At 68.2% G+C, this 461,373-nt stretch carries 386 protein-coding genes, 2 tRNA genes, 6 pseudogenes and 1 riboswitch (2 of these 395 cut by a window edge); of the genes and pseudogenes, 169 read left to right on the top strand and 225 right to left on the bottom strand.

The features are described from left to right. The 3 genes from NCO8_RS19455 to NCO8_RS19445 all read left to right on the top strand — a co-directional run. Positions 1-297: the end of an isochorismatase family protein gene (locus NCO8_RS19455; protein ID WP_067490608.1), read on the top strand. Its footprint begins 360 nt before the window's first position; 297 of the gene's 657 nt are visible here — the last part of the coding sequence; its start codon lies beyond the left edge, outside the window; it ends in the stop codon at positions 295-297. A 124-nt stretch (positions 298-421) separates the two neighbouring features. Then, entirely contained in the window at positions 422-9,628 is a 9,207-nt protein-coding gene (locus tag NCO8_RS19450) for a non-ribosomal peptide synthetase (RefSeq protein WP_067641460.1), read from the top strand. A gap of 34 nt (positions 9,629-9,662) precedes the next feature. Beyond that, positions 9,663-10,661, top strand: coding sequence for an ABC transporter substrate-binding protein (locus NCO8_RS19445; protein WP_067641458.1), 999 nt, complete (start codon positions 9,663-9,665; stop codon positions 10,659-10,661). Positions 10,662-10,729: 68 nt separating this feature from the next. On the opposite strand, the gene NCO8_RS19440 is transcribed toward NCO8_RS19445, so the two are convergent. From NCO8_RS19440 to NCO8_RS19430, 3 genes are read right to left on the bottom strand one after another with little or no spacing between them, the layout of a single operon-like run. Next, entirely contained in the window at positions 10,730-12,148 is a 1,419-nt protein-coding gene (locus tag NCO8_RS19440; RefSeq protein ID WP_067641641.1) for an NAD(P)(+) transhydrogenase (Re/Si-specific) subunit beta, read from the bottom strand. A gap of 17 nt (positions 12,149-12,165) precedes the next feature. Next, entirely contained in the window at positions 12,166-12,468 is a 303-nt protein-coding gene (locus tag NCO8_RS19435; protein ID WP_056818017.1) for an NAD(P) transhydrogenase subunit alpha part 2, read from the bottom strand. Continuing rightward, on the bottom strand, positions 12,468-13,586 hold the full coding sequence (locus NCO8_RS19430) for a Re/Si-specific NAD(P)(+) transhydrogenase subunit alpha (protein ID WP_067641456.1): 1,119 nt from the start codon (positions 13,584-13,586) through the stop codon (positions 12,468-12,470). The genes NCO8_RS19435 and NCO8_RS19430 overlap by 1 nt, the downstream gene beginning before the upstream one ends. Before the next feature lie 398 nt (positions 13,587-13,984). Between NCO8_RS19430 and NCO8_RS19425 the strand changes: the two genes are divergently transcribed. Genes NCO8_RS19425 through NCO8_RS19415 form a run of 3 tightly spaced genes read left to right on the top strand, consistent with a single transcriptional unit; the run spans position 13,985 to position 15,968 of the window. Further along, positions 13,985-14,482: an HIT family protein gene (locus NCO8_RS19425; RefSeq protein ID WP_245655424.1), complete on the top strand. Its 498-nt coding sequence runs from the start codon at positions 13,985-13,987 to the stop codon at positions 14,480-14,482. Further along, on the top strand, positions 14,479-15,321 hold the full coding sequence (locus NCO8_RS19420; protein ID WP_067490622.1) for a maleylpyruvate isomerase family mycothiol-dependent enzyme: 843 nt from the start codon (positions 14,479-14,481) through the stop codon (positions 15,319-15,321). The genes NCO8_RS19425 and NCO8_RS19420 overlap by 4 nt, the downstream gene beginning before the upstream one ends. Then, positions 15,321-15,968, top strand: a complete 648-nt coding sequence (locus NCO8_RS19415) for a Type 1 glutamine amidotransferase-like domain-containing protein (RefSeq protein WP_067641454.1) — start codon at positions 15,321-15,323, stop codon at positions 15,966-15,968. The genes NCO8_RS19420 and NCO8_RS19415 overlap by 1 nt, the downstream gene beginning before the upstream one ends. 5 nt (positions 15,969-15,973) lie before the next feature. Here the strand turns inward: NCO8_RS19415 and NCO8_RS19410 are convergent, their stop codons facing one another. Together NCO8_RS19410 and NCO8_RS19405 are read right to left on the bottom strand one after the other, a co-directional pair. Beyond that, a complete protein-coding gene (locus NCO8_RS19410; RefSeq protein ID WP_067641452.1) occupies positions 15,974-16,510 on the bottom strand; it encodes a GtrA family protein in 537 nt (178 codons plus the stop codon). A gap of 36 nt (positions 16,511-16,546) precedes the next feature. Next, positions 16,547-16,840, bottom strand: coding sequence for a hypothetical protein (locus tag NCO8_RS19405; protein WP_067490675.1), 294 nt, complete (start codon positions 16,838-16,840; stop codon positions 16,547-16,549). A 301-nt stretch (positions 16,841-17,141) separates the two neighbouring features. Here NCO8_RS19405 and NCO8_RS19400 point away from each other — a divergent pair, with 301 nt between their 5' ends. Together NCO8_RS19400 and NCO8_RS19395 are read left to right on the top strand one after the other, a co-directional pair. Then, on the top strand, positions 17,142-18,515 hold the full coding sequence (locus NCO8_RS19400) for an FAD-binding oxidoreductase (protein WP_067641450.1): 1,374 nt from the start codon (positions 17,142-17,144) through the stop codon (positions 18,513-18,515). Between the two features lie 35 nt (positions 18,516-18,550). Beyond that, entirely contained in the window at positions 18,551-18,835 is a 285-nt protein-coding gene (locus tag NCO8_RS19395) for a GNAT family N-acetyltransferase (RefSeq protein WP_067641448.1), read from the top strand. Between the two features lie 4 nt (positions 18,836-18,839). On the opposite strand, the gene NCO8_RS19390 is transcribed toward NCO8_RS19395, so the two are convergent. Further along, a complete protein-coding gene (locus NCO8_RS19390; protein ID WP_157104979.1) occupies positions 18,840-19,508 on the bottom strand; it encodes a hypothetical protein in 669 nt (222 codons plus the stop codon). 639 nt (positions 19,509-20,147) lie between these two features. Here NCO8_RS19390 and NCO8_RS30740 point away from each other — a divergent pair. Then, positions 20,148-21,086, top strand: coding sequence for a T6SS immunity protein Tdi1 domain-containing protein (locus NCO8_RS30740; protein WP_084457293.1), 939 nt, complete (start codon positions 20,148-20,150; stop codon positions 21,084-21,086). Positions 21,087-21,138: 52 nt separating this feature from the next. On the opposite strand, the gene NCO8_RS19375 is transcribed toward NCO8_RS30740, so the two are convergent. The 3 genes from NCO8_RS19375 to NCO8_RS32565 form a co-directional block, all read right to left on the bottom strand. Continuing rightward, on the bottom strand, positions 21,139-22,296 hold the full coding sequence (locus NCO8_RS19375; protein ID WP_067641442.1) for an acyl-CoA dehydrogenase: 1,158 nt from the start codon (positions 22,294-22,296) through the stop codon (positions 21,139-21,141). A 170-nt stretch (positions 22,297-22,466) separates the two neighbouring features. Continuing rightward, positions 22,467-23,126 carry a TetR family transcriptional regulator gene (locus NCO8_RS19370; RefSeq protein WP_067641639.1) on the bottom strand — a complete coding sequence of 220 codons (660 nt, stop codon included), beginning with the start codon at positions 23,124-23,126 and terminating at the stop codon, positions 22,467-22,469. Positions 23,127-23,189: 63 nt separating this feature from the next. Further along, a complete protein-coding gene (locus tag NCO8_RS32565; protein ID WP_245655422.1) occupies positions 23,190-23,705 on the bottom strand; it encodes a hypothetical protein in 516 nt (171 codons plus the stop codon). A gap of 27 nt (positions 23,706-23,732) precedes the next feature. On the opposite strand from NCO8_RS32565, the gene NCO8_RS32560 reads away from it, so the two are divergent. Beyond that, positions 23,733-24,050 carry a hypothetical protein gene (locus NCO8_RS32560; RefSeq protein ID WP_245655421.1) on the top strand — a complete coding sequence of 106 codons (318 nt, stop codon included), beginning with the start codon at positions 23,733-23,735 and terminating at the stop codon, positions 24,048-24,050. Between the two features lie 116 nt (positions 24,051-24,166). Here NCO8_RS32560 and purE read toward each other — a convergent pair whose 3' ends face one another. Both purE and NCO8_RS19355 read right to left on the bottom strand, forming a co-directional pair. After that, entirely contained in the window at positions 24,167-24,673 is a 507-nt protein-coding gene (purE, locus tag NCO8_RS19360; RefSeq protein ID WP_067641439.1) for a 5-(carboxyamino)imidazole ribonucleotide mutase, read from the bottom strand. Positions 24,674-24,718: 45 nt separating this feature from the next. Beyond that, the gene (locus NCO8_RS19355; RefSeq protein ID WP_067641437.1) at positions 24,719-25,942 is read right to left on the bottom strand and encodes a 5-(carboxyamino)imidazole ribonucleotide synthase; all 1,224 of its coding nucleotides are present in this window, start codon (positions 25,940-25,942) and stop codon (positions 24,719-24,721) included. 39 nt (positions 25,943-25,981) lie between these two features. Here NCO8_RS19355 and NCO8_RS19350 point away from each other — a divergent pair, with 39 nt between their 5' ends. Continuing rightward, positions 25,982-26,524 carry a GtrA family protein gene (locus tag NCO8_RS19350; RefSeq protein WP_067641435.1) on the top strand — a complete coding sequence of 181 codons (543 nt, stop codon included), beginning with the start codon at positions 25,982-25,984 and terminating at the stop codon, positions 26,522-26,524. Positions 26,525-26,542: 18 nt separating this feature from the next. Here the strand turns inward: NCO8_RS19350 and NCO8_RS19345 are convergent, their stop codons facing one another. The 3 genes from NCO8_RS19345 to NCO8_RS19335 are packed head-to-tail and all read right to left on the bottom strand — an operon-like array spanning position 26,543 to position 29,111. Further along, the gene (locus tag NCO8_RS19345; RefSeq protein ID WP_067641433.1) at positions 26,543-27,850 is read right to left on the bottom strand and encodes an ATP-binding protein; all 1,308 of its coding nucleotides are present in this window, start codon (positions 27,848-27,850) and stop codon (positions 26,543-26,545) included. Between the two features lie 6 nt (positions 27,851-27,856). Beyond that, positions 27,857-28,546, bottom strand: coding sequence for a response regulator transcription factor (locus NCO8_RS19340; RefSeq protein ID WP_067490653.1), 690 nt, complete (start codon positions 28,544-28,546; stop codon positions 27,857-27,859). 31 nt (positions 28,547-28,577) lie between these two features. Beyond that, entirely contained in the window at positions 28,578-29,111 is a 534-nt protein-coding gene (locus tag NCO8_RS19335; RefSeq protein ID WP_067490654.1) for a PH domain-containing protein, read from the bottom strand. 127 nt (positions 29,112-29,238) lie between these two features. Between NCO8_RS19335 and NCO8_RS19330 the strand changes: the two genes are divergently transcribed. After that, complete coding sequence (locus NCO8_RS19330; protein ID WP_067641431.1) at positions 29,239-30,207, top strand: acyl-ACP desaturase; 969 nt, start codon at positions 29,239-29,241, stop codon at positions 30,205-30,207. Positions 30,208-30,278: 71 nt separating this feature from the next. On the opposite strand, the gene NCO8_RS19325 is transcribed toward NCO8_RS19330, so the two are convergent. Further along, positions 30,279-31,076 carry a biotin--[acetyl-CoA-carboxylase] ligase gene (locus NCO8_RS19325; protein ID WP_067641429.1) on the bottom strand — a complete coding sequence of 266 codons (798 nt, stop codon included), beginning with the start codon at positions 31,074-31,076 and terminating at the stop codon, positions 30,279-30,281. 123 nt (positions 31,077-31,199) lie between these two features. On the opposite strand from NCO8_RS19325, the gene NCO8_RS19320 reads away from it, so the two are divergent. From NCO8_RS19320 to NCO8_RS19310, 3 genes are all read left to right on the top strand, one after another. Beyond that, a complete protein-coding gene (locus NCO8_RS19320) occupies positions 31,200-32,840 on the top strand; it encodes an acyl-CoA carboxylase subunit beta (protein WP_067641427.1) in 1,641 nt (546 codons plus the stop codon). A 129-nt stretch (positions 32,841-32,969) separates the two neighbouring features. Beyond that, on the top strand, positions 32,970-33,299 hold the full coding sequence (locus tag NCO8_RS19315) for an acyl-CoA carboxylase epsilon subunit (protein WP_067641425.1): 330 nt from the start codon (positions 32,970-32,972) through the stop codon (positions 33,297-33,299). A 2-nt stretch (positions 33,300-33,301) separates the two neighbouring features. Beyond that, positions 33,302-33,937 (top strand): Maf family protein, encoded by a 636-nt coding sequence (locus tag NCO8_RS19310; protein ID WP_067641423.1) that lies wholly within the window; start codon positions 33,302-33,304, stop codon positions 33,935-33,937. On the opposite strand, the gene NCO8_RS19305 is transcribed toward NCO8_RS19310, so the two are convergent. Further along, on the bottom strand, positions 33,863-34,669 hold the full coding sequence (locus NCO8_RS19305) for a helix-turn-helix transcriptional regulator (RefSeq protein WP_067641421.1): 807 nt from the start codon (positions 34,667-34,669) through the stop codon (positions 33,863-33,865). The genes NCO8_RS19310 and NCO8_RS19305 overlap by 75 nt on opposite strands. A 150-nt stretch (positions 34,670-34,819) precedes the next feature. Here NCO8_RS19305 and NCO8_RS19300 point away from each other — a divergent pair, with 150 nt between their 5' ends. The 5 genes from NCO8_RS19300 to NCO8_RS19280 all read left to right on the top strand — a co-directional run bounded on the left by NCO8_RS19300 (position 34,820) and on the right by NCO8_RS19280 (position 40,647). Then, positions 34,820-35,701, top strand: a complete 882-nt coding sequence (locus NCO8_RS19300) for a sulfurtransferase (protein WP_067641637.1) — start codon at positions 34,820-34,822, stop codon at positions 35,699-35,701. A gap of 185 nt (positions 35,702-35,886) precedes the next feature. Continuing rightward, positions 35,887-37,686, top strand: coding sequence for an acetyl/propionyl/methylcrotonyl-CoA carboxylase subunit alpha (locus NCO8_RS19295; RefSeq protein WP_067490697.1), 1,800 nt, complete (start codon positions 35,887-35,889; stop codon positions 37,684-37,686). A 142-nt stretch (positions 37,687-37,828) separates the two neighbouring features. Then, positions 37,829-38,797, top strand: coding sequence for a patatin-like phospholipase family protein (locus NCO8_RS19290; protein WP_084457292.1), 969 nt, complete (start codon positions 37,829-37,831; stop codon positions 38,795-38,797). Positions 38,798-38,898: 101 nt separating this feature from the next. Next, the gene (locus tag NCO8_RS19285) at positions 38,899-40,269 is read left to right on the top strand and encodes a hypothetical protein (protein WP_067641419.1); all 1,371 of its coding nucleotides are present in this window, start codon (positions 38,899-38,901) and stop codon (positions 40,267-40,269) included. Positions 40,270-40,290: 21 nt separating this feature from the next. Next, the gene (locus NCO8_RS19280; protein WP_067641417.1) at positions 40,291-40,647 is read left to right on the top strand and encodes a hypothetical protein; all 357 of its coding nucleotides are present in this window, start codon (positions 40,291-40,293) and stop codon (positions 40,645-40,647) included. Between the two features lie 22 nt (positions 40,648-40,669). On the opposite strand, the gene NCO8_RS19275 is transcribed toward NCO8_RS19280, so the two are convergent. The 3 genes from NCO8_RS19275 to NCO8_RS19265 form a co-directional block, all read right to left on the bottom strand. Next, positions 40,670-40,864, bottom strand: a complete 195-nt coding sequence (locus tag NCO8_RS19275) for a hypothetical protein (protein WP_067641415.1) — start codon at positions 40,862-40,864, stop codon at positions 40,670-40,672. A gap of 121 nt (positions 40,865-40,985) precedes the next feature. Beyond that, complete coding sequence (gene lat / locus NCO8_RS19270) at positions 40,986-42,326, bottom strand: L-lysine 6-transaminase (RefSeq protein WP_067641413.1); 1,341 nt, start codon at positions 42,324-42,326, stop codon at positions 40,986-40,988. Between the two features lie 64 nt (positions 42,327-42,390). Next, the gene (locus tag NCO8_RS19265; RefSeq protein WP_067490712.1) at positions 42,391-42,843 is read right to left on the bottom strand and encodes an Lrp/AsnC family transcriptional regulator; all 453 of its coding nucleotides are present in this window, start codon (positions 42,841-42,843) and stop codon (positions 42,391-42,393) included. Positions 42,844-42,956: 113 nt separating this feature from the next. Here NCO8_RS19265 and amaB point away from each other — a divergent pair, with 113 nt between their 5' ends. Both amaB and NCO8_RS19255 read left to right on the top strand, forming a co-directional pair. After that, positions 42,957-44,480 carry an L-piperidine-6-carboxylate dehydrogenase gene (gene amaB / locus NCO8_RS19260; protein ID WP_084457291.1) on the top strand — a complete coding sequence of 508 codons (1,524 nt, stop codon included), beginning with the start codon at positions 42,957-42,959 and terminating at the stop codon, positions 44,478-44,480. Positions 44,481-44,533: 53 nt separating this feature from the next. After that, positions 44,534-44,610: transfer RNA gene (locus tag NCO8_RS19255), tRNA-Met, on the top strand. Between the two features lie 40 nt (positions 44,611-44,650). Here the strand turns inward: NCO8_RS19255 and NCO8_RS19250 are convergent. Beyond that, positions 44,651-45,193 carry a histidine phosphatase family protein gene (locus NCO8_RS19250; protein ID WP_067641631.1) on the bottom strand — a complete coding sequence of 181 codons (543 nt, stop codon included), beginning with the start codon at positions 45,191-45,193 and terminating at the stop codon, positions 44,651-44,653. A gap of 147 nt (positions 45,194-45,340) precedes the next feature. On the opposite strand from NCO8_RS19250, the pseudogene NCO8_RS33035 reads away from it, so the two are divergent. The 5 genes and pseudogenes from NCO8_RS33035 to NCO8_RS19230 all read left to right on the top strand — a co-directional run. Continuing rightward, positions 45,341-47,173: pseudogene (locus NCO8_RS33035) on the top strand (DEAD/DEAH box helicase); the annotation flags it as partial. Between the two features lie 300 nt (positions 47,174-47,473). Then, positions 47,474-49,417 (top strand): annotated as a pseudogene (locus NCO8_RS33030) (Lhr family ATP-dependent helicase); the annotation flags it as partial. Positions 49,418-49,759: 342 nt separating this feature from the next. Continuing rightward, positions 49,760-50,683, top strand: a pseudogene (locus NCO8_RS33025) (Lhr family helicase); the annotation flags it as partial. A gap of 3 nt (positions 50,684-50,686) precedes the next feature. Continuing rightward, entirely contained in the window at positions 50,687-51,460 is a 774-nt protein-coding gene (locus NCO8_RS19235; protein ID WP_067641411.1) for an Fpg/Nei family DNA glycosylase, read from the top strand. Between the two features lie 98 nt (positions 51,461-51,558). Beyond that, complete coding sequence (locus tag NCO8_RS19230) at positions 51,559-51,939, top strand: VOC family protein (RefSeq protein WP_067641409.1); 381 nt, start codon at positions 51,559-51,561, stop codon at positions 51,937-51,939. Between the two features lie 2 nt (positions 51,940-51,941). On the opposite strand, the gene glpD is transcribed toward NCO8_RS19230, so the two are convergent. Further along, positions 51,942-53,732, bottom strand: a complete 1,791-nt coding sequence (gene glpD, locus NCO8_RS19225) for a glycerol-3-phosphate dehydrogenase (RefSeq protein WP_245655420.1) — start codon at positions 53,730-53,732, stop codon at positions 51,942-51,944. 234 nt (positions 53,733-53,966) lie between these two features. Between glpD and glpK the strand changes: the two genes are divergently transcribed. Beyond that, positions 53,967-55,463 (top strand): glycerol kinase GlpK, encoded by a 1,497-nt coding sequence (gene glpK / locus NCO8_RS19220; RefSeq protein ID WP_067641407.1) that lies wholly within the window; start codon positions 53,967-53,969, stop codon positions 55,461-55,463. A gap of 2 nt (positions 55,464-55,465) precedes the next feature. Continuing rightward, positions 55,466-56,056 carry a TetR/AcrR family transcriptional regulator gene (locus NCO8_RS19215; protein WP_067641405.1) on the top strand — a complete coding sequence of 197 codons (591 nt, stop codon included), beginning with the start codon at positions 55,466-55,468 and terminating at the stop codon, positions 56,054-56,056. 24 nt (positions 56,057-56,080) lie between these two features. Here the strand turns inward: NCO8_RS19215 and NCO8_RS19210 are convergent, their stop codons facing one another. The 7 genes from NCO8_RS19210 to NCO8_RS19180 form a co-directional block, all read right to left on the bottom strand. After that, positions 56,081-56,992, bottom strand: coding sequence for an alpha/beta hydrolase (locus NCO8_RS19210; RefSeq protein WP_067641403.1), 912 nt, complete (start codon positions 56,990-56,992; stop codon positions 56,081-56,083). A gap of 135 nt (positions 56,993-57,127) precedes the next feature. Continuing rightward, positions 57,128-57,529, bottom strand: a complete 402-nt coding sequence (locus NCO8_RS19205) for a hypothetical protein (RefSeq protein WP_067641402.1) — start codon at positions 57,527-57,529, stop codon at positions 57,128-57,130. Continuing rightward, positions 57,522-57,992, bottom strand: a complete 471-nt coding sequence (locus NCO8_RS19200) for a hypothetical protein (RefSeq protein WP_157104978.1) — start codon at positions 57,990-57,992, stop codon at positions 57,522-57,524. The genes NCO8_RS19205 and NCO8_RS19200 overlap by 8 nt, the downstream gene beginning before the upstream one ends. Before the next feature lie 34 nt (positions 57,993-58,026). Next, a complete protein-coding gene (locus tag NCO8_RS19195; RefSeq protein WP_067641399.1) occupies positions 58,027-59,211 on the bottom strand; it encodes an aminotransferase-like domain-containing protein in 1,185 nt (394 codons plus the stop codon). A gap of 88 nt (positions 59,212-59,299) precedes the next feature. After that, on the bottom strand, positions 59,300-60,178 hold the full coding sequence (locus NCO8_RS19190; protein WP_067641397.1) for a DUF8176 domain-containing protein: 879 nt from the start codon (positions 60,176-60,178) through the stop codon (positions 59,300-59,302). A 600-nt stretch (positions 60,179-60,778) separates the two neighbouring features. Then, on the bottom strand, positions 60,779-61,813 hold the full coding sequence (locus tag NCO8_RS19185; protein ID WP_210740789.1) for a hypothetical protein: 1,035 nt from the start codon (positions 61,811-61,813) through the stop codon (positions 60,779-60,781). 176 nt (positions 61,814-61,989) lie between these two features. Further along, on the bottom strand, positions 61,990-63,387 hold the full coding sequence (locus tag NCO8_RS19180; protein ID WP_067641395.1) for an NAD(P)H-quinone dehydrogenase: 1,398 nt from the start codon (positions 63,385-63,387) through the stop codon (positions 61,990-61,992). A gap of 210 nt (positions 63,388-63,597) precedes the next feature. Here NCO8_RS19180 and NCO8_RS19175 point away from each other — a divergent pair, with 210 nt between their 5' ends. Then, positions 63,598-64,062, top strand: coding sequence for a gamma-glutamylcyclotransferase family protein (locus NCO8_RS19175; protein WP_067490738.1), 465 nt, complete (start codon positions 63,598-63,600; stop codon positions 64,060-64,062). 51 nt (positions 64,063-64,113) lie between these two features. Here the strand turns inward: NCO8_RS19175 and NCO8_RS19170 are convergent, their stop codons facing one another. From NCO8_RS19170 to NCO8_RS19160, 3 genes are all read right to left on the bottom strand, one after another. Next, entirely contained in the window at positions 64,114-65,277 is a 1,164-nt protein-coding gene (locus tag NCO8_RS19170) for a M20 family metallopeptidase (protein ID WP_067641624.1), read from the bottom strand. A 125-nt stretch (positions 65,278-65,402) separates the two neighbouring features. Further along, positions 65,403-66,605 carry a M20 family metallopeptidase gene (locus NCO8_RS19165; protein WP_067641393.1) on the bottom strand — a complete coding sequence of 401 codons (1,203 nt, stop codon included), beginning with the start codon at positions 66,603-66,605 and terminating at the stop codon, positions 65,403-65,405. Positions 66,606-66,654: 49 nt separating this feature from the next. Beyond that, positions 66,655-67,356: an enoyl-CoA hydratase-related protein gene (locus NCO8_RS19160; protein ID WP_067641392.1), complete on the bottom strand. Its 702-nt coding sequence runs from the start codon at positions 67,354-67,356 to the stop codon at positions 66,655-66,657. A 234-nt stretch (positions 67,357-67,590) separates the two neighbouring features. On the opposite strand from NCO8_RS19160, the gene NCO8_RS32555 reads away from it, so the two are divergent. Further along, positions 67,591-68,370: a purine-nucleoside phosphorylase gene (locus tag NCO8_RS32555; RefSeq protein ID WP_067641390.1), complete on the top strand. Its 780-nt coding sequence runs from the start codon at positions 67,591-67,593 to the stop codon at positions 68,368-68,370. After that, positions 68,371-69,873: a phospho-sugar mutase gene (locus tag NCO8_RS19150; RefSeq protein WP_067641388.1), complete on the top strand. Its 1,503-nt coding sequence runs from the start codon at positions 68,371-68,373 to the stop codon at positions 69,871-69,873. It begins immediately after the preceding gene. On the opposite strand, the gene NCO8_RS19145 is transcribed toward NCO8_RS19150, so the two are convergent. After that, complete coding sequence (locus tag NCO8_RS19145; protein WP_067641386.1) at positions 69,860-70,237, bottom strand: DUF4913 domain-containing protein; 378 nt, start codon at positions 70,235-70,237, stop codon at positions 69,860-69,862. The genes NCO8_RS19150 and NCO8_RS19145 overlap by 14 nt on opposite strands. Before the next feature lie 42 nt (positions 70,238-70,279). Beyond that, complete coding sequence (gene upp / locus NCO8_RS19140; RefSeq protein ID WP_067641384.1) at positions 70,280-70,903, bottom strand: uracil phosphoribosyltransferase; 624 nt, start codon at positions 70,901-70,903, stop codon at positions 70,280-70,282. A gap of 142 nt (positions 70,904-71,045) precedes the next feature. On the opposite strand from upp, the gene NCO8_RS19135 reads away from it, so the two are divergent. The 5 genes from NCO8_RS19135 to NCO8_RS19115 are packed head-to-tail and all read left to right on the top strand — an operon-like array spanning position 71,046 to position 74,443. Continuing rightward, positions 71,046-71,366 (top strand): hypothetical protein, encoded by a 321-nt coding sequence (locus NCO8_RS19135; RefSeq protein WP_067490775.1) that lies wholly within the window; start codon positions 71,046-71,048, stop codon positions 71,364-71,366. Continuing rightward, positions 71,363-72,490: a C40 family peptidase gene (locus NCO8_RS19130; RefSeq protein ID WP_067490777.1), complete on the top strand. Its 1,128-nt coding sequence runs from the start codon at positions 71,363-71,365 to the stop codon at positions 72,488-72,490. Before NCO8_RS19135 ends, NCO8_RS19130 begins: the two co-directional genes overlap by 4 nt. Beyond that, positions 72,487-72,840 (top strand): hypothetical protein, encoded by a 354-nt coding sequence (locus tag NCO8_RS19125; protein ID WP_067490779.1) that lies wholly within the window; start codon positions 72,487-72,489, stop codon positions 72,838-72,840. Before NCO8_RS19130 ends, NCO8_RS19125 begins: the two co-directional genes overlap by 4 nt. After that, positions 72,837-73,190 carry a YbaB/EbfC family nucleoid-associated protein gene (locus NCO8_RS19120; protein WP_166655760.1) on the top strand — a complete coding sequence of 118 codons (354 nt, stop codon included), beginning with the start codon at positions 72,837-72,839 and terminating at the stop codon, positions 73,188-73,190. Before NCO8_RS19125 ends, NCO8_RS19120 begins: the two co-directional genes overlap by 4 nt. Before the next feature lie 20 nt (positions 73,191-73,210). Continuing rightward, on the top strand, positions 73,211-74,443 hold the full coding sequence (locus NCO8_RS19115; RefSeq protein WP_067490781.1) for a SatS C-terminal domain-containing protein: 1,233 nt from the start codon (positions 73,211-73,213) through the stop codon (positions 74,441-74,443). A 43-nt stretch (positions 74,444-74,486) separates the two neighbouring features. Here the strand turns inward: NCO8_RS19115 and NCO8_RS19110 are convergent, their stop codons facing one another. The 4 genes from NCO8_RS19110 to NCO8_RS19095 all read right to left on the bottom strand — a co-directional run bounded on the left by NCO8_RS19110 (position 74,487) and on the right by NCO8_RS19095 (position 78,077). Further along, entirely contained in the window at positions 74,487-75,584 is a 1,098-nt protein-coding gene (locus tag NCO8_RS19110) for an adenosine deaminase (protein WP_067641382.1), read from the bottom strand. Between the two features lie 154 nt (positions 75,585-75,738). Beyond that, entirely contained in the window at positions 75,739-76,245 is a 507-nt protein-coding gene (locus tag NCO8_RS19105; protein ID WP_067641380.1) for a hypothetical protein, read from the bottom strand. A 17-nt stretch (positions 76,246-76,262) separates the two neighbouring features. Then, on the bottom strand, positions 76,263-77,549 hold the full coding sequence (locus NCO8_RS19100) for a thymidine phosphorylase (protein WP_174550345.1): 1,287 nt from the start codon (positions 77,547-77,549) through the stop codon (positions 76,263-76,265). A 126-nt stretch (positions 77,550-77,675) separates the two neighbouring features. Continuing rightward, on the bottom strand, positions 77,676-78,077 hold the full coding sequence (locus tag NCO8_RS19095) for a cytidine deaminase (RefSeq protein WP_067641620.1): 402 nt from the start codon (positions 78,075-78,077) through the stop codon (positions 77,676-77,678). A 289-nt stretch (positions 78,078-78,366) separates the two neighbouring features. On the opposite strand from NCO8_RS19095, the gene sdhC reads away from it, so the two are divergent. Genes sdhC through NCO8_RS19075 form a run of 4 tightly spaced genes read left to right on the top strand, consistent with a single transcriptional unit; the run spans position 78,367 to position 81,764 of the window. After that, complete coding sequence (sdhC, locus tag NCO8_RS19090) at positions 78,367-78,771, top strand: succinate dehydrogenase, cytochrome b556 subunit (protein WP_067490789.1); 405 nt, start codon at positions 78,367-78,369, stop codon at positions 78,769-78,771. A 2-nt stretch (positions 78,772-78,773) separates the two neighbouring features. Then, a complete protein-coding gene (locus tag NCO8_RS19085) occupies positions 78,774-79,208 on the top strand; it encodes a succinate dehydrogenase hydrophobic membrane anchor subunit (RefSeq protein ID WP_067490791.1) in 435 nt (144 codons plus the stop codon). 16 nt (positions 79,209-79,224) lie between these two features. Next, complete coding sequence (sdhA, locus tag NCO8_RS19080) at positions 79,225-80,994, top strand: succinate dehydrogenase flavoprotein subunit (RefSeq protein WP_133733979.1); 1,770 nt, start codon at positions 79,225-79,227, stop codon at positions 80,992-80,994. Next, complete coding sequence (locus tag NCO8_RS19075) at positions 80,994-81,764, top strand: succinate dehydrogenase iron-sulfur subunit (protein ID WP_067490793.1); 771 nt, start codon at positions 80,994-80,996, stop codon at positions 81,762-81,764. Before sdhA ends, NCO8_RS19075 begins: the two co-directional genes overlap by 1 nt. A 120-nt stretch (positions 81,765-81,884) precedes the next feature. Here the strand turns inward: NCO8_RS19075 and NCO8_RS31430 are convergent, their stop codons facing one another. After that, positions 81,885-82,100, bottom strand: coding sequence for a hypothetical protein (locus NCO8_RS31430; protein ID WP_157104977.1), 216 nt, complete (start codon positions 82,098-82,100; stop codon positions 81,885-81,887). Positions 82,101-82,903: 803 nt separating this feature from the next. Here NCO8_RS31430 and NCO8_RS30730 point away from each other — a divergent pair. From NCO8_RS30730 to NCO8_RS19065, 3 genes are all read left to right on the top strand, one after another. Beyond that, the gene (locus NCO8_RS30730) at positions 82,904-84,055 is read left to right on the top strand and encodes a type VII secretion target (RefSeq protein WP_167353303.1); all 1,152 of its coding nucleotides are present in this window, start codon (positions 82,904-82,906) and stop codon (positions 84,053-84,055) included. Positions 84,056-84,116: 61 nt separating this feature from the next. Further along, a complete protein-coding gene (locus NCO8_RS31425; RefSeq protein WP_157104976.1) occupies positions 84,117-84,830 on the top strand; it encodes a hypothetical protein in 714 nt (237 codons plus the stop codon). After that, positions 84,827-85,339: a hypothetical protein gene (locus NCO8_RS19065; RefSeq protein ID WP_067641376.1), complete on the top strand. Its 513-nt coding sequence runs from the start codon at positions 84,827-84,829 to the stop codon at positions 85,337-85,339. The genes NCO8_RS31425 and NCO8_RS19065 overlap by 4 nt, the downstream gene beginning before the upstream one ends. Positions 85,340-85,499: 160 nt before the next feature. Here the strand turns inward: NCO8_RS19065 and NCO8_RS19060 are convergent, their stop codons facing one another. Next, a complete protein-coding gene (locus NCO8_RS19060) occupies positions 85,500-86,108 on the bottom strand; it encodes a dihydrofolate reductase family protein (RefSeq protein ID WP_067641374.1) in 609 nt (202 codons plus the stop codon). A gap of 169 nt (positions 86,109-86,277) precedes the next feature. Here NCO8_RS19060 and NCO8_RS19055 point away from each other — a divergent pair, with 169 nt between their 5' ends. Next, positions 86,278-86,775 (top strand): DoxX family protein, encoded by a 498-nt coding sequence (locus NCO8_RS19055; RefSeq protein WP_157104975.1) that lies wholly within the window; start codon positions 86,278-86,280, stop codon positions 86,773-86,775. Here NCO8_RS19055 and NCO8_RS19050 read toward each other — a convergent pair whose 3' ends face one another. After that, a complete protein-coding gene (locus tag NCO8_RS19050) occupies positions 86,776-87,489 on the bottom strand; it encodes a TetR/AcrR family transcriptional regulator (RefSeq protein WP_067641369.1) in 714 nt (237 codons plus the stop codon). A gap of 28 nt (positions 87,490-87,517) precedes the next feature. Next, on the bottom strand, positions 87,518-88,747 hold the full coding sequence (locus NCO8_RS19045) for a cytochrome P450 (RefSeq protein ID WP_067641367.1): 1,230 nt from the start codon (positions 88,745-88,747) through the stop codon (positions 87,518-87,520). Between the two features lie 168 nt (positions 88,748-88,915). On the opposite strand from NCO8_RS19045, the gene NCO8_RS19040 reads away from it, so the two are divergent. After that, positions 88,916-89,809, top strand: coding sequence for a fructosamine kinase family protein (locus tag NCO8_RS19040; RefSeq protein WP_067641365.1), 894 nt, complete (start codon positions 88,916-88,918; stop codon positions 89,807-89,809). Positions 89,810-89,929: 120 nt separating this feature from the next. After that, the gene (gene sph / locus NCO8_RS19035) at positions 89,930-90,889 is read left to right on the top strand and encodes a sphingomyelin phosphodiesterase (RefSeq protein ID WP_067641363.1); all 960 of its coding nucleotides are present in this window, start codon (positions 89,930-89,932) and stop codon (positions 90,887-90,889) included. A gap of 15 nt (positions 90,890-90,904) precedes the next feature. On the opposite strand, the gene NCO8_RS19030 is transcribed toward sph, so the two are convergent. Together NCO8_RS19030 and NCO8_RS19025 are read right to left on the bottom strand one after the other, a co-directional pair. After that, the gene (locus NCO8_RS19030) at positions 90,905-91,573 is read right to left on the bottom strand and encodes a JAB domain-containing protein (RefSeq protein WP_067641361.1); all 669 of its coding nucleotides are present in this window, start codon (positions 91,571-91,573) and stop codon (positions 90,905-90,907) included. 60 nt (positions 91,574-91,633) lie between these two features. Beyond that, the gene (locus NCO8_RS19025) at positions 91,634-91,852 is read right to left on the bottom strand and encodes a type II toxin-antitoxin system VapB family antitoxin (RefSeq protein WP_067641359.1); all 219 of its coding nucleotides are present in this window, start codon (positions 91,850-91,852) and stop codon (positions 91,634-91,636) included. Between the two features lie 159 nt (positions 91,853-92,011). Between NCO8_RS19025 and NCO8_RS19020 the strand changes: the two genes are divergently transcribed. Further along, positions 92,012-92,908, top strand: a complete 897-nt coding sequence (locus tag NCO8_RS19020) for a phenylalanine 4-monooxygenase (RefSeq protein ID WP_067641357.1) — start codon at positions 92,012-92,014, stop codon at positions 92,906-92,908. Between the two features lie 155 nt (positions 92,909-93,063). Beyond that, positions 93,064-93,747 (top strand): ester cyclase, encoded by a 684-nt coding sequence (locus NCO8_RS19015; protein ID WP_225282035.1) that lies wholly within the window; start codon positions 93,064-93,066, stop codon positions 93,745-93,747. Here NCO8_RS19015 and NCO8_RS19010 read toward each other — a convergent pair. Continuing rightward, positions 93,744-94,340 carry a TetR family transcriptional regulator gene (locus NCO8_RS19010; protein WP_067641353.1) on the bottom strand — a complete coding sequence of 199 codons (597 nt, stop codon included), beginning with the start codon at positions 94,338-94,340 and terminating at the stop codon, positions 93,744-93,746. The two genes, NCO8_RS19015 and NCO8_RS19010, sit on opposite strands and share 4 nt — an antisense overlap. Next, positions 94,330-95,832, bottom strand: a complete 1,503-nt coding sequence (locus NCO8_RS19005) for an MFS transporter (RefSeq protein ID WP_067641351.1) — start codon at positions 95,830-95,832, stop codon at positions 94,330-94,332. The genes NCO8_RS19010 and NCO8_RS19005 overlap by 11 nt, the downstream gene beginning before the upstream one ends. 119 nt (positions 95,833-95,951) lie before the next feature. Here NCO8_RS19005 and NCO8_RS19000 point away from each other — a divergent pair, with 119 nt between their 5' ends. Next, positions 95,952-97,235 (top strand): D-alanyl-D-alanine carboxypeptidase family protein, encoded by a 1,284-nt coding sequence (locus NCO8_RS19000; RefSeq protein ID WP_067641349.1) that lies wholly within the window; start codon positions 95,952-95,954, stop codon positions 97,233-97,235. Position 97,236: 1 nt separating this feature from the next. Here NCO8_RS19000 and yhjD read toward each other — a convergent pair whose 3' ends face one another. From yhjD to NCO8_RS18985, 3 genes are read right to left on the bottom strand one after another with little or no spacing between them, the layout of a single operon-like run. After that, on the bottom strand, positions 97,237-98,253 hold the full coding sequence (gene yhjD, locus NCO8_RS18995) for an inner membrane protein YhjD (protein WP_067641347.1): 1,017 nt from the start codon (positions 98,251-98,253) through the stop codon (positions 97,237-97,239). 43 nt (positions 98,254-98,296) lie between these two features. Beyond that, positions 98,297-99,328: a tryptophan--tRNA ligase gene (gene trpS, locus NCO8_RS18990; RefSeq protein ID WP_067641345.1), complete on the bottom strand. Its 1,032-nt coding sequence runs from the start codon at positions 99,326-99,328 to the stop codon at positions 98,297-98,299. Between the two features lie 22 nt (positions 99,329-99,350). Next, positions 99,351-100,295 carry an oxygenase MpaB family protein gene (locus NCO8_RS18985; RefSeq protein ID WP_067641343.1) on the bottom strand — a complete coding sequence of 315 codons (945 nt, stop codon included), beginning with the start codon at positions 100,293-100,295 and terminating at the stop codon, positions 99,351-99,353. Positions 100,296-100,398: 103 nt separating this feature from the next. Between NCO8_RS18985 and NCO8_RS18980 the strand changes: the two genes are divergently transcribed. Beyond that, positions 100,399-101,037, top strand: coding sequence for a TetR/AcrR family transcriptional regulator (locus tag NCO8_RS18980; protein WP_067641341.1), 639 nt, complete (start codon positions 100,399-100,401; stop codon positions 101,035-101,037). Positions 101,038-101,063: 26 nt separating this feature from the next. Here the strand turns inward: NCO8_RS18980 and NCO8_RS18975 are convergent, their stop codons facing one another. The 4 genes from NCO8_RS18975 to NCO8_RS18960 all read right to left on the bottom strand — a co-directional run bounded on the left by NCO8_RS18975 (position 101,064) and on the right by NCO8_RS18960 (position 103,275). Next, a complete protein-coding gene (locus tag NCO8_RS18975) occupies positions 101,064-101,438 on the bottom strand; it encodes a hypothetical protein (RefSeq protein ID WP_157104974.1) in 375 nt (124 codons plus the stop codon). A gap of 93 nt (positions 101,439-101,531) precedes the next feature. After that, a complete protein-coding gene (locus NCO8_RS18970) occupies positions 101,532-102,005 on the bottom strand; it encodes a barstar family protein (RefSeq protein WP_067641338.1) in 474 nt (157 codons plus the stop codon). Further along, positions 102,005-102,499: a guanyl-specific ribonuclease gene (locus NCO8_RS18965; protein ID WP_067641336.1), complete on the bottom strand. Its 495-nt coding sequence runs from the start codon at positions 102,497-102,499 to the stop codon at positions 102,005-102,007. Before NCO8_RS18965 ends, NCO8_RS18970 begins: the two co-directional genes overlap by 1 nt. Continuing rightward, the gene (locus NCO8_RS18960; protein ID WP_067641334.1) at positions 102,496-103,275 is read right to left on the bottom strand and encodes an exodeoxyribonuclease III; all 780 of its coding nucleotides are present in this window, start codon (positions 103,273-103,275) and stop codon (positions 102,496-102,498) included. The genes NCO8_RS18965 and NCO8_RS18960 overlap by 4 nt, the downstream gene beginning before the upstream one ends. Positions 103,276-103,427: 152 nt before the next feature. Here NCO8_RS18960 and ephH point away from each other — a divergent pair, with 152 nt between their 5' ends. Then, positions 103,428-104,288 carry an epoxide hydrolase EphH gene (gene ephH / locus NCO8_RS18955; RefSeq protein WP_245655419.1) on the top strand — a complete coding sequence of 287 codons (861 nt, stop codon included), beginning with the start codon at positions 103,428-103,430 and terminating at the stop codon, positions 104,286-104,288. On the opposite strand, the gene NCO8_RS18950 is transcribed toward ephH, so the two are convergent. After that, entirely contained in the window at positions 104,289-105,512 is a 1,224-nt protein-coding gene (locus NCO8_RS18950) for an acyl-CoA dehydrogenase family protein (RefSeq protein WP_067641617.1), read from the bottom strand. It lies immediately after the preceding gene. Between the two features lie 193 nt (positions 105,513-105,705). Here NCO8_RS18950 and NCO8_RS18945 point away from each other — a divergent pair, with 193 nt between their 5' ends. After that, entirely contained in the window at positions 105,706-107,331 is a 1,626-nt protein-coding gene (locus NCO8_RS18945) for a purine-cytosine permease family protein (RefSeq protein ID WP_067641332.1), read from the top strand. Positions 107,332-107,381: 50 nt separating this feature from the next. On the opposite strand, the gene NCO8_RS18940 is transcribed toward NCO8_RS18945, so the two are convergent. Beyond that, positions 107,382-108,125, bottom strand: coding sequence for an SDR family oxidoreductase (locus NCO8_RS18940; protein ID WP_067641330.1), 744 nt, complete (start codon positions 108,123-108,125; stop codon positions 107,382-107,384). A 110-nt stretch (positions 108,126-108,235) separates the two neighbouring features. After that, positions 108,236-108,757 carry a hypothetical protein gene (locus tag NCO8_RS18935; protein ID WP_133733978.1) on the bottom strand — a complete coding sequence of 174 codons (522 nt, stop codon included), beginning with the start codon at positions 108,755-108,757 and terminating at the stop codon, positions 108,236-108,238. A 316-nt stretch (positions 108,758-109,073) separates the two neighbouring features. Between NCO8_RS18935 and NCO8_RS18930 the strand changes: the two genes are divergently transcribed. Next, on the top strand, positions 109,074-109,289 hold the full coding sequence (locus NCO8_RS18930) for a hypothetical protein (protein ID WP_067490838.1): 216 nt from the start codon (positions 109,074-109,076) through the stop codon (positions 109,287-109,289). A 49-nt stretch (positions 109,290-109,338) separates the two neighbouring features. On the opposite strand, the gene NCO8_RS18925 is transcribed toward NCO8_RS18930, so the two are convergent. From NCO8_RS18925 to NCO8_RS18915, 3 genes are read right to left on the bottom strand one after another with little or no spacing between them, the layout of a single operon-like run. Continuing rightward, positions 109,339-109,578 (bottom strand): hypothetical protein, encoded by a 240-nt coding sequence (locus NCO8_RS18925; protein WP_157104973.1) that lies wholly within the window; start codon positions 109,576-109,578, stop codon positions 109,339-109,341. Further along, positions 109,562-110,407 carry a hypothetical protein gene (locus NCO8_RS18920; RefSeq protein ID WP_157104972.1) on the bottom strand — a complete coding sequence of 282 codons (846 nt, stop codon included), beginning with the start codon at positions 110,405-110,407 and terminating at the stop codon, positions 109,562-109,564. Before NCO8_RS18920 ends, NCO8_RS18925 begins: the two co-directional genes overlap by 17 nt. 41 nt (positions 110,408-110,448) lie before the next feature. Next, positions 110,449-111,663 carry an MFS transporter gene (locus NCO8_RS18915; RefSeq protein WP_376739954.1) on the bottom strand — a complete coding sequence of 405 codons (1,215 nt, stop codon included), beginning with the start codon at positions 111,661-111,663 and terminating at the stop codon, positions 110,449-110,451. Between the two features lie 231 nt (positions 111,664-111,894). Here NCO8_RS18915 and NCO8_RS18910 point away from each other — a divergent pair, with 231 nt between their 5' ends. Next, a complete protein-coding gene (locus NCO8_RS18910) occupies positions 111,895-112,443 on the top strand; it encodes a ricin-type beta-trefoil lectin domain protein (protein ID WP_084457286.1) in 549 nt (182 codons plus the stop codon). Positions 112,444-112,528: 85 nt separating this feature from the next. Here the strand turns inward: NCO8_RS18910 and NCO8_RS18905 are convergent, their stop codons facing one another. Continuing rightward, positions 112,529-113,746, bottom strand: a complete 1,218-nt coding sequence (locus NCO8_RS18905) for an NADP-dependent isocitrate dehydrogenase (protein ID WP_067641320.1) — start codon at positions 113,744-113,746, stop codon at positions 112,529-112,531. 286 nt (positions 113,747-114,032) lie between these two features. After that, entirely contained in the window at positions 114,033-115,526 is a 1,494-nt protein-coding gene (locus NCO8_RS18900; RefSeq protein WP_067490844.1) for an MFS transporter, read from the bottom strand. Between the two features lie 134 nt (positions 115,527-115,660). On the opposite strand from NCO8_RS18900, the gene NCO8_RS18895 reads away from it, so the two are divergent. The 3 genes from NCO8_RS18895 to metX all read left to right on the top strand — a co-directional run bounded on the left by NCO8_RS18895 (position 115,661) and on the right by metX (position 119,074). Beyond that, the gene (locus NCO8_RS18895; RefSeq protein WP_067641318.1) at positions 115,661-116,362 is read left to right on the top strand and encodes a TetR family transcriptional regulator; all 702 of its coding nucleotides are present in this window, start codon (positions 115,661-115,663) and stop codon (positions 116,360-116,362) included. A gap of 65 nt (positions 116,363-116,427) precedes the next feature. Continuing rightward, positions 116,428-116,538: riboswitch (SAM riboswitch) on the top strand. A gap of 77 nt (positions 116,539-116,615) precedes the next feature. Further along, a complete protein-coding gene (locus tag NCO8_RS18890; RefSeq protein ID WP_067641316.1) occupies positions 116,616-117,932 on the top strand; it encodes a bifunctional o-acetylhomoserine/o-acetylserine sulfhydrylase in 1,317 nt (438 codons plus the stop codon). After that, a complete protein-coding gene (gene metX / locus NCO8_RS18885) occupies positions 117,929-119,074 on the top strand; it encodes a homoserine O-acetyltransferase MetX (RefSeq protein ID WP_067641315.1) in 1,146 nt (381 codons plus the stop codon). The genes NCO8_RS18890 and metX overlap by 4 nt, the downstream gene beginning before the upstream one ends. 6 nt (positions 119,075-119,080) lie before the next feature. Here the strand turns inward: metX and NCO8_RS18880 are convergent, their stop codons facing one another. Further along, the gene (locus tag NCO8_RS18880) at positions 119,081-119,716 is read right to left on the bottom strand and encodes a TetR/AcrR family transcriptional regulator (protein WP_067641313.1); all 636 of its coding nucleotides are present in this window, start codon (positions 119,714-119,716) and stop codon (positions 119,081-119,083) included. A 151-nt stretch (positions 119,717-119,867) separates the two neighbouring features. Here NCO8_RS18880 and NCO8_RS18875 point away from each other — a divergent pair, with 151 nt between their 5' ends. After that, entirely contained in the window at positions 119,868-120,827 is a 960-nt protein-coding gene (locus NCO8_RS18875) for an oxygenase MpaB family protein (protein WP_067641311.1), read from the top strand. 20 nt (positions 120,828-120,847) lie between these two features. Here NCO8_RS18875 and NCO8_RS18870 read toward each other — a convergent pair whose 3' ends face one another. Next, positions 120,848-121,222: a winged helix-turn-helix transcriptional regulator gene (locus tag NCO8_RS18870; protein WP_067641309.1), complete on the bottom strand. Its 375-nt coding sequence runs from the start codon at positions 121,220-121,222 to the stop codon at positions 120,848-120,850. A 69-nt stretch (positions 121,223-121,291) separates the two neighbouring features. Here NCO8_RS18870 and NCO8_RS18865 point away from each other — a divergent pair, with 69 nt between their 5' ends. Next, positions 121,292-121,939 carry a nitroreductase family protein gene (locus NCO8_RS18865; protein ID WP_067641307.1) on the top strand — a complete coding sequence of 216 codons (648 nt, stop codon included), beginning with the start codon at positions 121,292-121,294 and terminating at the stop codon, positions 121,937-121,939. Here the strand turns inward: NCO8_RS18865 and NCO8_RS18860 are convergent. After that, the gene (locus tag NCO8_RS18860; RefSeq protein ID WP_243749857.1) at positions 121,932-122,258 is read right to left on the bottom strand and encodes a DUF3017 domain-containing protein; all 327 of its coding nucleotides are present in this window, start codon (positions 122,256-122,258) and stop codon (positions 121,932-121,934) included. The two genes, NCO8_RS18865 and NCO8_RS18860, sit on opposite strands and share 8 nt — an antisense overlap. Before the next feature lie 61 nt (positions 122,259-122,319). On the opposite strand from NCO8_RS18860, the gene NCO8_RS18855 reads away from it, so the two are divergent. Then, the gene (locus NCO8_RS18855; RefSeq protein ID WP_067641616.1) at positions 122,320-122,784 is read left to right on the top strand and encodes a tRNA (cytidine(34)-2'-O)-methyltransferase; all 465 of its coding nucleotides are present in this window, start codon (positions 122,320-122,322) and stop codon (positions 122,782-122,784) included. Here NCO8_RS18855 and NCO8_RS18850 read toward each other — a convergent pair whose 3' ends face one another. From NCO8_RS18850 to NCO8_RS18835, 4 genes are read right to left on the bottom strand one after another with little or no spacing between them, the layout of a single operon-like run. Next, positions 122,785-123,009 (bottom strand): DUF167 domain-containing protein, encoded by a 225-nt coding sequence (locus tag NCO8_RS18850; protein WP_067641305.1) that lies wholly within the window; start codon positions 123,007-123,009, stop codon positions 122,785-122,787. Then, entirely contained in the window at positions 122,969-123,883 is a 915-nt protein-coding gene (locus tag NCO8_RS18845; protein ID WP_067641303.1) for a DUF4349 domain-containing protein, read from the bottom strand. Before NCO8_RS18845 ends, NCO8_RS18850 begins: the two co-directional genes overlap by 41 nt. Before the next feature lie 44 nt (positions 123,884-123,927). After that, complete coding sequence (locus NCO8_RS18840) at positions 123,928-127,542, bottom strand: error-prone DNA polymerase (RefSeq protein ID WP_067641301.1); 3,615 nt, start codon at positions 127,540-127,542, stop codon at positions 123,928-123,930. A 50-nt stretch (positions 127,543-127,592) separates the two neighbouring features. Beyond that, positions 127,593-128,048 carry a hypothetical protein gene (locus NCO8_RS18835; RefSeq protein ID WP_084457285.1) on the bottom strand — a complete coding sequence of 152 codons (456 nt, stop codon included), beginning with the start codon at positions 128,046-128,048 and terminating at the stop codon, positions 127,593-127,595. 130 nt (positions 128,049-128,178) lie between these two features. Here NCO8_RS18835 and NCO8_RS18830 point away from each other — a divergent pair, with 130 nt between their 5' ends. Continuing rightward, the gene (locus NCO8_RS18830; protein ID WP_067641614.1) at positions 128,179-129,123 is read left to right on the top strand and encodes an SDR family NAD(P)-dependent oxidoreductase; all 945 of its coding nucleotides are present in this window, start codon (positions 128,179-128,181) and stop codon (positions 129,121-129,123) included. Positions 129,124-129,285: 162 nt separating this feature from the next. Here the strand turns inward: NCO8_RS18830 and NCO8_RS18825 are convergent, their stop codons facing one another. The 3 genes from NCO8_RS18825 to imuA' form a co-directional block, all read right to left on the bottom strand. Next, positions 129,286-130,197 carry a ferredoxin family protein gene (locus tag NCO8_RS18825; RefSeq protein WP_067641299.1) on the bottom strand — a complete coding sequence of 304 codons (912 nt, stop codon included), beginning with the start codon at positions 130,195-130,197 and terminating at the stop codon, positions 129,286-129,288. Positions 130,198-130,334: 137 nt separating this feature from the next. Further along, positions 130,335-131,837: a DNA polymerase Y family protein gene (locus NCO8_RS18820; protein ID WP_067641297.1), complete on the bottom strand. Its 1,503-nt coding sequence runs from the start codon at positions 131,835-131,837 to the stop codon at positions 130,335-130,337. A gap of 207 nt (positions 131,838-132,044) precedes the next feature. Continuing rightward, the gene (imuA', locus tag NCO8_RS18815; RefSeq protein ID WP_067490860.1) at positions 132,045-132,800 is read right to left on the bottom strand and encodes a DnaE2-dependent mutagenesis accessory factor ImuA'; all 756 of its coding nucleotides are present in this window, start codon (positions 132,798-132,800) and stop codon (positions 132,045-132,047) included. 188 nt (positions 132,801-132,988) lie between these two features. Between imuA' and NCO8_RS18810 the strand changes: the two genes are divergently transcribed. Next, positions 132,989-134,122: a serine/threonine-protein kinase gene (locus tag NCO8_RS18810; protein WP_067641295.1), complete on the top strand. Its 1,134-nt coding sequence runs from the start codon at positions 132,989-132,991 to the stop codon at positions 134,120-134,122. A gap of 24 nt (positions 134,123-134,146) precedes the next feature. Here NCO8_RS18810 and NCO8_RS18805 read toward each other — a convergent pair whose 3' ends face one another. Together NCO8_RS18805 and NCO8_RS18800 are read right to left on the bottom strand one after the other, a co-directional pair. Next, positions 134,147-134,782, bottom strand: coding sequence for a response regulator (locus NCO8_RS18805; protein WP_067491188.1), 636 nt, complete (start codon positions 134,780-134,782; stop codon positions 134,147-134,149). 282 nt (positions 134,783-135,064) lie between these two features. Beyond that, on the bottom strand, positions 135,065-136,378 hold the full coding sequence (locus NCO8_RS18800) for an ATP-binding protein (protein WP_084457317.1): 1,314 nt from the start codon (positions 136,376-136,378) through the stop codon (positions 135,065-135,067). Positions 136,379-137,016: 638 nt separating this feature from the next. On the opposite strand from NCO8_RS18800, the gene NCO8_RS18795 reads away from it, so the two are divergent. From NCO8_RS18795 to NCO8_RS18780, 4 genes are all read left to right on the top strand, one after another. Continuing rightward, on the top strand, positions 137,017-137,646 hold the full coding sequence (locus tag NCO8_RS18795; RefSeq protein WP_067641293.1) for an MspA family porin: 630 nt from the start codon (positions 137,017-137,019) through the stop codon (positions 137,644-137,646). A gap of 88 nt (positions 137,647-137,734) precedes the next feature. Beyond that, positions 137,735-141,559 carry an nSTAND1 domain-containing NTPase gene (locus tag NCO8_RS18790; protein WP_067641291.1) on the top strand — a complete coding sequence of 1,275 codons (3,825 nt, stop codon included), beginning with the start codon at positions 137,735-137,737 and terminating at the stop codon, positions 141,557-141,559. A 66-nt stretch (positions 141,560-141,625) separates the two neighbouring features. Further along, positions 141,626-143,395, top strand: coding sequence for a PspC domain-containing protein (locus NCO8_RS18785; RefSeq protein WP_245655417.1), 1,770 nt, complete (start codon positions 141,626-141,628; stop codon positions 143,393-143,395). Beyond that, positions 143,388-143,594, top strand: coding sequence for a hypothetical protein (locus NCO8_RS18780; RefSeq protein WP_067641287.1), 207 nt, complete (start codon positions 143,388-143,390; stop codon positions 143,592-143,594). Before NCO8_RS18785 ends, NCO8_RS18780 begins: the two co-directional genes overlap by 8 nt. A gap of 76 nt (positions 143,595-143,670) precedes the next feature. Here the strand turns inward: NCO8_RS18780 and guaA are convergent, their stop codons facing one another. Continuing rightward, positions 143,671-145,242: a glutamine-hydrolyzing GMP synthase gene (gene guaA, locus NCO8_RS18775; protein WP_067641286.1), complete on the bottom strand. Its 1,572-nt coding sequence runs from the start codon at positions 145,240-145,242 to the stop codon at positions 143,671-143,673. 133 nt (positions 145,243-145,375) lie between these two features. Between guaA and NCO8_RS18770 the strand changes: the two genes are divergently transcribed. After that, a complete protein-coding gene (locus NCO8_RS18770; protein WP_067641611.1) occupies positions 145,376-146,176 on the top strand; it encodes an alpha/beta fold hydrolase in 801 nt (266 codons plus the stop codon). Here the strand turns inward: NCO8_RS18770 and NCO8_RS18765 are convergent. Both NCO8_RS18765 and guaB read right to left on the bottom strand, forming a co-directional pair. Further along, on the bottom strand, positions 146,173-147,327 hold the full coding sequence (locus NCO8_RS18765) for a GuaB3 family IMP dehydrogenase-related protein (protein WP_067490875.1): 1,155 nt from the start codon (positions 147,325-147,327) through the stop codon (positions 146,173-146,175). The two genes, NCO8_RS18770 and NCO8_RS18765, sit on opposite strands and share 4 nt — an antisense overlap. A 278-nt stretch (positions 147,328-147,605) precedes the next feature. After that, positions 147,606-149,150 carry an IMP dehydrogenase gene (gene guaB, locus NCO8_RS18760; RefSeq protein WP_067490877.1) on the bottom strand — a complete coding sequence of 515 codons (1,545 nt, stop codon included), beginning with the start codon at positions 149,148-149,150 and terminating at the stop codon, positions 147,606-147,608. Between the two features lie 214 nt (positions 149,151-149,364). On the opposite strand from guaB, the gene NCO8_RS18755 reads away from it, so the two are divergent. Further along, entirely contained in the window at positions 149,365-149,778 is a 414-nt protein-coding gene (locus NCO8_RS18755; protein ID WP_022567296.1) for a DUF5319 domain-containing protein, read from the top strand. Positions 149,779-149,908: 130 nt separating this feature from the next. Here the strand turns inward: NCO8_RS18755 and NCO8_RS18750 are convergent, their stop codons facing one another. The 3 genes from NCO8_RS18750 to NCO8_RS18740 form a co-directional block, all read right to left on the bottom strand. Then, complete coding sequence (locus NCO8_RS18750) at positions 149,909-150,979, bottom strand: anti-sigma-D factor RsdA (RefSeq protein ID WP_067641283.1); 1,071 nt, start codon at positions 150,977-150,979, stop codon at positions 149,909-149,911. After that, entirely contained in the window at positions 150,972-151,550 is a 579-nt protein-coding gene (locus NCO8_RS18745) for a sigma-70 family RNA polymerase sigma factor (protein ID WP_067490881.1), read from the bottom strand. The genes NCO8_RS18750 and NCO8_RS18745 overlap by 8 nt, the downstream gene beginning before the upstream one ends. A gap of 156 nt (positions 151,551-151,706) precedes the next feature. After that, positions 151,707-152,537 (bottom strand): hypothetical protein, encoded by an 831-nt coding sequence (locus NCO8_RS18740; RefSeq protein WP_157104971.1) that lies wholly within the window; start codon positions 152,535-152,537, stop codon positions 151,707-151,709. 621 nt (positions 152,538-153,158) lie between these two features. Here NCO8_RS18740 and NCO8_RS18735 point away from each other — a divergent pair. The 3 genes from NCO8_RS18735 to NCO8_RS18725 all read left to right on the top strand — a co-directional run bounded on the left by NCO8_RS18735 (position 153,159) and on the right by NCO8_RS18725 (position 154,460). Next, the gene (locus NCO8_RS18735; protein WP_022567299.1) at positions 153,159-153,452 is read left to right on the top strand and encodes a WhiB family transcriptional regulator; all 294 of its coding nucleotides are present in this window, start codon (positions 153,159-153,161) and stop codon (positions 153,450-153,452) included. A 179-nt stretch (positions 153,453-153,631) separates the two neighbouring features. Next, positions 153,632-154,207 carry a sigma-70 family RNA polymerase sigma factor gene (locus tag NCO8_RS18730; protein WP_067490885.1) on the top strand — a complete coding sequence of 192 codons (576 nt, stop codon included), beginning with the start codon at positions 153,632-153,634 and terminating at the stop codon, positions 154,205-154,207. 1 nt (position 154,208) lies between these two features. Then, positions 154,209-154,460 (top strand): RskA family anti-sigma factor, encoded by a 252-nt coding sequence (locus tag NCO8_RS18725; RefSeq protein ID WP_067490887.1) that lies wholly within the window; start codon positions 154,209-154,211, stop codon positions 154,458-154,460. Between the two features lie 57 nt (positions 154,461-154,517). Here NCO8_RS18725 and groL read toward each other — a convergent pair whose 3' ends face one another. Both groL and groES read right to left on the bottom strand, forming a co-directional pair. Next, positions 154,518-156,131 carry a chaperonin GroEL gene (groL, locus tag NCO8_RS18720; RefSeq protein ID WP_067641281.1) on the bottom strand — a complete coding sequence of 538 codons (1,614 nt, stop codon included), beginning with the start codon at positions 156,129-156,131 and terminating at the stop codon, positions 154,518-154,520. A gap of 79 nt (positions 156,132-156,210) precedes the next feature. Next, the gene (groES, locus tag NCO8_RS18715; protein WP_067490891.1) at positions 156,211-156,510 is read right to left on the bottom strand and encodes a co-chaperone GroES; all 300 of its coding nucleotides are present in this window, start codon (positions 156,508-156,510) and stop codon (positions 156,211-156,213) included. Positions 156,511-156,876: 366 nt separating this feature from the next. On the opposite strand from groES, the gene NCO8_RS18710 reads away from it, so the two are divergent. After that, on the top strand, positions 156,877-158,373 hold the full coding sequence (locus NCO8_RS18710) for a DUF7159 family protein (protein ID WP_067641279.1): 1,497 nt from the start codon (positions 156,877-156,879) through the stop codon (positions 158,371-158,373). A gap of 11 nt (positions 158,374-158,384) precedes the next feature. On the opposite strand, the gene tsaD is transcribed toward NCO8_RS18710, so the two are convergent. From tsaD to NCO8_RS18675, 7 genes are all read right to left on the bottom strand, one after another. Then, entirely contained in the window at positions 158,385-159,428 is a 1,044-nt protein-coding gene (gene tsaD, locus NCO8_RS18705; protein ID WP_067490893.1) for a tRNA (adenosine(37)-N6)-threonylcarbamoyltransferase complex transferase subunit TsaD, read from the bottom strand. 64 nt (positions 159,429-159,492) lie between these two features. After that, positions 159,493-160,008, bottom strand: a complete 516-nt coding sequence (rimI, locus tag NCO8_RS18700) for a ribosomal protein S18-alanine N-acetyltransferase (protein ID WP_067490895.1) — start codon at positions 160,006-160,008, stop codon at positions 159,493-159,495. Next, positions 160,005-160,694 carry a tRNA (adenosine(37)-N6)-threonylcarbamoyltransferase complex dimerization subunit type 1 TsaB gene (gene tsaB / locus NCO8_RS18695; protein WP_067641277.1) on the bottom strand — a complete coding sequence of 230 codons (690 nt, stop codon included), beginning with the start codon at positions 160,692-160,694 and terminating at the stop codon, positions 160,005-160,007. The genes rimI and tsaB overlap by 4 nt, the downstream gene beginning before the upstream one ends. A gap of 66 nt (positions 160,695-160,760) precedes the next feature. Beyond that, positions 160,761-161,216: a tRNA (adenosine(37)-N6)-threonylcarbamoyltransferase complex ATPase subunit type 1 TsaE gene (gene tsaE, locus NCO8_RS18690; protein WP_067641275.1), complete on the bottom strand. Its 456-nt coding sequence runs from the start codon at positions 161,214-161,216 to the stop codon at positions 160,761-160,763. Then, positions 161,209-162,279 (bottom strand): alpha/beta fold hydrolase, encoded by a 1,071-nt coding sequence (locus NCO8_RS18685; RefSeq protein WP_067641607.1) that lies wholly within the window; start codon positions 162,277-162,279, stop codon positions 161,209-161,211. The genes tsaE and NCO8_RS18685 overlap by 8 nt, the downstream gene beginning before the upstream one ends. Next, positions 162,276-163,403, bottom strand: coding sequence for an alanine racemase (alr, locus tag NCO8_RS18680; protein ID WP_312032670.1), 1,128 nt, complete (start codon positions 163,401-163,403; stop codon positions 162,276-162,278). The genes NCO8_RS18685 and alr overlap by 4 nt, the downstream gene beginning before the upstream one ends. Positions 163,404-163,537: 134 nt before the next feature. Further along, positions 163,538-164,980, bottom strand: a complete 1,443-nt coding sequence (locus tag NCO8_RS18675; RefSeq protein ID WP_067641271.1) for a bifunctional ADP-dependent NAD(P)H-hydrate dehydratase/NAD(P)H-hydrate epimerase — start codon at positions 164,978-164,980, stop codon at positions 163,538-163,540. 72 nt (positions 164,981-165,052) lie between these two features. Between NCO8_RS18675 and NCO8_RS18670 the strand changes: the two genes are divergently transcribed. Next, on the top strand, positions 165,053-165,472 hold the full coding sequence (locus NCO8_RS18670; protein WP_067641269.1) for a cupredoxin domain-containing protein: 420 nt from the start codon (positions 165,053-165,055) through the stop codon (positions 165,470-165,472). A 3-nt stretch (positions 165,473-165,475) separates the two neighbouring features. Here the strand turns inward: NCO8_RS18670 and glmS are convergent, their stop codons facing one another. Beyond that, the gene (gene glmS / locus NCO8_RS18665; RefSeq protein WP_067490905.1) at positions 165,476-167,353 is read right to left on the bottom strand and encodes a glutamine--fructose-6-phosphate transaminase (isomerizing); all 1,878 of its coding nucleotides are present in this window, start codon (positions 167,351-167,353) and stop codon (positions 165,476-165,478) included. 36 nt (positions 167,354-167,389) lie between these two features. Between glmS and NCO8_RS18660 the strand changes: the two genes are divergently transcribed. After that, entirely contained in the window at positions 167,390-168,244 is an 855-nt protein-coding gene (locus NCO8_RS18660; RefSeq protein ID WP_067641268.1) for an alpha/beta hydrolase, read from the top strand. Positions 168,245-168,310: 66 nt separating this feature from the next. Here NCO8_RS18660 and NCO8_RS30725 read toward each other — a convergent pair whose 3' ends face one another. The 6 genes from NCO8_RS30725 to NCO8_RS18635 all read right to left on the bottom strand — a co-directional run bounded on the left by NCO8_RS30725 (position 168,311) and on the right by NCO8_RS18635 (position 172,534). Continuing rightward, positions 168,311-169,315: a serine/threonine-protein kinase gene (locus NCO8_RS30725; protein WP_245655416.1), complete on the bottom strand. Its 1,005-nt coding sequence runs from the start codon at positions 169,313-169,315 to the stop codon at positions 168,311-168,313. After that, a complete protein-coding gene (locus NCO8_RS18655; RefSeq protein ID WP_067641266.1) occupies positions 169,303-169,752 on the bottom strand; it encodes a hypothetical protein in 450 nt (149 codons plus the stop codon). Before NCO8_RS18655 ends, NCO8_RS30725 begins: the two co-directional genes overlap by 13 nt. Before the next feature lie 50 nt (positions 169,753-169,802). After that, complete coding sequence (locus NCO8_RS18650; RefSeq protein WP_067641264.1) at positions 169,803-171,500, bottom strand: hypothetical protein; 1,698 nt, start codon at positions 171,498-171,500, stop codon at positions 169,803-169,805. Between the two features lie 28 nt (positions 171,501-171,528). Further along, positions 171,529-171,855 carry a hypothetical protein gene (locus tag NCO8_RS18645; RefSeq protein ID WP_067641261.1) on the bottom strand — a complete coding sequence of 109 codons (327 nt, stop codon included), beginning with the start codon at positions 171,853-171,855 and terminating at the stop codon, positions 171,529-171,531. 87 nt (positions 171,856-171,942) lie between these two features. After that, complete coding sequence (locus NCO8_RS18640; protein WP_067490917.1) at positions 171,943-172,251, bottom strand: DUF6802 family protein; 309 nt, start codon at positions 172,249-172,251, stop codon at positions 171,943-171,945. Positions 172,252-172,342: 91 nt separating this feature from the next. Further along, a complete protein-coding gene (locus tag NCO8_RS18635) occupies positions 172,343-172,534 on the bottom strand; it encodes a PspC domain-containing protein (protein WP_067490919.1) in 192 nt (63 codons plus the stop codon). Positions 172,535-172,734: 200 nt separating this feature from the next. Here NCO8_RS18635 and NCO8_RS18630 point away from each other — a divergent pair, with 200 nt between their 5' ends. Both NCO8_RS18630 and NCO8_RS18625 read left to right on the top strand, forming a co-directional pair. Beyond that, positions 172,735-174,321, top strand: a complete 1,587-nt coding sequence (locus NCO8_RS18630; protein WP_439951685.1) for an ABC-F family ATP-binding cassette domain-containing protein — start codon at positions 172,735-172,737, stop codon at positions 174,319-174,321. 8 nt (positions 174,322-174,329) lie between these two features. Next, a complete protein-coding gene (locus NCO8_RS18625) occupies positions 174,330-174,749 on the top strand; it encodes a hypothetical protein (RefSeq protein ID WP_067641257.1) in 420 nt (139 codons plus the stop codon). Here NCO8_RS18625 and NCO8_RS18620 read toward each other — a convergent pair whose 3' ends face one another. The 6 genes from NCO8_RS18620 to NCO8_RS18595 all read right to left on the bottom strand — a co-directional run bounded on the left by NCO8_RS18620 (position 174,750) and on the right by NCO8_RS18595 (position 181,753). Further along, on the bottom strand, positions 174,750-175,112 hold the full coding sequence (locus NCO8_RS18620) for a hypothetical protein (RefSeq protein ID WP_157104970.1): 363 nt from the start codon (positions 175,110-175,112) through the stop codon (positions 174,750-174,752). Positions 175,113-175,221: 109 nt separating this feature from the next. After that, positions 175,222-176,559, bottom strand: coding sequence for a phosphoglucosamine mutase (glmM, locus tag NCO8_RS18615; protein WP_067641255.1), 1,338 nt, complete (start codon positions 176,557-176,559; stop codon positions 175,222-175,224). Between the two features lie 139 nt (positions 176,560-176,698). Continuing rightward, positions 176,699-177,220: a 30S ribosomal protein S9 gene (gene rpsI / locus NCO8_RS18610; RefSeq protein ID WP_084457283.1), complete on the bottom strand. Its 522-nt coding sequence runs from the start codon at positions 177,218-177,220 to the stop codon at positions 176,699-176,701. Further along, positions 177,217-177,660, bottom strand: coding sequence for a 50S ribosomal protein L13 (gene rplM, locus NCO8_RS18605; RefSeq protein WP_022567307.1), 444 nt, complete (start codon positions 177,658-177,660; stop codon positions 177,217-177,219). The genes rpsI and rplM overlap by 4 nt, the downstream gene beginning before the upstream one ends. 180 nt (positions 177,661-177,840) lie before the next feature. Then, on the bottom strand, positions 177,841-179,142 hold the full coding sequence (locus NCO8_RS18600) for a hypothetical protein (protein ID WP_245655415.1): 1,302 nt from the start codon (positions 179,140-179,142) through the stop codon (positions 177,841-177,843). 73 nt (positions 179,143-179,215) lie between these two features. Next, positions 179,216-181,753, bottom strand: coding sequence for an FHA domain-containing protein (locus tag NCO8_RS18595; protein WP_067641252.1), 2,538 nt, complete (start codon positions 181,751-181,753; stop codon positions 179,216-179,218). A gap of 107 nt (positions 181,754-181,860) precedes the next feature. Between NCO8_RS18595 and NCO8_RS18590 the strand changes: the two genes are divergently transcribed. After that, positions 181,861-183,306, top strand: a complete 1,446-nt coding sequence (locus tag NCO8_RS18590; RefSeq protein ID WP_067641250.1) for a neutral zinc metallopeptidase — start codon at positions 181,861-181,863, stop codon at positions 183,304-183,306. Between the two features lies 1 nt (position 183,307). Here the strand turns inward: NCO8_RS18590 and NCO8_RS18585 are convergent, their stop codons facing one another. Continuing rightward, positions 183,308-184,609 carry an FHA domain-containing protein gene (locus NCO8_RS18585; RefSeq protein WP_067641249.1) on the bottom strand — a complete coding sequence of 434 codons (1,302 nt, stop codon included), beginning with the start codon at positions 184,607-184,609 and terminating at the stop codon, positions 183,308-183,310. Between the two features lie 143 nt (positions 184,610-184,752). On the opposite strand from NCO8_RS18585, the gene NCO8_RS18580 reads away from it, so the two are divergent. The 5 genes from NCO8_RS18580 to NCO8_RS18560 all read left to right on the top strand — a co-directional run bounded on the left by NCO8_RS18580 (position 184,753) and on the right by NCO8_RS18560 (position 190,786). Then, entirely contained in the window at positions 184,753-185,943 is a 1,191-nt protein-coding gene (locus tag NCO8_RS18580) for a DUF7373 family lipoprotein (RefSeq protein ID WP_067641247.1), read from the top strand. A 56-nt stretch (positions 185,944-185,999) separates the two neighbouring features. Further along, on the top strand, positions 186,000-187,190 hold the full coding sequence (locus NCO8_RS18575) for a DUF7373 family lipoprotein (protein ID WP_245655414.1): 1,191 nt from the start codon (positions 186,000-186,002) through the stop codon (positions 187,188-187,190). Next, positions 187,187-188,422 carry a DUF7373 family lipoprotein gene (locus NCO8_RS18570; RefSeq protein WP_067641243.1) on the top strand — a complete coding sequence of 412 codons (1,236 nt, stop codon included), beginning with the start codon at positions 187,187-187,189 and terminating at the stop codon, positions 188,420-188,422. Before NCO8_RS18575 ends, NCO8_RS18570 begins: the two co-directional genes overlap by 4 nt. Positions 188,423-188,498: 76 nt before the next feature. After that, entirely contained in the window at positions 188,499-190,013 is a 1,515-nt protein-coding gene (locus NCO8_RS18565) for a serine/threonine-protein kinase (RefSeq protein WP_067641241.1), read from the top strand. A gap of 74 nt (positions 190,014-190,087) precedes the next feature. Next, positions 190,088-190,786, top strand: a complete 699-nt coding sequence (locus NCO8_RS18560) for a DUF7373 family lipoprotein (protein ID WP_157104969.1) — start codon at positions 190,088-190,090, stop codon at positions 190,784-190,786. Here NCO8_RS18560 and NCO8_RS30720 read toward each other — a convergent pair. Continuing rightward, positions 190,783-191,082: a colicin immunity domain-containing protein gene (locus NCO8_RS30720; protein WP_084457282.1), complete on the bottom strand. Its 300-nt coding sequence runs from the start codon at positions 191,080-191,082 to the stop codon at positions 190,783-190,785. The genes NCO8_RS18560 and NCO8_RS30720 overlap by 4 nt on opposite strands. Continuing rightward, positions 191,083-191,457: a WXG100 family type VII secretion target gene (locus NCO8_RS30715; protein ID WP_167353302.1), complete on the bottom strand. Its 375-nt coding sequence runs from the start codon at positions 191,455-191,457 to the stop codon at positions 191,083-191,085. 774 nt (positions 191,458-192,231) lie between these two features. Between NCO8_RS30715 and NCO8_RS18550 the strand changes: the two genes are divergently transcribed. The 5 genes from NCO8_RS18550 (at position 192,232) to NCO8_RS18525 (ending at position 197,443) form a co-directional block, all read left to right on the top strand. Next, positions 192,232-193,800: a serine/threonine-protein kinase gene (locus tag NCO8_RS18550; RefSeq protein WP_067641235.1), complete on the top strand. Its 1,569-nt coding sequence runs from the start codon at positions 192,232-192,234 to the stop codon at positions 193,798-193,800. A 153-nt stretch (positions 193,801-193,953) separates the two neighbouring features. Then, positions 193,954-195,153, top strand: a complete 1,200-nt coding sequence (locus NCO8_RS18545; protein ID WP_157104968.1) for a DUF7373 family lipoprotein — start codon at positions 193,954-193,956, stop codon at positions 195,151-195,153. Between the two features lie 27 nt (positions 195,154-195,180). Beyond that, on the top strand, positions 195,181-196,452 hold the full coding sequence (locus NCO8_RS31420; RefSeq protein WP_157104967.1) for a DUF7373 family lipoprotein: 1,272 nt from the start codon (positions 195,181-195,183) through the stop codon (positions 196,450-196,452). Between the two features lie 326 nt (positions 196,453-196,778). Then, a complete protein-coding gene (locus tag NCO8_RS18530; RefSeq protein ID WP_067641227.1) occupies positions 196,779-197,102 on the top strand; it encodes a WXG100 family type VII secretion target in 324 nt (107 codons plus the stop codon). 38 nt (positions 197,103-197,140) lie between these two features. Continuing rightward, positions 197,141-197,443, top strand: a complete 303-nt coding sequence (locus tag NCO8_RS18525) for a WXG100 family type VII secretion target (protein WP_067641225.1) — start codon at positions 197,141-197,143, stop codon at positions 197,441-197,443. Between the two features lie 75 nt (positions 197,444-197,518). Here NCO8_RS18525 and NCO8_RS18520 read toward each other — a convergent pair whose 3' ends face one another. Continuing rightward, complete coding sequence (locus NCO8_RS18520; protein ID WP_067641223.1) at positions 197,519-198,964, bottom strand: type VII secretion-associated protein; 1,446 nt, start codon at positions 198,962-198,964, stop codon at positions 197,519-197,521. Further along, positions 198,961-202,998 carry a type VII secretion protein EccCa gene (gene eccCa / locus NCO8_RS18515; RefSeq protein WP_067641221.1) on the bottom strand — a complete coding sequence of 1,346 codons (4,038 nt, stop codon included), beginning with the start codon at positions 202,996-202,998 and terminating at the stop codon, positions 198,961-198,963. The genes NCO8_RS18520 and eccCa (NCO8_RS18515) overlap by 4 nt, the downstream gene beginning before the upstream one ends. 184 nt (positions 202,999-203,182) lie before the next feature. Between eccCa (NCO8_RS18515) and eccD (NCO8_RS18510) the strand changes: the two genes are divergently transcribed. Together eccD (NCO8_RS18510) and NCO8_RS18505 are read left to right on the top strand one after the other, a co-directional pair. After that, on the top strand, positions 203,183-204,649 hold the full coding sequence (gene eccD / locus NCO8_RS18510; protein ID WP_067641219.1) for a type VII secretion integral membrane protein EccD: 1,467 nt from the start codon (positions 203,183-203,185) through the stop codon (positions 204,647-204,649). 144 nt (positions 204,650-204,793) lie between these two features. Beyond that, a complete protein-coding gene (locus NCO8_RS18505) occupies positions 204,794-205,549 on the top strand; it encodes a potassium channel family protein (RefSeq protein ID WP_067641217.1) in 756 nt (251 codons plus the stop codon). Here the strand turns inward: NCO8_RS18505 and eccB (NCO8_RS18500) are convergent. After that, positions 205,546-207,024: a type VII secretion protein EccB gene (gene eccB / locus NCO8_RS18500; protein ID WP_067641215.1), complete on the bottom strand. Its 1,479-nt coding sequence runs from the start codon at positions 207,022-207,024 to the stop codon at positions 205,546-205,548. The genes NCO8_RS18505 and eccB (NCO8_RS18500) overlap by 4 nt on opposite strands. A 113-nt stretch (positions 207,025-207,137) precedes the next feature. On the opposite strand from eccB (NCO8_RS18500), the gene eccE (NCO8_RS18495) reads away from it, so the two are divergent. Continuing rightward, positions 207,138-208,787: a type VII secretion protein EccE gene (gene eccE, locus NCO8_RS18495; RefSeq protein ID WP_067490980.1), complete on the top strand. Its 1,650-nt coding sequence runs from the start codon at positions 207,138-207,140 to the stop codon at positions 208,785-208,787. Here the strand turns inward: eccE (NCO8_RS18495) and NCO8_RS18490 are convergent. Beyond that, positions 208,775-209,317: an NADPH-dependent FMN reductase gene (locus NCO8_RS18490; RefSeq protein ID WP_067641213.1), complete on the bottom strand. Its 543-nt coding sequence runs from the start codon at positions 209,315-209,317 to the stop codon at positions 208,775-208,777. The two genes, eccE (NCO8_RS18495) and NCO8_RS18490, sit on opposite strands and share 13 nt — an antisense overlap. A gap of 107 nt (positions 209,318-209,424) precedes the next feature. Between NCO8_RS18490 and NCO8_RS18485 the strand changes: the two genes are divergently transcribed. Further along, positions 209,425-210,414: a GAF domain-containing protein gene (locus tag NCO8_RS18485; protein ID WP_067641212.1), complete on the top strand. Its 990-nt coding sequence runs from the start codon at positions 209,425-209,427 to the stop codon at positions 210,412-210,414. An 11-nt stretch (positions 210,415-210,425) separates the two neighbouring features. Here the strand turns inward: NCO8_RS18485 and NCO8_RS18480 are convergent, their stop codons facing one another. Next, positions 210,426-211,238 carry an S-methyl-5'-thioadenosine phosphorylase gene (locus NCO8_RS18480; RefSeq protein ID WP_067641210.1) on the bottom strand — a complete coding sequence of 271 codons (813 nt, stop codon included), beginning with the start codon at positions 211,236-211,238 and terminating at the stop codon, positions 210,426-210,428. A 129-nt stretch (positions 211,239-211,367) separates the two neighbouring features. Here NCO8_RS18480 and NCO8_RS18475 point away from each other — a divergent pair, with 129 nt between their 5' ends. Both NCO8_RS18475 and NCO8_RS18470 read left to right on the top strand, forming a co-directional pair. Then, a complete protein-coding gene (locus NCO8_RS18475; protein ID WP_067641208.1) occupies positions 211,368-211,703 on the top strand; it encodes a metal-sensitive transcriptional regulator in 336 nt (111 codons plus the stop codon). A gap of 220 nt (positions 211,704-211,923) precedes the next feature. Then, positions 211,924-213,603 carry an acyl-CoA dehydrogenase family protein gene (locus NCO8_RS18470; RefSeq protein ID WP_167353301.1) on the top strand — a complete coding sequence of 560 codons (1,680 nt, stop codon included), beginning with the start codon at positions 211,924-211,926 and terminating at the stop codon, positions 213,601-213,603. Between the two features lie 7 nt (positions 213,604-213,610). Here NCO8_RS18470 and NCO8_RS18465 read toward each other — a convergent pair whose 3' ends face one another. The 10 genes from NCO8_RS18465 to NCO8_RS18420 all read right to left on the bottom strand — a co-directional run bounded on the left by NCO8_RS18465 (position 213,611) and on the right by NCO8_RS18420 (position 221,354). Further along, positions 213,611-214,861 carry a cytochrome P450 family protein gene (locus tag NCO8_RS18465; RefSeq protein WP_067641204.1) on the bottom strand — a complete coding sequence of 417 codons (1,251 nt, stop codon included), beginning with the start codon at positions 214,859-214,861 and terminating at the stop codon, positions 213,611-213,613. A gap of 204 nt (positions 214,862-215,065) precedes the next feature. Further along, positions 215,066-215,905: a tRNA pseudouridine(38-40) synthase TruA gene (truA, locus tag NCO8_RS18460; protein WP_067641202.1), complete on the bottom strand. Its 840-nt coding sequence runs from the start codon at positions 215,903-215,905 to the stop codon at positions 215,066-215,068. 85 nt (positions 215,906-215,990) lie between these two features. Further along, on the bottom strand, positions 215,991-216,497 hold the full coding sequence (gene rplQ, locus NCO8_RS18455; RefSeq protein ID WP_067641200.1) for a 50S ribosomal protein L17: 507 nt from the start codon (positions 216,495-216,497) through the stop codon (positions 215,991-215,993). A 45-nt stretch (positions 216,498-216,542) separates the two neighbouring features. Then, entirely contained in the window at positions 216,543-217,601 is a 1,059-nt protein-coding gene (locus tag NCO8_RS18450; RefSeq protein ID WP_022567324.1) for a DNA-directed RNA polymerase subunit alpha, read from the bottom strand. A 91-nt stretch (positions 217,602-217,692) separates the two neighbouring features. Beyond that, positions 217,693-218,298, bottom strand: a complete 606-nt coding sequence (rpsD, locus tag NCO8_RS18445; protein ID WP_067490998.1) for a 30S ribosomal protein S4 — start codon at positions 218,296-218,298, stop codon at positions 217,693-217,695. A 22-nt stretch (positions 218,299-218,320) separates the two neighbouring features. Next, a complete protein-coding gene (rpsK, locus tag NCO8_RS18440) occupies positions 218,321-218,734 on the bottom strand; it encodes a 30S ribosomal protein S11 (protein ID WP_019045110.1) in 414 nt (137 codons plus the stop codon). A 9-nt stretch (positions 218,735-218,743) separates the two neighbouring features. Beyond that, a complete protein-coding gene (gene rpsM / locus NCO8_RS18435; RefSeq protein ID WP_067491000.1) occupies positions 218,744-219,115 on the bottom strand; it encodes a 30S ribosomal protein S13 in 372 nt (123 codons plus the stop codon). Positions 219,116-219,294: 179 nt separating this feature from the next. Beyond that, positions 219,295-219,408, bottom strand: coding sequence for a 50S ribosomal protein L36 (gene rpmJ / locus NCO8_RS18430; RefSeq protein WP_011207363.1), 114 nt, complete (start codon positions 219,406-219,408; stop codon positions 219,295-219,297). A gap of 148 nt (positions 219,409-219,556) precedes the next feature. Continuing rightward, positions 219,557-219,778: a translation initiation factor IF-1 gene (gene infA / locus NCO8_RS18425; RefSeq protein ID WP_003418601.1), complete on the bottom strand. Its 222-nt coding sequence runs from the start codon at positions 219,776-219,778 to the stop codon at positions 219,557-219,559. A gap of 1,075 nt (positions 219,779-220,853) precedes the next feature. After that, entirely contained in the window at positions 220,854-221,354 is a 501-nt protein-coding gene (locus NCO8_RS18420) for a hypothetical protein (protein WP_157104965.1), read from the bottom strand. Between the two features lie 616 nt (positions 221,355-221,970). On the opposite strand from NCO8_RS18420, the gene NCO8_RS32550 reads away from it, so the two are divergent. Then, entirely contained in the window at positions 221,971-223,461 is a 1,491-nt protein-coding gene (locus NCO8_RS32550; RefSeq protein ID WP_245655413.1) for a nucleotide-binding protein, read from the top strand. 4 nt (positions 223,462-223,465) lie between these two features. Here NCO8_RS32550 and NCO8_RS18410 read toward each other — a convergent pair whose 3' ends face one another. After that, complete coding sequence (locus tag NCO8_RS18410; protein WP_067641196.1) at positions 223,466-223,966, bottom strand: DUF4254 domain-containing protein; 501 nt, start codon at positions 223,964-223,966, stop codon at positions 223,466-223,468. A 173-nt stretch (positions 223,967-224,139) separates the two neighbouring features. Between NCO8_RS18410 and NCO8_RS18405 the strand changes: the two genes are divergently transcribed. After that, positions 224,140-224,949: a GntR family transcriptional regulator gene (locus tag NCO8_RS18405; protein ID WP_245655412.1), complete on the top strand. Its 810-nt coding sequence runs from the start codon at positions 224,140-224,142 to the stop codon at positions 224,947-224,949. Further along, positions 224,946-225,518, top strand: a complete 573-nt coding sequence (locus tag NCO8_RS18400) for a GNAT family N-acetyltransferase (protein ID WP_084457279.1) — start codon at positions 224,946-224,948, stop codon at positions 225,516-225,518. The genes NCO8_RS18405 and NCO8_RS18400 overlap by 4 nt, the downstream gene beginning before the upstream one ends. On the opposite strand, the gene eccCa (NCO8_RS18395) is transcribed toward NCO8_RS18400, so the two are convergent. The 3 genes from eccCa (NCO8_RS18395) to eccD (NCO8_RS18385) are packed head-to-tail and all read right to left on the bottom strand — an operon-like array spanning position 225,515 to position 232,451. Then, on the bottom strand, positions 225,515-229,576 hold the full coding sequence (gene eccCa, locus NCO8_RS18395; protein WP_067641192.1) for a type VII secretion protein EccCa: 4,062 nt from the start codon (positions 229,574-229,576) through the stop codon (positions 225,515-225,517). The genes NCO8_RS18400 and eccCa (NCO8_RS18395) overlap by 4 nt on opposite strands. An 8-nt stretch (positions 229,577-229,584) precedes the next feature. After that, positions 229,585-230,994 carry a type VII secretion-associated serine protease mycosin gene (mycP, locus tag NCO8_RS18390; protein ID WP_067641189.1) on the bottom strand — a complete coding sequence of 470 codons (1,410 nt, stop codon included), beginning with the start codon at positions 230,992-230,994 and terminating at the stop codon, positions 229,585-229,587. Further along, positions 230,991-232,451 carry a type VII secretion integral membrane protein EccD gene (gene eccD / locus NCO8_RS18385; protein ID WP_281201984.1) on the bottom strand — a complete coding sequence of 487 codons (1,461 nt, stop codon included), beginning with the start codon at positions 232,449-232,451 and terminating at the stop codon, positions 230,991-230,993. Before eccD (NCO8_RS18385) ends, mycP begins: the two co-directional genes overlap by 4 nt. A 157-nt stretch (positions 232,452-232,608) precedes the next feature. On the opposite strand from eccD (NCO8_RS18385), the gene eccA reads away from it, so the two are divergent. Continuing rightward, entirely contained in the window at positions 232,609-234,450 is a 1,842-nt protein-coding gene (gene eccA, locus NCO8_RS18380; RefSeq protein ID WP_067641185.1) for a type VII secretion AAA-ATPase EccA, read from the top strand. A 72-nt stretch (positions 234,451-234,522) separates the two neighbouring features. On the opposite strand, the gene eccB (NCO8_RS18375) is transcribed toward eccA, so the two are convergent. After that, a complete protein-coding gene (gene eccB / locus NCO8_RS18375; protein ID WP_067641183.1) occupies positions 234,523-236,022 on the bottom strand; it encodes a type VII secretion protein EccB in 1,500 nt (499 codons plus the stop codon). Positions 236,023-236,139: 117 nt separating this feature from the next. On the opposite strand from eccB (NCO8_RS18375), the gene eccE (NCO8_RS18370) reads away from it, so the two are divergent. Next, entirely contained in the window at positions 236,140-237,882 is a 1,743-nt protein-coding gene (gene eccE / locus NCO8_RS18370; protein WP_067641603.1) for a type VII secretion protein EccE, read from the top strand. A 167-nt stretch (positions 237,883-238,049) separates the two neighbouring features. Here eccE (NCO8_RS18370) and NCO8_RS18365 read toward each other — a convergent pair whose 3' ends face one another. From NCO8_RS18365 to NCO8_RS18295, 15 genes are all read right to left on the bottom strand, one after another. Next, positions 238,050-238,343, bottom strand: a complete 294-nt coding sequence (locus NCO8_RS18365) for a WXG100 family type VII secretion target (RefSeq protein ID WP_067641181.1) — start codon at positions 238,341-238,343, stop codon at positions 238,050-238,052. A gap of 32 nt (positions 238,344-238,375) precedes the next feature. After that, on the bottom strand, positions 238,376-238,705 hold the full coding sequence (locus tag NCO8_RS18360) for a WXG100 family type VII secretion target (RefSeq protein WP_067641179.1): 330 nt from the start codon (positions 238,703-238,705) through the stop codon (positions 238,376-238,378). 42 nt (positions 238,706-238,747) lie between these two features. Beyond that, positions 238,748-239,539, bottom strand: a complete 792-nt coding sequence (locus tag NCO8_RS18355) for an ESX secretion-associated protein EspG (protein ID WP_067641177.1) — start codon at positions 239,537-239,539, stop codon at positions 238,748-238,750. Beyond that, complete coding sequence (locus NCO8_RS18350) at positions 239,536-240,516, bottom strand: PPE domain-containing protein (RefSeq protein WP_067641175.1); 981 nt, start codon at positions 240,514-240,516, stop codon at positions 239,536-239,538. Before NCO8_RS18350 ends, NCO8_RS18355 begins: the two co-directional genes overlap by 4 nt. Beyond that, positions 240,513-240,818 (bottom strand): PE family protein, encoded by a 306-nt coding sequence (locus NCO8_RS18345; RefSeq protein WP_067641173.1) that lies wholly within the window; start codon positions 240,816-240,818, stop codon positions 240,513-240,515. The genes NCO8_RS18350 and NCO8_RS18345 overlap by 4 nt, the downstream gene beginning before the upstream one ends. 27 nt (positions 240,819-240,845) lie before the next feature. Then, positions 240,846-242,210 (bottom strand): hypothetical protein, encoded by a 1,365-nt coding sequence (locus tag NCO8_RS18340; protein ID WP_067641171.1) that lies wholly within the window; start codon positions 242,208-242,210, stop codon positions 240,846-240,848. A 2-nt stretch (positions 242,211-242,212) separates the two neighbouring features. Next, positions 242,213-242,524, bottom strand: a complete 312-nt coding sequence (locus NCO8_RS18335; protein WP_067641169.1) for a type VII secretion target — start codon at positions 242,522-242,524, stop codon at positions 242,213-242,215. Between the two features lie 100 nt (positions 242,525-242,624). Then, positions 242,625-242,921, bottom strand: a complete 297-nt coding sequence (locus NCO8_RS18330; RefSeq protein ID WP_067641168.1) for a YbaB/EbfC family nucleoid-associated protein — start codon at positions 242,919-242,921, stop codon at positions 242,625-242,627. Positions 242,922-242,958: 37 nt separating this feature from the next. Beyond that, the gene (locus tag NCO8_RS18325; protein ID WP_067641166.1) at positions 242,959-243,291 is read right to left on the bottom strand and encodes a hypothetical protein; all 333 of its coding nucleotides are present in this window, start codon (positions 243,289-243,291) and stop codon (positions 242,959-242,961) included. A 22-nt stretch (positions 243,292-243,313) separates the two neighbouring features. Further along, positions 243,314-244,096, bottom strand: a complete 783-nt coding sequence (locus NCO8_RS18320) for an ESX secretion-associated protein EspG (protein ID WP_067641164.1) — start codon at positions 244,094-244,096, stop codon at positions 243,314-243,316. Then, positions 244,093-245,928, bottom strand: coding sequence for a WXG100 family type VII secretion target (locus NCO8_RS18315; protein ID WP_157104964.1), 1,836 nt, complete (start codon positions 245,926-245,928; stop codon positions 244,093-244,095). Before NCO8_RS18315 ends, NCO8_RS18320 begins: the two co-directional genes overlap by 4 nt. A 163-nt stretch (positions 245,929-246,091) precedes the next feature. Then, positions 246,092-246,568 carry a YbaB/EbfC family nucleoid-associated protein gene (locus NCO8_RS18310; protein ID WP_067641160.1) on the bottom strand — a complete coding sequence of 159 codons (477 nt, stop codon included), beginning with the start codon at positions 246,566-246,568 and terminating at the stop codon, positions 246,092-246,094. Positions 246,569-246,655: 87 nt separating this feature from the next. Further along, positions 246,656-247,855: a hypothetical protein gene (locus NCO8_RS18305; RefSeq protein ID WP_067641158.1), complete on the bottom strand. Its 1,200-nt coding sequence runs from the start codon at positions 247,853-247,855 to the stop codon at positions 246,656-246,658. Between the two features lie 15 nt (positions 247,856-247,870). Then, positions 247,871-248,620: a toxin-antitoxin system YwqK family antitoxin gene (locus tag NCO8_RS18300; RefSeq protein WP_067641156.1), complete on the bottom strand. Its 750-nt coding sequence runs from the start codon at positions 248,618-248,620 to the stop codon at positions 247,871-247,873. Further along, on the bottom strand, positions 248,613-267,617 hold the full coding sequence (locus NCO8_RS18295; RefSeq protein WP_067641154.1) for a WXG100-like domain-containing protein: 19,005 nt from the start codon (positions 267,615-267,617) through the stop codon (positions 248,613-248,615). The genes NCO8_RS18300 and NCO8_RS18295 overlap by 8 nt, the downstream gene beginning before the upstream one ends. 305 nt (positions 267,618-267,922) lie before the next feature. Here NCO8_RS18295 and NCO8_RS18290 point away from each other — a divergent pair, with 305 nt between their 5' ends. Genes NCO8_RS18290 through NCO8_RS18280 form a run of 3 tightly spaced genes read left to right on the top strand, consistent with a single transcriptional unit; the run spans position 267,923 to position 269,257 of the window. Beyond that, entirely contained in the window at positions 267,923-268,306 is a 384-nt protein-coding gene (locus NCO8_RS18290) for a hypothetical protein (protein WP_067641152.1), read from the top strand. Positions 268,307-268,316: 10 nt separating this feature from the next. Continuing rightward, positions 268,317-268,808, top strand: a complete 492-nt coding sequence (locus NCO8_RS18285; protein WP_067641149.1) for a DUF6301 family protein — start codon at positions 268,317-268,319, stop codon at positions 268,806-268,808. Then, positions 268,805-269,257: a TY-Chap domain-containing protein gene (locus NCO8_RS18280; RefSeq protein WP_067641147.1), complete on the top strand. Its 453-nt coding sequence runs from the start codon at positions 268,805-268,807 to the stop codon at positions 269,255-269,257. The genes NCO8_RS18285 and NCO8_RS18280 overlap by 4 nt, the downstream gene beginning before the upstream one ends. A gap of 30 nt (positions 269,258-269,287) precedes the next feature. On the opposite strand, the gene NCO8_RS18275 is transcribed toward NCO8_RS18280, so the two are convergent. The 3 genes from NCO8_RS18275 to NCO8_RS18265 form a co-directional block, all read right to left on the bottom strand. Then, positions 269,288-269,608 carry a hypothetical protein gene (locus tag NCO8_RS18275; protein ID WP_067641146.1) on the bottom strand — a complete coding sequence of 107 codons (321 nt, stop codon included), beginning with the start codon at positions 269,606-269,608 and terminating at the stop codon, positions 269,288-269,290. A gap of 61 nt (positions 269,609-269,669) precedes the next feature. Beyond that, positions 269,670-270,464 (bottom strand): ESX secretion-associated protein EspG, encoded by a 795-nt coding sequence (locus NCO8_RS18270; RefSeq protein ID WP_067641144.1) that lies wholly within the window; start codon positions 270,462-270,464, stop codon positions 269,670-269,672. After that, entirely contained in the window at positions 270,461-272,389 is a 1,929-nt protein-coding gene (locus NCO8_RS18265) for a hypothetical protein (RefSeq protein WP_067641142.1), read from the bottom strand. The genes NCO8_RS18270 and NCO8_RS18265 overlap by 4 nt, the downstream gene beginning before the upstream one ends. 313 nt (positions 272,390-272,702) lie before the next feature. Here NCO8_RS18265 and NCO8_RS18260 point away from each other — a divergent pair, with 313 nt between their 5' ends. After that, positions 272,703-274,202: a hypothetical protein gene (locus NCO8_RS18260; protein ID WP_067641140.1), complete on the top strand. Its 1,500-nt coding sequence runs from the start codon at positions 272,703-272,705 to the stop codon at positions 274,200-274,202. A 7-nt stretch (positions 274,203-274,209) separates the two neighbouring features. Here the strand turns inward: NCO8_RS18260 and NCO8_RS18255 are convergent, their stop codons facing one another. Genes NCO8_RS18255 through NCO8_RS18245 form a run of 3 tightly spaced genes read right to left on the bottom strand, consistent with a single transcriptional unit; the run spans position 274,210 to position 278,180 of the window. Further along, entirely contained in the window at positions 274,210-275,739 is a 1,530-nt protein-coding gene (locus NCO8_RS18255) for a serine/threonine-protein kinase (protein ID WP_067641138.1), read from the bottom strand. Between the two features lie 9 nt (positions 275,740-275,748). Beyond that, positions 275,749-277,035 carry a DUF7373 family lipoprotein gene (locus tag NCO8_RS18250; protein WP_067641136.1) on the bottom strand — a complete coding sequence of 429 codons (1,287 nt, stop codon included), beginning with the start codon at positions 277,033-277,035 and terminating at the stop codon, positions 275,749-275,751. Further along, positions 277,032-278,180 (bottom strand): DUF7373 family lipoprotein, encoded by a 1,149-nt coding sequence (locus NCO8_RS18245; RefSeq protein WP_439951684.1) that lies wholly within the window; start codon positions 278,178-278,180, stop codon positions 277,032-277,034. The genes NCO8_RS18250 and NCO8_RS18245 overlap by 4 nt, the downstream gene beginning before the upstream one ends. A gap of 262 nt (positions 278,181-278,442) precedes the next feature. Between NCO8_RS18245 and dtd the strand changes: the two genes are divergently transcribed. Further along, complete coding sequence (gene dtd, locus NCO8_RS18240; protein ID WP_067641132.1) at positions 278,443-278,886, top strand: D-aminoacyl-tRNA deacylase; 444 nt, start codon at positions 278,443-278,445, stop codon at positions 278,884-278,886. Here the strand turns inward: dtd and NCO8_RS18235 are convergent. The 14 genes from NCO8_RS18235 to NCO8_RS18170 form a co-directional block, all read right to left on the bottom strand. After that, entirely contained in the window at positions 278,883-280,175 is a 1,293-nt protein-coding gene (locus NCO8_RS18235) for an ABC transporter permease (RefSeq protein ID WP_067641130.1), read from the bottom strand. The genes dtd and NCO8_RS18235 overlap by 4 nt on opposite strands. After that, complete coding sequence (locus tag NCO8_RS18230) at positions 280,172-281,440, bottom strand: ABC transporter permease (protein WP_067641128.1); 1,269 nt, start codon at positions 281,438-281,440, stop codon at positions 280,172-280,174. Before NCO8_RS18230 ends, NCO8_RS18235 begins: the two co-directional genes overlap by 4 nt. A 28-nt stretch (positions 281,441-281,468) precedes the next feature. Continuing rightward, positions 281,469-282,986, bottom strand: coding sequence for an ABC transporter ATP-binding protein (locus NCO8_RS18225; RefSeq protein ID WP_067641127.1), 1,518 nt, complete (start codon positions 282,984-282,986; stop codon positions 281,469-281,471). A 10-nt stretch (positions 282,987-282,996) separates the two neighbouring features. Further along, a complete protein-coding gene (locus tag NCO8_RS18220) occupies positions 282,997-284,088 on the bottom strand; it encodes a BMP family lipoprotein (protein ID WP_067641125.1) in 1,092 nt (363 codons plus the stop codon). An 84-nt stretch (positions 284,089-284,172) separates the two neighbouring features. After that, the gene (gene map, locus NCO8_RS18215) at positions 284,173-284,970 is read right to left on the bottom strand and encodes a type I methionyl aminopeptidase (RefSeq protein ID WP_067491062.1); all 798 of its coding nucleotides are present in this window, start codon (positions 284,968-284,970) and stop codon (positions 284,173-284,175) included. Beyond that, positions 284,970-285,515 carry an adenylate kinase gene (locus NCO8_RS18210; RefSeq protein WP_067491064.1) on the bottom strand — a complete coding sequence of 182 codons (546 nt, stop codon included), beginning with the start codon at positions 285,513-285,515 and terminating at the stop codon, positions 284,970-284,972. The genes map and NCO8_RS18210 overlap by 1 nt, the downstream gene beginning before the upstream one ends. Continuing rightward, entirely contained in the window at positions 285,512-286,834 is a 1,323-nt protein-coding gene (gene secY / locus NCO8_RS18205; RefSeq protein WP_067491066.1) for a preprotein translocase subunit SecY, read from the bottom strand. The genes NCO8_RS18210 and secY overlap by 4 nt, the downstream gene beginning before the upstream one ends. A gap of 166 nt (positions 286,835-287,000) precedes the next feature. Further along, positions 287,001-287,444, bottom strand: coding sequence for a 50S ribosomal protein L15 (gene rplO / locus NCO8_RS18200; RefSeq protein WP_067491068.1), 444 nt, complete (start codon positions 287,442-287,444; stop codon positions 287,001-287,003). Position 287,445: 1 nt separating this feature from the next. Continuing rightward, positions 287,446-287,625 carry a 50S ribosomal protein L30 gene (rpmD, locus tag NCO8_RS18195; RefSeq protein WP_067491217.1) on the bottom strand — a complete coding sequence of 60 codons (180 nt, stop codon included), beginning with the start codon at positions 287,623-287,625 and terminating at the stop codon, positions 287,446-287,448. 1 nt (position 287,626) lies between these two features. Beyond that, the gene (gene rpsE, locus NCO8_RS18190; protein ID WP_067491070.1) at positions 287,627-288,280 is read right to left on the bottom strand and encodes a 30S ribosomal protein S5; all 654 of its coding nucleotides are present in this window, start codon (positions 288,278-288,280) and stop codon (positions 287,627-287,629) included. Between the two features lie 31 nt (positions 288,281-288,311). Further along, positions 288,312-288,719 (bottom strand): 50S ribosomal protein L18, encoded by a 408-nt coding sequence (gene rplR / locus NCO8_RS18185; RefSeq protein WP_067491072.1) that lies wholly within the window; start codon positions 288,717-288,719, stop codon positions 288,312-288,314. A gap of 2 nt (positions 288,720-288,721) precedes the next feature. Continuing rightward, positions 288,722-289,261, bottom strand: a complete 540-nt coding sequence (gene rplF, locus NCO8_RS18180) for a 50S ribosomal protein L6 (RefSeq protein WP_067491075.1) — start codon at positions 289,259-289,261, stop codon at positions 288,722-288,724. 15 nt (positions 289,262-289,276) lie between these two features. Continuing rightward, the gene (rpsH, locus tag NCO8_RS18175) at positions 289,277-289,675 is read right to left on the bottom strand and encodes a 30S ribosomal protein S8 (protein ID WP_067491077.1); all 399 of its coding nucleotides are present in this window, start codon (positions 289,673-289,675) and stop codon (positions 289,277-289,279) included. 240 nt (positions 289,676-289,915) lie between these two features. After that, positions 289,916-290,560, bottom strand: a complete 645-nt coding sequence (locus NCO8_RS18170; RefSeq protein ID WP_067641123.1) for a YoaK family protein — start codon at positions 290,558-290,560, stop codon at positions 289,916-289,918. A 389-nt stretch (positions 290,561-290,949) separates the two neighbouring features. On the opposite strand from NCO8_RS18170, the gene NCO8_RS18165 reads away from it, so the two are divergent. Beyond that, positions 290,950-292,521 (top strand): alpha/beta hydrolase, encoded by a 1,572-nt coding sequence (locus tag NCO8_RS18165; protein WP_245655410.1) that lies wholly within the window; start codon positions 290,950-290,952, stop codon positions 292,519-292,521. A gap of 133 nt (positions 292,522-292,654) precedes the next feature. Here the strand turns inward: NCO8_RS18165 and NCO8_RS18160 are convergent, their stop codons facing one another. From NCO8_RS18160 to rplN, 4 genes are read right to left on the bottom strand one after another with little or no spacing between them, the layout of a single operon-like run. After that, positions 292,655-292,840, bottom strand: coding sequence for a type Z 30S ribosomal protein S14 (locus NCO8_RS18160; RefSeq protein WP_040731429.1), 186 nt, complete (start codon positions 292,838-292,840; stop codon positions 292,655-292,657). Between the two features lie 4 nt (positions 292,841-292,844). Beyond that, entirely contained in the window at positions 292,845-293,408 is a 564-nt protein-coding gene (gene rplE / locus NCO8_RS18155) for a 50S ribosomal protein L5 (protein ID WP_067491083.1), read from the bottom strand. A 1-nt stretch (position 293,409) separates the two neighbouring features. Further along, complete coding sequence (rplX, locus tag NCO8_RS18150) at positions 293,410-293,727, bottom strand: 50S ribosomal protein L24 (RefSeq protein ID WP_067491085.1); 318 nt, start codon at positions 293,725-293,727, stop codon at positions 293,410-293,412. Between the two features lies 1 nt (position 293,728). Further along, positions 293,729-294,097 carry a 50S ribosomal protein L14 gene (gene rplN, locus NCO8_RS18145; RefSeq protein WP_019045060.1) on the bottom strand — a complete coding sequence of 123 codons (369 nt, stop codon included), beginning with the start codon at positions 294,095-294,097 and terminating at the stop codon, positions 293,729-293,731. Positions 294,098-294,398: 301 nt separating this feature from the next. Between rplN and NCO8_RS18140 the strand changes: the two genes are divergently transcribed. The 7 genes from NCO8_RS18140 to NCO8_RS32545 all read left to right on the top strand — a co-directional run bounded on the left by NCO8_RS18140 (position 294,399) and on the right by NCO8_RS32545 (position 301,305). Next, a complete protein-coding gene (locus NCO8_RS18140; RefSeq protein WP_067491087.1) occupies positions 294,399-294,818 on the top strand; it encodes a hypothetical protein in 420 nt (139 codons plus the stop codon). 97 nt (positions 294,819-294,915) lie between these two features. Then, the gene (locus tag NCO8_RS18135) at positions 294,916-296,952 is read left to right on the top strand and encodes a M13 family metallopeptidase (protein WP_312032658.1); all 2,037 of its coding nucleotides are present in this window, start codon (positions 294,916-294,918) and stop codon (positions 296,950-296,952) included. Between the two features lie 75 nt (positions 296,953-297,027). Further along, entirely contained in the window at positions 297,028-298,005 is a 978-nt protein-coding gene (locus NCO8_RS18130) for an ABC transporter substrate-binding protein (RefSeq protein WP_067641600.1), read from the top strand. 27 nt (positions 298,006-298,032) lie between these two features. Next, a complete protein-coding gene (locus NCO8_RS18125; RefSeq protein WP_067641119.1) occupies positions 298,033-299,382 on the top strand; it encodes a SagB family peptide dehydrogenase in 1,350 nt (449 codons plus the stop codon). Positions 299,383-299,477: 95 nt separating this feature from the next. Then, entirely contained in the window at positions 299,478-299,981 is a 504-nt protein-coding gene (locus NCO8_RS18120) for a YbaB/EbfC family nucleoid-associated protein (protein WP_067641117.1), read from the top strand. Continuing rightward, a complete protein-coding gene (locus NCO8_RS18115; protein WP_067641115.1) occupies positions 299,978-300,298 on the top strand; it encodes a WXG100 family type VII secretion target in 321 nt (106 codons plus the stop codon). Before NCO8_RS18120 ends, NCO8_RS18115 begins: the two co-directional genes overlap by 4 nt. Then, complete coding sequence (locus NCO8_RS32545) at positions 300,298-301,305, top strand: WXG100-like domain-containing protein (protein ID WP_067641113.1); 1,008 nt, start codon at positions 300,298-300,300, stop codon at positions 301,303-301,305. The genes NCO8_RS18115 and NCO8_RS32545 overlap by 1 nt, the downstream gene beginning before the upstream one ends. Before the next feature lie 499 nt (positions 301,306-301,804). On the opposite strand, the gene NCO8_RS32540 is transcribed toward NCO8_RS32545, so the two are convergent. Both NCO8_RS32540 and NCO8_RS32905 read right to left on the bottom strand, forming a co-directional pair. Further along, entirely contained in the window at positions 301,805-302,341 is a 537-nt protein-coding gene (locus NCO8_RS32540; protein ID WP_245655409.1) for an SUKH-4 family immunity protein, read from the bottom strand. Between the two features lie 103 nt (positions 302,342-302,444). After that, positions 302,445-302,828, bottom strand: a pseudogene (locus tag NCO8_RS32905) (toxin glutamine deamidase domain-containing protein); the annotation flags it as partial. A 63-nt stretch (positions 302,829-302,891) separates the two neighbouring features. Here NCO8_RS32905 and NCO8_RS32535 point away from each other — a divergent pair. Continuing rightward, a complete protein-coding gene (locus tag NCO8_RS32535; protein ID WP_067641109.1) occupies positions 302,892-303,230 on the top strand; it encodes a hypothetical protein in 339 nt (112 codons plus the stop codon). Between the two features lie 536 nt (positions 303,231-303,766). Here NCO8_RS32535 and NCO8_RS32530 read toward each other — a convergent pair. From NCO8_RS32530 to NCO8_RS32900, 3 genes and pseudogenes are all read right to left on the bottom strand, one after another. Then, positions 303,767-304,153: a hypothetical protein gene (locus NCO8_RS32530; protein WP_245655408.1), complete on the bottom strand. Its 387-nt coding sequence runs from the start codon at positions 304,151-304,153 to the stop codon at positions 303,767-303,769. A gap of 174 nt (positions 304,154-304,327) precedes the next feature. Continuing rightward, positions 304,328-304,858, bottom strand: a complete 531-nt coding sequence (locus NCO8_RS32525; RefSeq protein WP_245655407.1) for a hypothetical protein — start codon at positions 304,856-304,858, stop codon at positions 304,328-304,330. A gap of 100 nt (positions 304,859-304,958) precedes the next feature. Beyond that, a pseudogene (locus tag NCO8_RS32900) lies at positions 304,959-305,627 on the bottom strand (toxin glutamine deamidase domain-containing protein); the annotation flags it as partial. On the opposite strand from NCO8_RS32900, the gene NCO8_RS32520 reads away from it, so the two are divergent. From NCO8_RS32520 to NCO8_RS18045, 8 genes are all read left to right on the top strand, one after another. Then, positions 305,628-305,984, top strand: coding sequence for a hypothetical protein (locus NCO8_RS32520; protein ID WP_067641101.1), 357 nt, complete (start codon positions 305,628-305,630; stop codon positions 305,982-305,984). It abuts the pseudogene before it with no gap. 1,051 nt (positions 305,985-307,035) lie between these two features. Next, entirely contained in the window at positions 307,036-307,359 is a 324-nt protein-coding gene (locus NCO8_RS31410) for a hypothetical protein (RefSeq protein ID WP_157104961.1), read from the top strand. Positions 307,360-307,875: 516 nt separating this feature from the next. Next, complete coding sequence (locus tag NCO8_RS31405) at positions 307,876-308,271, top strand: IQM protein middle domain-containing protein (protein ID WP_157104960.1); 396 nt, start codon at positions 307,876-307,878, stop codon at positions 308,269-308,271. 14 nt (positions 308,272-308,285) lie between these two features. Further along, on the top strand, positions 308,286-309,377 hold the full coding sequence (locus NCO8_RS18065; protein WP_157104959.1) for an IQM protein middle domain-containing protein: 1,092 nt from the start codon (positions 308,286-308,288) through the stop codon (positions 309,375-309,377). A 219-nt stretch (positions 309,378-309,596) separates the two neighbouring features. Then, on the top strand, positions 309,597-310,145 hold the full coding sequence (locus tag NCO8_RS18060; RefSeq protein WP_157104958.1) for a DUF3558 domain-containing protein: 549 nt from the start codon (positions 309,597-309,599) through the stop codon (positions 310,143-310,145). A gap of 19 nt (positions 310,146-310,164) precedes the next feature. Next, on the top strand, positions 310,165-310,557 hold the full coding sequence (locus NCO8_RS18055; RefSeq protein ID WP_067641090.1) for a hypothetical protein: 393 nt from the start codon (positions 310,165-310,167) through the stop codon (positions 310,555-310,557). A gap of 74 nt (positions 310,558-310,631) precedes the next feature. Continuing rightward, positions 310,632-311,936 (top strand): PPE domain-containing protein, encoded by a 1,305-nt coding sequence (locus tag NCO8_RS31400; RefSeq protein WP_167353300.1) that lies wholly within the window; start codon positions 310,632-310,634, stop codon positions 311,934-311,936. Then, positions 311,933-312,706, top strand: coding sequence for an ESX secretion-associated protein EspG (locus NCO8_RS18045; protein ID WP_067641085.1), 774 nt, complete (start codon positions 311,933-311,935; stop codon positions 312,704-312,706). Before NCO8_RS31400 ends, NCO8_RS18045 begins: the two co-directional genes overlap by 4 nt. A gap of 56 nt (positions 312,707-312,762) precedes the next feature. On the opposite strand, the gene NCO8_RS18040 is transcribed toward NCO8_RS18045, so the two are convergent. Together NCO8_RS18040 and NCO8_RS18035 are read right to left on the bottom strand one after the other, a co-directional pair. Then, positions 312,763-313,467, bottom strand: coding sequence for a histidine phosphatase family protein (locus NCO8_RS18040; protein ID WP_067491109.1), 705 nt, complete (start codon positions 313,465-313,467; stop codon positions 312,763-312,765). 115 nt (positions 313,468-313,582) lie between these two features. After that, positions 313,583-314,203, bottom strand: coding sequence for a DUF998 domain-containing protein (locus NCO8_RS18035; protein ID WP_167353299.1), 621 nt, complete (start codon positions 314,201-314,203; stop codon positions 313,583-313,585). Positions 314,204-314,258: 55 nt separating this feature from the next. Between NCO8_RS18035 and NCO8_RS18030 the strand changes: the two genes are divergently transcribed. After that, positions 314,259-314,960 (top strand): TetR/AcrR family transcriptional regulator, encoded by a 702-nt coding sequence (locus NCO8_RS18030; protein WP_210740436.1) that lies wholly within the window; start codon positions 314,259-314,261, stop codon positions 314,958-314,960. A gap of 1 nt (position 314,961) precedes the next feature. Here the strand turns inward: NCO8_RS18030 and NCO8_RS18025 are convergent, their stop codons facing one another. The 6 genes from NCO8_RS18025 to NCO8_RS18000 form a co-directional block, all read right to left on the bottom strand. Next, positions 314,962-315,294: a VOC family protein gene (locus NCO8_RS18025; RefSeq protein ID WP_067491115.1), complete on the bottom strand. Its 333-nt coding sequence runs from the start codon at positions 315,292-315,294 to the stop codon at positions 314,962-314,964. Positions 315,295-315,438: 144 nt separating this feature from the next. Beyond that, the gene (locus NCO8_RS18020) at positions 315,439-320,037 is read right to left on the bottom strand and encodes a non-ribosomal peptide synthetase (RefSeq protein ID WP_067641079.1); all 4,599 of its coding nucleotides are present in this window, start codon (positions 320,035-320,037) and stop codon (positions 315,439-315,441) included. Between the two features lie 112 nt (positions 320,038-320,149). Next, complete coding sequence (locus tag NCO8_RS18015) at positions 320,150-325,288, bottom strand: non-ribosomal peptide synthetase (RefSeq protein ID WP_067641077.1); 5,139 nt, start codon at positions 325,286-325,288, stop codon at positions 320,150-320,152. Between the two features lie 13 nt (positions 325,289-325,301). After that, on the bottom strand, positions 325,302-328,628 hold the full coding sequence (gene nbtC, locus NCO8_RS18010; protein WP_067641075.1) for a nocobactin polyketide synthase NbtC: 3,327 nt from the start codon (positions 328,626-328,628) through the stop codon (positions 325,302-325,304). Then, positions 328,621-329,934 carry a beta-ketoacyl [acyl carrier protein] synthase domain-containing protein gene (locus NCO8_RS18005; RefSeq protein WP_067641073.1) on the bottom strand — a complete coding sequence of 438 codons (1,314 nt, stop codon included), beginning with the start codon at positions 329,932-329,934 and terminating at the stop codon, positions 328,621-328,623. Before NCO8_RS18005 ends, nbtC begins: the two co-directional genes overlap by 8 nt. After that, a complete protein-coding gene (locus tag NCO8_RS18000; RefSeq protein WP_067641071.1) occupies positions 329,931-330,683 on the bottom strand; it encodes a thioesterase II family protein in 753 nt (250 codons plus the stop codon). Before NCO8_RS18000 ends, NCO8_RS18005 begins: the two co-directional genes overlap by 4 nt. A 254-nt stretch (positions 330,684-330,937) precedes the next feature. On the opposite strand from NCO8_RS18000, the gene NCO8_RS17995 reads away from it, so the two are divergent. Beyond that, positions 330,938-331,612, top strand: a complete 675-nt coding sequence (locus NCO8_RS17995; protein ID WP_067641598.1) for a GNAT family N-acetyltransferase — start codon at positions 330,938-330,940, stop codon at positions 331,610-331,612. Positions 331,613-331,732: 120 nt separating this feature from the next. Here the strand turns inward: NCO8_RS17995 and NCO8_RS17990 are convergent, their stop codons facing one another. Continuing rightward, positions 331,733-333,007 (bottom strand): SidA/IucD/PvdA family monooxygenase, encoded by a 1,275-nt coding sequence (locus tag NCO8_RS17990; RefSeq protein ID WP_067641596.1) that lies wholly within the window; start codon positions 333,005-333,007, stop codon positions 331,733-331,735. Positions 333,008-333,112: 105 nt separating this feature from the next. Between NCO8_RS17990 and NCO8_RS17985 the strand changes: the two genes are divergently transcribed. Together NCO8_RS17985 and NCO8_RS17980 are read left to right on the top strand one after the other, a co-directional pair. Beyond that, a complete protein-coding gene (locus NCO8_RS17985; RefSeq protein ID WP_067641069.1) occupies positions 333,113-333,820 on the top strand; it encodes a siderophore-interacting protein in 708 nt (235 codons plus the stop codon). 63 nt (positions 333,821-333,883) lie between these two features. After that, a complete protein-coding gene (locus tag NCO8_RS17980) occupies positions 333,884-334,303 on the top strand; it encodes a TIGR03667 family PPOX class F420-dependent oxidoreductase (RefSeq protein WP_067641067.1) in 420 nt (139 codons plus the stop codon). A 51-nt stretch (positions 334,304-334,354) separates the two neighbouring features. On the opposite strand, the gene NCO8_RS17975 is transcribed toward NCO8_RS17980, so the two are convergent. Both NCO8_RS17975 and NCO8_RS17970 read right to left on the bottom strand, forming a co-directional pair. After that, positions 334,355-336,091: an ABC transporter ATP-binding protein gene (locus tag NCO8_RS17975; protein WP_067641065.1), complete on the bottom strand. Its 1,737-nt coding sequence runs from the start codon at positions 336,089-336,091 to the stop codon at positions 334,355-334,357. Beyond that, positions 336,088-337,926: an ABC transporter ATP-binding protein gene (locus tag NCO8_RS17970; protein ID WP_067641063.1), complete on the bottom strand. Its 1,839-nt coding sequence runs from the start codon at positions 337,924-337,926 to the stop codon at positions 336,088-336,090. Before NCO8_RS17970 ends, NCO8_RS17975 begins: the two co-directional genes overlap by 4 nt. A gap of 180 nt (positions 337,927-338,106) precedes the next feature. Here NCO8_RS17970 and NCO8_RS17965 point away from each other — a divergent pair, with 180 nt between their 5' ends. The 6 genes from NCO8_RS17965 (at position 338,107) to NCO8_RS32050 (ending at position 343,774) form a co-directional block, all read left to right on the top strand. Then, the gene (locus NCO8_RS17965) at positions 338,107-338,298 is read left to right on the top strand and encodes a hypothetical protein (RefSeq protein WP_067491136.1); all 192 of its coding nucleotides are present in this window, start codon (positions 338,107-338,109) and stop codon (positions 338,296-338,298) included. Positions 338,299-338,333: 35 nt separating this feature from the next. Beyond that, on the top strand, positions 338,334-338,912 hold the full coding sequence (locus tag NCO8_RS17960) for a putative glycolipid-binding domain-containing protein (RefSeq protein WP_255284020.1): 579 nt from the start codon (positions 338,334-338,336) through the stop codon (positions 338,910-338,912). Positions 338,913-338,961: 49 nt separating this feature from the next. Further along, the gene (locus NCO8_RS17955; RefSeq protein ID WP_067641062.1) at positions 338,962-339,903 is read left to right on the top strand and encodes an RluA family pseudouridine synthase; all 942 of its coding nucleotides are present in this window, start codon (positions 338,962-338,964) and stop codon (positions 339,901-339,903) included. A 46-nt stretch (positions 339,904-339,949) separates the two neighbouring features. Further along, the gene (locus tag NCO8_RS17950) at positions 339,950-340,678 is read left to right on the top strand and encodes a CPBP family intramembrane glutamic endopeptidase (protein WP_133733959.1); all 729 of its coding nucleotides are present in this window, start codon (positions 339,950-339,952) and stop codon (positions 340,676-340,678) included. Positions 340,679-340,688: 10 nt separating this feature from the next. Then, complete coding sequence (locus NCO8_RS17945) at positions 340,689-341,525, top strand: SDR family oxidoreductase (RefSeq protein ID WP_067641060.1); 837 nt, start codon at positions 340,689-340,691, stop codon at positions 341,523-341,525. Between the two features lie 122 nt (positions 341,526-341,647). Further along, positions 341,648-343,774 (top strand): hypothetical protein, encoded by a 2,127-nt coding sequence (locus NCO8_RS32050; RefSeq protein WP_174550344.1) that lies wholly within the window; start codon positions 341,648-341,650, stop codon positions 343,772-343,774. Positions 343,775-343,882: 108 nt separating this feature from the next. Here the strand turns inward: NCO8_RS32050 and NCO8_RS17935 are convergent, their stop codons facing one another. From NCO8_RS17935 to rpsJ, 12 genes are all read right to left on the bottom strand, one after another. Then, positions 343,883-344,074, bottom strand: a complete 192-nt coding sequence (locus NCO8_RS17935; protein ID WP_067641058.1) for a ribbon-helix-helix domain-containing protein — start codon at positions 344,072-344,074, stop codon at positions 343,883-343,885. A gap of 108 nt (positions 344,075-344,182) precedes the next feature. Then, a complete protein-coding gene (rpsQ, locus tag NCO8_RS17930; protein WP_067491145.1) occupies positions 344,183-344,452 on the bottom strand; it encodes a 30S ribosomal protein S17 in 270 nt (89 codons plus the stop codon). Further along, positions 344,449-344,688, bottom strand: coding sequence for a 50S ribosomal protein L29 (gene rpmC / locus NCO8_RS17925; protein ID WP_019045024.1), 240 nt, complete (start codon positions 344,686-344,688; stop codon positions 344,449-344,451). The genes rpsQ and rpmC overlap by 4 nt, the downstream gene beginning before the upstream one ends. Continuing rightward, positions 344,688-345,104: a 50S ribosomal protein L16 gene (gene rplP / locus NCO8_RS17920; RefSeq protein ID WP_067491147.1), complete on the bottom strand. Its 417-nt coding sequence runs from the start codon at positions 345,102-345,104 to the stop codon at positions 344,688-344,690. Before rplP ends, rpmC begins: the two co-directional genes overlap by 1 nt. 3 nt (positions 345,105-345,107) lie before the next feature. After that, complete coding sequence (rpsC, locus tag NCO8_RS17915; protein ID WP_067491148.1) at positions 345,108-345,905, bottom strand: 30S ribosomal protein S3; 798 nt, start codon at positions 345,903-345,905, stop codon at positions 345,108-345,110. Then, positions 345,906-346,319: a 50S ribosomal protein L22 gene (gene rplV, locus NCO8_RS17910; RefSeq protein ID WP_067491149.1), complete on the bottom strand. Its 414-nt coding sequence runs from the start codon at positions 346,317-346,319 to the stop codon at positions 345,906-345,908. Next, complete coding sequence (gene rpsS, locus NCO8_RS17905; protein WP_067491151.1) at positions 346,316-346,597, bottom strand: 30S ribosomal protein S19; 282 nt, start codon at positions 346,595-346,597, stop codon at positions 346,316-346,318. Before rpsS ends, rplV begins: the two co-directional genes overlap by 4 nt. A 15-nt stretch (positions 346,598-346,612) precedes the next feature. Beyond that, a complete protein-coding gene (gene rplB, locus NCO8_RS17900) occupies positions 346,613-347,449 on the bottom strand; it encodes a 50S ribosomal protein L2 (RefSeq protein ID WP_067491152.1) in 837 nt (278 codons plus the stop codon). Between the two features lie 33 nt (positions 347,450-347,482). Continuing rightward, a complete protein-coding gene (gene rplW, locus NCO8_RS17895; RefSeq protein WP_019045018.1) occupies positions 347,483-347,788 on the bottom strand; it encodes a 50S ribosomal protein L23 in 306 nt (101 codons plus the stop codon). Beyond that, the gene (gene rplD, locus NCO8_RS17890) at positions 347,785-348,459 is read right to left on the bottom strand and encodes a 50S ribosomal protein L4 (RefSeq protein WP_067491153.1); all 675 of its coding nucleotides are present in this window, start codon (positions 348,457-348,459) and stop codon (positions 347,785-347,787) included. Before rplD ends, rplW begins: the two co-directional genes overlap by 4 nt. After that, a complete protein-coding gene (rplC, locus tag NCO8_RS17885; RefSeq protein ID WP_067491154.1) occupies positions 348,456-349,121 on the bottom strand; it encodes a 50S ribosomal protein L3 in 666 nt (221 codons plus the stop codon). Before rplC ends, rplD begins: the two co-directional genes overlap by 4 nt. Before the next feature lie 14 nt (positions 349,122-349,135). Next, the gene (rpsJ, locus tag NCO8_RS17880) at positions 349,136-349,441 is read right to left on the bottom strand and encodes a 30S ribosomal protein S10 (protein ID WP_003938093.1); all 306 of its coding nucleotides are present in this window, start codon (positions 349,439-349,441) and stop codon (positions 349,136-349,138) included. Positions 349,442-349,890: 449 nt separating this feature from the next. Here rpsJ and NCO8_RS17875 point away from each other — a divergent pair, with 449 nt between their 5' ends. From NCO8_RS17875 to NCO8_RS17860, 4 genes are read left to right on the top strand one after another with little or no spacing between them, the layout of a single operon-like run. Next, positions 349,891-350,367 (top strand): hotdog fold domain-containing protein, encoded by a 477-nt coding sequence (locus tag NCO8_RS17875; protein ID WP_067641056.1) that lies wholly within the window; start codon positions 349,891-349,893, stop codon positions 350,365-350,367. Positions 350,368-350,416: 49 nt separating this feature from the next. Continuing rightward, positions 350,417-351,289: an ABC transporter ATP-binding protein gene (locus tag NCO8_RS17870; RefSeq protein ID WP_067641055.1), complete on the top strand. Its 873-nt coding sequence runs from the start codon at positions 350,417-350,419 to the stop codon at positions 351,287-351,289. A 52-nt stretch (positions 351,290-351,341) separates the two neighbouring features. Then, positions 351,342-352,505: an ABC transporter permease gene (locus tag NCO8_RS17865; protein ID WP_245655406.1), complete on the top strand. Its 1,164-nt coding sequence runs from the start codon at positions 351,342-351,344 to the stop codon at positions 352,503-352,505. 60 nt (positions 352,506-352,565) lie between these two features. Further along, positions 352,566-353,729, top strand: coding sequence for a lycopene cyclase family protein (locus NCO8_RS17860; RefSeq protein WP_245655405.1), 1,164 nt, complete (start codon positions 352,566-352,568; stop codon positions 353,727-353,729). 40 nt (positions 353,730-353,769) lie between these two features. Here the strand turns inward: NCO8_RS17860 and NCO8_RS17855 are convergent, their stop codons facing one another. Genes NCO8_RS17855 through NCO8_RS17845 form a run of 3 tightly spaced genes read right to left on the bottom strand, consistent with a single transcriptional unit; the run spans position 353,770 to position 356,404 of the window. Further along, the gene (locus NCO8_RS17855; RefSeq protein ID WP_067641594.1) at positions 353,770-354,597 is read right to left on the bottom strand and encodes an ABC transporter permease; all 828 of its coding nucleotides are present in this window, start codon (positions 354,595-354,597) and stop codon (positions 353,770-353,772) included. Further along, on the bottom strand, positions 354,594-355,397 hold the full coding sequence (locus tag NCO8_RS17850; RefSeq protein WP_243749843.1) for an ABC transporter permease: 804 nt from the start codon (positions 355,395-355,397) through the stop codon (positions 354,594-354,596). Before NCO8_RS17850 ends, NCO8_RS17855 begins: the two co-directional genes overlap by 4 nt. A gap of 5 nt (positions 355,398-355,402) precedes the next feature. Beyond that, the gene (locus tag NCO8_RS17845) at positions 355,403-356,404 is read right to left on the bottom strand and encodes a daunorubicin/doxorubicin resistance ABC transporter ATP-binding protein DrrA (RefSeq protein WP_067641592.1); all 1,002 of its coding nucleotides are present in this window, start codon (positions 356,402-356,404) and stop codon (positions 355,403-355,405) included. A 214-nt stretch (positions 356,405-356,618) separates the two neighbouring features. On the opposite strand from NCO8_RS17845, the gene NCO8_RS17840 reads away from it, so the two are divergent. Beyond that, the gene (locus NCO8_RS17840; RefSeq protein ID WP_067491229.1) at positions 356,619-358,118 is read left to right on the top strand and encodes an aldehyde dehydrogenase family protein; all 1,500 of its coding nucleotides are present in this window, start codon (positions 356,619-356,621) and stop codon (positions 358,116-358,118) included. Here the strand turns inward: NCO8_RS17840 and NCO8_RS17835 are convergent. The 7 genes from NCO8_RS17835 to NCO8_RS17800 all read right to left on the bottom strand — a co-directional run bounded on the left by NCO8_RS17835 (position 358,101) and on the right by NCO8_RS17800 (position 400,562). After that, a complete protein-coding gene (locus NCO8_RS17835) occupies positions 358,101-359,339 on the bottom strand; it encodes a TetR/AcrR family transcriptional regulator (RefSeq protein ID WP_067641050.1) in 1,239 nt (412 codons plus the stop codon). The two genes, NCO8_RS17840 and NCO8_RS17835, sit on opposite strands and share 18 nt — an antisense overlap. 183 nt (positions 359,340-359,522) lie before the next feature. Continuing rightward, a complete protein-coding gene (locus tag NCO8_RS17830; protein ID WP_067491167.1) occupies positions 359,523-360,545 on the bottom strand; it encodes an alpha/beta hydrolase in 1,023 nt (340 codons plus the stop codon). Positions 360,546-360,750: 205 nt separating this feature from the next. Beyond that, complete coding sequence (locus tag NCO8_RS32515) at positions 360,751-378,717, bottom strand: non-ribosomal peptide synthetase (protein WP_439951682.1); 17,967 nt, start codon at positions 378,715-378,717, stop codon at positions 360,751-360,753. Positions 378,718-378,728: 11 nt separating this feature from the next. Beyond that, positions 378,729-386,066: a non-ribosomal peptide synthetase gene (locus NCO8_RS17815; RefSeq protein WP_167353298.1), complete on the bottom strand. Its 7,338-nt coding sequence runs from the start codon at positions 386,064-386,066 to the stop codon at positions 378,729-378,731. Positions 386,067-386,206: 140 nt separating this feature from the next. Next, the gene (locus NCO8_RS17810; protein WP_067641589.1) at positions 386,207-392,116 is read right to left on the bottom strand and encodes a non-ribosomal peptide synthetase; all 5,910 of its coding nucleotides are present in this window, start codon (positions 392,114-392,116) and stop codon (positions 386,207-386,209) included. Between the two features lie 72 nt (positions 392,117-392,188). Next, on the bottom strand, positions 392,189-399,466 hold the full coding sequence (locus tag NCO8_RS17805) for a non-ribosomal peptide synthetase (RefSeq protein ID WP_067641048.1): 7,278 nt from the start codon (positions 399,464-399,466) through the stop codon (positions 392,189-392,191). A gap of 235 nt (positions 399,467-399,701) precedes the next feature. After that, complete coding sequence (locus NCO8_RS17800) at positions 399,702-400,562, bottom strand: M23 family metallopeptidase (protein ID WP_245655403.1); 861 nt, start codon at positions 400,560-400,562, stop codon at positions 399,702-399,704. A 261-nt stretch (positions 400,563-400,823) separates the two neighbouring features. Between NCO8_RS17800 and NCO8_RS17795 the strand changes: the two genes are divergently transcribed. Further along, a complete protein-coding gene (locus NCO8_RS17795; protein ID WP_174550343.1) occupies positions 400,824-401,855 on the top strand; it encodes a nitronate monooxygenase in 1,032 nt (343 codons plus the stop codon). Positions 401,856-401,939: 84 nt separating this feature from the next. Then, positions 401,940-402,332 carry an SCO5389 family protein gene (locus NCO8_RS17790; protein ID WP_067641043.1) on the top strand — a complete coding sequence of 131 codons (393 nt, stop codon included), beginning with the start codon at positions 401,940-401,942 and terminating at the stop codon, positions 402,330-402,332. A 63-nt stretch (positions 402,333-402,395) separates the two neighbouring features. On the opposite strand, the gene NCO8_RS17785 is transcribed toward NCO8_RS17790, so the two are convergent. Further along, positions 402,396-404,030 carry a long-chain fatty acid--CoA ligase gene (locus tag NCO8_RS17785; RefSeq protein ID WP_067641041.1) on the bottom strand — a complete coding sequence of 545 codons (1,635 nt, stop codon included), beginning with the start codon at positions 404,028-404,030 and terminating at the stop codon, positions 402,396-402,398. Positions 404,031-404,184: 154 nt separating this feature from the next. On the opposite strand from NCO8_RS17785, the gene NCO8_RS17780 reads away from it, so the two are divergent. From NCO8_RS17780 to NCO8_RS17770, 3 genes are all read left to right on the top strand, one after another. Beyond that, the gene (locus NCO8_RS17780; protein WP_067641039.1) at positions 404,185-405,324 is read left to right on the top strand and encodes an acyl-CoA dehydrogenase family protein; all 1,140 of its coding nucleotides are present in this window, start codon (positions 404,185-404,187) and stop codon (positions 405,322-405,324) included. A 100-nt stretch (positions 405,325-405,424) separates the two neighbouring features. Continuing rightward, positions 405,425-406,135, top strand: coding sequence for a DUF1542 domain-containing protein (locus tag NCO8_RS17775; RefSeq protein ID WP_174550342.1), 711 nt, complete (start codon positions 405,425-405,427; stop codon positions 406,133-406,135). A gap of 65 nt (positions 406,136-406,200) precedes the next feature. Beyond that, positions 406,201-406,276 (top strand) — tRNA-Arg (locus NCO8_RS17770). A gap of 7 nt (positions 406,277-406,283) precedes the next feature. On the opposite strand, the gene NCO8_RS17765 is transcribed toward NCO8_RS17770, so the two are convergent. Continuing rightward, the gene (locus tag NCO8_RS17765; protein WP_067641037.1) at positions 406,284-407,171 is read right to left on the bottom strand and encodes an exodeoxyribonuclease III; all 888 of its coding nucleotides are present in this window, start codon (positions 407,169-407,171) and stop codon (positions 406,284-406,286) included. A 282-nt stretch (positions 407,172-407,453) separates the two neighbouring features. Between NCO8_RS17765 and NCO8_RS17760 the strand changes: the two genes are divergently transcribed. Further along, a complete protein-coding gene (locus NCO8_RS17760) occupies positions 407,454-408,713 on the top strand; it encodes an ATP-binding protein (protein WP_067641035.1) in 1,260 nt (419 codons plus the stop codon). Between the two features lie 25 nt (positions 408,714-408,738). Here NCO8_RS17760 and NCO8_RS17755 read toward each other — a convergent pair whose 3' ends face one another. Next, complete coding sequence (locus NCO8_RS17755) at positions 408,739-409,698, bottom strand: quinone oxidoreductase family protein (RefSeq protein WP_067641033.1); 960 nt, start codon at positions 409,696-409,698, stop codon at positions 408,739-408,741. Between the two features lie 70 nt (positions 409,699-409,768). Between NCO8_RS17755 and NCO8_RS17750 the strand changes: the two genes are divergently transcribed. Next, positions 409,769-410,404 (top strand): TetR/AcrR family transcriptional regulator C-terminal domain-containing protein, encoded by a 636-nt coding sequence (locus NCO8_RS17750; protein ID WP_067641585.1) that lies wholly within the window; start codon positions 409,769-409,771, stop codon positions 410,402-410,404. 177 nt (positions 410,405-410,581) lie between these two features. On the opposite strand, the gene NCO8_RS17745 is transcribed toward NCO8_RS17750, so the two are convergent. The 4 genes from NCO8_RS17745 to NCO8_RS17730 all read right to left on the bottom strand — a co-directional run bounded on the left by NCO8_RS17745 (position 410,582) and on the right by NCO8_RS17730 (position 419,351). Beyond that, the gene (locus tag NCO8_RS17745) at positions 410,582-410,854 is read right to left on the bottom strand and encodes a hypothetical protein (protein WP_067641031.1); all 273 of its coding nucleotides are present in this window, start codon (positions 410,852-410,854) and stop codon (positions 410,582-410,584) included. A 200-nt stretch (positions 410,855-411,054) separates the two neighbouring features. Next, positions 411,055-412,413 carry an aminotransferase class I/II-fold pyridoxal phosphate-dependent enzyme gene (locus NCO8_RS17740; RefSeq protein WP_067641029.1) on the bottom strand — a complete coding sequence of 453 codons (1,359 nt, stop codon included), beginning with the start codon at positions 412,411-412,413 and terminating at the stop codon, positions 411,055-411,057. Further along, the gene (locus NCO8_RS17735; RefSeq protein WP_067641583.1) at positions 412,410-418,715 is read right to left on the bottom strand and encodes a type I polyketide synthase; all 6,306 of its coding nucleotides are present in this window, start codon (positions 418,713-418,715) and stop codon (positions 412,410-412,412) included. The genes NCO8_RS17740 and NCO8_RS17735 overlap by 4 nt, the downstream gene beginning before the upstream one ends. Before the next feature lie 15 nt (positions 418,716-418,730). After that, entirely contained in the window at positions 418,731-419,351 is a 621-nt protein-coding gene (locus NCO8_RS17730; RefSeq protein WP_245655402.1) for a GNAT family N-acetyltransferase, read from the bottom strand. A gap of 268 nt (positions 419,352-419,619) precedes the next feature. Here NCO8_RS17730 and NCO8_RS17725 point away from each other — a divergent pair, with 268 nt between their 5' ends. Together NCO8_RS17725 and NCO8_RS17720 are read left to right on the top strand one after the other, a co-directional pair. After that, positions 419,620-420,960, top strand: coding sequence for a TrkH family potassium uptake protein (locus NCO8_RS17725; RefSeq protein ID WP_067641025.1), 1,341 nt, complete (start codon positions 419,620-419,622; stop codon positions 420,958-420,960). Then, positions 420,950-421,624 (top strand): potassium channel family protein, encoded by a 675-nt coding sequence (locus NCO8_RS17720; protein ID WP_067641023.1) that lies wholly within the window; start codon positions 420,950-420,952, stop codon positions 421,622-421,624. The genes NCO8_RS17725 and NCO8_RS17720 overlap by 11 nt, the downstream gene beginning before the upstream one ends. A gap of 29 nt (positions 421,625-421,653) precedes the next feature. Here the strand turns inward: NCO8_RS17720 and NCO8_RS30675 are convergent, their stop codons facing one another. From NCO8_RS30675 to abc-f, 3 genes and pseudogenes are all read right to left on the bottom strand, one after another. Further along, entirely contained in the window at positions 421,654-421,821 is a 168-nt protein-coding gene (locus tag NCO8_RS30675; protein ID WP_084457272.1) for a DUF4236 domain-containing protein, read from the bottom strand. Positions 421,822-421,853: 32 nt separating this feature from the next. Next, positions 421,854-422,492, bottom strand: a pseudogene (locus NCO8_RS17715) (CatB-related O-acetyltransferase); the annotation flags it as partial. 17 nt (positions 422,493-422,509) lie between these two features. Then, complete coding sequence (gene abc-f / locus NCO8_RS17710; RefSeq protein ID WP_174550341.1) at positions 422,510-424,111, bottom strand: ribosomal protection-like ABC-F family protein; 1,602 nt, start codon at positions 424,109-424,111, stop codon at positions 422,510-422,512. A 149-nt stretch (positions 424,112-424,260) separates the two neighbouring features. Here abc-f and NCO8_RS17705 point away from each other — a divergent pair, with 149 nt between their 5' ends. Beyond that, entirely contained in the window at positions 424,261-424,881 is a 621-nt protein-coding gene (locus NCO8_RS17705) for a TetR/AcrR family transcriptional regulator (protein WP_067641019.1), read from the top strand. Here the strand turns inward: NCO8_RS17705 and NCO8_RS17700 are convergent. Beyond that, positions 424,870-425,301 (bottom strand): DUF6194 family protein, encoded by a 432-nt coding sequence (locus NCO8_RS17700; RefSeq protein WP_067641017.1) that lies wholly within the window; start codon positions 425,299-425,301, stop codon positions 424,870-424,872. The two genes, NCO8_RS17705 and NCO8_RS17700, sit on opposite strands and share 12 nt — an antisense overlap. An 85-nt stretch (positions 425,302-425,386) precedes the next feature. Here NCO8_RS17700 and NCO8_RS17695 point away from each other — a divergent pair, with 85 nt between their 5' ends. Next, positions 425,387-426,097 (top strand): MerR family transcriptional regulator, encoded by a 711-nt coding sequence (locus tag NCO8_RS17695; protein WP_067641015.1) that lies wholly within the window; start codon positions 425,387-425,389, stop codon positions 426,095-426,097. Here NCO8_RS17695 and NCO8_RS17690 read toward each other — a convergent pair. After that, on the bottom strand, positions 426,061-426,957 hold the full coding sequence (locus NCO8_RS17690) for an NAD(P)-dependent oxidoreductase (RefSeq protein WP_067641013.1): 897 nt from the start codon (positions 426,955-426,957) through the stop codon (positions 426,061-426,063). The genes NCO8_RS17695 and NCO8_RS17690 overlap by 37 nt on opposite strands. Positions 426,958-427,150: 193 nt before the next feature. On the opposite strand from NCO8_RS17690, the gene NCO8_RS17685 reads away from it, so the two are divergent. Together NCO8_RS17685 and NCO8_RS17680 are read left to right on the top strand one after the other, a co-directional pair. Beyond that, positions 427,151-428,137 carry an adenylate/guanylate cyclase domain-containing protein gene (locus NCO8_RS17685; RefSeq protein WP_067641011.1) on the top strand — a complete coding sequence of 329 codons (987 nt, stop codon included), beginning with the start codon at positions 427,151-427,153 and terminating at the stop codon, positions 428,135-428,137. A 64-nt stretch (positions 428,138-428,201) separates the two neighbouring features. Beyond that, positions 428,202-428,969, top strand: coding sequence for an RluA family pseudouridine synthase (locus NCO8_RS17680; protein ID WP_084457304.1), 768 nt, complete (start codon positions 428,202-428,204; stop codon positions 428,967-428,969). Here NCO8_RS17680 and NCO8_RS17675 read toward each other — a convergent pair. Further along, positions 428,959-429,501 carry a DUF4333 domain-containing protein gene (locus NCO8_RS17675; protein ID WP_157104957.1) on the bottom strand — a complete coding sequence of 181 codons (543 nt, stop codon included), beginning with the start codon at positions 429,499-429,501 and terminating at the stop codon, positions 428,959-428,961. The two genes, NCO8_RS17680 and NCO8_RS17675, sit on opposite strands and share 11 nt — an antisense overlap. A gap of 275 nt (positions 429,502-429,776) precedes the next feature. On the opposite strand from NCO8_RS17675, the gene NCO8_RS17670 reads away from it, so the two are divergent. Next, on the top strand, positions 429,777-430,556 hold the full coding sequence (locus NCO8_RS17670) for a metallophosphoesterase (protein ID WP_067641005.1): 780 nt from the start codon (positions 429,777-429,779) through the stop codon (positions 430,554-430,556). Between the two features lie 88 nt (positions 430,557-430,644). Further along, the gene (locus NCO8_RS17665; protein WP_067641003.1) at positions 430,645-431,823 is read left to right on the top strand and encodes an acyl-CoA dehydrogenase family protein; all 1,179 of its coding nucleotides are present in this window, start codon (positions 430,645-430,647) and stop codon (positions 431,821-431,823) included. A 21-nt stretch (positions 431,824-431,844) separates the two neighbouring features. Here NCO8_RS17665 and NCO8_RS17660 read toward each other — a convergent pair whose 3' ends face one another. Further along, positions 431,845-434,637 carry an ATP-binding protein gene (locus NCO8_RS17660; protein WP_245655400.1) on the bottom strand — a complete coding sequence of 931 codons (2,793 nt, stop codon included), beginning with the start codon at positions 434,635-434,637 and terminating at the stop codon, positions 431,845-431,847. A gap of 95 nt (positions 434,638-434,732) precedes the next feature. Here NCO8_RS17660 and NCO8_RS17655 point away from each other — a divergent pair, with 95 nt between their 5' ends. The 3 genes from NCO8_RS17655 (at position 434,733) to NCO8_RS17645 (ending at position 438,409) form a co-directional block, all read left to right on the top strand. Continuing rightward, positions 434,733-436,826, top strand: coding sequence for an ATP-binding cassette domain-containing protein (locus NCO8_RS17655; RefSeq protein ID WP_084457270.1), 2,094 nt, complete (start codon positions 434,733-434,735; stop codon positions 436,824-436,826). Continuing rightward, entirely contained in the window at positions 436,823-437,563 is a 741-nt protein-coding gene (locus NCO8_RS17650; protein WP_067641001.1) for an energy-coupling factor transporter transmembrane component T family protein, read from the top strand. The genes NCO8_RS17655 and NCO8_RS17650 overlap by 4 nt, the downstream gene beginning before the upstream one ends. Before the next feature lie 210 nt (positions 437,564-437,773). Beyond that, entirely contained in the window at positions 437,774-438,409 is a 636-nt protein-coding gene (locus tag NCO8_RS17645; RefSeq protein WP_067640999.1) for a DUF8020 domain-containing protein, read from the top strand. A 79-nt stretch (positions 438,410-438,488) separates the two neighbouring features. Here NCO8_RS17645 and NCO8_RS32185 read toward each other — a convergent pair whose 3' ends face one another. The 5 genes from NCO8_RS32185 to NCO8_RS17620 form a co-directional block, all read right to left on the bottom strand. Beyond that, entirely contained in the window at positions 438,489-438,668 is a 180-nt protein-coding gene (locus NCO8_RS32185; protein ID WP_245655399.1) for an antitoxin, read from the bottom strand. Between the two features lie 74 nt (positions 438,669-438,742). After that, positions 438,743-441,010, bottom strand: coding sequence for an ATP-dependent DNA ligase (locus NCO8_RS17635; protein ID WP_067640995.1), 2,268 nt, complete (start codon positions 441,008-441,010; stop codon positions 438,743-438,745). A gap of 51 nt (positions 441,011-441,061) precedes the next feature. After that, the gene (locus NCO8_RS17630) at positions 441,062-441,310 is read right to left on the bottom strand and encodes an antitoxin (protein WP_067492586.1); all 249 of its coding nucleotides are present in this window, start codon (positions 441,308-441,310) and stop codon (positions 441,062-441,064) included. Between the two features lie 61 nt (positions 441,311-441,371). After that, positions 441,372-442,505, bottom strand: a complete 1,134-nt coding sequence (locus tag NCO8_RS17625) for an MBL fold metallo-hydrolase (RefSeq protein ID WP_067640993.1) — start codon at positions 442,503-442,505, stop codon at positions 441,372-441,374. Continuing rightward, a complete protein-coding gene (locus tag NCO8_RS17620; protein ID WP_067492584.1) occupies positions 442,505-443,233 on the bottom strand; it encodes an enoyl-CoA hydratase in 729 nt (242 codons plus the stop codon). Before NCO8_RS17620 ends, NCO8_RS17625 begins: the two co-directional genes overlap by 1 nt. A gap of 91 nt (positions 443,234-443,324) precedes the next feature. On the opposite strand from NCO8_RS17620, the gene NCO8_RS17615 reads away from it, so the two are divergent. Continuing rightward, a complete protein-coding gene (locus tag NCO8_RS17615; RefSeq protein WP_067640991.1) occupies positions 443,325-444,443 on the top strand; it encodes an NAD(P)-binding domain-containing protein in 1,119 nt (372 codons plus the stop codon). On the opposite strand, the gene NCO8_RS17610 is transcribed toward NCO8_RS17615, so the two are convergent. Both NCO8_RS17610 and NCO8_RS17605 read right to left on the bottom strand, forming a co-directional pair. Next, a complete protein-coding gene (locus NCO8_RS17610; protein ID WP_067640990.1) occupies positions 444,424-445,278 on the bottom strand; it encodes an aldo/keto reductase in 855 nt (284 codons plus the stop codon). The two genes, NCO8_RS17615 and NCO8_RS17610, sit on opposite strands and share 20 nt — an antisense overlap. Before the next feature lie 93 nt (positions 445,279-445,371). Then, on the bottom strand, positions 445,372-446,868 hold the full coding sequence (locus NCO8_RS17605; RefSeq protein ID WP_067641579.1) for an acetyl-coenzyme A carboxylase carboxyl transferase subunits beta/alpha: 1,497 nt from the start codon (positions 446,866-446,868) through the stop codon (positions 445,372-445,374). 83 nt (positions 446,869-446,951) lie between these two features. On the opposite strand from NCO8_RS17605, the gene NCO8_RS17600 reads away from it, so the two are divergent. Further along, positions 446,952-447,227 (top strand): helix-turn-helix transcriptional regulator, encoded by a 276-nt coding sequence (locus NCO8_RS17600; RefSeq protein WP_067640988.1) that lies wholly within the window; start codon positions 446,952-446,954, stop codon positions 447,225-447,227. Next, complete coding sequence (locus tag NCO8_RS17595) at positions 447,224-447,766, top strand: hypothetical protein (RefSeq protein WP_067640986.1); 543 nt, start codon at positions 447,224-447,226, stop codon at positions 447,764-447,766. The genes NCO8_RS17600 and NCO8_RS17595 overlap by 4 nt, the downstream gene beginning before the upstream one ends. A 49-nt stretch (positions 447,767-447,815) precedes the next feature. On the opposite strand, the gene NCO8_RS17590 is transcribed toward NCO8_RS17595, so the two are convergent. From NCO8_RS17590 to NCO8_RS17575, 4 genes are read right to left on the bottom strand one after another with little or no spacing between them, the layout of a single operon-like run. Next, the gene (locus NCO8_RS17590) at positions 447,816-448,418 is read right to left on the bottom strand and encodes a GTP-binding protein (protein WP_174550224.1); all 603 of its coding nucleotides are present in this window, start codon (positions 448,416-448,418) and stop codon (positions 447,816-447,818) included. Beyond that, positions 448,399-448,773 (bottom strand): DUF742 domain-containing protein, encoded by a 375-nt coding sequence (locus NCO8_RS17585; protein WP_067492470.1) that lies wholly within the window; start codon positions 448,771-448,773, stop codon positions 448,399-448,401. The genes NCO8_RS17590 and NCO8_RS17585 overlap by 20 nt, the downstream gene beginning before the upstream one ends. A 7-nt stretch (positions 448,774-448,780) precedes the next feature. Beyond that, the gene (locus NCO8_RS17580; protein WP_011207200.1) at positions 448,781-449,194 is read right to left on the bottom strand and encodes a roadblock/LC7 domain-containing protein; all 414 of its coding nucleotides are present in this window, start codon (positions 449,192-449,194) and stop codon (positions 448,781-448,783) included. Next, positions 449,191-452,871, bottom strand: coding sequence for a HAMP domain-containing sensor histidine kinase (locus NCO8_RS17575; protein WP_084457268.1), 3,681 nt, complete (start codon positions 452,869-452,871; stop codon positions 449,191-449,193). The genes NCO8_RS17580 and NCO8_RS17575 overlap by 4 nt, the downstream gene beginning before the upstream one ends. Positions 452,872-453,187: 316 nt before the next feature. Here NCO8_RS17575 and NCO8_RS17570 point away from each other — a divergent pair, with 316 nt between their 5' ends. The 12 genes from NCO8_RS17570 to NCO8_RS17515 all read left to right on the top strand — a co-directional run. Beyond that, complete coding sequence (locus tag NCO8_RS17570; protein WP_067640984.1) at positions 453,188-455,212, top strand: AMP-binding protein; 2,025 nt, start codon at positions 453,188-453,190, stop codon at positions 455,210-455,212. 170 nt (positions 455,213-455,382) lie between these two features. Continuing rightward, a complete protein-coding gene (locus NCO8_RS17565) occupies positions 455,383-456,087 on the top strand; it encodes a response regulator transcription factor (protein WP_067640983.1) in 705 nt (234 codons plus the stop codon). Between the two features lie 41 nt (positions 456,088-456,128). Next, positions 456,129-457,451, top strand: a complete 1,323-nt coding sequence (locus tag NCO8_RS17560; protein ID WP_312032660.1) for a sensor histidine kinase — start codon at positions 456,129-456,131, stop codon at positions 457,449-457,451. 119 nt (positions 457,452-457,570) lie between these two features. Further along, positions 457,571-458,134, top strand: a complete 564-nt coding sequence (locus NCO8_RS17555) for an RNA polymerase sigma factor (RefSeq protein WP_067640979.1) — start codon at positions 457,571-457,573, stop codon at positions 458,132-458,134. After that, positions 458,125-458,697: an Asp23/Gls24 family envelope stress response protein gene (locus NCO8_RS17550; protein ID WP_067640976.1), complete on the top strand. Its 573-nt coding sequence runs from the start codon at positions 458,125-458,127 to the stop codon at positions 458,695-458,697. The genes NCO8_RS17555 and NCO8_RS17550 overlap by 10 nt, the downstream gene beginning before the upstream one ends. 5 nt (positions 458,698-458,702) lie before the next feature. Continuing rightward, entirely contained in the window at positions 458,703-459,071 is a 369-nt protein-coding gene (locus NCO8_RS17545) for an Asp23/Gls24 family envelope stress response protein (protein ID WP_067641575.1), read from the top strand. Next, positions 459,068-459,403 (top strand): hypothetical protein, encoded by a 336-nt coding sequence (locus NCO8_RS17540; RefSeq protein WP_067492458.1) that lies wholly within the window; start codon positions 459,068-459,070, stop codon positions 459,401-459,403. The genes NCO8_RS17545 and NCO8_RS17540 overlap by 4 nt, the downstream gene beginning before the upstream one ends. Before the next feature lie 73 nt (positions 459,404-459,476). Further along, positions 459,477-459,947, top strand: a complete 471-nt coding sequence (locus tag NCO8_RS17535; RefSeq protein ID WP_067640974.1) for an Asp23/Gls24 family envelope stress response protein — start codon at positions 459,477-459,479, stop codon at positions 459,945-459,947. Position 459,948: 1 nt separating this feature from the next. Beyond that, complete coding sequence (locus NCO8_RS17530) at positions 459,949-460,137, top strand: hypothetical protein (RefSeq protein WP_067492453.1); 189 nt, start codon at positions 459,949-459,951, stop codon at positions 460,135-460,137. Continuing rightward, positions 460,134-460,487, top strand: coding sequence for an Asp23/Gls24 family envelope stress response protein (locus NCO8_RS17525; RefSeq protein WP_218022672.1), 354 nt, complete (start codon positions 460,134-460,136; stop codon positions 460,485-460,487). The genes NCO8_RS17530 and NCO8_RS17525 overlap by 4 nt, the downstream gene beginning before the upstream one ends. Beyond that, on the top strand, positions 460,484-461,020 hold the full coding sequence (locus NCO8_RS17520; RefSeq protein ID WP_067640973.1) for a DUF6286 domain-containing protein: 537 nt from the start codon (positions 460,484-460,486) through the stop codon (positions 461,018-461,020). The genes NCO8_RS17525 and NCO8_RS17520 overlap by 4 nt, the downstream gene beginning before the upstream one ends. Continuing rightward, positions 461,017-461,373 carry the 5' portion of a hypothetical protein gene (locus NCO8_RS17515; RefSeq protein WP_067640972.1) on the top strand. Its footprint extends 219 nt past the window's final position, so only the first 357 of its 576 coding nucleotides appear in the window; the start codon lies at positions 461,017-461,019; the stop codon falls past the right edge of the window. The genes NCO8_RS17520 and NCO8_RS17515 overlap by 4 nt, the downstream gene beginning before the upstream one ends.

The following is a 461,373-nucleotide window of genomic DNA, read 5'->3' as shown; positions in this document are numbered from 1 at the left end:
ACCAAGTGGCGCTATTCCGCGTTCCAGCGCACCGACCTGCGTGAACTGCTCGGTTACTACCGGCGCGATCAGCTCCTGGTGACCGGCGTCTACACGCACATGGGCTGCATGCTCAGTGCCGCCGAGGCATTCATGGGTGATGTGCGGCCCTTCCTCGTGCACGACGCGACGGCGGATTTCAGCCGCGACGAGCACGTGATGGCACTGAACTACGTCGCGCGGCGTTGTGGGGCGGTGGTCGGGACTTCGGAGCTGTTGCGTCAGCTCGATCCCGCACAGGTCGAAGCAGACGCCTGACCCGTCGGCGGACGCTCCGCCATTCGAACCAAGACAAACCTGACACGCCCTCGCGCGGCTGCCGGACTCTTCCCGAGTCCGGCAGCCGCGTGGGTGGGTGGAGAACTTTGACGAAGGAGTTGCTGTGGGCTCGGTGGAACGGGACGACGTGAGCGCCGAACATCCCGGATTACCGCTCACCGGAGCGCAATTGGGCATCTGGAACGCGCAGCGGCTCGATCCCGAGTCGCTCAGTTACCTGGTCGGCGAGGTACTCGAGATCTCGGGTACGGGGCCAGTGGATGTCGCGTTGCTGGACACCGCGATTCGCCGGACCATCGCCGAAACCGACACGATGCGGCTGCGTTTCAGCGAGACGCCCGACGGCCCGTGCCAGCGGATCACCGACCTGGAACCGGAGCTGCGCCCACTCGTCGATCTGCGCGCCGAAGCCGACCCGATCGCCGCGGCGCACCGGCTCGTCGCCGCCGAACGCGAACGCGCCGCGACCTATTGCCGCGACATGGTCGACCGGCAGCTCTACACCTACACACTGCTGCGCCTCACCGACAACGACGTGTGGTGCATCCAGCTCTATCACCACCTGATCATCGACGGCTACAGCGCGGCCATGGTGTCGCGCCGGGTCGCGGCCCACTACACCGCACTGCGTCGCGGTACCGAGGCGCCGCGCCTGCGTTGGGGGTCGGTGGAGACGCTCGTGGCCGAGGACCTGGAATACCGTGGGAGCCAGGCACATCGGCAAGACCGCGAGTACTGGCGCGACAGGCTCACGCCGCTGCCGCCGCTGGACGGGCGCGGGCAGGCGCCCGAGGGCGTGGTCGAGCAGACCCACGAGGTGCGCGCCGTCCTCGATGCCGACCTGATGGGTCGCGTCAAGAAAGCGGCCGCCGAAGCCGGTATCACGTGGGCCGATGTGCTCGTCGCCGGTTACGCGGGGTTCGTGCACCGGTTGCTCGGTGAGACCGATGCGGTCATCGCGCTGCCGGTGATGGCGCGCGTCGGCAAGACCGCCCTCACCACTCCGTCGATGGCGGTCAACGTCTTGCCGCTGCGAGTTTCGGTGTCCGGCCAGGACCGCCTGGGTGAGCTGGGCAAGCGGGTGGCCGACGCACTGCGAGAGATACGTGCCCACCAGCGTTTTCGCGGTGAGGATCTGGCCCGTGAATTCGGTGGGGCACAGACCGGTGCCCTGCTGCACGGCATCGGCGTCAACCTCAAGGCCTTCGACTTCGCCCTCGATTTCGACGGCGCCACCGGCACCCTGCGCAATGTGGCCGGTGGGCCGCCCGAAGACCTCGGTCTGACCGTCACCCCGCTGTCGGAGGACCGCGTGCAGCTCGGCTTCGAGGTCGACGCGCGGTCACTGGACGCGGCCACTGTGCGGCGGCGGATGGACGCGCTGGTCACGCTGATCACTCAGCTGGTCGATGCCGACGAGCCGATCGGCGCGATCACCCTGTACCCGGCTTCGCTCACGGCACGCATCGCCGTCGACCGCGCCGGTGCGGCTCTGCCCGGTCGTCCCGACGACGTCGTCGAGGTGTTCGACCGCATGGTCGCGGCCCAGCCCGACGACATCGTCCTCGTCGACGGCACCCATCGGCTCACCGCGGCGGAACTCGGCGCCCGCGTGCACCAGCTCGCGCGCTACCTGTGTGGTCGAGGCGTCGGCCCCGAGGACATCGTCGGCATCGCCCTCCCCCGCTCGGTCGACCTGGTGATCGCCCTCCTGGCGGTCCAACACGCGGGCGCGGCCTTCCTGATGCTCGACATCACCCACCCCGCCCAGCGCCTGGCAGACATCATCGACGACGCCGATCCGGCCTTGATCCTGACGGATGACATTGTCGCGGAAGCGGTCTTCGCGGAGCGGCTCACGACTGACGGTGCCCCGGACCGGACTTCCGGCGAGGAAGCGACATCGGCCTCGCCGCGCACCGCCGACGAGCAGGCGACCGACTCGCCTGCTGCGCCCCTCACAGACGACGGCGAAGCTGACGCGGTGTTTGCAGCGCAGGGGCAAGCACCGTCCGCCCCTCCCGCCGCGACTGCCGCAGCGCAGCAGCCAGGCGTACCGCCTTCGACTCCCACCAGGACTAGGGCCGCAGCGCGGGCGGACGCCCTGTCCATGACTGGCGACGTGGTGAACCGCCATGTGGCAACGGGAATACTCCTGTTGTCGGACAACGGGGTTCGAGCAGCCATCACCAGCCTGCCGAGCGGGCCGCTGTCGACGGCTGAACTCGCCGCGCCTCGTTCAGCCGGGCATCTCGCCTATGTCGTGTACACCTCGGGCTCCACCGGCAAGCCGAAGGGTGTGCAGATTTCGTGCGGCGCGATGGCTCAGCTGTTGCACCACCATCGGAGCACCGTTTACACCGAGACCGCCGCGCGAGTGGGCGGGCGGCAGCTGCATGTGGCGCACACCTATTCCTTCGCCTTCGACGCGGCGCTGGATCAGCTCTTGTGGCTGTGGTGCGGGCACCGGGTCCATCTGTACGACACAGATATTCAGAAGGACGCGTCCGCGCAGGTAGCGACGTTGCGGGCCGATCGGATCGATGTCGTCGACACCACTCCCTCGATGGCTACCGCGCTGATCGACAACGGGTTGCTCGGCAACGCGCACCGTCCGGAACTGCTGCTGCTCGGTGGTGAGGCGACGCCACCTGCGTTGTGGTCGGCCATCGTTGCGTCGAAGGTGTTCGCCCGCAACATGTACGGGCCGACAGAGGCCACCGTCGACGCGCTGAGTGCGCCGGTGACCGGTGCTGTGCCGCACGTCGGCGGACCGCTGGCGGGTACCCGTGCCTACCTGCTCGACGGTGCATTGCAGCCGGTGCCCGACGGTGAGATCGGCGAGTTGTATTTGGCAGGGCCACAATTGGCTCGCGGTTACCTAGGGCGCATGGTGGTGACGGCGGAGCGGTTCGTCGCCGATCCATTCGCGTCCGGGGAACGCATGTACCGCACCGGCGACCGGGCACGCTGGCTACCTGGCCATGGGTACGACTACCTCGGGCGCGCAGATTCCCAGATCAAGGTGCGCGGTTACCGCGTGGAACTGGGCGAAGTCGAGGCATCGCTCGGCGCGCTACCGGGGGTAGCCGCAGCGGCCGCCACTATCCGCAAGTCCGGCGACAGCACCCGACTGATCGGCTACCTGGTCCCCGAGACCGGCCGCACCCTCGACGCCGACCAGCTCCGTCAGCTGCTGACCACCCTGGTCCCCGACCACCTCGTCCCCTCGGCCCTGGTGATCCTCGATTCACTGCCAACCACCGTCAACGGCAAACTCGACCGCGCAGCCCTCCCCGCACCCCAGCTGACCTCGACCGGCCGACTGCCCCGCACCGAGCAGGAGCGGGCACTGTGCGGAATCGTCGCCGAGGTCCTCGGCCTGGCACGGGTCAACGCGACCGACGATTTCTTCGGCCTCGGCGGCGACAGCATCACCGCGATCGGCGTGAGCAGCCGCCTCCGCGCCCTCGGCTGGGAAGTCCAACCGAAAGCCCTCCTAGCCCAACGCGACCTGGCAACCATCGCCGCAACCGCCCAGATGGCCGAGGTACGCACCGGCGCACCGACCCCGGACGAACCGACCGGTGCCGTCCCGATCCCGCCCATGGTTGCGGCCCTTCTCGAGGCGAACGCGGACTCCCGCACCATCGCCGGCTACGCCCAATGGACAGCTCTAACCCTCCACGAGGACCTGACAGTCGACCACCTCACCACCGGCCTGCAAACCCTCCTCGACCGCCACGACGCCCTCCGCCTCGTCCTCGACGGATCCGGCACCGAAGCCCGGCTCGAGGTCGCCGCAGTGGGCACGGTGTGCGCGTCCGACCTGGTCCGCGAGGTTGCTCCACCACGCACCACCGATGTCACGGCGTACACGGAAACTGCGTCGATCACCCGCCTCGATGAAACTGCCGACGCGACAACAGGACCAGAGCGCGCCGGTGCACCGACGCACACCGAGTCGGTGGCATTCGCGCTGGCAAGGGAATTGGCGCCTGCCGAGGGTGTCCAGATTCGTGCCGCGCTGGTACGTAGCGGGCCCGGCGTCGCCGATCGGTTGGTGCTGGTCGCCAATCACCTGGTGGTAGACGGTGTTTCGTGGCGAATCCTGGTGCCCGAGCTGTATGAGGGCTGCTCCGCCGCGCGGGAAGAACGCCCCGCGCGGCTGGCTGGAAAGGGAAGTTCGTGGCGGCGGTACGCCACGCTGCTCGCCGAGTCCGGTGTTGCGGGCGAGTACCGCGCGGAGCTGGCGCACTGGGAGCGGGCGCTCGGCGACGCGAGCGTCGGACCCCTCGGGGAAAGGGCGCTCGATCCCGCTGTCGATCTTGTCGAGAGCGCCGAGCAGACAAGAACTTTCGCTACACCGGCGATCACCGAAGCCTTCCTCACGACACTGCCGACCGCCTACCGAGCGAAGACCGACGACGTATTGCTCGCCGCACTCATGCTCGCACTCAACTCTTGGCGGCACGAGCGCGGCGAGGCGCTCGAGCCGGGCAGACCGGTCACCGTCGAGGGTCACGGGCGCGAAGCATTGCGTCCCGACACCGACTTCGCGGGTACCGTCGGCTGGTTCACCAGTGAGTTCCTGGTATGGACGCCTGCGACGGGCATCGATGACCCCGCCGGACTCACCGAGGCCTTGTCCGGTGGTGCGGCGGCCGGACACCTGCTGCGGGCGGTGAAAGAGGCCAAGCGCGCTGTTCCTGGAAACGGCGTGGGGTACGGCGTGCTGCGCAGGCTCGACCCCGAGACGGCACCGCGTTTCGCCGACCGACGCGCACCCGAGGTGTTGCTCAACTACCTCGGCCGCTTCGGCGGTGGTGGGACTTCGGGCTGGAGCCTGCCGGAGCACGACGCGTTCGCGGTGACGGAACCACCGGAGAAGGCACTCACCGAAGTGCTTTCGCTCAATGTCTTCGTCCATGAAGCCGCGCAGGCCGGTGCGCCGCGACTGGCCGTGGAGTGGACAGCCGCGAGCCGGATCCTCGGCGCCGACCAGGTCACGGAAATCCAGCGGCATTTCGAACTCGCGCTGGAGGCGTTCGCCGCCCACGCAAGGCTGTACCCCGGCGGACTCACACCGTCGGACTGCCCCGGCGTGATCGTCGACCAGGACACCATCGACGCGCTGGAGGACACGCACGGCCCACTGGCCGAACTGCTCCCCCTCTCCCCCTTGCAGGAAGGGTTGCTGTTCCACGCGATTCGCGACGGTGCCGACGACGTCTACACCCTGAGCGCCCGCGTCGACCTGCACGGCCCACTCGACGGCCCACGGTTGTCGGCGGCTTTCACCACCGTTGTCGGCAGACACCCCACCATGGCCGCCGCCTTCCACTACGAGAACCTCGACCAGCCGGTGCAGGCGGTTCCGCGCTCGGTCGGCATGCCCTGGCGTGAGGTCGACCTCTCAGATCTGCCGCTGCGCACCGCACACGCCGCCGCCGACCACCTCGAAGCCGAAGCAATCCGGCACCGGTTCGCGGTCGACCGGTCACCGATGTTGCGCGCCATGCTGATTCGCCTGCCCGGCGACACCCACCGCTTGGTCCTCAATACCCACCACCTGGTGATCGACGGCTGGTCTACCCCGATCGTGCTGCGCGAGGTACTGGCCACCTATCACGGTGACGAACTTCCCCCGGCCGCCCGGTACAGCGACTACCTGACCTGGCTCGACACCCGCGACCGCGAGGCCGCGCGCGCCGCCTGGGCGCAGCGCTTGGCCGGGCTCGAAACAGCAACGTTGGTCGGCGATTCGACGACCGACGCGGCCAACTCATCTCGCGAGCACGACAACCAGCACCAGCCGATTTCGCCGCACTCGTCGCCCGCAACAGCCGAGGAAGGTGGTCCGGTCGCGGCTTCCCGCGAGCGTGAATTCCGGCAATGGCAGGTTGCGCTACCCACCTCGCTCGCCACCGCGCTGGCCGGACTGGGTCGCCGAGGCGGTCTTACGATGAACACCCTGGTGCAGGGCACTTGGGCGCTGGTGCTAGCCGCTCTGACAGGACGTAGCGACGTCGTGTTCGGCGCGACGGTCTCCGGCCGCCCGGCTGAACTCCCCGGCGTCGCAGGCATGGTCGGTCTGTTCGCCAACACCGTGCCCGTCCGCTGCACCTTGGACGCCCGTCCGCTACTCGACCAGTGGGCCGACCTGCAGGAAAACCAGTTCGCCATGCAGGACTTCGACCATGCGAGCTTGGCGGAGATCGAACGGGTTGCCGGCCTCGGTACCCTCTTCGACACCCTTGTCGCCTTCGAGAACTTCCCCAACTCCGGCCCGGGACAACCGGACTCCCACCACCTCCGTCTCGGCGAATTCCACAACCACGGCAACACCCACTACCCACTCACCCTGATCGCCCCGCCGGGCGACCACCTGACGCTGGTGATCTGGTACGACCGCAGCGTCATCCCCGACACCACCCTCGCCCGGATCGCCGACCGAATCACCACCACGCTGACGGCGATCACGACCGCCCCCGACACCCCCGCGACCCAGTTCATCAAGCCCCTCACTCCAACCGCCACGCCCCCGGCCGCACCGGCACCACCCATCGCATCGCCACCAGAAGTCTTCGCCGAGCCAGTCGTCACAGCGCGGCCCACCGCAACAGCCGTCGACGGCACTCCAGCGACAGCCCGCGTCGACACTGCCGCCCGATCTGCTGCTCCGCTCAACAATGGGGCCTCGCTCAGTCGCCCGATCGTGGCGGCTCCGAGCGGTACCACCCTGGCCCAGTGGGGCATCGCTGTCGATCCGGCAGCCCCGGCGGTGACGGCGGACGGCGTCACGATCGACTTCGGTGAATTCGATGCCAGGGTGAATCGCCTTGCCCGGTGGCTCATCTCGCGTGGTGTCGGGCCCGAGACCGTGGTTGCCGTGGCCATGCCGCGCACCATCGATTCCGTCGTCACGGCGCATGCGATCTGCCGCGCCGGCGGTGTCTACCTCCCGATAGACCCGGAACAGCCCGCAGAACGCGTCGAGAAGATTATCGATACTGCCTCTCCTGCAATGGTTCTGAGCTCGCTCGATGACATTCGCGCGATGGTGGACGAGCAATCGGACGACCCCGCGCAGAAAGAATTCGCCGTTACTCCGCTCACCGATGCGGACCGCCTCGCACCGCTGCGCCCGGCGAATACCGCCTGCCTCCTGTTCACCTCCGGCTCCACGGGAGTGCCCAAGGGGGTGAGCCTGTCGCACGCCGCGATCATCTCCACTTTCGAATGGCTGCAGCGTGAGGTCCGGTTCGGTCCGGGCGACACCATGCTCTACCGCACCCCGCCGATCTTCGACGCCTCGCTCATGGAGATGTTCCTGCCGCTGCACGTCGGCGCCCGGATCGTGCTGACCCGCCCCGGCGGCCACCGCGACCCCTACTACCAGGCACAACTCATGAGCGCGGAGCGGGTCACGGCGATGTGGATGACGACCTCCATGCTCACCGTGCTCGCCGAGGAGGCCGACCTCTCGGGCTGCGCGGACCTGCGCTGCGTGCTCACCGGCGGCGAGGTGCTGCCGCCGGCGACCGCCCAACGGATGCGCGCACTCACCGGGACCGCTGTGTACAACTTCTACGGCCCCACCGAGGCGGCGATCGGCTTCACCTTCCACCGGACCGTCGACGCCGATACCACCTCGGTCCCGGTCGGCGCACCTGCCGACGCCATCCGGGTCCTCGATGACCACCTAAAACCGGTCCCCAAGGGCACCGTCGGTGAGCTCTACATGACCGGAGTGCGGTTGGCGCGCGGCTATCTGGCCCGCCCCGACCTCACCGCCGCAGCCTTCGTCACCGACCCGTTCGGCAGCGGCGAAAGGATGTACCGCACAGGTGATCTGGTGAAGCTGAACCCTGACGGCGAACTCGACTACATCGGCCGCACCGACAGCCAGGTGAAGTTGCGCGGCCAACGCATCGAACTGGGTGACATCGAATCGGCCCTGCTCACGTGCCCCGGCGTGGCCCATGCGGTGGTGCAGCTGCGCGAGGACACACCGGGCGATCAGCGCCTGGTCGCCTATCTCATGGCGAAGTCCGGAATCACGCTCGACACAGATGCGGTTCGCGACCAGCTCCGAATCAAGCTCCCCGCCTACATGATTCCCGCCGCCGTCGTCGTACTGGATCACATCCCTCGCACGGCGACGGAGAAGATCGATCGCCGGGCGCTCCCAGCGCCGGAGTCACGCACCCCGGAAGGCGACACCCACGAACCCGCCCCCGTGCCCGCCGAGGCCACGGCTACCGACACACCTCTCGACGCTGTTACCGGCGATAAGCCGATCCGCCGCTCGGCCCAGCTCGTCGACAGAACGCACGACGAGAATGTCGACACCATTCGCGCGGCAATGGCAGCTGTTCTCTCGGTCCCCGACATCGACACAGACGACGACTTCTTCGACAAGGGCGGCCACTCACTGCTCGCCGTGCGGCTGGTCGGCCGACTCACCCGCGCGGACCTACCCGTGGTCCTCGACGACGTCTTCACCGCCTCGACCCCCCGCAAGCTCGCAGCCCGCATGGGCGCGGCCGACCTCACCACCCCCCCGAAGGACGGCCTCGCCGGCCTGGGCCGCCGCCTCGACCCGGTCCTGGAACTGCGCGCCGAGGGCTCGGTCCCGCCGCTGTTCTGCGTCCACCAAATCGGCGGCACCGCGTGGAAATACGCTCCCCTGGCGAGGCTGCTGCGGGCCGAACGGCCCATCATCGGCCTGCAGATGCCCCACCTCACCGAGCCGACCACGCGGACCCGCACCCTCGACGACCTGGCGCGGTACTACCTGGCCGCCGTCCGTCGCATCCAACCGCACGGTCCGTACCACTTCCTCGGCTATTCGCTGGGCGGCAATCTCGCCCACGCCATGGCCGCCATCCTCGAAGCCGAGGGTGAGCAGGTCGCCTATGTGGGTCTGCTCGACTCGCACCCGTTGTCGAACCTGACCGAGCGGGCCGCCGCGACCCTGGCGGATCCCTCCGGAATGGCCGCCCTCGTCCCCGAAATCGACGAGTACCCAGCCGAATTGGCAGCCGTGGTAACCCACGCCGCGACCGAACTGCTGCGCATGGTCACCGAGTCGGAGTCCCCCTCCTACAGCGGCCCGATGGCGCTGTACTGCGCGGACAACGGCCTCGAACCCGAGCGCGTGCACGCCCAGCTCACCGGCTGGCGGGCCGCGGGCGCCCAGCTGGTTGTCCGGCGACTGCCCTACACCCACAACGAGATCGCGATGCCGACCGGCTGGATCGAGGTCGCCGCGCTCATCGACGCGGATCCCGCCATCCGCACCTGAACTTCCACCTGGATAGAAAGAAGGAACAACTCCTATGTCAGCGCACCGAATGACGGCCCGCATGCGCGCCGCCGTCGCACTCCTGATCGTCGCGGTCACCGCGACGGCAGTGGGCTGCGGCACCTCCACCTCCGAAGGGTCGACCGACACCGGCACCCGGCAGGTGGAAACCGCCAAGGGCCAGATCACCGTGCCCGCCGACCCGCAGCGCATCGTGGTGCTCAACGGCGCCCTCGCCGGATTCCTCTACGACCTGGACGCGAACGTGAAGGCCGCGGATCCGCGCATCCTCGGCGTCACCCTCGCACCCGGCGAGTTCCCTCCGGCCTGGGCCGCCGACGCGAAAGAGCAAGGCACCGAAGCGGTTCCCTCCGGCGACGACCTCAACCTCGAGTTCATCGCCGCCCAGCGGCCGGACCTCATCATCGGCGGCGGGCCCGGTTTCCCCGGCCTGCAGACCATCAAGAACTACGACAAGCTCAGCGCCGTCGCACCGACCGCCCTCGTCCCCTCGGATCTCGCCAACTGGCAGGACCAGCTGAAGACGGTGGCCGACTTCGTGAACCGCCCCGACAAGGTCGAGCCCATGATCACCGCCTACAAGGACCGGGTCGCGGAGGTGAAGGCCGAGCTGAAGATCCCCCAGGGCGCGACCTCGGTGATGCAGTCCCAGGCCGACGGCAAGCCCATCCTGCTCGCCCCCGGCACCCCGCTGTCCAACCTCCTCGCCGACGTCGGCTTCACCATCGACGACAAGATCGAGGCCAAGGCGGGCAACCCGCCCCGCACCCAGGCGGGTGACTGGGTCACCTTCAGCCCCGAACTCCTGAGCACCGTCGCCGACGCCCCGGTCCTGTTCGTGATCCTGCTCGACGGCGGCCGCAACATCCCCGCCCTGAAACAGGACCCGGCCCTGGCCATGCTCCCCGCATTCCAGAAGAACCAGGTCTACGAACTCCCCGCAGCCAGCAAGCGCCCGGACTACCGCCAGTCCATGGCCACCCTCGACCTCCTGGCCGACACCTTCAAGTAGCCACGCGACAGCGAGAGGCCCCGCCGGTGAAATACCGGCGGGGCCTCTCTTGTTCGATGTCGCTTGTCTTACAGCGCCTTCAGTTCCTCGGTGACCGCACCGACGGACTTCTTGGCGTCGCCGAACAGCATGGAGGTGTGGTCGGCGTAGAACAGCGGGTTGTCGATGCCGGCGAAGCCGGAGTTCATCGAGCGCTTGAGCACGATGACGCTCTTGGCCTGGTCGACATTGAGGACCGGCATGCCGTAGATGGGGCTGGACGGGTCCTCGCGGGCGGCGGGGTTGGTGACGTCGTTGGCGCCGATCACCAGGACCACATCGGTGCGGTTGAACTCACCGTTGATGTCGTCCATTTCCTTCATCGCGTCGTAGGAGACCTCGGCCTCCGCGAGCAGCACGTTCATGTGCCCGGGCATACGACCGGCGACGGGGTGGATCGCGTACTTGACCTCGACACCCTTGCCTTCCAGCAGCGACGCCATCTCCTTGACCGCGTGCTGGGCCTGGGCCACGGCCATACCGTAGCCGGGGACCACGATGACCTGGTTGGCGTAGGCCATCTGGATCGCGGCATCGGCGGCGGAAGTGGCCTTGGCCGTCTTGGCCTCACCACCGGCACCGGATGCCACCGCGCCACCGCCACCGAACCCACCGGCGACGATCGCGGGGATGGACCGGTTCATGGCCTTGGCCATCAGGTTGGTGAGGATGGTGCCGGACGCGCCGACGATCATGCCCGCCACGATCATCGCGGTGTTGTTCAGCGCCAGGCCGGCGGCCGCGGCCGACAGACCGGTCAGGGCGTTGAGCAGCGAGATGACGACCGGCATATCGGCGCCACCGATGGGCAGCACGACCATCAGGCCGAGCACACCGGCCAGCACAAGCAGCGCGATCATCCAGAGCTGCGACACGCCACCGTCGTTGGCGCCGAGACCGATCACCACGGCACACACGATGGAGCCGAGCAGCAGCAGCAGGTTCAGCGGCTGCTGCAGCTTGCCGATGCCGATCGGCTTGCCGGACAGGATCTCCTGCAGTTTCGCGAAGGCGATGATCGAGCCCCAGAAGGAGATCGAGCCGATCACCGCGGCGAACAGCGAACCGATGATGATGTGGATGGTCGGTTCGTCGTGCAGCGCGGAAAAGCCCGAGCTGTCGATGAATTCGGCCCACGCGATGAGCGCGACGGTGCCACCACCGACACCGTTGAACGCCGCGACCAGCTGCGGCATCTCCGTCATCTTGGTGCGCACGGCGGGCGGAACACCCAGTGCCACACCGACGATCAGGCCACCGGCGATCAGGACCCAGTTCAGCATCTCGGTGTGCCGGATCGAGATCAGCGTGGCGATCACGGCGATCGCCATACCGACGGCGGCGATCTGGTTGCCGCGCACGGCGGTCTTGGGGCCGGTGAGCCCCATCAGGCCGTAGATGAACATGGAGAAGGCCACGATGTAGAGGCCGTTGACCAGGTAGGTCATATTGTCGACTGCGTGCATCACTCGGCCGCCTTCTTCTTACCCTTGAACATGCCGAGCATGCGGTCGGTGACCACGAAGCCACCGATGACGTTCAGCGTTCCGAACACCACGGCGACGAACAGGATCACCTGGACCAGCAGGGACGGATCCTTCACGTTGCCCAGCGTCACCAGCGCACCGAGCACGACGATGCCGTGAATGGCGTTGGTGCCCGACATCAGCGGGGTGTGCAGGGTGTTGGGGACCTTGGAGATCACCGCGAAGCCGACGAAGCCGGACAGCACGAGAATGGCGATATTGGCGAGAAGTTCGGTGTACATCAGGCTTCCACCTCACGGGTAACGCACGAGTCGGCGAGCACCTGATCGCTGAAATCGGGCGCGAGCTTGCCGTCGACCAGCATCAGTTCCAGCAGCGCGGCGATGTTCTTGGAGTACAGCTCCGAAGCGTGCTCGGGCATGGTGGCGGGCAGGTTCAGCGGCGAGGCGATGGTCACCTCGTGCTTGACGACGATCTCGCCGGGCTCGGTGAGCTCACAGTTGCCACCGGTCTCCCCGGCCAGGTCGACGATCACGCTGCCGGGCTTCATGCCCTCCACCGCGGCGGCCGTCACCAGACGCGGCGCCGGGCGGCCCGGCACGAGCGCGGTCGTGATGACCACGTCGAAACCCTTGATGGCGTCTTCCAGCGCCTGCTGCTGCTTGGCCTTCTCCTCCTCGGTGAGCTCGCGGGCGTACCCGCCCTCACCGGCGGCATCGATACCCAGGTCGAGCCACTGCGCACCGACCGAACGCACCTGGTCGGCGACCTCGGGACGCACGTCGTAACCGGTGGTGCGACCACCGAGACGCTTGGCGGTCGCCAGCGCCTGCAGGCCTGCCACGCCGACACCGAGCACGAGAACCGTCGCGGGCTTCACGGTGCCCGCCGCGGTGGTGAGCATCGGGAAGAACCGGGTCGACTCCGACGCGGCGAGCAGCACAGCCTTGTACCCGGCGACATTGGCCTGCGAGGACAGCGCGTCCATCACCTGCGCACGCGAGATACGCGGAATCGCCTCCACCGCGAAGGCCTGCACACCGGCCGCCTTCAGCGCACCGATCTGGTTCTCCGCGTTGCGGGGCGCGAGGAAGCCGATCAGCGTCTGCCCGGAGGACAGCCTGGCCACCTCGGCATCGCTGGGCGGAGCCACCTTCACCACGACATCGGCCGACCACGGATCGCCGATCGTCGCACCGGCCTCTACATAGGCCGCGTCGGGAATGAGCGCGCCGAGGCCCGCACCGGCTTCCACGATCACCTCGACACCCTGCTTGGACAGGGTGGGGATGATCTTGGGTACCAGGGCGACTCGCCGCTCACCCACGCCGGACTCGCGAACGACTCCGACACGCGCGCCGCGCGGCGAATCCTCGCCAACGTTTTGCGTTGTCTCCACTAGTCAGACTTCCTTTTCGTGCTGGCTTCGAGCCTGGGAACAACGGTTCAGCCGACGTTACCGGTCAGTAAGTTCAACTGAAATCCTCGCAACTGTACTCGGCTCGCGGTGAGCCTAGCGGAGATGCCCGTCACAGCGGAGAACTGGACTCTTGACCACAAAACGGACAGAGCGGACCTGTTTCCGCAGCGACAGCCACTTCCTCGGCCCGCCGGGCGCCGGGTGGCGCCTGACTACACATTCGTAGCCGCAGGTAGGCGAGGACAAGAACGCACAAGCAGGTCCGATACTTACCTGGACGTGAGAGTGCGGGTAGGACGGCCGACCACCGAGCGGGACGTGACGTGTGTCATGCAAGGACTGTTGCGTCCCGAGGGCCACGCCGTAGGGTTCACGGTGTGAACGACTGCGTCTTCTGTCGGATCGTGGCCGGTGCCGCGCCGGCGACCAAGGTCTACGAGGACGACGCCGTCTGCGCGTTCCTCGACATCCGGCCCATCACGCGAGGCCACACCCTTGTGGTTCCCAAGACCCACGCCACCGAACTCGACGACCTCGATCCCGATCTCGGCGCACAGGTCTTCCGCGTGGGTCATCGCCTGGCCCGCGCCCTGCGCCGCAGCGGGCTGGCCAGCGACGGTGCCAATCTCGCGATCAACGACGGCACCGCGGCCTTCCAGACCGTCGGCCATGTGCACCTGCACGTGGTGCCGCGCAAGCACGGTGACAAACTCGGTTTCGCCAAGGGGTTCCTGCTGCGACGTCCGCACGAACCCACCTCGACGGCGGCGGCGATCCGCGCGGGCATCGACGCGCTCGACGCCGAGGCGAATACGCCGGGGCGACAACCTGATCGGCCGGGCCCGTCGAGCGAAGCAGAAGGAGTACAGGGATGACCGAACCGACACCGCCGCGTGAACTGCTCACCGATCTGCTCGCCCAGCAGTGGGAGACCATCGCCACCTTGGTCGCCGACCTCGACGAAAAGGCCTGGCGCCGACCGTCACCCCTGCCCGGCTGGACGCTGTTCGATGTGGTCGCGCATGTGATCGGTACCGAATCGTGGCTGCTCGGGCGCACCCCGCCCGCCCATGACCCGTTGCGCCCCAAGACCGATGTGCGCACGCTGCCGCATGTGCGCAACGAGGTCGCCGTGCTCAACGAGATCTGGGTCGACCGGTTGCGGCCGCTGTCGGGCAAACGCCTGCTCGCGCTGTTCGACGAGGTCACCGAGCTGCGCCGGGCCGCCCTCGCCGCCATGACCGACGAGGAGTGGGAGGCGCCGACGGTGTCGCCGGTCGGGCAGGTGGCCTATGGCCGGTTCATGCGGGTGCGCCTGTTCGACTGCTGGATGCACGAGCTCGACCTCGCCGACGGGATCGGGCGCAGTGTCGACGAGGGCGGTGCGCGCGCGGAGGCGGCGTTCACCGAACTCACGCTCGGGCTCGGGCGCGCGGTGGTGAAGGGCGCCAAGGCACCGGATGGTTCACGGATCACACTCGACCTCACCGGCCCGGTCACCCGGCAGGTGCACCTCGCGGTGGAGGGCGGGCGCGGTTCGGTGCTCGACGAAGCCGACGGGGAGCCGACAACCGTGATCCGTTTGGACTCGGGGCTTTTCGCGCGTCTGCGTGGTGGCAGGCAGTCCGCGGCGACGCACCCGGGGAAGGTGGTCGTCGAAGGCGATGCCGCCCTCGGCGATCGGCTGGTCCAGAACCTGGCCTTCACCATCTGATGCGGTTGTTCCTGGCGTCCTACCGATTCGGCGGTTTCGCCGAGCGGCTCGCCGCGCTGGCGGGCGACAAGGGCAAGGTCGCGGTGATTCCGAACGCGTGTGATGCCTGGCCCGCCGCATGGGCGTCGGCGGTCGCCAGCGACATGGAACCCCTACGCAGGCAGGGCTATTCGCCCGAGGTGCTGGATCTGCGCGAGTACGTCGGGCAGCCCGCGCAGCTGGAACGTCGACTGCGCGGATACTCGATGGTGTGGGTGCGTGGCGGCAACACCTTCGTCTTGCGTGCCCAATTCGCCCGCAGCGGAGCCGATTCGGTGCTTCCCGCACTGCTGCGCGAGGACGCGTTGACCTACGCGGGGTACAGCGCGGGCGCCTGCCTGCTCACGCCCGATCTGCACGGGCTGGAGACGATGGACGACCCGGGCGAGGTGTTGCCCACCACCGGGGCCGCGCCGCGATGGGACGGGCTCGGACTGCTGGATCGGCAGCTGGTCGTGCACCTGGACTCGGCCACCGATCCGGACGGAGAATCGGCGAAAATGCTTGCGCGCTACCAGGAAGAAGGCGTTCCGCACTGGGCGCTCACCGATGACGATGTCGTCGTGGTCGACGGCGAGGACACCGAGGTGCTGCGCGGGTCACGCTGAGGGTCTCAGCGTGCGGTGTCGGCCGCGGCCAGGTCGGGTGCCGGTGTCCGTTTGCGGAATACGATCCAGCGCATCGCGCAGTACATGTACACGGCCTCGCATCCACCGGCCAGCAACCGCGCCACGTGGTATTGCACGCCGAGCGCGGTGAGACCCGAGCCGACGCCGAGGATGAACGCCAGGTAGTTCACCACCACCACAACCACATACACCGCCGCCTGCTTGCCCATCGGGGCGTGCGAGTGGAAGTTGAAGGTCCGATTCAGCAGGAAACTCAGGCCGAACGCGACGATATAGGCGCAGGTGATGGACAACCACACCGGCAGATCGAATCCGTCGTGCAGCAGGGTGAGCAGCAGCAGATCGACGCCGAAGGTGAAGCTGTTGATGAGGGCGAAGCCGAGGAAAGTGGCGGGCACGTACCGGTCGAGTCCCCACGGCAACCGGGCGACAACGCCCTCGCACCAGCGGGTGAACCGGTCGGCGGCCGAATCGGTGACACTCGCCTGCTGCTCCACCCGGTCAGCCTGCCAGCGGCACATGACATCGAGGTGAGCAACGGGCAAACGCCCCGAGCGCTAGCGGCCGACGGCCACGACCGGACCGCGCTCGAGCGCCGCCCACTCGGCGAGGCAACGGCGGCGGGTGAATTCGTCGGCCTCGGCCAGCAGCGCGTCGCGCAGTACGCGCGGGTCGGCGGCCCACGAGCTCGCGATCTCGGCGAGCGCACGCAGATCGAAAAGACCCGTCGACTCGAGGGCCGTCATCCAGTCGTCGTGGTCGCCCGCGTACACGCGACGCATCGCGTCGGCCTCGATATCGGCGCCCAGCAGCGCGCCGACCAGCTCGGCCCGGTCCCGAGGTTCCCTCATCATCCGATCCTCCCTGCGAAAAACGGTGCGGCACAACGACATCGCGTACGCGATGCGCAGGCAACGGAACAAGAAAACACGCCGGGCGCCCCGACAAAATCACACCCTCCCCTGCATTGTGACCACTCGGACGCCGTATACACCAACCAGCCGCGCCGAATCACAATCATGCCCGCGCGGCCCTGTTCGGGCGCACATCACATCTGGACGGTTGATCACCACGGTTCGGCTCTCCAACGATGCCGCCACCAGAGCGTGGTGATCGCATACTCGAGAGGGCCTGGTCGGGTTAGCGTTGGGAATGGACGATCGCCGGGTGGATCTGGATTCGCTGGTTTCGGAGGTTTCCGAGGGGGCTGTTGTAGTCGATGCCGATGTGATGGAGGGGTATCGGCAGGACTGGGCTCGTGATCCCGAGGCGGGAACGCCGGTCGCGGTCGTGCGGGCGCGCAGTACCGCCGATGTGGCGGCCACGCTGCGCTGGGCGCAGGCGCGCGGGGTGCCGGTGGTGCCGCGCGGGGCGGGGTCGGGGCTCTCGGGTGGCGCGACGGCGGTCGACGGCGGGATCGTGCTGTCCACCGAATTGATGCGCGAGATCAGCGTCGATCCCGTGACGCGCACAGCGGTGGTGCAGCCGGGGCTGCTCAATGCGGAGGTGAAGCGGGCCGTCGCGGCGGAAGGGTTGTGGTATCCGCCGGACCCGTCGTCGTTCGAGATGTGCTCGATCGGTGGGAACGCGGCAACCAACGCGGGTGGGCTGTGCTGCGTGAAATACGGTGTGACCACCGATTACGTGCTCGGCATGGAGGTGGTGCTCGCCGACGGAACCGTGGTTCGGCTCGGTGGGCCTCGGCTGAAGGACTCGGCGGGGTTGTCGCTGACCAAGCTGTTCGTCGGCAGTGAGGGCACTCTCGGGGTCATCACGGAACTCACCTTGCGCCTGCTGCCCGCCCAACCACCGCAGGCCACCGTGGTCGCCGGATTCGCCACACTCACCGCCGCCACCGACGCGATCCTCGCGATCACCTCGGCGCTGCGGCCCGCGATGCTCGAGTTCATGGACACCGTCGCGATCAACGCCGTCGAGGACGAGATGCGGATGGGGTTGGATCGCACCGCCGCCGCACTGCTCGTCGCCCGGTCGGACGCACCGGGCGAGTACGCGACGCACGAAGCGCAGACGATGCTGGCGCTCTGCGAAAAGGCCGGGGCGACAGAGGTTTTCCACACCGCCGATCCCGAGGAAGGCGAAGCCTTCACCGCCGCGCGCCGGTTCGCGATTCCGGCGGTGGAACGGATCGGGTCGCTGCTGCTCGAGGATGTCGGTGTGCCGTTACCGCGGCTCGGTGAGCTCATCACCGGCGTGGCCGCCATCGGGGAACGCAACGACGTGCTGGTCTCCGTCATCGCCCACGCGGGCGACGGCAACACCCACCCGCTGATCGTGCACGACCCCACCGACCCCGACAACACCGCCCGCGCCCACCGCGCCTTCGGCGAGATCATGGACCTGGCGATCACCCTCGGCGGCACCATCACCGGTGAGCACGGCGTGGGCAGGCTCAAGAAGGCGTGGCTGCCCAACCAGGTCGGCCCCGAGGTGATGGCCCTGACCCGCCGCATCAAGGACGCGCTCGACCCGGCGGGCATCCTCAACCCCGGCGCGGTCCTGTAGGAACATCCGCCGACCGCGACGGGTTAGCATCCGGTATGACCACCAGGCTCGAGCACAACGTCGCCGATACCCGCTACGAGATCTACCTCGACGATGTCCTCGCGGGATACGCCGACTACGCCGAACGCGAGGACACCAAGGTCCGCGACTTCCACCACACCATGACCTTCCCGGAGTTCCGGGGCCGCGGGGTCGCCGCCGACGTGGTCAAATACGGCCTCGACGACTCCCGGGCCAACGGCTACCAGGTCGTGCCCACCTGCTGGTACGTCGAGAAGTACATCGCCGAGCACCCCGAATACGCCGAACTGGTCCCCTGAGCCCTCACGCGGTCTCGCGGGCCAGTTGGTCCACGGCGATCTCGTAGACCCGCCGCAGCACCTCGAGCTCGGCGGTCTGGCTCTGCTCCGGCATCGAGGACAGCATCACCAGCGCGGACACCACGTACTTCCCGACCCTGGCGACAACGCGCTGCTGCGCGACGGGGGTCTGCACCGGGGGCGCGCCCTCGATACGCGTCTCCTGATTCCCGTTCGTCCGGATGACGACGGCTTCCGTGGCCACCGTCTTCGGCGCCTCCACCGTCGACACGGCCATCTTCAAGGTGCGGTCCCCGGTGCGCGCCTCGACGTTCGCGCACCGCTGCACCAGGCCGGTCAGACCCGCCACATCCGAGTCGGATTCGACGATCTGGACAAGGAACACCGCCGGGCTCGTATTCGAAGCCACCGACTCCCGCGCCCCCGCACCGATCGGATTCTCGATCAGCGGACGGCACGCCTCATCGGTGAAGGTGAGCGGCAACGCCGTACCCGCCTCGGCGGCGGTGATACTCGCCGGCTTGCCCACCAGCGAATACCCGGCCGGATACTCGGCCAGCCGAGGCAACGATTTCAGCGCCACGATCCCCGGCGCCTCCTCCGCCGCACACCCGGCCAACGCCACCCCCACCCCCAACACCGCGACCCACCGAACCACCCGGTCACGTCGCACCACATCACCTCGAGACTCACCCGGCCGCATTCCCGGCCACTCGGGCGATCACGCTAGTGAACCGAACTCGCGACGGAGGGCTACCCGTCACGAGCTGTGCCGATTACCAAACGGCGCGTGTGTCATTCGGTTCTCCTGAACGAGTCATTGCAGGCCACCGAACCCAGAGCTATGCTCCTCGGTTGCTCTCCGCTCGGAACGTTCGATGGCCGGCGAGGAACCGGATGGTGCCGAACCGTCACCCCGATTTTTCTGGACGGAGATCGATGATCGATTGGATGGCTCAGCTCCGCATCGAGACGGAGGTCGCGCACGTCGTCGCGAGCCAGGTGGACGAACACGCGACCACGGCAATAGTGGACATCGGGCTCGACGGCAACCGGGTCGATGTCCGGTGCCAGGCGGACACGCAGTTCATCTCAGAGGACTGGTCTTCGCTGAGCCCGCTGCTCACGGAGCTGATCTCCATGCACCACTACGCTGGGACCGGCCTTCGCGGGGTGCAGTACAACCTGTCGAAAAACCCGATGCGACGTGGGCGTGCAGTTCCGCCTACGACTACGACCCACTGGCGCGCAGTCACGCCACGGCGCCGAAACGGTCTCTCCGGCAACGCATGTTCGGCAGAAGGTGAGCGCTGTGGACAAAACGGAGTGTTTCCGGCTGATCCCGTCCGTGGCGGTGGGTTCGGTGGCGGCAACCTGGGCCGCCGAGTTCCCGCAGTTCGACTGTGTGGTCGGGTATTCCGACCTCGGGCATGTGTTCTTGGCAAGTGCGGCGGGTGAGTACGCGGTGCTGCATCCGTTCGAGGCCGCGGCCAAGAGCTACGGAACCTTCTCGGGGCCGGGGGAATTCGCCGACACCGTCCTCCGGGACCCCGGCTTCGCGGAGTACGTCATGCTGCCCGGCCACGTCGCCGAAATCCGTGCCCTGCTCGGACCGCTCGGCGACGGCCAGGTCTACATCCCGACGCCGTATCCGTTCCTCGGCGGGTCGATGGAGCCCGCGACCTACACGGTCGGCAACGTGTGGACCTTCCTCGACCTCGTCGCCGAAGCGCACGGCCCCAACGCGGCCGACCGGACGCCCACGTTGATCCGCCCAGCGGACGAAAAGGTGGCGGTGGCACTCGAGGAATGGGCGTGGATCGGGGTCGACGGGAAGCGGCCGGTGTTCACCACGCTGTTCGGCGACGTCTTTCTCGGCGACGAGGACGGCGTGTGGCTGCTGGACATCATCTCGGGAACGCTCACCCGCAGGTGGGCGTCGTTCCAGGAGTGCGAGACGGCCCTCAACGATCCGTCGCAAGGCCCACAGGTGCTGCGCGCCGATCTCGTCGCCGAACTCGTCGACCGCGGCATCACCCCGGCGGCCGATCAGGTCTACGACTTCAGTCATCCGCCCGTCCTAGGCGGCGCGATGACGGCCGACAACGTAGAAGTGCTCGACTTCGTCGTCGCGGTCGGGATCGCGGGCCAGGTTCACGAGCAGGCCCGGTTCGTGCCGGAAGGAGCGCGGGTGAGCGTCGAGGTCGCGCCGCGCCGATCCGGCTGGCGAAAGTTGTTCGGCGGCAGATGAATACGAAACGGCCCCCGGCAGGGATCCTGCCGGGGGCGTTCGTGCTGAGGGATCAGCGCAGGAGCTGGCGGCTCATGACGAGGCGCTGGATCTGGTTGGTGCCTTCGTAGATCTGGGTGATCTTGGCGTCGCGCATCATGCGCTCGACCGGGAAGTCGGTGGTGTAGCCGGCGCCGCCGAAGAGCTGGACGGCGTTGGTGGTGACTTCCATGGCCACGTCCGAGGCGAAGCACTTCGCGGCGGCGGAGATGAAGCCGAGGTTCTTCTCGCCACGCTCGGCGCGGGCCGCGGAGGTGTAGACCATGAGGCGGGCGGCCTCGATCTTCATCGCCATGTCGGCGATCATGAACTGGGTGTTCTGGAAGTCGGCGATGGACTTGCCGAACTGCTTGCGGTCCTTGGTGTAGGCGATCGTGGCGTCGAGCGCGCCCTGGGCCAGGCCGACGGCCTGCGCGCCGATGGTCGGGCGGGTGTGGTCGAGGGTCTGCAGCGCGGTCTTGAAGCCGGTGCCGGGCTCGCCGATGATGCGGTCGCCGGGGATGCGGCAGTTCTCGAAGTACAGCTCGGCGGTCGGCGAACCCTTGATGCCGAGCTTGTGCTCGAGCGGGCCGACGACGAAGCCCTCGTCGTCCTTGTGCACCATGAACGCGGAGATGCCGTTGGCGCCCTTGTCGGCGTCGGTCACGGCCATCACGGTGTACCACTCGGACTTGCCGCCGTTGGTGATCCAGCACTTGGAGCCGTTGATGATCCAGTCGTCACCGTCGGCCTTGGCGCGGGTGCGCATGGAGGCGGCGTCGGAGCCGGCTTCACGCTCGGACAGACAGTACGAGGCCATCTTGCCCTCGACCAGGTCGCCGAGGACCTTCTGCTTCAGTTCCTCGGAGCCGTTGAGGATCAGGCCCATGGTGCCGAGCTTGTTGACGGCGGGGATCAGCGAGGAGGAACCGCAGACGCGGGCGACTTCCTCGATCACGATGCAGGTGGCGACCGAGTCGGCACCCTGGCCGCCGTAGGCCTCCGGCACATGCACGGCGTTGAAGCCGGCGGCGTTGAGGGCGGTGAGCGCCTCCTCGGGGAACCGGGCGTTGCCGTCGACGTCCTTGGCGTAGGGCGCGATCTCCTTCTCGGCCAGGCCGCGGATGGCCTGCCGCAGCTCGTCGTGGAAGTCCTCGAGCTTGAACAGGTCGAAATCGGGGTTTCCAGCCATCGAAGGCACACTCCTGGTTCTGGTGGTGTTCGCTGCGCCTCGCACAGCGGGCTTACGTTCGGCACGCAGTGCCAATCCACAGAGATTATACCCGGGGCACTCTATCGCTACATGGGGATATGGGTGTGGCACCGAGTGTCACTGATGTGTGGTGTCGCGAGGCCGGTGGCTCACAGGTTACCGAGGCGCGCGGTGAGCCGGTCGGCCAGCTCGCGCGGCGGCATGTCGCGCGGAAACACCGCGACCACCAGCTCCTCCCCTTCCGCCGCGTCGCGCCTGCCACGGGGAATCAGCGCGAGTTCGGTCCGCAGATCGCTCACCGCCGCCCCCGGCTCGCCACGCACCATCCGCCGCAACAGGTAGTTGTGGGTGGCGGTCACCGCGGCCGTGAACTGGATACGCGCCAGATCCGGCGTCTCCGGCAGCCGTTCGCGCAGGAACTCGGTGAACAACCGCTCGTACCGGAACACGGTGACGATCTCGCGCTCCCGCAACGCCGGCACCCACCGCACCACCTGGTACCGCCGCGCCGCGATATCGCGCCACTGCGTGAACCGCTCGAACACCCCGATCACGGCCTCGCACACCGCATCCCACGGATCCCCCCGCACCTCGGCCAGGAATTCCTGCGCCGAAGCCAGCTGGAACTCGTGATCGGCGAAGATCACGTCCTCTTTCGACCGGAACTGCCGAAAGAACGTCCGCCGGGAAATCCCCGCCGCCACCGCGATCTCGTCGACCGTCGTCGCCTCATACCCCCGCTCGGCAAACAACCGCAACGCCTGATCAACCACCGTCAGCCGAAACTGCGCCGCATCATCCTGTGCCACGGACGTCAACCGTAGTCACCATCGCCCGAGCGCCTCACCGACGCCCACTCGCTCGCGGGCGTCTCACTCACCGAACAGTTGGTCGACCGAAGATACGTCCAGCGATCGCCGCAGCCACGTGGTCAGCTGCGCTTCGTCATCGCAGGCCCGAATCCGATCCGCTGCCACATCGGAGACCGCGACCCCCCTGTGCTGCAGAATCATCAGCAGATCCTGCATGCGCCCCTCAGCGCGGCCCTGCTCCCTGAGCTTCTGCGCGGATTCGGAACGGAAGAACGAGAGATCGGCTGTCATGTACTTCCTCCAGGTCTCAGCGGCTTCGGTATGGGAGATACCCTGCTCGATCAATTCGACGTAGAACTCGGTCGCCTCGTTGCCGTCCATCCTGCGCAGAGCTGTGACGATCGCTTCCAGTATCGCACCGATGTCGTTCTCTCGGGCATGAGTCACCGCCGACAATGCGGCCAGAGGCAGATCCTGGGCCACCACGGCGGGATCGGTGATGGCGGGGACGTTGTGCGGGCCGAGCACAAGCGGGTGCAGGGTGATCGTGGTCCACGACGTGTGCCCGATCGCCATTGGAGCGTCGGCCCATCGTGCCGTCGAATGATCGTGGCAGACGACTACGAGGATGACCGGCAGCCGGTATTTGTTGCGCAGGAACGTGACGTAATACGACCAAGCGTCCGGCCGGGAATCATCGGGCGCCGACTGCGCCTCGACCACCATCAGAAACCGGTCGTCGACCGTTGTGATGTCGAGGACGGTGTCGGCACGCCGTTCGACCGGAGCGGTTTCGGTCAGATCCACGCAGACCTGCTCCACCGCAGTCGGTTTCGCGAACGGCAGATTCAAGACGACGAACGCGTGAGCTATTGCCGCGGCATCGTGCTGGAAGATCCGATGCATCGCTTCGTGCGATGAGGTCACCATGCGGTGAAGGTATGCGACGGTGAATCGTTGTGCGAAAATCGCGGCGGTTCACCGGAATTCGGCAATTCGGGCGGCCGGTCGCCGAGAGAGGCGACCGGCGTGGTCTCTCAGCCCAGGAGTTTGGTGCGCAGGGCTTCGTCTTTGGCTAGGACCATTTTTTCGAGGCCGGCTTGGAACTGTTCCATGCGGGTGCGCAGCGATTCGTCGGAGGACGCGAGGATGCGGACGGCGAGGAGGCCTGCGTTGCGGGCGCCGCCGATGGAGACGGTGGCTACGGGGACGCCTGCGGGCATTTGGACGATGGAGAGGAGGGAGTCCATGCCGTCGAGGTATTTCAAGGGGACGGGGACGCCGATGACGGGGAGGGGGGTGGCGGAGGCGACCATGCCGGGGAGGTGGGCAGCGCCGCCCGCGCCCGCGATGATGACTTTCAGGCCGCGGCCTGCTGCTTCGCGGGCGTAGTCGAGCATGCGCTGGGGGGTGCGGTGGGCGGAGACGACGCCGACCTCGAAGCGGATACCGAACTCGGCGAGGGCCTCGGCGGCGGCTTCCATGGTCGGCCAGTCGGAGTCGCTGCCCATGATCAGGCCGACCTGGGGTCCGGTGGTGCTCATCTGATTCCTTTCGGCGGAGGTGCGGTGCGCGGGGTTGTCAGCGGTTCACTCGCCGTGCGGGTCCCAACCGTCGGTCCAGACCGCGTGCGACATCCAATGCGCGGCGCGCTCGGCCTGCTCCCGGACCTCGGCCACGTCGTCGCCGAGGATGTTGATGTGCCCGATCTTGCGGTCGGGCCGTTCACCCTTGCCATAGAGGTGCACCTTGGCCTCGGGCATCCGGGCGAACAGGTGGTGCAGCCGTTCGTCCATCGACATCACGGGCGCCTCGGCAGCGCCGAGAATGTTCGCCATCACCGTGACAGGCGCCAAGGGGGTGGTGTCACCGAGCGGGTAGTCGAGGACCGCGCGCAGGTGCTGCTCGAACTGGCCGGTCCGCGCGCCGTCCATGCCCCAGTGCCCGGAGTTGTGCGGACGCATGGCGAGCTCGTTGACCAGCAGTTCGCCGTCGTGCGTTTCGAACAGTTCGACCGCCATCACACCGACCACGCCGAGCCCGGCCGCCAGCTCGAGCGCCATCGTCTCCGCACGGGCGCCGGTGTCCTCCGGCAGGTCGGGGGCGGGCGCGATGACGACCGCGCACTGACCGTTGCGCTGCACGGTCTCAACGACCGGCCAGGTGGCCGCCTGCCCGAACGGCGAACGAGCGACCATCGCCGACAGCTCACGCTTCAGGTCGACCTTCGCCTCGGCGAGCAGCTGCACACCGTGCGCGAGCTGGTCGGTGACCAGCGCCGTCGCCTCCTCGGCATCGGCGGGCATCCACACCCCGCGCCCGTCGTACCCGCCGCGCACGGCCTTGAGCACGAAGGGCCAGCCGTGCTCGTCACCGAAGGCGACGGCGTCGGCGGGCGAGGTGACCTCGACGAACGCGGGCACCGGCAGACCCAGCGAGGACAGCTTGGTCCGCATCGCCAGCTTGTCCTGGGCGAAGATCAGCGCCTGCGGCGGCGGCGCCACATTCACGCCCTCGGCGACGAGCACGTCGAGGTGCTCGGTCGGCACGTGCTCATGGTCGAAGGTGAGCGCGTGTGAGCCCTTGGCGGCCGTGCGCAGCGCGGACAGGTCGTCGTGGCTACCGAGCACGACATCGGGACTCACCTGGGCGGCGGGGTCGCCGGGGTTCTCGGCGAGCACCCGCAGACGCTGGCCGAGGGCGATCGCGGCCTGGTGCGTCATGCGCGCGAGCTGGCCCCCACCGACCATCGTGACGGTGGGCATGGCAGACGGATCGAACGAACGTGCAGTCACGTCGTGCAATGTTGTCATGTCGAATGCGAATCTTTGCTACCGGTACACTCGGAACTCGTGTCAATCGTCGACGACGTGGTCAGCGTCCTTCCCCCGCGCCTGCGCGAGCTCGCGCTCCGGCATAAAGAGCTGATCAAGTTCGCCATCGTCGGCGCGACGACGTTCGTGATCGACAGCGGCCTGTTCTACCTGCTCAAATGGACCGTTCTGTCGGAAAAGCCGGTCACCGCCAAGATCATTTCCGGCGTGGTCGCGGTGATCGCGTCCTATGTGCTCAACCGCGAATGGTCGTTCAAGAATCGCGGCGGCCGCGAGAAACATCACGAAGCATTGCTGTTCTTCGGCGTCAGCGGCATCGGCGTGGTGCTGAGCAATATCCCGCTGTGGATCTCGAGCTATGTGTTCGATCTGCGCCAGCCGAATGTGAGTTTCCTGACCGAGAACATCGCCGACTTCGTGAGCGCGTTCGTCATCGGCAATCTGCTGCAGATGGCGTTCCGGTTCTGGGCGATGCGGCGGTGGGTGTTCCCCGACGAGATGGACGAGATCGTCGCCGAACTGGAAGAGCTCGTCGAGGAAGAACCGCTCGGCAAGAGCTGAGCAGGCGCGGTTGGTAACTCAGCGCGGTTCGGTCAGCGTCGCGTTCTGCGACCGGTTGACTTTGGAACCGAGGAACACCGCGAACAGCGCCGGACGGCGACGCTGCAGCTCGAGCCTGCCACCGTCGGCCTCGACCAGGGCCCGCGCCAGCGCCAGCCCCACACCGGTCGATCCACCGGCCGAGAAACCCCGGTCGAAGATGTGCGGGGCCATTTCGTCGCGAATGCCTTCGCCCTCGTCGGCCACCTCGACGCAGACCAGTGGGTCGCGCGAACTCATCGTCGGGACCGTGCGCACCGACACCGTGCAGGTGCCGCCGCCGTGCATGAGGGCGTTGTCGACCAGCACCGTGACAGCCTCACGCAACCGCGAACCGGTGATCGGCGCGCGCAGGGATTCGTCGCCGATCAGGCTCAGTTCGCGGCCCGCCTCGTGGAACGGGTGCGTCCATTCGGCGACCACACCGCGCAGCTCGGCCATCACCGGCACCGGGTCGCGATCGGCGGCGTCCTCGGAGCGGGAAGCGCGGACCAGGTCGTCGATGGCGTCGGTGAGCCGATCGACCTGCGCCATCGCCTCCTCGGCCTCGTGCACGACCTCGGGATCGTTGTGGGTCGACAGCTCGTCCAAGCGCAGCCGCACGGCCGTCAGACGACTGCGCAGCTGGTGGGAGACGTCGGCGACCAGCGCATGCTCACGTTGGAGACGGCCGGCGATCTCGACGGTCGCCGAGTCCAGCACATCGGACACCCGGTCGAGTTCGGCGATGCCGTGCCTGCGCGGGTCGGGCCGAAAGTCGCCCATCGCCAGCCGGGCCGCGCGGGCGGCCACGTCGCGTAGCGGATCGGCGACGCGGCGCGCGGTCACCACGGCCACCGAGAACGCCGCACCGAGCGAAGCGAGCACGGCCAGCGCCACCGCGGCGACGGCCTGCTCCTGGCGGGCGTGCATGGGTCCGGCGGGCACCTCGAGCCGCAACGACGCCGAAGTCCCCATCGACAGCGACTCCACCAGGGGATCGTCGATCTTCTCGGCACCGATGTCGGTGCGCGCGGCATTGTCGGTCGGCGTCGGGTAGACGACGGTGAGCCTGCCACCCTCTGGCACCAGCGCCCGGATGGCGCGCACGTCCAGCCCGTCGTGGACGTAACCGTCGATCTGTTCCTGGGCGATCACCTCGGCCGCGATGCGCTCCAGCCTGCTCTGCAGATCGTTGCGGGTGATGTCCTCCACCCAGAGCCAGGCGGTGTAGATCAGAGGTACGCCGAGCACCACGGTGGTGATGGTGAGGACAGTGAGGATCGAACGCAGGATGCGACGACGCACGACCCGTCAGCTCCGGTGCGTGTCGGTGTTGAGGCGAAAGCCGACCCCGCGCACGGTGACGATGCGCCGCTCGGCCATCGGGCCCTCGTCGCCGATCTTGCGGCGCAGCCAGGACATGTGCATGTCGAGGGTCTTGGAACCACGCAGGTCGGCATCGCCCCACACCTCGCGAAGGATCGTCTCGCGGCCGACCACCTGACCCGCCCGGTCGATGAGCACCTTGAGCAGCTCGTACTCCTTGTTGGCCAGGTTCACCTCGGCCCCGTTCACCAGCACGCGGCGCGCCGCCGGTTCCAGCCGGATACCGCCGACCTCCACCGCGTCGTCACCGATTCCGCTGCGCCGCAACAGAGCTCGCACGCGGGCGAGCAGTTCGGCGAGGCGGAACGGTTTGCCGACGTAGTCGTCGGCGCCCGCGTCGAGCCCGACGACGAAATCGACCTCGTCGGTGCGCGCGGTGAGCATCAGCACGGCGATGTCGGCGCCGCCCGCGCGTACCTGCCTGCACACCTCGAGCCCGTCCATTCCGGGCAGGCCGAGGTCGAGGATCAGCAGGTCGTGGTTGCCTTCGAGAGCGCGCCGCAGCACCGCCGGGCCGAAGCGTTCGACGGTGACGGTGTAGCCCTCACGCCCCAGTGCGCGCGACAGGGGTGCGGCGATCGCCTCGTCGTCCTCGGCCAGAAGTACTGCGGTCATGTGCCCAGGTTAAGTGGTCTGGACCCGCGGCTCACCGGTAGCCGCCACCCCAATGTTGATCGGTCGGCGAGCGGCCCGCCTCGAAAACCTGGTGGTAGAGCAGCGAGTGCACCTGCTGCACCTGGGGGATGTCGTCGTATTCGAGCGGCTCCTCCGACGACGACCCGATGATCAGGGTGCCGGTGCCGAGCAGCCGGTCGAATACCCCGTGACTGAACTGCACGCTGGAGATACGGCTGAGCGGGATGTCGATACCGGTGTGGGTGAGCACGCCCTCACGCACGAGCACCCGCCGCTGGGTGACGATGAAATGCGTTGATTTCCAGGCGATCACCCGCGCGATCACCCGCCAGGCGATGATCCCGAACCAGATCAGGCCGATGAGCACCAGCAGCACGGTTCGCACGTGCCCGGTGGTGTTGCGCCATGCCAGCCCGCCGAGGAAACCGGCGAGGGCGGTGGCGACGATGAGCGTGATGATCGGCCAGACCAGCATCTTCCAGTGCGGGTGGCGGTGCAGGATCAGCTGCTCGTCGGGCGCGAGGACATCCTCCGGGTAACCCATATCCGCACAGTACCGCGCGATGACGGTGCATTTCTCGATGCCACGGCGGAGGCGATACTGTGGATTCCGCGCTAGAAGCCAGGTTTTGCCCATTTCTCCTTGCTCGACAACGACAGTGGAGGCTCGCGTGACCAAAGCTCTGACTCAGCTCGAAATCCTCACCGCTCTCGAACCCGTCGCCGAACAGAATCTGAACCGGCACCTGTCCATCGCCAAGGACTGGCACCCGCACGACTACGTGCCGTGGGACGAGGGTCGCAATTTCGCCGCGATGGGCGGGATCGATTGGGAGCCGGAACAATCCAAGCTCACCGATGTCGCCAAGGCGGCGATGATCACCAATCTGCTCACCGAGGACAACCTGCCCTCCTATCACCGGGAGATCGCCGAGAACTTCTCCCAGGACGGCGCCTGGGGTACCTGGGTCGGTCGCTGGACCGCCGAGGAGAACCGGCACGGCATCGTCATCCGGGACTATCTGGTCGTGACCCGAGGGGTCGACCCGGTCGCGCTGGAGAACGCCAGGATGGTCCACATGACCCAGGGCGCGCACGCACCGGCGAACTGGGGCGGGTTCCTGGTCAACGTCGCGTACGTGACGTTCCAGGAGCTGGCCACCCGGGTGAGCCACCGCAACACCGGCCGCGTCTGCGACGACGCCGTCGCCGACCGCATGCTCGCGCGCGTGGCCACCGACGAGAACCTGCACATGATCTTCTACCGCAACCTGTGCGCGGCCGCCCTTGACCTGGTCCCCGATCAGGCGATGCCCGCGATCACCAAGGTGCTCACCAACTTCCAGATGCCCGGCGCGGGCATGCCGAACTGGCGGCGCAACGGCGTGCTGATGGCCAAGCACGGCATCTACGACCTGCGCCAGCACCTCGACGAGGTGGTGCTGCCGGTGCTCAAGCAGTGGAACATCTTCGGCCGCGACGACTTCGGGCCACGCGGCGAGGCCGCGCGCGACGAGCTGGCGCAGTTCCTGGCCAAGCTGGAGAAGGACGTGCTGAAGTTCGAGGAACAGCGCGACAGGTTGCTGGCGCGCGAGCGCGAGGTCGCCGACCGCAAGGGGGCGGGCGTAGCGGCGCGCTGATCGGCAGCGGCCGTTCGGTCAGGCGTCGTGACGACCACAGCGCCTGACCGGCGGCCGCGAACGCGTCGCGGTCAGTACTGCCCGCGCAGGTGGGTCACATCTCCCGCCGACACCGCTTCGTCGCCGATCAGCAGTCGCCCGGTGGCGTCTACCCCGGTGGCCACACCGGTGAGCACCTTCCCACCCGGCAGCTCTGCCCGCACGTTCACCCCGATGGTCGCGCAACGCTCGCGGTAGGCCGCCGCGAGTTCGTCGGTGGCCCACCCCGCCCGCTCCCAATCGGTGAACCGGCGGGCGAATTCGCTGAGGATCGCGGCGGCGAGCGCGGTGCGATCGGTGGTCTGCGCACCGGCCAACACGAGCGAAGTCGCATGCGGCACAGGCAGTTCCGACTCGTCCAGGTCGACATTGAGGCCGACACCGACCACCACGGCTGGCGCGATGCCGGTGGCGGCGACCTCGGCGAGGATGCCCGCGAGCTTGCGATTGTCGAGCAGAACGTCGTTGGGCCACTTCAATTCCGGCGAAAGACCCGCGATGCCACGCAGCGCGTCGACCACCGCGATACCGGTGAGCAACGGCAACCAGCCCAGCGCCACCGGGTCGATCCCCGGCAACCGGACCAGGATCGACAGCGAGATCTGCGCCCGCGGCGGGCTCACCCACTCGCGGGCGTGTCGACCGCGTCCGGCGACCTGCTCCTCGGCGAGCAGTGCCTGCCGGTCGACAGCGGGATCGGCCGCGCGGGCCACCAGATCGGCATTGGTCGAACCGGTCGATTCGACGACATCGATCCGGTCGAAGAACACCGGTGCCGGGGAGACGAGAGAGCTGCGCAGACGGTGCGCGTCGATCGGTGCCCTGTTCATTCCTGGCACGCTACCTGTCGCCGCGTGCTATGGGGCATCACCACACCTAGCTGCGGTTTCTGTACTGGCCGGTAGGCGCACTGCCGTAGTGCGGGGCGGTATCACTCGTTACACTCGCAACCCATGACGAGTGTCCAGCAGCAGCCCGCGTCGGAATCGGCGGGCGCCCCCGACATCCACACCACCGCCGGGAAGCTGGCTGATCTGCGGAATCGGCTGGAAGAAGCGCAACACCCGATGGGTGAGGCCGCCGTCGACAAGGTGCACGCCAAGGGCAAGATGACCGCCCGCGAGCGCATCCTCGCACTGGTCGACGAGGGCTCCTTCGTCGAGCTCGACGCCCTGGCCAAGCACCGCAGCGTGAACTTCGGGCTGGAGAACAACCGTCCCACCGGCGACGGCGTGGTCACCGGTTACGGCACCATCGACGGCCGCGACGTGTGCCTGTTCTCCCAGGACGTCACCGTCTTCGGTGGCTCCCTCGGCGAGGTCTACGGCGAGAAGATCGTCAAGGTGATGGACCTGGCCATCAAGACCGGCCGTCCGCTGGTCGGCATCAACGAGGGCGCGGGCGCGCGCATCCAGGAGGGCGTCGTCTCCCTCGGCCTCTACGGCGAGATCTTCCACCGCAACGTGCAGGCCTCCGGCGTGATCCCGCAGATCTCGCTGATCATGGGTGCCGCCGCCGGTGGGCACGTGTATTCCCCCGCGCTCACCGACTTCGTGGTGATGGTCGATCAGACCTCGCAGATGTTCGTCACCGGTCCCGACGTGATCAAGACCGTCACCGGTGAAGAGGTCAGCATGGAAGACCTCGGCGGCGCGCACACCCACATGGTGAAGTCCGGCGTCGCCCACTACGTGGCCTCCGGCGAGCAGGACGCGCTGGACTACGTCAAGGACCTGCTGAGCTACCTGCCGAGCAACAACCGCGCCGAGGCACCGCGCACCGAGCCGACCGACCCGATCTTCGGCGCCATCGAGGACTCGCTCACCGAGGAAGACCTCGAGCTCGACACGATCATCCCGGATTCGCCGAACCAGCCCTACGACATGCACGAGGTCATCCGTCGTCTGCTCGACGACGACGAGTTCCTCGAGGTGCAGGCCGAGCGCGCGATGAACATCATCGTCGGCTTCGGCCGGGTCGACGGGCGCAGCGTCGGCATCGTCGCCAACCAGCCCACCCAGTTCGCCGGCTGCCTCGACATCGACGCCTCGGAGAAGGCCGCGCGCTTCGTCCGCACCTGCGACGCCTTCAACATCCCGATCATCACCCTGGTCGACGTGCCCGGCTTCCTGCCCGGCACCGGCCAGGAATACAACGGCATCATCCGCCGCGGCGCCAAGCTGCTCTATGCCTACGGCGAGGCCACTGTGGGCAAGATCACGATCATCACCCGCAAGGCTTACGGCGGTGCCTACGACGTGATGGGTTCCAAGCACATGGGTGCCGATGTGAACCTCGCGTGGCCGACCGCGCAGATCGCCGTGATGGGCGCCTCGGGCGCCGTCGGTTTCGTCTACCGCAAACAGCTGGCAGAGGCCGCCCAGAACGGCGCCGACGTCGACGCTTTGCGCCTCGAGCTGCAGAACGAGTACGAGGACACCCTCGTGAACCCGTACGTGGCCGCCGAGCGTGGCTACGTCGACGCGGTCATCCCGCCGTCGCACACGCGAGGCCAGATCGTGTCGGCGCTGCGACTGCTCGAACGCAAAATGGTGACCCTTCCCCCCAAGAAACACGGCAACATTCCGCTCTGAAAACGCGATATTCCTCGTGTGCCGCGCACACTTGTTGGGGAAATCAACTATTGCCCGGCGCTGTTGCACCGGGAATGATCGCGGACACCGCGCCGTGAACCGAAGTACGCGCAGGAAGGATCTGGCACTGTGACCACTGTGGCAGAAGAAGACGTGCTGACCGCCGCCGAGCTCGAGCTCGCTGTCGAACCACTCGTCGACGAGGTCGAACTGTCTACCGACACGCTGACCGAGGCCCCGGCGGAACCCGCCGGTGAGCCGCTGTTGCGCATTCTCAAGGGCTCGCCCACCGACGAGGACGTCGCCGCGCTGGTCGCGGTGTTCAGTGCCGCCGCCGCGAGTGCGCCGGCGCCGACCGCTCCGCAGCCGGTCGACGGCTGGGGTCAGGCGACGCTGATGCACCGGGGTTCGTCCCCGTTCTCGCCGTACGTGTACCCGCTGCTGTCGCACCTGCGCTGAGGGTGACCCGGCTGGTCTTGGCCTCCGCGTCCCCCGCCCGGCTCGGGGTGCTCCGGACGGCGGGTATCGATCCCGTCGTCCGCGTCTCCGGCGTGGACGAGGACGCGGTCTCGGCCGCGCTTCCCGCTGATACGCCCGCCGACGATGTCGTTGTCGCCCTGGCCCGTGCCAAGGCGCTCGACGTGGCGGGCTCCATTCCCGAACTCGCCGCCGACTGTGTCGTCGTCGGCTGCGATTCCATGCTGCTCGTCGACGGGCGGCTGCAAGGCAAACCGCACACCCCCGAGGTGGCGCGCGAGCGCTGGGCGAGCATGGCCGGGCGCAGCGCCGATCTGCTCACCGGTCACTGCGTGCTCCGCCTGCGCGACGGCGAGGTCGTCGCCGAATCGGCCGAATGCAGTTCCACCACCGTGCATTTCGCCAAACCCGGCCCGGACGAACTCGAGGCCTACATCGCCACCGGCGAGCCGCTTCAGGTGGCGGGCGCGTTCACGCTCGACGGTCTCGGCGGCTGGTTCGTCGACCGGATCGAGGGCGATCCGTCGAGTGTCATCGGGATCGGGCTACCACTGCTGCGCAGGCTGCTCGAAGACGTCGGCGTCGGTGTCACGCAACTGTGGCGGGACGCGCGGTCCTGACGGCGTGATCGTGCGCTGAGCGGCCTGGTCCGCACCGATCGCCGGCCGAGCGGGCCGCTCGCCGTGCTCCTCGGCCGCGTGCTCGACGGCTTCCGCCCCGAGGGTGAGTTCGAGCCGGGCGTGGCACAGTTCCGGTTCGGTGAACGGGTGCAGCCGCACCTCCACCCGGCCGCGCGCACCGTTGCGTTCCAGCACTTCGCGCATCAGACCCACGTGCACTCCGCACACCACTTCGGCGTGTGAGCGGGCCAGTTCGCGCAGCGGGCAGGCGGTGAGATTGATCCCGACGTGCTCGTCGGTCTCGCCGACCGGGTCCTTCTCCGGCGCGAAGCCGAGTTCCGACATCAGCGACATGGTGATGTCACGGGCGTCGGCGAGAGTTTCCACCTGGTGGGAGCCGATATCCATGCGACGGCCCCACGCGCGGCCCGCCTCGATGGCGGCGGCGGAGCGACTCAGCGGGTCGGGTCCGAGGTGGTCGGCCAGCACCTGGGCCAGTTCCTGATAGCCGACCGACCGCTGCACCGCGCGATAACCGATGCGAGGTCGGCCACGTCCGCGCGGGGGTTGCTGGAACTGGCGCACGAGCGATTCGCGGGTGAGAACGTCGAGGTGGAAACGGACGGTGGTGACGTGCTGTCCGGTGATGCGGGCCAGTTCCTGGGCATCGAGGGGCTCGGTGGCGCCACGTAGGATCGCGAGCAGTCGCCGTCGCGGCCATGAATCGGACATAGCTCACCCCTCCTCTCCAGAGACTTTATCGGACAGCTCTGCGCTTTATTCGCCCATTGCGTCGATTCGTGATGTGCCACCACAGACATACCATCGGCTACGGCCTCGACACTGCCGCACCCGCCCAACTCTCGCGTGAAGGACCACACTGTGCCCGTCGCCCCGGATCCGCACCCCGCCTACGGTTCCTACGCAGTCCCGCATCGATTGGTAACCACCGAATGGCTGTCCGCAAACATCGGGGTGCCCGGTGTGAAGGTCATCGAATCCAACGACGACATTCTTCTCTACGACATCGGACATGTGCCCGGCGCGGTCAAGATCGATTGGCGTGGTGATCTGAGCGACCCGGTGACCCGCGATTACATCGATGGTCACCGATTCACCGAACTGATGCGCGCCAAGGGTATCCGGCGCGAGGACACCGTGGTGATTTATGGCGATCGCGGCAATGCCCAAGCCGCGCACACCGCCTGGATCTTCACCCTGTTCGGCCACGAGGACGTGCGCCTGCTCGACGGCGGCCGCGACGCCTGGATCTCCGAGGAACGCGACACCACCTTCGAGACGCCTGTCCCCGAGCGCAGCGACTACCCGGCGGTCGAGCGTGACGACACGACCGCCCGCGCGTTCCGCGAGGAGGTTCTCGCGCGGCTGGGCCGCCCGCTCGTGGACGTGCGCTCGCCGCAGGAGTACGCGGGCGAGTCCGGCGGCGACAAGGAACCGGAAACGCAACGGGCGGGCCATGTGCCAACCGCCGTTAACATCCCGTGGACACTTGCCTGCTCACCCGATGGAAGATTCCGTTCGCGCGCCGAACTCGACGAGGTCTACGGCGCCCTGCCCGCCGAGGATCTCGTGGTCTACAGCCGGGTCGGCGAACGCTCCAGCCACACCTGGTTCGTCCTGACCTTCCTGCTCGGCCGCAGGTCGGTGCGCAATTACGACGGTTCGTGGATCGAATGGGGCAACTCGGTTCGCCTGCCGATCGCCGCGGGCGACGAACCGGGCACCGTCGATCAGCGGAATTGAAACGGGTTCACAGGTCGGCGCGCCGCGTAGTGTGACCTACGACCTACTGAACAGTAGGGCTAGCCGAGTTCGGGGCGAATTGGCACACTGCCTACACTCGCCCGAGACGAAAGTTGTCGATACCGGGCGCGGGGCCCACACGGTGACCCGTCCGAAGCGACCAAAGATTGCACACAGGAGGCTCAGTGCCCAGCCATGCCAGCGCACGGATCACGAAGGTACTCGTAGCTAACCGCGGCGAGATCGCGGTCCGCGTGATCCGGGCTGCCAAGGACGCGGGGATCACCAGCGTCGCGGTGTACGCCGAGCCCGATGCCGACGCTCCCTTCGTGAAGCTCGCCGACGAGGCGTTCGCCCTCGGTGGCCAGACCTCGGCCGAGTCGTACCTCGTGTTCGACAAGATCCTCGACGCCGCCGCCAAGTCCGGCGCCGACGCGATCCACCCCGGCTACGGCTTCCTCTCCGAGAACGCCGACTTCGCCCAGGCCGTCATCGACGCCGGGCTGATCTGGATCGGCCCCTCGCCGCAGTCGATCCGCGACCTGGGTGACAAGGTCACCGCCCGCCACATCGCCGAGCGCGCGCAGGCCCCGATGGCCGCGGGCACCAAGGACCCGGTCAAGAACGCCGACGAGGTCGTCGCGTTCGCCAAGGAATACGGCGTCCCGGTCGCGATCAAGGCGGCCTTCGGTGGTGGTGGCCGCGGCATGAAGGTCGCCCACACCATCGAGGAGATCCCCGAGCTGTTCGAGTCGGCCACCCGTGAGGCCGTCGCCGCCTTCGGCCGTGGTGAGTGCTTCGTCGAGCAGTACCTGGACAAGGCCCGCCACGTCGAGGCCCAGGTCATCGCCGACCAGCACGGCAATGTCGTCGTCGCCGGTACCCGTGACTGCTCGCTGCAGCGCCGCTTCCAGAAGCTCGTCGAGGAGGCGCCGGCGCCGTTCCTGTCCGACGAGGTTCGCGCCAAGATCCACGACTCCGCCAAGCGCATCTGCCGCGAGGCGGGCTACTACGGCGCGGGCACCGTGGAGTATCTGGTGCAGGGTGAGACCGTGTCGTTCCTCGAGGTGAACACCCGCCTGCAGGTGGAGCACCCGGTCACCGAGGAGACCGCGGGTATCGACCTGGTGCGCCAGCAGTTCCGCATCGCCGAGGGCCACGAGCTGAGCATCACCGAGGACCCCGCACCGCGTGGTCACTCGTTCGAGTTCCGCATCAACGGTGAGGACGCCGGTCGCGGCTTCCTGCCCGCCCCCGGCCCGGTCAACGTGTACCGCGAGCCCTCGGGCCCCGGCGTGCGCGTGGATTCCGGTGTGGTGGCAGGCAGCGTCATCGGCGGTCAGTTCGACTCGATGCTGGCCAAGCTGATCGTCACCGGCGAGAACCGCGAGCAGGCGCTGCAGCGCGCCCGTCGCGCGCTGGCCGAGTACGAGGTCGAGGGCCTGGCGACGGTCATCCCGTTCCACCGCGCGATCGTCGAGGACCCGGCGTTCATCGGTGACGGCGAGAAGTTCGACGTCTACACCAAGTGGATCGAAAACGAGTGGAACAACACCGTCGAGCCGTACACCGGCGGCGGTGCCCCGGCCGACGACGACGAGGAACTGCCCCGGCAGAAGGTCGTCGTCGAGGTCGGCGGCCGGCGCGTCGAGGTGTCGCTGCCCGGTCAGTTCTCCCTCGGTGGCGGCGCGGCCGGTGCGGCCGGTAACGGTGTGGTCCGCAAGAAGCCCAAGCCGCGCAAGCGTGGTGGCGGCGGTGCCGGTGCCGCGTCCGGTGACGCGGTCACCGCGCCCATGCAGGGCACCGTGGTGAAGGTCGCCGTCGAAGAGGGTCAGACCGTCGAGGCGGGCGACCTGATCGTGGTGCTCGAGGCCATGAAGATGGAGAACCCGGTCAACGCGCACAAGGCCGGTGTGGTCACCGGGCTGGCCGTCGAGGCGGGTGCCGCCATCACCCAGGGCACCGTCCTGGCCGAGATCAAGTAAGACGACATTTTCGCGAACGGACGCCGGTCTTTGTAGACCGGCGTCCGTTCGCGTTCAGGGGCGATTGCCCTGAGTGAACGGGCGGCGAAGATCGCGGTCGCGGCCGGGCGCCGTGTCTGTGGCCTGTCGTAATGTGGGTCGGGTGACCAGCAGTGCGCACATCGAACCGGATTCCGCAGCCACACCGGATCCGGTGCCGGTCGCCGAGGTGATTCGCGGCAGGCAGGCCGCCGGGCATCGCGACGACGGCCATCGTCTCGCCCTGGTGATCGAGGGCGGCGGCAGCCGGGGCGTGTATTCCAGCGGCATGGTGCAGGCGCTCGAGGAGCTCGGGCTGTCGACGGTGTTCGATGCCGTGTACGGCACGTCGGCGGGGGCGATCAACGGGGCGTGGCTGCTGTGCGGGCGGGCCGCGTCGGGGATGCGGTCGTGGACGGATCGCACCATCATGCGGCGAGTGGTCGACCCGGTGCGGATCGTGCGCGGGCGACCGGTTTTCGATCTGCACTACCTGGTGCACCGGGTGTACGACGGGATCGAGCCGATGGACTTCCCGGCGATCCTCGCCAATCCGACCAGCTTCCATCCGATCGCCACCGATACCCGCACCGGGCAGCCGGTCGATCTCGCGCCGTACATCGTCGACAAGCCGACGCTGCTCACGGCTTTGCGCGCGTCGGCGGGATTGCCGTTGCTCGCGGGCCCGCCGGTGGAGCTGGCAGGCCGCAGTTATTTCGACGGCGGCCTCTCCGAGACCGTGCCGATCCGGAGCGCGGTGAGCGCGGGCGCCACCCACGCCCTCGTCCTGCGCACGCGACGAACCGGGGAGCTACGTCCGCCCGCTCCCCTGGTGCACCGGGTGGTCGGCGGCGGATATCTGCGTGCGGTCGCACCCGGCGCCTTCCGCGCTTGGTCGGCGCGACCCGGTCAGCAGGCGGTGGAAGACACCTATCTGGCCGGACTCGGCGACCGGGTACTGCAGGTGCATCCCCCTGCCGACGCCCCGCCGGTCGACAGCGCCGCCCGCGACACCACCCTGCTCACCCAGGCCCTCGACCTCGGACGCGCCGCCGTCCACGCGCTGCTCGGTGACCGACCGAGCCTGGCCTGAGGCGACCCCCGGAACTCCGGGGCACCGGTTTTGCCGGATTTCCCAGTTCTGCCCGCTCCCTTAGCGTCTCACCGGCGAGGGCATGAGCAGAGGAGACCGGGATGGGTACGCAGGTGCTGGCTCGACCGCCGGTGGAGTCGGCCGGTCATGAGGAGCCGCAGGAGCGGGGGTGGCATCCGGCCGTCCGGGTGCTGTTCCGGTTCACGTTCGTCACCGTGGGAATCGGGATGGCCGGTGCGTGGTTGCTGCACGCGCTGCTGCGCACTCTCGGACTACCGCAGCAGGTGGTGGCCGAGATCGGCAAATGGACTGCGCTGCATCCGCTCACGGACTGGGTGGGCGCCCAGCTCTTCGATGTCCGGGTCGACTACACGGTCACCGGTAGTGGCGACACAGCCGCCAAGTGGATCAGCGTCCTCACCCTGATCCTGGTCGCGGTTCCGGTGACCGCGGTGTGGTCGGTACTCGACCGGCGGCGCCCCGACTATGCCCGCCTGTACGGCTGGTTCCGGTTGCTGGTGCGGTTCACGCTGGTGAGCGCGCTGATGCTGTACGGGATGATCAAGCTGATGCCGACCCAGATGTCGTTCAATCTGGAGCGGCTGGTCGAACCGTTCGGGCACATGAGCCCGATGGCCGTGCTGTGGGCGCAGTCGTCGCTGTCGGAACCGTACGAGATGGCGCTCGGGGCGGCCGAGGTGACGGCGGCGGTGCTGCTGATCCTGCCGCTCACCGCCGGGCTCGGCTCGGTGCTCGCGGTGATCGTCGCGCTGCAAGTGGTCTTGATGAACCTCACCTTCGATGTGCCGGTGAAGCTGTTCGCCCTCCAATTGCTGCTGTACGCAGTGTTTCTCGCGGCACCTGATCTCGCACGTCTGGTCCGGGCGCTGCTCGGCCGTGCTGTCGAAGCGAGCCCGCCGACCACCCTGCTCACCTCACCGCGTGGCAACCGCTTGATGCTCGGTGCTCAGGCACTGCTCGGGCTGTGGTTCCTCGTGGCCACGGCGGTCGAGGCCTACGACGGCTGGCACACCTACGGCAATGCCCGGCCGAAGTCGCCGCTCTACGGCATCTGGAATGTCACCGAGTACTCGGTCGACGGCGAGCAGGTGCCCGCGCTGGTCGACCTCGACGCACCGGCAACCGGCCTGCCGAACGCGACCGAACGGTTCCGCCGCATCATCTTCGACATCCCACAGGGCATGACGGCCCAGCGCCTCGACGATTCGCTGGTGTCCTTCCCCGCCCGCGTCGACACCGGAAAGCAGACCGTCACCTTGTCCAAGGACACCACCCACCAGTGGACCATCGCGTCCTTCACCTACCTTCGCCCACAGGAGAATCAGCTGATCCTCGAGGGCAAGCTAGGCGGCCGCCAGGTGCGGATGCGGCTCGACCAGGTCGACCTCGACCAGTTCCCCGTCGTCTCGCGCGGCTTCCACTGGGTTCAGGCCACCCCGTACTACCGGTGACGCCCCGGCTAGGCTCGGCCCGTGGAACCGATCGAGATCAACGCAGGCTCCTGGTATCTGCGTGCCCTGCGCGCCGACGACCGCATCGATGACCGGCCCGCGCTCGCCGAAGCAGGCATCGTCGACCCCGATTACATCGCCCGCCGCGACAGCGGCTGGGCGGACGAATCGCATCTGTCGTGGGCGGTGTGCGTGCCGACCACGGCGGAGATGATCGCCGAGATCGGCGTCACCCCCGACGCGGACGGCACCGCCCTGATCACCGGTTGGGCGCGCGACGGATTCGCCGACGCCCTGGCCACCGGCGTCGAATCGGTGACCCGTTTCGTCGCAGGCGCCCTCGCCCTCACGCCGCGGCTCAGCCCCGAATTGGGCTGAGCCCCTCCGGTGTCGGGTCCCGTCAGTAGACGCAGGGCTTGGGCCGGCCTGCCCAGCCGCCGTTGAGGAATTCGCATACCGCCGAGAAGATGTCGCCCGTCGAGGACCCGACCTGGGTCGCGGCGGGGGCGGTATCGGGTCCGGTCACCGCGTTCGCGGTCGTGACGGGGAGGGCGAGGCCGGCGATCACAGCGCTGACAGCAACGAGCTTCTTCATCGAGAGTCCTGTTCGGTAGTTGTCGATCGAGTTGTTCGCTCGGAAGACGAGTCTGGCATATCTGACCGTTCGGTCAAATACCCGGCGGCACCGAATCCGGTTCCTCTCAACAGGTTTACCGTCATTCCACGATGGTCGCGAGTACCCGGTCGAGGGCGTCCACAACCTTGCCCAGTTCCGCTTCGGTGACGGTGAGTGCCGGACGGAACCGGATTCCGCGCTCGCCGGTCCCCAGCAGCAGCACGTGTTCACGCTCGCGCAGGGCCGTCACCACCCGGTCCCGCAGTTGCGGCGTGGCAAGGGTGATCGCGCACATCAGCCCACGCCCACGCACCTCGCTCACCATTTCCGGGTACGCGGCGGCGAGCTGACCGAGCTGATCGAGCAGGTACCGGCCGAGGGGGCCGACCTTGTCGATCACCCGATCCTGTTCCAGCACTTCGAGAATGCGACGCGCGCGCACCATGTCGGTGAGGTTGCCACCCCACGTGGAGTTGAGCCGCGAACTCACCCGGAAGACATTGTCGGGAACCTCGTCGACCCGGCCGCCCGCCATGATGCCGCAGACCTGGGTCTTCTTCCCGAACGCCACCACATCCGGAGCGACATCCAATTGCTGGTAGGCCCAGGTGGTACCGGTGAGTCCGACACCGGTCTGCACCTCGTCGAGGACGAACAGGGCGTCGTTGTCGTGGCACAACCGCTGCATCGCGGCCAGGAACCGCGGCCGCAGATGCCGGTCACCGCCCTCGCCCTGAATGGGTTCGGCGATGAAACAGGCGATGTCGTGCGGACGGTCGGCGAACGCGCGGGCGGCCTGAGCGAGGGTTTCGGCTTCGAGCGCGTCGAGGTCCTCGCCCGCGAAGGTGTGCGGGGTGTCCAGGCGTGGCCAGTCGAACTTGGGGAAGCGCGCGGTCTTGACCGGATCGGTGTTCGTCAGCGACATGGTGTAGCCGCTGCGCCCATGGAAGGCGCCGGTCAGGTGCAGCACCTGGGTGCCGAGTTCCGGTGAGCGGCCGTGGGATTCGTTGTGCCTGCTCTTCCAGTCGAAGGCCACCTTGAGCGCGTTCTCCACCGCGAGCGCACCACCGTCGACGAAGAACAGGTGCGGTAGCCGCGGATCACCGAGCACGCGGGCGAAAGTGTCGACGAAGCGGGCCATCTCGACGGTGTAGACGTCGGAATTGCTCGGCTTGTTCACCGCGGCGGTGGCCAGTTCGGCGCGGAAGCGCTCGTCGCGAGCGAGCGCCGGATGGTTCATGCCGAGGGCGTTGGAGGCGAAGAAGCCGAACATGTCGAGATAGGCGGTGCCGTCGCGTTCGTCGATGAGCGTGCGGCCGTGGGACTTGTGCAGATCGAGCACAAGGTCGAAGCCGTCCGCGAGGATGTGCGAGGACAGGATTTCGTGGACCCGGTTGGCGGGGGTGACCGCCGCGCCGGGGCGCTCCAGTTCGATGGTCACGACCCGAGGGTACGCAACTATTTACGGAACATCCACGGAATGACGGATTAATTACGAAGAATCGTTACCTGTCGTAGAATGTCTGCAGGATGATGGTGCTGCGCGTCCGCACGTTGGCGGTGGCCCGGATCTCCTGCAGCAGCTGTTCGAGATGCCGGGGTGAGGCCACCCGAACCAGCAGGACGTAGCTCTCCTCGCCCGCCACCGAGTGGCACGCCTCGATGCCGGGAACGTGCTGCAGCAACGCGGGCGCGTCATCGGGCTGGGACGGGTCGAGAGGAGTGATCGCGACGAATGCCGACAGCAGGTGCCCGAGCGCTTCGGGGTCGACGTTGGCCGTGTATCCGCGGATCACGCCGCGCGCCTCGAGCCTGCGCACCCGTGACTGCACCGCCGACACCGAGAGGCTGGCCTTCTCCGCCAGATTCGACAGGGTGGCGCGCCCGTCGTTCATCAGCTCCCTGATCAGGAGCCGGTCGATATCGTCGAGCTGGGGTCTAGCCGGTGTATCCGCCATCAGCGAAGGCTAACGCAGGCCGGGGGTTGCGCGGGGAAGACTTCTTTCTGTTCTCCTCCGAAATCCGAGCGAACTTTTCCGTGAGTCGTACCAACAGCAGAAGGTGAACAGTGATGACGCACACCGTGACCGAGCATTTCTCCGAACAGCTCTCGCTGCGCGCGCGGGCCCTGCTGCACGGCCTCGGCGCCGACGTGCCCGAGCCGGGCGTCCTGCTCGCGCGCACCCCGATCTCCGGCGGTGTCCTGCTCCCGCTCACTCCCGACACCACGGCCGACGTGGATGCCGCGATCGGTCGCGCGGCCGACGCGTTCGAATCGTGGCGCACGGTCCCCGCCCCGGTGCGCGCGGCGCTGGTGCGCAGATTGTCGGCGTTGCTGGTCGCCCATCAGGACGAGCTGGCCGAGCTGGTCACACTCGAGGCGGGCAAGATCGGCGCCGAAGCCCTCGGCGAGGTGCAGGAGATGATCGACGTCTGCGAGTTCGCGATCGGCCTGTCTCGCCAGCTCTACGGCGCGACCATGCCGTCCGAGCGACCAGGGCATCGGCTCATGGAGACCTGGCATCCGCTCGGGGTTGTCGGGGTGATCTCGGCGTTCAACTTCCCGGTCGCGGTGTGGGCGTGGAACACCGCCATCGCGCTGGTCTGTGGTGACACGGTGGTGTGGAAGCCGTCGGAGACGACCCCGCTCACCGCGCTGGCCTGTCACACGCTGCTGCGCCGGGCCGCGCTCGAGGTGGGCGCGGATCCGCAAGTGCACCAGCTGGTCCAGGGTGACGCCACCGTCGGCGAGGCGCTCGTCGACGACCCACGGGTGGCGCTGCTGAGCGCGACCGGGTCGGTGCGGATGGGTGGCATCGTCGCGCCACGGGTGGCGGCCAGGTTCGGGCGGTGCCTGCTCGAGCTCGGTGGCAACAATGCCGCGATCGTGGCGCCGAGTGCTGATCTGGAGCTCGCGGTGCGCGGGATCGTGTTCGCGGCGGCGGGCACGGCGGGTCAGCGATGCACCACGCTGCGCAGGTTGATCGTGCACAGCTCGATCGCCGATCAGCTCGTCGAGCGGCTGTCGTCGGCGTACAGCCAACTGCCCGTTGGCAATCCACTCGACGACGGTGTGCTCGTCGGTCCGCTCATCAACGAACGCGCCTACACCGCCATGCAGGCGGCGCTGCTGCGCGCGAAGGACGAGGGTGGCGAAATCGTCTGCGGCGGTGAGCGGGTGGAGCTGATCGGGTCGGAGGCATACTACGTGCGGCCCGCGCTCGTGCGCATGCCCGCACAGACCGAACTGGTGCGCGAGGAGACCTTCGCACCGATCCTGTACGTGCTCACCTACGACGACCTCGACGAGGCCATCGCACTGAACAACGGTGTGACCCAGGGTCTTTCCTCGGCCATCTTCACCCTCGACCAGCGCGAGGCCGAACAGTTCATCGCCGGATCCGATTGCGGCATCGCGAATGTCAATATCGGCACCTCCGGCGCGGAGATCGGCGGCGCGTTCGGCGGGGAGAAGAACACCGGCGGCGGGCGCGAATCCGGGTCCGATTCCTGGAAGGCCTACATGCGCCGGGCGACCAACACGATCAACTACTCCACCGAACTCCCCCTCGCCCAGGGCATCCATTTCGGCTGATCACAGCGGCGATTTCGCCTTCGGCCACCCCGCGTGTACAGTAGTGAATGCAACGCGGGATGGAGCAGCTCGGTAGCTCGCTGGGCTCATAACCCAGAGGTCGCAGGTTCAAATCCTGTTCCCGCTACCACCCGAAAGCCCCGGAGTTTCGACTCCGGGGCTTTCGTCGTTCATCCCAGTCGCAACGTCCAATTGCCGCGGAAATGCAGCCGGGTGACGCTCGCCGGCTGAACATCGATGCGCCAGAAGGACTTCGGCGGCGCGTCGAGGACGACCAGCAGCGCCGCGCGGATCACCGAGGGATGTGTCACCGCGACGGTATCCACACCCGCCGTCGCTATCTCGGCCAGCCAGAACCGCACCCGCTCCACCAGGTCGGTCACCGACTCACCACCGTGCCCACGGAATTCCGGATCGGTGAGCCAGGCGAACAGCTGATCCTGCGGGAGCCTGCTCATCTCGGTACCCCGCCACGCCCCCGCGTCCAGGTCACGTAGTCGCTCGTCCCGCTCGCCCACCAGCCCGAGCACCTCGGCGGTCTCGCGCACCCGACGTTCCGGGCCCGTCCGCACCTGCGCTCCGGTCAGCGGCGAGCACGTCTCCAGCGCGGCGAGGCCCGCCTTGTCCAGGGATTCGTCGACCGGGAAACGCGCCTTACGTACCGCCTCGGTGAGGCCGTGGCCGACGAGGTCGACTCTCAGCACCGTCTGCACGATGGACCAGGGTACGGCGGGCGTGTTCCGGGCCACACCCTCGCCCCGCCCCGACCGGGGGGTCTTCGCCTGCCGTGGCATCGACGCTGGTCGCGGGCGGCGCGCGGATCGCGGAACCTGTCGGTGGGTGGGTGCACACTGAATCTCATGGACCGGTTTTCCCTCGCTACCGCGCAGTGGTTCGACGGCGCCTTCCCCGAGGCGACATCGGCCCAGCTCGGCGCGTGGCAGGCCATCGCCGACGGGCAGCACACCCTTGTCGTCGCGCCGACCGGCTCGGGCAAGACGCTGTCGGCGTTCCTGTGGGCGATCGACCAGCTCGCCCAGCGTGGGCCCGCCGAGCCCGGTACCCGCCGAGGGACATCCGTGCTCTATGTCTCACCACTGAAAGCGCTGGCAGTGGACGTGGAGCGGAACCTGCGCGCCCCGCTGGTCGGAGTCACCCAGACGGCGAAGCGGCTGGGGCTCGACCCGCCGGAGATCTCGGTGGGCGTGCGATCCGGCGACACCACCCCCGCGCAGCGCCGGGCGATGCAGCGCACCCCACCCGACATTCTCATCACCACACCCGAATCACTGTTCCTGCTGCTCACCTCCGCGGCCCGCGAAACACTCGCCGAGGTCGAGACGGTGATCGTCGACGAAGTACACGCCATCGCCGGCTCCAAACGCGGCGCGCACCTGGCGCTGTCGCTGGCCCGGCTCGATCAGCTCACCGAACGGCCCGCGCAGCGCATCGGGCTGTCGGCCACCGTCCGCCCGCCCGAGGAGGTCGGACGATTCCTCGTCGGCGACGCGCCGATCACCATCGTCCGGCCACCCGCGCCGAAGACCTTCGACCTGTCGGTTCGGGTGCCGGTGGCGGACATGACCGATCCGGGCGGCGACTCCGATCAGCCGGGTTCGATCTGGCCGCACGTCGACGAGGCCATCGTCGACCTGGTGCTCGAGCATCGGTCCTCGATCGTGTTCGCGAACTCGCGACGCCTCGCCGAACGATTGACCGCCCGGCTCAACGAGGCCTACGCCGCCAAGCTCGGCGAACCGGTCGAGACCGAGCACGCCCCGCCCGCCCAGCTCGGGCCGTCCACCGAGGTGATCCACGGTGCCGACCACCTGCTGGCGCGTGCCCATCACGGGTCGGTGAGCAAGGAGCAGCGGGCGATCATCGAGGACGACCTCAAGACCGGCCGACTGCGGTGCGTGGTTGCCACGAGCAGTCTCGAGCTGGGCATCGACATGGGTGCGGTCGACCTGGTCGTACAGGTGGAGGCGCCGCCGTCGGTGGCGAGCGGGTTGCAGCGGGTCGGCCGGGCCGGGCACCAGGTGGGCGAGATCTCGCGGGGTGTGCTGTTCCCCAAGCACCGCACCGATGTCATCCATTGCACCGTCGCCGCCCAACGCATGCTGTCCGGGCAGATCGAACTGCTCCAGATTCCCGCGCATCCGCTCGACATCCTCGCCCAGCAGACCGTTGCCGCCTGCGCGCTGGAACCGCTCGATGTCGACGCCTGGTTCGACGTCGTCCGGTCGACCGGAAGCTACGCGCAGCTGCCCCGCTCGGCGTATGAGTCCGTGCTCGATCTGCTCGCCGGTCGGTATCCGTCCGACGAGTTCGCGGAGCTGCGGCCCCGCGTGGTGTGGGATCGCGATGCGGGCACGCTGACCGGGCGCCCCGGTGCGCAACGCCTGGCGGTCACCTCGGGTGGCGCGATTCCCGATCGCGGGATGTTCGCGGTGTTCATGGTCGGTGAGAAAGCTTCTCGTGTAGGGGAACTCGACGAGGAGATGGTCTACGAGTCCCGTGTCGGTGATGTGTTCGCGCTCGGTGCGACCAGCTGGCGGATCGAGGAGATCACCTTCGACCGGGTGCTGGTGTCACCTGCGTTCGGGCTGCCCGGTCGGTTGCCGTTCTGGCACGGCGACGGATTGGGCCGTCCCGCCGAATTAGGTGCGGCGCTAGGCGAATTCGTGCGCACGGCAGGTCAGGTTCCCGCCGATGAGCTGACCCAGATCGTGACAAACATGGGCACAGCGGTCTCGGCTCCCGGCGACCAGCTCGATTCGAAGGAGGTCACCGCCGGACAGGACGTTCCGCTGGAAGGCGGGTCGCAGCTCGCACGATCCCGGCGAGAGACTGCGGAGGTACCCACCCGAGGGACTTTGTCCGGCGGGGCCGAGGCGGGCCGAGCCCAACCAGCCGCAGTCGAGTCGAGCCGGGCGCGATCACGCGGTGCCAGTCGGGCCGGGGCGGAGCTGAGTAAACCTGCGGCGCGGCTCGAGGAATTGGTGCGCACAGCTGGGCTCGATCAGAACGCGACGGCCAATCTTGTCGGGCTGCTCGACGAACAGCGCACGGCGACAGGGCAATTGCCTACCGATCGCACCCTGGTGGTCGAGCGGTTCCGGGACGAACTCGGTGACTGGCGGCTCGTGCTGCACTCGCCCTACGGCACGCCGGTGCACGCACCGTGGGCGCTGGCTGTGGGGGCGCGTCTGCAGGAACAGTTCGGTATCGACGCGGCGCCTACCGCGTCCGACGACGGCATTGTCGTGCGGTTGCCCGACACCACGGATCAGCCGCCGGGTGCGGAGCTGTTCGCGTTCGAACCCGACGAGATCGACGACATCGTCACCGAACAGGTCGGTGGTTCGGCGCTGTTCGCGTCCCGGTTCCGGGAGTGCGCCGCCCGCGCGCTGCTGCTGCCGCGGCGCGACCCGGGTAAGCGGGCCCCACTGTGGCAGCAGCGGCAACGGTCGGCCCAATTGCTCGACGTGGCAAGGAAATTCCCGCAGTTCCCGATCCTGCTGGAAACCGTGCGCGAATGCCTGCGCGATGTATACGACCTGCCCGCCCTGCGCGACCTGCTCACCCGGGTGGCACGCCGGGAGATCCGCCTGGTCGAGGTGGAGACCGCCACCCCGTCACCGTTCGCCAACGCCCTGCTGTTCTCCTACATCGGCCAGTTCCTCTACGACGGCGACAGCCCATTGGCCGAACGCCGCGCCGCCGCCCTCGCCCTCGACTCGAGCCTGCTCGCCGAACTCCTCGGCCGCGTCGAACTCCGCGAACTCCTCGACCCGGCCGTCCTCGACCTCACCGAACGCGAACTCCAACGCCTCACTCCCGAACGCCACGCCCGCGACGCGGAAGGCCTGGCCGACCTTCTCCGCCTCCTCGGCCCTCTGACCCCTACCGAAGCCGCCGCACGCTGCGTACCCCGCCCCGGAACCCCGAGAGCCGCTCGCTATGCCGCGGCGGACGACCGAGCACCTCGCACCATCGAAGGGGAGTCGGCGACAAGCCCATTGGACGGGCATGCCGGTGGCGGCTCGGGTGACGTCAGCTCGTCGGTCAGTGGCGACGCGTCGGCGGGTGGTGGTTCGTCGGACTTCGGGTCGTCGACCCGAAGTGAGACCTCGGCCGAAGGCGATGCAGTTGCCGACGGGAGTGCGGCAGTGATCGGCGATGGGCCGCGGCTGCTCGCGGACTCCGACGCGCCGGCGTGGTTCGTGGAGTTGCGGGATTCGCGGCGGGCGCTGGAGGTTTCGTTCGCCGGGCGGACCTGGTGGGTCGCGGTGGAGGACGCGGCTCGGTTGCGGGATGCGCTGGGGGTGCCGTTACCGATCGGGGTGCCTGCCGCGTTTATCGAGCCGGTGCCGGATCCGCTGGGTGATCTGGTCGGGCGGTATGCGCGCACGCACGCGCCGTTCACTACCGCCGCCGTTGCCGAGCGATTCGGTTTGGGGACGGCGGTCGCCGTCACCGCGCTGCATCGATTGCTTGCCGAAAAGCGTGTTGTGGAGGGGGAATTCACGCCCGGTGCGGCCGGTGGTGAGTGGTGTGACGCGCAGGTGTTGCGGCGGTTGCGGCGTCGGTCGCTCGCGGCGGCCCGGCACGAGGTCGAGCCGGTGTCCACCGCCGCGTTCGCTCGTTTCCTCCCTGCCTGGCAACACGTCGGTTCGGGCGAGTTGCGTGGCATCGACGGCGTGGCCACGGTGGTGGAACAGCTTGCGGGCGTGCCTGTTCCGGCTTCGGCATGGGAGTCGTTGATCCTGCCGATGCGGGTGCGTGACTACTCCCCCGCCATGCTCGACGAACTCATGGCCACCGGCGAGGTGATCTGGTCGGGGCACGGCGCCATCACCGCCCGCGACGGCTGGATCGCCCTGCACCTGGCCGAGCAGGCCCCGGTCACCCTGCCACCGCCTGACGACATCGATCCGACCGACGTCCAACTCGACCTCCTCATCGCTCTCGGCGCCGACATCGAGCCCCGCCCACAAACCCGGCGCAGCTCCGGGTCCACAAAACCCGCCGACGACGCCCACCACAACAGTTCGGCGCCGCGAAGGCCCGACGCTGTCGATATCGATGCCGACCGCTCGAACCTCGGGGAGACTTCGCGAACAAGCACATCCGACTTCCCTGACGCACCCAATACGAGTGGACCGGATCAGGCACGTCCCCCGAAGAGAACCGGTCAGCTCGGCGGCGCCGGCTACGCGGAGGCGATAGATCTCGACGGACCCGCAGGCGGGGAAGACCGTCGAATCCCGGCGAACGTCAGCGGCGGCGGCGCGTATTTCTTCCGCCAGCTGTCCGATGCGACCGGGCTGCTCGATGACAAAGTGGTCGGCGAGGCTCTGTGGCAGCTGGTCTGGGCCGGTTACGTTTCCGGCGATACCTTCGCCCCGGTGCGCGCACTCCTGTCGGGCACCGCGCGCAGCACCACCGCGCACCGCACCCCGCGCCGCGCTCCCCGCGCCCGCGCGTACCTCCCCCGCCCGTCCATGCCGACCCGGTCCGGCCCACCGAACCTGGCAGGCAGGTGGTCGATACTCCCGGAACGGGTGCGCGACAACACTGTTCGTGCCCACGCCACGGCCGATCAGCTTATCGAGCGATACGGCGTGCTGACGCGCGGCTCCGTACAGAACGAAGGTGTGCCGGGCGGGTTCGCGCTGATGTACCGGGTGCTCACCGAGTTCGAGGACCGTGGCCGGTGCAGGCGCGGCTATTTCGTCGACACTCTCGGTGGCGCGCAGTTCTCCACCACCGACACCGTCGACCGATTACGTTCCTTCGACACCGACCGCGACAACAACCGGGCAGGCGTCGCCGTCGCCCTGGCCGCCTGCGACCCAGCCAACCCCTACGGAGCCGCCCTGCCGTGGCCCAAGGGCGATGCCGACAGTGGTCACCGGCCGGGCCGCAAAGCGGGGGCGCTGGTGGTATTGGTCGGCGGCGAACTGGTGCTCTATGTGGAGCGCGGCGGCAAGACCCTGCTCAGCTTCACCGAGGACATCGGCCTGCGCCGCACAGCGGCCGTCGCCTTGGCACAGCTGGTCACCGACCGCCGGGTCGACGGCCTGGTGATCGACAGGATCAACGGTGAAACCGTGCACGGCCACACCTTCGTCGACGTCCTAGTCGAGGCGGGCTTCTCGATGACCCCACGCGGACTCCGACTGCGCAGGCAGGTATAGCCGATGCCCGAGGGCGACACCGTTTTCCGCACCGCCGAACGGCTACGCACCGCACTGGCCGGAAAGACCCTGACCCGCAGCGACTTCCGGGTGCCGCGCTACGCCACCGTCGACCTGGTCGGCGCGGTCGTCGACGAGGTCGCCAGCTACGGCAAGCACCTGTTCGTGCGCACCGAACGGGTGAGCATCCACACCCACCTGAAAATGGAGGGCGAGTGGCGGGTGTTCCACTGCGGCCAACGCTGGACCAAACCGCGGGTCACCGCGCGACTCGTGCTGGCCACCGAGGAGGTCGAGGCCGTCGGCTTCTCGCTCGGCAAAGTGCAGGTCCTGCCGCGCGCCGAGGAACACACCGTCATCGATCACCTCGGCCCCGATCTGCTCGGGCCCGACTGGGACGCCGCCGAGGCACTGCGTCGCCTGTCCGGGTATCCGCGTCGCCCCATCGGCCTCGCCCTGCTCGACCAGCGCAACCTGGCGGGCATCGGCAATATCTACCGCAGCGAGATCTGCTTCCTGCGCCGCGTCCACCCGGCCACTCCCGTCGGCGAGATCGCCGATCTCCCGGCCCTCGTCGACGAGTCACACCGGGTTCTCGGCAAGGCCGCGCACGAACCACCGTGGCGGCCGATGGTCTACGGGCGCACCCGTCGCCCGTGTCCGCGCTGCGGCACCGCCATCGCCTCCCAGCTCCTCGGGGAGGACGACCCCGCCGACCGCATCACCCAGCGCGAACGTGGCATCTATTTCTGTCCGCGCTGCCAGCCGGTTCCCTGAAAACGGCTCGCCGTCACCACCGTGGTCCGATACGCTCGCCAGAATCGTTCCCATCGCTAACTTCCCGGCAGTTCACCAGGTAGAGAGCAGGTTTCGCAATGGCATGTCGGATCAGTGAGCTCGTGCTCGAGTGCCGCGAGCCCGAGACGCTCGCCCGGTTCTGGTGCGCGGTACTCGATTACGTCGTGCTCGATCGCGACGACGACGGCAGCATCGAGGTCGGGCCACGCGAAGGCTTCGGCGGCCCGCAGCCGACGATCATCCTCAGCCCCACCGACAACCCCACGCCCGGCAAGGCTCGCCTGCACATCGACGTCAATCCCACCGACCGCGACCAGGATGCCGAACTCGCGCGTCTGCTCGAACTCGGCGCACGTCCCGCGGATATCGGCCAGACGGGCGACGAGCAGTGGCATGTGCTGGCCGATCCGGAGGACAACTACTTCTGCTTGCTGAAGGCGCGCATCGACCCGGTCTGAGGTCAGCGGTCCTGCGGTACCGGTTCCAGCAGTTGTGGACGCGGCTCCGGGGCGGCGACCCGCAGGGCGTCGGCCGACTTGTCGTCCGGTTGGGTCTGCGAATCGATCTCCGCGCGCACCCGCGCCTGGTAGGTCGACACCTCACGCTCGATGTCGTCGTCGTCCCAGCCGAGAATCGGCGCCACCAGGTGCGCGACCTGTTCGGCACAGTTGGCACCCCGATCGGGGTATTCGATGGAGATGCGGGTGCGCCGGGCCAGGATGTCGTCGAGGTGCAGGGCACCCTCCGCGGCGACCGCGTACACCGCTTCCACCTGCAGGTAGGCGGGAGCGTCCGTAATCGGTTGCAGCAGTTCGGGTTTGCCCTCGGCCATGGCGAGCACCTCGTCGACGACCGAGCCGTAGCGGTCGAGCAGGTGGGTCATCCGGTACGGGTGGACGCCGTAGTGCTCGGCCAGTTGCACGGTCTGGTTCACCAGCGCGAAGTACCCGTCGGCACCGAGCAGAGCCACCTTCTCGGTGATCGACGGCGACACGCGGGCCGGAATGTCCTGCGCCGCTTCGTCCATCGCGTCGGCCGCCATCACCCGGTAGGTGGTGTACTTGCCGCCCGCGATACTCACCAGGCCGGGCGCCACCCGGGCCACGGCATGCTCACGCGACAGCTTCGACGTCTCGTCGCTCTCCCCCGCCAGCAACGGCCGCAGGCCCGCGTACACGCCGTCGATATCGGCGTGGGTGAGCGGCGTGACCAGCACCTCGTTCACCCGGTCGAGCAGGTAGTCGATATCGGCCTTGGTCGCGGCGGGATGCGCGAGGTCCAGATTCCAGTCGGTGTCGGTGGTACCGACGATCCAATGCGCGCCCCACGGAATGACGAACAGCACCGAGGTTGCGGTCCGCAGGATGATCGCCGCGTCGCTGACGATGCGGTCGCGCGGGACGACGATGTGCACACCCTTGGACGCTCGCACATGGAATCGGCCGCGCTGATGCGACAGACCCTGCACCTCGTCGGTCCACACGCCCGTCGCATTGATGACCACACTCGCGCGCACCTCGGCGGTCCGACCGTCCTCGGTGTCACGCAGCTTCGCCCCGACCACCCGGTCGGCCTCCCGCAACAGTCCGACCACCTGGGTGGACGTACGGATGACGGCACCGTAGTGGGCGGCGGTGCGGGCGACGGTCATGGTGTGGCGGGCGTCGTCGACGACGGTGTCGTAGTAGGTGACACCGCCGATCAGCGCGTCGCGGCGCAGGCCCGGCGCCAGCCGCAGCGCCCCGTGGCGGGTCAGATGATGCTGTCCCGGAACGGATTTCGCGCCGCCCATGGTGTCGTAGAGGGTCAGGCCGGCGGCAACGTACGGCCGTTCCCACAGCCGGTGGGTGAGCGGGTACAGGAAGCGCAGCGGCTTCACCAGGTGCGGCGCCAGCGTCGACAACGCCAGCTCCCGCTCCTTGAGCGCCTCGCGCACCAACCCGAACTCGAGCTGCTCGAGGTAGCGCAGACCGCCGTGGAACATCTTCGACGACCGGCTCGAGGTGCCCGAGGCGAGGTCACGCGCCTCCACGAGGGCGACCGACAGGCCACGGGTGGCCGCGTCGAGCGCGATCCCGGAGCCGACCACGCCGCCGCCGATGACCAGCACGTCGAATCGGTCCTTGCCGAGGCGCTCCCAGGCGGTGCGCCGGTGTTCGGGCCCGAGCTCACCGGGGCCGAGCCGGTCCCGTTTTCCGCCTGCGACCAACTCACCAGGGTTGAGGAACGGAAACTCCGGTGTCTGCGACATGCTCGACTCCTCGCCGCCGACCGTGAACGGCCGGTCCCAGCCGACAGTTGGGTGCAGACGCCGGGCACGTCCCGGCGCCGCCTACAGGCTAAACGTAGTGCCCACCCGGCGTGTGGGACGAACCCGGCGAGGCGTGTGGCCGAAATTCGGTACCCGGGCCCAACCGGGCGATTCCCACTCGTCGTCGGCGACAAAGCTTGCTACGACGACCGCGCGGTTGGGTAGCCTGCCTGAATGCGTCGCTATGTGGCCGCCATCGATCAGGGCACGACTTCGAGTAGGTGCATCGTCTTCGACCGGCAGGGCCGGATCGTCGGGACCGCGCAACGCGAGCATCGGCAGATCTTCCCCAAGCCCGGCTGGGTGGAGCACGATCCGGTCGAGGTGTGGCGCAATACCGAATGGGTGCTCGGCGCCGCGCTCGGCAACAGTGGTTGCTCGGCGGGCGACCTGGCCGCCATCGGTATCACCAACCAGCGCGAGACCACCGTCGTGTGGGACCGGACCACCGGCGAACCGGTGTACAACGCCATCGTCTGGCAGGACACCCGCACCGATCAGCTGTGCACCGAGCTCGGTGGCGAGCAGGGTCCGTCGCGGTACGCCGACCGCACCGGGTTGCCGCTGTCGACCTATTTCGCCGGTCCGAAGCTGCGCTGGATCCTCGACAATGTCGAGGGCGCACGGGCAAAGGCGCAGGCGGGTGACCTGTGTTTCGGCACGATGGATACCTGGGTGCTGTGGAAACTCACCGGTGAACACCGCACCGACGTCACCAATGCCTCGCGCACGATGCTGATGGATCTGCGCACGCTGCGCTGGGATTCGCAGATCTGCGCGGAATTCGACGTGCCGATGTCGATGCTGCCCGAGATCCGCAGCTCCTCGGAGGTGTACGCGGAGATCACCGCCGGGCCCTTCGCCGGCGCACCCGTGGCGGGCATTCTCGGCGATCAGCAGGCCGCCACCTTCGGGCAGGCGTGTCTGTCGCCCGGCGAAGCCAAGAACACCTACGGCACAGGCAATTTCATGCTGCTCAATACCGGGACGACACCGGTGTTCAGCAAGCACGGGTTGCTCACCACCGCGTGCTACCAGATCGGTGACGCCCCCGCCGTCTACGCGCTGGAAGGGTCGATCGCGGTCACCGGTTCGCTGGTGCAGTGGTTGCGTGACAACCTCGGCATCATCTCCTCCGCCCCCGAAGTGGAAACCCTGGCCCGTACGGTCCCCGACAACGGCGGCGCCTACTTCGTCCCCGCCTTCTCCGGCCTGTTCGCCCCGCGCTGGCGGCCCGACGCCCGAGGCGTCATCGCGGGCCTCACTCGCTTCGTCACCAAGGCCCACCTGGCCAGGGCAGCACTGGAATCCACCGCTTTCCAGACCCGCGAGGTGGTCGACGCCATGCGTGCCGACGCCGCCGCCCAGCACCTCGACCTGGAACTGACCACCCTCAAGGTCGACGGCGGCATGACCGGCAACGACCTGCTCATGCAATTCCAGGCCGACATCCTCGACGTCCCCGTGGTCCGCCCGGTGGTCCGCGAAACCACCGCCCTCGGCGCCGCCTACGCCGCGGGCCTGGCCGTCGGCTACTGGTCCAGCCTCGACGACCTGCGCGACAACTGGACCGCCGACCACACCTGGACCCCCGACATGCCCGAATCCGAACGCACCCAACGCTATTCGGAATGGAACAAGGCCGTGGAACGCACCTACAACTGGTCCTGAGGATGGACGACCGCCCCCGCAAGCTGCCTCGGCAACGCCGGGCGCGCGAGACCGTGGAAACGCTGCTCGAGGCGGCGGCCCAGGTGTTCTCCCGCGAGGGTGCGGCGGCCACGACCAACCGGATCGCCGAGCGCGCAGGCGTCTCGATCGGCACGCTGTACCAATACTTTCCGAACAAGACGGCGATGTTGCGCGCCTTGGCCGAGCGTCACTTCCTCGCTGCCGCGACGGGACTCGGCGAGGTGTTAGCGCGGTTGCGGTCCGAGGAGCCACCGTTCGACGAGACGCTGCGTGCGATCGTGACGGCTGTCGCCGATCTGCATCGCGACCGGCCTGCCCTGCACGCCCTCATGCACCGCGTCGCGCTGCGGCTGCCCGCGGAGTGGGAGGCGATGCGGGCCTTCGAGGACTACCTCGTTGCCGAGGTGGAGTTCCATCTGCGGCGATGCGGGCGCGGCGGAGCTGATCCGCAGCTCACCGCACGGACCCTGGTCCACGCCGTCGACACCCAGGTGCACCGCGTCATGACGCGGCACACCGTCGATGCGGATGCACTGCTCGTACTGGCGCGGCAGTTATTGCCGGAGGGCTGAACGGGCCGTGGTCGCCCCGACCGATCAGAGCGGGCGGACCGAGTCGATGACTTCCCGCACCGTGTCGGCCAGCTGCGTCAGCCCCGGCTCTTCGATGGGGAAGTGACCACATCCCTCGAGCAACACCGCTCTCGTGTCGGCGGCGATCCGGTCGAGGAACCGCACGCTCAGTTCCGGCGGCGTCCACCGGTCCGCCGCCGGGTGGACCAGCGTGACCGGCGAACCCTGATAGTCCTGTGGAGGTGTGTGCTCGAACAAGAGGAAGTCCGTGAGAAAACCGACGGGGATCCACACGCCGCCGCCTCTCGGGTCGCTGCCACAGTGTCGCGACAATGCCGGGTCGAGGCTCATGTTCGCCATATCGACCATCCATCGAATCGGCAGGCGCACACCGCTCGCCACTCGCCCCGCACCCGAGAGGACGCCACGCGGCAACGCGCCCAACGCCTTCCAGCGAGCAGCCGCCCGGCGCGCGGCCGGGTCAGCAGGGTCGAGCAGGCAAGTCGCCACCACATGCGCGACCCGCCCGGTCCGCGCCGCCACCTCGTATGCGAGCATCCCACCGACACTCGCGCCGAACAGCACGAGCGGCCTGCTGTCGGATTCGGTTTCAGCACAGACGAAGTCGCTCACCAGCTCCACCCAGTCGCGATACCGCACCGACGTGGGCTTCGGCTCGACGGTGTCGCCGTAGAGCGGAAGATCCAGCGCCGCGACCGATACACCCTCCCCCGCAGCGATTCCGAGCAGCGGCCAAACCAACCCCGCATGCCCACCCGCCCCGTGCAACGCCAACACCCGAACAGCCGCGTCCCCACGCTCCGCCCTGGCCACATGCACCCTGCGCCCCCGCCACTCCCACCACGTCGACTCCGGCTCGACCACCTTCTCCCGATACCGAACCGGCAGGAACTTCACATAACTCGAATACTCCATACGCACAGAATCCGGCCCCGAATACCCGCTGCCAACTCGCATTCACGACCCGAAACGGCCGCAAAACACCCCACTGAGCAGCGCCATCGCAAAACACCGACGACTGTGCTCGCATTTTCATACCGAAATCCGGCTTCAGTGGCTTCCGAGGTCGATGGTCAGGATCTTGACCACCGGGTGGGCGTCGCCACGCTCGCCTTCTTTCGTGTCATTGCAATACTGGTAGTCGATTCGCCCCGCTCCGCTGATCTCGTAGTGGATCGTGCGGGAATATCCGGGCCATTTCGGGCCGTGATGCTTGCCTCGCAGGAGCGTTGAGGAGCCGACACCCGGAGGCTTCCCCGGTGTGGTCGCCACGTGCTCCCAGAACTGCTGGGCTGAAGTGATGCCGACCCGATCGACCAGTTCGTTCCAGGTGTCCAAGTACTGCCGGTGTACCAATACCCGGTAGGTCGGCTTGTTCGCCGGACGGCCACCGGGGGCGCGCGCGGCGACGAAAGGACGGTAAGAGCCGGGTTCCGGGTCTCGGTCAGTCATCGTCTCTCGATCGGGGTGGTTCCACCTCGACGAACTCGGAATCTTGCGGTGAACCGATATGGACAGCACGGCGCGCCGAATCGCGCATGACCGCGGCTGTGGTCACCCAGGCGTGCAATGCCTCCCGGAGCGGCGCCGGGTCTTCCGAAGCGACCGTGAGCACTACCGCGTTCCGGATCTCGGCCAGCGCTTCTGCCCGGTCGTCGGGATCGAATTCGGCCAGCCAGGCGAGGCCACCCAACTCGACGGGCTCGGGGGTAGCGGTGCGTGCCAGAACTGCTTCGGCGGTGAACAACTGGGTGGTCACCGCGACAGCTTCGTGCAGTGCGGCGATGCGCTGCGCTGCGAGCATGATCAGCACTGATCCATCGGTGTCGCGCAGCGAAGCGGACGACCGCTTGGCTTCGTCGAGAAACTCGCGGCGGCGAGCGCCTGCTAGATCACTGACCTGATACATGGGCATGCCATGATGCTAGCAGGATCATGGCATCGCATGCTCAGGCGCTGGTTGTGGCTGCTCTTGCCAGGCGGTGGACGGCTTCGGTGAGGGTGGGTTCGTCGGAGGTGGTGAAGCAGAGGCGCATGGAGGTCTGGTAGGCGTCGGTGACGGCGAAGGCGGCGCCGGGGACGTAGGCGACGCCTGCTTCCAGGGCGGTGGGGAGCAGGGTCGAGGCGTTGGTGCCGTCGGTGAAGTCGGCCCAGATGAACATGCCGCCGGTGGGGTCGGTGCAGTGGACGCGGTCGGCGAAGGTGGTGCGCAGGGCGGCGACGAGGGCGCGGGCGCGGGTGCCGTAGGCGGCGCGGATGGTGTCGACGTGGGCGGTGAGCCAGTCGGTGTCGGTGAGCAGGTCGGTGGTGATCTGGTGGGTGAGGGCTGAGCCACACAGGTCGGCGCCTTGTTTGAGGAGTTCGACCGCGCGACAGACCTTTTCGGGGGCGATCAACCAGCCGACGCGCAGGGCGGGGGCCAGGATCTTGGACACGCTGGACAGCCGGATCACCTGGGGCGAGTAGGAGGCGACCGGCGCCGGGGCCGGCTGGTCGAACCAGAGTTCGCCGTAGGGATCGTCTTCGATCACCCAGAAGCCGTGTGCCTCAGCGAGTTCGGCGAGGCGACGGCGGCGCTCGGGTGCGAGGGTGACCCCACCGGGGTTGTGGAAGTTGGCGACGGTGTGGACGACGGCCGGACGCTCACCGGCTGCCAGCAGCTCCTCCAGCACGTCGACACGTAGCCCGTCGGCGTCGAGCGGCACGGCGACGATGCGCGCACCGGCCGCCCGGAACACCTGCAGCGCACCGACATACGCCGGATCCTCCACCACGACCAGGGCGCCCGGATCGAGCAGCACCTCGGCCAGCAGCGACAACGCCTGCTGCGACCCATGGGTGATGAACACCTCGCCGACCGGCACCGACCGGCCGATCTTGGCGGACGCGCGCTCGGCGATCACCGCACGCAGCGCGGGCCAGCCTGGCGACTCCGTGTACTGCAGCACCGCCGGATCACGCAGAGCCGCCTCCGCCGCGGCGGCGATCCGCTCACCCGGCATCAACGCCGCATCGGGCAGACCACCGGCAAGGCTGATGATCTCCGGCCGCGCGGTGAGTTTGAGCAGATCCCTGATCGCCGAACTCTGCAAACCGGCGAGCTTGCCCGCCAATGCTGGACTGGTCAGCGACATGGAAACCTCCGGGAACGCCAGGGGACGCGATGACCAACGATCGCACAGCATTCACCAGAATATGAAATTGTTGTCCCAGATAATGGGACTACGGGAGGGCGGTAATGGACTTGACCTGCCACTTCCCATCGGTCAGCGTGGTGACGATCTCCTGCTTGTAGACCACCGACGTACGGTCGGGATGCCACTCCCGCAGCTCCACGTCATAGACGCCGACGCCGGTCTCGCGCACCTTCACGCAGTGCGTGGTACCCCTCGGGATCTGATCGTCGATCGCCTTCTGGATGACATCGGCGGGCGAGATGGTCACCGCGTCGGGCGCGACGAACTCACGCACGCGCGCACCGGAGCGTTCGACATAGAAGGCGTATTGGAAGCCGAGGATCGCCCTCGCGCCCGAGGACGTGTCGCCCGGGCCGTTGCCGACGGTGAGACCCTCGTCGGCGATCGTCCGGCAGTCGGCACCCGCGGCGGAGGTGACCGGCGCCGCGGTGGGCCCGGGATCCTCGCCACCACCACGCTTGACCAGCCCGATCGTCAGCACCAGCGCGACGACGAGCAGGACCGCGGCCACGACACCGCCGATGATCCAGCGCATCCGGTTGTCGGGCTCGGACTCCTCGGCGACCGGCGCGGTCGGCGTCTTCGGGGCGAGCCTGCGGGCGATGGGGTCGTCGGCCCAGGACAGGCCGGGTTCGGGCGGCTTGGGGACGCCGCCGTCGTCGTCGGGGCTGTTCCACCAGGCCCGATCCTCGGCGTCGTTGTCCTTGGCCGGTGCGCGCGGCGGTTCGGGGGTGCGTTCCGGCTCGGTGACCCGCTGCTGGCGCGGCGCGGAGTTGCGCCGGATGACCTCGGTCTCTTCCTTCCCGGAAGTCACCGGCACCGAATCGCCGAACACCGAGCTACCGGCGGCGGAAGCGTCGGCGCCGAAACGCACCGTCGGATCGGCGGGCGGGGTGGGTCGCACGGGCGGCGGTGTCGCGACAGCATCACCGAACGGCGAAGGACGCGGCGGCGCAACGGGATTCGCCGGAGGCGGCGTGGCCCCACCGAAAACGGAGGTCGGTGCCGAAGAACGAGGCGGCGCAGGCGGACTCGTGGGCGGCGGCGTGGACACGGCATCGCCGAAGACGGATGTCGGAGCCGAACGACGCGGCGGCACAACAGGATCGGACCCGCGCGGCGGAACAGGCCCATTCGGCGGAACGTTCCCGGCGGGAGGCACCGGACCAGGAGCGGCGGGCGGAACGGGGCCGGCCGGGGGCATCGGCGCACCCACCGGCGCACCGAACGGCCCCGGCGCGGGCGCGGAGCCCGGCTGCGCGGGTCGCCAACCGACCTCCGGCAGCGGTCCCGGCGGAGCGGGCGGCGGCACGGCGAGCGGACCACCGAAACCGGCGTCGTCGACCGGCGGCCCGAAATCGCCTACGGGAGGACCGAATTCACTCGCGGGCCGGTTACGGCCGCGCTCGTTCTCGTCATCCTCGGTGGCCACAGTCCCATCCTTTCCCCAGGACACACGTGTGGGGCGGTCGCCATCCGACCGCCCCACACGACGTACTGCGTGTCAGTACTGGAGCGAGCCACCCCACTGAGTGGTGACACCCGCGACGTTGATCGTCTGCAGCAGCTCCCCCGGCACCGGAAGTGTAGCCTTCGCGGCCTGTTCCATCGCGGCGGCACCGCCCGGCTGAGCCTTGATCCAGTTCTCGACCGCCGCCTTGGCCAGGTTGGCCTGGGTGGTGTCGAGGACGGTGACCATGGTGTTGTCGGGGCGGCCGTCGCCACCGTTGAAGGTGGTGACCTTCACCGAGTTCTCGCCGACGTACTCGACCGCCACACCGGCGTCACCGAAGCCGCCACCCGGCGTGCGGTAGCCGATGGTGCCGACGTAACCGGACGCGTTGTTGTAGTGGTGGGTGTTGGCCAGCACACCCGGCAGCAGCGAACCGCCGTCGACGGTGACGCCGACTTCCTGGTGCGGGCCTTCCATCTCGACGACCGGCGCGGCGGGCGCGTTGGCCAGGCGCGGCGCCTGCCAGGCGGGCTCCTGCGCTTCCTGCGGCTCCTGCACCAGGGTCTCGGGGCCGTCTTCGGCACCACCCTGCGCCTGCGGGGCGGCGGGCTGGTTCTGCGAAGGCTGCGCGGGCGTCTGCTGGGCGGGGGTGCCGCCCTGCTGGCCCGGCGCGGCCTCTTCCGGCTTCTCCGGGTTGTTCACGGCGGGCTGGGCGGGGTTGCCCTGACCGGCCTGACCCGGCACCGGCAGCGGCGCGGTACGCGGGGTGGTGGTGACGCCCGGCTGGCTCGGCGTCGGCTTAGCCTGCTCCGGCTCCTCCGGCGCGGGGGTGGTGACACCCGGCTGCGCGGGGGTGGGCTTGGACTCGCCCGGCTTCACGTTCTCCGGGGTCTCCGGCTGCTTCTCTTCAGGAGTGACCGTCTCCGGCGTCTCTCCCGGCTGCTGGCTCGGGGTCTCGGTGCCCGGCTGCGCAGGAGCCGGAGTCGCGGGTGTGGTCGGCTGGTCGCTGGGGACCGCGCCGGCCGGAGCCGCGAGGAGGGTCGCCACGGCCGCGGCGGCGGCCAGGGGCAACGACGTGCTTGCCATCGCTCGCTGCGCCCGACTCGGCTTACGATGCTTCACTTTTCGCTAATCCCTTTCCCGGAGGGAATCCCCCACAATCCACCACGCGCTCGCATTCGAACGCGCCTCGGCCGTGAGTCAACCATATGAGCGCGAGACAGGCAACGCGGCAGTAGCTTTCGGATATCGGCCGTGGGGGCTCAGTCCAGGTCGTCGTGGCGCATCAGCAAACGACCGGCTTCGGTGACCGATCCGGTGAGCGACGGGTACACCGAGAAGGTCTGCGCGAGGTCGGTGACGGTGAGGTTGTTCTGCACCGCGAGCGCGATCGGCAGGATCAGCTCCGAGGCGATGGGGGCGACGACCACACCGCCGATCACCACACCGGTGGCCGGGCGGCAGAAGATCTTGACGAAGCCCCGGCGCAGCCCCGACATCTTCGCGCGCGGATTCGTGTTGAGCGGCAGCATGACCGTGCGCGCGGGCACCTCACCGTTGTCGATGGCGGTCTGGCTCACACCGACGGTCGCGATCTCCGGACGGGTGAACACCGCCGAGGCGACTGTCTTGAGCCGGATGGGGCTCACCCCCTCGCCGAGCGCGTGGTACATCGCGATCCGGCCCTGCATCGCAGCCACCGAGGCGAGCGGGAGCAGGCCGGTGCAGTCACCCGCCGCGTAGATACCCGGCACCGAGGTGCGCGATACGCGGTCGACACGCAGGTAGCCGTTGTCGAGTTCGATACCGACCCGGTCGAGACCGAGATCGGCGGTGTTCGGGGTGGAGCCGACGGTCATCAGGGCATGGGTGCCGGTGACGGTCCGCCCGTCGGACAGCTTCACCACGATGCCGTCGGCCGTGCGCTCCACGGCGTCGGCGCGGGCGTGCTTGACCAGTTCCACACCGCGTTCGGCGAGGGCTTCCTCGAGCACGAGTGCGGCGTCGGCGTCCTCGCCGGGCAGCACACGGTCGCGGCTGGACACCAGCTTCACCCGCACACCCATCTCGGTGTAGGCGGAGACGAATTCGGCACCGGTGACACCGGATCCGACCACCACCAGGGTCTCGGGCAGTTCCGGCAGGTCGTAGAGCTGGCGCCAGGTGAGGATGCGCTCACCGTCGGGTTCGGCGCCGCGCAGCACCCGCGGGCTGGCGCCGGTGGCGATGAGCACCACCTCGGCCTCGAATTCCTCGGTGCTGCCGTCGGCCGTGGTGGCACGCACACGATGCGCCAAACCGGCTGCGGGACCGACCAATTCACCGCGCCCGGCCAGCAGTTGGACGCCCGCGGCCTGCAGTTTGGCGCGGATGTCGGAGGACTGGGCGAGGGCGAGCGCCTTCACGCGGCCGTTCACCTCGGGCAGGTTCACCTTCGCCTGGCTCGCGTCGAGGGTGATGCCGAGGTCGCGGGCGCGGCGCAGATCGGTACGCAGACCGGTGGAGGCGATGAAGGTCTTCGACGGAACGCAATCCCACAGCACACAGGCGCCACCGATGCCGTCGGCATCGACCAGGGTCACCGAGGCCCCGTGCTGGGCGGCCACCAGAGCCGCCTCGTATCCCGCCGGTCCACCGCCGATGATCGCAATCCGTGCCACCAGTCACGCTCCTGTGCTCGCCTGATCGGGCATCGCCCCTTGTGAGGGCCGCCCGCGCTGTCGCCCCATCATTTCAGGTGCGCCGTGACGCGACCGGGTCGGCTCGGTGAACAACGTTCGGCGTGTTCGCCGTCACCGCCGAGTGTGACAGTGAGCCGATCTGGGTGGGAGACAGGAATTCCGCGCGGTTTATTGGCTACAGTTCCTCAGGTGCCGATCTATGCCGCTTACGGGTCCAACATGGACTCCACGCAGATGCTGGAACGCTGCCCGCATTCGCCCATGTCGGGGACCGGGTGGCTGGAAGGTTGGCGCCTGACCTTCGCCGGTGACGACATCGGCTGGGAAGGGCCGTTGGCCACCGTCGTCGAAGATCCGGGCTCCCGGGTGTTCGTCGTCCTCTACGACGTGTCCCCGGAGGACGAGGAACGCCTCGACCGCTGGGAGGGCTCCGACTTCGGCATCCACAAGAAGATCCGGCTGCGGGTCACCGGCACCCAGGGCGAGTCCCGGCTGGCCTGGCTGTACGTGCTCGACGCGTACGAGGGTGGGCTGCCGTCGGCGCGTTATCTGGGTGTCATCGCCGATGCCGCCGAGAAGGCAGGCGCACCCGAGGACTACGTGCACGCCTTGCGTACCCGCAACAGCAAGAATGTGGGTCCGGGGTCGGCCTGATCCGACCCCCGAACACGGGGAGTGCGTCACCTACCGCACTCCCCGCCGCCCTCAGGCCTGCAGCACGATATTCGTCAGTGTCCGCACGCCGACGGCCAGCGCGCGTTCGTCGATATCGAACGTCGGCTGATGCAGGTCGAGTTGCTCGCCGGTGCCCGACCAGACGCCGAGACGCGCCATCGCGCCCGGCGCGTGTTCCAGGTACCAGGAGAAGTCCTCGCCGCCGCCCGACTGGGGGGTGTCGGCCAGCGCGTCTGCACCGATCGCCAGGACGGCGTTCTCGAACATCAGGGTCGAGGCCGCGTCGTTGACCACCGGGGGTACGCCGCGCTTGTAGTTGAGCTGGTACCGCACACCGGTCGGCGCGAGCAGGCTGTCGACGATCTCGCGGACCAGCGGCTCGAGCAGCAACCACGTGGGATGGTCGCCGGTGCGGACGGTTCCGGTGAGCATGCCGGTCTGCGGGATGGCGTTGGGTGCCTTGCCCGCGCTCACCGCGCCCCACACCATCACGGTGCTGGTGCGCGGATCGACCCGCCTGCTCAGCAACCCGGGCAGCCCGGTGATGACGGTGCCGATGGCGTACACCAGGTCGCTGGTGAGATGCGGCCGGGACGTATGCCCGCCGGGCGAGTCGAGCACGAGTTCGACGGTGTCGGCCGCCGAGGTGATCGCCCCGGTCCGCAGCCCGACCTTGCCCACTTCCAGCCGCGGGTCGCAGTGCAGCGCGAAGATCCGGTCCACACCGTTCATCCCGCCCGCCGCGACCACGTCGAGCGCGCCGCCTGGCATCACTTCCTCGGCGGGCTGGAAGATCAACCGCACGCCGACGGGCAGGGTGTGTTCGGCCTCGGCCAGCGCGAGCGCGGTCCCGAGCAGCACCGTGGTGTGCGCGTCGTGGCCGCAGGCGTGCGACACACCGGGCACGGTCGAGGCGAAGCTCAGGCCGGTGAATTCCTGCATCGGCAGGGCGTCCATGTCGGCGCGCAGGGCGATGCGCGGCCCGTCGGACGGTCCGAGATCACAGATCAGGCCGGTGCCTCCGGGCAGCACCTCCCAGGTCAGGCCCGCCTTGGTGAGCCAGCCGGAGACGAACTCGGTGGTGGCGAACTCCGCCCGCGACAACTCGGGGTTGGCGTGGATGTGCCTGCGCCATTGCACCAGGTCACCGGTGTGTTCGGCCAGCCATGCGTCGACGATCTCGGTTCCCGACATCATGGTTGGTTCGGCGGCCGGCCTGGTCGGGAACACCGTGGGCTCACGCATCACCGACGGGGTGGCGACACCCATCGATAGAGCGTCAGCGCCTGCGCGTGCGGTGCCCGAATGGCCGGAAATACTCACCGAATGTCCTCCTGTCGTTCGATCAGACGTTGCAACAACCTGTCCCTGTGTACTTCATCGCGCGCGATCGCGACAGCGGTACGCGCCAGCGCGAGCGCACCGTCGATCACGGCCCGATCCGCCGAGGCGTTCACCGCGGCCGCCGCGAAGTCCGGTTGGTGGGTCACCGCGCCACCGGCGTCGATGCCGATCACCGGGTGGATGCCGGGGATCACGTTGGTGACGTTGCCCATGTCGGTGCTCCCGAGCGGTCGCAGCACCTCGAGCTCGGGCGCGATCGGCACCCGTCCCAAACCGGTGATCTGCGCGCGGTAGGCAGCGATGAGAACCGGATCGGGGGTGAGCTCGGTATAGGTGGGCGCGAGCGTCCGTATGTCGTGGGTGCAGCCGGTCGCCAGGGCGCCCGCCGCGAAGCATGCCTTCGCCCGGCGCATCAGGTCGTCCAGGGACGCGGCGTCGGCAGCGCGAAGGTAGTACAGCAACTCCGCACGTCCGGGCACGATGTTGGGGGCTACACCACCGTCGGACACTATACCGTGCAGCTGCTGGCCCGGCCGCAGATGCTGGCGCAGCAAGCCGAGAGCAACCTGGGTGACGGTGATCGCGTCACCCGCGTTGAGGCCGAGTTCGGGGGCGGCGCTCGCGTGCGCCTCGCGGCCGTGGAAGGTGACGGCGAGGTCGGCCAGCGCCAGCGATCGGGCGCCGACGATGTCGGCCGGGCCGGGGTGGACCATCATCGCCATCGCGATGTCGTCGAAGGCGCCCGCCTCGAGCATGAGTACTTTGCCGCCGCCGCTCTCCTCGGCGGGTGTGCCGAGCACGACGACGGTGAGGCCGAGCTGATCGGCCACTTCGGCCAGGCCGAGCGCGGCACCGGTCGAGGACGCGGCGATGATGTTGTGCCCGCAGGCGTGCCCGATCTCGGGCAGCGCGTCGTATTCGGCACAGATGCCGACGGTGAGCGGGCCGCTGCCGTAGACGGCGCGAAAGGCGGTGGGCAGCCCGGCGATTCCGGTGGTGATCGCGAAGCCGCGGGCGCGTAGCGGGGCGAGAACTTTGGCGACGCTCCGGGTCTCGTCGAAGGCCAGTTCGGGTTCGGCGTGAATGGCGTGCGACAGCCCGATCAGCTCGTCCGAGGCCGCGAGGATCGCGGTATCGGCTGCGGTCGCCGAGAATTCGCCGGTACGCGAGGGTGCCATGCACTCAGTCTCGCATCAGTGCCGCACCCGGGCGCACCGGCGAAGGACCTCAGCCGCCGAAGGGCAGGTTCTCCGGGGTCACCGGCGTGGCGAGCGCGGCGAGGGTCTCCGCGTGCAGCGAGGTCTTGATGATCGGGGTGATCGGCTTGCGCAGGCTGGTGAGCGCGGCGGCACGGGCGAGGGCGGTGGGCAGCACCTGGTCGGCGTCGGCCTTCGCGTCGACGATGCCCGCGGCGATCGCCTCGTCGGCGCCGAAGCGGTGCCCGGTGGTCATGGCCTGCACGCACACCTGGTTGCTGAGGCGGCCCTTCAGCAGCGCGTTCATGCCGATGGTGAAGGGCATGCCGAGGTGCACCTCGGGCAGCGACCAGAAGCCGCGGTCGCCGCGCATCACCCGGAAGTCGTGCGCGGAGGCCAGCATGGCGCCCGCACCGAAGGCGTGGCCGTTGATGGCGGCGACGGTCGGCATCGGGAAGGTCAGCAGCCGGGTGTAGAGGGTGTGCACGCGGTCGAGGTAACCGTGGATCTTGTCCAGGTTGCCGAACACCCAGTCGGTGTCGAGGCCGTTGCTGTAGAACTTGCCGGTCGCGACGGTGACCAGCGCCGCGGCACCCTCGGAGGCCTCGACCTTGTCGAGTTCGGCGTGGAAGGCGTCGATCCAGTCCGGCGAGAAACGGTTCTCGTTGTCGGTCTGCCCCTCGTCACCGAGGTACAGGACGAAAACTTCACCAGAGCGCTCCAAATACGGCATGCAGGGGAGAATAGTCCGCACCAGAACACTCCCCTACTCGCGGGTAGACACCTTTCCCAGCCCGCACATCCCGACCTCGAGGAGGGATCGCCGCGCAGCGGCGGTCGGCGGCCGTCCCGACGATCAGGTGCCGTGGCGTAGGCGACGAAGGAGCAAGCAACGGTGCCTGATCGTCGGGACTTGCGGGGCCGCCGACTCGAGCGCGCCAGCGCTCCAGGGACATAAGCTATCCCCATGCTTGCCGAACAGGCCGCCGAGGCTATCGCCGAACGTACGGGAGTGCCGCGTCATCGCGTGGCCGTGGTGCTCGGATCGGGGTGGCAGCAGGCCGCGGCCGAGATCGGTGCGCCGCATGCCTCGATCGCCATGCCGGAGCTGCCCGGCTTCGGCAGGCCGAGCGCGCAGGGGCACGGCGGGATGGTGCACTCGGTCACCGTCAACGACAACAATGTGCTGCTGCTGATGGGCCGTCAGCACCTGTACGAGGGCTACACACCCCAGCAGGTGGTGCACCCGGTGTCGGCGGCGATCGCGGCCGGTGCGGAGATCGTGCTGCTCACCAATGCCGCGGGCGGGATCAGGGGTGGGCTGCGGGTGGGCGAACCGGTCCTCATCGCCGACCACCTGAACCTCACCGCCCGCACCCCGCTGGAGGGGGCACGGTTCGTCGACCTGGTCGACGCGTGGGACCCCGAATTGCGCACGCTGGCAAAGGAACTCGACCCCTCGCTCGGTGAAGGCGTGTACGCCGGACTGCTCGGGCCGCAGTACGAGACACCCGCCGAGATCCGCATGCTTGCCACTCTCGGCGCCGACCTGGTCGGAATGTCGACGGTGCTGGAGGCCATCGAAGCCCGCTCACGCGGGGCGCGGGTCCTCGGCATCTCGCTGGTCACCAACCTGGCCGCCGGGGTCACCGGCCAGCATCTGTCGCATGCGGAGGTGCTGGCCGAGGGGCAGGCCGCCGCGCCCCGGCTCGGCAAACTGCTGCGCGGCATCCTGGAGCGGGTGTAGATGCTGCGCTTCGGGACCGCGGGCCTGCGTGGCCCGTTGCGTGAGGGACCGGACGGGATGAACGTGACCACCGTGTCGCGGGCGACCGCGGGCCTGGCCGACTGGTTGCGGGCGCGGTGTCTCGGCGGCGGTGCGGTGGTGGTCGGGCGCGACGCCAGGAACGGTTCCGCCGAATTCGCGACCGCGACAGCCGAAATCTTCACGGCCGCGGGCTTTCCCGTGACCCTCTTGCCCGAGCACGTCCCTACGCCGGTGGTGGCGTTCGCGGTGCGTGAGCTGGGTGCGGTGGCGGGCGTGCAGATCACCGCCTCACACAATCCCCCCGCCGACAACGGGTACAAGGTGTATCTCGACGGTGGCTCACAGCTCATCGCACCGGCCGATACCGAGATCGAGCAGTACATCGAGAAGGTCGTCGAACCGGTTGCGCGGGCTGCTGTTTCACCGTCCGGAGCCGAACTGGTCGACCGGTACCTGGCGCGAGTCGCCGAACTGCCCGGTGTGCTCGGCGGGCCTGGGGCGCGGGCCGAGGTGCGGATCGCCTTGACTGCCATGCACGGTGTGGGCGGCGACCTCGCCGTGCGGGCGCTGCACGCCGCGGGTTTCACCGATGTGCACGTGGTGGACGAACAGTTCGCCCCCGACCCCGACTTCCCGACCGTCGCCTTTCCCAATCCGGAGGAGCCGGGAGCGGCCGATCTGCTGCTCGCTCTGGCCGAGCGGGTGGGCGCCGACGTGGCGATCGCCCTGGATCCCGACGCCGACCGGTGCGCCGTCGGCGTGCCGGGACCGGACGGCTGGCGCATGCTGCGCGGCGACGAAACCGGTGTGCTGCTCGCCGATTACGTGCTGCGCACCGCTTCCGACGACCCGCTGGTCGCCACGACAATCGTTTCCTCGCGCCTGCTCTCGAAGCTGGCGCCCGCACGTTCGGCCCGTTACGCCGAGACCCTCACCGGCTTCAAATGGTTGGCCAGGGCGGGTGACGGCCTCGTGTACGCCTACGAGGAAGCCATCGGCCACTGCGTCGACCCGTCGAAGGTCCGCGACAAGGACGGCATCTCCGCCGCGGTGGCCGCCGCCGATCTGGTCGCCCTGTTGAAGGCGCAGAACCGCACCCTCCTCGACGAACTCGATTCCTACGCGGTCGAATTCGGCCTCCACGCAGGCGATCAAGTGTCGCTGCGCCTACCCGACCAGGCCGCGGCAACAACCCTCGCCGCCGCCCTGCGCACGAACCCACCCGTCGAGATCGCGGGCACACCGGTGAAATTCACCGATCAGGCCCAGGTCCGCAGCCGAATGCGTACCGACGCACTGATCTTCGAGGCCGACGACTTCCGCATCGTCGTCCGGCCGTCGGGCACCGAACCGAAATTGAAGTGCTACCTGGAGGTCTTCGCCCCCGTCACCGCCTCGGCGGCCCTGCCTGCCGCCCGCACCGCCGCCAGAACCCGCCTCGACGAACTCGCCCACTTCTGCCGAGCGCTCAGACCTGCTTGAACATCGAAAAGCCCCAGGACTCCGGCATCTCGACGGGCAGCGCCGAACTGTCCTGATGCCCATCCTCGACCGAGCAGCGCCGGAAGGGGCCGTTCGGGGCCGTCAGCCGGCTGACGTGCGGGTCGGCATGGTCGAGCAACCATGTGCTCATGGCTGGCCCGCCCCGCGCACGGTAGTACTCCCAGGCACGCCACAGGGCGTCGAGTCGCACCGCGGCACCGGGATGGCACCACCACTCGGGGCACCACCGCAACGGTTCTCCCCGCCGATAGGCCAGGTCGTCTCCGTACAGCACGACGAAGTACTCCGCGACCCACTCCGCCACCGAGTCGTACGCCTGCGGCGGCAATTCCGAACTCCCCATGTCAAGCAGGGTCGCACGAAATCCGTTCGGTGGTAAGCCGATTCAGCGGGGACCGAATTGGCGGTCGCCCGCGTCGCCGAGGCCGGGGACGATGTAGGCGTGTTCGTTGAGTTTCTCGTCGACGACGGCGGTGACGAGGCGGACGGGCAGGCCCGAGTCGGACAGGGCGGCAACGCCTTCGGGGGCGGCTACGACGCAGACGGCGGTGATGTCGGTGGCGCCGCGGGCGACGAGGAGTTCCAGGGTGTGGATCATCGAGCCGCCGGTGGCGAGCATGGGGTCGAGGACGAAGACGGGGAGATCGGTCAGGTCGGTCGGCAGGGATTCCAGGTACGGGACGGGCTGGTGGGTTTCCTCGTCGCGGGCGATGCCGACGAAACCGACGCGGGCCTGTGGCACGAGATCGGCGGCGGCGTAGACCATGCCGAGACCGGCGCGCAGGACCGGGACGAGCAGCGGTGGGGCGGCCAGGCGGACACCGTCGGTGACGGCGACCGGCGTGTTGATCGGTTCGCGGACGACGGGCGCGTCACGCAGGGCCTCGTACATCAAAATGCCCGTGAGGTCGGCCAATGCGTTGCGGAAGGTGGCGTTGTCGGTGCGGGCGTCTCGCATCGTGCTCAGCAGAGTGGCGGCGAGCGGATGGTCGACGGTGTCGGTGCGCATGAAAAAACGATAGGGTCACCACGCGCTTCCGGTGCGTCCGCTGGGGAAATTTCGCGGAAGAGGGAACCGAACGCGGAGCCGGTGCGTCGAATCAGGTGAATGACGTACTCTGCCCGGGAACTCGAGGATTGGGGGAAGTTCGATGGTAAAGATGTCGGCCGATGCCGAGGGCATCGTCGCCTATAGTGCGACCGCCGGAACCATGTCCACCGAATTCGCCACGGCGGCGGCCGCATCGGTGGCATCGAACCCGGCTCTGCTCGGCCCGGTGATGGGACTCATCGGCGGCGATTTCGTCACCGCCTACGCCGCCGCCCAGGCCGGTCACGTCGCCGCGATCGCCCAGCTCTCGGCCGTGATGGCCAGCATGGGCACCGCAACGGCAGGCGCCGCGACCACCCTCGTCGACACCGACACGGGCAATGCCGCCGCCATCGAATCGGCAGCGGGCGAACTCGCATGATCGACCTCAGCGGACTGGCTCAACCCCTGTACGACCTGCTGTCCAGCTTCGGTAGCGGTGTCCTCGGCACCGGCGGCGCGTCCGACGGCCTGCGCAGCACCTCCGCCGAGATCGACCAGATCTACCAGCTCGGCCGCACCGGCATCAATGCGGTGAACACCGCCTGGGACGGTCTGGCCGTCGACGCGGTCACCTCGAAGGCGCTGCGCGTGCAGACCTCCTCGGCCACCCTGTCCGACACCGGCAACGAGATGGCCACCGTCGTCGACCAGGCCGCCGCGTATGTGCAGACCGGGCAGAAGGAACTCGACGGGATCGTCAACTCCTTCCTCACCGAGGTTTCCGCGCTCAGCCCGGTCCTGGCCACCCCGGCGGGCCTCACCGCCGTCGTCGCCTCGGCGATCGACCACATCGGCCAGGGCATGGGCGTGGTCGGGCGGGTGCAGGACGAACTCGGCACCCAGACCGCCGCCATCAAGGAACTCACCCCGGCACCGTCGAGCACGCCCCTCGCCAACACCGCCAACCTGTCGACCTCGGCCGCTTCCACGCTGCTGTCCACCGCGACGAGCGCGGGCGGTTCGATGCTGAGCGCGGTGTCGTCGGGCCTGTCGACGGCCATGGGCGGCGGCGACTCGAGCAGTTCGGGCGGCACGAGCACCGGCAACTCGACCAACAACGGCAAGACCTCGACCCCCACCGGCTCGTCCACGGGCTCCACCGGCACCGGCGTCAAGGTCACCCTGCCCGACGGCAGCGTGGTCGAAGCCCCCAACGAGGAAGCCGCCACGGCCGTGCGCTCGGCCATCGGCGCGGTCGGCACCCCGTACGTGTGGGGCGGCAACGACCCGGGCTCGGGCATCGACTGCAGCGGGCTCACCAAGTACGCCTACGGCGAGGCCGGGGTGGAGCTGCCCCGCCTCGCCCAGGAACAGCACATCGGACACCCACAGGTGTCACCCGGTGACCTGATGCCCGGTGACCTGGCCGTATGGGACGGCCACGTCGCCATGGTCGTCGGCAACGGGCAGCTCGTCGAGGCGGGCGACCCGGTCTCGATCAGTTCGATCCGAACGGAGAACAGTGGCATGGAGTTCTACGGCTTCTACAGGCCTACCTCATGAGCGAAACCCCGATCCCCGAGGTTCCCAATGTGGAAACCGCGGTCAGCACCAACCGGTCGGGCACCATCTCGGTGCGTGCGACCAGCATGGGGCTGCCGATCGCGCTCAAGTTCGAGCGCAGCGAATACCAGTACGGCGCGCAGGCCCTCGCCGATGAGATCCTTCGCCTGACCAGGCGTTCGACCATCGCGGCCGCCGCGCGCCTGCGTGAGGTGTACAGCGAGCAGGCAGGCATCCCCGATGCCCTGCTCGACAAGATGAACCTGCCGACCCGGCGTCAGGCCGTCGACGAGCTCGACCGCATCGACGACGCCGACACCGGTCAGACGAGCTGGATGAGGCCCCTGTGAGCGCGGAGATGGACGCCCTCGTCGCGGGCGTGACCGAGAAACTCGAGGCGCTCGAGGCGGCGCTGTACGGGTTGAAGCAGGTCAACGGCAAGTTCACCACCGAGGACGGGCTGGTCACCGCCGAGGTGAACAGCGACGGCGCGCTGGTCGATCTGCGCCTGGACGAGGGCATCACCGCCCTGCCGCCGGCGGAGGCCGCGCAGCTGATCCTGTCGGCGTGCAGACAGGCCACCGAGACCGCGGGCGAAGCGCGCTCCAACATCATTGCGACACTGAACGAATCGCTCACCGGCGGCACTGCACACCCGCCGGGGGAATTAGCACCCGGGCCGGATAGTGCGCGGCGCTGAAGCTCGATAGGCTTCGCGTCATGGCTTCTGGAGACATCGTCCCGATCGAGCTCGGTCTGACCGATGGCGATCTCGTCACCCTGTGGGCACCGCGCTGGCGTGACGGTGACGACGAGTACATGGCGTTCCTCGGACACGAGGACGACCTCTACGGTTTCGAGTCCGTTGCGGAGTTGGCGGCGTTCATCCGCACCAACACCGACAACGATCTCGTCGAGCATCCGTCGTGGGCGGTGGTCGCCGGCCTCTCGGCCGCCGAACTGGAGCCGGAGGACAACTTCACCTTCGATCTGGTCTCCGTGCCCGAGCTGGCCGCGGGCGAACCCGACGGCGAGGTGGTCGGCGAGCTCGAGGACACCCTGGCCATGGTTCGCAACATCGGCGACGTGTGCGAGCTCGACGTGGTGACGGCGTTCTTCGACGACAACCCGGTACTCGGTGTGCTGGCCAACGGCGTCGGCACCTTCACCGGGCGCGACGGCGAGGAGCTGTGGGACCAGGTCGGTGCCGCCATCGTCAAGGGCTGGGACGACGTGCTCGACGCGATCGACAGCATCGTCACCACCCCCGAGGTGGATGCCGCGGCGGTCGAGGTCGCCGAGGCCGAGCTGCTGGCCGCCGAGGAGAACGTGGTCGACGCCGACGACGTGGTCGAGGAGGACGAGGAGTTCGAAAGCGTCGACCTCACCGCCGACGACGAGGACGAGACCTTCTGGCACGAGGTCGGCATCGACCCGGTCAAGATCGTCACCTCCGACGGTGAGCACTTCACCCTGCGCTGCTACCTCGACGACGAGCCGATCTTCCTCGGCAACGGCCGCACCATCACGGTGTTCGGTTCCGAGCGCGCGCTGGCCCGCTACCTGGCCGACGACCACGAGCACGAGCTGGCCCGGGTGTCGACCTTCGGCGACGTGCAGACCGCCGCGGTCGACGGCTCACTCGAGGTGGAGGTGAGCGACGAGAACGTCTACGTGCTCACCGGCCTCGTGGAGGACCTGGCCGAGGGACCGGAGGCCGTCGACATCGAACAGCTCGACCTGGCTGTCGAATTGTTCACGGACGCAGCCGATTACGCCGACGACGACAGCGTGGAACAGGCGCTTGCCGCGTCGAACCCGCTGGGTTGGTACGTCTCCTACCTGCTCAACCCGGACCCGAACCGGCTGGCCCCGAACCCGCCGTTCACGGCCGAGGCCCAGCAGTTCCGCGAACTGCAACGCGCCTTCGAAGCACGGCTGGTCAGCGAGTAGCAAGACGAGAAGGGTGGCACCGAGGAGGTGCCACCCTTCTTCGTCAGCCGACCAGGACCGCGTAGCGCGGTTTGATGATCTCGTCGATGATCTTCAGGCGATCGGGGAACGGGATGAACGCCGACTTCATGGCGTTGATGGTGAAGCGTTCCAGGTCGCTCCAGCCGTAGCCGAAGGTTTCCACCAGTTTGAGCATCTCCTGGCTCATGGTGGTGTCGCTCATCAGCCGGTTGTCGGTGTTGACGGTGACCCGGAACCGCAGCCGGGCCAGCAGGTCGAAGGGGTGCTTGTCGAGCGAGGGCACCGCACCGGTCTGCACGTTCGACGACGGGCACAGTTCCAGCGGAACCCGCATGTCACGCACGTAGTTGGCGACGATCCCGAGCTGGGCGTCCTCGATGGCGCCCGGCACGCTGATGTCGTCGGTGATGCGCACGCCGTGCCCGAGACGGTCGCACCCGCAGAAGGCGAGCGCCTCGTGGATCGACGGCAACCCGAACGCCTCCCCCGCGTGAATAGTGAAGTGCGCGTGGTTGACTCGCAGATATTCGAAGGCGTCCAGGTGCCGGGTGGGCGGGAAACCGGCCTCGGCCCCCGCGATGTCGAACCCGCCGACCCCGCTGTCGCGGAAGCGCACCGTGAGCTCCGCGATCTCCCGGGAACGCGCGGCATGCCGCATGGCGGTGAGCAGGCATGTCACCCGGATGATGTTGCCCTGCTCCGCCGCGATCGCCTCCCCCTCCCGGAACCCGGCAAGGGTGTGCTCGACCACCTCGTCGAGCGTGAGCCCCTTCTCCAGATGCTGCTCGGGCGCGAACCGCACCTCGGCGTAGACCACCCCGTCGGCGGCCAGATCGATGGCACATTCCCGAGCCACCCGCCGCAAACCCTCCGGCGTCTGCATCACCGCGACGGTATGGGCGAACGTCTCGAGGTACAGCTCGAGCGACCCGCTGTCGGCGGCGTCCCGAAACCACGCCCCCAAACTCTCGGCATCCTGCGCGGGTAGTTGGTCGTAGCCGCACTCGGCGGCGAGTTCTAGCACCGTCTCCGGCCGCAGACCACCATCGAGGTGGTCATGCAGCAGGGCTTTGGGTGCACGTCGGATCGAAGCAAGGTCGAGGGGCGCCGGTCCAGTCATATCCAAACGTTAGCCGTTCCGCCTCTCCGCGTCTTCAGGCCGGACTCAGGTGCGGGGGACTTGCATCGGCGGCCAGACGATGTCGGTGGCCGAGTGAGCCCGTACCCGGCGAGTTACCCATGTTCCCGCGAGATCAGTTGGCAGGTAAAGCCGCTCAGCCGACCCCCCCGAGCACCAACTCCCCCGACTCACTCGGCGATGGCGCGCCTCGGACCCAGCGTTTGGTCCCAGGTAGCGCAGCCGCAACCGCCGTGACAATGAACAGCACGATCACCGACACCCAAACCACCACCGGAGCGTCGGCGCCGACCATGAATGCCACCACGGCGCCCAGCAACGACCCGGTGAGTACCGACGTCCGTCCGCGCGGCTTTCGGCGGCCGAGCAGGCGGGCGCCGATCAGGTTCAGCACGCCGAGCGGAGCGACGATCGCGGCCATGATCACCAGCATCACGCCCGTGACAAGCCGGAAGTCCACCTGATCCGGTTCGATCGGCTCGTTCACCACCCTGACGGCGTCGAAGATCATCAGCCCGGCGATCGCGAACGCGATCAGCGCCGAGATGAAGGCAAGCGCCCGCGCGACCGCCGCCGTCCGCCTCCCGTTGTGGCCCTCTCCCGCCCCGACCACCGACACAACGAACCTCCCGATCGTGGCCACCGGCCACGACTATTACCTCAGTCGATCCGCCCCAGCACAAGCTCGCCGGGCTTGCTCTCCGGGGTGAGTTCGATCCCCACCGCACCGTCGAGCGCGTCCAACGCGCCCGCGAAGGCGTCGGGGGTGTCCGTGTGCAAAGTGAACAAGGGCTGGCCGATCACCACCGAATCGCCGGGCTTGGCGTGCATCTCGACACCCGCGCCCGCCTGGACCTGCTCGCCTTGACGCGCACGCCCGGCACCGAGCCGCCAGGCGGCCAGGCCAACTCCCATCGCGTCGAGCCGCGTCAACACCCCGGCCGACTCGGCCCGCACCGTCTCGGTATGCCGGGCGGTCGGCAGCGGGGCGTCGGGGTCGCCGCCCTGTGCCTGGATCATCGTCCGCCAGTGATCCATCGCCCGGCCGTCGGCGAGCACCTCGGCCGGGTCGACGTGCAGTCCGGCCTGGGCAACCATCTCGCGTGCGAGGGCGAGCGTCAGCTCGACCACATCGGCGGGCCCACCCCCGGCCAGCACCTCGACCGACTCCGCGACCTCGAGCGCATTGCCTGCGGTCCGGCCGAGCGGGGTGTCCATCGCGGTCAGCAACGCGACGGTCTTCACTCCGGCATCCCGCCCGAGCTCGACCATCACGGCGGCCAGCTCGCGCGCCTCGTCGAGGGTCTTCAGGAACGCCCCGGTCCCGACTTTCACGTCGAGCACCAGCGCCGCGGTCCCTTCGGCGATCTTCTTGCTCATGATCGAGCTGGCGATCAGCGGAATCGACTCGACCGTCCCGGTCACATCACGCAGCGCGTACAGGCGTTTGTCGGCGGGGGCGAGGTCGGCGCCCGCCGCACAGATCACCGCGCCGATCTCGGGGTCGGCAAGGATCTCGCGCATCCGGGGCACGGTGATGTCGGCCTGCCAGCCGGGGATCGACTCGAGCTTGTCCAGGGTGCCGCCGGTGTGGCCGAGGCCCCGCCCCGACAGCTGCGGCACCGCCGCGCCACAGGCCGCCACCAGGGGCGCCAGCGGCAGCGTGATCTTGTCGCCGACGCCACCGGTCGAATGCTTGTCGACGGTGGGCCGCGGCAGGTCGGTGAAGTTCATCCGGCTCCCCGAGCCGATCATCGCCGCCGTCCACCGAGCGATCTCGCGCCGGTTCATGCCACGCAGCAGGATGGCCATCGCGAGGGCGGACATCTGTTCGTCGGCCACGATCCCCCGCGTGAACGCGTCGACCACCCAGTCGATCTGCTCGTCGGACAGCTCACCGCCGTCACGTTTGGCCCGAATGATCGATACCGCGTCCAGTGCCGTCATGCGGCCAGTCTGGCACGCAATATCGGCCGCGGCACTCCTCGCGCCGAGCGAGCCCCGGACCTCCGTCGACTCGGAGCAGGATCCGATCACCCTCGTTCGGGGTCGGTCACTGGCCGCCCCGTGCGATCATCGCTGCCCGGCCGCCAGATCATCGGGCCCGAACGCGTACGGCAACAGCTCGCTCAGCGCCTTGGGCCCCTCGGCATGGTCCACGAGCAGCTCGCCCCCGCCGTGCTCGAACAGCAGCTGCCTACACCGCCCACACGGCATCAGGATTTCGCCACGGGAATCGCTCACCGATACCGCCAGAAGGCGGCCCCCACCCGACCCGAATAAGTTACCGACGAGTACACATTCGGCACACAGGGTTAGTCCATATGAGACATTTTCCACATTGCAACCGCTCACAATTCGACCGTCCGTCGTGAGAGCCGCAGCACCGACCGGGAAACCCGAGTACGGGGCATACGCGCTACCCATTACGCGAATTGCCATGTCGCGCAAGGTATTCCAGTCGATTTCGGACATCGCGAACCTCCAGCCGATACCGCCGAACATGTCCGCGCGGGGGCTCGGACACCAGTATTCGGCATCGAGAAAGGTAAACCTAACTCGGCCGATTCGTGCACAACGCACGGCACGCCGAATTAGTTCCGCGAAACAGAGAGGATTAGAGTCAGCCGAAGATCGGTTCAGGTTCCCGGCGGCGGGCCAGCGCTCGAGAATACAGCGCAGCCACCTGGGCATTTGCCTCTCCACGCAGCCGGCGTCGGATCTGTGACCGGGTCCATCAACGACGTTGGAGGCACCGCACTCTATGACCACGATAGAAGCTCCGGCTCCGGCCCAGCCGAAGCGGAAGACGCTGTACCGCGGCGACCCCGGCATGTGGTCCTGGGCGCTGCACCGGATCACCGGTGTCACGATCTTCTTCTTCCTCTTCGTGCACGTGCTGGACACGGCACTGGTTCGGGTGAACCCGAACACCTATGACGAAGCCATCGAGCTCTACAAGAACCCGCTGGTCGCGCTCATGGAGATGGGCCTCGTCGTCTGCGTCCTGTTCCACGCGCTCAACGGCGTCCGCGTCATCCTCGTCGACTTCTGGTCGCAGGGTCCGCGCTTCCAGAAGCAGATGCTGTGGGTCGTGCTGACCATCTGGGTCCTGGTCTCCGCCGCCGGCGTCGGCCGCCAGTTCTTCTACCTGCTGACGGAGCACTGATCATGACCGCACCTGTCCTCGGCAAGTCCTACGACCGCCCCGCCAGCCTCGACGCGCCCCGCGCACCGCGCGGCAAGGCCAACAGCAACTTCGAGAAGTACGCATGGCTGTTCATGCGCATCTCGGGCCTGTTCCTGATCGTGCTGGTCATCGGCCACATGTTCATCATGCTGATGATCGACGGCGGCGTGAACCGGCTGAACTTCGCGTTCGTGGCCGGTCGCTGGTCCAGCCCGTTCTGGCAGTTCTGGGACCTGTCCATGCTGTGGCTGGCTCAGCTGCACGGCGGCAACGGTCTGCGCACCGTCATCGATGACTACTCCCGCAAGGACTCCACCCGGTTCTGGCTCAAGACCATCCTCGTGGTCTCGATGATCCTGGTGATGAGCGTGGGCACCTACGTCATCTTCACCTTCGACCCCAACATCACCGGTTAGGAACAGGCCACCTCGCATGAGTGAATCCCGTCCGATTCAGGAACATCGCTACGACGTGGTCATCGTCGGCGCCGGTGGCGCGGGCATGCGCGCGGCGATCGAGGCCGGTCCCCGGGCTCGCACCGCGGTCCTGACCAAGCTCTACCCGACGCGCAGCCACACCGGTGCGGCTCAGGGCGGCATGTGCGCCGCGCTGGCCAACGTCGAAGAAGACAACTGGGAATGGCACACCTTCGACACCGTCAAGGGTGGTGACTACCTGGTCGACCAGGACGCCGCGGAGATCATGGCCAAGGAGGCCATCGACGCGGTCATGGACCTGGAGAAGATGGGCCTGCCGTTCAACCGCACGCCCGAGGGCAAGATCGACCAGCGTCGTTTCGGTGGCCACACCCGTGACCACGGCAAGGCGCCCGTGCGTCGCGCGTGTTATGCCGCCGACCGCACCGGTCACATGATCCTGCAGACGCTGTACCAGAACTGCGTCAAGCACGACGTCGAGTTCTTCAACGAGTTCTACGTGCTCGACCTGGTGATGACCGAGTCCGACCGTGGCCCCGTCGCCACCGGCGTCGTCGCCTACGAGCTGGCCACCGGCGAGATCCACGTCTTCCACGCGAAGTCGATCGTGTTCGCCACCGGCGGCTCGGGCCGCATGTACAAGACCACCTCGAACGCGCACACGCTGACCGGTGACGGTATGGCGATCGTCTTCCGCAAGGGCCTGCCGCTCGAGGACATGGAATTCCACCAGTTCCACCCGACAGGCCTCGCGGGCCTGGGCATCCTCATCTCCGAGGCTGTCCGTGGTGAGGGTGGCATCCTGCGCAACGCCTCCGGTGAACGCTTCATGGAGCGCTACGCCCCCACCATCAAGGACCTCGCGCCGCGTGACATCGTGGCCCGTTCGATGGTGCTCGAGGTGCTCGAAGGCCGTGGCGCCGGGCCGAACAAGGATTACGTCTACATCGACGTGACCCACCTCGGCGAGGACGTGCTCGAGGAGAAGCTGCCCGACATCACCGAGTTCGCCCGCACCTACCTGGGTGTGGACCCGGTCAAGGAGCTCGTGCCGGTCATGCCGACCTGCCACTACGTGATGGGCGGTATCCCCACCCGCATCCGTGGCGAGGTGCTGCGCAACAACACCGACGTGGTCCCCGGCCTCTACGCCGCCGGTGAGTGCGCCTGCGTGTCGGTGCACGGCGCGAACCGTCTCGGCACCAACTCGCTGCTCGACATCAACGTGTTCGGTCGTCGCGCCGGCATCGCGGCCGCCGAGTACGCCCAGCGCACCGAGTTCGTCGAGATGCCGGAGAACCCGGCGCAGATGGTGCAGGACTGGCTGGCGCTGATCCTGTCCGACCACGGCAACGAGCGCGTGGCCGACATCCGCACCGAACTGCAGTACACGATGGACATGAACGCCGCCGTGTTCCGCACCGAGGACACCCTCAAGCAGGCCCTCACCGATATCCACGCGCTCAAGGAGCGCTACACCCGGATCACGGTGCAGGACAAGGGCAAGCGCTACAACAGCGACCTGCTCGAGGCCGTCGAGCTGGGCTTCCTGCTCGAGCTGGCCGAGGTCACCGTCGTCGGCGCGCTCAACCGCAAGGAATCGCGTGGTGGGCACGCCCGCGAGGACTACCCGGACCGCGACGACGTGAACTTCATGCGGCACACCATGGCGTACAAGGAGGGCCCGGAGCTCATCTCCGAGATCCGCCTCGACTTCAAGCCGGTGGTGCAGACCCGCTACGAGCCGATGGAGCGTAAGTACTGATGACTGCTGTAGCAGAACCGACCACGCAGAAGCCCGCGCCCGTCCCCGAGGGCTCGGTCATGGTCACCGTGAAGGTGGCCCGGTTCAGCACCGAGAACGACAAGGGCGCGTACTGGGATTCGTTCCAGGTGCCGGTCCTGCCGACCGACCGCTTCCTCAACGTGCTGATCTACATCAAGTCCTACCTGGACGGCACCCTCACCTTCCGGCGTTCCTGCGCCCACGGTGTGTGCGGTTCGGACGCGATGCGGATCAACGGCGTGAACCGGCTGGCCTGCAAGGTCCTGATGAAGGACATGCTGCCCAAGGGCGACAAGACCCTCACCATGACCGTCGAGCCGATCCGCGGCCTGCCGGTCGAGAAGGACCTCGTCGTCGACATGGAACCGTTCTTCGACGCGTTCCGTGCCGTGAAGCCGTACCTGATCACCTCGGGTAACGAGCCCACCCGCGAGCGCATCCAGTCCCAGCACGACCGCGCCCGCTTCGACGACACCACCAAGTGCATCCTGTGCGCCTGCTGCACCACCTCCTGCCCCGTGTACTGGAGCGACGGCAGCTACTTCGGCCCGGCCGCGATCGTGAACGCCCACCGCTTCATCTTCGACAGCCGTGACGAGGGCGCCCGCGAGCGCCTCGACATCCTCAACGACGTCGAAGGCGTGTGGCGCTGCCGCACCACCTTCAACTGCACCGACGCGTGCCCCCGCGGCATCGAGGTCACCAAGGCCATCCAGGAAGTCAAGCGAGCCCTCCTCTTCGCCCGCTGACCCTCCCCCGGTCCCTACAAAGGCCGCCTTCATCTTTCGATGAAGGCGGCCTTTGCCATTGGTTCCTTTCGCCTAGGAGAAAATCTCCGCCAACGATCCGGCGGTGAACACCCGCCCGACCTACCCTTGGAGCTCGTCGGCATCAACAGCTTGAACCCGTTCGTGCACAGCGCTCGGCAACGGACCGAACTTGGCAGTCATCACCTCGGCCAGCATCTCAGCGCGACCTGCGGCACGTCCACGCGCTTCCAGTCGTTCCGCTGTAGTCATCGACGGCCGCGCCCGCAATGCCGCGAGGTCGAGCGGAGCCACATCGTCGAGCAGAACTCGAACCACGGCAGATAGCGAGACATCACATCACGCGCGGAGTCGTTCAGCTCCATCAAGCCATCGAGCTGGGTAGGCGCCGTCCACCGCAAGCCCGTATGGGTGCTGTGTACGACCATCGGCAGGACATCGGGCAAGACCTGAGACCCGCAGATCCTCCGACGATGAAACTTCCCGACCAGGACCATCCCGTCGAAGTCGATGCGCGCGGCAAGTTCAACTCCGGTCGAACATCTCCGAGAAGAACAGAGGAAGGGGAATGGTCGTCCCGTCTTCGAACAACCTCTGAGTTGTTCAAACGCACGGTGACGCCACGGTGGGCCTTTGGCGAGGATTGCGCACAGCCTTACGATGGCCGAGAAGCGATGATAGCGTGGGCGGCAGTCTAGGCTGGCAGGGCCGTGGGGTGGGTATGCGAACGCTATCGAGTGCTGTTGTGCTAGCTGGCATTTCGGTGCTGGCCAGGTGTGGGACGTCGGGGATCCGTTGGCCGGCCAGTCCATCGGGTTCGGCGGGTGGTTTCGCCGCGGCCGTGCCGACAGGAATTGATCCGTGCAACATTCCGCCCGGATGGTTGTCGTCGATTACGCCCTGGGCCGCGCAAGGGGAACATGGATGACAACACTTCTTGTGGCGAGATCGAATGACGCGGTTGTCGATACGTATGTCTGACGGTTACACCATGACGATGGGACTCTTACCAATCTCACCCTGGATAGGTTATGGGAGAAGAACTTCCACGCCGAGAAGAGGCTATCGATGGTCGAACAACGTTGGCCACCCTGGCAGACTCCACAAACAGGAGGCAATTCGTGACAGAACCGGCTGAGCTATCGGTTGAAACTAGCAAGCTGAATGGGTTTTCTATAGACCTCGGCGAGACAGCCGCGAATTCATCTTCCAACGCCTCCCGCTTTCACGCTGCCATTGAACCTCCCCCGAACTCGGTCGGCCTCATGGCGACAGTGGCTACAGCTGTAGAAAGCTTTCGAAGCACCTATATGACTGCCCACAACTCGGATCGAGTAGCGATCGATCAACTCGGCTCCGATTTGTCGACAACAGCGAAGGCCTACCGCTCGACGGATGACTCTAATGCCGGCGCGCTCGGAGCACTCTCATCGTCGGCGTTCAATGAAGACACTGCAGCGGGAGCTCTTGACCGAGGGCACACACGATATGGCGGGCTGCAGTTGCCGAGCCTGCAGGATGTCGCCGATGACCCGAAAAAAATAAGACAGGTGGTCACAGCAGCGATCGCACAACTGTCACCATATGAAGAGTCGTTGAGTATCGCAATGGGAATCAGGCCCATCAGCGAATTCCTCGTCCCCTTGGAAGCGGATTGGGAATCGATAGAAGTTATTGGCAAGCGAATCGCAATGCTCGGAATCAATGATTTCGTGACCTCCGAAAATATCGCGGGCGGCACCCGATGGTTGAGGTCCGATTGGACGGGCAGCGCGGCAGATTCTTTCGAAACCACTGCAACCACCCTGGCCCAATCCGTAAACACGCGCAGTCTTGATCTAGACGCGGTGGCGAAAATTGCGGAGAACGCCGGCATATGCTTAGAGCAACTGGTGCTCAATCAAGCAATGGATATGAGCAGTAGAGTTCTCGAGACTATTTCCGAGGGGGAGAATTCCTTCCCACTCGGAGTATGGGCACAACTTGTCAATGAGCCACTACAGCCAGGAGTGAGTTCGAGAGTCACAACGGCGGTCGATTCATTGAAGCAGGCCGCCGAGGCCAGGCGCAGCGCGATAACCAGTCTTATTGACAAACTTACTCAGGCACTGAACTACACGCCCGGTCGGATTCCGCCTGTGTTCAACCCGGCCGATTACGTGGCACCGGATAAGATCACCGCTGATCCCGGCACACGGCGCTACGGATACGGTAGCAACGTCTGGTGGCAGGAGGAATCCATCGATTCATCCGCAGCTCAGATTTCTGCATGAATCGTAACATTCACCACTACGGTATTCGAGGTTGTTGATGTCGCCCCCACAGATTCCGGGAATGCCCACACCGCCGCCGCACGACGGTGGAGCCGGGCCGTACAACTCACAATCCCGCCTCGCACGTCTTGATGACATCGCATGGGCAAAGATCGCACTCGCCGGTCAAGCCGCAGCTGATGTTCTCGGGCTTACCCATGCGGCGAGAGGTATGCGCCACTATCTCGGAAACACTGGTACCGATTACCATATCGACCCGGACAAGGTCATGCAAGACGTTCCCTCAGTCAAGGATCATGCTGAATATTACTTGATCGAGGCTATCGAACAACTGAAAGAAAATAACCCAAACCTTGGTTCTCCGATAACTTTTGAAGTCCCATGGAAAGGTTACGCCATAACGAAGGACCACAGTCATGATTGGTTCCTTGCGATGGCGGCAGTTGAGGTTTGCTCAACTGGGGTAGTCACCTTCACCGAGGCAACAGATGGCGGCACACGACCAGCCGTGGACATGTATTATCAGACCCATATGTATGATCGTTACAACTGGGATAATGGAAAATTTGTCAATTTCGGAAAAATCGAAATAACCGACAATATGATGGGCTCCCTGCATACCGCAGGCCTTGCCAAGGAATTCAACCAGTTCGGGACCTCATCCACCAAGCACTACAAGGGCGCCCTGCCGATGCGAGGGTCGAGCATTCACGAAGGAACCGAGAGCAGGCAAGGCGACCGATCGGATCCTACTCGAGTGGTGCCGTCGATATGATTTTCCGAATTGCGAATATTCCTGCGAAGAGAGCTGTTATCTCCGCGTGCATATCAGTTGCGTTGACCCTGTTGGTCGGGTGCGGTGGCTTCGTCTCGGTCGGACGCACAGATGGGAAGCCGCTGATAGAGGCATCGACTTCGCCAGAACTTGTTCAGGAAGCGGCGAACTACGGCGACTGGATTATTCCGGATGGCACGAAGGTCCTCCTCGCCAAGCGTGCGGGAGAACGGATAGACAGGTATCTTCTCGTACTCGAGGCGACACCGGAGCAACTGGCATCAATGCTCGCAATGTCCAATTTTGAGCAGCCTCTCGAAATTTTTACGCCGCCGATGCCGCCCCGGTTTGAACATATTGCTGGTCCGGACTTGAATTCCTCACCCCGGATATCGCGCGCGGAGGAGCGGTATACATCTCGGAGCAATGAGCACATGGAGCGTTCGGTCTACGTCGATGAGCGCACCCCGACGTTACGGATAGTGCACCTCGATTTCCTGGGTTCGTGAGCCGCGGCCGGCGAATCGCATCGGCGTACCCACCCTGTCGAAGCGCCCGGTGACGCCACGGTAAGCCGCCGGTTGTGGAGTGCGCGCTCCTGTTCGCCCGCTGACTTCCCCAACTCCCGCGAAGGCCGCCTCCATCTTCGGATGAAGGCGGCCTTTGTCGTTACTCATCCTTCGTGAAGTGGAGTTTTGCGTCTTCGTAGGAGCCGGTTGGGGTGGTGTCGTCCTTGGTGTAGACCAGGTGCAGCACGCCGGTCTCGAAGGTCTCCGAGGAGAGTAGGCGGAGTGGAATCGTCGTCCCGTCCTCGAAGAGGCGCTCGCCTTTGCCGACGACGATCGGGTGGACCAGGAGGTGCAGCTCGTCCAGGAGGCCCGCGGCCAGGAGTTGGCGGACTACCGAGACCGAGCCGCTGATGGCGATGTCCCCGCCTTCGGCCTGCCTCAGCTCACTTGTGGCCTCGGTCAGTTCGCCGTCGAGGCGCTCGGAGTTACGCCACGAGAAGTTGGGGTTCTGATGGGTGACCACGAGTTTTCGGGCGTCGCCGAGCCTTTTCGCGAAGTCGGCGTCCGGTCCACCTTCGGCTTCGCGGCCGGGCCATGCGCCGGCGAAGCTGTCGTAGGTCACGCGGCCGAGCAGCAGTGTGTCGGCGCTGCCGAGCTGGGCGTCGACCGCGGCGCCCATGGCGTCGTCGAAGTAGGGGAAATGCCAGTCCTGCGGGTCGGCGATCACGCCGTCGAGAGACATGAACAGACCGGCGGTGATCTTCCTCATCGGTACTTCTCCTCGGTGTGCGGTGAGTGTGTCGGTTACTACGACGGTGCGCGGGCACCGAACTAATCGCGGCGCGGCACCACTCGGCGGCACGCGGATGGACTTGACGAACGAGTAGATAGCGCTACTATCCATAATAGACAGTGCCACTATCCACTATGGAGTCACCGTGATCGTCATCGTTCTTCTCGTCTCGCTCCTGAGCTTTCGCGCACTGGGAGCACTCGGCATCAGCCGGTTCGCCACCTGGCCGGCAGCTGCCGCGCACGCACTCGCGGTCATGCTGATGATGACCGGTTCCGCCCACTTCATGCCGTCGAGCGTCACCGTGATGCCCAATTACGACGACCTGGTTGCGATGGTTCCGTCGTTCGTTCCGTTCCCCGGATTCATGGTGCTGTTCACCGGCGTGCTGGAACTGCTCGCGGCCGTCGGCCTGATCCTCACCCGGACGCGCCGGATCGCCGGCTGGGCGCTGGTACCGCTGTTCGTGCTGCTGCTGCCCGCCAATATCTACGCGGCCGTCGAAAACGTCACCTTCGCAGGCGAACCCGCGTCTCCCCTGTGGCAGCGCATCCCCGAACAGCTGCTGTACATCGGCTTCGCGATCTGGGCGACGGGTTCCCTCACTCCGGCGACGCGGGATCGCGTGCCCGCTCAGCGGTGATCACGCGAAACCGGTGGTGCGGGCGAGGTCGGCGAGCATGGTGTCGAACATGACTTCGGGGTCGGTGAGGGGAATCGGGTAGTTGCCGAACACCTCGAGGGTGACGTGGCCGAACAGGCGAACCCAGGTCTGCACCATCACGTAGGTGACGCCGAGGTCCAATTTCTCGGCGGGGAACTTCTGGCCCGAATCCGAGAGCATGGCCAGCAGTTCGGTCTGGAAGTCGATGAGGTCGTCGCGGAGTTCGACGGGGATGGATTCGCCTGGCGGAGTGGCGATCTCGAAACTGGCCAGCAACCGGCCCGCCGCAGCGAGGAAGATCCGGCCGAAGGGCTCGTCGAAGCGGCGCAGCATGGCACGACTGGAGGTGGGCGAGGCGAACACCAGGGTGAATTCCCTGGGGTTGGCCAGCGCCCACCGCCGGAAACCGCGGCAGATCGCGAGGAACTGCACGGCGCCGTCGTCGGGCAGGTCCGCGATGCCCGCCGACAGGTTGTCGGCGAGGTCGGCACAGAATTCCACCCGCAACCGCTCGATCAACTCGTCGCGGGAGTCGTAGTGCCGATACAGCGCGGGGGCGGTGACGCCGAGTTCGCGCGCGATGGCCCGCAAGGTGACCGCGTCGGGGCCGTGCTCGGCCAGCAGCGCCCGCGCGACCCGCCGGATATCGGCGTCGGCCACGACGGGCGCCCGGCCACGTGCCTTGGCCGTCAACCGCCCACCCCCTCGCTGCTGTTCGGGCTCAAGAGTATTCGACTTCCCACCGCTTGATGCCGTTGAGCCAGCCGCTGCGCAAGCGCACCGGTTCGGCGACCTGACGCAGGTTCGGCATCGCGTCGGCAATGGCATTGAACATCAGGTCGATCTCCAGGCGGGCGAGATTCGCGCCGACACAGTAGTGAGTTCCGGTGCCACCGAACCCGACGTGCGGATTGGGATTGCGCAGCACGTCGAACCGGAACGGGTCGGTGAAGGCGGTCTCGTCGAAATTGGCGGAGCTGTAGAACAATCCGAGACGCTGGCCCTTCTCGATCTGCTGTCCACCCAGCTCGAGATCGCGGGTCGCGGTGCGCTGGAAGGCGTGCACCGGGGTGGCCCAGCGCACGATCTCGTCGGGGGCGGTGCGTGGCCGCTGATCCTTGTAGATCTCCCACTGCTCGGGGTTGTCGACGAAGGCCTTCATGCCGTGGGTGATCGAGTTGCGGGTGGTTTCGTTGCCTGCCACCGCCAACAGGATGACGAAGAAGGCGAACTCGTCGGAGCCGAGGTGCTCGCCGTCGACATCGGCGTTCACCAGCTGGGTCACGATGTCGGAGGCCGGACAACCGCGCCGCTGCTCGGCCATGTTCCAGGCGTAGCCCATCACCTCGGCGGTGGCGGTGTGGTGATTGCCCTCGAACTCCGGATCGTCGTAGGAGATCATCTGGTTGGTCCAGTCGAACAGCTTCATCCGGTCCTCCTGCGGCACGCCGAGCAGTTCGGCGATGGCCTGCAGGGGCAGCTCGCACGCGACCTGCTGCACGAAATCGCCCCGACCGGATTTCTTGGCCTCCCAGACGATGCGTTCGGCCCGTTCGGTGAGCGCGGCACGCAGGTTCTCCACCGCACGAGGGGTGAACCCCTTGGACACGATGCGCCGGATCTTGGTGTGCTGCGGCGGATCCAGGTTCAGCATCAGCATGTTGCCGAGCATGTCGATCTGCTCGCGGGTGGTTTCCTCGTTGAACCGGATGATGGCGGTGTTCTCGTGCGAGGAGAAGTCCTCGGGGTTCTTCGAGATCTCCTTGATGTCGGCCAGCGTCGACACCACCCAGTAGCCGCCGTCATCGAAGCCGCTCGCCCGGTCGGACTGCGCGCACCACCAGACCGGCGCCGTGCGCCGCAGTTGCGCGAACTCCTCGATCGGCAGGCGCTGCGCGAGCAGGTCGGGATCGGTGAAATCGAATCCCGCGGGGATATCGGTGCTGGTCACGGTGTCTCCTTCGGCTGACTCCAGAACGTGATGTAGAACACGTTCGAATCGATGAAACCACGCCGCACCCATTTGTGAACAGGTTTTAGTAATACCTGTTTATGAAACCTGGTCGGTGAGATGGCGTGAATCCGTGCGCGCGCCGACTCCGCTGGGCAAGATGGCGGCGTGGACTTGCCGTACCTGCGAGCCAACCCGCACCTGCTGCCGACCTTCCTCGCGCATCAGCGCCTGCGCACCACCCCGGTCGGCGGTGGGTCGATCGCGGTGGCCGAGCGCATCGGCCTCGACGACGGCACCCAGCTGTTCCTCAAAACCTGGCCCGGTGGGATCTCGGCCGCGCCCACCGACGGCGCCCCGGCTGCCGCCCCGCCGGGATTCTTCGCAGCCGAAGCACGCGGTCTGCGCTGGCTGCGGGAGGCGGGCGGTGTCGCGATCCCCGAGGTCTACGCCGTCTCCGACGACCTGCTGCTCATGGAATGGGTCGACCATGCCGAACCATCCCCGGCCGCCGCCGAACGATTCGGCGCGGGACTGGCTCGGCTCCACAACGCCGGCGCGGCCGAATTCGGCGCTCCCGTCGACGGTTTCCTCGGCAGCCTGCCGCAGGACAACACCCCTGGCTACGACTGGCCGACCTGGTTCCGGCAGCGCCGAATCCTTCCGTTCCTGCGGCTCGCCGTCGATGCGGGCGCACTCGACCCGGCCGATGCCACCACCGTCGAGTCGATCCACCTCGAAGCCCCCGCCGAACCGCCGTCGCGGATCCACGGTGACCTGTGGCCCGGCAACATTCTCTGGGGCCCGTCGGACACCCCATGGCTGATCGATCCCGCCGCGCACGGTGGCCACCGCGAAACCGATCTGGCCACGCTCTTCCTCTTCGGCGGCGCACCCCATCTCTCCCGAATCCTCGCCGCTTACAACGAAATCCATCAGCTCGAGGCCGGGTGGCAGCAGCGCATCCCACTCCACCAACTTCCCCTGCTCCTGGTTCACGCCGTCCTGTTCGGCCGCTCCTATCGCGCCGCCGTCCTCGACGCGGCCGCCCGGTATCGATAGGCCGCATTCGGCACCAACAGCTCCTGAACCAGGGCTTACAAATTTACGTTCCGTGTAACGATTCGATGTCGGGACGCTCGAGCGGTCGTCGCAGAACTGGTCATGTGACCAAACTGCCTCATGTTCAAACGATTGACGCTCGCCGTGGTCTGTGGCGCAGCCGCCCTCCTGCCCGTCGCCGTCCCCGCGGACGCGGCGCCGAAGTCCGATCCGAAGATCGCCTCCTACAACGTCTTCATGCTCGCCGAGGCGCTCTACCCGAACTGGGGGCAGGAGCAGCGCGCCGACCTCATCGCGCAGCAGAACGTCCTCGCGGGACAGGACGTCGTGGTTCTCCAAGAGCTGTTCCACAACGAGGCGGGCGACCAGTTGCTGAACAGCCTGAAGCGGGACTTCCCGAATCAGACTCCGGTGGTCGGCCGAACCCGCTCCGGCTGGGACGCCACCCAGGGCTCGTACTCCGCAACCACACCCGAGGACGGCGGTGTCGCGATCGCGAGCCGGTGGCCGATCAGCCGCAAGGTGCAGTTCGTGTACAAGGACGCGTGTGGCGCGGACTGGTTCTCCAACAAAGGTTTCGCGTATGTGAAGCTCGCCGCGCCCGGCGGTCCGGTGCACGTGATCGGCACGCACATGCAGTCCGAGGACGACGGGTGCAGCTCGGGCCAGCCCGGTCAGGTGCGGGCGAAACAGCGCGCACAGATCAAGGCCTTCCTCGCGGCGGAGCGGATTCCGGCCGATGAGCCGGTGTATGTGGCGGGCGATATGAACGTGATCGAATCCAGTCCCGAATACGGCGCCATGCTGGCCGACCTCGCTGCCGTAGGCCCCCAGCACACCGGTCACGCCTTCTCCTGGGACTGCGCGGACAACTCCGTCTGCCGCGACCAGTACGGCCCCGAATACGCCTCGGAGCACCTCGATTACGTGCTCCCCATCAAGGGCCACCCGGTGCCCGACCGCTATGTCAACGAAACCCGCCGAGCCAAGAGCCCGAGCTGGAGCGTCACCGCCGACGGCACCACCTACACCTACACCGACTACAGCGACCACTACCCGGTCTTCGGCTACACCGGCTGACGTGCCACAAGACCGTCACGGATACGGTGCGGCCGTCGCCCAGTTCTCGCCCGCTATGACGACGTGGTCGAGGTAGCGGAGGCCGACTGTGGCGGCGGCCTGGTAGAGAAGGGTGCTGGCTCGGCGGTCGTCGGGGCTGGGGGTGGGGTCGCCGGAGGGGTGGTTGTGGACTACGGCGAAGGCCCGGCCGTCGTGGCGCAGGACGGTGTTGAGGATTTCGCGGACGGGGACCGCGACGTGGTCGATGGCGCCCTCGGCGACGAAAACCCGGTGGCGCAGGCGGTTCTGGGTGTCGCAGATCAGGACGAGCAGACGTTCCACACGGGCGCCCGCGAACAGCGGGGCGGCGGCATGGGCGATGTCGTCGGGTGCGGTGAGCCTCGGAACCGGTTCGCTGGTTCGGGAACGGGTGCCGAGGTGGAACGCGGCGATCACGGCGGCGGCCTTGGCCGGGCCGATCCCGGCCTGCGACGCCAGCTCCTCGGGGCGGGCGGCGGCGAGTTCGGCCAGGCCGCCGTATTCGGCGAGCAGGTGAGCGGCGAGTTCGAGCGCGGATTGCCCGCGCGTGCCCTGACCGAGCAGCAGCGCGAGCAATTCGGTATCGGTGAGCACGTGTGGGCCGAGCGCGAGCAAACGCTCACGCGGGCGCTGGGCGACGGGCAGATTCGCGATCGGTACCGACACATTCCCCCCTACGTCATCGGTGACGAGACCGATGTTCGCAGAGGGCACCGACAGATTCGGCTACCGTTCAGCCACCGCGGGCGAATCCGTGTCGATATCGTGCGGTTCCGGACTGAACACCGAGTCGGCCATCAGCCGTTCGAGGTTGCGCAGCTGGCGCTCGTGCACGACGATCCGCCGCAATGCCTCGTTGACGGTGGTGTTGCTGTCGGCCGTGCCCATGATCTCGGCGGCGGCATCCAGCAGTTCTTGATCGAGATCTATCCGCAGGCTTCGCAAGCATCCTCCTCGGGTACAAACGCAATCTTGCGCGATGCGCGGTCGGCGCGTCCGCCGTTTCACCGCGTCGTTACCGAATTCGGGCGGGCGAACTGTGCAGTTTGCGTAGTTGCGCACCGGTGTGTTGTCGCGACGCGCCAGCGGTGCTTGCCTTGAGGCATGTTCACCGAGGCCCAGCTGTATTCGCCGGTGACGCGCGAGCGCGACGGCGACGTCACTGTGCACCTGAGTGACGACCACCCAGGCGTCGGCGACGAGCACTACCGCACCAGGCGCAATGCCATCGCCGCGCTCGCCCTCGACTACCGGCCGGGCAACCCCGTCCCGCACATCGACTACACCGACGACGAACAGCAGGTCTGGCGGATCGCCTCGGCCGAGCTGGCCCGCAAGCACGAGGTGTACGCCTGCCGCGAGGTGCGCGAGGCGGCCGCCCGGCTCGCCCTGCCGCGCGACCACATCCCCCAGCTCGACGACGTCTCACGGCTGCTGCATCCGCTCACCGGTTTCCGGTATGTACCCGCCGCCGGGCTTGTCCCGCTGCGCGAGTTCTTCGGTTCGTTCGCGGACCGCACCTTCCACTCCACCCAGTACATCCGCCACCATTCGGCCCCGCTGTACACCCCGGAACCCGATGCGATCCACGAGATCATCGGGCACGCCAACCAGCTGGCGAGTCCGCGCTTCGCGAGTCTGTACGAGACCGTCGGCGCGGCGGTCGGGCGGCTGGAGACCGATGCCGCGCTGAAGTTCCTCGCCGACGTGTTCTGGTTCTCGCTGGAATTCGGCGTGGTTCGCGAAGACGGACAGATCCGTTGTTACGGTGCGGGTTTGCTGTCGTCCTACGGCGAGATCGACGAATTCCGCCAGGCGACGCTGCGCCCGCTCGACGTGGCGCAGATGGGCACCATCAGCTACGACATCACCCATTACCAGCCGGTGCTGTTCTGTGCGGATTCGGTGGATCAGCTCGTGGACGTGCTCGGCGAATTCTTCGCGACCATGGACGACGACACTCCGGCCCGGCTCGGCGGACGTGCCCACCCTGCCGCGTAAGTCGGCTGTAAACCGTTGGCGCAGAATATACTTGGCAATTCCGATGCGTCTCACATAATGGGACCAGGGTGCGCGCGGGCAAAGTCGCGGCGGTAGGTTCGACCCGTTCTTCAAGCTTTGCGAAAGGGTCGGGTAGACCGAATATGACTGTGGACGTGACTGATACGCGCGACGATCAGAATCCCGAGCCGGAGGCCCCGCTGTGGCTGCAGGGCCGCGAGGCGGTGATCGCCGCGGCGACCCCCGACCAGTGGCGCGGCAACGTTCCCGACTACGAACTGAGCCACGAGGTGATCCCCCGCGAGCGCGTCGCCCAGCACGCGCCCGGTTCGCTCGAGGCCATCGTCGAGGACCTGGTGAAGGTCTTCGAGATGGAGGTCTCGCACAAGGCCGACCCCGCCACCTGGCTGTCGGTGGTCGCCGAGCAGTACCGCGGCCGGGTCAACGGCGGTGTGTGGCAGGACGCGGAGGAATTCGCGCGGATCGGCAGCTACAACATCCTGATCGGCGACAACCCGTACTACGAGTCGGCGAACGAGACCTTCGAGTCCTCGCACAAGATCTTCCACACCGCCTTCCCCGGCGGCTTCTTCTGGGAGGTGCTCGAGGTGCTGTCGGGCCCGCCGACGGTGAGCTTCCGCTGGCGGCACTGGGGCAAGTACGACGGCGAGTACAAGGGCCACCAGCCCACCGGTGAGCAGATCGAGATGTACGGCGTGACCATCGCCCGCGTCACCGAGGACCTGCGCATCGTCGAGCTCGAGCACTTCTACGACAACAACCAGCTGCTCGGCCCGCTGGCGCACGGCTGCCCCGTGCAGCACGGCAAGGCCGACTAGGAGCTCGTGGGCCTGTCGTCGTCGAACGGCAGGCCCGCCTCGAGCAGGTCGAGGGCGTGGCCGACCTTGGTCGCGTCGACCGGTCCGGTGGTGACGATGCCGAGCATCGCACCGACCATCGCCCCCGCCGCGACTCGCACCTCGAAGTCGTCGACGGGGCGGCCGGTGTAGTCGGCGAGCAGCTGAGCGGCCAGGTCGATGCTTCGCTGGAACTCCAAGCCGACCGCCGAGCGCAGTTCCGGCAGGTGGTAGAGCAGCTTCTGCCGTTCCTGTTCGAAGGCGGCATCCTCGGCCGACATCGACGCGTACACCGCCTCGGTGGCCCGGCGGACCGCGGTGAGCGGGTTCTGACCCCGTGGCTGCGCCGCCAGCGCCTCGATCATCAGCGCATCCTGGTCGTCGGCCATGACGAGCTGTTCCTTGGTCGGGAAGTAGCGGAAGAAGGTGCTCGGGGAGACCTCGGCGGCCGCGGCGATCTGTTCGACGGTCGTCTCGGTGTAGCCCTGCTCCCGGAACAGGCGGAACGCCTCGAGCCGGATGGTTCGACGGGTCCGCTCCTTCTTCCGCGCGCGCAACGACGTCTCAACCGACATGCAGCGATTCTGCCGCATCGTCGGCTGTCACGGAGTGGCGCCGCCCGAAGACCAGCGCCACCAGGACAGCCGCGAGCAGACATCCCACCGCGCACACACCGAGCATGGTGTCCATGCCGAGCACGAAGGCGTGCCGCACCTCCCGCAGCGCGACGGGGTCGTGTGCGGTCGCGGTGACTCCCGCATTGACTCCGTCGGAGATCGGCGGCCGGTTGAGCTCGCCGAGATCGGCGCGGTAGACGGTGGCGAGCACGGTGCCGAGCACGGCGACACCGATCGTGCCGCCCGCCTGCCGAAGTGCCTGCAGCAGAGCCGAACCCGAGCCGGATCGCGCGGTGTCGAGCTCGCTCATCGCCAACCCCATGGCCGCGGGCATCACCATTCCCATGCCCGCGCCGAGGATCGTCGTCCACGTGGCGGTGAGTCCGTAACCGCTGTCGACCCGGGTGAGCGCGCCGAGACCGATGCCGACCGCGAGCACGAGGAACCCGGCGACGAGCACCGACCGGATACCCCAGCGAGGCAACAGCAGATCCACCAGCCTGCTGCCGATCACCAGGCCGCCGATCATCGGCAGCAACCGCAGTCCGCTGCCGAGCGCGTCGACGCCGAGGACGGCCTGGAAGTACTGCGGCACGGTGAAGAACATGCCGAACATGGCGAAGCTGACCATCAGCGAAATCGCTGTGCCCCACCGGAATCCGGACGATGCGAACAGCGCCGTATCGATCAGCGGATGTGCGGCCCTCCGCTGCCACCACCCGAACGCGGCGAGTGCACCGAGGCCCGCGACGATCATCGCCCAGGCTGCCGGCTCACCCCATCCGTATTCGCCGATCCGGATGAAACCGTAGGTGAGCCCGAGCATTCCGAGCGCCGCCAGCACGGCACCGGGCAGGTCGATGCGAAAGGCCTTGTCGCCGCGCGATTCCGGTACGAGAAAGATGACGGCGAGCGTGCCGAGGATCACCAGCGGCACATTGATGAGGAAGACCGAACCCCACCAGTAGTTGCGCAGCAGCCAGCCACCGACCACGGGGCCGAGCGGCAACCCGAGGGCGGTCGAGGTAACCCACACCGTGAGCGCGCGCTGGCGTTGCCCCTGGTCGCTGAACAGCACCGGGATCACCGCCATCGACAGCGGCATCATCGCCGCCGCGGCGACCCCGAGCACCACGCGCGCGGCGATGAGCTGCCCGGCGGTGGTCGCGAAGGCACAGCCCAGCGAGGCGAGGCCGAACAGCACGAGCGCGCACAGCAGGATCTTCTTGCGCCCGTAGCGGTCGCCAAGCGCGCCCGCGGGCAGCATCAACGCGGCGAGGGCCAGCGTGTAGGCGCTGCTGAACCATTGCAGCGCAGCGGTATTCGCGTCGAGGTCGACGGCGAGGGTGGGAATAGCCACCGTCAGCACGGTGACGTCGAGTCCGATGGTGAGCATCGCCACGGCGAGCGCTCCGAGCGCCAGCCAGCGGCGGGTGTCGTCGGTTCGCATATCTCCTCCAATAATGAGAGCTACTATCATTTGTTAGTAACTCTCATTTAGAGGTCAGTGTCAATAGACGGACGGGCTCGACGGGAAATCGGCGTGTCGGCTCGCTAGGCTCTGCGCTGATGAAGATCCGCGAACACGGCGTGCGCGCCGCCTGCTTCCTCGGCGCCGCCGCCACCGCGGCCGCTCTCACGCTCGGTCCCGCACAGGCCCAGCCCAGCCCCACCGGCTCGACCACCACCACCCCGTTCACCACGCCGAACACCGACGGCTGCCCGCAGAAGACCAGGCCACCGGCCCCGATCGACTCCTCGGAGGTCCCGGCGCCGGGCGAATCGGCACCCGCCGAACTGCCGGTTCCCGACAAACCGATCGGCGGCGACCGGCTCGGCGAATGCGGCGTGGTGCTGCCGGTCGGCGCTACTCCGCTGCCCGCCGATATCTCGGCGACCGCGTGGATGGTGTCGGACCTCGACACCGGACGCGTGCTGGCCGCCAAGGACCCGCACGGCCGCTATCGACCGGCCAGCACGATCAAGGTGGCCCTGGCCATCGTCGCCCTGCGCACCCTCGATCTGGACAAGGTGGTGATCGGCACCCAGGCCGACGCCGATGTGGACGGCACCCGGGTCGGCATCGGGCCAGGCGGCCGCTACACCAACCGTCAGCTCATGCAGGCCCTCATCATGTGCTCCGGCAACGACGCCGCACACGCCATCGCCACCCAGCTCGGTGGCGACAAGGCGGCCGTGGCGAAGATGAACGACCTCGCGAAGTCCTTGCGCGCCATGGACACTCGCGCCGCCACCCCGTCGGGCCTCGACGGCCCCGGGATGAGCACCTCCGCCTACGACCTGTCGGTGCTGTTCCGGGAGGCGATGTCGATCCCGCTGTTCGCCGAGTTCATCCACACCGAACAGGTCGACTTCCCCGGCTACCCCGCCGACCCGAGGATCCCCGGCGACGAGGACCACCCCGGCTTCCCCATCGGCAACGACAACCAGCTGCTCTACAACTACCCCGGCGCCATCGGCGGCAAGACCGGCTTCACCGACGACGCCCGCCAGACCTTCGTGGCCGCCGCCGAACGCGACGGACACCGCCTCGTGGTCACCCTGTTGCAGGCCGACGTGCGACCCATCCGCCCCTGGGAGCAGGCCGCACGCCTGCTCGACTACGGCTTCGCCCTCGACTCCGACGCGCGCATCGGCAAGCTCCCCGAAGTGGGCGACGACATGATCCAGCCGAGCGTCCCGCTCGCCTCACCCCCGCCGCGCGCCGACGGCAGTCGGCCGGAGGTCTCGCGGTCCGCCCATGAAGGGGCGCGCATCGCCGCGCTCGTCGCGGGCCCGGTCCTGATCCTCACCCTGCTGTTCCTGGCCCGCCGCGCCTGGCGCAGTCGCTGAGCTACCGGCGGCGGCCGAACACGACGAGGGCCAGGGCGGCGAGCGCGCCCGCGCCGAAGGCGGCCGCACCGGCACCGGTGGACAGGTTCTTGTCGACCACGCGCGGCTGGATGACGACCGGGGCGGGCGGGGCGATCTCGGTGTGGTCGTTGTCCGACGAGGTCGCCGCCCACGCGGTGGCGAACAGCAGGATGCGGAAGGTGATGTAGCTGAAGACCATCAGACCGATGATCGAACCGAAGGTGGCACCCGCCGGGCTCGACAGCACCATCCGCAGGTAGATGGCACCGACGAACTTGAAGATCTCGAATGCCACCGCGGCGATGGCCGCCGCCTTCGCCGCGCTGCGCAGCGACACCGGTTCGCGCGGTAGCCGGGCGATCACCCAGGCGAACACCGCCCAGGAGGCGAGCATCCCCAGCGCTATCGACACGATCGACAACACCACCGAGGCGCCGGGGACACCGTCGAGACCAACGGATTTCAGCAGCTTCGCGGCGAGTCCGCTGTTGGCGACCGTCGACAGGCCGAGCGACACGACGAGGGCGAGGAACAGACCGAACAGCGCGCCGAGGTCCGACAGCTTCTCCCGCCACCACGGCTTGTCGGGAGTCTGGGTCTCCCACTGCTCGGTGAGCGCCGCACGCAGGTTCGCGATCCAGCCGAGACCGGTGTAGAGACCGGTCAGCAAACCCAGCACACCGACGGTGCCGCGAGAGCCGATCGCCTGGTCGATCAGCTCGTTGATCTGATCACCGAAGGTGCCCGTCTTCTCGATCACCTTGCCCTGCAGCTCGTTCAGCAGGTCCGGTTGCCCGGCGAGAATGAAACCCGCGATCGAGAATGCCACCATCAACAGCGGAAACAGCGAAAGCACAGTGAAATACGTGATGCCCGCGGCAAAGTAGTCACCGCGCTGACGCTGGAACCGCCCACCGGCCCGGACCAGATGATCCAGCCAAGGCCTGCTCTTGACCTGCTTCTCGACAGTGGCCGAGATGTTGTCGATCAACTGCATGACACGCGCCCCTCTTCAGCCGAAACCTCAGGTGCGCACCGGGTCAGCGAGCGAGGAAGCCGACCCGGTCGTACACCTGGGCAAGTGTGTTGCCTGCGATCTCACGCGCCCGCTCGGCCCCGGAAGCCAGGATCCGGTCCAGCTCTGCCTGATCCGACAGATAGTCCTTCACCTTCTTCTGCACGGGCGTCACGAATTCGACCAGCGCGTCGGCCACTTCGGCCTTGAGCTCACCGTAGCCTTTACCCGCGAAATTCTGTTCCAAGCTGACGATCGGGGTTTCGGTGAGCGAACTGAGGATCACCAGCAGGTTGCTCACGCCCGGCTTGGTGTCGGGGTCGTAGACGATCTCGCGGCCGGTGTCGGTGACGGCCGAGCGCACCTTCTTCGCGGTGACCTTCGGATCGTCGAGCAGATTGATGAGCCCGGCGTCGCTGGCCGCGGACTTGCTCATCTTCGCGGTCGGATCCTGCAGGTCGTAGATCTTGGCGGTGCCCTTCACGATGTGCGGCTCGGGCACGACGAAGGTCTTCTTGAAGCGGGTGTTGAAGCGCTGGGCCAGGTTTCGGGTGAGCTCGAGGTGCTGGCGCTGATCCTCGCCGACGGGCACCTGATGCGGGCGGTAGAGCAGGATGTCGGCGGCCATCAGCACCGGATAGGTGAACAGGCCGACGGTCGCGTTCTCGGCGCCCTGCTTGGCGGACTTGTCCTTGAACTGCGTCATCCGGCCCGCCTCGCCGAAACCGGTGATGCAGCTGAGCACCCACGACAGCTCGGCGTGCTCGGGCACCTGGCTCTGCACGAACAGGGTCGACTTCTCGGGGTCGATACCGAGGGCGAGCAGCTGGGCGACAGCGGCTTTGGTCCGCGCGCGCAGCGCCTTCGGATCCTGGCTGACGGTGATGGCGTGCAGGTCGGGGATGAAGTACAGCGCGTCGTAGTCGTCCTGCATCGTCACCCAGTACTGCAGCGCACCCAGGTAGTTGCCGAGGTGGAAGGAGTCACTGGTGGGCTGGATGCCCGACAGCACCCGCTGCTTACGTTCGGCCGTCGCGGCCGGGGCAGGACTGGACATGCCCCCAATCTTTCCACGGCCCTCAAGCGGAATTTCGCTGCACCCAGTTGCGTGGATCGACACCCGGCATGCTCGGCTTCCCCTGCCGGATCATGTGCTGTTCGCGGCGGGCCAGCAGCTGATAGGACGGGGTGCTCCGGCCGGCGAGCGCACCGGCGAGCACGCGGGGTGCCAGCGGCGGTGCGAGGTGCGCGGTGCGGATGCTGCGGCACAGGGCGCGGTGGGCGAGCTCGTCGGCGATGTCCCACTCGATGCCGTACATCCGCCGGATTCGCGAAGGCAGACTGCCCTGGACCAGCAGATACAGCGCGCTGCCGACCTGTTCGACGGGTGGGCGCAACCGGTAGGCCTTGCGATGACCGGCCAGGTAGGAGCCCACCAGCTCGGCTTCGTCGGTGAGGAACGGTTCGGCCGAGTCTAGGTAGTCGTCGAAGTAGCGGCGGAAGGCCGGGTAGTCGGCGGGGGCGGCCTCGCGTGGCATGCCGAACAGCTCGCCCCAGCGCACGTAGTCCTGGTAGAGGTCCTCGCGTTCGGTCGGGGTGAGTTCGCGGACCAGCCGGTCGTACATCACCTCGGCGGAATCGAAGGTGAAGGCCATGGTCATGAACATCAGGTGCGGGTCGAGGGCCGCGTAGGCAGTGCCCGCCCGGTGGTGCGGACCCGCGTCCTCGGGCAGCGCGCCGACCACCCGCTCGTGCTTGCGCCGGGTGAAGGCGAGCGCCCGGTCGGCCTCGGCCTTGCTGCCGAGGAAGACCGATTCGAACAGGGCGCCGGTGACAGCCAGCCGCGTGTAGGGGGTCGCCCGGTGGGCCGTGTGCTCGCTGGTCCCGACGAACAGCAGTGGGTGGACCGCGCCGATGACCAGGGCGCGCAGGCCGTAGGTGACGCCGACCGCGCGCTTGCTCATCACCCTGCGAATCATCGAATCGTCGGCGAAATATCCGGGTTCGCCCTGCCGTGCGGCCATGTCGCGCCTCCTCGTCGAGTGCATCTGGCAATAGAATCCTCCAGAATTGGTAATCTGGCAAGAGTCTCTACCAAAACACCCGCGAACGGACGGTGGCAGCACAATGGAGCCCGTGGCTGCACAACGGACATACGGGGGCGTCTCCGCCGAACAACGCCAGGCGCAGCGCCGCACAGCGCTGCTGGACGCGGCGCTCGACATCCTCGCCGAGGACGGGCAGGCCAAACTCACCGTCGCGGGGCTGTGTGCCCGCGCCGGCCTCAACGAGCGCTACTACTACGAGAATTTCGAACGACGCGAGAGCGTGCTGGAAGCACTGCTCGATCGCATTGCCGAGGAATTGGCCGCCGCCATCATGGCGGCCCTCGCCGGTGCGCCGCCCGACAGCCGCGCCCAGGCGCACGCGGCGATCGAGGCGGGCGTGGCGGTTCTGCTCGACGACCCACGCAAGGCCCGCGCCGCACTCATCGCCGGCATGGCCACGCCCGAACTCCGCGCGCGCACCGCGCGAACGGTTCGCGCGTTCGCCCGGCTCGTCGCCGCCGAGGGCACCGGCTTCTACGGCGGCGACGTGCCGCAGAACCTGGTCGATTTCCGCGCGATCTACCTCGTCGGAGGCCTGACCCAAACCCTGACGACGTGGCTCGCGGGCGATCTCGACCTGACCCGCGCGGAACTGATCGACCAGATCACCGACGTCTTCGTCCTACTCGGCGACGACCTGGCCGGGCGTTATCGCTAGGGCGCGCCGGATTCACACGCCGCGTTTCATTCCCAAGCGCAGTTCGGGCCGAAGCTGACGCACGGCTCCGACGATCCGTTGCCCAGCCAGAGAAGCGCGTAGCCCACCATCGAATTGATGTCCTGATTCAGCAGCCCCGACCCGCTGTCGGCGACCGGTTGCGCGATGGCCTGCTGCGCGCTCGCGGGCCCGGTCGGCACGCACGTGTCGAGCATGATGCCGTCGCACGGCTGTGAGGACCCGAGTCCGAGTGCCTGGAGCAGGGCGGCACCGGGGAAATCCTCGGTGGAACCGACCGCGGGGCCCGCCACCGGCGCCACCGCCGCCCCGGCCGCCGCGATTCCGGGGCCCGCCGCCATGATCGCGGCCACAACGCCCGCACTCGCCAGTACTCGCTTCATCGTGTTCTCCTCACCGGCGGCCTCGAATCGGCCGCACCGGCGGCAACGTTAAGCGGGCCGATCAGCCGGCGGGAGACGCCAATTCCCTCGGCATCATCCGCTGATCGCTACCGCACCGAAGGTAACCGGGTCGCCTTGCAGGACAACACGGAACACCACATCGCGACGCGACCAGTAGGCGGCGCAATCGCGCATGGCCGCCTCGAACCAGGCGCGTTCGGTGGGCTCGTCGGCCAGCAGGTCGTCGGCGGTGCGGACAACCGCGACGTAACCGGGTGCGTCGCCGACGAAATCGTCGAGGTCGCGCAGGCATTCGTCGAAGGCGTCCTTGTTCGCGCCGAAGTAGTACGGGAACTGGAAGGCGGCCGCGAACTCGTCGAACAGGGTGGTGACATCGCGCATCTTGGTGCCGCGCAGTTCGCGCACGCGATAGTCGGCGGGGGCGTCGTAGCGGATGGCGCTGAACTGGTTGGCATCCACCGCCATGGCGCCGAGCACCGGTGCGTCGGCCGCGGCGGGCGCGTCGGCGGGTGGGCGGGCAAGGAACTGCGACAGCGTCATCGGCATCAGCGCATCCTCGTGAACGTTTCGTAGTGGTCACCGGTGTACCAGGCGCTGCCGTCGCTGCCGGTGACGATGCGTTCCGCGTCGCGACCACGGTTGCGCTGCTTGGGATTCACATCCCATTCCTGATACTTCACCGGATTGCCCGCCGAATCCTTGGGCGGCAGTTTGGTTCCCCGGTTCATGAACTGCTCGCCACCCTTGGTGCCGGGCGCGTTCGCCGAATCCGGCCAGCGCCCCGCATCGATCTCGACGAGCGTGGCATAGGCCCGATCCGGGACCCCCGCCACCTTCGTGACCGGCGCCGCAGACGGATTCGCCGACGGTTTCGCCGCAGGGGCCGCGGGTTTCGGCGCGGTCGACGACGCGACCGCGCGGGTGGTGGTCGCCGCCGTGGTCGTATCCGAACCGCGACCACCGAACAGCGTCAGACCGAGCGCGGCGAGGACAAGGACGAGTCCGCCGAGCAGACCGAGAGTTTTCCGTGAGATGTTCATCGGTATTGCACAGTAACCGGCGCGTGGTCGGACCAGCGCTGGTCGTAGGCGGCGGCGCGTTCGACGACGGCCTGCTTGGCGCGGCCGGTGAGTTCACCTCGGGCGAGCTGGTAATCGATTCTCCAACCGGAGTCGTTGTCGAAGGCGCGGCCGCGGTAGGACCACCAGCTGTACGGGCCCGCGACATCGGGGTGCAGGGCGCGGACCACGTCGACGTAGCCCGCGGCGAGCAGTTCGGCGATCCAGGCACGTTCCTGGGGCAGGAAGCCCGCCGACTTCTGGTTGCCCTTCCAGTTCTTCAGGTCCACCTCGGCGGGCGCGATGTTCCAGTCACCGCTCACCACGAACTCGCCGGTCCGAGTCTTCAGGTAGGCGCCGAGTTCGGCCATGAAGCGGTACTTCTCGTCCTGCTTGGGCGTGTTCTCCTCGCCCGAATGCACGTACACACTCGCCACGGTGAGCTCGCCGAAGTCGGCCTCGAGGTAGCGCCCCGACGCGGCGAACTCGGTGCTGCCGAAACCGATCCGCACCGCGTCGGGCGCGCGCCGCGACAGGATGCCGACACCGGCACGACCCTTCGACTCCGGTTCGGCATGGGTGAGCACCCACCCGGCCGCGAGTGCGGGAGCCAGCGCGGCGGCGGTTTGCGCGTCGGTGGCCCTGGTCTCCTGCAGGCAGACGATGTCGGCTTCGGTGGCGTCGAGCCAGGCGAGCATGCCTTTGGTCGCCGCCGCGCGGACACCGTTGACGTTCACGGTCGAGAGAATGATTGCCACGCGTAGGACGGTACATCGGCGGGTATTCCCGAACGTGTAGGGGAACAACCCGGCGGCGCGAACGTTGTGATCGCCGGCCCGGCAACAGCCCGCGCTCGGCGGTTCCCCCGCGTAACCTCGGGTAACAGGACACTGTCGTCCAGGAAGGGGTGATGACGATGACGTCACGCACCGCCAAGTCCCCCGCCCGCCCGGAGCCGGTCGCGGCCCTGCATCTCGGGTCCGGCGACCCGGTGCTGCTGTTGCACGGATTCATGTTGTCGCCACACTGTTGGGAGCAGGTCGCCCACCGCATGGCCGCCCACTGCGAGGTGTACGCGCCCGCGTTCGCCGGGCACTGGGGTGGGCCGAAGGTCGAGGGCTGGACGCTCGACGTGTACGCCCTGGCCGACCAGATCGAGGACCAGCTCGACGAATTGGGCTGGCGCACCTGCCATATCGCGGGGAATTCGCTCGGCGGCTGGGTGGGTCTCGAGCTCGCGCGACGCGGCCGGGCCCGCACCCTCACCACCATCGCGGCGGCGGGCGGTTGGGCCTCGCCCTCGATCACTCAGATCAGGATCGGCGTCAAGTTCGCGTCGCTGCTGCCGTTCATCGCGGTCGGCAGGCGTCTCGGTGACGTCGCGCTCAACAACCGGCTGGTGCAGCACGCCACGGCGCTGCTGCTGACCAAACGCACCGGAGCCGTGCCACGCCACGAACTGGTCACCACGCTCATCGCCGCACTGCACTGCGACGTGATCGTGCCGCTGATCCTCGGCAGCCTGCGCGCGCCCGGCATGGACGACCTCGCCGAGCTGGAAACACCCATCCGCATGCTGCTCGCCGAGTACGACCGGATCATCCCCAACAGCGTCTACGCCACCCACTACCTGCGCGAACTGCCCGCGTCGGCGGATCGCATCCTGGTACACGGGGTGGGGCACGTACCGATGCTGGAGGCCCCCGACCGGATCGCGACGCTCATCGCCGAGCACATCTACGCCAGCCGGGGGCACCTGCGCGCGGTGTGATCAGCGCGCGAGCAGGCCCTTGGCGATGTGGGTCACCTGGATCTCGTTGCTGCCCGCGTAGATCATCAGCGACTTGGCGTCGCGGGCGAGCTGTTCGACGCGGTACTCGCTCATGTACCCGTTGCCGCCGAACAGCTGCACGGCCTCCATCGCCACCTCGGTGGCGGCCTCGGAGCAGTACAGCTTCATCGCCGAGGCCTCGGCCAGGCTCGGCGGCTTACCGGCCTTACTGCGCTCGAGCACGTTGAACACCATGTTGCGCACATTGATCCGCGCGACTTCCATCTTGGCCAGCTTGAGCTGGATCAGCTGGAAGCGCCCGATCTCCTGACCCCACAGGGTGCGGTTGCGCGCGTAATCCACACACAGTCGGTGGCATTCCTCGATCACGCCGAGCGCCATGAAGCCCACACCGATCCGCTCGGCGGTGAAACTCGCTCGGGCGCTTTCCCTTCCGTCGCCACTGCGGTGGTCCTCGGTCTCGCCGAGCAGCCGGTCCTTACCGAGCCGGATGTTGTCGAAGAACAGTTCGCCGGTGGGTGAGGAGTGCAGGCCCATCTTCTTGAACGGTTTGCCCTGGGTGAGGCCCTCCATGCCCTTGTCGAGCACAAAGGTGAGCACCTTGCGATCACGCTTGTCGGCACCGTCGCCCTCGTCGAGCTTGGCGTAGACGATGATCACGTCGGCACACGGGCCGTTGGTGATGAAGGTCTTCTGTCCGTTGAGGATGTAGTCCTCACCGTCGCGTTCGACGCGAGTCTTCATGCCGCCGAACGCGTCCGAGCCGGAGTCGGGTTCGGTGATCGCCCAGGAGGCCACCTTGCGCAGAGTCACGATGTCGGCGAGCCAGCGCTGCTTCTGCGCGAGCGTGCCACGCGACATGATGGTGGTGGCGCCCAGGCCGATGCTCACCCCGAGCGCGGACACCAAACCCATACACACCCCGGACAATTCGCTGATGAGCACCGCCATCATCGACTGCTGATCGCCGAACGGGCCGCGCTTGCTCCCGCCACCCTCTCCGCTCTCCTCCTTGGCGAGCATCTTGGTGACCATGTCCTCGGCCATGGTGTCGATGCCGAACTGGCTGAACAGCTTTCGCAGTATCGGGTACGGCAGCATCTCGCCGCTGTCGAGCGCGTCGAGGTGCGGGCGAACCTCCTTGTCGATGAAGGTCCGCACGGCATCGCGGATCATCAGATCGGTTTCGGACCACTCGAACACTGTTCGCTCCTGACGTTCGGCCTCTGCGAAACATACATCCGTGCTTGTTTCGGTGTGGATGGTTTCGGTGACCCCGGTCACCCTCACGGTACGTAACAGCGGCGTAACGAATCGGAAAATACCCGTCTACATCCGTGCACGACCGTCGGTGAGTCGCCGAATTCGAGCGGCAGCGGATGAAGGAGAGAGGTAAATGGCCGGAGTAGATACCGCCGCCAAAGAAACACTCGAGGACTACACGCTGCGCTTCGCCCCCCGGAGCTACCGAAAATGGAGTCCGGCGGTCGTCGGCATCTCCGCGCTCGGCGGCATCGCGTATCTGGCGGATTTCGCGATCGGCGCCAATATCGGCATCGCGCACGGCACCGGAAACGCCCTGATCGGCATCGGTATCTTCGCCGTCGTGGTGATGCTCACCGGCTTTCCGCTCGCCTATTACGCGGCGCGCTACAACATCGATCTCGACCTGATCACGCGCGGTAGCGGATTCGGTTACTACGGGTCGGTGATCACCAATATCGTGTTCGCCTCGTTCACCTTCATCTTCTTCGCGCTCGAAGGTTCGATCATGGCGCAGGGCCTGGAATTAGGGCTCGGAATTCCGTTGTGGCTGGGGTATCTCGCCTCGACGGTCATCATCTTCCCGCTGGTCATCTACGGCATGAACACCCTGGCCAAATTGCAGGTGTGGACCACGCCGCTGTGGCTGTTGCTGATGGTCGCGCCGTTCGGGTTCCTGCTGGTTCGCCACCCCGAATCGGTCGGTTCGTTCTTCGCCTACGGCGGTAAGGACGGCCAGGGTGTGAGCGTGTCCGGTGCGCTGCTGGCCGCCGGTGTGTGCCTGTCGCTGATCGCCCAGATCGCCGAGCAGATCGACTACCTGCGCTTCATGCCGCCGCGCACCCCGGAGAACCGGGCCAAGTGGTGGGGCTGGATGCTGCTGGCCGGGCCCGGCTGGGTGCTGTTCGGTGCGGCCAAGCAGGTGGTCGGCCTGTTCCTCGCGGTGTATCTGATCGCGAATCTGCCCGCGGCGCAGTCGATCGCGAACCAGCCGGTGCACCAGTTCCTGGAGATCTACCGCGATATGGTTCCCGGCTGGCTTGCCATGACGCTCGCGGTGGTGCTCGTGGTGATCAGCCAGGTGAAGATCAATGTCACCAACGCCTACTCCGGCTCGTTGGCCTGGACCAACTCCTACACCCGTGTCACCAAGACCTACCCCGGTCGCCTGGTGTTCCTCGTGGTGAACCTGGTCGTCGCGCTGATCCTGATGGAAGCCAACATGTTCGACTTCCTCAACAGCATCCTCGGCTTCTACGCCAACTGCGGCATCGCCTGGATCGTCACCGTCGCCACCGACATCGCGGTCAACAAGTACCTGCTGAAGATCTCGCCGAAGGTGCCGGAATTCCGGCGCGGCATGCTCTACGACTTCAACCCCGTTGGCCTGGTCGGTTTCGGGTTGTCGGCGCTGCTGTCGATCATGACCTTCTTCGGGCTGTTCGGTGAGCTGCTGAAGCCGTACTCCCCGCTGGTCGCGGTCCTCGTGTCGTTCATCGCCACCCCGCTCACCGCGCTGGCGACCAAGGGCAAGTACTACCTGCGCCGCTCCGACGACGGCATCGAGACCCCCATGTTCGACGAACACGGCAACCCCTCGGGCGAACTACTCCCCTGCCACGTCACCGGCCTGGAGTTCGAGCGTCCCGACATGATCGCCTCGGCCGTCCCCGGGCCTGAGGGCGAGATCCAGTACATCTCGTCGCTGGCGTTGTCGACGGACAAGCACGGCGTGCACCTGCTGCCTCGCCAGCACTGATCCGTCATCAAAGGCCGTGCGGGCTTCTGCCCGCACGGCCTTCGTGGTATTCAGAGCATTTTGCGCACGACACGCGATGGCAGGACGCGTAGGGCGTAGCCCAGGGGCACCCACGGCCAACTGGGGACATACGCCTTGGCGCGGCGCTTCTCGATCGCCGCGACCATGGCGCGTACGCCGGTTTCGGTGTCGACCATGAACTTCGGTTCGTGTTTGATGCGGTCGTTCATCTCCGAGCGGATATAGCCGGGATAGATCACCGAGACATCCACGCCAGGAACGGCTTCGGCGCGTAGCCCCTCGGCGAGTGCGGCAATTCCGGCCTTGGTCGCGGCATAGGTGGTGAGGGTTTTGGGCATTCCACGCAGGCCGGAGATCGAGGAGATCATCACCAGATGACCCCTGCCCTGAGCGCGGAAGATCTTCATGGCCGCCTCGGTTTGGGCCAGCGCCGCAAGGAAATTCACCACGGCGGTTTCACGGTTGGCCGCATGCTTACCGGTACCCAGCGGTGCGCCCTTGCCGAGTCCCGCGTTGACGATCACCCGGTCGATGGTGCCGAACTCGTCGGCGAACTCGTCGAAGACGGTGAACACAGCAGTGTCGTCGGTGACATCGAGCTGTTTCACCGAGACGACCCGGTCGGGGTGTTCGGCGAGGATCTCGGTGCGCAGCTCGTCGAGGCGCTCGGTGCGGCGGGCGCACAGGCCGAGGTCGTAGCCGAGGGCCGCGAACTGGCGGGCCATCTCCGCGCCGAGCCCCGAGCTGGCACCGGTGATGAGGATGGTGCTCATGACGGCTGCCCTGTCGACGGGCACGTTTCGTAGTGCGATTCCATCCACCCACGCTAGCCAGTCGGGGCGGCGACGCCGACCGGATCTGTCGATCCGGCCGGCGGAGGTGGTCAGCCCTTGTTGTACTTACTGAAGTCGCCGCGCCAGATCAGCTCTTCGGAGGTGATGACCGCGGGGTTCAGCTTGTCGACCGGCACCGCGTAGGCGATCTTGATGGTCTGCTTGGACCCGGGCGGCAGCTTGCCCTCCATGCCGTACTGGTACTTCTTGTCCAGCGACAGCACGTATTCGGCGGCGGTGCCGTCGGCGCCGTACACCAGGGTGGGACGCGACCAGTTGTCGAGCGTGGTCTTTCCCGTGTTGTTGAGCTGGAAGGTGAACACCGACACGGTGCCCTCGCGCTCCACCTCGTCGGCCTCGACCTTCAGGATCGACAGCTCGACACCGGATTCGAGCTTGCCCGTGTCGCCTGGGTTCAGCACGCCGTCGGCGTTCGGCGTGGCAGGCGCCTGGGCGCTCGTCGTGGTGGACGACGGCGTGGCGGGCTTGCCGCTCGGCAGTTCCTCCTGACATCCGGCCAGCAGCATTCCCGTGGCCACGACGGTGGCGCACAGCGCAATTCGGTTTCGCACGGACAACCCCTCCTGTTGAAAGACGCGCGGGGTCTCCATGAGATCTTCCCCCCGAGCACAGCGAGTGGATCATATACAGCGCGAACCGTCCGCTCGCCTGCCCGGCACCGAACGACCCTGCCTCACCTGCGATTTCCGCGCCGGAGTTGCCGTCGCCGACCTGCGATCGTGAGTCGTCAAAGCATACTGTTCGTTCCGGTTATGTCGAAAGCTACTTGGTTGCAATGTTTTCCGTCTCGTATCTATTGAGACTGATCGGTCAAATATGCGAGACTGCGAACCGCTATCCACCATCGAGAACCGAACAGGATCCACCATGTCGTTCACCAAGCTGGTCGCCGCGGGCATCACCGCACTGGCATTCGGAGCAGTCCTCACCGCAGGCCCCGCCACCGCGGCTCCCCTCGCCCCCGTGGTCGCCCCCGGCGAGCCCGCCCCGGGCGGAGCAACCTCCGGCAGCGCCATCCTCGATGACTTCGCCGACCTCTTCCGCCAGCTCCAGTGCGGCTCCGCCGCCGTCTGCCCCGCCTGAATCCGCACCTGCCCGGGCGGGCTCGACTCCGCCCGGGCAGATCCGGGATTCAGCCGAATAATTCGTCTGCGCTGGTTGCTGTGACGGCCTGCAACAGCCAGGCTTCCAGCTGATCGAGATCGGTGCATGCGGCAAGCTGCTCGCGCTGCTGCGCCGACAACTCCAGCCGCCGCGAGGTAAGCACCGTCAGAACGTTCTGCGCAGCTTGGATAATCCGCCCTTGCGCATGTCCCTCAGCCCGGTACTCATCGGCTTCTTCGAACGGGCACACCTCAGCTGAAAAGTTCATCGGTGCGCGTTGCGGTGGCAGCCTCGGTCAACCAAGCGTCGAGCTGTTCCAAATCCGTGCACGCGGCGAGCTGGGCGCGTTGCGCCGCTGAAAGCTCGAGTCCTCGGGCAGTCAGCACGGTGAGCACAGCGTGCGCACGTTCGCTTGCCACGTACTTGGTGGCGATGCGGCCGCGGTACTCGGGAGTGCTTTTCATGAGGTCCTCCAGGCGTCGGCTTGCCGCGAGGGTCAACGCGTCGTCGACCAGATCAAGATACATTTTCGCATGTTCGTCGTCGGTTTTCATCAGGCCGGCGAGGAAGGCGGCGAGGACCTCCTCCATATGCGGCCCCGCACCGTGGGCGATAGCCGACAATGTCGCGCGCTCGGGACGGCGTCGGGCTTCGTCGGGGTCGGTCACTACCGGGAAGCGGTCGGGACCTAGCACCAGCGGCTGGACGACGGATCCGACATTGTCGAGCTCGATCGGCTGTTCTGCCCACTTCGCCACCTTCCTGTTCGGCGTCACCACCAACAGCACCACGGGACAGCACAATCTGGACCGCAATGTGGTCAGGTAGACCGGCCACTTCCAGCGCCGAACATCGTCGGCCGCCAACTGGACCTCGACACAGACCCCGAGCACCGGCAGATCGCGATCGTCGTGGGTGCTGAGTGCGAGATCGCCGCGGAACTCCTTCGGCCCGATATCGGTGAAGTCGCACGACTCGGCCCGCATCCGGGACAAGCCGGGTAGTGGGATGCCGAACTCATCTGCCAGCAACGTCGGTGCCAGCAGAGCGTCGGTGCGGAACAGATCAAGCAAACCCTCGTGGAGGTAGCTCGGCATGCGGAGCACCGTATGCCGCAAGGTATTCCGCGCGGAATCGGTTACGGCGTGTTGGGGGTGGTGCGGCGTGCCAGGAGGACGGTGGCGGTGAAGAGGGCCACGCCTGCGACGGCGAGGACGGCGCCGACGAGGGCGGGGGCGGTGTAGCCGAGGCCCGCGGCGATGACGAGGCCGCCGAGCCAGGCGCCCGCGGCGTTGGCGATGTTGAGGGCGGCGTGGTTGAGGGCGGCGGCGAGGGTTTGGGCGTCGGCGGCGACGTCCATGAGGCGGGTTTGCAGGCCGGGGGCCAGGGCCGCGCCGGAGGCGCCGACGAGGAAGGCGCCGACGGCGGCGGTGATCGGGTTGTGGGCGGCGAGGACGAAGCCGGCCAGGATCACCACCATCGCGATCATCGCGGCGAAGATCGACCGGTCGACGCCGCGGTCGGCGAGGATGCCGCCGATGATGTTGCCCGCGATCATGCCGAGCCCGAACAGGGCGAGCACGATCGGCACGGCACCGATCGGCATGCCCGCGACGTCGGTCATGGTGGTGGCGATGTAGGTGTACACGGCGAACATGCCGCCGAAGCCGATGGCGCCGACCGCGAGGGTGAGCAGCACCTGGGGGCGGCGCAGGGCGCCGAGTTCGGTCATCGGGTTGGTGATCTTCATGTCGCTCAGGGCGGGCAGGTAGCGCCACAGCGCGGCCACGGTCGCGACGCCGATGAAGGTGACGACGATGTAGGCGTCGCGCCAGCCGAAGTGCTGTCCGAGCCAGGTCGCGCCGGGGACACCGACCACATTCGCCACGCTGAGCCCGAGCATCACCGCCGCCACCGCCTTGGCCCGCTGCCCGACAGGCGCGAGCGTCGCGGCGGCGAGGGAGGCCACACCGAAGTAGGCGCCGTGCGGCAGACCGGACACGAACCGCGCCGCCACCAGCGTCCCGAAGGTCGGCGCGAGCACCGTCGCCGCGTTGCCGAGGGTGAACGCGGCCATCAGCACGATGAGCAGTTTCTTGCGCGGCACCCGCGCGCACAGCGCCGCGATCAACGGCGCGCCCACCACGACGCCGAGCGCATACGCCGACACCGCGTGCCCGGCCGACGGCTCGGAGATGCCGAAGGCCGCGGCGATATCGGGTAGCAGGCCCATGGTGACGAACTCGGTGGTGCCGATGCCGAACCCTCCCAGCGCCAACGCGAGCATCGCCGGGACATGCCAGCTGGTGCGTGGCGCGTCGAGGCGTTCGGAGGTCGCGAGGGAAGAAGTCACGCTTCTATGCAACGGGCCCGAGCATCCCACCGCATCCCGAGACCGCCGTGAGTTATCCCACCCGCGACGGCTGCGGTCGACGACGACACCAGCGATCACGCCGGATCGCACCTGCGAAAGCGTTCATTAAGGATCCCGCAGGTCACTCTCATTATATTTTTGTCATCAGAACCGAAACTACAACAGCAGCAATGTAATTCGGATCTACACACGCAAATCGGAGGGGACAAGATGAAGAATTCGTCGACTGGCGAGGTCAGCCGCACGGGACGCAAAGGACCTGGACGGTTGGCTCGGCGACTCGTCGGCTCGCTCGGCACCGGGGCAGTCGTGGCCGCCGTGGCGACGCTGGTCTTCGCGCCCGCGAGTTCGGCCGCGGCGATCACGATGCCGAACGGCCTGAACACAGGCCTCTGCCTGGACGCACTGACCCTGGACGGACGCACCGTCGCCAACGGCGCCCGGGCACAGGTGTGGTCGTGCAACGGCGGCGCGCAACAGAAGTGGATTCCCGGCCCCAACGGCAGTTTGCGCAACGGCCTCGACCAGCGTTTGTGTCTGGACGCGCTGACCCTCGACGGGCGCACACTGCACGGGCATGTCCAGGTATGGACCTGCAACGGCGGCGCGCAGCAGCAGTGGATCGTCGGCCCGAGCCACAGCCTGCGCAACGGCCTGGATCAGCGCGTATGTCTGGACGCGGTAACCCTGGACGGCCATACGCTGAACGGACGCGTGCAGGTATATCCCTGCAACGGCGGCGCGCAGCAGCAGTGGTGAGAGCCTCCTGAAGCAGAAACGCTCGCATCGGGTGCGATGCGAGCGTTTCACAGCTGGGCGGGTTCGCGGCGCGAACCCGCAGAGTTCACTTCAGTGTGCGAGCCAGGTTGGCGTCCAGCGCGCCGAGGAATTCCTCGGTGCTCAGGTAGCCCTGATCGCCGCCGACGAGCAGCGCCAGGTCCTTGGTCATCTGCCCACCCTCGACGGTCTTGATGACGACGTCCTCGAGCGCTTGGGCGAAGCCGATCACCTCGGGGGTGTTGTCCAGCTTGCCGCGGTGCTCGAGACCACGGGTCCAGGCGAAGATCGACGCGATCGGGTTGGTCGAGGTCGGCTTGCCCTGCTGGTGCTGGCGGTAGTGCCGGGTGACGGTGCCGTGCGCGGCCTCGGCCTCGCAGGTCTTGCCGTCCGGGGTTAGCAGCACCGAGGTCATCAGGCCGAGCGAACCGAAGCCCTGGGCGACGGTGTCGGACTGCACGTCGCCGTCGTAGTTCTTACAGGCCCACACGTAACCGCCCTCCCACTTCATGGAGGAGGCGACCATGTCGTCGATGAGGCGGTGCTCGTAGGTGAGGCCCGCGGCGTCGAACTCGGCCTTGAACTCGGCGTCGAAGACTTCCTGGAAGGTGTCCTTGAACATGCCGTCGTAGGCCTTGAGGATGGTGTTCTTCGTGGAGAGGTACACCGGGTAGTTCTGCTGCAGGCCGTAGTTGAACGAGGCCCGCGCGAAGTCCTCGATGGACTTCTTGAAGTTGTACATACCCATGACTACGCCGCCGTCCTCGGGCATCTTCACGACCTCGTGCACGATCGGCTCGCTGCCGTCCTCCGGGGTGAAGGTCAGCGTGACGGTGCCCGCCTCGTAGACCTTGAAGTCGGTGGCGCGGTACTGGTCGCCGAACGCGTGGCGGCCGATGATGATCGGCTTGGTCCAACCGGGCACCAGGCGCGGCACATTGGAGATGATGATCGGCGCGCGGAAGATGGTGCCACCCAGGATGTTTCGGATGGTGCCGTTGGGCGAGCGCCACATCTTCTTGAGACCGAATTCCTTCACCCGCGCTTCGTCGGGGGTGATGGTGGCGCACTTCACGCCGACGCCGTGCTGCTTGATGGCGTTCGCCGCGTCGATGGTGACCTGGTCGTCTGTCTTGTCGCGGTACTCGATACCGAGGTCGTAGTACTCGAGATTCACGTCGAGATAGGGATGGATCAGCTTGTCCTTGATGAACTGCCAGATGATCCGGGTCATCTCGTCGCCGTCGAGTTCTACGACGGTGCCTTCAACCTTGATCTTGGACATGGATCTTCGTGTCCTCCTCGGTGGGTGCCCTCATTGCACGGCCGGGCGAACACGCTTGTGAGCGGACCCCAGCAGTTCCAACAGACAACGTATATGCCCCGCGTTGTCTGCGGGACGTGTAGGTGCAAACATGACGAGCGTACTGCTGCCCGGGACCTCACCGCGACGGGAGGTCCCGCTGTGCGGCACACCTCGAAACTACTCCGCGCACCCGCACCCCATCCGCCTTCGATCGGTTACCGGGCGGTAACCCCGGTGGGGGCCTCGCGGACCTGCCCGTCCCTGGTCAGACGACAATCGGCGCGGCCGTCGCGCGCTCGTCGCCTTCGATCAGGTTTTCCGGCTTGTCCTTGATCATCAGGGCGATCACGACGGCGGCGGCGAGGAAGAAGCCCGCCCCGACGTAGAAGGCGACGTCGTAGCTGTAGATCGAGGCGCGTTCGACGAGATGGTCGACGGTGGGGTGCTCGGCGACGTAGTGCTCGGCGGCCTGCACCGACAGCGTGGTGAGCAGTGCGGTCCCCACCGCGCCGCCGACCTGCTGGGCGGCATTGAGCAGGGCGCTGGCCACACCGGAATCCTCGGCGCGCACCTGGTGCAGCGCGACGGCCTGCATACCGACGAACAGCGGGCCCATGCCGAAGGCCATGACGACCTGGGCGGGCAGCACGCTCAGCGCGTAACCGTCGCCGTAGCTCAGCTGCGCCAGCCAGACCAGCCCGATCACGCCGAGCAGGGCGCCGACCACCATCACCGGGCGCGGGCCGAACTTGGGCAGCAGCGAACTGGTGATGCCCGCCGCGATGCCGATGCCGATCGGGAACGGCAGGAACGCGATGCCCGCCTCGAGCGGCGAATAGCCGAGGGTGTTCTGGTAGTAGAAGCTGAGGAACAGGAACATGGCGAACATCGCGATGGGGATCAGCAGCGCGGTGAGCAAAGCACCACCGCGGTTGATCTCCCCGGGAATGCGCAGGGGCAGCAGCGGATTCGTCGAGCGTGCCTCGATGACGACGAAGACCAGGAGCAACGCGGAACCGGCACCGAGCAGTCCGAGCGTGCTCGGCGCCAGCCAGCCGTGCTCGGCGGCCCGGCTGAATCCGTAGACGATCGCGACCAGACCGAGAGTCACGGTGACGGCGCCGGGCAGGTCGTAGCCGCCGGTGCGCGGTGCGGGGATGTCGCGGGCGATCACGGCGAGCGCACCGGCCACCGCGACCAGGGCGATCGGGGTGTTGATCAGCAACGTCCACCGCCAGGACGCGAACTCGGTGAGCGCGCCGCCGACGATCAGCCCGAACGCCACCCCACCGGCGGTGATCCCGGCGAACACCGCGAACGCGCGCGCCCGTTCGCGCACATCGGTGAAGATCACCGACAGCAGCGACAGCGCCGCGGGCGCGAGCAGGGCGGCGAACGCGCCCTGGAGCCCACGGCCGAGGAACAACTGCACGGTGTTCTGCGCCAGGCCCGCCAGCGCCGAGGCGACGGCGAAGCCGACGAGGCCGACCAGGAAGATGCGGCGGCGGCCGAGGTAGTCGGCCATCCGCCCGCCGAGCAGCAGCAACCCGCCGAAGATGAGCGTGTAGGCGGTGATGGCCCACTGTTTGTCGCCGTCGGTGATGGCGAGGTCGCGCTGGGCGTACGGCAGCGCGATGGTGATGACGGTGGCGTCGAGCACCACCATCAGCTGCGCGGCGGAGAGCACGACGAGCGCCCACCATCGCATCGAATTCGCCGGGGCTGCAGCATCTTCGGGTTTCAGTTCGGTGCCGGTCACCTGGGCTCCTCATCGCTCGGCATGCGTCGGCCAATCCTGGCACCGTGCGACAATTGGCGTCAAGAGCAATTTGTCTGAACGCGCCACTTGGCAGGGTGCGACAGGTGGTCGCGCGGAGACGCTAAGCTGGCGAAATGCTCGACTCGACCACTTCGACCGCCTCCGACCGGCCGGCTCCGCCGAGCCTGCGCGAGCGCAAGAAGGCGCAGACCAGGGCCGCGATCGTCGCGATCGGACTCGACCTGTGCGATACACAGGGCTTCGACGCGACAACCGTCGAGCAGATCGCCGCCGGAGCCGACGTATCCCCCCGCACCGTCAACCGGTACTTCGCGCTCAAAGAGGACATCGTGCTCGCCCCGATCGACGACTTCGGCCACGCCGTCGCCGTCGCGCTGCGCGGCCAGCCCGACACCGGCAACGAACTGCGAGCCCTGTGCGGTGCCTACCTCCAGGTGGTCGAGTCCGAGGCCGATGCCGACGGCCTGCGGTTCCTGCACCAGTTCCTGCAGACGCAGCGGATCATGCGGGCCAGCCAGGCGGTCAACGCGCGGGCCCTGGAATACGCGGAGAAGAAGAACGTCGCGGTGTGCGAGGAACTGGCCCGCCGGATGGGAACCACACCCGACGACTTTCTGGTGAAGCTGGTCGCGGGCACGTGGCAGACGCTGTGCCATCTCGCGGTCGCCGACACCGAGCACGTACTGCCCACCTCACCGGAGGCGGCGGTGCGGGTCACCCGCGAAGCGATCCTGCGCGCCTATCACGGATTGCGGCAGGTCTGCGGCGCACCGGCCGACGACACACCGGGCTTCGCCGCACCGGCGGCACGGTGATGTGAGGCAGGAAACGCGGGGGAAGTTTCCCCACCGGCGCGATGTCCGGTTAACATGTCGTCCAAGGTCATGAGTACCAGCGCGAAGCCCCGGCTCGCTGGTCGGCAACCCTCCAGCTGCGGTGGGGTGCTCCGGGTGATGACCGGGCTCCCGAAGGTCGGGAGCAAGCGCGCATTTCAGGAGGCCCCCATGTGTTGTTGTCCGTCGATCCGCCCCAGCTGAACCCTGACGCACAACCCCTGGAGCATTGACCATGACCGACGCCGCCCTGCCCGAGAACTGGTCGTTCGAGACCAAGCAGATCCACGCGGGCCAGGCCCCCGACGCGACCACCAACGCGCGGGCACTGCCGATCTACCAGACCACCTCCTACACCTTCCGCGACACCGAACACGCCGCCGCGCTGTTCGGGCTCGCCGAACCGGGCAACATCTACACCCGGATCATGAACCCCACCCAGGACGCGGTGGAGCAGCGAGTCGCCGCCCTCGAAGGCGGCGTCGCGGCGCTGCTGGTGGCCTCGGGCCAGGCGGCCGAAACCTACGCCATCCTGAATCTGGCAGGCGCCGGTGACCACATCGTGTCCAGCCCGCACCTCTACGGCGGCACCTACAACCTCTTCCACTACTCGCTGCCCAAGCTCGGCATCGAGGTGTCGTTCGTCGAGGACCCCGACGACCTCGCGCAGTGGCAGGCCGCGATCCGCCCCAACACCAAGGCGTTCTACGGCGAGACCATCGCCAACCCGAGCAGCGCGGTGTTCGACATCCCCGGGATCGCCGGTGTCGCTCATGAGAACGGGCTGCCGCTGATCGTCGACAACACCGTCGCCACGCCGTACCTGATCCAGCCGCTCGCCCACGGCGCCGACATCGTGGTGCACTCGGCCACGAAGTACCTCGGTGGCCACGGCGCGGCGGTGGCGGGCGTGATCGTCGACGGCGGCACCTTCGACTGGACCGTGCGTGACGCCGAGGGCAACGCCCGGTTCCCCGGCTTCACCGAGCCCGATCCGAGCTACCACGGCGCGGTCTTCGCCGATCTCGGCGCACCGGCGTTCGCGCTCAAGGCACGCGTGCAGTTGCTGCGCGACCTCGGCGCGGCGGTGTCACCGTTCAACGCCTTCCTCATCGCCCAGGGCATCGAGACGCTGAGCCTGCGGGTGGAACGGCACGTGAGCAACGCGGTCGAGGTGGCGAAGTTCGTCGCCGCGCAGCCCGGTGTCGACGCGGTGCACTACGCGGGTCTCGAGTCCTCGCCCTGGCACGAGCGGGCCAAGCAGCTGGCACCCAAGGGTGCGGGCGCGATCGTGTCGTTCGAGCTGGCAGGCGGTGTCGACGCGGGCAAGAAGTTCGTGGACGCGCTCAGCCTGCACAGCCATGTGGCTAACATCGGTGATGTGCGTTCTCTCGTGATCCACCCGGCGTCGACCACGCACTCGCAGTTGACACCGGAGGAGCAGCTGGCCGCCGGCGTCACTCCCGGCCTGGTCCGGCTCGCGGTGGGTATCGAGGGAATCGACGACATCCTGGCCGATCTGCGGGCCGGTTTCGCGGCGGCGACGACGTGACTGTGAGCACCGAATCGCCGATCACCCGTCCCGGCACCGGGGTGGCCCTGCTGCCACCACCGGACGGGCGACTCGGCGTGGTCGCCATCGGGGACGTGACGCTGGAGAACGGCGCCGTCGTCCCCGATGTGCGGCTGGCGGTGCAACGGTGGGGTGAGCTCTCCCCCACGCTCGACAATGTGGTGCTCGTCGAACACGCGCTCACCGGCGACTCCCATGTCGTCGGTGGGCCCGACGGGGCGCCCGGCTGGTGGGAGGGCATGGTCGGGCCCGGCGCGCCGATCGACACCGACGAGTGGTGTGTGATCGCCACCAATGTGCTCGGTGGCTGTAAGGGCAGCACGGGCCCGTCGTCCCTCGCACCCGACGGAAAGCCCTGGGGCGCACGGTTTCCCTGGGTGACCATTCGCGATCAGGTGACCGCCGAGGCACAGTTGCTCGACCTGCTCGGCATCGAGCGGCTCGGTGCCGTCGTCGGCGGGTCGATGGGTGGCATGCGCGTGCTCGAGTGGATCATCGGGCATCCACAGCGGGTGTCGGCGGCACTGGTGCTCGCCGTCGGCGCACGCGCCACCGCCGATCAGATCGGCACCCAGACCACCCAGATGGCCATCATCACCGCCGACCCGGACTGGCAGGACGGCAACTACCACGGCACCGGGCGCGCGCCGATGACGGGCATGGGCCTGGCCCGGCGCATCGCCCACCTCACCTACCGTACCGAGGGCGAGCTCGAGCACCGCTTCGCCAATCACGCGCAGGGTGACGAGGACCCGTGGGCGGGCGGCCGGTACGCGGTGCAGAGCTACCTCGAGCACCAGGCCGACAAGCTAGGCCAGCGCTTCGACCCGGCCACCTATGTGCTGCTCAGCGAGGCCATGAACCGGCACGACGTGGGTCGCGGCCGCGGTGGCGTCGCCGCCGCGCTGGCCTCGACCCCGGTTCCGTGCGTGGTCGGCGGTGTCGACTCGGATCGTCTGTACCCCTTGCACACTCAGGCCGAGCTGGCCGAAGGTCTGCCCGGCTGTGCGGGTTTGGAGATCGTGCACTCCCGTGACGGGCACGACGGCTTCCTCACCGAGGCGGCGGCGGTATCCAAACTGCTCACCGAGACGATGCGATTGGCCCGCGAAAACCGCTGAGCGCGTTCAGGACGCGGTGAGCAACGCGACGATCGACCGCACGTAGGCCTGTAGACGCTCGCGCGGATACTCCTGCGGCGAGCTCACCGCCAGCCTGCCGAGCATCTCGGCGACGGTGAGCGTGGAGTTCGCCAGCAGTTCGGCATCCATGCCCGACCAGCGTGGCGACAGCGAGATGCCCACGCGGACAAGCGATTGCGCCCGGTCGAGGATGTCGGCGCGGGAATCGCGCAGCGCGGCACGGTATTCGGCGGGCGCGCTGGCCGGGGTGGCGAGAATCAGTCGCCAGCGGGTCGGATTCGCCAGTGCCACATCGACGAACGCCTCGACCGTCGCCGAGGCAGCCGCCACCGGATCGACGCCGAGCAGGTCTTGCGGCAGGGTGTCGGCGATCTGCTCGAGCCCGCGCTCACGTTCCCGCTCGAGCAGGGCCTCGACTAGTTCGGCACGGGTCTTGAACACCGTGTACAGCACCGGTTTTCCGACACCGGCCTCCTGCGCGACGGCTTCCATGCTCAGTTCGTGCAGTTCCATCCGGCCGAGCACGGTGAACGCGGCGTCGAGCAGTTGCGCGCGGCGTTGTTCCGGCGGCAGGCGCGGGGCATAGCGGCGGCGCGGTCGTTGATCGCGCGTGGCGGTCATCGGTGCTCACCTGCCTCTCCGTCCGGACGACGATACCTCGCATGCCGGGCACAGAAATCCTACGCAACCGTTGTATTCGATACCAGCAATTGCTACGGTGGCGTTGTATTCATTGCGAGGTTCGCCTCAGCTGTGCAAAGGAGCACGTGCCATGGCCTTCGATCCGACCACCCTGCGCCGCGACGATTACGGATTCTTCGGGCCGGGCTCCCCCAGCTGGAAGGTTTGGGCGGCACCGACCGCGCTGATCGGTTTCCAGCGCGCGGTCACCCTCGAACACTTCGATCCGTTCCTGACCGCCGCCGTGGCCGACTCGCACGGCATCTACGACAATCCGGCCAGCCGCCTCGACCACACCCTCGCGTACTTCCTGCTGGTCGCGGTCGGCGACGGGCGCACCGCCGTCCAGGCGGCCGAGCATCTGATGCGGGTGCACGCGCCGATGACGGGTATCGAACCGGTGAGCGGCAAGCGCTACAGCGCCAACAGCCCGGACTCCCAGCTGTGGATCCACATCACCGGCTGGCATTCCGTTCTCAAGGCCTACGAGATGTACGGCCCGGGACCGCTGAGCCCCGACGAGGAGGACCGCTACTGGGCCGAGTGCGCGGTCGCCGCCGAGCTGCAGACCTGCAAGCCGGCCGATGTGCCGCGCACTCGCGCCGAGATCCGCGCCTATTTCGACCGGGTGCGGCCGCGACTGTGTGTCACCGAGCGGGCCGTCGAGGGCATGCATTACCTGCTGTGGACGCCACCGAGCAAGGGCTGGCACTTCGCGATCGGCAGCAGACTGCTCTCGCTGGCGAGCATCCCGAGCCTGCCGCGGTGGATGCGGACCCTCGGCCGGTTCGCCGTTCCGCCGGTGGTCGACCCGCTGGTGCGGATTCCGGCGAAGGCGATCGCCTGGACCGCCGCGCGGCGCGACAACTGGGCGATGATCAAGGCCGCGCCGTATATCGCGCCGATGTCGGGCAAGATCCTGGCCGCGCACACCGCGTCCGCGCCGCCGCGAACACTGGCGACGATCACGCCGCAGCGAGCCAGAGAGCTCTACGGCAGCAAGGGCGACGCGAGCCTGTGGGCGGAGTCGCGCGTAAGCGAAACTGCCTGACCAACAGGGTGATTCGATGACTACGCCGTGCGGCGCCTGGCGTCCTCGATGCGATTGATGTTCGTCTCGATCCATTCGCGCAGGGCCGTGATCGGCTCGCGCAGGCTGCGGCCGAGATCGGTGAGGGCGTACTCGACGCGCGGCGGCACCGTCGGATACACGGTGCGTTCGACGAACCCGTCCGTCTCCAACTGGCGCAGGGTCTGGGTGAGCATCTTCTGGGAGATGCCGTCGATGCGGCGGCGCAGATCGGTGTAGCGCAGGGTGCCGTCAGCGAGCGCGTCGACGATCAGCACGGTCCATTTCCCCGCGATGGTGTCGAGCACCTCGCGCGTCGGGCATTTCGCCGAGTACACGTCGGCCGGTAGTCCGCTGAGTTCGTGAATGGTGGCCACCTGATCGAGCTTAACGCACTTTCAGGTGCCTACTTTCCAATCGGATGTAACTCTCCGATAGTTAGAAACATGATCACGCAGACACTTTCGGTCACCGACGCCATCCGCACCCGCCGCACGGTTCGCCACTACCGGCCCGATCCGATCCCACGCGGCATCCTCGACGAGCTGCTCGACCTGGTCGTGGAGGCGCCGAGCGCATGGAACATGCAGGACCGGTCCATCGTCCTGGTACGCAGCGAACAGGGCCGACGAGCCCTGTCGGAGGCCGCATTCGGGCAGCCGCAGCCGTTGGAGGCGCCCGCGGTGCTGGTATTCGTCGCCGACCCGCACGCTTGGCGTGGGGCCCAGGCCGATATCGCGGAGCGAGCCGTCGCCAATGGGGCGTGGAACGAGGAATTCCGGGCGATGTTCGACGGGCGCGCGGAGTACCACTCGCTGAGCGAGCGGGGGTTGCTGCGCGAGAACGCGGTGAAGAACGCGATGATCGCGGCCACCTACGTCATGCTCGCCGCGACCGGGCTCGGCTTGGCGTCGGCGCCGATGAACGGGTGGGACGAGTCGGCGGTGAAACGGGCCGTCGGCATCGACCCCGAGTCGGACCTGGCGATCGCCGTGCTGGTGACGGTCGGATACGGTGCCGGCACCCCGCCGCATCCCGGGCGCAGGCCCCGTCCGCAGACGGTGTTCGCGGAGCGCTACCCCGTGCTCAGCTGACGCCGAGGGTGTTGATGGTGGCCGCGAGGAAGACGATGGCGCTGCCGAGGGCGGTAAGCCAGGCGACGTCGAAGGGCTTGCTGCGAACCGCGAGCAGGCCGACCTGCACGGTCGGCAGGCACAGCCGGAACGCGGCGGCCACCAGAGCCGCGCTGCCGAAGATGAGGGCGCCGCGTCGCCAGCGGTCCCAGGCGACGAAGGCGATCGCGATCACGATCAGCACGCTCACCACGGTCATCGGCAGGTGGCTGCGCAGGTACTGCTGCCACGCGCTCAGCCGCACGACGCGATGCTTGCCGGTGGTCTGCGCCTCGTTCACGATGCCGATTGTCGCAGTGCGGCGCGCTGTCCGCACACAGGGGCCCGCTACCCTGCTGCGGGTGTTCAATGTGATGTTCCATCAGCCGGTGATCCCGCCGAACACCGGTAACGCGATCCGGTTGGTCGCGGGCACCGGATGCACCCTGCATCTGATCGAGCCCCTCGGGTTCGACCTGTCGGAATCGAAACTGCGCCGCGCGGGGCTGGACTACCACGACCTGGCCTCGGTCACCGTGCACCCCGACCTGGAGACGGCCTGGGCAGCGATCGGTCCGCAGCGGGTCTTCGCGTTCACCACCCAGGCCACCACCCGCTACACCGACATCGCCTACCAGCCCGGCGACATCCTGCTGTTCGGCACGGAACCGACGGGCCTGCCGCCGGAGGTTCTCACCGATCCGCACATCACCGACCAGGCGCGCGTCCCGATGCTGCCCGGCCGCCGCTCGATGAACCTGTCGAACACCGCCGCCGTCGCGGTGTACGAGGCGTGGCGGCAGCACGGGTTTCCGGACGCGGTCTGATCAGTCGATCTCGAAGCGTTTGAAGCGGGAGGTGGCACCCGCGGTGAGGTGGACGGTGGACTTGGGGACGCCGAAATGGTCGGCGAGCAGTTCGATGGCGGCCTTGTTGGCCTTGCCCTCGGTCGCGGGGGCGCGGACGTAGAGGGTGAGGGTGCCGTCGGCGGCGGTTTCGACCAGCGGGCCTTTACGGCTGTTCGGTTTGATCGTCGCCCGCACTGTGGGCACCGGAGGTCTCCTTCGCGGTGTGGGATCGCGGTTTCCGGCGGACAACGCGCAGGACCGCGTAGAGCACGCCGCCGAGCAGGGCGAACAGGCCAAGCCACGGCACCGCCTTGCCCGCGAAGACGACCGCGTCGCCGAGCCAGTCGACCAGCGAGTTCCAGCCGGAGACGATGCCGTCCCAGAACGAGTCGGGCTCGCCCGGCGCCTGCTTCTTCTCGGCGGTGAGGGTGATCGTGAGGGTCGACAGGGCCACCTGGTCGTCGAGGCTGCGTTTCTGGGCGGTGAGGCTGTCGAGTTCGCCCTGCCTGCTCGACAGCGCCTCCTCGGCGGCGATCAGGTCGGCGGTGTTGTTCGCGCCCGCGATCAGCGCTTTGAGCCGGTCGACGGAGGCGCGCAGGGCATTGATGCGGGCGTCGAGGTCCTGCCACTGCATGGTGACGTCGTCGCGGTTGGTGCTGATCTCGGTGACCGTGCCCGCGTCGCCGAGGTCGGTGATGAAGGCGTCGGTCTTGTCGGCGGGCACCCGCACGCTCAGCACGGCGCGCGCGACCCGCTTGTCGGTGCCGGGCTGTTCGGTGCGGCTGTCGACGCGCCCGTTCAGCGCCGTCACCCGGTCGACGACGGTGCCCGCGGCGGCGATCGGGTCGTCGGCGGTGATGTCGACCGAGCCGGTGATCACCTCTTTACGGGTCGACGAATCCGACGGCGCGGGACTCTCTTTCGACGGCGCGCCCTCCCGGAAGCCGGGTGCTACCGCGGGAGCGGACGCGTCGAGAGCCCCGGGTTCGGGACTTCGAACGCCTGCTTCATCGTCTCCGCACCCGACCAGGAACACCAGTCCGAGCAACGCGATCATCACCACGGCAAGCTTGCGCATGGTCGCAGCGTAATGCGTTGGGGGCGCCGAACGGGGGCGAGTGCTCAGCGGAAGTCGCGGGACCGGGCGACGATGCGCAGGTCGAGGTGTTCCAGATGCTCGGCGACCAGGCTCGCCACCCCCTCGGCGTTCTGGATGCGGCCACGGATGAGCAGGGCGGTCGCACTCTGGGCCAGGCGCCGGTAGCGGGCCCACAGCCCGACCGAGCAGACGACATTGATCATGCCGGTCTCGTCCTCGAGATTCAGGAAGGTGACACCGGCGGCGGTGGCCGGACGCTGCCGGTGGGTGACCGCACCCGCGACGAGGATGCGTGAACCGTCCTCGACGAGCAGCAGGTCGGCGGCGGGCACCACGCCGAGCGAATTCAGATGGGTGCGAAGGAATTCGGTGGGGTAGGTACCGGGTGAGATACCGGTCGCCCACACGTCGGCGGCGGCCAGCTCGAGGGCGCTCATGCCGGGCAGCGACGGCGCCTGCGTCACCGCACCGGTCCCGGGCAGCAGATCGGGCCGCTCCCCCGCCGCCGCCCCTGCCGCCCACAACGCGGCCCGCCGCACACTGCTGCCCCGCGTACCGCCGTCCACCACGGCCCTACCCGCAGTCGACACATCGGCATCGGTCACCATCGCCACCCCGCTGTCAGACACAGCCGCATCGACCAGCATGTCGAGAGCACCTGCGGTGGCGAGCGATTCCGCTTGGGCGACAGTCAATCCCACTCGCGCGGTGAGGTCGAGCATCGAGGTGTAGGGGCCGTGTTCGGTGCGTTCGGTGACGAGGCGTTCGGCGAGGTCGTCGCCGATGTGGCGGACGGCGGCCAGGCCGAGGCGCACCTCGGTGCCCGCGTTCTCCAGGGTGGGTTCGGCGCGGCTGGCGTTGATGTCGGGACCGTGCACGAGCACGCCGTGGCGGCGGGCATCGGCGACCAGCGACTGCGGTGAGTAGAACCCCATCGGCTGGGCGCGCAACAGCCCGGCGCAGAACGCGGCCGGGTGGTGCAGCTTGAACCACGACGAATAGAACACCAGCGCGGCGAAGCTCTGCGAATGACTTTCGGGGAAACCGAAATTGGCGAAGGCGTAGAGCTTTTCGTAGATGCGGTCGGCCAGGTCGCCGGTGATGCCGTGCAGCTCGCGCATGCCCTGGTAGAGACGGCTCTTGAGCCGTTCCATCTTCTCCGGTGAGCGTTTGGAGCCCATGGCGCGGCGCAGCTGGTCGGCTTCGGCGGCGCTGAAACCGGCGACATCGATGGCCATCTGCATCAGCTGCTCCTGGAACAGCGGGATGCCGAGGGTGCGCGACAGCGAGTTCTCCAGCGCCGGATGGTCGCAGACCGGTGCCTCCTTGCCGTTGCGTCTGCGGATGTAGGGATGCACCGAGCCACCTTGAATAGGCCCCGGCCGGATCAGCGCCACTTCGACCACCAGGTCGTAGAACTTTCGCGGCTTGAGCCGTGGCAGGGTCGCCATCTGCGCGCGCGATTCCACCTGGAACACCCCGATCGAATCGGCGCGCTGCAGCATCTCGTAGACGGCCGGTTCGGTGAGGTCGAGGGCGTGCAGTTCCACCTTCTCGCCCTTGTGTTCCCACACCAGGTCGATCATGTAGTGCAGGGCCGAGAGCATGCCGAGGCCGAGCAGGTCGAACTTCACCAGGCCGACCGCCGCACAGTCGTCCTTGTCCCACTGCAGCACGCTGCGGCCTGCCATGCGCGCCCATTCCACCGGGCACACATCGGCGATGGGGCGATCGCAGATCACCATGCCGCCGGAGTGGATGCCCAGATGCCGTGGCAGACCGTCGAGTTCGCCCGCGAGCTCGAGCACGGCGTCGGGGATATCGGTGCCGGTCTCCTGGCTCACCCCGGACCAGCGGCTCACCTGCTTGCTCCACGCATCCTGCTGACCGGGCGAAAAGCCGAGCGCCCGGGCGGCATCGCGCACGGCCGACTTGCCGCGATAAGTGATCACGTTCGCCACCTGAGCCGCGTAGTCACGGCCGTACTTGGCGTAGACGTGCTGGATGGCCTCTTCGCGCCGGTCGGATTCGATATCGACGTCGATGTCGGGCGGGCCGTCGCGTTCGGGTGAGAGGAACCGCTCGAACAGCAGATTGTTGGCGACCGGATCGACATTGGTGATGCCGATGGCGAAGCAGACCGCGGAATTGGCCGCGGACCCACGGCCCTGGCACAAGATGTCGTTGTGCTTGCAGAACTCGACGATGTCGTGCACGACAAGGAAGTAGCCGGGGAACTCCAGTTGCCGGATCACCGCGAGTTCGTGCTCGATCTGCTCGTACGCCTCGGGGTTGCGTTCGGGAGATCCGTATCGTTCGGCGGCACCGCGGTAGGTGATCTCACGCAGCCAGGAGTTCTCGTCGTGACCCGGTGGCACCTCGAACGGTGGCAGTTTCGGCGCGATCAAGCCGAGATCGAAGGCGCATTCGCGGGCCAGCGCCGCCGCGTTGGTCACCGCGTGCGGGTACGCCGTGAACAGCCGCGCCATCTCCGCGCCCGAGCGCAGGTGGGCGCCGCCGGTGGGTGCCAGCCAGCCGGCCATTTCGTCGAGGCTGCTGCGGGCGCGGATCGCGGCCAGGGCCATGGCACGCCGACGCTGAGCGGGCGCGGCGAAATGCGCACCGGTGGTGGCCAGCACGGGCAGCCCGAGCCGGTCGGCGAGGGCTACCAGGTAGCCGTTGCGTTCGTCGTCGGTGGCGATGCCGTGGTGGGTGAGTTCCACGCTCACGCGGTCGGCACCGAAACGTTCGACCAGATCACGCAGGGCCGCTTCCGCTTTGGGCAGGTCGGTCTCGCCCGCGAGCAGGTCTTGCTCGAGAGCGGTGCGCAGGTGCCCCTTGCGGCAGCCGGTGAGGATGTGCCAGTGCCCGCTCGCCGCAGCGGTGAGTGTGTCGAGGTCGTAGCGCAGGACGCCCTTCTCCCCCGCCGCCATGTGTGCCGCCGCCATTTCCCGCGAGAGGCGGCGGTAACCCTCTTGCCCCCTGGCCAGGATCAGCAAGTGTGGGCCCTTCGGGTCGGGAAAACCCGTGCGGGGCATCGAATCCGGGGCAGCACCGTGACCGCTCCTAGCCTGCGATAGGTCTGCGTGGCGCAGCAGCCCCGCGTCGGCCGGATCGGTCGCCGGGCGGCGACCCGTCGACGCGCGGCCCCTGCCGAGATCGCGCGGATCGCCGATCTCGCGCAGCCCGCCGCGCGGAACAGTACGGCGCCGGACCGCATCCCCTCGGCCCGGCGCCGCCTCCGCATCGGTTCCCAGTGACAGTTCGGCACCGAAAACCGTTGGCATTCCCCATTCCCTGGCCGCCTCGGCGAACCGGACGGTCCCGTAGAACCCGTTGTGATCGGTGAGCGCGAGCGCCTCGAGGCCGAGCCGCACCGCCTCCTCCACCAGCTCCTCGGGCGGGCTCGCGCCGTCGAGGAAGCTGTAGGCCGAGTGGGCGTGCAGCTCGGCGTAGGGCACCGCCGGGCCCGCCGGGAGTTCCAGTTCGGGAGCATGGTATTCGCCGCGTTTGCGCGACCAGGCCGGGCTGTCGCCCCCATCGCCCGGGTGCATCTCCTCGGCCGGGCGGGCACTCGGCTTGCCCGAGAGCACCCGTTCCAGCTCCGACCAGGTCGGCGGCCCGTTGCTCCAACCCACGCACCCGCTCCTCTCCCTACCCCCTCACCTCGATCGCCCTGCCCGACACCTCAATTCGCAGGCAACCGCTCCATCGACTGCGACTCCAGCGCCGCCTCCACATGGGCCAGACCCGCCCGGATCACCGCGCCGTAGGCATCGTTGGCGAGCACGTCCAGGTGGCCACGGGCGATGGTCAGCTGCATGCGCGCCATGTCGAAATCGCCTACCCGGCGGTGACTGTCGGCCAGATTCAGGTACAGCGAGGGCAGGAATCCGCGCAGCCCCTCGTCCAGCGGGATACCCGGCCCGAACACCGCGGCCAGGGCCCGCTGGTCCCACAGCAACGCGCCCTCGGGTAGTTCCTGCACATCGGCAAGGTGATGTGCCACCACGCAGCGATGCAACGGGTCGCCGCCCTCCCCTAGTTCGTCCCAGAGCCGGGTCAGCGCCGCGCGCGCCGCCGCAGGGTCGAATCCGCCGAGCCGCACCGCGGCATAGATGTCCGCCATCCGATCGTCCGCCATGCCCCCAGTATCGCACATACGTTCGAATATCCACCAGAGGCGTTCGAACATATTTTCGAGTTTCTCACAGGTCTGGTCGCGTAACTTACTTTGAAGTAAGTTAGAGGGAGCGAGCTGCAAAGGAGCAGTGATGTCCCAGGTTTCCCCGAAGAACCGGCGCGATCTCACCGGAAGGCACGTGGTGATCACCGGCGCGTCCTCCGGCATCGGACGTGCCGCCGCCCTCGCCGTGGCCGACAAAGGCGCCGTCGTCCTGCTGCTGGCGCGGCGCGGCGACGAGCTGGCCCAGGTGGTCGACGAGATCCGCGCGGCGGGCGGGCAGGCGCACGGCTACCAGTGCGATGTGACCGACGCCGAATCCGTCGAATCGACCGTGAAGACCATCCTCGACCAGCACGATCATGTCGACATGCTGGTCAACAACGCCGGCCGGTCCATCCGCCGCGCCATCCACCGTTCCACCGACCGCCTGCACGACTACGAGCGCACCATGGCGGTCAACTACTTCGGCGCGCTGCGGATGACCATGGCGTTGCTGCCACAGATGCGCGAACGCGGCTTCGGCCACATCGTCAACATCTCCAGCGCGGGCGTGCAGGTGGCGACGCCGCGCTTCTCCGCCTACCTCGCCAGCAAGGCGGCGCTGGACAAGTTCACCGAGGTGGCGGCCGTCGAAACCCTCGCCGACGGTGTCACTTTCACCACCATCCACATGCCGCTCGTGCGCACACCCATGATCGCCCCGACCGGCGAACAGGGTCCCGCCGAATCACCGGAATGGGCCGCGGCCACCATCGTCCGCGCCCTCACCGAACGCCCCAAACGCATCGACGTCCCCCTCGGCACCCTCGCCGAGTACGGCGCCCTGTTCACCCCCAAACTCCGCGACCGCATCCTGCACCGCTACTACCGCGCCATCCCGGATTCCCCCGCGGCCAAGGGCGAGGCGAGCACCCCCGATCCAGACCCCGCACCCCCGGCACCGCAGCCGGAGCCGAGGAAATCCCCCGTCCGCACCGCCGCAGGCGCCGCCGTCCGCCGTGCCGCCCGCTGGGTACCCGGCACCCACTGGTAGCCGCTTCAAGATCACCACGAAAGGCCAGCTGCTTCGACTTCGGCCAGCCTCCATGCGGGGTCCTTACGCACGAGCGGATCCGCGAGCTCGGACAGCCGCCGTTGAGAACGGGCGTCGCAGGGGCGGGAGCGCTCGCAGGCCTTGCCGGGTGGTGTGCGTGTGTCAGAGGGTGGGGAGTTGTTCGATGGAGACCGGTTCGAGGTAGCTGGCGGGTTTGGGGTTGGCGTTGCAGCTGGCCGGGCGCGGGAGTGCGGGGGTGGTGCGGGTGGTTACGCGCCAGCGGCGGCCGTCGCGGTGGGTGACGACGGCGGCGCCCGCGAGGGTCGGGTCGTGCGTGGGGGTGGGGTCGAGGGTGACGGTGAGGGCGTCGGCGGGGGCCGGGACCTGTTCGCGGACAGCGACTTCGGCGAGCTGGGCGATCGGGGGATAGCAGCTGCGGCCGCGCAGGCCGGTGAGGGAGACCTCGCCGGTGTCGGCGGCGGCGAGCAGGTCGCGGGCGGCGGGGATGTCGACGCGGCCGTAGGTGAGGCCCGACGGGAGCAGGACGACGGCGGGGGCGAACCGGTGGCCGCCGGTGTGGGACGCCTCCCAGACGCGGCCGGGCTGTTCGGCGGCCAAGGCGGCGGCGATCGGGCGGCCGAGGCGGGCGCAGCACTGGTCGCGTTTGCCGTGGGCGCAGACCAGGACGATCGGATCGTCCACCGGCACACCGATTTCCGGTGCAGGCCCGTCCACCAGGTGCAGATCGATATCGAAAAGTTCACGCAGGTCGGTGATCTCGAACCGCACACACCACGAACCCTCGGGCCGCGCACTGGCCAGCAGCACCGTGCGCGTGCCGGTGAACTCGTAGCGCCCGGGACGGCGGATCAAGGTGGGGCGCACCTTCGCCGCCGACGTGCGCGCGGCCAGTTCGGCGGTGATCTCCGGTCCGAGCACCTCGTCACCCAGCACATCGCGCCCCCACGCCCCGGGATGCTCGATACACAGCCACCCCGTGGCGTGCACCGCCGTACCGAGCAGCGGAAGGTCGGCAGCGGCCGCCGAACACACCATGCCCTCGAACGGATTCATCACCGCGCCTCCTTCCTCGCTCGCCGGGTCGTCCCTGACCGGAGTTCACTGTAGAGGCGCCCGGCAGTGCACGGTTCACACCCTCGCTGAGCAGCGGTGACAGCGAAGCAGTCCACGGCCCAGGGGATCGTGCGGTGCTACTCGTAGACCCCCTCGGCATGCCAGTTCTGCTCGTCGTGGACGAGCAGGACCGCGCGGATCTCGGTGGGGCGGGCGTCGAGCTGGACCTGGACGCGAACGGCCGTGGTCGCGTGTTCGGCGGCGGACCACCAGCGTTCCACGACCGGCCAGGGTCCTGCCCAGCCGAGCAGGGACCACTGCTTGCGGCCCCAGCGCAGGATCACGGGGTCGGCGGTGAACAGGCCTCGGTCGGTGACGCCGACCTCGGTGCCGTCGGCGGCGGTCAGGTGGACGGTGGGGCGGTGCAGCAGGAGCAGGGTGGGGGCCGGTTCGGGGAGGCGGCCGGGCCACGGGTGGGCGGGGTCGGCGCTCGGGGTGAGTTCGTCACCGAGGGCGATCATGGTGATGCGTTCGGCGGGGCCACGGCCGCCGCTGAGCACCCCGATGCGCACCGCTTCACCACCGAGCAGACCCTGCACTCGCACCAGCGCGCGCCTGGCGCGTTCGGTCTGTTCCCCCTCACCGCCCCACAGACCCAGCTGCAACGCGCCCGAGGCGACCACCTCGACCGGTTCCAGGGTGAGCGCGACGATGGGACCGGTCGGGCGGGCGCGATGGGTGAGCCAGCCGTCGAGTTGCCAGCGGACCCGGTCGGCGGTGTCGGGTGGGGTGAGCGGACGCGCGCACCGCCAGATCCTGGTGAGTTCCTCGCCGGTCTCGGTGCGGGCGGTGACGGCGAGCCGGGTGCACGACACCCCCGCCGCCGACAGTGCCGCGTGCAGGCGGGTGGACAGCTGCCTGCCCGCGAAGGCGGCCGCGTCGACCCGGTCGATGGGTGGGTCGCAGGCCAGCTCGACGGTCAGTTCCGGGGCAGCTCTGCGCGCCGAAGGCGGGCGTTCCGGGAGGGCGCGCGCCATGCGATGGGCGTGCGCGGCGTCGGCACCGAACCGGGACGTCACCTCGGCCGGCGCGAGCAGGGCGAAGTCGCCGATGCGGCGCAAACCCAAGCGGTGCAACAGGTCCGTGAGGTCGGCGCGGTCCGGTGCGGCCAGGCTCGGTTCGGCCGCGAGCTCGGACACGGGCAGCGACGCGAGGTAACGCGCACCCTCCCCCGGCTCGACGATCGCGCCGCGCCTGGCCGCGATGACCGCCGTCGACATGGCATCGGCGATCCCGATCTGGGCTTCGGCGCCCGCCACCGCGACCGCATCGATCAACCGCTCCGCCGCCGCCTCCTCGGACCCGAAATACCGTGTGGCACCCCGCGCCCCGAGCACGATCAGCCCCGGCCGCAACACCTCGACCCCCGGTACGGTGGCATCGACAGCCGCGACCACCGGCTCGAACAGCCGCGCGTCCCGATCCGGATCATCCTGGGCCACAACGAGTTCCGGGCAGCACCCTTGTGCGTCCCGCCTGCGCATCCCACGCCGCACCCCTTCGGCCCGCGCGATCGCCGAACACGCGACAACCCGGTTCCCCTGCAACACCGCGATCGGCCGCTGCGCCGCCACCCCCATCCCGGCCGCCGCCGCCACGGCAGGCCAATCCGGGCACCACACCGCGACCACCCGGTCAGCGCGCCTCACGACAACACCCCGACCACCTGGCCCCGCCCCACACCACGGTTCCCGCGGACGGCGGTCGGTCGCGCCCGGTCGAGGGGCGCGGGGTGCGCGATGGAGGTGCTCATGCCCATCGCGCGAAGGTGGGCAACGGACGCGGGGTCACGACACGGCCTCGCGTAAGGCGGTCACTTCGGTCGGGCGGGCGACGTTCTCGCGGGCCAGCCATTCGGTGCGGCCCGCGCGGGCGCACAGGTCCATGCGGCCCTGGCGGGGTGGGCCCGCCTTGGCGCTGACGCGCACGTCGAGGCAGACCGAGCGCAGGCGGCCGCGGCCGGGGCCCAGTCCGTCGTAACCGGCGACGCGGGTGTCCAGGCGCAGCGCCGGGTTGGTCCACTCACCGCCCGCGACGACGAGCGTGGTGCCACGGTTGCGGGCGCGGGCGGCGAGCACGCGGCAGCGAGCCGGGGGGACGGCGAGGCCGTGCAGGCCGAGGACCACCAGGTCCAGGCCGTCGAGCAGGACCGCGGCCACCTCGGCGGGGTCGGGACCCGGGTCGGGGACGACGGCGAGCCGCGACAGCTGCGCACCCATCTCGGCGGCGGCCAGCAAACCGAGCCGCGGCAGCCCGACCACGGCCGCGTGGCCACCGCCCGCGGTGACCGAGGCGAGCAGACCGGTGAGCAGCGAGTGTGCACCGGAGTAGGCGACCACCGACCCCTTCGGCAGTCCGCCGTCGGGAAGCAGGTCGGCCAACGGCGCGGGAACGGGCAGCAGATCGCGGCGAAGTGGCTGTTCACGGGGTATGTGCGCGGCTACCGACGCACCGCGTCCCGGCACCGAGGCCATCCGCCTGCGCAACTCGTCGAGCGTGTGCTCGCGCGTACCCGGCTCGGGCGGCAAACCGTTCGAACCCATCAACACCACCTACTTCCACGATGGACCCGCGAGCGGCGAACCGCTCGTCACCGAAACGACAGCACCGTTCCAGCTATCGATCGTATTCGAATATACGTTCGATCGCGACCAGCGTGACAGGCGCCCCTGTCCCTGTCCACAGGGAAGATCCCGGCCAGTCAGCGGCAGATTCGGCTACCCTCGCACCCGTGACCGAACGTGCTCGCCCCCATATCGGCCCCGACTACCTGGTCGCGGGCCGCTACCGCCTGCAGTCGAAGCTGGGCGGGGGTGGCATGGGCGCGGTCTGGCTGGCCACCGATCGGCTGCTCAACCGGGAAGTCGCGATCAAGCAGGTGCTCACCACCGCCGGCCTGAGCGAGGCCGAGGCCGAGCGGGTGCGCAACAGCATCGTCCACGAGGGCCGGGTGGCGGCCAAGCTGTCGCACGAGCACGCCATCGCCGTCTACGACGTGGTGATCGAAGCGGGCGAGCCGTGGCTCGTCATGGAGTACTTACCCTCGCGCAGTGTGGCCAAGGCGCTCGCGCTGGTGGACGCACTGCCCGCGGTGGAGGTCGCCCAGATCGGCGCGCAGGTGGCCGACGCGCTCGCCGCCGCCCACGCCGCGGGCATCGTGCACCGCGATATCAAACCGGGCAACATCCTCGTCGCCGACCGCGGCCCCGACCTGGGCAAGGCGAAACTCAGCGACTTCGGCATCTCCCGTGGCGCGGGCGACCCGCACGGTGACGAACCCGACGGCGTGATCACCGGCACCCCCGCCTACCTGCCGCCCGAGGTGGCGCGTGGCGCCCAGCCCACCGAGGCCAGCGACGTGTTCTCCCTCGGCGCCACCCTCTACACCGCGCTAGAGGGTCAGCCGCCGTTCGGTTTCGACGACGACGAGAACGACGTGGTCACCCGCGCCGCGATGGGCCGCATCATCCCGCCCACCCGCAGCGGCATCCTCACCCAGCCGCTGCTGCACATGCTCGAGCCCGCGCCGCAGCGCCGCCCGACCATGGCCGAGGCCCGCGACGAGATCCTCACGGCCGCTTTCGGTCCCGGCACCGGCGCCTACATTCTCGGTGCCCCGCTGCGCACCGAGGACGGCACCATCCCGGCCTGGGCGTCGCGCAGCGGCGCCAGCGGCGTGCGCAGCCCCAACGCCCAGCCGCTGCCCCGCCCGCACCGCGCACCCCTCGCCGCCGCGCAGACCGCGCGCCCCCAACGCACCGGCAGCTTCTTCGACGACCTGCCCAACGGTGCGCCCTTGGCGATCGGCGCAGGCGTGCTGATCGGCCTGGTCATCCTCATCGCCCTCATCATCGCGGTGATGTAGGCGCTGCCTCGCCCGAGGGGCCGCTCATTCGATGCGGCGGCGATGGGCCCATCTGGTCAGTGCGTTGCGGTTGGACTGCTGGGTTTTGCGCAGCACGTTCGAGGCGTGGGTTTCCACGGTTTTCACCGAGATGAACAGGCTCTCGGCGATCTCGCGGTAGGTGTATCCGCGGGCGAGCAGACGCAGGACTTCCAGTTCGCGTGGGGTCAGTGAGTCCAGTTCGGGGTCGAGTGGCGGTTCGGGGACCGGGGAGCGGCCGGTGAACGAGTCGAGGACGAAACCGGCCAGCCGTGGACTGAACACCGCGTCACCGCCCGCGACGCGGCGGATGCCGTCGGCCAGCTCGGCGCCGGAGATGGTCTTGGTGACATACCCGCGCGCGCCCGCCCGGATCACCGCGATCACGTCCTCGGCCGCGTCCGACACGCTCAGCGCCAAACAGACCGGGCCCGAGGCGATTCCGCTCAGCACCGCGACACCGCCGCCGTCGGGCATGTGCACATCGAGCAGCACCACATCCGGTTTCGCGGCATCGATCCCGGCGACGGCCTCCGCCACGGCCCCGGCCTCACCGACCACCTCCATGTCGGCTTCCCGGCTCAGCTCCGCTCGCACCCCCGACCGGAAGACCGCGTGATCGTCGACCAGAAACACCCGCACACTCACTCGAGACTCCTCATTCGAACCGCGAACCTGATGCTCATCGGTACCACACCACGATGTCCGGGCGAGGCGATCGGGCCATCAGCGCCCCCATCATGATGTCCGCGCGACGCAACCGGACCATCAGCGGTCACACCACGACATCCGAGCGGCCGCAACCGAACCCTCCACGGCCACATCACGACATCCGAGCGGCGCAACGGTGCCCTCCCACCGCCACCACCATGTCCGAGCCGCGCAACCCGGCCGTCAGCGGTCGACCGGATGATCACGGTGCGCCTAGTCCAGACGCAGAGCGACGGTCGGCGAATCGGCGTCGGTCGGCTGTTCCTCGCCGCTCGGCTCGGAGGAACCGGAGTCGGTGCGCGGCATGACGATCCGCACCTCGGTACCGCGCCCGACGGTCGAGTCGATCTCGGCGGTACCGCCGCGCCGCTCGACGCGCGCGCAGATCGACTTGGCGATCCCGCGCCGGTCGGTGGGTACCGACGACACGTCGAAACCGGCGCCGCGGTCGCGCACGAAGATGCTCACCTGGTGCGGTTCGGTTTCGGCGAACAGGTCGATCTCGGGCACGTCGGCGTGCTTGGCCGCGTTGACCAGTGCCTCGCGGGTAGCACCGAGCAGGGCCGTGAAGTGCTCCTTGGGCAGCCCGGCGCCGGTGTCACCGGGGTCCATCGCGACATCGCCGACGGTGACGGGGGTGACCTTCACGCCGTGCTGGTCCTCCACCTCACCGGCGATGGTGCGCAGGGCCGCGGACAGGCTCGAATGCGCGGGCGCGGCATCGTCGAAGAGCCATTTGCGCAGTTCGCGTTCCTGGCTGCGAGCCAGGCGCAACACTTCCTGGGGATCTTCGGCTTGCCGCTGGATCAGCGCGAGGGTTTGCAGCACCGAGTCGTGCAGGTGGGAGGCGATCTCCTCGCGCTCCTCGTTGCGGATGCGGGCGCCGCGTTCGGCGTTGAGGGCGCGGACCATGCGCAGCCACAGCGGCACCGTGAGCAGGCCGGCGCCGACCAGGGTGACCGCCACCGCGATCAAGGCCGAACCGAGCGAGCTCAGGTCGATGCGGGCCAGCACGACGACGCCGAGGCCGAACACGATCAGCGTCGCCCCGGCCACGATGCGCGACCAGGTGACCACCGATGGTCGCGCGGGCAACCCGAACAGCGCCCGCGGTCCCGGCGCGGCCACATCGTATTCACGCCACACCAGGGCGGCGCCGACCGCGACGACGACGACCGGCACGATCACCTTCGCCGCCGTGCCCTGGAACAACCAGCCGACGGTGACCGCGAGCACCATCCCGAGCAGCGCGAGCCCGATCGCCTGCCTGCGCTCGTCACCGGTGGGTGCGGTCGCGTCGCCACCGGCCGGGGTGAAGATCCACAGCAGGCCGTAGGCCACCAGGCCCGCGCCGACCAGCGCGGACAGCAGTACGAACGCCAGCCGCACCTTGAACACGTCGACACCCAGGTGGTCGGCCAGGCCGCCCGCGACGCCACCGATCACCCGGCCACCGGTCCGCCGGACCAGCCGGGGAGTCGTCGGCGACGCCGGGTCGCCGGGTTCGGACGCGGGAACCGGAAGCACACCGGGGAGATACCCGCGCGGCACGCCGTAACCCTGCGGCGGGACCGGCGAGTAGCCGACGGCCGGACGGTACGGCGGTGGCGTGGGGTACTGCACGCCAGGCCGGTACTGCTGGGCGACACCGTACTGCTGAGCCCCGCCGTACTCCGGGCCGGCACCGAACTGCTGCGCTCGGCGGTACTGCCGGACAGCTTCGCGATACCGCCTGCCGCTCGGCCGAGGCGCCACGGGCCCCGGCATGCGCGCGGAGCCGTTGATCCCGGGGGCGAAGCCGGGCCCGGGTAGCCCCTGGGCGGCGGTGCGGGTGGGAACAGACGGATCCATACTTCGATACTGGCACGCGGGAGCGGTAGCCGACATCAGGAAAGACCCTGATCTGTGCCCCGATGTCCCCGATTCCGTGCCGACCTGCGGCGCACCCTGTCCGGTCCGGACAAAAATCAGCGATGACCTGCGGCTATCCGCAAACCGGTGCGGCCGAATAGAACCGTCGGCGAATGCCGGACCGGAAAACCGAAAGTGCCGCCCCCAGCAGGGCTTTCAGCGATCACACCGGTATTTCGAAAGCCCGGGCACAGATGATCTTCCTACGTTGATGGCAGGCCGGAACCACGGCCGCCGCTTCAGGGGAGGAACACGTGAACATCATCACCACCGTGCTGGGTGCCGCGACCATCGGACTGAGCACTCTCGGGATGACACCGATCGCCTCGGCCACGCCGATGGCACCGCACGAATCGACCTACCACGGCCCCGAGGGCTTCCAGCTCACCATCGGCCATACCGACCAGTCCTACCGGCTGGTCCCCCCGCTCAACGCCATGCCGACCAACCGCGAGGTGTTCCTGAACAACACCGCCTACGTCACCGCACCGCCCGGCGCGACCGGTGACCTCAGCTCCGGTTACCTCGTGGCCTGTGCCGTCGACCTGGAATTGTCGGTCGGCCTCGACGGCGGGATCTCGGTGGATGCGGGGGCGAGCGTCGGATTCGGCTCGTCGGGTCCCGACGGCTCGGTCGATATCGGTCCGTCGATCTCGGCGGGTCTGAACCTGAGCCTGTCGATGGCCCCCGGCGAGATCAAGAAGATCGACATGGGATCGATGCCGTTGAGCTCGGGCACCACCTACCTGGTGAACCGCGACTTCCACCTGATGGTCGGCAACTGCGGCGGTCCGCTCAATGTCTACTCCTGGGCGACGGTCACCGCCGGAACCGGTCAGGTGGAGGCCACGAACTCGGTCTTCGGCGACACCATGTTCCTGTAGCCGAACCGGGAACCCGGCACCCGCGCCGGGTTCCCGAGCCGGGCGAATATCATTGCGGTGGTCATCTTTTCATCGAACGGGGGGTTCGTTGACTGTCGTCGACAGCGAGATCTCGTCGCCACGTGCGCTTTTCGCCCAGCGATTCGGCGAGCTCTACGCCGCGGCGGGCAACCCGACCCTGCGCCGGGTCGCCGCGGCCACCGAGCGGCGCATGCGCGGCGCCCAGTCGGGCACGCCGTCGGCGCAGCGGATCAGCGACTGGAAAGCCGGCCGCAATGTTCCCGCCCGCTTCGAATCCCTGCTGCCCGTGGTCCTCACGCTCGTCGAGATGACCGAGAAGGCCCAGCGCGACCTGCCACGCGCCCTCGCCGATCCGCACGAATGGCGACGGCTGTGGAAGGAATCGGTCACCTGGACGACGACGGCGGGCGACGACCACACCTGCCCGTACCCCGGCCTGCGCGCCTACCGACCCGAGGAGCACACCTTGTTCTTCGGACGCGAACAGGCCACCGCCGATTTTGCCGAGCTGGTCCGCGACACCACGGGCGTCGTCGTGCTGATCGGGGCGTCGGGGGCGGGCAAGTCCTCGCTGCTCGCCGCGGGTCTGCGCCCGGCCATCGACCTGACCGCAGCCACCATCACACCGGGCGCGACACCGGCCGCCGCACTCGACGCCGCACTCGGCGACGATCCGGCGGTGCTGATCGTCGACCAGTTCGAAGAGCTGTTCACACTGTGTCAGGACGAGGCCGAGCGTTCGGCGTTCCTGACCTCACTCACCGAACTCACCACCCGCGACACCGATCCACGCACAGTGGTCCTGGCCCTGCGCGCCGACTTCTACGAACCGTGTCTGCACTACCCCGTGCTACGGAACAGTTTGCAGCACAACAGCTATCTGCTCGGCGCCATGTCGATGGACGAGGTTTCCCGCGCGATCACCGGTCCTGCCGCTGCCGCCGGGCTCACCCTCGAATCCGGGCTCGCCGAGCTGGTTCTCGCCGAATTACGCGGGCTCGGTGAGCATCTCGACGGTTACGACCCCGGCACGCTGCCGCTGCTGTCACACGTGATGGCCACGACCTGGCAGCAGCGGGAGGGGCGCAAGCTCACCGTGGCCGGATATCGCAAGGCCGGCGGTGTCGCGGGATCGGTCGCGGAGACCGCCGAACTCGCGTGGAGCGAGCTCACCGGGGCGCAGCAGATCGCCGCCCAGGAGTTGCTCGGGGCCCTGGTGACCGTCGGGCAGGACACCCGCGACACCCGGCGCACCGTCGACCGCGTCGAATTGCTCGGTCGCAGTGGGAATTCCGCGGCGGCTGCGCAAGCGCTCGACGTGCTCGCCGCCAGCCGAATCGTCACCGTCGACGCCAGCTCCGTGCAGCTCACCCACGAGATCGTGCTCACGGCCTGGCCACGGCTGCGGGGCTGGATCGATGCCGACCGGGTGGGGCACGCCGTCCGCCAACGGCTCGAGCGCGACGCGACCGAGTGGACAGCCGCCGGGCAGGATCCGGGGCTGCTGTATCGGGGTACCCGGCTCGACCGGGCGGGCGAACACATCGGCTACGCCCGCGACAACCCGCAGGTACGTGCTTTTCTGTATGCCTCACGGCGGGCAGCGCGCAACGGCAACCGGCGGCGGATCGTCGCGATCATGGTGGTATTCGCCCTGCTCGCCACCGGTGTGATCGCCTTCGACCGCACCCGGCTCGCCGATCAGCGGGCGCTCGACCGCGACTATGCCGAACTGGTAGCCGCCGCCCAGCGCACCAAAACCACCGATCCGTCCGTCTCGGCTCAGTTCCTGCTTGCCGCGTACCGCCTCCGCCCCGACGACACCACCCGCGATCTGCTGCTGAACAGCCAGGGCTCGCCGCTCACTGTCGCCCTACCCGCGCATGATCAGCGGATCTCCACCCTGGCCCTGCGTGCGACCGACGCGCTGTTGGTCTCGATCGATCTAGGCGGCCATGCGGCGTTCTGGGACCTAAGCGAACCCACTCGACCCCGACGCCTTCCCACCTCCCTCGGCACGGTGATCGACAAGCTCGCCTTCGTTCCGGGCAGCACGGACGCGGTCACGCGCGGACGCTCCGGTACCCAACTGTGGGATCTCGCCCGGCCGGAATCCCCGCGCCTGGTCCATACGCTCGACACCGAACGGGCCGAGGGCATCGCGGTCGACCCGACCGGAACCAGACTCGTGAACGTCAGCGCCTCGACATTGACGCTGTGGGATATCCGGGATCGGCCGCACCCGGTGCCTATCGCGGTCAGGACACTGCCCGGCGAACTGCACACCGTCGAATTCGTTCCGGGTGGAACAGTGTTCGCGGTAGGCACCCACACCACAGAAAGCGCCACCCCCGACACCGTGCACTTGTGGGATACAGCGACCGCGCGGCCGCTCGGCGAACCAATACAAACCTCGGGCTCGGACTTCCTGGAAGCCTTCGCGCTCAGCCCGGACGGTACCCGCCTGGCCACCGTCACCTACATGTCCGGCGACCCGACCCGCGTGCCGTCGAGCCAGTTGAAGCTCTTCGATATCACCGACAGATCTCACCCACGCGCATACGGGACGTCGACCAAAGTCGACGGCGACGGGATAGTTTCGATCGCCTTCCATCCGAGCGGAAACCTACTCGCCACCGGGTCCGACAAAGCCGCACGGCTGTGGAATATCGCCGATCCGACCCAACCCTCCCCGGCCGGTCCAGCGCTTTCGGTGAACCCTGCCGCCTGCCCCCAAGCCTGGCTGTCCCTCTGCGGCGGCGGCCCGCGAGTCATGGCTTTTCTCCCTGGTGAACCGGCGTTGATCGGCGGTGGTGACGACGGACTATTGCGCATCTGGACATTGCCCCGCTCGACGATCGAGGTGATCGCGGCTGGATTTCGCCCCGTCTTCGACAGCAGCGGCAACCGCATGGCGGTACCGAGCCGCGCCGATGGGGTTTCGGTCTGGGATACCAGCGATATCCGTCGCCCGGTCCGCATAGCGACAACTCGAATGCCATGGCTGGCCGACGTCGCACTGAGCCCGGACGGTCGCACCCTGACCGCGCACGACCATACGGGCGGACGACGGGTTGTTTTCGATCTGGCAGACCCGCGCCATCCGCGCATGTTGCCCGCTTGGCAGATAGGTCAGGGCCGCTACTCGACGGTCCAGGGCAACAGAATGCTGGTCACCGATCGCACCACGGTCCAGGTGTGGGATGTCACCGACCGCGCGGCACCCGCGCCGCTCGGCCCACCGATCACGGCACGGATAGGCGAAGTCTTCGAAGCCCGTATCAGCACCGACGGTAGCCGCCTGGAACTGATACTCCGCGACAGCCACCAGAGCGACCGACCGTCGACCATCTTTCGCCAGATCTGGAATCTGGACGATCCGGCGCACCCGCGGGTGCTCGCCGACGCCGAGGTGGGCCTGACAGATTCGTTCCGGCCGTCACGATTCCTGCCCGGCACCCGGACCGTAGCCGTCAGCCGAGGCGACCGCTTCGGTTTATGGGACACCGACGAGCCTGACTCGTTCACCCCGCTCATCGATGCGGTTCGCACCGAAATCGCGCCGATCGATCAGATCTCCGCCGACGCCGACGGAACCGATCTGGCGGTCGCGAACGACAACGGAACAGCCATCGTGTGGGACCTCAACGACCTGCGGGCACCGCGTCGACGCAGCGGCCCCATCGGGCCTGCCGACGGCCGCGACACACTGGTGACGATGCACCCACGAGGCGAACAGCTCGTGCTCGTCACCGACGACGGCCAGTTCGGCGTCTGGGACCTCGACCCCGAAGCCGTCGCCACCCGCATCTGCGCGAGCACAGGCATGCTCACCGAGGCGGTCTGGCGCACGCACGTCGCCAACGGCCCCTACCGCGCACCCTGTTCCTGAACCCCGGGCAATTTTCAGGGTTCCCCCCGATGCGGTCGAGGGGTCGCGCAGCACACCATGGAACCCATGAGCAGAACGAGCTTCGGCGATCAGGTTCAGCAGATGTGGCACACGCGGCCCGTCCGGCTGCCCCGGCAGGGGCCGATCGCCGGTGTGGCCGCCGGGTTCGGGTTGCGCTACGGCGTGGATCCGGTGCTGTTGCGGGTGGCGTTCGTGGTGTCGACCATTTTCGGCGGGGCGGGGATCATCCTGTATCTGCTGGCGTGGCTGGTGCTCGGCTCCGCGGGCAACGAAGCGTCGGCGGCCGAGTCGCTCAGCGGGCGTGGGTCGCATTCGCAGACCAAGACGATCGTGTTGATCGTGGCGCTGGCCATCGCGGTGTCGACCATGGGCCCGATGGGGTTAGGGCTCGGCGGTGGCGGCGTGATCAGCATGGGTCTGATGCTGGCCGGGTGGTGGATGCTCTATCTGCGCCATCCCGAGCTGCCCGCCGGCTTCGACAGCCGTCCCGCCCCGCTCGGCACCACCGGTTACCCGGGCGCGGGCTACCCGAACGCGATGTACCCGTACACCGCCGAGGGGATGTACACGCCGTACACCAAACTCCCCGACGCCTACGTCCCCGATCCGGCGACGACCGTGCTCCCCCGCACGGAAAACCGCGCGGCGACAGCGGAACCCATGCCGTTGCTGCGGGTCGACGAGGCCGAGACGGTAGTACTGCACAAGCACAGCGACGCCGTGCCACCACAGTCGTCGACCACCGTCGGCGAAACCGTGCCCGCCCCGGAAGATGCCGAATCTACCGGCAGCACTGCACCTTCCGAGCACGCCGATGCTCGCGCGCCCATCGACGCAGAACTCGCGGACGCACCGAAACCTGACGAATTCGGGACGACGCCGACAACAGACGCCGGCATCCAGGAGGCCTCGGGAACGGTCGTGGACAACCGAGAGGCATCGGCAGCAGACGCCCACCTCCGACCGGCGCCGACGGCGGACGCAACACCGACCGCAGGGCACGAGTCCGGCGACGACCGATCAATCATCGATCTCGCGAAACCCGAGCCGGCCGCACACGCTGAACCGACCGGCCTGTCGACGATCGGCGACACCGCGATCCTGCCCAAGACCCCGGGCAGCCCCCACCTACGCGCCCAGGTGCCACCCGGCTGGGATCCCCTGGCCGTGGCCCCGCTGGCCTGGGAACTCCCCGAAGCCGTCCCCACCTTCGCCCCGGTCGCCCCGCAACCACCGAAACGCCCGCGCTCCCGGCTGACGCCGATCACCATCGGCCTGTCCATCCTCGCCGCCGCGGCAGCGGGTGCGGCCGCCGCGTCGGGCGTCGAATGGATGACCCCCGCCCGCATCGCCGCCTTCGCCCTCGCCGTCGTCGGCCTCGGCCTCGTCGCAGGCGCGTTCCTGCGGCGCGGCTACGGACTGCTCGTCCTCACCGCACCGCTGGCCGGCTTCGTCCTGCTGGCCTCGCTGATCGGACCGATCGACTTCGAGAACAGCGGCAATGTGGGTGACCGCGTGTGGGCGCCGACCTCCGTGCAGGAACTGCAGCCCCGATACGCCCTCGACATCGGTTCGGGCACATTGGATCTGCGCGGCCTCACGCTCACCGAATCACGAAGCGTCGAGGTCGCGGTGAACATCGGCGATACGAAAATCAAGCTGCCAGAAGGGATGACGGTGAACACCACCTGCGACATCCGCGTCGCCGACAACCCGTGCGACGAGGGCCTGAGCGGACCGAACACCCCCGGCGCACCGGTCCTCGACCTGCACATCACGATGCACCTCGGCGACGTGGAGGTGACCCGTGGCTGACTCGACGGAAACCGAACGCCGCCCGGCCTTTTCCCTGCTCGTCACCGGCCTGCTCGCCCTCGCGGTGAGCGTGTGGGCCCTGCTCGGCGCACCGACCCCCGACGGCGGCGGCATCGTACCGATGGGCTGGGGCGTGGTGATCGTGGCCAGCGTCGTCGGCCTGCTGCTCGTCCTCTCCCCCCGCCGCAAACGACACTGACGAGAACAACGACATCGGAAACGAGAAATGGCCCGTCATCAGACGGGCCATTTCTATTGCAGGGGCAACCCCTGACTCACTCCCACTCGATGGTGCCCGGCGGCTTGCTCGTCACGTCGAGCACGACGCGGTTCACCTCGGCCACCTCGTTGGTGATACGGGTGGAGATGCGTTCGAGCACGTCGTAGGGCAGGCGGGTCCAGTCCGCGGTCATCGCGTCCTCGCTCGATACCGGGCGCAAGACGATCGGATGACCGTAGGTGCGGCCGTCACCCTGCACACCCACCGAGCGGACATCGGCGAGCAGCACCACCGGGCACTGCCAGATCTGCTTGTCCAGGCCGGCGGCGGTGAGCTCCTCGCGGGCGATGGCGTCGGCCTGACGCAGCAGGTCGAGGCGGTCGGCTGTCACCTCGCCGACGATGCGGATGGCCAGGCCGGGGCCGGGGAAGGGCTGGCGCGCGACGATTTCCTCGGGCAGGCCGAGTTCGCGACCCACCGCACGGACCTCGTCCTTGAACAGCAACCGCAGCGGCTCGACCAGCTCGAACTCGAGATCGTCGGGCAGGCCGCCGACATTGTGGTGGCTCTTGATGTTGGCCGTGCCGGTGCCGCCACCGGACTCGACCACATCCGGGTACAGCGTGCCCTGCACCAGGAACTCGACCTTCGGCGCCGTCCCGTCGCCACCCTGCTCGGCGACGATGCCCGCCACCGCGTCCTCGAAGGACCGGATGAACTCGCGGCCGATGATCTTGCGCTTCTCCTCCGGGTCGGAGACGCCCTTCAGCTCACCGAGGAACTTGTCGACCGCGTCGACGGTGACCAGCTTGGCCCCGGTCGCGGCGACGAAATCGTGCTGCACCTGCTCGCGCTCGCCCGCGCGCAGCAGACCGTGGTCGACGAACACGCAGGTGAGCCGGTCACCGATGGCACGCTGCACCAGCGCGGCGGCGACGGCGGAGTCCACACCACCGGACAGGCCACAGATGGCGTGGCCGTCACCGATCTGGGCGCGCACGTCCTCGATCAGAGCCTCGGCGATATTGGCCGGGGTCCACGCCGCGGGAATGCCCGCCAGCTCGTGCAGGAAGCGGCTCAGCACCTGCTGGCCGTGCGGGGAATGCAGCACCTCGGGGTGGTACTGCACACCGGCCAGCCGACGGGCGCGGTCCTCGAACGCGGCGACCGGCGCGCCGGCGGTGGTGCCGGTGACCTCGAACCCCTCGGGGGCGTCGGTGACCGCGTCGCCGTGGCTCATCCACACCGGCTGGATCGTCGGCAGGCCGCCGTGCAGCACACCACCGTCGATATTGAGTTCGGTGCGGCCGTATTCGCGGGTGCCGGTGTGCGAGACGGTGCCGCCGAGGGCCTGGGCCATCGCCTGGAAGCCGTAGCAGATGCCGAACACGGGCACGTCGAGGTCGAACAGCCGCGCGTCGAGCTGCGGGGCGCCCTCGGCGTACACGCTGGACGGGCCGCCGGACAGGATCACCGCGAGCGGCTGCTTCTCGGCGATCTCCTCGACCGTCATGGTGTGCGGAATGACCTCGGAGAACACCCTGGCCTCACGCACCCGGCGGGCGATCAGCTGTGCGTACTGTGCGCCGAAGTCGACGACGAGGACCGGTCTCTGAGTTTCTGCCACCTGCCCAGTTTAGTGAGGGTGACAGACGGCCGAGCACGGGGCATCGATGCCCGTGTCCCGCCACGCTGTGACAGACCACGACGCACCGTGATTCCTTGCGCGGGGCGGGGTGGTGCTGGCTATCCTCGTGCTCGTGCCATTCGCCCGCGCGATCGATGCCGACATCTACTACGAGGACAGCGGTGGCACGGGTCCGGTGGTGTTGCTCGCCCACGAATTCTTCATGGACCGCACGATGTTCGAGGCGCAGCAGACGGCACTCGCCCCCGAATTCCGGGTCGTCGCGTGGGACGCGCGCGGCCACGGCCGCACCAGGGACCAGCGGCTACCGTTCACCTACTGGACCGCCGCCCGCGACGCGCTGACCGTGCTCGACGCGCTCGGCGTCGAACGCGCGATCGTCGGCGGCACCGCCCAGGGCGGGTTCACCGCGCTACGCACCGCGCTCGTCGCCCCAGAACGGGTGGCCGCGCTCATCCTCATCAGCACCGAAGCCCACGGGCCGACGCGTGAACAGTCCACCGCCACACAGCGTTTCCTCGACGAATGGCACGACCGGGGTTCCCGCGAGGAAGCCGCGACCCAGCTCGCCGACTGGCTCATCGGCGACGACAACCACTACCGCGAGATCTGGACCCGCCGCTGGGTCGGCGACGCGCACAACGGGCTCGACGCCGCCGTCGGCTGCCTGCTCGGGCGCGACTCGGTGCTCGAACGGCTGTCCGAGATCACCTGCCCGGCGCTGGTCATCCACGCCACCCACAGCGGTATCGCCGGGAAAAGGGCCCGCATGCTCGCCGACGGCCTCACCGCCTCCACCTACGTGGAGATCGACGGCGCCCGCCTCGGTGTCACGATGACCCACGCGGAACCGGTCAATGCCGCCATCGGCCGGTTCCTGCGCGAACGGGTGTCACTGGCCCACGTCCGCTAGCGAACGCTGAGCCCGACCTTCTGGAATTCCTTGAGGTCGGAGTAACCGGCCTTGGCCATCGAGCGGCGCAGACCACCGACCAGGTTCAGCGAGCCGAACGGGTCGTCGGAGGGGCCGTAGAGGACGCGCTCGAGGCTCGGGCGGTCGGTGGCGCCGTCGGGGCCGTCGAGCCACGACTCGTCGACCGGCAGGAACGAACCGCGCGGCACCGAGGGGTGCGCGGTGGCCGAGGGCCAGTACCAGCCGTGCCCCGGCGCCTCGGCCGACACCGACAGCGGCACACCGAGCATCACGGCGTCGGCGCCGCAGGCGATGGCCTTGGCCAGCTGGCCGGAGGTGGCCACGTCACCGTCGGCGATCACGTGCACGTAGCGGCCGCCGGTCTCGTCGAGGTAGTCGCGGCGCGCGGCGGCGGCGTCGGCGATGGCCGTGGCCATCGGCACACCGATACCGAGCACCTCGCCGGTGGTGGTCGCACCCGGGAAGGAGCCGTATCCGACGATGACGCCCGCCGCACCCGTGCGCATCAGGTGCAGGGCGGTGCGGTGATCGCTCACGCCACCGGCCACGACCGGCACATCGAGTTCGGCGATGAAGGTCTTGAGGTTGAGCGGTTCGCCGTCACCGACGTGCTCGGCGGAGATGATGGTGCCCTGCACCACCAGCAGCTCCACACCGGCCTGCACCAGCGCGGGGGTGAGCGCGCGGGCGTTCTGCGGGCTCACCCGCACGGCGGTGGTCACCCCGGCGGCGCGCACCTGGGCCACGGCGGCGGCGAGCAGGTCGGGCTGCATCGGGGCGGCGTGCAGTTCCTGGAGTAAGGAGATCGCGCGTTCGTAACCCCCCTTGTCGACCAAATCGATCAGCTGATCGATCTTGGCCTGCACATCGGCGTGCCGAGCCCACAGACCCTCACCGTTGATCACACCGAGGCCACCACGACGCCCGAGTTCGATCGCGAACTCCGGCGAGACCAGCGCGTCGGTGGGGTGCGCGAGCACGGGGATCTCGAAGCGGTAGGCGTCGAGCTGCCAGGCCAGCGAGACCTGCTTCGACGACCGCGTCCGCCGCGAGGGAACGATATCGACGTCGTCCAGCTCGTACGTCCGACGAGCGACGCGCCCCATACCGATCTCGACCATGTCACGCACAGTTACGCTCTGCTTTCTGAGCGCTGGCGCGCTCGAGTTCGCGGCCCCTGCGGGGCCGCCGGTCAGGTACCGCGGCTTGCTCCTACGTCGCCTACGCCGCGGCACCTGACCGGCGGCCCGGCCGCGAACCGGCCACTTCGTGGCCGCCGCTCCTCGGGGTCGCGGGTGCGGGGTGCGTTATGGACGAAGGAGACGCTCATGAGCACCTCGGGCTCTGGTCTTCACGCGAGTGTGCTCCGAGAGCTTATCCCCCCGGAGCACAAACGCATCTATTGTACTCAGCCGCGGCCGGTGTAGTTCGGGGCCTCGACGGTCATGGTGATGTCGTGCGGGTGGCTTTCCTTGAGGCCCGCGGCGGTGATCTGCACGAACTGGGCGCCCTGGAGGTGCTCGATGTTCTGCGAACCGGTGTAGCCCATCGCGGCGCGCAGGCCGCCGACGAGCTGGTGGATCACCTGGTTCACCGGGCCACGGAACGGGACGCGGCCTTCGATGCCCTCGGGGACCAGCTTGTCCTCGGCGAGCACGTCGTCCTGGAAGTAGCGGTCCTTGGAGTAGGACTTGGCCTGGCCGCGGCCCTGCATCGCGCCGAGCGAACCCATGCCGCGGTAGCTCTTGAACTGCTTGCCGTTCACCAGGATCAGATCGCCGGGCGACTCGGCGGTGCCCGCGAGCAGCGAACCGAGCATCACCGTCGACGCACCGGCGGCGATGGCCTTGGCCACATCGCCGGAGTACTGCACGCCACCGTCGGCGATCACCGGGACACCGGCGGGCTTGCACGCGGCGACGGCCTCGAGGATCGCGGTGATCTGCGGCGCACCGACACCGGCCACCACGCGGGTGGTGCAGATGGAGCCGGGACCGACACCCACCTTGACAGCGTCGACGCCCGCCTCGACGAGCGCGGCGGCACCGGCCCGGGTGGCGACGTTGCCGCCGACGACCTGGATGCGGTCGCCCACCTCGGCCTTCACCTTGGCGACCATCTGCAGCACCTGCGACTGGTGCCCGTGCGCGGTGTCGACGATCAGCACGTCGACGCCCGCGTCGGCCAGGGTCATCGCGCGCGACCAGGAGTCCTCACCCACACCGATCGCCGCACCGACGAGCAGGCGGCCGTCGCGGTCCTTGGTGGCGTTGGGGTACTGATCGGTCTTGACGAAGTCCTTGACCGTGATGAGCCCGCGCAGGCGGCCGTTGCCGTCGACGATGGGCAGCTTCTCGATCTTGTGGCGGCGCAGCAGACCGAGCGCGGCCTCGGCGGTGACACCCTCCTGGGCGGTGATCAGCGGCGCCTTGGTCATCACCTCGTCGACGCGGCGGTCCTGATCGACCTCGAAGCGCATGTCGCGGTTGGTGATGATGCCGACGAGCGAACCGGTCTCGTCCACCACGGGCAGGCCCGAGATGCGGAACCGGGCGCACATGGCGTCCACATCGGCGAGGGTGTCGTTGGGACGACAGGTGACCGGGTCGGTCACCATGCCCGCCTCGGACCGCTTCACGGTCTCCACCTGAGCGGCCTGATCGGCGGCCGACAGGTTGCGGTGCAGCACACCCATGCCGCCCGCACGCGCCATGGCGATCGCCATGCGCGCCTCGGTGACGGTGTCCATGGCCGAACTCACCAGCGGGGTGCGCAGCGTGATGTCACGCGTGAGCCTGCTGGAGGTCTCGACGGAGCTGGGGATGAGATCCGAGGCGGCAGGCAGCAACAGCACGTCGTCGAACGTGAGGCCGAGCATGGCGATCTTGTTCGGATCGTCGCCACCCGTAGGAGGGCGCACCGCGATTCGTTCGCCCGACACGGGATTACTCATTCGGATCGACCCCTCCTGGTCGTCGGAGTACCGACGCAGGAGATGACGCGCGTCGGTGCTGAGCGGAAAGCTTGATGGTCGGTGAGAACAAGCTCGCCGACGCCTGCATTCCATGGTATCGGTCGGCCGTGACACGCTGTGCAGTGAGCCCTCGCGCAAAACTTGCCAGGTGCATCGCTGGCGCAGACCGGCCACCACTGCGTACCGTGGGGTTGTGCGTGACCATCTACCACCTGGCCTGCCGCCGGATCCCTTCGCCGGAGACCCCTCCGACCCGTCTGCCGCGCTCGATGCCATCGAGCCCGGTGAGCCGCTGGATCCACATGAGCGCCTCGCGGTCGAGGAAGATCTCGCCGACCTCGCCGTCTACGAAGCCCTGCTCGCCCATCGTGGCATCCGCGGGCTCGTCGTCAGCTGCGAGGACTGTCGGCAAGATCACTACCACGACTGGGACATGCTGCGGGCGAACCTGCTGCAGCTACTCGTCGACGGCACTGTCCGGCCGCACGAGCCCGCCTACGACCCGACGCCCGAGGCGTACGTCACCTGGGACTACTGCCGCGGCTACGCGGACGCCTCGATGAACGAGGCCTTCCACGGCGACGGGTTCGACGGGTTCGACAACTGAGCGCTCACTGATCGGCGGACCGAGCACGTGCGGTCCCGCGTGAGTCGCGCACGCGCCGGACGGCTACCGATACAGACAACAACGAAAGAGGCCCCGAACCACTGTGGTTCGAGGCCTCTTTCGTTGTTGGTCAGGGAGTGCCGGGAAGCGACGGGATCGAGATCGTCGGAACGGCCGTCGGCACAGGCTGCGTAGGCGGAACCGCCGTCGGAGCGGTCGGCGGCGGTTCTGCGATGGTCGTCGGGGGTTGGGTCGGTTCCACGGTGACCGGCGGCGGAGTCGGCGGCACCGTGGTCACCGGCGGTGGCGACTGGTCGGTCGGTTTGGGGTCCACCGTCTCCGGAGCAGGCGTGAGCATGATCTCCGGCGGCACGGTCGGATCGGTCGTACCCGAGTTACCCGGGTCGATCGGCGCCGCGGGGTCGGTGGTCCCCGGCTTGACCGGCGACGGAGAAGGTGCGGACGGCGACGAGGACGGCGCGGTGGTACCCGGCAGTGGCGCGGGCGGCAGCAGCGACCCGAGTTCGGGTGCCTGCTTCACCAGCTGATCACGCAGCAGGTTCCAGCGAGCCAGCAGGTCCTCGCGCTTCTTCGGGTCGCTGACCTGATCGGCGGTCGCCGAGGCCTGCTCCAGCTTGGCGCGAGCCTGTTCCGGATTGCCCGCGGCGATCATGTTCTGCGCGGCGGCCAGGTCGTCGTCGGCGCGAGCCACGACGGTGGTCTGTGCCTGTTCGCTGAACACGACTTCCTTGACCCGCCACAGCGGATCACCGGGTGCCGCACTGTAGGAGAACGCCGTGATACCGCCGAACACCACGGCGAGTGCCGCGGCGGACCCCAGCAGGGGCCGGACCAGACGCAGACGTCCGCGCGAGGAGGCTCCGGTTCGAACCTGCCTGGCACCGATCTCCTGATCGACCGCCGCGAAGACGGTGTCGAGATCGGGGCCCGCCGGCATCGGCTCGGCCAACAGATCGGCCCGCCAATCCGCGAGCAGTGACGCCAGCTGGAACTCCTCGGTGCTGTCGGTATGCACCGGTCCGTCGCTCGCGATCGCGTCGATCAGCGCATCGTCGCTGCGCACCGCCGCAATGTCGACCGGACCGGAATCGCCGGCATCCTCGGCGGCGTAGGGACCGCTGTCGTGCGACCCACGCCAAACCTTCCGGTCGCCTCGACCGCGCTCGCCATCCCTAGCCATACATTTCACCTGCCCTCGCCACTTGTGACTTCAGTTTTGCGAGTGCCCTGTGCTGGGCCACCCGTATCGCCCCCGCCGTGCTGCCCACGGCGACTGCGGTTTCCTCTGCTGACAGACCCATCACCAGTCGCAAGATCAGGATTTCCCGATGTTTCTCGGGGAGCGTGGCGAGCAGAGTGTTCATCTGCCTGCTGGTCTCCGAGTCGAGAGCTCGCTGTTCCGGTCCGTGGTCGGTGGATATGACATCTGGTACTTCGGCCATCGCCTCCGCCTTGTTACGGGCGGCATTGCGGTGGGCGTCGGCGACCTTGTGCGAGGCGATCCCGTACACGAAGGCCATGAAGGGCCGACCCTGATCCTGATAGCGGGGCAGGGCGGTCATCACAGCCAAACAGACCTCTTGCGCAACATCGTCCGCGGAGAGCTGCCCGCGCTCCGCGGCACCGATCCGCGCCCTGCAGTAGCGAACCACCAAGGGACGGACCAGTTCCAGTACCTGAGCTAAAGCGGTCCTGTCGCCCTGCGCAGCCGCAGCGACGGCGAGGTCCAACTCTTCGCCCATATGCGTCATCGTCAGAGATTTTCCTGGCGTTACGAGTGGCGCGGTCACATGTGACCGAGCTTCCACCGATGTGGCGGAACGGAACTAACAATAGCGACCCGATGATCACCCGCCAGCGGCCCCGGGTTGTTCTGAGGGTGCTCTCAGGAAGATCACCGGGCGGCCTCATCGATGGGGCGAACGGAAGTCTCCACCGAGGGAACGGATACGTGCGGCGTGATCTGCGGCTTCGTGCGCGGCGGCCGCCGCGGCGGGTGGCTCCGCGGCCACTCCGGCGCGCAGCATCGCGCACGCCCAGCGCAGGGGCAGCAGGGCGTTGTCACGGCACTCAGAGTCGATTTTCTCGGCCAGTCGCGCGGCCGCCGCGAGCTCGCCCGCGGCGGCGGTGGCGGCCGCGACGAGCAGTGCCGATTTCACCCGGTGCCGCACCGAGGGAAGGTCCTCGGCCAGCGCGGCGGCGCGAGTGGCGTCATCCAGCGCGAATTCGCCGCGGGCCAGCGCAGTTTCGGCGCGGACCCAGTGCCAGCGCACCCGCGCCCGGGCAGGCGCCTCGTCGAGCAGCGGTTCCACCCGGCCGAGCAGCCGGGTGGCGAGGGTGAGGCGGCCGGTGCCGAGCGCGTCGGCGGCCAGACCGGTATAGGCATCGGCCAGGGCCTCGGCGCGGGCGGCTCCGGTCGCGGCGCAGGCGAGGCGGGCCGCGCGCCCGTCGTTGGCGGCGGCGGCACCGTGCCAGCCGAGCTGACGCAGCAGCGAGCCCGTGGTGCTCTCGATCAACGAGGCCAAGCCGGGATCTAGGCGGGTGCGGGCGAGTACCCGCAGGTCGGCGCGGGCGGCGGCGTAGTGGCCCTGCCCACCGAGGGCGACCGCCCGGTGCCAGCGCGAGCGCGGGTCGGCGGGCTCCGGCAACTGCGCAGCGGCCCGGCCGGGGGCGGGACCGAATGCTGTCGAAGCGAGGATTTCGGAACCGATATCCGCCGATGAGGCCGCAGTATGCACGCGGTGACTCTAGCTGCCGATGGTCCTCGTCGTTTCTCGTGATATGTCACGACCGCGGCCGGGCAGCAACCGTTCAGCTTTTCTTTCCGTGGCCGATGTTGCCATCAGGTAAATCTCCGCTCCCGGATGCCCCCAGTGCAAAGTCTCGAATTCACATGCGTTTCTCGCAATTAACCTGAGGGTCCTCTTTGCGCCATGTCCGAGGTTACGGTCGCGGGAGCCACTGTGACCCGGCACACCGCACTGAGCGGGGCGTCGAGCCCTCGAAATGCATCGAAAAGGCTGTCACCAGGGGAAATAGCCGTGCGCTTCCACAGACCAACTCGACCCATCCATAGCCAACCGAACAGTATGGACGGACGAGGAGTGAAATGTAAACAGTTCGCAGGTTAAATTTCAGCGTTGATGATTTGCTGAACCAATGCGCGGAACTATTGACGGAATTTCCCGCCGAGCCCTAACGTAGCTCATCGCCGGGGACGGCGCCGCGCGAAATTGCAGCGACCATCCACTCGGCACCGTCAGGCACCGTCGAGCCGGCCACTCAACCGAGGGGCCGCGTTGACCTGCCGCACCACTCGCTCGACAACGCTGACGAGCTCGCACCACAAGGAGTTCACCATGCCCATGCCCACCCACCTCCCCGGTCCGAACGCCGACGTCTGGGATTGGCAGATGCGTGGCTCGTGCCGCGGCCAGGACTCGGCCGTCTTCTTCCACCCCGACGGCGAACGTGGCCGCGCCCGCACCGCGCGCGAGATGCGCGCCAAGGAGATCTGCCGGGCCTGCCCCGTGCTCATGCAGTGCCGCACCCACGCCCTCAAGGTCAGTGAGCCCTACGGCATCTGGGGTGGCATGTCCGAGACCGAACGCGAGATGCACGCCCGCCGCAACCGGCGGCGCATGGCGGTCTAGAGCCCTTCGCGGAACCCTCCGCAAATCCGTTCCCATCCATCCTGCGTGGGGCGCCGAATTCCTAGCAAACAGCTGGCACCCGATTCGAGGCACCCCGCTCGCAGGGGTGTCATAGCCTCGGGCTACATTCGTGACCGATGACACAGAATGGGTTCCGAAGCGAAGCCTTCCCACCGAGCGTGGATTCTGCGGTTACCGCACGCGCGGCCGAAGGAGTCGAGCTAGCTGCACTGTTGGAACGATGCGGCCTTGCCGACCAGCAAGCCTTTGCCGAACTGTACGACCGGACCTGCGCCCGCGTCTTCGGCCTGATCCTGCGGGTGCTCCACGACCCCGGGTACGCCGAGGAGACGACGCAGGAGGTCTACCTTCAGATCTGGCGCACCGCAACGAGTTTCGACCCCGCCAAGGGGTCGGCGGTGACCTGGCTGATGACGCTGGCCCACCGCCGCGCGGTCGACCGGGTTCGTGCCGAGCAAGCCCACACCCAGCGCGAGGTCGCGTACGGGATCCGGGTACTCGGTCACGAATTCGACGAGGTCACGGAGGAGGTGGAACGCAGACTCGAACAGCAGGCCGTCCGGCGCGGGCTCTCGACATTGACCGAGACCCAGCGCGAGGCGATCTCGCTCGCCTACTACGGCGGGCGGACGTATGCGGAGGTAGCTCAGCACCTCGGCATCGGATTACCGACCGTTAAGTCCCGTATTCGGGACGGATTGACACGACTGAAGAAAAGTTTGGGGGTGACGTGAGATGAACGACGCCCAGATCGATCTCGCGCACACCGTCGCGCTCGGATTGATCGACGACGAAGACCATCACGCGATCCAGACCATCATCGATACCGAAGACCCCACCCTGTGTACCGAGTTTCTGCACGAGATCCGCGCCACCCGCGCGGCTCTCACCGAACTCTCGGAACTCACCGCCACCCCACCACCCCCGTCTCTGCGCGCTCGGCTACTGGCCGCGATCGAGGCCGAAGAACCACCCGTAGCCAGCTAGGCGCACAACGAAAGGCCCCCGGACCCAACAGGGTCAGGGGGCCTTCGTCATGTCAGGTCAGTGCGCGTGACCGTGACCGTGACCGTGGTCGTCGGCCTCTTCGGCCGGCTTGTCCACGATGGCGCTCTCGGTGGTCAGGATCATCCGGGCGACGGACGCGGCGTTCACCACGGCCGAACGGGTGACCTTGACCGGGTCGACGACACCGTCGGTGAGCAGGTCACCGTAGGTGAGGGTGGCGGCGTTGAAGCCCTCCTTGCCCTCGGCGACCTTGCTGACCACCACGGCGCCGTCGAGGCCCGCGTTGGTGGCGATCCAGAACAGCGGCGCCTCGAGGCCCTTACGGACCACCTCGACGCCGACGGCCTTGTCGCCGGTCAGCGAGTCACGCAGCTCCACGAGGGCGGCGGCGGCCTGGACCAGCGCCGAACCACCACCGGGGACGATGCCCTCCTCGACCGCGGCCTTGGCGGCGGCGACCGCGTCGTCGACGCGGTACTTGCGCTCCTTGAGCGCGGTCTCGGTGGCCGCGCCGACCTTGATCACCGCGACACCACCGGCCAGCTTGGCGAGGCGCTCTTCGAGCTTCTCGCGGTCCCAGTCGGAGTCGGTGGCCTCGATCTCGCGGCGCAGCTGCGCGCTGCGGGCCGCGATGTCGGCCTCGGTGCCCGCACCGTCGATGAGGACGGTCTCGTCCTTGGTGACGACGACGCGACGCGCCTGGCCGAGCTGCTCGAGGGTGGCCTCGCGCAGGGTGACGCCGAGATCGGGGTTGATCACGGTGCCACCGGTGACGACGGCGAGGTCGTCGAGGAACGCCTTGCGGCGGTCACCGAAGAACGGCGCCTTCACCGCGACGGCCTTGATGGTCTTGCGGATCGAGTTGACCACCAGGGTCGACAGCGCTTCGCCGTCGACGTCCTCGGCCACGATCAGCACGCCCTTGCCGGACTCGGCGATCTTCTCGAGCACCGGAAGCAGGTCGGGCAGCGAGCTGATCTTGTCGCGGTGCAGCAGGACGTAGGTGTCCTCCAGCACGGCCTGCTGGGTCTCGGGGTCGGTCTGGAAGTAGGGCGAGAGGTAGCCCTTGTCGAACTGCACACCCTCGGTGACGACGAGTTCGGTCTGCGTGGTCGAGGACTCCTCGACGGTGACCACGCCGTCCTTGCCGACGGTGGTGAGCGCCTTGCCGACCATCTCGCCGATCTCCTCGTCACGCGAGGAGACGGTGGCGACCTGGGCGATGGCCTGGGCACCCTCGACCGGGGTGGCCGCGGCGAGCAGCACCTCGGACACCTTCTCGGCGGCGAGCGCGATGCCCTGGCCGAGCGTGATGGGGTTGGCGCCCGCGGCGACGTTCTTCAGGCCGGCGCGCACGAACGCCTGGGCCAGCACGGTGGCGGTGGTGGTGCCGTCGCCCGCGACGTCGTTGGTCTTGGTGGCGACGCTCTTGACGAGCTGGGCGCCGAGGTTCTCGAAGGGATCCTCGAGGTCGATGTCACGCGCGATGGTGACACCGTCGTTGGTCACGGTGGGGCCACCGAAGGCCTTGGCAAGGACCACGTGGCGGCCACGCGGGCCGAGGGTGACCTTGACGGCGTCGGCCAGCTTGTCCACACCGCGTTCCAGTGCCCGACGAGCCTGCTCGTCGAACCGGATCTGCTTGGGCATCTAAAAGCTCCTGTGTTTTAACGCATTCCGCCCCGGGGTCACGAAGACGCCGGGGCGGAACGCTGGTGCGGCGTCGGCCTTACTTGGTGACGACGGCCAGGATGTCGCGCGCCGAGAGGATGAGGTATTCCTCGCCCTGGTACTTGATCTCGGTGCCGCCGTACTTGCTGTAGATGACGACGTCGCCTTCCTTGACATCGACGGGGATGCGGTCACCCTTTTCGGTGATCCGGCCCTCGCCGACGGCGATGACGGTGCCCTCCTGCGGCTTCTCCTTGGCCGTGTCCGGGATGACCAGGCCGGAGGCCGTCGTCGTCTCGGCCTCGTTGGCCTGGACGAGGATCTTGTCCTCGAGCGGCTTGATGTTCACGCTCGCCACGTTGAGCCCTCCACTTTCAGGGGAATTCGGTTGTCCGGAACTGTTGCCCCGGACCGGGTTCGGTTCAGCATGCGACCCTGCGCGCAGGCCCCGTCGTCGCGGGTGCCGGGACTCCGAGCCCAGTAGTCGTCGATGGCACAAGCACAGCTACACAGTGCCGACTAGCACTCTATACGCGAGAGTGCCAGCGCTCAAGGTCGGGTTCTGCCAATGTCGCATTATCGACACGCCCGCGCGTAATGGTGATCTTCACATCGACCGACGGAATCTGTAACGTTCGCATAACAGGCTGTGACAGAGTATGCATATCGTTCCATTCGAGATGGTCGGCCTCCGTTGGAACCATCCGCTCGAAGGGAGGTGAACATGCGAACATCCCTCGGCATTTCCGCCGGGAACGAGGTGGTGTGCTCGGCTCTGGTCGCCACCGCTCCATCCGGCGAACAGAACTTCGACTACCGCGTCGTCTCCGCCGACGCCGCGCACTCCGACCTCGGCGACCTCGTGTCGTCGTCGATCGAACTGATGACCAACCAGTTACCCGTGTCCCAGCAGCACGTGGAGCTGGATGGCGAACCGCTCGGACGCTACTCCACCGGCGCGCACCGCCGTGCCGTCGCCACGCGCTCGCGCCCACCGACCAGTGTGGCCGTCGCCTACCGCAACCGCGAGCAGGCCCAGGCCATCCGGGCCGCGTGTTCGCACCACCGCGATCTGCGCCTGGTTCCCGAAGGCACCGCCGCACTCGCCTATCTGCGCAATACCGGTCTGCTCGACCGGTATTCGACCGTGGCCGTGGTCGACCTCGGCGCCACCGGCCTCACCGTCACCGTGGCCGACCAGGCCGACGGCACGGTCCTGCACACCGAACGCACCCCCACCCTCAGCGGCAACGCCATCGACGAGCTGATCTACCACCACCTCGTCGACCTGCACTACGCCCGGCGCGGGACCAGGCCCAACCGCCAGACCCTCACCAATCGCGGCCGCGCCGCCAAGGAACACCTCACCGTCGCGCCCGCGGTCACCATCGACCATGTGGCCGGGCAGCCGCTGAAACTCACGCGCTCCGATTTCGAGGAGCTCATCGGCGGGCTGCTGCGCAATATCGCGGTGTTCACGGCCTCGGTGTTCACCAGGGCGCCGAAGTATCCCGAGGCGGTCGCGGTGATCGGCGGCTGCGCGAACATCCCCAGCGTCGTCGACACCCTCGACGCGCGCCTGGACGTCCCCGTGGTCACGGTGCCGGATCCCGAGGCCGTGATCGCCAAGGGCGCGGCCCTGCTCGCCGACGCGGCGGCGCCCTCGGGTCTACAGGTGGCCACCCTCGGTGACGCGCCGAGCGGCACCTTCGCCAAGGTGATCGGCACGCTGGCCGGTGCGGTGGTCGTGGTCGGGCTGGTGATCGGTTACGGCGTGCGGACCATCTCGCCGGATGCCCCCGACGTGACGCCCGCAGGCACCAGCAGCACCGTGCGCCAGCCGCCGTTACCCGTGGTGCCGCAGGCACCGACACCCACCTATCGAGAGAGCACCGACCGCACCGGGGTCACCGTTGCCCCGCCGGTCGTCGAGTCGCCCGCTCCCACCCAGGAGCCGACCACCACGACACCGCCGACGTCCACACCGTCGACCACCCCCGCGCCGTCCCCGTCGCCCACGACGACGGCACCGACCCTGCGCCCCGACCCGAACCTCCCGCAGATCCCCTACCCCGAATCGCCGGGCGGCATCAACAGCGGATCCGGTCGCGGCCAGCAGCGTCCGTCGACCCCGAACACCTCACCCACCCAGGCACCGGCCAGCGGCAGCCTCGTGGTTCCGCCGACAACAGGCGTAACCCCGCTCGTCCCGGTCGACTAGAACCAGCAGACCTAGCGCAGCGCGCTCACCGACACCGGGAGCCCCGGGTCCGTCGCCACCGTCAGCTCCGCGGGTTCCGCGCCCGCCGCGATCACATGCGCGCCGAGGGCCGCGATCATCACCCCGTTGTCCGTGCACAGCCGCGGCTTGGGCACCCGCAGGGTCAATCCGGCTGCGGCGCAGCGCTCCTCGGCCAGCGAGCGGATCCGCGAGTTCGCCGTGGCACCGCCGCCGAGCACGATCGTGTCGACACCGACATCGGTCGCCGCGCGCACCGCCTTCATCGTCAGCACATCGGCCACGGCCTCCTGGAACGACGCGGCGATATCCGGGATCGGCAGCTGTTCGGGCGTGATGCCCTGGCGCTGCGCGGCTTCCACATATCGGGCGACGGCGGTTTTGAGGCCGGAGAAGGAGAAGTCGTAGCGGGCGTCGCGCGGGCCGGTCATGCCACGCGGGAAGGCGATGGCGCGCGGGTCACCGTCCTGCGCCATGGCGTCCAGCGCGGGGCCGCCGGGATAACCGAGGCCCAGCAGCCGGGCGACCTTGTCGAAGGCCTCGCCCGCGGCGTCGTCGACGGTGCTGCCCATTTCGGTGATGGGCGAGCCGAGATCGCTCACCTGCAGCAGATGCGTGTGCCCACCCGACACGAGCAGCGCCACCGCGGGCGGCAGCGGACCGTGTTCGAGGGTGTCGACCGCGACGTGCCCGCCGAGGTGGTTGAGCGCGTAGAACGGCACGTCCCAGGCCGCCGCGTACGCCTTGGCGGCCGCGACACCGACCAGCAGCGCACCGGCGAGGCCGGGCCCGATGGTGACGGCGAGCGCGTCCGGCTTGCTGATCCCGGCGGCTGCCAGCGCGCGGCGCATGGCGGGCACGATCGCCTCGAGGTGCGCGCGCGAGGCGATCTCGGGCACCACACCGCCGAAACGGGCGTGCTGGTCGACACTCGAGGCCACCTCGTCGGCGAGCAGTTCGACCGACCCGTCGGGGTGACGGCGCACGATGCCGACTCCCGTTTCGTCGCACGAACTCTCGATCCCCATGACGATCACGCCGCGACCCCGCTCACAGTCGATCCGATCCGGTAGGCGAATACGGCAGCACAGCGCGCGCCGTTCACGACAGCACCTCGTCCTGGCGACCGCGCGCGGCCCACTCGTCGGCCGCGGCGGTGAGTTCCGGGCGCCGCATCGTGTACGCGTCCGCCCCACTCGGGTGGTAGTAGTTCTTGCGCAACCCGATGATGTGGAAACCGTGCTTGGCGTAGAGCGCGATCGCGGGCGCGTTGTCGGTGCGGACCTCGAGGAACACCGGGCCACCGCGCTCGGCCGCCGTCGCCAGCAGGGCCTCGAGCAGCAGGGTCCCGATGCCACCGCGATGACACTCCGGGTCGACCCCGATAGTGTGCACCTCGGCCTCGGGATGGGCGTTGTCGCCGAGCAGCGCGATGCCCGCGTAGCCGACCATGGTGTCGTTCTCGTCGCGGGCGGTGATGTAGCGGTTGTGCGCCCCGGCCAGTTCGGACCGGAACGACACCGCCTGCCAGGGATCGTCCTCCGGGAACAGCAGATGTTCGAGTTCGACGCAGCGGTCGATGTCGTGCACGGTCATCGGGGCGATGCGGTAGGTCACGAGGCGCCTGCCAGGGTGCGGAAGCTGTTCTCCACGGCGTCGGGCCGACGCAGGTACAGGGGCACGAGCGCCTCGGGCACCGCACCGGCCAGCAGGGCGGGTGCGGCGACGGCGACCAGGCCCGCGGGCGACGGCGTCTCGTTCGGCAGGACCGGCAGGTCGAAGTCGTCGACGTGGGCGGCCGACCCCGCGATGGCGACGGCGTCACCCATCGGTACGTCGGCGGGTTTGCACACCTCGGGCCCGGCCACACGCGCACCGTCGAGGTAGCGCGCCCAGTACACCTCACGCCTGCGCGCGTCGGTGACCACCAACAGTTCGCCGGCCTCGCGCTGTTCGTCCGCGCTGTCGGCGGCGATGGCGTCGAGGCTGCACACGCCGTGCACGGGCAGGCCGAGCGCGTCACCGAAGGCGGCCGCGGTGGCCATGCCCACGCGCAGGCCGGTGAACGGGCCCGGCCCGATTCCGACGACGACGGCGTCGAGGTCGGCGCGGGCCACCCCGGCTTCGGCGAGGCATTCGAGGATCTGCGGGGTGAGGACCTCGGCGTGGGCGCGTGCGTCGACCTTCACCCGGGTGGCGAGGGTGGCCACGGCGGGTCGGGAGTCCGCGTCGTCGGCCGGTGACAGATGCACCAATCCCGCTGTAACGGCAGGTGTCGCGGTGTCGACTGCTAGTACGAGCATGATTGTCTCAACAATACCGGGTGGTATCCGCGACCGGCGCGCACTGGTGGATCGGGTCCGCGCGCGTCAGCCGATCCATTCCCAGATCGCCGTGCGCACATCGGATTCCGGTTCCCTCACCAATTGCACGCGCAGGTGCCGGTCGGCGAGGTGTTCGACCACGCCCTTGCCCCACTCCACGACGACGACCGCGTGGTTCAGGTCGGTGTCGAGGTCGAGGGAATCGAGCTCGTCGAGGTCACCGGCGAGCCGGTAGGCGTCGACGTGGACCATCGGCACCCCGGGCGAGCCGTCGGGTCGCTGCCCGGCGCGGTGGGCGCGCGCGATGATGAACGTCGGCGAGCTCACTCGCCCCTGCACACCGAGCCCGGCGGCGATGCCCCTGGTCAAGGCGGTCTTGCCGGCGCCGAGTGGGCCGTCGAGCACCACCAGATCGCCGGGGCGAAGTGTCTGCGCGAGTTCGCGGCCGAGCGCCTCGGTGTCGTCGACGGACGGCAGGACGCGGGTGCGTGGGTCAGCCACCGACGGCCTCCCCGCCGAAGCTCTCGGCGCCCGCGCGGGTGAGCAGCCGGTCGAGCGCGTCGAGGGTCACCTGGGGGAACTGCAGGTGCGGCATGTGCGCTCCCTCACCGATCTTCACCAGCTCGCAATTGGGCAGCGCCTCGGCGAGCAGGCGCGAGTTCTCGAACGGGATCACCATGTCGTGCGCGCCGCCGAGGACGAGCACGGGCAGCTTGTTCAGTGTCGGCAGCGCGGCCGATTCATCGTGCAACTCAATCGTTTTCAGGAACTTCTCGACGGTGGCGACGGGTGTGCGATCGATCATCATCGTGGTGAATCGCGACAGCGTGGGACTCACCGGCCCGTGGAACGAGCTGACGTGCAGGATCGGCGTCACCACGTGCTTGCTCGCCGAGCGCCCGAACTGCACCAGCGCGGGCGCCGACCGCACGGCCAGCCCGAAAACACCCAGCGCCGGATGCCGCAGCAGCTGCAGCACGCCGGTGGAGGTGACCTCGGCAGCGGCGGTATTGAGCAGGGCGACCCCGACCACCCTGGTGGCGAACAGTTCGGGGAACTGCGCGGCCGCCGCGAGCACCGCCATCCCGCCGAGCGAATGTCCGACGAGCACCACCGGACCCTTCGGCACGCAGGTGCGGATCACGGTCGCCACGTCGCGGCCGAGCTGGGCGATGGTGCAGCTGTCGGTGCTCGGCGTGCCGGAGCGGCCGTGGCCGCGCTGGTCGAAGAACACCATCCGGATCCGCGGACCCCACTGCTGGGCCAGGTCGCGGCGCTGGAAATGGAACGAGTCCATGCTGTTGCAGAAGCCGTGGACGAAGACGAGCGTCACCTCGGCGGTGTCGTCGCCGTAGGTGCGGGTGGCCAGCGACACACCGTCGTCGGCGGCGACCTCACCCGGCTCGTCCTCATCGATCAGGGCGAAGTTCTCGTCGCGGTACTCGTCGCGTTCGGCGGGCCAGCGCACCCGCGCGCCGATGCGGCGCAGCGTGTGGGCGAGGGCGAGCGCCCCGAGCACGCCGGCGGTGGCGAACCCGCCGCGTACCACCTGACGGCGCCTCATCGACCGGTCCCCACGTAACGGCGGACCGCGCGACCGCGTGGCGAGCACACGATCTCGTAGTCGATGGTGTCGAGCAGCCGCGCCCAGTCCAAGGCGTGCGGGTGCCCCGCGCCGCCACCGAACAGCACCGCCCGATCGCCCGCGCGCACATTGCCGACGTTGTCGCCCAGGTCGACCATGAACTGGTCCATGCACACCCTTCCGACATTACGGTGCAGCGCGCCGCCGAGCCACACCTCGAAACGCCCACTGAGCGAACGGAACACACCGTCGGCGTATCCGGCGGGCACCAGGGCCACGGTGGTGTCGCGTGGCGCGATCCACCGGTGCCCGTAGGACACGCCTTCCCCGGCAGCCACCCGTTTGACCAGGGTGACCTCGGCCTGCAACGTCATCGCGGGCCGCAATCCGAAGTCGCCGAGCTCCGGGATCGGTGAGAGCCCGTAGACCGCGATACCCGGCCGCACCAGGTCGAAGTGCAGGTCGGGGCGGGTGAGGGTGGCCGCCGAATTCGACAGGTGGATCAGCTCCGGCTCCAGGCCGTGTTCCTTGGCCAGCGCGACGGCCTCGAGGAACCGTTCCCGCTGCCGGTCGATGGCGGGATTGCCCGGTTCGTCGGCGTGCGCGAGATGGGAGAAGATCCCGCGCAAACGCAGCACGCGGTCGTCGACGAGGGCGCGCACGGCGGCCAAGACCTGCGGATACTCGGTCGCCGAGACGCCGTTGCGGTTCAGCCCGGTATCGACCTTGAGCGAGATCGTCGCGGTGCGGCCGGTCTTGCGCGCGGCCTGCTCGACCACCCGCACCTGCTCGAGCGAGGACACCCCGATCTCCACGTCGGCCGCGATCGCCGCACCGTAGTCGGCGTCGATGGTGTTGAGCCAGCACAGAATCGGGGCGTCGATACCGGCCGCCCGCAATTCCAGTGCCTCGGCGACCGTGGTGACACCGAGTTCCCGCGCGCCCGCCCCCAGCGCGGCACGCGCGACCTGCACGGCACCGTGGTTGTACCCGTCGGCCTTGACCACGACCATCACTGCGGCACCCTGCGCGAAGCCACGCAGCACGCGCACGTTGTGAGCAATGGCGTCGAGGTCGATGACCGTCTCCACTTGCGCATTCACCCTCCCGATCCTGCCTCCCCCGCCTCCCCGCGCCTTAAGCGGGGCGTCCGGTAGCTCGATCGTTGGTTGTCGGGCTTGCGTTGGATACGTACGGGCTGGGAGGTGGTGGGGGAGTTACCCATGTTCTTGCGTGATCAGTTGGTTGCTGTTGGGGGCAGTTCTCGTAGGAGGCGGATGGCGGGTCGGATGTGGGTGTGGAGGGGGGTGGCCGAGATGGGGGCGCCCGCGGTTTCGCCTGCGTGGGCGGCGAGGTTGGCGGCCAGGGCGTGGGTTCGGGCTGCCGCTGCGGCTGCCCAGGTGGGGGGTTTGCCTGCCGCGAGGAGGGCACCGATGATGCCGGCGAGGACGTCACCGGAGCCTGCGGTGGCGGCCCAGGAGCCGCCCGCGTCGTTGACCAGGGTTGGTTCGCCGGGGGTGGCGATGATGGTGGCGCGGCCCTTCAGTAGCACTGTCACGCCCCATTGCTCGGCCAGGGCGCGGACCGCTGCCGGCCGGTCCGGGTCGGGGCTCGCACCGGTGAGCCGGGCGAACTCGCCCGCGTGCGGTGTGAGGACGGTCGGGGCCTGTCTGCCGCGTACCAGGTCGGGTTCGTGGGAGAGGATGGTGAGGCCGTCGGCGTCGACGATCACCGGGAGATCCGTGGCGAGCAGCCGGGCGAGATCGTCGCGCCTGTCTGCGCCGACACCAGGCCCGAAGACCCAGGCCTGTACCCGGCCTGTTTCCTGGATGCTCGGTGCGGCAACGACTTCCGGGAGTTGCTTCACCACCTCGGTGTCACTGCCTGCGTACCGCACCATTCCCGAGGTCGCCGCCACGGCCGCACCGGTACACAGCACGCCGGCGCCCGGGTATTCGGCGCTGCCCGCGCATACGCCCGTCACGCCCTGGGTGTACTTGTCGTCGAACGGCCCGGGTACCGGCCACTCGGCGCCGACCTCGGCCGGATCGAGTTGCGACAGCGTGGCATCGGGAAGATGTAAACCGATGGGCACCAGGATGATTCGTCCGCAGCTCGCGGGCGCAAGGGCATGTACGGGTTTGTACGCACCGAACGTCACCGTCACGTCCGCGCGCACGGCGGGCCCGTCGATGGCCCCGGTGTCCGGGTCGACACCGCTGGGCAGGTCGGCGGAAATGATCGGAACCCGCACGGCAGCAACCATTTCTGCGGCTGCGGGACGCAACGGTCCCTTGCCGGAGATACCGACGATGGCATCGACCACCACGTCGACCTCGCCCAGCCGATCGACCACTCGACCACCGGCCTGCCGAAAAGCACTGAGCCCCTGCGCATGCGCGCGCTCCGGGTTCAACAGCACCGCCTGCACCGCCACCCCTCGTCGCCGCAGCATCGCACCGGCCCACAGCCCGTCACCACCGTTGTCACCGGGTCCGACCAGCAGACCAACGGAACGCCCGACCACTCCCCCTGTGCGCGAACGCAATTCATCGGCGACCACCCGCGCCAACCCGAACGCCGCGCGCCGCATCGGCACACCGTCGGGTACCCGGGTGAACAGTTCCGCCTCGGCCGCCCGCACCTGATCGACGGTGAAATAGTCACGCCGAGCAACCATCGTTCGCCTCCCACCTGCGCCCGCGCGGGCCACGACCGTCCCGCGATCGTTCGCAGACTACGCTGCACAACCATGTCGATGGTTCGTCACCGCGCCGCACGGGTTGCCGCCGGATTCACCGTGGTCGCCGCCCTGCTCGCCGCCGGTTGCTCCGGCGACGCGGACAACGCCGCCACCACCACAACCCGCAAACCCCGCCCGGTCAGCACCACGACCACCCCGAGCGTCGAGGTGGACGCCGCCCTCACGGTCGAGGTCAGCGACATGAAGTACAGCCCGGCCCAGGCGACCGTCAAGGTCGGCCAAACCGTCACCTGGAAGTTCTCCGACAAGGCCCCCCACAACGTGCAGGGCATCGGCGACAAGGCGATGGGCATCAACAGCCCCATTATCGACAAGGGCGAATGGTCCTACACCTTCACTCAGCCCGGCACCTACCGCTACCTGTGCTCCCTGCACCCCGAGATGCGCGGCCAGATCACCGTCGAATAGGTCCTATTCGACGGTGACGGACTTCGCCAGGTTGCGCGGCTTGTCGACGTCGTAGCCGCGTGCCTGCGCCACCTCGGCGGCGAAGATCTGCAGCGGAACCGTCGACAGCAACGGCTGGAACAGCGTCGGGGCGACCGGGATCTCGATGAGGTCGTCGGCGAACGGGCGGACCGTGTCGTCGCCTTCCTCCGCGATCACGATCGTGCGCGCGCCGCGGGCCTGGATCTCGCGAATGTTGCTGAGCAGCTTCGAATGCAGCACCGCGCGACCCTTCGGCGACGGCATCACCACGATCACCGGCAGACCGTCTTCGATCAGCGCGATCGGCCCGTGCTTGAGCTCGCCCGCCGCGAAACCCTCGGCATGCATGTAGGCCAGTTCCTTGAGCTTGAGCGCACCCTCGAGCGCCACCGGGTAACCCACGTGGCGGCCGAGGAACAGCACCGTCGGCACGTGCGCCAGCTCGCGGGCGATGGCACGCACCTGCGGCGCGGTGTCGAGCACCCGCGCGATCAGCTTCGGCATCGACTCGAGCTCGGCGAACTCGCGGGCCACCTCGTCGGGGTACTTGGTGCCGCGCGCCTGCGCCAGCGCAAGACCGACCAGATAGTTGGCGGCCACCTGCGCCAGGAACGCCTTGGTCGAGGCCACACCGATCTCGGGCCCGGTGCGGGTGTAGATCACCGCGTCGGACTCGCGCGGGATCTGCGCGCCGTTGGTGTTGCAGATCGCGAGCACGCGCGCCTTCTGCTCCTTGGCGTGGCGCACCGCCTCCAGCGTGTCGGCGGTCTCCCCCGACTGCGAGATCGCGACCACCAACGTCGACCGGTCGAGCACGGGGTCGCGGTAACGGAATTCGCTGGCCAGCTCCACTTCCACCGGCACCCGCGTCCAGTGCTCGATGGCGTACTTGGCCAGCAGACCCGCGTGGTAGGAGCTGCCGCACGCCACCACGAACACCTTGTCGAATTCGCGCAGCTCCTGGTCGGCGAGGCGCTGCTCGTCGAGCACGATCCGCCCGCCGTTCTCGTCGACGACGAAATGCCCGATCAGAGTGTCGGCGACAGCGGTCGGCTGCTCCTCGATCTCCTTGAGCATGAAATAGTCGTGGCCGCCCTTCTCGGCGGCGGCCAGATCCCAGTCGATGGTGAACGGCCTGCTCGTCACGTCGGAATTGCCGTCGAAGTCGGTGACGGTGTAGCTGTCGGCGGTGATCACGACGGCCTGGTTCTGGCCGAGCTCCACGGCTTCGCGAGTGTGCTCGATGAACGCGGTGACATCGGAGGCGATGAACATCTCACCCTGCCCGACCCCGACGACCAGCGGCGTCGACTGCCGCGCCGCCACGATCGTGCCCGGATGATCGGCATGGGTGAACACCAGCGTGAACGCGCCGTCGAGGCGGCGAAGCACGGCGAGCACGCTCGCGGTGAAGTCACCGGCGGTCGGCCCCTCCGCGTACGCGCGGGCCACCAGATGCACCGCGACCTCGGTGTCGGTGTCGCTGAGCAGCTCGATCCCGGCGTCCTCGAGTTCGCGCCGCAGCGGTGCGAAGTTCTCGATGATGCCGTTGTGGACCACGGCCAGCTTGCCGGAGGGGTCACGGTGCGGGTGGGCGTTGCGGTCGGTCGGCGCGCCGTGCGTGGCCCACCTGGTGTGGCCCATTCCGCTGGTCCCGGCGAATTTCGCGCCGTCGGCGACGTCGAGTTCGGCTTCCAGATTCGCCAGCCGCCCCGCCTTACGTTCGACCGCGATCCCCCCGTTTCCGTCGAGAATCGCCACCCCCGCGGAGTCGTAGCCCCGGTACTCCATGCGACGCAGCGCGTCGACGACAACGCCGAGCGCATCCCGGTATCCGACGTAGCCAACGATTCCGCACATGGTCCACCACCCTACTGATCGGATACTCTTCACGCCGTGTCGGACTCCGTGAAATCGCTCCTGAGCACCCTGTCCATGCGCGGTCCTCACCGGGTGCTGCGTGGCAACCTCGGGATCGCCGGTCAACCCGGCGTGGTCTATACCCCGGAGTCCGGGCTGAACCTGCCCGCCGTCGCGTTCGCGCACAGCTGGCTGACCAGCGCCGAGAACTACAAGGGCCTGCTCGAGCACATCGCGTCGTGGGGTTTCGTGGTCGCCGCCCCCGACACCGAACGCGGACCGATCCCGTCACACCTCGACCTCGCCACCGACCTGCTCACCACCCTCGACATCGTGAGCAAGGTCCGCCTCGGCGACGGCACCATCAGCGTCCACCCCGACCGCCTCGCCCTGGCCGGTCACGGCATGGGCGCGGGCGCCGCCGTGATCGCCGCCGCCCAGCGCCCCGTCGCCACCGTCGCCGCCCTCTTCCCCGCGCCCACCTCCCCCGCTGCGGAGAACATCGCCACCGACCTCGACACCCCCGCCCTGATCCTGGCAGGCGACGACCTCGACTCCATCAACTCCAACGCCCGCCCCCTCGCCACCGCCTGGTCGGGCCCCTGCCTCCTGCGCCGCCTCGACGGCGCCACCCACAACGGCATCATCGAAGGCCGCCGCCTCTTCGCCGCCCTCGGCGCAGGCCGCTACGAATACAAAACCGACAAAACCACCCGAGCCCTCCTCACCGGCTACCTCCTCACCACCCTCGTCGGCGACAAAAAATACAAACCCTTCGCCGACCCCGAAGCCGCCATCCCCCACACCACGGTCATCGACCCCCACGCCGAGGTGGAAGTGGAAGCGCCGAAGCTGTCCGTCGGCACGATCGCCAAGCTCATTCGCGGCTGAGCCACGCCTCACGCACCGCGGGTTGGCCCGGCTGCGCTGCCGATCACGTCAGGACGACGAGCAATATCAGTGCAATGATCCACGCCAAGGCCAGGACAACGCCCACGTTCTCGGCTCGTTGTCGCCACACCTGCCGACTCGATGGGCGGGATTCGGTGCGGCGCCGCTGAATGCTCGGCGGTCTGGGCGGCGCGTTTCCCGGGTCCGGCTCGGACGTGGTGCCGGTACAGGGCTGACCATGGTGACGGCTATCCGTCGCGCTGCAGTCGACGTTCCGAAACCGGCTTCGGCCCCGACGGGCTGGAACGCCGACCGCACTGCTCCGGCGAATTCACCACACGACCCGAACTGATCCTCAGGGCGCTTGGCCATCGCGCGGCGAAGCACATGGTCGAGCCCGGCAGGTAGGTCTGGTCGCTGCAATGTGATCGCCGGCGGATCAGCTGACATGTGGGACTGGATCACCGCAACCGGATTGTTTGCCGCGAACGGAGGAGCGCCGGTAAGCAGCACGAACAGAGTGCAGGCGAGCGAATACTGGTCGCACTGTGGACCGACAGCCGATCCGGCCAGCTGTTCCGGCGACGCATAAGCCAAGGTGGCGGTGAATGTTCCGGTTTGCGTGAGCGGGTTCTGATCGAAATGCAAACGGGCGATGCCGAAATCGGCCAGCAACACACGCTCCGGCCGACCCTGCTCCGTCGCCCCGAGCAGCACATTGGCGGGTTTGACATCCCGGTGCAGCACACCTCGACTGTGCGCGAAGTCCAACGCCTCGGCGACCTCGGACACGATCCGTACAGCACGTAGAGGCTCGAGAACTCCCACTGTTGCTGCATCGGTCCCCGGCACGTATTGCATCGCGATCCAGGGCCGATTTCCGTCGACGCCCCGGTCATAGACGGTGACGATATTCGGATGATCCAGGCGCGCAGCAAGATCCGCTTCGCGCTCGAACCGGGCCCGCGCCTTCGTTCCCCTCGTCGGCGGTCCACAGTCGGCACCGTCCCGTACCCTCGCACCGGCCATGCCGAGGCGAATCATCACAATATGCAGGATCAGTCCAGCCACGTCGAGCGACGGTAGTACTCCGATTCGGAGTCGTAGTCACCATCGGAGGGGGCAACGACCGAGCGCGCTTCCCTCGCTGCCCGCGCTCGCGCCACGGCGGCGCGGATCTCGGCCTGGCGCTGCTGCTCAGGAGTGAGGGTCGGGTCGAGTTCTGCGGGGAAGACCGGAGGCGGCGGTGGGGCCACAGCGCGGGCAATGGGCTGGATGCGCTCCTCCTGCACCTCATGTGAATCAGGCTGTGGCTCAGCGATTTCGGCGTCGGCCGCATCCTGTGCAAGCAATTCGACCACCGCATCGAAGCGTCGGGTCGCATTGCCAGCTACCTGCTGTGCGCGAATTGCCGTCTGCCGGTCGATCTCATCGAGTTCCTCTCGCAGCATGACCGAGCGCCGAAGGGTCTCGGCCGCGATCTGCTCGAACTCCGCCGCGTAGTCCACGATGGATCATTCTCCCGGCGTCCGGCGCGATCCGCCAGCTCTGTCCGTGCTCACAGTGGACCCGCCTCGGCCAGGACGGCACCACTGTCACCCGGATTACTCGCCTGGTGGTCCTCGACACTTGGGGTGTGTTCACCGTCGGTCTCCTGTTGCTGGGACCGCGGACCGACCGGAACGCCACCGGCTACCGAACCCGAGGAGGGATCGCCCGCACCGACTTCGCTGGTCACCGGCGCATTCGTCAGGTCGGGAGTTTCAGACGTGGTGGCATCCGCAGCGCCTCCCGCTCCGGTCCCCGCATCTTCGAGCTCCGCCGTGCCCGGCCCTGTCCCGGATTCCGGTGTCCCCGTGCCGAGTACACCCGTGTCGCCCTGGTCGCCGGCCGAGCCGTCCGAACCGGACTCCGTGGTGACCACGGGAGTTCCGTTCTCGTCCAAGGTCAGCCGGTACTCGGTCGTTTGACCGTCGGCGCCTGTCGTCGTCAGCGACAAGCCTTCCGCACCCGCCTGGATTGTCACCTTCGTATCGCCCAACTGGAACGACGCCTCGTGCTCTCCCGATAGCAGAGTGCTCGCCTGCTCCGTCATCTGCTCGATGCCATCACTGATGGAAGTACCGACCGATTCGACCGCAGAAGTCAGCGAACTCCCGAGATCTCCGGTCAGTGCGCTCGACACCGTCGTGCCGAGTTCGCTGAGCGTGGTGGCGAGAGTACTCAGCGCGGTGCTGGTATCGGAACTGTCGTCGTCGGAGTCGTCGTCGGTGTCCTGCGTCGTAGTCTTGACCGGCGACGAGGTGTCGCCCTTTTGCGTGCCCGCGGCACTGGTTTGGTCGTCCGAGTTCTGGCTGCCTTTGGCGGCACCGGGGGAACTACCGTCCGAGTTCTGGTTTCCTTTGGCTCCGGACTGGTCGCCCTTGGAAGGCTCCTCGACCGGTGCCGCAGCAACCCCCGCGACCGACGGATACGCACGCTCTTGGATCGCGTCGGCAAGCGCCTGGAGGTAGTTGAATTTGCCCTCGATGCCGGTTTGCGCAACGTTGCACTGGGCTCTGAAAACATCGAGCTTGTCGCTGTAGGCCTGCTTGAAGACCTCGTCCAGCCACTCCTTGCAGGTCTCCTTGACTGCCTGCTTCCACTCATCGGAATGTCGCTTGACATCTTCGGTCCGATTTTCGATGCCGTCGAGGTCGGTCAACGTATTCAGCAACATATCCGTGATGTCGCCGGTTTTGCTGGCGTCGATGATCCGCCGGATGTCGTCTGCGGGCATTTCTTTGACCGTGATCACCGTCTGCCCGCCTCGTTCACGGTATCCGGCCGCGATCTGCAGAACAGTCGTCGCCTTCTGCTCCACGATCTGCCGAAGGGTTGGTACGGCATCCGACATCGCGTTCGCAAGGGTCTGCACCGGGTTGCGATCTTGTTCCGCGAACCCGACGATCTCACGCAGCCGCCCAATGCCGGCCTCTGCGGCCGCCCCCTGCCAGCTCGCCCCCAAGCTGTTCGCCGTGGTCTGCTGCACACCTCGTTGTGTGTCGGCAACAGTGATCATCGCTTTCAGAGCATCGGCAGACGCCTGCATCTTGGCGAGATTCATCTCGCGCTCCTGGTCATAGGTCGCCTGAATCTTCAGCAGCGGCCAACCAAGGTCTGTGCCGAACGCCTCCTGGTACAGCGGCAACAGCTGCTCGAAGTAGAGGAGCCCCTTCGCGCCGTCATCGAGGATCTGATCAACGGTCTTGGTCATCGCAGACCCTCCCGCCGCACGTCAGTGCTCACTTCGCTGCTGCCTGATCGAGGGCGCGCGCAGTGCTCTTGTCCACCTCGGCGTATTCCACCGTGGCCTTGCCGATAGCGTCGGCGGTGGCTTCGACCGAAGTCGTCCACACCCTGAGCCAGGTGACGGCCCGGTCCAGACCTTGTGAGATCCGAACGCCCTGAGCGGCGTAGGCACGACCCGCCTCGGTGCCGTCGCCCCAGTCGTTGTTCGCCACATTTTTTGCCGCCGTGCGCACTTCGGTCACAGTTGCCCGCAGGCTGCTGACCGATTTGTCCATCGCCGTCTTGTCGACGACGACACCGCCGGAAACCTGCGTACCCATCTCCCCCACCTCCGCAGAACACACGGCGCCCGGATGACGCCTACCTACTTCGACGCGCGAACCCCTCCACCGGTTCCCACGAAAACCCTACTTTCCCAGATTCCCCTGATCAGTCTTCCTCCACTCCGAAGTCCCATCCGGATGCCGGTGGTACTCCCACGCCGCATAGTCCCCGTCCTCCTCGATCACCGTCACGTGGTCGGCGAGGCCGTCCTCGTCGTAGTCGGACCAGATGGTGGTGGAGTTGGGGTCGGTGTGGGTGAGGGAGTCGGCTACGCCGTCGGTGTCGAGGTCTTGGGAGGGGGAGTTGAGTTCGACGGGGCCGAGGCTGTCGAGGGGTGTGTGCGCGTCGATGTCGGGTAGGCCGAAGCCGGGGATGTCGCCCGAGGTGACCATGGCTCCTCCTCAAACGGGAAACTCGCGGATGACGGCGCGGCGGAACTCCACCATCCTGTCATCCGCGAGCGGCTCACGGCCACGTCGGGTGTTATTTCTTGGGCATGATCAGCCACAGGATCAGGTAGAGCAGGAACTGGGGTCCTGGCAGCAGGCAGGAGGCGACGAAGGCGAGGCGGACGACGCTCGGGCTCCACCCGAAGTAGTCGGCGATGCCGCCGCAGACGCCTGCGATCCATTTGTCGCTGGTCGAGCGGGTGAAGCGGCGGGTGGGGGCAGTCATGATGGTGCGCCTTCCTGGTCGAGCGGTGATGACTCCACAGTGCCGTCGGGTGCCACTTCCCGGCATCGGTCGACGGACCCATCCGCACCCTGATTTCGGGCCACCCCATCTCAGGGTCACACCCTGAGATCGGGCAGACTCGAGCGGTGAGCACGACATTGCACGCCAGCGGCCTGTCCGCGGGACACGCCGAACGGACCCTGTTCGCCGACCTCGATTTCACCCTCGCCCCGGGCGATGTGATCGGGCTGGTCGGCGTGAACGGCGCGGGCAAGTCGACGCTGCTGCGGATGCTGGCCGAGCGCGACGCGGGCGACGGGACGATCACCCTGAGCCCGCCGGACGCCACCGTCGGCTACCTGGCGCAGGAACCCGAGCGCATCGAGGGTGAGACCGTGCTCGAATTCCTCTCCCGCCGAACGGGCGTGGCGCAGGCGCAGCGGGTGATGGACGCCGCGGCCGAACGCCTCGGCGAGGGCGGTGACGACGACTACTCCCCCGCGCTGGAACACTGGCTGGCCCTCGGCGGCGCGGACCTCGAGCAGCGGGCCGAGGAGGTGGCCGCCGAACTCGGCCTCATCGATGGTCTGGCCGGCGGCCTCGACACCCCGATGACGGGCCTGTCGGGTGGCCAGGCGGCGCGTGCCGGGCTGGCGTCGGTGTTGTTGTCGCGCTTCGACATTCTCCTGCTCGACGAACCGACCAACGATCTCGACCTCGACGGCCTGGAACGGCTAGAACGTTTCGTCACCGGCGTGCGGGTGCCGCTGATGGTGATCAGCCACGACCGGGAGTTCCTGGCGCGCACCGTGAATCGCGTGCTGGAACTGGACCTGGCCCAGCAGCAGTACGGCATGTACGACGGTGGCTACGAGGCGTATCTCACCGAGCGCGAGATCGCCCGCAAACACGCCCGCGAGCAGTTCGACGAATTCGCCGACACCAAAGCGGGTTTGGAGGCACGCGCCCAGATGCAGCGCAACTGGCTCGAGCACGGTGTGCGCAACGCCCGGCGCAAGGGCAAGAACGACTCGGACAAGATGGGCCGCAAAACGCGCGCCGAATCCACCGAGAAGCAGGCGGCGAAGGCCCGGCAGACGCAGCGCCGCATCGAACGGCTCGAGGTGGTCGAGGAACCGCGCAAGGAGTGGGAGCTGCGGATGGAGATCGCCGCCGCCCCGCGCAGTGGTGCGGTGGTTGCCACCGCCAACAACGCCACCGTCACCCGTGGCGAGTTCACGCTCGGACCGGTCACCACCCAGATCGACTGGGCCGACCGGATCGTGCTCACCGGCGCCAACGGCTCGGGCAAGTCCACCCTGCTGGGGCTGCTGCTCGGCAAGATCGCACCCGATTCCGGCTCTGCCGCTTTGGGTTCCGGTGTCGCCATCGGTGAAGTGGACCAGGCGCGTGGCCTGTTCCGCGGCACCGACCGGCTGGTCGACACCTTCGGCGCGGCCATGCCGGACTGGCCCGACGCCGATGTCCGCACGCTGCTGGCCAAGTTCGGGCTGCGCGGTCCGCATGTGATCCGGGCGTGCGACACGCTCTCACCGGGCGAACGCACCCGCGCGGCCCTCGCCCTGCTCCAGGCGCGCGGGGTGAACCTGCTGGTCCTGGACGAACCGACCAACCACCTCGACCTGCCCGCCATCGAACAGCTCGAGCAGGCGGTCGAATCCTTCACGGGCACCCTAATTCTGGTGACGCACGACCGCCGCATGCTGGATTCTGTGCGAGCGACCCGCCGTTGGCACATGGCCGCCGGGCAGCTCACCGAGAAATAGGACACCCCATGGCATTAGGCATCGACACCCGCGTCACGCTGCTCGTCACCGGTCTGATCTTCCTGAGCGCCCTGCTGCTCGGGATCTGGAAGTATCGCGGCATCCGGGTCGACGGCGCCGCCCACGTCTACGTAGACATCGCGCACCGCGCGGCCCTGATGTATTCCTTCGCGGGCCTGGCGCTTGCCGTGTTCACCGAGCTCAGCGCCTGGCCCACGCCCGTGAATCTGGCCGCCGACCTGGTGGTTCTCGCGTTCTTCGCCGGGGCTATCGCCAGCTACGCGATGCACGGCCTGCGCCGCGACACCACCGACCAGTTCGCCGGGGAGATCTCCGGCGCGCTGAAGCTGTCGATGTACGGGCTGATCGTGGGTGAGGTCGGTGGTTTCCTCGTGCTGTTCACCGGTTTCATCGCCGGCCAGTTCTGATCAGATCGGTTGGACCACAGCGGTTTCCGCCGCACCGAACAGGTCGATATCGGACCCGAACTTGATCCCGACCAACCCGGCGACGAGCGTGGCGAGCAGGATCGCGACAACCACGATCAGCGACCGTGAGCGCGGCGAGGGCCGTGGCACCGCCACCGCCCCGCTGCGCGACGACTCGGCCTCGATGCGCTGACCGTATCCCTCGTCGCGGATCGGCACCGTCGGCGAATACCCCTGCGGCACTTCACGACACCCCGGCCGTCCACACGCCCCACCGCAGCGGTGTGGCTCGCCGTACTCGTAGTACTGATCCTGGTAGTTGCGGGCAGGCAGCGGCGCCATGATCGGCCCCCTTCGAATCATGCTGCGCGCCTAACTTTCCGGTGCGCCGAGCGAGCACACGCGCCACGGGCACACAGGTCCTTACGGCGTACGCCGATAGTAGAGGCAGCGGCGACGGCACGCCAGCGGATCAGACGGCGGCGACCTGCTTGGCCAGGTCGTCGGCCAGCTGACGCGCCTGCGCCGGATCGGTGGCCTCGACCATCACCCGAACCAGCTGCTCGGTACCGCTGGGCCGCAACAGCACCCGGCCCGACTCGCCGAGCATGCGCTCCGCCTCGGCCACCGCGTCGCGCACCTCGGGGGCAGCGGCGACCGCGGCCTTGTCCGACACCTTCACGTTCACCAGCACCTGCGGCACGGTGCTCATCACCGACGCCAGCTCCCCGAGCCCGCGACCGGTCTGGGCCATCCGCGCCATCAACCGCAGCCCGGTGAGCACACCATCACCCGTGGTGCCGTAGCGCGGGAAAACCACGTGACCCGACTGTTCGCCGCCGAGACTAAACCCACCGCGACGCAGTTCCTCGAGCACGTAGCGGTCACCGACAGCGGCGGTGAGCACGCGAATACCGGCCTCACGCATGGCGATATGCAGCCCGAGGTTGCTCATCACCGTGGCCACCAGGGTGTCCTCGACCAGTTCGCCCGACTCCCGCATGGCCAGCGCGAGTACCGCCATGATCTTGTCGCCGTCGACCACCTCGCCGGCGGCGTCGACCGCGAGGCACCGGTCGGCGTCGCCGTCGAGCGCGACACCGAGATCGGCGCCGTTGGCGAGCACCGCGGCGCGGACCGCGTCCAGGTGGGTGGAACCGCAGCCGTCGTTGATGTTGAGACCGTTGGGTTCGGCGTTGATCGCGATCACCGTCGCGCCGGCCTCCCGGTACACCTGCGGCGCCACCTCGGCGGCCGCGCCGTGCGCGCAGTCCACCACGACGGTGAGCCCGGACAGGTTCTCCCCGGTCGATTCGAGCAGATGCTCGACATAGCGTTCGTGGGTGCCCTCGACGGTGTAGTCGCCGCGCACGCGGCCGATGCCCGCGCCGGTCGGGCGCACGGTTGTGCCGTCGGTGATCAGGGCTTCGATCCGCTGTTCCACGGCGTCGTCGAGCTTGTGCCCGCCCGCCGCGAAGATCTTGATGCCGTTGTCGGGCATGGGGTTGTGCGAGGCGGAGATCATCACGCCGAAGCACGCGTCGTAGAGGCCGGTGAGGTAGGCCACGGCCGGGGTGGGCAGCACACCGACGGACAGCACGTCGACACCGGTGGCGGTCAGGCCCGCGGTCACCGCGGCCTCGAGCATCTCGCCGCTGGCCCGCGGATCACGACCGACCACCGCGACCGGACGCTTCTTGCCGCGGCTGAGCACCTGCGCCGCCGCACCGGCGACCCGCATCGCCAGCTCCGGGCTCAAAGACTCGTTGGCGAGCCCACGAACGCCGTCCGTACCGAAAAGCCGTCCCATACCTGCCCCTTGTAGGTGGTCCATATACAGCACGAGAGCAGGCGACCAGCCGTGCTGGAAGCCTGCTCTCGCACACGTGCTCCGCAGACCGTACCGCCTCAGCCAAGGTAGGCGAAGACGGTGGTCGGCAGTGCCGAAATCAGCGCTTCGAGTACTGAGGCGCCTTACGGGCCTTCTTGAGGCCGTACTTCTTGCGCTCGGTGGCACGCGGGTCACGAGTCAGGAAGCCTGCGCGCTTGAGCGCGGGGCGATCCTCGGGGGTGACCTCGATCAGCGCGCGGGCGATGGCCAGACGCAGGGCGCCTGCCTGACCCGAGGGGCCGCCGCCGTGCAGCAGGGCGACGATGTCGAAGGACTCGGTCCGCTCGACGGTCACCAGCGGGGACTTCACCAGCTGCTGGTGCACCTTGTTCGGGAAGTAATCCTCGATGGTGCGGCCGTTGAGGGTGAAGTTGCCCGAGCCCGGAACCAGTCGCACGCGGACGACGGCTTCCTTACGGCGACCGACGGTCTGCACGGGACGATCGATGACGATCGGCTCGTAGGACGCCTCGTAGACGGCCTCGCCCTCGTCGTAGCCTTCGCCGTCTTCGACGACCTCGACCACGGTCTCGTCGACCGCGTCGAACTCTTCGGGGGTGAACTCTTCAGGAGCGGTCACTGGGCCACCTGCTTGATCTCGAACGGAACCGGCTGCTGCGCGGCGTGGGGGTGGTTCGGGCCTGCGTAGACCTTCAGCTTGCCCGCGATCGCGTTACCCAGCTTGTTCTTCGGGATCATGCCCTTGACGGCCTTCTCCACGAGACGATCGGGACGGGTCGCCAACACCTCGCCGACAGTGCGCGACTTGAGGCCGCCCGGGTGTCCGCTGTGGTGGTGGATCAGCTTGTCCTGCTTCTTGTTGCCGGAGATGGCAACCTTGTCCGCGTTGATGATGATGACGAAGTCGCCACCATCGACGTGGGGTGCGTAGGTCGGCTTGCCCTTGCCGCGCAGCAGGCCAGCGGCCTGCACGGCGAGACGGCCGAGGACTACGTCAGTGGCGTCGATGACGTACCACTTGCGGGTGACGTCACCTGCCTTGGGGCTGTACGTAGGCACAGTCGTTCCCTGTCTGTCGTCGGTGTTGCCGGCCAACTGTTATGGATCCCGGAGTCGAGATTTGTCCCGGCGGCCGGTGGAGACCCGGGACATCGCGGAGACACCGAACCGCGAACGGGTCGACGTTCCACACGCCAGCGGCCAACGATACCAGCCGGGTATGACGCCCCCACAATCGGACTAGATGACCACCGGTGGGCCCGGGTCGGTGGTGCGCGCCGGGCCGGGGATCAGGTAGCGCAGGTTGTCGATGCCGGGGGTGGCGCACCCGTCGACGACGCTGCCGTCCGCGGTCGCGATGCCGTCGGGCGGCGTGGTGTTGACGTACGGGGTGAACGCGCAGTCCGAGGCGTCGGCCGCGAGGGTGGTGTCGGTCTGCCAGCCGGTGGCGGCGAGCGCAAGCGCGCCGAGCACCGCGGGTGCGCCGAAGAACCCCTTCTTGACCTTGCCGAGGAGCTTTCCGCGCTGGTCGGCTTCGTCGTCGAGCGCGTGCCGCCCACCGGACTGGGCGGGCGGTCCGGCCACGAACCCGGCGGGTCCCGGCGGCTGGGCGGCGGGCGGCGCGGCAGGCGGCGCACCCCAGCCGACCTGGGCGGCATAGGCCTGCCCGGGATGCTGTGGCTCGGGGTAGTCGTCCTCGTCGAACGGCTCGGTGACCAGCAGATGCGCGGCGCCGAGCACCAGCGCGTGCATCGGGTGATCGGCCACCTGCAGCCGCTGTCCGAGGTGGTTCTGGAAGGCCAGGCGCAGCGCGTCGTTGAAGCAGACGTTGCCCGCGAGCAGCACCGTCGAGGTGTCGGCGCCGATGGAACGGGCCGCGGCCATCGCCTCGATCACCACGTTGTCGGCGGTGCGCGCGTCGCGCAGCGCCTCCGGATTCACCGAGACCTCCACCGATTCGGTCGGCTGCTCGTCGTCGCCGTGCACCGCGACGACCAGCAGCGTGCGGCCGTCGGAGTAGATGCCGGTGGCGCCGATGCCGGTGTGGTGCCGCTCGCTCGGCGGCGAGACCAGGCCGAGCGCGCGCAGGTATCCCGACAGCGCGACGCTCTCCGGTAGCGGTTCGACGACCACGTCGAGCTGTTCGACCAGTCCGGCGTAGACCTCGACCTTCTCCTCCGGCCAGCTGTCCGGATACGGCAACGCCACCAGCTGCGGCTTCCCGCGCAGATACTTGCCGACGGCGGCCAGCGGGTTGTAGAGCCTGGCCCGGAACACCAGTTCGGCGGGCCAGGTGGCGCCGGCGATCACGATCTGCGGGTGCCCGAGGATGTCGCGCACGTCGGCGATCGCCATCCCCAGATCGGGTCGCTGCCGGTCGACACCGGCGGTGTGCAACCTGCCCGCGGCGTCGGCGAGCAGGTAGGCGGGCGGGGTGTAGGTGCCCTCCACCTGAACCGGGCGGATGGGGGTCTCACCGCCACCCGCGGCGACAGACACCACATCCCACCCCAGATGCAGGGCGCCAACTCGAACGGTCACAGGCTCAAGTGTGCCCGGTCGGCGCTCGACACGCGCAGTGTGTCCGCCGAAACGACGTTGACCTGCCCGATCATCATGCCTGCGACCGCTTCAGCCGCAGGCGGGTCCAGGTGAGGAACGCCAGGGCGGCGGTGATCACGAGCACCATGGCGATGTCGAGGATCCAGATGCCGACCGAGTGCGTCCACAGCGAATCGTCCTGCGCACCCCAGAACAGATTCTTCAGATCGACGGTCGAAGCGCCCGACGCGTAACCCCAGCGGGCCGGGAACAGGTACGACACCTGCTCGAGGCCGACGCGGTCGGTCACCGGGATCAGACCACCGGCCATCACGAGCTGCACCATGATCATCACCACGAGCATCGGCATGACCTGCTCGTTGGACTTGGCCAGGCTCGACATCAGCAGACCGAACACCACACAGCAGACCGCCGTCATGGCGATGTCGATGTAGAGCTCGATGCTGCCGTTCGGAATCAGCGATCCGGCACCGGGCGGGTTCTTGCCGAGCAGGGTGATGCCGATCAGCACGGCGGACTGCAGGAACGCGACCACGCTGAACACCGCGATCTTGGCCAGCAGGTATGCCGACGGCAATAGCCCGACCGCCCGTTCGCGGTGGAAGATCGTCCGCTCACCGACCAGGTCACGCACACTCAGCGTCGCACCCATGAAGCACGCGCCGAGGATGAGCACCACCAGCAACTGCTGGGTCTCGCTACCACCGGACTTGGCGAACGACCCGTCGGGCTGGGCGACCAGCGGCCCCGCGGCGAAGCCGTTCTCACCGGGCACCACCAGCGACAACGCGCCGAGGATGAACGGCAGCACCACCAGGAACACCAGGTAACCGCGGTCGGCGAAGATCAACCGCAACTGTCTGCGCGCCAACGTGCTGAACTGCCGCATGCCACTGGATTGCGGCGGCGCACCGGCATTGCCGCGCTGCAACGGCTGGGGCGGCGGTGGCGGCGGCACATAGGCCTGCCTCGACCGATACGCCGCGAAGGCCTGGTCCGGGTTGGCCGCGACATTGGCGAAGATCTCGGCCCAGTCGCTGGTACCCATCGCCGCGCCGACGCCACCGGGGTGGCCGGCGAACGCGGTCTTGCCGCCGGGCGCGAGCAGCACCACCTGGTCACACATGTCAAGGCAGGCCACGGAGTGGGTGACCACGATGACCACGCGACCGGCGTCGGCCAGTTCGCGCAGCATCTGCATGACCTGCCGGTCCAGCGCCGGATCGAGGCCCGAGGTCGGCTCGTCGAGGATCAGCAGCGACGGACCGGTGAGCAGCTCCATCGCCACCGACGCGCGCTTGCGCTGACCGCCGGAGAGCCGGTCGACTCGGGTGTCGGCGTGCTGGGTGAGCGAAAGCTCTTGCAGCACACCGTCGATCACCTGCTGACGGTCGGCCTTGGTGGTATCCGGCGGCAGCCGCAGCTCGGCGGCGAAACCGAGGGCCTGGCGGACGGTGAGCTGACGGTGCAGCACATCGTCCTGCGGGACCATGCCGATACGCGAACGCAGCGCCTCGTATTCGGCGTGCAGGTTGCGGCCCTCGAAGGTGACCACACCGCCGGAGGGCTGGGTGTTGCCCGCGATCAGCTTCGACAGCGTCGACTTGCCCGCACCCGAAGGGCCGATCAGCGCGGTCAGCGTGCCACGCCCGGCCTGCATGTTCACATCGACGAGCAACTGCTTGTTGCCCTCGACGGTGAACCCGACCCCGTGCACCGTGAGACCCAGCTCGGCGACCGGCTTCTGCCGGTGCACCAGCGCGCCCTGCGCGACGACGAAGTCGATGTTGCCGATGGTGACGATGTCACGCTCGTGCAGCACCGTGCGCTGCTGGCGGTGACCGTTGACGAAGGTGCCGTTGGCCGACCCGAGGTCCTCGACGACCAGCCCCTCCGGCGAGGAAACCAGCCGCGCGTGCTTGCGCGAGGCCAGCGGGTCGTTCACCACGATCTGGTTGTCGGAGGTACGGCCGATGCTCAGGCCGCCGGGCGGGATGCGGTCACCGCGCGCCACCGGTTCGGTCGAGGCCGCCTTGCGCACCGGCGGCAGCATCGAGGAGTCGGCGCGGCGGGTCATATTGATGTTGTCCTGCGGCGCGACCGGCTGCGACGGCAGCTGCGAGGTCGGCACGTACTGCGGCCGGGCAGGTGGCTGCTGCTGTTGAGGTGTCGGATGTGACGGTGGCTGGAAGGACGGGCGCTGTGGCGGACGGTGCTGTGGTTGCGGCTGCGACGGCGGCGCGACCATGGTCGCCGCGTGCCGCGATCCCGCCCCCGGCGCCGCGGGCACGAGGTGCAGCAGCGGCCCGCTGATCGCGTCGCCCAGGCGCACCTGGGTCGGCCGGTCGATCGAGACCGGCTGACTCAGCCTGCGGGCGTCGACGAAAACGCCGTTGGTACTGCCGTTGTCGGCGAGTACCCAGGCGCCGTTGCTGAAGCGCAGAGTGGCGTGCACGCGCGAGACCAGCGGACTGTCCACGAACAGGGTGACCTCGGGCGCACGGCCCATGGTGATCTGCTGGCTCGCTTCGAAGACTCGTTCGGTTCCATCATGGCGCACGGTGATGGTCTGCGCCCCCGGTGAAGACATGGAGCGGATACTATGCCATCGCCCGGACATCGGCGGTGCCCCCGAGACGGCTTCACACCCGATCCGGCGACCGACCTGCACGTGTATCCGGCCGACCAGGGGGACCGATGCCGAAAGGCCAAGTGCTCGTTGCCATCACCGCCGTGCTATGTGCACTGCTGAGTGTGGGCTGCACACGGGCGGTCGACGGCCGCGCGGTCTCGATCTACGACGACCCCTTCCGAGTAGCCGGTCTGCCGACCACCGGCGGCCCGAACGGCCCACGACCCGGCGTCGCGGATTCGTCGCTCACCGCGTCCAACGGTGACGGCGGCGAGGTCGACGCCCTCGCCCTCAACGCCATCGAGGACATCCAGACCTACTGGGAGTCGGTGTTCGGCACCGAGTTCCGTGGTGAGACGTTCGACCCGGTCACCACCCTCATCTCCTGGGACGCGCGCGCCCCACGCAACTCGGCGGTCGAGTTCTGCAAGGAAACCACCTACCACCTGGTGAACGCCGCCTACTGCCGCAGCGACAACTCCATCGGCTGGGACCGCGCGATGCTGCTGCCGACGATGAGCGAGACCTTCGGCCCGATGTCGGTGGTGATGGTGCTCGCCCACGAATACGGGCACGCGATCCAGACCATGGCCAAGATGGTCACCAAGAAGACCCCGGTACTGGTGAAGGAACAGCAGGCCGATTGTTTCGCGGGTGCGTTCATGCGTCATGTCGCCGAGGGCAAGTCGAAGCACTTCACCATCAACACCTCCGACGGCCTCAATTCCGTGCTGGCCGCGACGGTTTCGATTCGCGATTCCGACCCCGACGATCCGGAGAGCGTGCACGGTTCGGCGTTCGAGCGGGTCACGGCGGTGCAGATCGGTTTCACCGACGGTGCGCGCGGCTGCAAGGGCATCGACGAGGACGAGATCGAATCGCGTCGTGGCAATCTGCCGCAGAGTTTCTCCGGCGACCAGGGACGCGGCGAGTACCCGATCACTCAGAGCAATCTGGTCGAGTTGAGCAAGGCCCTGCAGGCGATCCTGCCGGTGCGGCAGTCACCCTCCTACGACTATTCGGGATCGCAGGTGGAGTGCGACGACGGCGCCGTCACCGACCCGGTCACCTACTGCCCCACCAAGAACGTGATCGCCACCGATGTGCCCGGCCTGGCCGAACGCGGTTCCGCCGACGACAGCGACGACGGCCCGCTCCCGGTGAAGGTGAGCGGCGACTACAACGGCTACGTCCTGTTCATCTCCCGCTACACCCTCGCCGTGCAGCGCAGCAACGGCCAAGCGCTCACCGGCGCGAAGACGGGCCTGCGCGCGGCGTGCCTGTCGGGAGTGGTCACCGGCAAACTCGCCGAGCCCGGCCGTCCGGTCAGCCAGGGCGACATCCAGCTCTCCGCGGGCGACCTCGACGAAGCGGTCTCCGGCCTGCTCACCGACGGCCTCGCCGCCAGCGACGCCGAAGGCAACACCGTCCCCAGCGGCTTCTCCCGCGTCGACGCCTTCCGTGCGGGCGTCCTCAACGGCGCGACAACCTGCGAATCCCGCTACAGCTGACTCAGCCGAACGGGGGCGGCGCGGCCGGTTCGTAGCGCAGGACCCGGTTGCCGATCATGATCTCGGTGCCGGGGACGAGCACCAGCGGCTGGTTCGGGGTGAGCCGGATCCAGTCGCGATAGCCGGGCAGCCGGCTGCGAGTTCCGTTGGTGGAACCGCGATCCAGCAGTTGCACGTCCCAATTCACCAGGTGCACTTCGGCATGCGCGCGTGACATGCCGCCGGAGGTGTCGTCGATGCGCAGCGGGATCAGGCCGCGTTGTGCCGCTTCGGAATTCTCCGGGTCGCGCCCGATCACCGCGTCGGCGGCCAGCAGGTAGGTCATGCCGTCGTCGAGGACGAGCATGCCCAGCGGCGGGCGGACCACTTCGGCCAGCGCCTGGGTCTGGTCGACCGGCATGCCGCACACCGTGCAGAACGCCGAGCGCGGGTCGCTGGGATGCGCTCGCGCGCACTTGAATCCCATCACCTTCACGGTCAGCACTGTCGAACGGGCCGTCGCCTCGAGCCTGCGCTGCAGGTCGGGGTCGGGTTCGGGGGCGGGATTGGTTCCGGCGGTGCGGGTTTCGGCGTTGTGCGGGTCGACGAGGTCGTGGTTGGTTCCGGTCACCGCGTCCAGCATCGAGGTCGCGGGCTGCATCCCCGTGACAGGCGCCTCGGCCGGGCGCGAATCCTGTTGCGGCGGGCGTGGTTCCCGGTCGATGCGGGCCGTGGGCGGCGGCAGGCGGCGGGCGTCCGGGTCGGCGGTGCGCACGCGGCTTCGCACATCGTTGGCCCACACCACGGCCCCGGCCGCCTGCGCGATGCCTTCGACCAGCCAGCCGATGCCGCGTTCGGCGGGCAGGTCGGGGATGCGGCCCTTGGCGTCGTCGACGAACAGCGCCACACCCTTGGCCGGCTCGGAGGCCACCCGGTCGACGGTGAACGCCGCGTCACTACCCCGGTAGTACTCGGGCCCCCGATCGCCTGCGAGCACGGCGGTCACCGCGCCGTGCAGGAAGATCGCGACACCGCCGTTGTCGGCGGCCGAGAGCACCCCGAAGTCGATCGGCACACCCGGCGAGATCTGCTCGGCATGCTTCATCAGCCACCGGGTGGCCTCCCGCGCGACCGAGGCGCCCGGCCCGCCCGGTTCCGCCTCCACCGCGGTGCGGACGAGCTCGGCCAGCGATTCCAGGGCGATGGCGGCGGTGGATTCCGGGGTGAGGCGTCCGGGCTGCCGGTGCGCCACCGCGATCACCGCTCCCGCCACGTGCGCCACGGCATGAGCGCCGGGCACGATTTCGACCTGCCGATCCCTCACAGGTATCGGCCTCCACCGGAACCGCGCAGCAGGGTCGTCGACATGACATCCAGACTATGGCAAAGCACCACACTTAGGGCCCCCTGGGCGGGCTTGTTCCGGTAACTTCACACCTACAGCGGGAGGAACACCGAGGGGCAGCCATGATCAGGATCCGCGTCGCGTTCGCATTGTCGGCAGTCACGATCGCCCTCACGGGCTGCGCGGTGAGTGGCACCCCCATCGCAGGTGAGATCGATGTGCGCAAACTCGAGGTGGGGCCCTTCGCCGTCGAGAAGCGCTCGCACGATGAAAAGGCCGGTAGCGCAGGTCCGCTCGTGGAGGGTATGCGGATGTCGGGCGCCGTGCCGCCGACGGTCCGGATCGATCCGTCGATGTCGTACGGGCGCGGGTCGACCGTGATCCCGTCGGTGGAACGCGCACTCGATTTCATCGCCAATGTGTCGCGTCCGGTACTGGAGAACCGCAAGTTCGTCACCGGCTATGTGACGCTCGGCGCCGACCGCGCCGATCCCGACGGCAGCAAACGTCCCGGTCCCGACGCCACTGCCATCACCACCGCGGTGCTGCGTTTTCCCGACAGCGCCTCGGCCACATTGGCCGCCCGCGAACTCGAGGACGTCGACCTCGGCGTCTCCCCGGACAACCGCAAGCTCGCCTCGACGAAATACCCCGAGGCATATGTGCATTGGCGGCCCGGCATCCCCACCGTCGGCGCCTTCCACGCGCACAAGGAATTCGTGATCTCGTTGTTCGTGCAGCGACCGCGCGCCGACGCCGACGACCTCGTGTCCTGGATCGATATGTCGCTGGAAGCGAGCCTGGCCCAGCTCGCGAAGTTCACCCCGACCCCCTACGACAAGCTCGCCGACCTGCCCGTCGATCCCGACGGCCTGCTGGCCCGCGCCGTTGTCGAGGACACCACCGAGACCGAGCCCGACCAGAGCACTTTCGCCGTGTACAGCCCCGAGCACATCGTGAGCCGGGTCGACGACGAGACCGCCCGCGAACGCCTCCTCGAAGCCGCGGGCGCCGACCGGTACGCCCTGGTCGAAGGCGGCGCCATCGCCCGCGTCCGCGATCAGGCGGGGGCCGAAGCGCTGATGCAGGGCTTCATCGATTCCGCCGAGCACTACGATTCCGTGCCAGCGCCCACCGATGTGCCCGGCGCCAAATGCTTCGAACTCAATTCGAAGGGCAACTCCGACATCGATTCCGAATACCGCTGCTACGTTCCGTACAAGCGCTACCTGGCTATTGTCGGTGCCGAGCAGGAACCCGAGATCCGGCAGAAAGTCGCCGCCCAATACGCCCTGCTGGCCAACAGTTTGTAGGTCGGCAGAACGGGTTACTATTCGGCCGACCATCGTTTCGGGGAGGAATGATCGCCGTGCTGTCGAGGAAACCGGCCTGCGCCGCACTGGCGACCGTCCTGCTCACCGGCCTGCTGGCGTGCGGTTCCGGGGAGGAACCGGGCGCGGCCACTGATCCGCCGGTCGACCTGGCCACCCTCGATGTGGGCAACTACCCGACGCAACCCCGGGTGGTCGGCGCCGTCGCCAGCATGGATCAAGCCCGGTTCATCGAGGCCGAACGCCTCGGCGATCACGTCCCCGCCCCCGCCGATATCGACCCCCGGTTCGTTCACACCAACCCGTCGATCGCCTCGGTGTTCATCGATCCCGAGGCCGCGCTCGGCAAGATCATGGCCGTCGACCGGTTCGCCGAGATCGCCCCCGACTTCATCGGCGGATTCGTGAGTTCGGCGCAGACCGCGCCCGACAACCGCGGCATCGACATGGTCAACGCCGTCATGATCTTTCCCGATGCGCAGAAGGCCACCGCCGCCGCGACCGCGCTCGAGCAACTCGATTTCGGTTACGCGCCCAACAATCAGCCGATCGAGATACCGGGTTACCCTGCGGCGAAAGCACATTGGCAGCCCGATCAGCAGTCGATCGGATCGTGGTTCGCCACCGGGCATCTGGTGATCTACACCTGGTTCTTCGACTATCTGAAGATCTGGCTCGGCAAGGTCGACAAGCAGGCCCTGCTCGAGCTGACCCGCAAGAGTCTCGACACCATCGTCCCCTCGGTCGCGAACTTCACTCCCACCGCCGATCTGATGACTCTGCAGCGTGACCGCGAAGGCATGCTCGGCCGCACCGCGCCCCGCCCGCGCGAGGATTCCTGGCTCAACCCGCCCGGCGTCTACGCGGGCCGCACCGCCCGCCATTTCACCTCCGACCCGGTGAGCACGACCGCGATGATCGCCGACAACGGTGTCGACCTGTACGCCAGTGACGGCGCCGACGTCTACCGGGCGCGCGATATCGCGGGCGCGCAGGCCGTGCGCGACGAATTGGGCGGTCTCACCCGCAAATTCACCGCCGCCGACCCACCGAAGAATCTGCCGAGCGCCCGATGCAAGGAATACATCGGGCGCAATCAGCGCTTCGCGATCCGCTTCTATTGCGCGGTCTCCTACGACCGTTACGCCGCGTACGTGTGGTCCAACCAGCTCCTCGACGTGCAGCAACGCGCGGCCGCCCAGTATGCCCTGCTGGTGAACGCGTCATGAGAATCCGCCGTTTCGCGATCGCCCTGTTCGCCGTCGTCCTCGCGGGCTGTGGTTCCGAGGTCACCGGTACCGCGCTGCCCGGCGAGATCGATATCCGCACCCTGGATGTCGGCAGCTTCCCCACCGAACCGGTGAACGCCCACGACGACGATCCCGTCCCCGACTTCTACGAGATGTACAACGTGGCCGGTATGCGTATCGCCGGTCACGTCATCGACGCCGCGGCCATCGATCCGCAGATGAAGTACGGCACCGGCGCCCGCGCCTTCTCCGACGGCACAACCCCGTGGGAGCTCGGCGATTACGACGTCGTCGAACCGATCGCCGAAAAGCACAAAATGCTCTACGGATTCCTGTCCACCGGCGCCTCGACCGACTCCACCGTGAGCTCGACCGGGTGGCCGTTCAAGGAACCGACGAACAATTTCACCGCCGCCACCATGGTGCTGCAATTCCCCGACGCCGCGCGTGCCACCGCCGCGGCCCAGGAATTCCACGACGCCGACCTCGCCTCCCACGAGGGCCGCAACCAGCCCGTCAGCATCCCCGGCCACCCCGCCGCCCGCTCCCACTGGCGGCCCGACTCGCCGTTCCTGCGCACCCTGCTCCCCCACGGCCCGTACGTGCTCGCGTTCCTGCTCTCGGTCGACAAACCCGACCTCGACGCCCTCACCACCCGGGCCGCCACCGCCTACGACAAGCAGATCGGCGCGCTGGCCGACGTCCCCGTCCTCACCGACGAAGAGGTCTACACCCTCCCGTTCGACCCCGACCACCTGCTGGTCCGCACCCTCAACCCCGACCAGTTCACCTTCCCCGAAGGCGACGGCACCCACACGGTCACCACCAGGGCGGGCGCCCTCCACTTCGCCGGTGCCTCCGGCGTCCCGCTCTCCCCCGAACGCGACCGCCTCGCCGAGCAATTCGCCGCGATGAACGCCGAACAGGTCGCCTTCTCGCACGGTTCGATGGCCGTCCGCACCGCCGACCCGGCCTCGGCCCTGCGCGCGGTCACCGACAAACTCCTCCCCCACCACCCCAAAGCCGACGCGGCGCCACCATCCAATCTGCCCCACGCGGCCTGTACCGAGAACCGAACCCTCGACGGGGCCAAGCGTTTCAGCTGTGTGGTGGCGTACAAGCAGTACGTGGGTGTCGTCGGCGGCAACCAGTTGCTCGACGCGCACCAGCGTGCGGCGGCGCAATACGCGCTGTTCGCCAATACCCGATGACCGCCCCGCCCACGCCGGTTTCGCTATGCTCCGGCCCGAGCGGGACAGGATGCACCGAGTCAGGAGATCGTGAGATATGGCGATGAGCCCCGGCACCATCGTCGGCGGGTACCGGATCATCCGGAAGCTCGGCGCGGGCGGGATGGGCTCGGTCTATCTCGCGGCCCACCCCAGCCTGCCCCGCACCGACGCGCTGAAGATTCTCAGCGCCGAACTCAGCAACGACCCCGAGTTCCGTGCCCGCTTCGAGCGGGAGGCGAATCTGGCTGCCGGACTGGATCATCCGAATATCGTCTCGGTCTTCAACCGCGGCGAGGAACACGGCCAGCTGTGGATCGCCATGCAGTTCGTCGAGGGCACCGACGCCGCCGCCGAACTCGCCCGCGACCCGCAGGCCATGACCCCGCTGCGCGCCCTGCGCATCACCACCGAGGTCGGCAAGGGCCTGGATTTCGCGCACCGGCGCGGCCTGCTGCACCGCGACGTCAAACCGGCGAACTTCCTGCTGTCGAGCAGTTACGGGGACGAAGAGCGAGTCCTGCTCACCGATTTCGGCGTCGCGAAGTCGACCGACGACGCCTCCGAACTCACCCAGACCGGCAACTTCCTCGCCACCATCGCCTACGCGCCACCGGAACAGCTGTCGGGTACACACCTCGATCACCGCGCCGACATCTACAGCCTCGCCTGCTCGTTCTACAAGCTCCTCACCGGCCAAAACCCGTTCCCCGCAACGCAACCGGCCATGGTGATGATGGGTCACCTGCACGAACCGCCGCCGCGGCCGACCGCTGTGCGCCCCGGCCTGCCGCCCGCGATCGACCACGTCATCGCCCGCGCCATGGCCAAGAACCCGAACGAGCGGTTCGGCACCTGCCGCGAATTCACCGACGCCGCGACCGCCGCCCTCGTGCCTGGTTCCCACCCCACCGGCCACCACACCGCCCCCACCTACCCCGTCCAGGTGCCGCAGCAGTGGTCACCACCCACTCCTCCCGCAGCCGCCGCCCCGGCACCCGAGAAGCCGAGGAACAAGCTGCTCCTCGCGGGCGCGGCCGTAGTGGCGGTGGTCGCGGTCGCCGCGGGCATCGGCATCTGGGCCTCGAGCGGCGATTCCACCCCACCCGGCCCCTCGACCAGCACCACCGCCGCCCTGACCCCGCTGGAACAGGCCCGCAAGGACAACCCCGCCTTCGCGGGCAAAACCGTCCTCATGGTCGACGTGGCCGCCGACGGCAAACTCGCCACCTACCTCGGCGGCACCCTCCCCACGAAATTCTTCGAAGACCTCGGCTTCGTCTACAACTTCAACTACACGAAAACCGGCGAAGAACCCTCCCCCCGCCCCGTCACCAGCACCACCACCCGCTTCGACACCCCCGACGACAGCTACATCCTCGCGGTCCGCAGCGACGAAAAAGCAGGCGGCGGCGGCCTCCTCGGCCTCCCCTACCAACTCACCGGCTCCCGAGCCACCGTCATCCCCATCGACGACCCCCTCACCGTCACCGCCATCCGCACCTGGACCACCACCTCCGAACAAACCCTCCTCTCCCGCCTCGTCCCCATCCTGAAAAACCGGGTGAAGTAGCCGTCGGCCGCAGACGCGGTAGCCTGTCGATCGGTTGTACGCCGCGATACGCGGTGATCGGTTGGAGGGGGAACATGCGGCTCGAGCGATTCGCTGCGTTGACGGCGGTCCTGGTGCTCGGATCCGGTTGCGCTGCAACAGTATCCGGCCAAGCCACGCCGAGGACGACACCGGTCGACCTCGCGGCCCTGCAAACGGGCGCGATGGTCACCGAACCGACCGACTTCGAACTGAACTTCAACTCGCACGCCGCGCAGCGGGTCAGGCTGATCGAAGGGCGGCGGCTCCTCAACGTCCTGGTCCACCCGACCGACTTCGTGCCGACTCTGACCGAGTTGAGCTACACCAAGATCTTCGCCGACGCCGAAGAGATGACCAAGACCGGTGGACTTCCAGAGAAGTTCAAAGATGCTGTCACCAGCAATGATCTGGTCGCCGGCGTCTGTACAACACGAACGAACGGCAGCAGCCGTGACTTCGAATCCCTGTTCGTCGGGATCCTGGAATTCGGCACAGAGCAGAACGCCGTCGCGGCAGCCGCCGCTATGTACGCCGTTGGACTCACGCAGGAGGACTCTCGGCAGCCGGTGGCGATTCCGAGCTACCCGGGCGCGCACGGCTCTGCTTCGGACAGCAGCGTCAACGCTTTCCAGCCACACGGCCGATTCGTGATCGTCACCGCGATATCAAGAACGCCCTCGACAAGCAGATCGAGGCGCTGGACAAGTTCCAGGCCGTCGCCGCGGACGACCTCGACTGGCCGCGCAACCTAGTCAGTTGAATCAGAATACAATTTTCTGAATACCGCTTGTGCGCGCGACCGAAGCCTATCCGCGTCGAGCCCACCAGCGTCCTCCCGCAATTCGGGATCCGCTACATATTCGTCCACATCGGCAAATAGCGAGTCTAGAATATCGAACTCTGGACTAAGAATCTGATTCTCGTCATGCTTGAATTTTTGCAAATATTCTTGCTCGAATTGGTCTGCCGACTTTTCACCCTTAGCGAAACTTCGTATCAGCTCTCTATATCCGGCAACCATTCGATCAATCCGGTCTCTTTCGCTCATCTACCCGCCTCCGAGCTTTCCGTTCTTGGTGACATTCTCTGCCGAGGTGCGCTCTTTTATTTGGGCCAAACTATCGCTGAGAAAACCGACAAACCCGCGAATACGGTTTTGAATATCCTCGACACCGACGACGCCCAATAGTTTCGCCAGAGTCTCCAACGAATCGAGAACTTTCTGCGCACCTTCACGAGTCTCATCCCAGCCAGCACGGTACGCAGCCGCCGAAGAGCCTTTCCAGCCTTCCAAAAGGCGAGAGATATCCGCATCAAGTGACCGCACACCTGCTATGAGTTCGGCTGCGGTCAGCTGCACATACGTTCCCGCATCGCTCACCTCGGCCTGTACTAAATCAAAATCCGAATCCCCGCCCTGCACCGGCCCACCCCCTTGTACCGTTCTCGACAGACGTTATCACCGCACCAATGCCTGTCAAACGCGAGCCGACAGACTTCTCCCCAGCATTGGGTACAACTCAGTTCGAACAAGCTAGGGTTGGCACAGCGCGTTGACGGCCGATGCGAACCGCACCCAAGTGATCGTTGGGGCTGCGCCATAAACTCCACCGCCGCCTGCTCGGGTCAAGCCGGGGCGTGGCTGCTTCTCGGCGCGGTCGCGCCCGCTGTTGTCGCAGTCGTCGCTGCCGTGGCGATACCTCGGGCTGATCCGGCGTCGCGACAACCGAGGCTGTCGCGGCGACGATGTGAAAGTTCCGACACCCGAGTGGAGATCTCGATCTCCCCGGCGAAACCGGGCACGGTATTCCCCGTCGTCCAGCAGCCGGGTATGGATCTGCTTGATCGCGACGAACCTGCGCCCCATCCCACCCGCACCGAGCATACCGAGTATTCGATAGTGGGACACCATCTTCGGGTCGTCGACCCACAGCTCCCTTATCACTCCGCGACTCCCCAGGCATTCCCCACGGCAGGAGTACAGCTCACCCCACCACCCCCGAAACATAACACCGGACCGCGCCGATCGGCGCGGTCTCGACTGCAGGCGCCCTATGGATGGCTACCGATGCGCGGCAGCACAGTATGCACTGATGGTCCGGACCGGACAATCCCCACCAGCCCGTGGCGGTAGGTTCCTATATGCTCCTGCCGGGAACGCGGCTGTGAGCGGCATCGAGTCAGGAGATCGTGGAAGATGGTGATGAGTCCCGGCACCATCGTCGGTGGGTATCGCGTGCAGCGTGTGCTCGGTGCCGGCGGCATGGGTACGGTCTACCTGGCCAAACACCCCAGCCTCCCGCGAATGGACGCGTTGAAGGTCCTCAGCGCCGAACTCAGCCGCGACCCCGAGTTCCGTGCCCGCTTCGAACGCGAAGCGAATCTCGCCGCAGGCCTCGACCATCCCAACATCGTCTCGGTCTACAACCGCGGTGAAGAGCACGGCCAGCTCTGGATCGCGATGCAGTATGTCGACGGTACCGATGCCGCCGCCGAACTGGCCCGCGACCGGAACGCGATGACTCCCCTGCGCGCGCTTCGCATCACCACCGAGGTCGGCAAGGGCCTCGACTACGCGCACCGGCGCGGCCTGCTCCATCGCGATGTGAAGCCGGCCAACTTCTTGCTGTCCAAGACCGACGGCGACAACGAGGACGAACGGGTGTTCCTCACCGACTTCGGCGTCGCCAAGTCCACCGACGACGCCACCGAACTCACCCAGACGGGCAGCTTCCTGGCAACAATCGCCTACGCTCCACCGGAACAACTCAGCGGTGAGAACCTCGACCACCGCGCCGACATCTACAGCCTCGCCTGCGCCTTCTACAAGCTCCTCACCGGCCAAAACCCTTATCCCGCAGCGCAACCCGCCATGGTCATGATGGGCCACCTGCACGAACCACCGCCGCTGGCCACCAAGGTCGACCCCGGTCTCCCGCACGCGATCGACCACGTCTTCGCCCGCGCAATGGCCAAGAACCCCGCCGAACGCTTCGCCACCTGCCGCGCATTCACCGATGCGGCAGCGAATGCGCTTGTGCCGGGGTCCAATCCGACGGGCCACCACACGTCACCGACCTATCCGATCCAAATTCCGGCACATCGGCCGAATACCGGTCCCGGAGCGACAGTTCCGGCGCCGATGCACAGCTACGCAACTCACCAGCCCCAGCGCGAACACCCGGCGAGGTCGCGCCGACTCGCCGTCATCGGTGCGGTAGGGGCCGTGGTTGTCGCCTTGACAATCGGCATAGGCGCGTGGGCAACCAGTGGCTCCGCCGACAACCCGACCGGTGCACCGACGTCGGCTCCCGGTACGACAGTGGCACTGTCGCCCCTCGATCAAGCTCGAGCCGACAACCCGGCATTCTCGGGCAAGACCGTCACGATGGTCGACGTGACTTCCACCCGTGACATGGCGGTCTACCTCAGCAGCACAACCCAAACGACATTTCTTCAGAGCCTGGGCTTCGTGTACAACTACGAGTACACCAAGCAGCAGGACGAAGCTTCTCCCCGCCCCCTCGATGGGGTGTTCGATTCGATCAAGGCAGACGACGGTACCTACATCCTGGCGATCCGAAGTGACGAGAAGGCCGGTGGCGGAGGACTTTCGGGTCTTCCATCCGAACTCGCCACCTCACGGGCGACAGTGATCCCCATCGATGACCCGCTGACCGTTTCGGCGATCCGTAATTGGGCAGCCGGCTCCGAGCAAGTACTCCTCCAGAAGCTTGTGCCCGTATTGCGCAACCGCATCAAGTAATCCGGCCCCGCGGATGAGAGTCGTCGCAGCCACTGTGTAGATGCTATGTTGACGCGAGCAATGCATGCGGCCGATGGACTGCCGAGCCATTGCTGGGGGATCGAGCTCTGATCGGCGTGTCCTCCTACTGCTCTGGATAAATGGAGGGGACCAATGCGGGCACCATCGAAGTACCTGGCAGCGAGCCTTGCTGCGATCGCTTTCGGAGTCTCCGGATGCGGTTCAGGTGACGATGCGGCCGTCGCCGCGACACCTGCGCCTGTCGATACCGCAGTATTGGATTTCGGAAATTACGTGACGGTGCCGCGCACGATCGGCAAGCCTAACTTCGACCGCGCACGATTGAGCGAAGGACAGCGCCTCGGAAATTATTTGCCGACAGCTTTCGAGGTCGACAACCGCTTCAAATACCAGAGCGGTATCGAGGATATAGCCGTATTCGGGTTCATCGAAAGACTGTACACGATCGGTGACTCCGAAAAATTCAAAGAAGACACCCCCGGCTTTATCGGCGGATTCTACAGTTATGGGCAGACCCACAGCTACATCGGCATCTCCGAAGTCCTCAGCAACGCCGCCATGGTCTTCGACTCCGAGTCATCCGCAACTGCCGCCGCTGCAGCACTGGCACGCCGGCAAAGTGAAGATAAAGATGCGCGAGTCATGGTGCCCCTCCCAGATTTCCCCGAGGGTCACGCGTTCTGGAACCCCGCACAGCAGGAACTTTTCACTGTCAACGCGCATAAAAATATAGTTGTGTTCTCGAATATAAAAGATTACGCAAAGATCGAGCTCGAGCTCACCGACCTCAACGCGTTGACGGCGGTGGCCACGAAGAACTGGGCCGCGATCAAGCCTCAGGTGGAGGGCTTCGAACCGACGCCGCCCGACAAACTTACCGATATCGAAATGGATCGGGATAAATTGCTCGGCCACTCCCTCATGCGCCAAGGCGAAGAATCCCAGAAGAACCCACCCGGGATTTACGACCGGCACGGCGCTTTGCATTTCTCGGAAAAGCCGGATCGCGACGAGCCACTATTCGAAGAAGCCGGACTGGAATGGTTCGGTGTCAATGCAACCGAGCTATACCAGGTAAAGGACTCGAAAGGTGCGGAGCTGATAAGCCGTGCACACAGTGCGCTGAACAAGTCTCTGCGTTCGGCGGAGTCCCCCAAGGGCATGCCGTCCGCCAAGTGTGTCGAGCTCAAGGTCAAAGACAGTTTCTCGGCAAGGTTTCATTGCACGCTCGCGTTCGGGCGCTATGTCATCGAAGCTCGGTCGAATCAACTGGTCGACGTCCACCAGCGAGTCTCAGCGCAATATGCGCTGCTCGCCGCCATGGCCAAGTAGCGACCGGGACAACGTGGAGATACAGAGATGAAGATCCGAGGAACACGCCAGGCATTTATCGCCCTAACGGTTCTGGCTGTCAGCGCATGCGGCCAAACCGTTTCCGGCGCTCCGGGGGCCGCAGAAATCGACGTCCGAAAATTGGATGTCGGGAAATATCCCACGGCGCCTCTCGACGACTACTACAGTCCAGCCTATTCGGTGCGTCGTGGAAACAGCCTGGCAGCGACTCGGCTCAGCGACCATGTCGTCATCGGCAATGACATCGATCCAAAGCTGCGATATGGCACGAGCATCCAGGAAGTGAACGAACCAGATGACGTAACGCAGTCCATGGCTGCGCCCAGCAAGGCAGTGGCCGAGCGCAACAAGATGCAATTCGGTTTCGTGTCCGGTAGCAGCGATTTCAGACCAGTAGCATTTGAGCAGGTGCCTCCCACGGCAACCTTGGTTACCGTCACTGTTCTGCAATTTCCGAGCATGGATGCGGCCGCCACTGCTGCTCGCGAGTTCGAAGCGGTGGATTTCGATGTCAATCCGGCCGAGAACCAGAGAGTACCGATCGGTAAATTCCCAGCGGCACACGCACATTGGCGTCCCGGAACTCCGACGATCGGTTCGACGATAGCCCACGGCCATTACACGGTCAGCGCCTTTGTGTCCACGTCGAGTCCAGATCTCGCACTGCTTACTTCACTCGTCGAGAAGACCTACGCCGCTCAGCTACCGAAGTTGGATGCACTGCCGCCCCTGTCGCCCGAACAAGTTCTACGTTCCGAACTCGACCCGGAAGGTATGAAGCGACGAGTCCTGAACCCGATCAAGCTCGGTGTTCCTTCCGTGGGCGGCCTGGCCACCAACACACTGCAAGGCTTCCTTCACTTCCAAACTGATCGAGAAGAGGCCAAGCGGTTCTACTCGGTGGGCAACATCGAGTACGTCACCATGGGGCAGGCTTACTCCGCGAACACGTACAGCTACAACTCGGAAGGCATCGCCCAGAGCTTCGGTACAGGCGCGAGTCTTCTGCTGGACGGTGCGATGGTGTTCCGTAGCCGCGACGAGGAGTCGGCGAAGGCCCTATGGGGAGCTTTGGCGGCCGAACCGGACCCAGCCATGGCGCCTCCAGGAGTCCCCGACTCGAAATGCGCCGAGGAGCCCAAACCATACTCGACGACGAAGTACTTCCTCTGTATTGTCCGCTACCGCAACTACGTTGGCCATGTCTGGAGTACTCAGATCCAAGACTCGCAGCAGCGCGCGGCCGCGCAGTACGCCGTGCTCGCCAACAGCCAGTAGCGGCATCGAGCGAGTGATCGCGACATCGCTGCCGGTTCGGTAAGGTGAGGACGCCAGCCCACTCACCGTCGAACGGTCAGCGCAGTGGGAGGAGGGGACCAGGGGCTGGCTACCTCGGTATCGGACCGCATCGGACCGAACGACCGGGCTGCCGATCGCCGACCAGGTTGAACGTGACAGCGCGCAGGTACGCGCGGCCGGGGGCAGCACAGAAAATCAACTTTCTGGCATTTGGATGGAACCGATCGTGCTCGATCAGCGTCCAACTATATGAACTGGGAAAACGATCCCAGAGCAGCCAGGATCGAACCCGAAAGGAAGCCACGATGGCAGGACAGCTCGACGCGAGCAACGAGAAGATCGGCGAGTTCGCGAAGGACATCAAGCAGAGGCATCTCGATCTGATGACTGCGATCAGGACTCTGAAGACCAAGGAAGACCAGACCACAGCTACATGGAGTGGTTCGGCGCGCACCGCCTTCGACTCTTTCATGGAGCGTTACTACTTCCAGGCCGACAAACTCAACGACAAGCTGCTCGAAACCTCCGAGAAGCTGGTCAAGGCCGGTTCCAAGTACGAAGAGCAGGATGTCGACTTCGCCCAGCAGGTGAAGGCGCAGGTTTCCAGCCTCGACCTGCCCGCGCTCTGATCCACTCTCACCAGCACAAACTCAGATAAGGAGCTCAGATGGCTGCCAACGACCCCACTCGGATTTCCGCGAATTTCGGCGAAGTCGAGGCCGGTGCCCAGGCGATCGTTACCGAGGCCCGCAACGTCATGACCATGCTCGACGACTTCCACAAGGTGGTCACCGACTTCGTGACCAACAACTGGAAGGGTGATGCGAACGACGCCTTCACCGAGCTGCAGAACCAGTGGAACACCCACGTCCAGCAGCTGAACACCACCCTCGAGGGTGCCGGTCAGCTCGTCAGCTCCGGAAACTCGGACCTGCAGGGCACCGACACCGCGCTCGCGGGTCTGTTCTGATCCAGCACCATACGAGTCAGGCCCCGGCTGAGCCGGGGCCTGACTTGTATGTCATGCAGCCGCTGTCGACAGTGCTCACTGATTCACGCGAACAGCCCCCACAACCTGCTCACAAGCCCCGGCGATCGCTTCCCATCCACCAGCCGAGTATTGGCACCCCACGCTGACCTGAACTCCGCGCTCGACGATCACCTGCCAGCGCACTGTGGAGCCGTCGGCGGGGCGCTCCTCGTAGGAGAGGCCTGGGCGGCCGGCGAAAACTACGTCGCGGTCTACCGGCGAGACTGTTCCGGCCGGCTTTTTCTTGATCTGGGCTTCGAGGTCGGCGGCAACCTCCTCGTAGCCAGCGCCGGGGGTGAGGGGTTCCTGGATGACGGTGATGCGTTGGCGGGGACCGGAATCGGGAGTGAGGTCGACTCGAGAGGGGTCGGTGGCGGGGGCGCGGTGCCAGCCGGCCGGGATTTGTAGTTCGAGACGGCCGAACTGCTCGGTGACAGGCTTGGAGGCCGGTTTCGTTGTCGAGGGTCGCGGTGCGGCCGACGAGGTGACGACGGTTGTCGTGGTTGGGTCGGTCGCCGCGGCTGCTTGTTGTTCGGAGGAGCCACCGAAGAGGAAGAAGCCGCCGATCGAAGCAGCCGCGATGACGACGGCCAGAGCGGCGGCGCCGAAGTACAGCGGGCGGCGGTCGACGGGGTTGGTGGCGGCGGCCCTCGCGCGCAGGGGTTGCATCCACTCGGCGGCGGGATCCGGTGGGATGCGAGGGGTGTAGGTGGGGCCCGTCGGGACCGGGCGAGAGAGGTCGGCCCCCGTCAAGTGACTCAGTGGAATCTTTGTCCCGCAGACACTTTCGACAGCGTCGGACACCACGTCGCGAACCGCCGGGCCGGTGGCACCGAAGACCTGCACCACGTCGACAGGCCGGTCGGCTAGCAACCTTGTCAGCAGCTCGACGAGCCGCTGACGGCCGTCCTCGGAATCGAGTTCCGCGGCGGCGAGGTTTGGCTCGGCCTCGACGGCCTCGACATGGGTGCCGTGCACGTCGTACCCCACAGTGGAGGCCGTGGTCGACAGCAGGCCGAACTCGATGACGGCGGTGCGGCGGCTGCGGCGGGCCGCCGGATCGACGGCGGAGGCGTGCACCGCGCACGACTCGAACACCACCTCGTGCGCGAATCGACCTGCGGCAGAAGCGAACAGGTCGAGGGTGCGTTGACCCCACGCCGTCGGGTGCACGACGACAAAACGCTCGCATGCGGCCGGGATCCGCAAGGCGTCGACTATCGCGGCGAGCACTGCCGACAACCCCTGCACCGCCGAGGGCATGCGCGGCGGCAACGCGATCCGGTCGCAGGCGAGGTATTGCACCGCCGACACCACCTGGGTGGGCGGGGTCAGTGGCTCGCCGACGACGAGGTCGGAGTTGTTGCTGCCCAACACGACCGAGGGAACGACGTCCCAGTGGGTGGTGGCGCCACGCGCCCAAATCTTGGCTTCGCTGATGACCAGCTCGACGACGGTCATTCCGGCTGCGGCATCCAGGCGGTCTGGATCAGCCCCTCGCTGTTGCGGGTTACGTAGGTGCCACGGCCCGGCGGCTTGGGCCCGGGACGGGTGGTACCGACCATGACACCCTCGTCACGGCTGCAGCTCATGACGAGCGCGGCCGAACCGAGGTCCTTCATGCGTGCCAGCGTGGCCTCGTACATGGCGCGGCTCGCACCACCGGAACGACGGGCGAGGATGAGATGGAATCCGAGGTCGCGGGCGTGCGGCAAGTGCTCGACCAGCGCCGAGACCGGGTTGCCTTGGGAAGTGGCGACCAGGTCGTAGTCGTCGACGATCACATACAACTCGGGGCCGCTCCACCAGGAACGCTCGCGCAACTGCTGGGGTGTGACCTCGGGACCGGGGGTCCGTTTGGCGACGTAGGCGGCAAGGTCGGTCATGTTCTGGGTGAATTGCGGTGCGGTGGACCCGTATCCGGCCTGGTAGCCCTCGGGGATGAGGCCGAGCATCGTGCGGCGGTAGTCACCGACGATGAAGCGCGCCTCGTTCGGGGTGTTGGACGCTGCGATGCCGTCGATGATCGAGCGGAGCAGCGTCGTCTTACCCGACTCGGAATCACCGATGACGATGAAGTGCGGGCTCTCCGCGAAGTCGATGTACACCGGGGCGAGTTCGGCCTCGTTGATGCCGATCGGGATCCGCATGCACTTGGTGTTGGGATCGACCCGCGAGGGCCAATCGCCGGCCAGGTACAGCAGCTGTTCGCGGGGCAACTGCTCGGGCAGCATGCGCACCTGCGGCGCGGGCCGACCCGGAGTCATCCGGCCGATCGTCTCGACCGCGCTCGCGACCGCCTGACCCAGGTTCGACGGATCAGAGGAACCATCGATGCGCGGCAAGGCCGTCAGCATGTGCAGGCATTCGGCGGTCATACCGCGGCCCGGACGGCCCTGTGGCACAAGGGAAGCGAACTTGCGGCCGAGATCGGAGTCCATCGGGTCGCCGAGGCGCAGTTCGATGCGGGTGCCGATCTGATCCTTGAGCGCCGGACGGGCTTCGGCCCAGCGGTTCAGGGCGATCACCACGTGCACGCCGTAGGACAGACCCTGCACAGCGATGTTCATGATGGTTTGTTCGAGGGCGTCGAAGTCCTGGCGGATCGAACCGAACCCGTCGATCACCAGGAAGACGTCCCCGAACGGATCTTCGTGCGCACCCGCGGCCGCCGGACTCGACTGCGGGTCCGTCGCGCGCAGCCGCCGGAACTCCACCATCGACTCGATACCGAGCTGCCGGAAGCGGGCCTCACGGGTGCGGACGATGGTCGTCATCTCCGAGATGGTGCGGCGCACCAGGTCCTCGTCGAGACGGCTGGCGACCGAGCCCACGTGCGGCATCCCGGCCAGACCGGTAAGCGTGCCACCACCGAAATCGAGGCAGTAGAACTGCACCTGCTCCGCGGTGTGCGTCAGCGCCATCGCCATGATCATCGAACGCAGCGCGGTCGACTTACCCGACTGCGGACCGCCGACCACGGCCACGTTGCCGCGTGAACCCGACAGGTCGACGACGAACGGGTCGCGACGCTGGTCGTAGGGGCGGTCGACCAGGCCCATGGGTGCGCGCAGGGTGGCGACGGCGGAGTATTCCCCCGTGAGAATCGACCGCGGAATCAACTGATCCAACGTCGGCGCCTCGTCCAACGGCGGCAACCAGATCTCGTGTGCGGGACGCCCATGGCCCTGGATGCGGGAGACGAGCATGTTCAGGTTCGACACCTGGTCGTTCTCGTCGCCCGTCGGCTCCGGCTCGTACTCGGCCTCGACCGGCAGCGGGATGCGGTCGGAGGTGCGGAAGTCGACGTGGGTGGCGCTGAAGGGGCGGGCGTTGACGTCGATCTCGCCGCCGACGATGCCCGCGCTGGTGACCTCGCGCTGGGAGCCGCCGCCGACGTAGGGGCCGGAGACGTAGGAGGCCTGGAAGCGCTGGATCTCGCCGGAGTCGGCTTTGAGGTAACCGCCGCCGGGTGAGTTGGGCAGGTTGTAGGCGTCGGGGACGCCGAGGACCTGGCGGGACTCGTTGGCGGAGAAGGTCTTCAGGCCGATGCGGTAGGACAGGTGGGACTCGAGGCCCTTGAGCTTGCCCTCTTCCAGGCGCTGGGAGGCGAGCAGCAGGTGCACGTGCAGCGAGCGGCCGAGGCGGCCGATCATCACGAACAGTTCGGCGAAGTCGGGGTGCTGGGTGAGGAGTTCGGAGAACTCGTCGAGCACGACGAACAGCGCGGGCAGTGGGTCGAGGTCGGCGCCCGCGGCGCGGGCCTTCTCGTATTCGGAGACGTTGGCGAAGTTGCCCGCCTGACGCAGGACTTCCTGGCGCCGGTTCATCTCACCGGCCAGGGCGTCCTTCATACGGTCGACGAGGTCGGCCTCGTCTTCGAGGTTGGTGATGACGGCGGCGACATGCGGCACACCGTCGAGGCCGAGGAAGGTGGCGCCACCCTTGAAGTCGACCAGGACGAGGTTGAGCTGGTCGGGTGAGTGGGTGGCGAGCAGGCTGAGCACGAGGGTGCGCAGGAACTCGGACTTGCCGGAACCGGTGGCGCCGATGCAGAGGCCGTGCGGGCCCATGCCGTTCTCCGCGGCTTCCTTGATGTCGAGTTCCACGGGGGCACCGTCGGCGCCGAGACCGAAGGGCACGCGCAGGCGTTCGCGGCCGTAGCGGGGACGCCACGCGCTGGCGGGGTTGAAGTTGCCGATGTCGCCGAGGTTCATCAGCTGCGCCCAGCTGGTGATGGCCTCGGACTCGTCGGTCTCCACATCGCTGCTGCGCTGGGTGGCGGCGCGGTAGGGGGCCAGGCGGCGGGCGGCCTGCTGGGCCTGCTCGGCGCTGACGCGGTCGATGGTGGCGAAGCGTTCCTGGTTGCCGGTGGCACCGCGGCCGAGGCATTCACCGTTCTCGACGACCATCTTGATGCCGCGCGAAACGGCAAGGCGCGGTGCGTAATTGCACAGGTCGATGATGGTGACACCCTCGAAACCGGATTCGCGCAGCTGGTCGTCCTCGGCCTCGAGCAGACCGCCGTCGACCACGATGACCACGTGCACCATGTTCGGGTTGTTCGGCTGGTTACGCGAGTAGCGCACCCGGTTGCCGAGCAGCGGGTGCAGGCCCGACATCGCTTCGCGGATGGAGCCGTAGAACATGCGCTGGGTGCCGACACCGTCGGTCACCTCGGGATGCTGAGTGTGCGGCAGCCACTTGGTCCACTCCCATTCACGGGCGGTGTCGGGGCCGCACACCACCGCGACCAGCACCTGGTCGGGAGCCTGGAACATGCACAGCTGCAACAACATCGCGCGCGTCATATCGCGGGCCTGGGCGCGGTCGCCGTCGAGGGCGATGGTGCCGAAACCCTTCACGGCGATGGCCGTCGGCAGGTCGGGGACGGTGGAGTGCGCGCGGACGAAACGACGGAGGGAGACCGCCGCGATCGGCTCGAGCTCTTCGACGGGACCGGTCTCGGGGGCCACGAGGCGGGTCGCGAGGCGCTGACCACCCAGGCCGATGCGGGCGTGGCAGAAGTCCTTGTCGCCGGAGCGTCGTTCCCACATGCGGCTGGTGCCGGCGAGCATCCAGATCAGGCCGGGCTCGGGGTGACTCCACTCGACGGCGGCGCGCTGCTGCTTGGCGGTCTCGTCGACGTCCTTGCGGACCTGATCGAGATAACGCAAGTAGTCTTTACGATCCTCGTTGGCCTCGGCGGCCTTGGCGCCCTTGCCGTTTCCCTGGCCGAACATGGTGACCATCGACATGATCATCATCAGTGGGAACATCATCGACATCGGGTTGGACAGCATGCCGCTGCCCTGGGTGAACATCAGCGCCATCATGCCGACCATGCCGACCACCATGACCACGGGCATCAGCTTCATCAGCAGATTTCCGGGGGTGATGCGCGGGATCTCGGGCGGCGGCTGGAGGGTGACTTCGCCACCGGGCGTGCGCGGCATCTCGCGCCGGGCACGGCGCTGGAACCGGACTGTGCTCATGGTCGAAGACTCCCCCTGCTTGACTACTCGCTGTCTGTCCTCGCGACGGGCTCAGTGTAGAGGTCGCGGCCGACATGTCGTATGGTTCGTCAGGCATTCTGCTGTCCGAACGGTGGGTTCCGCAAACTGTCGGCCGCTGACCGGTCGAGCGGAAACGCGAGGTAGAGACGGAGTTGGGGGAGTTTTGACGCACGCGCGACTCGATCATGTGGAAGAGGATTCCGCGCGCGGAATCGTTCGCGCACCCGACCTTGCCCGGGTGACGATTCTGGCCAAGCACACACAGGTCGACATGGCGATTCCGGTGGACGTTCCGGTCGCGCTCGTCATCCCGAGTGTGGTCGACATGGTCGCCGCGCACAGCCGCTCCAACGACTTCGACAACGACGGCGAACGCTACGAACCCGCCGAATGGGTCCTGGCCCGCATCGGCCACCCGCCCTTCTCGAACTCGCTGAGCCTCGGTGAACACGGCGTGCGCGACGGTGAGCTGCTGATGCTCGAGAGCGCCTCGCACACCGCGCCGACGCCGCTGTTCGACGACATCATGTACAACGTCGCGATCGCCGACGCCGAGCACTACCGCAGCTGGACTCCCAAGACCGCGCGCATCACCGGTTCCGTGCTCGCCGCGCTCACGATGCTGGTCGGCTGCTTCGGCCTGCTCGCCGCCCCCGACGGTGTGCCGTTCTGGGTGAGCGGGTCGCTCGCGCTGTTCGTCGCGGTGCTGTGCGTGATCGCCGGGACCGTGCTCAGCCGCATGTACGGCGACACCTCCGCCGCGCTGGTCCTCGGCGGATGTGCCCTGCCGACCGCGTTCACCGGCGGCATGATGCTGGTGCCCGACCACTACGGCTGGGCGAATCTGTTGCTCGGCGCCGCGCTGTTCGGTGCGACGGCGGTGCTCGCGTGGCGGGTGACCGGGGTGGGGCTGGCGCTGTTCATCGGTGCCGCCGCGATTTCGGTGTTCGTCGTTCCCGCCGCGCTCGTCGGTCTGCTCACCGATCAGCCGGTGAAGGCGATCGGCGCCGTGGTCGCGGCGCTGGCGCTCGCGGGTCTTTCCCTCTCGCCGCGTGTTTCGATGCTGCTGGCCAAGCTGCCGCTGCCGCCGGTCCCCTCCCCCGGCACCCCGATCGACCCCACCGAGGACGACCCGGACGACCACCGCGCCCTGCCGACCCTCGACAACCTGCGCGCCCGTTCGGAACGGGCCCGCAACTACCTCGCCGGGCTGGTCAGCGCGACCACGCTGGTCACCGTCGTCGGCGCGTTGCTCGCGACCAACCCGTCCGCCGACGACCCGTACTGGCCGGGCATCGCGCTCGCGCTGGTCTGCGCGGTGGTGCTGATGTTCCGCAGCCGCACCTACGCGGGCGCCGAGCAGGCCGTTGTGCTGATCGCGGGTGGTTCGGCGATCGTGCTGCTGATGCTGATCGGTGTCGCGGTCGGGATGGAACAGCCGCTCGTCGTGTTCGGGGCCGCGCTGGTGATCCTGGTCGCCGCGCTGATCATCGGCCTGATCGTGCCCAACCAGTCCGCCACCCCGCCGATGCGCCGGGCCGCCGAACTCATCGAGTACGGCTTCGTCGCCGCGGTGCTTCCGCTGGTGTTCTGGGTCGCCGATCTCTACTCGCTGGTGCGCGGTCTGTAGCTTTCGCACGGACGGGGCTGCCGCCCAACGGGATTCGACCGGTGGGTAGGCAGCCCCTTTTTCGTCGGTCCGGCACTGTCCTCGGCGGTGGGCCGGGCGCGCTACTGTCCTGCTCAGACGTGTAGTCCAGCGAGGCAGGTACCGATGACAACGACGACCGAGCGCCCGCTCACCCGGCGGCAACGCTGGGAGCAGCGCACCAACCTGCCGTTGATGGTGCTCGCGATCGCGTTCCTGCTCATCTACGCCTGGCGGGTACTCGACACCCGGGCCTCCCCCACCCTCGACATCACCCTGATCTGGGCCGATGTCGCGATCTGGGCGGCGTTCGCGGTGGATTTCGCGGTGCGGCTGTATCTGTCGACCGACCGTGGCCGTTTCGTCCGCAAACACCCGCTCGACCTGCTCGTCGTCCTGGTCCCACCGTTCCGGCCGCTGCGACTTTTGCGCGTGGCACTACTGCTGCTCGACAGCCTCAACCGCGCGACCAAACCGCGCACCCGGCTGATGACCTTCGTCGCGACGAGTTCGCTGCTCATCCTGCTGCTGTGCAGCCTGGCGTTCTTCGACGCCGAGTACGGCGCACCGGACAGCAAGATCAAGTCCTTCGCCGACGCGCTGTGGTGGTCGGCCGTCTCGGTGACCACCGTCGGCTACGGCGACGTCTACCCGGTAACGCCCGAGGGCCGCCTGGTGTCGCTGGTCCTGATGACGCTCGGCATCGGCCTGATCTCCTTCGCCATCGGCACCATGACCAGCTGGGTGGTCGAGCAGCTCAAAACCGTCGACGAAGCCGCCGACCGCACCGAACGCACTCTCGCCGAACTGGTCGAGGAGGTGCGTTCGCTGCGTGCCGAGGTGGCCGAGCTGACCACCGACCGGGAAACTCGTGGCGGCTAATTCACCGACGCCACAGGCTGTTTCGCGGGTGAGGGATCGGGCGACACACCGTCGTGCGCGACCATCGCGTCCTCACGGCCGAGGCTCGGCCCGCCGGCAAGCAGCCCGATGATCGCCCACGGCGCCGGTTCGGCGGTGACGTTCTCGAGGCCGAGCGCCTTCACCGCTTCGGCGTTCTTGATGCCGAAGCGCACGCCGGTATCGGCGATGTAGAACAGGCTGTCCTTGCGGCGGCTGTCGGGCTCGATGCCGGTGGACTGCACGTAGGCGCCGACGCCCGGCGGGATGTAGACGGAGTCGGCGTTCGGGCCGACACCGTCGGCCTGAGCCAGGTCGACGAGCTTGGCCTTGTTCGGGATCGGCATGTCGATACCCGTGATCAAGGAAAGTTCGGCGCGAGCGGTGCTGTCGTCGTTGTCGGTGGCACCGGCGATCGGCTTCCAGGAGATGCAGCTGACCGGCTGGTCCTTGGCGGTGATCAGGGTCGGCCGCTCGGCGGGATAATCCTGGACCCGCAGGGTCTGCACGTGCGGGGCGAAGGTCTTGTCCGTCGCCTGGATCGTGGTGCCCGGCATGACCGTCGGGTAGAAGTTGCGGATGATCTGGGCGGTCAACGCCGAGACCGCCTGCAGTCCCTCGTGGAGCACGACATAGTTCTGGTTGGGCTCGTTGAAGACCTGGACGACGTCACCGATCCGGTGGCCGCCGACTTTGTAGGGCGGGGTGCCGCCCGGGTTGTCGATGACCGGGGTGATGATCGGCAGCATCTCGGGAATCGCGTTGAGCAGTCCCTCGCTGATCGGGCGCGGCGTTTCGCCGCTGATGCCGAGCGCCTGGGTGACCGGCGGGTCGTCCATTTTCACGCGGGCCCGCTTGCCGTCGTAGATCAGGTAGGTGGCGTCCTTGCCCTTGACGAGCATCGCCTTACCGGTGTCGACCTTCGACGCCTTGTCGCCGAGTTCGGGTGCGCCCGCGAGGACGGAGGTGGTGAGGTCGGTACTGCCGTCGGCCTTGAGCCGGTCGCACACCGACCAGGGCCTGCCCTTGCCGTCCTTGTCGTACTGGATCGACGAGGGGGCGCCGGGGATGCCGACGAGCTGACCGCGCGGCTTCTTGCCGAGTTCGGACTCCTTGACGATCACCGCTTTGGCCGCCTCACCCGCGGCCAGGCGGGCGGAGGCGAGGTTGAGTGCGGGGTGGACGACATTGTCGATCACCACGTAGACGCCGCCGGATTCCTTACCGATCAGGATCTTGTTGTCACCGATCTTGTCCTGCGGCTTGAGCAGGGCGAGCACGCCGCAACCGGCGAGAACGACGATGCCGAGAACCAATCCGACCACGTAGGCACGGGTTTGGGCGCGCATCGGATCGTGCAGCATGCGCACGTCGCGCCGTACAAGGGCGTGCTCCATCCGCCGCACCAGGAAGCGGTAACCGCTGACCTGCCAGCGCGTAGTGGGTTTTGAAGGCATGGTTCCTCCCCCGAACAGTGCTCTTGTCCGGGCAACACAGTACAGTTCCCGGCAGCACTTGTTCGCATTCGGCCATCGGTCGATCGGTAATCGGGTACTTGGGGGAGGAACGAATGGCCGACTTCACCGGTGCGGGTCCGCGTCCGCTGTTCGGTCGGATTTCGCTGCCGCATCTGCTCATCGCGCAGGTCCTCGGTCTCGTCGCGGGGCTCGTCGCGCTGGTGGTCGGCCTCGGCGCGTTGCCGTCGCTCGGGGTGGCGGTGGCGGTGATGCTCGTTCCGCTGATCCCGATCGGCAAGCGCACGGTCCTCGACTGGCTCGCCACCATCCGCGGTTATGCGAGCAAGCGGGATTACACCCTCGGTGACACCGTGGATTTCCGTGGCGCCGACGGCCGTTCGCTCGGGCTGTACTGGGACGGCAGCCGGGTGGTCACCGTGGTCGAGGTCCTGCCGCCCAAGGGCGGACTCACCCGGATCGCGCGGACCGCCGTGCACGCCTCCCACCTGCTACCCCTCCCCGAGCTCGCTGCCTGCCTCACCCAGCACGACATCCTGCTCAGCGGCATCGACATCATCAGCCACGGCCACCGCAGCCGCTCCGGCACACCCGCGGGCGCGATCTACGAGTCGCTGCTCGGTCCGCTGCCCGCCACCGCGCATCGCACGGTGTGGCTGGCGATCAGCTTCGACGCGGTGCAGTGTCCCGAGGCCGCGGCACGACGCGGCGGCGGTACCGAAGGCGCTTCCCGCGCGGTCACCATCGCCACCCAGCGCATCATGCGCACGCTGGAAGACGCCGACTGCAACGCCCGCATCCTCACCGCGCCCGAAATCCGGAAAGCCGTGCAGCAGATCACCGTCGGGCTCGATCCGCGCACGCTCACCCAGCGCTGGAAGTACGCCGAGATCGGCAACGCGGTCAATATCGGCAGCGCGGTCGACCCCGCGCAGCTCGGCTCGGACCTGCTCGCCCAGCTGTGGGTCGCGCCGTCGCGCGGCACGACCGTCGCCGTGCGGCTGCGCCCGGGTAGTGACGCCGAATCGGTGAGCGTGGGCGCGGCCTGGCGCCTGACCGCGCGCGAACTGCCCGAGAAGGCCAAGACCAAGGGCATGATCTCGATGAACGGGCGCCACCGCGACGCACTGCTCGCGCACCTGCCGATCGCGGTGCCCGGCGTCGACGACACGGTACCGACCACCGAGTACCCGATCGACGTCATCGGCGCGCTGCACCTGCCCTCGGCCGGGTGCGGGCAGCTGCTCGGTTCCGACGAGGAGGGCAACGGTGTGGCGACGCGCATCATCGGCGCCGGTATCTCCACCGTCTACGTCGCCGGTGAGCTGTACCTGGCTCAGCAGTTGGTGTTCCGTGCGCTCGCCGTCGGCGAGCGGGTGCTGATCCGCACCGATCGCGCTCAGGCCTGGGAGCAGCTGGTGACCACCGTCGGCAACCCAGAGCGGTTGACGATCGCGGTCGAAACACACCAGTCCGATGCGGGATTCACCGCGACCATCGTCGACGGTGTGCTCGCGCCTGCCCCGCACGCCGGTGTCACCACGATCTACCTCACCGCCGACCCCAACGGCTGGCCCGCCTCCCGCCCCGATCTCGAGATCTACCAGCCGGGTGCGGTCGGCAACCGGGTGGTGCTGCGGACGGGCACGACAAGGGTGAACCTCACGCTGGTCTCCATCCCGCGAGAGTCGACCTACATCGGTCAGCCGCGCGGCCAGCGGGCGATGGCGTCTCAGCCGGGATAGGTCGGCCGCGCTTCCCGCAGCACCGTTCCCCACCAGGACAATTGGCGAAGCATCCGCTCGCGGGCGTCGACCGCCGCGCCGTCGGTGGGGTCGAAGTGCCGTTTGGCCTGGGCGAAGCTCACCGATTCGCGCACCGAGACCATGTGCAGTTCGGCGACGACCTGCCGCAACTGCTCGACCGCGCGCAAGCCACCCGACAGCCCGCCGTAGGACACGAAACCGATCGGCTTGGCCCGCCATTCGTGTTTGGCGCTGTCGAGCGCGGCCTTGAGCGAGGCCGGATAGCCGTGGTTGTACTCGGAGGTGACGACCACGAAGGCGTCGGCGGCGCCGAGCCGTTCCCGGAATGCCGCGACCTGCGGGGTTTCGGTGAGTTCGGTCGGCATCGGGTGATCGATCAGATCCAGCACCCCCACCTCGAATTCCGGCCGGTCGGCCAGCGCCCCGAGGAACCAGTCGGCCACCACGGGCGCGAACCGGCCGGGCCGGGTGCTGGCGACGATGACCTCCAACCGCAGTGGTTCATCCATACCCTGAGCCTATCGATGCTGCCCCGGCGCCGATGCGAGCGGGCGGATCAGGCACGATGGTCACCGTTCGTTCATGTTCCGGCGACGTGTGACGAAGGGGGACGCTCATGATTCTCGACCGCTGGCAGTTGGTGGAAACACTGGGGGAAGCGCATACCTGGTCGATGCTCACTTCGGGCACGACGCCGCGCGAGTGGACGTCCTACGAGCGGGCGATCTCGGCGCAGTTGCGGCCCTTGGTCGTGGCCGCCTACGACTCGGGCGAACCGGTCGACAAGGTGCTGCCGAAATCGCGGAAACAGTGGTCGGAGCACCGTTTTCGCGCGGTCCCCGTGGTGTGGCCGGGCTCGGCTCCGCATGCGGTGAAAGTGTGGGTGGGCAGGCAGGCGCCCACCGAGGAGCTCGGTGTCTCGCCGTTCCGGATCGATGCGCGCACCCGCCGGGTGAGCAGCAGGCCCGGCGGCCTCGGTGCCCATTTCGGTTCCGAACCGAGGGAATACCGTGGCGCCGAGCCGTACCAGCTGGTGGAACGCTTCGACGCCGCGCTCGATCTCGTTGCCGCACTGAACCGTTCGGAACCGGGCAGTCGCTGGTCGGGAATCGCCACCATACGTTCTGGGATCGGGCCTCGGTCGATGCTGATCGCCACCCGCAACGAGACCGACGACCGGTTCCAGTGGCGTGGTGTGTCGATCGACGTCACCGACAGCATTGCGCCACAACCGAAATCACTCGAGGCGACCACCCTCGAATTGCTGCGCGACACCCAGCCCGGGCTGTATCTGGCCATCATCGACACCGTGCAGGCGCGTCCGGTGCGGTGGGTGACCGAGCCGCTGCCCGGAGTGCGCTGGCACCGGGTCGACGACCGCGACATCCCGCACCCCGAGGACCGGGTCAGGATCCTCGAGGTGCGCGAGCAGATCCTGGCGGGGGCGACGAACGCGACACTGCCGGGGCTGCGGCTTGCCACCGAGTCGGGTGGGTGGCTGGTGGCCGACGTCGAGGTGTCACCCCTGCCCGGCGCGCCCGGTGACGGCACGCCGTTGTTCGTCCTGGCTCAGGTGCGACTGGCCCCGACGCAGTTCGAAGGCTGAGCCGGATCGTCTCAGGGCAGTTCGAAGGGCAGTGACACCCCGGCGTGCACCTGGCAGCGCTCGCAGGTGTCGGTGCCGTCGACGGCCGCCACGGCGCTGCGCATGAGCTCCTTGAACGGGCCGAGGTTCTTCTTGAACTCCGCGAACACGTCGACCGCGTGCACGCCCTGGCCCTCCTCCAGGCCCGCGTCCAGATCGGTGACCAGAGCGACTGCGGCGTAGCACATTTCGAGTTCACGAGCCAGGACGGCTTCGGGGTGGCCGGTCATATTGACCAGGTCCCAGCCCTGCCCGGCGAACCAGCGGCTCTCGGCTCTCGTCGAGAAACGCGGGCCCTGCACCACGACCATCGTGCCCGAGGGTTCGACCCGCAACTCGCCGGAGCCGGCCGCCTTCACCGCGGCGCCGCGCAGGTCGTCGCAGTAGGGGTCGGCGAAGGAGACGTGGATACCGCCGCCGTCGAAGTAGGTCTGCGGCCGGCCCGAGGTGCGGTCGACGAGCTGATCCGGTACCGCGACGGTTCCCGGTCCCCAGTCGGCGCGCAGGCTGCCGACCGCGCACGGCGCGAACACCCGGCGCACACCGAGCGAGCGCAGCGCCCACATATTGGCCCGGTAGGGCAGCGTGTGGGGGGCGTATTCGTGCTGCTTGCCGTGGCGCGGGAGGAAGGCGACGTGGCGGCCTTCCACCTCGCCGATCGCGACCGGGGCGCTCGGCGTGCCGTACGGTGTGTCGACGTCGACGTGCACCGCGTCGTTGTCGAAGAAGTCATAGAAACCGCTGCCGCCGATGACGGCGAGGGCGGGCCGGGGATGCGAACTCATACCGCTGATTCTCCCGTCCGGCCCGGTCTCGAGGAGCACCGGGACCACATCTGACAATTCCCCCGCGAAACTGTACCCTAGGGGGGTATCAGCTCGCAGCCTGCGGGCCCGACGCACGAGGAGATCACGGTGACCACACCCACCCCCGATACCGCGCCCGCCGACGAGCACGCCGGCCACCACGGCCACGGCTACATCACCGCCAAGGACGACTACCTCAAGCGCCTGCGCCGCATCGAGGGCCAGGCCCGCGGCCTGCAGCGCATGGTCGAGGAGGAGAAGTACTGCATCGACATCCTCACCCAGGTCTCGGCGATGACCAAGGCCCTGCAGGCGGTCGCGATGGGGCTGCTCGAAGACCACATCAGCCACTGCGTCGTCGACGCCGCCGTCGCGGGCGGACCCGAGGCCGAGGCGAAGATCAAGGAAGCCACCGACGCCATCGCGCGACTCGTCCGATCCTGAAAGACCGCGTCTGCCTGCACCGACTGTTGTGAAGTGACGATTCACAGAATTGGCGTAATCCGCTGTGCAACAATGCATTTTCGGTATTCAGGGGCGCCGTGAACCTGTTCGTCGTGGCGCCCACGTGAGAGCAGGATCGATGATGACGGCGCAAAGCAACACGGCAGACACCCCTCTTTCGGAACTTCTCCGCCATGGTGAGCGAGATTTTCAGGAACGGTTGCAGCAACTGCTGATCGACCCCGACTACGCCATCACCGTGCACCAGGGCCAAGCGCAGCGGCGCGAGAACGCCTACGCCCAGCTGCGTGACCTGGTCAAGGAACTCGGCAAGGCCAGCGATGTCGCGACCAACCTCCCCCAGCTGTTCGCGTTGTTCGACTGGTCCGCGGTGCTGGCGACCGACCTCATCCCGTTGATCTCGGGCCACTTCAACCTGGCGTCGGGCTCGCTGTCCACGCTCACCGACTCCGACTCGGCGGCGCCGTACCTGCACGACCTCGACGACGCCACCGCGATCGGCGTCATGCTGCTCACCGAGTACGGTTGCGGCTCCAACATCGGCTTCATGCAGACCACGGCGACCTGGGAAGACGGCGGGTTCGTCATCAACACCCCGAACCCGAGGGCCCGCAAGTTCATGCCGAGCGTCGGTATCCCGGTCTCGCGCGTGTGCGTCGTGGGTGCCCGCTTCATCGACTCAGCGGGTGTCGATCAGGGCGTGCACCTGTTCACCGCGCGTCTGCGGGTGGCCGACGGCACGGCCGCACCCGGTGTCACGATCACCCAGCTCGACCGGCAGCCGCTGGTCATCATGGACAACTCGGTCATCAGCTTCGACAATCTCCGCGTCGACCGCAGCGCCTGGCTGGGTGGAAACCTGGCGACCATCGACGACAACGGTGCCCTGACCTGGAACGACGAGGACAGCCAGCGCCGCTCGTTCGCTTCCGCGATCAGCCAGCTGACGGTCGGCCGCCTGGCCCTCGCGTCGTGCCTGAACGCCACCGCGCGGGCCTCGCTCTACATCGCGCTTCGCTACGCCGCCAAGCGCGGGGTGCCGTTGACGCCGACCGCCACGACGGTCATGGCCGACATCCCGCACGTGCGCAACACCCTGCTCACCGATCTGGCAGGCACGGTCGCGCGCACCATCTTCGGCAACGCGGTCAAGACCTCCCTCGCCAACAGCGACCTCACCGATCGCGACACCGTCGTCTCGGTGATGCTGGCCAAGCACTTCATCCAGCTGCACGCCCTGGACACGGTCACTCACTGCCGCATCAAGATGGGCGCGCAGGGCATGTTCAGTGCGAACCGGGTCGCCGACTACATCGGCGTCTGCCACGCGGCCATCACCGGCGAAGGCGACTGCCATGTGCTCGGCTCTGTGGCCGGTCGCGTTCTGGCCAGGCACCTCGCGGGCAAGGTACCGCCGCAGACCGGTCTGCACGATCCCGCCGTCACCACCGACCGCCTCGGTCTGTTCACCGCGCGCACCCTCACGATCGTGCAGGAAGCCCAGCGGCACCTGGAATCGGGAGAACTCGCGGATCGGCTCGCCGTCATTCCGGAAGCGCTCGAACTCGCCGAGGCCTACAGCGCGGAGGAAGCGTTGCAGCTGCTCCACCGGTACGAGCACCTGCCCGAAATCGCCGCCGTGCGTGACGTTTTCGCGCTGCACTACCTGGATCAGAATGCCGCGTGGTACCTCACCCGCGGTTACCTGGACGTCGCCGCTGTCGAAGGCATCAAGCAGCAACTCCGGGACGCCATCGACACGCTCGCCGACAACGTTCCGGCCCTGCTCGATTCCTTCGGCTTCGACGACGAGATCCTCGGCGCGCCGGTGCTGTTCGACGATCTACCCGGCGCGTGGGAGAGCCGCATCAACAGCTGATACGGCGTTACAGCGGCAGCGGCGCCGTTCGTGGGAACACGACCGGCAACGCTGACAACGCGCGGTGGAATGGCCCGGGACGCCACACGAGGTCGTCCTGGGCCACTCCGAGCTTCAGCTCCGGCAGGACATCGAAGAGCTGGTCGATGACGTCCTGCGCCAGCAGCACGCCATACGGGCGCGCATGCGCGGGGCAGGCGTGTTCGCCCGCACTGAACGCCAGATTCCAGCCGTTGCCGAGGAAATCGCCGGTGTTGATCGTCGGATCGGTATTGCAGGCGGCCATGCTGATGATGACCGGCTGCTGCGCGGGCAGCAGCACGCCGTCGATCGGCACGGACTGGCGCGGGTAGGTGATGCAGTAGTTCGCCATCGGCGGGTCGGTGGCGAGGCGCTCATCGATCGCCATCTTGGTCGACAACGGCATCGAGTTGCCTTCGCCGGTGAAGCGGGGATCGGTCAGCATCAGCAGCAGGGTGTTGGCGATGAGGTTCATCGGCGGCTCGACGCCTGCCGCGAACATCAGCACCAGCTGATGCACCATCTCGTCGTCGGTCAGCCGCGCCGGATGCTGGACGAGGCGGGTGGTGATGTCGTCGCCCGGCTGCGAGCGCTTCAGCGCGGTGAGGTCGAGCAGGGCGTTGGTCATGATCGTGTTCACCTTGTCGGTGTCCACGCCGTCGAACATCGCGGCATTGGCCCTGGCGACTTCCGCGCCGATCTCGGGCGGGCAGCCGAGGAATTCGCACAGCACCGAGAAGACCATCGGGAAGATGTACTGGTGCAGCACATCCGCGTGCCCGTCCGTGCAGAACGAGTTGATGATCGGGATGGCCGATCGCTCAACGCTGGTGCGCATGACATTGAGGTCCATCCCGGCGAGCGCGTCGTTCACGGCGTCGCGGTAGCGGGTGTGGCCTTTGCCGGTGGTACGCAGCGCGTTCGGCCGGTACTCGATCATCGGCATGATCGGGATGTCGCGTGGCACGGTCGCCTGCCACGCCCTCGGATCAGCGGAGAAGTTCGCGGGATCGTTGAGAATCCGCACGGCGGTGCTGAATTTGATGACCAGCGTCGCGGGCACACCCGGCCACAGCTCGACCGGTACCAGCGATTCGTACTCGTCACGCATCCGGCGGTAGGCACCGTGCGGATCGGCCGCGAATGCCTCGTCGTAGAGCGGAATCCGGTGCTCGGGCACCGCCGCGGACAACGGCGAGTTGCGGATGGCACCCTGATTCGTGTCCTGCGGATTCACAATAACTCCCTGAAATCGACTGCGGCGCAATGGTAGTCCAGACGGACCGCTCGACTCGTAACCGGCCAGAGCCTACCAGCGCGTATGCCCACGCGCCCGCCAGTTCCCGAGTTGCTCGCGCCACCCCGGTCAAGGATGCTTGTCACGCCCGATCGGCGGCCTCCGCCGGTCAGGCCGGTGACGGAGACATCGGCCGCCCGGCAGTCAGTCGCCGCAGCAGCCCTCGACGGCGGGGACGGTCCGGGTCTCGCGGGTCTGGGCGTTGCGGGCGGCCAGGTCGGCGTCGGCGGGGTAGTCGACCGCGATCAGGCTCAGACCGTGTGCGGGGGCGACGGTCACGGAGCTGGATCGTTCCGTTTCCGCCAGCAGCGACGCGACCCATTCCGGTGTCCGGCGTCCCTCACCGACAGCGAGCACCGCGCCGACCAGGCTGCGGACCATCGACCAGCAGAACGCGTCAGCGCTCACGTACGCGGTGAGTAGGTCGCCCTCACGCTCCCAGTCGAAACGCTGCAGTTCGCGCACGGTGGTCGCGCCCTCGCGGCGACGGCAGAAGGCGGCGAAGTTGTGCAGCCCCAACAACTTTCCGGAGGCGGCGCGCATGGCGTCCAGATCCACACCCGGCTTGCAGGCGACCACGCTGCGCGCGCGCAGCGGTTCGGCACCGTAAGGGGCTGTGGTGAGGCGGTAGGCGTAGTGGCGCCGCATCGCCGAGAACCGGGCGTCGAATTCCGGTGGGGCCGTGCGGATATCGGTGATGCGGACGTCCTTGGGCAGGAAGCGGGCCATCCGGTACATCAGCTTGTCGGCATCGAATTCGGCGGTGGTGTCGAAATGCGCCACCTGGCCCTCGGCGTGCACGCCCGCGTCGGTTCGCCCGGCGACGGTGAGCACGATCGGCTCACGGAACACCTTCGACAGCGATTCCTCCAGCACGCCCTGCACGGTGCGCAACCCGGGCTGACGCGCCCACCCGATGAAATCGGTGCCGTCGTAACTGATTCCGAGCCGCACGCGCGACCGTTCCCGCTCGATCTCGTCCATCGGACCTCCCTGCCTCACCAACTCTGACCAAAAGAACGAGCCCGCCACCCACGAAGGGTGACGGGCTCGGTCGAACTCCTGAGAATCAGGCGTCCTTCTTGTCCTCAGCGGCCTCGTCGGCGGCCGGAGCCTCGACGACCTCGTCGGCCTTGGCTTCGGTGGCCTCGGCGGCGGGCGCCTCGGTCTTCTGCGAAGCGGCGACGCGACGGGCGCGGTCGGCCTCGTTGGTGACGGTCTTCTCGCGGACCAGCTCGATGATGGCCATCGGCGCGTTGTCACCCTTGCGCGGCAGCGCCTTGGTGATGCGGGTGTAGCCACCCTCGCGACCCTCGAACGAGGGGCCGATCTCCGCGAACAGCGCGTGCACGATGTCCTTGTTGCGGATGACCTTCATGACCTCGCGACGGTCGGCGAGGGTGCCGCCCTTCGCGCGGGTGATGAGCTTCTCGGCGTAGGGGCGGACCGCCTTGGCCTTCGACTCGGTGGTCGTGATCCGACCGTGCTCGAAAAGCGCCGTGGCCAGGTTGGCGAAGATCGCCTGCTGGTGCGACGCCGACCCGCCGAAGCGGGCACCCTTCTTGGGCTTGGGCATTGGATTCTCCTTGTGAAAGGCGCAGCCGGGGTGCCCCCCGATGGCCTAGAGCTGTTCGGTCTCGGCGTAGTCCTGCTCGCCGCCGTCGGTGTCACTGAAGGTGCCGGAATCGCTCCAGGTGCCGGTGCTCGCGTCGTAACCCACCACGGAGGACGGGTCGAACGAAGCGGGCGAGTCCTTCAGCGAGAGGCCGAGCGCGTGCAGCTTGACCTTCACCTCGTCGATGGACTTCTGGCCGAAGTTGCGGATGTCGAGCAGGTCCGACTCGGTGCGGGCGACGAGCTCGCCCACCGTGTGCACACCCTCGCGCTTGAGGCAGTTGTACGACCGGACGGTGAGGTCCAGGTCCTCGATCGGCAGACCGAACGAGGCGATGTGGTCCGCCTCGGCCGGGCTGGGGCCGATCTCGATGCCCTCGGCTTCGACGTTGAGCTCACGGGCCAGGCCGAAGAGCTCGACCAGGGTCTTACCGGCCGAAGCCAGCGCGTCCCGGGCCGTGATGGAGTTCTTGGTCTCCACGTCGAGGATGAGACGGTCGAAGTCGGTGCGCTGCTCGACACGGGTGGCCTCGACCTTGTAGGTCACCTTGAGCACCGGGGAGTAGATCGAATCCACGGGGATCCGGCCGATTTCCGCGCCGGTCGCCTTGTTCTGCACGGCGGGCACGTAACCGCGGCCCCGCTCGACGACGAGCTCGATCTCGAGCTTGCCCTTGTCGTTCAGGGTGGCGATGTGCATGTCCGGGTTGTGCACGACGACACCGGCCGGCGGGACGATGTCACCGGCGGTGACGGTGCCCGGGCCCTGCTTACGCACGTACATGGTGACCGGCTCGTCCTCTTCGGAGGACACGACCAGACCCTTGAGGTTCAGGATGATGTCGGTGACGTCTTCCTTCACACCGGGAACGGTGGTGAACTCGTGCAGGACACCGTCGATGCGGATGCTCGTGACCGCGGCCCCCGGGATGGAGGACAGCAGGGTACGACGCAGCGAGTTGCCGAGGGTGTAACCGAAGCCCGGCTCGAGGGGTTCGATGGTGAACTTCGAGCGGTTCTCCGCCACAACCTCTTCGGTCAGTGTCGGACGCTGGGAAATCAGCATGAGGATCTACTTCCTGTTCAGGGCGTCCGCTATTTGACGCCTAATCAGTGATTGCGGGGGCCGTCGTAGGAACGGCCCCCACCAAAAGCGCTTACTTCGAGTAGTACTCGACGATGAGCTGTTCCTGCAGCGGCACATCGATCTGGGCACGCTCGGGGAGCTGGTGCACCAGGATGCGCAGGCGGCCGGGGACGACCTGCAGCCAGCCCGGAACCTGACGGTCGCCGACGGTCTCACGCGCCACCTGGAACGGCAGGGTGGGCAGCGACTTCTCCCGGACATCGATGATGTCGTACTGGGAGACCTGGTAGCTGGGCACGTCGACCTTGACGCCGTTGACCAGGAAGTGGCCGTGGCTCACGAGCTGACGGGCCTGACGACGGGTACGAGCCAGACCGGCGCGGTACACGACGTTGTCCAGACGCGACTCGAGCAGACGCAGCAGGTTGTCGCCGGTCTTGCCCTTGAGGCGGTTGGCCTCTTCGTAGTAGCGACGGAACTGCTTTTCCATGACGCCGTAGGAGAAGCGAGCCTTCTGCTTCTCCTGCAGCTGCATCAGGTACTCGGATTCCTTGATCCGCGCGCGGCCGTGCTGGCCGGGCGGGTAAGGACGACGCTCGAACGCCTGGTCGCCTCCGACGAGGTCGACGCGCAGACGACGCGACTTGCGGGTGATGGGGCCTGTATAACGAGCCATTTTTTAGCTGTTTCCTTTCCCGCTAGACGCGACGGCGCTTGGGCGGCCGGCAGCCGTTGTGCGGCTGAGGAGTGACATCGGAGATCGAGCCGACCTCGAGGCCAGCGGCCTGAAGCGAACGGATCGCGGTCTCGCGGCCCGAACCCGGGCCCTTCACGAACACGTCGACCTTCTTGACGCCGTTCTCCTGCGCCTTGCGGGCAGCGTTCTCGGCAGCGAGCTGCGCGGCGAACGGGGTGCTCTTACGCGAACCCTTGAAACCGACGTGGCCCGACGACGCCCACGAGATGACATTGCCCTCGGGGTCGGTGATCGAGACGATGGTGTTGTTGAACGTGCTCTTGATGTGCGCGTGGCCGTGCGGGATGTTCTTCTTATCCCGGCGACGCGACTTCTGAGTCTTCTTCGGGCCAGCGGCCCGGCTCTTCGGAGGCATACGCTATCCCTACTTCTTCTTGCCGGCGACGGTCTTCTTCGGACCCTTGCGCGTACGCGCGTTGGTCTTGGTGCGCTGACCACGCACAGGCAGGCCACGACGGTGGCGGATGCCCTGGTAGCAGCCGATCTCGATCTTGCGGCGAATATCGGCCTGGACCTCGCGGCGCAGGTCACCTTCGACCTTGAACTCCGACGCTTCGATGTAGTCGCGCAGCTTGCTCAGGTCGTCGTCGCTGAGATCCTTCGAGCGCAGGTCCGGGCTGACGCCGGTCTGAGCCAGGATCTCGGTGGCGCGGGTGCGCCCGATTCCGAAAATGTAGGTCAGCGCGATCTCCATGCGCTTTTCGCGCGGGAGATCGACGCCCATCAGACGTGCCATGTGGCAGGTTCCTTAATGGTTGCGGAGGTCTGCTCCCTGTCCGTCCCCCCGTCTTCGCAAATGGGGGCACCGGCCTCCGTACCGGTGGTTGGCGCGCACACGTGCGTACGCGCTGGAGCTGGGAGTTCTTCTTTTCGGTCAGTCCGATCAGACGATCGGTGCCCGGCGGTGAGGCTTGCTCAGCCCTGACGCTGCTTGTGGCGCAGGTTGTCGCAGATCACCATGACCCGACCGTGACGGCGGATCACCTTGCACTTCTCGCAGATCTTCTTGACGCTCGGCTGAACCTTCACGTCCGTCCAATCTTTTCGTGGGTTCACAAGGGTCTGTGAACACAGTTTTTCCCCAGCCGACGACTGGGGAAGTCTCTTGTCGCGTTCCGACCTGGGCCGGAACACCGTGTGACGCCGCGGGCCTCGGGCTCGCGACGTCAGGTAGGCATCACTTGTAGCGGTAGACGATCCGGCCGCGGGACAGGTCGTACGGCGAGAGCTCGACGACCACGCGGTCTTCCGGAAGGATGCGAATGTAGTGCTGCCGCATCTTTCCGCTGATGTGCGCGAGAACCTTGTGACCGTTCTCGAGCTCGATCCGGAACATCGCATTGGGCAGCGGCTCGACAACTCGACCCTCGACCTCGATGGCCCCGTCTTTCTTCGCCATATCCTCCGCGATCCCGGTTATGCTCAACCTTGAGTGGATTACCTCGTAGCTGCTCACACACAGGCCCGACGAACTTCCCGGGTTTGCACGCGAACAGTCGGCGCCTAGGTGCACCGCCGCTCAAGCTTACCGGGCCGTGTGCGCTGAGGCAAAAAGACCCCGACGGTACACCCTGAACGTGGCGCACGTCGCACAATGGAGACGTCGACGGTGGGCATGCGGGCAGGCATGAGGCGCCCGCCACGCCGATCGGGTTGTCGCGTAAACTCACCGGCGTCGCAAGTAGTGGGTCGATCAGATCGGGGGACCCTGGTGAGCGGAGCGCACCGGTGAGCCGCAACAACGACAGCCTCCCCATGTTGCCGCCATGGCTGTCGGAGAGCGAAGTCACCCAGGTCGGGTACGAGGCACCGGTCGAGAACCTGCCACAGGACGAACCGATCGACGAGGCACCCAAGCGCCGCCGGTTCCTGCGCGGCGACGACAGCGCGCGCAAAGAGAAGAAGGGCGGCCGCCGCCGCAAGGAGCGCGAGCCCGAACAGCCGAGTCAGGCAACCGGCGCCACCGGTCAAGGCCCCGCTTTCCACGATCCGCATACGCCGTCGACCGCGAACCCGCTGATGCCCGGTCCGAATCCGTCGACATCGAGCGCGCCCCCACCGACTCAAGGCGCCGGTCCTTCCTGGCCATCGGCCTCGACCGGCGCGCCTTGGCCGCAGGCTCAGGGCGCCCCGAACCCACTCGCTCCGTCCCCGCGGTCGGCCACGGGCGACTCCGCCCAGCAATCCCAAGCAGGCGCGTGGGAGCAAGGCACCGACCCACTCGCTCCGCCGAGGCTCGACTCCGGCGCGACGGGCGACGCCGCCCAGCATGCCGCCGGCTCGCGGTCCTCGGCCGGCGCCGCTCGGCCCCAGGAGCAGAGCGCACCTGACCGGCTCATGCCGCCGCAGAGCGGGCCGGATGCGTTCTCCCCGTGGAACACCGGGCAGTCCTCTACACCGGCCCAGTTCCCGGCCGCGTCGGCGCACACCAGTTCGCCGTCGCACTCGATCCCGAATGCGGCCGTTCCGCCAGCTCATTCGGGTCCTTCACTGCCACCGGCACCTGCCGAGCAGGCCGCGGCGGCCCTCCCGACGCGGACCCCCGCTCCCCCGTCCGAGGGCTTCACCCCGCTCGGGCCCTCGAACCAGCGCAGCCTGCCCGACCTCCCGCCGCCTCCCCCGCTGCCCGATCCCCCGGCGCGCCCGACCCAGGCGCCGCCACGCTTGCTCGCGCCCGCCACACCGTCCCCCTCGGACCCGCTGGCGTCGTCCGCCGTGCCGGTGTCCTCGCCTTCACCCGCCGATCCGGTCTCGTCGTCTGCACCTGCCGACCCGCTCGCACCGCCCGCCGTGCCGATGTCGTCGTCTGCACCTGCCGACCCGCTCGCACCGCCCGCCGTGCCAGTGTCGTCGTCTGCCCCCGCCGATCCGCCGGCGCCGCCTGCCGTTCCGGTCTGGTCGCAGTCACCCGCGCATCCGCAGGCATCGGGTGCCGAAGCGGTTTCGGCGCCCGCCGATCCGCTGTCATCGGACACGCCGATCGAGGCGCTCTCGACCCCTTCGCGCCCGGTAGCCGAACCTGCGCCGTCCACCGGCGGGCAGCCGGATCCGTCGACCCGGGACGCGCAACCAGAAGCGGCGCCACACAACACTTCTGGGGCACCGACATCCGGGCCGGCAACTGGAGCATCGGCGGCTTCCGTCGCCGCCGAGTCGGCTGACGCCGGATATTCGGCGAGCCCTTCGTCGACACAGACCGAGGACCGCCCCGGGCAAGGTGGTGTCGCACAGGGGTCGCCGTACAGCTCTGGTGACGTCGCGGCTTCGGTGGCGCCCGTCTCGCCCTATGCGTCCGGTGAGGTACCGCAGGGACCGGCTTTCTCTGCGTCGCAATACGATTCGATTCCCGGAGATCTGTCGCACGGCGCTTCCGTGCACGCACCTGATGCGCAGACCGAGATGTTCCGGGCCGACGACCCACGGCTGCAGGGTGTGTCGCCCAGCGACAGCGCCGCCGTCGCGCAGGGTAGGCCGTCTGAAACTGCTTACCGCTCAGGTGAATTCGTACAGCCTGCGCCGCATTCGCGCCCCGAGGGAACACCTCCACGTCATCAGCTGACGCCGGACGCCGCGCCCTCACAGTCTGAACCCGTGCAGCAGGCCGTCCCCGGCCCGACCGCGCAGAGCGGTGGTGCGACTGCCTATCCGGCACAGCAGCCCATCGGGGGCGCCTACCCGCAGGCACCCGATGCGGGCCCCGCTCATCCGTACCAGAGCGATGGGCTCCCCCAGTACCGCCCTGACGGCATGCGAGTGCAGCCGGACGGCACCTATCCCCACGGAAACGCCGCGCAGGCGGGCCCGAATGCTGCTCAAACCCAGCAGTATTCACAGGGCACTGCCGCGCCGGTTCAGCCGTACCAGGCGCCCGACGGCTCCCAGGCGCAGCCGTACCCCGGACCACTCCACGCACCCGATGGCGCACCGGCACAGCCGTACCAGGCGGTCGCGCCCCAGCAGTACCAGGCGCCGGACGGCACCTGGACCCAAGCACCCAACGGTGCCCCGGTTCAGCCCTTCCACGCGCCGGACGGCACACCCCACGGTGGACCGGCGCAGCCGCACCACGCCCCGAACAACGTTGCACCGCAGCATGTCGCTCCGCAGTACCAGCAACCCGCCTACGGTCAGCCCGGCTGGGGCAACCCCGGCTATCAACCTCCGTCACTGGACAATGTGCCGGTCAAGCGGGTCAAGAAGGCGCCGGGCAGTGGATGGCGTAAGGCCGTGCACCATGTTTCCGGTGGCGCGATCAACCCGGGAATGTCGGCCGAGGAGCGGCGCCTGCAGGAACTGGTCGCCCGTATCCGGCAGCCGGTGCGTGGTGATTACCGGATCGCGGTGCTCTCGCTCAAGGGTGGTGTCGGCAAGACGACGACCACCACCGGTCTCGGGTCGATCTTCGCGTCGATCCGTGGTGACCGGGTGATCGCGGTCGACGCCAACCCGGACTTCGGCACCCTGTCCCAGCGCGTGGCCATCCAGACCCGCTCGACCGTGCGCGACCTGCTGCTCGATCCGGCGATCGAGCGGTACTCGGATGTGCGCAGGCACACCTCGCAGAGTTCGAGCAGGCTGGAAGTGCTTGCCAGCGAACGCGATCCGGCCGCCTCGGAGTCGTTCAACGACGAGGAGTACCGGGCCGTCGCCCGCATTCTGCAGCGGTTCTACAACATCATCCTCACCGACTGCGGCACCGGCCTGATGCACTCGGCGATGAACGGCGTACTCGACCTGGCGCATTCGCTGGTGCTGATCTCGTCGGCGGCCATCGACGGTGCCCGCAGCGCCGCCGCGACGCTCGACTGGCTGTCGCTGCACGGGCACGACCACCTCGTGCGCAATGCGGTGGTCGTGATCAACCTGCCGCGTGAAGGTTCGCCGAACGTCGGTGTGCAGCAGCTGCGGGAGTACTTCCTGTCGCGCTGCCGTGCCGTGCACATCATCCCGTTCGACGAGCACCTGTCCGAGGGCGCCGAGATCGACCTGCACCGCCTGCACAAGTCGACCAAGCGCGCGTACGTGGAGCTGGCCGCGACGGTCGCCGACGAGTTCGGCGCCGAACACAACCGCTACCGCTGAGCGGTCACCATTCGGGCAGCCGGCGCCGCCCGGCGAGCACATCGCGCACCAGGTCGTCGTAGGCGTCGGCCAATTCGGCCAGGTGGTGCCAGGCGCTGTGCAGCAGCTCGTCGTTGGCGTCCAGCGTCATCAGCGCGTGGTGAGCCCGCACCGAGGACTCCGCCAACCGGTCGATGACCGCGCCGATGGTTTCGGTGTGCAGCGTGGCACCCAGGCGGTGTTGCGGCACGCCGCGCAGCACCCAGTCGTCGATGGCGAGGACCAATTCGCTTCGGCGGCAGTCGATCTCACGCAGCACCACGGCGTCGGTCTCGACGCGACCGCCACGGCCGACCACTCGCTTCTCGTGCAGCACGGCAAGGTCGCGCGCGAACCACAGCAGCGGTCCGCCGACCACCCGGTGACCGCGACATGCCCGGACCAGTAGGTCGGAGAAGGGCAGTAAACCGGTATCAGCGTGCGGACCTGCGGGGCCGACACATCGCAATGTGTCGGGGAAAGCCATTACAACCGTAGAACTCTCCGCACCAGCCACGTTGCCTCGCCGTCGTCGCCGCACAGCACCGGATCAGGACGTTCATTACAATAAACCTCGCAAGCTCACTGTCAAGCATTACTCGGCCGTAGGTAACCCAGACGAGTACACTTCGTTACCTGCACGACCTACCGAGGAGCATGATGGCGGACGGTCCGACCTATCTGCGGATCGCGAACCTCCTCCGCGAGGAGATCCGCTCGGGTACCTGGAAACCGGGCGACCGGCTGCCCAGCCATTCCGAGCTGGCCGAGCAGATGCAGGTCTCGATCACCACCGCGCGCAACGCCATCCAGGTGCTCGTCGCCGAAAACCTGGTCTACACAGCGACTTCCCGCGGCACCATCGTTCGAAACCAGGAAGTGCTGGAATCCGTGGTCACCGACCACATCCGGCGTGATCGTCCGCGCTCGGCGCACGACATCTTCGAGGAGATAGCGCGCGCGGCGAGCAGGCAGCCGGCCAAGGAATTCAGCACCTGCATGGAACCGGCCGACGACCAGGTCGCGCACTGGCTCGGCGTGCCACCGGCTTCCTGGGTGCTTGCCAGGACGGTGGTGCAGTACCTCGACAACGAACCGTGGTCGTGGGAGGTGAGCTTCTACCCGCGCGACCTCGCCGAGGCAGCCGGGATCGACTCACCGCACGACATCCCCGAGGGCACCACACGGCGCCTGGCCGACCGGGGCTACGGCGAGACCGCGCACCGCGACACGGTCGTCGCCCGGCCCGCGACCGCAGAGGAGGCGGTGGTGCTCGGCGTCGCGACCGGCACCGTACTGCTGGATCATCTGCGTATCGGAGCCAATCACGAACGGGTCACCCGGGCGACCCGTCACCGCTCCCTGGCCGGCCGCAACCGGTTGGCCTACCAACTCGGCGACGAGGCGGGGACCGCCGTCATCGCCCGCACTCTCGGCATCGCACCCGGTCACGCCGTTGCGTTGCCATGACCGCGCGGATGCGGCAGGCCACCCTCGGTGACCTGCCGTTGATCTGTCGCCTGCGGGTGCAGCGCACCGCATGGCTGGCCGCACGCGGTTCGGATCAGTGGACGGTGGCGGGCAAGGGCCGTCCGATCGAAATCTTCGCCGATGCGGTGGGCCGCGCGCTCGACGCGGGCGAGACCTGGATCGCGGAGGTGGACGACGAACCGGCGGGCACGATCACCGTCAACCGCCGCGCCGATCCCGGACTCTGGTCGCCGTGGGAGCTCGCCGAGGCGGTGGTCGTGCACTTCATGATCGTCGATCTGCGGTTCGCGGGCAGGCAGGTCGGCCGACATCTGCTCGACCACGCCGACCGGGTGGCCGAGCTGGCCGACCGTCCGTGGGTCCGCCTCGACGCCTGGACGACCAACTCCGACCTGCACGACTACTACCGCCGCGCCGGCTTCCGCCTGGCCAGAATCGCGGGCCCCGGCGCGACCGGGCCCTCCCGCGCACTGTTCGAACGCCGGGTCGCACCGCCTACGCGCCGGCCGAGGGACGTGCGCAGCCGGTTCTCCATGCAGAGTGGCTAGAGCGGCGGCAGATCGGCGATGTGGACGAGTTCGACGCCCTGACTGCGCGAGACCAGGGTGCCGCGCCCCGGTGGCATCTTGCTCGGGCGCACATCGCCGATCAGCTTTCCCTCGTCGCGCGAGCCGCTCATGATCAGCGTCTGCACCGACAGGTTCTTCATCGCGCCGAGCACCGGGTCGTACAGCGCCCGCGAGACGCCGCCGATGCGCCGGGTGACCACCAGGTGCAGGCCGATGTCGCGGGCCTGCGGCAGATACTCGAGCAGCGGGGTGAACGGGTTGCCCGAGCCTGCGACAACCATGTCGTAGTCGTCGACGACGACATAGATCTCCGGGCCCGACCACCAGCTGCGGTCGCGCAACTGCTGCTGGGTGATGTCGGAGCCGGGAATCCGTTTGGCCAGATAGGCGGCGACCTCGGCGATCATCGGCCCGCAGGTCTGCGAGGAGGTGGAATAGCCGGCCAGTTGGTCGCCTTCGAGCACACCGAGCATGGTGCGCCGGTAGTCGATCAAGATCACCCGTGCCTCGTCGGCAGTCGACTGTTCGGCGATGCTCATCACGATGTTGCGCAGCAGCGTCGTTTTGCCGCACTCGACGTCGGCGAACGCCATGAAATGTGGTTCGACGCCGAAATCGAGGACCAGCGGCTGCAATTCGGACTCGCCGAGCCCGACGACGACCTTGCTGCGGTCGAGCGTGACACCCTGTTGCCGGGCGGCCGCGAGCACCTGTTCGCGGGGAAAACGCAGCGGCAGCATGCGCACCTCCGGCGCCCGCCTGCCCGGGTAGAGGGCAATCAGCTCCTCCTTGGCCCGCGTCACACCGTCGGCGATGGTCGCCGGGTCGGAATCGGAATCCAGGCGCGGCAACGCGATCAGCATGTGCAGTTGCTCAGGGGTGAGGCCACGGCCCGGCCTGCCGACCGGAACCTGGTGGGCGGTACGGCGATTCATCTCCGAGTCGCCGGGGTCCCCGAGACGCAGCTCGAGCCGGGTGCCGATCTGGTCCTTGACCACCGGGCGGATCTCAGCCCACCGGGACGCACCGATCATCAGGTGGATGCCGTAGGAAAGACCCTGGGTGGCAATGGCATTGATCTGAGGTTCCAGCACGTCGAACTCTTCGCGGATCGCGCCCCAGCCGTCGATCACCAGGAAGACGTCGCCGAACTGGTCGGCGGCGAGCGCGTCACCTGGTGCGGCGGTGGTTCCGTTGATCTGTCTGGCTTCGAGCGCGGAGAACTTGCGCCTGCGGAACTCGGCCATCGACTCGATGCCGAGTTCGGCGAACCGTTCCTCCCGCTGACGCATCAGCGAGGTGAGTTCGGCGATGGTGCGGCGCACGCGGTCACCGTCGAGGCGACCCGCCACCGAGCCGACATGAGGGATCCCGACCAGTCCCGCCATGCTGCCACCACCGAAATCGAGGCAGTAGAACTGCACCTGCTCGGGGGTGTGGGTGGCGGCGGCGGCCATGATGATCGTGCGCAGCGTGGTCGACTTGCCGGACTGCGGACCACCGACGACCGCGACATTGCCCTGCGCGCCCGCGAGGCTGATGGTGAGGACGTCGCGACGCTGTTCGTAGGGCTTGTCGACCACGCCGATGGGCATCCACAACTGACCGTGCCGGTTCACCGGCGAACGCCAATCGGGGTCGGGCAACAGCATGTCGGCCGTGGGCGACTCGTCCAGCGGCGGCAACCACACCTCGTGAGCGGGGCGGCCGTGCCCGGTGAGCCGCTTGACCACGACGTCGAGCAGGGAGTCCGGAATCCCCTCCTCGGCCACGGGGGTGCTCGGCGGGGGCGGTGGCAGTTCGGGCCTGCCGCGCAGCACGGGTTCGTCGGCCGGCTCGGGCTGGACCTCGGCGGCTTCGACGGGGGCCGCGGTGAACACGACCGGACGCTGTCCGCCCACGGGTGCGCCGTCGTCGTCGACCACCGTGCCCGCAGGCGCGACGTAGGGGCCCGACACATAGCTGGCGTTGAACCGGAGCGGTTCGGACGCATCGCTTTTCAGGTAGCCGGCACCGGGCACACTCGGCAGGTGGTAGGCGTCGGTGATGCCGAGCACCGCGCGGGATTCATTGGCCGAGAAGGTGCGCAGGCCGATCCGGTAGGACAGGTGCGATTCCAGGCCACGCAGCTTGTTCTCCTCGAGACGCTGCGAGGCCAACAGCAGATGCACGTGCAGCGAACGGCCGAGCCGGCCGATCATCACGAACAGTTCGGCGAAATCCGGTTTCTGCGAGAGCAGTTCGGAGAACTCGTCGACCACGACGAACAGCGCGGGCAGCGGGTCGAGGGGAACACCCGCGGCCCTGGCCTTCTCGTAGTCGGTGACATTGGCGTAGTTGCCTGCGGAGCGCAGCAGCTCCTGGCGGCGGTTCATCTCACCGGCCAGCGCGTCCTTCATGCGGTCGACCAGGGAGAGTTCTTCCTCCAGGTTGGTGATGACGGCCGCCACGTGCGGCAACGAGTCGAGGCCGAGGAAGGTCGCACCACCCTTGAAGTCGACCAGCACCAGGTTCAGCGCATCCGGCGAATGGGTGGTGACCAGCGAAAGCACAAGGGTGCGAAGGAATTCGGACTTACCGGAGCCGGTGGCGCCGATGCACAGGCCGTGCGGGCCCATACCGTTCTCGGCGGATTCCTTGATGTCGATCTCGACGGGGGTCCCGTCCGGGGTGACACCGATCGGCACGCGCAACCGTTCGCGCGCGGTGCGCGGGCGCCACACCCTGGCCGGGTCGATCTGGGCGGCATCGGGAATGCGCAGCAAGGCCATCAGGCCGGGATCGCTGGCCGTGCCCTCCCCCAGGCTGACGATCTGCGCGGCCGTCGCGAGCCGGTATCTGGCCAGGTGCCGGGCGAAGGCCTCCGCCTCCGCGATGCTCACCTCGTCGGCGGTGGCGAACCGTTCCACCCCGGCGGCACTGCGCGCCGATACCGCGCCGTCGCCGACCACCAACTGCAGGCCGCGCCGGGCAGCCAGCCCGTTCTCGGGGGCGGTCAGGTCGAGCACCGTCACGGAGTCGAGTCCTGATTCGCTGATGATGCGTTCGTTGCCGCTGATGTAGCCGTCGTCGATCACCACGACCAGATGCACCCGGCCCTGGGTCGGCTGGGGGTTGCGCATGAACCGGCCGCGTTCCATCAGTTCGGTCTGCAACGCCGACTCGAGTTCACCGAGGGAGGTGTAGAGCATCCTGGCCGAACCGAGACCGTCACGCAGCGACGGATGTTGTACGTGCGGTAGCCATTTCGCCCAGGCCCACTGCGCGTCCTGGTCGGCGCAGACGATCGCCACGGCGAGATTGTCCGGGCCGTGGAAGGTGGTCAGCTCCATCAGCATCGCGCGGACCAGTTCCCGGCCCTCGTCGAGATCACCACCGATATTGATGGCGGGGAACGCGCGCAACGAGACCGCGGTCGGTAGTTCGTGCACCACCGAATGGGTTCGGACGAAACGGCGCAGCGCCACGGTGGAGACCGGTTCCAGGTCTTCGAGCGGGCCGGTCTCGGGGCGGGCCAGTTTGGTGGCCAGGCGGTGACTACCGACGCCGACCCGCACGTGCCCGAAGTCGGGATCGCTCGGGCGACGTTCCCACATCCGTCTGCTGCCGATCAGCGAAGGCAGGTCGGCCGGCTCGGGATGGCTCCAGCCCAGCGCCTCCAGCTGCTTGACACCGGTGCGACGCACGTCTTTTCGCACCTGGGCGAGGTAGCGGAAGTAGTCCTTGCGTTCCTCGTTGAGCTCGACGGCGCGCTTGGGGCCGCCGCCGCGCATGCCCGCCATCATGCCGACCATCGACATGAGCATCATCATCGGGAACATCATCATCATCGGATTGGCCAGCAGATTGCGGCCCATCGTCGCCATCATCGCGATCATGCCGACAACCGCGATAACCATGATCACCGGCATGATCTTCATCATCAGCGGCGACGGGATGGCCCGCTCGATCTCCGGTGGCGGGGTGAGCGCGACCTCACCACCCGGTGCGCGCGGCGGCGCGATCCGGGGGCGTCGGACGAAACCTTCGGTGGCCATCGATCCCTCTACTCGAATTCGTCGTTCAGGTCGGCGCGCCGCGTGCGGAACGGGAAGGCGAACGCGGCGCCGATGCCAAGGGCAGCCAGCAGGGTCAGCGATCCGGCGATCGCGATCTGCCGCGGCCGCGGGTCGGGGTCGGGCGCGACGAACGGAGCCGCGATCGGATGCCCCACATCGGCTCCCTGGCTCGGCGGTTCGCTGGCCAAGGGGGCGGTGAGGGCGGCCAGCGGGTCGATCAAGCCCGCGCCGATGGCGTCGTCACGGCCCCGGCCCGGTGCGTGAGCGGTGCGGGTGATCCGGTCGATCACCTGCTGGGCGGACAGATCGGGGAAGCGTGAGCGCACGAGCGCAGCCAGTCCTGCCACATACGGTGCGGCGAAACTGGTTCCGTCGACGGGTTGCAAACCGTTCATGGTCTGCACGCCGTCGACCAGTCCGGTGCCGCCGGGTCGGCTGTCGAGCGAGACGATGTTGCGCCCGATCGCGGCGGCCCCGACCCACGGCCCACGCAACGACAGGGCCGAGGGTTTTCCGTCGGCGTCGACCGAGCCGACGGCGAGCACGTAGGGCGTGAACCAGGCGGGCGAGGCGACGGTGGTCACCGAACTCCACCCAGACCCTTCGTTCTGGTTCTGGCACGGGCCGCCCTGCTCCACATTGCCCGCGGCCGCGACGACAACCACATTGCGCTCGTAGGCGTACTTCACCGCGGCGCCGAGGGCGGCGTCGGAGGTGTCGGAACCGGCTGCGGTGCAGGCGACTTCGGAGATGTTGATGACAGTGGCGCCCATGTCGACCGCGCGGACGACGGCACCGGCGAGAGTGAGGACACTGCCGTAGCCGTCGCTGCGCAGAGAACCGGGCGGCTTGTCCGAGCCCTGCCGGTCCTTGCGCTCATAGGCCAGGCTCAACTGGCGGATGGCGAGAATCTCGGCGTCGGGGGCGACGCCGACGAACGCGTCCTCGGATGACGGCCGGGCGGCGATGATGCCCGCGACAAGCGTGCCGTGCCCGTCGCAGTCGACGGTGCCGTCCGAATCGCTGACATAGTCGCCACCGGCCTGCAGGGCGGGCAGTCGCGGATGCCGGTTCACGCCGGTGTCGATCACCGCGACCTTCTGTCCCGCACCACGACTGAACTGCCACGCCGACGGTAGATCGAGTACCCGTTGCGCCATCGGCGGCTCACTGGGAGGACTTCCGCGCAGCACCGGTTCCGCGCACAGTTCGCGCTGTTCGGTCGGTTCGAGCGGAGCGGGCCTGCCACTCAGCGCCAGTGCCGCGTCGAGCGCACCCGGGTCGATCCGGGGCGGGGAGATGGCGGCGGCCGGCGCTGGGAAACCGGCGACCGCACCCAGTACGGTCGCCGCGCAGACCAGCCGCAGCACCGTACGCCGCAGGGGTGGCCGGGTCATATGTTGCGGGCGGTCGAGTACACGTCCATGACCCACAGCGCGAGCGGGATCATCGTGATGATCAACAGGTATTCGAAGATCTCGATCATCCGCCTGGTCACCGGGGTCACCTCGACATGCGGTCCGATCACCCCGAATCCGACCACACTGCCCGCGGTGACCAACAGCAGTGCCACAGCGGCGAATTCGAGCGAGTCGTGGCCGAGGCCGAGGCCCGTGAGCAGCGCGAGCACGATGAGCGCACCGGCGACGATGAGGGTGGCCGCCTGCACCAGGTCGGCGTAGGACCGGCCACGCAGGCACAACACGATCGCGGTGACGACCGCGAGCGCGACCCCGCCGGAGTGGAACGGCCCGAACGGATCGGCGGCCCCGATCGCGCCGACGAGCGCCGCCAGCGCGCACGCGACCACGAGCCCGGTCTGGATCTGGTTGGCCACCCGCGCCCGCTCACCGAGGCCGGACGCCGAGGGCAACGCGATCGCGCCGACCGCGCCGATTCCCTCGATGGTCGGACGCTGTTCGTGGTCGGCCGGGTCGATCGCCCCGCCCGCCGTCGGCACGGGCGGAATCGGCAGTCGGGCGGTCACCGCCGCCAGCCGCGCCACCGACGACAGCAGGATCACAGCGGCGACGAGCACCCCGGCGAACAGCTTGGCCAGCCCCGGATGCCAGATGAGGTAGATCGTGGCGGCGAGCGCGCCGAACACACCGACGGTGATCGCGGCGGCGAACAACCCGGCCGCGATTCCGGTGACCCGGTAGCCGATCACCCCGGTCACCAACAGCGCGACACTGCCGAGCATCACCTGACCTGCGCCGAGCGAACCAGGCACCAACAATGCCGCACCGCCGAACATCAGCAGCAGCGCGTCCAGCGAAAGCCAGGTTCCCGTCACCGAATCCGCGAACTTGCGCGCCGCGATGCCCGCGGCCGCCGACGCGGCGATGCCACACCCGAGCAGGGCGAGCGCGGGCGCGAGGGGGTCGCTGTCGGCACGCGAGACGGCGAGCAGCGCCAGCGCGGCCAGGATGGCGACGGTGGCGATCACCAGACCCGTCCACCGCGCCGCCGAACCCGACCAGCCCCGGAATTCGCCTGCGGTGAGCCGGGATACCGCATCGATCACATCGTCGAACAGCGCCGGTGACTCCTTGCGGGTCACCGGGCTCAGCACCAGCAGTTCGCCGTCGTAGACCTCGGCCTCGGTGAGGGTGCGGCTGGGCGCGAGCGGGTCCTGCCCGAGCCGGGCCAGCGTCCAGTGCTGGGCGCGGACCGGGGCGGTGTCCTCGTCCGCATCCGGTAAGCGCGGATTCCGCGAGCGGATCAGCGTCACCAGATCGCCGATGAATCCGGCGATCGGGACAGTGGCAGGCAGTCCGATGTCGAGCTGCGTATCACCCCCGATCACTGAAACTCGGCATAGTTCGGGCTCATTGCCTAACAACGTCGACACCAGTGATGAACTCTCAGTCGTAGCTGACTACTTCCGTTGCGACCACACGGCAGCGTTACCTAATCTAACGGACAGGGCAAACCGGCGCGATCGAAGCTTTACTGCCGGGTTGAACGCCAGCTGTCCACGAGAAGAAGATTTCGGGGTCCGACACCATATGCCAGACATTCGCCAGGCTCAGCGCGCCTTCGACGCCGGTGTCCTCTCGCTCGGCCTGTCCATCGACGGACAGGAATCCGCGCGCGACGAGGAGTACGCGAAGCTGGCCTTCCAGCGTGCGACGGAATGGGATTCGTCGATGTGCGACGCGTGGCTCGGCCGCGCCGCCGCCGGCGAAGTGACCAAGGAGGTGCTGTTCAATCTGCACCGCACCAGCCTCGACTCGCTCGGCCGCGAGCAACGCAGGCTCGGCCTGGCGCCGCGGGCGATGGCGGGCCGGTTCCTGCCCGGGCTCTACATCGACTATCCGCTGGCCGGGCTGACCGAGATCTGGCTGGCGTGGGCCGCACAGCTGATCGCCGACAAGGACTACGACCAGGCCGAGCAGGTCCTCGACCAGCTGGCCGAGCTGCGCCGCAACCGGCCCGACGACCCGGACAAGCAGATCGACGACCGGATCAGCGCCTACATCCGCGGCATCCTGCACTACAACACCCAGCGCTGGCCCGATGTGATGACGGTGCTGGCCGGTTCGGAGCAGTGGAAGGATCCGTACCTGGCCACCGGCGCGCACGTGATGGTCGGTACCGCGTGCGCTCAGCTCGGGTTGTTCGGCGAAGCGGTGCGGCGCATGGAACAGGCCGAGGCAGGCCCGATTCCGTCGGCCAAGTTCACCGCCATGTACAACCGCGGGCTGTGTCTGCGGGAGGCGGGCAACGAGTCCGAGGCGCAGAAACTGTTCGAGCAGGTCTATTCGCAGCTGCCCGACTTCACGGCCAACACCACGGCTATGCGCGACCGCACGTTCCGCATCGTGGTGACCAGCCGCGAGGTGATCGACGCGCGCACCGACAAGTGGGACCCCAACTCCGCACCGTCGCTGGCCGCGATGAACGAGGCCGCCGCCGAGGATCGCGCCAAAACCGTGCTCGCCGAAGCGCGTGCGCAGCTGGACAAGCAGGTCGGGCTGGCGTCGGTGAAGAACCAGGTGGCCAAGCTGCAGTCCTCGGCGCAACTGGCCAAGATCCGTGCCAACAAGGGGCTGTCGAGCCAATCCCGTGGCCAGCACCTGGCTTTCACCGGCCCGCCCGGAACCGGTAAGACCACCATCGCGCGGGTGGTCGCCAAGATCTATTGCGGTGTTGGGCTGTTGAAGACCGACAAGGTGGTCGAGGCCAAGCGTGTCGACTTCGTCAGCCAGAACCTCGGTGGCACCGCTATCAAGACCGAGAAGCTGATCGACAGCGCGATGGACGGTGTGCTGTTCATCGACGAGGCGTACACCCTGATCCAGACCGGTCTCTCCGGCGGTGACGCGTTCGGCCGCGAGGCGGTGGACACGTTGCTGGCCCGTATGGAGAACGACCGCGACCGGCTCGTCGTCATCATCGCCGGTTACGACGGTGAGATCGACCGCCTGCTCGCCGCCAACGACGGTCTGGCCTCCCGCTTCGCCAAGCGCCTCCAATTCCCGTCCTACACCGCCGAAGAGCTCGGCCAGATCGGCGAGATCGTCGCAGGCAGCCGGGATTCGCAGCTGTCGCCCGAGGCGCTCGCGCTGCTCGTGGAGACCTGCGAGCACCTCTACAACATGGAGAGCACCGATCAGAGCGGCCAGCCGCGCCGCGGCGTCGACCTCGCCGGCAACGGCCGTTTCATCCGCAACGTGATCGAGGCCGCCGAGGAGGAACGCGAATTCCGCCTGGCCAACACCGAGGGACTCGACCTCGCCGAGGCCGACGACGACGTGCTGATGCGCATCGAGGAGCCCGACATGCGCACCGCCCTCACCGGAATCGTCGCCACCCTCAACGTGGGTCGGCTACCGAACCTGTCCTGAGAAAACACATCTACCGCAACTCACCGCCTCGCGACACCGACGGGTCCACCGCGAAGTCCGAGCGCGCCAGTATTACTGCGGCAGTGAGTCGTAACTGGTCAGTGCGTCTTTCGCGGACAAGGTCGGGCCGGGCACCAGCTGGCCGATGATCGACCAGGGAGCCAAGCGCGGCTTGTCGCCCAGGCCGAGCACACTCGCGGTGGCCGCGTCGGGGATGCCGTAGCGAATCCCGTTGTCGGCCACATAGAACAGCGACTCGCGGCGCAGACTGCCCGGCTCCGCACCGGTGACCTGTACATATTCGCCGGTGGACGGGGGCAGATACACCGCGTCCATCCGGTCGCCGGTGCCGTCGGAAGTCGAGAGCGTCACCGGCTTGGCCGAATCGGCCAGGGGCAGTTCGGTTCCGGTGAGCAGCGTCACCGTGGCGCGTTCGGCGGGTCCGTCCACCGACTGGCCCTGCGGAGTGGCCTCGCCGGGGTTCTTGGCCCAGTGCACGCACGCCACCGGGGCGTCCTCAGCGGACAGGATGCGCGGCTTGCGCTCCGGGAAGGATTCGATCGGCAGGGTGTTCAGGACAGGCAGGCGATCGAGCGCGTCGGGCGCCAGCTGCGCGATCTCGCGCATCCCGCGTGAGTCGGCATTGCGCAGCAGCTCGGCGGTGAATTCCGACACCGGCTGGACACCGTCGGCGAGCACCACATACATCGACTTCTCGCCGGCGGCTTGCACCCCGGTGACCGAGATGATGCCGCCGACCGGCACATCCGCCAGCTTGCCCGGACCCGGCTCACCCGCCCGGTCGATGGTCGGCACTGTCAGCGGTGGGGCCTGGGTGGTCGCGCCGAGCACCGCGCTCCCGATCGGGCGGGTCTGCTCTCCCGACAGGTCGAGGGTGCGGGCGACCACCGAATTGTTCGGGTCGATCTCGGCCCTGGTCCCCCGGTACACGAGATAGGTCTTCTCGTCGCGACGCACCAGCAGGGCATCGTCCGGTGCGGTGACGCCGACGCGGTCACCGAGTTCGGGCTTGCCGACGATGGCGGTGGTGCGGCCACCGGTGGCACCGGCGGCACTGCCGGCGGCCGACAGCTGGGTGGTCTCGCACAGCGTCCAATTCGAGCTCGAACCCTGCTTGGAACCGGGCAGGGCCGAGGGGGCGCCCGGAATACCGAGCAGCGGGCCACGCGGCAGCGAACCGAGTTTGTCGTCTTTCACCGATTTCGGGGACTGCGCGTCACCGGCGATGAGCCGGGCCGATGCCAGATTCAGCACCGGGTGCAGGGTCTTCTCGCCCTCTTTCGCCTCGACCACCACATACATGGCACCGCTCTGCTTGCCGGTGACGATCAACGCGTCACCGATCGCACCCTGCGGTTTGAGGAATCCGAGAATGGCCGCGCCTGCCACGACGATCAGCCCGAGCACCGCACCGACCAGCATCGATCGGCTCTGTGAACGCATCGGGTCGTGCAACATTCGCACGTCACGGCGGATAAGGGCGTGGTCGAGCCTGCGCAGCAGGAAGCGATAACCATTGACCTGGGCTTTGGTCGTCAGCTGTGCCGGCACCGGGACTCCAATGCTGCGTTGATCACCATCTCGTCGGACACGGTACCGTAAATCCGGAATTGTCCTTCACCATGATTCGACGAATGCCAAGCAGGGACAACTATTTTGAACGACAGCATGAACGCTGGGGAAACCGGCGGCGACAACGTCTACGACACACTGCGTGACCCGGAATTCTGGTTGTTCCGAATGTATCCGCTGCGCGCGTGTGTGCCGGTCGCGGTGCTCGCGGCCGTGGTGGCCTGGATTGTGCTGGCCACCACCGATTCCGGCTACTGGGCGATCGGCGGCGCGGCTGTGGTGCTGCTGATCGGACTTGTCCCGATTCGGCGTCGCCCACCCGCGGTGCGCATCGGTGACTGGCTGGCGCGCCGCTGGCGCAACCGCACCGACACCATCGACCGGGCACCCGCCTTCGACGTGCCGCTGCCGGAGGGTGGTGGTTGCGGTCTGCGCTGGGACGGCGATCTGCTGCTCACCATGCTGCGCATCGACCCGCCGCCGGACTCGCTGAACCTGCTGCGTCGTGGCACCCTGAGCGCCGACCAGTTGCTGCCGCTCACCGAGATCGCGCGCTGCCTCGACCAGTTCGATGTGGAGCTGGTGAGCATCGACGTCATCGCCACCGGCGCACGCACCGCGGGCACCGGCGCCGCGGCCCACCTCTACGACCGGATCCTCGGCCCACTGCCCGCCATCGCCCACCGCACCTGCTGGCTGGTGCTGCGTCTCGACCCCGTGGCCAATGCCGCCGCGGTCGACAAGCGCGGCGGTGGCGCCACCGGCGCCCTGCGCACCATGATCATCGCCACCCGCCGGGTGGCCAACCGGCTCGCCACCCACGGCATCGACGCCGCGATCCTGACCGCCACCGAGATGAACAGCGCGGTCCGCGAACTCGCCCACGGTTTCGATCCCGCCCGGCTCACCGAGACCGCCGACGGCCTCGAATCCGAATTCGGCAGGCACCTGACCCACTACCAGTTGACCGCTCCCATGATCAGCACCGGTGGGCTTGCCGAGATCTGGTCGCTGCCGACCTTGTCGACAACGGTCACCCTGCGCCTGCACCCCGGCACCCGCCGGGTGGAGCGGGCCGACGACCGGGCGGGCACCGTGGTCCTCAACGCCGTCGTCCGCTTCGACACCGCGGCGCCCTACGAACAGCCGCCCCTCGCCGGCCTGCGTGAACTCCCCGGCAGCCAGCGCCGCATCCTGCTCGACACGCTGCCCCTCGGCGCCGCCGACGATTTCGGCGGCCGCGACGGCTACCGCGGCACCCTGGCCGCCCTCACCGACATCGCCGTACCGACCACCGGTTGCGGCCAGCTCATCGGCGCCGACGAACGCGGCCAGGGCATCGCCGTCCCCCTCATCGGCGCGGGCACCCGCCACGTCGACGTCATCGGCAATCTCGACCTGGCACAACAGGTGGTCCTGCGCGCCACCGCGCTCGGCGCCCACGCCGTAGTCCACACCTCGCGTCCCCAGGCCTGGCACTCCATGGTCGCCAATCTCGCCACCCCCCAACTCCTGTCGATCGCCCCCCGAGCCGCCGGCGCCTCCCCCCAACCCCCGCCGGGACCCCCACCGGTCCCCGCCGCCCCCTACCCGACCACCACGGTCCTCGTCTTCGACGGCATCGCCCCGACCACCCACCTCGGCGGCGCGACCATCATCGAAGTCCGCACCACCGAACGCGACCCCGAAGCGGTTCCACCCGACGTCACCCTCGTCCAGGATCCCTACGCCCCCAACCGCATCACCGTCCGCACCAGCACCGGCAGCGCCACCGTCTCGATGGTCACCACCCCCGACGAAATGCACTACATCGGCGAATCCCTGGTCGCCTCCCGCTGAATCCGCCCCCGCCCAGGCCGACCCCGAGGAGGCATTGCCCGCGAAGCGGGCAAGCGGCCCGGCCGAACGAAAAACGGGGCTGGACAAAGTGCCGAAGGCACGAGTCCAGCCCCGTTTTTCGTTCGGCCCCAAGGGGGCCGCGCTCGAGCGCGCCAGCGCTCCAAATTTCAGAACCCGGCGAATCCGTCGCCGACCTTGCCGTCGGCCTCGAGCGCGCGGCTGAGCGCGGCCTCGACCTGTGCGGCGAGCTTGTCGAGCTTGTCGAGGGTGTCGGTCAGCTCGGTGGTGACGTTCTTGTGCGCGGTGTCGAAGCTGGCGATAGCGCTGTCACCCTGCAGGTTGGCCCGGAAGTCCGAAGCGGCGCCTTCGAGTTCGTCGATCTCGCCCTTCATCTTCCCGCCGTAGGTCTGCAGGTCGTTGAACAGCTCGTTCATCGCCGCGGGATCGTAAAGAATGGTCATGAGCTCAGTTCCTGTTCGTGTCTGATTCGCGGTCAGAGGTTGGTGTAGCTGCCGCCACCGCCGCCGGCGCCGCCGCCGGACAGGCCGCCCTGGTCCATGTTCACCAGGGTGGACTTGCCGCCGTTGACGGCTTCGGTGAGGCGGTCGAACTTCTTGTTGAGGGCGTCGGCCTCGTCGTGCCAGGCCTGGGCGACCTTCACGAATTCGGAGGAGGCGTCACCCTTCCAGCCGCGGAGCACGGCCTGGGCCGCGTCGTCGATCTGACCGACCGACGTGCGCAGGTTGTTGATGGTGCCTTCGAGCTTGGAGACGACGCCGTCTACGCCGCCTGCTTCTACACCTACTGGTCCCTGAGGGGGCATGTGCCGAACCTTTCTTACTTGATGGTTGAAACGAGAGTTGGCTTAATCGGGCTGCCACCTCCCACCGGGAAGCCCCTCGAGGAGCGCACCGACTGCCTGCGTGAGGCGGTGGTCGGTGCCCGGCGTGATGGTCGACCACACCTGCCCGTCGGGCGCCGTTGCCGGCGTCACGACGACCCGGCCGCGCGCGGTGTCGTATACCGCGACCGCGCCAGGGGCTCGGGTGGTCAGCCCGTCGTGGTGGACTTCGGCGACGATCTCGGTGTAGCCATGGCAGCTGCCGAAGACCGCGCCGAGGACGGTCGCCTGGTGCGCGTCGATGCCGAGCGCATACATCGCGTCCACGTAGTCGGAGGTGGTTTCGGCGGCATCCAAGCGGGCCGCGAGGTCGTCGGCGAGGACGCTCACGCTCGCTGCTTCGGCGGGCGCGCAGGAAGGGAGCGCGGCGAGCAGCAGACGGGTGAGTTCGCGTTCGGTGCCGTCGATGGTGCTGGTGGTGATGTCGTAGGTACTGCCGGTGTAGACGGCGGCAGCGTGACCGGTGCCGCGCCGAGCCAGGCAGATCCGGCGCCGGTTGTCCTCGCCGTAGCCGCGGGCGACCAGTTCGGCGTCGGGTTGGGCGAGGGTGTGGACAGCCGCGGCGAGTTCAGGTTCCACGTCGCCGTAGGCGTCGAAAATGCCCGTGGCGGTGAGTTCGGCGACGGCGGCGTCGCGAGCGGCACGCCAGGCGTCGAAGGTGTCCTGCCGTGGCCCGACGCCGAGGACGAGCGGAAGTGTTTGCACGCCGAGCCGTTCGGCGACGGCGAGGAGGGCGTCGTTGGTCAGTGTGGTCATGACCGGCCCTCCGCGGTGGTGTTCGTGGTCGGCGCGGCGGCACGTTCGGCGACACCGAGCACGGCGGGCGCGGCTCGGATCTCGCCTTCGGCGACCAACTGGTCGGCTTCCTCGTGGGCGAGACCCGCGCGGGGGAATCGGTGCGCGGTGTCCTGCCCGCCCGCCGCGGGAGCCATGGCCGCCGGGGCTACTGGTGCCGCCTGTCCGGTGGGCGTGGCCACGGAAGTCGGTTGCGGCGTGGTGGTGACAGCGGTTGCCGATTGCGCGAAAACTGGTGCGCGATAGGCAGTCTGGATGGGGGCGGGCATCGGTGGCAACGCGCCCATGCCCATACCCGCACCAGCGATGCCGAGAGAGCCCGACGCGGCGGGCGTCGAGGCCGGGTTGCCCGATTGTTCGCCGGTGAGTGCGGTTTCCGGCGCGATCGGTGGCGGCGGTGCGTGCAACCACGGGGTGGAAAGCGGTTCGGTGGCGGCTTCGTAGCTGCGCATCACCCGGGAGGCGACGGCCTTCGCCGCGTCGGCCTCGGTGTCGGTCTGCGCGGCGATCGCCTTGATCGGAGCGCCGAGAGCCGTGCCGACCTGTTCGAGTGCCTGCTGCATCGCGGCGATCGCGGCGATATCGGCGGTGTTGGGCATGGCCAAGGCCGCCACTTCGTAGGCAAGCACCTGCGCCTGCAACCGAGCCGCGTTGGCGGTGGCGGCGGCGGCGGTTTCCAGCAGCCATTCGCGCAGGGCCGAGATCCGTTCCCACACTTGCTCGCTGCTGCCCGATTTCCAGGAGCCGCGCAAGGTGTGCAGCACCTGCTCGTAGTCGAGCGCGGCCGCGCCGAAGGCCGCGGCGAGCCGCGTCCAGGCGGCGGCCGCGTCGGCCATCGGCATCGGTCCGGCACCGGAGGTGAGGTCGGTGGCGAGCTTGGCCGGCTCGCGCGCCTCCCACACCACTCCGGTGAAGCCGGGCTGCGGTGGTTCGATCATTTTCCGGTGAAGCCGCTGGTGTTGTCGGTTTCCATCCGGTCGAAATCGGCGACCTGGGAACGCAGGGTGGCGGCGAGCTTGTTCATCTCGTGCGCACCCGCCTCGGCTCCGGCCAGGTAGTCGTCGGCGACGCTGTTGGCGGTGGTCGCGGCGCGCGCCGACACCTCGTCGGTTCCGGCGGGAGCCACCCGCAACGCGGGGGCGACGGCGGTGAGTTCGGTGGTGAGCCGGTCGGCGATGCCGTCCAGGGCCGCGGCGGCTTTACTCGCCGCGGTGGAATCGAATTCGAAGGTGTCAGTCATTGCCACTCCTGTCGTGGTCGGGCCGCGTCACAGTGAGAGTTCCTTGTCCGGGGGAGCTTCGGCGGCCATCGGTTCGGCTGCGCCGACCACGGGGGTGGAGACACCCTCGATCCGGCCGACTACCTCGTCACCGTGGCTACCGGTGACCAGCTGGGAGTGCACGGCTTCGTTGTCGCCGCCTTCCACCGCCCGCGCCATCGGCATGCCCGCGCCCGCGGCACCCATCGGCATCATGCCCGGTGCCGCTCCGCTCGCCGCGGCGGTCGTCATGTTCGCTCCGCCCGAGGTGGTGGCGCCGGACGTGGCGACCGCACCGGTGCTGCCGACCGTCGACAACCCACCACCGCGACCGCCCTGCCACGGGCTGAGCGGTGTCGACGCCGCGCCCGCCGCCCCGATCGCGCCGATGCCACCGCCGATCGCGCCCCCACCGCCGCCACCCGCGCCGAGTGCTCCCTCCGCCGTCTCCGCACCATCTGCGGCGATCTCGCCGCCGGTGGCCGACACGTCGGAGGTGGTGCTGGTCGACAGCGAATTCACCTGCTCGGCAAGCGAACCGATCGAGGACGCCGCCGTGCTCGCGGTGCTGATCAGCGGGGAGATCAAACCCATCAGCTGGCTCAGCGAATCGGCGCCCGAGGACACACCGGTCGGCGCGTTGGTCACCTGGACCTTCTCCCCCGCCTGCATCATCTCGCCGCTGCGAGCGATCATCTCGGCCTTGGTCTCGGCGGTGATGGCCAGACCTTCGGCCATGGCTTCCAGGGTGGCGGCGATCAGCACCGCCTGCCCGCCGGGCGTCGCCGCGTAGAGCGGGGCAAGGGCCAGCGTGGCGGAGTAGCGCGCGATCACCGCGGCCAGCTTGGCCCCACCGACCGCGACATTGCCGGCCGCGTGAGTGAGTACCGCCTTCTCGCTGGTGCTCTGCGCGGCGAGTTTCGCCCCATCTGTCTGCGCCGCCGTCGCCTTGTTCGCGGCCTCCATCGCGGCGGCGCTCTGCCACAGCTGCATCACCGTCTGCAGCGCGGTCGACCCGAGCGACATCACCGTCTCGAGCACGGAGCTGATGTTCGTGAGCGCCTCGGCGGGATTCGTCGACGTGCCGGTACCCGAGGTGTCGCCCGTGCCGCCGAGTGCGCCCGTGCCGAACGCCGAAGCCAGCTCGGTGAGCGGGCGCATCAGGGCGGTGAGGTCGATCGTCGGCAGCGGCGGCATCTCCGGCAGCTGGATGAACTCCGGCAACTGCGGCAACTGCGGCAGTCCCATCGAGCTGAGCACCTGGCTCACCGGCTGGTCGAGCATCGGAGCCAGCGAACTGCCGCGCAGCAGCTCCAGCACGGTCGGGTCGACCGATCCGCTCGCACCCGCCGTATTTCCCCCGGGGTACGTCATGGCTACTGGTCGACCGACGCGATGCCCAGTTTGGAGGCCCCGTCGGCACCCTCGTAGGTGGTGGCGGCCTGGGCGGCGGTGAGCGCCGTGCCCGCGTGCACCGCGGCCAGCTCGGCCACCGACGTGAGGTGGTTGGCCTGGGCGTAGGCGAACGACATCAGGAATTCCTGGCCGATCAGGCCGAAAACCGGCACGGCGGCGGCCATGGTGGCGACCTGGTCGACCGCACCGGCCTGCGCGACCCCGGCCGCCATGGTGGCCGAGGCACCCGCGTACGCGCGGACGGCGTCGGGAACTACCGCAACTTGGTTCATGGCTTTCGTCCAATCTCGAAACAGCCCACGGTGTTTCGTTACTTTATCTACCCGTCATAAGCCTGCGCCACGCATATCCGTGGTTAAGAACAGTTGAATCTCACGTGCCCGCTCGGTTGTACGCGGTCACCAGCTCGGCGCGGGAACCGAAAGCGCGATGCGCGGCGGCCCGTGCCGTCTGCACGAGGACCCGCTCGAAGTCGGCGGGCGACAGCTTGGCGATCGCCCCGGTGAACTCCAGGCCGACCAGCGCTCCGCTGCCGTCGACAGTCACGGTGACCGCCCCGTCGGGCGAGGTTTCCTGTGCCCGGATGTCGTTGGTGGCCTCGGCCAGATCCTGCAGCCGGTAGAGCTGACCCTGCACCTTCGCGATCAGCTCGTCCATGGTTTCGACCATCGCCGAGTCCTCCCTCCTCTTCGCCGGATCGACAGCTCTAAACCGAACGCAGCCAGCTCTGCGGTTCGGTGTCGTATTCCTGCTCTTCGACGATCTCCGCGGCAGCCACCTCGGCTTCGGTCGGCAACCCGGTCGCGGCGAGCAGGGCTGGATCGAAACCCGCCTCCGCCAGCTGGTTTCGGCGGGCCAACCCGGCGCGCTTGGCCGACTTCTGGCACAGTCGCAGGATCTCGGCGGCCAATTCGGCTGGGTCACGCCGCAATTGGTCCGCGTCGACGGTGACGCCGAGCGGCAGTCCCTGCTCGGTGGTGCGGACCGCGATCGCGCCCGTCAGCGATGCCGCGGTGAACTCCGTCGGAAACTCGTCCATGGTTTCCCCTCCCTTCGCAAGCTTACGACCGATCATCCCTGATGGCTCTGACAACTTCCGCGATCTGACTGTTGATCAGCGAAACCAGCCGCCTGCGATCGGCGCCGACCGCGACCGGCGGTGTGCCGGGCACGATCACATAGCGACCGTCGTCGGTCAGATCGCGCCAGCCGAGCCGCAATCGCAGGATGCCACGCGGACCGAATCGAGACCAGCCCTGTTCGACATCGATGAAGCCGTCACGGTCCAGGCTCGCCTGCTGAAAGGTCTTCGTCTGCACCGCGGCGTCGTCGTCGTAGTGCTGCACCAGTGAGCGGCCGTAGGAGTGATCGAACTGGTCACCGGAGGGTTCGTCGAGGGTGATCTCCCGGCTGCGGCCGGGTTCGGCCGCGGGCAGCTGACCGGCGACAACGTCACCGAGGGACAGCGCGGCGTGCCGGGTGACGACGAATCCGTCTGCGTGATACAGGGTTCGGCCCGGACGCTGACGCACCAGATATCCGACGTCACCCTTGCGCACCGCGAGCATGCGCACCGAGAGCGTGGGATCGGTGAGTCGTTCGCCGCCACCGTATCCACGCACGACCACCCGAATATCGGGCTTGGTGAGCACCGCGATGATGTCGTCGAGCTCATGCCCCCAGCGCTGCTTGATCCTGATCCAGTCCTGTCTCAGCGCGTACTCCGCTTCGTCAGCGGAGCACGGCTCGCTGGAGTGGATGAACGGCTCGGGCATGTACTCGGCTTCGATACCGGCCCACAACGCTTCGAACTCCGCGCCGGTGAATTCCCAAGTGGGCGTCACTGTTCCACCACTGGTCTCGCAACGATCGGCGCGTCACCGAGCGCCTCGTCAAGATGCTCCACCGAGTCGAGGTAGTCGGCGCGCTTGTGCTCCTTCTGCTGGCCCTGCCCACCGGCACCAGCACCGCCCATCGGCGCCATCGGCATGCCGCCCATCGGCGTGCCCGCGGCCGACGAGGCGACGCCTGCCCGGAACGCGGACTCCATCCCGGTGGCGGCCGACGCGCGCGGGAACAGTTTGGAGGCGCTGTCCAGACTCGGGGAAAGCGGCGAGGCCCCCGCACCGGCGCCACCACCGCCCGCACCGGAGCCACCACCTCCGCCACCGCCTTTGCTCGCGGCATTGAGCGCCTTCTTCGCTTGTTCCTGCAGCGAACTGAGCCCGGCCGCGCTCGGAATCCCCGCGAGCGAGCTCTGTTCGGCGGCCGAGGAAGCCTGTTCCAGCGCGGACTGCGCGGCGGAACTGGCCTGTTCGAGACCGGATTGCAGGGCCGAGGTCAGCTGATCGGTCGAGGACGAACCAGAACCGGAACCAGATCCCGTCGAGCCGTTCGAACCGAGCCCTCCGTTGCCGTTGGTGTCCGCGCTGCCGTTGCCCAATTGGTTACCGGACTGCTGTTGCTGCAGGTCGGCCATCGCCTTCTTGAACGCGGCGGAAGTGTCGCCCGAGCCCGAACCACTGCCTGAACCCGATCCGGAGCCACTTCCGCTGCCGTTTCCGGAGCCGTTCCCGTTCCCGTTCCCGTTGCCGTCGCCGTTGCCGGTCCCGTTTCCAGATGTCGGCGCGGTCGGCTCGGGCAACGTGGCGATATGACTCGACGTCGCGTTGACTCCGGGCACGTAGGTGGACATCAGTACGTTCCGCGCGTTCTTCGCGGCCTCTTCCTTGGCGGCCTGCAGCTCGCTCTGCTTGACAGACGACGGGATGTACAGCGTGCTGTCCAAGCCTTGTTTCGTAGCGGAAAGCCAACCGGCCGCGTACTCCAGCGCGACAGAAATCTGGCCCATCTGCTCGACCAGCTTCTGGTTGCCTTCGTGGTAGGCGTTCATGGCCGCCCTGGCCCGGGTGGCACCGCCCGGGCTCGTCCAGTTCTTCGAACTGTCGCCAACTTTCGCGTTCAGGTCATCGAAAGCCGGCTTCACCTGGTTCTTGAGCAACGTCCAGTCCGCGGCCGCCGTCCGCAATCTGGCAGGCACGCCCTCGATGGAAACCCGGATCATGTTGAGCTCCTCATAGCTGTAGGAGCCAGGATTCTCCGCGGTCACCTCGGCCGGATCGAAGTTCTTGCCATTGATGAGCTCGTTCGGAATGTTCGCCGAGCCGGCGGCCGGCATGGGTACGAGCGGTGGAACCTGGGTGGTGACGCCGGGGAGGTACGGGGGTGCACCCTGCGACACCGGAGGCAGGGGCAACACAGGCGCCGAGGAGCTGACTTTGTCACCCTTGGACTTGCTCTGCTCGATAGTGGTGCGCAGCTGGTTCATATCGACCTCGCTGGCGGTGTCGGCACCTTTGTAGCTCTTGGCCGCATCCATGAAGGTGGTGGCGACGTCGTCGAGGATCGTCTGGTGCTTACCGAGGACGGTCGCCAGCTCACCGGCCTTGTCCGAGAACTGTTTCGCCAGCTGCTGCCCCGAATCCAACGAGGAGAACCGTGCGAGCTGTCCGACCAGATCGGTGGACGATTTGACCGAGTTCACCTTGATCCGGGCATCGGTGGCCGCGTTCACCAGATTCGGCAGCGCCGACGGCTCGAGGACCAGCGCCCCATCCGAAGCCGACGAACGCAGGCCAGACCACTGTTGGGCCGCCGATGGTCCAGTCGGTGTCATGTCCGAGCCCTCCCTGTCGTCCTGATCACCACGGCCGTCCCACCGCGCGGCGCTCCCAAGGCACCGCCGATTCGCACGGCTTGCTAACGATTCTACGGTCCGACAGATGAATTCCGCATGTACAGCGGCGATCCCGCCGGTGGCGGGGGTGCGAGCATCCGGGTCACCAGCCGGCGTCGGTGGCGGTGCGCGATGGGTCCCGCGAGCCGTCCTCCTCGTTGGACGAGAGACGTTCCCGCTCCGGCGAATTGGGTGGCTCGAGGGAGGCTTCGACCGGCTGCGGAATGGTGAAATCGCCGATGCCCTCGACCAATTCGGTGAGCTTGGGCAGGCGAGCGCGTTCGGTCTGCACCGGCGCCATCAGCTCGCGGGTCTTGCGGGCGACCTCGGCCGCGGCCTGCTGGGCGGCTTCGGTGACGGCCTTGGCGATCTCGGTGTAGGTGAGGTCGTCGATGTCGGAGGCGAACTTCGTCTCGATCACCTTGTAGTCGGCGTTGACCGTAACAGTGACGCGTTTGCGAACGGTCGCGCTGGCAACCAGTTTCGCCCGGTCCTGCTGGACCTGCCCGATCGCCCGCAGCTGCTGCTGGACGGTCTCGAGGATGTCTTCCATCTGAGCTTTGGCGTGTTCATTGGTCATGCCCGAATCCCTCCGACTTCCGAGCCCTCCCGACCGGCTCGTCGGTGAGGGAGCACACCACACCCGCCCCGCGCGCGCAACAGCACATCATCGCGCCAGGCCGACGGTGTGGGTGCCGAGCAGGCCGCCGAGATTCAGCTCGAACCAGGCGGCGTCGACGTGATAGGCGTCCGCGGGGAACACCCGGGTGAACGCCTCCCTGGCGACGGCCGCTCGCTCGGCCGCCGTGACCAGACCGGGTACGGCTTCCTTCTGTGCCTGCGAAGCCCGTTCGCCGAGCAGCCCGGTGAGCACGTCGACCACAGTTCTGGTGTCCCACATGCCCGGAACGGCCGGGGCGAGCGCGTCGGCGCCCGGCGAGGCGCCGCGGTACCAGCGGCCGCCCTCCCACCAGTAGCAGAAGGTGAGCAGGCCGTTCTCGGCGCGCCGGTTGAGCACCGGCGCCGCGACCCAGTCCGGGGCACCGAGGTAGAAGTCCGGCATCGGCTGGTCGTTGTTGTAGACGGCGTCGAGTTCCGGCGCGTTCCACACCCCGCCGGAGAGCACCGCGCGGTCCCCGGGGAGCAGGCACAGGGTGGAACCGCTGAACGACGCGCCCTCGAAGACGTGGAAGGCGGGCGTCACGCGCGGGCCCCACTTGGAGCCGACCGCGACGAACGCGGCGGCGATCAGTGCCCACCGTCGCGCCATCGGTTCCAGGGCGGGGAACTCCGCATCCGGCGCCGAGCCGACCGCCGTACGACCCGCCGCCGCGTCCGCGCGTGCTTGCTCGGCGGCGGCCACCGGGCCGCGCACCTGCCGGTTGTCGTGGCCGATGTAGGCGGCCAGCCAGACCGGCAGGTGGTCGCGCGGATAGATCTCGATGTCGGTGCGGTACACCGTCGGCGGGAAGAGCTGGTCGTCGGGGAACGGCTCGTCGCCGTAGTCGTAATCGACATCCATCCGGCCCGCCGAGGTGAGCGTGAGCAGGTAGCGCCACCACGGACCGTCACCCATCGACGCGGACACATGGCGATGCTCGCGCAGCAGGTCGAGCAGTTCCGGGCTGGGGAACACGCGCGCGAAACGTTCCTGCTCGTCGTGGAAGACGATCATCGACACCTCGGCCGCCGCGGTCATCGCGAACGACGCCTCGACCTTCGACCAGCCCGTTGGACCAAGGGCCGCAACCGTTTTCGCGATGCGATGGCTCAGCGCGGTGGCACGATCCGGCACCCCGTCGTCCTCGACGACCACCCTGGTGAGGGTGAATCCGACATCGGGTTCACCGGCCAGCTCCTCAGCCACTGCACACTCCTTCGTCTAGTCCCGGTGCTCGCCGTACCGCGCGATCACGGCGCCGGACTCGTCCCACACGGTGCGGGTGAGCAGGGCGCCGTCGGGGGCGAAGACGGTTTCTTCCTCGATGTTCCCGTCGGGGAACCAGGTGGTCCAGGTGCCGACCTCGTGCCGGTCGGCGTACTCGCCGCGCAAGCGTGGGGTGCCGTCGAGGTACCACGCCCGGGTCGGTCCGTCGCGGTATCCGTCTGCGTAGGTGGACAATTCGGTGATGGGGGCGCTCGGTGCGGGGCGGCGGAACTCCTGACCGGTGAACGGTTCGCCGCGGTAGTACCTGCGGATTTCCTCGTCGTCCCACCGCAATTCGGGGTCGTCGGCGGAGATCGCGTCGGCGGTGATGCCCTTGCGGGTGCGCTCGTCGGCGAATTCGACCAGCTCCCCCGCCTCGTTCCACACCGAGTGGGTGAGCAGCACACCGTCGATGTCGTAGACGTCTTCGAGGCGGCGGGAACCGTCGGGGTACCACTCCTGCCAGGTGCCGACGGGGCGGTTGCGATAGAACTCGCCGTTGTAGCGCATGGTCCCGTCGGGGTACCAACCCGACCAGTCGCCGTCGCGGTCGCCGTCGTCGTAGCTCCAGTACTCGCGCCACGTGCCGTCGGGGCGGGTGTGGGTCACCGCACCGCTGTAGGGCTCGCCGCGGTACGACAACCGGCCGGTCGCCGGGTCGATTCGCACGTCCGGATCGTTCCATTCGATCGGATCGTCACTCACCTGGGGAAACCTCTCCGATCGGTCGAGCACGGTCGCTGAAGATTGTCATCCGGTCGGCCGGATCGGCAACCACGTTACGGATCAGCAGACCCAGGTCCAGCTCCGGTGGCAGGGCCGGGTAGATCAGCTCACCCATCGGCCTGCCGTTCACGGCCACGCTGAACCGCGTCATCCGCTGCGGTGATCGTTCCCAGCCCACCTGCGCGAGACCGCTCAACTCGATCGGCTGGATGCCCACCTGCACCATCAACCGCTCGCCGAGCCGGTAGAAGACCACCGTCACACCACCGAGATCGGCATACAGCCCGTCGGTGCCCGACAGTCCAGGCGGCGCGGGACGCAACGACCCGGTCTGCGGATCGAATTCGGCGGGCAGACCACCCGCGTACGGACGGACCACCACCACAGCCGGCTCGGCGGGCATCCGATACTCCGCCCCGTACGGCCTGCGCTGCCCCTGCCGCCCACCATTCGGCGGCAGAACCGGCGGCGGATACATCGGCGCCCCGCCCGCCGAGTACCCGTTCCCCGCCTGCTGAGTTCCGTACCCACCCTGACCGTGCCCAGGTGCGGAGGACTGCCCGTTTCCCGGCGGATACGGCTGGTCGCCACCGACGAACGGTTGCGCGTAACCCGGCTGCTGATAGGGGTTTCCGTTCCCCGGTTGGTAGGGCTGAGCGTTGCCCGGCTGGAAGGATTGACCGTTCCCTGGTGGGTACGGTTGGCCGTTTCCGGGCGGGTAGGACTCGCCGTTGCCCGGGGAGTACGGCTGACCGCTCCCGGGCACAAACGGCTGACCATCGCCCGGCTTGAACGGCTGGCCGTTGCCCGGGGGGAACAGCTGGCTGTTGCCCGACTGGTGCGACTGACCATTCCCCGGGGGGAACACGTGGTCGTTCCCAGGAATGTGGGGCTGACCGTTGCTCGCCGTGTAGGGCTGGCCGTTGGCCGGTGGGAACGAGTGGTCAGGCCCTGGTGGGAACGGCTGGTTGATCCCCGGCGGATTGGGCTGGCCGTGTCCCGGTGGGAACGGCAGGCCGTCCGGCGGGGTGGGCATGACCGACCCCGGCGGCGGCGTCATCCACGGCGGAAGCGGTGGAATGCTCGGCCTTTCGCTCGGCGGCGTCGGGGGAACGGGCCATGGTGGCGGGGTCGGTTCGCCCGGCGTCGGGTCCGACGGCAACGGGAGCTGAGGTGGAACCGGGGGTACCGGCGGTACGGGAGGCACCGGCAGCTCCGGCGGCACCGGCAGCTCCGGCGGCACCGGCAATTCCGGCGGCACCGGCGGTTTCGGGGGCACCGGAGGTTCCGGAGGCAGTGGAAGCTCCGGCGGCTCAGGCAACTTCGGCGGCACCGGGGGTACAGGAGGCTGCGGAGGCACCGGCGGATCTGGCGGAATCGGCGGTTCCGGCGGCACAGGAGGCACCGGCGGTTCCGGCGGCACGGGAGGCACCGGCGGCTGCGGAGGCTGCGGAGGCTGCGGAGGCACCGGCGGCACGGGTGGCTGCGGAGGCACCGGCGGCACGGGTGGCTGCGGCGGCACAGGGGGTTCCGGCGGGCACGGTTTGTCCGGCGGAATCGGAGGAAGCGGTGGTTGCTCAGGCGGGCGCGGGGGCTCGGGCTGACGCGGAGGCTCCGGTGGGCGCGGAGGATCGGATGGTTCTGGAGTTACTTCCAGTGGGGGTACAGGCCACTCGACAGGGTCGAACAGTGGGACTTCGAGCTCCACCTCGTACTCGTGCGGGGGGTGTGGAATGTGCGACCGGTAGGCCGAACCGGGCAGCTCCCGGCGCGCGCGTGGTCGCTCCCCGTCCGCACTCGGCGGCGGGACCTGCTGACCCGGGTCGAATCCCTTGTCCGGGTCCGCCGCGTCGTCCGATTCCGGAGAACCAGGTGGACGACGGCGCGAACCATCGGCGTCCGCACCGTTCGACTCCGACGAACCGGCACCGGCATCGACGCCCGGATCGGTGTCGACATCGTGCGACGTGAAAGGACGACCGGTGGCCTGTGCGGGGTCGGGCCCCTTCGGGATGCCCGGATCCCCCGGGTCGGTCCCCGGATCGAGCACCACAGGATCACCCGCATCGAGCCCAGCCTCCGCATGGCGGCCACCCTGGGAGTGGTTACGGTCCTGCGGAATACCCGGGTCACCTGGATCGGTCACCGGATCGAGCAGCGGTGGGGCCGAGGCGTCGTCACCGGTTGTGCGGGACTCCGGTTCGGTGGCGGGCCGTGGCCGGGGAGCAGGTTCACCGCGGTTCTCCGCCGGGGACAGTTCCTGCGGCTGCTCGCTGTTCCGAGTGTCCTTGTCGCCGTTGGCATCCGCGCCAACCGGCAAGCCCGGACGGGTCGGGGTTCCTGGCACGGATGGGGTCGGCGGTTCGGGGTTCGGCGACCGGGGTGTGGACTCGCCGGATGACGCGTCAAGGGCCGGGGTATCCGCCCCACCGAGCTCGGGGTCGGTCACGAACGGCTCGGAGAGCAGGGCGCGCAGGCGGGCGATATCGGCGGCCGCCTGGCGGATCTCGTCGCGGATCTGCTCGTGGACTCGGGCGAGTTTGTCCAGGGTGAGGCGTTCGTGCTTGTCGATGCGGCCGTCGCGGAACCACTCGTAGACCTGGGCGACCTTCTCGTCGTCCGCGTCGGTGAGGTCGGCGCCGAGCAGGCGCGCGTGGTCGCGGCTCGGCCCGGGGGTGGCGTCGGCGGGAGCGGGGGGTAGCGGGGTGCGGTCGGTGAGGTCGTCGGCGCCGACTTCGCGCAGGAAGTCCAGGGCATCGCGGTCGTGGACCGGTGGGTCGTCGCCGACCGCGCGGGGGTCGGTCTCGGGGTTGTAGACCAGGTTCTCGGCGTACGGGTCGACCTTCGCCAGCGCCCGCACGTAGTCGGCGAGCGGACCGGTGAGATCGTCGAGGTCACCGCGGGCCGCGCGGTTGGACACTGCCTCGGCCAAGACCGCGGCGTCCAGCGGCAGCCCGCCGCGCGGCAGACCGAGATGCGGGGCGAGCGCGTCACGTGCGGCGTCGACGGCGACCGGGTCGAGCGCGCGCAGCAGCTTCGCGTAGGCGGTGAGGTCCTTGGCGCGCTGTCGGTGCAGCTCCACCCGGGTTCCGGTGTCGGCGAACCGCTCGGCGACGAGTTCCGGGCCGAGATCGTTCGGCTCGACGCCGAAGCGCAGCGCCATGTTGCTGCGTACGTCGTGCAGGGCGTTGAAGTTGTCGACGGCATCGGTGGTGAGCGCGTAGTCGACGGACGCCTCGAGCTGCCTGGCTCGCACCTGGTTGGCGCGTTCCAGTTCGGACAGCAGCGTGTTCAGCCGCTCCCCCGACAGGTTCGTCGGGTCGTCGATGCCGAGCCGCTCGGCCACGTCGGCGATCTCGGCCCGCACCTCGGTCAGCGAACGTGGTTGTGCCACCGGCTGATCCGTGGCGACCACGGGCAGGTTCTCGTCCGGCGTGCCGTGCCGCGGCGGAGTCTCGATCATCCGCCACGGACCGGTGCCCTCGCGCACCATGGTGGCGTCGACGGTGCGGCCGTCGACCTCGCCGCGCAGGTGCCGGACCTCCGGCGCGTCCACCTCGCTCACCCGCACGCGCCCTTGATCGTCGACCCCGACGATCCTGATCTGGATGTCGACCTCGCCCCGGTTGAGCCGGTCGATGAAGTCGGTGTCGGCCTCGGCCAACGCGCGCGCCAGCGCCGCTTCCTGCCCGGCGCCGGTGTCGACGATCGCGATGGTCCCGTTCTCGGTGTCGACCACCAACCGGTCGCCGGTGTCACTGTCACCGAAATCCGCTGTCCGACGGCGTAATTCGTCGAAGGTGCCGATGTTGTCGTCGAGTTGTCCACGCAGCCGCGCGATCTCACCGTCCAGATCACGGACCAGGGCCTCGAGATCGGCCGCGGCCAGATGCGCCCAGGTGGACCGCTCGTCACGCAGCCCCGCGCGCCGCAGCGCGTCGTCGAAGATCTTGCGGGCGTCCTCGGCGTGGACGGTCTGGGATCCACCGTCGTCGCTGAGGTCGGGCCAGATGTCGACCCATTCGCCGCCGTTGTTCACCCCGCGCCAGTTCAGCATGTCGAAGCTGAACTTGTCGCCTCTGGCCGCGACGACTTCCTTCAGGTAGGCACCGAGCGGATCCTTGCTGAAGAAGTTGGCCGGCCGGAACGGGATGTCGGCGTTCTCGATATTGAAGAACCTGGCCGCGGCCTCGAGTGCCTGGATCACGCCCGCACGACGCAGCACCCGGTACTCGGCCTCGGCCAGCGCCTTTCGCAGGCCCTCTTCGCTGAAATCGGTGATCCGTACCCCGAGTTCGCGGGCGAGCGCGTCGATCACGGTGGCGTCGGCGATGCGCTGATTCACGGCGTCGACCACGTCCCGCAGCCACGGCGGCAGCTGCTCGGCGACCTCAGGCGCCTGGTCCGCACGGTCGGTGACTCGAGGCGGTTCGACGGAATCCGGGATTTCCTTCGGCTCCCGCGCGGCCAGTTCCGCCGGTGTGAGGCTTTCCGGTTCCAGCAGATGCTCGAGGCCCGCGTCGCGCAGTTCCTGTTCGATCTGGCGACGCAGTGCGGGATCGGCGTCGGAGATCCACGGCTTGTATTCCGTGCCGTCCATGTTCCGCAGCGGCAGGAATTCACCGGCCTGGTCGGCGATACGCGCGGACAGGTGCTTGAGGATCGGCACCAGCTCCCTCTTGCGCCACATCTCGATGCCCTCTTTGAGGATGCGCACCGGGTTGAACTTGATCTGCAACTGGTCGTACTCGCCACCGGGCGCGTTGGGTGTCGCGTCCTTGGTCGAGGTGAGTGGCAGACCGGCGCTGTGCCCGAGCACCGACTGACCCGCGCTGTCCAGGCTGGACCCGGACGGGTACTTCGGGTTCTCGCCGTAGAAGCCGCGGTTGACGATCCGGTCCCAGAGGCGGCGCAGCCAGTTCTTCTTCGGCACCTCGACGGCCTTCTCGGTGGCCGGCGCCGGTGGTGTCGGTTCCGGACGTGCCACGGGTTCCAGGTGCCAGGCGTCCGGTCCGTCCTCGACGCGCCGGACCAGGGTCTGGTCGCCGTCGACATCGACCGACAGCATGCGGTCGTCGAGTTCGGTGCGGGCCAGGCGGTCGAGGTGGGCCAGGTCGGCGGCGTCGCGGGCCACCGCGGCACGCGAGCGGGCGATGTCGTCGGCGGCGCGGGCCGGCCCCGGATCGGCGGGCAGCCCGAGCCGCGCCGCCCAGCGCCGGGCGGCGGCTTCACGCACGGCCCGCTGCCGCGGATCGGTCGCCGCCTCGGCGTGGCGCACGGACGAGGCGAACGCCTCCACCGCACCGGCGCGCAACGCCTGCCGGTAGCGGGCGGAATCGAGTGAACCGGGATCGGTCGGGTCGACGCCGAAGCGGGTTGCCAACCGATCCAGCGCCTGGCGTGCGGGTTCCATGCGTGGTCCGCCGGGCCGCTGGGTGCCGTCCTCCGGCGGCAGGATCGCGGTCGGGCGCAGCGGTTCGGCCGACGGGTTCGGTTCCGGTTCGGTGCCGAGCGCCTGCCGCGAACTGTCGTCCAGACCCGCCCGGCGCAGGTCGTCGGCGATCTGGGCGCGCACCTCGGGATCGCCCTCGACCCGCCACTGGTCCAGGCCGTCGTCCAGCTGATCCAGATTCAGCGGCTCGTAGTCGTCCGGGTAGCGCATCGGCCCACCCAGGTCGGCCTCGGGATCCAATGCGCTGTCGAGGAATCCGCGGGCCCGCGCCATGTCGGCCAGCTCGGCCAGCGCGCCCAACGGATCGCGCTGACCGGTCAGTGCGTCACCCAGGCCAAGCCCCTCGGCCAGCCTGCGTACCCGCTCGGCCTGTTCCGGGGTCAGCGGCGGCGCGTCGGCCTGCGCCGACGGCGGCAGATCACCCAGGTCACGCAGGAACCGGCGCACATCGTCGATGCGGTCGGTGCGCTGTTCGGGCCGGTTCGGCGGAGCCTCCGAAACACCCGGGTCCGCTGCGTCGGGCACCGCCAGTTCAGCGGGTGGTTGCGGCAAACCTCGGTCGAACGGCGACGAATTCTTCGACGGCTCTTCGGGTTCCGGGCTCAGCGCGGTCGACGGTTGGGCAGGCGGCTTCGACGGTGGACCGCCTGGCGCGGGTCGAGGCGCGGGCGGCTCACCCGAATCTTCGTCACCACGCGAATCGGGATCGGGGGGCGGGGTCGGCGAGTCCGTCGAGGTGTCCGCGGACGGACCGTCCAGGGCGCGTCGGTCGGCGGCGCCGAGGTCGGGGTCGGTGACGAACGGTTCGTTCAACAGGTCGCGGAGTCGGGCGATGTCGGCGGCGCGCAGGCGGATCTCGTCGCGGATCTGCGCGTGGACCTCGGCGAGCTGCGCGAGGGTGAGGCGTTCGTGCTTGTCGATGCGGCCGTCGCGGAACCACTCGTAGACCTGGGCGACGCGCCGGTCGTCGGCGTCGGTGAGGTCGACGCCGAGCAGGCGCGCGTGGTCGCGGCTCGGCCCGGGGGTCGCATCGGCCGGGGCCGGTGGCAGCGGCGAGCGGTCGGTGAGGTCGTCGGCGCCGACTTCGCGCAGGAAGTCCAGGGCGTCGCGGTCGTGCACGGGCGGATCGTCGCTGACGGCGCGCGGATCGGCGTCGGGGTTGTAGACCAGGTTCTCGGCGTACGGGTCGATGTCGGCCAGGGCGCGCATGTAGTCGGTCAGCGGACCGATCAGGTCGTCGAGGTTGCCGCGACCGACCCGGTTGGACAGCGCTTCGGCCAGGGCGGCGGCGTCCAGCGGGAGACCGCCGCGCGGCAGGCCGAGATGCGGGGCGAGCGCGTCGCGCGCGGCATCGACCGCGCCGGAATCCAACTCGTGCAACAGCTTCGCGTAATCGGTGAGGTCCGCCGCGCGCTGTCGGTGCAACTCCACCCGCGTGCTCGGGTCGGCGAACCCGCGCGCGACCACCTCCGGGGTGAGCGCCTGGGCCGGAACGCCGAAGCGCAGGGCCAGCGCGCCGCGGGCGGTGTGCAGGGCGTTGAAGTTGTGGATCGCGTCGGCGCTGCGCGCGTAGTCGACCAGGCCCTCCACTTGCCGGGCTCGCACCTGGTTGCCCCGGTCCAGGTCGGACAGCAGGGTCTGCAACTGCTCACGCGACAGCGTCGTCGGGTCGCCGATCCCGAGCCGCTGCGCCACCTCGGCGAGCTCGGCCCGCACCTCGGCCAGCGAACGTGGTTCCGGCACAGGCGGATTCGTCGCGTCCGGCACGGCGGGCACCGGTGCGTCCGCTTCGCCGCGCGTCGGGGGTGCGTCGATCATTCGCCACGGCGTCGTGCCGTCGCGCACCATCGTCGCGTCGACGGTGTGTCCGCCTACCTCGGTGCGCAGGTGACGAACCTCTGGTGGGTCCACCTCGAGCAGGTGCACCCGGCCACTGTCATCGATGCCGACCAAGCGGATCTCGATGTCGACCTCGCCGCGGTTGAGCCGGTCGATGAAGTCCGCGTCGGCCTCGGCCAACGCGCGCGCCAACGCCGGCTCGTGCCCGGCCCCGGTGTCGACGATCGCGATCCTGCCGTTCTCGGTGTCGACCACCAGCCGGTCGCCGGTGTCGGTGTCGGTGTCACCGAAATCGGCTACGCGACGGCGGAATTCGTCCAGTACTCCGATATTGCCGTCGAGTTGCGTGCGCAGCCGTGCGATCTCGCCGTCCAGGTCGCGCACCAGCGCCTCGAGATCGGCACCGGCCAGGTGCGCCCAGGTGGACCGCTCGTCACGCAGCCCGGTGCGGCGCAGTGCGTCGTCGAAGATCTTGCGGGCGTCCTCGGCCAGGACGGTCGGATCGTCGCCGTCGTCGCTCAGATCCGCCCACGGGTGCACCCATTCGCCGCCGTTGTTCACCCCGCGCCAGTTCAGCATGTCGAAGTCGAACTTGCTGCCCTTGGCCGCGACGACTTCCTTGAGGTAGGCGCCGAGCGGGTCCTTGCTGTCGATATTGGCAGGGCGGAACGGGATGTCGGCGTTTTCGATATTGAAGAACCTGGCGGCGGCCTCGAGTGCCTGGATCACCCCGTCACGACGCAACAGCCGGTATTCGGCCTCGGCCAGCGCCTTGCGCAGACCCGCTTCGCTGAAATCGGTGATCTGGACGCCGAGTTCGTGCGCCAGTGCCTCGAGCACGGTCGCGTCGGCGATGCGGTTGTTCACCGCGTCCACCACGTCCCGCAACCACGACGGCAGCGGCTCCGTGGCCGCGGGGATCTCGTCACCGGAGCGCGAAACCTGCACCGGCTCAGCGGATTCCGGAAGCTGCGCGGTGTCGCGGGCGGCCAGTTCCGCCGGTGTCAGACTCTCCGGTTCCAGCAAATGTTGCAGGCCGGCGTCGCGCAGGTCCTGTTCGATCTGGCGGCGCAGTGCGGGATCGGCGTCGGAGATCCACGGCTTGTATTCGGTGCCGTCCAGATTGCGCAGCGGCAGGAACTCACCGGCCTGGTCGGCGATTCGGGAGGACAGGTGCTTGAGGATCGGCACGAGTTCACGGTTCTGCCACATGTACACGCCCTCTTTGAGGATGCGCACCGGGTTGAACTTGATCTGGAGCTGGTCGTACTCGCCACCGGGGGCGTTGGGGGTCGCGTCCTTGGTCGCGGTGAGCGGCACGCCCGCGCTGTGTCCGAGCATGGATTGGCCGGCGCCGTCGATACTCGAACCGGACGGGTACTTCGGGTTGTCGCCGAAATACCCGCGGTCGAAGACCGCGTCCCACAGCCTGCGCAGCCACGTCTTCTTCTTCGTCGGCGTCTCGACCGCCTGCTCGGTGGCCGGCGCCGGTGGCGTGGGTTCGGGCCGTGCCACGGGTTCCAGGTGCCAAGCGTCGGGCCCGTCGACCACGACCCGCACCAGCATCTTCTCGCCGTCGACATCGAGCGAGAGCACTCGGTCGTCGAGGTCGGTGTGCAGCAGGTGATCCAGATGCGCGAGGTCACTCGCCTCGCGGGTCACCCCGGCGCGCAGCCGGTTGATGTCGTCGGCGGCGCGGGTGAGCCCCGGATCGGCGGGCAGCCCGAGTCGGGCACCCCAGCGGCGCGCCACCGCTTCCCGCAGTGCCCGCTGTTGCGGATCGGTCGCCGCCTCCGCATGACGCACCGCCGACGCGAAGGCCTCCACCGCCCCGGCGCGCAGCAACTGCCGGTAGCGCGCGGCGTCGAGCGATCCGGGGTCGGTGGGATCGACGCCGAACCTGGCCGTCAACCGGTCCAACGCCTGCCGGCCCGGCTCGACCCGCGGGCCGCCCGGTCGCTGGGCGCCGTCCTCGGGCGGCAGGATCGCGGTCGGGCGCAGCGGCTGGGCCTGCGCGTCCGGGTCCGGTTCGGTGCCCAGCGCGGGTGGGGTGTCGTCGTCGAGGCCGGCCCGGCGCAGGTCGTCGGCGATCTCCGCGCGGACCTCGGGATCGCCCTCGACTCGCCACTGGTCCAGGCCGTCCTGCAGTTCGTCGCCGTCGAGCGGTTCGTAGTCGTCCGGGTACCGCATCGGCGCACCCAGGTCGGCCTCGGCATCCAATGCACTGTCGAGGAATCCGCGCGCACGGGCCATGTCGGCGATCTCGGCCAACGCGCCGAGCGGATCGCGCTGACCGGTGAGCGCGTCGCCGAGACCGAGCGCCTCGGCGAGCCTGCGCACCTGCTCGGCCTGCTCGGCGGTCAGCGGCGGCGCGTCCGCGTGCACCGACGGCGGGAGATCAGCGAGTTCCCGCAGGAACTGGCGCACGTCGTCGAGGGCATCGCTGCGCTGGGGAGCGCGCCGCGGTGGATTCTCCGCGGCCGCGTTCTCGTCGACCTGAGGCGTGGACTCGTCCGGCACAGCGAGCTCCGCGGGCGGTTTCGGAAGACCGGTATCGAACCAGGACGAAACCTTCGGCGGCTCTTCGGGTTCCGGACTCGGCGCCGTCGGCGGACGCGCGGGCGGCTTCGACGGCGGGCCACCTGGGTCGGTCGTCGGCGCGGGCGGATCGGCGTCACCGTCGTCGTCACGCCGATCGGTGCCCTCGGGGAGGTCGCGGTTCGTCTCGGCACCGTCCCCGTCCGGTCCGGCAGGCTCCCGCCCACCCTGACGCTCCACCGCGGCGGCGAACCGGGCCGCCATTTCCGCACGGGCGGCATCGAATTGCTGCTGGGCGCGCAGATACGACTCGAGAGCTTGGGCATCGGCGAGGGCCTCGGCCGCCAAGTCCTCCGGCCGGGTCTGAGTGGCCTCGGCCAGTTCGGCGCGCAACGCGTCGAACTTCTGCTGGGCCGCGAGGAAGGATTCGAGCGCGGCCAGGTCGGCCGCGCGTACGGCGAGATCGTCCGAGGATTCGTCGCCGCGTCGGGTGGCTGTGTCCGCTTCCTGGGTGGCCAGTTCCTCGAAGCGGGCGGCGATCTCGGCTTGCGCGGCATCGAATTCGCGCTGTGCGCGCAGGTACGACTGCAACGCCGCCAGGTCGGCGTCGGCGCTGTCGAGTTCGCGCAGAGAGTCGTCCAATGCCGCGTCGGCCTGGTCGGCGCGCCGCTGATCGGCCTGGTCGGCCAGGCGGTTCTGGCGGTCGACGGCCTCGTCGATCCGCGACAGCGGGTCGATCGGTCCGCCCGGACCGACCAGCTCGTCGAGCGAGGCGAGCGGTTCGGCCAGCTCGTCCGCGACCTCGTCGAGCTTGCGCATGGTCTCATCGGGCTCGCCGTCGGCCCGGTCATCGGGTTCGGCGCCACGCTCCGGTGCCGAGTCCCCCGGCAGCGGTGCGGGCTCGGCACCCCCGTGCGGCCTGGCCGAGGTGGCATCGCCGGGCGGCAGGTCGGTGGGTCGGTAGAGCTCGTCGGCGAGCGCCTTCAACTGCTCGATCCGCTCGGTCCTGAGACGGATCTCCTCGCGGATCGCGGCGATCTCGGCGGTCAATTCCGCCGGGCTGAGGCCCTCGTGCTTTTCGATCTTGCCGTCGCGGTACGCCTCGTAGATCTCGACGAACTTGGCGTCGTCGGCGGTCGACACATCCACACCGACCAACCGTGCCCAGTCCCGATGCGGTTGCGGCCGTGGATCATTCGGCCCGACGGGTTGGTCGGCACCGTAGGAGCGGGCCACGTTGTCGGCGACCTGGGCCGCGAAATCCACCGGGCGGCCACCGGGTTCGGCGGCGCCGACCACATCGCGCAGCGAGTGCAGCGCGGAGTGATCGTAGATGTGTGGGTCTCCGGTGGTGCGTGGGTCACGCGCCATGCTGCCGGCGGGATGATCGCTGTACGGGTCGATCCGCATCAGCGCGTCGGCGTAGGCGGCGAGGGCGTCGCGGGCGAAGTCGCCGCCGCCGTGCCGGTGCATCCGGGTGACGAGCTTGCGCAGCGCGGCCGGATCGATCCCGGTTTCGGCCCGGCTCACCCGGGACCGCCCCGTGCGCGGATCGGTCACACTGACCTTGGGCCGCAACCGTTCCTGGTTGTCCGGGCTCAGCGCCCGGATCAGCGCTTCCTGCGCGGCCTCGACCGTCGCGGCGTCGACATTGCGCAGTTGCTGGGAGTAGCCGGCGGTCGAACGCGGTTCGCGCTGCGGGCCGTCGAGCAGGTCCTCGAACTGTTGTTGCCGGGTGCCGCGCCGCTGCTTCGGATCGGCCAGTGCTTCGGCGATCCGCCGCGGGGTGAGGTCATTCTCGGGGATCCCGAGCCGCGTGGCGAGCTGGTCGCGCGCGTCACCGATCAGGTTGAACGTCTCGATGTCGGCCATCGTGCGGGCGTAGTCGGCCAATGCCTCGGCCTGCCCGGCGCGCACGGCATTGTCCAGGTGCAGCGCGCGAATGGTCGCGTCGATGGCGGACGGGTGCAACGCGGCGGGGCCGAGGCCGAGATCCCGTGCCAGGTCGACGATCTCGCGCACCATGTCGGCGCGGTCGCGTGGGGTCGGCGACGGTTCGGGCGCGGCCTGCACCGGCCGCCACCGGCCGCCGTCGTCGCGCATCATCGTCACCTGCAGCTCGGCGCCGTCGACGGTGCGCCGGATGTGTTGCACCTCCGGGGTGGCCACCGGGTCGAGGAACTGCCTGCCCGCACCGTCGGTGTGCACGGCCCGGAAGTCCGGTCGCAGCCGGCCGTTGTCGATATCGGCGGCCAGTTCCGGGTTGTCCCGCAGGGCACCGGCCAACGCCTGTTCACGATCGAGCGGCCCGTCGACGACGAGCAACCGGTCGGGTCCACCGTCGGCGTGGGGCACGCGGGCAACCTGATCGCCGTAGGAGCGCCCGAGCGGTTCCGTGCCGTCGCCCTGCAGGATCGGCTGGGCGGCGGCGATGAAATCGGCCAGGTTCTGCGCCCTTTGGCGCGCCGAGTCGCGCAGCGCGTCGAGTGTCGGGCCCATCCGGTCACCGGACAGGTCACCGAGTTCGAGGCCGAACATCGCTGCCCAGCCGGACAATTCGTCGCGCAACTGATCACGGCGCAACGCGTGCTCGAAGAACTCCCGTGCCCGCGCCTCGTCTCGCCCCGGTTCCCGGTCGTCGGAGAAGCTGGCCCATTCGGGCAGCCGATCCGCGCCGTTGCCGACCCGGTCGTAGTCACGCAGCGCGGTGGCGCCCTCGAAGGCGACGATCAGGTCGCGCAGGAACCGGCCGAGCGGATCATTGTCGAGGAAGCTGACCTCCCGCGAGAACGGCACCGGACGCGGGGCGCTGGTGTCGCCCCAGTGGTTTCGGCGCGGTTCGGTTCCGGTGAGCTCGTCGTCGTCGTCGTAGTCGACGGTGTCGTCGCGCGGTTCACCCGAGTCGACCGCACGCGGACGATCCGGTCCGGGCAGGCCGCGGTCGTCGGCGGGCGTCGAGTCGGCGGGGTGGTCCGCGCGCCGGTAGGGACGGGTCTGCTCCTCCTCGGCCCGCCGCGCCGCGTCGGCCAGACCCTCGATCGCACCGATCTCGCGCAGCAGGCGGTGGCTCTGCCGATCGATCGCCCGGCGCAGGTCCAGCGGACCTTCGCCATCGAGGTCGATGCCGAGCCGTTCGGCCATGTCGGTGAGCGACTCGCCCTCGGGCGCCGGACCCGGCCGCTCCGGCGTCGAATCGACGGGCGGGATCGGCGCGTCCTCCATCGCCCGCGCCTCGTCGGTGTCGATGAGCCCGTTGAATTCCAGGTCGTCGACCAGGTCCTGACGCAACCGCGGGTCACGCGCGTTGTCGAACAGTTCCTTCAGGATGTCGCGTACCTCGTCGGGCTCCATCCGATCCGCCCGTAGCTCGCTGATCACGGTCTCGCGCACCGCGTTCGGGTCGGCGTCGCTGATCCAATGGCGGTATTCGGTGCCGTCCGGGAAGAACACCGGCCGGTAATCGCCTGCCACATCGGCCTGGCGACCGAGCACCGGACCGAAGATCGGGATGTGCTCACGATTGTGGTACCAGGTGAGCCCTTCGCGTCCGATCCTCGCCACGTTCAGCGCCGGGTCGCCCGGACCCGGCGGCGGCGCGCTCACCACCGGATGGTCGCCGGGCGGCGGCGCGGGCTGGGCCGGTGCGGGCGCCGGATCCGAGATCAGCTGCGCGCCACCGGTCACACCGTCGCGAATGGCGGTCTGGCCCCGGTGGTCGAGCCCGGAACCCGACGGGTACTTCAGGTTCAGCCCCACATACCCGGCGTTGAGATCGTCGACCAGCTTCCGCAGTGCGGTGCGGTTGTCGACCTCGCGAACCTCGGCGTTCTGACGCGCGGGCGCGTTCTGCGTGCTCTCGTCGCCGTCGTTGCGCGCGACCACCCACTGCCCGTCGGCCAGCTGGATGTGCAGCGCGACGACTTCCCCGTTGTCGCCGAGTTCGATCCGCACCTCGCGCCGCGGCGGTTCGGGTTCGGCGAATTCCGTGCTGTCGCGCCGGTCTTCGCTGTCGGCGTCCATGTAATCGATCGTGTCGTCGGCGGCGAGGCGATCGAGCGTGACGGGATCGATGGGCAGCGGTACGTCGGCCAGGATGTCGACGCCGTCGCGGACGAGGCGCAGCTCGGTGACACTCACCTTGCCCTTGTCCGAGGTGTGCACCAGCTTGTATTCGGCCCCCAATGTGCCGTCCTCGCGGGCAGCGATCAGCTGGGCGACGGCTTTGCGTAGCGCCATGCCCTCGACGCTGTCGGGGTCGAGCCCGCGCAGGCGCATCTGCTCCGGTGTCTCGTTGAGCAGGTACCGCAGATTCTGGTCGATCATCAGCGTGCGCCGCAGGTACTCGGGCGAACCCTGTTGCGCCTGCGCGATTTTGGAACCACCGAGGGTGGCGCCCACGCCCTTGGCCTCGACCACGAGCAGGATGGGCGCGTCGCCAGGACGCACCGGGGGCACGATCACGGCGATGTCGACGACATTGGCCCCGTCGAAGGCGTCGTCGAAGGTGAGCTGGATCGCGCCGGGACGGTTCAGCGCGTAGTCGAGTCCGGCGAGCTCGCCGAGTTGCTTGGACAGGTCGACCATCTTCGAGCCGAGCGCGAAGTACTTGCTCGCGGTGGACTCGAGCGCCATCAGCTTCGCTGCCTTGGCCTCCTTGTCCGCCTGCGACAGCGTCGGATCGTTCTCGACCGCGGCGGTCAGGTCGGCGATCTTGGTGGCGATCTTCTTCGGGGCGAGCTCATTGCGATCGGTGACGCCGAACTCGGCCATCAGCCGGTCGAGTTTGACCTGCTGCTTGCCGCGCTTGAGCTCCAGGTCGTCGCGCTGGGCGACCAGGTCGCGCAGTTCCGCGGCCCGATCGGGATCCTGCATCGTGTAGAGCTCGGTGTCGCCCTTGATCACCCGGTACTTGTAGTCGGCACCGGCCAGCGGGTCGGCGTCGCCCTGATAGAAGCCACCGGTGTCGTTTTGCAGCCGGAAGGCCTTGTCGCGGAAGGTGTCCGGCGGGTCGTCGTTGTGGTGCCAGGTGCCGTCCGGTTCGCGGTAGCTGTCCGGGCGGTCACCCGGCCGGAACAACGTGCCGTCCGGCCGCTGCTGCAGATCCGCCGCTTGTGGCTGACCGGTGTCGGGCGACGACCCGTCGGCATCGTCGTCGCCCATGAAGTCGGTCTCGGGGTACTCGGGCGAGACCAATCGGGGCTCGATGGTTGTGCCGTCCTCGGCGGCCCTTTCGATGTCGGAGTGGCGGATCGGGTCGACGCGCGGAGCGCCCTCGTCGATGATGTGGCCCGCGGTGCTCTCGGTGCCCTGCACCACCCTTGTGCAGTTGGCGCAGCACGGCGCTTCGCCCCGATTCGGCGCATAGGGCGAGTTGAGGATGGAGGCCAAGCCGTCGAAGTCCGTGGGGAGCTGGTCGGCGGGGTCGCGCTGCTGGTTGAGCAGTTCCCGGTCGTGCAGGGCGGCGTTGGTGCCACGAATCTCGGCGTGCCCGAGCGGATTGTCGTGGTGCGGGAAATGGGGTGGTCGGCCGCCGTTGTGGTAGACGTCCGCGGGGTCCTGGTAGCGAGAGACGTTGTCGTGCAACGTCGGATGCAATTCGGACGGATGGATGCGATGCGTCGACGGTCCGTTGGCTGCCTCGTACACCCGACCGGTCAGCCGGTCGATGGTGATAGAGGTGACGTGGCCGCGCCGGTTCGCCGACAGCAGGTCGGCTTCGGCCTTGGCCAGGCGCTTGGCGGGTGAATCGCCCGCCGCGGATTCGGCGGCGTCGGCGGCGAGGAAGGCGTCGAGGTCGGCCTTGGCCCGCGCGGCCGCTTCCTTGGCGGCCGCGACATCGTCACGGGCTCGCGTGACCTGGTCCTCGCTGCCCTCGCCGCGGGCGTGGGCGCTCTCGGCGTCCTTGAGCGCCTTGATGGCCTCGCGAACCCCGCGGCCGGCCTCGGATCGCTGCGTTTCCAGTGCCTTCTGCTGGGCCTTGCGCTGTTCGAATTCGGCGACGAGGGCCGCGTCCGGTGTCGCGGCGGCGACGAACGCGTCGCCGCGCTCGGCACTGAGCCGGTGGGAGAACTCGTCGATCGGTTCCCCGCCGACATGCGTGATCCGGGGCGGCTCCCCCGTGGTCTGCACCAGCGGGTCGCTCATGTCCAGCACGCCGAGCAGGTGCGCGTCCACGCCCGGTGTCCGGCTGAACGGTGCGTTGTCGGTCCCGGTTCCGGGTTCGAGGAACGACATCGCGGACGGGCGCGTCGGCGGATCCTGGTCGCTCATGAAGTCGACGAGTTCGCGGCTGTCACCGTCGAGGACATCACGATCGGACGAGTCGACGGGGTCGGTGTCCGGCCGCGGCGAGGTGGTGTCCGCGGGCTGGGTCGCCGTTTCCGGGCTGAACGTGCGCCACGACCCGCCGCGATCGATCACCGGCTCGGAGCCGGGTTCGCGCCGCACACCGACCCGATCGGTGGGCGCGGTGACGTCGACGCCGAGCTGGTCGGCGATGTACTGCGCCCAGCCGTCGGCATTGCCCGCGTGGCACGACAGCAACCGGATCGGGGTGCCTGGCACATAGTTCGGGTTGCCGCGGATCGCGTCGACGATGTCCTGCGGGTGCACCGGGTCGCCGTTGCTCGGTGTCACCGAGCCGTCGCGGCGCCCGTGCACGACCACGTCGTGGGCGCCGTCGTTGCGCACGTTCTCGGCGACGCGATGGGTGCGTGCGTCCTCGCCGATCGCCGTGCCCGTCGGGTGGTGGACGACGCCCTGGCCGTTGGGCAGGCGGGTGTCGTAGACGGGTCCGCTGTCGCTGTCGTCGCGCTGCGGCTGCCTGCGATCGTCGCTGTCGGTGCGGTCGCGGGCGGTGGTGTCGTCGGTGCTCGGACGCACCGGCCGCGCATCCGAACCCGGCCGTGCCGGACTCGTGCCGGGGTCGACGATCGGCAGGATCGCCGCGGCGTCGGTGAGCGGATCACGCACCTCGCCGTCGTCGACCCGAACCGGTTCGGCGGCGACCTCGGCCTCGGACCGGACCGGGGGCGCTTCACCGGGAGCGGCGTGCAGACCGTGCAGCGGAGTTTCGGCCAGACCGGCGCCGCTGCGTGGTTCGCTCGCGCCCGCCCGGATTTCACCATCGGGACGGGCGTCACCGTCGTTCTGCGCGTCGGTGGAGCGCGGCGCTTCGGCGACACCATCGCCACCGACTTCCGGTGTGCCGACACGACTCTCGGGCCCGGCTTGCACGCCATCGAGCGATCCGGCCCGCACCTCCGGCGAGCCAGGACGTCCGGCGGGTTGACCGCCCTGCGTCGACTGCTGACTCGGTGTCGACTGCTGACCCGGCGTCGACTGCTGACCGGGCGCGGCCTGCTGACTCGGCGCGGATTGTGCTGGCGCAGAAGACGATTGGCCGGGCGTCGCGGCCGGCTGCCCCGGCGTCGCCTGACCCGTGACAGGCGCCTGACCGGTCGCCCCGGGCACCGGTGCACCCGTGGCCGCCGGACCCGCACCGGCCACCCCACCCACCGGCGCCGCACCCGTCTGCGTTGTGGTGTCCCGGTTGACGGTCTGCGTGCCGTCGACCTGGTTGACCGGTTGCCCACTGGACTGCGCGTCGGTGCGAGTCCCATCGTTGACGCCCTCGCCGACCGGCGCGTCCGCCTCCGCCGCCCGCGAGGTATCGCCGCCGGAATCCGTCTGTGCCGCAGGGCTTTCCCCTCCGGCGCGCGCCCCACCGTCCTGCCGCCCACCGTCACCGGCCTGCGCGTCGCTCGTCTGGACCTCCGGCTTGGCTTCCTGCCGTCCGGTCGCGCCACCGCCGGTGTCGATGGCCCCCTGCCCGTCGTTGCTCGACTGCTGGTTCGCCTGCCCCGCCGAGGTGTCCGTCGTTGCGGGTGCCTCGGGCGTGACACCACCGGCCGGACGCATGGACTGGCTGTCGTCGCCCGCTCCGGCCCGCGTCTCGCCCGCGCTGTCGCCTTCGCCGCCCATGGTGTCGTCACCCGCACCCGCGCGCACGCCGTCGTCGCCGCCGGCACCGGTGGCGCCGTCCTCGCCGCCTGCCCGGTTCTCGCCGTCCGCACCGGGACGGTTGGTCGAGCCGTCGCCACCGGCGGTGTTGGTGTCGAGCCCGAAATTGCCGAGGTCGTAGCCAGGACCCATAGCGTCGCGGATCTGCGAGCTGAAGCTCGGGCGCTCGAACAGGCCGGGGTTCATCTTGTTCCACGCGGCGTTGGCGCCCGCCTTGTTCAGACCCGAGATGCCACCGTTGGTGGCACCGGCGCTCCACATGAGCGGGTCGCTCGCCGCGGTCTTCAGGTTGTCCCAGGCCTTGTCCCAGCCCTGCGTGAACCCGTCGTAGCCGAACTGGCCGAGCATGCCGCCACCGGCACCGGCCAGACCGGCGCCGGTTCCCGTGATGGCGCCCTTGAGGAACGGCGACATATTGTCCCCGAGCCGCTTGCCGAGGAAATTGGCGAACGGGCCGGCCGCGAGACCACCCGCGGCGGAGCTCACCGCCGCCGCCTTCACCTGGTTCCAGTCGACTTCCTTGCGGTGCCCCTGGTCCACCTGCCACTGCTGGGCGCCCAGTTCCTGCAGGGTGCCGAGCACCGTGTCGATGGCCACGTGCTGGCCGACGAACTTTATCGCGCGCGTCAGAGCGGCCTTGGTGGCGTGGCGCAGAATCGCGGCGAGCACGCGACCGAAGATGCCGCGCGCCACCACCCGGGTGACGCCGATCGCGGCGGCCTGCACGGCGGGTGCTGTCGGCGGAAACAGCCACGCCGCAGCGATTTCCAGCGCGAGCAGTCCCAGCGAGGACAGGAACATGATCTTGGTGTATTCGATCTCGGTGCCGGTCTGGTACACCGAATCACCGAGGACGTCGAACAACTCGGCCAGTTTGGTGACCGACTGATCGCCGCGCGCCATCGACTCGAAGTCGCGGAGCATGTCGTCGACACCCTCACCGAACGGATATGCCTTGTACGCAGCGGCTTTCGCGGCATCGATGTCGTCGACGAGACCACGAAGGGCGTCGGCGGCCGCGCGCCAGTCCTCAGCCATGGCCCACATCTCGTCTTCATTGCCCTCTGGCCATTCCATACCGGCAAGAATCGAGAGCCAATGCAGCTCGGACGGCAGATCGATCATCGGGGGCTATGTCACCAGCTCGAGTCCGTGAACGCCGTCATCGCCCCTCATCCTCCCAGCCGTGCCGCCTTTCGAGCACACCACAACTCGTTCGCCTCCGCAACAACAGTGACAGGGATCGGCGAACCGGCGGTGACCGACGAGTGAACGCGGGCCGTCCGCCAACCGCCCCACCGGCGTCGAACTTGACGACCAGGCACCGCGCGCGAAGGATCGAGAGCGGCGACTCGCCGAAACGCGGCGCGGCCGGGCGACCGCGGGCGGACGGCGAACCCGCATACTCCGACCAGAACGGGACGCACGCAATGGAATTGAAGCCGGTGGCCATGTACCGGGAAATGTACGAGGGCACGCACGACGAGCTGCCCTCGGTGCACGACGCTCCCACTGGCGCCGTCGAGGACGACCGCGAGCAGATCCTGAACTACATGCGAAAGGCCCGCGCCATCCTCGACGTCATGGGTGAGGCGCCCGACCTGTTCACCGAGGGCGCCGACATCGAGGGCGGCCCCTCCCTCTACTCCGACGGCGTCTGGATCTGGCGCGAGGACTCCCTGAAATACCTCGCCGAACAGTCCATCACCCTGCCCGCCGAGTTCCTCGAACACGTGCGCTCCCTGGACTACGTCCCGCGGCAATTCGACACCCGTGACCCCGAATTCGACGCGGCATTCCTGGCCTACTTCTGAGGAGAAACCGTTGACGGACTTCCGAACCCGGACCCCCGACGAGGTCGCCGACCTGGGCACTCGCCTGCGTACGCTCGACTGGTCCTGGCAGCTCGACGAAATACCGGACATCGCCGAACGATTCGGCTGGCGGGTGGTGTCCACCTCGGAGGACTGGGTAATGCTCGACACCGGGTTCGGCCTGGCCAGCGGCAAGGTCTTCGCCGACGACGGCGAGGTCGAACGCGTCCAGGTCAACCTCAGCACCATCGGACCAGACACCGGCGAAACCCGCGCCCTCGTCCAGCAGACCTACACCACCATGGCCGCGCGCCTGGCAGCCGATCTGGGCGCCCCGTCCGCCGAGATCGCCGATGAAAACCGTCAATCCCGCTGGAGCGGAACGAATTCGACTCTGATCCTCGAAGAACTTCCCAGTTCCCTCACCCTGACACTGGCCACCAACGACTGGCTCGACCTCTTCGACGAAGCGGGCCGACTCTCGCAACAGGGACAGCTGTGAACAACTGGTCGACCTTCGCCGAACATCTGACCGCAGAGCTCCGCGAACTCCCGCTCGGCGCGCGGGTGATCGTCTTCGAACCCGAACCGGCCCGCACCCGCAGGTTCGTGCAGTTCGCGCGCGACGCCGAGGTCCTGTCGGCTCAATTGATCGGCGACAAATACCTCGACCCGGATCGGCGTCCGAGCCCCGCCGGATACCAGGCCCTCACCGACGCCGGGTGGCATCGGCCCGATGTCGACAACGGCCACCTGTGGTGGGTCGACTTCCCCACCCCGGTCACCGAGGCGGACCGTCGCCGCGCCGCCGAACTCACCGTCGTCGGCCTACGGGACGGCTACGGCATCCCGACCCCCACCGGGCTCGCCTACGACGCCTGGCTGGAAGTCCCCACCCATCTCCCCCTCAGCCTGACAACGCTCGACCTCCCCCGCCTGCCCATGCCCTGACGGCTCGGTGCGGCTCTACAGCGGCAGCTACTACTTCAGCCCGTCGCGGTTGCCCTGTTCCATCTTGTCGATGTAGGCGGCGCTCTCGGTCTGGCCGTCGGCGAAGTCGTTCATCGACGTGGCCAAGGTTTCGACGTTCGTGGTGACGTTGGTACGGGAGGAGCCGTAGCCGTCGTCGCCACCGGGGCCGTTGTAGAAACTGTCGCCGAGTTTGTCGCTGCCCCAGGCGTTTCCGCGGGCGTTGAGGGAGCTGTTCAACGTGGTGAGGATGTCGGTGACCTGGTCACGGACACTGCGTGATTTGTTGGCGGCGGCACGGAAATTGTCCGCGTCGTATTCGAACTTACCCATCGCTGCGGTCCCTTCACGAGGTTACTTCGAGCACATCACAGCCGCCGCACGTGCGCAACAGCTAGGCGCTGGCTTCCCAATGCGATTCCACCCGTGCCAGCAAACGGTCGATCGAGCGGTCGATCTTGTCGGCGAGGTCGGCGCGCGTCATCGGTGTGGCGGTGGGGTTCTCGCGCGGCAGTTCGATCACGTAGCGACCGTCGTCGGGCAGGTCACGCCACAGCAGGATGTCGCGCTCCATGCCGCGGGAACCGAATATCGACTGGTTCTGCAGGATTTCGATCAACCCGGTCCGTTCGGCCTCGGTCTCGAAGAAGGCGGCGCTGCGGGTGGCGAGCCCGGTGTCGGCTTCGTCGAAGATCAGCGACGAGCGCGGCTCGAAGTCGGGCTGTTCGACCTGCCCGCCGACCAGGGGGATGATCCCCGACTTGCCCGCGTCGAGCGCGGGCATGCGTTCGAGGATCGCCTCGGTCAGCCCGTGCGGACCGCACTCGACCAAGGTGTACCCCGAGCTGTGCCAGGAGGTGATTCCCGGCTTCTGATAGACCAGGTAACCGCGCGCCCCCGAGCGGGCGGCGCGCGCCTTGATCATGTACTTCGGGTCCAGCGAGGCACGGTCGTTCCACCCGCGCAGACGCACATACACCTGCGGCTTCGCGAGCACATCGATCGCGGTGTGCAATTCACCGTCGAGCATGTCGGGCAACCGTTGCCATGCCTCGTGTTTGCGCTGCTCGAATTCGTTCGAGTCCTCGACCTCGGTCACGAAGGTGAGCGGTCGCGGCATCGCCGTGCGGACCAGCCGCTGCCACAGCACATAGAACTCGGTGTCGGTGAATTCCCAGGTGCGCGTCACGACAGGTGCTCCACTGAGGCGTTCTCCCGGTCAGCGTTTCCCTCGGCGGCGACAGTCTCCTCGACGATTTCCGTGACCACGGGCGTGACGACCTCCGAGCTCGCGGCCACGATCGGCGTGATGATGTCGGTGAGCGACCCGAGATTGCTGAAGTCGGGCAGCGACGCGCGCGGGAAAGCCTCGGCGGCGCCGACGGATTCGGTCACCGGTTCGGTCGACGCGAGCCCGGCCGCAGGCGTCGCGACGGCGATCGCAGGGTCGACCGTCAGCCCGATCGCGCGGGCGGCCTCCGCCAATTCCGGGTTCTGCGACATCAGCGCCGCGAATTCGGGCGACTCCGAGATCGCCGTGCGGATGTCGGGGACCTGTGTCAGGGCTTGGGTCAGCGGGCTCAGATCGGGTGTGGCCGAGCTCAGGTCGATGCTGGACAGCGCCTGGATCAGCGACGGCAGCGCCTGCGTCATCGAGGAGACGATCCCGGAGATCGCCGAGATCATCGAGGACATGTCCGAGCCGGCGCCCGTCGCGCCGGTGGTGCTGCCGGAGCTACCCGAACCCGACCCGCCCGCACCGGTGTTCTTGCCCGTGCCGTTCTGATTACCGGAGCGGTCCTGTCCCTGCGCGTTCTGCCCGTTCTGCTGCGCGAGCAATTCCGCGCGCTGCTCTTTCAGGGCGTCGAGGGCCTGGCGCTGTTGTTGTTCGGCGGCACTTTGATTGCCCGCGCCGCTGTTGCCAGCTCCGCTGTTGCCCGCGCCGCTGTTTCCGGCACCACTGTTCCCGGCGCCATTGTTGCCCGCACCGTTGTTGCCCGCACCGTTGTTGCCCGCGCCGTTGTTTCCGGCGCCGTTGTTGCCCTCGCCGTTCTTGTCCGTGTCTTTCTTCTCCGGAGGAGGCGGCGGCGGACCGAGTTCCCCCTTCGGCGCCGCCGGCTGCGCGGCCATCGGGAACATGCTCTGCACCGAGTCGAAACCCACGTAGTAGTGCTTGCGATACAGCTCTTGGACCTCGCCGACGTCGTCACAGGTTTCGCCGTTGGCGGGCGGCGGCATCGACGCCGCGGTGGCGTGCAGGAAGTCGGCGGTGTACTGCACAGCCGAGTGCATCATCAGGAACCCGTCACGCAGCGACCCGAGCGAACGAACGAATTCCTGCACGGCGGTGAAGGCGGCCTCACCGCCCTTGCTCTCCCAGTTGGTCGTGGTGATCGTGCGCACCGCGGTCTGGAACGTCGTGCCGACCTTGTCCACCTCGCCGGCCAGCACCTTCCAGGTCGGCACCTCGGCCGCGACCTGGGACCACTGGATCCGCCTGCCGAGGTCCTGCAGATCGGTCCACGACATGCTCGCGGGTTCGCGCGCGTGGAACTTGAAGACATCGTCGCCCTCGGCCTTGGCCAGCGGCGGGTTGGAGCCCGGCTTCTTGGCCACGTCGATGTCGTCGTTGTGCACCGTGTAGTTGCCGCCCGGGGTCTCGTAGTCCGGTGGCAGGTAGCGGGGTGCCTTCGCGGCGAGATCCTTCATGTTCACCGCGGGCGGGGAGGTCGACACCTGACCGAGTTCGGTCTTCTTGTCCTTCAACGCCGCGAGTTCACTGGCCGAGAGCGAATCGTTGCCGGTGTAGGTCTCGCCCGCGGCCTTGAACATGTCGCCCATGTCGTGCAGCGAATCGATGAAGCGGTCGACCGAGTCGAAGGCCTGCCGGGTCTCGTCGATGAACTTGGTGCGCAGCGGCCCCGCGTGCACCTGATCGCCGCCGATCGCGTCGACGCTGTAGTTGTTGAGCGCGCCGGGCTTCAGCAGCTCCTGACAGCCCTTCAGCACGGCGACCACATCGCGGCAGGCATTGGCGGCCTGCAGGGCGGCACCGGTCTCGATCCGGATGCTCGCCTTACCCGCGGCCCCATCCCACGGAGTCTTCTCTCCCACGCCCAGCTCCTCGATGCACCCTCGCCGACGGCCCGTCCCTCTCGAACCGAACCTGACGAAGCTTAGCCATCGCAATGGAATCTGCCCAGCCCCAACATCTTCCGGCTACCACGAATTCTCACCCCTGTCACCTTGTTTCCGCGCGGCTCGGTGATACACCACCACGAAACCCGAGGCCGACGGGCAGATCTGCGTGCACCCACGACGAAGGTCACCGTTGTGTGACAGACTCGATCGAAACGCACCGCAGGCCGCTCGACGGCCACGCTCGAACGATTGATGGGGCCAGATTGACGTCGCGACGGAACCGCTCATGACCGACCTGAGCGGCCTCGAACGGCGCGTTGCAGCCGATCGCGCCAACACCCGTAGCCAGCAACCCGAGGACTACCTCCGGCTGGCCGGTTCGCTCACCGAACTGGCCCAGGGCTTGCTCGCCACCCGCGACGACCCGTCGGGTCGCGACCGCACCGCCGAGGCACTCGAGCCCGCGCAGGAGGCGGTGGCGATCCGGCTGCACTGGCTCGTCGAGGGGTATGTCTCCTACGAGTACGCGGGTGCGTTGCAGGACGCACTTCGCCTGTTCGAGCAGGCGACGCGGCTGGTGGGGCACCGTCAGCTCGCCACCAACACCATTCGCAGTGCGTGTTCGGCGTATCGCCAAGTGGCACAGGACTATCCGGACGTGCAGGCGATGTGCGCCGACGGACTGTCCAAGTGTGGCGTGTGGTTGATGCGGCTCGATCACGAGGCGGCGGTCGCGGCCACGGAGTCGGCGGTGCGGATCCGGGCGGCGATGTACGCGCGGGCGCCGGAGCAGCCGGGTAAGTATCTGGCCAGCCTGAGCACGCTGTTGCGGACGCTGATGGTCGGGCGCTCCCGCAAGCAGGCCATCGCGAGCTACCGCGCGCTGTACTCGGAGGTCACGTCCTCGGCGAGCACGGCCCAGCTGCGCGAAACCCGGATCGAGGACCTCGATCTCACCCTGAAGACCACCCAGGCACTGCACAAACTCGGTGCGCCGACGCTCGAACGCGCGGGGCGCTTGACCCAGCAGCAGATCCTGTACCAGTCGGGTGGCGACCTGGCGACCATCGACGAAATCAACTGGCGCCTCGCTCTTGTCGGCCTCAAGCCGCTGGCCGCCGGTGCCATGCCGGAACCGCCGTCGCGGCCCGTGGAAATCACCGCGACCTACGGTGCGATCGCGGTGCGCTGTTCGGCGCCCGACGCGCTGGAGCAGGTTCGTGCCGCTGTCACCGCCGCCTTCGCCGCGCACGGCGCCACTCCAGTCGACGCGGGTCGTTTCGCCGGTGTGCACGAACGGCATTGGGGCGTCAAGGAACCGAAGGTGAACCCGGACACCGAACTCGGCGCCGATGTGGTGCTCGTCGAGAAAGCCTCGGGTAGCTGGGTTTCGGTGAAGAGCCTGAACTGGGAGATCGGCGCACTCGGCAAACACCCCTTGGCCGTCGCCTTGTCGGCGAAGTGGCCGGTGCTGACCGTCGCCACCATCGAGAACATCTCCTACGAGCTGTGCCTCTACGACAACGGCGTGGCCACCCAGTACGCCGCCCTCGGCCGCCCCGCGGGCCAAGCCCCCCTCGACACTCCCCTGGCCCCCCTCGACTTCGCCACCCTCGCCGACTACGGCGCCGACTACGCTTCCGAAACCCAGGTCCGCGCGGCCTTCGGCAACGCGGCGATGTTCGCCAAGGTCACCGAACTCCCCGGCAGCGGCATCCGCCAAGCCGCCGAAAAAGGCCCCCTCACCGACTACGGCCCCGACATCCTGTTCTTCGGCAAGGACTGATTCCGGGTCAGGTGATGTGGCGGCGCAATATCGGGACCAGCGACTCCAGCGCCTGCTGATCCTTTCCGGGACTGTAGTTCCGCAGGGCAGCGACGTCTTTCGGGTCGTCGATGACGATTATCAGCGCACGGACACCGGTGATCTTGCGGTCGAGTCCGAGTAGTGACCCCGCCCCGGAGCCGGGGTCGCTACGGACAACCAGCAGGTAGTCCGCGGCGAAGTCGGGACTGAACAACGTGTGCCGGTCGAGATTGTCGAGGGTCCGGGGCGACGTTTCCCCGACCTTGCCCGCGAACCCGCTGAAATAGCTGAATCCGATCGACTCCAGTAGCGCCGCCTGCGGTGAGTGCGTCAAGTGAATCGCGTTGGACGACTTGCTGTACCCACTGGCTTCCGTAGCGGCGACCGCCGTGACATCGACGATCCCGATCGTTTTTCCCGCGAACTGCGGATTGTCGGTGCGGACCTGTGCCGCCGACATCGCCACCGGAACCACCGGCGACGTGACGCCTGTTGCCGTCGCGGCCGGAACGTCGGCGTCGGGCCGAAGTGCCAGCGCGCCCGCGCCGATGACTAGCGCACCGACCACACCGACTGCAGGCAGAACCCGTCTGCCCAGTCCCGTACGTCTCCGGGTCGGCACCTGGGACACGCTCGGCACCTGCACCGGGCTCGGCACGTGCGTGGGCCGCGCCCCGCTGTTCAACGCCCGGTGCGCCGCCTCGCTCAACTCCCGACAGCTGTTGAACCGATGCCCCGGATCCTTGGCCATCGCGACAGCGATCACGTCGTCGAGAGCCTGCGGCAACTGCGGATTCATCGCGCTCGGGCGCGGAGGCGGCTCGTAGAGATGCCCGGCCATGACAACGGCGGGCTGTTCGGCGGGAAACGGATTCGCCCCGGTCAGCAGCTTGTACAAAGCACAACCCAGACCGTAGATGTCGGTCCGGTGGTCGAGCTGACCACCGAGCAACTGCTCCGGCGCCGCGTAGGCGATCGTCGCCAGAATCGCCCCCGCCGCCGTGATCTCGCTCTTGTCCGCCAGCGACTTGGCCACCCCGAAATCGGTGAGCAGCACCCGTTCCTCACCGTCCGAGGTGGACGAGAGCATGAAATTGGCGGGTTTGACGTCACGATGAAGCAGACCGCGGCGGTGCGCGTGGTCGAGGGCCTTACCGACCTCGGCGATGATGCGCAACGCCCGCGCCGGCGTCATCGACCTCGGTGCCCTCGCCAATTCGGCCGCCACATCGGTGCCGTCGACGTACTGCATCGCGATCCACAGGTAGCCACCGGCCTCACCCCGATCGTTGACGGCGACGATGTTGGGATGGTCCAGGCTCGATGCGAGCTCGGCCTCACGTTGGAACCGTGCGCGGAACTCGACATCACGGGTCAGCTCGGGGTTGAGCACTTTGAGCGCGTTGCGCCGGGGCAGGCTCGGGTGCGCGGCGAGATAGACCGAACCCATTCCGCCGGTACCGAGCACACGCTCGATCCGATACCCGCCGATCACCGTACCTGGTCGCAGAGTCATCGAGATCCCCTACAAATACGCACTATTGGCGAGCAAGGCGTATTGCGCCGACGCCCGCTGATGCACATCGGGTATCTGATTGCTCATTACCACCGCGACGTAGCGGTCGTAGCGCAACACGCACAGGTACTTCCGCGCACTCGATACATACGGTTCCGCCGGTGAGTACTTCTCGGGATTGTCGAAACAGTAGGTGTCCGGCAGACCCGGCGGGCCCGCCAATGGTGTGGTCGTCGGCAGATCCTTGCGCGCCTGCCACATCTGCTCGGCAGCACGTGCGTCGCGGGCCCGCAGCAGCAGCGCACCATCGTTGATCATCCCGATCCGGTCGACGCCGCCGAGATCGAGCACACGTTTCCATTCCTGTCGATCCTCGGTGATCTGCAGAAATGCCCGCGGCTCCATGACGGCGTTCACAAGGTCCGCCTGGAAGAACGGACTCGCGGGAAAGATCTTGCTCGGGTCGAGAATTCGACGAATCACGCCGTCGGGATCCTTGTCCAAGCGCAGCACGTCGCGTTTCGACAGCGGCGGCAAGGCATCCAGCAGCGGAAGTTGCACGTCGAATGCCCGCTCGGTCAACGCGCGCAACGCCACAAGGTCGGCCTTCGGGGTGACCGCGTAGACATGGACGACATACTGACCGCGGGCAATCGTCGCGACCATCGACCGCACACCGGGCCGCCAATGCCCGTGGGCGCTCGGGTATTTGTCCAAGGAGACCGGTGCATTCAGGTCGGAGGCGAGCTGAAAGTCGATCTGATCGAACTCGCCCGCCGCGGCCTGTGCGCCCACCTGATCGGCGAACTGCAACACCGTGATCCCGAGGGCAGTGGTCTCGGCGTCGTCGGGCTCGGCGTCCAGTTCTTCTGTGAGATAGGTGAATTCCCGTTTCGGCGTGGTGCGACTCCGCGCGGAGAACCCGAACATCAGACCGTGCTTGTCGGCGACCGCTTGCGTAGCGTCGGCAAATACCCCGCCGAGCCCCTTTCCACCTGCGATCGTGGCTCTGGCAACACGGTAGCGAAGGCCCGCATCGACATCGGTCCCCAGAGCGACGGCAGCCGCCAGACGCGCGGTCGCGATCGCTTCCCCGTTTTCGTAATGGTGGTAGTAGACGTCCTGCCGGAATTCCAACGGCAACACGGGATACTTGCCGACCTCGAGTGTCCTGACATCCACCTCACCAGGGTGCACATGCCCCCGTACCGTTTCACCACGTCCGGTGACAGCGAGCGCGACAACGAGCAGCACCACCGCGCAACCACCGAGGATTCGTGTGCGACGCCCGCTCATCCGGCATTCACCAGAATCACGTACTGAGCCGAAATCGACTGTCGCGCATCAGGAAGCTGCTCCGATGAAACCACCGCCACGTACCGGTCGTGACTCACTGCGCAGAAATATCGCGAAACGACGGCCGGTCCGATGTACTCATAGCAGTTGGCGGCGGCAAGCCCGACCGGGTCTTCCACCGGACGCAGGAACTTGTCGTGGCCCACCTCGGCGAGAAACCATCGGGCGCTCGCCACATCCCTGGTGCGGTACACCGTGGCCTTGTCCTCCGACACCCTGTCCACCCCCGCCTGCTCGTTCATCCTGCGCATGTCGGCGAAATCCCTGGCACCGTGCAGCGCCGCCCGTGCGTCACGGACCATGGGATATGCCGGGTCGGTGCCGTTTTCCAGGCCGAGCGACAACGTGCGAACCAACATGTTGTCGGGGTCGATCGCTATCGACTGCAGTCGATCCACCGGCGTGGGGGTGTGTGCTTGGAGCCGCTCCGCGGTGATCGTCAACGCCTTGTCCGCCAGCGGGAGCACCGCCGAGAGATCCGAGATCTCGAGTTCCTTGTTCTCATCGCTCCACGAACCCACCCTGATGACGAACCGTCCCGTAGCCATCCAACCCGTGACGCGTTGCTGATCGGGTCGCCACCACAGGAGCGCGTCGGAGTGGCGGGCCGACTTGATCGGCTCCACTGTCGCATCGGGACCGAAGCCTCGGCGGTGGAGCGCGGCGGCCGCGGATTGTGCCGCGCCGACCGAGTCGAACAACAGTGCTTGAATCGCGATGCCCTGCGAGATGTTCAGGTCCTCGTGGGACCTGGCAGCGGTACCGAAGCCGGCGATCAGGCCTTTCGTGTCCTCGTCGAACGTGGCGTCGAAACGCTTTGTCAGATCCTCGCCCGGCCGAGGGAAAGCGGGGTTCAAATTCCCCGCTTGCGGCACGACGAATTGCGGATCGATCTCGACCGGCAACGGCACTACAGAACTGAGCCGCACACCTTCGAAATACCGCGCCAACGCCCACGAAGGCGTCGTAGTGACGGGCCGTTCGACCTTCGGATACGGACCGACATCCAGCTTCGCGAGGTCGACAACAGGTTCAGGTGGCGTGTCCCCCGCAGGATCGTCCGAACACCCGGTCCCCACCAGCATCACCGCAGCGACGATCCCCGAAAGTATTGCTGTACCGCGCATTCCCCCGCTGTTCCCCATCTACCGGCCCCGACCTTCACACGATCGGCAGCCTCAGACCCGCCGTAGCGGCAGGCTATTGGGAACATACCGCAGAGCGGCACGATGCGCCTTCTCTGCGGCATGATGAAACCTGCTGCAAATAAGCAACTTTCATTCCGATAGTTCGATGAACAAACCCCGGATAACCTCGATTCGAGTCACCCCGGCATGATCGATAAATGTGCGAGTATTGCTGCAGCGTGTGTCCAGCGCCCAGGTGACTGTTGACGATCAGGTTGTCGGCCGGATCGACCCGGCCGCCGCCGGCGCGCCACACGGCCTGCTCGCCCTGGTCGGTGTCACCCACACCGACACCGAGGACGTAGCGAAGACACTGGCCGACAAGACCTTCCGCCTCCGCATCCTCGACGGCGAGCGTTCGGCGGCCGACCTGAACGCCCCCATCCTCGTCGTCAGCCAGTTCACCCTCTACGCCAACACCGCCAAGGGCCGCCGCCCCTCCTGGAACGCCGCCGCCCCCGGCCCGGTCGCCGAACCCCTGGTCGACACCTTCGCCGACGCCCTGCGTGACCTGGGCGCCACCGTCGCGACCGGCAAGTTCGGCGCCCACATGCACGTCGACCTCACCAACGACGGGCCGGTTACCGTCCTGCTCGAGGGCTAATTGTCTCCCGGCCGGTACGGGATGCCGTCGGCGGCGGGGGCGACGGCTTTGCCGATGAAGCCGGCGACGACCACGAGAGTCACCACGTAGGGCAGCATGCCGAGGAATTCGGTGGGGATCGGGTTGCCGGGCATGGTGTTGAGGAACCGTTGCAGGGCGCTGGAGAAGCCGAAGAGCAGGGCCGCCAGGAGGGCGCCGACGGGGTTCCAGCGGCCGACGATCATTACCGCGAGCGCGACGAAGCCGAGGGCCGCGGTCATGTTCTTGCTGAAGGCCACATTGTTGGCGATGGTGAAGAACGCGCCGCCGAAACCTGACAGCGCACCCGCACAGGTGACGTTCCAGAACCGCAGCCGGTTCACGTCGATACCGGCGGCGTCGGCGGCCGCCGGGTGCTCGCCGACGGCACGGGTCCGCAGCCCCCACCTGGTGTGGAACAGCAGGTAGGACAGCCCGAACACGCAGGCCAGCGCCACGTAGACGAAGAGGTTCTGGTCGAAGAGGACCGGTCCGAGGATCGGGATCTCGGTGAGGAAACCGAGGCCGATGTCGTGCAGGAATCCACCGATGCGCGGCACCGTGCTCGGCTGGTTGAGCGAATGGTCCATGCGCATGAGCCGCTCGAACAGAAACCCGGTGAGACCGAGCGCGAGCAGGTTCAGGATCACACCGGTGACCAGCTGGTTCACCTCGAAGCGGGTGGCCAGCCAGGCCAGCAACAGCGTGGAGACCATGCCGCTGAGCACCGCCGCGAGGATGCCGACATAGGGATTGCCGGTGATCGAGGCGAACAGCACTGCGGTGAAGGCGCCCGCCAGGAACTGTCCTTCGATGCCGAGGTTGATGACACCGGACCGCTCACACACCACCCCGGACAGGGCGCCGAAGATGAACGGCAAGGCCAGGAACAGCGTGGTGGCCAGCACGAACTCCACCGGGAACCCGACGCCGGGCGTCACCACCCAGGACAGCACCGCGACCACCAGCGCGGTCGCCGCCACCCCGACGATCACCCCGTGCGTGCGCGCACTCACCGCCCGCGCGAGCAACAGCGCCCCGAGCAGCACGGTGAACACCGCAAGCGTCACAACGATGCCGAAAGTACTGACGGTCCAGCTGCTTTCGACGGTCTGATCCAGACGGAATGTGGTGGCCCGCCCGTCGGGCATCCACAGCAACGCCGCGACGGCGAGCAGCGCCCCGAGGACGACGAGCATCGCCCCACCCACCGGGTGACGCACGGTCTCGGTCACGACGACCGGTTTCGATTCGGCGACAGCGGTACTCACCAGCCCCTCGCTTCCAGCGTGTTGAGCCCACCGCGCGGGGTGCGCAGGTGCAGCAGGGTTTTCACCAGGGCGGGCGCGGCGATGAACAGCACGATCACCGCCTGCAGCAGCGTCGACATCTCCACCGGGATGGCGGGCTGCATGTGCAGCGTGCCCGACTTCAACGCACCGAACAGCAGCGCCGCCGCGACGATCCCACCCGGATGTGCCCGCCCGAGCAAGGCGACAGTGATCCCGTCGAAGCCGAACTCGGCAACCGTTCCGGGGTTCACCGTGTACGGGTTCAACCCGAGCACGAGCGCCCCACCACCGATCCCGGCGAGCGCTCCCGACACCCCCATCGTGGTGATGAACGTGCGACCCATGTCGATGCCCGCCGTCTGCGCCGCGTGCGGATTCGCCCCGACCGCGCGAATCCGGTACCCGAAGGTCGACTTGCGCAGCACCCACCAGATCCCCGCCGCCAGCGCCAACGCGATCAGCAGGCCGACACTCACCCGCAGCCCCGACCCCGCCCAGCCGAGGAGCCGGGGCAGCCGCGCCGAGATGTCGACCGGCTTGGACACCAGCTCCTGGGAGGTCAGCGAGTGGATGAAGGTGGTGCTCAGCGCCCAGAGCAGGAAATAGGTGGCGATATTGTTCAGCATGATCGACGAGATAACCTCGTGTGCACCGGTTTTCGCCTTCAGCACACCGGGAACCGCGCCGAAGAGCCCACCCGCGAGCGCACCCGCGGCCAGCGCCAGCGGCACATGCAGCAGCGGCGGCAGATCGATCGCGAAACCGACGATCAACGCACCGAGCATGCCGAAGATGAACTGCCCGTGCCCACCGATATTGAACAGTCCGGCCCGGAACGCCAGCCCCACGGCGAGTCCGGTGAAGATCAGCGGGGTGGCGTAGGTGAGCGTCTCCGAGATCGGGCGCAGCACCTGGGCGAGGGTGGCCGTGCCGTCGAAGAACTCCTGCAGGCGGCCGATGTCGAGAATGGCGCCCTCGAACAGGTCACGGTAGGCCGTGCTCACCGCCTGCCAGGAGAAACTCAGCGCGTCGGAGGGCCGGTTGAGGAAGTACCCCCAGGCCCGGCGCACCGACGGATCGGAAACGATGATGAGCAGCGCGCCGATCGCGAAGGCGAGCAGCAGCGAATAGATGGTCACCATCACGCTGTTGGCTTCGGTCAGGTACCGGGTGAAGGTGCGGCCGAAACCTGGTCTTTCGGGCCGGGGCGATTCGGTCTCCGGCGCGGTGGTCGTACTCGGCATGGGAATCCTCGAGGATGTCGGCGCCAGTTCAGCTCGGGGTGGCGGATTCGGTGGGGCGGTGGCCTGCCATCAGCTGACCGATGATCTCGCGCGGGGTGTCCGGCCCGACCTCGCCGACGATCTGCCCGTTGTGGATCACCGCGATCCGGTCGGACAGGGCGAGAATCTCGTCCAGTTCGGCGGAGATGAGCAGCACCCCGGTCCCCGAGTCACGTTCGGCGACGAGCCTGCTGTGGATGAATTCGATAGCGCCCACGTCCACCCCTCGGGTGGGCTGTGCGGCGACGAGAACCGCACGGGGACGGGAGAATTCGCGGGCGATCACCACCTTCTGCTGGTTGCCACCCGAGAGCGCCGACACGAGCTCACCCGGGCCGCGCGTGCGGATGTCGAAGTCGGCGATGGCCTTGTCGGCCAGCGTGCGCACGGCGTCGCTGTCGAGCACGCCGCGATGCGACAGCGGTGCGTCGCGGTACTGGTTGAGCACGAGGTTCTCGGCCACGGTGAAGTCGGCCGCCAGCCCGTCGCGACCACGGTCCTCCGGGATGTAGCCGAGCCCGGCGACGATGCGCCGGTACGGATCCCACGAGGTCACCGGCACCCCGCCCAGCTCGACCGTCCCGCCGTCCGGGCGAACGGTGCCGAGCACGGCCCTGGCGAGTTCGGTCTGGCCGTTGCCCTCCACCCCGGCCAACCCGACGATCTCCCCGGCTCGCACCGTGAGGTTCAGCCCATCGAGCACCGCCGTGCCCCGCTCGCCGAGCACCGTCAGATCCTGCACCGCCAAGGCGACCGCACCAGGATCGGCGGGCGTGCGCTCGACGGTCAGGATCACCGACCGCCCGACCATCGCCGCCGCCAGCTCGGCCTCGCTGTCCTCGGGCGAGGCCTGGGCCACCACCTTGCCCCGGCGCAGCACTGTGATGGTGTCGGCGATGGCCTTCACCTCTTTGAGCTTGTGGCTGATGAAGATCACCGACATGCCAGCGGCGGTGAGATTGCGGATGATGCCGAGCAGCTCGGCTACTTCCGGCGGGGTGAGCACGGCGGTCGGTTCGTCGAGAATCAGCAGGTCGGTGTCGCCGGAGAGCGCTTTGACGATCTCCACGCGCTGCTGCACACCCACGGGCAGGTCTTCGCAGATGGCGTCCGGGTCGAGGGCGAGACCGTAGCGATCCGACACCGCCCGCACCGCGTCACGCGCCGCCGCCCGGTCCAGAATCCCGCGCCTGGCGTGTTCGCGACCCAGCTGCACGTTGTCGGCCACACTGAACGGGCCGACCAGCTTGAAATGCTGATGCACCATGCCGATTCCGGCGGCGATCGCGTCGCTGGGTGAACGGAACCGCACGGGTGCGCCGTCGATGAGGATCTCGCCGCTGGTCGGTTCGAGAATGCCGTAGAGCATATTCATCAGGGTGGATTTGCCCGCGCCGTTCTCACCGAGAATCGCATGCACCTGGCCGGGTTCCACCACCAGGTCGACATTCTCGTCGGCCAGGAAATCGCCGAAAGCTTTTGTCAGTCCCCGTACTTCGAGTCGCATGTCGTTGTCCTCAGAGCTTGGGGGCGGCGGGTGAGTCGATCACGATCCGGCCTTCGACGATCTCGGTGCGCAGGGCCGTGAGCTCCTGTTTCAGCCGCTCGGGCACGGCACCGTCGAAATCATGGAACGGCGCGAGGCCGACCCCACCGTTGCCGAGCGTGCCGACATACCGGCCGTCTTTCGGACCCTCGGCGAAAGCGTTGTCGATTGCGACGCGCACCGCGGCGGAAATGTCCTTCATCGACGACGACAACATGATGTCCTTGTATTCCGGCACGGCTTCGTACCCGTCGGAATCGACCCAGATCATGCTCACCCCCGGCGAATCCTGCACCGCCGACGCACCGCCCATGCCGACGGGACCGGCCACCGGATGAATGATGTCGGCGCCCTGGGCGATGAAATTCTCGGTCAGCGAGCGACCGGCACTTGTGTCGTCGAAATTGCCGGTGAACGAACCGTTCTGATCGGCGACATTCCAGCCGAGCACCTCGGTACTCGTTCCGTGAACCTGGTTGTACCTGGCCACGCCTGCCGCGAAACCGTCCATGAAGATCGTCACGGCGGGGATCTGCATGCCACCCCAGGTCGCGACACGGCCGGTCTTGGTCATCCCGGCCGCGAGATAGCCTGCGAGATAAGAGGATTGGGCGGCGTTGAACTCCATCGAATAGACGTTGTCCAACTCCACGTGCGCGTCGACGATAGCGAACCGCTGATCCGGGTACTCCCCCGCCACCTGCGCCACCGCCTCGGCCATCAGGCCGCCGACCCCGATCACCAGATCGCAGTCGTCATCGGCCGAGGCCCGCAGGTTGGGTTCGTAATCGGCGGAACTGTTGGACTGCCGGTAGGAACCGTAGACACCGGGGTTGGCGTCGATCGCCGCCTTCACCCCGTTCCAGCCGGATTCGTTGAACGACTTGTCGTCCACCCCGCCCGCATCGGTCACCATGCAGGTCTCGAAACCGGCATTCGCCGAACCGTAGGTATTGCCCGATCCTGTGTAGCGCGACTCGGCAGGCGGCTCACCGCAACCGACGAGCGACGCCGTCGCCGCACAGGTGGCGACGACGGCGATCAGCGCGATCCCAGATCTCATTACTCAGAGATACAGGATTCCCCCGGCACCGAGCCGGATTCGAAACATTACTTCACCGAAAAGTCGCGAAAGACTTTCGCGAAGTCACTCCGGGCGCAGGGTGAGGATACGTGGGCCGTCCTCGGTGACGGCGACGCTGTGTTCCCAGTGGGCGGCGCGGGAACCGTCGGTGGTGACCACGGTCCAGTCGTCGTCGAGGGTTGTGGTTTCGGTGGTGCCGAGGGTGAGCATCGGCTCGATGGCCAGGACCGATCCGACGACCAGGCGCGGGCCCTTGCCCGGGGCGCCCTCGTTCGGGAGGAAGGGGTCCATGTGCATCTCGCGGCCGATGGCGTGGCCACCGTAGCCGTCGACGATGCCGTATTTGCGGCCGTGCACCTCTTCGGCGGCCCGGGTGCCGAGCTCGATCGCGTGCGACACATCGGTGAGCCGGTTGCCGGGCACCATCGCGCCGATGCCCGCCTCCATCGACCACTTGGTGGCCTCGCTGAGCAGGCGATCGGCTTCGATGATGTTGCCGACGCCGAAGGTCCAGGCGGAATCACCGTGCCAGCCGTCGAGGATGGCGCCGCAGTCGATCGACACCAGATCGCCCTCGGTGAGAATCTCACTCGCCGAGGGGATCCCGTGCACCACACGGTCGTTGACCGAAGAACAGATCGAGCCGGGGAAGCCGTGGTAACCCTTGAACGACGGAACCGCGCCCGCCTCCCGGATCACCTGCTCGGCGACCTCGTCGAGCTCGAGCGTCGACACCCCGGGCTTGGCGGCGTCGCGCACGGCGACCAGCGCCCGCCCGACGATCGCGCCCGCCGCCGCCATGGCGTCGAGCTCGCCCGCCGTGCGGAACGGCACGACCTTCTTCTTCCGACCGAATGCCATTACTGGCCGAGAGCCTTCAGCGCTCGCGCGTTGACGTCGTCGACCTCGCCGAGACCGTCGACGGTCACGACCAGACCGTCGTAGTACTCGAGCAGCGGCTCGGTCTCCTCGCGGTAGACCCGCAGCCGGTTGCGGATGACGTCCTCGGTGTCGTCGGCGCGGCCACGGGCGAGCATGCGCTCGACCACGGTGTCCTCGGCGACCACGAAGCACAGCACGGCGTCGAGCGCGGTGCCGTGATGCTCGAGGATCTTCTTCAGCGCGTCGGCCTGGTCGACCGTGCGCGGATAACCGTCGAGGACGAAACCGTTCGCGGCGTCCGGTTCGGCGACGCGGGCTTCGACCATGCGGTTGGTGACATCGCTGGGGACCAGGTCACCGGCGTCCATGTACTTCTGCGCCTCGCGACCGAGCGCGGTCTGCTGGCTGATGTTCGCGCGGAAGAGGTCTCCGGTGGAGATGTGCGGAACGCCCAGCTTTTCCGACAGCAGGACGGCCTGAGTACCTTTGCCGGCACCCGGCGGACCGAGCAGAACAACTCTCACTTGAGGAACCCTTCGTAATTTCGATTCATCAGCTGGCTCTCGATCTGCTTGACCGTGTCGAGACCCACGCTGACCATGATGAGCACCGCGGCACCGCCGAAGGACATGTTCGCCGACTGGCCCGTGCTGCCGCTGCCGAGGGCGATACTCGGCAGGACGGTGACCGCGCCGAGGTAGATCGAGCCGGGCAGGGTGATGCGGCTCAGAACATAATTGAGGTAGTCGGCGGTCGGCTTACCGGGGCGGTAGCCCGGAATGAAGCCACCGAACTTCTTCATCTCGTCCGCGCGTTCCTCCGGGTTGAAGGTGATCGCGACGTAGAAGTAGGTGAAGAACACGATCAAACCGAAGTAGACGGCGATGTAGACCGGGTTGGTCGGATCGACCAGATACTTCTGGATGATCTCCTGCCACCAGCTCGGGTCCGTCGCGGTGCTCGACGAGGTGAGCTGCGAAATCAGGTTGGGCAGGTAGAGCAGCGAAGACGCGAAGATCACCGGGATCACACCGGCCTGGTTGACCTTCAGCGGCAGATAGGTCGAGGAGCCGCCGTACATCTTGCGACCGACGACGCGCTTGGCGTACTGCACCGGGATCCGGCGCTGACCCTGTTCGACGAAGACCACCGCGACGATGATCAGCAGCACACCCACACACACGAGGCTGAAGATCATGGCGCCACGGGTGTCGAGGATGGCCTTGCCGTCGAGCGGGATACGCGCGGCGATACCGGCGAAGATCAGCAGCGACATGCCGTTACCGACACCGCGCTCGGTGATCTGCTCGCCGAACCACATCACCAGGGCCGCACCGGCGGTCATCACCAGCACGATGACGATCATGCCGAAGATGCCGGTGTCCTCGAGGATGTCTTCCTGGCAGCCCTGCAGCAGCTGACCGCGAGCGGCGAGCGCGACGAGACCCGTGGCCTGCAGGATCGCCAGGGCGATCGAGAGGTAGCGGGTGTACTGCGTCATCTTGGTCTGGCCTGCTTGGCCTTCCTTGCGCAACTCCTCGAAGCGCGGGATGACCACGGTCAGCAGCTGGATGATGATGCTCGCGGTGATGTACGGCATGATGCCGATCGCGAACACCGAAAGCTGCAGTAGCGCACCACCGGAGAACAGATTGATGAGCTGGTAGATACCGGCGGATTCGCCACCGGAGACCAGCTTCACGCATTCCTGGACGTTCTGATAGTTGACGCCGGGGGACGGCAGCGCGGCACCCAACCGGTACAGCACGATCAACCCCAGCGTGAAGAGAATCTTCCGCCGTAAGTCCGGAGTCCGGAAGGCCGATACGAAGGCGGAAAGCACAGATCCTCCTGGCGAACGACATGGTCATGCCATGCGACTGAACCAACACGGCGTCGTGGTGGAGACGTCAGCCGATGACGAGCTTGGCAGACAACACTTGTTGAGACTCTACAGTGACACCGGACGAGTGCTCGACTCGTCCGGTGTCGCTGTGACTACAGTACCGTCAGGCCAGTTCGGTGACGGTGCCACCGGCAGCGGTGATCTTCTCCTTGGCGGAGCCGGTCACCTTGTCGGCGGTCACCTGCACGGCGACGGAGATGTCGCCGTCACCGAGGACCTTCACCAGCTCGTTCTTGCGAACGGCGCCGGCCGCGACGAGCTCGGCCTTACCGACCGTGCCGCCTTCGGGGAACAGCTCCGCGATGCGGCCCACGTTCACAACCTGGTACTCCACGCGGAAGCGGTTGGTGAAGCCCTTCAGCTTCGGCAGGCGCATGTGCAGCGGCATCTGGCCACCCTCGAACGCCGCGGGGACGTTCTTGCGGGCCTTGGTGCCCTTGGTACCACGACCGGCGGTCTTGCCCTTGGAACCCTCACCGCGACCCACACGGGTCTTCTCGGTCTTGGAACCCGGCGCAGGACGCAGGTGGTGCAATTTGATGGTCATGTCAGACCTCCTCAACTGTTACGAGGTGGCGCACGACATTGATCAGACCGCGGTTCTGAGCGTTGTCCTCACGAACCACCGACTGGCGGATCTTCCGCAGGCCGAGGGTACGCAGGCTCGCGCGCTGGTTCGCCTTGGCACCGATCGTGCTCTTGATCTGGGTCACCTTGAGATCTGCCATGTCAGGCTCCCTGTCCCGCACGCGCACGCAGCATGCCCGCCGGAGCGACGTCCTCGATCGGCAGACCGCGACGCGCGGCAACCTCTTCGGGACGCTGGAGCATCTTGAGCGCGGCAACCGTCGCGTGAACGACGTTGATCGCATTGTCGCTACCGAGCGACTTGGCCAGAATGTCGTGAATGCCAGCGCATTCGAGCACGGCACGCGCCGCACCACCGGCGATCACACCGGTACCGGGCGAAGCCGGACGCAGCATGACCACACCGGCCGCCGCCTCACCCTGAACCGGGTGGGTGATGGTCGAGCCGATCATCGGGACGCGGAAGAAGCTCTTGCGAGCCTCCTCGACACCCTTCTGGATGGCCGCGGGAACTTCCTTGGCCTTGCCGTAGCCGACGCCGACCAGACCGTTGCCGTCACCGACGATCACGAGGGCGGTGAAGCTGAAGCGACGACCACCCTTCACGACCTTGGAGACGCGGTTGATCGCGACTACGCGCTCGAGCTGGTTCTTCTCGGCCGCGTTGTCCCGACGGTCGCCGCCGCCGCGACGATCGCCGCCACCGCGACGGTTGCCCTCGGGGCCACCGCTGGGGTTGTTGTTGTTCTGTCCGGCGGGTCCGTTGCCGCCGTCACGCCGCTGACGTCCCGGCATCAGACGTTCCTTCCGTTCGAAAATTCAGTCATCAGAACTTCAGCCCACCTTCACGAGCGGCATCGGCCAGCGCCGCGATGCGGCCGTGGTAGTCGTGACCACCACGGTCGAACACGACCGACTCGATACCGGCAGCCTTGGCGCGCTCGGCGATCAGCTGACCGACCTTGGCGCCCTTGGCGGACTTGTCGCCCTCCAGCGCACGCACATCGGCCTCGATCGAGGACGCGGCGGCGATGGTCTTGCCGACCGAATCGTCGACGAGCTGAGCGTGCAGGTGCCGCGAGGAACGGTTGACGACCAAGCGGGGACGCTCGGTGGTGCCGACGACCTTCTTGCGCAGACGGAAGTGACGGCGGGTCTTCGACAGACGACGCTTCGTCGATGCGTCCTTGCCCAGCGGAATCCGCTTGGCCTTCTGGTTAGCAGTTTGCGCCATGATCACTTACCCGTCTTTCCGACCTTGCGGCGAACGACCTCGCCGGCGTAGCGGATGCCCTTGCCCTTGTACGGGTCGGGCTTACGCAGTCCGTGGATCACAGCGGAGATCTGGCCGACCTTCTGCTTGTCGATCCCGGAAACCGAGAACTTGGTGGGCGATTCCACCGCGAAGGTGATGCCCTCCGGGGCCTCGATCGGCACCGGGTGGCTGTAGCCGAGGGCGAACTCGAGGTTCGAACCCTTGGCCTGAACGCGGTAACCGACGCCGAAGATTTCCATCTTCTTCTCGTAGCCCTTGGTGACGCCCTCGATCATGTTGGCGATCAGGGTGCGGCTCAGGCCGTGCAGCGAACGGTTGGCGCGCTCGTCGTTGGGACGGGCGACCACGAGCTGGTTGGCTTCGTCTTTGCTGACGGTGATCGGCTCGGCAACGGTGTGCGACAGGGTGCCCTTGGGACCCTTCACCGTGACGACCTGGCCGTCGATGCTGACGTCGACACCGGCCGGGATTGCGATGGGGTTTTTACCAATACGCGACATTAGTCCAGACCTCCCTTACCAGACGTAGGCGAGGACTTCGCCCCCGACGCCCTGCTTGGCCGCTTGCCGGTCGGTGAGCAGGCCGGTCGACGTGGAGATGATCGCCACGCCGAGGCCGCCGAGGACCTTGGGCAGGTTGGTGGACTTCGCGTACACACGCAGACCCGGCTTCGAGACGCGACGCAGGCCCTGCAGGCTGCGCTCACGGCTCGGGCCGTACTTCAGATCGACGACGAGGGCCTTGCCCACCGGCGCGTCTTCGGTGCGGTAATCGGCGATGTAACCCTCACGCTTCAGGATCTCGGCGATGTTCGCCTTGAGCTTGGAGTGCGGAGCCTTCACCTGATCGTGGTACGCCGAGTTGGCGTTGCGCAGACGCGTCAAGAAGTCTGCGATCGGATCAGTCATGGTCATGGTTAGACCTCGACACCTTTCTCGCTGCGGTTCCCATGCAGCATCTCCCCGCTTTCGCGGGGCGACCGTGGGCCTACAACAATTCGGCTGGTCCGGGCGGCACTTACCGACCGGATGAGTACTCTTCACGAGCGCTCGGCGCCCGGCACGATCCGCCCACGTCGAGCGTGGAGCGGACACAGATCTGCCCAGGCAACCGCTCTAGTGTAGGCAACGCCGTGGTCAGGACAAAATCCGGGGTCAGGGCGCGGGCTCGGTCGACCGCGAGGTGGCCAGGATCGCCGATGCCGAGACGCCGGTGGCCACGATCAGCATCATCTCACCGCCGACCAGCATGCTCATCACGCCACCGAGCAGCGCGCCCGTCGCGAAGGCCGCGTACTGCAGGCCGTAGCCGAGCCAATCCCGCACGCTGCCGCCGCTGACGTGGCTCTCGATGCCCTGGCCGAGTTTCACGACCGTTCCGGTGACGTAGCTGAGCGGGACGCTGACCTCTCCGTTCTTGACGAAGGCGGTGTTGAGCGCGCCGACCGCGAACGCGACGAACATGATCGGGACGAAACCCAGTTCCTGCCCGCCGGTTCGGCTCACCACGTAGTCGACCACCACCGCGGCGGCCAGCGCGACCGTGGTCACCACCGAGGCGCCGTAGTGGCCGTTGCGCCACAGCCGCCGTCGCAGCAGCGAGGCCACGAAGACGCCGAGACCGAAGGCGAACAGCAGCGATATCGCCCCGACGGCCAGCAGGTAGTCGCCGTCGAACCAGCCGAGGAGCGCGCGTTCGGTATTTCCGGTCATGAATGTCACGAAGTATCCGGCGGAATGCGTATAGGCTGCCGCGCCGATAAATCCCGCCAATATCGAAAGAAACGCCACCATTGTCATCGCGCCTGCCGGTATACCCCGCAGCGGCTGACGGTTGCCCAGGTCACGTGCCCCTTTTACTGTGGTCGCAGTCACAATCCCACATCCTTCGCATCGAATCGAATCGGGGATCGACTTTGACCCTTCCCGCTGTCGTGACAACCCCGACGGTAGCGAGAAGTGGAATTGCCGGCCATTGCTCGGATCACATTCTCGGAGAAGACACAGGATTATCAGGCTCCGGTAATACACAGGTAACCCGGTAATTCCCGATGAATTCTGTGTGACTTTTATGAATCCACGGCGCTACCCGATGTGGCGTCGAAACAGGTTCGGCGACAACCGATTTCCCCAGGTGGCGGTGTGGTAGCTTCACGGAGTTCGTCGGATCTGTGCAGGAGGCTCGGCAGGTGTTTTCGCGCTCGGTGCGCCGTGGAACCCGCCGAGGCGGCTTCTACGCGCTGGCTGTTCTGCTCGGTGTCGGCACATTCGCGTTTCCCTCCCCCGCCCGCGCCGCCGACGCCTATGTCGACCGGCTCGCCGAATCCGCGGCCACTCCCGAGTTGAGCTGGTCGGACTGCGACGACGGTTTCCAGTGCGCGTTGGCACGGGTACCCCTGAATTACAACGAACCGGCGGGTGCGCAGCTGGAGCTGGCCACCATCCGGCTTCCCGCGAGCGATCCGAGCAGGCGCCTCGGCACCTTGTTCGTGAACTTCGGCGGTCCTGGCCCCTCGGGCGTCGACCGGTTACGGGAACGGGCGCGCTGGCCGTGGCTGTTCTCCGAGGAGCTTCGCGCGCGCTTCGATCTGGTGTCGTGGGACCCGCGCGGGGTCTCGCGCAGTGCGGGCGTGCACTGCTTCGCCACTGCCGAGGAACAGGCCGAATACTTCGGCACCTTCCCCGGGACCCCCACCGACGCGGGTCAGGAAGCGGAGTTCTTCGCGCGTTCGGCCGATCTCGCCGCGCGCTGCGGTCAGACGGCGGGCCCGATCCTGAATCACGCCTCGACCGCCAATACCGCCCGTGACCTGGAGCTGTTGCGGCGCGCGGTGGGCGACAACGCGCTGACCTATCACGGCATCTCCTACGGCACGCAGGTCGGCGCGGTCTACGCGAACATGTTTCCGCGCCGGGTGCGCGCGATGGTGTTCGACGGTTCGCTCGACTTCGAGGGCAATGCCGACGGGCACGGCGCGGAAGGCACCCATCTTCCCCTCGACACCAGGCAGGGTGTCGCGGTCGGCATCGCCGAGACCTTCGACGCGTTCTTGCGCGAATGCTCGGCGGCGGGCCCGCGCTGCGCGTTCTCGGCGGGCGATCCGAAGCTGAAGTGGCTCACGCTGGCCGAACGGGCCCGCCACGCCCCCATCGTGCTCAACGGAACACCGTGGACGTTCTCCCAGGTGGTGACCACCGCGGGCAGCCTGTCGCGCCCCGAAACCTACGCCGATCTGGCGACCTTGCTGCAGCAACTGTTCGACGCGGCGACCAGCGCCCCCGCCCTCGTCCCCGACTCGCTGTTCGACCCCGCCTACCCCGCCAACCGGGCCGAAGCGTTCTACGCCATCCAGTGCTCAGACAGCATGGTCCCCACCGAACCCGCGGCCTACAGTCGCGTCGCCGCCGTCGAAGACCTGCACAACCCCTACTTCGGCCGCACCGCCGTCTTCAACGCCATGCCCTGCGCCTTCTGGCCCGCCCGCGACGCCGACCGCTACACCGGCCCATGGAACCGGCAGACCGCCGCCCCCATCCTGGTCATGAACAGCCGCTACGACCCCGCGACCCCACTGCACGGCGCCTACGCGGGCGCCGCCCAACTCGCCACCGCCCGGGTCCTGGTGATCGAAGGCGCCGGCCACAGCAGCATGTACGTCCCCAGCACCTGCGCCGAACAAGCCAAACGCGACTACTTGTTCACCGGCCAGCTCCCACCCGAAAACCTGCACTGCGGCATCGACCACTCCCCCTTCGGCTAGATGGAGTCGTCGAGCGACAGCATCTCGACACAACACTCCGGCCCCGAAACGCGCGAAGGCACGGACTTCCGTGGGAAGTCCGTGCCTTCGTACGGTATTCGCCTAGGTGGCTGCGCTCACGAGGAGCGCGGGGTCACCAGGAGCTCTTGTGCACGCCCGGGAGCTCACCGCGGTGGGCCATTTCGCGCAGGCACACGCGGCACAGGCCGAACTTGCGGTAGACCGCGTGGGGGCGGCCGCAACGCTGGCAGCGGGTGTAGGCGCGGACGGCGAACTTCGGCTTGGCCTCCGCCTTGATGCGCAGTGCTTTCTTAGCCATGTGCTCAGTTCTCCTTGAACGGGAAGCCGAGGTGCTTCAGCAGCGCGCGGCCTTCTTCGTTGTTGGTCGCCGTGGTCACCACGGTGATGTCCATACCGCGCGGGCGGTCGATGGAATCCACGTCGATCTCGTGGAACATCGACTGCTCGCTCAGGCCGAACGTGTAGTTGCCGTTGCCGTCGAACTGCTTCGGCGACAGGCCGCGGAAGTCGCGGATACGGGGCAGCGCGATGGACACGAGACGGTCCAGGAACTCCCACATGCGGTCGCCACGAAGGGTGACCTTCGCGCCGATCGGCATGCCCTCACGGAGCTTGAACTGCGCGATCGACTTGGTGGCCTTGCGGATCTCCGGCTTCTGGCCGGTGATCAGCTCGAGGTCCTTGACGGCACCGTTGATCAGCTTCGCGTCACGGGCGGCGTCGCCGACACCCATGTTGACGACGACCTTGACCACGCCGGGGATCTGCATCACGTTGGCGTACTCGAACTCGCTGTTCAGCGCGTCCTTGATCTCGGCGCGGTAGCGCGCCTTCAGCCGGGGCTGAGTCTGCTCAGAGGTGGTCATGTCAGATGTCCTTCCCGTTCTTACGGGAGATCCGAACCCGCTTGCCGGTGGTTTCGTCGGTGCGGTAGCCGACGCGAGTCGGGTTTCCGTCGGAGTCGACGACCATCACGTTGGAAACCTGGATGGGGGCTTCCTGGGTCACGATGCCACCCGAGGAGGCGCCACGCTGGTTGGCGGAATCCGCGACGTGCTTCTTGATGCGGTTCACGCCTTCGACGAGAACCTTGCCGGTCGCCGGGTAGGCCTGGATGACCTTGCCCTTGGCGCCCTTGTCCTTGCCCGAGATGACGAGCACGGTGTCACCCTTGTGCACCTTCATGTCAGAGCACCTCCGGGGCCAGCGAAACGATCTTCATGAAACGCTTGTCGCGCAGCTCACGGCCGACGGGGCCGAAGATGCGGGTGCCGCGCGGATCGTTGTCCGCCTTGATCAGCACAGCGGCGTTCTCGTCGAACTTGATGTAGGAACCGTCCGGACGGCGGCGCTCCTTGACGGTGCGCACGACGACAGCCTTGACGACGTCGCCCTTCTTGACGTTCGCGCCGGGGATGGCGTCCTTGACGGTGGCGACGATGATGTCACCGATACCGGCATAGCGACGCGACGAGCCACCGAGCACGCGGATGCAAAGGATTTCCTTCGCCCCGGTGTTGTCGGCGACGCGCAGTCGCGACTCCTGCTGAATCACTTCAGCACCTCCTGGACCTGGATGTATACGTACGCCGGATTGCCGACCCGACGCACATGGTCAGTCACCCACCAGACGCGCGCCTGCCAGCGGTTTGTCCACCACTGGGGGTTCACGGCCGGATTGCGAGGGCAGAGCTCCCGCAGGCAACCGGTCTAGTGTAGGTGAATCCCCAGGTCGACCCAAATCGGGGGTCCTCGGCCAATTTGAAGCGAATATGTTTCAAACTGCCATGCGCGTGTGTGCCCCGTTGTTACGGTCCCCCTGCTCGTCGCGGGGACGAGCCGACGAGGAGCCACCCATGAAACTCACCCTTGCCTCCACTGCCTTCGCCGCCGTCCTCACGGTGCTCGCGCCGCAGGCCGCCGCCGGGCCCGTCATCGACATGCTCACCGACACCCTCACGGTCGGCTGCACCTCGAAGATCGACGTCGTCGGCCTCGACGACTACGTCGGCGCCCAGGTCGACTTCGTCGCCAACGGCAAGTTCTTCGCCAGCGACACCGTCGACCTCGAGGTCACCGTCGGCGGCGTCACCGTTGCCAAAGCCACCGCGTTCTACCACGTGGAATCCGAGGTCGAGGTGCAGTTGACGGCGCTGCTGCACGCCACCGGCATGCCGCTGGTCTCCAAGCGCGTGCCGACGGTCATGCGAATCATCAACGCGGGCAGCGGTTTGGCCTGTGACCTGGCGACCGGCAGCGCGGGCAGCTCTTCCTGATCGCCGCAGCCCCCGAGACGGCAGCCGCGCCGGTAGCCTGTGCGAGCTGGATCGCAACGAGCATGGGTGCGGTTGCCGCATCGGGGAAGGAAGTCCTGTGACACAGTCCGGCCGTCCGTCGGTTGTCGACCGCCGCGCATTCCTGGCCGCCATGGGGTTGGTGCCGGTGGCCGTCGCCCTGGCATCGTGCTCGTCCGATGCGCCCGCGGCGCAGTTGAACGGGGTGGATCTGAGCGGGGGCGATCCGGCTATCCGCCCGCAGGACGACCTGTACCGCCACGTCAACGGCGCCTGGTTGCGCGACTACCAGCTGCCGCCGGACAAGGCCTCGGTCGGCGCGATCACCGACGCCAACGACCGGACCCTCGATCAGCTGCGCGCGATCATCGAATCCATCTCCGATCCCGAGCCGGGTTCGGAGGCGCAGCAGATCAAGGATCTCTACGACGCGCGCCTGGACCTCGACGAGATCGAGCGCCTCGGCATCACGCCGCTTTCCGGGTTGTTCGCCGCGATCGACAAAGCCCCGGGCAAGCCGGAGCTGGCCAAGGAGATGGCGATCGCACCGATCGCCGGCCTGATCGGGATGGGCATCGGTATCGACCGGAAGAACTCCAAGGCCTATATCCCCAGCGTCGGCCAGTCGGGCCTGATGCTCGGCGAGCAGTACTACCGCAAGCCCGAGTTCGCCGAGCAGCTGGCGGGCTACCAGGTGTACCTGGAGAAGCTGGCGCAGGGCATCGGCCTGTCCGACCCGGTCGGGGTGGCTCAGCGCGTGCTCGACCTGGAGAAGCGCATCGCCGCCGCGCATTGGGACAGCGTGCGGCTGCGCGACACCGACGCCACCTACAACCTGATGAGCTGGGACGAGCTCACCAAGCTCGGACCGCAGTTCGACTGGGATCCCTGGCTTTCGGGCATGACCGACCGGCCCAAGTCGCTGTTCGACAAGATGGTCGTCGGGCAGCCGTCGTTCGTCACCGCGGCCGCGCAGCTGTGGAGCGAGGTGGACATCGCCCTGTGGCGCGACTACCTCAAGCTGCACGTCGCCGACACCTACGCACGGTTCCTGCCGAAGGCGATCGCCGACGCGCGCTTCGAATTCGTGGGGCGGGTGATGGCCGGACTGGAGGAGAAGCCGGAGATGTGGCGCTCCGCCGTGGGCGTCGTCGACGACAATCTGGGTGAGCCGCTCGGAAAGCTTTACGTGGACAAGCACTTTCCGCCCTCGGCGAAGGAACGCGCCAAGGAGATGGTCGCCGATGTCACCGCCGCGTGGCGCGACAACTTCACCAATTCCACCTGGATGTCGCAGGCCACACGGCAGGCCTCGATCGCCAAACTGGACAAGATCGTGGCGCAGATCGGCTACCCCGACAAGTGGGTCGACTACTCCTCGGTGGAGATCAAGCGTGGCAAGCTGATCGAATCCCTGCTCGCGATCAACGCTTTCGAGTCCAAGCGCGCCTTCGCCCGCCTCGGCACCGAGGTCGACCGCTCGGAGTGGGGCATGTCGCCCCAGACGGTGAACGCCTACTACAGCGCGACCACCAACCAGATCGTGTTCCCCGCCGCCTACTTGCAGCCGCCGTTCTTCGACAAGGACGCCACCGACGCGGTGAACTACGGCGCGGTCGGCTCGACGATCAGCCACGAGATCGGCCACGGCTTCGACGATCAGGGCTCCAAATACGATGGTGACGGCAACCGCCGCGACTGGTGGCAGCCGGAGGATCGCGCCGCGTTCGACGCCAAGACCCAGCAGATCATCGCGCAGTACGACGTACTCGTCCCCGAGGGCGCACCGGAGGGCCAGCACGTGAACGGCGCGCTGACCGTCGGCGAGAACCTGGCCGACCTGCGCGGCCTGCAGATCGCGCTGGAGGCGTACAAGAAGGTGGCGCAGCGGTCCGGCGAGACGCCCGATTTCCGCTCGGTGTTCCTGTCGTGGGCGCGGCAGTGGCGCGACAAGCAGACCGTCGAGGCGACTCTGCAGGGTCTGCAGGACACCCACTCCCCCAACGAATTCCGCTGCAACCAGGTGGTGCGCAATATCAACGAGTTCTACACGACCTTCGATGTGAAGGAAGGCGACAAGCTGTTCATGCCCGCCGACCAGCGCGTCGCCCTGTAGACGGGGCTTGCACCCTCCCGATTCGCCGTAGGTTAGCCTAGGCTGACCTAAACCTGCTCGATGGAGGATGCGCTCATGACGTCAGTTCGGACTTCACGCGGCTGGCGGCGCGCCGCGGTGGCCGCGCTCGCCGGTGCGCTCGCCTTCGGTGTCGTCGCCTGTGGTTCCACCGAGGACGAGGCGGGCTCGGGCGAAGCGGTGACCATCACCCACGCCCGCGGCGAGACCACCGTCACCGGGACGCCGAAAAAGATTGTCGCCCTCGGCAATCAGTGGCTCGATTCCACGCTGGCGCTCGGCGTGGTGCCCGTCGGCTACATCGACAACGTCTCCGCGCTGTCAAAGAGCACCCCGCCGTGGACGCCCGACAGCCTGAAGTCCGCGACCGCGCTCAACACCCAGGGCAGCGTCGCCGAGCAGGTCGCCGCGCTGGAACCCGATCTCATCCTGGCCGACCCGTTCATCGCCGATCAGAAGACCTACGACGACCTGTCGAAGGTGGCGCCGACCATTCCCGCGCTCACCAAGGACGCCGTCACGCCGTGGCAGGACCAGGTCACGGCCCTCGGCAAGGTGCTGCACAAGGAGTCCGACGCGACCGCGACGATCAAGAAGGTCGACGACAAGATCGCCGCCATCACCGCCGCCAACCCGGGCCTGAAGGGCAAGACCTTCGCCAGCACCTGGCTGGCCAGCCCCGCCCAGCTGATGGTGCTCACCGACCCCAACGACGGTTCGGCCAAGGTGTTCACCCAGCTCGGCATGTCGATTCCGGCGAACCTCACCGCGCAGCCCGCCAACCAGGGCCGGCTGGCGTTGTCGCCGGAGCGCGTCGACGAGCTCACCGCCGATCTGCTGCTGGCCGGCTACTCCCCCGGTCTCGACGAGAAGTACCGCCAGCTGCCGGGTTACGCGGAGCTGCCGTCGGTGCGCAAGGGTTCGGTGGTGTTCCTGACCACGCAGGAGATCAGCGCGATCAACCAGCCGACCGCCCTGTCGGTGCCCTACATGCTCGACAAACTCGAACCCGCGTTCGCCGCCGCCGCGAAATAAGCTCCACCCACAACTCGAGGATTCACCGTGCTTGCCTCCCCATATCCCGCCCAGACTCGGTTCGCCCTCCGCGCAGGTGTCACCTGTTTGACCACGCCGGCCGGTGCGGTGCTGCTCAATCCGCCGCGCAACGAGAAGCTGACCGGTCTGGGCGCGGGGGCACTGCAGGCACTGAAAACCCTGAACCAGGGCCCGGCGACGGCCGCCGAGATGGCGACCGCGGCCGCCGGTGACGACATCACCGGCCTGATGCGCAAGCTCACCGACGGCGGCTGGCTCGCGGTGACCGTGCGCGACGGCGGCCGCGATCTCTACAGCATCCGCCCGTTCGCCCAGCCCGCGCCCCGGCCCGAGGTCGCGCTGCCGACCTGGTCGGCCACGCTGTCGAAGTTCGCCGTGCTGCACCGCGACGCACAGGGTTTCGTGCTCGAGCATCCGCGCTCGTGGTGCGATCTGCGCATCCACGATCCGCGCCTGCTCGCCCTGCTCGACGGTCCGCTCGCCGCCGACTCGCCGGTGGCCGCCGCGGTGAAGACGCAGTTCATGGCGGACCTGCAGTGGTGCGGATTCCTCGTCGACGGTGACGAGGAGGAGCACGAGTTCACCACCCGTTCCTGGAACGCGCCCGACCTGTGGTTCCACCGGCGCAGCACGCTCGGCGCCCGCACGGTCACCTGGGACGATTTCGGGCCGACCCGCTGGGCCGAGGGCAAGTTCCCCGAATTGCCCGCTCGCCGAGCACCTTTCGCCGGTGACCCGATCTTCCTCCCCAAGCCCGACCTGGTCGCGCTTCGTGTCGGCGACCCGAGCCTGTCGGCCGCCCTCGAGGACCGCGTCTCCACCCGGGCCTTCGACGACAGCGCCCCCGTCACCGCCGCCCAGCTGGGCGAACTGCTCTTCCGCAGCGCCCGCACCCGCGAGGACGGCTCCCGCCCCTACCCCTCCGGCGGCGGCGCCTACGAGCTCGAGGTCTACCCCGTGGTGCGCAATGTGGCAGGCCTGGAAAGCGGGCTGTACCACTACGATTCGGTCGACCACGCCCTGCGTCACGTGGCCACCTTCGACTCCCCCGCCGTCCAGAAACTGGTGAAGTCCACCTCGGCCACTCTGGCCGGTGGCGCGGAACCCCAAGTGGTCCTGCTGGTTTCGGCCCGCGCGGGCCGGGTGATGTGGAGCTACGAACAGGTCGCCTACGCCAACATTCTCAAGCACGTCGGCGTCTTCATGCAGACCGTCTACCTCTCGGCCACCGCCATGAACCTCGGCGTAGTCGCCCAGGGCTTCTCCGACACCTCCGCCTTCGCCACCGCCACCGGCATCGATGAACTCGAGGAGTGCAACGTCGGCAGCATCATCGTCGGCTCGCCTGCCCGCTGAGAAACTTCGTGTGAGAGCTACGTCACAAGATGCAACCCGCGGCGCGGGGAGTGCGTCCAACCAATCGACGTGCTTTCTAGCGGAGCGAGGGTTTCATGAACGACGACTGGTCGGCGCCGACTCGTGCGGAGAACAACGCCCTGCGTGCACAGATCGATTCGATGCTCGAGATGTTCGCGTCGGAGAAGTCGGCGCTGCTCGGAATGCAGGCGCGTGCGACCGAACTGGTGAGCGTGTGGTCCGAGGACGGACTGGTGCGCGCTTCGGGAAACATCGCCGGGGTGTCCGAGGTACACATCGAGCCCGACGCCTTCAAACGGTCCACCCCTGAATCCCTCGGCCGCTCCGTCACCGAAGCCCTCGGCGAGCTCGCCCGGCAGACCGCCCGCACCCAGGAAGAGGCACTGAGCCCGATCTCCGCAGCCATGCCCGACCTGTCCGACCTGGTTCCCGGCGCACCGAGCATCAAAGAACTGATGGCCCAGCTCGCCCCGCCCACACCACCGAAACCGGAACCGGTTGCCGAGGCGCCGCGCGGTCTCGTCGACGATGAAGACGACGAAGACGGCTACTTCCGCAACCGCAACTACCTGCGATGAGTTCGCTGAACGTCGACCCCGACGGCCTCCGCAACACCCAGCCGGCCTTCACGTCGGTCGCCTCGACCATCACGACAGCGGCTCAGCAGCTGGCTGCGGTGATCGCGGCCGAAGGTGAATGCTGGGGTGGAGACGAGATCGGCGCCGCGTTCGCCAAGAACTACACGCCCGGCGTCGAGCCGGGACAGCAGGCGATCACCGGCCTGGCCACCGTGATGACGCAACTGGGCACCAATATGGTGACCATCGCCGACACATTCCAGAACCAGGACACCGGCCACGCCGGGCAGATCGCCCAGGCCGAGGGCGCCCTGTAATGGGCATCGAGATCCCCGACGAACTGCAATGGGTCGCCAAGTACATCCTCGGCGCCGGTGACTGGCCCGATGGCGACGAAACCGCCATGCGCCGCGTCGCCGACGGGTGGACTGCGGTCGCCAACACTCTCGACACCGTCGATGACGCGGCCGCGCTGGCGCTGAACGCCGCGCTGACCGCGATCTCCGAAGGTGAAACCCACACCGCCATAGCGACTTTCCGCGACAAGCTGCTGTCCGGGGACCAGGCGACGATGACGGCCGTCCGCAAATGGTGCGAAACACAGGCCACGCTGCTCGAAGACGGTGCCAACGATATCGAGCACACCAAGTTGGTGATCATCGGAACGATGATCGTCACGGCGGTCGAACTCTCCGTGGCGCTGGCGACATCCTGGACGGGTGTGGGTGCGGTCGCCGGTGTCGCCGCGCGCGTCGCAGGCCAGATCGCGGTGCGCATGGCGATCAAACAACTCATCGCCCGCATGCTCACCCGAGGTGCCGCCAAAGCCGCGGCTCGACTCGCCTTGCGCGGCGCCGCTTTCGAAGCACTGGAAGAGGGCGGTGTCGATCTGGCGGCCCGCCTGATCCAGGTCTCCAACGGCGACCGCACCGCCGACAAGTTCGGCTGGACCGACCTCGGTCTTGCTACTTTCGGTGGTGCCGTCGGAGGCGCGGTCGGCGGCGTATTGGGCGGCGGCACAGGCGCTCTCGCCGACACGGCAGGCTCCACTGTCGGCAAACTCGCGGGAAAGGTCGTCGGCGGAACCGTCACCGAGCTGGGTGCCGACATCTCTGCTCAAGCCGCGGCCGCCGGGGTCGGTGCCGCCTTCCTCGGCCAGGAATTCAACCTCGACATCGGTGTCGACACATTCACCAGTGCCGGTGGGAACGGGGAGTTCGGCTGGGACACTGTCGCCGAAGCGTGGCCAACGGGCGGGTCGGTGAGCCACGGTGGTGTGGGAGGTGCACAAGTTGCCCGATCTATGGCGCTGCTGAGCTGCTGAAGGTCATGCGGCGAAAGCTGCTCGCCCCCGGGTTCGAGGCCCAATTGCGCACGCAGGTGAGCTGTGACCTCGCTCATGTCGGCTTCAGGAGTGATCGTGCCGGGCAGGCCTGAATTGTCTACCCGCAGTTCCATATCAGCCGCACTTGAGTTCGCCACCGGAACGAGATCGGCCATGACCCAGTCGCCGTTCGCGAACTGACCGCCGCCATTGAAATGGAGGTCGACGGCTAGCTGAAGCCGCGCGTGGAGAGCCGCGAGCACCGCAGGATCGACGCCCCTGGCATCCATGCGGAGGCCGATTCGAAGTACAGAGACGGGGGTGTCGAAAGCGCTGACGTGCCGAGCCCAGGTGAAACGTCTGCCGCTTTCGACAACTGGCTGAACACCACCATCCGGCCGCCGTGTTCGCAGACTGGCACGCGCCGCACGCGCTCGGTTCGCGTTCTGAATTTGCTGCGGTGTGGGTGTGGCGGAGGCGGCCGTGAATTGTTGGCCCGCTACTCCTCGATCGTCCCCTCCGCGGGCCAGGTTCCCGTGGTACGGCTCTTCATGGATGCCCACGATGTCACCAGTGCTGAGACCCGATCCGTGGGTCGGTGGCGGATCGGATTCTTGGTGATCTCGACTTCCTGGGTGATCCCCGGGTCGTCCGGTGCTTCCAGGAACGTCAGGTCGACCCGGTACACGATGGTGTTCGGTTCCTCCGAGATTCGTGTCAGGTGGATTCGGCGCTGTTTCGGATATACCTGATAGCCCTGGGGCGGTAGGCCCGCTTCCGTTGTCTGGTCGAATTCCTCGCCGATCGATGTCATGCCCATGCTCGAGTGCGCCGTGATCACCCCGGTGTGCTTGTTGATCACGAAACTCCCTCGGCCGAGGGTCGGCATCTGCTGGCGTGAAGTGCTGTCCTGGGAGCTCATCTCGCGGCATACCCAGCCGTGGTTGCTCTCCAAGATGCTGAACGTCTTCTCCGGGCCGAAGGCTTGGGCCAGCAACTGTCGGGCCTGTTCCCTGTCCGGCACTGGTTGCGCCATTGTTCGATCCTCCATTGTTCGCGTCGATGGGTATGCACCACATCGCCCCGGCATCCTCGAGCAGGGCAGGCGGGGGTACGTCGGACGTTTCGCCTGATTGAGGGTCCCACCAGACCGGCCCGGCCGCGCCAGGTGGAAACACGATGACGGTCGCGTGTCCTTCTTCGATGACCGGTGTTCCATCGGGGTTGTACCGTCGGGCGCCGTTCTGGTCCCGCGCGTGCCAACCCGTGGCGACCAAGGCTGCCGAGCCGGGGCCGAGGGTGGCGATGTAGTTGTGCAGCGCCTGGTATTGCGCGACGACCGGCATACCCGAAATGCCCGAGTACGAGACCCAATCACGGCCGAGCCATGTTGCGGCGCGCTCGTTGCCGTCTTCCTCACCACTGCGCGAATCCGGTGTTCCGTCATCGTTTACGTCTGGCCAACGAGGTGCCGAAACACGGGGAAGACCGAAGAACGAAGACAATGCCGACAGGGAGCAGTCGAGGCAATTGTTTCCCCGCCCGGGCTCTTCCCTGCCTCCGTCATTGATCGCTTGCCCATACGGGTGGGTGCGCGGATCGGCCCCGGTGACGAAGGAATTGCCGTCGCGAAGAAGGTCTTCGACCTCGCTCTGGTACGCGGAGTCTTCGATGTCATCGAGATGGTTGTGATCGACGACCCGGGAATCCGCCGGGTCGGAGAAGGGCGTCGGCGTGTTGGCGCGTGCGATGTCGTTGCTGATTTCCCGGAGGTCATCAGGGCTCAACATTGTTCCGGGTGGACTGGGGAACAGTCCGATGTGCTCGCGGAGGATGTTGGCCTGGCGATTCGGGTGCTGGGCCGAATCCAACTCGAGGTCTGCGTCTTGCGGATCGGTGGTGAACTCCAGGTCGACGAGCAGTAGATCTCCACTCAACAGTCGGGACCCGTTGTTGAAGGTGACATCCACCCGCGCCTGGATACTTTCCATCGCCTGCCGCAGGTCGGCAGGCGACATCAGGTGTGCGTTGGGGATGTGGGCGCGGATGGTGGCGACGGCGACCCATTGGTTTCCGCCGAGGTGGAAGCGGCGGATGCGATAGGCGGGTGGGCGCTGGATGAATGGGCTGCGGTTGGCGTCGACCGGAACCGTATGTCCGTCCTGAGACGGCAATCCTCGAAGAGACTCGCGAAGAGCACGGGCGGACTGATTCGTGCTTGTCGCCGTGGTTGGGCTGATTGCAGGCAATGGAGTCTGCCCGAACGCCGGTTGATCGTTCGGGGGATGCGACGGCGTCGGGCTCGTCCCGAGCGACTGCTGCGGTACCGGCGACGGTTGGCCCGGTGGGGTCGTCGCCGACGGGCTCGTGGCGCCGTGTACGTCGCCGGCGGGCGAGGATTCCCGCGGAGTCGGAGATTCGACTGCACCCGGTGGCTGTGTGGTCGCGTCGCGTGACCCCGCTAGACCTCGAACGTCTCCGTTGTCGGCCACGCGCCGTGGCGTTCCCGGCTCCACGCCGCTCGGGCGGCCACCATCGGTGCCAGTGGTGTGTACGGCGTGGTTTCCAAGGTTGTCTTGTTGATCGTCAGATGCAGGCCCTCGGTCGTCGGAGGTGATGTTGCCATCGACTCGACCGTCACCCGGTACTCGATCGCGTCGGGGCCCTCCCGGATCCGGTTGAGCGTCAACCGGTTCAGCGGCGGGTAGACCTGCTCGGCTTGGAGCGGCCTCTCGTCCTCGATCGCCGTGTCGTACATCTGCCCGATCGTTTCCAGCGCCAAGCTCGACTGCGCGGTGACTACCCCGGTCGTCTTGTCCACTGCGTAGCTCGCCAGGCCGAGACCCATTCCCTCCTCGATCTCCTTCGGAGTCGGAATCTGGCGACAAATCCACGCGTGACGGCTCTCGACTACCGTGAATTCCTGGGTCGGAAAGATCTGAGCCAGGTACGCCCGCAGTTGTTCCGTTGTGCGAAGTTGTGGCGGCTGCATCGGACGCTCCCTGCTGGTCGACCGTGCTTGTTACCGGTCGATCGTTTCCTCCGTCGGCCAGGATCCCGTTGTTCTGCTGAGCATCTCGGCCCACGCCGTGGCCTGCGACAGTGGTCCACCGCTCGGCTGGAAGTGCAGGGTTTCCTTGTCGATCGTGATCAGGTCCATCGTCGGCGGGTTGTCCGGGTTCTCCAGCTCCGTCACTTGGACCTGATACTGGACCGTTTGTGGGTCCTCGAAGGTCTTCAATAGATGAATTCGATGGAGCGGGGGATATACCCGGCTGCCCTGCACCGGTTGGCCCGTTTCGATCGCCTGGTCGAACTCCTCCCCGATCAGGTCCGGCGGCAGGCTCCGATGCGCCGTGATCACCCCGGTGTGTTTGTTCAGGACGTAGTTCCCCTGCCCGAGTCCCATCCCCTGCGACGTCTCTTCCGCCGTCAAGATCCCACGGCCCACCCAGCCGTGTTTGGACTCCACTACCCAGAACTCCCGATTCGGGCCGAAGACCTTGGCCAGCAGTTGTCGGGCCCGTTCCAGAGTGGGAACTTGTTCCGGCATGGTGCATTCCTCCATTGGCATCGACCGGATAGAAGTGCAGTGCCACCGATCTCGCAACCATCGCGGGAGGTGGAGTGTCAAAAGTTTGGCCGGACTGCGGATCCCACCATACCGGGCCGCTCGCGCCGGGCGGGTAGACGATTACGGTGGCGTGAGCACCATCGATCTCCGGCGAACCGTCCGGGTTGAATTGCGGAATTCCGTTTTTGTAGGCCTGCCAGGTGTTGATCAGGAGCGCAGAGGAACCTGGGCCCATTGCCGCGACGTGATCGTGTAGAGCCTGGAACTGCGCCGGAATCGGCACACCTCCGAAGTGGAGCGGCGTCTCGCCGAGCCATGCGGCCGCGCGCGCGGTTCCGCCGACTTCGCCGTTGCGGTCGTCCCGAGTGCCGTCGGGAAGGGAGTCCGGCCACCGCGGGGCCGATACCTGGGGGACACCGTAGAACGAAGACAGTGCCGACAGCGAGCAGTCGAGACAGTTGTTGCTTCGGCCGGGAACGTGGGGTCCACCGTCGTTGACCAGCCGCCCGTACTGATTTGTGCGTGGATCGGCGCCCACGACAAAGGAATTGCCGTTGCGGAGCTGATCTTCGACGTCGTGCTGATATGTCGCCTGCTCGACAGGCTCGAGACGATTCGGGCCGTGTACCCGGGTATCGGAAGGGTTCGGGAAGCGAGCCGGGGTGTTGGCTCTCGCGATGTCGTTACTGATCGAGCGCAGGTCGTCGGGACTCAGCGGTGAATTCGGCGCGCTCGGCGGTAGCCCCATGTGCTCGCGCAGACTGTTGGCGAGGTCGTAGGCGTGCTGTTGGGTATTGACGCGGAGATCGGCGGTATTCGGGTCGGTGGTGAAATCGATGTCCACCAGGAATTGGTCGCCGCCGAGGAGCGTCTGCGCGTGGTTGAAGGTGGCGTCTATCGCGGCCTGGGCGTATTCCATCTCGACCTGCAACTCGCCAGGCGTCATCAGGTGTGCGTTGGGGATGTAGGCGCGAATGGTGGCGACCGAGACCCAGCGGGGGCCGACCTGGAACCTACGAATTCGGTACGAAGGGCGGGGCGTGGCCGGCGTTGTGCCCGCCGCTACCGGAGTGGTCCGGCCGTCATGTGGTGGCTGGTTGCGTAATGCCTCGCGGAGCGGACGGGCATCAGGGCTGTGTCCAGGATCGGGCAGGTGATTCTGCGTGACCGCGCTGGGGGTCGGAGTTGTTGTCGTGGGGGTACTTCGTGGTGATTCCTGCTCAGCGGCGGAGGGGAGCGTGCTGTCCGGCTGTCGGCTGTCCACCTCGGGCGAAGGCGCCGGGGCGGAAATTTCGGCCGTTGTTCGACTCGTCGGTGACGGCGTAGTTGGTGCGGCGGGGCGACTGGGCGTCCCGAGGAGTGCTCCGACGGGCTCGTTCTGTGGAGCCGGACGGGACGAAGGCGTCGGGACCGACTTCTGGGTGGTCGGGGTGGTGGAGGGCGGTGTCGTCGAGCCGTGGGTAGGCGGCGTTGACACAGTCGGTTGATTGGTCGCCGCACTCGGGGGTGTTGTGGTTCCGGGCTGAGTGGTCGGCGCAGTGGCGGGTTGTGAACTGGAAGTGGTTGTGGCCGACGATGTTTCGCTGGACGCGGGTGCGGTGGTGGGGTTAGCGGTCGGTAGCTGGGTGGTGCTGCCGACGGCTGTCGGTACCGAGGCGGGGACGGTAGTGGTCGGCGTTTGCTGGGGTGCCGACTCGGAGACTGTGCTCGGAGGTGGAGTGTTCGGATTCTGTTGCGCAGTTGGCGGGACGGTTGTCTCGGAATCCGGAACGACGGTCGTGGGTGACTGTTGGGGTGGAAGGTCGAGGGTGGAGGTGTCGGTGGTGAGCAGCGTGGACTGAGCCGGCGCGTCCGGAGCGGTGGTGGACGGCGGGTCTGACGGAGGGGCGTCGTCGTTGGTAGGTGTGCCGTTGTCGGGAGTCGGATCGCCTGTCGTCTCCGTGGCAGGTGTTGGTGGTGCATCGGCGATGGGATTCGACTGAGGTTCTTCCACAGTCGGCGGATTGGTAGCCGGAGACGAATTATCCGTGATCCCTGGTTCATTGGTGTTCAGCCCGGCTGAGGGTAGGTCCCCATCCGAAGGGCGGGAGGCGCTGGAGTCCGGGTCGGTGGTGACCGGGGTCTCGGGCGCGGCGGTGGCGGCGGGATCGGTACCTGTGGCAGGCACGGAAACGCCGGTGTCGGCTGGGGCGGATGTCGCGGGTTCGCCGGTGGCGGCTGGGGCAGTCTGGGCGGGATCGCCGGCGGCGGGTGCCGATGTTGCCGGGTCGCCGGTGGCTGCCGGGGCGTTGTTGTCGGCTGGTGCGGACGTAGACGGTGAGCCGTTGCCGGGAGCGGATGTCGAGGGGTCGCCGGTAGAGGCGGGCGCGGTGGCGGCGGGAGTCTCGGGCGTCGCGGCGGGTGCGGTGGTTGCGGTGGTTGCGGCGGGGGAGGTGGCGGCGGGGATACCGGTGCCGAGGTCGGGGACGGTGGGTGCCTGACCGGGAGAGGAACCGCCGGATTCGAGGGCGGTTTGGACACCGCCGGCATCTCTAACCCCGCCAGATTCCCGTGCACCCGAGTCGATTCCGGCTGCACGCCAGCCACCGCATTCGACGGCGAGCGGTAGTGCGCCCCGATGGCCCGCCGGCGACGGGCCGGATCAGACTTCGCGATGGATTCCGGACGGCCAGTCCTGGGGTATGGCCAGTCCCGCTCAATCACCACCGGCGGCCGGCCGACGACCGCTCTGGCGAAGGATCCTCGGGCTGCCACCGCGTACTCCCACACCGGCCGCACCCGTACAACAGCCCAATCCGACGCCCACACCAGCGGTCGTTCCAGCACCCGCTCCACCACAGCACCACAACGACGATCACCGATCACAGTCGATCGAGGAGCAACTCGGTTCGACGGCTTACCGACCGCGACCTCCGTTCGAAACCCGCGATATGCAGAACACATACCGCGGCGAACACCTCCCGGGAAACAGCATTTGGACATCGCCGCCTTCGCACGTGGACTACCTGGATGAAAACAGACGTCAAGCATTTCGCATCGAAATCCGAGGTGGACGTCTCTACAATTCGAACGGCGAACTGTTCGATACCAGAGCTGGACATTCGGTCTGGGGCGGATCCGGTCGCGCAATATTCGCGATGGACGAACACGGCAACCTGTATGCTGCACTCGAACACGCGCCCGGCGAGTTCCATCATTCCAGCTTTCTCGCCGGAGCGCCGGTCGCGGCGGCAGGCGAACTTGTCGTTGTCAACGGAGTAGTTCAGCAACTGACCGACTCCAGCGGTCATTATCGACCCGAACGAGGCCACACCTTGCAGGCCGTCAATCACCTGCGAGCATTGGGAGTTCAGCTCACTGCAGCGCAGATACGGCTCGAGGCACCGCGGTGATGAAAGGAATGTGGATGGATTACTGGGACGGAATCGTCCAGCGAATATTCTATCGAATCCAGTTCGAGCCCGAGCTCAGCGAAGAACTGGCGAGCAGAATCGCTGAAGCGCTGGTACTCGAACCCATCGAATACCTCACCGCCGAGATGGAGTACGAATCTCTGGCAGGCGGGCTCAACGACGGAAAACCCCTGCCCACACTTGTTCCGATGCGCCAGACCGAACCACAGCTGCGCGACTTCATCGGCCGAGTGGTAGCACACCTGGATTCGACCCGCCCCTGGCCGACACCTGCCTTCACCAAGCTGCCTGCAGAGTATCTGGCCGAATTTGAGAATTCCCGCCCCATCGCCCGGCTCGCCCTGACCGTCGACGAAGTGTCAGCACGCCTGGCTCGAAGATTCAGTCACGACAGTGACGACGGCCCATTTCTGCTGCTGAAAATGCGCTCGGGAGAAGTCATCGGCATGTTCTCTCCATATTGGGACGACAGCACCGATGTCGTTGTCTACAGCGCCGACTCGAATCGCGATGCCACCGATATCCTCCGCGAACTCACCGACACCGGGCGGCTCGAACCGGAACGAATCTTCGTGCTCACCGCCGAATCAGCCCAGCAAAGCGCTGGGCGATACGAGACCACGAGCATTATTCCAGCATTTCACGGTGAGAGCGAACCCGGGAATACTGTATGGGAGGGCACTCATGTGGACTACCTCGACGATACTGCGCGACGCGAGTTCCGCCTCTTCGGCTACGACGGCCTACTTCATGACAGCAAAGGCGACTTGTTCGACACGTCGGCTGCGAAAACGCTATGGACCCCCGGCGGCGGGCGGGCAATATTCGTCATGGACCGCAATGGCGCCCTGTATTCGGCACCCTTTCACCTTCTCGGCAGATTCCACCATTCCAGTTTTCTGGCGGGGGCGCCGGTAGGGGGTGCGGGAGAGATCGAGGCAAAAGCCGGCGTAGTGCGCCTGATCAGTGACCACAGCACTCATTACCAGCCGACTCGAAAATACACTCGGCAAGTCTTGGACAGTCTTCGCCGTCAAGGTGTGGACACGACACCGATCGTAATCGAGCACCATTCGGCCGAGTAATGAACTGAGCGCCCACCGCGAGCTTCGGGCCCCCCGATCCGCTCGTCGCGTGGGCGGCTGGCCGGAACTGTGACCGGCGTGAAGGCCGATGGACACGACTGGCCCCGGCGGCGGTTCGAATCCGGGGAACCGGATGGGGGTGGGTTGCGTCTAAGTTTGTAGTGGCGGGATGCTGCTGTGGGCTATCAGGGTAGGAGTGCTGTGCGTAGCGTTGGGGTGATGCGGGCCGTGGTGTGTGGCGCGGTCGGGGCGGCGGTGCTGGCCGGGTGTGGGGAGAGCACTGAGGGGTCGGCCGGGCCTACTACGACCGTGCGGGATCCGGACACGATCGAAGTGTTCAACCCGTGCCGGGGGGCGTTGTCGGATGAGGTGCTGCGGAGTGTGGGGCTGGACCCGGCGACGAAGAACATCACTACGGATCCACCGACCGGGGTCTCAGCTTGGCGCGTATGCAATTGGGCACCGATCGGAGACCAAACCAGCACCGGTCGGCGCCGAGTCGCGCTGTTCTCGACGAGCTTCACCCTTGATGAGGCGCGCAAGAAGGAGAGCTTGACCATCCTTGGGGAGACCCGAGTCAACGGTCGTCCCGGCTTGATATCTCAGGAGCGGAACGACCCTGACGGGTGCTACGTCTCTTTCGACGCCCAACAGGGCATGTTCGAGGTCAAAGTCGGCTGGCTCAGCACTGAAGGGCCACGGGTTGGTAACACGTGCGAGATGGCCGCCGGCTACGCGGCAGCGCTCGAGCCCCATCTGCCGAAGTAGCGGGATCGGAGGAAATACTATGGCGCAAGATCACGCCACCTACTGGCGGAACATGAAGTCTCAAGCCATCAGTGGCGAATTCAAGCTCGATGAGGACCTCGGTCAGGCCATCGCCGATGTGGTCAGCCAATACATCTCTGATCTCGAAATTCAGAAGTTCGAGGCGGCAAACCTCCAGCACCTCACCGGCTGGGGATCCCTCCCCTCCGCCGCCGCCATCCGCGGCAAATTCGAGAACAAGGCAGTAGCCGGCGGCTCACACGACCCTGACGACTCCGCCGTGAAACGCCTGGATCAGCACATCGCCATCGCCCGCGACCAGCGCGACGCCTTCCTCGCTGCCATCGGCAGACTGCAGGCCGTCGATCAGCAGTCCGCGGGCGCGATCGGCAATGCGGGGGCGAGTATCTGATGGGCTTCTGGGACGACATGGGGACCTTCGGCGAATTCGTCGGCCATGTCGGCACTCTGGGCATTTTTAAAGTCATGGACAACCATGACCGGTCCGACAACGCCGACAACGAGCGCAGCAGGCTCGACACCGAAGGCAAGCAGGTGTGGGAGGGCGACCGGACCATCATCGGCGACGAGTGGGCGCGGTTGCGTGCGGGCGCGGATGTCACCATGCAGGAGGCTGCGGTGAAGGAACCCGAGCCGTTCAGCGCCTGGCCCCATCAGCGGATCTGGGAGGCCTTGCAGGGCAAGGACGGTCAGGGCGGGGTCGATGCCGGGCAGATCAATGCGACGGCCGACGGTTGGCGTCGGCTCACCACCGGCACCGAAACCGCTGTCACCAACTACCGCACCAACTTCGAACGGGTCTTGACCGAAAAGTGGTCCGGTGCTTCGGGTTCTGCGGCGATCGAGGCGGTGAAGAGTTACACCACCGAGGCGGCCAAACTGCCGACCACCTTCCAGATGGTCGCCAACGGTATCGACTACATGGAAGGCCTTCTAGGACAAGCGAAGATCGCCATTCCGAAGCCGGAAGAGGTGAGCGCCTTCGACGAGTTCGTCGGCCATATCCCCGGCAACGGTGTGGTCAAGGCCGCTCAGCATCGGGCGAACGAAGCGGAGGCAGACGCTCAGCTGTTCATGATCGGCACCTATCAGCCAGGTGCGCTTACCGTCGACAAACAAACACCGGTGCTGCCGCTCCCCCAGAACAATGTCACGGATCCGGGCGGCGGAGTGCCGGGTGACGGTTCGACGGGAGATGCGAACGGCGGGGGCAACAACACCGACAACGGTGGCGGCGCGTCGACGAATCCTGCTGGTACACCCGAGAATCCGACTGCCGAGACACCGCAGTCGACCACTCCCGGCGATGATCAAGAGGACGACAACACAGACGACGACTCGACCAGCCCGGCAAGCACCGAGTCACCGGCCACAACGCCTGCTACGACGCCGACGACGACACCGGCCACACCCGGCGACAGCAAACTCGGGTCTCCTGGCACCGGGTCTCCCGGCTCAGGATCGCCGGGATCGGGGTCGCCCGGCTCGGGCGTGCCCGGTGGTGCCGGAGTACCAGCCGCGGGACGCTCCGTCGCGGGAACACCCGGAGCCGCGGGGGCGCAGAACTCCGGCGCTCGCGCGGGGGCGTCGGCGGCGGGTGCGCGCGGTATGAGCGGGATGCCCGGCATGATGGGCGGCGGCGGAAGAGGCGGTGGGCGTGACGACGAGAACGAGCACACCACTCCGGATTATCTCATCCATGATCGCGAGCACGAACTCATCGGGCAGCTGCCGCCGACGCTGCCGCCGGGCGGGGTGATCGGCGCATGAGCCGACCCCAAGCACCGACCCTTGATCACACCTGGGTGCTCGATCCACATGCCTTCGCCATCGGGCTGGAAGCGCACGGTCGGGATCGGATGCCGTATCCGCTGACCTTTCGGCCCGAGTTCGCCGAGACCATGGAAATTCACCAGCAGCGGCGGGAAGCTGCCGGGCACAGGTTGGCCCAGGTGTACGACGCGGTTCTGGACAGGGTGTTCCGGGCCGTTCTCGAGCCCGAGGTCCGGGTGGAGATCCAGGGCTTACACGGGTCGGGCCAGGCCGAGGTCGTGCGCGTTTATGCGGGCATCGTCGAGGATCACGCGGCGTTGGCCGTTCAGGCCACGGGGCCGACGCGCGAGCAAGGCGGCGACATCACGCTCTCCGTTGTCCCGCTGGCCGACCTGGCAGCGGCGATCGTCGCGAAACTGCCACGCCTGCACGGTGGTTCGACACAGCGTTTCGAGGGCAGGCGCAGCGATCTAGAGACGGCGACCTTCGCTCGCCACCCCACCCGCCTGTCCCCGGTCGAGCACACGCAACGCTTCTTCCGGCGCCCCCGAATCGGCACGGGCGAGATCACCGTTTTCCCTGGGTTCCAGGTCGATTCCCGGCCCACTTCCGACGGCAAGGCGTTCCTCTGGCTCGACTACCCCGACGACGGCCGCTACCTCCTGCAACACCACGACACCGACAATTTCACGGTGATCCCCGGCCCACCCGCCGAGTTGGAGCATCGCCTCTCCAGGCACATAGCCATCTTCACCGATCGCAGATGAACCTTTACCGTCGATCGGATTCGACGCGGCGGGTGTAGCCGTGGGGCCTGCGCGTGTCAGGCAGCGGGAGTGCCGTCCCAGGTGACGAGTTTCCAGCCCTTGGCGGGGCTGCCCTTGACGATTACGCGGCCGGTGTTGCGAATGGGGTCGGACTGGAGTTTGGTCATGTCGGGGTTGCTGACGGTCATGAGGGTCCAGACCATGATGGAGCCGCCGTGGGAGAAGATCGTGGCGCGCTTGTTGCCGCGGTCCTGGATGTCCTGGATCGAGTCGTCCATGCGCTTTTTGAATTCGTGGCCGTTGATCGAGCCGGGGATGCGGGCGTCGAGGTTGCCCTGCATCCACTGGACCGGTGCGGCGAAGTAGTTCGCCATCGCGTCCTTCTCGGGTGTGCCTTCGTAGATTCCGGCTTCGATTTCGTGGAAGCCCTCCTCGACGACAACGGGGCGGTCGCACAGTTCCGAGGTGGGCAGTGCGGTTTGCTGTGTCCGCACCATTGTCGAGGCGTAGACGCCGTCGAACTTGCAGTCGGCCAGGCGCAGCGCGGCCGCGGCGGCTTGTTCCCAGCCTTTGTCGGTGAGGTCGGGGCCGGGGACGGACGTGTCGATCAGGCCTGATGCGTTGCCGGCCGATTCGGCGTGGCGGACGAAGGTGAGGGTCATTTCACCTGTCTGCGGTGCGGCGGCCGCACTACCGCCGCCGGCGGTGATCATGGCAACCGCGGCGATGACCACGGACAGACGTGACGCGATCTGGGGCATAGGGACTCCTCGAGTAACCGGTGTGGGCCCACGCTGGTGCATGAATGCGACCCGTTCCGGGACGGTAGGTTCGCACCAGACCGGTCGCCACGTCGTCTCCCGATGAACGGGCACGTTATCTACTTTTCGCGAGGACCCGGTAGACGAACACGAATTGCCAGAGGCCGATGAACAGCGTCGGGAGGCGTTCGTAGAAACCGGCCGACGATTGGCCGCCGACCGGTGTCGATTCCACGGCGGCGAAGAAGGCTCCGACCGCTGCTATCGAGAACACGGCGGTGGCGATGGAGAAGACCGACCACAGGCGGGAGCGGCGGGTGACAGCGGCGAGGGCCGCCACGGGGAAGGCCGTGAAGACGACAAGTGCGCCGAGGTTGTGGATGCCGCCGGTCGCGGTGACGACCGTCGGGGCGCCTTCGGGGAAACCGAGCACCGGGTCGGTGGGGAAGAATCCGATGACGATCAGTCCGGCGGCGGCGACCAGCAGGGCGAGGTACCCGGCGGTGCGCAGGGACGCGGTGCGGCGGAGCCCTTCGGCGAAGAGCACCGTCAGGACGCCGTAGAGGACGAAGTTGCTGTTCTGGATCCAGCCGTGGGAAGCCAGGCTGAGGGCGCTGATGGTGTCGTGGGAGGAGTCGTAGCCGGCCTGGAGTGCGCCGTTGATCAGGTAGCCGAGGACGAAGACGGCCGGACCGAAGGCGCCCGCCACCAGCAGATGTGTACTGCGTATGCTCACAGATACAAAGTACACATTTCGTGCGTACTAAGTACACATCAGGAGTGGAACAGGCGTGACTTCTCTCTGGGAACGGCTCACAGAAGGCGACCGGAACGCCGGTAAACCCTTGTCCGCCAGACGAATTGCCGAGACCGCGGTGGCGGTGGCCGACGTCGACGGGCTCGACGCCATCACGATGCGCCGGCTCGCCACGGAGCTCGGGGTGGCGCCGATGGCTGCCTACCGGCATGTGGCGAGCAAGGACGAGGTGCTGGAACTGATGGTCGACCTCGTCTACGGCGAGGTCGAATACGCGGCCGGCGACGGCTGGCGCGCGACGCTACGTGAGCTGGCGACGGCTCTTCAGGCGCTGATCCTGCGGCACCCCTGGCTCACCCGGCTCACCGCACCGGAGCTCGTTTACGAACTCACACCCAACCGCATGGCTCTGACCGAGTACGCCTTGACCGCGCTCCACGACGACCTCGGTCTCGACCTCGACACGGCGATGGCAGCCGCGCGAACGGTTTTCGCGTATGTGCTGGGTGCGACCGGCGCCGAGATCGGCCTACGCGCGCTCATGGACGATCGCGGCTGGACCACCGGCGCACAGGCACGCACCGGTCTGTCCACCCAGATGACCTGGCTGCTCGGCACCGGCCGCTATCCGACCTTCGAGCGCTATGTGCACCAGGCCCGTCGCAAGGACGACCTGCGCTGGCAGTTCGACACCGGCCTCGAGCAGGTACTCGACGGCATCGAAGCGCGTCGGTGACCTACTTCCCGCGCAGGCCGAAGGGGTTGCCGTCGGGATCGGCCAGCGTGCAGATGCGGAGGTCGGGGGCAACTGTCTGCGGGCCCGATTTCTCGGTGGCTCCTGCGGCGAGCAGGGCGTTTCGGGTGGCGTCGAGGTCGTCGACATCGGTCATCGCGACCGGTCCGGTGGCGCGGTCGCCCTGGGGGTTGAGGCTGATCTCGAAGCCGTTGACGTTGTAACCGACGTAGTAGGGCTGGTCGGTGTGGGGTTGGCCGTAGAGGGCCGTATAGACCTTTTTGGCAGCTTCCAGGTCGGAGACGGGAATGACGACGGCGCCGATGGCGGGACTCATGGTGCTTCCTTCCGAAGAACAGCGGGACTGCGTCGAATGGAAAACGGTCGAGAACCAGCGTAACCAGCGATAACGCCGAACAGGCGGATCCATCGCGGGGGGCATGCCGGACGCGGGCAGGCGAGGCTGCCCGCGTCCAGGTGCTCAGAGAGCGGCGGCCAGGGTTTGCACAGCCAGGCTCCACAGGTCGGCGAAACGGTTGGCCTGTGCTTCGGTGAACAGGGCGGTGCTCCAGCGGAAGTTGGTCGTCAGGGCGGGGCCGGCGGGGGTGGTGCCGATGCCGGCGATGACGTCTACCGCGTAGCGCAGGGGTAGATCGGGTTCGGGGTCGAGTGGGAGGGCGGTGTCGTGGGCGCCGACCAGCAGAGACCACGGGTCGGTGTTGTTGCCGCTGAGGTCTATTCGGCCGAGGTAGTTGAATTCGACCTGGGGTTCGGCGGCGTTGCGGAGTTCGGGGACCCGGTCGACGTAGCGGAGCAGGCCGTAATCGAGTCCCTGGTTGGGAATTTCACGAATATGCCGAGTGACGGCGTCGAGCAGTGACCGCGCGGCGGCCGGATCGGCTTGGGCGCGTGCGACATCCACGCACTGGTCGCCGACGCCGAGGCGGACGGGGAACACGCTGGTGAACCAGCCGAGGGTGTTGGCGGTGTCGGTGCCGAGTTCGGCGTCGGCGCGGCCGTGGCCCTCGAGGGCGATCAAAGCGCCTGCGGCCGGGTCGTTTCCGTTGTTCGCGTGCAGCGAGGCCATGGTCATGGTGAGGGCGGTGAGCAGGAATTCGCGGACGCCCTCGTCCTTGCCGATGCGGTCGAGGAGGCGCTGGGTCACCTCGACGGGGGTGGCGACGGTGTTCACGCGCAGACTCGACCAGGTGTCGGACGCGGGGGCGGGGTGCCGGGAACCGAGGGGCGCGTCGGGTCGGCGCACCTGGGCCGCCCAATAGTCGCGCTGGGCAAGCACTTCCGGCGTGCTGGCGCGCTGCCACATGGCCTCGGACCACTGCCGGTAGGAGGTGAACTCCGGGAGCATCTTCGGGGCGACGCCGGACTGGATCTGCTGCCAGGCGGCGGCGAGACCGTCGATCATGATGTGCCAGGACACCACGTCGACAGCCAGGTGGTGCACCGCGAGCAAAAGGATGTCGCCGGGATCGCCATCAGTGTCGTCCCCGGAATTCTTCGGGTCGCCCGAGCTCTGGTCGACTTCCGACGAGCCCGGTGCACCCGCGAACCACACCGCGCGCACCATCTCCCCCGACCTCGGGTCGATCGCGTCGTTGGCGATACGCGCGTATTCCGTGATGACGGAATCCAGTTCGGAACCGGCGAGTCCACGCGGCGCTTCGATCACTACGTCGCCCGCGGCAACGACACCGGGCGCGCGGGTGAGCAGGCGCGGACCATCGGGCGTATCGGTGAGCACGGCACGCAGGGTGTCGTGTGCGTCGAGGAGGGCTTGGAGCGTGGACTCCAGGCCGGCACGGTCGATTCCGGCGGGCAGGCGGAGCAGGGCGGTCTGGGTGAAGCGGCGGTAGTTGCCGTACTCGTACATCCACGACACCACCGGAAGCGGCGGAACCACACCGTAGGAGTCGGCGCCCGCTTCGGCGGCGGCGGGTGCGTCGTCGACGGCGGCGGCGAGTTCACGGATGGTCGGGCAGGCCAGGACCATGCGCGGGTTGAGGGCGAGGCCTCGTCGGCGGGCCTTGTTCACCAGGGAGATGGCGACGATGGAGTCGACACCGAGTTCGTAGAAGTCGGCGTCGATACCGGGGGCGCGGCCGTCGAAGAGTTCGGCGAAGACCTCGCTCAGCGCGATCTCGGTCGGCGTCTCGGCGGCGGCATTGCTGTCGGCCGACGAAAGCGCTTGTTCGGCGAGCTCGTTCAGCGCGTGCCCGTCGAGTTTGCCGTTGACGTTCACCGGCAACCGGTCGAGGACGACGATGCGCGCGGGAATCATATACGCGGGCAGGCGCTGCGCGAGGTCGGCACGCACCCGGCTCACCACGACGGCACGTCCGGCCTTGCCGACGACGAAGCCGACCAGCGACGCGCCACCGGCACGACGGACCACGGTGACGGCGGCGGTGTCGATATCGGCCGAGCGGCGCAGCGCGGTCTCGATCTCGCCGACCTCGATGCGGTACCCGCGCACCTTCACCTGCGCGTCGGCGCGGCCGAGGTACCCGAAGCGACCGCCCGGCAGGCGGCGGACGAGGTCACCGGTGCGGTACATGCGCTGCCCCGGGCGGGCCGGGTCGGCGACGAACCGGTCGGCGGTGATGGCGGGTTTGCCCAGGTAGCCGCGGGCCAGCTGCACGCCGGACAGGTACAGCTCGCCGACGATCCCCTGCGGAACCGGGCGCAAGCGGGAGTCGAGCACGTAGCCGACCATCCCGCCGTTGGCGGTGCCGATCGTCGGGATTTCCGAGGTGGCGACCGGGGCGACGACGGCTTCGACGGTCGTCTCGGTCGGCCCGTAGCAGTTGTACACAGCCGTCCCCGGGAGCGCGCGCAAACGTGCCCACAGGGCGGTGTCGATGGCCTCACCGCCGAGAGCGAGGACGGGCAGCTCACGATCGAGCAAGCCCGCCGCGGCGAGCTGGGCCAGCATCGAGGGGGTCGTGTCGATCATGTCGATGTCGAATTCGGCCATGCCCGACACGATTCGGTGTGCGTCGCGCATCTCGTCGGCATCGAAGAGATGCAGGGCCTGGCCCGCGAAGAAGCCGACCATCGGCTGCCAGGAAGCATCGAACCCGAGCGACCAGGCGTGCGCGATGCGCAGCGGGCGGCCGAGTTTCGCCATCGCCGGGCGGTAGAACCGCTCGAGATGGTCGGCGAAGTACCCGGCCAGCGCGGCGTTCGTGCCGACGACACCCTTGGGCTCGCCCGTGGAGCCGGAGGTGAAGATGATGTAGGCGGCGTGGTCGAGTTCGCGGCGGACAACGGGGGCTTGCGCGGGGCGGTTCGCGATCCGGTCGACAACCTCGGCGTCGTCCAACGTGAGCACCGCGGCGCCGGAGCCCGCGATCCCGTCGAGCAGGTGACGATCCTTGCCGAGGACGACGGCGAGCACCGGGTTCGACTGGCGCAGAATCGATTCGATGCGACCGGCGGGCAAGCTGATGTCGACCGGGACGTAGGCCGCACCGGCGGCGAACGTGGCAAGAATGGCCACGATCGCATCGGTGCCGCGCGGAAGCATCAGGGCGACAACGGTTTCCGGGCCGACACCGTGGGCGGCGAACTCGGCGCCCAGGCGGCAGGCCTTGTCGTACAGCTCGCGGTAAGCGAAATGTTCGCCCGAGGTGGCCGTGAGGGCGGTGGCGTCCGGGGTCGCGGCAGCCTGCTGCTCGAACAGTTCCCAGGGTGTGGACGAGGGCGCGGACACGAGCTCTGCGGCAGCACTGGCCAGTTCGGCATGCTCGACGGGTGTGAGCAGATCGATGGCGTCGAGGGACGCCTCGGCGTCGAGTGTGGGCAGGGTGCGAAGGATGGTGACCAGACGGGCGCCGAGGTCGGCGGGGTCGAGGTGGCCGAGCAAGGCGGGCACCGCCTCGACGAGGACGAGCAGTTCACCCTCACTCATGTGCGAGACCACCGTGAGCGGGTAGTGGGCGAGACTTTCCATCTCGATGGGCCGGAACTGGGCACCGTCGGCGGCGGTGACGGTCTTGATCGCGTCGTCGATGGGGGCGTTCTCGAACACGAACAGGGTGTCGAACAGGGCGCCGTGACCGGCCGCGCGCTGCAGGGTCGACAGGCTCAAGTAGCCGATATCGCGCATGGTCGACGAATCACGTTGCAGCCGAGCACATTGCGCGACGACCGGTTCGGTCGACTCGAGCCGGTGCACGACGGGGACGGTGTTGATGAACAGCCCGACCATGCCCTCGACACCGGCCAGCTTCTCCGGGCGGCCGCTGATGGTGGTGCCGTATACGACATCCGTGCGGTCGGCGATCCGGCCGAGCAGCACTGTCCAGGCGAACTGCACGGCGGTATTGAGCGTCATGCCGTTGGCGCGCGCCCACTGTTGCAGAGCTTCGGTCTCGCCGGCGGACAGGCGAAGTCGCGTGGTCTCGGGGACCGAGGAATCGCGCGCACCGGTACCGTCGGCCAGCACCAGCGGCGCACTTACCTGACCCAGGTACTCGGCCCAGCGGCTCGCGGCCGCGTCGTGGTCCTGGGCGCCGAGCCAGCCGATGTAGTCGCGGTACGGGCGCGGGGCGGGCAACCCGTCGAGACTGCCGCCCGCCTGGTACACCGCGAGCAGTTCGGTGAAGAACACCGCGACCGCCCAGCCGTCCATCAGGATGTGGTGGGCGGTGAGGATCATCCGCTTGCGTGGCTGCGGGGCGTCGGTGACGTTCAGCAACAGGATTCGCAGGGCCGGACCACGGCTCAGGGTGAACGGAACCCGCCGCTCCGACTCGGCGATGGAGTCGAATTCCGCTGTCACCGCGTCACGTTCGGCCCAGGGCAGCTCGGCGCGGGACGGGATGATCTGCACCGGCTTGGGTACATCGGTGTCCCAGAACGCGGCCCGCAGGTTCGGGTGACGGTCGAGCATGGCCTGGGCGCTGCGGCGCAGCAGGGCGGTGTCCAGCGGGCCGTCGATGTCGACGACGAACTGCATCGTGTAGAGGTCGATCTCGGTCCCGGCCATCCGCGACAGGGAGAACAACCCCTCCTGCAGGGGGCTCAACGCGAGTACGTCTTCGATCTGCGGCGCACTCATGCTGCGTCCTTTCCTAGTGGTCGGGTCGTCGGATAGCCGAGACCCGGTCGACATGCGGCGCCGCACCGTGCCGGGCTGGTACCCGACAGGTGCGGCGCGGATGTCGGGTTGTTCATCCCTGTGCGGACCAGGCCGCGGTGAGGGCGGACAGGGCGTCGGAGTCGAGGCCGGACGCGCTCATCGGCGCGTGCGTGACCTGTTCGGGCTCTTCAGTTTCCGCCTCGCGCGGAGCGGCGTCGACCGCTGCGGCAAGCTCGGTGATGGTCGCGCACTCGAACACCATCTGCGGGGTCAGCGGCAGCCCCTGGGCGGCGGCGCGGGCCGACCACTGGATGGAGATGACGCTGTCGCCGCCGAGGGCGAAGAAGTTGTCGTCGCCGGTGACGTCGTCGATCTCGAGGAGCTCCTCGATCAGGGCGATCAGGGTGCGCTCGGTGTCCGAATCGGCGGCTCCCCCGGCGGCGGCCGTCGTGGCGACGGGCGCCGGGACGGCGAGCAGCCGGTCCAGGTCGGCCTGCGGCAGCACCCGCAGGTCGGCGATCGGCTGGTCCGGGTTGTCGGCGAAGGCGCGCAGGGTGGCGGCCAGGGCGTCGGCGATGAGCGCGGCGGTGGCCGGTTCGTACAGGTCGGCGTTGACGACGACGCGCACGTCCATGCCGCCCTCGGCGGTCACGTTCAGGCTCAGGTTCAGATCGAGGAACGAGACGTCGAAGTCGGCGGGCAGCACGGTGACGGTACTGGCACCGGAGGTCGCGAACGGCAAGGTGGTCGGCGCCCAGTCGGCCCCACGGAAGTGGATCATGCTCTGGAACAACGGGTTCCGCGACCGCGAACGGCGCGGATTGAGTGCCTCGACGAGGCGCTCGATCGGCAGTTCCTGGTGTGCGTTGGCATCGAGCACCACGTCGCGGGCCCGGATCACGGTGTCGCGCAGGGTGGTCGCGCCCGACAGATCGTTGCGGAGCACGACCATGTTCGCGAACAGCCCGATCAGGTTCGTGGTGGCCGGATCGGTGCGTGCCGCGACGGGCGTGCCGAGGGTGATGTCGGTGCCGCCGCCGAGCGTGTGCAGCAGGGTCGCGACCGCCGCCTCGCACACCATGAATTCGGTTGCGCCACTGCCCTTCGCGAGGGACTCGAGACCGGAGCGGACGCTCGCGGGCAACGAGAAGGTGACCACCTCGCCGCGCTTGCCGAGCACCGGCGGGCGCGGACGGTCGTGGGCCACCGAGATCTCGCCGGGCACCCCGGCCAGCGCGGTGCGCCAGAAGTCGATCTGGGTCTGCGCGAATTCGCTCGGCGCCGCCTGGTCGAACAGCTCGCGCTGCCACAGGGCGTAGTCGGCGAACTGGATCGGCAGCGGCTCCCAGGCAGGGGCGCTGCCCTGTTCGCTGCGGGCGCGGTAGGCGGTGGTCAGGTCGTCGAGCAGCACACCGAAGGAGGCGTGGTCGGCGACGATGTGGTGCACCAACAGCGACAGCACGTGGGTGTTCGCGTCGAGTTCGAGGAGTTCGGCACGCAGCAGCGGCTCACCGTCGAGGGTGAAGGCATAGCGGGCGATCTCGGCCAGCTCGGCCGACACCTGGTCGGCGGCGATCTCCCTGACCGGCAGCGCGACCTCGGTGGCCGGGTGGATCACCTGGTAGGGCACACCCTCGTGCTCGGGGAACGTGCTGCGCAGCGATTCGTGACGGGCGACGACATCACCGAGCGCTGCGCGCAGTGCGGCGACATCGAGCGGACCGTCGAAGCGCATGGCCAGCGGGAGGTTGCCGACCGAACCCGCACCTTCCATGCGGTACTGGAACCACATGGCCAGCTGCGAGTACGACAGCGGGATGCGCTCGCCGCGCGGTCGGCCACCGATCGCGGGGCGGGTGGTCGGTGCCGCAGCGACCGCATCGGTATTCGCCGCGGGCGCCGGTTCGGCTGCCTCGTCGACATCGGAATCGACCGCATCCAGGTCCATGTCGAACTCGGCGAGGAACCGGGCGACCAGATTCGCGGCGAGCGCGGCGGGGGTCGGGCTGTCGAAGATGACGCGCACGTCGAGTTCGATGCCGAATTCCGCGCGGACCTGCGCGACCAGGCGGGCGGCGAGCAGCGAATGTCCGCCGAGCTCGAAGAACGAGTCCTCCGCGCCCACCTCGTCGAGATTGAACAGGGCGCCGAACAGGGCGCACATCTTGCGTTCGGTGGCCGTGGCGGGCGCGCGGTGGGTCCGCGCGACGGCCGGGGTGGCGGCGGGCAGAGCTCGCTTGTCGAGCTTGCCGTTGACCGTGAGCGGGACCTCCGGGATCACCGCGAACGCGCTGGGCACCATGAAGTCCGGCAGGCCGGCCGCGGCGAAGGCCTGGATCTGCTCGAGGTCGATGAAACCCTCGGCGGGCACCACATAGGCGGCGAGCATGGCACCGATGGCCGGGTCCTCGGTCACGACGACCACGCACTGGGCGACCGACGGGTGCGCGGCGATGGCGGCTTCCACCTCACCGAGCTCGATGCGGAAACCTCGCACCTTCACCTGCTCGTCGGCGCGACCGACGAACTCGAGTTCACCGAAGCTGTTGCGGCGCACCAGGTCACCGGACCGGTACAGCCGGGCGCCGGGGGTGAACGGATCGGCGACGAAACGCTGCGCGCTCAGCGCGGGGCGGTCGAGGTAACCGCGGGCGAGCTGATCGCCGCCGAGGTAGAGCTCACCGACCACACCGTCGGGCACCAGCTGCAGCGCCTCGTCGAGGACGTAGGTGTAGACGTTGCGGTTGGGCACGCCGATCGGCACCACACCGGTCCCCTGCGGCCCGTGCACCGGCATGTAGGTCGAGCAGACCACGGCCTCGGTGGGCCCGTAGTGGTTGCGCAGTTCGGCTTCCAGGGTGTTGGCGAAGCGGTCGGCCACCTCGCCGGGCAGCGCCTCGCCACCCACGGGAACCTGACGCAGCGAACGCCATTCGCTCACCTCGGGCAGCAGCAGGAAGGTGCTCAGCATCGACGGGACCATGTGCAGCACGGTCACCTGACGACGGGTGATGAGGTCGGCGACATAGCGGATGTCGCGGAACGGCTTGGGTTTCGGCACCACGATCTGCGCACCGACCGACAGCGGGATGGCGATGTCGGCGAGCGAGGCGTCGAAACTCACCGACGACGACTGCATCATCCGGTCGGCGGGCGTCATGTCCCACTCGGCGGAGAAGCACACGATGTGCTCGGCGATCGCGTTGTGCGGCACCGGAACACCCTTGGGTTTGCCGGTGGAGCCGGAGGTGTAGATGACGTAGGCGAGGTTGGCCGGGCGCAGCGGGCGCAACCGGTCGGCATCGGTCGGCGCCGAGCCGGACAGTTCGGCTGCCGTCTCCTCGGCGGCGGCCAATTCGACCGCGCCGAGCAGTAATCGGGGGTTCGCGTCCTCGACGAGGTACTCGATGCGGTCTTCCGGGTAGGCCGGATCGATCGGCAGGTACGCGCCGCCTGCCTTCAGCACGGCGAGCACGGCGACGATGAACTCCACCGAGGTGCCAAGGCGCAGGCCGACGATGTCCTCGGTGCCGATGCCCTGCCCGATCAGCCAGTGCGCCAGGCGATTCGCGCGGGTGTGCAGCTCGGCGTAGGTGAGCTCGGCGGTGTCGGAGACCAGCGCGAGCGCGTCGGGCGATGCGGCGGCGGCCGATTCGAACAGGGCGACAAGGGTGGTGGCGGGCTGGTCGACGAGCAGACCGTGGGAGCGGTCGAGCAGTGCGGCCCGCTCGTCGGCGGCGAGCATCTCGAGGTCGCGCAGCCCGCGGGTCGGCTCGCGCAACGCGCTGTCGAGGAGCACACCGAAGTGCCCGAGCAACTGATCGACCAGAGCGTCGGACAGCACGTCGGTCTGGTATTCGGCCTCGACCACGGCGGTGCCGTCGGTGTCGAGCACCACGGCGAAGGCCAGCGGCACCTGCGCGCTCACCGCACCGAGTTCGAGCAGGGTGGAGGTGACGCCGTCGATGGCGAAACCGTCGGCGCTCTTGCGCACGCTGAAGCCGAGACGGACCAACTGGTCGAGACCGTCGCGACCGGCGACGCGGTCCGGGTTCGCTTCGCGCACCACGCGATCGATACCGACACCGCGACGTGCGAACGCACCGGTGCAGGTTTCGCGGACGGCGGCGACGAGGGTGGTGAAGTCGTCGCCGGTACCGATGCCCGCGCGCAGCAGCAGGGTGTTGCCGAAGTAGCCGATGAGCTGCTCGGTGCCCGCCGGGCGGTCGGTGACGGGGATGGAGACGAGGAAGTCGTCGGCGGCGGTGTAGCGGTGCACGAGGGCGTCGAAAGCGGCCAGCAGCACCATGAACGGGGTCGCGGCCTGTTCGCGCGCGAACTGTTCGGTGCGGGTGACGAGGTCGGACGGGAGCCGGTGGGTGCGGCGCTGCGCCTGCCTGCCCGCGGTGGCCGAGGCCGAGCCGGGCAGTTCTAGCGGTTCGGGCAGGGGCCGCAGGGCGTCACGCCAGTAGGCGACGTCGTCGGCCGCGGGTTCAGCGGTGGGGGCGATGGCGGCGAACTGCACGGTGTCCGCCTGCGCGTGCGCGCTGTCGGCTTGCGTGGGGACGCTGTTGGCCCGGCCGGGGATGCCGTCGGTTTGTGCGGGCGCGCTGTCGTCCTGCGCGGGCATGGTGCGGTAGGCGGCGTTGAGCTCGGTGAAGAAGACGGCCCAGGAGTCGTCGTCCCAGCAGATGTGGTGGATGGTGAACAGCACCACGTGCTGGTCGGCGCCGGTGCGGATCAAGGTGGCGCGCAACGGCAGCTCGGTGCCGAGGGCGAAGGGACGGCTGAACTCGCGCTGCGCCAGCACCTCCACCCGCAGGTCACGGCCGGATTCGGCGAGGTCGGTCAGGTCGTGGGTGGTCCACTCGGCACGGGCGTCGGTGCTGAAGACCTGGAACGGTTCGCCCTCGGCGTCCACACCGTAGGTGGTGCGCAGGATGTCGTGGCGGGCGACGACGGCGTCGAACGCGGTGCGCAGGCGGTCGGCGTCGAGCGGGCCGGTGAGGCGGTAGGCCACGCAGATGTTGAGGGCGGTGTCCTGCGGGTCGCGGGTCTGCAGGAACCACATGCGGCGCTGGCCCGGCGTGAGCGGGCGGCGCTCCCCCGCCGCGATACGCGGCACGGCGACGGGTGCGGTGGACGCGGCCATGCCGCGCTCGCGCAGCTTCTGCTGCAACAGCTGCTTGCGGCGTTCCGCGACGGACAGGGTGGCTTCGGTGTCTGACATGTTCTTTCGGCCCCTAGCCCTGGTTGGTGTTCTGTGCCATCAGCTGCACGACATCGTCGAGCGACGCGCCGCCGAGAATCGCCGCGACCGGCAAATCCCGGTCCAGCTCCGCCTTCACGCGCTTGCGGAAGTCCAAGGCCTGCAACGAGTCCAGGCCGAGGGCGACCAAGGGCATGGTCGCGTCGATGGATTCGGCACTGTCGCCGCCGATCACCTTCAGCAGTTCGGTACGCATGCGCAACTCGAGCGAGGAGTTGTCGGGCTGCGCCGCCGATTCGGCGGATACGGCCACGGACGACTGCGCGGACGTGGGCGGAATCTCCTGGGAGACAAGGGAAACCGGCGCGGGCTTCGGCGCGACTGCGGAAACCGGTACGGTCGCGCACTCGAGACCGGTGAGCACGCTGTCCTGGCCGAACGCGCCGAGTACCTCGCGTAGGAAGTCCCAGTCGGCGGCGATGATCATGCCGTCGCGCACCGGCGCGGTGAAACCCGCCTCGATGGCGTCGGCGGGGACCATCGGGAACACGCCGGCCTCTTCCACGCGGGCGAACCCGGCGTCATCGAGCGGGCCCGCCACGCTCCATAGCCCCCATTGCAGGCTGGCCGCGGCGATGCCACGGGCGCGCAGCCTGCGGGCGGCGACATCGAGCATGCGGTTGGTGACCGCGTACAGGATCTGGCCGCGTCCACCGATGGTCGCGGCCATCGAGGAGCACAGCAGCACACGGCAGTCGGTGGTCAGCGGCACGGTGTCGATCAGGGTGTCGAGGCCGTGCAGCTTGGCGCGGGCGGCGGTGTGGACGGCCTCGGCGGTGACCTGATCGAGTTCGGCGTCGACGTAGTTCACGGCAGCGTGGATCACCAGGTCGACCGGGCGATCGGCGATCTCGGCAGCGAAGGCCTTCGCCGATTCCGGATCGCTCACATCACAGGACCGCACGACGATCTCGGTGGTGCCGAGGCCACGCAGACGCGCCAGTTCCGTTGCCAGGACCGGGGTTTCACCGCTGCGGCTGAGCAGGGTGACGCGGCCGGTGCCCGTGCGCGCGAGGTGATCGGTGAAACGGAGGCCGAGCTGACCGGTGCCACCGACGATCACCACGTGGTCGAGACCCTCGGCAAGCGGACCGGTTTCGGCGGACTCGTCGACCACCAATCGCTTGACGAAGAGCTTGCCCGCACGCAGCGCCAGCTCCGCCTCACCGCTGGAATGCACCGCACCGACGATCCGGGCCGCCTGCGCGATCGGATCCTCGTTCGCGGCGAGGTCGAGATGGCGGAACAAGGTGCCAGGGTGCTCGATCCCGACGCTGCGGAACCCGGCCGCGACGCCTGCCTGGAACAGACCGGGGATCGGATCGCTCTCGTGCACGGTCTCGCCACCGACGGTCAGCAGCCAGCATTCGCCGCCCGGACGTAGCACGGAAAGCGCTGGGGCCCAGTTCCGTTCGGCGAAAAACGAGGTCAGTGCATCGACAGCCGTCGCAGTGTCGTCGGCCGCCGACGGTGGCAGCAGGACAACGACGGAATCGAACGGCTGCGGACGCACCGAGTCGGGCAGGCCGCGCGCGGCATGATCGTCGCCGGGTTCGGCGGAGCTCATCGCACCGGCGGCGGATCCTCGATCGTCCGCCTCAGCGCCCGCGCCGACAGCCGGGTTCAGTTCTGACGGGCCGAGCACACGAGCCTCGGCACCGTGACGGTCCGCAGCTTTCACCAGGGCAGCGGCCAGAGCCGCACACTCACCTGTGTGGTCCACGACGAGCAGGCTGCGCGGGGCGGTCAGGGTGCGGCGCTGGAGCGGGGTCCATTGTTCGACCAGCCGTTGGGGTTTCGGCGTGGTGACCACGAGTTCGGGCGGGGTTGCCGACTCGTCGGGGGCGGCCCAGAGCCGCTTCGGGGCCGTGACGGTGTGCGGGAAATCGCGCAGCGGCAGGGTGATGGTGTCGTCGACGCGCAACGCGTCCCAGTGGTACCCGGCGTCGAGCACCGCGACCTGAGCGAGGTTGCGGGTGAACTCCGAGAGGCCATCGGCGGTGCGCAGCGACGTTCCGAGGACACGGAAGTCGCGCTGCGGCAGGCCGGGGCGCGACGGCACGAGGCCGAGGTTCTCCTGCAGGGCGAGTTGCAGCACGGGGTGTTCGGCGACCTCGATCAGCAGGTCCACGCCATCGCTACCCGCCGCGATCACGGCCTTGTCGAAACGCACCCGGTTGCGCAGGTTCCAGTACCAGTAGTCCTGGTGATTCAGGTCGGAGCCGATCTTCGCGCCGAGAGTCGCTCCGTAGCAATCGATCTCGGATTCAGTGAAGTGCGTGCCGCTCATCTCGTCGCCGAGCATGTCGACGAAATCGGCGCGCAGCTCGGCCACGATGGAGGTGTGTGCGGGGTAGGCCACGCGGATCTCGCGAGCGAACTGGCCGCGTTCGGTCGCGGTGGCGATCAGATCGACAATGGTCTCGCGGTCACCGGAGATGGCAAGGATGTGTGGCGAGTTCACCACCGACAGCTCGGCCCAGCCCGAATGCCTGGCCAGTAACGCCTCGCAGGACTCGCGGTCCATACCGAGCACGGCCATCGAGTAGCCGCGCGGGGAGATGCGCTCGACCAGGCGGGCGCGGTGGGTGACGGCGAGGACCGCGTCGCGCAGGGTCATCACACCCGACACCGCACCGGCTGCGAGCTCACCCTGGCTGTGCCCGATCGTCGCCTGCGGCGCCACGCCCGCGGCCCGCCACAGTGCGGCCAGGCCGGTCATGTGGAACATCAGGGCGGGCTGTACTTCCCACACCGTGTCCTCGTACTGCCCCTCGTCGCCGAGCAGGTAGTGCATCGGCTGGGAGTGGCCGAACCGTTCGTGGTGGATGGCGGCGCACTCGTCGACGACGGTGCGGTAGGCCTGCGATTGCGCGTAGAACAGCGCACCCATGCCGGGTCGCTGGCTGCCCTGACCGGGGAAGACGAAACCGATGCGGCGAGAGCTCGCGGGGACGTCACCGAGAACAACGTCACGATGGTCGGCACCGGTCGCGATGGCGTCGAGCGCCGCCCGCAACTCAGCCGATGGGGGTTCGACACCGTTCCAGGCTCCGCCATCTGCCCGCGCGGGCGACTGATCGCCCCTTGGACCCCCGGTAGACGGCCGGGCCATGATCAGTGCCCGCCGACGACGCGGCATCCGGGTGCGGAACAGCATGTCGGCCAGCCGTTCCGGTGTCACCGCGGGGTGCGCGTCGACGTAGTCGCGCAGGGCAGCCGCCTCCGCACGCAGTCCGTCGGCACTGTCGGAGGACAGCAGAACAGGAACGCTGCCGTCGGGCAGACGGTACTCAGCCATGATTGGTTTCCTCCAGCACCGGCAGGCCGACAATGGCGTGCGCGTTGGTTCCCGCGACGCCGAACGACGACACCGCGGCGTAGCGCAGCCCGTCGGGGCGCGGCTTCCACTCGGTCGCCTCGGCCGCCAAACGCAAAGTGGTTGCGTCCCAGTCGATATCGGTGTTCGGCCGATCCGCCCACAGGCTCGGCGCGATGGTGCCGTGCTCGCCGCACAGCAGCACCTTGATGAGCCCGAGCATGCCCGAGGCCGCCTGCGCGTGACCGGCATTGGACTTCACCGAACCGAGCAGCGGGGCATCGGAACGATCGGGGTTGCCGTAAGTCGCGGCGAGCGCGGTCAATTCGAGCGGATCGCCGACGGCGGTTCCGGTGCCGTGGCCCTCGATCAGGCCGATATCGTCGACGCTCACCCCCGCGGCGGCCACGGTCGCCTCGATCAGTCGTCGCTGTGCGTCCGCGCTCGGCACGGCGATCGGCGCACCGGCGCCGTTGTGGTTCACCCGGGAACCGAGCAGCTGCCCGTAGATCCGATGGCCAAGCACCTTCGCGCGCGACTCTCGTTCCAGCACGATCACGCCCGCGCCCTCACCCCACAGGGTGCCGGTCGGGTCGGCGGCATAGGAACGGCAGTGGCCGTCGGTGGCCAGGGCGTTGTTCTTGGAGAACTCGTAGAACGCGCCGGGCGTACCCATCACGCACACGCCGCCTGCCAGCGCCCAGTCGCACTCCCCCGCCCGGATCGCCGACGCGGCCTGATGCACGGCGGTGAGCGACGACGCGCACGCGGTGTCCACGCTGATCGACGGGCCGACCAGACCGAGCCCGTGCGAGATCCGCCCGGCCACCGCACCGAGCGCGGTGCCGGTGCCCCGGTATCCGCTGTACTCGTTGACACCCGCCGCGCGCGGACCGTATTCGGTGATCGACACGCCCATGAAGACACCGGCCGGATCACCGTCGAGCGCACCGGGGTTGATGCCCGCGTGCTCGAGCGCGCGCCACGCCACCCGCATGGCCACCCGCTGCTGCGGGTCCATCGCGACCGCCTCACGCGGGGTGATGCCGAAGAACTGGGCGTCGAATTCCGTCGCGCCGTCCAGGAATCCACCGGCGTCGCGGACGGGTGCCCAGCCGTCGAGCCTGCCGAGAGCGAACAGTTCGGCCAGCGGCCAGTCACGGTCGCGCGGGAACGGGCCGATCAGTTCCCGGCCGCCGGCGAGCGCGGACCAGAAGTCCGGCAGGGTTTCGATGCCGCCGGGGGCCTCGACGCCCATACCGACGATGACGACGGGATCAACGCTCATCGGGTCAGCGCCTGTCCGGCCAGCACCTCGGCGATGCCGTCGATGTTCTCGTCGACGTAGAAATGCCCACCCGCGAAGAGGTTCACCTCCACCTCGCCCGTGGTGGCCTGGTCCCAGCCGTAGAGGTCGCGCGGGCCGACGAACGGGTCGTCGTCGCCGCCGAGCACGAGCACGGGTGCGGCGACGCGCACGCCCGCATCGCAGGAGTAGGCATCGAAGGCGCGGTAGTCGGCCTTGAGCACGGGCAGCGCCATGCGCATCACCTCGCGGCTGGCCATCACGTCGGCGCCGGTGCCGTTGAGGGCGGCCATGTGGTCGAGCAATTCCTCGTCCTCGGTCGGATGACCAGGTAGCTCGGCGATCCGCTGCGGCGCGGCGGCCGCGGAAACCACCAGCAAACGCACGGACAACCCGGCGGCCTCGGCGAGCCGGGCGAATTCGAAGGCCACGATGGAACCCATGCTGTGGCCGAACACGGTGATCGGGGCGCCGGTGTCGCGCGCGGAGCCACGGAAGGCCTCGAAGGCGCCGCGGGCCAGTTCGGGCAGCGTCTCGGCGGCCGGTTCGCGCAGGCGGTCCTGACGGCCGGGGTATTGCACGATCACGGTGTCGAAGTCCTGCGCCATACGCTTGGCGAACACCCGGTAGGCCGATGCGCCCGCGCCCGCGTGCGGGAAGACGATCAGTGGCGGTAGGGAGTCGGTCCGGGGGGCCTGGAATTGCCTGATCCAGCCGAGTTCTCTTGCCATGTCGCTCTCCCTCACCGACCGCGTCCAGCTGCGGCCGTTTCGCACTATCTCTCGCCGGGCCCGGACACGGGCCTACCCGGCGCAGTCGTCCGGGACCGGGGCGAATGTTGTTGCCGCCGAGCCCGAACCAGCTCCGGGCGCGCTCCGGCAACCACCGGGCGATCGGTCGGGCAACAGTAGCATCAACCCATTAGTATAGGCTAGCCTTACCAATTGAGGTGACCAAGGTAACGATGGAATGGAGCACCCAGCAGATGAACCCCGCCGGGACCCCCACCGCGCTACCCCGCGAGCAGACAGACCTGCCCGCCGACGTAGCCGCCGCCCCCGCGCCGAACCTGCCGGTGTTCGAGGCGCCCTTCGCTCTGCGGATGGCCGATCCCGACGGTACCGACCCCGACATGCTCGAAGAATGGATGGCCCGCCCGCACCTGCTCGAGTCCTGGGAACAGGATTGGGACGCGCAGCGCCGTCGCGAGAATTTCCGCACCCAGCTGGCCGGAACCTATTCACGCCCTTGCATTCTCAGCCTCGACTTCGCGGTGATCGGTCAGCGGGAGAAAGGCGTGGTCGATGTCGCCTACATCGAGTTCTACCGCGCCGCCAAGGATGAGATCGGCAAGCTCTACCACGCCGACGCCGGTGACATCGCCTTCCACATCGCCACCGCCGAGACCGCGGTGATCGGCAAGGGCATCATGTCGGCCTGGATCTCGATCCTGCCCGCCGCCGTGTTCGCGGCCAATCCCGACTGCCGGCGCATGATGGGCGATCCCGACCATCGCAACGAGCCGATCCGGCGCAGCCTCGAGAAGTCGGGCTGGCAGAGCATCGGTGAGTTCGACGTCCGCCCGGACCGCCGCATCTTCCTGTACACGGTGCCGCGCACCCCGGCGGATATGCCTGTTCCCGCCTCCCCGCGAATTTAGGCCAGGCCCAGGCGCGACGCGATTCGCGTTGGCGACCAGACGAGATCGAGGGTCACGGTCGCCCGTTCCCAGTGAGTTACCCATGTTCTCGCGAGATCAGTGGGTAACTCACCGCACGGGTCAGCGTGAGATTGCTTGCGCTGCGGAAACGTGGCTGCGCGCCGGAACCGTGCGCAGCACTCGGTCCGACAGCTCACCCAGGCAACTCAGATTGGGGAAGCCGGGGCCCTGCGCCATGGCGGCCATGTTCGGCAGATACAGCTTGCTGGCCAGTCCGTTGACGGCCAGGTCGTAGCCGATCGACGATTCGATGCGGTTCTGCGTGAGCGGGCCGCCCACCGCCAGTTCCAGCTGATCGGCGGTCTGCTGATCGAACATCTCCAGGAACCACAGCGGCTGGCCACCGGTCGCGTCGACGACGAGGTCGAAGTTGTGCACCTGATCGGCGCGCAGCTCGTTGGTCAGCGTGAGCGCGAGCGAATCACCGGCCGGCACCACCTTGGTGACCCGGCCCTGCAGGTGGTGGACCCGGCTGTCGCCGAGCAGGCTTTCCTGCACGCGCACCGAGAACACACCGCGATCGGTACGCCGGATCACGTCGCGACGTTCCTGGATGCTCAGCGCGTTCCACTTCACCGGATCGCTGAACAGCGAGTTCTCGAAATAGCTTTCGCCACGGGTGTAGATGGTCGCCATGGGCGAGATCACCGAGATGGTGAGCATTTCGTGGCGCACGAGTTCGTCGAGCGCCGAGCCCGCGGTCTCGCCGCCGCCGATCACCGCGGCCCGCGAGGCGGCGGGCAGACTGCGCTTGCCCGCCAGATCCCAGAACGTCGCGATGCTGAGCACGCGCGGGTGTTCGGCCAGCGCGCGGCTGCTGCGGCCGGGGCCGGTGATCATCAGGCCGTCGGCGCTCAGCTCGGTGGCCGCGCCGTCGGCGTCGACGACCCGCACCTGCCAGCGGTTGTCGTGGCGGATCTGCTCGACGCGACCGATCACCAGCTCGAGATCGATCGACTTGGCCACCCACTGCAGGTATTTCGCCCACACGTGGTGCTGCGGGCTCGGCCTGCCACGGTCGATCCACTCGGCGTAGGTGCCGTGCTCGATGAGGAACGAGGTCCAGCTGTAGGCCGACATGGCGCGATCGATCTCGCGGTTGCGGCCGCGGGCCCAGGTGGAGTGGTACGGGAACCCGATGTCCTTCTCGGGGCTGGTGCCGAGCCGGTGCTGCCCGTCGGTCCAGCCACCGGTGGGCAACCAGTTGCCACCCACCGCGTGCGCCTCGACGACGACCACGCGCGGCGCCGGCAGGCCGAGTGAGCGCAGGACATGCGATTTGGCCGCTACCGCAAGGGCTTTCGGCCCCGCGCCGACCACGAGCAGGGTTTGCACCGGTTCGTTCTCCACTCTCTCAAGCACGGCCCATGGTTGCATAGGCTTACCTTATTTATCCACCGGGGGCAGACAAGTAAGTGTCGTTAGGCTAACCTAACGTTCATGGGTAAGGGATTCAACGGCCTGATGGTCAAGGCTTGGGGTGGCTCGGACTACCGCCTCACGGTGACTGCCAACGAGCAGATCACGGACAAATTCGTGCGGATCAGTTTCACCGCGGGCGGGCTGCTGGCCGACAACCCGGTGCACCCCACGCAGTGGATCCGCCTGTGGATTCCCGACGAGCACAGTGACAAACTGCACCACCGCGGCTACACCCTGGTGAACCAGAACCCGGCCGAGGACACCGTCTGCATCGACTTCGCGCTGCACGACGGACCCGCCGCCAACTGGGCCCGCCGCGCCAAGCCCGGCGACCCCCTCGACGCCAGCGTCCTCGGCTCCGACTTCCAGCTGCCCGAGCAGACCCCGAGCGAGTACGTCGTCTTCGGCGACACCGCCTCGCTCCCCGCTATCAACTCGCTACTGGACGCCATCGGCGACACCCCTGCGCGAGTGTGGCTGGAATGGCAGTACGAATCCGACACGACGATCCCCGTGCACAACAAGCCGCACCATACAGTCACCTGGGTGCAGCGCATCGACGACGGCCGCCTGCTGCGCGAAGCCGCGAACGAAATGACCTGCCCCGCAGACGCTTTCGCCTGGGTCGCCTGCGACGGCCACACCACCCGCTCGATCGTGAAGACCCTCAAGACCCACCACGCTCTGCCCAAGACGGCCATCAAGTACCAGGCCTACTGGAAGTGAGGACCCGGCGTCTCGACGGGCGCCGGTCCTAGACTGGGGATCTCCTACTCCGAGGAGGTCCCCATGTCCGTTCTCGACGTCAGTACGCCGCTCGGCGAGACGGTCGCCGCACGACTGGCCGATGAGCACGTCGTCTGGCTCACCACCGTCGGCGCCGACGGCACCCCGCAGCCGAACCCAGTGTGGTTCCTGTGGCGCGAGGACACTTTCCTGATCTACACGATGCCGAAGGCGAAGCGGCTGCAACACCTGGCGCGCAATCCGCGGGCCTCGCTGAATTTCAACAGCAGCTCGAGCGGTGGCGAGGTGGCCGTGTTCACCGGCTCGGCCCGAGTCGGTGAACCGGTGAGCGACGACGCCCTCGCCGAGTTCGCCAGCAAGTACACCAAGGGCTTCGTCGATATCGAGATGACGCGTGACGAGTTCTTCGCCACCTACTCCGTCCCGATCCACATCACCCCGGATCACCTGCGCGGCTTCTGATCCCGAACAGCGACGGGCGCGACGGAACACCCGTCGCGCCCGTTGTCGTTCTCAGGCCGGCACCGGCTCCAGCCGCCAACCGGAAGCCCGCTCGCGTTCGTTCCAGAACGCCGCGTACCGGCCGTCGAGCGCCAACAGCTCCGCGTGTGTGCCCTGTTCGACGATGCGGCCACCGTCGAGGAACAGGATCTGGTCGGCGTGGGCGATGGTCGCCAAGCGGTGCGCGACCACGAGAACGGTCTTGTCCCTTGCCAGTTCGTGGATGCCGCGCACCACGACGGCCTCACTGTGCGGGTCGAGCGCGCTGGTCGCCTCGTCGAGCAGCACGATCGGGGCGTCCTTGAGCAAGGCGCGGGCGATCGACACCCGCTGACGTTCACCGCCCGAGAGCGACGCGCCACCTTCGCCGACCGTGGTGTCGAAGCCGTCGGGCAGCCGGTCGACGATCTCGTCGACTCGTGCGGCGCGGGCGGCTCGCAGCACCTCGTCCTCGCTCGCGTCGGGCTTGCCGATGCGGATGTTGTCGGCCACCGAGCGGTTGAACAGGTAGACGTTCTGGAAGACCAGGGCGAGCTGATCGAGCAGTGTGTTCGAAGGTTGTTCGCGCACATCGTGTTCGCCCACCGAGACCGCGCCGGAATCCACATCGTAGAAGCGGGCGGCCAGGCGCAGCAGGGTGGTCTTGCCCGCGCCGCTCGGCCCGACGATGGCGGTGGTCGTGCCCGCCGGGACGGTGAAGGTCAGGTCGCTGAGCACGGGTTCGCCGGGGCGGTAGCCGAAGCTCACCTTGTCGAAGACGACGGCGGGCGCACCGGGCGTGACCGGCTCGGTCGGCATCGGCAGGGTCGGCTCGGCCAGCAGTTCGGTGATGCGGTCGGCGGCCGAGGCGGCCGACCGCAGCGCGGCGCCCAGCTGGGCGGCCTGGTTCACCGGCTCGATGAACCGCGAACTCACCGCGATCAGGGCGATGGCGGCCGCCGCCGAGATGGCCCCGTCGGTCACCTGGACCACCGCGAGGTAGGCGAGCACGAGGAACACCGCCTGCACGAACAGGGCGAACACGATCAGGCCGGGCACCGTGGCCACCATCATCTTCAGCACCGCGCCACGCTGGCGGACCAGCGCCGCCTCGAGCGCCTTGTTGCCGGTGCCGACCGCGCCGAACGCACGCAGCACCGGCTGGGCCTGCGCGAATTCGACCACCCGCGAATCGGCTTCGGCCGCCGCCTCGTGCAGCCGTGCGTCGGCACCGGTGTAGGCGCGGTTGGCGACCGCGTTGACCAGGTACAGCACCGGCGCGGCCAGTAGCATCGCGACACCGATGCGCCAGTCGATGAACAGCATGCCGAGCGCGACGACCACCGGAACGATCACGCCGGTGAGCACCTTGGTGAGCAGATAGGCGATCAGGCCCTGCATCTCGCGCACCTGCTCGACCATCACCCGCGAGAGCGGGCCTGCCTCACGGCCTTCGAACCAGCCGAGCGGCAGTTCGTTGAGCTTGTCGCCGAGACGGGTCTGCAGCCCACGCTGCATACCCAGGCCGATGCGCAGACCGATGACGGCCTGCAGGTACCCGAACACCACCACGCCCACCACGGCCGCGGTCATGCCGAGTGCCCACGTCCACGCGCCGGACAGGTCGTCGCCGAACAGGGACTCGAGCAGTGGAACGAGCAGCAGGTACGCGATGGCCTGGCACACGGCCTGCAGCACGATGGCGGCCAGCAGACGCGGAACGAGCGGGGCGAACTCGTCGGGGACGAGGCGGAAAACCTTGCGGATCATCGTGTTTCCTCCACCAGGGCGAGCGTGCCGAGCGCGGCCTCGTTGATGTCCCACAGGCGCTGATACAGACCGCCCGTGGAGCGCAGTTCGTCGTGGGTGCCCTGTTCGACGAGAGTCCCGTTGTCCAGCACCAGAATCCGGTCGACACCGGTGATGGTGTGCAGGCGGTGCGCGATGACGAGCACGGTGCGGCCCGCAACCAGCGCGGCGAGCGCGTCCTGCACGGCGGCCTCCGACTCGGGGTCGGCGAAGGCGGTCGCCTCGTCGAGGACGAGGACCGGGGTGTCGGCCAGCAGGGCACGAGCGATCGAAAGACGCTGTGCCTCACCGCCGGACAAAGTGGCGTCGTCACCGACCTCGGAGTCGTACCCGCGTGGCAGCGCGACGATGCGGTCGTGGATCTGGGCAGCGCGGGCGGCCCGTTCGATGGCCGCGTCGTCGGCACCGGGTCGGGCGAGCAGCAGGTTCTCGCGGATCGACCCACGGATCAGGCGGACGTCCTGGAACACGAAACCAACCGTGCGATACAGCGCTTCGCTGCTGAACTCGCGGATATCGCGTCCGTCGATGGTGATCCGTCCGGCACCGACGTCGTAGAAACGCGGCAGCAGTTTGGCGAGGGTGGATTTGCCCGAACCGCTCGGGCCGACCAACGCGGTGATGGTGCCCGGCGTCAGTTCCAGATCGATACCACGCAACACGTTGTGCCCTGTGCGGTAACCGAATTCGACACCTTCGAAGCGGACAACACCGCGCTCGACCGGCACGTCACCGGTCGACTCGGCGATCTCGAGTTCCGGGGTCCGGCGCAGTTCGTGCAACCGCAGCGCCGCGGCGCCACCGGCCCGCAACGCCTGCGACCCGTAACCGAGACCGAGCAGCGAACTGCCGATACCGAGCCCGACCAGCAGGAACGGCAGCAGGTCGAGCGGCTCGACCCAGCCCGCGCCGATGAACGCCAGCCCGGCGAGCACGACGACGAGCATCACGAACACCGGCGTGACGACGATGTCGGAGGCCGACTGCACCCGGATGATCGGCATCTTCAACCGGTGCGCGGCATTCACCTGACCGTCGACGGCGGCCTGGAACTCGCTGTGCGCCTTGCCCGCCTGCCCGAACGCGCGAACCACCTGGATGCCGTCGACGAACTCGATGGTTGCCTCGGCCGTGCGCCGCTCCCACCGGGTGTAGACGGCGAGCCGGTCGCGGCCGTCGCGGTCCATGATCCGGCCGAACAGCACGAAGTAGGCGATCAGCGGGATCAGTAGCACCAGGGTGAGCCGCCAGTCGACGGTGAACAGGTACCCGAGGGTGACCAGCGGAACCACCAGCGCGCCGACGAACTCGAGCCGCGCGTGCGCGACCAGATAGTGCAGTGCCTCCACATCGTCGCGCAGATAGGTCTTCACCTCGCCGGAGCTGCGCTCGCCGAACCAGCCGAGTGGCACCCGGGTGAGTTTGGCCGCGAGCAGACGGCGCAGGGTGAGCTGATAACCGGCGTCGGCCGCGTGCGACCAGGTGAGCGCGACGGCCTGCAGCAGCGCCCGCAGGACGAGCACCGCGACGGCCGCACCGAACAGCCACCACACCCGGTCGGTGTCGACCGGGCTGGTGAGCAGTTCGCGGCACGCCTCGACGATCAGCAGGAACGGGACCACGCTGCACACCGAAGCCACCGCGACGATCAGGCTCGCCGCCGTGAGCATGCCCGCCACCGGGGCCAGGATGTCCTTGCGCGCCTGCGCTTCTCGTTGCTTCTGCGCTTTCGCGGCCGCCTTGGACGGCCGGTTGCCCGACTCCACCCCCGGCGGCGGCGCTACCTGCACCGTCATACGTTCTGCCCTCTCGACCTGTCCACAGCAAGCTCTGCCGATGTAGGTTAGCCTAAGTTGAGTGGTTGTGGCCGGGTGGGGAAGGTTGCGTGAACTGCCAGTCAACCCCGGCGATATCGCACCGAATCGGGCGTAATTTGCTCCTACCTTGTTATCCATCGACGCGGTGGGAGTACGAAAATGTTTGTCACGTCAATTATTTCGGCAATTGCGGACTGCCGGACCGACCCCGGGAATATGACGCCCGAACAAGCGCATCGGGCCATGCAGATACACCTCGAATGCAGCGTCGACCTGTGCCGGGTGCGGCGGCGTGCGCGCCAGATTCTCGTCGAGGCGAAATTGATGGTTCTGGATCAACGCGCCGGCTGAGGATTGATACCCGAATTTCGGGGCATGCCCCCTTCGTGTTCACTCACCTGCCCCCATCGGCCGCCTGGATACAGCACCAGGCGCGAACCGGTTTCGAAGTGACGTATTTCCGCGACGGTGATCGTGGCGTGCTCGTCGAAGGGTGCGCCACCGGAACCGAGGACGGCGCCGTCTGGGTGATCGACTACCGGCTGCGGCTCGACGGCAGCTGGCACACCCGTTCGGCGCAGATCACCGGACGCTATCCCGACGGCAGGCGCACGCTCACCGTGCAATCCGACGGGCTCGGACGCTGGCAGGTCGACGGCGCAACCGCACCCGAACTGGACGGGTGCCTCGACGTCGACCTCGAGGCATCGGTATTCACCAACTCGCTCCCGGTGCGCAGGCTGGCACTCGACATCGGCGACTCCGCCGACGCGCCCGCGGTCTACATCCGCGCCGCCGACCTGAAGACGGTGCGACTGCCGCAGCACTACCGCCGGGCCACCGACGGCGACGACGGGCCACGCTACGACTACACCTCGTCGGATTTCGACTACCGCGCCACCCTGTCCTACGACGATGCGGGGTTGATCGTCGACTACCCGGGTCTGGCCCGGCGCACGGTCTGAACCAGGGGCCTGTAGCGGGGCCGGGTCGTCCGGCGGCGAGACTGTCGGTATGCGACGCAGGCAGCAGCCGCCGCTGCCCAAGCGGCACGGCCTCGACCCAGCCCGGCTCCGGCTCCCGGAGGACGGGCACTGGGCGACCGTGCGCGACCACCTCGTCGAGCGGTTGCCGCGCGTGGATCCGGCGCGCATCGACGAGATGTTGCGCGCGGGCGAGATCGTCGACCTGGACGGGCCGCTCGCGCCCGACGCGCCGTACGTCGCGGGCGGTGCGGTCTGGTTCCATCGCGACCTGCCCGTGGAGCAGGAGGTGCCGTTCGAGATCGGCATCGTGCACCGCGACGACGACATCCTCGTGATCGACAAACCGCACTTCCTCGCGACCATTCCGCGCGGTCAGCACATCCTGCAGACCGCGCTGGTCCGGTTGCGGCGCGAACTCGACCTGCCCGACCTGATCCCGGCGCACCGCCTCGACCGGGTGACCGCCGGGCTGATCCTGTTCGTAGTGAATCCGGCCGTGCGCGGGGCGTATCAGACGATGTTCGGGCACCGGACCGTGCGCAAGGAATACGAGGCGATCGCGCCCTACGACCCCGCGTTGGAACTGCCGAGGGTCGTGCGCAGCCGGATCATCAAGGAAAAGCATGTGCTCGCCGCGCAGGAAGTGCCCGGAGTGCCCAATGCCGAGACCCACGTGGAGCTCGTCGAGCATCGCGACGGGCTCGGCCGGTACCGATTGCGGCCGCATACCGGGCGCACCCATCAACTCCGGCTGCATATGAACAGCCTCGGCGTGCCGATCCTCGGCGACGATTTCTATCCGGTCGTCACCGACAAATCCGTCGACGACTACACGCGGCCACTGCAATTACTGGCGGCCACCCTCGAATTCACCGACCCGATCAGTCGCCTGCCCCGGCGATTCCAATCGCGGCGAACTCTGCAGGCGTGGCACGATTTGCCCGGTTGGTCCGGATCGGCTGTCGAGTAGCTCACGGACCGTTTCCCTTCTGTAATAAATCCGTACACTCGACCGGGTGCCCGTCTCCGCCGATCCCCGACCCGGACTGCACGCCTATATCGATATCGCCGTCGTGGTGGTGGTGCTCGCCGGAACCAATCTGATCGCACACTTCACCACCGCCTGGGCCAATATCGTCACCGTGCCCGTCGCGGCCTTTCTGCTGCTCGCCCTGATGCGCAAACGCGGGCTCGGCTGGGCCGAACTCGGACTGTCGCCTCGGCACTGGCGACGCGGAACGGTCTACGCGCTCGGCGCGGTGGGGATCGTGCTCACGGCTGTCGCGATCGGGGCATTGCTGCCGATCACCAGGCCCTTCTTCCTCGCCGACCGGTACGCGACGATCTCCGGCGCACTGATCGCGTCGATGATCGTCATCCCGTTGCAGACCGTGATCCCCGAGGAACTCGCCTTCCGCGGCGTCCTGCACGGCACCCTGGACCGGGTGCTCGGCGTGCGCGGCCTGTTCGCAGCAGGCTCGCTGCTCTTCGGCCTCTGGCACATCGCCTCCTCCCTCGGCCTCACCGCGAGCAACACCGGCCTGTCCGGCATCGTCGGCGGCGGCCTCGCGGGCCAGGTCATCGGCATCACCCTCGCGGTCGCCGCCACCGCCGCCGCGGGCGTCGTCTTCACCTGGCTCCGCCGCCGCAGCGGCAGCCTCCTCGCCCCCATCGCTCTGCACTGGTCCCTCAACGGAGCAGGCGCCCTCGCCGCAGCCCTCGTCTGGCACACCGCACTGGCCTAGCATCGGTCCGGTGAAACGTGTGCTTGTCGGATTGGTAGTCGCGGTGACCGGTGGGGCGGCCGGGATCGGGCGGGAGATCGCCCGGGAACTCGGGGCCGCGGGGGCCTTGGTGTGTATCGGAGACCTGTCCGGTGACGCGGCCCGGGCGGCGGCGGCCGAGCTGCCGGGGACGGTGCACGGGTGCGAACTCGATGTGACCTCCGAGCGGTCGTTCCACGACTTCCTCGCCGTCACCGAGGCACTGCTCGGGCCGGTCGATGTGCTGGTCAACAATGCCGGGGTGATGTGGGTCGGGGCGTTCGACGACGAACCCGACAGTGCCACCGCGCGGATGCTCGCGGTGAATCTGCACGGCGTGATCCGGGGTGTGCGGCTGGCGGCGCCCGCCATGCGCGCACGGGGGCGGGGACATATCGTCACCATCGCCTCGGTGGCATCGAAGGTGTCACCCGCCGGGGAGGCGACCTACGCGGCGACCAAACACGGTGTGCTCGGGTACCTGACGGGGGTGCGGGAGGAACTGCGCGGCAGCGGGGTGCGGTTGAGCGCGATCATGCCGGGGGTCGTCGACACCGAACTCGCGAAGGGCACGTCCACCGGTGCGGCGCCGCTGTTGCAGCCCGTCGATGTGGCGCGTGCCGTTGTCGAGGTGATCCAGCGGCCACGCTTCGAGGTGACGGTGCCGGGATCGCTCGGGCCGATGCTGCGATGGGCCGGAGTGCTTCCCCAGTGGGCCCGAGATCTGATACTGCGGCGGACCGTTCCGAATCAGCTTGCGGCCGTTAGCGGTTCGTCCGCACGAGCCACTTACGAAAAGCGTTTACTCGACGGCGATTCCGGGGACTGAGGGCTTTCTCCGCTCCAATTTCACACCATGATCGTTGACCCGGGAACGGTCGGCGTTTACGCTCTCTGCAATCACACATATGTTCGATAGTCCATATGTTCGAGTGACGCGGAAGGCGCGAGATGTCCGACGATCGGTCGATCGACCCTGCCGATACCGAGATCACGGCCCTCGCCAAGCAGGTCGCCACCGCCAGGGGCAAGCTGCCGCTACAGCACGACACGGCGCTCTACGACGCCCTCTCGGAAGCGGAGATCCGCGCCGAACGCGAACTCGCCGAATGGATCCGGGCCCAGCGCCGTAAACAGCGGCGTCGCGCTGTCGCCGACGAACTCGCCGCCGACAAACGTGACCGTCGCACCGGCGCTTTGATCCGGCGCACCGACGAAGCCGACGCCCGCTGGCACCGCAAAGCACTGGCCGCGCGCCGCCGCGTGTCGAGTGCCGACGCGCGCCTCGCGCAGCTCTACCGGCGCGCCGAATGGTCCTCGCGCGCACTGATCGGTGTGGTACTGCTCGGCATGGTGTGGGCCGGGGTGAATGTGCAGCACAACCTCGTGCCGAGCGGGGACATGAGCGACCCGCTGTACTGGCTCAGCTTCGGCATCGAGGCGATGATCTCCATCCCCATCATCGTCATCATGATCGCCGCGACCACCGCCGCCCGCTGGGGGCGTGAACTCGAACGCGGCAAGGTCATCGTGTTCGAACTCGCCCTCCTCGGCACCACCGTCGCCCTCAACGCCGGGCCCCACCTTGCCTCCGGCGCATGGGGGCGGGCGGCCGAGTTCTCCATCGCGCCGGTGATGGTCGGTGTCGTGATCTGGTTGCACGCCTGGGTTTCGGCACGGTATGCGATGTTGATCGAGGGAGCCTCGGTCGAGCTGCCGGGCAGCTACTCGCCTGCCGAACGGATGGATACTGCTGTCGCCCAGCCGAACTCGCTGTCGACGATCGGCAACGACCCGCGCCTGTCCACGGTCGATACCGCGACACTCCCCACAGCACAGACGGCTGCTGCCGGTGCGGCAATGCCCGTGGATTCCGACCGGGCCGAGCCCGCGGTGGTCGTCGGCGAGGATGCCGTCTTCGACAACCGCACGGAACATGGTGAGAGCACACTCCCCGGCAATCGAGATGACGACAGCGCACGGCTCGGCGGCGATGAATCGCTTCGCGACGGCGCTGCTCTCAGCCACGAAGCCCGGCTCGACAACAACGCCCCGCTCGACAGCGAAGCCCGGCTCCGCAAGGGCGCCCAGCTCGGCAGCGAGCCCTCGCTCTATGCCGACGTCCCGCTCGGCGCCGACGCCACGCACGACAGCGAGGCCCAGCGCGGCCAAGCCCCGCAGGCCGACGACGACGCCACGTCCAGCGATGAAGTCCAGCACGATGGCACCACCCCGCACAGCCACCCGACCGATACCCGCACCGGCTCGGCAGTCGACGCGGGCAACAAGATTCCGGTGAGCGCCCACCGCCCTGGCGGCCGTCGCGCGAGCGTCGAAAAACACACTGCTCCCGGCACTCTCGAACTCATCCACCGGGCCGCCGCCGACCACCGCCGCAACGGCCACGCCGACACCAATGGCACCACCCCCTCGTTGCGGCGAATACCTGTCACCGCCGCCGCCCAGCCCACTCCCGGCGAAGCGACCGGCACCGACCCCGTTCCCGAGGCGACGGCGCACGCCGGCACCGTCGCCCGTGACCACAACGGCGACACGTCTGCCCCCACTCCGGTGGTAGCGCAACACAATTCACCGGCCCCCGCCGACGAGCCCGAACAACTCACCCTCACCACAGACCCCGCCGAGCAACTGCTGCTGGAGCCCGAACCCGCCCGGGTCACCAAGCCCGTCGCATCGCCCACCGCAGTTACCGAGCCCGTCGCACCGGTCACTGAGGTCACCGAGCCGATCGCGTCGGCCACACTGCCAACTGACACCTCAGATGCCGACGAACCGCTCACCGCGCAGGAATTCGTCCCAGAGGACGACCTCCTCGAAGACCACCCTGTCGACGAGTTCGACTACGACGACACCGAGGTCCGCGCCCTCGCCCGCCGCATCGCCACCCACAGCCCCCTGCGCCTGACCCTCGAACAAATCGAGGAAATCCTCGAACTCACCGACCAGTCCTGGTCAGCCCGCAGCATCGGCGCCGAAGTGGGCGTCCCCGGCAAAACCGTCACCAACGTCGTCGAATTCGCCCGAAAGATCCGCCACCCCTACGCCTTCACCGGCTGAGGCCGGCGATCCTTTCGGACCAAGAGTCCAAGCTCCGCGCGAGCTCTGCGTCCGGCGCCAGGCCCACCTCGCGGGCAACAACGACACTCTCAGTGCAGCCGAGGTAGCTCACGCAAGCCGCCGCATCAGCACGGCGTGCTCGTCCATGATCGAGTAGACCACCGCACCGAACGCCTCGTGCCGAGCGACGTACATGCGAATTGCCCCTTGCGCCAAATGCTGCTCGCTCAGTCCGAGACGCTCGGCCAGCTCGGTCAGGCGCCGGTCATCATCGCCGTCGAGATGCAGTGTTATGGCCATTCCGCATGATATCCGGCAATATCACCTAGCCCGCGACACGACGAAGGCCCGCCTCCCAGAGGGAAACGGGCCTTCGTGGCAACGATCTCGATGGATCGAGGAGGGACCTTACTTGGCCTTCTCCAGGACCTCGACCAGACGCCAGCGCTTGGTGGCCGACAGCGGACGGGTCTCCATCAGCTGAACGCGGTCGCCGACGCCGGCGATCTCGTTCTCGTCATGCGCCTTCACCTTGGAGGTGGTGCGAATGATCTTGCCGTAGAGCGGGTGCCGGTGACGGTCTTCCAGCTCGACGACGATCGTCTTGTTCATCTTGTCCGAGACGACGTAGCCGCTACGAACCTTGCGGCTGCCGCGCTCTTCCTTCTTCTCGCTCATGCCGCATCTCCCTTGCCCGCGGGCGCCGTGGCCAGGCCGAGCTCGCGCTCACGCATGACCGTGTAAATGCGCGCGATCTCGTGGCGGACGACGCGCAGACGACGGTTGTTGTCGAGCTGACCCGTCGCCATCTGGAAGCGCAGGTTGAACAGCTCTTCCTTCGACTCGCGCAGTTTGGCCACGAGCTCTTCTTCGTTGAGCTCGCGGAGCTCTGCGGCCGGTGTTCCGGTAGCCATCAGAACTGCTCCTCCCTGGTCACGATCCTGCACTTCATGGGGAGCTTGTGCATCGCGCGGCGCAGGGCCTCGCGAGCGGTCTCCTCGTTGGGGTAAGACATCTCGAACATGACCCGACCGGGCTTCACGTTCGCGACCCACCACTCCGGCGAACCCTTACCGGAACCCATGCGGGTCTCGGCAGGCTTCTTGGTGAGCGGGCGGTCGGGGTAGATGTTGATCCAGATCTTGCCGCCACGCTTGATGTGGCGGGTCATCGCGATACGCGCCGACTCGATCTGACGGTTGGTGACGTAGGCAGGCTCGAGAGCCTGGATGCCGTAGTCACCGAACGCCACCGCGGTGCCGCCCTTGGACATGCCGGAGCGGCTGGGGTGGTGCTGCTTGCGGTGCTTGACCCTACGGGGCATCAGCATGCGTCAGCCCTCCTTGTTCTCTGCCGGAGCCTCCGCCACTGCGGTGGCGGCGCGACCGACCTCGGTGCTGGTCGCGGTGGTGCCAGTGGCACCGGACCGACGGGGGCGGCTCGGACGCTCGCGACGCTGGCGATCCGGAGCAGCGGCAGCGGCAGCGGTCACCTCACGACGACCACCGACGATGTCACCCTTGTAGATCCAGACCTTCACGCCGATGCGACCGAAGGTGGTCTTGGCCTCGTAGAGGCCGTAGTCGATGTCCGCGCGCAGCGTGTGCAGCGGGACGCGACCTTCACGGTAGAACTCCGAGCGCGACATTTCGGCGCCACCGAGGCGGCCCGAGCACTGCACACGGATGCCCTTGACGTTCGGCGAACGCATGGCCGACTGGATGGCCTTACGCATCGCGCGACGGAACGCCACACGGTTGGACAGCTGCTCGGCAACACCCTGAGCAACCAGCTGCGCATCCGACTCGGGGTTCTTGACCTCGAGGATGTTCAGCTGAACCTGCTTCTTGGTGAGCTTCTCCAGCTCGGCGCGGATGCGGTCGGCCTCCGCGCCACGGCGACCGATCACGATGCCGGGACGCGCGGTGTGGATATCCACACGGACGCGATCACGGGTGCGCTCGATCTCGACCTTCGAGATGCCGGCCCGCTCCATGCCAGTGGCGAGGAGCTTGCGGATCTGAACGTCTTCCTTCACGTATTCCGCGTACTGCTTGTCCGCGTACCAACGCGACTTCCAGTCGGTGGTGATACCGAGGCGGAAGCCATGGGGGTTGATTTTCTGTCCCATTTACTTTGCCCCTCCCTTCCGGCGGCTACGAGTGGCAGCGCCGGCAGTGGGCACGCTCTCGACCTCGATGGTGATGTGGCTGGTGCGCTTGCGGATCCGGAACGCGCGGCCCTGGGCCCGCGGCTGGAAACGCTTCATGGTGGCACCCTCGTCGACGAACGCAGTCGAGATGACCAGGGTGGCCGGGTTGAGGCCGAGGTTGTTCTCGGCGTTCGCCGCGGCCGAAGCCACGACCTTGGCCACCGGCTCGCTGGCGGCCTGCGGGGCGAACCGCAGGATGGCCAGCGCGTCCTCGACACGCTTGCCGCGGACCATGTCCACGACGCGACGCGCCTTCATCGGGGTGACCCGCACATGCTTAGCGGTAGCGCGGGCAGTCGGGTTCTGAACCGTTTCGGTGTTGGTTTCAGTCATCGCCGCTTGCTCTTCCGGTCGTCCTTGACGTGGCTCTTGAACGTCCTGGTCGGCGCGAACTCACCGAGCTTGTGGCCGACCATGTTGTCCGAGACGAACACCGGGACGTGCTTGCGACCGTCGTGGACGGCGAAAGTGTGACCGATGAAATCGGGGATGATGGTCGAGCGACGCGACCAGGTCTTGATGACCTGCTTGGTGCCTTTTTCGTTCTGGACGTCCACCTTCTTCAGGAGGTGGTCGTCGACGAACGGGCCCTTCTTGAGGCTGCGTGGCATTTCTTACCTCCTCCTTTAGCGCTTCTTGCCGGTCTTGCGACGGCGGACGATGAGCTTGTCGCTCGGGCGGTTGGGCTTGCGGGTACGGCCCTCAGGCTGGCCCCACGGGGAGACCGGGTGGCGACCACCGGAGGTCTTACCCTCACCACCACCGTGCGGGTGGTCGACCGGGTTCATGACGACACCACGGACGGTAGGACGACGGCCCTTCCAGCGCATACGGCCGGCCTTGCCCCAGTTGATGTTCGACTGCTCGGCGTTGCCGACCTCGCCGACGGTGGCGCGGCAGCGCACGTCGACACGGCGGATTTCACCCGACGGCATACGAAGGGTCGCGTACGGCCCTTCCTTGCCGAGCAGCTGAATGCTCATGCCTGCGGCACGGGCCATCTTGGCGCCACCGCCCGGACGCAGCTCCACGTTGTGGATCGTGGTACCGGTCGGGATGTTGCGCAGCGGCAGGTTGTTACCCGGCTTGATGTCGGCCGTGGGGCCGGACTCGATCGGGCTGCCCTGCTTGATGCCCTTCGGCGCGATGATGTAGCGCTTCTCGCCGTCGGCGAAGTGCAGCAGTGCGATGTTGGCGGTGCGGTTGGGGTCGTACTCGATGTGCGCGACCTTGGCCGGGATGCCGTCCTTGTCCAGTCGACGGAAGTCGATGACACGGTAGGCACGCTTGTGACCGCCACCGCGGTGACGCGTGGTGATGCGACCGTGCGCGTTACGACCACCGGACTTGGTGAGCGGGCGCAGCAGCGACTTCTCCGGCGTCGACCGGGTGATCTCGGCGAAGTCCGAGACACTCGAGCCACGACGGCCCGGTGTAGTCGGCTTGTATTTACGGATTGCCATGAGTTCTTCTCTGCTTTCTGGATCGCCAGCCGCTTACGCGACCGGTCCTCCGAAGATCTCGATGGGCTTGCTGTCGGCCGAGATGGTCACGAGCGCGCGCTTGGTGTCCTTGCGCTTGCCGTAACCGAAGCGGGTCCGCTTGCGCTTGCCCTGACGGTTGGCGGTGTTGACGCTGGTGACCTTGACGCCGAAAACCTTCTCGACGGCGATCTTGATCTGCGTCTTGTTCGAATCCGGGTGCACCAGGAAGGTGTAGGTACCTTCCTCGATCAGTCCGTAGGACTTCTCCGAGATGACCGGTGCGAGCAGGATGTCGCGGGGGTCGGCGATGGTGCTCACTTGCTCTCCTCCTGGGCCGCCTCGGCGGGACCGTGAACGAACGCGTTCAGGGCCTCGACGCTGAACACCAGTTCGTCGCTGTTGAGGACGTCGTAGGTGTTGAGCTGATCCGGGGCGATCGGCAGCACGTTCTGCAGGTTCGCCACGCTCTTCCACGCGGCGACGTCCTCGCGACCGACGACGACGAGGAACTTCTTGCGGTCCGACAGCTCGGACAGGAAGCTCTTCGCGGCCTTGGTCGACGGGGTCTGACCCGAGACCAGTTCGGTGATCACGTGGATGCGCTCGTTGCGGGCCCGGTCGGACAGGGCACCGCGCAGGGCGGCGGCCTTCATCTTCTTGGGGGTCCGCTGGCTGTAGTCACGCGGCTGCGGGCCGTGGACGGTGCCACCGCCGGCGAACTGCGGCGCACGGGTCGAACCCTGGCGGGCGCGGCCGGTGCCCTTCTGGCGGTAAGGCTTCTTGCCACCACCGGAGACCTGGCCACGAGTCTTCGTGGCGTGGGTGCCCTGGCGAGCGGCGGCCAGCTGCGCGATGACGACCTGGTGCATCAGCGCGACGTTGGCGGTCACGTCGAAGATCTCCGCGGGGAGGTCGACGGTGCCTTCGGTCTTGCCGCCTGCAGCCTTAACGGTCAGCGTCAGGTTGGCCTTCTTCTCGAGGCTGGTCATGCGTGCGCACCACCCTTCACGGCGCTCTTGACGATCACGACGTTGCCCTTGCGGCCGGGGATGGCACCCTTGACCAGGAGCAGGCCGTTCTCGGCGTCGACCTTGTGAACCGACAGGTTCTGCGTGGTCACGCGGTCGTTACCCATACGGCCCGACATGCGCATGCCCTTGAACACGCGGCCGGGAGTGGCACAGCCACCGATGGAACCCGGGCGACGGTGCACAGCCTGCGCACCGTGCGAGGCGCCCTGGCCCTTGAAGCCGTGACGCTTCATGGTGCCTGCGAAGCCCTTGCCCTTGCTGATTCCGGTCACGTCGACGTAGGTGCCCTCTTCGAAGACGTCGGCGGAAAGCTCCTGGCCGACCTCGAAGGTGGAGGCATCCGCGACGCGGATCTCGGTGACGTGGCGGCGCGGGGTGACACCGGCCTTGGCGAACTGGCCGGAAACCGGCTTGTTCACCTTGCGCGGGTCGATGGCGCCGAAAGCGATCTGGACGGCCGAGTAGCCGTCGCGCTCCACGGTGCGGATCTGGGTGACCACGTTCGGGCCCGCCTTGATGACGGTGACCGGGACGACGCGGTTCTTCTCGTCGAAGACCTGGGTCATGCCGAGCTTGGTGCCCAGGATGCCGGCTGCGGGCCGGTTCTTGTTGTCAGTCATATCTCGAGTCCCCGTCACTGAATGTTGACGTCGACGCTGGCCGGCAGGTCGATGCGCATGAGCGCGTCGACCGTCTTCGGCGTCGGGTCGAGGATGTCGATGAGGCGCTTGTGTGTACGCATCTCGAAGTGTTCGCGCGAGTCCTTGTACTTGTGCGGCGAACGGATGACGCAGTACACGTTCTTCTCGGTGGGCAACGGCACAGGCCCGACCACACGGGCGCCGGTGCGGGTCACCGTCTCCACGATCTTGCGCGCAGACGCATCGATCGCCTCGTGGTCATAGGCCTTGAGCCTGATGCGGATCTTTTGTCCCGCCACGCTAAGTGTCCTTTTCTCCGCTTTCCTTCGTGGTCACAGGAGCAAGCTCCCGCACCACCCTCATTTGCACAGCCCGAACACACGTGAGGTTTCGAGATCGCCACCGGGCACCGCCCAGTCCTCGCCGCTGTTCATCTGTCATGGTTCTCCGGTCCACGCGGTCGGGCGTGTCGCCCTTTTTGCTACAACGTGGTCCCGAACGTATCCACACCGGCGAACCGGTGGGATACACAACTGCTGCCTGCCCTGCTCGACCCGTCGGCCCCGAGGGGCGACGATCCTGCGCAAGGCAACCCGAACAGTATGCACCATGCCGACAAGGCTCTTCAAATCGGGGGGCATGAGGCATCGGTCACTGATCGGACTGTGCTCGACCATGGTAGCTGGCGGGTCACCGGCGCTGGTCAGGTGGGCTTCCCGCTTATCTTACTTTTGAGTAAGATACGGGGATGGCACAGGAAACCGCGACGTACCGCGGCTGGAAGAAGCTGCCCGACAACCGCATCGGGCACGCGCTGTTCTCACTCGGGATGGTGGCCCGGGTCCCCTACTTCGGCACGGTGCTGCCGCAAGTGGTGCGGCTCGAGCCCGGGCTGTGCGAGGTGACCTCGCCGAAATGGTTCGGCATCCACAATCATCTCGGCACCTTCCACGCCATCGCCGCGTGCAATCTGGCCGAGGTGGCGATGGGCATGCTGAGCGAGGCGACGGTGCCGACCACCCATCGCTGGATCCCCAAAGGCATGAATGTGCAGTACCTGGCGAAGGCCGAGTCGGGGTTGCGCGCGGTCGCGAAGCTGGCCGAGATCCCCGATTTCGCGGCGATCACCGAAGGGCGCGAGCTGACGGTGCCGGTGTCGATCTTCGACAAGGACGGCGTCGAGGTGGTGCGCGCCGAGATCACCACCTGGGTCACGCCCCGGTAATCCGTTGGGCCGGTACGGTTGTGAGCACGGCTACAGACGGGGAGGTTCGATGCTGGAAGTCGCGCATGTGGTCCGCCGGTTCGGCGACAAGGTCGCGGTCGACGACGTGTCGTTCACGGTGGCGCCGGGGGTGCTCACCGGTTTCGTCGGCGGCAACGGGGCGGGCAAGACCACGACCATGCGGATGATCATGGGCGTGCTCGCCGTACAGTCCGGCGAGGTCCGCTGGGACGGGCGGCCGGTCACGGCGCTGGATCGCCGCTCCTTCGGATACATGCCGGAGGAACGCGGGCTCTACCCCAAGCAACCGGTGCTCGATCAGCTCGTCTACCTCGCACGCTTGCGTGCTGTGCCCGCCGAGGAGGCCAAGACCCGTGCGCTCGGCCTGCTCGACCGGTTCGGTTTGGCCGACCGGGCCAAGGACAAGCTCGAGTCGCTGTCGCTCGGCAATCAGCAGCGGGTGCAGATCGCGGCCGCGGTGATCGCGGAGCCGTCGGCGCTGATTCTCGACGAACCGTTCTCCGGGCTGGACCCGCTGGCCGTCGACTCGATGGTGGAGTTGTTGCGGGAGTACGCGGCGAAGGGTGTGCCCGTGCTGTTCTCTTCGCATCAGCTCGATCTGGTCGAGCGGTTGTGCGACCGGCTCGTCATTCTGTCCTCGGGGCGGGTGGTCGGGCAGGGATCGGTCGACGAGCTCCGCTCCGCCGGCGGGTTGCGGTATCGGCTCGTCGTCGACGGTGACGCGGAGTGGTTACGGACCCATCCCGGGATTCGATCCGTTGAAATAGACGGTGGGCGTGCGGTTTTCGAGGCGTCGGAGACCGATGCCATTTTGAAAGAGGCGTTGTCGCGTGGATCGGTGCGTGAGTTCACCGAAGTCAGGCCGACCGTTGCCGAGATCTACCGGGAGGTGACGGCGTGATGCGGCCGGAGTCAGCGGATCGCGTGATCGCGGCGTGCCGAGGAGGTGCGGCGTGAACGGGGTGTGGCGGATCGTTTCCGCGCGCGAGATCGTGGTGAAGCTGCGGGATCGCAATTTCGTGATCTCGACGGTGGTGACCATCGTGGCGATCATCGCGTCGGTAGCGGTGAGTGGGTTCCTCAACAGCAGGCCCGACAAGGTAGATGTCGCGATCACCGGCACGGCCGGCGTAGTGGTGCTCGACCGGGCGAACGAGCTGGGGGCCGAGAAAGACGTCAGCTTCACGGGTCATGCCGTGGCCGACCGTGCCGCTGTCGAACAGCAGGTTCGCGACGGCGCGGTCGATGTCGGCCTGGTCGCCGCCGAGCCCGACGGCTGGCAGCTGATCGGCAAGACCGCCGAGAACGACGACGCGACCACCTACATCACCGCCGCCGCCCAGCAATTGGCCTTGCAGCGCAATGCCGCCGCTGCCGGGGTCACCATGGACGAACTCGCCCAGGGCGCCGGCGTGGATTACACGCTGCTGGAGAAGAACGCCATCGATCCGGGGCTGGCCAAGATCGTCGCGTTCGTCTTCGCGTTCCTGTTCTATCTGGCGTCGCTACTGTTCGGGATGTCGATCGCGCAGAGTGTGATCGAGGAGAAGCAGAACCGCATCGTCGAGATCCTGGCGAGCGCGATCCCGTTGCGGCAGTTGCTTATCGGCAAGGTGGTCGGTAACGCGGTGCTGGCGTTCGGGCAGCTCGTGCTGTTCGTCGTGGCCGGGCTCGGCGGGTTGGTCTTCCTCGGCAAGGCCGACCAGCTCGGCCGGATCGCCGGTGCCGCAGGGTGGTTCATCGTGTTCTTCGTGGTCGGCTTCCTCGCCCTGGCCAGCCTGTGGGCGGTAGCCGGCTCCCTGTCGACGCGCAGCGAGGACCTGCAGTCCACCTCCACTCCCCTGTCGATGCTCATCATGATCGTGCTGTTCGCGGGCATCTTCCTCTCCGGAACCGCTCGCGTGATCGCCTCCTACGTCCCCATCACCTCGATCATCGCCATGCCGAGCCGCCTGGCCGAAGGCACCGCCGCCTGGTGGGAACCCCTCATCGCCCTGGCCCTGATGGCCGCAGCCACCTACGCCATCGTCATCGTGGCCGAAAAGATCTACCGCCGCTCCCTCATGCAAACCCAGGGCCGCCTCACCCTCCGCCAGGCCCTCGCCCTCGAGGACTGACATCGGGACACCGGCCACGTCTCCTTGCGCCGGGGTGTGGGGTGTGGATTGAATGCGGGGGTGAGTGTGCGGGAGTTCGATATTTGCGTGGTCGGGTTGGGGCCGGCTGGGCGGGGGTTGGCGCATCGGGCTGCCGGGGCCGGGTTGCGGGTGGCGGCGGTGGATCCGCGGCCGGAACGGTTGTTTCCGCCGACGTTCTCGTGCTGGGTGGACGAGTTGCCGGGCTGGTTGCCCGAGAGTGCTATCGCGCAGCGGATCGCGGCGCCGACGGTGTGGACCAAGACCGAGCATCGGATCGAGCGGGCCTACTGTGTGCTGTCGAAGGCGGGGTTGCACGCGGCGCTCGCGATCGACGACGCGACGGTGTTCGCGCAGCGGGCCGGGCGGGTGGACCAGCACGAAGTGGAGCTGGCCGACGGGACGGTGATCTCGGCGGGCACCGTGTTCGACACCCGCGGGCTGCCGACGCTCGGCAAGCGGCGGGCAGCGTCGGCGCACGGGATCTTCGTCGATGCCGACACCGCGGCGCCGATGGTCGGTGACGGCGAGGGCCTGCTGCTGGACTGGCGACCGGAGAACGGTGCGGGCCCGGACGAACCGCCGTCGTTCCTGTACGCGGTGCCGCTCGGCGACGGAACCGTCATCTTCGAAGAGACGAGCCTCGGCCTGCGCGGCGGTATGCCCCAGCACGAACTGCGCAAGCGGACGTTGAATCGTCTTGCCGCCCACGGCATTCGGCTCACCGGCGACGAACCGCACGAGGCCGCCCACTACCCGCTCGACCAGCCGCCACCGAAGAAGGGCGCCGCGGCGGCGATCCCGTTCGGTTCCCGCGGCGGCATGATGCACCCGTGTACCGGCTACAGCGTGGGCGATTCCCTCGCCCTCATCGACACCGCCGTCTCGGCCGTGCAACAGGGCACCGACCCCGTCGAGGCGCTGTGGCCGTGGCAGGCGCGGGCGGTGTACTGGATGCGGATGCGCGGCCTGTGGGGCCTGGGCCGACTCACCACCGACCAGTCGATCGCCATGTTCGAAGCGTTCTTCACCGAATCCGAACGCGGCCAACGCGCGCTGCTGTCGGCCCACGACGACTACACCGCCCTCGGCGCGGTGCTGTTCAACACCGTCGCCCACACCTGGCCGTTCCGCTGGCGCTACGACCTGGTCGGCTGGACCAACCGCAACCGCTGGGTCGACTACCCGTTCGCGGAACCGGCATGAGAAAGGCCGCGCCGTTGCAACGGCGCGGCCTTCCACAGAACTACGCGGTCTCGGCGGCCTTCTTGTAGCCGCGGATGGCCGGATAGGCGAACACCGCGATCATCCCCACCGTCCACAGGACCGTCTTGAGCAGCGGGTCCGCGACGGGACCGCCGTAGGACAGGCCCTTCATCGCGTCGATCGCGCAGCTCATCGGCTGGTTCGCGACCACGGTCTGCAACCAGGTGGGGTAGGCGATGATCGGGACGAAGCCGGTGTTGAAGAACATCAGCAGGGTGTTGAGGATGCCGATCAGGCTGATGAGCATCACGCCCTCGGTGATGGTGGCCAGGGCCGTCACCATCACCGCGAAGCCGAGCCCGAACAGGATCGGCACGCAGACCAGCGCGATATTGGTGAGCGGGTCCTCCATGAAGAGGAAGCCGAGCGGCACGGCGACGAGCAGCACGATCACCGTGGTGATGAGAATGCGCAGCGCCTCCGCGATCAGCCGCCCGGTGAGCAGCGACGCCTTGTTCAGCGGCATCGTGTAGAAGCGGCTGAGCAGGCCCGAGGCCTTCTCGCGTTTGAAGCCGAGCGCACTCACCACCGCACCGGTCATCGCCGCGACGAGCGTGAGAAGCGCGGCCTGGCCGTAGATGCTGGGTGTGCCGGTCGCGGCGGTGATGGAGTCACCGAGGACGATGCGGAACATCAGCAGCGTCACGGCCGGGTAGGCGATGGTCTGGATGGTGGTCGACGGGTCGCGCAACCACACCATCAGCAGTCGTTTGGTCTGGATGAGACTGTGGCTGAACCACACCGACACCGAGCTCTCCGGCTTGGCGTGCACCACCGGCAGCTGGGCCGCCGTTTCCGTTGTCGTCATGATCGCCTCACACTCGCCCACACCGCCAGTGGGAGGAATACAACTGCCGCGACGCCGAGCCACACCAGCGACACCCAGGTACCCGCCCACGACAGCTGGCCCGCGGCCATGTCGCTGAGCGTCTGCGCGAACTGCGAGATCGGCTGGTTGCGGGCGAACCCGCGCGCCCAGGTGGGGAAACTGTTCTCGGGCACGAAGCCGGTCGACATCATGCCGAAGATCAGGATCGGCAGCGTGAGTGCCTGGCTGAGCGCCTCGGGGTTCTTGGTGAGGCTGCCCAGCGCGTCGGCGCCGAGGGTGAGCACAACGCCGACCGCCAGCGCGAACCCACAAAATGCCAGTGCCTGCACCACGCCGCCGGTGAACCGGAATCCGATCAGGTATCCGTAGCCGACGGTTGCGACCAGCGAGACCAGCGAACGGACCAGACCGGCGCAGATCCGCGACATCAGCGGAACCAGCGACCCGATCGGCATGGTCTGCAACCGGGTACTCAACCCGGTGAGCGCCTCGAACGCCGCGAGCTGGGCATTCGACATCATGGTCATCGCCATGGTCTGCAGCACGATGATGGGCATCACGTACTGCGCGTAGTCGATGCCCTGCACCTTCATCACGTAGCGCAGCGGCAGGTAGAACGCGACGGTCACCACCAGCGGGGTGAGCACGGCGACGATCAGTTCACCCTTGGTCGCCATGGTCCGCACGATGCGACCGGTCAGCGCGCGCCACTGCGCGAAACTGCTCTGGTGCACCGCGGGTAGGTCGGCGAAGAGCCCCTGCGCCGCAGGGGTGGACACGCTCACTAGTGGCCGCCCGAATGACCGGTGATCGACAGGAACACGTCGTCAAGGGAGGGGCGGCGCAGGGCGATGTCCGCCAGTTCGATGCCCGCGTTGTCGAGCCTGCGCAGCGCCTCGGCGAGGGTGGCCGCGCCGTCGGGTGCGGGGATGGACAGCTTGTCGGCGCCCGCGATCTCGGCGGCGACGGCGGCGGGGACCAGGTCACCGAGGGCCTGGACGGCGGCCGCGATGCGGCTGAGGTCGAGCGGGATGATCTCGCAGTAGCTGCCGCCGGTCTTGGCCTTGAGCTGGTCGGCGGTGCCTTCGGCGATGACGGTGCCCTTGTCGATGACGATGATGTTGTCGCTGAGCACGTCGGCTTCTTCGAGGTACTGCGTGGTGAGCAGCACGGTGATGCCCTGGTTCTTCAGCGCCGTCACCAGGTCCCACACGCCCTGGCGGCTGCGCGGGTCGAGCCCGGTGGTCGGTTCGTCGAGGAATACCACCTCGGGCCGGACCACCAGCCCGCAGGCGATGTCGACGCGGCGACGCATACCGCCCGAATAGTTGCGCACGGCCCGTTTACCGGCGCCGACCAGGTCGAATTCCTCGAGCAGCACCTCGGCGCGCTTGCGGGCGGCCGACTTGGTCAGGCCCATCAGGCGACCGAACAGTTCGAGGTTCTCGCGTCCGGTGAGGTTCTCGTCGAGCGCGGCGTACTGGCCGGTCATCATGATCGAGCGGCGCACGCCCGCGGCATCGGTGAGCACGTCGTGCCCGGCGACGACGGCGGTGCCGGAGTCGGGGCGCAGCAGCGTGGACAGGATTTTGACCGTGGTGGTCTTGCCCGCGCCGTTGGGCCCGAGGATACCGAGCACGCTGGCCTTCTCGGCCTGGAAACTGATGCCCTGCAGCGCGTGCACGTCGCCGAAGGATTTGCGCACGTCGGAAACGAGCACCGCGGGCTCACCGCCGTGCGACGCGACGCCACCCACGGGCGAATCCACTGAGATAGAACTCGGCATCAACTCTCCACCATCGGCCGCGGCGGCGCCGATCGAACGGGTGCGCGCCACGGAATTTTTCTTCCCGGTAAGTGATCCATACCGTTCGGCGCGATGTTACCGGTCCGGCGATTTTCCGGGTCGGTACTCCGGCAGGCCCGGGGAGATTCGGTCCGATTCCTTGTCGCCGCGACGACACGCCCATACCCTGGCATCCGGGTAGAGGGAGGTGACCATGGCCGAATCGGCCGCCGCATTGCCGGGCCGTACCGATCTGCTGATGTCGTTCGATCCGCGCACCGGCGAACAACTCGCGCAATATCCGGTGCAGGGCGGCGCCGAGGTCACGCGCGCGGTCCGCACCGCGAGGGCGACACAGAACTGGTGGGGGGAACTGGATTTCGGTGAACGCCGGAGCCTGCTGCTGGATTGGCGCAGCCATATCGCCAGGCGCAGTGGCGAATTGGTCGAGATCCTGCGCAACGAGACGGGTAAACCGGAGGCCGATGCCGCGCTCGAGGTGATGCTCGCGGTGGAGAATCTGGATTGGGCCGCCCGCAATGCCGAACGCGCACTGGGCCGCAAACGATTGCGTTCGGGCTGGTTCACCCGCAATCAATACGCGTCGGTGGGTTATCTGCCGCTCGGTGTGGTCGGCGTGCTCGGTGCGTGGAACAACCCGGTGTTCACGCCGATGGGTTCCATCGCCTACGCCATGGCCGCCGGGAACACGGTGGTGTTCAAACCGCACGAGATCACCACCGGCGTCGGCCTCTGGCTGGCCGCGAGCTGGTCGCGCGTGGTACCCGATTATCCGGTGCTGCAGGCCGTGACGGGTGACGCGCGCACCGCGACGGCACTGTGCGGCGCGGAGGTGGACAAGATCGCCTACGCCGGTCCCGAGGCCGGTGGCCGCGAGGTGATCGCGCAGTGTGCGCGCTCGCTCACGCCGGTGGTCGTCGAACACAGCGGCAAGGGCAGCATGATCGTGCACGTCGACGCCGCCCTCGACGAAGCCGCCGAGGCCGCCGTGTTCGGGGCGATGGCCAATTCCGGTCAGAACGCCTCGGGCATCCAGCGCTGCTATGTCGCCGACTCGGTCTTCGACGATTTCCTCGCCCGCGCCGCCGACCGGGCCGCCAAGCTGCGGCCGGGCGCCGACAACCGCGCCGCCTACGGCCCGATGATCAATGCCGACCAGGTCGACGTGGTGCGCTCCCAGGTGCGCGACGCCATCGCCCGCGGCGGGCACGCGGTGCTCGGCGGACTCGACTCCTTCCGCGACCCCTATGTGGAGCCGATCGTGCTCGCCGAGGTGCCGGAGGAGAGCATCGCGATCACCGGCGAGGGCATCGGCCCGGTGCTGGTGGTGAACCGGGTGTCGGATCTGGCCGACGCGGTGACCCGGGTGAACGCGGCGGGCAACGGCATCGCCGTCACCGTGTTCACCCGCGATATCGTCAGCGCCGAGTTCATCGCCGCCCAGCTGAAAGTCGGTGTGGTGACGGTGAATTCGTCGACCGCGTTCACCGGTATCCCGGCCCTGCCGTTCGGCGGGGTCGGCGAGTACGGGCAGGGGCACAGCCACGGTCAGCAGGGTTTGCAGGAATTCAGCCGGACGATGTCGATCGCGCGCAGACGTTTCCGCGCACCGGTGCGCCTGTCGACGTTCGATCGCAGGCCGGGACATCTGCGCCTGGCCAAGGCGGCGTTCCGGTTACGCCACGGGCGCTGACTGCCCGCCGAGCAGCACCGCACCGGTGAGCGCGCCGAGCCGGGCGAGCTGTTCGGGCCGGGAGTCGAAGCGCAGCAGCCTGCCCACGTCGATGATCTGACCGATCGCGGCGTGCACCCGGAACCGCGCCTCGATCGGGTCGCCGTCGAGCAGGTTGGCCCATTCGAGGATGTTCTGGCGCTGGATCGCGCGCAGCCGATGCTGTTCGGCCTGGGGCAGATTGCTGAATTCGGCGTAGTACACCGGCATGATCTCCGGCGTCGCGAAGGTGAGGCGGGCGTGCTCGTCGGCGATGCGACGGGCGGCGTCGGCGCGGTCGTTCGACTGCGCGAGCGCCTCGCTGATCCCCACGGCGAGGCGGTCGCCCGCACGGTGGAAGGCGGCGGCGAGCAGGTCGGCTTTGCTGTCGAAGTGGCGGTACACGCTGGAGGCATTGATGCCGACGGCGGCGCCGATCTCCTCGATACCCGACTCGTGGTAGCCGTTGCGGCCGAAGATGCGGATCGCCTCGGTGAGCAGCTGTTCACGTTTCGATGTCACCGGCAGCCCACGATTCTGCTTGCCGGGCTCGGCCGGCGCCGGTGCGGGCGGCAGGTCGGCGCGCACGATGGACCAGGCCATGTCGAGCTGCAGGGCGAGCATGCGCGAATGCGACAGGGTGGTGCGGTGCGCGGCGATGCTCGCCAGGGCGCTGAGTGCGCCGACGGCGAGCAGGGTGATGTCCTCGGGGCTCGCGTCGGGTCGCAGTTCCGCGATGGGCGTGGCGACCATCGCCTCGAGTTCCCGGTAGAACGCACGGATACGAACGCGGTCCTCGCGCTCGAGGTAACGACGTTCCCAGCGGTACAGGCCGGCTTCGCGCCGGATGTCGATATTGTGCTCGGCCACGGCGGTGAGCAGCGCGTCGAGGCGGTCGTGCGGGCTCAGTGCCGGGTCATCGGCGGCTTTCGCCACATCGCGCAGCCCACGCGCGCCCTCTTCGGCGGCGGCGACGAGCAGTGCGTATTTGTTGGCGAAGTGCCGGTAGAGCGCGGGCCCGGAGATGCCGACCTCGGCCGCGATCTCGTCGACGCCGACCGGGTAGTAGCCGCGCGCGCTGAACGCCCTGGCGGCGGCGCGCATGATCTGCATCTTGCGGTCCTTGGGCCTGCGGCGGACCACCTTGGCCTGCGCGGTCGCCTGCTCGGGGCCGCGGTGGGACTCCCTGCGATCGGCGACCATGTACGTTGCTCACTTCCCGTTGCGCGAACCGTCGTCGACGGCTCGGCGCCGTCCGGCAACGGCGCTGGACCAGTCAACCTAAGTTAACCACAATTCGCAAACGGCGTGACGAAGTCGGGCAAACGCGAACCGTCCCGCTCGCGACGGCGCGAGCGGGACGGTTCGGGTGGAATCGTGGGGAATCTAGAGGCCGAGACCCCGGGCCAGCGTCGGCCACGACAGCTTCAGCTCGTCCTGCCAGTAGCCCCACGAGTGGGTGCCGTTGGGACGGAAGTTGAAGGTGGCCGGGATGTTCAGCTCTTTCAGCCGGTTGGCCAGGTTGTTGGTGCAGTAGTTGGTGCCCGCCTCGATGATGCCGCCGATGACGATCTGGTTGGCCAGACCGTAGGCACCGGGCAGCGCGTAGGGGCCGTTGAGGGTGTCGTACGGTCCGGGCAGGCCGTTGCCGGTGGAGACGTAGAGTTCCACGCCGCGCAGACCTTCGGCGTTCACGTACGGGTCGTTCTTGACCCATTCCTCCGAGCCCTGCGGGCCCCACATGTTCATGGTGTCGCCGCCGCCCCAGGTCTCGACGGTGAGCTTCACGAATTCCGAACCGACCGGGTCGGAGGTCTGCGCGCAACCGCTGTAGGCCGCGGCCGCCTTGTACAGGCCCGGCTTGGCGATCGGCAGCGCGAGGACGGTGGTGCCGGAGGTGGACAGACCCGCGATGGCGTTCACCCCGTTGGTGCCGAGCGCGCCGTCGACGAGCGGGGGCAGTTCTTCGGTGAAGAAGGTCTTCCACTTGTTGCGGCCGACGACCGGGTCGTCCTTGATCCAGTCGGTGTAGTAGCTCCAGGAGCCACCGATCGGCTGGATCACGTTGACGTTCTTGTCCGACAGGAATTCCAGCGCGTCGGTCTTGGCGACCCAGGACGCCGAATCCTCGCCGCCGCCCGCACCGTTGAGCAGGTACAGGGTGGGGCGCGGGACCGAGGCGTCGGCGGGCCGCTGCACGTCGACGATGATGTTCTGGTCCATGGCCGCCGAGTACACGTGCAACCGCAGGCTGCGCGAATCCTTCACCTCGGCCTTGACGATCTTGGAACCGTCCTCGGAGACCGGGTTGGCGAGCAGGCTCTTGGAATCGATGATCGGGTCGGCCGAGGCCGGTGCGATGCCGAGGCCGGACAACAGTCCGGCGGCCACTGCCGTTGCCGCGATCATCGCCGCGGCTCGGAGGCCACGACGCCGGGTGTGCCGACGGATCACTTTCGCACCTTCGCTTCGTCTCGAATTCCGACTCGGTCCGCACCCGGTTTCCCGGGGCGTAGTTGCACCACGGCAGAACCTTACGGGTTATGCACTCGATACAACAGTAGTAATCGTTACAACAGCGCGGTCACATCATGCCGCATCAGCCACAGCCGCCTCATCGCGCCCCGGTCGCCCGGTCGCCCGCGTCGAGCAGTTCCGCCAGTCGCGGCCCGATCTCGGCGAGTGCCTGCGGTGAGGTCATCTGATCGTGCACCACCGCGACCGGCCGATCGCGGATTTCGCCGTCGACATACCGGGCCCAGTTCGCGGCCGCCTTCTCGTGTCCGAGGGCGCTGAAATACTCCAGCCTGCCCCGGAATACGGCGGGCCGGTGCTCGGCGATCAGTTCCGCCGAACGCACCGCGCTGCGATAGATGCGGCGCACCCGCTCGGGGGTGAGCACGGCCATGTTGGCCGGGATGATCGCGTGCAGGGCGGCCAGCGCCTCGTCGCTGAGTTCGCGCACCCCGTTGGTCGCCACGGCGGCGCTCAGGTCGACCCCGAGTTCGGCCAGCGCGTCGCGCACGGCGGTGTGGAAATCGGGGACGTCGATGTCGGGGTGGGAGTCGAGCATGGCGAGCAGGCTCACCTGCTCGCCGTCGGCCTGCAGTTCGGTGGCGACGGCGTGGGCGAGTACACCGCCGAGCGACCAGCCCATCAGCCGGTAGGGGCCCTGTGGCTGGACGGCTTTGATCTCGATGACATAGCGGCGGGCCATGGCGGCGAGGGTGCCCGGCAGATACCCGGACTCGCTGAGCGCGGGTGACTGCAGGCCGAAGATCGGTCTGCGCGCCGGAATGTATTGAGCCAGCCCGGCATAGCACCAGGCCAGCCCGTACATCGGGTGCACGCAGAACAGCGGTCCACCCGCCTCGGTGCCGTGCGGCACCCGGTTGCGGATGGGCAGCAGCACGCCGAGGGCGTCGTCGGATTCGAGGTCGTAGTCGCCGGCGCCCGCCTGGGTGGCGTCGATGCGTTCGGCGAGCGCGGCCACGGTGGCGTCGCTGAAGAACCACTGCACGCGCACGTCGGCGCCGACGCGGGTGCGCAGCCTGCTGATGGCCTTGGTCGCGACGAGCGAGTTGCCGCCGAGCTCGAAGAAGTCGTCGTCGAGGCCGACCTTGCCCGCGCCGAGCACCTCGGCGAAGACCTCGGCGACCGCGCGCTGGACCGGGGTGGTCGGTGGCCGGTAGGGCCGGGTGGTCGCCGCCGGGACGGGCAGGGCTTTGCGGTCGAGCTTGCCGCTGGCGTTGAGCGGCAGCGCGGCGAGCACGACCAGCGTGGCCGGAACCATGTACGACGGCAGCGCGGTGCGGGCATAGGACAGCACTTCGGCTTCGTCCAATCCACCAGTACTCGTGCCGCTTTCGATGGAGTAGCCCGCCGCCGGGGTGGCGGTTCCCGGCTGCCCGGCGCGCGTTTCGGCGGGGACGACATAGCCGACGAGGCGGTCACCGGTCGGGCCGTGGACCAGGGCGACGGCGGCGTGCCGCACCGCCGGATGCCCGCGCAGAACCGCTTCGACTTCACCGAGTTCGATCCGCTGACCCCGTAGTTTCACCTGGAAGTCGCTGCGCCCCAGGTATTCCAGTGCGCCGTCGGCGTCGAGGCGGACCACGTCGCCGGTGCGGTAGAGCCTGCCGCCGCCCGGGTGGGCGACGAACCGTTCGGCGGTGAGCGCGGGCGCGGCGAGGTACCCACGCGCCAGCTGCACGCCTTCGAGGTACAGCTCGCCCGCGATGCCGGGCGGGACCGGCCGCAGGTGCCGGTCGAGCACGTGGACGCGAGTGTTGGCGACCGGTTCGCCGATCGGAATGCGCTCGGCCGCAGTCACTTCGGTCGCCGTGACGACGGTGGCCTCGGCCGGGCCGTACCAGTTGACGAGGTCGGCGCCGGGGAGCACCTCGGCGAACCGGCGCGCGGTCGCTGCCTGCAGTGCCTCACCCGCGGCGAACACCCGTCGCAGCGAGGGCAGTTGGCCCGCCCGGCGGTCGGTCAGGAAGGCGTCGAGCATGGACGGCACGAAGTGCACGGTGGTGACGGAATGCTCGGTGATGACCTCGGCGAGGTAGTCGGGGTCGCGATGACCGTCCGGCCGGGCGATGACCACCGCCGCACCGGTCTGCAACGGCCACAGCAGTTCCCAGGTGGAGATGTCGAAGGTGACCGGTGTCTTGTGCAGCACCACATCGCCGGGGCTGTGCAGGTAGTCGCGTTGCGCCCAGCGGAACTGGGCGACGAGCTGACGGTGGGTCAGCATGACGCCCTTGGGTTTTCCGGTGGAACCGGAAGTGTGGATCACATAGGCGAGGTTGTCCGGTGCCGGTTGGGCCAACGGGGCGGAATCGGGGGCGAGGGTGTCGATCTCGATAACCCTTGCGCTGCTACGGTACCCGGTATCCGTGGTCGTGAGCACACACAGCGGTGCCGCGGCGGCGAGCACGCGTTCGGTGCGTTCGGCCGGATGGTCCGGGTCGACCGGGACGTAGGCCGCTCCCGTGCGCAACACCGCGTAGATGCTGGTGACGAGGTCGATACCGCGACGCATGGCGACCGCGATCAGCACCTCCGGACCGGCTCCGAGCGCGCTCAGCGTGGCGGCCAGTTTCCGTGACCTGGCGTCGAATTGCTCGTAGGTGTAGCTGTTCTCGCCGTCGATCACCGCGACCGCGTCGGGCGTGCGGGCCACCTGGGCGTCGAACAGCGTCAGCAGCGTCGACTCGTCGAGCAGTTCCGGTGCGTCGGTGGCGTTGAGCGCGGTGAGGGTGCCGCGTTCGTCGGCGAGCAGCACGTCGAGTGCGCCGAGGCGGGACTGCGGGTCGGCGGTGAAGCGGGCCAGCAGCAGTGAGAACCGTTGGGACAGCAGGTGTGCGGTGTAGGCGTCGAACACGTCGCGCAGGTACTTCACCGACACGCGCAGTTGTTCGCCAGCCACCACCTGCACGGTGAGCGGGTAGTGGGTGCCGTTGGTCGCGTCGAGGCCGGTGATGGTGGCCGACCCGCTGGCGGCCCGGTCGATCGCCGCCCGGTCGACGGGGAACGACTCGAACACGACGAGCGAATCGAACAGCGCGTCGACACCGACGATCTCCTGGATCTCACCGAGACCGAGGTAGTGGTAGTCGAACAGGGCGGCCTGCTCGTCCTGCAGGGTCCGCAGCAGCTCGGCGACGGTGTGCTCGGGCCGCACCCGCACCCGCACGGGGATGGCGTTGAGGAACAGCCCGACCATGCGCTCCACGCCGGGCAGCGCGGCGGGCCTGCCCGACACGGTCGCGCCGAACACCACGTCGTCGCGATCGACGAGGCGGGCGATGAGCAGACCCCAGGCCGCCTGGACCACGGTGTTCACCGTGACGCCGAGGTCGGCGGCGAGCCGGGTCAGGGCCGCGGTATCGGCGGGTGTGAGCGCGAAGCCGGTTTCCCCGGTGCCCGAAGCGATTTCGCGGCCCTTCTCGACCGGGGCCAGCGGAGTCGGTTCGGCCAGGCCGGTGAGCGCGCCACGCCAGGCCTGGCGGGCGGCGTCGAGATCCTGTTCGGTGAGCCAGGCCAGGTAGTCGCGGTAGGGCGCCGGTTTCGGCAGACGACGGGTGCGCCCGACGGTGTAGGCGGCGAGCAGCTCCTGCAGCAGCAGCGGCATCGACCAGCCGTCGATGAGGATGTGGTGGCTGGTCACCACCAGGTGGGCGCGCTGGGGTGTGCGCACCAGGGTGAAACGCAGCTGCGGCGCGACCGCCATGTCGAAATGGGTTGCCAGGTCGGCACTTCGGATGCGCTCGTAGGTGGCTTCGTCGGCATCGATCACCTGCCACGGCACGTCCACGTCGTCGATGACCACCTGCAGCGGTGTGCCGGCCGGATCGGTGGCGAAGGCGACGCGCAGGTTGTCGTGCCGGTCGAGCACGGTCTGGGCGGCGGTGTGCAGGCGTTCGGTGTCGACGGACGGGTCGAGGTCGAGGACGATCTGGGTGATGTAGGGGTCGACCGAGTTCTCGGCGAGCAGGGCGTGGAACAGCATTCCGGACTGCAGCGGTGTCACCGGCCAGATGTCGCTGAGCCGGGGGTAGCGGCGCACCAGGCGGTCGAGTTCGGTCTGGCCGAGGCGGACCAGGGCGAAGTCCGACGGGGTGAATCCCCCCGCGTCGGGGCGCAGGCCGTGTTCGGCGAGTCCGCCGAGTGCGCGGATCCAGTGCTCGGCGAAGTGCTTCACCGCGTCGGCGTCGAGAACCGTCGCGGCGTAGTCGAAGCGGGCGACCATGCCGTCGGCGGTGGCGTCGACGGTGAGCACGAGAACCAGATCGTCGACGGCCACGTCCGTGTGAACGCGGGCGGGTCGCAGGTCGCGCACCCGGACCGCGAAGCGGCCGCGGTCGACGGTGCGCACGGTGTCGGCCGCGTCGGCGTCGAGGTAGCGCAGCAGTCCGAAGCCGGCGCCGCCGGCCGGGACCGTGCGGCACAGTTCCTTGATCTGGGACAGTGCCGTGCCCGCGGCGGGGCCGCCGACGAGCGCGTCGGCCGGGTCCACGCCGTCGAGGCGAAGCGCGAGCGGGAAGTCGGTGGTGAATCCGCCGACCACGTTCTGGGCGTCGTGCCGTCCGAGGACGCGCTGGTCGGCACGCAGCCGGACGACGCTGCCGATCGCGCGGACGGCCGCCGAATCGGCGGCGGTGTGCAGTGCGAGGGCGACGGCGGTGAGCAGCACCTCGTCGACCGTGGCGCGGTAGGCCTCGGCGACGGTGCCGACGGCGGCGGTGCCCTCGCCGGTGATGCTCAGCGAAACCCGGCGGCGCTGGCGCAGGTCACCCGAATCGGCCGTCCTGGCGCGCACGGCGCGGTGCCAGTACTCGCGTTCGGCGCGGGCGGCGGGCGAGGACGGGTAGTCGGCCAGGCGACGGATCAGGTCGTCGAGACCCGCGTCGGGGGCCGAGGGTGCGGCGTGACGGCCCCGGCTCCACGCGGTGGTGAGCTGGTCGACCACGGCGCGCCAGGAAACCTCGTCCAGCACGAGCGCATTGGCGACCACGACGAGGGTGGACGGGCCGTCGCCGGTGAGGATGAAGTGGATGTTGCGACCCTCGTCGGGGTCGAGCGCGGCGGCCGCGGCGGCGACGATGTCGTCCACGGGCAGCGACGCCTCGCCGTCCTCACCGGCCAGCCTGCGGAAGGCACCACCGGTGCGTTCCGCGGCCGGGGGGATGCGCAGTACCGGGTCGGATTCGGTGCGGTCGAGGACCGCCCACAGCATGGGGTGCTGGTTCATCACCGCGGCCGCGACGGCGGCGACGGCCTCGTCGGGGCAGTCGGCGGGCACGTCGAGCAGCAGGGCGCGTGGTTCGACGGCCTGCTCCCCCGCTTCCAGGAGCTGGGCGGCGGTGGCGGTGAGCGGCAGGGCGCCGGTCCGGGTGGTCGCCTCGGCGGTGAGTTGCGCGCGCTCGGCGAGGGCGCCGACGGTGCGCGCGGCGAACAGGTCGCGCGGGCGCAGGGTGACGCCGGCGTCGGCGGCCCGCGACACCACCTGGATGGCGGTGATGCTGTCGCCGCCGAGGGCGAAGAAGTCGTCGTCCACACCGACCCGGTCGTGGCCGAGCACCTCACCGATCACGCGGGCGACGGCGCGTTCGGCGGAGCTGCGCGGTGGCCGGAACTCGCGGCGGCCGAGCACCGGGTCGGGCAGGGCGCGGCGGTCGAGTTTGCCGCTCGGGGTGAGCGGCAGTTCGTCGAGTACGACGACGGCGGCGGGCACCATGTAGTCCGGCAGCGCCTCGGCGGCGGCGGCGGTGAGTGCGCTCGGTTCCAGATCGGTGCCTTGCACATAGGACACGAGCATGGTCGATCCGGCACCGTTGTCGCGGCCCATCGTGCTGACCCAGCTGACGCCGGGTGCGGCGGCCAGCACGGCATCGATCTCGCCGAGTTCGATGCGCAGACCACGGATCTTCACCTGGAAGTCGTTGCGGCCCAGGTATTCCAGCACGTCGCCGCGGCGGCGGACGAGGTCGCCGGTGCGGTAGAGGCGGGCACCGGCCGGACCGTGCGGATCGGCGACGAAGCGGGCGGCGGTGAGGCCCGCGCGCTGATGGTAGCCGCGCGCCAGCTGGATACCGCCCACGTAGAGCTCGCCGGTGGCGCCTTCGGGCACCGGGTGCAGGCGCGGATCGAGGATCAGTGCGCGGACGCCACGGATCGGGCCACCCATGTTCACGTCGGTGCCGTGCAGCGGTGCGCTGAGCGTGACGGCGATGGTCGCCTCGGTGGGGCCGTAGGCGTTGTGCACGCGACGCTGCGGCAGCGTGTCCCAGCGGGCGGCGAGCTCGGCGGGCAGGTGCTCGCCGCCGACGCTCAGGACGCGCAGGTCGGGCAGGTCCTCGGGTTCGAGGGTGGCGAGCACGGTCGGGGTGAGGTTGGCATGGGTCACCCCTTCCGTGCGGATCAGTTCGGTCAGGTCGGTGCCGACCACGGTGTCGGCCGGGGTGAGGACAAGGGTGCCCGCGCCGCCGAGGGCGAGCAGCAGTTCCAGCATGGACGCGTCGAACGACGGCGAGGCGAATGCCAGTGCGCGCGTGGACTTGTCGAGCCGGTAGCGCTCGACCTGTTCGGCGCAGAAGTTGGCGACACCGGCATGGGTGACCACGACGCCCTTGGGCAGACCGGTCGACCCGGAGGTGTAGATCATGTACGCCGCGCCGCCCGGGCGCGCGGTGCCGAGCAGCTCGATCTCACGCAGCCCGACACCGGGATTGGCCGCGACCTCGGCGGTGAACGCGCGGTCGTCGAGCGCCACCCAGCCACCGGCGGCGGGCAACGCGGGCAGGTCGGCCAGTTCGGCGGCCAGGGTGACGCCGAGGGTCGCACCCGAATCGGCGACCATGTGCGCGATCCGGTCGCGGGGGTAGCCGGGGTCGATCGGCACGATCACCGCGCCGGTGCGGGCGATGGCCCACAGCGCGAGCACGGATTCCACTGATCGCCGGATGGCGACGGCCACCGGCACTTCCGGGCCCGCGCCACGGGCGATGAGCGCACGGGCCAACTGGTTGGCGGCCGCGTCGAGGTCGGTGTAGGTGAAGCCGCGTCCTTCGCCGCGCAGTGCGATTCCCGACGGGTTGGCACGGACCGCGTCGCCCATGAGCTGGGCGAGGGTGCGCGCGGGCGCGGCGGGTGGGCCCGCGAAGGTGGTCTGCGCGGCGAGTTCCCGCTCGTCGAGCAGGTCGATATCGCCGACGGGCGCGGTGGGGTCCGCGGCGACGGCAGCCAGCAGGCGGGTGAAACGGCCACCGAGAGTACGCACCGTCGATTCGTCGAACAGGTCGGTGGCGTAGGTGAATTCGGCGTACATGCCGCCGTTGCGCTGCTGTTCGCGCACGGTGAGCAGCAGGTCGAACTTGGCGTCGTCGGTGCGGGCGTCGAGGGCGTGCACGGCGAGACCGGGCAGTTCCACGGTCACCGGCGCGAGGTTCTCGAACGACAGCGCCACCTGGAACAGGGGGTGCCTGCTGGTCGAGCGGGCCGGTTGGACCGCGTCGACGACCCGCTCGAACGGGACGTCGGCGTGGGCGAAGGCGCGCAGGTCGGTGTCGCGGGTTGCGGCCAGCAGCGCGGTGAACGGTTCGTCGCCCGCGATGCGGCTGCGCAGCACGAGGGTGTTGACGAACATGCCGACGAGGTCGTCGAGTTCGCGCGCGCCGCGACCGGCGATCGGGGTGCCGATGGCGACATCGTCGGTGTCGGACAGGCGGGCCAGGAGGGTGGCGAGCGCGGCCTGCACCACCATGAACAGGGTGACGCCTTCCCGCCGTGCCAGTGCGGCGAGTCCGGCGTGCAGGTCGGCATCGATGTCGAAACCTGTTGTGGCACCGGCGAAGGACTGCACCGCTGGGCGTGGCCGGTCGGTCGGCAGGTCGATCTCGTCGGGGAGGTCGGCGAGTTCGGTGGTCCAGTAGGCGAGCTGGTTCGCGGCGATCGATGACGGGTCCGCCTCGTCGCCGAGCGTATCGCGTTGCCACACCGCGTAATCGGCGTACTGGAGGGGCAGGGGCGTCCACGCGGGCGCGGCACCCGAGGTGCGCGCGATGTAGGCGAGCACCAGGTCCCTGGTGAGTGGGCCCATCGAGAAGCCGTCGGCGGCGATGTGATGCGCGACGAACACCAGCACGTGTTCGTCGACACTCAGCCGGAGCAGACGCAACCGGACCGGTGGCGCGGCGGTGACATCGAATCCGGTCGAGGCGGTGCACCGCACTTCGGCGAGCACGTCGTCGGCGGTGACCGGTACAGGTGTGAGGTCGAGTTCGACCGCGCCCGGTGCCAGCACCTCTTGCACGGGCCGGTCCCAGCCTTCCCGTTCGGCGCCGAGCCCGGCCGTGGCGCCCGCCGACGCACCGGTCGCCGGTTGCCCAGCCGTCCCCGTGCCGCGATGCGCTGTGCTGGCGCCCACCGACGCACCGGTCGCAGGTCGCCCAGCCGTCCCCGTGCCACGATGTGCTGTGCTGGCGCCCGCCGACGCACCGGTCGCAGGTTGCCCAGCCGTTCCCGTGCCACGGTGCGCTGTGGTGGCATCCACCGACGCACCGGTCGCCGGTTGCCCGGCGGCGGTTCCCCTGGTGAGCGCCGCAGGCTGCCGGAACCGAGCGTGCGGGGTCGCCGGGTAGCGGGTGCGCAGGACTTCGTGGCGGGTGAAAAGGTCGCGGACGGCGGCCTCGAGGGCGGGCAGGTCGAGGGTGCCGGTGAGGCGGATGGCGGCGGGGATGTTGTAGGCGGTCGCGTCGGGGTCGAGCTGGTTGAGCAGCCACATGCGCTGCTGGGCCAGCGACAGCGGCACTTCGGCCGGGCGTGGTCCCGCGACCGGGCGCGCGGTCGACAATTCGTCGGCCCGGTGCACCCGCAGCGCGAGTTCGGTGACCGTCGGGGCCTCGAACAGCAGTCGCACGCCCACCGCGCGGTTCAACGCCTCGGCGATGCGGGCGGCCGCACGGGTCGCGAGCAGAGAGTTGCCGCCGAGGGCGAAGAAGTCGTCATCGGCACCGACGTCGTCCACCCCGAGGATGTCGGCGTAGACCCCGGCGATCAACTGCTCCGTAGGCGTCGTCGGCGCCCGGAAAGCGGCGGATTCGAAGACCGGTGCGGGCAGCGCAGCGCGGTCCAGCTTGCCGTTGACGGTGCGCGGCAGCGCATCGAGCACCACGAATGCCTCGGGCACCAGGTACGCGGGCAACTTCTCCCGCAGCGCGGACTTGACCTGCGCCACATCGAGTTCCGGGCGAATGGCTGGGGCGGATGCCGTGCCGTCCCCGACCTGCGCAGTGAAAGCCGCGCCCGCGACCGAGTTCTCGGCGGCCCCGGCACCGAAAGGTGCGGCACGGCCGGCAGCCGATTCGGAGCGGGTGCCGGCGACAGCCGGGTGCGCGCTCGCCCCAGGGGCGGTGCCGCCGGACGCCTGGGTGATGTCTCCACCTTCGGCCGCGCGGGAGTCCGCCGGCACCACGTACGCGACGAGGCGGTCGCCGTAGTGGGCGTCGGTGCGTGCCAGGACGGCGACTTGCGCGACCTGTGGGAGGGCGAGGAGCGCGGCTTCGACCTCGCCGGGTTCCACCCGGAAGCCACGGACCTTGACCTGGAAGTCGGTGCGGCCCAGGTAGATCAGTTCGCCATGGGTCGCGCTGTTCGCGGGCGTGCGGACGACCAGGTCGCCGGTGCGGTACATGCGGGCACCCGGCTGGAAGGGGTCGGCCAGGAAACGTTCGGCGGTGAGGGCCGGTTTGCGCAGGTAACCCCTGGCCAGCTGGACGCCACCGAGGTACAGCTCGCCACGCACGCCGGGTGGGACGGGACGCAGGCGCTCGTCGAGCACGTAGACGCGGCTGTTCCACTCGGGCGTGCCGATGGGGACGGTCTCGGTATCGGCGGAAGTCACCCGGTGGTCGGTGATCGAGACGGCGGCCTCGGTGGGACCGTAGAGGTTGTCGATCCTGGTGTCCGGCAAGGTATTCAGCAGCCGCTGTGCCAGCGCGGCGGGCAGCGTTTCGCCGATCGCCAGGATGCGGCGCAGGGGTGGCGCGGTCGCCTCCCAGTAGCCGACGAGGGTGTCGAGCAGCGAGGGCACCGCCGTGAGTGTGGTGACATTCGCGTCGGCGATGAGCGCGTCCAGGTAGGCCGGATCGCGGTGCCCGTCGGGTGCGGCGATCACCAGGCGGCCACCGCAGACGGCCGCCGACCAGAACTCCCACACCGAGAGGTCGAAGGTGGCGGGCGTCTTCAGCAGGAACGCGTCGGCCGCGGTCGTCTCGAATTCGGCACGAAGCCACTGCAATTGGTTGACCACTGCCGCGTGCGGGACCGCGACACCTTTGGGTCGTCCGGTGGATCCGGAGGTGAAGATGACGTAGGCCGTGTTCTCCGGACGCAGCGGCGCCCGACGATCCGCATCGGTCACCGGGGACGGATCGGCGGACTGCACCGCCGGATGGTCCACCCGGACCACGGGCGCCGCGTCCGTGCGGAAACCGTTGGAGAGCACGCAGATCGGGGCCGCGGTGTGCAGGATGTAGTCGGTGCGGTCGGCGGGTTGATCCGGGTCGATCGGCACGTAGGCGCCGCCGGAACGAGCCACCGCGTACATGGCGACAACCAGGTCCACCGAACGGGGCAGGGCGAGCGCGACCAGCGACTCCGGGCCGACACCGAGCGAGATCAGATGGCGGGCAAGGCGATTCGCGCGCGCCTCGAACTCGGCATAGGTCAGTTCGAGACGGCCCTCCGGCAGGTCCGCGACGAGGGCGATCGCTTCGGGCCGCGCCGAGGCGGGCAGATCGGCGAGGGTGCCGGTCGGCATCGCGAGATCGGCGGCACCGCTGACGATCTCGCTCGACCGCTCGACGGCCGTGCGCAGATCGACATCGCCGACCACCCGGGCCGGGTCACGCACGATCGCCTCGAGCAGCAGGTTCAGCCGCTCGGCGAACCCGGCCACGGTGGCGGCGTCGAACAGGTCGGTGGCGTAGGTGAAGAACCCTTCGATGCCGGTGGGGCTGCCGTCCTCGGCGTACCCGTCACCGACGATCAGGTGCAGGTCGAATTGCGAGACCGCGAGATCCGCGGGCACCGGGGCGATCCGCAGACCCGGCAGTTCGAGGGTGGTGTGGTCCACGTTCTGGAAGGACAGGCCGACCTGGAACAGCGGGTGACGTGCCGTGGACCGCGGCGGGTCGAGGACCTCCACGAGCCGTTCGAAGGGCACATCGGCGGCGGCGAAGGCGGCCAGATCGCGGGAGCGCTGGTCGGCGAGCAGGTCGGTGAAGGCCGCGCTCCCGTCGTAGCGGGTGCGCAGGACGACGGTGTTGACGAACATGCCGATCAGATCGTCGAGTTCGCGTTCCCCGCGGCCGGCGACGGGTGTCCCGACCGCCACGTCGGCGGTACCGGCCAGCCGCGCGAGCAGCACGGCGAAGGCGGTGTGCAGCACCATGAAGACCGTCGATCCGGTCTGCTGCGCGATCCGCGCGAGCCCGGCGTGGGTGTCGGCGTCGATCCGCACCGGCACCCGGTCACCCGCGAGCGAGGCGACGGCGGGGCGCGGGCGATCGGCGGGCAGCTCGAGCAGGTCCGGCAGCCCGAACAGTTCCGCCTGCCAGAAGGCAACCTGTTGCGCGGCAAGCGATTCGGGGTCGCTTTCGGCACCCAGCCGGTCCACCTGCCACAGCGCGTAGTCTGCGTACTGCACCGGCAAGCTCGCCCAGTCGGGCGCGTGCCCGGCCGCCCGTGCGAGATAGGCGGTGGTCATATCGCGCACCAGTGGCGCCATCGACGAGGCGTCGGCCGCGATGTGGTGCACCACCACCGCGAGCACGTATTCCGTCGGCGCGTCCGGATCGACACCGGTCACCTCGAACAACCGCACCCGCAAGGGCACCTCGGTCGTCACATCGAAGGCGGTCGAAGCCAGTGCGGTGATCTGCTCGACCAGCTCCGCGCCTGACCCGGACTCGGCGGTCCCCACACCGGCGGGCCGATCGTCCTCGAAGCCGGAAACGCCGGAGGTCGGGTGATCCGCACCGGCGAACGGGGCGCTGCCCTCGCCGAGGTGTCGGCTTCCGTCGCCGCCCGGTAGCGAACGGTCGCCAGAACGGACGAAGGGCCGCCCGGCCGCATCGGGTGCGCCCGCATCGGCGGCAGCGTTCACGATGGGGAGCTTGGTGGTGACGAAGGGGTCGGCGGGTTCGCCGATGCGGTGGACCGTGATGCCGAGGTCGACCTCGTCGGCGGGCAGGATCCGCTGGATCGGGCCGTCGTCGGTGTCGGGGTAGACGGTGCGCAGGACTTCGTGGCGGGTCAGGACGTCATGCAACGCCGTGGTGAGGGCCGCGGCGTCCAGGTTGCCGGTGAGGCGCAGGGCGAAGGGGAGGTTGTAGGCGGCGGTGCCGTCGCCGGTGGCGCCCTGGTCGAAGCGGTTGAGGAACCACATGCGGCGCTGGGCCGGTGACAGCGGGAGTTCGGCCGGGCGGTCCAGGCTGCCGAGGGTGGAGACGGTGTCCGCCGTCGCGTCGACGGCGGCCGGGTCGACGGTGGCGGCCAGCGCCGCGACCGTCGGGTGCTCGAACAGGGTGCGCACGGGGATGCGGCTGCCGGTGGCGGCACCGAGACGGGCGACCAGCCGGGTGGCGACCAGGGAGTTTCCGCCGAGGGCGAAGAAATCGTCGTCGGCGCCGATGTCCTTGCGTCCCAGCACTTCACCGTAGAGCGCGGCGATCAGCTTCTCAGCCGCGGTCGCCGGGGCGCGGAAGGCGCGCGTGGTGAAATGCGGTGCGGGCAGCGCTTTACGGTCGAGTTTGCCGCTCGGGTTGAGTGGCAATTCGTCGAGCACCGTGATGGCGGCCGGAACCATGTACGCCGGAAGGGTTTTGGAGACCGAGGCCAACAGACGATCCGGGTCGGCGGCGCGGCCGGGCGCCGGAACCACATAGGCCACCAGCTGATCGCCCAGTTCCGTCGCGGCGACCACCGCCACCGCCTGGCTCACGGATTCGCTTGCCAGCAGGGCGGTTTCGATCTCGCCGAGTTCGATGCGCTGGCCACGGAACTTCACCTGGAAGTCGATGCGTCCCAGGTAGTCGAGCCGCTGGGGCTCGCCCGCGGTCGGCCTGCGCCACACCACCAGGTCACCGGTGCGGTACATGCGGGCGCCGGTCACCGAACCACCGAAATCGGCGGCGAACGGGTCGGCGACGAACCGGTCGGCGGTGAGACCGGACCGCGCGACATACCCGCGCGCGAGCTGGTCACCCGCGAGATAGAGCTCACCCGCGACGCCGGGCGGCACCGGCCGCAGCCGCTCGTCGAGCACGTACACGCGAGTGTTCCACTGCGGCAGGCCGATCGGCACCGACCGCTCCCCCGCCCTGGCGGGCCAGTAGGTCACCGAGACAGCCGCCTCGGTCGGCCCGTACAGATTGTGCAACCGCGCCGAACACACCTCGGCCATGGCATCGACGGTTTCCGGCGGCAACGCCTCACCGATCACGAACACGTCGCGCAATGTCGACAGGCTGGCAGGCTGCGCATCGACCGGCCCGGGGAGCGGGTTGACCGACGTCCGCGCGGCCCGCAGCGACCACGCCGGCGGCTCGTCCTCCTGAGCGGGCGCGGTAGCCAGCGCCGAACGCAACAGCCGCTCACGGGTGACACGATCCCCGACGGATCCCGCCGGAGCCGTCGACGCCGGACCACCCAGACCGTGCGCCTGTCGAGAACCCGAACCGGACTGCGTCGAGCCACCGAGCCCGGGCGAAGCCTCACCGGCATCACCCGTCGCCACGCGCGCCGGACCACCTTGGAGCCCTGCGGAATTCCCGGGCACGCGCTGCGGCAGCCCACCCGGCGCACGTCGCGGCGGTGCCGAGTCGCCGGATCCGGCCGAGGCTTGCGCGGCGTCGACGACCACACCGGAAGCGCCTTCACCACGTGCCGACGCGCTCGCCACGGAGTCGATTTCCGGCCGACCGGCGCGGGCCTGTGCCGCGAAGACCGTGAGCATCGACGGGACGAAGTCGGTGACGGTGACGCGGTGGGTGTCGATGAGATCGATGAGGTACGCCGGATCGCGGTGGCCGTCGGGGGTCGCCAGCAGCAGAGTGGCCCCCACGCGCAGCGGGAGGAAGTAACCCCAGAGGGACACGTCGAAGGTGGTCGCGGTCTTCTGGAGGTAGACGTCGCCCAGGACCAGGGGGTATTTCGCCAGCATCCACACCAGCTGGTTGTGGATGGCGGCATGCGAGATCAGCACGCCCTTGGGCTTGCCGGTGGAACCGGAGGTGAAGATGACGTAGGCGGGGTGCTCGGGGTGCAGCGGAGCGAGGAGTTCCTCGGGGCGCACCGGTTCGACGGACACACCGGTGGTGTCGAGTTCGTCGACCAGCACCACGTCGACTCCCGTGGGGAGGGCTGTGGCGTCGGCGCGAGTGCTCAGCACGCAGGCGGGACGGGCGGTGTCGAGGATGTAGGCGATGCGGTCGGCCGGATGATCGGGGTCGAGCGGCACGTAGGCGCCACCGGCGGTGAGCACCGCGTACATGCCGATAACCAGTTCCGGCGAGCGCCGAACAGCCAGTCCGACAAGGCTTTCCGGTCCGACGCCCGCGCCGATCAGCACACGGGCCAGCGCGTTGACCCGCTCGTCGAACTGCCGATAGGTGAGCGCGACACCCTCGTACACCAGCGCCGTCGCCGACGGATGTGCCTGCACCGCACGGCGATAGGCGTCGAGCACGAGCTCCGGCGCCACCGGGTGGGTGGTGTCGTTCCAGGCGACGATGCTCTGGTGGCGTTCGTCGTCGGTGAGCAGGTCGATCTCGGCCACACTCAGCGACGGCTCGGCGGTCACCGCCGAGAGCAGGCGGGTGAAGCGTCCGGCCAGGTTCTCGATGGACTCCGCGTCGAACAGATCGGTGGCGTAGGTGAACAGCGCCGCCATCGGTTCGGCCGGATCGGTGCCGGGCACGACGGTCAGTTGCAGATCGAAACGCGCGACCGTGCCACCGAATTCGACCGGTGCCACTTCCATGCCGGGCAGCCGCAGCGTCGGCAGGTCGAGGTTCTGGAAGAACAGGGCCACCTGGAACAGCGGATGATGCGCCTGCGAGCGCACCGGGTCGAGCAGTTCGACGAGCCGTTCGAAGGGCAGGTCGGCGTGGGCGAAGGCGGCCAGGTCGGCGCGTTTGGTCGCCCGCAGCAGCTCGAGGAAGCTCGCCCGCTGGTCCACCTGGGTGCGCAGGACCAGGGTGTTGACGAACATGCCGATCAGGTCGTCGAGTTCGCGGGCACCACGCCCGGCCACCGGGGTGCCGATGGCGATGTCGTCGGTGTGGGCCACCCGGCTCAGCAGCACCGCGAGCGCGGCGTGCACGACCATGAACTCCGAGGTGCCGGTGCGTTGGGCCAGGTCGGCGAGCGCGGTGTGCACGGCGGCCGGGATCTGGAAGCCGAATTCCGCACCGCGACCGGTGAATACGGGCGGCCGCGGGCGGTCGGTCGGCATGTCGAGGCGGTCGGGCAGGGCGGCGAGCGTATTGCGCCAGAAGGCGATCTGGGCGGCGGCGAGCGAGTCGGGATCGTCCTCGGCGCCGAGCAGTTCGCGATGCCACAGCGTGTAGTCGGCGTACTGCACCGGCAGGGGCGCCCAGCTGGGCCGGGACCGGTTGCGCCGAGCCAGGTAGGCGCCGAGCAGGTCGCGCAGCAGTGGGGTGATGGAGGCACCGTCGGCGGTGATGTGGTGCAGGGCGATCGCGACCACATGATCGCGCGGGCCGAGTTCGGCCAGCGCCACCCGCAGCGGCACTCCGGCCGCCACATCGAAGCCCTTGGCGGCGAATTCGGCCAGCCAGAGCGGCAATTCGTCCTCGGACAGGCTGTCGACGAGCACCTCGGGCACCGCTTCGGAGGCGGGCAGGATCACCTGGTGCCCGACACCTTCCGCCACACCGTCGCCGTCGGCGGTTTCACCGGCGGTGAGCACCGGGTACCAGGTGCGCAGGGATTCGTGCCTACCGACCAGATCCGACAACGCCGCGTACAGCGCGTGCGCGTCGAACGGTCCGGTCAGGCGCAGGGCGAACGGGATCGTCTCGGCCGTGGAGTTCGGGTCGAACTGGTTGAGGAACCACATCCGCCGCTGTGCGGGCGAGAGCGGGATCAGCTCGGGCCGGCCACGCCGGGTGAGCGGCGCGTGCCCACCCGCACCCTTCAGTGGCTCCAGCAGCGCGGCGAGCCCGGCGACAGTGGGACTTTCGAAGACATGCCCGGCCGGAACACGGGTGGACAGTTCGGCGCCGAGCCGAGCCGCGACCCGGGTGGCGAGCAGGGAGTTACCACCGAGGGCGAAGAAGTCGTCGTCGGCGCCGATCGGGTCGGCCGGGTGCAGCAGGTCGGTGAAGACGGCGGCGACCAGCTCCTCCATCGCCCCGGACGGCCTGCGGAACTCGGCGGCGCGCAGGGTCGGCGCGGGCAGTGCGGCCCGGTCGAGCTTGCCGACGGGGGTGAGCGGGATGGTGTCGAGCACCGTGAGCGCGGTCGGCACCATGTGGGCGGGCAGACCGGCCTTGGCGTGGGCGAGCACATCGTCGAGATCGATCGAGAAACCCGGCGCGGCATGCACGTAGGCGGCGAGGATCGTTGTGCCGTTGTCGAGTTCGTGGCCGACGGTCACCGCGAAGTCGACGGACTCGTGCGCGGTGAGCACGGTGTCGATCTCGCCGAGCTCGATGCGGAATCCGCGCACCTTCACCTGGAAGTCGTTGCGGCCCACGAATTCGATGGCGCCGTCGGGTCGTCTGCGCACCAGGTCACCGGTGCGGTACATGCGTCCGCCCGCCGGGTCGAAGGGATCGGTGACGAATCTGGACGCGGTGAGTGCGGGCCTGCGGTGGTAGCCGCGCGCCAGCCCGTTACCCGCGATGTACAGCTCACCGATCATGCCGTCGGGCACGCGGACGAGGCGTTCGTCGAGCACGTACTCGGTGACCCCACGCAGCGGGGCACCGATGTTCACCGTGTCGCCGATCTCCAGCGGCGCACTGATATTGGTGACGATCGTGGTCTCGGTCGGCCCGTAGCAATCGTGGAAACGCCGGGTGCCGGTGGCCCAGCGGCGGATCAGATCCGGCGGGCACGCCTCACCACCGGTGGTGACCACGGCCAGTTCGTCCAGCCCGGTGGGATCGAGCGAGGCGAGGGCGGCGGTGGTGATGAACATGTGCGTCACCGACTCGCGGCGCAGCACCTCGGCCAGCTCGGCACCGCCGAGGATGCCCGCGGGCGCGATCACCATGGTCGCCCCCGCACCGACGGCCATCAGCAGTTCCAGCACGGCGGCGTCGAACGACGGCGACGCGAAATGCAGAGTGCGCGAGGTGGGTTCGATGCCGTAGTGGGCGCGTTGCTCGGCGCAGTACCCGGCGAGACCGGCGTGGGTCACCACGACGCCCTTGGGCAGACCGGTCGAGCCGGAGGTGTACACCACGTAGGCGGGATGCTGCAGCCGCAGCGGGCGCACCCGATCGGCGAAGGTCACGGGGTCGCCGGGGTGTTCCTCGGCGGCGCGGCGCACCGAGGGATCGTCCAGGCACAACCAGTCGACGGTGCCGGGCAGGCGATCGACGGCCGCCGACATCGACAGCCCGACCACCGCGCCCGCGTCGGCGAGCATGTGCGACACCCGCGCCTGCGGGTAGTTCGGGTCGACGGGCAGGAAGGCCGCACCGGCCTTGGTCACCGCCCACATGGCGAGCACCGACTCCGGTGAGCGGCCGATGCCGACGGCGACCACGTCCTCGGGACCGACCCCACGCTCGATCAGCAACCGGGCCAACCGGTTGGCGCGCTCGTCGAGTTCGCCGTAGGTCAGGCGAACCGGCGCCGACACACCGTCGGACCAGCTCAGCGCCACCCCACCCGGATTGGACTCCACCGCGACGGACAGCAGTTGCGGCAGCGTCTTGCCCCGCTGCCTGGCTCGGGTACCGGACGCCCGCGACGCCCTGGTCACGACAGCCCCATCCGATCGCCGGAGTCGACTCGCCGCTGCCCGGTCATGCACGCACCTCGTACCTATCCATCCATCCCAGCCACCGCACGCCGCTGCTGCGACCGGCCGGCGTTGCCGATCATCTCACTCAACGCGACGATCGTCGCACCGGCACCTTCCCCTGGTTCGGCGACAGCGACCGCCGATTCGGTGAACACATGGCTCACCTCGTCGGCGCCGTCGTCACCGGACCCCAAAACAACTGCCGCACCGGCGATTCCAGCCGCGACCAGTTCGAGCACCCCGGCCACCGAATCCGGCCTGCCCGCCGTGCGGGTCCGTGATTCGAAATTCAGACCCGTACGCTGCGCGATCCGCTCGGCCGCACCGGCCAGCTCGTCGTAGTTCAGCACCCGGCCACCACCGACGAAGGCCACGTCGTCGCCGCGCAGGGCGCGGGTGCGGTGGGCGTAGCCGATGGGGCGTGGCGACTCGGCGGCCAGTTCGGCCCGCAGGGCCGGGTCGGCCAGGTCGTACCAGTCCAGAGCGTCGGGCGGGTCGAGGATGTCGAGGCTCAGCCCCAGCTTCACCTCCAGCCCGTCCGGTAGTGGCGCGTCGATGGTGAGCAGCGGCACCACCGCCGCCCCCGCCTTGAGCACCGCCCACACGGCGATGGCGGCCTCGGCACCCCGGTCGAGCCGGATCGCGACACCGTTGCCCGGTCCCGCACCACGCGCGATCAGCGACCGCGCCAACTGTGAGGAGCGGGCGTCGAACTGGTGGTAGCTCAGTTCGGCGTCGCCCAGGTCGAGGGCAGGCGCGTCGGGGTCCTCTTCCACGGCGGCGGCCAGTTCCTGGGCCAGCGCGGCGCCGTTGGCCGACGGGGCGGGCGCGTAGGCCGCGGCGGTGAGCTCGCGTTCCTTCTCCCTGGCATCGCGCAGGTCGATATCGCCCACCCGCACCGCGGGATCGGCGGCGACGGCCGCGACGATCTCGCCGAAGCCACGAGCCAGCGCGGCGACGGTGTGTTCCTCGAAAAGATCTGTCGCATAGGTGAACACGACACCGACCTCGTCAGGTTCGCCGGTGGCGGTGTGCGTGGGTTCCACGTTCACCTGCAGGTCGAACTTGGCCGAACGGGCGGCGGAGTCCATCGCCTCGATGGTGAGTCCAGGCAGCCGCAGGATCGGTGTCTCGTTGTTGTGGAACGACAACACCACCTGGAACAGCGGGTTGTGCGAGACGGCGCCGGTGGGCGCCACCTCCTCCACGATCCGCTCGAACGGCAGGTCGGCGTGGGCGAACGCGGTGAGGTCGACTTCGCGCACGGTGTCGACGAATTCGGCGAAACCGCGCTGCGGCGTGACCTCGGTGCGCAGGGTCAGCGTATTGACGAACATGCCGACCAGGTCGTCGAGCTCCGGCTCCCCCCGCCCGGCGATGGGCGTGCCGATGGCGATATCGGTGTCGCCGCTCACCCGGGCGAGCAGCACCGCCAGCGCCGCGTGCACGACCATGAACAGCGACGCGTTGTGCTCGCGGGCGATCTCGGCCAGCCCGGCGTGCACGTCGGCGGGCAGCGTGGTCCGCACATCGGCACCGCGCAGCGAGGCCTGCGGCGGACGCGGGTGGTCGTGCGGCAGCTCGATGGTTCCGGTGCGACCGGCCAGAGTGGTCCGCCAGAACGCGAGCTGGCGTGCGGCGGTGGAACTCTCGTCGTTCTCGTCGCCGAGCACCGCGCGCTGCCACAGCGCGTAGTCGGCGTACTGCACCGGCAGCGGCGCCCAGCTCGGCGAACGCCCCTCCACGCGGGCGCGGTAGGCGATCACCAGATCGCGGGCCAGCGGGGCGAGGGAGGCACCGTCGGCGATGATGTGCTGCACCACCACCGCGAGGACATGCTCCTCCTCGGCCAGCGGGTCGGTGTCGGGCACGGTGAACAGGCACGCGCGCAACGGAACTCGCTCGGTGACATCGAAACCACCGGCCAGCAGCCGCATCACCCGTTCGGCCGGGTCGTCGCAGGTCTCGATCGGCAGCCCGCCCGGCAGCACCGCGCTCACCGGCAGGATCTCCTGGTACGGCAGCTCGCCCGGTGCGTCGGCCGGGAAACGGGTGCGCAGCGCCTCGTGCCGCTCGAGCACATCGGCCACGGCGTAGCGCAGTGCCGAGGTGTCGAGCGCGCCGCGCAGGCGAAGCACCAGCGGGATGTTGTAGGCCGGGGAATCCGGGTCGATGCGGTTGAGCAACCACATGCGCTGCTGGGCGGGCGAGAGCGGGATGACGCCCCGATCCTGGGCTGGAACCAGCGGCGGGCGCGGGTTGGTGACCGCGCCGGGGCGCACCCGCGCGGACAGGGCGGCCACGGTCGGCGCCTCGAACAGGTCGCGCACCACCAGGTCGGCGGCCAGGGCGGCGTCGATGCGGGCGATGGCCCGGGTCGCCAGCAGCGAGTTGCCGCCGCGATCGAAGAAGTTGTCGTCCAGGCCGACCTCGGGCACGCCGAGCAGGGTGGCGAACACCTCGGCCACGCTCTGTTCGATCGGGGTGGTCGGCGCGCGGAACGTCGCCGCCGAGGCGAACTCGGGGGCGGGCAGCGCGGCCCGGTCGAGCTTGCCGTTCGCGGTGAGCGGCAGCCCGGCCACCACCATCACGGCGTCGGGAACCATGTACCCGGTGAGGAATTCGGCGACGGTCGCGCGGACGGCCACCGGGTCGAGGTCTGCCCCCGCCACCGGGACGACGTACGCGATCAGCCGGTCGCCCGCGTGTTCGTCGGCACGCACGACCACCGCCGCCTGCCCGACACCGGCGACGCCGAGCAGCGCCGACTCGATCTCGCCCGGCTCGATCCGGAAGCCGCGCAACTGCACCTGCTGGTCGCCACGACCGCCGTATTCCAGGGTCGGGGTGCCACGGAAGCTGACCCAGCGGCCGAGGTCGCCGGAACGGTAGCGGCGCGAGCCGGGCGGACCGTACGGGTCGGCGACGAAACGGGTCGCGGTCAGGCCCGGCTTGCCGAGGTAGCCGCGCGTCACCTGGTTGCCCGCGATGTAGAGCTCACCGGCCACGCCGAAGGGCACCGGACGCAGCCGGTCGTCGAGCACCGCGACCGAAAGACCCGGCAGGGCGCGACCGATCACGCTGCCCGCGGTCGCCGACGGCTGCGGCGAGAGAGCCAGGTGCGACACGTGCACCGTGGTCTCGGTGATGCCGTACATGTTCACCAGTTCCGGTGCGGCCGGGCTGTTTCCGTACCGGTCGTACCAGCGGACGAGTTTGCGCGGGTCGAGCGCCTCGCCACCGAAGATCACGTAGCGCAGCGCGAGCGGGGCGGCGCCCGCGGCCTGGGCGGCGCGGTCGGCCTCGTCGAGCTGGGCGAAGGCGGTCGGTGTCTGGCTCAGCACCGTCACCTGTTCGCGGGCGAGCAGGGCGCGGAACTCGATCGGCGAGCGCGAGGTGACGTGGTCGACGACCACCACCGACGCGCCGCCCGCCAACGCGCACCACAGCTCCCACACCGAGAAGTCGAAGGCGAAGGAGTGGAACACCGTCCACACGTCGTCGACGTCGAAGCTGAACAGCACCTGGGTATTGGCGAACAGCTCGAGCACATTGCGGTGGCTCACCGCCACGCCCTTGGGCAGACCGGTGGAACCGGAGGTGTAGATGACGTAGGCCAGATGATCCGGACGCAGCGGAGCGTGACGTTCGGACGAGTGCAGCGGCGCGTCGGAATGCAGGGCGCGCTCGTCGAGCAGCACCACCGGCAATGCCGACGCCCAGCCGTGTCCGGCCTCGCGCAGGACGTCGTATTCCGACGACGAGGCAAGCAGCACAGCGGGTTTCGCGTCGTCGACCACGTACTCGAGGCGTTGCGCCGGGTATCCGGAGTCGATCGGCAGATAGCCCGCGCCCGACAGCAGTACCGCGAGCAGCGCGACCGGCAGTTCCTCGGTGCGTGGCACAGCAACGGCGACAAGGGTTTCCGGACCCGCGCCGCGGGCGATGAGTGCGCGGGCCAGCGCCGAGGCCTGACCGAACAGGTCGGCGAAGCTCAGCGACCGCTCCCCCGCCCGCACCGCGACGGCGTCGGGCCGCTGCCGCGCCTGGGCGGCGAGGAGGTCGACCAGGGTCACCTCGGGAACCGGCACACCGGGCGAATTGCCCTCGCGGAGCACGAGTTCGCGCTCACCGGGAGCGAGGACATCGATATCCCCGACGGGCAGGGTCGGATCGGCGACGATGGTGCCGAGCACCCGCGCCCACCGATCGGCGAAATCGCTGACGGTGCCGCGATCGAACAGGTCGGTGGCGTACCCGAACGACACGGCCATGCCCTGCGGCGCCCCGTCGTCACCGATGTGTTCGGCGACCTCCACCTGCAGATCGAACTTGGCGATCGGCACCGTGAAATCACCGTCGCTGACGGTGAGCCCGGGCAGTTCGAGGTCGGTGCGGGCCAGGTTCTGGAAGGTGAGCATCACCTGGAACAGCGGATGCCGCGACGTCGAACGGACCGGCTCGAGCAGTTCGACGAGACGCTCGAACGGCACGTCGGCGTGGCCGAAAGCCGCCAGGTCGCGGGCGCGGACGTCGATGAGCAGTTGCCGGAACGACACCGCCGGGTCGATCTCCGTGCGCAGCACGAGGGTGTTGACGAACATGCCGATGAGTTCGTCGAGCGCCTGCTCGCCGCGCCCGGCGACCGGGGTGCCGATGGCGATGTCGCGGGTGCCCGACAGGCGCGCGAGCAGCAACGCCAGCGCGGTGTGCACCACCATGAACACGGTGGCGTTGTGTTCGCGCGCGAGGTTCTGCAGGCCCGCGTGCACCGAGGCCGGGACATGGATGTGGTGCAGGTCGCCCTCGTGGCTCGCGACGGCGGGGCACGGCCGGTCGGCGGGGAGTTCCAGCTGTTCGGGCAGGCCGGCGAGGGTGTCACGCCAGAACGCCATCTGGGTGGCGAGCAGCGAACGCGGGTCGTCCTCGCTGCCGAGCAGTTCGCGCTGCCACAGCGTGTAGTCGGCGTACTGCACCGGCAGCGGCGGCCACTGCGGTGCGCCACCGCCGCGTCGCTCGGCGTAGGCGGTGAGCAGGTCCCTGGTGAGCGGGGCGAAGGAGAATCCGTCGGCGGCGATGTGGTGGATCACGCACGCCACGACGTGTTCGAACTCGTCGAGTTCGAAGATGCGGATCCGCACGGGCGGCGCGGCGGTGACGTCGAAACCGGTGAGCACGGTGTCGGCGACGGCGTCGGCCAGCTCGGCCTCCTCGATCGCGACGACCTCGAAATCCGGGGTGGCCAGCGGATCGCCGGGCGCGAGGATGAGCTGGTGGCCGTGGCCTTCCAGCACCGGGCCGTCCACACCCTCGATGGCCGGGTACACCGTGCGCAGCACTTCGTGCCGGGTGGCGAGGTCACCGATCGCGGCTTGCAGGGCGGGCAGATCAAGGCGCCCGTTCAGGCGGAGGACGAGCGGGATGTTGTCGACAGCCGAGGACGGGTCGAACCGGTTGAGGAACCACATCCGCTGCTGGGCGTAGGACAGCGGGATCTGTGCGGGTCGCGACCGGGCGACGAGCGCCAGCGCGCCCGCCGAGGTCCGCTGCTGTTCGGCGCGCTGGGCCAGCGCGGCGACGGTCGGCGCCTCGAAGACGGCCTGCACCGGCACCCGCACGTCGAGTGCGGCACCGATGCGGGCGACGGCCTGGGCGGCCAGCAGCGAGTCGCCGCCGAGCTCGAAGAAGTCGTCGTCGGCGCCGACCCGGCCCGCGCCGTCGCGCAAGAGCAGGGCGGCGAACACATCGGCGACGGCCTGCTCGGCGGGGGTGGCGGGCGCGCGGAAACCGCGAGCGGTGAACACCGGGGTCGGCAGCGCGGCGCGGTCGAGTTTGCCGACCGAGTTCAGCGGCAGCTTGTCCAGGACCATGATGACGGCCGGAATCATGTACGCGGGCAGTGATTCGGCGAGGAATTCGGCCAGTTCGCCGGTGTCGACCGTGCGTCCGAGACGCGGCAGCACGTACGACACGAGACCGGTGGCCCCCGACGGCATGGACTTGCCGAGGGTGACGGCGTAGTCGAGGTCGGGATGGGCGGTGAGGGCGTTGTCGATCTCGCCGAGCTCGATGCGGAACCCACGCACCTTCACCTGGAAGTCGGTGCGGCCGAGATACTCCAGGGTGGCACCGGATTCCACGCGACGCACCAGGTCGCCGGTGCGGTAGAGCCTGCCCGGCCCGAACGGCGAGGCGATGAACCGCTGCGCGGTGAGCCCGGGCTTGCCGAGATACCCCTGCGCCAGCGCCGGACCCGAGAGGTAGAGCTCGCCCACCACGCCCGCGGGCACCGGCCGCAGCCGCGCGTCGAGCACGAACAGGCCCATACCGGGCACGGCGGTGCCGAGCGTGATCGGCTCGTGCGGGTGCAGGGCGGCGGTGCTGGTGGCGAGAATTGTCGCCTCGGTCGGCCCGTAACCGTTGTGGAAGTTGCGGCCGTCGACCGCCCAGCGGCCGACCAGTTCCGGTCCGAACCGGTCGCCCGCCACGACGACGGTGCGCAGGTCGGGCAGCCCGGCCGGGTCGACCGACTCCAGGGCGCCGGGCGTGATGAGCAGATGGGTCACGCGCTCGCGGCGCAGCAGATCCGACAGTTCGAAACCGCCGAACACGCGCGGCGGCGAGATCACCAGCGTCGCACCGGAGGCGAAGGTGAGCAGCAGCTCGAGCACCGAGACGTCGAAGTTCGGCGAGCACACGTGCAGCACTCGCGAATCCGGGCCCACCCCGAAGTTCTCGCGTTCGGCCGCGACCAGCGAGGCCAGACCCGCGTGGGTCACCACCACGCCCTTGGGTTTGCCGGTGGAGCCGGAGGTGTAGATGACGTAGGCCGGGTGGGCCGGGTCGATCTGGCGCACCCGGTCGGCGTAGCTCACCGCGTGCGCGGGGTGCGCCGAGATGCGCTCGGCGACGACGGGGTCGTCCAGTTCGATCCAATACAGGCTGGTCCCGAGGCTCGCCCGGTGGGCGGCCGTGGTGAGGCCGAGGGTGGCGCCGGAATCGACGGCGATGTGCGCGATCCGGTCGCCGGGGTAGGCCGGGTCTACAGGCACGTAGGCGGCGCCGGTCTTGGCGACCGCCCACACCGCGAGCACCGATTCGATGGAGCGGGAGATGCCGACGGCGACCACGTCGCCCGCGCCGACACCACGGCCGATCAGTTCACGGGCCAGCCGCGAGGAGCGTTCGTCGAGCTCACGGTAGGTGAGCACCTGCTCGGCGCCGGGCATACCGGTCGGGTTGTAGCGCAGCGCGACGGAATCGGCTGCGGACTCGACAGCAGCCGTGAGCAACTGGCCGAACAGCGCTCGGCCGCCGGTTCGACGACGTTCACGGCCAGCGCGGCGGGGGCTTTCCACAGACCAATACACCTCTCGCGTCCGACGAGGCCGAACGGGACACAGCATAGATCTCTACCTTGCACCGCCGACCGTCGCCGAGGTGTGCGCCATGACACACCGACTCTCTGGCAACAGAATCGTAATCTGCTGCCCGCCCGTTACGTGGTGCTATGCCCAGACCCGCTGATGACCTGGTCCAGAACCGGTCCGATGACGGCCGGTGCCGGGTCGGCGAGCATGAGTTGATGTGTGGTGGCGACGGGGTGATCGACGATGACCCCGCTGATGTGGTGCCGCCACCGCGAAGCGCCGCCACGGTCCACGCCGCCGGTGTCCATGGCCGTGAAATAGGTGAGCGATCCGTCGAACCGGTCCGGGACGAGTTCGGTCACCAGCGCGACCGAACGCAGCGCGCCCCGGTACATCGCCACGAAGTCGTCCTGTGAGATCGGCAGGTCGGCCGCGAGGGTGGTGTGCAGGGCGGCCAGGGCGTCGTCACCGAGGTCGGCCAAATCCTCGGCCGAGGGGAGCTTGTCGTCGGGGATGCCCAGGTCGAGCAGGGCGTGACGCAGTTCGGCGCGGAAGTCGGTGAGGTCGGCGCCGGGCACACTGTCGAGCATGGTCAGCGAGGTCACTGTCTCGCCCGCCGCCTGCAGTCGGGTGGCGACGGCGTGGGCGAGCACACCGCCGAGCGACCAGCCGAGCAGCCGGTACGGGCCGTGCGGTTGGACGGCGCGGATTTCGGCCACATAGCGGTCGATCAGTTCGTCGGCTGTGGCGGGTCGGAAGGCCGGTTCGCTCAGGGCAGGCGACTGAACGCCGATCACCGGCTGGTCGGCGGGCAGGTACGGGACCAGGGACGAATACGCCCAGGCCAGGCCGGATACCGGGTGCAGGCACCACAGGGGTTCCGGGCCCGATGTGCCTACGGCCACCTCGCTCGGTGTGCCTGCGGCGGTCTCGTCGGCCTGCCCGTCGTGGCGGCTGGACCGCGTGCCGTTGCGGGCGGCGTCGTTCAGCGGCAGGACGACCGACAGCGCGGCCGTCAGATCCTGTTGTCCCGCACCACTGAGGCGTTCGGCAAGGCCGCCCACGGTCGGGTCGGCGAAGAACGCGGCGACGGTGAGGGCGGTTGCGGTGTGTTCGTGCAGGCGGTGGACCACACGGGTGGCGAGCAGCGAGTTGCCGCCGAGGGCGAAGAAGTCGTCGTCTAGGCCCGGCTTGTCGATGCCGAGCACCTCGGTGAAGACCTCGGCGACAACGATCTCGTCTGGGCTTTCGGGCGCCCGGTACCGGCGTGGTTCGACGACCGGTTCGGGGAGGGCCGCACGGTCGAGTTTGCCGTTCGCGTTGAGCGGCAGCCGCTCGAGCACGACGAATGCCGATGGCACCATGTACGACGGAAGCACCTGCGCCACCGCACTTTTCGCGATGGTCGCGGTGAGTTCAGCGTCGGGTGCGGGCACCACGTAGCCCACCAGCCGGTCACCGAGCTGCGGGTCGGTGGTGGCGAGCACGGCAGCCTGAGCGACCTGCGGCGCCGCGAGCAGGGCCGATTCGATGTCGCCGAGTTCGATGCGGAAGCCGCGGATCTTCACCTGGAAGTCGGTGCGGCCCCGGTAGTCGAGTTCGCCGACCGCGTTCCAGGCGACCAGGTCGCCGGTGCGGTACATGCGCGCGCCCGGTTCGAAGGGGTTGGCGACGAAGCGGTCGGCGGTGAGGTCGGGGCGGGCGAAGTAGCCTCGGGCGAGCTGGTCGCCTGCCAGGTACAACTCGCCCGCCACGCCAGGGGGCACCGGACGCAGGCGGGCGTCGAGGACGTAGACGCGGCTGTTCCATTCGGGAGCGCCGATCGGCACTGTGGTGCGGTCGGCGGCGGTGACCCTGTGGTCGGTGATCGAGACCGCAGCCTCGGTCGGGCCGTACAGGTTGTGCAGCGCGGCATCGGTGGCGGCGAGGAACCGCTGGGCAGTATCGGCCGGGAGGGCTTCACCGATGGCGAGGACGCGGTGCAACGAAACCGGCAGCGCACCTGTGGATTCGGCGAGCAGGGCGTCGAGCATGGACGGGACCACGTGCAATGTGCTCACCCGCTGCTCGGTGAGCACCCGCAGCAGGTAGGCGGGGTCGCGATGCCCATCAGGTGCGGCGATCACCAATCGGCCACCGCTCACAGCGGTGGTCCAGAACTCCCAGACCGAGAGGTCGAAGGTAGCAGCGGTCTTCAACAGCACGGAATCGTCGCTGGTGAGACCGAAATACTGCGTCTTCCAGAGCAACTGGTTGACGATGGCGCCGTGCGACACCGCAACACCCTTGGGCTTGCCGGTGGACCCGGAGGTGAAGATGACATACGCCGTGTTCTCCGGCCGCAGCACACCTCGTCGCTCCTGGGCCGCGATCGGACCCACTGGGTACGCGGCGAGGTCGAGCGTGTCGACGGCGATAGCGGAGGCATTGGCGGCGTCGGCGGCGGCGGCGGTGGCGGTGGCGGTGCCCTCGGAGAAACCGTCGCGAGTGGTGGTCAACACGCACACGGGTGCGGCGGTGTCGTGGATGTGGCGTACTCGATCGGCAGGCTGATCGGGGTCGAGCGGAACATACGCCGCACCCGTCTGCGCCACCGCGTACATGGCGACAACGAGATCCACGGATCGCCGAATAGCCAGCGCTACCCGGTCTTCCACGCCGACACCCTGCGAAATCAAGTGTCGTGCGAGCTGGTTCACCTTGCCCGCGAACTCGCGGTAGGTCAGCTCGGTGCCGTCGGGAGCGACCAACGCCACCCGATCCGGGTGCTCGGCGACCGTCTCGTCGAACAGCGCGGGCAGCGTAGTCGACGGGCATGCATGCCGAGTGTCGTTCCAGTCGTGCAGGATTCGCGTGCGCTCAGCCTCGGACAGGAGCTCGATCTCGTCGACCGGCCGTGACGGTGCGGCGGCGATCCCGGCGAGGACGCGCGCGAACCGGTCGGCGTAGGCGCGGGCGGTCTGCGGCTCGAAAAGATCGGTGGCATAGGTGAGTACGCCGTTGATGCCCTGGGCAGCACCCTCGCTGTCGTAGGCGTCGGCGACGATGGCGTGCAGGTCGAACTGCGAGACCGCCAGGTCCACATCCACGCCTTCGACGTCGGTCTCCCCCAGCTCGAGCCCGGTGCGGGTGAGGTTCTGGAAGGACAGACCCACCTGGAACAGCGGGTGCCGCGCGGTGGAGCGAGCCGGATTGATCGCCTCCACGAGTCGTTCGAACGGCAGGTCGGCGTGGGCGAAAACCTGCAGGTCCGTTTCCCGCTGCCGCGCCAGCAGATCGGTGAACGGTTCGCCTGCGTTCAGGGTGGTGCGGAAGACGAGGGTGTTGACGAACATGCCGATGAGGTCGTCGAGCGCGGCCTCACCACGACCGGCGACGGGGGTTCCGATGGCCAGGTCATCGGTACCGGCCAGCCTGCCGAGAGTCACGGCGAGCGCGGCGTGCACAACCATGAACAGGGTGGCGCCCTGCGCACGGGCCAGGGCGAGCAGCGCGCGGTGGGTGTCGGCGTCGATCTCGATCGGCACCCGGCCACCGGCCAGCGACTGGACGGCGGGACGCGGGTGGTCGGCGGGCAGGTCGAGCTGGTCGGGCAGCCCGGCCAGGGCCGTGCGCCAGTAGTCGAGCTGGGCCGAGGCCAGCGAATCGGGGTCGTCCTCGCTGCCGAGCAGCTCGCGCTGCCACAGCGCGTAGTCGGCGTACTGCACGGGCAGGGGCGCCCAGTCCGGCGCGGTACCGGCCGAACGGGCGCCGTAGGCCAGCATCAGATCCCGGCTGAGCGGGGCGAGCGAACTGCCGTCCCCGGCGATGTGATGCACGACGACCGCGAGCACCGATTCCTCGGGGCCGAGCTGGAACAGCGCGACCCGCAGCGGCACCTGACTGCGCACATCGAAACCGTGGGAGCCGAGTTCCCGCATGGCCGTCGGCAATTCGGCGGCCGTCAGGGTGCGCACCTCGAGCCGGGGTGTCGCCTCCGACGGGTCGAGGATCCGCTGCACCGGCCCGTCGTCGGTCTCGGGGTAGACGGTGCGCAGGGTTTCGTGCCTGGCCACCAGGTCGGCAACGGCCGCGTCGAGCGCGGCCACGTCGATGGCGCCGGTGAGCCGCACCGCCATCGGGATGTTGTAGGCCACCGACTGCGGATCGAACTGGTTGAGAAACCACATCCGCTGCTGGGCCAGCGACAGCGGGATCCGGTCGGGCCGCTCGCGGGCCACCAGCGCCGGACGCGCACCGGCACCGGCGGATTCGGCGAGCCGACGCGCCAGGGCCTCCACCGTCGGCGCCTCGAACAGCAGCCGCACCGGGAATTCGGTGTCGAGGGTAGCACCGAGCCGGGCCGCGACCTGGGTGGCCAGCAGCGAGTTGCCGCCGAGGGCGAAGAAGTCGTCGTCGAGGCCGAGTTGGGTGTCGGCGTCGAGCACCTGGGCGAAGGTGCCTGCCACGATCTGCTCGATCGGGGTGACGGGTGGGCGGAATGCGGCGTGCTCGAGCACCGGCGCGGGCAGCGCCCGGCGGTCCAGCTTGCCCACGGGGGTAAGCGGGATGGTGTCGAGTTCCATCAGCACGGTCGGCACCATGTGCGCGGGCAGGCTGCGTTCGGCGAACGCGGTGAGCTCGGCGGTGTCGACGACGGCACCCGGGGCGGCGTGCACGTAGGACACGAGAATAGTTGCGCCGCTGTCGAGTTCGTGGCCGACAGTAGCGGCGAAGTCGAGACTCTCGTGCGCGGAGAGCACGGCGTCGATCTCGCCGAGCTCGATCCGGAAACCACGGATCTTCACCTGGAAGTCGTTGCGCCCCATGTACTCCAGGGCGCCGTCGGTGGTCCAGCGGACCAGGTCGCCGGTGCGGTAGAGCCGGGAACCGGCGGGCTCGAACGGGTTCGGCACGAAACGCGACGCGGTGAGCCCCGGCCGCGCGTGATAACCGCGGGTGAGTTGGGCGCCGGTGATGTACAGCTCGCCGGTGACACCGGGCGGCACCGGGCCGAGCCGGTCGTCGAGCACGTATTCGGCCACACCGGCCAGCGGTCCGCCGATGGTGAGCGGATCACCCGGTTTCAGCGGCACACTGATATTGGTGACGATGGTGGTTTCGGTCGGCCCGTACACATTGTGGAACTGCCGCAGACTGCCGTCGGCCAGCGGAATCGCCCAGCGCCGCAGTAGATCCGGCGGACACGCCTCGCCGCCCACCGCGACCACCCGGAAGTCGTCGAGACCGGCCGGGTCGATCGAGGCGAGCGCGGCCGGGGTGATGAAGGCGTGACTCACCCGCTCGCGGCGCAGCAGTGCGGCCAGTTCGTCACCGCCGAACACACTCGGATCGACGATCACCATGGTCGCGCCCGCACCGACGGCGAGCAGCAGTTCGAGAATGGACGCGTCGAACGACGGAGACGCGAAATGCAGTGTCCGCGAGTGCGCTTCGACCCCGTAGTGCTTGCGCTGTTCGGCACTGAACCCGGCGAGTCCGGCCTGCGACACCGCGACACCCTTGGGCAGACCCGTCGAACCCGAGGTGTAGATGACGTAGGCGAGGTCCTCGGCGCGGATCTGGCGCACCCGGTCGGCATTGGTGATCGGCACACCGGAGAACTCGTCGAGCCGCGCCACCGTTGCCGCGTCGTCGATGGCCAGCCACTGCACCTGGGCGGGCAGCCGCTCGGCCGCGCTCGCGACGGTCAGCCCGAACACCGCCCCGGAATCGGTGACCATGTGCGCCACCCGATCCGGCGGGTAGTTCGGGTCGACGGGCACGAAACCGGCACCGGTCTTGGCCACCGCCCACACCGCGAGCACCGACTCGATCGAGCGCGGAATCCCCAGTGCCACCAGGTCGCCCGCGCCGATCCCGCGCGCGATGAGCAGGCGCGCGATGCGGCTGGACCGCTCGTCGAGCTCGGCGTAGGTGAGGCTACCGAGGGTGCGGGTGGCATCGGCGAGCACCACGGCGACACCGTCGGGAGCGGTCTCCACCGCGGTGGCCAGCAGCTGCGGCAGCGCGGTCACCCGGGCGCGGCGTGTGCGCACCGGGCGAGTGCGTACCGGTCGTGTCATCGCGAATCCACCTCATCCGTCACCGAAACTGCCTCGGTCATGGTTTCAGACCGCGGCGGCGCTCAGCTCGGCGAGTACCAGGACCACCTCGGCCCGGCCCGCGTCGCCGGGTGCCGCGTCGTCGGCGATCACCGCGCGCAGATCCTCGAGCTCGCCCGTATCCACCGCGTCCAGACCGGCCCGGTCACCGAACAGGTGACTCACCCATTCCTCGGCCAGCGCCGCCGACGGATCGCCGGTGATCAGCACCATCGACGCGCCCGCCACACCGGCCGCGACCGGTTCGACGACGGCCGCGAAGGTGTCGGTCGCGGTGGCGAAGGTCCGTGATTCGAAGGTGAGTTCGGCCTCGGTGCGCACTCGCGAGCCCGCCGTGGCGAGGTCGTCGTAGCTGCGCACACCCTCGGCGCCGACGAAGGCGGGGTCGCTGCCGCGCAGGGCGCGGGTGCGGTCGGCGTAGGTCACCGGGCGGGCCGACTGCGTGGACAGTTCGGTGCGCACGGCGGGATCGTCGAGCACCACCCAGTCGAGCTCCGACGAGGGTGCCGTGCCGGTGGTGATGCCGATCTTGGCCGTCGGCTCGGCCGCAGGCTCCCGCGAGAACGGCACGATCGCCGCGCCCGCCTTGAGCACCGCCCACACCGCGACGGCCCAGTCGGCGCCACGCGGAAGAGCAAGGGCCACACCGGAACCCGGTCCGAAGCCACGCGCGATCAGCAGGCGTGCCAGGCGCGAGGAGCGGGCGTCGAGCTGTTCGAAACCGAGCTGCTCGTCGCCCCAGACCAGCGCCGGGCCGTCCGGGTCGTCCTCGGCGGCGGCGGTGAACGCCTGGGTGAGGGTGGTTCCGCCGGTCGCCGTGGTCGGCGCGGGCGTCTGGGCGGCGCCTGCGAGCAACCGGGCGCGTTCGCTCTCGTCGAGGATGTCGATGTCGCCCACCCGGACCTGCGGGTCGGCGGCCACCGCCGTGAGGATGCGAGCGAAGCGCGTGCCGATGGAACGAACAGTCGCCTCGTCGAACAGATCGGTGGCGTAGTTGAACAGGGCGACCAGCTCACCGGGCGCGCCTTCGTCGGTGTAGCGCGGCTCCACGTCGACCTGCAGGTCGAACTTGGCCGACACCCCGGTGTCGAGCGCGGCGACGGTGAGGCCGGGCAGTTCGAGTGCGGCGGTCTCGTTGTTGCTGAAGGTCAGCGCCACCTGGAACAGCGGGTTGTGCGCGCTGCCCTTGCCCGGCGCCACCACCTCGACGACCCGCTCGAACGGCAGATCGGCATTGGCGAACGCGCCGAGATCGGTCTCGCGGGCCAGGTCGACGGCCTCGTCGAACGAACCGGCCGGGTCGAGGGCGGTGCGCAGCGTGAGCGTGTTGACGAACATGCCGACCAGCTCGTCGAGCGCCCGCTCACCACGACCGGCGACGGCGGTGCCGATCGCGATGTCGGTGCTGCCCGACAGCCGGGCGAGCAGCACGGCCAGCGCCGCGTGCACAACCATGAACAGCGACGACTTGTGCTCGCGCGCAAGGTGATTCAGCTGCTCATGCACCTCGGCGGGCAGCCGCAGCTCGGTGGTCGCGCCGCGCAGGCTCGGCACCGAGGGACGCGGACGGTCCTGCGGCAGCTCGAGCAGCGGCGGCATTCCGGCCAGCTGGGTACGCCAGTAGTCGAGCTGGGCGGCGGCCACCGAACCCGGCTCGTCGTCGGCGCCGACCACTTCGCGCTGCCAGAGCGCGAAGTCCGCGTACTGCACCGGCAGCGGGGTCCACGCCGGGCTCTGCCCACCCGCACGGGCGACGTAGGCGGTGATCAGGTCGCGCGCCAGCGGGGCGAGCGAGGCGCCGTCGGCGGAGATGTGGTGCACCACGAACACCAGCAGCGAATCCGACGATCCGTCGGTGAGCAGCCGCGTCCGGACGGGCACCTCACGGGTGACGTCGAAACCGGCGCCCGCGAGTTCGGCGACCCGGCCGAGCACGTCGTCGGTGGTCTCCACGACCAGGCCGTCGGGCAGCACCTCGGCGACCGCGACGATCTCCTGGTAGGCGCCCTCGCCGTCGGCGGCGGGGAAACGGGTGCGCAGCGACTCGTGCCTGCCGAGCACATCGGCGATGGCGGCGTCGAGCGCGGCCACATCGAGGTCACCGGTGAGGCGGAGCGCGAAGGGCAGGTTGTAGGCGCCCGAGGCGGGGTCGACCTGGTTGAGTACCCACATGCGCTGCTGTGCCAGCGACAGCGGAATCCGTTGCGGGCGTGCGGCCGGGACGAGGGCGGGCCGTGCGCCGGAACCGCTCGCGCTGATCCGGGCGGCCAGCGCGGTCACCGTCGGCGCCTCGAACAGGTCGCGGATGCTGATGTCGGCGTCGAGCGCCTCGTTGATCCTGGCGATCGCGCGGGTGGCCAGCAGCGAGTTGCCGCCGAGCGCGAAGTAGTCGTCGTCGGCACCGACCCGGGCCATGCCGAGCAGTTCGGCGTAGACGCCCGCCACGATCTCCTCGGTCGGCGTGGCCGGTGCCCGGAACTCACCCGCGGTGAAGGTGGGGGCGGGCAGCGCCTTGCGATCGAGCTTGCCGCTGGGGTTGAGCGGCAGTTCGTCGAGCGCGACCAGCGCGGCCGGGACCATGTAGGAGGGCAGCGTCTCCCCGATGGCGGCCAGCAGCGGTGCCGGTTCGATCGTGGCGCCCGGCTTCGGCACCGCGTAGGCCACGAGCTGTTCTCCCGCAGGCGAATCCGCGACGATCGCCACGGCCTGGCTCACGGCGGGTTGACCGAGCAGCGCGGTCTCGATCTCGCCGAGTTCGATGCGCTGACCACGGAACTTCACCTGGAAGTCGGTGCGGCCCAGGTATTCCAGCGTGCCACGGCCGTCTGGCTGCGTGCGCCAGACCACCAGGTCGCCGGTGCGGTACATGCGCGCGTTCGCACCGAAGGGATTGGCGACGAAGCGGTCGGCGGTGAGGTCCGGCCTGGCGACATACCCGCGCGCGAGCTGATCACCGGCGAGGTAGAGCTCGCCGACGACGCCCGCGGGAACCGGGCGCAGCCGCGAATCCAGCACGTACACCTGAGTATTCCACTCCGGCACACCGATCGGCACCGAGCCGCGGCCCGGGTCGTCGGCGGGCCAGTAGGTCACCGAGACGGCGGCCTCGGTGGGACCGTACAGGTTGTGCACGCGGGCGTCCGAGACCGCGCGCATGCCGGCGACGGTCTCCGGCGGCAGCGCCTCACCGATCGCGAACACATCGCGCAGGGTGGGAATGCTGCCCGGCGCGGTGTGCGCGGCGAAGACGGTGAGCATCGACGGCACGAAGTCGGTCATCGTGACGTGTTGCGCCGCAATGGTTTCGGCGATGTAGGCCGGGTCGCGGTGCCCGTCGTGAGTGGCGACGACCAGCTTCGCACCGGTGCGCAGCGGCATGAAGTAGCCCCACAGCGACACGTCGAAGGTGGTCGCGGTCTTCTGCAGGTACACATCGCCGGGGCCGAGCGGGTATTCGGCGAGCATCCAGGCGATCTGGTTTTCGATCGCCGCGTGCGACACCGCGACACCCTTGGGCCTACCGGTCGAGCCGGAGGTGAAGATGACGTAGGCGGGGTGCTGCGGCAGGACCGGACTCGCCAGCTCGGACGCCGTGAGCGGTTCGGCCGAGAAGCCCTGCAGCGCAACGGTATCGATCGCTATCACCGGCGTTCCGGCGGGCACCTCGACCGCGTCGGCGGTGGTGGTGAGCACGCACACCGGCTGCGCGGTGTCGAGAATGTGGGCGATGCGCTCGGCGGGGTGGTCCGGGTCGAGCGGCACGTACGCGCCACCGGCCGTGACGATGGCGTACATGCCGACCACCAGCTCGAGCGAACGCCGAACGGCCAGCGCCACATACGATTCCGGTCCGACGCCGTCGGCGACGAGTTTGCGCGCCAAGCGGTTCACCCGCTCGTCGAACTCCCGGTACGTCAGTTCGGTGCCCTCGTAGGCGAGCGCGACCGCATCGGGGTGTTCGGCCACCGCACGGCGGTAACCGTCGAGCAGCAGCGCGGGCGCCAGCTCGTGACGGGTGTCGTTCCAGCCCAGCAGGATTCGATCCAGCTCGGCCTGCTCCATCAGCTCGTGCCCGCCGAGCGGGGCCGCCGGGTCGGCGACGACGGCGGTGAGCAGGCGGACGAACCGAGCGGCGATACCTTCCACGGTCGCCGCGTCGAACAGGTCGGTCGCATAGGTCAGGCCGACCGCGATGCCGTGCGGCACGCCGTGGCGGTCGGTGTCCTCGACCATCTCGAACTGCAGGTCGAACTTGGCGAACGGGATGCTCAGATCCACCCCGCTCACGGTCATGCCCGGCAGCTCGAGCGCCGTGCGCGCCATGTTCTGGAAGGCGAGCATCACCTGGAACAGCGGGTGCCGCGCGGTGGAACGGGCCGGATCGAGCAGCTCGACCAGCCGCTCGAACGGCACGTCGGCGTGGCCGAACGCGGCCACATCGGTGGCGCGGGCCTGGGCGAGCAGTTCCTCGAAGCCCATCGCCGGATCCACCTCGGTGCGCAGCACGAGGGTGTTGACGAACATGCCGATGAGGTCGTCGAGGGCGGCGTCACCACGGCCCGCCACCGGCGTGCCGATCGCGATATCGGTGCTGCCCGACAGCCGCGCGAGCAGCGCCGACAGCGCCGCGTGCACCACCATGAACAGCGTCGAATTGTGGGTGTGCGCGAGCTTGTCCAGCCCGGCGTGCACGTCGGCGGGGATGCGGAAGTCGAAGGTGGCGCCACGGTAGGTGGCCACCGACGGGCGCGGCCGGTCGGCCGGGAGGGCGAGCTGGTCGGGCAGGCCGGCGAGCTGGGTGCGCCAGTAGCCGATCTGCTGCGCCAGCACCGATTCCGGGTCGTCCTCGGTGCCGAGCACGGCGCGCTGCCACAGCGTGAAGTCGGCGTATTGCACACGCAGCGGCGGCAATTGGGGCTCGGACCCCGCGCTGCGCTGCACATAGGCAGTCATCAGGTCGCGGGTGAGCGGGCCCATCGACACACCGTCACCGGCGATGTGGTGGACCACGCAGATCAGCACATGCTCCTGCGCGGTGAGCCGCAGCAACCGCAGCCGGATCGGCGGCGCGAGCGACACATCGAAGCCGACACCGACGGTCTCGGCGACAAGCCCGGGCACCTGCTCCTCGGTGACCTGCTCGCAGGCCATCTCCGGCACCGCGCGCGGATCGGACACCGGCAGAATCAACTGCTGACCGGCCCCGTCCACCTGCGGGTACATGGTGCGCAGCACCTCGTGCCTGGTCACCAGGTCGCGCACCGCCGCGCGCAGGGCGTCGACGTCGAGCGCGCCCGACAACCGCACCGCGATGGGCATGTTGTTCACGGCACTGGCCGGATCGAACCGGTTCAGGAACCACATCCGCTGCTGCGCGAACGACAGCGGAATGATCTCGGGCCGCTCCTGGGGCACCAGTTCCTGGCCGGAGCCGGTGCCGATGTGGCGTTCCACCCGTTCGGCCAGCGCCGACACGGTGCTCGCCTCGAACAGCACCTGCACCGGCACCCTGGTGTCGAGCGCGGCGCCGATGCGGGTGGCCGCCTGAGCGGCGAGCAGGGAGTTGCCGCCGAGTTCGAAGAAGTCGTCGTCGGCGCCGACCCGGATCTCCTCGTCGCCACCGGTGGTGAGCAGGGCGGCGAAGACGTCGGCGACGATCTCCTCGACCGGGGTGGACGGCGCGCGGAACTCGCGCGCGGCGAACACCGGTTCCGGCAGGGCGTTGCGGTCGAGCTTGCCCACCGGGGTGAGCGGGATCCGGTCGAGCACCATGATGGCGGCCGGAATCATGTACCCGGGCAACGACTCCGAGAGGAACGCGTCGACGGCGGGGATGTCGAGGGTGGCGCCCGCGCGCGGCAGCACATACGACACCAGCGCGGTGACGCCGGAGGGCAGCGTTTTGCCGAGGGTGGCCGCGAAGTCGATGTCCGGGTGGGCGGTGAGGGCGTTGTCGATCTCGCCGAGCTCGATGCGGAAACCGCGGATCTTCACCTGGAAGTCCGAGCGGCCCATGTATTCGATGACACCGTCACCGGATTCGCTGCGGCGCACCAGGTCGCCGGTGCGGTACAGCCGGGCATTGGCGTCGCCCGCCTGCGCGCCGAACGGGCTCGCGACGAAACGCTCCGCGGTCAGCGCGGGCCGGTTCAGATAACCCTGCGCCAGCGCGGGACCGGACAGGTACAGCTCGCCGATCACCCCGGCGGGCACCGGTCGCAGCCGCGAATCGAGCACGAACGCACCGATTCCGGCGATGGCCGAACCGATCGTCACCGGGGCGGCGGGATCCATCGGCGCGGTGCTGGTGGCGAGGATGGTCGCCTCGGTCGGGCCGTAACCGTTGTAGAAGCGGCGATCACCGACGGCCCAGCGGCCCACCAGTTCCGGGCCGAACTTGTCACCCGCGACCACGACGACCTTCAGATCGTCGAGATCGGCCGCCTCCACCGATTCCAGCGCACCGGGTGTGATGAGCATGTGCGACACCCGCTCGCGGCGCAGCAGGTCGGCCAGTTCATAACCGCCGAACACCTGCGGCGGCGCGATCACCAGGGTGGCGCCCGCCGAGAACGCCAGCAGCAGCTCGAGCACCGACACGTCGAAGTTCGGCGAGCACACGTGCAGCACGCGCGAATCGGCGGTGACGCCGTAGTGCTCGCGTTCGGCGGCGACCAGCGGGGCGAGGCCGGTGTGGGTGACCACGACGCCCTTGGGCTTGCCGGTGGAGCCGGAGGTGTAGATCAGGTACGCCGGATGACGCTCGTCGAGCGTGCGGACGCGGTCGGCGTAGGACACCGGGTGCGCGGGCCGGGCGGCGATCCGCTCGGCGGTCGCGGAGTCGTCGAGCTCGAGCCACGGCAGCGTGGTGCCGAGGACCGCGCGGTGTGCGGTGGTGGTGAGGCCCAGTACCGCACCGGAGTCGGACAGGATGTGGGCGATGCGGTCGGCCGGGTAGTTCGGGTCGACCGGCACGTAGGCGGCACCGGTCTTGGCGATGGCCCACACCGCGAGCACCGATTCGATGCTGCGGGCGATGCCGATGGCGACCACGTCGCCGGGGCCGATGCCGCGCCCGATCAGCTCCCGCGCCAGCTGGGCCGACCGCTGGTCGAACTCCGAATAGGTGAGTTCGCGCTGATCGGCCGGCTCGCCGGTGGGATTGAACCGGACTGCCACCCGATCGGCCGACGACTCGACAGCGGCGGTCAGCAACTGCCCGAAAGTCGGACTGCTCGACCGGCGACGGCGGTTACCGCGGGCAGAACGACGGGCAGTTTCCATGCGGGATCATTCACCTCTCATCGAGCCTGACGCGCGGCCACAACCGCACCGTGCAGATCGAGCCATCATATCGACCGTCCACACACATACCGGGATCGCGCCGGTAGCCCCCAGAATCTCGGGCCCAGAGGAGTATCGGCGCAGGCTTTGTCACTGTTGCCCGTTCAACGGCAAAGTGACGGGGCTCATACGAACCACCGTCACTCGATCGTGCCTGTTTGCGGGCGATATCCGCTCAGTGAGCCGACGGGCCCCATTCCATCGGAACGCCCTTGGAGGCCAGGTACGGCAGCGGGTCGATCTTGGCGCCGCCCTGATCCCAGATCTCGAGGTGCAGGTGCGGGCCGGTGGACTGGCCGCGGTTGCCGACGGTCGCGATGACCTGGCCCGCGTTCACCCGCTGGCCCTCGCTGACGAGCATGTCGTTGACGTGGCCGTAGACCGCGGTGGTGCCGTCGTCCTGCAGCACCCGCACCCACAGGCCGAAGCCCGAGGCCGGGCCAGCCTCGACGACGGTGCCGCTCATGACGGAGTGGATCGGTGCGCCGAGGTTGTCGGCGAAGTCGATGCCGCTGTGCATGGCGCCCCAGCGGGCGCCGAAGCCGGAGCTGATGGGACCGGCGACCGGGCGGGCGGCCTGCGGCGGCGCGACCTGGTGCTGGATGCCCTGCAGGATGTCTTCGACCTGCGCCAGCGGGCCGGAGATCTCCGGGGGCAGGTTGCCGATGCCGAACGGGGCGGCCACGGGAGCGGCGATGGGGGCGGCGACGGCCTGCACCGGCGCGGGCGCCTCGACGTGGGAGGCGACTTCCTGCGCGGCGACGAGGTTCACGTCTTCGCGGGCCGACTCGGGAACGACGGATTCCTCGACATCGTCCTGGGTGGTCGGCAGCAGCGGGGCGGCGTAGGCGATGGCGGGGACGACCTGTGCGGCGGTCCCGACCAGGGCGCCCGCGGCGACCGCGGCACCTGCGGCGGCCCGCACCCGCCCGGTGCGCGAGGGCGCGGCGCGGTGCCGGCTGGGGCGTCCGGCGCCACCGTCGGCCAACAGGGCCTTGACGGAGATCGAATCGGGGCCCATACGGTGCTGCGACAAGGTTTCGTCCTAGCGTCCGGCGACAATGACGGTACGAAGCCGATCTCGCGATCGACCTGGGATCTCTCCCGATGCCGGACTATGTGTAACGGTTCGGCATCCGTCGTGACGTGAACTGTACCGCGCCGTGATCATTCCGCAACCTTCGGTGGCAAATTCCCAGGTGAATCGTGTGTTGACTAGTAACGGGCCCAGGTTCGAGGCGTGTTGCCGACGGTGTCGCGGGGGCTGGACACCGGTTCGCCGGGCCACACTCTTGGCATGGTGATCGAGAGCTTGCGCGTCCCCGTCGTCGCCGCGCCCATGGCGGGCGGCCCGTCCACTCCCGAGTTGGTGGCCGCGGTGTCGGCCGCGGGCGGATTCGGACAGCTGGCCGCCGGATACCTCGGCACCGAGGCGGTGGCCGCGCAGATTGCCGCGACCAGGGCGCTCACCCCCGGACCGTTCGGCGTGAACCTCTTCGCGCCGGGCCCGGTCGCCGATCCGGCCTCCTACGCGGGCTACCTGGCCCAACTCGGGATCGAGTTTCCGCTCGGCACGCCCAAGCACGACACCGACGGCTGGGCGGACAAGCTCGACCTGCTGGCCGAGGAGCCGGTCGCGGTGGTGTCGACCACCTTCGGTTGCCCCACCGCGGTGGAGGTGGACCGGTTGCACGCCGTCGGCTCCGAGGTCTGGGTGACGGTGACCTCGCCCGCCGAGGCCGCCATCGCGCTCGACGCGGGCGCCGACGCACTGATCGCCCAGGGGGCCGAGGCGGGCGGGCACCGCGCGTGCTTCCTCGACGATCCGGCCGACGACGCGATCGACCCCCTCGGCCTGCTCGCCCTGCTGCAACTGCTCACCGCCGCCACCGATCGCCCGATCGTCGCCGCGGGTGGCATCGCGACCGGCGCGGCGGTCGCGGCGGTTCTCGCCGCGGGCGCACGGGCGGCGCAGGTCGGCACGGCCCTGCTGCGCTGCCCGGAAGCCGGAACCAACGCGGTGCACCGTGGCGCGATCGGCTCCCCCGAACCGACCATGCTCACCCGCGCCTTCACCGGTCGGCGTGCGCGCGGCATCCGCAACGGGTTCCTCACCGACCACACCGCGGGAGCACCCGCCGCCTATCCTGAAATCCATTACGCCACTTCCCCTCTGCGCGCCGAGGGCCGGGCGGCGGGCAACCCGGATCAGGTGAATCTGTGGGCCGGGCAAGCACATTCGCTCAGCATCGAGCAACCAGCGGGCGAACTGATCACCACCCTGTGGTCGGATGCGAAATCCTCGCTGCGCCGCGCCCTTTCGGACTGAACCCTGCTTATCGACAACGGATTTCGTTTACACTCGGCCGGGCATCGCATTCCATCGAAACACTTCGAGCAGGAGGAGAGCGCCATGTCCCTCGATGTTCCCGCCGCCTTACTTGAACGCGCCGAACAGGGCGATATCGACGACGCGGAATTCGTCGACTGTGTCCGCCGGTCGCTGCCCTATGCCTGGGAAGTGGTGAGCCGGGTCGCCGGTGATCTGCGTGCCGGCACCGACGAATACGCCGACAACCGGGTCCCGCCGCCGGACGAGGTGGCCCGCGGCCAGCTGCTGCGTGCCCTTGCCTCCGACGCCATCCGCGGTGGCCTGGAACGCCACTTCGGGGTCAAGCTGGCCTTCCAGAACTGCCACCGGGTCGCGGCCTTCCCGCTCTCGGCGGTCGGCGGGGAGACCTACACCCGCTACATCAGCCCACGCGCCCAGCTCTTGAACCAGAGTCCCGAGCTCCGTAACTGCTGAATCCTCGGCGGCCGGCGAAAGGGCGGGCGTGGAAGTGATTCCGCGCCCGCCCTTTTCGTCGTTCTAGACCGTGACGACCTCGAGCTCGCCCTCGGCGTACTGGGCGCGCAGGCGCTTCTTGTCGAACTTGCCGACGCTGGTCTTGGGCACCTCCGCGATGAAGGTCCAGCGCTCCGGGAGCTGCCACTTGGCGAACTTGTCGGCCAGGAAGTCACGCAGCTCGGTGGCCTCGGCGGCGGCACCCTCGGCCAGCACGATGGCGACCAGCGGGCGCTCGTCCCACTTCTCGTCCGGCACGCCGATCACGGCCGCCTCCGCGACGGCGGGGTGGCCCATCACCGCGTTCTCCAGGTCGACCGAGGAGATCCACTCGCCGCCGGACTTGATGACGTCCTTGGAGCGGTCGACCAGGGTCAGGTAGCCGTTGGGGCTGATCTTGCCCACATCGCCGGTGCGCAGCCAGCCGTCGTCGAACTTGTCCGGGTCGACCTCGGCGCCGGTGGGCGAGTAGTAGGAGCCGGTGATCCAGGCACCGCGCACTTCGAGCTCACCGAGGGACTCACCGTCGTTGGGGACGACCTTGCCGTCGTCACCGACGAGGCGGGCCTCCACATTGGCCGGGAAGCGGCCCTGGGTGTAGCGGTACTCCCAGGCCTCGTCGCCCTCCACACCGGCGGGCGGGTGCGCGACGCTACCCAGCGGGGAGGTCTCGGTCATGCCCCAGGCGTGCAGGATGCGCACGCCGTGCTTCTCCTCGAAGGCGCGCATCATCGACGGCGGAACCGCCGAACCACCGACGACAGCCGTGCGCAGGTGCGAGATGTCCTGCGGCGCGGCCGCCAGCGCGGCGAGCACACCGCCCCAGATGGTCGGCACCGCGGCGGCGAAGCTGGGCTTCTCGGCGGCCATCATCTCCAGCAGCGGCGCGGGCTGCAGGAAACGGTCCGGCATCAGGATGTTGGCGCCCGACATCAGCGCCGCGTACGGCAGGCCCCATGCGTTGGCGTGGAACAGCGGAACGATCGCGAGCACGTAGTCGCCGCCGTGGAAACCCATGCCGTTGGGCGAGTTCACCTGCATGGCGTGCAGCCAGTTGGAGCGGTGCGAGTAGACGACACCCTTCGGGTCGCCGGTGGTGCCCGAGGTGTAACACATCGCGGCGGCCGAACGCTCGTCGACGACGGGGAAGTCGAACTCGGCGGACTGGCTGTCGAGCAGCTCACGGTAGGAATGCACCTGCACGCCCTCGGGCGCGGCGAGCGCGGCCGGGTCACCGTTGGCGACGATCACGTGCTTGACCGTCTTCAGGTTCGGCAGGTACTGGGCGAACAGCGGAACCAGCGTGCCGTCGACGATCACCACCTGGTCCTCGGCGTGATTGGCGACGAACACCAGCTGCTCCGGGAACAGCCGGATGTTGAGCGCGTGCAGGACGGCGCCCATCGCGGGGACCGCGATGTAGGCGGTCATGTGCTCGTTGTTGTTCCACATGAAGGTGCCGACCCGGTCGCCCTCTTCGATGCCGAGCCCGCGCAGCGCGTTGGCCAGCCGAGCGGAATCCGCGCCGAGCTCGCGGTAGGTCATGGTGCGAACACCGTCGCCGGTCCAGGTGGACACAGTGGAGTCGCCTTGGAAAGTGGCGGCATAGTTGAGCAGTTTTGCCAGCGAGAGCTGGTCGTCCTGCATTGTGCTCAGCATCGGTGCTCCTTCGAATCCCTCGCCGCGGAATGATCCACGTCACACGGGATGTTACCGAAAGGTTTGGCCTGGGCAACGGTTCTCCCAGCCAAGATTCCGGCGGACACATTGTCGGCGCGAACCGTTCGACGGCCTCCGCCGTAATGTGACGGCCATGGCTGTTGACCGCATGTTGCCCACCGAAGAAGCGCGCGATCTGATCGAGCTGACCCGTGAGATCGCCGACAAAGTGCTCGAGCCGCGCGTTGCCGAGAGCGAGAAGACCGGGGTCTTTCCCGAGGGTGTTTTCCCCGCCCTCGGCGCGGCCGGACTGCTCAGCCTGCCCTACCCCGAGGAGTTCGGTGGCGGCGCGCAGCCGTACGAGGTGTACCTGCAGGTGCTCGAGGAACTGGCGAGCCGGTGGGCGGCGGTCGCGGTGGCGGTGAGCGTGCACGGGTTGTCGTGCCACCCCTTGTTCACCTACGGCACCGACGAACAGAAACAGCAGTGGCTGGCCGGGATGCTGTCGGGCGAAACCATCGGCGCCTACAGCCTTTCCGAGTCACACGCCGGTTCCGACGCGGCCGCCCTGCGCTGCCGCGCGACCCCCGTCGACGGCGGTTACCGGATCACCGGAACCAAGGCCTGGATCACCAACGGTGGCCGCGCCGACTTCTACACCCTGTTCGCCCGCACCGGCGAAGGCTCGCGCGGCATTTCGTGCTTCCTCGTGCCCGCGGGCACCGAGGGTCTGAGCTTCGGCAAGCCCGAGGAGAAGATGGGTCTGCGCGGCATCCCGACCACCACCGCCGCCTACGACGACGTCTTCCTGCCCGCCGAACGCCGCATCGGCGAAGAGGGGCAAGGACTTTCGATCGCCTTCAGCGCCCTCGACGCGGGCCGCCTCGGCATCGCCGCCGTCGCCACTGGTGTGGCCCAGCGCGCGCTCGACGAGGCCGTCGCCTACGCCAAGGAGCGAGAAGCGTTCGGCCGCAAGATCATCGACCACCAGGGCCTCGGCTTCGTGCTCGCCGACATGGCCGCCGCCGTCGACACCGCCCGCGCCACCTACCTCGACGCCGCCCGCCGCCGCGACGCCGGTCTGCCCTATTCGCGTCAGGCCAGCGTCGCCAAACTCGCCGCCACCGATGCCGCGATGAAGGTGACCACCGACGCCGTCCAGGTGTTCGGCGGCTACGGCTACACCCAGGACTTCCCCGTGGAGCGCTACATGCGCGAGGCGAAGGTGATGCAGATCTTCGAGGGAACCAATCAGATCCAGCGCCTGGTGATCGCCCGCCATCTCGCCGGGTGAGCAATTCGGCAACGCGCTGATCACCTACGGTCAGCGCGTTCGCCGCAACCGGTCAGTAAACTGGACGGCATCTCGACACCTCGACGAAATGAGGCGTGCGATGCTGTGGTGGCTGGTGTTGATCCTGGTGGTATCGGTGGGCGCCCTGCTGTACCTGCGCGCCGAGCAGAACAAGCGGACCGCCCGCGAATTCGACGAGGCGCGAGCCGAGGCCAGGGTGGGCATCGAACGCCTCGGCGGCCAGGTCTACGCCCTCACCCCGCGCAACGAAGCCGCCCGCCAGGCCCTCGCCGACGCCGCCGAACGCCACACCGCCGCCACCGCCCAACTCGACCGCGCGCGCTCACCCCACCAGGCCGACCTCGCTCGCCGCACCGCCCTCGAAGGCCTCTATTACATCCGCGCCGCCCGGCAGGCCATGAACATGGACCCCGGCGACCCGATCCCCGCCCTCGACGGCCAGGACATCGCGGGCCGCGTCGACCAACCCCGAACCATTGACTACAACGGCCGCCGCATCACCGCCTCCCCCCACCCCTCCCCCACCACCGGCCACTACTACCCCGGCGGCCGAGTCGCGGGCCGCCCCGTCCCCGCCGGCTGGTACTCCGAACCCTGGTGGAAACCCGCCCTCCTCGCCGGCGCCTGGGGAGCCGGCTCGGTCCTGCTGTTCTCGGCCCTGTTCGCCGGCATGCACGGCATCGGCTACGACGCCGAAGCCTTCGAAAACGGCACCGGCCAAGCCGCCACCCCCACCCCCACAGACCTCACCGACCCCGGCTACGACACCGGCACCTACCCCGCCTTCTGACCGAGCCCACCAACCCACCCACCGCGTCGCGTTATACTCACCTCGGCCCGCCGAGCGAGCCCCCCGCCTTCGTAGCTCAGGGGATAGAGCACCGCTCTCCTAAAGCGGGTGTCGCAGGTTCGAATCCTGCCGAGGGCACCAGAACTTCTCAGTCGGGCATCGCCGAGTAGGTCACTATGAGCGGCGCGTGATCGGAGAGGCGCTCGGCGGGTGACGGTTCTTTGTCGACGACGACAGACGTCGCGAGGCGGGCGAGGCCGGGTGTCGCGAGTTGGTGGTCCACGCGCCAACCCACATCCTTGGCGAACGATTGCCCCGCCCAACTCCACCAGGTGAGTGGACCCGGGCGATCGCCGTGCACCTGTCGCACCACGTCGACGAGCCGGCGCGTGCCGAGAATCGAACTGAACCACTCGCGGTCGGCAGGCAGGAAGCCGTCCATCGTGCGGGCGGCACGCCAGTTGGTCACATCGTGCGGGGTGTGCGCGATGTTCAGATCGCCGGTGAGGACGAACTCGCGTCCCACACTCAGCGCAGCGAGCCGGTTCCGGTGCACTTCGCGAGCGAACGCAGCGAGGAACCTCTGCTTGCGTTCGTACTTCACCCCACCGTCGGGCTGTTCGCGCATCGATCCCGGGCGCTGGAGATGCGCGGGCAGACCACCCTTGGGGAGATACAGAGAGGCCACCGTCACCGGGCGGTCGGCCAGGTCGACCTCGATATAACGTCCCTGTGCGGTGAACTCACCGAGTCCGCGGGCCCTGGGTGGGTGGGTAACCCACGTCCGCACGGCGGCGGCGGGAACCTTGGTCAATACGGCCACTCCGTTGCGACCGGCCACGGAACCGACATCCACTGCCGCCGAATAGTCCGGGAAGGTGCCCACATCGGCTGCGGAACAACGCAATTCCTGCAGCGCGACGACATCCGCCGATCTGGCCCGCAACCACTGGTCGAATCCACGACGACGTGACGCGCGAATTCCGTTGACGTTGAATGTGGCGACAGTGAAAGAGCCGGCGACCGACGAACCCATGGCAACACTGTGCCGGAAACCCCTGTCGCCCGCCCGGGCAGCTCCGGTACACGACCTGAAACCAGGATGTAGCAGGTTCGAAGCCTGCCGAGGGCCTTGCTCGTAGATGACGATCCCGTGCAGCTCGGTTTCGGTCCTGACGCCAGGTCAGCAGCAGGGCATCGTGGATCTCAGAGTCGAAAGCAAAGACGCGACGCTTCATCCGGCAGATCGACGACACACTCTCCGGCAGATCGACGGGAGAACCTTCGGCAGATCGACGGGAGAGCGTAGGATTCGGCTGTGCATCACACCGCTGGTTTCCTCCCGAGAAAAGCCGCTGCGCTGGTGAAAGAGGCGCTGGCAGACACGCGGGTGGTCATTCTCAACGGTGCACGGCAGACCGGGAAGAGCACGCTGGCTGAGCAGTGCCTGCGCGGCATGCCGGAGGTCACCAAACGCTATCTCGACGACAAAGCTACGCGCACCTCGGCGGAAACCGACCCGGCCGGCTTCCTCGACGCACCCGGCACCATGATGATCGACGAAGTGCAGCGCGTTCCGGATCTCTGGTTGTCGATCAAGCACGCTGTCGACCGAGACCCACGGCCGGGGCATTTCCTGCTGACCGGCTCGGCAAGACTCCTCGGACTGAGTTCGCTGGGCGATTCTTTGCCCGGCCGGTCGGAAACCATCGAGCTCTTTCCCTTGTCGCAAGGTGAAATCAACGGCACCCCAGATGGTTTCATCGATGCGGTGTTCGCTGCCGGTGCCGACTTCCGCACCGGATCATCAGAGCTGAGACGCAAGGACTACCTGACCGCCGCGGCCAGGGGCGGATATCCCGAAGCCATCCGCCGTACCGCGCCGCGTCGACGCGCCCAGTTCTACAGCTCCTATCTCGATGACATCATGAGTCGCGATGTGCACCAGGTGGCAGACATCCGCCGCGGATCCGACATGCGTCGCCTCGTCGCAGCCCTGGCCGCGCAGACCAGCGGCCTACTCAACTACAGCCGCCTGTCCGCTGATCTGGGGATACCGGTCACGACCCTGCGGGACTACGTCGACATCCTGGAACTCATCTACCTCGTCCGCTTGGTCCCGGCCTGGTCGGCGAACGCCACCGCACGTGCCATTTCGACACCGAAACTGACCTTCACCGACTCCGGCCTCGCCGCCTATCTGCTGACCGGCGTCACCAATGACACGACCACCGGCGCCATCATGGAGACTTTCGTACTTGGCGAACTGACCCGTCAACTCACCTGGAGCACGACCATGGCCAGGCTGCACCACTACCGCGACCGGGACGGCTACGAGGTCGACGCCGTCCTCGAGGACAACGCGGGCAGGATCGTCGCGATAGAGGTCAAAGCGGCGGAGACCATTCGCCCCGACGATTTCCGAGGCCTGCGAGCCCTGCAACGTCGCCTCGGCGATCGCTTCCATGCCGGCTTGGTCCTCTACTGCGGTGACCAGCAACTCCCTTTCGGCGACGCGCTGACCGGTGTTCCGATCAGCGCCCTGTGGACGACCCCGCCGCCCGAGCTGCAAGTCTGAAATATGTTCACCAGGAAGTCCGCGATCAATCCGGGACGATGACGGCGCGCTGACGGCCTTGATGTGCCCAGGCTTCGCCGACACGACTGAGTGGGTATGTGGTGTACGGCGGGTCGAAGGTGCCGTCGGCGAAGCGGGCGAGGAGGGCGGGGACCTCGGCGATCATCTGTTCCTTCGAGACCGAGCCGAGGCCACTGCCGCTGATCCGGATGCGGCGGCTGCGCAGTAGAGCTGCGGGGAGCGAGGCATCGGTTCCGGCAAGTGTGCCGATCTGCACGTAATCGAGTGGCACGCTGGTGGCGGACGGGCCGGAATTTCCCACTGCTGCGAAGGCAGCCTCGGCGACGGGGCCCCACACGTAGTCGAGGACGAGGGTGGGTTGGGTGTCGGCGACGGCCGCACCGAGGGTGGTCGACCAGGTGTCGGGTGCGTCCGGGGCGAGTGCAACGGTCACTACACCCGGGCCGCGCAGTCGTTCCAGCGCTGCGTGGTCGCGCCCGGCCGCGACGACTTGTTTCGCGCCGAGGGCCAGCGCGGCCCGCACCGCCAGACCGCCCGAGGCGCCGGTCGCGCCGAGCACGAGTACGGTCCCGAGTTCGCCCGCCTCCTCGCGCCGGGCGATCAGCGGCATCCAGCCGGAGAGGGCCGGGTTCATGCCGGCGGCGACGGCGAGCGGATCGGCCCCGGCGGGAAGTTCCGCCTCGAACGGGGTGACCATCCATTCCGCCATGGTCCCCCACGGCGCCCGGGCGAAACCTGTGTAGACCAGCCGCCCGTCCTCGGTGCGGGCAACCGCATCGACGCCCGGTACGAGGGGATGTGCCGGGCCACCGGAGTAGTGGCGCCCGGAGGCCTGCCCACGGACGACGTGGTGCAAACCAGCGCCGACCAGCCTCATCGGTGCCCGGCCCGGCCGCGGTTGCGGATCAGGGAAGTCCGCGAGAACCGGTGTGGCGTCGGGGGTTTCGACGACAGCAGCACGCATGAGATGTCTCCTTAACTAAGTTAATTTCCGATGCCGTCAACGGTGCCTTAACTTTGTTAAGGTGTCAACCGTGGCAAAAGGAATCACCCGCGAGCAGATCGTGACGGCAGCACTCGAACTGCTCGACGAGCAGGGCATGGACGCCCTCACCGTCCGCGCGCTCGCCGCCCGGCTCGACGTGAAGGCCCCCGCCCTGTACTGGCACGTCCGCAACAAACAGGAACTCCTCGACGAGATGGCCACATTCGTCATGCGCCGCGTCACAGATGCCCTCGCGGCGATCCCGCGCGGCGCCGACTGGCGTGCCGACGTGTCCGCCTACGCCCGCGTCCTGAGGTCGGAGTACCTGAGGCACCGGGACGGGGCGCGCATCTTCAGCGGCACGCGATTCGCCGACCCCGACGTGGTGAAGGCGAAGGAATCGTGGCTCGAGCGCTTGACCGCGGCCGGGTTCTCACTGCCCGAGGCCGACGACACCCTCGACCTGCTCACGGCCTTCGTGGTCGGCTTCGTCATCGAAGAGCAGGAGCGCAGCCCGTCCACGAGCGCTGACCCCGCTCGATACTCGCTTGCCGAACGTGATGCGTGGCTCGGCGAGGGGGCCGAACTGGTCAAGGCCGCCGGACATCTCCGTGACGACGGCGACCCGAGGTTCGAACGACAACTCGCCGTTGTCCTCGAAGGGCTCGCGACCCGGCTGCGCTGACGACCGGGCGTTCCCCCCTCGTCCACATCGTGCTGGTCGCCTGCCCGCTGGGGATCCGCCAACCGGTGCAGGCCCAGGACGCGAGACACCCGCCACCATCGACGCGATCGCACCACTGCACCCGAACGCAGCGAGCCACGCCAAAACCGCACAGCAGGCGCTCGGAGCACTGCGGCCCTAGCTGGTCGAGCGCAGGGCCTTCCCGAGCTTCACCCGGCGCTCGTCGCCCGCCGAACGCCGGACAGGCCAGAGGGTTTCGGCGATTTCCGTACCCGCCTGGGTGCGGTACGCGTCGACCAGGATGGCTGGGTCACCGCCCGCTTCGGTGAGGATGGCGGCCGCTTCACTGCCGTCGGCGAACACGAGGTCGAAGCGATCACCGGGCAGTTCGAGTTCCAGACCTGGGAACAGGTGGGTGTAGGCGACGACTACGGATGCTGCGTCGGTCACGGTGTTCCTTCCGATCGGAGGCGATCTCACCCTACGACGCGAAGTGCTCCAGCGACCCGCACCGAGCCTCCGATGTCGCGAGTGCCGGTCACCGATCGGGGTGCTGCCAGATCGGGTTCGACGCCGCGGTGGTCATCGGAGCAATCGTCACGCCCGGCCGATCACGATGCATCATCCGTTCCGGGTGAGATCAGGAACCCTCAGCCGATGCCGTTGACGGCAGGCAGCGCTTCGGCGACCCGCACCGCCTCGGCCAGCTCGTCGGCGGTGCGCCGGAGCTGGTCGGTGGTGTGTTCGGAGGTGAGGAAGAAGCGCAGCCGTTCGCTACCGACCGGGACGGCGGGGGCGGTGATCGCACCGGTGTAGATGCCCTGTTGAAGCAGCCGGGCCGAGACGAAACCGGCACGGAATTCCTGTGGCACCATGACCGGGAAGATCGGGGTGCCCTCGGATACCCCAAGGTCGAGATCACGTTCGACGAGCAAGCTCCGGAAGAACTCGGTATTGGACCACAGGCGGGTCAGGCGTTGCGGCTCCATGTCGAGGATGTCGAGGGCGGCCAGGGCGGCACCGATCGTCGACGGCGCGGGGCCACCGCTCAGCATCGCGACACCGGGTGCGGCGACCTTCATCGCACCGATCAGGTCGGAGTCGCCGGCGACGAAGCCACCGCAGCTGCCGAGCGCCTTGGACAGGGTGCCCATCCAGATGTCGACGGCGTCGCCCGGTAGGCCGAAATGTTCGCGAACGCCTCGGCCGTTCGCGCCGAACACACCGAGCGAATGCGCCTCGTCGACCATTACCGCGCAATCGAACTCCCTCGCCACAGCGGCGATTTCGGGCAGCTTCCCGATGGTTCCGTCCATGCTGTAGTGACCTTCGATCACCACTAACGCACGGTCGAAATTGGCGCGCGCCATCCGCAGCACCGACCGCAGCGACTCGGGGTCGTTGTGCCGGAAGGTGAGTTGACGCGCACCCGACCACTGCACGCCCGACACCACACTGCGGTGGATCAGCGAATCACAGATGGCGACATCGCCGTCACGCAACAGGAAACCGATCACCCCGGCATTGGTGAGGTATCCGCTGGTGGTCACCAGGGCGTCGGCGACGTCGTACATCCCGGCCAGGCGCTGCTCGAGTTCGGCGTAGAGCGGGATCTCCCCGGCGACGATGCGCGAGGCAGAGGCGGAGGCGCCGTAGGTGTCGAGCGCGTCCTTGGCCGCCTGCACCACCTTCGGATGATTGCTCAGCCCGAGGTAGTTGTAGGCGCCGAAGTTCACCAGTTCGCGCCCCTGCCAACGGATCACGGTGTCGTTGGCGCTCTCGCGCAGCAGGAAGACCGGGTTCGGCATGTCGAATCGGTCGTACAGTTCGGCGATCGTGGCGCGCTTCTTCGCCATCGCCGCCACCTCGGGGTGGTCGGCGAACTGGCGACCCGGACCGCGCCGGGGCCGTCGCGTGACGGGCGGGGGTGTGGACGGCGCCCGCGACACCCCCTCGCCGACCGTGTCGTTGAGCAGCTTCCTGGCCAGCTCCCGCGCCGACTCGCTCATGCCCGCACCCCGACGATCGCCTCCGCCACCCGCACTCCCGCCTGTTCGAGGCTGAACGAACGACCCATCTGCAAGGTCAGCAGCTCGACCCCGAGCGACTTCGACACCAGCGCACCGAATTCCACCGCCATCAGCGAGTCCAGGCCGAGTTCGGGAACCGGAACGCTCAGGTCGATCGAATCCGCCGCGACACCCATCACCTGCGCCAGCTGTTCGGCCAGCATGTACGCCACAACCTCCCCGCGTTTGTCCTCGTCGAGTTCGGCTAGCTGGATACGCAACTGGCTGGCCGCCGAATCATCCTGCGCCGCAGCGGCGATCATCGTTTCGAGGCGACCGGTCTTGGCGAAGAACGGCGCGGTGGCATCGACCTTGGCCCAGTCGATCGGGATGATCGCTGCCTGCGTAATACCCAGGCGCAGCGCTTGTTCCAGATATTGCGCGCCCTCGTCCATGTCGAGCGGATCGAAGCCGGTGGTGCGCAGATAACGGGTGATGTGCTCGTCGGCGGCGGCCATACCGCCACCGGACATGTGACCCCAGCCGACCGCCAGCGCGGTGCCACCCGCGCGGACGACAGATTCGGCCATCGCCTGCAGCGCGGAATTGGCTGCGGTGTAGGCGAATTGACCGACAGCACCGAACATCGTCGAGCCGGAGGAGTACAGCACGAAGTGGTCGAGTCGCACGCCCGCCGCCTCGAGACCCGCCGCCAGGGCGCGCACGCCGTCCACCTTCGGCCGATACACCGCCGACAGACTGTCGATGTCCATCACCGTGGCGCGTTTGTCGTCGATCACGCCCGCCGTGTGGAACACACCGCGCAGCGGATGTTCGGCCGTGTGCGCCCGGTCGATCACCGCGGCGACGGCCTCGGCATCGGTGATGTCGACCAGTTCGCTGACCACCGTGATGCCCTGCTGCGCCCACGCCGCGAGCTGCGCGACGGCCGCTCCCGTGGTGGGGCCGCTACGGCCGAGCAGCGTCAGGTGACGGGCGCCGTTGCCGACCAACCACCGTCCGGTGGCCAGGCCGAAGGCCCCGAAACCGCCGGTGATCAGGTAGTTCGCGTCCGCTTCGATACGCACTTGTGGCAGGGCGGGGCGGACGAGGGGCTCGGCTTCGGTGAGGTCGAGCGCGACGCGTCCGGTTCCGGTGGACCGCGCCACCGCCTCGAAGGCCTCGCCGACCTCGGCGGTGCCGTAGCTGGTGAACGGCAGCGCCCGGTAGGTGCCGTCGTCGAGCCTGGCGTTGATTCCGCGCACCAGATCGAGCACGCGGTCGCGCCGGACGCGGGCCATCCGGTCCAGGTCGAAGGAGTAGTAGGCGATGTTCTTGTCGAAGGCGGCCAGTTCCAGCACGCCACCGGCGTAGATGTCGGCCTTGCCGATTTCGACGATGCGGCCGAATTCGGCGACCATCGTGAAGTTCTGGCGTTGCAGCTCACCGGGTGCGGTACTGAGGATCACGTCGACGCCACGGCCGTCGGTGAGCGCGAGCACCTGGTCCACGAGGGTGAGCGAGCGGGAACCGAGGACGTGATCGGCGCCTTCGGCCGACACGAGCGCACGGCGTTGCTCGGTGCTCGCGGTGCCGATCACCACGGCACCGTGCTGCTTGGCGATCTGCACCGCGGCGGTGCCGACACCACCGGCGGCGCCGTGGATCAGCACGGTCTCCCCCGGTTGAATCCTGGCCAGCTCGAGCAGGGAGTGTTCGGCGGTGGCGAAGGCCGTTCCGCTCGTGCAGCGACCGGGATCGGTGCCGGGGCGCACGCGGGCGAGCAGGGCGGCGTCGGTGGTGTGGAACCGGGCGATCATGCCCTTCGAGGTCACGGTCACCTCGTCGCCGACGGCCACGTCGGTGACTCCGGCACCGACCCGGACGACGGTCGCGGCTCCTTCCATACCGGGCACCGTGCCGAAATAGGTGGGCGCCAGCTCCCGTTCCCCGAGCACGCCGATCACCTTCAGCGCGTCCTTGTAGTTCAGGCCGACCGCGCGCATGCGCAGTTCGACCTCACCGGGTCCGGGTGCACGGCGTTCGCACCGCCGCCAGCCCAGCCGGGCGAAGGTGCGGGAGCGGGGCAGCTCGAGTTCGAAGTTCGCCTCCGGATCGGTGAGCGGCTCCGCCGTGTCGAGCGTTTCGAGGCGCTGCGGCATGGTCCGGTCCACGACGGTGACCCAGCGCAGTCCGTCCCGCAGGATCACCTCGTCACTGCGGTCGTAGGTGAAGGCACCCGGTACGGCGAGTTCGGCAGCCAGTTCGGCTTCGGTGACCCGAGCGTCGATATCGACGAGCCGCCACCGCAACCGGGACTGTTCGTTGAGCAGCACCCGGCGGGCGCCCGCGATCGCGGCCTGGGTGAGCGAGGGTGGCGTCGGGTCGGCCGGGTGAGCGTAGGCGTTTGCGGTGACGACCGTCGCGTGCAGCGATCCGTCGCCGGTCATCGGCAGGTCGACGGCGAGTTCGTTCGCGCGGTCGTCGAGGAAGCTCTCGAGGGTGGCCGCGACACGGCGAAGGGTCCACAGAGTGGGTATATCGCCGTCGGCAGAGGCGCCGGGCACTACGCAAACATGCACGCGCTCAACGGCTTCCAGAGCGAAGAGGTCACGCAGGCGGGCGGTGAGGTTCGCTTCCAGCTCGGCGTCGTCGAGCAGGACGGCGGCCGAACCGGCGGCACCGGTGCGCACGGCCTGGTGCACCCGTTCGACGCGGTCTTCGACGCCTTCGCCGTAGCCGAGGACCAGCGTGAACAGTCCGTCGTTGCCGGGCAGCGCGGTCGTGTCGACCGGTTCGCGCAGCTCCCAGCGTTCTTCGTAGAAGAAGTCACTCATCCGCTGCAGTGGTCCCGCACCCGGCGTGAGCGAGGCGAAGCGCACGCCACGCAACTGCAGGCAGACGGCGTTGTCGGCGCCGAGCAGGTCGATGTCGGCGGCGTCACCGGACATCCGGGTGACCACCGTGATCTCGGCGGGCAGCGCGGCCAGCCGGCGCACCGAGCGGACGCCGACGGGAACCATCGCCCCTTCGGCGGCACGCCCGGCGAGCAATGCCGCGACCGTTTGCAAGGCGGCGTCGACCACGGCGGGGTGCGCGAGATAGCGTGCGTCCCGGTCGATTTCACCGTTCACCCGCGCGACAACGGTGTCCGTGTCGAGCCGGATCGCGGTCACCCGCTGGAACGCCGGACCGTACTCGAGTCCGGCCGCGACGAGACCGGTGTAGAAGTCGGCGGGTTCGACCGGTGTCATCGCGGAGAGGTCGGGCACGTCGGCGCCGACCGGCGCGTAGGAGCCCTCGACGAGCCGTCCGGTCGCATGCACGGTCCACACCGAACCGGCGGCGCCGCGCGAACGGATGGTGAAGCGCCGGGTCGAAACCTCCAGGTGGAGTTCGACGATCGGTGCGTCACCACCGTCGACGACGAGCGGCGCGACGAACCGCACGTCCTCCAGCCCCACCTGCTCGGACTCGGCCCGCACGGCCGCGGCGCTGAGCGCGGCGTCGAGGTAGCCCGAGCCCGGCATGATCGCGGTGCCGCCGACGACATGGTCGGTGAGCCAGGGCAGCGCGGCGGTCGACAGGTTGAGCCGCCAGGTGCTCGCGTCGTCGGGGCGCCGGTCGCCGAGCAGGGGGTGCGCGTCCGGGGTGCCGTGTCGTTGCGTTCGCAGTTCGGGCAGTTCCGAGCGCAGCACCGTGCGCTGCCAGGGGTAGCTCGGCAGGTCGATATGCGGTGTCGGGCGGACTGTTTCGGTGAACAGTGCGTCGATGTCGAGAGCGCCCGCGGCGTAGAGGTCGGCGAGCACTTGGCGCATGCTGTGCGCGTCGTCCTGTTTGCGGTGCAGGGTGGCGATGGTCGTGCCCGTCTCGCCCGCGCCGATGAGGATCTCGCGGATATTGGCGCCGAGCACCGGGTGGGGGCCGACTTCGAGGAACACGCGGTGCCCCGCCTTCACGAGCGCCGTGGCCGCCGCCGCGAAACGCACCGGCTGACGCACATTGGCGCACCAGTAGTCGGCGTCCCAGTCCGCGCCGGTGACCAGTTCGCCGGTGACAGTGGAGTACAGCGGGAGGCGTGGTTCGGCGACGGTGATGTCGGCGAGCGCGGCACGCAGCTCGTCGAGGATCGGGTCCATCAGGGCACTGTGATACGGCACTTCGACCTGCAGACGACGCGCGAAGACGCCCCGCTCCGTGAGCGTTTCGGCAATGGCGCCGAGCCGGTCGACCGCACCGGCGAGGGTGACCGCCGACGGACTGTTGATCGCCGCGATATCGACCGCGTCCTCGCCTGCCACGAGCGCACCGGCCTCGTCCGGCCCGAGCCCGACCGCGAGCATGCCGCCGGTGCCCGCCGTGGTCGCCTGCAGCCGCGAACGGTGGTAGCTGACGAGAACGGCGTCGCCCAGCGACAACATGCCGGTCAGGTACGCGGCTGCCACCTCGCCGACACTGTGCCCGACGACGGCCGCGGGCTCGATCCCCCGCTCCCGCAGCGTCGCGAACAGCGCGACCTGCACCAGGAAATTGGCCGGTTGCGCTACGGCGGTCGAGGGCACCCTCGATTCTTCCTCGGGCCGCAACAGTTCCTCGATGATCGACCAGCCGGCCACCGCCTGGAACTCCGCGTCCACCCGCTTGGCCTCGACAGCGAAAGTGCCTTCCGCCGTGAGCAGCTCACGTGCCATGCCCCACCATTGCGGGCCCATGCCGGTGCAGACGAACACCGGTTCACCGGCGCGTTTGGCGACGGTCTTGGCGACCCGGCCCGATCCGGTCGCCAGATCGATCAGCCCCTGCACCAGCTCGGTGTCGTCACCGAAAGCGACGCCCGTGCGCACCGGATGATGCTGGCGCCGCCGCCACGCCGCCTCCGCCAGCCGCTGCGGATCGGCACCGTCGGCGATGCGTTCGGCGAACCCACGCGCCAGCTCCCGTACCGCACCCTCGGAACGCCCCGACAACGGCAGCACGCCGAAATGCACAGGTGGCCGAACGGTTTCGGCGCTCGGCCGGTGCTCCTGCAGGATCGCGTGTGCGTTCGTCCCGCCGTAACCGAAACCGTTGACCGCCACGGCCATGCGCTCGACGTCGGGTCCGACCGGCTCGGCCTCGGTGAGTACCCGAATCCCCCACTCGTCGAAGGGGATATCGGGGTTCGGCGTGTCCAGCCAGCCCTGCGGCGGGATCGTGCGATGCCGAATCGCCAACGCCGACTTGATGATGCTCGCGACACCCGAGGCGGCCTCGGTGTGCCCGAGCGTGGCCTTCAACGACCCGACGCCGAGCTGCCCCGGCCGTCCGGCAGGTGCGCCGTAGGCGCGGCCGATGGCCCGCAGTTCGATCGGGTCGCCCACCGGGGTGCCGGTACCGTGCGCCTCGACGTAGGTGACATCGCGAACATCGATGCCGGAGCGCCGGATCACCTCGCGCGCGAGGCTTTCCTGGGATTCCGCATTGGGAACGGTGATCGCGGTGGTCCGCCCGTCCTGGTTCGCGCCGGTGGCCTTGACCAGGGCGTAGACCCGGTCACCGTCGCGTTCGGCGTCGGCCAGCTTCTTCAGGACCACCACCCCGGCGCCCTCGCCCCGGCCGTAGCCGTCGGCCGCGGCGTCGAACGGCTTGCTCCGCCCGTCGGCGGCGAGGAAGCCGCCCTTGCACATCGTGACGAATGTTTCCGGCTGCACCATCACGTTCACGCCACCGGCGATCGCGACCTCGCAGTCACCGTCGGCGATAGCCCGGCACGCCAGGTGCAGGGCGACCAGCGACGACGAACAGGCCGTATCCACCGTCACGGCGGGACCCCTCAGGTCGAGCGCGTACGCCAGCCGGTTCGACAGCATCGTGTACGACACACCGACGGCGGTGTGCAGGTCGACATGCGGCAGCGCGGCACCCGCCGAAACCACCATCTGATCGAGGGTGAAGGCACCCACGTACACCCCGAGCGAGGACCCCGCGGCCCGCCCGGCCACGCCCGCGTCGTCGAGCGCCTCCCAGGCCACCTCGAGGATCAACCGCTGCTGCGGGTCCATGCTGGTGGCCTCGCGTGGGGAGATGCCGAAGAATTCCGGGTCGAAGGCCCACGGGTCGCCCGTCATGAAGGCGCCGCGTTTGGTGTACATGCGGCCGGGGGCGCGCCGGTCCTCGTCGTAGTAGCGGCGCCAGTCCCAGCGCTCCTCGGGAATCTCACGAACGCCGTCGCGCTTGTGGATCACGAAGTCCCAGAACGATTCCGGCGAATCGATGCCGCCCGCATAACGGCAACCGATGCCGACGATGGCGATGTCAGTCATGTACATTCCTCGGGGTCAGAGCGGCCGCGGGCGGCGAATCATGATGTTGAGTTCTGGGCCGGACGCACCGAGCCGGACGGATCCGGTGCGCTCGTTGCCCAGCGCCTCGTAGTAGCCGACATTGGCGTCTTTGCAGATGCCGCAGATCGACGCACCTTGCCGGTCGGCCTTGTCGGTGAACGAGGCGTACAGCGCCCGGCCCACCCCGCTGCGCTGCAGGCTCGGGTCGGCGCCGAGGTAGACGTGGAAGAAGTGTGGTTCGGGCGGAGCGGCCCGATCCATGGCCGCGTCGACCTCGATACCGCGACGCACCGCGGACCCCATCGCGACGAGCAGCTCCGGCCCGGCGACCAGCTCGCGCAAACCGCCCGGGCGATAGCCCTGCGGGTACCACAGCAGGACTCCCACCACGCGGCCGTCGAGCACCGCCACCTCGGCCCCGCCCGCAGGCAGGAAGCGGTGCCGGATCATGGCGCGCAACATGCGCGGGGCCCTTCGATACCGGACGGTCTCGTCTGGAAAGACGTACTCGTCGATGGGATCGTCGTGTGCGAAAGCGGCGGCGAGCACTTCCACCATGGAGTCGATGTCGGCCCTGGTTGCCGGGCGGACGATCAGACGCTTTCCTGAACTCAACGCTGTTGTACCTCAATGGATCCACTGTGCCGGATCACGGAACTCGTTCGGGCAGACTGTGTTTCGTTAGGCTATCTCAGCACATCTGCCAAGCATAGAATTCGGAACGACTTGTCGGTTTTCGCGACGTCGCCACGCGTCAAGGGGTATAGACACGCTGGTCGTCCGCACCGATTCTTGACGAAATCCTTACGGTCGCGTCGGGATGCCGGGGCCGGTCGGACAATTAGGCTGGCCCATCGTGATTTCTTCCCGGGACCTGGTGCGCATGCTCCCCAGCCCGCACCATCCGGCCAGGCTGGTCGTCCTGGGATTCGGCGCCGCGACGCTCGTCGGGACGCTGCTGCTGATGCTGCCCGTAGCGGCGGAATCGCGCACCGCGACGGCGCCGGTCACGGCGCTGTTCACCGCCGTTTCGGCCGTCTGCGTGACGGGGCTCGTCGTGGTCGATACGGAGAGTCACTGGTCGCTGTTCGGTGAACTCGTCGTCCTCGGGCTGATCCAGATCGGCGGCCTCGGGATCATGACACTGGCCTCGCTGCTCGGGCTGCTGGTGGCCAGGCGGATGGGGCTGCGGATGCAGCTGATCGCCCAGTCCGAGACGAAGGCGCTGCGGCTCGGGGAAAGCAGACGGGTGGTCATCGGGGTCATCCGGATGAGCCTGGTGGTCGAGGCGATCACGGCGATCGCGTTGACGCTGCGATTCGTGTTCGGGTACGACCAGGGCGGTTGGCACGGCGTCTATCTCGGTGTCTTCCACGCCGTTTCGGCCTACAACAACGCCGGATTCGCGCTCTACCAGGACAGCCTGATGGGTTACGCGACCGATCCGTGGATCATCGTCCCCATCACCGTCGCCCTGGTTCTCGGCGGCCTCGGCTTCCCGGTCCTGTTCGAGGTCGGCAGGTGGTTGCGCCGCCGCACCCGCGATCATCGGTGGACACTGCACACCCGGCTCACGCTGTGGACGTACTTCGCGCTCGCGGTGTTCGGCATCGTGGCGGTGACCGCGTTCGAATGGTCCAACCCCGGCACCCTCGGCCCCCTCGGTTCACTGCAGAAACTGCTGGTCGGCGGCTTCCATGGGCTCTCACCTCGCACCGCGGGCTTCAATTCGGTGGATGTCGGCGCGATGCACTCCTCGACCCTGCTGGTCAACGACATCCTGATGTTCATCGGCGGCGGCAGCGCGGGCACGGCGGGCGGCATCAAGGTGACCACCTTCGCGCTGCTCGCGTTCGTCATCGCGGCGGAGGTTCGTGGTGAACCGACCGTGCATGTGCTCGACCGCAAGCTGGCCGCGCCGGTGCAACGGCAAGCGATCACGGTGGCGCTGCTCGGGGTCGGCGCTGTCGTCGTCGGCACGCTCACCCTGCTGACCATCACCGGGATGGACCTCGATGCCGTGCTGTTCGAGGTGGTTTCGGCTTTCGGCACGGTCGGCCTGTCCACCGGGATCACCGCCGCCATCCCCGACTCCGGCCTGATCGTGCTGGTCACCCTGATGTTCCTCGGCCGTCTCGGACCCATCACCCTGGCCACCGCGCTCGCGCTGCGCGACCGCGGCCGCCGCTACGAACTACCGGAGGAGCGCCCCATTGTCGGGTAGAACCACACGCAAACACGGCACGCGTGTCGTCGTCATCGGGCTCGGCCGCTTCGGCGGGGCATTGGCCCGCGAATTGGTGACGCACGGTTCCGAGGTGCTCGCGATCGACTCGAATCCGCATATCGTGCAGCAGTATTCGGACCTGCTGACCCATGTCGCCGTGGCGGACACCACTGATATGACGGCGCTGGAGCAGCTCGGGGTGCCCGACTTCCCGCACGCGGTGGTGAGCATCGGCTCCAATATGGAGGCGAGCATCCTCACCACCTCGTTGCTCGCCGACTGCCGGATTCCCAAGATCTGGGCGAAGGCGACCAGCCGTCAGCACGGGCAGATCCTCGAACGCGTCGGCGCCCACCATGTGGTGCTGCCCGAACACGACATGGGTGAACGGGTCGCGCACCTGGTCACCGGCCGGATGATCGACTACATCGAGTTCGACACCGACTACGCCATGGCCAAGACCACCGCGCCCCGATCGGCCGTCGGGGCGACCCTCACCGGCAGCGGGCTGCGCAAGCACTTCGACATCACCGTCGTCGCCATCAAACACCGCGGCGGCGAATTCACCTATGCCACACCGGACTCCGTCGTCGCCGAGGGCGATCAGCTTATCGTCTCCGGGCGCATCGAAGAGGTCGAACGCTTCTCCGATCTGACCTGACGCGGCGAAGACGAAACAAGCCCCGAGTCTCAGCGCTGGCGCCAGCTCAGGGGGCCGGGGAGGTCGACGGCGTTCTTCCTGGTGCGCGAGTTCCAGGACCAGGGGCCGATTTTGATGCCCCAGGACGACAGGCCCGACTGGGTGAAATTGAACTTCAGGGGGCCGAAGGATTTGCGCTGGCGGAATCGGATGGGCATTGCTGGCCTTTCGGTTCGGCGCGTCGATCCGAATCGAGCTCGGCGGCAGCCGATTCCAGTGCATCGACGCTACCGGCCATGATAGTTCGAATATGGCGGGTGATGTGGTCGAGCGGCCAGTCCCACCAGGCACAAGCCAGCAGGCGCTCGACTTCGGCTGCGGGATAACGGGTCCGGATCAGCCGGGCGGGGTTGCCGCCGACGATCCCGTAGTCGGGCACATCGGCGGTGACCACGGCGCCCGTACCGATGATCGCCCCGTTGCCGACACGGACGCCGGGCATCAAGGTCGCGCCGTTGCCGATCCACACATCGTTGCCGATCACCGTGTCGCCACGGCTCGGCAGGTCCATGACCAGGTCGATGTGGTCGGCCCACGAACCGCCGAGGACCGGGAACGGGTAGGTCGACGGGCCGTCCATGCGGTGGTTGGCGCCGTTCATGATGAACCGGGCACCGGTGGCGATGGCACAGAACTTGCCGATGACCAGCTTCTCCGGACCGTAGCTGTAGAGGACGTTGCGGGCTTCGAAGGCGGTCGGGTCGTCGGGATCGTCGTAGTAGGTGAAGTCGCCGACCTCGATCCAGGGTGAGGTCACGTGCGGTGTCAGCAGCATCACCCGGGTGCGGTCGGGAATGGGGCGGGGTGTGGTCGGGTCGGGTGCGGGCACGGGGGCTCCTTCGGGATTCAGACGGTGGCGGTGGCGCCGAGGGCGAGGTGGGCGCCGCGCCAGCGTGAGCGCAGGCGACGATCGTGGCTGACGACCAGCAGTGCACCGCGATAGGTGCTGAGGGCGGTTTCCAGGTCTTCGACCAGGGCCGGCGAGAGGTGGTTGGTCGGTTCGTCGAGGAGCAGGGCGTCGACCGGCTCGGTGACAAGGCGGGCGAGGGCCAGGCGTTGGCGTTGGCCGGTGGACAGGTCGGCCACGCGGGTATCCAGTTGCGCGCGATCGAACAGGCCGAGGGCGAGTAGTTGCTCGGTGTGCTCACCGGCGTCGCCCGCGCGACCGTGCGCGAAGGCGGCGGCCAGGGTTTGCGACGGGTCGGGGAACGAAGGCTCCTGGGCCAGGTAGCCGATGCGCCCGCGCCGGGTCACGGTGCCGGCGTCAGGTGTGACTTCGCCGGTGAGAACTCTGAGCAACGTGGACTTTCCGACGCCGTTGGGTCCGGTGATCAGTACTCGCTCCCCCGCCGCGATCGACAGGCTCGTACGGTGCAGCCGACCCTCGACCGCCACGTCGACCGCTTCGAGCACCGGCCCCTGTACCCGCCGCGCCCGCAGCACCGGGGTGAACCGCAGCGGCTGCGGCGGTGCGGGTACCGGGTCTGCCAGCAGCCGCCGCAAACGTTCCTCCGCATTGCGGACACGACTGGCCAACGACTGCTGCACGCGACCTCCGGCCCGGTCGTAGGCCATCTTGTTGTTGTCCTTCATCGCCCGGCCCGGTGCCACCGCGCGGGCGGTGGTCGCGGCGGTCTCGCGCAGGCGGGCAATGTCGGCCTGCCACTGTTCGTGGGCCTGCTCCCAGCGTTGCCTGGCCGCCGCCTTCTCGGTGAGGTAGCCCGCGTAACCGTTGCCGTAGCGGACCACTCGTCTGCGGTCGGCGTCGACCTCGAGCAGGTCGGTGGCGACGCGTTCGAGGAACCGCCGGTCGTGCGACACCGCGACGATGGTGCCGCGACGGCTGCGCAGGTGGTCTTCGAGCCAGGTCATGGCGGTGTCGTCGAGGTGGTTGGTCGGCTCGTCGAGCAGCAGCACCTCTGTGCCCGCCGCCAGCACCGAGGCCAACCGCAATCGGACCTGTTCGCCACCGGACAGGTCGCCGACGCGGCGATCGCGGGCGACGAGTCCGAGACCGAGACCGTGCAGGGCCCGTTCCACCTCGGCTTCGGCGTCGTAACCGCCACGCAGCTCGAAAAGGGTTGTCAGCTCCGCGTATTCGGCCAGCCCGTCACCGTCGGCCATCGCGGCTTCCAGCGTTCGCAGGCGGGCCTCGATGGCGCGCAGGTCGGCCAAAGCGCGGTCGATGATCTGCTGCACGGTGAGGTGCGGTGCGAGTTCCTCGTCCTGGGCGAGGTAGCCGACGCCACCCTCGGCCCGGACCGTCACCTCGCCGGAATCGGGCAGTTCGCGACCGGCCAGCAGGCGCAGCAGGGTGGACTTGCCGGAACCGTTCTCGCCGATGATCCCGGTGCGCTCGCCCGTGGCGAACGCACACGTCACCTCATCGAGGACCGGGCGCCCAAGGAAGGATTTGCTGACCGCACGAGCGGTGAGTTGAGTTGGCATACAAGCACTCCGAAGCATTCGAGGACGCGGACCGAGCGGTCCGCAGGACGTGATGAACGCTTCGAAGGAGCATCGGCAACCTCACTAGTGCGACAACAATTGCATTAGTATGGTGCCACAGGATTTCCCCGCGAGCAAGAAGAAGATTCATGAGCGAACCGAAACCGCGCCCGGGTGGCCGCACCGCCCGCAACCGGGAGCAGGTACTGACCGCTGTCAGCGCCGAACTGGCCGAGAACGGCTACGACGCGTTGACCATCGACTCGGTCGCCGAGCGCGCCGGTGTGCATCGGACCACCGTGTACCGGCGGTGGCGCAATGTGGGCGGGCTGCTCGCCGATGTCATCGCGGCGGCGGGTGATCTGGACTGGCAGCCGCGCGATACCGGTTCGCTCGCCGGGGATCTGACCGCGCTGAACGAGGAGATCCAGGAGTCGTTGCTCGCGGAACCGTCGATCGCGTCGGCGCTGATCGCGGTGTCGTTCCGGTCGACGGAGGCCGCGCAGGGGCTCGCGCGGATGTGGGAGGACCGTTACGCGCAGTGCGAGATCGTCGTGGAGCGGGCCGTGGAACGGGGCGAGATCCCCGCCGACACCGATGCCCGAGCGCTGCTCATCGCGGCGACGGCCCCGGTGTACCACTGCCTGATGCTGCTGCGCACTCCGCCGGATCCGGGGTTGCCGGAGCGGGCGGCGGCCGGCACCGCGCTCGCCGCCCGCGCGGGGGCGTTCCGCGGGTCGCCGCACACCACTCGACCGTCAGTGTCCTGAATGGCGTTCGGCACGTGATTTGTTGCGGCCGTGGGCTTCTCGCAACATTTCACGCAGCACCTCGGCGTTGTCCGTGCCGGGGTTCGTGATCGAAAGCCAGTGCGCCCGGGCGTACTGCGGATGCGGGGCGAAGGTGTTGTCGGCGATCGGGTTGTCGGCGTATTCGGCGAAGGTGTCCGTGCCGACCGCGACGTTGACGCGGAAGGCACCGGGCCGGTCCAGGCCGGAAGCGGTGTCGTCGGGATAGTTCTTGGTGACGATCGTGGCGAAGGGTTGGCCACGGGGCACCACGCCGTCCGGGGCGTAGTAGTAGAAGATGTCGCCCCAGCTGATCTCGGGGAAGTCGCTGCCCTCGGTGGGTCGCAGGGCGAGCACACCGTCGAGTCCGCTCACGAAGTCGTCGATCTCGGTAATCTGCATGCTTCAAGCGTCACATTGAAGTGCTTGTGTGGACTCGGACGCGATACCGCCAGGAGAACTGATTACAAAGCTACATTCGCCCCGGATGCGGACGGTCGATGTGGCGCGGGCGGCCGGTTACTCGGTGCAGCAGGTGCGCGACCTCGAGAACGACGGTGTGCTGCCCGCCGCGCAACGGTCACCGGGCGGCCACCGGAGCTATCGAGACGCGCATGTCGCGGCCGCCCGGGCGTATCGCGCGCTGGCGGAAGGGACCGGCCCGGTGGCGGCGAAGGCGATCATGCGCGATGCCGTCGCCGGGGAAACCGAGCGGGCACTGGCCGGGCTCGACGCGGCCCACGCCGCCCTGCACACCGAACGCGGCGAGCTGGCGCTCGCGGTGCGGGCGGCGGCCGGTATCGGAGCCGAACCGATCGCGGATGTGCGCGACTCCGACGCACTCGGCATCGCCGAACTCGCCGACGCGCTCGGCATCCGGACCTCCACGCTGCGGCATTGGGACGCAGAGGGTTTGGTCGTTCCCCAGCGCTTGAAAGGCGCGCGGCGATACACGCCCGAACAGGTGCGCGACGCCAGGATCGTGCACCAGTTGCGGCGTGCGGGTTACGGCATAACCACCCTGCGCACGGTGCTCACCCAGTTCCGGCGCAGCGGGCCGGGAGAACTACGCGACGCCCTCGCCACCCGAGAGGCTGCGCTCACCCGACGGTCCAGGGCACTCGTCGAAGCGGCGGCGGCCCTGACGGAGGTCCTGCGGGATCAGCCGCACAACCCCCGAGCTCGCGCGCTCTGCTGAGTACCGGCGGCGAGCAACTCGAACAGTGCGGTGATGCTCTGGTCACCACGCCCCTCGGCGACCGCGCAACGGAGCAGGTGGTTGATGGGTTCGTGCCAGCTCATATCGATGCCCGTCTCCGCCGCGAGCTGGGTGTCGTCGGTGACCGCCGTGTGGAACAGGTTGACGGTGGCGCCGAGGCGGGTGTAGTCCTGGGTGTCGATCTCGGTGGCCAGGATCGGCAGCAGGGATTCGATCATCCGCAACCATTTCGCCGAGTACCCGACCATCGCCTCGGCCGGGATGCCGCGGGAGGCAAGGATCGCCGCCCCTTCGAAGATGCCGAGCAGGGTGGGCAGAAGCGTTGCGCCGACGGCGGATTCGTAGAGTGCGGCCAGGTCGGGGTCGGGGCCGAGGAACTCGACGTCGCCGCCGAGTACGCGCAAGGTCTCGACATGGGTGTCGAAGACGGCGCGGTCGCCACCGAAATACAGCAGGGTGTCGAAGTTTCCGACGGCCGATGGCACGTTCTTGATCGCGCCACCGAGGTAACGCGCGCCCACGCAATGCGCGAAGCGTGCGAATTGCCTTGCCTGTGCCGGTGTTCCGCTGTTCAGGGTGATGAGATCGCGGCCCGCGAGTTCACCGGTGCCGTCCAGGCTGTCGCGAGTGGCGGCGAAGGTCGTCATGGTCGTCACGATCACCCGGCTCGCGGCGACGGCATCGGCGACGGCGGGATGGGCGACCGCACCCGCCGCCACCAGGGCCGTGGTGCGCTCGGGGCTGCGGTTCCAGACATGGGTGCGGTAGCCGGCGGCGAGAAAGGCCTGGGCGATCGCGGTGCCCATCGCGCCGGTGCCGAGCACGGTCACGTTGTTCATGGGTCCGAGTGTGGGCGCCATCCGGGCGGCACAGAAGTACGCACTTTTCCCGTCCCTAGCTCACCCACAGGTAATCGTCCAGGTCAGGGCACCGGTGGCGGAACAATTGTGTGGGGCGTCATTGTTGTGAACCCTGCCAAGGCCGGAGGTGAGCATCCCCGGGTGTCCAGCCGGTGGCCGTAAAGTTTCAGGTATGTCGGAGCCCGAGATGACCGAACTGGTACAGCGCATCGTCGAGGAGGCGCTACTGGGCGGCCCACGACGGTTCAACCGGACCCAGGTGGCCGAGCTCTCCGGCGTACCGGAGAGCGAATCCCGACGGCTGTGGACGGCGCTCGGTTTCCCCGCCAACTCCGAGGAAGCCGTCGACTACGCCCAGATCGATATCGACTCGGTCAGCACCTTCCGCGGCATGAAAGTGGTTGCGGCGTCGAATCTCCGGCAGCAGGCGGCGGCGGCGCGCACCATCGGTCAGGGCCTGGCGCGGCTGGCCGAATGGCAAGCCGACCTGGTGCTCGCCGAGGTCAAGGTCCGCGCGGAGGCGGCCGATCCCGCACTGCCCGTGGCCGAACGGATCAGGGCGGCCGCCGAGGACACCCTCGCCGAGGTCGAGCAGTTGCAGGCGTATGTGTGGCGCAGGCATCTGGTGGCCGCCATCGCCCGTTCCATCGACGACGCCGGGGACGGATCCACCCGCACCCTGGCCGTCGGCTTCGCCGACATGGTCGGTTTCACCCGGCTCACCCGGCACCTGCATCCCGACGAATTGTCCACGCTGCTCGAGGCTTTCGAGTCGACCACCACTGCCGCGATCACCGACAACGGCGGCTGGGTGATCAAGAATGTGGGCGACGAGGTGATGTTCGCCGCCGAGAACGCGGTCGACGCGGCCCGGATCGCGCTGGCCATCCAGGAGTCGACCATGCTCGTCGGCGGCACACCCGAACTGCGCGTCGCCTTCGCCTACGGTGAGGTGCTGCAACGCTTCGGCGACCTGTACGGCTCGGTGGTCAATATCGCCGCCCGCCTCACCGGCGTCGCCCGCCCCGCCAACATCCTCATCGACGACGCCGCCGCCGAAGCCCTCGCCGACCACCCCGAATTCGCCATCCGCCACCTGCGCAGCGTCCGCGTCCGCGGCTTCAACCGCCTGCGCCCCCACCGCCTCCGCCGCGCGTGAATTCGGCTCGGAGCACCGTGTCGAAGGGGTACGGGACACCGTTCTCTAGGGTGTTGTGGTGGAGATGGATTGGCTGAGTGTGCGCAAGGCGTACACGGTGTTCGCCGATGACGCGGTGGTGGCGCTGAACAAGCCGTCGGGCATTTCGGTGACCGGAGAGCGGCACGACACCGATCTGGTCGAGATCGCGCAGGCGGCGGGGACACAGGTGTACCCGGTGCACCGGATCGACAAGGTGACCTCCGGGCTGGTGCTGCTGGCGACCGATCTGGCGGCGCACGGGCAGCTCACCCGCCAGTTCAACAAGCAGACCGCGCGCAAGGCCTATCTGGCGATCGTTTCCGGGAACGACCTACCCGACCAGGGCGAACTCGACCTGCCGTTGAGCGTGGGACGCAAGAACCGGGTGCGGATCGCGGCGCCGCGCGAGGCGATCCGCCGCGAGGGCGAGCGCTGGTTCGTCGATGACGCCGACCTGCTGCCCGCCAAGAACTACCCCTCGCTCACCAGGTTCACCACCGTCGCCCGCAAGGACGATCGCGCTCTGCTCGCACTGCGACCGGTGACCGGGCGACGACATCAGATCCGCGTGCAGCTCGCCTGGACCGGCCACCCGATCCTGGGCGACCCCCTGTTCGACCGCACCGCCGCCCTCCCCCGCACTCACCTGCACTCCTGGCGGCTGCAACTGGACGCCGACTGGCTCACCCCACCGGTCCTCGACCTGCACGCCACCCCGGGCCCCGACTTCTGGGCACCGTTCACCACCGACCCCGACGAAGCGGCTCACCTGCTCGCCGAGGCCGACCGCCGCACCGGTGCTACCCGGTGATCTCCCAGCTGCTGCTGCCGTCGTTGCGCGCGGTCACCACGACGGTCGCCGTATCACCCTCGGCCTCGACCGCCGTACAGGTGAAGGTGCTGCCGACCTCGACGATCTTCAGTCCCTGACCGCAGTCGACGGTCACCGCGAAACCGAGCTGGCTCGATGCTTCGGTGCTGATGTCGGCCGCGGTCGCCGCCAGGTCGAACGCGATATCGCGGCTCTTGTACTCCACCGAGCCTTCGTCGTCCTCGACCCGCACGTCCACGCGCACTTCTTTGTCCTCGACCTTGGCCACACAGATGAAGGTGTCGCCCGTGGCCGGTTCGTCGGCCAGACGCGGGCACTTGACGGATTCGACCTTCCGCGAGATCGGCGCGTAGGCCTTGTCGAGCTCGGTGGCGATCTCCTTCTCCAGCGCCTCGTAATCGGGACCGCCGATCGAGATGAAACCGCTACAGCCGGCCAGCGCGAGGGGGAAAACCAAGGCGCTCAACACGACCCGGAACACGGGGCGAGGCGCGGTACGAGAAATCGACACGCCGGTGACGCTACAAGGCCGCGAACCGGTCGGCCGGGCGAGTAAACATCCGATCCCACTCAGCGGAATACACTTACTACAACAGGCTGATTCGCGCAGGAGAACGTGCGCTTCCGCGCGGTGAAAACGCACACAGACCAGGCGATGGGTTTCGGTCCGTGGTACGGCTCATGCAGACGAATAAGCGCAGGTCATCTAGCCTTGAAGGGTGCCGATGAGTCATCCCGGCGCACTCTGACGCAACGGAGCGATCCCAGAGAAGAAAGCGACTGCCGATGATCCTGGCGGCTCAGCTCAGCGACACCCATTTCGACCTCAGCGCACGCAATACCGAACGGGTCGAGGCGGTGATGGGCTATCTGGCGGACCTGCCGCGCAGGCCCGACGTCATCCTCGTCACCGGCGACATCACCGATTCCGGCAGACCCGAGCAGTACGCCGAGGCGCGCCTGGCCCTGACCGCCGACGTCCCGGTCTACCTGCTCCCCGGCAACCACGACGACCGCGCGAACTTCCGCACCGGCCTGCTCGGCGAGCCCGCCTCCACGGCACCCATCAACAGCGCCAACCGCGTCGGCCCGCTGACGATCCTCATGCTCGATTCCAGCATCCCCGGCGAGCCGAGCGGTGCGCTGTCCGAGGACACATACACGTGGCTACGCGCCGCCCTGGCCGAGGCGCCCGCCGACGGCCCGATCCTCATCGCCCTGCACCACCCGCCGAACCACCTGTTCAGCCCGATCGTCGACGTGATCGCGCTGGCCGATCCCGGTCGCCTGGCCGCCATCGTCGCGGGCGACCAGCGCATCATCGGCGTCCTCACCGGCCACGCCCACTCCCCCATCGCCACCACCTTCGCGGGCAAGCCGATGATCACCGGCCCGAGCACCGCCTCGGTCCTCGGCGGCGAATGGGAGATCACCCCGCCGCACCGCGTGATGGACTACGCACCCGACCCGGCCATCGCATTGCATGTAATCGACGAAAACCACGCTCTAACAACACATTTCCGCACGGTGGCGATGGGCGGCTGGCTGGCGGAACCGCTGACCTGAACCGGCGCGGCCGCCCACGCGCGGGCCGGTGGGCGGCCGTGACAGCGAATGACAGCGCGGTGACAGGGCCTGCCCGGACAGTGGCCGCATGACTCAGACCATCAGCGAAACCCGCAACATCCCGATCGACATGCTGGAACGGTTCCGGGCCCGCGCCGCGGGCCACGACCGCACCAACACCTACTTCGCCGAGGACCTCGCCGAGCTGCGCGGTATCGGCTACCTCGCCGCGGCGGTTCCGGCCGAGCGCGGCGGGTGGGGTCTCGACCTGGCCCAGCTCGCGGCGAGTCAACGACGCCTCGCCCGCTACGCCCCCGCCACCGCGCTGGCGATGACGATGCACTCCTACTGGATCGGCATCGCCAACGAAATGGCGAGGGCGGGAGATCATTCGGTCGACTGGATCTACACCGCGGCCCTCGCGGGCGAGGTGTTCGCGGCGGGGCATGCCGAGGCGGGCAACGACATTCCGGTGCTGCTGTCCACCTGTCAGGCGCGCCGCGTCGACGGCGGTTACCGGCTGACCGGGCACAAACAGTTCGGTTCCAACGGACCGGCGTGGTCGTGGCTCGGCGCGCACGCCCTCGACGTCGATGCCGAGGGCGGCCCGAAAGTGGTGCACGCCTTCGTGAAACGCGGTTCCGAAGGCGCCGACGTCGTCGAGAACTGGGACACCCTCGGCATGCGGGCGACGCAGAGCTACGACACCCGGCTCGACGAGGTGTTCGTCCCCGACAGCCGGATCGGCTGCGTGGTGCCCGCAGGCGATGCGGACCACCCGTTCCTGATGGGGATGACGATGTGGCCGCTGGCGCTCATGGGTGCCGTCTACCTCGGCATCGCCGACCGCGCACTGGAACTGGCGGTGGCCCACGCGCGGAACAAGAAGTCGATGGCGATCGAGCGCGGCGCCTACGCCTACAACCCGTTCGTGCAGCACCAGATCGCCACGATGTATCTGGAACTCGACGCCGCCGCTGCCGTCCTGACCGGTTTCACCGCCGACTGGGTGGCCGGTACCGATCACGGCGCCGACTGGGTGCCGAAGGTCTACTCGATGAAATGGCGGGCCGTGGAAGGCGCCAAACGAGTGGTGGACACCGCGCTCGATGTGGTGGGCGGAGCGGGCATGTTCGCGGGCAACGAGCTCGAACGCCTCTACCGCGATGTGCGCTGCGGGGGATTTCATCCCGGCAACGACGCGCTGACCCACGAGATGGTCGGCAAGGCGGTGCTCGGCATCATCGACGAACAGCCGCGCTGGTGATCCGCGGGCCCGCAGGCGCTTTCAGGCCTGCGGGCCGAGGGCCGCGAGGGTGTAGCCGATCAGCGCGTCGTTGCCGAGGCTCGCACCGAAGCGCCGGGCCTGCTCGAAGAGGTCCGCGCCCAGTTCGTCGCGCAATCGCTTCGACAACTGGTCGAGCACCTCACGGTCCGAACCGAGCGGTGCTTCGGCGGTGGCGGCGCGGATCGCGCCGTCGAGCACGGCCGCTCGTTGTGCGCGGCCGAGTTGCTCGAGCAGCAGCGCGATCGACCGGAGCATCACCCACTGGGTGGACCACATGCCCGCCCGCTGCCAGGCGCGCAACAGGGCCGGATAGGCGGCCGCTGCCTCGGCGGTGCGACCCGAGCGCACGTCGAGCGAGGCCCGCGACGCACCAGCGACGCCGGTGACGAAGGTGGTGCCGGTCGCCTCGGCCATCCGCAGGGCACGGTCGAGCAGACCGCGCGCCCGATCCGGGTCGACATCGAGGACGGCCTCACCGGCGCAGTAGAGGTTGTATGCCGTGTACGGGGAGACGATCGTCGCGGCGGCCAGCTCCGCCGAGCGCTGACCGACGCTCGGGTCACCCGCGTAGCCGAGCAGCATCGTCCACGTCGCGCTGTCCATATTGGGCACCTCGCGGCCGGGAATCTCCGAAGCACGGCGATACCACTGTGCGGACTCCTCGAACCGCCCCGAGAACAGCTCGCAGACGCCGTACGCACCGTAGGCGTTGTAAGGCGGGTCGTCGCAGGCGGCGAGGGCCCGGCCGGCGCGATCGTAGGCGCCGGGCAGGTCACCGGCCATCCACCGGGCGTACGCCGCGGCCGCCAGCACCTCGGCAGCGAGCCGGCCCGTCGGCTCGGGCTCGGCGGCGAGTACCAGCTCCGACCAGGCGAGGACGTCGGGGCGGAGCCTGAGCAGGCCGTAGTCCATCAGGGCGGCGACGAGACGGGCGGCGCGAGGGGTGTCGCCGTGGTCGAGGAGCCAGTGCAGGGCACGGTGCAGTTCGGTGATCGTGTCGTCGACGCGGGTTATGGCGGTGGCCGAGTCGGCCAGCTCCCGGCAGGTGCGTTCCGCCCAGTCCACGAAGTAGGCGGCGTGGCGAGCCCCCGCGCCGTCGTCGGCGGTGGCACGCGCGGTGCGGCCGAAGGTGCGCAGGGTTTCGAGCAACGCGTAGCGACGACCGGGCGCGCGCAGGACGAGTGAGCGTTCGGTGAGCGCGGTCAACCTGTCGGCCGCGACACCGAGCTCGATATCGCAGACGGCGGCGGCCGCCGCCACATCGAACGGTCCGGCGAACACCGACAGGCTCGTAAACGTCTCGCGCAGTGGGCGATCGAGCAGATCCACCGACCACGCGACAGCTGCGGCGAGCGAACCGTGCCTGGTCGCGGTGCGGTATCCGGCCGAGAGGAAATCGAATTGGCGGTCGAGTCCGGCCGCGATCTCCGCCACGTCGTGGGAGTACATCCGGGCCGCGGCGAGCTCGATGGCCAGCGGCAGCCCATCGAGCCGGGACACGATGTCACCGATCCGGGCGAGGGCAGCGGGTTCGAGCCGCAGGTCGCCGGTGACAGAGGCGGCCCGTTCGAGGAACAGGGCGACGGCGGGCGAGTTGTCACCGACCGCGAGCGGCGGCACCCGGCGAACCTGCTCACCGGCCACCCGCAGCCGCTCGCGGCTGGTCGCGACGATCCGCACGTGCGGACAGCGACTGAGCAGGAGCTCGACCAGCGCGGCGATCGGCTCGACGACGTGCTCGCAATTGTCAAGGAGTACAAGCATTTCCGACTCGCCGATCACACCGGCGATGCGTTCGCCGAGCGGGATGCCGGGGCGCACATCGATGGCAAGTGCGGCGGCGACCGCCGCGACCGCACCGTCGACATCCGTCGCGGCGAGTTCGCACCACACCACCGGCGAGCCGGCGTGCCCACGTCCCAGCTCCAGCATCACACGGGTCTTGCCGACCCCGCCGGGGCCCACGAGGGTCAGCAGGCGATGGCCTGCCTGCGCCGCGCGTGCCTCCGCGAGCAGGTCGTCGCGCCCGATCAGTGGCGTCACCGGCAGCGGAAGCGGCTGGGGTGCACCGGTTTCCACCTCACCGGCGAGCAACTGCCGGTACCTGTCCCGCAATGGTTGCGACGGCTCGGTGCCGAGTTCGGCTGCCAGCAGCCTGCGGAATTCGTCGTACACCCGCAGGGCGTCGGCGGGCCTGCCCGTGGCGGCGAGTGCGTCGATCAGCAAGGCGCGCAGGTGCTCTCGCAGCGGATACTCGTCGACCAGCGCGCGCAGGCGAGCCGCCACACCGTCGGTGCGTCCCTCGGCCAGCAGGCGGGCCGTCTCGGACTCGACGGCCCGCACCCGCCGATCCTCCAGCCGCGCCGATTCAGCGCGCGCGTCGTCGACCATGTCGAGTTCCGGGTAGGCGGGCCCCACCCAGCGGCGCAGGATCTCCTCGGCCGAGCCGCCGCTGTCGAGGATCGCGGCGAGTTCGTCGGCATCGACCAGTACCCGGCCCGGATCCAGGCGATACCCGTCACCGGCCGAAGCGATCGCTTCCGGGAGCACCCGGCGCAACCGGGACACATGGTTGTGCAGGGCCGCCGCCGGATTGCTCGGCCGTTCGCCCGGCCACAACAGCTCGATCGCCGCGTCCGAGGACACCACCGCACCACGCCGGAGCAGCAACAGCGCGAGCAGCCGCCTCGGTAACACCCCGGCGGGCGTCACCTCGTCGCCGCCGGGGGCGTGGACTCGCAGCGGCCCGAGCACCGCGCAGTGGAAACGCTCCGAGCGGCCGTCTTCGTGCACCGACCAAGCCTACGACCACGGGTGCCCACCGGATCCACACACAATCCACACGCCGCGCATATCCCGGTGGGGCAACCCCCTGGCAGACTGGACACGTGAATCACAAGCCCGCGGATCTTCCTCGCGGACCACTGCGTCCCATCGAGCTGGCCACCGGGGCGGTGATGGCGGGGCTCACCGTCGGTCTCATCACCGTGGGGTCGCTGGTGCCGATGGCGGCCGCGTTGCAGCTGGTCGCGGCCGTTCCGCTCGGGCTGCTGGCCCACCGTTACCGGCTGCGGGCGCTGGTCACCGCGACTGTCGCCGCCGGACTGGTGACGTTCGTGGCGGCGGGGATCATGCCCGCGCTCGGGATGCTCGGCGCCGCGACCATCGCCGGGATCGTCGGCATCGTCAAACGACGAGGTGGCGGATTCGCCGCCGTGCTGGCGCTCGGGCTGGTCGCGGGCCTCGGCTGGGGGTTGTTCTCCGTGGCGAGCCTGCTGCTGTTCGCCCGGACCAGGCAGCTGTTCTTCGACGCCATCCGCAGCACCGCCGAGGGCATCAACAACCTCGCCGAACGACAGGCGCAACTCGAACCGCTCGGCCGGATGGCGACCGAGGCCACCGATGCCGTGCTGCGCTGGTGGTGGCTCTACATCGGCGGCTCGGTCGCGCTCGGCGTATTCGTGAGCACCGTCGTCTCCTGGTTCGTGCTCGGCTCGGTGCTCGACCGGCTGCGGTGGCTGCCGGGCAGCGACCGCCTCGACGCACCCGAGGACGACCGGCAGATCGCGCCGCTGCCCGTCTCCCTGCACGGCGTCGGCTTCCGGTATCCGGGAGCCACCACCGACGCGCTCGCCGATATCGACCTCACCATCCGGCCCGGCGAGTTCGTCGCCGTGGTCGGGCACAACGGGTCGGGCAAATCCACGCTCACGCGGGTGCTCGCGGGCAGACCACCGACCTCCGGCGCCGTCGACCGGCCGGGCTCCGCGGGCCTCGGCAAACTCGGCGGCACCGCGCTGGTGCTGCAACGTCCCGAGAGCCAGACCCTCGGTGTCTCCGTCGCCGACGACGTGGTGTGGGGCCTGCCGCCCGAACTCGCCGCCCAGGTCGACGTGGACGCGCTGCTCGCCGAGGTCGGCCTCGACGGTATGGGCCGCCGCGAAACCGCCACCCTCTCCGGGGGCCAACAGCAGCGCCTCGCCGTCGCCGCGGCCCTGGCCCGGCGACCGGCCCTGCTGATCGCCGACGAAGCCACCTCGATGATCGATCCGGACGGCCGCCGCGACCTGGTCGCCCTGCTGGCCCGGCTGCCCGAGCGGCACGGCACCGCCGTGGTCCTGGTGACCCACCACGAAGCCGACGCGAGCGCCGCGGGCCGGGTGATCCACCTGGCGCAGGGCCGCATGGTCGACCGGCTCGCGGCCTGGCCGCAACCGGCCCGCGACCGGCGCCGGGCCCCGATGGGCGAACCCATCCTCGAGCTCACCGACGTGCGCCACACCTACAACCGGGGCACACCGTGGGAGGCACCGGCCCTGCACGGTGTCGACCTGTCGGTGCGCCGCGGCGAGGCACTGCTCGTGGTCGGCGGCAACGGGTCGGGCAAGTCGACACTGGCCTGGATCATCGCCGGCCTGATCGCCCCGAGCGAGGGCCGCTGCGAACTGCGCGGCACCCCGGTCGACAAGCAGATCGGTCGCGTCACCCTGGCGTTCCAGCATTCCCGCCTGCAACTGCAGAAGCAGACGGTCGGCGAGGAGATCGCCGATTGGGGCGGCAAGGCCACCGGTTCCGGCGCGGTGGGCCGCGCGCTCGACGCGGTCGGCCTCGACCGGGCCTTCGCGGCCCGCTCGGTCGACGAACTCAGCGGCGGTCAGGCAAAACGGGTGGTCCTCGCGGCGATGGTCGCCAGCCATCCCCAGGTCGTCGTCCTGGACGAACCGCTGGCCGGACTCGACCCGCAGGGCCGCGCCGAAGTGGTGGAACTGCTTGCCCGTCTGCGTGATTCGGGCCTCACCCTGATCGTCATCTCCCACGATGTGGCCGATGTGTCGGTGGTGTGTGATCGCACCGTCCACCTGGATTCCGGGGTGATCGTCGAGACCGCGCGCCAGACCGTGGGCGCTGTCGCCGCGCACACCGAACCGCTGTGGCGACTGGACAATTCACGCAACGAGCCGGGGAACGGAGTGGCCCGATGAGCACCGTTTTGTTGCGCGAGGTACCCGTGAACAGCGTGGTGCACCGCCTGTGGGCCGGCACCAAGATGATCGCGGCGTTCACCATCAGCCTGCTGCTGATGTTCTGGCCCGCGTGGCCGGTGCTCGGCGTGATCATCGCGTTCCTCATCGCGATCGCCGTGCTGGCCAGGATTCCGCTGGGCGCGCTGCCGCGCCTGCCGCTGTGGTTCTGGGGACTGATCGTGCTCGGCGCGCTGGTCAACATCCCCAACGGAACGCGCGGTGTGCTGGTCTACGCACAGGTGGTCGTGTTCGGCCTGGTGCTGGTCGCGGCCTCGCTGCTGATCGCGTTCACCACCCCGATGGGTGAGGTGGCCCCGGCGCTGGCCAAGCTCGGCGCCCCGCTGCGCAAGCTGCGGCTGCCGGTCGACGAGTGGGCGGTGGTCGTCGCGCTCACTCTGCGCGGGCTGCCGCTGCTGCTCGACGAGATCCGGGTGCTGCGCGCGGCTCGCAAGCTGCGCCCCAAGGAGAGCCTGCTGCACCGCGCCTCCGACGCGAATCCGCTCATCGACATTCTCACCGCGTGCATGGCGGTGTCGTCGCGGCGGGCGGGCGAACTGGCCGAGGCCATCACCGCGCGTGGTGGCACGGGCATGCTGACGGCCCATCCCAGCGCCCCCACCAGGCGCGATGCCGTCGCCCTCATGATCGTTTTCGCGGTCTGCGCGGGTGCGCTCGGGCTCAACGCCGCACTGTGAACGAGCCGGCTCGTAATAGCGTATATCTATGAGGAATTTCATGTTTAAAATCTGAATTCCCCTGTGAGACACCATCGAGACGACTAGCGTTCAATCGACAACCGAGCTGGACCGCTTTCACGTGCCGACGCTCGCTTCTCGGGGGAAGCAACGAACGCGGCGCCTTCGTTTGGGCACGTCTCCTGATGAAAACCAGATGGGAATGTTCACATGATCATCCGTAAGATCGCCGCGGTCGCCATTCCGGTGCTCGCGGCAGCACTCGTCGGCACCGGCGTCGCGAACGCCGAACCGGTGCCGCCGAGCGTCGAGTACCGCACCGAACTCATCGGCAACACTGTTGTCACCACCCTCACGCACGGCACCTTCACCGTCACCGACGGCGCCGTCCAGGTCCGCGACGAAGCGGGCGCCACTCTGCTGTCGCTGCCGCTTTCGGTGCGCGACGGCGCCCTCGAGTACCCGCTGCCGCACGCGGTCAGCGACGAGGGCCGCAAGCTCGAACTGACCGCCGTGAAGGACGCGGCCACCGCGCGCCCGAACCTCACCCCGGTCGCCTCGCCCTCGGAAAACTATGCGGCGCAGGCTAATTTCGCCTCGACCTTCGGCCTGGCCACCGCCATCGGCAGCTTCGTCGGCATGGCCATCGGCGCGGTGATCGGCCTCGTCGTCGGCGCGGCCGCGGGCGGCGTCGGCGCACTGCCGGGCCTCATCACCGGTGCGTCCGTCGGTGCGATCATCGGCACCATCGTCGCCGGTGGGCCGACCCTGATCGTCGCGGGCATCGACCTGATCAACACCTTGACCGCTCCCCCTGGCACCACCCGCTGGGCGCAGACCGGGTAATCCCCGCAGGCAACGCGCTGGGAGCAAACTTTCAGCGCGTTGGTCCGGCGGGCCGGTGGCGGCCGGCCCGCCGTCGGCCTCAGGTCTTGTCGCGCAGCGCGTTCTTCGCCGCTTCCTGAGCCGAATCCACCTGACCGGCGAATTTGCCGCCGGTCTTGTTGTCCACCACGTCACCGGCCTTCTCGATGACGTCGTCGACCTTGTCGGCGTGCTGGGAGGCAAGGCCCATCGCCTTGTCCGCCAGGTTCTTGAAATCCACCGCGTACTCCTCGCTGATTCGAACCGGGTACAACGCGATCACCCTAGCAACAGCGCAGCTTTCACGCGCGAGCATCATCGTGGCGAACTTGTCACACCGTCCCAGATCGGATGCCACAGGCGTCCCGTATCGGTCCACGCCTGGAAGCGCACGATGCCGGTGACGCTCGGCGTGACCCACTCGGCGTCCTTGATCTCCTCCGCCGTCATCTCGTTGGTGAACGGTGAAGTCTTGCGGCGCAGGCGTTGCAGCTGCTCGGCGATGCGGCGCTGCTGTTCGGAATCGAACCCGGTGCCGACCCGGCCGACGTAGACGAAGTCGTCGTCGTGCGGAATGCCGACGAGCAAGGACTTGAACGGGCGGGCCGCGCTCGACCGCCACCCACCGATCACCACCTCCCTGGATCGCCAGTTGCGCTGTTTGATCCAGGTCTGGCTGCGTTTACCCGGCTGATACACCGAGTCGACGCGCTTGGCGACCACGCCCTCCTGGCCCTGTTCACGGCTCTGCTCCATCGCCTCGGCCCCGGAACCGCCGAGTCGTTCGGAGATCCGCATCGAGGGCGCCAGTTGTCCCAATGCCTCGAGGACCACCCGGCGGTCGCTGTATTTCTTGCGGAGCAGCGAGGTGCCGTCGAGGTAGAGGACATCGAAGGCGACGAAGATCGCGCGGGCCGAATCCGCCTGGAGCGCGGAGATATCCGAGAGCCCGTTGTCGTCGAAGACGACCGCCTCCCCGTCGAGCACCACGCGGTGCCCGGCCAGTTCGGCGGCCAGCGCGGCCAGGCGCGGGTACCGGGCTGTGACAGTGTTGCCGCGCCTGCTGCGCACGGTGACGGTGCCGTCGTCGATCTCGACGATCACCCGGAACCCGTCCCACTTGGTCTCGAACTCCCACTCCGGGGGTTGCAACGACTCCACGTCCCCGGCGGTCGCGAGCATCGGCGACAAGCCGTGCGGGAAGGACCGGGAACCGGTGTCGGACAGCGCTTCCCGGGCGCCCTGGTCGCGCATGTAGTGCATCAGCCACTGGTCGCCCTTGGTCTGGATGAAGGCGTAGCGACCGCGCACCTTCTTGCCGTCGAACTCGACGATCACCTCGTCGTCGCGCCACTTCTCGGTGCGGTAGGTGCCCGAATCCCAGATCGTCATCTCCCCGGCGCCGTACTCGCCCTTGGGGATGGTGCCGTGGAAGTCGAGGTATTCGAGCGGATGGTCCTCGGTGCGCACGGCCAGGCGGTTGTGTTTCGGCTCGGTCGGTGGGCCCTTCGGGACGGCCCAGGAGGCGAGGACGCCGTCGCGTTCGAGGCGCACATCCCAGTGCAGGCGGCGGGCATGGTGTTCCTGGATCACGAAACGGTCGTCGGAACCACGCTCGGGGGCGGTGGCGGGGACCGGTTCCGGCGTGCGCCCCGGGTCGCGCATGCTGCGGTACTTGGTGAGCGAGTCGGGACGGACGGGCAGTGGTGGGTCGAGGTCGGCCAGCAGGTCGCCGTCGGCTTTCCAGCGGGCGAGCACTTCGTCGAAACGCAACTGCCGCAACGACTTCGCGTCCTCGATCTCGGCCCAGTCGCGCGGGGCGGCGGCATTGGGCTCGGTGCGTCCGCGCAGTGAATAGGGCGCGATGGTCGTCTTGGCGGCGTTGTTCTGGCTCCAGTCGAGGAACACCTTGCCGCCCCGCGCCGACTTGGCCATCGTCGCGGTGACGAGGTCGGGGTGCAGCTTCTCCAGATTCGTCGCCACCTGTTTGGCGACCGTCGACGCCCCACGTGAACTCACCGGCCGGTCCAGCGGCACGTAGAGGTGAATTCCCTTGCTGCCACTGGTCACGGGAAAGGCGCGCATGCCGATCTCCCCGACCATGTCCCGCACGGCCAGCGCCACCGTGGCACATTCGACCAGGCCCGCACCCGGCCCGGGATCGAGGTCGAACACGATGCGGGTGGCCGGACCGCGCTCGCCGGCCTCGAAACGCCATTGCGGCACATGGATTTCCAGCGCCGCCTGCTGCCCGAGCCAGGCCATCGCCGCCTCGGAATCGATGAGCGGGTACACCACCCGGCGGCTGGAATGCTCGAGCGCGGCGCGGTGCAACCACGCGGGCGCGTGCTCGGGCAGGTTCTTCTCGAAGAAATCGGGGTGATCCACCCCGTTGGGCCACCGCTTCCTGGTGACCGCACGACCGGCGATATGCGGCGCGATGGCATCGGTGATCGCCGAATAGTAGGCGATCACTTCACCTTTGGTCGTTCCGGTGGCCGGGTACAACACCTTGTCGAGGTTGCTGAGCTCGACCTCGACATCCGGTTCACCCGGCGCACCACGGAACTCGCGGCGGACCATCGACGTGGCCCGGCGGCGGGGGCCGCGTCGTCGCGGCCCCCGCGCACCGGATCAGGCCTTCGGCCCCGGATCGGTCGGGGTGGTGCCGCCCGTGGCAGGTCCCGAGCCCGGCTGCTGCGGGGGCACGGCCTTTTTGGCGGCTTCCTTGCCCTTCTCGATCTTGTCGCTGTACTTGCCCTTGGTTTTGTCGTCGATGAAGGTGCCTGCCTTGTCGACCGCATCGTTGATCTTGTCCGCGTTCTGCGCGGCGGCCTCCTTGCCCTTACCGAGCAAGCCCTTCAAGGTGTCCACGAGACTCATCTGCCGATGTTCCTTTCCCAGTTTTCGCGCGATCGCCCATCGCTGCACTAAGCCGAAAGGTTCACTCCACATCTTCCCACCACGAAACCCGTGGTGGGAGGTCATTCGGAACCACCCGCTCACCCGGCTTGGGCACCGCGATCGCGGTTCCGGCCGCAGCGGCCGCCGACACCAGCCGGTGCACCGGTTCGGCCCAGCCGTGGAAGGCCAGGTTGAAGGTGGCCCAGTGAATCGGGACGAGCAGCCCGTAGCCGGGGTCGCCGAGGCACAGGTCCGCGTGCGCGCGCACCGCTTCCTCGGGGGTCATGTGCACATCGGTCCAGCGCTCGTCGTAGGCGCCGATCGGGAGCAGCGTGAGGTCGAACGGTCCGAGCACCGCACCGGCCTGCGCGAACGCCTTCGTGTATCCGGTGTCGCCGCCGAAATACACCCGCTTGGTCGGTCCGGCCAGCGCCCACGACGCCCACAGGGTGGTGTTGCGAGTGAGGCCGCGGCCGGAGAAGTGGCGGGCCTCGGCGCAGGTGATGGTCAGACCACGGTCGCCAGCCTTGTGGCCGAGAGAAACCGAACCGCCCCAATCCAATTCGATGATGCGGTCGTCCGGAACGCCCCACAGCCGCAGGTGTGCGCCGATTCCCATCGGGACCACGAACGGGGCGCGCTGGGCGCGGACCAGCTCGTCGACGGTCGGCTTGTCGAGGTGGTCGTAGTGGTCGTGGGAGATGACGACGGCGTCGACCTTCGGCAGGGTGGACAGCTCGCCCGGTACCGGATGCAACCGGGCAGGCCCGATCACCGGCGACGGCGAGACCCGCTCGCTCCACACCGGGTCGGTGAGCACGCGGTACCCGTCGAGTTCGATCAGCGCGCTCGCGTGCCCGTACCAGGTGACGGCCAGTTCCTCCGCCTGCTCGGGCACGGCGGGCGTCACCAGCGGCACCGGCCGCCGCGGCCGCCCGACCCGCCCCTGGGTGAGCCCCGACCACACCAGCGAGGCCGCCGAACCGGCCGCGATCATCGCGCTGGCCTCGGTGTTGTGGAAACGGCCGTCCCGATACGACGACTTGCCGAGCGCCGTCGGCGCGATCTCCGACGGCCCGGCGCCGAGTGCCCTCGGCAGCCCCCACACGGCACGCGCCACCCAGGCCAGCCCGAGCGCACTCGCCACCGAACCCGCGACCCGTGCCGGATTCATCAGCGCCCCTGGAATTTCGCCGGGCGCTTCTCCTGCCGGGCCAGCCGGCCTTCCTGCGCGTCGTCGCTGGTCCAGGCCGCCGACAGTGCCGTCTCCAGCTGCTCGCTGGCCGGTGCGCGGGTGCCGTCGTCGTTGAGCATGAGCTTCATGGCCCGCAGTGACAGCGGCGCGAGTTGGGCGATCGACTTGGCCCAGGCCTTGGCGTCGGCGACGGTGCCGATCTTGTTGGCGAAGCCGAACGCGTAAGCGTCCGCGGCACTGACGGTTTCGGCGCCGAGCAGGATGGTGCGGGCCGGGCCGCCGCCGATCAGGGCGGCCAGCCGGGCGACGGTCCAGCGGTCCACCGAGATACCGAGCTTGGCGGCGGGCACCGCGATGTAGGCGTCGGGCTCGATCACCCGCAGGTCCGAGGCGAGCGCCAGCTGCACACCGGCGCCGATCGCGCCACCGTTGATCGCCGAGATGACCGGCACCGGAAGGCTTTCGATGGTGTGCAGCATGTCGAGCAGACCGGTCAGGAAGGTCTCGGAGTACACACCGGACAGGTCGGCGCCCGCGCTGAAGATCGGGCCGCGCCCGGTGAGCACGATGACGCGCGCCCCCTGGTCGACGGCCTCGAGCATGGCGGTGCGCAGCTGGGCGACCAGCTCCTCGTTGAGCGCGTTGCGCCGCTGTTCGCGCTGCAGTTCGATGGTGATCACGTCGCCATCGCGGGTCACGCCGAGCATGAATTCCTCCACAGAAGTACCGGATCACGTGGTTGTCTTCACTCTGCCACAGTCAGCGGTCGGCGCCCGGTAAGGCATACCATCGGCGGCTGTGGGAACCGACTTCGACATCGTGGTGATCGGCGCGGGACAGGCCGGGCTGTCGGCGGGCTATCACCTGCGCCGCCTGGGGTTGGTGCCCGAACGCGACTTCCTCATCGTCGACCACGCGCCGGGACCGGGCGGTGCCTGGCAGTTCCGCTGGCCCTCGCTCACCCTGACCACCGTGAACCGGGTGCACGACCTGCCCGGCATGTCGTTCGCCGAGACCCTGCCGCCCGGGTCGTCCTCGGCACCGGCCGCCACCGCCGTCCCCCACTACTACGAGCTCTACGAGAAGCGGTTCGACCTGCGGGTTCGCCGTCAGGTTTCGGTGCGGGTGGTCTGCGACCGGACCGCCGACGGGCAGAGCTGCGCCGGACGCGGTGAGGTGCTGCAGGTCGAAACCGACAGTGCCGGAACACTGCGCACGCGCGGGCTGATCAACGGCACCGGCACGTGGGAGCACCCGTTCATCCCGCGCTATCCGGGCGCCGACAGCTTCGCCGGACGTCAGCTGCACACGCGCGACTACCGCACTGCCGACGAATTCGCGGGCAAGCACGTGATCGTCGTCGGCGGCGGTATCTCGGCGGTGCAGTTGCTCGACGAGATCTCCCGGGTCACCTCGACGACCTGGGTGACCAGGACCGAGCCGCGCTGGCGCGAGACACCGTTCACCGAAGCGGACGGGCGCGCGGCGGTTGCCGCGGTGGAGGACCGGGTGCGCCGTGGACTGCCGCCGGGCTCGGTGGTGTCGCTGACCGGGCTGCCGCTCGACGACCGGCTGCGCGCCGCCCGCGACCGAGGCGTACTCGACCGGCTGCCCATGTTCGAACGAATCGAGCCGACCGGTGTGCGCTGGCCCGACGGCACTTTCCAGCCCGCCGACGTGATCCTGTGGGCGACCGGTTTCCGCAGTTCCCTCGACCATCTGGCCCCGCTGCGGTTGCGCGGGCCCGGCGGCGGCATCACGATGACCGGCCGTCTGGCCACCCAGGTCGCGGTCGACCCCCGCGTGCACCTGATCGGCTACGGGCCGTCGGCCAGCACGATCGGCGCCAACCGGGCCGGTCGCGCGGCCGCCCGGGAGTTGAGCGACTACCTGGGGATCAGTCCAGACCCGCGCTGAAGGTGGCCGGATCGGGGCCGACCCGGGTGCCCCGATCGAGGCGGTTGATCGCGGCCATCGCGTCGGCGTCGAGTTCGAAGGTGAACACGTCGAAGTTCTCGGCGATGCGCGAGGGCGTCACCGACTTCGGGATGACGATATTGCCCAGCTGCAGGTGCCACCGGATGATGACCTGCGCGGGCGTGCGATCGAGCTCCTTGGCCAGGCTCACGATGGTGGGATCGTCCAGCAGGGTGCCCTGCCCGAGCGGGCTCCACGCCTCGGTGGCGATGGCGTTGTTCGCATGGAAGGTGCGCAGTTCGGGCTGGGCGAGGGTGGGATGCAGCTCGATCTGGTTCACGGTGGGGATCTCGCCGGTCTCGGCGATCACCTGCTCCAGATCGGGGATCCGGAAGTTCGAGACACCGATGGATTTCACCCGGCCCTGCGACTTCAACGCCTGGAAAGCCCGGAACGTATCGACGAAACGACCGGCCTTCGGCACCGGCCAATGGATCAGGTACAGGTCGAGATAGTCCAGGCCGAGACGCTGCATGCTGGTGTCGAACGCACGCAGCGTGCTGTCGTAGCCCTGCTCGGAGTTCCACAGCTTGGTTGTCACATAGATCTCGTCGCGGGGAATCCCCGAGGCACGGATCGCGCGACCTACGCCTTCCTCGTTTCCGTAGATCGCGGCCGTGTCGATACTGCGGTAACCGACCTTCAACGCCTCGGCGACCACAGTGGTGACGTCTTCCTCCGGCACCTGGAACACACCGAAGCCGAGCTGCGGTATGACGTTCCCATCGTTGAGCACGATGGTGGGAACAGGACTGCTTTCGCTGCGGAAGGTCACCCTACCGAAGGGTAGAAGTGGTTGCCGGTGGCGTCAACGACGCGACCTCGCGTGTTTCCCCAGGTGTGCGAACCGGGGCGGTGGTCGGTTTTATCACCGGCCGATGCGGCGGTAGCGGGCCAGGCGTAGCGTGCGCAGTTCCTCGGGTGGGTGGGTGCGCAGGGCGGCCAGTTCCTCGGCGATCGCCAGGACGACGCGGCGGGCGAAGGCGACCGGCTCGTCGGCGGCGTCGGGATACTCCTCCACGATCCGGTCAACCACGCCGTCCTCGAGCAGATCCGCGGAGCGAATGCGTTGGGCCGCGGCGAGTTCCGGCGCATGCTCGATATCGCGGAAGACGATGGCACTTGCCCCTTCCGGCGGCAGCGGCGCGAGCCAGCCGTGCCGCGCGGCGAGCACCCGATCGGCGGGGAGCAGGGCGAGGGCGCCACCACCGGTGCCCTGACCGAGCAGCACGGAGACCGTCGGGGTGTCGAGGGTGACGAGATCGGCCAGACAGCGGGCGATTTCGCCCGCAAGACCGCGTTCCTCCGCCTCCTTGGACAGCGCGGCACCGACGGTGTCGATCACCAGGACCAGCGGCAGCCGCAACTCCCTCGCCAGCGCCATGGCCCGGCGGGCCTCGCGCAGCGCGGCGGGGCTCATCGTCTGCTCCTCGAGGCGGCCGGATCGGTCGTGCCCGAACACCACGCACGGTTGCCCGCCGAACCGGGCGAGGGCGAGCAGGACGGTGCGGTCGGTTTCGCCCTGGCCGGTGCCCGAGAGCGGAACCCGTTGGCTGGTATGGCGAAGCAGGTCACGAATGCCCGGGCGGCCGGGGCGTCGGGTACTGAGCACCGAATCCCATGCTGTCGCCGAAGGATTCGCAGGGACGCCCGGATTGCGCACGGGCGCAGCCCAACCCGGCTCGGCGGACAACGGAAGCGGCAGGCCGGCGCACACACTCAACGCGCGATGCGCGATCCGGCGGAAGACCTCGATCGGCACCACCCCGTCGATCACACCGTTGCGGTAGAGGTTCTCGGCGGTCTGTACATCGGGCGGAAAAGGCTTGCCGTACAAGGCTTCGTACACGCGCGGGCCGAGAAAGCCGATGAGGGCGCCCGGCTGGGCGAAGGTGATGTGCCCCAGCGATCCCCACGACGCGAACACGCCGCCCATCGTCGGATTGCGCAGGTAAACCAGGTACGGGAGACCGGCCGCCTTGTGCACGGCGACCGCACCGGCGATCTTCACCATCTGCACGAAAGCGACTGTGCCCTCCTGCATCCGGGTGCCACCCGAGGTCGGCGAGGCGATCAGCGGCAGCCCGAGTTCGGTCGCGCGCTCCACCGCTTCGACGATCCGCTCGGCCGCCGCCACTCCGATCGACCCGGCGAGAAACCCGAACTCACAGGCGATCACGGCCACCCGCCGCCCGCGCAGCAGCCCCTCGCCGGTGAGCACCGATTCGTCGGTGCCCGCCCGCCGGCTCGCGTCGACGAGCTCCTGGCGGTAGCGCGGCGAGGCGGCGCGCCCGATCGGTGGGCGATCCCAGCTCACGAACGAATCGACGTCGAGCAGCCGCGCGATCACCTCATTCGCCGACATCTGCACGAGCAGAGCGTAGCCGGGCGATCACGATGTCGCGGATAGCCTTGACGGAATGTTGTGTTTTTACAACACTATGTTGTGTGAGCCCAGTCAGACGAGGGGAAACCCTTCCGATCTACAACCGCATCGCGGTGCTGCGCGCCGAACAGCGGATGAGCCGGGCGGCCCTGGCCGACGCGGTGAATGTCAATGTCCAGACGATCGGCGCGCTCGAGCGCGGCGACCACTACCCCAGCCTCGACCTGGCGCTGCGCATCTGCGACGTGTTCGCCCTGCCGGTGGAGGCGGTCTTCTCCCGCACGGAATTCGGCCCGCTCTCGGCCGAGGTGTATCCACGAACGAAAGGCACGTCATGACCAGCGCGACCGGTTTGATCGACCGCTATCAGGACTATCGGGTGCGGCGCTGGCTCGTACAGGAACAGCGCACGGCGGGCATGCTGAAAAGCTGGCGGCCGCAACGACGTCGGCGGCTACTGGTGATCGGCACCGTGACCGCGCTTGCCGGAGTGGCGATCGCGGGCGTGCTGTGCGCGTTCGACCTGCAGGTCGTGCCGGTCGTGATCGCGACGATCTCGCTCCTGCTGTTCCTGCCCGCCTGGACCATGCTGCGAATCGCCAGCGGCGGACAGGATTACGCGCCGGAACAGATGCTCGACGAATTCGAGATCGCCGAGCGCAACAAAGCCCGCTCGGTCGGCCTCGCGCTCACCCAGTCGTTGACCCTGCCGGGTCTGTTCTTCCTGATCGGGGCAAGCGCTATCAACCCCGAAGCCGATGCGTATCGCACCGCCTACGCGGGAGGACTCATGCTGCTGGCAGCCCTCATGGCGGGCGGTTGCGCGCCCGCGATGATCATCGGCTGGACCCGTCCCGATCCCGAACCGGAACCCTGACGGGTGAGACCGGGGCTGCGGCCTTCATCGACGCAGCCCCACCCGCCGATCAGTAGCCCTGCATCACCTTGCGCAGCGCGTATTCGGTGAGCGAGACCAGTGCCTGCTTGGCCGGCTCGCGGCGGCGGGCGTCGATCGACATGATCGGGACATCCGCGGGGACCGCGAGGGCCTGGCGGATGTCCTCGAGCGGGTACTTCGGTGCGTCGTCGAACTCGTTGAGCGCCACCAGGAACGGCAGGCCACGTGCCTCGAAGTAGTCGACGGCCGCGAAGCTGTCCTCCAGCCTGCGGGTGTCGACCAGCACCACGGCGCCGATGGCGCCGCGGATGAGGTCGTCCCACATGAACCAGAACCGGTACTGGCCCGGCGTACCGAACAGGTACAGGACCAGGTCGTCGGCGAGGCTGATCCGGCCGAAGTCCATGGCCACCGTGGTGGTCGACTTCTGCGGAATGCCGGTGAGGTTGTCGATTCCAGCACTGGCATTGGTCACCAACGCCTCGGTGCGCAGCGGAACGATCTCCGACACCGCACCGACCAACGTGGTCTTACCGACACCGAAGCCACCGGCAACAACGATCTTCGCCGAAGTCGGCTTGCTCGTGCGGGTGTCGACCTGCGCCGTCGAATCAAATACGCCGGAGTCCACTGAGAACCCTTTCGATCAGCTCGCGACGTTCATCGTCGCTGGAATCGTCTTTCAAAGTCGCCGAGACCCGAACATGACCGGCCTCGATGAGGTCGGCCACCAGTACCCGCGCAACCCCGATGGGGATGCGCAGCTGGGCGGCTATCTCGGCGACGGACGGCGATTGTCTGCACAACTCCACGATGGACGTTTCGAGGTTGTTCAGTTCGAACTGCCGCTCCATGGCGACCGGATGCGAGGCAACGAGAGCCTCCAACGCCAACTCGACTGCCGGCCGCGTACGGCCGGAAGTCAACGAGTAAGGGCGAACGAGGCTTGGCTCGGCGCTTCCCATGCGGTGATCGTCTATGTCCATCCCACCATCAGGAACCCATCGTGACGCGTGGCGTGGCCTGGACGGTCTGGCCCACACGCTCGACCAACAGAGCCATCTCGTAGCCGACCTGACCGATGTCACACGAGGTGTTGGTCAGGACCGCGAGATAGGAGCCGTCGCCCACTGCCATCAGCAGCAGGTAACCGTGCTCCATCTCGACGACGGACTGCAGTACCGTACCGCCTTCGAAAAGATTCGACACGCCGACGGACAGGCTGGCCAGACCGGCGGTGACAGCAGACAGCTGCTCCGCGCGGTCGACCGGTAGCTGGGCACTGGCGGCCATCAGCAGGCCGTCGGCCGAGACAAGGACAGCATGGGCTACGCCAGGAACCTCGTTGGCGAAGTTCGAAACCAGCCAATCCAGCTGACGGTTCGTACCACCTAGATCGGGGTTCATCGGTCTCCTTTATCTCCGGTTAGGTTCATTGCCTTCATTGCGCGGCCATCCCGGACGCCCTGCTGGTGACGACTCAAGCTGGACCTGATGGTTTCAGGGTCGCGCTTCGGTGTGCGGTCGGCGTTACCGGTCACGCCACCGGGCACGAGCCTTCCGCCCGGATTGCGTTGTGGCAAGCCGGCGGCCGTGCGGGCCTCGGCCTGCGCCTCGGCGGCCCGTCGCGCGGCCTGCCAACCTTCGTCACCGGGTGATTCGAAGGCGGCGGCCAGCTGGGACCGGTCGGAATTCTCGTCCGTGAGCCACGCCGACATCATCTCCGCGAAGATCGGCGTTCCGCCCATCACGGAATCGCCCTCCGGTGCCGGCTGCAACCTGGTCTGGAAGAACGACGCGGCCTTGGCCGGATTCGACCGATAGCTGTGCCGTCCCGGATCACGCCCTGCCGACGCAGCGTTCCCCGGCTCCGCAGGATCCCGATCCCGTTGCGGCAGAGCCACTCCCGGCCCGGCGTTCGCCTGCGGTACCACAGTAGCGCCGGGAGCACGCTGGGGCAGCCCATTCGGTCCGAGTGGGCGCTCCGGGGGGGCTTCACCGCGCTGCGGGAGACCGGGCGCGCGCTGCGGCAGGCCGCCGTCGGCCGGATCCCGCTGGGCGGCGGGCGTTTCCGACGGGGTGCGCTGCGGCAGGCCACCGGCGGGGTTGCGCTGCGGCAGCCCGTTGGCCGGATTCCGTTGCGGCAGACCGCCGGCCGGGTTGTCCAGGCGCGGCAGGCCGCCGGACTGCTCGCGGTGCGGCAGACGCGGGGTCGGCTCGCGCTGGGGTAGGCCACCACGCTGCGGCAGACCGGTCGCGGGGTCGCGCTGCACCGGCTCGGAATCACGCTGCGGCGCAGGGCCACCACGCTGCGGCAGGCCCGTCGACGGATCGCGCTGCACCGGCTCGGAATCACGCTGCGGCACGGGGCCGCCACGCTGTGGGAGTCCGGTCGGCGGGTTGTTCGGCGCACGCTGCGGCAGGCCGGTGGACGGATCACGTTGCGGCAGACCACCGGTCTGCTCCCGCTGCGGCAGACCGTTGGACGGGTCACGCTGCGGGAGACCGCCCGAGGGCGAGCGCTGCGGCAGGCCGCCGGACTGCGGGCCGCCTGCCGGGTCACGCTGCGGGAGGCCGCCGCTCTGGTCGCGCTGCGGCGCGCGATTCGACGGGTCGCGCTGCGGCAGGCCGGTCGACGGGTCACGCGGCGGGGCGCCGTTGGCGCCGGGCGAACGCTGCGGCAGGCCGCCCTCACGGGTGGGTGCCGCGTCGCGCGGCGGCTGACCCTGCTCGCGGGCGGGCGCACCGTTGGCTCCCGGCTGACGCTGCGGCAGGCCACCGGCCGTCGGCGCGGGCTTGGCCTCGCCCGGCTTGCCCTGCGGGGGCTGGGGTGGCTGCGGACGCTGCGGCGCGCCGGGACCACCCGGTGCCAGATTGCGCTTGGGCAGGTTGGCCGCGGCCAGCTTGCCGCGCTGCGGCACATTGCCCTGACCGGGGGTGGCCGGGCGCAACGACGTGGACTGCTCGTTGCCGTCCTGCGTCTGCGCCATGGCATTGCCCGGCTGACGCTGCGGCAGTCCACCGGGACCGGTCGGCGGCGGGCTCACGCCCGGGTCGACGGTGACCATCATGTTGCCACCCGGGGTACGGGTGATCGCACGGGTCTGCATGGTGCTCGGCTGCTGCGGCTGCTGGGGCTGCGGTTTCTGCGGCTGCGGCGGTTGCTGCTGCTTCTGCAGCTGGTTCGGCGGCACGACCGCGCCACCGGCACCCGAGACGATCAGGCCGACCGGCACGTGCACGGTGACGGTGACGCCCGGATCGCGCGCGGTATCGAACGTCGGGCGCAGGCGGACGGTGAGACCGTGCCGCTCGGCCAGACGGCCGACCACGAACAGACCCATGTGGCGGGCGGTGTCGGGGCCGGGCTCGGCGGCCTGCTCGAGCCTGCGGTTGATGTCGGTCATCTCCGCGGGCGGCATACCGATGCCCCGGTCGGCCACCTCGATCAGCAGACCCTGGTCGTGTGCCTGGGCGAAGGTGAACTTGACGTCGGTCTCCGGCGGCGAAGCGCGCAGCGCGTTGTCGAGCAACTCGGCGAACAGGTGCGCCAGGTCGGAGGCGGCCGGTTCGACGAGCGAACCGCGCGGGGTGGCGCCGAGCTTCACGCGCTCGTAGTCCTCGACCTCGGAGATCGCGGCGCGGAGCACGTCGGCGATCTCGACCGGGGCCGACTTGGAACGCCGCTGCTTGGTGCCGGCGAGGATCAGCAGGTTGTCACCGTTACGGCGCATACGCGCGGCGAGGTGGTCGAGGCGGAAGAGGTTCTCGAGCAGGCGCGGGTCCTTCTCGTCGTACTCCATCGCCTCGATGAGGGTGAGCTGATGGTCGACGAGCGACTTGGACCGCCGCGCCAGCGTCTCGAACATGTCGTTGACCTGCGAACGCATCTGCGCCTGGTCGCTGGCCAGGCGCAGCGCCTGACCGTGGATGTCGTCGACGGCGCGGGCCAGCTGGCCGATCTCCTCGTCGGAGCGCACCGGCATCGGTTCGAGCGGCACGTCCTCGGGGGCGGCGCCGTTGCGGAGCTGGGCGACCTCGTGGGGCAGGTCGGACTCGGCCACGCGCAGCGCGGCCAGGCGCAGGCGGTGCAGCGGCACGATCATCGAGCGCGCGACGAACACGGCGAGCAGCAGCGCGGCGAGGATGGTCGCGATGACGACCGCGGTGTAGGTCCAGGCGCCGGTGGCGGCCGAGGTGGTGAGCTCGTCCATCGAGGTCTCGATGGCCTTGGTCGACTCGTCGACGACGGTTTCGTAGGCCACGAGACTGGTGACCAGCGAGGTCCGCATCTCGCCGATCGGCAGCTTGCCCGCGGCCACGTCGGGCCCGCTCACCAGGTTCTGGCGGATGTCGGCCTGGGTCTTGAGGTCGGCGAGCACCTGGTCGCCGTCGGGGAAGCGGTTGGCGAGCACGTCGAGCAGGTGACGCTCGGTTGCCACGCCGGTGAGGTAGTTCTGCGGGCCCGCGGGCGATCCGCGCAGCATCTCCGAGATCGCGGCCAGCTGATCGACGAGGATCGACCGGGTGTTGAGCGAGTCGACCAGGCGCAGCTTGGCCGTGTCCATCACCGGGTTGCTCACCTGGGCGATCGTCGACTCGACGATCGAGACACTGTCCTTGCGCATCTGCTCGACCGAGGCGAGCGCGGTATCGGGCGAGGCCGTGAGCCCCTTGCCCTGGGCACGCACATTCTTGGCCTGGGCGATCATCCGCTCGAGCGCGGAGTGCGCCTTCGGCAGGTCGACGAGTCGACCGAGCTCGGCCTCGCCCTCGGCGATGGCAGCGTCGAGGTCGACGAGGTCCTGGTCGGTCACCAGGGTGACCCCGGGACCGGCGGGCACGGTCTGGCTACCGGTCACCCGCGCGGTCACAGCACTGAGCGAGGTGACCGACGGAATCGCGTCTACCTGCTCGTTGATGCTCGAAAGCCGGTTGGCCTCGGTGAACTCGGAGGTAATCCTCGACACGCCGAGCCCGACCGCGACCGCGAGAGGCACAGCCAAGACGGCCGTAACCTTCCAACGCAGGTCCCAGTTGCCGAGCGCCCAGCGCTTGCTGCCGGACCTAGCGGCGTCACGCATCTCCCACTCACTTTCCAAACTGGCCTCGTACCGTGCGCCATCACGAACCTCCACAGGCGCAATGGTGGCTCGCCAGACGGTGCTGGCCGAGAACTGCGGCTGGCCGAGAAATTGCGTCTACGACTGCCCGAATAAGTGACAACAGATTCTAACGGATCAATAACTTCTTGGCCGACTCCCGGTAGAGGTCCGCGCGATGACCTGCCCGTTACAGGCAAAACCAAAGGTCGCGGCACCCCCTCGGGTGTCGCGTGAAGTCTGCCACAATCATCAGGATCTATCGAGCGGGCACGAAGCGAGGCTAGGAGTCACAGGCTTGGACACCGAACACGAGTACCGGCCGGTCTATCAGACCAGCCTGGTCGATCCAGCCGACTTCTGGTCAGCCGCCGCTCGCGAGATCGAGTGGGATCTCGCCCCCGAGCACACTCTCGACGCCGCCGACAAACGTTCGGCCCGTTGGTATCCCGACGGCAAGCTCAATACCTGTGTGAACGCCCTCGACCGGCATGTGCGCGGCGGAACTCTCGCCGAAGGTGGACGTTCGGATCAGGCCGCGTTGATCTATGTGTCGGCCATGACCGACACCACAACGACTTATACGTATGCGGAATTGCTCAACGAGGTGGAACGCTTCGCCGGGGCGATGCGTGATCTCGGCGTGGTCGCCGGTAACCGAGTGGTGATCTATCTGCCGATGATCCCCGAGGCCGTGATCGCCATGCTCGCGTGCGCCCGCATCGGCGCGGTCCACTCGGTGGTCTTCGGCGGGTTCGCCGCACCCGAGCTGGCGGCCCGCATCGACGACGCCGAGCCGGTGCTCGTCGTCACCGCGTCGGGCGGGCTCGAGCCGGGCCGCCGCATCGAGTACCCGCCGATCGTGCTGCAGGCCCTCGACCTGGCCGAGAGCACTTCGGTGCGCACGGTGCTCGTCAAACAGCGCCCACAGTTCCCGACCATCGAGTTCGCCCAGGACCAGCCCGCCACCGACGTGCTGCCCGCCTCGGATCAGACCGTCGCCGCGCGCTGGCTGGACTGGGACGCCACCGTCGCCGAGGCCGAACCGGCCGAGCCGGTGACCGTGGGCGCCTGCGACCCGCTCTACATCCTCTACACCTCGGGAACGACCGGAAAGCCCAAGGGCGTGGTGCGCGACAACGGCGGCCACGCGGTGGCCCTCACCTGGTCGATGCGCAATATCTACGACGTGGGCCCGGGTCAGGTGTTCTTCGCGTCCTCTGATGTGGGCTGGGTGGTCGGCCACTCCTACATCGTCTACGCGCCGCTGTTCGTCGGTGCGACCACGGTGCTCTACGAGGGCAAACCAGTCGGCACCCCCGACGCGGGCGCGTTCTGGCGCATCGTCGACGAACACGACGTGCGGGTGCTGTTCACCGCCCCCACGGCGTTGCGTGCCATCCGCCGCGCCGACCCGGAGGCCACCGCTGCCCATCGCCACGACCTGTCCCGGCTGCGTGCGCTGTTCTGCGCGGGCGAGCGGCTCGACCCCGCCACCTTCGAGTGGGCCAGCGACACCCTGCTCGCCGGTCATCCCGACACTCCGGTGGTCGACCACTGGTGGCAGACCGAGACCGGCTGGCCCATCTGCGCCGACCCGCTCGGCCTGCAGGAACTGCCCGTGAAGCCCGGTTCCGCCGGAGTGCCGGTGCCCGGGTATCGCCTGCGGGTGCTCGATGCCAGCGGCAACCCGGTACCCAACGGCACCGAGGGCAATATCGTCATCGGCCTGCCGCTGCCCCCCGGTTGCCTGAGCGGCCTGTGGCGCAACCGGGAACGGTTCGTGCGCTCCTATCTCTCGGCCTTCCCCGGCCACTACCTCACCGGCGACTCCGGCTACTTCGACGAAGACGGCTACCTCTACGTCCTCGGCCGCTCCGACGACGTCATCAATATCGCCGGGCACCGGCTCTCGGCGGGCAGTATCGAGGCCGCCATCTCCGGGCACGAGGCCGTCGCCGAGTGCGCCGTGATCGGCGTGCCGGATGAACTCAAGGGCAGCCTGCCGCTGGCGTATGTGGTGCTCAAGCAGGGCATCGACATCGAGCCCGACCAGTTGCGCGACGAGCTCGTGGAACGGGTGCGCGAGCAGATCGGCGCCATCGCCAGCCTGCACGACGCGATCGTCGTCACCGGCCTGCCCAAGACCCGCTCGGGCAAGATCCTGCGCAAGACCATCCGCCAGCTCACCGCCGGTGAACACGTGGAACCCCCGGCCACCATCGAGGACCCGGCCGTCCTCACCGCCCTGGCCGACCGCATCCTCGCCAACCCCCCGCTCGGCAGGCCGACCACCCCCGACGGCGACCAGGTAGCGCAATGACATCGGCGGCTGGCGCCGCGGTTCTCGACGCTTGACTCCGCCTCTTCCCTCCCTCCGGGCACTCCTTCGTCGCACCCTCCGCTCAGTCCAGAGGCGGAGGCGCGCCGAGAACAGGACATCGGCGGCTGGCGCCGCGGTTCTCGACGCTCGAGTCCCCCTAGGATTGCGGCGTGACTGAACGTGCCGCCGCTACTGTGCTGGTCGTCGACGACGACGAAGACGTGCTCGCCTCGGTGGAGCGCGGTCTGCGGCTCTCCGGGTTCCAGGTGCTCGTCGCCCGCGACGGTGGCGCCGCGTTGCGGGCGGTGTCCGAGCACGCGCCCGACGCGGTGGTGCTCGATATGAACATGCCGGTCCTCGACGGCGCCGGGGTGGTGACGGCGCTGCGGGCCATGGGCAACGACGTGCCGATCTGCGTGCTCAGCGCCCGCGCCTCGGTGGACGACCGGATCGCCGGGCTGGAGTCGGGCGCCGACGACTACCTGGTGAAACCGTTCGAACTCGCCGAGCTGGTCGCCCGCATCCGCGCCCTGCTGCGCAGGCGAACCGACACGCCCGATCAGGCCGCACCCGGCGCGATCACCGTCGGTCCGCTGCAGGTGGATGTCGCGGGTTATCGCGCACTGCTGCACGGGCGGGAAATCGAGCTCACCAAAAGGGAATTCGAATTACTGTCCACCCTGGCGCGCAATGCGGGTGTGGTGCTCACGCGTGAGCGGCTGCTGGAATTGGTGTGGGGCTACGATTTCATAGCCGATACGAATGTGGTCGACGTGTTCGTCGGATACCTTCGGCGCAAACTCGAAATAGATGACACGCCAAGGATTTTGCACACTATTCGCGGCATCGGTTTCGTGTTGCGGGAACCTAAATGACCGTGCGGTCGCCGAAAGTCCGTCGCAGGCAATCGTTTTCGTTGCGAACACGGGTCGCGGCGGCCGCGGCGGCGGGTGCGGTGATCATCGTGAGCATTGCCGCGTTCGTCGGCTTTCAGGCGATCGAACGCAACAATGTGACCCAGACGGATCAGCAACTCGAAATCGCCTCGCGCATCGTGCTGATCGAGCCGGTGCTCGCCACCGGTTTCGTGAATCTCACCGGGCTGCAGAACACGATGGCGCTCACCGTGCGCGACAACGGCCAGGTGACCGCGTCCAGCTCCACCCAGCTGCCGGATCTCGCGCCCGGCTCGCAGACCGTCGAGGTGAACGACCAGCCCTACCGGGTGCTCACCACCACCGAGAACCAGCCGGCGGGTCGCACTGTGTCGCTTGCCATTCCGACCACCGAGGCGGCGAAGGCGACGGCTGATCAGCAGCGCTGGGTACTCGCGGGCGCCGCGATCGCGGTCGCCGCGGCGGCTGCCCTCGGCTGGCTCCTCGCCGGTCGGGCTGTCGACCCGATCGTGCGGCTCACCCGGCAGGTCTCGGCGCGCAGCGCCTTCCCCGATCCCGACCACCCCGCCCAGCCGGTGGACGGTTCCGGTGTGGACGAGGCGGAGAAGCTCGCCGAGGCGGTGAACACCATGCTCGCCCGCGTCGATCAGGCCCAGGCCGAGACCGCCGCCGCGCTGGAGACCGCCCGCGATTTCGCCGCCGTGTCCGCCCACGAACTGCGCACGCCCCTCACCGCGATGCGCACCGATCTCGAGGTACTGCGCACGCTCGATCTCACCGACGCCCAGCGCCGCGAGATCCTCGACGATCTGGCCCGCACCGAAACCCGCGTCGAGACGACGCTTTCCGCACTGGAACGGCTGGCCCGTGGTGACCTCACCGCCGAAGCCGACCACGTCGCCACCGATGTGGCCGACCTGTGCGACCAGGCCGCACACGACGCCATGCGGCACAACCCCGGCCTATCGGTGCGCATCGATACCGACGCCGAACTGATCACCCGCGGTCTGCCCGCGGGCCTGCGCCTTGCCGTCGACAACGCACTGACCAACTCGGTGAGACACGGTGGCGCGACCGAGGCCGTCGTCTCGGCTCACCGCGTCGGCGCCGACCGCGTCGTCATCGCGGTCGACGACAACGGCACCGGCGTTCCCACCGCCGAACGCGACCGGGTGTTCGAGCGGTTCGCCCGTGGTTCCAACGCCACGAAGATCGGCTCCGGCCTCGGCCTCGCTCTGGTCGCCCAGCAGGCCCAGCTGCACGGAGGCCGGGCCTACTTCGAGAACAGCTCCCTCGGCGGCGCACGGCTGGTCCTCGACCTGCCGATCCGCCCCGCCGTCTGAGATCGCGACACCCCTGGGACCTCGGGGAACCGGGACAGAGACGACGATCACTCATAATTCGCCGTGACGATGTCCTGCGCGTCGGTGTCCATCACAGGAGCAGCGGAGGAGGTGGGCGTGTGACGACGTCACCCGCGGCCGAGACAGAGCTGGACGACGCGACCCTGGCAGGTCGGGCGCGTGACGGCGATGTCCGCGCATACGAGCAGCTGGTGCTGCGCTATCAAGGACCGATGTTCCGGCTCGCCGCCAAGATGCTGGCCGACCGCGCCGAGGCCGAGGACGTCACCCAGGAGGTGTTCCTCAAGGCCTGGCGGACGATCGCGCGCCTGCAAGACGACGCCGCGTTCGCGAGCTGGCTCTACCGGATGACGACCAACCGGTGCCTCAACGTCATCCGCGCGCGCCGCCCCTCCACCGAGGTCGACCCCGACACCACGGCGTCGACCCGCACCGACACCCGACCCGATCACGCCACCGAGGTGAGCAGCCAGATGGCCGCGCTGACCGACGCGCTGCAACTGCTCACGCCCGAACAGCGGGCCTGCTGGCTGCTGCGCGAAGTGCACGGCCGTTCCTATGACGAGATCGCCGAGATCGTCGGCACCAACAGCACTGCGGTGCGCGGACGGATCGCGCGTGCCCGAGCCCAACTGGCAGAGGTGATGAAGCCATGGCGGTGACCCACAACGACAACGACTACCTGCTCCCGTGCGGACGCGGTCTCGAACAGGTGTGGGAACGACTCGACGACAACGACGTCGACAGCCACGAGGCGACGTGCCCGCAGTGCGCCGCGGCCAGGGAGAGCCTGCTGACCCTGCGCACGGCCACCCGCGAACTGATCGAGGAACCCGACCCACCCCCACCCGATCTGTTCGGGCGCATCATGTCGGCCGTGCGCGCCGATGTGCGCCGTGGCCGCACCCTCACACTCGACACACCTCATCCCGGCGCCATCCAGGTCAGCGAGCAGGCGGTGGCCGTTGTGCTGCGGTTCGCGGCCGACACCGTCGACGGCGTGCGCGCCCGCGGTTGCCGGGTGCAGAGCAGCGAGCCCGGCGCGGACGGCGAGCAGGTGATCGCCGTCGACATGACCATCGCCGTGCGCCACGGCGTGCCGCGCATCGAGGACGTCGTCTCGCTGGTGCGCGAGCGGGTGCGCGCCGCGGCCACCGCACGGGTCGGCGTGCACCTGGGCAGGCTCGACCTCACCGTTGTCGACATCTACGAGGAGGACCGGTGACCGGCATGCTCCCCGAAACCGAAGTGATCGTCGGCGACGCCGTGATCGCCGCGGTCGCCGCGCGGGCGGCGGCCGCGGTGTCCGGGGTCGCCCGGCTCGAACCCGGCGTACTCGGCCTGGTCGGTCAGCTCGCCCGCACCGGACGCCGGCTCTGGATCGGACAGGAACCCGCCGCCTCGGCCGGTGTCCGGGTGCGGCGCACCGGCGGGCTGCTCAGCCTCCAGGTCGATCTGGCGCTGACGGCGTCGGCGCATGTCGGCGAGGTCGGCCGGGCGGTGCAGCAGGCTGTCGCGCGAGCGGTCACCGAAGACACCGGCGCCGAGGTCGACGAGGTGACGGTGTGGGTACTCGATATCGAACCGGGGCGATCGTGAGCGGTGAGACCGAATTGATCGACCGGATCGTCGCGGCCATCGATGCCGTCGACGGAGTACATCCCGCTGTCCCGATGGGCTTGGAGAACAGCCGCTGGTTGCCGTGGAACGCGGGCAGCTCGGCGGTGGATCTCGATGAGACGGCGGTGCAGTTGCGCGTGGTAGCCGCTAGTTTGCCGCTGCGTCCGCTGATCGACAAGCTGGAGGCCGCGATTCGCCCGCTGCTCGACGAAACCCCGTGGGCAGGCGCGGGGTTGCGGATCCATGTGGTCGACCTGCACGCCGAAACCGTTGCCGGCGGGAGCGATCCAGATCACGTTCCCCGCCCGTGACGAAACCCCGGCCACGGTGTCCTACCAGTGTTAGTTCGAGAAATGTTGGAGCACAACACCATCGGAGGAAGCTATGACCAGCACGAGCACCGAGAACAGCAAGGCCGTCGAGAAGACCGGCGCACCGGGCAAGGGTACGGGCGCGCTGGCGACCGACCAGGGCACGACGACCATCGCCGATACCGTTGTCCAGAAGATCGCCGGGCTCGCGGCACGTGAGGTACGCGGCGTGTACGCCCTCGGTGGTGGCACCGCCCGCGCGATCGGCGCACTGCGCGACCGCATTCCGGGCGCTTCCTCGAGCATCGGCCAGGGTGTCTCGGTCGAGGTCGGCGAGAAGCAGGCCGCGGTCGACCTGGAACTCGTCGTCGAATACGGCGTCGCCATCGCCGAGTTGGCGCGCGCGGTGCGCCGCAACGTGATCACGGCCATCGAGCAGATGACCGGACTCGAGGTCGTCGAGGTCAATATCAACGTCAACGACGTCTACATCGAAGACGAGTCCGACGACCAGCAGCAGCCGACCCGCGACCGGGTGCAGTGACATGAACGCCACCACGATCTGCCTCGTCATGGGCCTGTCCCTCGGCTTCGCCGCCGCTTTCGGCGGGCTCGGCGCGTTCGCCGTTGTGCTGATCTTCGGTGGCCTCGGCCTGCTGATCGGGCGCTGGCTCGACGGTGAAGTCGATCTGTCCGGGCTGCTGCGGTCGGCGCAGGATCGGAGCAGGCGGTGACCAGCGCCGCCACCGAGCTCGCAGGCGTCACCGCGCGTCCCGAGACCGCCGAATTGCCAGGGGCGACGACGATCGACGAGCGCGTCGTACGGCGCATCGCCGCTCGGGCCGCGACCGAGGTGGCCGGGGTCGAACCGGATGTGCGGGTGCGCGCCGAGGTCGTCGGGACCGGCGCCACCCTGCACGTCCGGCTCCCGGTCCGCTATCCGTCGCCGGTCGCGCGCGTCACCGACGCGTGCCGCGCGCACCTCATCGCCAGGACCGAGGCGCTGACCGGTCTGACCGTGCCACGGGTCGACATCGAGGTGTCGGCCATGGTTCCCGAACCGCCGGAAAGGAGAGTCCGATGACGCGTCGGCCCCGCCGGGTCGTCCCGGCCGTCGTCGTCGCCCTGGCGTTGCTCGGCGCCGCCGTGCTCGTCGCGGTGTCGCTGATCCAGCGGCTCACCGGGTCACGGGAATGGGTTTCCTACGACAGTCTCGCCACCCGGCTGCACGACACGTCGTGGGACAGCGTGTGGGTGCTCGGTGCGGGTGCGGTCCTCGCCGTGGTGGGGTTGGCGCTGCTCGCGGTCGCGGTGACACCGGGCAAGCCGGTGGTGCTCGCGCTGGAACCCGGTGACGATCTCGAGGCCGGGATCGCTCGGCGCAGCCTGCGGCACGCGCTCACTGATGCCGCGGGCGCCGTCGACGGTGTCGAGAAGGCGCGGGTCCGGTTGCGCCGCAAGAAGATCCACATCGCGGGGCACACCCATCACACCGCCGAGCGGACCGCTGAGAACCTCGGCACAGCCGTGTCCGCCCGGCTGGACCGGATCAGGCCGGCCGTTGTCCCCCGCCTGCGCACCAGCCTGCGCACGATCGGACCAGGAGGTACGCGATGACCGTCGTCAACCGGCCCGCCCGGCTCAATCGCGGACTGCTCGGGCTGCTCGGCCTCACGCTCGCCACGGCGGGCGGGCTGCTGATCGCGGCACACCTCGGTGCCTTCGCCCGGATCTCGCGCGATTCACCGCTGGTACCCGGGACGGCGGAACCACCGCACTGGGTCTTCTTCCTCGCTGTGGCGGGAGCCGTCGTCCTCGCGCTCGCCGCGTTGCGGTGGCTGGCCGCCCAATTCACGCGCCTGCCCAAGCAGACGGTGTGGCAGCTCGGGGACTCCACCGAGCAGGGGTACACCCGCCTCGGTTCCGGTGCCGCCGCCGAACCGGTTGCCGCCGACATCGAGACCTACGAC

This window comes from Nocardia coubleae NBRC 108252 (assembly GCF_001612805.1).
Taxonomy (GTDB): Bacteria; Actinomycetota; Actinomycetes; order Mycobacteriales; family Mycobacteriaceae; genus Nocardia; species Nocardia coubleae.
Note: the sequence above shows the minus strand (reverse complement) of the source record. Positions and strands in the feature narration are given on the sequence as shown.

What these genes read in the sequence shown, in the direction of transcription:
- ephH (WP_245655419.1), top strand. Translation starts at nt 103,428, where the DNA reads ATGACGATGACGTCACGCACCGCCAAGTCCCCCGCCCGCCCGGAGCCG.
- NCO8_RS17995 (WP_067641598.1), top strand. Translation starts at nt 330,938, where the DNA reads ATGAACCCCGCCGGGACCCCCACCGCGCTACCCCGCGAGCAGACAGAC.
- NCO8_RS18250 (WP_067641136.1), bottom strand. Translation starts at nt 277,035, where the DNA reads ATGAGCGGGCGTCGCACACGAATCCTCGGTGGTTGCGCGGTGGTGCTG.
- eccE (WP_067490980.1), top strand. Translation starts at nt 207,138, where the DNA reads ATGGCCGACTTCACCGGTGCGGGTCCGCGTCCGCTGTTCGGTCGGATT.
- NCO8_RS19085 (WP_067490791.1), top strand. Translation starts at nt 78,774, where the DNA reads ATGACCGCACCTGTCCTCGGCAAGTCCTACGACCGCCCCGCCAGCCTC.
- rpsH (WP_067491077.1), bottom strand. Translation starts at nt 289,675, where the DNA reads ATGACCATGACTGATCCGATCGCAGACTTCTTGACGCGTCTGCGCAAC.
- NCO8_RS18675 (WP_067641271.1), bottom strand. Translation starts at nt 164,980, where the DNA reads ATGGTTGCTCGGCGTGACTATTTCACCGTCGATCAGGTGCGGGCGGCC.
- tsaB (WP_067641277.1), bottom strand. Translation starts at nt 160,694, where the DNA reads ATGCTCGTACTAGCAGTCGACACCGCGACACCTGCCGTTACAGCGGGA.
- NCO8_RS19405 (WP_067490675.1), bottom strand. Translation starts at nt 16,840, where the DNA reads ATGAGGGAACCTCGGGACCGGGCCGAGCTGGTCGGCGCGCTGCTGGGC.
- NCO8_RS19185 (WP_210740789.1), bottom strand. Translation starts at nt 61,813, where the DNA reads ATGGCAAGCACGTCGTTGCCCCTGGCCGCCGCCGCGGCCGTGGCGACC.
- NCO8_RS17575 (WP_084457268.1), bottom strand. Translation starts at nt 452,871, where the DNA reads ATGCGTGACGCCGCTAGGTCCGGCAGCAAGCGCTGGGCGCTCGGCAAC.
- NCO8_RS17530 (WP_067492453.1), top strand. Translation starts at nt 459,949, where the DNA reads ATGAACGCCACCACGATCTGCCTCGTCATGGGCCTGTCCCTCGGCTTC.
- NCO8_RS18735 (WP_022567299.1), top strand. Translation starts at nt 153,159, where the DNA reads ATGCCCATGCCCACCCACCTCCCCGGTCCGAACGCCGACGTCTGGGAT.
- NCO8_RS19005 (WP_067641351.1), bottom strand. Translation starts at nt 95,832, where the DNA reads ATGCGAACCGACGACACCCGCCGCTGGCTGGCGCTCGGAGCGCTCGCC.
- NCO8_RS19150 (WP_067641388.1), top strand. Translation starts at nt 68,371, where the DNA reads ATGCTGCGCTTCGGGACCGCGGGCCTGCGTGGCCCGTTGCGTGAGGGA.
- rpsS (WP_067491151.1), bottom strand. Translation starts at nt 346,597, where the DNA reads ATGCCACGCAGCCTCAAGAAGGGCCCGTTCGTCGACGACCACCTCCTG.
- sph (WP_067641363.1), top strand. Translation starts at nt 89,930, where the DNA reads ATGTTCAAACGATTGACGCTCGCCGTGGTCTGTGGCGCAGCCGCCCTC.
- NCO8_RS17690 (WP_067641013.1), bottom strand. Translation starts at nt 426,957, where the DNA reads ATGAACAACGTGACCGTGCTCGGCACCGGCGCGATGGGCACCGCGATC.
- NCO8_RS18045 (WP_067641085.1), top strand. Translation starts at nt 311,933, where the DNA reads ATGAGCCGACCCCAAGCACCGACCCTTGATCACACCTGGGTGCTCGAT.
- rplX (WP_067491085.1), bottom strand. Translation starts at nt 293,727, where the DNA reads ATGAAGGTGCACAAGGGTGACACCGTGCTCGTCATCTCGGGCAAGGAC.
- NCO8_RS19060 (WP_067641374.1), bottom strand. Translation starts at nt 86,108, where the DNA reads ATGAGGAAGATCACCGCCGGTCTGTTCATGTCTCTCGACGGCGTGATC.
- NCO8_RS18875 (WP_067641311.1), top strand. Translation starts at nt 119,868, where the DNA reads ATGGCCTTCGATCCGACCACCCTGCGCCGCGACGATTACGGATTCTTC.
- infA (WP_003418601.1), bottom strand. Translation starts at nt 219,778, where the DNA reads ATGGCGAAGAAAGACGGGGCCATCGAGGTCGAGGGTCGAGTTGTCGAG.
- rplB (WP_067491152.1), bottom strand. Translation starts at nt 347,449, where the DNA reads ATGGCAATCCGTAAATACAAGCCGACTACACCGGGCCGTCGTGGCTCG.
- glmS (WP_067490905.1), bottom strand. Translation starts at nt 167,353, where the DNA reads ATGTGCGGAATCGTTGGCTACGTCGGATACCGGGATGCGCTCGGCGTT.
- NCO8_RS17685 (WP_067641011.1), top strand. Translation starts at nt 427,151, where the DNA reads ATGTCGGAGCCCGAGATGACCGAACTGGTACAGCGCATCGTCGAGGAG.
- amaB (WP_084457291.1), top strand. Translation starts at nt 42,957, where the DNA reads ATGACGCACACCGTGACCGAGCATTTCTCCGAACAGCTCTCGCTGCGC.
- NCO8_RS18980 (WP_067641341.1), top strand. Translation starts at nt 100,399, where the DNA reads ATGGAGCCCGTGGCTGCACAACGGACATACGGGGGCGTCTCCGCCGAA.
- NCO8_RS17680 (WP_084457304.1), top strand. Translation starts at nt 428,202, where the DNA reads ATGGATTGGCTGAGTGTGCGCAAGGCGTACACGGTGTTCGCCGATGAC.
- NCO8_RS32540 (WP_245655409.1), bottom strand. Translation starts at nt 302,341, where the DNA reads ATGGCGCAACCAGTGCCGGACAGGGAACAGGCCCGACAGTTGCTGGCC.
- NCO8_RS19160 (WP_067641392.1), bottom strand. Translation starts at nt 67,356, where the DNA reads ATGCCGTATTTGGAGCGCTCTGGTGAAGTTTTCGTCCTGTACCTCGGT.
- NCO8_RS19410 (WP_067641452.1), bottom strand. Translation starts at nt 16,510, where the DNA reads ATGTGCCGCTGGCAGGCTGACCGGGTGGAGCAGCAGGCGAGTGTCACC.
- NCO8_RS18830 (WP_067641614.1), top strand. Translation starts at nt 128,179, where the DNA reads ATGTCCCAGGTTTCCCCGAAGAACCGGCGCGATCTCACCGGAAGGCAC.
- NCO8_RS18290 (WP_067641152.1), top strand. Translation starts at nt 267,923, where the DNA reads ATGGAATTGAAGCCGGTGGCCATGTACCGGGAAATGTACGAGGGCACG.
- NCO8_RS19275 (WP_067641415.1), bottom strand. Translation starts at nt 40,864, where the DNA reads ATGAAGAAGCTCGTTGCTGTCAGCGCTGTGATCGCCGGCCTCGCCCTC.
- NCO8_RS18025 (WP_067491115.1), bottom strand. Translation starts at nt 315,294, where the DNA reads ATGAGTCCCGCCATCGGCGCCGTCGTCATTCCCGTCTCCGACCTGGAA.
- rplE (WP_067491083.1), bottom strand. Translation starts at nt 293,408, where the DNA reads ATGACCACCTCTGAGCAGACTCAGCCCCGGCTGAAGGCGCGCTACCGC.
- NCO8_RS19400 (WP_067641450.1), top strand. Translation starts at nt 17,142, where the DNA reads ATGGACGATCGCCGGGTGGATCTGGATTCGCTGGTTTCGGAGGTTTCC.
- NCO8_RS17725 (WP_067641025.1), top strand. Translation starts at nt 419,620, where the DNA reads ATGCTCCCCAGCCCGCACCATCCGGCCAGGCTGGTCGTCCTGGGATTC.
- NCO8_RS17605 (WP_067641579.1), bottom strand. Translation starts at nt 446,868, where the DNA reads ATGTCGGCGAATGAGGTGATCGCGCGGCTGCTCGACGTCGATTCGTTC.
- NCO8_RS18945 (WP_067641332.1), top strand. Translation starts at nt 105,706, where the DNA reads ATGGCCGGAGTAGATACCGCCGCCAAAGAAACACTCGAGGACTACACG.
- NCO8_RS18710 (WP_067641279.1), top strand. Translation starts at nt 156,877, where the DNA reads ATGCGAACATCCCTCGGCATTTCCGCCGGGAACGAGGTGGTGTGCTCG.
- NCO8_RS18985 (WP_067641343.1), bottom strand. Translation starts at nt 100,295, where the DNA reads ATGGCCGCACGGCAGGGCGAACCCGGATATTTCGCCGACGATTCGATG.
- purE (WP_067641439.1), bottom strand. Translation starts at nt 24,673, where the DNA reads ATGAGCACCACCGGACCCCAGGTCGGCCTGATCATGGGCAGCGACTCC.
- rpsD (WP_067490998.1), bottom strand. Translation starts at nt 218,298, where the DNA reads ATGGCTCGTTATACAGGCCCCATCACCCGCAAGTCGCGTCGTCTGCGC.
- NCO8_RS17630 (WP_067492586.1), bottom strand. Translation starts at nt 441,310, where the DNA reads ATGAGTCTCGTGGACACCTTGAAGGGCTTGCTCGGTAAGGGCAAGGAG.
- rplV (WP_067491149.1), bottom strand. Translation starts at nt 346,319, where the DNA reads ATGACTGAAACCAACACCGAAACGGTTCAGAACCCGACTGCCCGCGCT.
- NCO8_RS18360 (WP_067641179.1), bottom strand. Translation starts at nt 238,705, where the DNA reads ATGCCCCCTCAGGGACCAGTAGGTGTAGAAGCAGGCGGCGTAGACGGC.
- NCO8_RS19355 (WP_067641437.1), bottom strand. Translation starts at nt 25,942, where the DNA reads ATGACAACATTGCACGACGTGACTGCACGTTCGTTCGATCCGTCTGCC.
- NCO8_RS18345 (WP_067641173.1), bottom strand. Translation starts at nt 240,818, where the DNA reads ATGACTGACACCTTCGAATTCGATTCCACCGCGGCGAGTAAAGCCGCC.
- rplR (WP_067491072.1), bottom strand. Translation starts at nt 288,719, where the DNA reads ATGGCGCAAACTGCTAACCAGAAGGCCAAGCGGATTCCGCTGGGCAAG.
- sdhA (WP_133733979.1), top strand. Translation starts at nt 79,225, where the DNA reads ATGAGTGAATCCCGTCCGATTCAGGAACATCGCTACGACGTGGTCATC.
- NCO8_RS17735 (WP_067641583.1), bottom strand. Translation starts at nt 418,715, where the DNA reads ATGACTGACATCGCCATCGTCGGCATCGGTTGCCGTTATGCGGGCGGC.
- NCO8_RS17845 (WP_067641592.1), bottom strand. Translation starts at nt 356,404, where the DNA reads ATGCCGAGTTCTATCTCAGTGGATTCGCCCGTGGGTGGCGTCGCGTCG.
- rplQ (WP_067641200.1), bottom strand. Translation starts at nt 216,497, where the DNA reads ATGCCCAAGCCCAAGAAGGGTGCCCGCTTCGGCGGGTCGGCGTCGCAC.
- NCO8_RS18920 (WP_157104972.1), bottom strand. Translation starts at nt 110,407, where the DNA reads ATGCCGAGCTACCTCCACGAGGGTTTGCTTGATCTGTTCCGCACCGAC.
- groL (WP_067641281.1), bottom strand. Translation starts at nt 156,131, where the DNA reads ATGCCCAAGCAGATCCGGTTCGACGAGCAGGCTCGTCGGGCACTGGAA.
- rplD (WP_067491153.1), bottom strand. Translation starts at nt 348,459, where the DNA reads ATGACCAGCCTCGAGAAGAAGGCCAACCTGACGCTGACCGTTAAGGCT.
- NCO8_RS19095 (WP_067641620.1), bottom strand. Translation starts at nt 78,077, where the DNA reads ATGTCCGAAATCGACTGGAATACCTTGCGCGACATGGCAATTCGCGTA.
- NCO8_RS19375 (WP_067641442.1), bottom strand. Translation starts at nt 22,296, where the DNA reads ATGGCTGGAAACCCCGATTTCGACCTGTTCAAGCTCGAGGACTTCCAC.
- NCO8_RS17550 (WP_067640976.1), top strand. Translation starts at nt 458,125, where the DNA reads ATGGCGGTGACCCACAACGACAACGACTACCTGCTCCCGTGCGGACGC.
- NCO8_RS17755 (WP_067641033.1), bottom strand. Translation starts at nt 409,698, where the DNA reads ATGCGTGCTGCTGTCGTCGAAACCCCCGACGCCACACCGGTTCTCGCG.
- NCO8_RS19285 (WP_067641419.1), top strand. Translation starts at nt 38,899, where the DNA reads ATGGGTACGCAGGTGCTGGCTCGACCGCCGGTGGAGTCGGCCGGTCAT.
- NCO8_RS18620 (WP_157104970.1), bottom strand. Translation starts at nt 175,112, where the DNA reads ATGATTCGAAGGGGGCCGATCATGGCGCCGCTGCCTGCCCGCAACTAC.
- NCO8_RS18520 (WP_067641223.1), bottom strand. Translation starts at nt 198,964, where the DNA reads ATGACCGTCGTCGAGCTGGTCATCAGCGAAGCCAAGATTTGGGCGCGT.
- NCO8_RS17795 (WP_174550343.1), top strand. Translation starts at nt 400,824, where the DNA reads ATGGTGATCGAGAGCTTGCGCGTCCCCGTCGTCGCCGCGCCCATGGCG.
- NCO8_RS17765 (WP_067641037.1), bottom strand. Translation starts at nt 407,171, where the DNA reads ATGGGTTCGTCGGTCGCCGGCTCTTTCACTGTCGCCACATTCAACGTC.
- NCO8_RS17965 (WP_067491136.1), top strand. Translation starts at nt 338,107, where the DNA reads ATGTTTGTCACGTCAATTATTTCGGCAATTGCGGACTGCCGGACCGAC.
- NCO8_RS32525 (WP_245655407.1), bottom strand. Translation starts at nt 304,858, where the DNA reads ATGCCGGAACAAGTTCCCACTCTGGAACGGGCCCGACAACTGCTGGCC.
- NCO8_RS17635 (WP_067640995.1), bottom strand. Translation starts at nt 441,010, where the DNA reads ATGGTCCGCCGCGAGTTCCGTGGTGCGCCGGGTGAACCGGATGTCGAG.
- rpsM (WP_067491000.1), bottom strand. Translation starts at nt 219,115, where the DNA reads ATGGCACGTCTGATGGGCGTCGATCTCCCGCGCGAAAAGCGCATGGAG.
- NCO8_RS18530 (WP_067641227.1), top strand. Translation starts at nt 196,779, where the DNA reads ATGGCAGGACAGCTCGACGCGAGCAACGAGAAGATCGGCGAGTTCGCG.
- NCO8_RS18220 (WP_067641125.1), bottom strand. Translation starts at nt 284,088, where the DNA reads ATGAGATCTGGGATCGCGCTGATCGCCGTCGTCGCCACCTGTGCGGCG.
- NCO8_RS18120 (WP_067641117.1), top strand. Translation starts at nt 299,478, where the DNA reads ATGAACGACGACTGGTCGGCGCCGACTCGTGCGGAGAACAACGCCCTG.
- NCO8_RS19020 (WP_067641357.1), top strand. Translation starts at nt 92,012, where the DNA reads ATGTTCACCGAGGCCCAGCTGTATTCGCCGGTGACGCGCGAGCGCGAC.
- NCO8_RS18325 (WP_067641166.1), bottom strand. Translation starts at nt 243,291, where the DNA reads ATGGACGAGTTTCCGACGGAGTTCACCGCGGCATCGCTGACGGGCGCG.
- NCO8_RS17595 (WP_067640986.1), top strand. Translation starts at nt 447,224, where the DNA reads ATGACCAGCGCGACCGGTTTGATCGACCGCTATCAGGACTATCGGGTG.
- NCO8_RS19215 (WP_067641405.1), top strand. Translation starts at nt 55,466, where the DNA reads ATGGACGACCGCCCCCGCAAGCTGCCTCGGCAACGCCGGGCGCGCGAG.
- NCO8_RS17975 (WP_067641065.1), bottom strand. Translation starts at nt 336,091, where the DNA reads ATGATCCGCAAGGTTTTCCGCCTCGTCCCCGACGAGTTCGCCCCGCTC.
- NCO8_RS17835 (WP_067641050.1), bottom strand. Translation starts at nt 359,339, where the DNA reads ATGGTCGCCGATCGCAGGGAGTCCCACCGCGGCCCCGAGCAGGCGACC.
- abc-f (WP_174550341.1), bottom strand. Translation starts at nt 424,111, where the DNA reads ATGCCAACTCAACTCACCGCTCGTGCGGTCAGCAAATCCTTCCTTGGG.
- NCO8_RS32545 (WP_067641113.1), top strand. Translation starts at nt 300,298, where the DNA reads ATGGGCATCGAGATCCCCGACGAACTGCAATGGGTCGCCAAGTACATC.
- NCO8_RS17855 (WP_067641594.1), bottom strand. Translation starts at nt 354,597, where the DNA reads ATGACGACAACGGAAACGGCGGCCCAGCTGCCGGTGGTGCACGCCAAG.
- NCO8_RS17665 (WP_067641003.1), top strand. Translation starts at nt 430,645, where the DNA reads ATGACTCAGACCATCAGCGAAACCCGCAACATCCCGATCGACATGCTG.
- NCO8_RS18450 (WP_022567324.1), bottom strand. Translation starts at nt 217,601, where the DNA reads ATGCTGATTTCCCAGCGTCCGACACTGACCGAAGAGGTTGTGGCGGAG.
- NCO8_RS17700 (WP_067641017.1), bottom strand. Translation starts at nt 425,301, where the DNA reads ATGCAGATTACCGAGATCGACGACTTCGTGAGCGGACTCGACGGTGTG.
- rpmD (WP_067491217.1), bottom strand. Translation starts at nt 287,625, where the DNA reads ATGGCAGATCTCAAGGTGACCCAGATCAAGAGCACGATCGGTGCCAAG.
- nbtC (WP_067641075.1), bottom strand. Translation starts at nt 328,628, where the DNA reads ATGGCTGAGTACCGTCTGCCCGACGGCAGCGTTCCTGTTCTGCTGTCC.
- NCO8_RS17620 (WP_067492584.1), bottom strand. Translation starts at nt 443,233, where the DNA reads ATGCTCGGCGTGACCCGCGATGGCGACGTGATCACCATCGAACTGCAG.
- mycP (WP_067641189.1), bottom strand. Translation starts at nt 230,994, where the DNA reads ATGACCCGGCCACCCCTGCGGCGTACGGTGCTGCGGCTGGTCTGCGCG.
- NCO8_RS18340 (WP_067641171.1), bottom strand. Translation starts at nt 242,210, where the DNA reads ATGACGTACCCCGGGGGAAATACGGCGGGTGCGAGCGGATCGGTCGAC.
- NCO8_RS19335 (WP_067490654.1), bottom strand. Translation starts at nt 29,111, where the DNA reads ATGGGTTACCCGGAGGATGTCCTCGCGCCCGACGAGCAGCTGATCCTG.
- NCO8_RS18005 (WP_067641073.1), bottom strand. Translation starts at nt 329,934, where the DNA reads ATGAGCGTTGATCCCGTCGTCATCGTCGGTATGGGCGTCGAGGCCCCC.
- NCO8_RS32050 (WP_174550344.1), top strand. Translation starts at nt 341,648, where the DNA reads ATGTCCGACGATCGGTCGATCGACCCTGCCGATACCGAGATCACGGCC.
- NCO8_RS19125 (WP_067490779.1), top strand. Translation starts at nt 72,487, where the DNA reads ATGAGCGAAACCCCGATCCCCGAGGTTCCCAATGTGGAAACCGCGGTC.
- NCO8_RS18975 (WP_157104974.1), bottom strand. Translation starts at nt 101,438, where the DNA reads ATGAAGCGAGTACTGGCGAGTGCGGGCGTTGTGGCCGCGATCATGGCG.
- NCO8_RS18330 (WP_067641168.1), bottom strand. Translation starts at nt 242,921, where the DNA reads ATGGTCGAAACCATGGACGAGCTGATCGCGAAGGTGCAGGGTCAGCTC.
- NCO8_RS18000 (WP_067641071.1), bottom strand. Translation starts at nt 330,683, where the DNA reads ATGGCAAGAGAACTCGGCTGGATCAGGCAATTCCAGGCCCCCCGGACC.
- NCO8_RS18635 (WP_067490919.1), bottom strand. Translation starts at nt 172,534, where the DNA reads ATGACTGCCCCCACCCGCCGCTTCACCCGCTCGACCAGCGACAAATGG.
- NCO8_RS18140 (WP_067491087.1), top strand. Translation starts at nt 294,399, where the DNA reads ATGAAACTCACCCTTGCCTCCACTGCCTTCGCCGCCGTCCTCACGGTG.
- NCO8_RS19110 (WP_067641382.1), bottom strand. Translation starts at nt 75,584, where the DNA reads ATGACTGGACCGGCGCCCCTCGACCTTGCTTCGATCCGACGTGCACCC.
- glpK (WP_067641407.1), top strand. Translation starts at nt 53,967, where the DNA reads ATGCGTCGCTATGTGGCCGCCATCGATCAGGGCACGACTTCGAGTAGG.
- NCO8_RS18315 (WP_157104964.1), bottom strand. Translation starts at nt 245,928, where the DNA reads ATGACACCGACTGGACCATCGGCGGCCCAACAGTGGTCTGGCCTGCGT.
- NCO8_RS17790 (WP_067641043.1), top strand. Translation starts at nt 401,940, where the DNA reads ATGTCCCTCGATGTTCCCGCCGCCTTACTTGAACGCGCCGAACAGGGC.
- NCO8_RS18480 (WP_067641210.1), bottom strand. Translation starts at nt 211,238, where the DNA reads ATGAGTTCGCATCCCCGGCCCGCCCTCGCCGTCATCGGCGGCAGCGGT.
- NCO8_RS17545 (WP_067641575.1), top strand. Translation starts at nt 458,703, where the DNA reads ATGCTCCCCGAAACCGAAGTGATCGTCGGCGACGCCGTGATCGCCGCG.
- NCO8_RS18055 (WP_067641090.1), top strand. Translation starts at nt 310,165, where the DNA reads ATGGCGCAAGATCACGCCACCTACTGGCGGAACATGAAGTCTCAAGCC.
- rpsC (WP_067491148.1), bottom strand. Translation starts at nt 345,905, where the DNA reads ATGGGACAGAAAATCAACCCCCATGGCTTCCGCCTCGGTATCACCACC.
- NCO8_RS19145 (WP_067641386.1), bottom strand. Translation starts at nt 70,237, where the DNA reads ATGGGGAGTTCGGAATTGCCGCCGCAGGCGTACGACTCGGTGGCGGAG.
- NCO8_RS19305 (WP_067641421.1), bottom strand. Translation starts at nt 34,669, where the DNA reads ATGTCCGATTCATGGCCGCGACGGCGACTGCTCGCGATCCTACGTGGC.
- NCO8_RS18845 (WP_067641303.1), bottom strand. Translation starts at nt 123,883, where the DNA reads ATGCGCAAGCTTGCCGTGGTGATGATCGCGTTGCTCGGACTGGTGTTC.
- NCO8_RS19065 (WP_067641376.1), top strand. Translation starts at nt 84,827, where the DNA reads ATGATTTTCCGAATTGCGAATATTCCTGCGAAGAGAGCTGTTATCTCC.
- NCO8_RS17875 (WP_067641056.1), top strand. Translation starts at nt 349,891, where the DNA reads ATGGCACAGGAAACCGCGACGTACCGCGGCTGGAAGAAGCTGCCCGAC.
- NCO8_RS17520 (WP_067640973.1), top strand. Translation starts at nt 460,484, where the DNA reads ATGACGCGTCGGCCCCGCCGGGTCGTCCCGGCCGTCGTCGTCGCCCTG.
- NCO8_RS18060 (WP_157104958.1), top strand. Translation starts at nt 309,597, where the DNA reads ATGCGGGCCGTGGTGTGTGGCGCGGTCGGGGCGGCGGTGCTGGCCGGG.
- NCO8_RS18890 (WP_067641316.1), top strand. Translation starts at nt 116,616, where the DNA reads ATGACCGACGCCGCCCTGCCCGAGAACTGGTCGTTCGAGACCAAGCAG.
- eccE (WP_067641603.1), top strand. Translation starts at nt 236,140, where the DNA reads ATGAACGCTGGGGAAACCGGCGGCGACAACGTCTACGACACACTGCGT.
- NCO8_RS17935 (WP_067641058.1), bottom strand. Translation starts at nt 344,074, where the DNA reads ATGGCCATAACACTGCATCTCGACGGCGATGATGACCGGCGCCTGACC.
- rplO (WP_067491068.1), bottom strand. Translation starts at nt 287,444, where the DNA reads ATGACCATCAAATTGCACCACCTGCGTCCTGCGCCGGGTTCCAAGACC.
- NCO8_RS18310 (WP_067641160.1), bottom strand. Translation starts at nt 246,568, where the DNA reads ATGACCAATGAACACGCCAAAGCTCAGATGGAAGACATCCTCGAGACC.
- NCO8_RS18115 (WP_067641115.1), top strand. Translation starts at nt 299,978, where the DNA reads ATGAGTTCGCTGAACGTCGACCCCGACGGCCTCCGCAACACCCAGCCG.
- NCO8_RS18750 (WP_067641283.1), bottom strand. Translation starts at nt 150,979, where the DNA reads ATGGCTAGGGATGGCGAGCGCGGTCGAGGCGACCGGAAGGTTTGGCGT.
- NCO8_RS18640 (WP_067490917.1), bottom strand. Translation starts at nt 172,251, where the DNA reads ATGGTCACCTCGGGCGACATCCCCGGCTTCGGCCTACCCGACATCGAC.
- NCO8_RS18335 (WP_067641169.1), bottom strand. Translation starts at nt 242,524, where the DNA reads ATGAACCAAGTTGCGGTAGTTCCCGACGCCGTCCGCGCGTACGCGGGT.
- NCO8_RS18580 (WP_067641247.1), top strand. Translation starts at nt 184,753, where the DNA reads ATGATCAGGATCCGCGTCGCGTTCGCATTGTCGGCAGTCACGATCGCC.
- NCO8_RS18410 (WP_067641196.1), bottom strand. Translation starts at nt 223,966, where the DNA reads ATGGCTTTCCCCGACACATTGCGATGTGTCGGCCCCGCAGGTCCGCAC.
- NCO8_RS18245 (WP_439951684.1), bottom strand. Translation starts at nt 278,180, where the DNA reads ATGCTGGTGGGGACCGGGTGTTCGGACGATCCTGCGGGGGACACGCCA.
- NCO8_RS18930 (WP_067490838.1), top strand. Translation starts at nt 109,074, where the DNA reads ATGTCGTTCACCAAGCTGGTCGCCGCGGGCATCACCGCACTGGCATTC.
- NCO8_RS19440 (WP_067641641.1), bottom strand. Translation starts at nt 12,148, where the DNA reads ATGACCTACCTGGTCAACGGCCTCTACATCGTGGCCTTCTCCATGTTC.
- NCO8_RS18350 (WP_067641175.1), bottom strand. Translation starts at nt 240,516, where the DNA reads ATGATCGAACCACCGCAGCCCGGCTTCACCGGAGTGGTGTGGGAGGCG.
- NCO8_RS17985 (WP_067641069.1), top strand. Translation starts at nt 333,113, where the DNA reads ATGGGTAAGGGATTCAACGGCCTGATGGTCAAGGCTTGGGGTGGCTCG.
- NCO8_RS30720 (WP_084457282.1), bottom strand. Translation starts at nt 191,082, where the DNA reads ATGAGCGAAAGAGACCGGATTGATCGAATGGTTGCCGGATATAGAGAG.
- NCO8_RS18550 (WP_067641235.1), top strand. Translation starts at nt 192,232, where the DNA reads ATGGTGATGAGTCCCGGCACCATCGTCGGTGGGTATCGCGTGCAGCGT.
- yhjD (WP_067641347.1), bottom strand. Translation starts at nt 98,253, where the DNA reads ATGCAGTTGATCGACAACATCTCGGCCACTGTCGAGAAGCAGGTCAAG.
- NCO8_RS18650 (WP_067641264.1), bottom strand. Translation starts at nt 171,500, where the DNA reads ATGACCAAGACCGTTGATCAGATCCTCGATGACGGCGCGAAGGGGCTC.
- NCO8_RS18400 (WP_084457279.1), top strand. Translation starts at nt 224,946, where the DNA reads ATGACCGCGCGGATGCGGCAGGCCACCCTCGGTGACCTGCCGTTGATC.
- NCO8_RS18065 (WP_157104959.1), top strand. Translation starts at nt 308,286, where the DNA reads ATGGATTACTGGGACGGAATCGTCCAGCGAATATTCTATCGAATCCAG.
- NCO8_RS19135 (WP_067490775.1), top strand. Translation starts at nt 71,046, where the DNA reads ATGGTAAAGATGTCGGCCGATGCCGAGGGCATCGTCGCCTATAGTGCG.
- trpS (WP_067641345.1), bottom strand. Translation starts at nt 99,328, where the DNA reads ATGTCCAGTCCTGCCCCGGCCGCGACGGCCGAACGTAAGCAGCGGGTG.
- NCO8_RS18525 (WP_067641225.1), top strand. Translation starts at nt 197,141, where the DNA reads ATGGCTGCCAACGACCCCACTCGGATTTCCGCGAATTTCGGCGAAGTC.
- NCO8_RS19200 (WP_157104978.1), bottom strand. Translation starts at nt 57,992, where the DNA reads ATGCCCATGTATCAGGTCAGTGATCTAGCAGGCGCTCGCCGCCGCGAG.
- NCO8_RS18880 (WP_067641313.1), bottom strand. Translation starts at nt 119,716, where the DNA reads ATGACCGCCACGCGCGATCAACGACCGCGCCGCCGCTATGCCCCGCGC.
- NCO8_RS19195 (WP_067641399.1), bottom strand. Translation starts at nt 59,211, where the DNA reads ATGTCGCTGACCAGTCCAGCATTGGCGGGCAAGCTCGCCGGTTTGCAG.
- NCO8_RS19320 (WP_067641427.1), top strand. Translation starts at nt 31,200, where the DNA reads ATGACGAGTGTCCAGCAGCAGCCCGCGTCGGAATCGGCGGGCGCCCCC.
- NCO8_RS18820 (WP_067641297.1), bottom strand. Translation starts at nt 131,837, where the DNA reads ATGGGGGTGGCGGCGCAGCGGCCGATCGCGGTGTTGCAGGGGAACCGG.
- NCO8_RS17830 (WP_067491167.1), bottom strand. Translation starts at nt 360,545, where the DNA reads ATGATCGCGGCAACGGCAGTGGCCGCCGGACTGTTGTCCGGCCTCGGC.
- NCO8_RS18895 (WP_067641318.1), top strand. Translation starts at nt 115,661, where the DNA reads ATGCTCGACTCGACCACTTCGACCGCCTCCGACCGGCCGGCTCCGCCG.
- NCO8_RS18725 (WP_067490887.1), top strand. Translation starts at nt 154,209, where the DNA reads ATGAACGACGCCCAGATCGATCTCGCGCACACCGTCGCGCTCGGATTG.
- NCO8_RS31400 (WP_167353300.1), top strand. Translation starts at nt 310,632, where the DNA reads ATGGACAACCATGACCGGTCCGACAACGCCGACAACGAGCGCAGCAGG.
- NCO8_RS19010 (WP_067641353.1), bottom strand. Translation starts at nt 94,340, where the DNA reads ATGTCGGTTGAGACGTCGTTGCGCGCGCGGAAGAAGGAGCGGACCCGT.
- NCO8_RS18965 (WP_067641336.1), bottom strand. Translation starts at nt 102,499, where the DNA reads ATGAACATCTCACGGAAAACTCTCGGTCTGCTCGGCGGACTCGTCCTT.
- NCO8_RS19445 (WP_067641458.1), top strand. Translation starts at nt 9,663, where the DNA reads ATGTCAGCGCACCGAATGACGGCCCGCATGCGCGCCGCCGTCGCACTC.
- rpmC (WP_019045024.1), bottom strand. Translation starts at nt 344,688, where the DNA reads ATGGCTACCGGAACACCGGCCGCAGAGCTCCGCGAGCTCAACGAAGAA.
- NCO8_RS17695 (WP_067641015.1), top strand. Translation starts at nt 425,387, where the DNA reads ATGCGGACGGTCGATGTGGCGCGGGCGGCCGGTTACTCGGTGCAGCAG.
- NCO8_RS18130 (WP_067641600.1), top strand. Translation starts at nt 297,028, where the DNA reads ATGACGTCAGTTCGGACTTCACGCGGCTGGCGGCGCGCCGCGGTGGCC.
- NCO8_RS17625 (WP_067640993.1), bottom strand. Translation starts at nt 442,505, where the DNA reads ATGAATCCGGCACGGGTCGCGGGTTCGGTGGCGAGTGCGCTCGGGCTG.
- glmM (WP_067641255.1), bottom strand. Translation starts at nt 176,559, where the DNA reads ATGGGACGGCTTTTCGGTACGGACGGCGTTCGTGGGCTCGCCAACGAG.
- NCO8_RS18170 (WP_067641123.1), bottom strand. Translation starts at nt 290,560, where the DNA reads ATGACAATGGTGGCGTTTCTTTCGATATTGGCGGGATTTATCGGCGCG.
- NCO8_RS19265 (WP_067490712.1), bottom strand. Translation starts at nt 42,843, where the DNA reads ATGGCGGATACACCGGCTAGACCCCAGCTCGACGATATCGACCGGCTC.
- eccCa (WP_067641221.1), bottom strand. Translation starts at nt 202,998, where the DNA reads ATGAGCACAGTCCGGTTCCAGCGCCGTGCCCGGCGCGAGATGCCGCGC.
- NCO8_RS19165 (WP_067641393.1), bottom strand. Translation starts at nt 66,605, where the DNA reads ATGGCACCCTCGCGTACCGGCGAATTCTCGGCGACCGCAGCCGATACC.
- NCO8_RS18040 (WP_067491109.1), bottom strand. Translation starts at nt 313,467, where the DNA reads ATGCCCCAGATCGCGTCACGTCTGTCCGTGGTCATCGCCGCGGTTGCC.
- NCO8_RS19325 (WP_067641429.1), bottom strand. Translation starts at nt 31,076, where the DNA reads ATGAACAGGGCACCGATCGACGCGCACCGTCTGCGCAGCTCTCTCGTC.
- NCO8_RS18275 (WP_067641146.1), bottom strand. Translation starts at nt 269,608, where the DNA reads ATGGGTAAGTTCGAATACGACGCGGACAATTTCCGTGCCGCCGCCAAC.
- NCO8_RS18255 (WP_067641138.1), bottom strand. Translation starts at nt 275,739, where the DNA reads ATGACTCTGCGACCAGGTACGGTGATCGGCGGGTATCGGATCGAGCGT.
- NCO8_RS18645 (WP_067641261.1), bottom strand. Translation starts at nt 171,855, where the DNA reads ATGGGTACGCAGGTTTCCGGCGGTGTCGTCGTCGACAAGACGGCGATG.
- NCO8_RS17740 (WP_067641029.1), bottom strand. Translation starts at nt 412,413, where the DNA reads ATGAGCGAGTCGGCGCGGGAGCTGGCCAGGAAGCTGCTCAACGACACG.
- rpsQ (WP_067491145.1), bottom strand. Translation starts at nt 344,452, where the DNA reads ATGAGCGAGAAGAAGGAAGAGCGCGGCAGCCGCAAGGTTCGTAGCGGC.
- NCO8_RS18405 (WP_245655412.1), top strand. Translation starts at nt 224,140, where the DNA reads ATGGCGGACGGTCCGACCTATCTGCGGATCGCGAACCTCCTCCGCGAG.
- NCO8_RS18260 (WP_067641140.1), top strand. Translation starts at nt 272,703, where the DNA reads ATGACCGACCTGAGCGGCCTCGAACGGCGCGTTGCAGCCGATCGCGCC.
- NCO8_RS17970 (WP_067641063.1), bottom strand. Translation starts at nt 337,926, where the DNA reads ATGACGGTGCAGGTAGCGCCGCCGCCGGGGGTGGAGTCGGGCAACCGG.
- map (WP_067491062.1), bottom strand. Translation starts at nt 284,970, where the DNA reads ATGGCATTCGGTCGGAAGAAGAAGGTCGTGCCGTTCCGCACGGCGGGC.
- NCO8_RS17775 (WP_174550342.1), top strand. Translation starts at nt 405,425, where the DNA reads ATGCTGTGGTGGCTGGTGTTGATCCTGGTGGTATCGGTGGGCGCCCTG.
- NCO8_RS18925 (WP_157104973.1), bottom strand. Translation starts at nt 109,578, where the DNA reads ATGAACTTTTCAGCTGAGGTGTGCCCGTTCGAAGAAGCCGATGAGTAC.
- NCO8_RS17980 (WP_067641067.1), top strand. Translation starts at nt 333,884, where the DNA reads ATGTCCGTTCTCGACGTCAGTACGCCGCTCGGCGAGACGGTCGCCGCA.
- NCO8_RS19435 (WP_056818017.1), bottom strand. Translation starts at nt 12,468, where the DNA reads ATGTACACCGAACTTCTCGCCAATATCGCCATTCTCGTGCTGTCCGGC.
- NCO8_RS18230 (WP_067641128.1), bottom strand. Translation starts at nt 281,440, where the DNA reads ATGCCGAGTACGACCACCGCGCCGGAGACCGAATCGCCCCGGCCCGAA.
- NCO8_RS19420 (WP_067490622.1), top strand. Translation starts at nt 14,479, where the DNA reads ATGACCGAACCGACACCGCCGCGTGAACTGCTCACCGATCTGCTCGCC.
- imuA' (WP_067490860.1), bottom strand. Translation starts at nt 132,800, where the DNA reads ATGGGTTCGAACGGTTTGCCGCCCGAGCCGGGTACGCGCGAGCACACG.
- NCO8_RS17805 (WP_067641048.1), bottom strand. Translation starts at nt 399,466, where the DNA reads ATGGAAACTGCCCGTCGTTCTGCCCGCGGTAACCGCCGTCGCCGGTCG.
- NCO8_RS19170 (WP_067641624.1), bottom strand. Translation starts at nt 65,277, where the DNA reads ATGTCGGGAACCGAGATCGTCGACGCATGGCTGGCCGAACACACCGGT.
- NCO8_RS18835 (WP_084457285.1), bottom strand. Translation starts at nt 128,048, where the DNA reads ATGGCGGACGATCGGATGGCGGACATCTATGCCGCGGTGCGGCTCGGC.
- NCO8_RS17840 (WP_067491229.1), top strand. Translation starts at nt 356,619, where the DNA reads ATGGCCGAATCGGCCGCCGCATTGCCGGGCCGTACCGATCTGCTGATG.
- guaB (WP_067490877.1), bottom strand. Translation starts at nt 149,150, where the DNA reads ATGAGTAATCCCGTGTCGGGCGAACGAATCGCGGTGCGCCCTCCTACG.
- NCO8_RS32555 (WP_067641390.1), top strand. Translation starts at nt 67,591, where the DNA reads ATGCTTGCCGAACAGGCCGCCGAGGCTATCGCCGAACGTACGGGAGTG.
- NCO8_RS18295 (WP_067641154.1), bottom strand. Translation starts at nt 267,617, where the DNA reads ATGATCGATCTGCCGTCCGAGCTGCATTGGCTCTCGATTCTTGCCGGT.
- NCO8_RS17870 (WP_067641055.1), top strand. Translation starts at nt 350,417, where the DNA reads ATGCTGGAAGTCGCGCATGTGGTCCGCCGGTTCGGCGACAAGGTCGCG.
- NCO8_RS18015 (WP_067641077.1), bottom strand. Translation starts at nt 325,288, where the DNA reads ATGTCAGACACCGAAGCCACCCTGTCCGTCGCGGAACGCCGCAAGCAG.
- rplP (WP_067491147.1), bottom strand. Translation starts at nt 345,104, where the DNA reads ATGCTGATGCCCCGTAGGGTCAAGCACCGCAAGCAGCACCACCCCAGC.
- NCO8_RS19115 (WP_067490781.1), top strand. Translation starts at nt 73,211, where the DNA reads ATGGCTTCTGGAGACATCGTCCCGATCGAGCTCGGTCTGACCGATGGC.
- NCO8_RS19415 (WP_067641454.1), top strand. Translation starts at nt 15,321, where the DNA reads ATGCGGTTGTTCCTGGCGTCCTACCGATTCGGCGGTTTCGCCGAGCGG.
- NCO8_RS18160 (WP_040731429.1), bottom strand. Translation starts at nt 292,840, where the DNA reads ATGGCTAAGAAAGCACTGCGCATCAAGGCGGAGGCCAAGCCGAAGTTC.
- NCO8_RS17780 (WP_067641039.1), top strand. Translation starts at nt 404,185, where the DNA reads ATGGCTGTTGACCGCATGTTGCCCACCGAAGAAGCGCGCGATCTGATC.
- NCO8_RS19130 (WP_067490777.1), top strand. Translation starts at nt 71,363, where the DNA reads ATGATCGACCTCAGCGGACTGGCTCAACCCCTGTACGACCTGCTGTCC.
- NCO8_RS19100 (WP_174550345.1), bottom strand. Translation starts at nt 77,549, where the DNA reads ATGACGGCACTGGACGCGGTATCGATCATTCGGGCCAAACGTGACGGC.
- NCO8_RS18825 (WP_067641299.1), bottom strand. Translation starts at nt 130,197, where the DNA reads ATGAATCCGTTCGAGGGCATGGTGTGTTCGGCGGCCGCTGCCGACCTT.
- NCO8_RS18865 (WP_067641307.1), top strand. Translation starts at nt 121,292, where the DNA reads ATGATCACGCAGACACTTTCGGTCACCGACGCCATCCGCACCCGCCGC.
- rpsK (WP_019045110.1), bottom strand. Translation starts at nt 218,734, where the DNA reads ATGCCTCCGAAGAGCCGGGCCGCTGGCCCGAAGAAGACTCAGAAGTCG.
- NCO8_RS30675 (WP_084457272.1), bottom strand. Translation starts at nt 421,821, where the DNA reads ATGCCCATCCGATTCCGCCAGCGCAAATCCTTCGGCCCCCTGAAGTTC.
- NCO8_RS18590 (WP_067641250.1), top strand. Translation starts at nt 181,861, where the DNA reads ATGCCGAAAGGCCAAGTGCTCGTTGCCATCACCGCCGTGCTATGTGCA.
- NCO8_RS17705 (WP_067641019.1), top strand. Translation starts at nt 424,261, where the DNA reads ATGAGCGAACCGAAACCGCGCCCGGGTGGCCGCACCGCCCGCAACCGG.
- NCO8_RS32565 (WP_245655422.1), bottom strand. Translation starts at nt 23,705, where the DNA reads ATGGCGATCGGGCACACGTCGTGGACCACGATCACCCTGCACCCGCTT.
- eccB (WP_067641215.1), bottom strand. Translation starts at nt 207,024, where the DNA reads ATGCCTTCAAAACCCACTACGCGCTGGCAGGTCAGCGGTTACCGCTTC.
- NCO8_RS18560 (WP_157104969.1), top strand. Translation starts at nt 190,088, where the DNA reads ATGCGGCTCGAGCGATTCGCTGCGTTGACGGCGGTCCTGGTGCTCGGA.
- NCO8_RS17670 (WP_067641005.1), top strand. Translation starts at nt 429,777, where the DNA reads ATGATCCTGGCGGCTCAGCTCAGCGACACCCATTTCGACCTCAGCGCA.
- truA (WP_067641202.1), bottom strand. Translation starts at nt 215,905, where the DNA reads ATGGACGAGATCGAGCGGGAACGGTCGCGCGTGCGGCTCGGAATCAGT.
- NCO8_RS18745 (WP_067490881.1), bottom strand. Translation starts at nt 151,550, where the DNA reads ATGACGCATATGGGCGAAGAGTTGGACCTCGCCGTCGCTGCGGCTGCG.
- NCO8_RS17785 (WP_067641041.1), bottom strand. Translation starts at nt 404,030, where the DNA reads ATGCTGAGCACAATGCAGGACGACCAGCTCTCGCTGGCAAAACTGCTC.
- NCO8_RS18365 (WP_067641181.1), bottom strand. Translation starts at nt 238,343, where the DNA reads ATGACCATTCTTTACGATCCCGCGGCGATGAACGAGCTGTTCAACGAC.
- NCO8_RS18505 (WP_067641217.1), top strand. Translation starts at nt 204,794, where the DNA reads ATGACAACGACGACCGAGCGCCCGCTCACCCGGCGGCAACGCTGGGAG.
- NCO8_RS17580 (WP_011207200.1), bottom strand. Translation starts at nt 449,194, where the DNA reads ATGAACCCCGATCTAGGTGGTACGAACCGTCAGCTGGATTGGCTGGTT.
- NCO8_RS18490 (WP_067641213.1), bottom strand. Translation starts at nt 209,317, where the DNA reads ATGGATGAACCACTGCGGTTGGAGGTCATCGTCGCCAGCACCCGGCCC.
- NCO8_RS18570 (WP_067641243.1), top strand. Translation starts at nt 187,187, where the DNA reads ATGAGAATCCGCCGTTTCGCGATCGCCCTGTTCGCCGTCGTCCTCGCG.
- NCO8_RS19000 (WP_067641349.1), top strand. Translation starts at nt 95,952, where the DNA reads ATGAAGATCCGCGAACACGGCGTGCGCGCCGCCTGCTTCCTCGGCGCC.
- NCO8_RS17650 (WP_067641001.1), top strand. Translation starts at nt 436,823, where the DNA reads ATGAGCACCGTTTTGTTGCGCGAGGTACCCGTGAACAGCGTGGTGCAC.
- NCO8_RS18020 (WP_067641079.1), bottom strand. Translation starts at nt 320,037, where the DNA reads ATGAGTGCGCCGCAGATCGAAGACGTACTCGCGTTGAGCCCCCTGCAG.
- rplF (WP_067491075.1), bottom strand. Translation starts at nt 289,261, where the DNA reads ATGTCGCGTATTGGTAAAAACCCCATCGCAATCCCGGCCGGTGTCGAC.
- NCO8_RS18785 (WP_245655417.1), top strand. Translation starts at nt 141,626, where the DNA reads ATGAGCAGAACGAGCTTCGGCGATCAGGTTCAGCAGATGTGGCACACG.
- NCO8_RS17955 (WP_067641062.1), top strand. Translation starts at nt 338,962, where the DNA reads ATGCGACGCAGGCAGCAGCCGCCGCTGCCCAAGCGGCACGGCCTCGAC.
- NCO8_RS18545 (WP_157104968.1), top strand. Translation starts at nt 193,954, where the DNA reads ATGCGGGCACCATCGAAGTACCTGGCAGCGAGCCTTGCTGCGATCGCT.
- NCO8_RS18670 (WP_067641269.1), top strand. Translation starts at nt 165,053, where the DNA reads ATGTCGATGGTTCGTCACCGCGCCGCACGGGTTGCCGCCGGATTCACC.
- NCO8_RS19395 (WP_067641448.1), top strand. Translation starts at nt 18,551, where the DNA reads ATGACCACCAGGCTCGAGCACAACGTCGCCGATACCCGCTACGAGATC.
- NCO8_RS18940 (WP_067641330.1), bottom strand. Translation starts at nt 108,125, where the DNA reads ATGAGCACCATCCTCATCACCGGTGCCAGCTCGGGGCTCGGCGCGGAG.
- NCO8_RS18905 (WP_067641320.1), bottom strand. Translation starts at nt 113,746, where the DNA reads ATGTCCAAGATCAAGGTTGAAGGCACCGTCGTAGAACTCGACGGCGAC.
- NCO8_RS18970 (WP_067641338.1), bottom strand. Translation starts at nt 102,005, where the DNA reads ATGCCGATGACGCTGTCGCAGTTCCTTGCCCGCCCACCCGCCGACGCG.
- NCO8_RS31420 (WP_157104967.1), top strand. Translation starts at nt 195,181, where the DNA reads ATGAAGATCCGAGGAACACGCCAGGCATTTATCGCCCTAACGGTTCTG.
- rpsE (WP_067491070.1), bottom strand. Translation starts at nt 288,280, where the DNA reads ATGCCGGGACGTCAGCGGCGTGACGGCGGCAACGGACCCGCCGGACAG.
- glpD (WP_245655420.1), bottom strand. Translation starts at nt 53,732, where the DNA reads ATGTCGCAGACACCGGAGTTTCCGTTCCTCAACCCTGGTGAGTTGGTC.
- NCO8_RS18625 (WP_067641257.1), top strand. Translation starts at nt 174,330, where the DNA reads ATGGCATTAGGCATCGACACCCGCGTCACGCTGCTCGTCACCGGTCTG.
- NCO8_RS18485 (WP_067641212.1), top strand. Translation starts at nt 209,425, where the DNA reads ATGATTCTCGACCGCTGGCAGTTGGTGGAAACACTGGGGGAAGCGCAT.
- NCO8_RS19235 (WP_067641411.1), top strand. Translation starts at nt 50,687, where the DNA reads ATGCCCGAGGGCGACACCGTTTTCCGCACCGCCGAACGGCTACGCACC.
- eccA (WP_067641185.1), top strand. Translation starts at nt 232,609, where the DNA reads ATGCCAGACATTCGCCAGGCTCAGCGCGCCTTCGACGCCGGTGTCCTC.
- NCO8_RS31425 (WP_157104976.1), top strand. Translation starts at nt 84,117, where the DNA reads ATGCCCACACCGCCGCCGCACGACGGTGGAGCCGGGCCGTACAACTCA.
- eccCa (WP_067641192.1), bottom strand. Translation starts at nt 229,576, where the DNA reads ATGGCCACCGAAGGTTTCGTCCGACGCCCCCGGATCGCGCCGCCGCGC.
- NCO8_RS32560 (WP_245655421.1), top strand. Translation starts at nt 23,733, where the DNA reads ATGATCGTGGCAGACGACTACGAGGATGACCGGCAGCCGGTATTTGTT.
- NCO8_RS17535 (WP_067640974.1), top strand. Translation starts at nt 459,477, where the DNA reads ATGACCAGCACGAGCACCGAGAACAGCAAGGCCGTCGAGAAGACCGGC.
- NCO8_RS18595 (WP_067641252.1), bottom strand. Translation starts at nt 181,753, where the DNA reads ATGTCTTCACCGGGGGCGCAGACCATCACCGTGCGCCATGATGGAACC.
- NCO8_RS18685 (WP_067641607.1), bottom strand. Translation starts at nt 162,279, where the DNA reads ATGAGGCGCCGTCAGGTGGTACGCGGCGGGTTCGCCACCGCCGGCGTG.
- NCO8_RS19075 (WP_067490793.1), top strand. Translation starts at nt 80,994, where the DNA reads ATGACTGCTGTAGCAGAACCGACCACGCAGAAGCCCGCGCCCGTCCCC.
- upp (WP_067641384.1), bottom strand. Translation starts at nt 70,903, where the DNA reads ATGCGCACCGACACCGTCGACCATCCGCTCGCCGCCACTCTGCTGAGC.
- NCO8_RS17645 (WP_067640999.1), top strand. Translation starts at nt 437,774, where the DNA reads ATGATCATCCGTAAGATCGCCGCGGTCGCCATTCCGGTGCTCGCGGCA.
- NCO8_RS18910 (WP_084457286.1), top strand. Translation starts at nt 111,895, where the DNA reads ATGAAGAATTCGTCGACTGGCGAGGTCAGCCGCACGGGACGCAAAGGA.
- NCO8_RS18565 (WP_067641241.1), top strand. Translation starts at nt 188,499, where the DNA reads ATGGCGATGAGCCCCGGCACCATCGTCGGCGGGTACCGGATCATCCGG.
- NCO8_RS19210 (WP_067641403.1), bottom strand. Translation starts at nt 56,992, where the DNA reads ATGGAGTATTCGAGTTATGTGAAGTTCCTGCCGGTTCGGTATCGGGAG.
- NCO8_RS19340 (WP_067490653.1), bottom strand. Translation starts at nt 28,546, where the DNA reads ATGACCGCAGTACTTCTGGCCGAGGACGACGAGGCGATCGCCGCACCC.
- NCO8_RS19230 (WP_067641409.1), top strand. Translation starts at nt 51,559, where the DNA reads ATGGCATGTCGGATCAGTGAGCTCGTGCTCGAGTGCCGCGAGCCCGAG.
- rplC (WP_067491154.1), bottom strand. Translation starts at nt 349,121, where the DNA reads ATGACTGACAACAAGAACCGGCCCGCAGCCGGCATCCTGGGCACCAAG.
- sdhC (WP_067490789.1), top strand. Translation starts at nt 78,367, where the DNA reads ATGACCACGATAGAAGCTCCGGCTCCGGCCCAGCCGAAGCGGAAGACG.
- NCO8_RS17585 (WP_067492470.1), bottom strand. Translation starts at nt 448,773, where the DNA reads ATGGACATAGACGATCACCGCATGGGAAGCGCCGAGCCAAGCCTCGTT.
- NCO8_RS18355 (WP_067641177.1), bottom strand. Translation starts at nt 239,539, where the DNA reads ATGACCACACTGACCAACGACGCCCTCCTCGCCGTCGCCGAACGGCTC.
- NCO8_RS18225 (WP_067641127.1), bottom strand. Translation starts at nt 282,986, where the DNA reads ATGCGACTCGAAGTACGGGGACTGACAAAAGCTTTCGGCGATTTCCTG.
- NCO8_RS19205 (WP_067641402.1), bottom strand. Translation starts at nt 57,529, where the DNA reads ATGACTGACCGAGACCCGGAACCCGGCTCTTACCGTCCTTTCGTCGCC.
- NCO8_RS32530 (WP_245655408.1), bottom strand. Translation starts at nt 304,153, where the DNA reads ATGGGTCTCGGCCTGGCGAGCTACGCAGTGGACAAGACGACCGGGGTA.